This is a genomic window from Planotetraspora silvatica (assembly GCF_016863315.1).
Lineage (GTDB): Bacteria > Actinomycetota > Actinomycetes > Streptosporangiales > Streptosporangiaceae > Planotetraspora > Planotetraspora silvatica.
Genome location: NZ_BOOQ01000003.1, coordinates 56,385 through 473,553, shown reverse-complemented (window position 1 = coordinate 473,553; position 417,169 = coordinate 56,385). Strand labels below are relative to the sequence as shown.

400 protein-coding genes, 8 tRNA genes, 1 other RNA gene, 4 pseudogenes and 2 riboswitches (1 of these 415 running past the window's edge) are annotated in these 417,169 nt (G+C 68.6%); of the genes and pseudogenes, 212 read left to right on the top strand and 201 right to left on the bottom strand.

Annotation, left to right across the window (positions count from 1 at the left end; translation table 11 throughout):
- The 3 genes from Psi02_RS05475 to Psi02_RS05465 form a co-directional block, all read left to right on the top strand.
- Window positions 1–2,514 (top strand): hybrid sensor histidine kinase/response regulator (locus tag Psi02_RS05475; RefSeq protein ID WP_203972308.1); only part of this gene is annotated, 2,514 nt, incomplete at its 5' end.
- Window positions 2,515–2,517: 3 nt separating this feature from the next.
- Window positions 2,518–3,147, top strand: a complete 630-nt coding sequence (locus Psi02_RS05470; protein WP_203972307.1) for a response regulator — start codon at window positions 2,518–2,520, stop codon at window positions 3,145–3,147.
- Between the two features lie 102 nt (window positions 3,148–3,249).
- Window positions 3,250–3,993: an SAM-dependent methyltransferase gene (locus tag Psi02_RS05465; RefSeq protein WP_203972306.1), complete on the top strand. Its 744-nt coding sequence runs from the start codon at window positions 3,250–3,252 to the stop codon at window positions 3,991–3,993.
- A 34-nt stretch (window positions 3,994–4,027) separates the two neighbouring features.
- On the opposite strand, the gene Psi02_RS05460 is transcribed toward Psi02_RS05465, so the two are convergent.
- Entirely contained in the window at window positions 4,028–5,368 is a 1,341-nt protein-coding gene (locus Psi02_RS05460) for an NYN domain-containing protein (RefSeq protein ID WP_203972305.1), read from the bottom strand.
- A 180-nt stretch (window positions 5,369–5,548) separates the two neighbouring features.
- Entirely contained in the window at window positions 5,549–7,960 is a 2,412-nt protein-coding gene (locus Psi02_RS05455; RefSeq protein ID WP_203972304.1) for a sigma-70 family RNA polymerase sigma factor, read from the bottom strand.
- Window positions 7,961–8,123: 163 nt separating this feature from the next.
- Here Psi02_RS05455 and pyrE point away from each other — a divergent pair, with 163 nt between their 5' ends.
- On the top strand, window positions 8,124–8,660 hold the full coding sequence (gene pyrE / locus Psi02_RS05450) for an orotate phosphoribosyltransferase (protein ID WP_203972303.1): 537 nt from the start codon (window positions 8,124–8,126) through the stop codon (window positions 8,658–8,660).
- Here the strand turns inward: pyrE and Psi02_RS05445 are convergent.
- Together Psi02_RS05445 and Psi02_RS05440 are read right to left on the bottom strand one after the other, a co-directional pair.
- Window positions 8,638–9,081, bottom strand: coding sequence for a hypothetical protein (locus Psi02_RS05445; RefSeq protein ID WP_203972302.1), 444 nt, complete (start codon window positions 9,079–9,081; stop codon window positions 8,638–8,640). The genes pyrE and Psi02_RS05445 overlap by 23 nt on opposite strands.
- Before the next feature lie 74 nt (window positions 9,082–9,155).
- Window positions 9,156–9,836 (bottom strand): DedA family protein, encoded by a 681-nt coding sequence (locus Psi02_RS05440; RefSeq protein WP_239094617.1) that lies wholly within the window; start codon window positions 9,834–9,836, stop codon window positions 9,156–9,158.
- A 155-nt stretch (window positions 9,837–9,991) separates the two neighbouring features.
- On the opposite strand from Psi02_RS05440, the gene fbaA reads away from it, so the two are divergent.
- The 4 genes from fbaA to Psi02_RS05420 all read left to right on the top strand — a co-directional run bounded on the left by fbaA (window position 9,992) and on the right by Psi02_RS05420 (window position 14,081).
- Window positions 9,992–11,014 carry a class II fructose-bisphosphate aldolase gene (fbaA, locus tag Psi02_RS05435; RefSeq protein ID WP_203972301.1) on the top strand — a complete coding sequence of 341 codons (1,023 nt, stop codon included), beginning with the start codon at window positions 9,992–9,994 and terminating at the stop codon, window positions 11,012–11,014.
- 100 nt (window positions 11,015–11,114) lie between these two features.
- Window positions 11,115–11,537, top strand: coding sequence for a DUF3151 domain-containing protein (locus tag Psi02_RS05430; protein ID WP_203972300.1), 423 nt, complete (start codon window positions 11,115–11,117; stop codon window positions 11,535–11,537).
- Window positions 11,538–11,770: 233 nt separating this feature from the next.
- Window positions 11,771–13,054, top strand: a complete 1,284-nt coding sequence (locus Psi02_RS05425; RefSeq protein ID WP_203972299.1) for an adenylosuccinate synthase — start codon at window positions 11,771–11,773, stop codon at window positions 13,052–13,054.
- A gap of 100 nt (window positions 13,055–13,154) precedes the next feature.
- Window positions 13,155–14,081 carry a glycerophosphodiester phosphodiesterase family protein gene (locus Psi02_RS05420; RefSeq protein ID WP_239094616.1) on the top strand — a complete coding sequence of 309 codons (927 nt, stop codon included), beginning with the start codon at window positions 13,155–13,157 and terminating at the stop codon, window positions 14,079–14,081.
- An 11-nt stretch (window positions 14,082–14,092) separates the two neighbouring features.
- On the opposite strand, the gene Psi02_RS05415 is transcribed toward Psi02_RS05420, so the two are convergent.
- Both Psi02_RS05415 and Psi02_RS05410 read right to left on the bottom strand, forming a co-directional pair.
- On the bottom strand, window positions 14,093–14,287 hold the full coding sequence (locus tag Psi02_RS05415) for a ferredoxin (protein WP_203972297.1): 195 nt from the start codon (window positions 14,285–14,287) through the stop codon (window positions 14,093–14,095).
- An 11-nt stretch (window positions 14,288–14,298) separates the two neighbouring features.
- Complete coding sequence (locus Psi02_RS05410) at window positions 14,299–15,495, bottom strand: cytochrome P450 (protein WP_203972296.1); 1,197 nt, start codon at window positions 15,493–15,495, stop codon at window positions 14,299–14,301.
- A 104-nt stretch (window positions 15,496–15,599) separates the two neighbouring features.
- On the opposite strand from Psi02_RS05410, the gene Psi02_RS05405 reads away from it, so the two are divergent.
- Window positions 15,600–16,211 carry a TetR/AcrR family transcriptional regulator gene (locus tag Psi02_RS05405; protein ID WP_203972295.1) on the top strand — a complete coding sequence of 204 codons (612 nt, stop codon included), beginning with the start codon at window positions 15,600–15,602 and terminating at the stop codon, window positions 16,209–16,211.
- A 387-nt stretch (window positions 16,212–16,598) separates the two neighbouring features.
- On the opposite strand, the gene Psi02_RS05400 is transcribed toward Psi02_RS05405, so the two are convergent.
- Window positions 16,599–17,648, bottom strand: coding sequence for a magnesium and cobalt transport protein CorA (locus Psi02_RS05400; RefSeq protein WP_239094615.1), 1,050 nt, complete (start codon window positions 17,646–17,648; stop codon window positions 16,599–16,601).
- Window positions 17,649–18,067: 419 nt separating this feature from the next.
- Between Psi02_RS05400 and purD the strand changes: the two genes are divergently transcribed.
- From purD to Psi02_RS05380, 4 genes are all read left to right on the top strand, one after another.
- Complete coding sequence (gene purD, locus Psi02_RS05395) at window positions 18,068–19,309, top strand: phosphoribosylamine--glycine ligase (RefSeq protein ID WP_203972293.1); 1,242 nt, start codon at window positions 18,068–18,070, stop codon at window positions 19,307–19,309.
- Between the two features lie 44 nt (window positions 19,310–19,353).
- Window positions 19,354–20,202: a phosphoribosylaminoimidazolesuccinocarboxamide synthase gene (locus Psi02_RS05390; protein WP_203972292.1), complete on the top strand. Its 849-nt coding sequence runs from the start codon at window positions 19,354–19,356 to the stop codon at window positions 20,200–20,202.
- A 163-nt stretch (window positions 20,203–20,365) separates the two neighbouring features.
- Complete coding sequence (gene murA / locus Psi02_RS05385) at window positions 20,366–21,643, top strand: UDP-N-acetylglucosamine 1-carboxyvinyltransferase (RefSeq protein ID WP_203952401.1); 1,278 nt, start codon at window positions 20,366–20,368, stop codon at window positions 21,641–21,643.
- A 274-nt stretch (window positions 21,644–21,917) separates the two neighbouring features.
- Complete coding sequence (locus Psi02_RS05380) at window positions 21,918–23,147, top strand: GTP cyclohydrolase IIa (protein WP_203972342.1); 1,230 nt, start codon at window positions 21,918–21,920, stop codon at window positions 23,145–23,147.
- A 123-nt stretch (window positions 23,148–23,270) separates the two neighbouring features.
- Here Psi02_RS05380 and Psi02_RS05375 read toward each other — a convergent pair whose 3' ends face one another.
- Both Psi02_RS05375 and Psi02_RS05370 read right to left on the bottom strand, forming a co-directional pair.
- Entirely contained in the window at window positions 23,271–24,329 is a 1,059-nt protein-coding gene (locus Psi02_RS05375) for a glycosyltransferase family 4 protein (RefSeq protein WP_203972291.1), read from the bottom strand.
- Window positions 24,326–26,326, bottom strand: coding sequence for a glycosyltransferase family protein (locus Psi02_RS05370; protein WP_203972290.1), 2,001 nt, complete (start codon window positions 26,324–26,326; stop codon window positions 24,326–24,328). The genes Psi02_RS05375 and Psi02_RS05370 overlap by 4 nt, the downstream gene beginning before the upstream one ends.
- A gap of 231 nt (window positions 26,327–26,557) precedes the next feature.
- Between Psi02_RS05370 and Psi02_RS05365 the strand changes: the two genes are divergently transcribed.
- Window positions 26,558–27,502, top strand: coding sequence for an EamA family transporter (locus tag Psi02_RS05365; RefSeq protein WP_203972289.1), 945 nt, complete (start codon window positions 26,558–26,560; stop codon window positions 27,500–27,502).
- A 15-nt stretch (window positions 27,503–27,517) separates the two neighbouring features.
- Here Psi02_RS05365 and hisC read toward each other — a convergent pair whose 3' ends face one another.
- The 6 genes from hisC to Psi02_RS05335 form a co-directional block, all read right to left on the bottom strand.
- Window positions 27,518–28,576, bottom strand: a complete 1,059-nt coding sequence (gene hisC, locus Psi02_RS05360) for a histidinol-phosphate transaminase (protein ID WP_203972288.1) — start codon at window positions 28,574–28,576, stop codon at window positions 27,518–27,520.
- 512 nt (window positions 28,577–29,088) lie between these two features.
- Entirely contained in the window at window positions 29,089–29,745 is a 657-nt protein-coding gene (locus tag Psi02_RS05355) for an NUDIX hydrolase (protein WP_203972287.1), read from the bottom strand.
- Window positions 29,746–29,755: 10 nt separating this feature from the next.
- A complete protein-coding gene (locus Psi02_RS05350) occupies window positions 29,756–31,573 on the bottom strand; it encodes a DUF4434 domain-containing protein (RefSeq protein WP_203972286.1) in 1,818 nt (605 codons plus the stop codon).
- 66 nt (window positions 31,574–31,639) lie between these two features.
- Window positions 31,640–32,728 (bottom strand): glycosyltransferase, encoded by a 1,089-nt coding sequence (locus Psi02_RS05345; protein WP_203972285.1) that lies wholly within the window; start codon window positions 32,726–32,728, stop codon window positions 31,640–31,642.
- Window positions 32,729–32,741: 13 nt separating this feature from the next.
- Window positions 32,742–34,004 (bottom strand): nucleotide sugar dehydrogenase, encoded by a 1,263-nt coding sequence (locus tag Psi02_RS05340; protein ID WP_203972284.1) that lies wholly within the window; start codon window positions 34,002–34,004, stop codon window positions 32,742–32,744.
- Window positions 34,005–34,102: 98 nt separating this feature from the next.
- Complete coding sequence (locus Psi02_RS05335) at window positions 34,103–35,758, bottom strand: glycosyltransferase family 4 protein (protein ID WP_239094614.1); 1,656 nt, start codon at window positions 35,756–35,758, stop codon at window positions 34,103–34,105.
- Window positions 35,759–35,814: 56 nt separating this feature from the next.
- Between Psi02_RS05335 and wecB the strand changes: the two genes are divergently transcribed.
- The gene (wecB, locus tag Psi02_RS05330) at window positions 35,815–36,942 is read left to right on the top strand and encodes a non-hydrolyzing UDP-N-acetylglucosamine 2-epimerase (RefSeq protein WP_203972283.1); all 1,128 of its coding nucleotides are present in this window, start codon (window positions 35,815–35,817) and stop codon (window positions 36,940–36,942) included.
- Window positions 36,943–37,390: 448 nt separating this feature from the next.
- On the opposite strand, the gene Psi02_RS05325 is transcribed toward wecB, so the two are convergent.
- The 4 genes from Psi02_RS05325 to Psi02_RS05310 all read right to left on the bottom strand — a co-directional run bounded on the left by Psi02_RS05325 (window position 37,391) and on the right by Psi02_RS05310 (window position 41,527).
- Window positions 37,391–38,917 (bottom strand): flotillin family protein, encoded by a 1,527-nt coding sequence (locus Psi02_RS05325; protein ID WP_203972282.1) that lies wholly within the window; start codon window positions 38,915–38,917, stop codon window positions 37,391–37,393.
- A 30-nt stretch (window positions 38,918–38,947) separates the two neighbouring features.
- Window positions 38,948–39,148, bottom strand: a complete 201-nt coding sequence (locus Psi02_RS05320; RefSeq protein ID WP_203952412.1) for an NfeD C-terminal domain-containing protein — start codon at window positions 39,146–39,148, stop codon at window positions 38,948–38,950.
- Between the two features lie 162 nt (window positions 39,149–39,310).
- A complete protein-coding gene (locus Psi02_RS05315; protein WP_239094613.1) occupies window positions 39,311–40,501 on the bottom strand; it encodes an acyltransferase family protein in 1,191 nt (396 codons plus the stop codon).
- Window positions 40,502–40,720: 219 nt separating this feature from the next.
- Window positions 40,721–41,527, bottom strand: coding sequence for an SDR family NAD(P)-dependent oxidoreductase (locus tag Psi02_RS05310; RefSeq protein ID WP_203972281.1), 807 nt, complete (start codon window positions 41,525–41,527; stop codon window positions 40,721–40,723).
- Window positions 41,528–41,713: 186 nt separating this feature from the next.
- Between Psi02_RS05310 and Psi02_RS05305 the strand changes: the two genes are divergently transcribed.
- Genes Psi02_RS05305 through Psi02_RS05290 form a run of 4 tightly spaced genes read left to right on the top strand, consistent with a single transcriptional unit; the run spans window position 41,714 to window position 45,641 of the window.
- The gene (locus Psi02_RS05305; RefSeq protein ID WP_203972280.1) at window positions 41,714–44,299 is read left to right on the top strand and encodes a sensor histidine kinase; all 2,586 of its coding nucleotides are present in this window, start codon (window positions 41,714–41,716) and stop codon (window positions 44,297–44,299) included.
- Window positions 44,296–44,703: a roadblock/LC7 domain-containing protein gene (locus Psi02_RS05300; protein WP_203952416.1), complete on the top strand. Its 408-nt coding sequence runs from the start codon at window positions 44,296–44,298 to the stop codon at window positions 44,701–44,703. Before Psi02_RS05305 ends, Psi02_RS05300 begins: the two co-directional genes overlap by 4 nt.
- Window positions 44,704–44,716: 13 nt before the next feature.
- On the top strand, window positions 44,717–45,085 hold the full coding sequence (locus tag Psi02_RS05295; RefSeq protein ID WP_203972279.1) for a DUF742 domain-containing protein: 369 nt from the start codon (window positions 44,717–44,719) through the stop codon (window positions 45,083–45,085).
- Complete coding sequence (locus tag Psi02_RS05290; protein WP_203952418.1) at window positions 45,066–45,641, top strand: GTP-binding protein; 576 nt, start codon at window positions 45,066–45,068, stop codon at window positions 45,639–45,641. The genes Psi02_RS05295 and Psi02_RS05290 overlap by 20 nt, the downstream gene beginning before the upstream one ends.
- A gap of 2 nt (window positions 45,642–45,643) precedes the next feature.
- Here the strand turns inward: Psi02_RS05290 and Psi02_RS05285 are convergent, their stop codons facing one another.
- The 3 genes from Psi02_RS05285 to xylA all read right to left on the bottom strand — a co-directional run bounded on the left by Psi02_RS05285 (window position 45,644) and on the right by xylA (window position 49,105).
- On the bottom strand, window positions 45,644–46,384 hold the full coding sequence (locus tag Psi02_RS05285) for a DUF998 domain-containing protein (RefSeq protein WP_203972278.1): 741 nt from the start codon (window positions 46,382–46,384) through the stop codon (window positions 45,644–45,646).
- 140 nt (window positions 46,385–46,524) lie between these two features.
- Window positions 46,525–47,889, bottom strand: coding sequence for a xylulokinase (gene xylB / locus Psi02_RS05280; RefSeq protein ID WP_203972277.1), 1,365 nt, complete (start codon window positions 47,887–47,889; stop codon window positions 46,525–46,527).
- Window positions 47,890–47,959: 70 nt separating this feature from the next.
- A complete protein-coding gene (gene xylA, locus Psi02_RS05275) occupies window positions 47,960–49,105 on the bottom strand; it encodes a xylose isomerase (RefSeq protein ID WP_203952421.1) in 1,146 nt (381 codons plus the stop codon).
- Window positions 49,106–49,212: 107 nt separating this feature from the next.
- On the opposite strand from xylA, the gene Psi02_RS05270 reads away from it, so the two are divergent.
- A complete protein-coding gene (locus tag Psi02_RS05270) occupies window positions 49,213–50,475 on the top strand; it encodes an ROK family transcriptional regulator (protein WP_203972276.1) in 1,263 nt (420 codons plus the stop codon).
- Between the two features lie 25 nt (window positions 50,476–50,500).
- Here the strand turns inward: Psi02_RS05270 and Psi02_RS05265 are convergent, their stop codons facing one another.
- Complete coding sequence (locus Psi02_RS05265; protein WP_203972275.1) at window positions 50,501–50,713, bottom strand: hypothetical protein; 213 nt, start codon at window positions 50,711–50,713, stop codon at window positions 50,501–50,503.
- Window positions 50,714–50,831: 118 nt separating this feature from the next.
- On the opposite strand from Psi02_RS05265, the gene Psi02_RS05260 reads away from it, so the two are divergent.
- The 4 genes from Psi02_RS05260 to Psi02_RS05245 all read left to right on the top strand — a co-directional run bounded on the left by Psi02_RS05260 (window position 50,832) and on the right by Psi02_RS05245 (window position 57,352).
- On the top strand, window positions 50,832–51,335 hold the full coding sequence (locus Psi02_RS05260; RefSeq protein ID WP_203972274.1) for a VOC family protein: 504 nt from the start codon (window positions 50,832–50,834) through the stop codon (window positions 51,333–51,335).
- Between the two features lie 121 nt (window positions 51,336–51,456).
- Window positions 51,457–52,293, top strand: a complete 837-nt coding sequence (locus Psi02_RS05255) for an SAM-dependent methyltransferase (protein ID WP_203972273.1) — start codon at window positions 51,457–51,459, stop codon at window positions 52,291–52,293.
- A gap of 106 nt (window positions 52,294–52,399) precedes the next feature.
- Window positions 52,400–52,735 (top strand): STAS domain-containing protein, encoded by a 336-nt coding sequence (locus Psi02_RS05250; protein ID WP_203972272.1) that lies wholly within the window; start codon window positions 52,400–52,402, stop codon window positions 52,733–52,735.
- 210 nt (window positions 52,736–52,945) lie between these two features.
- Window positions 52,946–57,352, top strand: coding sequence for an HAD-IC family P-type ATPase (locus Psi02_RS05245; protein ID WP_203972271.1), 4,407 nt, complete (start codon window positions 52,946–52,948; stop codon window positions 57,350–57,352).
- Between the two features lie 8 nt (window positions 57,353–57,360).
- Here Psi02_RS05245 and Psi02_RS05240 read toward each other — a convergent pair whose 3' ends face one another.
- The gene (locus tag Psi02_RS05240; RefSeq protein ID WP_239094612.1) at window positions 57,361–58,044 is read right to left on the bottom strand and encodes a cupin domain-containing protein; all 684 of its coding nucleotides are present in this window, start codon (window positions 58,042–58,044) and stop codon (window positions 57,361–57,363) included.
- 106 nt (window positions 58,045–58,150) lie between these two features.
- Between Psi02_RS05240 and Psi02_RS05235 the strand changes: the two genes are divergently transcribed.
- The 4 genes from Psi02_RS05235 (at window position 58,151) to Psi02_RS05220 (ending at window position 60,752) form a co-directional block, all read left to right on the top strand.
- Window positions 58,151–58,702: a hypothetical protein gene (locus tag Psi02_RS05235; protein ID WP_203972270.1), complete on the top strand. Its 552-nt coding sequence runs from the start codon at window positions 58,151–58,153 to the stop codon at window positions 58,700–58,702.
- 550 nt (window positions 58,703–59,252) lie between these two features.
- Entirely contained in the window at window positions 59,253–59,618 is a 366-nt protein-coding gene (locus tag Psi02_RS05230; protein WP_203972269.1) for a nucleotidyltransferase domain-containing protein, read from the top strand.
- A complete protein-coding gene (locus Psi02_RS05225; RefSeq protein ID WP_203972268.1) occupies window positions 59,618–60,070 on the top strand; it encodes a hypothetical protein in 453 nt (150 codons plus the stop codon). The genes Psi02_RS05230 and Psi02_RS05225 overlap by 1 nt, the downstream gene beginning before the upstream one ends.
- 100 nt (window positions 60,071–60,170) lie before the next feature.
- Window positions 60,171–60,752 (top strand): DUF4240 domain-containing protein, encoded by a 582-nt coding sequence (locus Psi02_RS05220; protein WP_203972267.1) that lies wholly within the window; start codon window positions 60,171–60,173, stop codon window positions 60,750–60,752.
- 9 nt (window positions 60,753–60,761) lie between these two features.
- On the opposite strand, the gene Psi02_RS05215 is transcribed toward Psi02_RS05220, so the two are convergent.
- On the bottom strand, window positions 60,762–61,115 hold the full coding sequence (locus tag Psi02_RS05215) for a VOC family protein (RefSeq protein ID WP_308442205.1): 354 nt from the start codon (window positions 61,113–61,115) through the stop codon (window positions 60,762–60,764).
- Between the two features lie 73 nt (window positions 61,116–61,188).
- Window positions 61,189–61,638 carry a hypothetical protein gene (locus tag Psi02_RS05210; protein WP_203972265.1) on the bottom strand — a complete coding sequence of 150 codons (450 nt, stop codon included), beginning with the start codon at window positions 61,636–61,638 and terminating at the stop codon, window positions 61,189–61,191.
- A gap of 199 nt (window positions 61,639–61,837) precedes the next feature.
- Here Psi02_RS05210 and Psi02_RS05205 point away from each other — a divergent pair, with 199 nt between their 5' ends.
- From Psi02_RS05205 to Psi02_RS05190, 4 genes are all read left to right on the top strand, one after another.
- On the top strand, window positions 61,838–62,800 hold the full coding sequence (locus Psi02_RS05205) for a helix-turn-helix transcriptional regulator (RefSeq protein WP_308442204.1): 963 nt from the start codon (window positions 61,838–61,840) through the stop codon (window positions 62,798–62,800).
- 152 nt (window positions 62,801–62,952) lie between these two features.
- A complete protein-coding gene (locus Psi02_RS05200) occupies window positions 62,953–63,900 on the top strand; it encodes an RNA polymerase sigma factor (RefSeq protein WP_203972263.1) in 948 nt (315 codons plus the stop codon).
- A 115-nt stretch (window positions 63,901–64,015) separates the two neighbouring features.
- Window positions 64,016–64,888, top strand: coding sequence for an alpha/beta fold hydrolase (locus Psi02_RS05195; RefSeq protein ID WP_203972262.1), 873 nt, complete (start codon window positions 64,016–64,018; stop codon window positions 64,886–64,888).
- Window positions 64,889–65,073: 185 nt separating this feature from the next.
- The gene (locus Psi02_RS05190; protein WP_203972261.1) at window positions 65,074–65,619 is read left to right on the top strand and encodes a hypothetical protein; all 546 of its coding nucleotides are present in this window, start codon (window positions 65,074–65,076) and stop codon (window positions 65,617–65,619) included.
- A gap of 95 nt (window positions 65,620–65,714) precedes the next feature.
- On the opposite strand, the gene Psi02_RS05185 is transcribed toward Psi02_RS05190, so the two are convergent.
- Complete coding sequence (locus Psi02_RS05185; protein WP_203972260.1) at window positions 65,715–66,485, bottom strand: isocitrate lyase/PEP mutase family protein; 771 nt, start codon at window positions 66,483–66,485, stop codon at window positions 65,715–65,717.
- Window positions 66,486–66,738: 253 nt separating this feature from the next.
- Between Psi02_RS05185 and Psi02_RS05180 the strand changes: the two genes are divergently transcribed.
- A complete protein-coding gene (locus Psi02_RS05180) occupies window positions 66,739–67,746 on the top strand; it encodes a hypothetical protein (RefSeq protein ID WP_203972259.1) in 1,008 nt (335 codons plus the stop codon).
- A 101-nt stretch (window positions 67,747–67,847) separates the two neighbouring features.
- Here the strand turns inward: Psi02_RS05180 and Psi02_RS05175 are convergent, their stop codons facing one another.
- The gene (locus Psi02_RS05175) at window positions 67,848–68,159 is read right to left on the bottom strand and encodes a hypothetical protein (protein WP_203972258.1); all 312 of its coding nucleotides are present in this window, start codon (window positions 68,157–68,159) and stop codon (window positions 67,848–67,850) included.
- A gap of 356 nt (window positions 68,160–68,515) precedes the next feature.
- On the opposite strand from Psi02_RS05175, the gene Psi02_RS05170 reads away from it, so the two are divergent.
- The 5 genes from Psi02_RS05170 (at window position 68,516) to Psi02_RS05150 (ending at window position 75,688) form a co-directional block, all read left to right on the top strand.
- Window positions 68,516–69,808 (top strand): PP2C family protein-serine/threonine phosphatase, encoded by a 1,293-nt coding sequence (locus tag Psi02_RS05170; protein ID WP_203972257.1) that lies wholly within the window; start codon window positions 68,516–68,518, stop codon window positions 69,806–69,808.
- A gap of 236 nt (window positions 69,809–70,044) precedes the next feature.
- On the top strand, window positions 70,045–70,455 hold the full coding sequence (locus Psi02_RS05165) for a hypothetical protein (protein WP_239094611.1): 411 nt from the start codon (window positions 70,045–70,047) through the stop codon (window positions 70,453–70,455).
- A gap of 256 nt (window positions 70,456–70,711) precedes the next feature.
- The gene (locus Psi02_RS05160; RefSeq protein WP_203972256.1) at window positions 70,712–71,413 is read left to right on the top strand and encodes a helix-turn-helix domain-containing protein; all 702 of its coding nucleotides are present in this window, start codon (window positions 70,712–70,714) and stop codon (window positions 71,411–71,413) included.
- Window positions 71,414–71,497: 84 nt separating this feature from the next.
- Entirely contained in the window at window positions 71,498–72,310 is an 813-nt protein-coding gene (locus Psi02_RS05155; protein WP_203972255.1) for an alpha/beta fold hydrolase, read from the top strand.
- 285 nt (window positions 72,311–72,595) lie between these two features.
- The gene (locus Psi02_RS05150; protein WP_203972254.1) at window positions 72,596–75,688 is read left to right on the top strand and encodes a lamin tail domain-containing protein; all 3,093 of its coding nucleotides are present in this window, start codon (window positions 72,596–72,598) and stop codon (window positions 75,686–75,688) included.
- A 225-nt stretch (window positions 75,689–75,913) separates the two neighbouring features.
- On the opposite strand, the gene Psi02_RS05145 is transcribed toward Psi02_RS05150, so the two are convergent.
- From Psi02_RS05145 to Psi02_RS05125, 5 genes are all read right to left on the bottom strand, one after another.
- Complete coding sequence (locus tag Psi02_RS05145; protein ID WP_203972253.1) at window positions 75,914–76,825, bottom strand: hydroxyquinol 1,2-dioxygenase; 912 nt, start codon at window positions 76,823–76,825, stop codon at window positions 75,914–75,916.
- A 153-nt stretch (window positions 76,826–76,978) separates the two neighbouring features.
- Window positions 76,979–77,758, bottom strand: coding sequence for an MBL fold metallo-hydrolase (locus Psi02_RS05140; protein ID WP_203972252.1), 780 nt, complete (start codon window positions 77,756–77,758; stop codon window positions 76,979–76,981).
- A 26-nt stretch (window positions 77,759–77,784) separates the two neighbouring features.
- Window positions 77,785–78,624: an alpha/beta hydrolase gene (locus Psi02_RS05135; RefSeq protein ID WP_203972251.1), complete on the bottom strand. Its 840-nt coding sequence runs from the start codon at window positions 78,622–78,624 to the stop codon at window positions 77,785–77,787.
- 18 nt (window positions 78,625–78,642) lie between these two features.
- On the bottom strand, window positions 78,643–79,467 hold the full coding sequence (locus Psi02_RS05130; RefSeq protein WP_203972250.1) for an alpha/beta fold hydrolase: 825 nt from the start codon (window positions 79,465–79,467) through the stop codon (window positions 78,643–78,645).
- An 81-nt stretch (window positions 79,468–79,548) separates the two neighbouring features.
- On the bottom strand, window positions 79,549–82,287 hold the full coding sequence (locus Psi02_RS05125) for a helix-turn-helix transcriptional regulator (RefSeq protein ID WP_203972249.1): 2,739 nt from the start codon (window positions 82,285–82,287) through the stop codon (window positions 79,549–79,551).
- A 122-nt stretch (window positions 82,288–82,409) separates the two neighbouring features.
- Here Psi02_RS05125 and Psi02_RS05120 point away from each other — a divergent pair, with 122 nt between their 5' ends.
- The gene (locus Psi02_RS05120; protein WP_203972248.1) at window positions 82,410–83,300 is read left to right on the top strand and encodes an alpha/beta fold hydrolase; all 891 of its coding nucleotides are present in this window, start codon (window positions 82,410–82,412) and stop codon (window positions 83,298–83,300) included.
- A 140-nt stretch (window positions 83,301–83,440) separates the two neighbouring features.
- Here Psi02_RS05120 and Psi02_RS05115 read toward each other — a convergent pair whose 3' ends face one another.
- Window positions 83,441–84,034 (bottom strand): NADPH-dependent FMN reductase, encoded by a 594-nt coding sequence (locus Psi02_RS05115; protein ID WP_239094610.1) that lies wholly within the window; start codon window positions 84,032–84,034, stop codon window positions 83,441–83,443.
- Window positions 84,035–84,147: 113 nt separating this feature from the next.
- Between Psi02_RS05115 and Psi02_RS05110 the strand changes: the two genes are divergently transcribed.
- Window positions 84,148–84,984 (top strand): helix-turn-helix domain-containing protein, encoded by an 837-nt coding sequence (locus Psi02_RS05110; RefSeq protein WP_203972246.1) that lies wholly within the window; start codon window positions 84,148–84,150, stop codon window positions 84,982–84,984.
- Between the two features lie 123 nt (window positions 84,985–85,107).
- Here the strand turns inward: Psi02_RS05110 and Psi02_RS05105 are convergent, their stop codons facing one another.
- Window positions 85,108–85,959 carry a LysR family transcriptional regulator gene (locus Psi02_RS05105; RefSeq protein WP_203972245.1) on the bottom strand — a complete coding sequence of 284 codons (852 nt, stop codon included), beginning with the start codon at window positions 85,957–85,959 and terminating at the stop codon, window positions 85,108–85,110.
- Window positions 85,960–86,036: 77 nt separating this feature from the next.
- On the opposite strand from Psi02_RS05105, the gene Psi02_RS05100 reads away from it, so the two are divergent.
- The 3 genes and pseudogenes from Psi02_RS05100 to Psi02_RS05090 all read left to right on the top strand — a co-directional run bounded on the left by Psi02_RS05100 (window position 86,037) and on the right by Psi02_RS05090 (window position 88,365).
- Complete coding sequence (locus tag Psi02_RS05100) at window positions 86,037–86,750, top strand: CTP synthase C-terminal region-related (seleno)protein (protein ID WP_203972244.1); 714 nt, start codon at window positions 86,037–86,039, stop codon at window positions 86,748–86,750.
- 35 nt (window positions 86,751–86,785) lie between these two features.
- Window positions 86,786–87,745 (top strand): annotated as a pseudogene (locus Psi02_RS05095) (sigma-70 family RNA polymerase sigma factor); the annotation flags it as partial.
- A 56-nt stretch (window positions 87,746–87,801) separates the two neighbouring features.
- The gene (locus Psi02_RS05090; protein ID WP_203972242.1) at window positions 87,802–88,365 is read left to right on the top strand and encodes a dihydrofolate reductase family protein; all 564 of its coding nucleotides are present in this window, start codon (window positions 87,802–87,804) and stop codon (window positions 88,363–88,365) included.
- Between the two features lie 48 nt (window positions 88,366–88,413).
- Here the strand turns inward: Psi02_RS05090 and Psi02_RS05085 are convergent, their stop codons facing one another.
- The gene (locus Psi02_RS05085) at window positions 88,414–88,905 is read right to left on the bottom strand and encodes a hypothetical protein (protein ID WP_203972241.1); all 492 of its coding nucleotides are present in this window, start codon (window positions 88,903–88,905) and stop codon (window positions 88,414–88,416) included.
- Between the two features lie 348 nt (window positions 88,906–89,253).
- Here Psi02_RS05085 and Psi02_RS05080 point away from each other — a divergent pair, with 348 nt between their 5' ends.
- Entirely contained in the window at window positions 89,254–90,324 is a 1,071-nt protein-coding gene (locus Psi02_RS05080) for an NADPH:quinone reductase (RefSeq protein ID WP_239094609.1), read from the top strand.
- A 42-nt stretch (window positions 90,325–90,366) separates the two neighbouring features.
- Here Psi02_RS05080 and Psi02_RS05075 read toward each other — a convergent pair whose 3' ends face one another.
- Window positions 90,367–91,392, bottom strand: coding sequence for an aldo/keto reductase (locus Psi02_RS05075; RefSeq protein WP_203972240.1), 1,026 nt, complete (start codon window positions 91,390–91,392; stop codon window positions 90,367–90,369).
- Between the two features lie 134 nt (window positions 91,393–91,526).
- On the opposite strand from Psi02_RS05075, the gene Psi02_RS05070 reads away from it, so the two are divergent.
- The 5 genes from Psi02_RS05070 (at window position 91,527) to Psi02_RS05050 (ending at window position 94,131) form a co-directional block, all read left to right on the top strand.
- A complete protein-coding gene (locus tag Psi02_RS05070) occupies window positions 91,527–92,201 on the top strand; it encodes a TetR/AcrR family transcriptional regulator (protein WP_203972239.1) in 675 nt (224 codons plus the stop codon).
- 12 nt (window positions 92,202–92,213) lie between these two features.
- Complete coding sequence (locus Psi02_RS05065) at window positions 92,214–92,546, top strand: YciI family protein (protein ID WP_203972238.1); 333 nt, start codon at window positions 92,214–92,216, stop codon at window positions 92,544–92,546.
- Between the two features lie 58 nt (window positions 92,547–92,604).
- Window positions 92,605–93,174: a hypothetical protein gene (locus tag Psi02_RS05060; RefSeq protein ID WP_203972237.1), complete on the top strand. Its 570-nt coding sequence runs from the start codon at window positions 92,605–92,607 to the stop codon at window positions 93,172–93,174.
- 84 nt (window positions 93,175–93,258) lie between these two features.
- Complete coding sequence (locus Psi02_RS05055; RefSeq protein ID WP_203972236.1) at window positions 93,259–93,852, top strand: dihydrofolate reductase family protein; 594 nt, start codon at window positions 93,259–93,261, stop codon at window positions 93,850–93,852.
- Between the two features lie 9 nt (window positions 93,853–93,861).
- A complete protein-coding gene (locus Psi02_RS05050) occupies window positions 93,862–94,131 on the top strand; it encodes a mycothiol transferase (RefSeq protein WP_275415145.1) in 270 nt (89 codons plus the stop codon).
- 65 nt (window positions 94,132–94,196) lie between these two features.
- Here Psi02_RS05050 and Psi02_RS05045 read toward each other — a convergent pair whose 3' ends face one another.
- A complete protein-coding gene (locus Psi02_RS05045) occupies window positions 94,197–94,769 on the bottom strand; it encodes a TetR/AcrR family transcriptional regulator (RefSeq protein WP_203972234.1) in 573 nt (190 codons plus the stop codon).
- The gene (locus Psi02_RS05040) at window positions 94,762–95,598 is read right to left on the bottom strand and encodes an alpha/beta fold hydrolase (protein ID WP_203972233.1); all 837 of its coding nucleotides are present in this window, start codon (window positions 95,596–95,598) and stop codon (window positions 94,762–94,764) included. The genes Psi02_RS05045 and Psi02_RS05040 overlap by 8 nt, the downstream gene beginning before the upstream one ends.
- Before the next feature lie 194 nt (window positions 95,599–95,792).
- On the opposite strand from Psi02_RS05040, the gene Psi02_RS05035 reads away from it, so the two are divergent.
- The 3 genes from Psi02_RS05035 (at window position 95,793) to Psi02_RS05025 (ending at window position 97,981) form a co-directional block, all read left to right on the top strand.
- The gene (locus tag Psi02_RS05035; protein WP_203972232.1) at window positions 95,793–96,179 is read left to right on the top strand and encodes a tautomerase family protein; all 387 of its coding nucleotides are present in this window, start codon (window positions 95,793–95,795) and stop codon (window positions 96,177–96,179) included.
- A gap of 369 nt (window positions 96,180–96,548) precedes the next feature.
- On the top strand, window positions 96,549–96,896 hold the full coding sequence (locus Psi02_RS05030; protein WP_203972231.1) for a hypothetical protein: 348 nt from the start codon (window positions 96,549–96,551) through the stop codon (window positions 96,894–96,896).
- Between the two features lie 131 nt (window positions 96,897–97,027).
- Window positions 97,028–97,981, top strand: a complete 954-nt coding sequence (locus tag Psi02_RS05025; RefSeq protein ID WP_203972230.1) for a MerR family transcriptional regulator — start codon at window positions 97,028–97,030, stop codon at window positions 97,979–97,981.
- A 297-nt stretch (window positions 97,982–98,278) separates the two neighbouring features.
- On the opposite strand, the gene Psi02_RS05020 is transcribed toward Psi02_RS05025, so the two are convergent.
- Window positions 98,279–98,351, bottom strand: a tRNA-Arg gene (locus Psi02_RS05020).
- 164 nt (window positions 98,352–98,515) lie between these two features.
- Window positions 98,516–98,974, bottom strand: a complete 459-nt coding sequence (locus tag Psi02_RS05015; RefSeq protein WP_203972229.1) for a MaoC family dehydratase — start codon at window positions 98,972–98,974, stop codon at window positions 98,516–98,518.
- Between the two features lie 99 nt (window positions 98,975–99,073).
- Here Psi02_RS05015 and Psi02_RS05010 point away from each other — a divergent pair, with 99 nt between their 5' ends.
- Window positions 99,074–100,267: an esterase-like activity of phytase family protein gene (locus Psi02_RS05010; protein ID WP_239094608.1), complete on the top strand. Its 1,194-nt coding sequence runs from the start codon at window positions 99,074–99,076 to the stop codon at window positions 100,265–100,267.
- A 274-nt stretch (window positions 100,268–100,541) separates the two neighbouring features.
- Entirely contained in the window at window positions 100,542–100,664 is a 123-nt protein-coding gene (locus Psi02_RS40635; protein WP_275415140.1) for a hypothetical protein, read from the top strand.
- A 96-nt stretch (window positions 100,665–100,760) separates the two neighbouring features.
- Here the strand turns inward: Psi02_RS40635 and Psi02_RS05005 are convergent, their stop codons facing one another.
- Window positions 100,761–102,308, bottom strand: a complete 1,548-nt coding sequence (locus Psi02_RS05005) for a long-chain-fatty-acid--CoA ligase (RefSeq protein ID WP_203972228.1) — start codon at window positions 102,306–102,308, stop codon at window positions 100,761–100,763.
- Window positions 102,309–102,634: 326 nt separating this feature from the next.
- On the opposite strand from Psi02_RS05005, the gene Psi02_RS05000 reads away from it, so the two are divergent.
- Together Psi02_RS05000 and Psi02_RS04995 are read left to right on the top strand one after the other, a co-directional pair.
- Entirely contained in the window at window positions 102,635–103,048 is a 414-nt protein-coding gene (locus tag Psi02_RS05000) for a ribonuclease domain-containing protein (RefSeq protein ID WP_203972227.1), read from the top strand.
- A 7-nt stretch (window positions 103,049–103,055) separates the two neighbouring features.
- A complete protein-coding gene (locus Psi02_RS04995) occupies window positions 103,056–103,433 on the top strand; it encodes a barstar family protein (RefSeq protein WP_203972226.1) in 378 nt (125 codons plus the stop codon).
- Window positions 103,434–103,566: 133 nt separating this feature from the next.
- Here the strand turns inward: Psi02_RS04995 and Psi02_RS04990 are convergent, their stop codons facing one another.
- From Psi02_RS04990 to Psi02_RS04940, 11 genes are all read right to left on the bottom strand, one after another.
- Window positions 103,567–107,211: a CARDB domain-containing protein gene (locus Psi02_RS04990; RefSeq protein WP_203972225.1), complete on the bottom strand. Its 3,645-nt coding sequence runs from the start codon at window positions 107,209–107,211 to the stop codon at window positions 103,567–103,569.
- A 328-nt stretch (window positions 107,212–107,539) separates the two neighbouring features.
- A complete protein-coding gene (locus Psi02_RS04985) occupies window positions 107,540–108,337 on the bottom strand; it encodes an SDR family NAD(P)-dependent oxidoreductase (protein ID WP_203972224.1) in 798 nt (265 codons plus the stop codon).
- A gap of 159 nt (window positions 108,338–108,496) precedes the next feature.
- On the bottom strand, window positions 108,497–108,940 hold the full coding sequence (locus Psi02_RS04980; RefSeq protein ID WP_203972223.1) for a hypothetical protein: 444 nt from the start codon (window positions 108,938–108,940) through the stop codon (window positions 108,497–108,499).
- Window positions 108,941–109,089: 149 nt separating this feature from the next.
- Window positions 109,090–110,118, bottom strand: a complete 1,029-nt coding sequence (locus Psi02_RS04975) for a CU044_5270 family protein (RefSeq protein WP_203972222.1) — start codon at window positions 110,116–110,118, stop codon at window positions 109,090–109,092.
- Window positions 110,115–110,732, bottom strand: coding sequence for an RNA polymerase sigma factor (locus Psi02_RS04970; RefSeq protein WP_308442203.1), 618 nt, complete (start codon window positions 110,730–110,732; stop codon window positions 110,115–110,117). Before Psi02_RS04970 ends, Psi02_RS04975 begins: the two co-directional genes overlap by 4 nt.
- A 293-nt stretch (window positions 110,733–111,025) precedes the next feature.
- Window positions 111,026–113,254, bottom strand: a complete 2,229-nt coding sequence (gene katG / locus Psi02_RS04965) for a catalase/peroxidase HPI (protein WP_203972221.1) — start codon at window positions 113,252–113,254, stop codon at window positions 111,026–111,028.
- A 24-nt stretch (window positions 113,255–113,278) separates the two neighbouring features.
- Complete coding sequence (locus tag Psi02_RS04960; protein ID WP_203972220.1) at window positions 113,279–113,725, bottom strand: Fur family transcriptional regulator; 447 nt, start codon at window positions 113,723–113,725, stop codon at window positions 113,279–113,281.
- Between the two features lie 147 nt (window positions 113,726–113,872).
- Window positions 113,873–114,268, bottom strand: a complete 396-nt coding sequence (locus tag Psi02_RS04955; RefSeq protein ID WP_203972219.1) for an HAD family hydrolase — start codon at window positions 114,266–114,268, stop codon at window positions 113,873–113,875.
- Window positions 114,269–114,312: 44 nt separating this feature from the next.
- On the bottom strand, window positions 114,313–114,534 hold the full coding sequence (locus Psi02_RS04950; RefSeq protein ID WP_203972218.1) for a helix-turn-helix domain-containing protein: 222 nt from the start codon (window positions 114,532–114,534) through the stop codon (window positions 114,313–114,315).
- Window positions 114,534–115,025, bottom strand: coding sequence for a DUF2975 domain-containing protein (locus tag Psi02_RS04945; protein ID WP_203972217.1), 492 nt, complete (start codon window positions 115,023–115,025; stop codon window positions 114,534–114,536). Before Psi02_RS04945 ends, Psi02_RS04950 begins: the two co-directional genes overlap by 1 nt.
- 144 nt (window positions 115,026–115,169) lie before the next feature.
- A complete protein-coding gene (locus Psi02_RS04940) occupies window positions 115,170–116,558 on the bottom strand; it encodes an FAD-dependent oxidoreductase (RefSeq protein WP_203972216.1) in 1,389 nt (462 codons plus the stop codon).
- A gap of 74 nt (window positions 116,559–116,632) precedes the next feature.
- On the opposite strand from Psi02_RS04940, the gene Psi02_RS04935 reads away from it, so the two are divergent.
- Complete coding sequence (locus tag Psi02_RS04935; RefSeq protein WP_203972215.1) at window positions 116,633–117,547, top strand: AraC family transcriptional regulator; 915 nt, start codon at window positions 116,633–116,635, stop codon at window positions 117,545–117,547.
- Between the two features lie 45 nt (window positions 117,548–117,592).
- Here the strand turns inward: Psi02_RS04935 and Psi02_RS04930 are convergent, their stop codons facing one another.
- Window positions 117,593–117,814, bottom strand: coding sequence for a DUF5999 family protein (locus Psi02_RS04930; protein WP_203972214.1), 222 nt, complete (start codon window positions 117,812–117,814; stop codon window positions 117,593–117,595).
- A 243-nt stretch (window positions 117,815–118,057) separates the two neighbouring features.
- Window positions 118,058–118,411, bottom strand: coding sequence for a DoxX family protein (locus Psi02_RS04925; RefSeq protein ID WP_203972213.1), 354 nt, complete (start codon window positions 118,409–118,411; stop codon window positions 118,058–118,060).
- 483 nt (window positions 118,412–118,894) lie between these two features.
- On the opposite strand from Psi02_RS04925, the gene Psi02_RS04920 reads away from it, so the two are divergent.
- On the top strand, window positions 118,895–119,158 hold the full coding sequence (locus tag Psi02_RS04920) for a hypothetical protein (protein ID WP_203972212.1): 264 nt from the start codon (window positions 118,895–118,897) through the stop codon (window positions 119,156–119,158).
- 52 nt (window positions 119,159–119,210) lie between these two features.
- Here Psi02_RS04920 and Psi02_RS04915 read toward each other — a convergent pair whose 3' ends face one another.
- The gene (locus tag Psi02_RS04915) at window positions 119,211–119,702 is read right to left on the bottom strand and encodes a hypothetical protein (RefSeq protein WP_203972211.1); all 492 of its coding nucleotides are present in this window, start codon (window positions 119,700–119,702) and stop codon (window positions 119,211–119,213) included.
- A 196-nt stretch (window positions 119,703–119,898) separates the two neighbouring features.
- On the opposite strand from Psi02_RS04915, the gene Psi02_RS04910 reads away from it, so the two are divergent.
- Window positions 119,899–121,557, top strand: a complete 1,659-nt coding sequence (locus tag Psi02_RS04910; protein WP_203972210.1) for a hypothetical protein — start codon at window positions 119,899–119,901, stop codon at window positions 121,555–121,557.
- A gap of 267 nt (window positions 121,558–121,824) precedes the next feature.
- On the opposite strand, the gene Psi02_RS04905 is transcribed toward Psi02_RS04910, so the two are convergent.
- Together Psi02_RS04905 and Psi02_RS04900 are read right to left on the bottom strand one after the other, a co-directional pair.
- On the bottom strand, window positions 121,825–122,748 hold the full coding sequence (locus Psi02_RS04905) for an RNA polymerase sigma-70 factor (protein WP_203972209.1): 924 nt from the start codon (window positions 122,746–122,748) through the stop codon (window positions 121,825–121,827).
- Between the two features lie 158 nt (window positions 122,749–122,906).
- Window positions 122,907–123,380 carry a carboxymuconolactone decarboxylase family protein gene (locus Psi02_RS04900; protein ID WP_203972208.1) on the bottom strand — a complete coding sequence of 158 codons (474 nt, stop codon included), beginning with the start codon at window positions 123,378–123,380 and terminating at the stop codon, window positions 122,907–122,909.
- A gap of 98 nt (window positions 123,381–123,478) precedes the next feature.
- Between Psi02_RS04900 and Psi02_RS04895 the strand changes: the two genes are divergently transcribed.
- Window positions 123,479–123,607, top strand: a complete 129-nt coding sequence (locus tag Psi02_RS04895) for a hypothetical protein (protein WP_275415144.1) — start codon at window positions 123,479–123,481, stop codon at window positions 123,605–123,607.
- A 388-nt stretch (window positions 123,608–123,995) separates the two neighbouring features.
- Here the strand turns inward: Psi02_RS04895 and Psi02_RS04890 are convergent, their stop codons facing one another.
- Window positions 123,996–124,634 carry a flavin reductase family protein gene (locus tag Psi02_RS04890; protein WP_203972206.1) on the bottom strand — a complete coding sequence of 213 codons (639 nt, stop codon included), beginning with the start codon at window positions 124,632–124,634 and terminating at the stop codon, window positions 123,996–123,998.
- Window positions 124,635–124,640: 6 nt separating this feature from the next.
- Here Psi02_RS04890 and Psi02_RS04885 point away from each other — a divergent pair, with 6 nt between their 5' ends.
- Window positions 124,641–125,021: a hypothetical protein gene (locus Psi02_RS04885; protein WP_203972205.1), complete on the top strand. Its 381-nt coding sequence runs from the start codon at window positions 124,641–124,643 to the stop codon at window positions 125,019–125,021.
- A 47-nt stretch (window positions 125,022–125,068) separates the two neighbouring features.
- Here the strand turns inward: Psi02_RS04885 and Psi02_RS04880 are convergent.
- Window positions 125,069–125,160: transfer RNA gene (locus tag Psi02_RS04880), tRNA-Ser, on the bottom strand.
- A gap of 239 nt (window positions 125,161–125,399) precedes the next feature.
- Window positions 125,400–125,963 (bottom strand): YceI family protein, encoded by a 564-nt coding sequence (locus tag Psi02_RS04875; RefSeq protein WP_203972204.1) that lies wholly within the window; start codon window positions 125,961–125,963, stop codon window positions 125,400–125,402.
- Window positions 125,964–126,064: 101 nt separating this feature from the next.
- On the opposite strand from Psi02_RS04875, the gene Psi02_RS04870 reads away from it, so the two are divergent.
- Complete coding sequence (locus tag Psi02_RS04870) at window positions 126,065–126,544, top strand: MarR family winged helix-turn-helix transcriptional regulator (RefSeq protein ID WP_203972203.1); 480 nt, start codon at window positions 126,065–126,067, stop codon at window positions 126,542–126,544.
- Window positions 126,545–126,615: 71 nt separating this feature from the next.
- On the opposite strand, the gene Psi02_RS04865 is transcribed toward Psi02_RS04870, so the two are convergent.
- Window positions 126,616–127,113 (bottom strand): SigE family RNA polymerase sigma factor, encoded by a 498-nt coding sequence (locus tag Psi02_RS04865; protein WP_203952503.1) that lies wholly within the window; start codon window positions 127,111–127,113, stop codon window positions 126,616–126,618.
- Window positions 127,114–127,413: 300 nt separating this feature from the next.
- Here Psi02_RS04865 and Psi02_RS04860 point away from each other — a divergent pair, with 300 nt between their 5' ends.
- Window positions 127,414–128,352 carry a hypothetical protein gene (locus Psi02_RS04860; RefSeq protein ID WP_203972202.1) on the top strand — a complete coding sequence of 313 codons (939 nt, stop codon included), beginning with the start codon at window positions 127,414–127,416 and terminating at the stop codon, window positions 128,350–128,352.
- A gap of 3 nt (window positions 128,353–128,355) precedes the next feature.
- The gene (locus tag Psi02_RS04855) at window positions 128,356–129,174 is read left to right on the top strand and encodes a MauE/DoxX family redox-associated membrane protein (protein WP_203972201.1); all 819 of its coding nucleotides are present in this window, start codon (window positions 128,356–128,358) and stop codon (window positions 129,172–129,174) included.
- Between the two features lie 105 nt (window positions 129,175–129,279).
- On the opposite strand, the gene Psi02_RS04850 is transcribed toward Psi02_RS04855, so the two are convergent.
- The gene (locus tag Psi02_RS04850) at window positions 129,280–130,461 is read right to left on the bottom strand and encodes an ATP-binding protein (protein WP_203972200.1); all 1,182 of its coding nucleotides are present in this window, start codon (window positions 130,459–130,461) and stop codon (window positions 129,280–129,282) included.
- A 368-nt stretch (window positions 130,462–130,829) separates the two neighbouring features.
- Between Psi02_RS04850 and Psi02_RS04845 the strand changes: the two genes are divergently transcribed.
- The 5 genes from Psi02_RS04845 (at window position 130,830) to Psi02_RS04825 (ending at window position 135,413) form a co-directional block, all read left to right on the top strand.
- On the top strand, window positions 130,830–131,582 hold the full coding sequence (locus tag Psi02_RS04845; RefSeq protein ID WP_203972199.1) for a M15 family metallopeptidase: 753 nt from the start codon (window positions 130,830–130,832) through the stop codon (window positions 131,580–131,582).
- A 740-nt stretch (window positions 131,583–132,322) separates the two neighbouring features.
- Window positions 132,323–132,574, top strand: a complete 252-nt coding sequence (locus tag Psi02_RS04840; RefSeq protein WP_203972198.1) for a hypothetical protein — start codon at window positions 132,323–132,325, stop codon at window positions 132,572–132,574.
- A 39-nt stretch (window positions 132,575–132,613) separates the two neighbouring features.
- Window positions 132,614–133,486, top strand: coding sequence for an NUDIX hydrolase (locus Psi02_RS04835; RefSeq protein WP_203972197.1), 873 nt, complete (start codon window positions 132,614–132,616; stop codon window positions 133,484–133,486).
- A gap of 128 nt (window positions 133,487–133,614) precedes the next feature.
- Window positions 133,615–134,628: a permease gene (locus Psi02_RS04830; protein WP_203972196.1), complete on the top strand. Its 1,014-nt coding sequence runs from the start codon at window positions 133,615–133,617 to the stop codon at window positions 134,626–134,628.
- 5 nt (window positions 134,629–134,633) lie between these two features.
- Window positions 134,634–135,413: a TIGR03943 family putative permease subunit gene (locus Psi02_RS04825; RefSeq protein WP_203972195.1), complete on the top strand. Its 780-nt coding sequence runs from the start codon at window positions 134,634–134,636 to the stop codon at window positions 135,411–135,413.
- Between the two features lie 48 nt (window positions 135,414–135,461).
- Here the strand turns inward: Psi02_RS04825 and Psi02_RS04820 are convergent, their stop codons facing one another.
- The 19 genes from Psi02_RS04820 to Psi02_RS04730 form a co-directional block, all read right to left on the bottom strand.
- Complete coding sequence (locus Psi02_RS04820) at window positions 135,462–136,304, bottom strand: MBL fold metallo-hydrolase (RefSeq protein WP_239094607.1); 843 nt, start codon at window positions 136,302–136,304, stop codon at window positions 135,462–135,464.
- A gap of 119 nt (window positions 136,305–136,423) precedes the next feature.
- Window positions 136,424–137,032, bottom strand: coding sequence for a DUF305 domain-containing protein (locus Psi02_RS04815; RefSeq protein WP_203972194.1), 609 nt, complete (start codon window positions 137,030–137,032; stop codon window positions 136,424–136,426).
- Window positions 137,033–137,245: 213 nt separating this feature from the next.
- Window positions 137,246–137,521, bottom strand: coding sequence for a putative quinol monooxygenase (locus tag Psi02_RS04810; protein ID WP_239094626.1), 276 nt, complete (start codon window positions 137,519–137,521; stop codon window positions 137,246–137,248).
- A gap of 209 nt (window positions 137,522–137,730) precedes the next feature.
- The gene (locus Psi02_RS04805; RefSeq protein WP_203972192.1) at window positions 137,731–138,639 is read right to left on the bottom strand and encodes a CHAP domain-containing protein; all 909 of its coding nucleotides are present in this window, start codon (window positions 138,637–138,639) and stop codon (window positions 137,731–137,733) included.
- Complete coding sequence (locus Psi02_RS04800) at window positions 138,636–138,806, bottom strand: hypothetical protein (protein ID WP_203972191.1); 171 nt, start codon at window positions 138,804–138,806, stop codon at window positions 138,636–138,638. The genes Psi02_RS04805 and Psi02_RS04800 overlap by 4 nt, the downstream gene beginning before the upstream one ends.
- 143 nt (window positions 138,807–138,949) lie before the next feature.
- Window positions 138,950–139,642, bottom strand: a complete 693-nt coding sequence (locus tag Psi02_RS04795) for a class I SAM-dependent methyltransferase (RefSeq protein WP_203972190.1) — start codon at window positions 139,640–139,642, stop codon at window positions 138,950–138,952.
- A 74-nt stretch (window positions 139,643–139,716) separates the two neighbouring features.
- Window positions 139,717–141,579: an AfsR/SARP family transcriptional regulator gene (locus Psi02_RS04790; protein ID WP_203972189.1), complete on the bottom strand. Its 1,863-nt coding sequence runs from the start codon at window positions 141,577–141,579 to the stop codon at window positions 139,717–139,719.
- A 70-nt stretch (window positions 141,580–141,649) separates the two neighbouring features.
- Window positions 141,650–142,267, bottom strand: a complete 618-nt coding sequence (locus tag Psi02_RS04785; protein WP_203972188.1) for an FMN reductase — start codon at window positions 142,265–142,267, stop codon at window positions 141,650–141,652.
- On the bottom strand, window positions 142,264–143,340 hold the full coding sequence (locus Psi02_RS04780) for an LLM class flavin-dependent oxidoreductase (RefSeq protein WP_203972187.1): 1,077 nt from the start codon (window positions 143,338–143,340) through the stop codon (window positions 142,264–142,266). Before Psi02_RS04780 ends, Psi02_RS04785 begins: the two co-directional genes overlap by 4 nt.
- A gap of 110 nt (window positions 143,341–143,450) precedes the next feature.
- Window positions 143,451–144,461, bottom strand: a complete 1,011-nt coding sequence (locus tag Psi02_RS04775) for an aldo/keto reductase (protein ID WP_203972186.1) — start codon at window positions 144,459–144,461, stop codon at window positions 143,451–143,453.
- Window positions 144,462–144,619: 158 nt separating this feature from the next.
- A complete protein-coding gene (locus Psi02_RS04770; RefSeq protein WP_239094625.1) occupies window positions 144,620–145,384 on the bottom strand; it encodes a phosphate ABC transporter ATP-binding protein in 765 nt (254 codons plus the stop codon).
- Window positions 145,385–145,587: 203 nt separating this feature from the next.
- Window positions 145,588–146,511, bottom strand: a complete 924-nt coding sequence (locus Psi02_RS04765; protein WP_203972185.1) for a sortase — start codon at window positions 146,509–146,511, stop codon at window positions 145,588–145,590.
- A 90-nt stretch (window positions 146,512–146,601) separates the two neighbouring features.
- Window positions 146,602–148,596, bottom strand: a complete 1,995-nt coding sequence (locus Psi02_RS04760) for an Ig-like domain repeat protein (protein ID WP_203972184.1) — start codon at window positions 148,594–148,596, stop codon at window positions 146,602–146,604.
- Between the two features lie 147 nt (window positions 148,597–148,743).
- Window positions 148,744–151,446, bottom strand: a complete 2,703-nt coding sequence (locus Psi02_RS04755; RefSeq protein WP_203972183.1) for a hypothetical protein — start codon at window positions 151,444–151,446, stop codon at window positions 148,744–148,746.
- A complete protein-coding gene (locus tag Psi02_RS04750; protein ID WP_203972182.1) occupies window positions 151,443–153,104 on the bottom strand; it encodes a phosphate ABC transporter substrate-binding protein PstS in 1,662 nt (553 codons plus the stop codon). Before Psi02_RS04750 ends, Psi02_RS04755 begins: the two co-directional genes overlap by 4 nt.
- Entirely contained in the window at window positions 153,104–154,387 is a 1,284-nt protein-coding gene (gene pstA, locus Psi02_RS04745) for a phosphate ABC transporter permease PstA (protein ID WP_203972181.1), read from the bottom strand. The genes Psi02_RS04750 and pstA overlap by 1 nt, the downstream gene beginning before the upstream one ends.
- Window position 154,388: 1 nt before the next feature.
- Window positions 154,389–155,420, bottom strand: a complete 1,032-nt coding sequence (gene pstC / locus Psi02_RS04740; protein WP_203972180.1) for a phosphate ABC transporter permease subunit PstC — start codon at window positions 155,418–155,420, stop codon at window positions 154,389–154,391.
- 761 nt (window positions 155,421–156,181) lie between these two features.
- Window positions 156,182–156,472, bottom strand: coding sequence for a hypothetical protein (locus Psi02_RS04735; protein WP_203972179.1), 291 nt, complete (start codon window positions 156,470–156,472; stop codon window positions 156,182–156,184).
- A 67-nt stretch (window positions 156,473–156,539) separates the two neighbouring features.
- Window positions 156,540–156,992: a carboxymuconolactone decarboxylase family protein gene (locus Psi02_RS04730; RefSeq protein ID WP_203972178.1), complete on the bottom strand. Its 453-nt coding sequence runs from the start codon at window positions 156,990–156,992 to the stop codon at window positions 156,540–156,542.
- A gap of 94 nt (window positions 156,993–157,086) precedes the next feature.
- On the opposite strand from Psi02_RS04730, the gene Psi02_RS04725 reads away from it, so the two are divergent.
- The 3 genes from Psi02_RS04725 (at window position 157,087) to Psi02_RS04715 (ending at window position 162,060) form a co-directional block, all read left to right on the top strand.
- Entirely contained in the window at window positions 157,087–159,870 is a 2,784-nt protein-coding gene (locus tag Psi02_RS04725) for an AfsR/SARP family transcriptional regulator (RefSeq protein WP_203972177.1), read from the top strand.
- A gap of 64 nt (window positions 159,871–159,934) precedes the next feature.
- Window positions 159,935–161,179, top strand: coding sequence for a VWA domain-containing protein (locus Psi02_RS04720; protein ID WP_203972176.1), 1,245 nt, complete (start codon window positions 159,935–159,937; stop codon window positions 161,177–161,179).
- 2 nt (window positions 161,180–161,181) lie between these two features.
- The gene (locus tag Psi02_RS04715) at window positions 161,182–162,060 is read left to right on the top strand and encodes a hypothetical protein (protein WP_203972175.1); all 879 of its coding nucleotides are present in this window, start codon (window positions 161,182–161,184) and stop codon (window positions 162,058–162,060) included.
- A 529-nt stretch (window positions 162,061–162,589) separates the two neighbouring features.
- Here the strand turns inward: Psi02_RS04715 and Psi02_RS04710 are convergent.
- A tRNA-Ser gene (locus Psi02_RS04710) sits at window positions 162,590–162,678 on the bottom strand.
- Window positions 162,679–162,789: 111 nt separating this feature from the next.
- On the bottom strand, window positions 162,790–165,120 hold the full coding sequence (locus Psi02_RS04705; protein ID WP_239094606.1) for a nucleotide-binding protein: 2,331 nt from the start codon (window positions 165,118–165,120) through the stop codon (window positions 162,790–162,792).
- Between the two features lie 187 nt (window positions 165,121–165,307).
- Between Psi02_RS04705 and Psi02_RS04700 the strand changes: the two genes are divergently transcribed.
- Complete coding sequence (locus Psi02_RS04700; RefSeq protein WP_203972174.1) at window positions 165,308–166,270, top strand: NAD(P)H-quinone oxidoreductase; 963 nt, start codon at window positions 165,308–165,310, stop codon at window positions 166,268–166,270.
- Window positions 166,271–166,386: 116 nt separating this feature from the next.
- Window positions 166,387–166,917 (top strand): bacterial proteasome activator family protein, encoded by a 531-nt coding sequence (locus tag Psi02_RS04695; RefSeq protein WP_203972165.1) that lies wholly within the window; start codon window positions 166,387–166,389, stop codon window positions 166,915–166,917.
- A gap of 27 nt (window positions 166,918–166,944) precedes the next feature.
- Here Psi02_RS04695 and Psi02_RS04690 read toward each other — a convergent pair whose 3' ends face one another.
- The gene (locus Psi02_RS04690) at window positions 166,945–167,739 is read right to left on the bottom strand and encodes an HAD family hydrolase (RefSeq protein WP_203972163.1); all 795 of its coding nucleotides are present in this window, start codon (window positions 167,737–167,739) and stop codon (window positions 166,945–166,947) included.
- A gap of 242 nt (window positions 167,740–167,981) precedes the next feature.
- Here Psi02_RS04690 and Psi02_RS04685 point away from each other — a divergent pair, with 242 nt between their 5' ends.
- On the top strand, window positions 167,982–168,185 hold the full coding sequence (locus tag Psi02_RS04685) for a cold-shock protein (RefSeq protein WP_203952538.1): 204 nt from the start codon (window positions 167,982–167,984) through the stop codon (window positions 168,183–168,185).
- A gap of 225 nt (window positions 168,186–168,410) precedes the next feature.
- Here the strand turns inward: Psi02_RS04685 and serS are convergent, their stop codons facing one another.
- The 4 genes from serS to Psi02_RS04665 all read right to left on the bottom strand — a co-directional run bounded on the left by serS (window position 168,411) and on the right by Psi02_RS04665 (window position 172,486).
- Window positions 168,411–169,688, bottom strand: a complete 1,278-nt coding sequence (gene serS, locus Psi02_RS04680) for a serine--tRNA ligase (protein ID WP_203972161.1) — start codon at window positions 169,686–169,688, stop codon at window positions 168,411–168,413.
- 81 nt (window positions 169,689–169,769) lie between these two features.
- Window positions 169,770–170,690 carry a prephenate dehydratase gene (gene pheA, locus Psi02_RS04675; RefSeq protein ID WP_203972159.1) on the bottom strand — a complete coding sequence of 307 codons (921 nt, stop codon included), beginning with the start codon at window positions 170,688–170,690 and terminating at the stop codon, window positions 169,770–169,772.
- 58 nt (window positions 170,691–170,748) lie between these two features.
- Window positions 170,749–171,189, bottom strand: coding sequence for a DUF4446 family protein (locus Psi02_RS04670; protein ID WP_203972157.1), 441 nt, complete (start codon window positions 171,187–171,189; stop codon window positions 170,749–170,751).
- Window positions 171,190–171,211: 22 nt separating this feature from the next.
- Window positions 171,212–172,486 carry a glycosyltransferase 87 family protein gene (locus Psi02_RS04665; protein WP_203972155.1) on the bottom strand — a complete coding sequence of 425 codons (1,275 nt, stop codon included), beginning with the start codon at window positions 172,484–172,486 and terminating at the stop codon, window positions 171,212–171,214.
- A 194-nt stretch (window positions 172,487–172,680) separates the two neighbouring features.
- Between Psi02_RS04665 and Psi02_RS04660 the strand changes: the two genes are divergently transcribed.
- Window positions 172,681–174,918: an alkaline phosphatase family protein gene (locus Psi02_RS04660; protein WP_239094605.1), complete on the top strand. Its 2,238-nt coding sequence runs from the start codon at window positions 172,681–172,683 to the stop codon at window positions 174,916–174,918.
- Here the strand turns inward: Psi02_RS04660 and mptB are convergent.
- From mptB to Psi02_RS04645, 3 genes are all read right to left on the bottom strand, one after another.
- Window positions 174,809–176,218, bottom strand: coding sequence for a polyprenol phosphomannose-dependent alpha 1,6 mannosyltransferase MptB (gene mptB, locus Psi02_RS04655; protein ID WP_203972153.1), 1,410 nt, complete (start codon window positions 176,216–176,218; stop codon window positions 174,809–174,811). The genes Psi02_RS04660 and mptB overlap by 110 nt on opposite strands.
- A gap of 510 nt (window positions 176,219–176,728) precedes the next feature.
- Complete coding sequence (locus Psi02_RS04650) at window positions 176,729–177,493, bottom strand: glycosyltransferase family 2 protein (protein WP_203972151.1); 765 nt, start codon at window positions 177,491–177,493, stop codon at window positions 176,729–176,731.
- Between the two features lie 6 nt (window positions 177,494–177,499).
- Window positions 177,500–177,850 carry an STAS domain-containing protein gene (locus Psi02_RS04645; protein ID WP_203884330.1) on the bottom strand — a complete coding sequence of 117 codons (351 nt, stop codon included), beginning with the start codon at window positions 177,848–177,850 and terminating at the stop codon, window positions 177,500–177,502.
- Window positions 177,851–178,075: 225 nt separating this feature from the next.
- Between Psi02_RS04645 and Psi02_RS04640 the strand changes: the two genes are divergently transcribed.
- Window positions 178,076–178,528 carry a hypothetical protein gene (locus Psi02_RS04640; RefSeq protein WP_239094604.1) on the top strand — a complete coding sequence of 151 codons (453 nt, stop codon included), beginning with the start codon at window positions 178,076–178,078 and terminating at the stop codon, window positions 178,526–178,528.
- On the opposite strand, the gene Psi02_RS04635 is transcribed toward Psi02_RS04640, so the two are convergent.
- Together Psi02_RS04635 and Psi02_RS04630 are read right to left on the bottom strand one after the other, a co-directional pair.
- Window positions 178,520–179,638, bottom strand: a complete 1,119-nt coding sequence (locus Psi02_RS04635) for a sensor histidine kinase (protein ID WP_203972149.1) — start codon at window positions 179,636–179,638, stop codon at window positions 178,520–178,522. The genes Psi02_RS04640 and Psi02_RS04635 overlap by 9 nt on opposite strands.
- Complete coding sequence (locus Psi02_RS04630) at window positions 179,635–180,333, bottom strand: response regulator transcription factor (protein WP_203952547.1); 699 nt, start codon at window positions 180,331–180,333, stop codon at window positions 179,635–179,637. The genes Psi02_RS04635 and Psi02_RS04630 overlap by 4 nt, the downstream gene beginning before the upstream one ends.
- Before the next feature lie 755 nt (window positions 180,334–181,088).
- Here Psi02_RS04630 and Psi02_RS04625 point away from each other — a divergent pair.
- Window positions 181,089–181,256: a hypothetical protein gene (locus tag Psi02_RS04625; RefSeq protein WP_203972147.1), complete on the top strand. Its 168-nt coding sequence runs from the start codon at window positions 181,089–181,091 to the stop codon at window positions 181,254–181,256.
- Between the two features lie 5 nt (window positions 181,257–181,261).
- On the opposite strand, the gene Psi02_RS04620 is transcribed toward Psi02_RS04625, so the two are convergent.
- Window positions 181,262–181,714: an ATP-binding protein gene (locus Psi02_RS04620; RefSeq protein WP_239094603.1), complete on the bottom strand. Its 453-nt coding sequence runs from the start codon at window positions 181,712–181,714 to the stop codon at window positions 181,262–181,264.
- Between the two features lie 123 nt (window positions 181,715–181,837).
- Window positions 181,838–183,739, bottom strand: a complete 1,902-nt coding sequence (locus Psi02_RS04615) for a sensor histidine kinase (RefSeq protein ID WP_203972145.1) — start codon at window positions 183,737–183,739, stop codon at window positions 181,838–181,840.
- Between the two features lie 100 nt (window positions 183,740–183,839).
- Between Psi02_RS04615 and Psi02_RS04610 the strand changes: the two genes are divergently transcribed.
- Entirely contained in the window at window positions 183,840–184,436 is a 597-nt protein-coding gene (locus tag Psi02_RS04610; RefSeq protein WP_203972143.1) for a methylated-DNA--[protein]-cysteine S-methyltransferase, read from the top strand.
- Window positions 184,437–184,554: 118 nt separating this feature from the next.
- Here the strand turns inward: Psi02_RS04610 and Psi02_RS04605 are convergent, their stop codons facing one another.
- Window positions 184,555–185,112 carry a CGNR zinc finger domain-containing protein gene (locus Psi02_RS04605; RefSeq protein WP_239094602.1) on the bottom strand — a complete coding sequence of 186 codons (558 nt, stop codon included), beginning with the start codon at window positions 185,110–185,112 and terminating at the stop codon, window positions 184,555–184,557.
- Window positions 185,113–185,194: 82 nt separating this feature from the next.
- Between Psi02_RS04605 and Psi02_RS04600 the strand changes: the two genes are divergently transcribed.
- The gene (locus Psi02_RS04600; RefSeq protein WP_203972130.1) at window positions 185,195–186,121 is read left to right on the top strand and encodes a DMT family transporter; all 927 of its coding nucleotides are present in this window, start codon (window positions 185,195–185,197) and stop codon (window positions 186,119–186,121) included.
- On the opposite strand, the gene Psi02_RS04595 is transcribed toward Psi02_RS04600, so the two are convergent.
- Window positions 186,051–187,412: a purine-cytosine permease family protein gene (locus Psi02_RS04595; protein WP_203972128.1), complete on the bottom strand. Its 1,362-nt coding sequence runs from the start codon at window positions 187,410–187,412 to the stop codon at window positions 186,051–186,053. The two genes, Psi02_RS04600 and Psi02_RS04595, sit on opposite strands and share 71 nt — an antisense overlap.
- Window positions 187,402–187,524: riboswitch (TPP riboswitch) on the bottom strand. Its footprint overlaps the gene before it by 11 nt.
- Window positions 187,525–187,896: 372 nt before the next feature.
- Between Psi02_RS04595 and Psi02_RS04590 the strand changes: the two genes are divergently transcribed.
- Complete coding sequence (locus Psi02_RS04590) at window positions 187,897–189,873, top strand: hypothetical protein (RefSeq protein WP_203972126.1); 1,977 nt, start codon at window positions 187,897–187,899, stop codon at window positions 189,871–189,873.
- Window positions 189,874–190,129: 256 nt separating this feature from the next.
- Here Psi02_RS04590 and Psi02_RS04585 read toward each other — a convergent pair whose 3' ends face one another.
- From Psi02_RS04585 to Psi02_RS04570, 4 genes are all read right to left on the bottom strand, one after another.
- Window positions 190,130–190,453: a rhodanese-like domain-containing protein gene (locus Psi02_RS04585; RefSeq protein ID WP_203972124.1), complete on the bottom strand. Its 324-nt coding sequence runs from the start codon at window positions 190,451–190,453 to the stop codon at window positions 190,130–190,132.
- A 198-nt stretch (window positions 190,454–190,651) separates the two neighbouring features.
- Window positions 190,652–191,530: an Fpg/Nei family DNA glycosylase gene (locus Psi02_RS04580; protein ID WP_203972122.1), complete on the bottom strand. Its 879-nt coding sequence runs from the start codon at window positions 191,528–191,530 to the stop codon at window positions 190,652–190,654.
- Window positions 191,531–191,620: 90 nt separating this feature from the next.
- Window positions 191,621–192,226: a TenA family protein gene (locus tag Psi02_RS04575; protein ID WP_203972120.1), complete on the bottom strand. Its 606-nt coding sequence runs from the start codon at window positions 192,224–192,226 to the stop codon at window positions 191,621–191,623.
- Between the two features lie 93 nt (window positions 192,227–192,319).
- Window positions 192,320–193,672 carry an LCP family protein gene (locus tag Psi02_RS04570; protein WP_239094601.1) on the bottom strand — a complete coding sequence of 451 codons (1,353 nt, stop codon included), beginning with the start codon at window positions 193,670–193,672 and terminating at the stop codon, window positions 192,320–192,322.
- Window positions 193,673–194,091: 419 nt separating this feature from the next.
- On the opposite strand from Psi02_RS04570, the gene Psi02_RS04565 reads away from it, so the two are divergent.
- Together Psi02_RS04565 and Psi02_RS04560 are read left to right on the top strand one after the other, a co-directional pair.
- The gene (locus Psi02_RS04565) at window positions 194,092–195,537 is read left to right on the top strand and encodes a hemolysin family protein (RefSeq protein WP_203972118.1); all 1,446 of its coding nucleotides are present in this window, start codon (window positions 194,092–194,094) and stop codon (window positions 195,535–195,537) included.
- The gene (locus tag Psi02_RS04560; RefSeq protein WP_203972116.1) at window positions 195,534–196,538 is read left to right on the top strand and encodes a hemolysin family protein; all 1,005 of its coding nucleotides are present in this window, start codon (window positions 195,534–195,536) and stop codon (window positions 196,536–196,538) included. The genes Psi02_RS04565 and Psi02_RS04560 overlap by 4 nt, the downstream gene beginning before the upstream one ends.
- Here the strand turns inward: Psi02_RS04560 and Psi02_RS04555 are convergent.
- Window positions 196,498–197,691 (bottom strand): MFS transporter, encoded by a 1,194-nt coding sequence (locus Psi02_RS04555; RefSeq protein WP_203972114.1) that lies wholly within the window; start codon window positions 197,689–197,691, stop codon window positions 196,498–196,500. The two genes, Psi02_RS04560 and Psi02_RS04555, sit on opposite strands and share 41 nt — an antisense overlap.
- A gap of 370 nt (window positions 197,692–198,061) precedes the next feature.
- Window positions 198,062–198,144 (bottom strand) — tRNA-Leu (locus tag Psi02_RS04550).
- 158 nt (window positions 198,145–198,302) lie between these two features.
- Between Psi02_RS04550 and Psi02_RS04545 the strand changes: the two genes are divergently transcribed.
- The 7 genes from Psi02_RS04545 to pknB all read left to right on the top strand — a co-directional run bounded on the left by Psi02_RS04545 (window position 198,303) and on the right by pknB (window position 205,816).
- Window positions 198,303–199,043: an FHA domain-containing protein gene (locus Psi02_RS04545; RefSeq protein ID WP_203972112.1), complete on the top strand. Its 741-nt coding sequence runs from the start codon at window positions 198,303–198,305 to the stop codon at window positions 199,041–199,043.
- Between the two features lie 17 nt (window positions 199,044–199,060).
- Entirely contained in the window at window positions 199,061–199,525 is a 465-nt protein-coding gene (locus Psi02_RS04540) for an FHA domain-containing protein FhaB/FipA (RefSeq protein ID WP_203972110.1), read from the top strand.
- A complete protein-coding gene (locus Psi02_RS04535; RefSeq protein ID WP_203972107.1) occupies window positions 199,522–200,805 on the top strand; it encodes a Stp1/IreP family PP2C-type Ser/Thr phosphatase in 1,284 nt (427 codons plus the stop codon). Before Psi02_RS04540 ends, Psi02_RS04535 begins: the two co-directional genes overlap by 4 nt.
- Before the next feature lie 26 nt (window positions 200,806–200,831).
- Window positions 200,832–202,187: an FtsW/RodA/SpoVE family cell cycle protein gene (locus tag Psi02_RS04530; protein ID WP_203972328.1), complete on the top strand. Its 1,356-nt coding sequence runs from the start codon at window positions 200,832–200,834 to the stop codon at window positions 202,185–202,187.
- Window positions 202,184–203,641, top strand: coding sequence for a peptidoglycan D,D-transpeptidase FtsI family protein (locus Psi02_RS04525; RefSeq protein ID WP_203972105.1), 1,458 nt, complete (start codon window positions 202,184–202,186; stop codon window positions 203,639–203,641). The genes Psi02_RS04530 and Psi02_RS04525 overlap by 4 nt, the downstream gene beginning before the upstream one ends.
- Window positions 203,642–203,681: 40 nt before the next feature.
- Window positions 203,682–203,837: a hypothetical protein gene (locus Psi02_RS04520; RefSeq protein ID WP_203972103.1), complete on the top strand. Its 156-nt coding sequence runs from the start codon at window positions 203,682–203,684 to the stop codon at window positions 203,835–203,837.
- A 125-nt stretch (window positions 203,838–203,962) separates the two neighbouring features.
- Complete coding sequence (gene pknB, locus Psi02_RS04515; protein ID WP_203972101.1) at window positions 203,963–205,816, top strand: Stk1 family PASTA domain-containing Ser/Thr kinase; 1,854 nt, start codon at window positions 203,963–203,965, stop codon at window positions 205,814–205,816.
- Between the two features lie 281 nt (window positions 205,817–206,097).
- On the opposite strand, the gene Psi02_RS04510 is transcribed toward pknB, so the two are convergent.
- Window positions 206,098–206,676, bottom strand: a complete 579-nt coding sequence (locus Psi02_RS04510) for an anthranilate synthase component II (RefSeq protein ID WP_203972099.1) — start codon at window positions 206,674–206,676, stop codon at window positions 206,098–206,100.
- A 224-nt stretch (window positions 206,677–206,900) separates the two neighbouring features.
- On the opposite strand from Psi02_RS04510, the gene Psi02_RS04505 reads away from it, so the two are divergent.
- The gene (locus tag Psi02_RS04505; protein ID WP_203952566.1) at window positions 206,901–207,146 is read left to right on the top strand and encodes a cell division protein CrgA; all 246 of its coding nucleotides are present in this window, start codon (window positions 206,901–206,903) and stop codon (window positions 207,144–207,146) included.
- Window positions 207,147–207,297: 151 nt separating this feature from the next.
- Here Psi02_RS04505 and Psi02_RS04500 read toward each other — a convergent pair whose 3' ends face one another.
- Window positions 207,298–208,176, bottom strand: coding sequence for a rhomboid family intramembrane serine protease (locus Psi02_RS04500; protein ID WP_203972097.1), 879 nt, complete (start codon window positions 208,174–208,176; stop codon window positions 207,298–207,300).
- A 64-nt stretch (window positions 208,177–208,240) separates the two neighbouring features.
- The gene (locus Psi02_RS04495) at window positions 208,241–208,771 is read right to left on the bottom strand and encodes a peptidylprolyl isomerase (protein WP_239094600.1); all 531 of its coding nucleotides are present in this window, start codon (window positions 208,769–208,771) and stop codon (window positions 208,241–208,243) included.
- A gap of 180 nt (window positions 208,772–208,951) precedes the next feature.
- Between Psi02_RS04495 and Psi02_RS04490 the strand changes: the two genes are divergently transcribed.
- Entirely contained in the window at window positions 208,952–209,398 is a 447-nt protein-coding gene (locus Psi02_RS04490) for a DUF5324 family protein (RefSeq protein WP_203972095.1), read from the top strand.
- A gap of 98 nt (window positions 209,399–209,496) precedes the next feature.
- Here the strand turns inward: Psi02_RS04490 and Psi02_RS04485 are convergent, their stop codons facing one another.
- The 4 genes from Psi02_RS04485 to Psi02_RS04470 form a co-directional block, all read right to left on the bottom strand.
- Window positions 209,497–211,767, bottom strand: a complete 2,271-nt coding sequence (locus Psi02_RS04485) for a HelD family protein (RefSeq protein WP_203972093.1) — start codon at window positions 211,765–211,767, stop codon at window positions 209,497–209,499.
- A gap of 590 nt (window positions 211,768–212,357) precedes the next feature.
- Window positions 212,358–213,533, bottom strand: a complete 1,176-nt coding sequence (locus Psi02_RS04480) for a zinc-dependent alcohol dehydrogenase (protein WP_203972091.1) — start codon at window positions 213,531–213,533, stop codon at window positions 212,358–212,360.
- Window positions 213,530–214,021, bottom strand: a complete 492-nt coding sequence (locus Psi02_RS04475; RefSeq protein ID WP_203972089.1) for a hypothetical protein — start codon at window positions 214,019–214,021, stop codon at window positions 213,530–213,532. The genes Psi02_RS04480 and Psi02_RS04475 overlap by 4 nt, the downstream gene beginning before the upstream one ends.
- Window positions 214,022–214,409: 388 nt before the next feature.
- Window positions 214,410–214,766 carry an ArsR/SmtB family transcription factor gene (locus tag Psi02_RS04470; protein WP_203972087.1) on the bottom strand — a complete coding sequence of 119 codons (357 nt, stop codon included), beginning with the start codon at window positions 214,764–214,766 and terminating at the stop codon, window positions 214,410–214,412.
- Between the two features lie 272 nt (window positions 214,767–215,038).
- Between Psi02_RS04470 and Psi02_RS04465 the strand changes: the two genes are divergently transcribed.
- Together Psi02_RS04465 and Psi02_RS04460 are read left to right on the top strand one after the other, a co-directional pair.
- Window positions 215,039–216,019 carry a cation diffusion facilitator family transporter gene (locus tag Psi02_RS04465; RefSeq protein ID WP_203972086.1) on the top strand — a complete coding sequence of 327 codons (981 nt, stop codon included), beginning with the start codon at window positions 215,039–215,041 and terminating at the stop codon, window positions 216,017–216,019.
- Window positions 216,020–216,178: 159 nt separating this feature from the next.
- On the top strand, window positions 216,179–217,018 hold the full coding sequence (locus Psi02_RS04460) for an EamA family transporter (RefSeq protein WP_203972327.1): 840 nt from the start codon (window positions 216,179–216,181) through the stop codon (window positions 217,016–217,018).
- Here the strand turns inward: Psi02_RS04460 and Psi02_RS04455 are convergent.
- The 5 genes from Psi02_RS04455 to Psi02_RS04435 form a co-directional block, all read right to left on the bottom strand.
- Window positions 217,005–217,703 carry a flavin reductase family protein gene (locus tag Psi02_RS04455; protein WP_203972085.1) on the bottom strand — a complete coding sequence of 233 codons (699 nt, stop codon included), beginning with the start codon at window positions 217,701–217,703 and terminating at the stop codon, window positions 217,005–217,007. The two genes, Psi02_RS04460 and Psi02_RS04455, sit on opposite strands and share 14 nt — an antisense overlap.
- 67 nt (window positions 217,704–217,770) lie before the next feature.
- A complete protein-coding gene (locus Psi02_RS04450; protein WP_203972083.1) occupies window positions 217,771–217,998 on the bottom strand; it encodes a hypothetical protein in 228 nt (75 codons plus the stop codon).
- Window positions 217,999–218,199: 201 nt separating this feature from the next.
- Window positions 218,200–219,210 (bottom strand): zinc-dependent alcohol dehydrogenase family protein, encoded by a 1,011-nt coding sequence (locus Psi02_RS04445; RefSeq protein WP_203972081.1) that lies wholly within the window; start codon window positions 219,208–219,210, stop codon window positions 218,200–218,202.
- Between the two features lie 102 nt (window positions 219,211–219,312).
- The gene (locus tag Psi02_RS04440) at window positions 219,313–219,714 is read right to left on the bottom strand and encodes a nuclear transport factor 2 family protein (protein WP_203972079.1); all 402 of its coding nucleotides are present in this window, start codon (window positions 219,712–219,714) and stop codon (window positions 219,313–219,315) included.
- Between the two features lie 37 nt (window positions 219,715–219,751).
- Window positions 219,752–220,768: an alcohol dehydrogenase catalytic domain-containing protein gene (locus tag Psi02_RS04435; RefSeq protein WP_203972077.1), complete on the bottom strand. Its 1,017-nt coding sequence runs from the start codon at window positions 220,766–220,768 to the stop codon at window positions 219,752–219,754.
- A gap of 193 nt (window positions 220,769–220,961) precedes the next feature.
- Between Psi02_RS04435 and Psi02_RS04430 the strand changes: the two genes are divergently transcribed.
- From Psi02_RS04430 to Psi02_RS04395, 8 genes are all read left to right on the top strand, one after another.
- Entirely contained in the window at window positions 220,962–221,534 is a 573-nt protein-coding gene (locus Psi02_RS04430; RefSeq protein ID WP_203972075.1) for a TetR/AcrR family transcriptional regulator, read from the top strand.
- Between the two features lie 158 nt (window positions 221,535–221,692).
- Window positions 221,693–222,796: an FG-GAP-like repeat-containing protein gene (locus Psi02_RS04425; RefSeq protein WP_203972072.1), complete on the top strand. Its 1,104-nt coding sequence runs from the start codon at window positions 221,693–221,695 to the stop codon at window positions 222,794–222,796.
- Window positions 222,797–222,856: 60 nt separating this feature from the next.
- Window positions 222,857–223,306, top strand: coding sequence for a nucleoside 2-deoxyribosyltransferase domain-containing protein (locus Psi02_RS04420; RefSeq protein WP_203972070.1), 450 nt, complete (start codon window positions 222,857–222,859; stop codon window positions 223,304–223,306).
- Between the two features lie 62 nt (window positions 223,307–223,368).
- On the top strand, window positions 223,369–223,794 hold the full coding sequence (locus tag Psi02_RS04415) for a DNA-binding protein (RefSeq protein WP_203972068.1): 426 nt from the start codon (window positions 223,369–223,371) through the stop codon (window positions 223,792–223,794).
- A 43-nt stretch (window positions 223,795–223,837) separates the two neighbouring features.
- A complete protein-coding gene (locus Psi02_RS04410; RefSeq protein ID WP_203972066.1) occupies window positions 223,838–224,419 on the top strand; it encodes a TetR/AcrR family transcriptional regulator in 582 nt (193 codons plus the stop codon).
- A gap of 37 nt (window positions 224,420–224,456) precedes the next feature.
- Complete coding sequence (locus tag Psi02_RS04405; protein WP_308442202.1) at window positions 224,457–225,212, top strand: SDR family NAD(P)-dependent oxidoreductase; 756 nt, start codon at window positions 224,457–224,459, stop codon at window positions 225,210–225,212.
- 179 nt (window positions 225,213–225,391) lie between these two features.
- On the top strand, window positions 225,392–225,913 hold the full coding sequence (locus tag Psi02_RS04400; RefSeq protein WP_239094599.1) for a hypothetical protein: 522 nt from the start codon (window positions 225,392–225,394) through the stop codon (window positions 225,911–225,913).
- 28 nt (window positions 225,914–225,941) lie between these two features.
- Window positions 225,942–227,006, top strand: coding sequence for a COG1361 family protein (locus Psi02_RS04395; RefSeq protein ID WP_203972064.1), 1,065 nt, complete (start codon window positions 225,942–225,944; stop codon window positions 227,004–227,006).
- Between the two features lie 18 nt (window positions 227,007–227,024).
- On the opposite strand, the gene Psi02_RS04390 is transcribed toward Psi02_RS04395, so the two are convergent.
- The 12 genes from Psi02_RS04390 to Psi02_RS04335 all read right to left on the bottom strand — a co-directional run bounded on the left by Psi02_RS04390 (window position 227,025) and on the right by Psi02_RS04335 (window position 239,557).
- Window positions 227,025–227,468, bottom strand: coding sequence for a hypothetical protein (locus tag Psi02_RS04390; RefSeq protein WP_203972062.1), 444 nt, complete (start codon window positions 227,466–227,468; stop codon window positions 227,025–227,027).
- Window positions 227,469–227,556: 88 nt separating this feature from the next.
- Window positions 227,557–228,471, bottom strand: a complete 915-nt coding sequence (locus Psi02_RS04385; protein WP_203972060.1) for a GNAT family N-acetyltransferase — start codon at window positions 228,469–228,471, stop codon at window positions 227,557–227,559.
- A 96-nt stretch (window positions 228,472–228,567) separates the two neighbouring features.
- Complete coding sequence (locus Psi02_RS04380; protein ID WP_203972058.1) at window positions 228,568–228,987, bottom strand: hypothetical protein; 420 nt, start codon at window positions 228,985–228,987, stop codon at window positions 228,568–228,570.
- 214 nt (window positions 228,988–229,201) lie between these two features.
- The gene (locus Psi02_RS04375) at window positions 229,202–230,365 is read right to left on the bottom strand and encodes a sialidase family protein (protein WP_203972056.1); all 1,164 of its coding nucleotides are present in this window, start codon (window positions 230,363–230,365) and stop codon (window positions 229,202–229,204) included.
- Window positions 230,366–230,458: 93 nt separating this feature from the next.
- A complete protein-coding gene (locus Psi02_RS04370; RefSeq protein WP_203972054.1) occupies window positions 230,459–231,685 on the bottom strand; it encodes a cytochrome P450 in 1,227 nt (408 codons plus the stop codon).
- 44 nt (window positions 231,686–231,729) lie between these two features.
- Entirely contained in the window at window positions 231,730–233,385 is a 1,656-nt protein-coding gene (locus tag Psi02_RS04365; RefSeq protein ID WP_239094598.1) for an FAD-dependent oxidoreductase, read from the bottom strand.
- Between the two features lie 134 nt (window positions 233,386–233,519).
- Window positions 233,520–234,239 carry a class I SAM-dependent methyltransferase gene (locus Psi02_RS04360; RefSeq protein ID WP_203972052.1) on the bottom strand — a complete coding sequence of 240 codons (720 nt, stop codon included), beginning with the start codon at window positions 234,237–234,239 and terminating at the stop codon, window positions 233,520–233,522.
- Window positions 234,240–234,369: 130 nt separating this feature from the next.
- On the bottom strand, window positions 234,370–234,960 hold the full coding sequence (locus Psi02_RS04355) for a GTP-binding protein (protein WP_203972050.1): 591 nt from the start codon (window positions 234,958–234,960) through the stop codon (window positions 234,370–234,372).
- Complete coding sequence (locus Psi02_RS04350) at window positions 234,941–235,291, bottom strand: DUF742 domain-containing protein (RefSeq protein ID WP_203972048.1); 351 nt, start codon at window positions 235,289–235,291, stop codon at window positions 234,941–234,943. Before Psi02_RS04350 ends, Psi02_RS04355 begins: the two co-directional genes overlap by 20 nt.
- Complete coding sequence (locus tag Psi02_RS04345) at window positions 235,288–235,713, bottom strand: roadblock/LC7 domain-containing protein (protein ID WP_203972046.1); 426 nt, start codon at window positions 235,711–235,713, stop codon at window positions 235,288–235,290. Before Psi02_RS04345 ends, Psi02_RS04350 begins: the two co-directional genes overlap by 4 nt.
- Window positions 235,694–238,084 carry a sensor histidine kinase gene (locus Psi02_RS04340; RefSeq protein WP_203972044.1) on the bottom strand — a complete coding sequence of 797 codons (2,391 nt, stop codon included), beginning with the start codon at window positions 238,082–238,084 and terminating at the stop codon, window positions 235,694–235,696. The genes Psi02_RS04345 and Psi02_RS04340 overlap by 20 nt, the downstream gene beginning before the upstream one ends.
- 528 nt (window positions 238,085–238,612) lie before the next feature.
- Window positions 238,613–239,557: an SDR family NAD(P)-dependent oxidoreductase gene (locus tag Psi02_RS04335; RefSeq protein WP_203972042.1), complete on the bottom strand. Its 945-nt coding sequence runs from the start codon at window positions 239,555–239,557 to the stop codon at window positions 238,613–238,615.
- A gap of 246 nt (window positions 239,558–239,803) precedes the next feature.
- On the opposite strand from Psi02_RS04335, the gene Psi02_RS04330 reads away from it, so the two are divergent.
- A complete protein-coding gene (locus Psi02_RS04330; protein WP_203972040.1) occupies window positions 239,804–240,697 on the top strand; it encodes a helix-turn-helix transcriptional regulator in 894 nt (297 codons plus the stop codon).
- 182 nt (window positions 240,698–240,879) lie between these two features.
- Window positions 240,880–242,187 carry a YncE family protein gene (locus tag Psi02_RS04325; RefSeq protein ID WP_203972037.1) on the top strand — a complete coding sequence of 436 codons (1,308 nt, stop codon included), beginning with the start codon at window positions 240,880–240,882 and terminating at the stop codon, window positions 242,185–242,187.
- Window positions 242,188–242,217: 30 nt separating this feature from the next.
- Here Psi02_RS04325 and Psi02_RS04320 read toward each other — a convergent pair whose 3' ends face one another.
- Window positions 242,218–242,778 carry a dihydrofolate reductase family protein gene (locus Psi02_RS04320; protein ID WP_203972035.1) on the bottom strand — a complete coding sequence of 187 codons (561 nt, stop codon included), beginning with the start codon at window positions 242,776–242,778 and terminating at the stop codon, window positions 242,218–242,220.
- Window positions 242,779–242,875: 97 nt separating this feature from the next.
- Between Psi02_RS04320 and Psi02_RS04315 the strand changes: the two genes are divergently transcribed.
- From Psi02_RS04315 to Psi02_RS04295, 5 genes and pseudogenes are all read left to right on the top strand, one after another.
- Window positions 242,876–243,397, top strand: coding sequence for a winged helix-turn-helix transcriptional regulator (locus Psi02_RS04315; protein WP_203972033.1), 522 nt, complete (start codon window positions 242,876–242,878; stop codon window positions 243,395–243,397).
- Between the two features lie 53 nt (window positions 243,398–243,450).
- Window positions 243,451–244,032, top strand: a complete 582-nt coding sequence (locus Psi02_RS04310; protein ID WP_203972031.1) for a TetR/AcrR family transcriptional regulator — start codon at window positions 243,451–243,453, stop codon at window positions 244,030–244,032.
- A 189-nt stretch (window positions 244,033–244,221) separates the two neighbouring features.
- A pseudogene (locus Psi02_RS04305) lies at window positions 244,222–244,356 on the top strand (zinc-binding dehydrogenase); the annotation flags it as partial.
- Between the two features lie 108 nt (window positions 244,357–244,464).
- Window positions 244,465–245,568, top strand: a complete 1,104-nt coding sequence (locus Psi02_RS04300) for a Gfo/Idh/MocA family protein (RefSeq protein WP_203972027.1) — start codon at window positions 244,465–244,467, stop codon at window positions 245,566–245,568.
- A gap of 104 nt (window positions 245,569–245,672) precedes the next feature.
- Window positions 245,673–246,902, top strand: coding sequence for a serine hydrolase domain-containing protein (locus Psi02_RS04295; RefSeq protein WP_203972025.1), 1,230 nt, complete (start codon window positions 245,673–245,675; stop codon window positions 246,900–246,902).
- A 13-nt stretch (window positions 246,903–246,915) separates the two neighbouring features.
- On the opposite strand, the pseudogene Psi02_RS41040 reads toward Psi02_RS04295, so the two are convergent.
- The 3 genes and pseudogenes from Psi02_RS41040 to Psi02_RS04285 form a co-directional block, all read right to left on the bottom strand.
- Window positions 246,916–247,572, bottom strand: a pseudogene (locus tag Psi02_RS41040) (site-specific integrase); the annotation flags it as partial.
- 147 nt (window positions 247,573–247,719) lie between these two features.
- Window positions 247,720–248,928: pseudogene (locus Psi02_RS41035) on the bottom strand (RNA polymerase sigma factor); the annotation flags it as partial.
- Between the two features lie 12 nt (window positions 248,929–248,940).
- Window positions 248,941–249,264, bottom strand: a complete 324-nt coding sequence (locus tag Psi02_RS04285) for a YciI family protein (protein ID WP_203972023.1) — start codon at window positions 249,262–249,264, stop codon at window positions 248,941–248,943.
- A 144-nt stretch (window positions 249,265–249,408) separates the two neighbouring features.
- Between Psi02_RS04285 and Psi02_RS04280 the strand changes: the two genes are divergently transcribed.
- The 6 genes from Psi02_RS04280 (at window position 249,409) to Psi02_RS04255 (ending at window position 256,176) form a co-directional block, all read left to right on the top strand.
- Complete coding sequence (locus tag Psi02_RS04280) at window positions 249,409–250,065, top strand: DUF998 domain-containing protein (protein WP_203972021.1); 657 nt, start codon at window positions 249,409–249,411, stop codon at window positions 250,063–250,065.
- Window positions 250,066–250,162: 97 nt separating this feature from the next.
- Window positions 250,163–250,951 carry a helix-turn-helix transcriptional regulator gene (locus tag Psi02_RS04275; protein WP_275415137.1) on the top strand — a complete coding sequence of 263 codons (789 nt, stop codon included), beginning with the start codon at window positions 250,163–250,165 and terminating at the stop codon, window positions 250,949–250,951.
- Window positions 250,952–251,230: 279 nt separating this feature from the next.
- Window positions 251,231–253,405 carry a transglycosylase domain-containing protein gene (locus Psi02_RS04270; protein WP_308442201.1) on the top strand — a complete coding sequence of 725 codons (2,175 nt, stop codon included), beginning with the start codon at window positions 251,231–251,233 and terminating at the stop codon, window positions 253,403–253,405.
- 254 nt (window positions 253,406–253,659) lie between these two features.
- Complete coding sequence (locus Psi02_RS04265) at window positions 253,660–254,244, top strand: hypothetical protein (protein ID WP_203972015.1); 585 nt, start codon at window positions 253,660–253,662, stop codon at window positions 254,242–254,244.
- Window positions 254,245–254,341: 97 nt separating this feature from the next.
- Window positions 254,342–255,511: a sensor histidine kinase gene (locus tag Psi02_RS04260; protein ID WP_203972322.1), complete on the top strand. Its 1,170-nt coding sequence runs from the start codon at window positions 254,342–254,344 to the stop codon at window positions 255,509–255,511.
- Window positions 255,508–256,176 (top strand): response regulator, encoded by a 669-nt coding sequence (locus Psi02_RS04255; RefSeq protein WP_203972013.1) that lies wholly within the window; start codon window positions 255,508–255,510, stop codon window positions 256,174–256,176. The genes Psi02_RS04260 and Psi02_RS04255 overlap by 4 nt, the downstream gene beginning before the upstream one ends.
- A gap of 39 nt (window positions 256,177–256,215) precedes the next feature.
- Here the strand turns inward: Psi02_RS04255 and Psi02_RS04250 are convergent, their stop codons facing one another.
- A complete protein-coding gene (locus Psi02_RS04250; protein ID WP_203972011.1) occupies window positions 256,216–256,716 on the bottom strand; it encodes a TetR/AcrR family transcriptional regulator in 501 nt (166 codons plus the stop codon).
- Between Psi02_RS04250 and Psi02_RS04245 the strand changes: the two genes are divergently transcribed.
- A complete protein-coding gene (locus tag Psi02_RS04245) occupies window positions 256,694–257,419 on the top strand; it encodes an SDR family oxidoreductase (RefSeq protein WP_203972009.1) in 726 nt (241 codons plus the stop codon). The two genes, Psi02_RS04250 and Psi02_RS04245, sit on opposite strands and share 23 nt — an antisense overlap.
- A gap of 62 nt (window positions 257,420–257,481) precedes the next feature.
- Here Psi02_RS04245 and Psi02_RS04240 read toward each other — a convergent pair whose 3' ends face one another.
- Window positions 257,482–257,877: a YybH family protein gene (locus Psi02_RS04240; RefSeq protein ID WP_203972007.1), complete on the bottom strand. Its 396-nt coding sequence runs from the start codon at window positions 257,875–257,877 to the stop codon at window positions 257,482–257,484.
- Window positions 257,878–257,972: 95 nt separating this feature from the next.
- Window positions 257,973–258,956, bottom strand: a complete 984-nt coding sequence (locus tag Psi02_RS04235) for a sigma-70 family RNA polymerase sigma factor (RefSeq protein WP_203972321.1) — start codon at window positions 258,954–258,956, stop codon at window positions 257,973–257,975.
- 300 nt (window positions 258,957–259,256) lie between these two features.
- On the opposite strand from Psi02_RS04235, the gene Psi02_RS04230 reads away from it, so the two are divergent.
- The 5 genes from Psi02_RS04230 (at window position 259,257) to Psi02_RS04210 (ending at window position 262,439) form a co-directional block, all read left to right on the top strand.
- On the top strand, window positions 259,257–259,877 hold the full coding sequence (locus Psi02_RS04230) for a hypothetical protein (RefSeq protein WP_203972005.1): 621 nt from the start codon (window positions 259,257–259,259) through the stop codon (window positions 259,875–259,877).
- A gap of 454 nt (window positions 259,878–260,331) precedes the next feature.
- Window positions 260,332–260,757, top strand: a complete 426-nt coding sequence (locus Psi02_RS04225) for a hypothetical protein (RefSeq protein WP_203972003.1) — start codon at window positions 260,332–260,334, stop codon at window positions 260,755–260,757.
- An 80-nt stretch (window positions 260,758–260,837) separates the two neighbouring features.
- Entirely contained in the window at window positions 260,838–261,197 is a 360-nt protein-coding gene (locus Psi02_RS04220) for an ArsR/SmtB family transcription factor (protein WP_203952619.1), read from the top strand.
- Window positions 261,194–261,646, top strand: a complete 453-nt coding sequence (locus Psi02_RS04215) for an SRPBCC family protein (RefSeq protein ID WP_203972001.1) — start codon at window positions 261,194–261,196, stop codon at window positions 261,644–261,646. Before Psi02_RS04220 ends, Psi02_RS04215 begins: the two co-directional genes overlap by 4 nt.
- A 10-nt stretch (window positions 261,647–261,656) precedes the next feature.
- Entirely contained in the window at window positions 261,657–262,439 is a 783-nt protein-coding gene (locus tag Psi02_RS04210; RefSeq protein ID WP_203971999.1) for an alpha/beta fold hydrolase, read from the top strand.
- Between the two features lie 18 nt (window positions 262,440–262,457).
- Here the strand turns inward: Psi02_RS04210 and Psi02_RS04205 are convergent, their stop codons facing one another.
- A complete protein-coding gene (locus Psi02_RS04205; RefSeq protein WP_239094595.1) occupies window positions 262,458–263,309 on the bottom strand; it encodes a DUF72 domain-containing protein in 852 nt (283 codons plus the stop codon).
- A 95-nt stretch (window positions 263,310–263,404) separates the two neighbouring features.
- On the opposite strand from Psi02_RS04205, the gene Psi02_RS04200 reads away from it, so the two are divergent.
- A complete protein-coding gene (locus Psi02_RS04200) occupies window positions 263,405–264,085 on the top strand; it encodes a GNAT family N-acetyltransferase (protein WP_203971997.1) in 681 nt (226 codons plus the stop codon).
- A gap of 129 nt (window positions 264,086–264,214) precedes the next feature.
- Here Psi02_RS04200 and Psi02_RS04195 read toward each other — a convergent pair whose 3' ends face one another.
- On the bottom strand, window positions 264,215–264,850 hold the full coding sequence (locus tag Psi02_RS04195) for a response regulator (RefSeq protein WP_308442206.1): 636 nt from the start codon (window positions 264,848–264,850) through the stop codon (window positions 264,215–264,217).
- Window positions 264,837–266,015 carry a sensor histidine kinase gene (locus Psi02_RS04190; protein ID WP_203971993.1) on the bottom strand — a complete coding sequence of 393 codons (1,179 nt, stop codon included), beginning with the start codon at window positions 266,013–266,015 and terminating at the stop codon, window positions 264,837–264,839. The genes Psi02_RS04195 and Psi02_RS04190 overlap by 14 nt, the downstream gene beginning before the upstream one ends.
- A 160-nt stretch (window positions 266,016–266,175) precedes the next feature.
- Here Psi02_RS04190 and Psi02_RS04185 point away from each other — a divergent pair, with 160 nt between their 5' ends.
- The 6 genes from Psi02_RS04185 to Psi02_RS04160 all read left to right on the top strand — a co-directional run bounded on the left by Psi02_RS04185 (window position 266,176) and on the right by Psi02_RS04160 (window position 270,411).
- Complete coding sequence (locus Psi02_RS04185) at window positions 266,176–266,889, top strand: ABC transporter ATP-binding protein (RefSeq protein ID WP_203971992.1); 714 nt, start codon at window positions 266,176–266,178, stop codon at window positions 266,887–266,889.
- A complete protein-coding gene (locus tag Psi02_RS04180; protein WP_203971990.1) occupies window positions 266,886–267,662 on the top strand; it encodes a hypothetical protein in 777 nt (258 codons plus the stop codon). Before Psi02_RS04185 ends, Psi02_RS04180 begins: the two co-directional genes overlap by 4 nt.
- Before the next feature lie 221 nt (window positions 267,663–267,883).
- The gene (locus Psi02_RS04175; RefSeq protein WP_203971988.1) at window positions 267,884–268,390 is read left to right on the top strand and encodes an ATP-binding protein; all 507 of its coding nucleotides are present in this window, start codon (window positions 267,884–267,886) and stop codon (window positions 268,388–268,390) included.
- 166 nt (window positions 268,391–268,556) lie between these two features.
- The gene (locus Psi02_RS04170; protein WP_203971986.1) at window positions 268,557–269,483 is read left to right on the top strand and encodes an SPFH domain-containing protein; all 927 of its coding nucleotides are present in this window, start codon (window positions 268,557–268,559) and stop codon (window positions 269,481–269,483) included.
- Between the two features lie 2 nt (window positions 269,484–269,485).
- Window positions 269,486–269,749 carry a type II toxin-antitoxin system antitoxin gene (locus Psi02_RS04165; RefSeq protein WP_203971984.1) on the top strand — a complete coding sequence of 88 codons (264 nt, stop codon included), beginning with the start codon at window positions 269,486–269,488 and terminating at the stop codon, window positions 269,747–269,749.
- A 14-nt stretch (window positions 269,750–269,763) separates the two neighbouring features.
- Window positions 269,764–270,411, top strand: a complete 648-nt coding sequence (locus tag Psi02_RS04160; protein WP_203971982.1) for a GOLPH3/VPS74 family protein — start codon at window positions 269,764–269,766, stop codon at window positions 270,409–270,411.
- An 85-nt stretch (window positions 270,412–270,496) separates the two neighbouring features.
- Here the strand turns inward: Psi02_RS04160 and Psi02_RS04155 are convergent, their stop codons facing one another.
- Window positions 270,497–271,462, bottom strand: coding sequence for an SDR family NAD(P)-dependent oxidoreductase (locus tag Psi02_RS04155; RefSeq protein ID WP_203971980.1), 966 nt, complete (start codon window positions 271,460–271,462; stop codon window positions 270,497–270,499).
- A gap of 109 nt (window positions 271,463–271,571) precedes the next feature.
- On the opposite strand from Psi02_RS04155, the gene Psi02_RS04150 reads away from it, so the two are divergent.
- From Psi02_RS04150 to Psi02_RS04120, 7 genes are all read left to right on the top strand, one after another.
- Window positions 271,572–272,141 carry a TetR/AcrR family transcriptional regulator gene (locus Psi02_RS04150; RefSeq protein WP_203971978.1) on the top strand — a complete coding sequence of 190 codons (570 nt, stop codon included), beginning with the start codon at window positions 271,572–271,574 and terminating at the stop codon, window positions 272,139–272,141.
- 147 nt (window positions 272,142–272,288) lie between these two features.
- Window positions 272,289–273,131 (top strand): ABC transporter ATP-binding protein, encoded by an 843-nt coding sequence (locus Psi02_RS04145; protein WP_203971976.1) that lies wholly within the window; start codon window positions 272,289–272,291, stop codon window positions 273,129–273,131.
- A 100-nt stretch (window positions 273,132–273,231) separates the two neighbouring features.
- Window positions 273,232–274,071 (top strand): ABC transporter permease, encoded by an 840-nt coding sequence (locus Psi02_RS04140; protein ID WP_203971974.1) that lies wholly within the window; start codon window positions 273,232–273,234, stop codon window positions 274,069–274,071.
- A 49-nt stretch (window positions 274,072–274,120) separates the two neighbouring features.
- Window positions 274,121–274,789, top strand: a complete 669-nt coding sequence (locus Psi02_RS04135) for a sensor histidine kinase (protein ID WP_203971972.1) — start codon at window positions 274,121–274,123, stop codon at window positions 274,787–274,789.
- A gap of 5 nt (window positions 274,790–274,794) precedes the next feature.
- Complete coding sequence (locus tag Psi02_RS04130) at window positions 274,795–275,973, top strand: sensor histidine kinase (RefSeq protein WP_203971970.1); 1,179 nt, start codon at window positions 274,795–274,797, stop codon at window positions 275,971–275,973.
- 1 nt (window position 275,974) lies between these two features.
- Window positions 275,975–276,598: a response regulator gene (locus Psi02_RS04125; protein WP_203971968.1), complete on the top strand. Its 624-nt coding sequence runs from the start codon at window positions 275,975–275,977 to the stop codon at window positions 276,596–276,598.
- A 91-nt stretch (window positions 276,599–276,689) separates the two neighbouring features.
- On the top strand, window positions 276,690–277,508 hold the full coding sequence (locus Psi02_RS04120; protein ID WP_203971966.1) for a helix-turn-helix transcriptional regulator: 819 nt from the start codon (window positions 276,690–276,692) through the stop codon (window positions 277,506–277,508).
- 59 nt (window positions 277,509–277,567) lie between these two features.
- Here Psi02_RS04120 and Psi02_RS04115 read toward each other — a convergent pair whose 3' ends face one another.
- Window positions 277,568–278,545 (bottom strand): helix-turn-helix domain-containing protein, encoded by a 978-nt coding sequence (locus Psi02_RS04115; RefSeq protein ID WP_239094593.1) that lies wholly within the window; start codon window positions 278,543–278,545, stop codon window positions 277,568–277,570.
- Window positions 278,546–278,639: 94 nt separating this feature from the next.
- Between Psi02_RS04115 and Psi02_RS04110 the strand changes: the two genes are divergently transcribed.
- From Psi02_RS04110 to Psi02_RS04070, 9 genes are all read left to right on the top strand, one after another.
- On the top strand, window positions 278,640–279,701 hold the full coding sequence (locus Psi02_RS04110; RefSeq protein ID WP_203971964.1) for a saccharopine dehydrogenase family protein: 1,062 nt from the start codon (window positions 278,640–278,642) through the stop codon (window positions 279,699–279,701).
- A gap of 52 nt (window positions 279,702–279,753) precedes the next feature.
- Window positions 279,754–280,107 (top strand): VOC family protein, encoded by a 354-nt coding sequence (locus Psi02_RS04105; protein ID WP_203971962.1) that lies wholly within the window; start codon window positions 279,754–279,756, stop codon window positions 280,105–280,107.
- A 93-nt stretch (window positions 280,108–280,200) separates the two neighbouring features.
- The gene (locus Psi02_RS04100) at window positions 280,201–280,893 is read left to right on the top strand and encodes a formylglycine-generating enzyme family protein (protein WP_239094592.1); all 693 of its coding nucleotides are present in this window, start codon (window positions 280,201–280,203) and stop codon (window positions 280,891–280,893) included.
- A 126-nt stretch (window positions 280,894–281,019) separates the two neighbouring features.
- Window positions 281,020–281,406: a TraR/DksA family transcriptional regulator gene (locus tag Psi02_RS04095; protein WP_239094591.1), complete on the top strand. Its 387-nt coding sequence runs from the start codon at window positions 281,020–281,022 to the stop codon at window positions 281,404–281,406.
- Window positions 281,407–281,466: 60 nt separating this feature from the next.
- A complete protein-coding gene (locus Psi02_RS04090) occupies window positions 281,467–282,432 on the top strand; it encodes a helix-turn-helix transcriptional regulator (protein ID WP_203971960.1) in 966 nt (321 codons plus the stop codon).
- Between the two features lie 415 nt (window positions 282,433–282,847).
- A complete protein-coding gene (locus Psi02_RS04085) occupies window positions 282,848–283,273 on the top strand; it encodes a hypothetical protein (RefSeq protein WP_203971958.1) in 426 nt (141 codons plus the stop codon).
- A gap of 131 nt (window positions 283,274–283,404) precedes the next feature.
- Window positions 283,405–283,908, top strand: a complete 504-nt coding sequence (locus tag Psi02_RS04080; protein ID WP_203971956.1) for an SRPBCC family protein — start codon at window positions 283,405–283,407, stop codon at window positions 283,906–283,908.
- On the top strand, window positions 283,905–284,246 hold the full coding sequence (locus tag Psi02_RS04075; RefSeq protein WP_203971954.1) for a YciI family protein: 342 nt from the start codon (window positions 283,905–283,907) through the stop codon (window positions 284,244–284,246). The genes Psi02_RS04080 and Psi02_RS04075 overlap by 4 nt, the downstream gene beginning before the upstream one ends.
- Before the next feature lie 21 nt (window positions 284,247–284,267).
- The gene (locus tag Psi02_RS04070; protein WP_203971952.1) at window positions 284,268–285,485 is read left to right on the top strand and encodes an RNA polymerase sigma factor; all 1,218 of its coding nucleotides are present in this window, start codon (window positions 284,268–284,270) and stop codon (window positions 285,483–285,485) included.
- A 19-nt stretch (window positions 285,486–285,504) separates the two neighbouring features.
- Here the strand turns inward: Psi02_RS04070 and Psi02_RS04065 are convergent, their stop codons facing one another.
- Window positions 285,505–285,861, bottom strand: coding sequence for an MmcQ/YjbR family DNA-binding protein (locus Psi02_RS04065; RefSeq protein WP_203971950.1), 357 nt, complete (start codon window positions 285,859–285,861; stop codon window positions 285,505–285,507).
- Window positions 285,862–286,050: 189 nt separating this feature from the next.
- The gene (locus tag Psi02_RS04060) at window positions 286,051–286,512 is read right to left on the bottom strand and encodes a hypothetical protein (protein WP_203971948.1); all 462 of its coding nucleotides are present in this window, start codon (window positions 286,510–286,512) and stop codon (window positions 286,051–286,053) included.
- 594 nt (window positions 286,513–287,106) lie between these two features.
- Here Psi02_RS04060 and Psi02_RS04055 point away from each other — a divergent pair.
- The 3 genes from Psi02_RS04055 to Psi02_RS04045 all read left to right on the top strand — a co-directional run bounded on the left by Psi02_RS04055 (window position 287,107) and on the right by Psi02_RS04045 (window position 289,334).
- The gene (locus tag Psi02_RS04055) at window positions 287,107–287,322 is read left to right on the top strand and encodes a hypothetical protein (RefSeq protein WP_203971939.1); all 216 of its coding nucleotides are present in this window, start codon (window positions 287,107–287,109) and stop codon (window positions 287,320–287,322) included.
- A 232-nt stretch (window positions 287,323–287,554) separates the two neighbouring features.
- Window positions 287,555–288,067: a hypothetical protein gene (locus Psi02_RS04050; RefSeq protein WP_203971937.1), complete on the top strand. Its 513-nt coding sequence runs from the start codon at window positions 287,555–287,557 to the stop codon at window positions 288,065–288,067.
- 463 nt (window positions 288,068–288,530) lie between these two features.
- On the top strand, window positions 288,531–289,334 hold the full coding sequence (locus Psi02_RS04045; RefSeq protein WP_239094590.1) for a M23 family metallopeptidase: 804 nt from the start codon (window positions 288,531–288,533) through the stop codon (window positions 289,332–289,334).
- A gap of 63 nt (window positions 289,335–289,397) precedes the next feature.
- On the opposite strand, the gene Psi02_RS40630 is transcribed toward Psi02_RS04045, so the two are convergent.
- Both Psi02_RS40630 and Psi02_RS04040 read right to left on the bottom strand, forming a co-directional pair.
- Complete coding sequence (locus Psi02_RS40630; RefSeq protein ID WP_275415136.1) at window positions 289,398–289,532, bottom strand: hypothetical protein; 135 nt, start codon at window positions 289,530–289,532, stop codon at window positions 289,398–289,400.
- A gap of 155 nt (window positions 289,533–289,687) precedes the next feature.
- The gene (locus Psi02_RS04040; protein WP_203971933.1) at window positions 289,688–290,293 is read right to left on the bottom strand and encodes a PadR family transcriptional regulator; all 606 of its coding nucleotides are present in this window, start codon (window positions 290,291–290,293) and stop codon (window positions 289,688–289,690) included.
- Window positions 290,294–290,388: 95 nt separating this feature from the next.
- Here Psi02_RS04040 and Psi02_RS04035 point away from each other — a divergent pair, with 95 nt between their 5' ends.
- The 3 genes from Psi02_RS04035 to Psi02_RS04025 all read left to right on the top strand — a co-directional run bounded on the left by Psi02_RS04035 (window position 290,389) and on the right by Psi02_RS04025 (window position 293,292).
- Window positions 290,389–291,315: an alpha/beta fold hydrolase gene (locus Psi02_RS04035; RefSeq protein WP_203971932.1), complete on the top strand. Its 927-nt coding sequence runs from the start codon at window positions 290,389–290,391 to the stop codon at window positions 291,313–291,315.
- Window positions 291,316–291,434: 119 nt separating this feature from the next.
- Window positions 291,435–292,445 carry an aldo/keto reductase gene (locus Psi02_RS04030; RefSeq protein ID WP_308442200.1) on the top strand — a complete coding sequence of 337 codons (1,011 nt, stop codon included), beginning with the start codon at window positions 291,435–291,437 and terminating at the stop codon, window positions 292,443–292,445.
- Window positions 292,446–292,452: 7 nt separating this feature from the next.
- Window positions 292,453–293,292, top strand: coding sequence for an MmyB family transcriptional regulator (locus Psi02_RS04025; protein ID WP_203971930.1), 840 nt, complete (start codon window positions 292,453–292,455; stop codon window positions 293,290–293,292).
- Window positions 293,293–293,451: 159 nt separating this feature from the next.
- Here Psi02_RS04025 and Psi02_RS04020 read toward each other — a convergent pair whose 3' ends face one another.
- Window positions 293,452–294,552 (bottom strand): hypothetical protein, encoded by a 1,101-nt coding sequence (locus Psi02_RS04020; protein WP_203971928.1) that lies wholly within the window; start codon window positions 294,550–294,552, stop codon window positions 293,452–293,454.
- Window positions 294,549–295,118, bottom strand: coding sequence for an RNA polymerase sigma factor (locus Psi02_RS04015; protein WP_203971926.1), 570 nt, complete (start codon window positions 295,116–295,118; stop codon window positions 294,549–294,551). Before Psi02_RS04015 ends, Psi02_RS04020 begins: the two co-directional genes overlap by 4 nt.
- A gap of 507 nt (window positions 295,119–295,625) precedes the next feature.
- On the opposite strand from Psi02_RS04015, the gene Psi02_RS04010 reads away from it, so the two are divergent.
- From Psi02_RS04010 to Psi02_RS03995, 4 genes are all read left to right on the top strand, one after another.
- Entirely contained in the window at window positions 295,626–296,561 is a 936-nt protein-coding gene (locus Psi02_RS04010; RefSeq protein ID WP_203971924.1) for a LysR family transcriptional regulator, read from the top strand.
- 178 nt (window positions 296,562–296,739) lie between these two features.
- On the top strand, window positions 296,740–298,020 hold the full coding sequence (locus tag Psi02_RS04005) for an MFS transporter (RefSeq protein ID WP_203971922.1): 1,281 nt from the start codon (window positions 296,740–296,742) through the stop codon (window positions 298,018–298,020).
- Window positions 298,021–298,303: 283 nt separating this feature from the next.
- Window positions 298,304–298,510 carry a response regulator transcription factor gene (locus Psi02_RS39935; RefSeq protein ID WP_308442199.1) on the top strand — a complete coding sequence of 69 codons (207 nt, stop codon included), beginning with the start codon at window positions 298,304–298,306 and terminating at the stop codon, window positions 298,508–298,510.
- 451 nt (window positions 298,511–298,961) lie between these two features.
- Complete coding sequence (locus tag Psi02_RS03995) at window positions 298,962–299,948, top strand: lamin tail domain-containing protein (RefSeq protein ID WP_203971920.1); 987 nt, start codon at window positions 298,962–298,964, stop codon at window positions 299,946–299,948.
- Window positions 299,949–300,161: 213 nt separating this feature from the next.
- Here Psi02_RS03995 and Psi02_RS03990 read toward each other — a convergent pair whose 3' ends face one another.
- Window positions 300,162–301,547: a serine hydrolase domain-containing protein gene (locus tag Psi02_RS03990; protein ID WP_203971918.1), complete on the bottom strand. Its 1,386-nt coding sequence runs from the start codon at window positions 301,545–301,547 to the stop codon at window positions 300,162–300,164.
- A 120-nt stretch (window positions 301,548–301,667) separates the two neighbouring features.
- Between Psi02_RS03990 and Psi02_RS03985 the strand changes: the two genes are divergently transcribed.
- From Psi02_RS03985 to Psi02_RS03970, 4 genes are all read left to right on the top strand, one after another.
- Window positions 301,668–302,414: a TetR/AcrR family transcriptional regulator gene (locus Psi02_RS03985; RefSeq protein ID WP_203971916.1), complete on the top strand. Its 747-nt coding sequence runs from the start codon at window positions 301,668–301,670 to the stop codon at window positions 302,412–302,414.
- Between the two features lie 1,580 nt (window positions 302,415–303,994).
- Window positions 303,995–305,731 (top strand): RCC1 domain-containing protein, encoded by a 1,737-nt coding sequence (locus Psi02_RS03980; RefSeq protein ID WP_203971913.1) that lies wholly within the window; start codon window positions 303,995–303,997, stop codon window positions 305,729–305,731.
- Between the two features lie 599 nt (window positions 305,732–306,330).
- Entirely contained in the window at window positions 306,331–306,576 is a 246-nt protein-coding gene (locus Psi02_RS03975; RefSeq protein ID WP_157544893.1) for a hypothetical protein, read from the top strand.
- Window positions 306,573–306,932, top strand: a complete 360-nt coding sequence (locus tag Psi02_RS03970; RefSeq protein ID WP_084463645.1) for a YlcI/YnfO family protein — start codon at window positions 306,573–306,575, stop codon at window positions 306,930–306,932. The genes Psi02_RS03975 and Psi02_RS03970 overlap by 4 nt, the downstream gene beginning before the upstream one ends.
- A gap of 136 nt (window positions 306,933–307,068) precedes the next feature.
- On the opposite strand, the gene Psi02_RS03965 is transcribed toward Psi02_RS03970, so the two are convergent.
- The 6 genes from Psi02_RS03965 to Psi02_RS03945 form a co-directional block, all read right to left on the bottom strand.
- Window positions 307,069–307,141: transfer RNA gene (locus Psi02_RS03965), tRNA-Ala, on the bottom strand.
- A gap of 153 nt (window positions 307,142–307,294) precedes the next feature.
- Entirely contained in the window at window positions 307,295–308,023 is a 729-nt protein-coding gene (locus Psi02_RS03960) for an HAD family hydrolase (RefSeq protein ID WP_239094588.1), read from the bottom strand.
- Between the two features lie 39 nt (window positions 308,024–308,062).
- Window positions 308,063–308,182 carry a DLW-39 family protein gene (locus Psi02_RS39930; protein WP_239094587.1) on the bottom strand — a complete coding sequence of 40 codons (120 nt, stop codon included), beginning with the start codon at window positions 308,180–308,182 and terminating at the stop codon, window positions 308,063–308,065.
- A 329-nt stretch (window positions 308,183–308,511) separates the two neighbouring features.
- The gene (locus Psi02_RS03955; RefSeq protein WP_203971909.1) at window positions 308,512–308,895 is read right to left on the bottom strand and encodes an ATP-binding protein; all 384 of its coding nucleotides are present in this window, start codon (window positions 308,893–308,895) and stop codon (window positions 308,512–308,514) included.
- A 157-nt stretch (window positions 308,896–309,052) separates the two neighbouring features.
- On the bottom strand, window positions 309,053–309,889 hold the full coding sequence (locus Psi02_RS03950; protein WP_239094586.1) for a Sco1979 family transcriptional regulator: 837 nt from the start codon (window positions 309,887–309,889) through the stop codon (window positions 309,053–309,055).
- A gap of 147 nt (window positions 309,890–310,036) precedes the next feature.
- The gene (locus tag Psi02_RS03945; protein ID WP_203971905.1) at window positions 310,037–310,276 is read right to left on the bottom strand and encodes a DUF397 domain-containing protein; all 240 of its coding nucleotides are present in this window, start codon (window positions 310,274–310,276) and stop codon (window positions 310,037–310,039) included.
- Window positions 310,277–310,432: 156 nt separating this feature from the next.
- On the opposite strand from Psi02_RS03945, the gene Psi02_RS03940 reads away from it, so the two are divergent.
- Both Psi02_RS03940 and Psi02_RS03935 read left to right on the top strand, forming a co-directional pair.
- Window positions 310,433–310,999, top strand: coding sequence for an ATP-binding protein (locus Psi02_RS03940; protein ID WP_203971903.1), 567 nt, complete (start codon window positions 310,433–310,435; stop codon window positions 310,997–310,999).
- A 293-nt stretch (window positions 311,000–311,292) separates the two neighbouring features.
- Entirely contained in the window at window positions 311,293–311,883 is a 591-nt protein-coding gene (locus tag Psi02_RS03935; RefSeq protein WP_203971901.1) for a DUF305 domain-containing protein, read from the top strand.
- Between the two features lie 6 nt (window positions 311,884–311,889).
- Here the strand turns inward: Psi02_RS03935 and Psi02_RS03930 are convergent, their stop codons facing one another.
- Window positions 311,890–313,713: a glycoside hydrolase family 15 protein gene (locus tag Psi02_RS03930; RefSeq protein ID WP_203971899.1), complete on the bottom strand. Its 1,824-nt coding sequence runs from the start codon at window positions 313,711–313,713 to the stop codon at window positions 311,890–311,892.
- A 115-nt stretch (window positions 313,714–313,828) separates the two neighbouring features.
- A complete protein-coding gene (locus Psi02_RS03925) occupies window positions 313,829–314,788 on the bottom strand; it encodes a lactate/malate family dehydrogenase (RefSeq protein ID WP_203971897.1) in 960 nt (319 codons plus the stop codon).
- A gap of 155 nt (window positions 314,789–314,943) precedes the next feature.
- On the opposite strand from Psi02_RS03925, the gene Psi02_RS03920 reads away from it, so the two are divergent.
- Entirely contained in the window at window positions 314,944–316,686 is a 1,743-nt protein-coding gene (locus tag Psi02_RS03920; protein WP_203971895.1) for a pyruvate dehydrogenase, read from the top strand.
- Window positions 316,687–316,688: 2 nt separating this feature from the next.
- Here the strand turns inward: Psi02_RS03920 and Psi02_RS03915 are convergent, their stop codons facing one another.
- Window positions 316,689–317,633: an aldo/keto reductase gene (locus tag Psi02_RS03915; RefSeq protein ID WP_203971893.1), complete on the bottom strand. Its 945-nt coding sequence runs from the start codon at window positions 317,631–317,633 to the stop codon at window positions 316,689–316,691.
- Window positions 317,634–317,671: 38 nt separating this feature from the next.
- Complete coding sequence (locus Psi02_RS03910; protein WP_203971891.1) at window positions 317,672–318,535, bottom strand: NAD(P)-dependent oxidoreductase; 864 nt, start codon at window positions 318,533–318,535, stop codon at window positions 317,672–317,674.
- A 78-nt stretch (window positions 318,536–318,613) separates the two neighbouring features.
- Between Psi02_RS03910 and Psi02_RS03905 the strand changes: the two genes are divergently transcribed.
- On the top strand, window positions 318,614–319,933 hold the full coding sequence (locus Psi02_RS03905) for an NUDIX hydrolase (protein ID WP_203971889.1): 1,320 nt from the start codon (window positions 318,614–318,616) through the stop codon (window positions 319,931–319,933).
- A 106-nt stretch (window positions 319,934–320,039) separates the two neighbouring features.
- On the opposite strand, the gene Psi02_RS03900 is transcribed toward Psi02_RS03905, so the two are convergent.
- Window positions 320,040–320,858: an NAD(P)H-binding protein gene (locus Psi02_RS03900; RefSeq protein WP_203971887.1), complete on the bottom strand. Its 819-nt coding sequence runs from the start codon at window positions 320,856–320,858 to the stop codon at window positions 320,040–320,042.
- Between the two features lie 334 nt (window positions 320,859–321,192).
- Between Psi02_RS03900 and Psi02_RS03895 the strand changes: the two genes are divergently transcribed.
- Both Psi02_RS03895 and Psi02_RS03890 read left to right on the top strand, forming a co-directional pair.
- Window positions 321,193–321,519 (top strand): hypothetical protein, encoded by a 327-nt coding sequence (locus tag Psi02_RS03895; RefSeq protein ID WP_203971885.1) that lies wholly within the window; start codon window positions 321,193–321,195, stop codon window positions 321,517–321,519.
- Window positions 321,520–321,735: 216 nt separating this feature from the next.
- On the top strand, window positions 321,736–322,212 hold the full coding sequence (locus Psi02_RS03890; RefSeq protein ID WP_203971883.1) for a hypothetical protein: 477 nt from the start codon (window positions 321,736–321,738) through the stop codon (window positions 322,210–322,212).
- Window positions 322,213–322,362: 150 nt separating this feature from the next.
- Here the strand turns inward: Psi02_RS03890 and Psi02_RS03885 are convergent, their stop codons facing one another.
- Window positions 322,363–323,106 (bottom strand): CbtA family protein, encoded by a 744-nt coding sequence (locus Psi02_RS03885; RefSeq protein ID WP_203971881.1) that lies wholly within the window; start codon window positions 323,104–323,106, stop codon window positions 322,363–322,365.
- 18 nt (window positions 323,107–323,124) lie between these two features.
- Window positions 323,125–323,337, bottom strand: a complete 213-nt coding sequence (locus tag Psi02_RS03880; RefSeq protein ID WP_203952725.1) for a CbtB domain-containing protein — start codon at window positions 323,335–323,337, stop codon at window positions 323,125–323,127.
- A gap of 28 nt (window positions 323,338–323,365) precedes the next feature.
- Window positions 323,366–323,531: riboswitch (cobalamin riboswitch) on the bottom strand.
- Between the two features lie 342 nt (window positions 323,532–323,873).
- On the opposite strand from Psi02_RS03880, the gene trpS reads away from it, so the two are divergent.
- The 3 genes from trpS to Psi02_RS39925 all read left to right on the top strand — a co-directional run bounded on the left by trpS (window position 323,874) and on the right by Psi02_RS39925 (window position 326,458).
- Window positions 323,874–324,968, top strand: a complete 1,095-nt coding sequence (trpS, locus tag Psi02_RS03875; RefSeq protein ID WP_203971879.1) for a tryptophan--tRNA ligase — start codon at window positions 323,874–323,876, stop codon at window positions 324,966–324,968.
- An 84-nt stretch (window positions 324,969–325,052) separates the two neighbouring features.
- Complete coding sequence (locus tag Psi02_RS03870; RefSeq protein WP_203971877.1) at window positions 325,053–326,081, top strand: S66 family peptidase; 1,029 nt, start codon at window positions 325,053–325,055, stop codon at window positions 326,079–326,081.
- A gap of 110 nt (window positions 326,082–326,191) precedes the next feature.
- Entirely contained in the window at window positions 326,192–326,458 is a 267-nt protein-coding gene (locus Psi02_RS39925) for a class I SAM-dependent methyltransferase (protein WP_239094585.1), read from the top strand.
- 379 nt (window positions 326,459–326,837) lie between these two features.
- Here the strand turns inward: Psi02_RS39925 and Psi02_RS03860 are convergent.
- The 9 genes from Psi02_RS03860 to dnaA all read right to left on the bottom strand — a co-directional run bounded on the left by Psi02_RS03860 (window position 326,838) and on the right by dnaA (window position 339,304).
- Window positions 326,838–326,911 (bottom strand) — tRNA-Ile (locus Psi02_RS03860).
- A 171-nt stretch (window positions 326,912–327,082) separates the two neighbouring features.
- Window positions 327,083–328,180: a DUF3566 domain-containing protein gene (locus Psi02_RS03855; protein WP_239094584.1), complete on the bottom strand. Its 1,098-nt coding sequence runs from the start codon at window positions 328,178–328,180 to the stop codon at window positions 327,083–327,085.
- Window positions 328,181–328,305: 125 nt separating this feature from the next.
- Complete coding sequence (gene gyrA, locus Psi02_RS03850; protein WP_203971873.1) at window positions 328,306–330,882, bottom strand: DNA gyrase subunit A; 2,577 nt, start codon at window positions 330,880–330,882, stop codon at window positions 328,306–328,308.
- A 15-nt stretch (window positions 330,883–330,897) separates the two neighbouring features.
- Window positions 330,898–332,841 carry a DNA topoisomerase (ATP-hydrolyzing) subunit B gene (gene gyrB, locus Psi02_RS03845; protein WP_203971871.1) on the bottom strand — a complete coding sequence of 648 codons (1,944 nt, stop codon included), beginning with the start codon at window positions 332,839–332,841 and terminating at the stop codon, window positions 330,898–330,900.
- 335 nt (window positions 332,842–333,176) lie between these two features.
- Complete coding sequence (locus Psi02_RS03840; RefSeq protein ID WP_239094583.1) at window positions 333,177–333,701, bottom strand: DciA family protein; 525 nt, start codon at window positions 333,699–333,701, stop codon at window positions 333,177–333,179.
- Window positions 333,691–334,896, bottom strand: a complete 1,206-nt coding sequence (recF, locus tag Psi02_RS03835) for a DNA replication/repair protein RecF (RefSeq protein WP_373317595.1) — start codon at window positions 334,894–334,896, stop codon at window positions 333,691–333,693. Before recF ends, Psi02_RS03840 begins: the two co-directional genes overlap by 11 nt.
- 85 nt (window positions 334,897–334,981) lie before the next feature.
- Window positions 334,982–335,926 carry a phosphogluconate dehydrogenase (NAD(+)-dependent, decarboxylating) gene (gene gnd, locus Psi02_RS03830; protein ID WP_203971867.1) on the bottom strand — a complete coding sequence of 315 codons (945 nt, stop codon included), beginning with the start codon at window positions 335,924–335,926 and terminating at the stop codon, window positions 334,982–334,984.
- 92 nt (window positions 335,927–336,018) lie between these two features.
- A complete protein-coding gene (gene dnaN, locus Psi02_RS03825; protein WP_203971865.1) occupies window positions 336,019–337,158 on the bottom strand; it encodes a DNA polymerase III subunit beta in 1,140 nt (379 codons plus the stop codon).
- A 526-nt stretch (window positions 337,159–337,684) separates the two neighbouring features.
- Window positions 337,685–339,304, bottom strand: a complete 1,620-nt coding sequence (gene dnaA, locus Psi02_RS03820) for a chromosomal replication initiator protein DnaA (protein WP_203971863.1) — start codon at window positions 339,302–339,304, stop codon at window positions 337,685–337,687.
- 588 nt (window positions 339,305–339,892) lie between these two features.
- Between dnaA and rpmH the strand changes: the two genes are divergently transcribed.
- From rpmH to Psi02_RS03780, 8 genes are all read left to right on the top strand, one after another.
- Entirely contained in the window at window positions 339,893–340,030 is a 138-nt protein-coding gene (rpmH, locus tag Psi02_RS03815) for a 50S ribosomal protein L34 (RefSeq protein WP_203884487.1), read from the top strand.
- Between the two features lie 71 nt (window positions 340,031–340,101).
- Complete coding sequence (gene rnpA, locus Psi02_RS03810; protein WP_203971860.1) at window positions 340,102–340,479, top strand: ribonuclease P protein component; 378 nt, start codon at window positions 340,102–340,104, stop codon at window positions 340,477–340,479.
- Window positions 340,476–340,799: a membrane protein insertion efficiency factor YidD gene (gene yidD, locus Psi02_RS03805; protein ID WP_203971858.1), complete on the top strand. Its 324-nt coding sequence runs from the start codon at window positions 340,476–340,478 to the stop codon at window positions 340,797–340,799. The genes rnpA and yidD overlap by 4 nt, the downstream gene beginning before the upstream one ends.
- A gap of 4 nt (window positions 340,800–340,803) precedes the next feature.
- The gene (gene yidC / locus Psi02_RS03800; protein WP_203971856.1) at window positions 340,804–341,757 is read left to right on the top strand and encodes a membrane protein insertase YidC; all 954 of its coding nucleotides are present in this window, start codon (window positions 340,804–340,806) and stop codon (window positions 341,755–341,757) included.
- Window positions 341,758–341,776: 19 nt separating this feature from the next.
- The gene (locus Psi02_RS03795; RefSeq protein WP_203971854.1) at window positions 341,777–342,271 is read left to right on the top strand and encodes a Jag family protein; all 495 of its coding nucleotides are present in this window, start codon (window positions 341,777–341,779) and stop codon (window positions 342,269–342,271) included.
- Between the two features lie 206 nt (window positions 342,272–342,477).
- A complete protein-coding gene (gene rsmG, locus Psi02_RS03790; RefSeq protein ID WP_203971852.1) occupies window positions 342,478–343,167 on the top strand; it encodes a 16S rRNA (guanine(527)-N(7))-methyltransferase RsmG in 690 nt (229 codons plus the stop codon).
- Window positions 343,168–343,397: 230 nt separating this feature from the next.
- Entirely contained in the window at window positions 343,398–344,249 is an 852-nt protein-coding gene (locus Psi02_RS03785) for a ParA family protein (RefSeq protein ID WP_275415142.1), read from the top strand.
- A gap of 562 nt (window positions 344,250–344,811) precedes the next feature.
- Window positions 344,812–345,771: a ParB/RepB/Spo0J family partition protein gene (locus tag Psi02_RS03780; protein ID WP_203971848.1), complete on the top strand. Its 960-nt coding sequence runs from the start codon at window positions 344,812–344,814 to the stop codon at window positions 345,769–345,771.
- 183 nt (window positions 345,772–345,954) lie between these two features.
- On the opposite strand, the gene Psi02_RS03775 is transcribed toward Psi02_RS03780, so the two are convergent.
- Both Psi02_RS03775 and Psi02_RS03770 read right to left on the bottom strand, forming a co-directional pair.
- Complete coding sequence (locus Psi02_RS03775; RefSeq protein WP_203971846.1) at window positions 345,955–346,905, bottom strand: D-alanine--D-alanine ligase family protein; 951 nt, start codon at window positions 346,903–346,905, stop codon at window positions 345,955–345,957.
- A gap of 159 nt (window positions 346,906–347,064) precedes the next feature.
- Entirely contained in the window at window positions 347,065–348,297 is a 1,233-nt protein-coding gene (locus tag Psi02_RS03770; protein WP_203971844.1) for an aminotransferase-like domain-containing protein, read from the bottom strand.
- A gap of 378 nt (window positions 348,298–348,675) precedes the next feature.
- On the opposite strand from Psi02_RS03770, the gene Psi02_RS03765 reads away from it, so the two are divergent.
- The gene (locus Psi02_RS03765) at window positions 348,676–349,293 is read left to right on the top strand and encodes a GNAT family N-acetyltransferase (RefSeq protein WP_203971842.1); all 618 of its coding nucleotides are present in this window, start codon (window positions 348,676–348,678) and stop codon (window positions 349,291–349,293) included.
- Between the two features lie 225 nt (window positions 349,294–349,518).
- Here the strand turns inward: Psi02_RS03765 and trxA are convergent, their stop codons facing one another.
- The 7 genes from trxA to Psi02_RS03730 all read right to left on the bottom strand — a co-directional run bounded on the left by trxA (window position 349,519) and on the right by Psi02_RS03730 (window position 357,861).
- On the bottom strand, window positions 349,519–349,842 hold the full coding sequence (trxA, locus tag Psi02_RS03760) for a thioredoxin (protein ID WP_275409560.1): 324 nt from the start codon (window positions 349,840–349,842) through the stop codon (window positions 349,519–349,521).
- A 64-nt stretch (window positions 349,843–349,906) separates the two neighbouring features.
- Window positions 349,907–350,836, bottom strand: coding sequence for a thioredoxin-disulfide reductase (gene trxB / locus Psi02_RS03755; RefSeq protein ID WP_203971840.1), 930 nt, complete (start codon window positions 350,834–350,836; stop codon window positions 349,907–349,909).
- Between the two features lie 170 nt (window positions 350,837–351,006).
- On the bottom strand, window positions 351,007–351,636 hold the full coding sequence (gene sigM, locus Psi02_RS03750) for an RNA polymerase sigma factor SigM (protein WP_239094581.1): 630 nt from the start codon (window positions 351,634–351,636) through the stop codon (window positions 351,007–351,009).
- 8 nt (window positions 351,637–351,644) lie between these two features.
- The gene (locus tag Psi02_RS03745) at window positions 351,645–353,150 is read right to left on the bottom strand and encodes a protein kinase family protein (RefSeq protein ID WP_203971838.1); all 1,506 of its coding nucleotides are present in this window, start codon (window positions 353,148–353,150) and stop codon (window positions 351,645–351,647) included.
- 201 nt (window positions 353,151–353,351) lie between these two features.
- On the bottom strand, window positions 353,352–354,950 hold the full coding sequence (gene murJ, locus Psi02_RS03740) for a murein biosynthesis integral membrane protein MurJ (protein WP_203971836.1): 1,599 nt from the start codon (window positions 354,948–354,950) through the stop codon (window positions 353,352–353,354).
- 84 nt (window positions 354,951–355,034) lie between these two features.
- A complete protein-coding gene (locus tag Psi02_RS03735) occupies window positions 355,035–357,278 on the bottom strand; it encodes a DUF6049 family protein (protein ID WP_203971835.1) in 2,244 nt (747 codons plus the stop codon).
- A 46-nt stretch (window positions 357,279–357,324) separates the two neighbouring features.
- Window positions 357,325–357,861: an aminoacyl-tRNA deacylase gene (locus Psi02_RS03730; protein ID WP_203971833.1), complete on the bottom strand. Its 537-nt coding sequence runs from the start codon at window positions 357,859–357,861 to the stop codon at window positions 357,325–357,327.
- 133 nt (window positions 357,862–357,994) lie between these two features.
- Here Psi02_RS03730 and Psi02_RS03725 point away from each other — a divergent pair, with 133 nt between their 5' ends.
- Both Psi02_RS03725 and Psi02_RS03720 read left to right on the top strand, forming a co-directional pair.
- A complete protein-coding gene (locus tag Psi02_RS03725; RefSeq protein WP_203971831.1) occupies window positions 357,995–359,431 on the top strand; it encodes a CCA tRNA nucleotidyltransferase in 1,437 nt (478 codons plus the stop codon).
- 414 nt (window positions 359,432–359,845) lie between these two features.
- Window positions 359,846–361,129, top strand: a complete 1,284-nt coding sequence (locus tag Psi02_RS03720) for an adenosylmethionine--8-amino-7-oxononanoate transaminase (RefSeq protein ID WP_203971829.1) — start codon at window positions 359,846–359,848, stop codon at window positions 361,127–361,129.
- A gap of 51 nt (window positions 361,130–361,180) precedes the next feature.
- Here the strand turns inward: Psi02_RS03720 and Psi02_RS03715 are convergent, their stop codons facing one another.
- Window positions 361,181–362,482 carry an MFS transporter gene (locus tag Psi02_RS03715; RefSeq protein WP_203971827.1) on the bottom strand — a complete coding sequence of 434 codons (1,302 nt, stop codon included), beginning with the start codon at window positions 362,480–362,482 and terminating at the stop codon, window positions 361,181–361,183.
- Window positions 362,483–362,591: 109 nt separating this feature from the next.
- On the opposite strand from Psi02_RS03715, the gene idi reads away from it, so the two are divergent.
- Complete coding sequence (gene idi, locus Psi02_RS03710; RefSeq protein ID WP_203971825.1) at window positions 362,592–363,173, top strand: isopentenyl-diphosphate Delta-isomerase; 582 nt, start codon at window positions 362,592–362,594, stop codon at window positions 363,171–363,173.
- Window positions 363,174–363,425: 252 nt separating this feature from the next.
- Here idi and Psi02_RS03705 read toward each other — a convergent pair whose 3' ends face one another.
- Both Psi02_RS03705 and Psi02_RS03700 read right to left on the bottom strand, forming a co-directional pair.
- Window positions 363,426–364,505: an inositol-3-phosphate synthase gene (locus Psi02_RS03705; protein ID WP_203952753.1), complete on the bottom strand. Its 1,080-nt coding sequence runs from the start codon at window positions 364,503–364,505 to the stop codon at window positions 363,426–363,428.
- Window positions 364,506–364,530: 25 nt separating this feature from the next.
- Window positions 364,531–365,178 carry a PadR family transcriptional regulator gene (locus Psi02_RS03700; RefSeq protein WP_203971823.1) on the bottom strand — a complete coding sequence of 216 codons (648 nt, stop codon included), beginning with the start codon at window positions 365,176–365,178 and terminating at the stop codon, window positions 364,531–364,533.
- 126 nt (window positions 365,179–365,304) lie between these two features.
- Here Psi02_RS03700 and Psi02_RS03695 point away from each other — a divergent pair, with 126 nt between their 5' ends.
- From Psi02_RS03695 to Psi02_RS03680, 4 genes are all read left to right on the top strand, one after another.
- A complete protein-coding gene (locus tag Psi02_RS03695; protein WP_203952755.1) occupies window positions 365,305–365,688 on the top strand; it encodes a DUF5318 family protein in 384 nt (127 codons plus the stop codon).
- A 700-nt stretch (window positions 365,689–366,388) separates the two neighbouring features.
- Window positions 366,389–368,842, top strand: coding sequence for a transglycosylase domain-containing protein (locus tag Psi02_RS03690; protein WP_203971821.1), 2,454 nt, complete (start codon window positions 366,389–366,391; stop codon window positions 368,840–368,842).
- Window positions 368,843–369,010: 168 nt separating this feature from the next.
- On the top strand, window positions 369,011–370,318 hold the full coding sequence (locus tag Psi02_RS03685) for a glycosyltransferase family 87 protein (protein WP_203971819.1): 1,308 nt from the start codon (window positions 369,011–369,013) through the stop codon (window positions 370,316–370,318).
- A gap of 166 nt (window positions 370,319–370,484) precedes the next feature.
- Entirely contained in the window at window positions 370,485–371,717 is a 1,233-nt protein-coding gene (locus tag Psi02_RS03680) for a glycosyltransferase 87 family protein (RefSeq protein WP_203971817.1), read from the top strand.
- 65 nt (window positions 371,718–371,782) lie between these two features.
- On the opposite strand, the gene Psi02_RS03675 is transcribed toward Psi02_RS03680, so the two are convergent.
- The gene (locus Psi02_RS03675) at window positions 371,783–372,577 is read right to left on the bottom strand and encodes a deoxyribonuclease IV (protein ID WP_239094580.1); all 795 of its coding nucleotides are present in this window, start codon (window positions 372,575–372,577) and stop codon (window positions 371,783–371,785) included.
- A 176-nt stretch (window positions 372,578–372,753) separates the two neighbouring features.
- Between Psi02_RS03675 and Psi02_RS03670 the strand changes: the two genes are divergently transcribed.
- Entirely contained in the window at window positions 372,754–372,933 is a 180-nt protein-coding gene (locus tag Psi02_RS03670; RefSeq protein ID WP_203952759.1) for a hypothetical protein, read from the top strand.
- Between the two features lie 69 nt (window positions 372,934–373,002).
- On the opposite strand, the gene Psi02_RS03665 is transcribed toward Psi02_RS03670, so the two are convergent.
- On the bottom strand, window positions 373,003–373,332 hold the full coding sequence (locus Psi02_RS03665) for a hypothetical protein (protein WP_203971815.1): 330 nt from the start codon (window positions 373,330–373,332) through the stop codon (window positions 373,003–373,005).
- A 179-nt stretch (window positions 373,333–373,511) separates the two neighbouring features.
- Between Psi02_RS03665 and rpsF the strand changes: the two genes are divergently transcribed.
- The 7 genes from rpsF to Psi02_RS03630 all read left to right on the top strand — a co-directional run bounded on the left by rpsF (window position 373,512) and on the right by Psi02_RS03630 (window position 377,941).
- The gene (gene rpsF / locus Psi02_RS03660) at window positions 373,512–373,802 is read left to right on the top strand and encodes a 30S ribosomal protein S6 (RefSeq protein ID WP_203952761.1); all 291 of its coding nucleotides are present in this window, start codon (window positions 373,512–373,514) and stop codon (window positions 373,800–373,802) included.
- Window positions 373,803–373,895: 93 nt separating this feature from the next.
- The gene (locus tag Psi02_RS03655) at window positions 373,896–374,456 is read left to right on the top strand and encodes a single-stranded DNA-binding protein (protein WP_203971813.1); all 561 of its coding nucleotides are present in this window, start codon (window positions 373,896–373,898) and stop codon (window positions 374,454–374,456) included.
- 94 nt (window positions 374,457–374,550) lie between these two features.
- Window positions 374,551–374,787, top strand: a complete 237-nt coding sequence (gene rpsR / locus Psi02_RS03650; protein ID WP_061256131.1) for a 30S ribosomal protein S18 — start codon at window positions 374,551–374,553, stop codon at window positions 374,785–374,787.
- Window positions 374,788–374,804: 17 nt separating this feature from the next.
- Window positions 374,805–375,251, top strand: a complete 447-nt coding sequence (rplI, locus tag Psi02_RS03645) for a 50S ribosomal protein L9 (RefSeq protein ID WP_203952763.1) — start codon at window positions 374,805–374,807, stop codon at window positions 375,249–375,251.
- Window positions 375,252–375,429: 178 nt separating this feature from the next.
- Window positions 375,430–376,287, top strand: coding sequence for an ABC transporter substrate-binding protein (locus Psi02_RS03640; protein ID WP_203971812.1), 858 nt, complete (start codon window positions 375,430–375,432; stop codon window positions 376,285–376,287).
- Window positions 376,284–377,201 carry an amino acid ABC transporter permease gene (locus Psi02_RS03635; RefSeq protein WP_203971809.1) on the top strand — a complete coding sequence of 306 codons (918 nt, stop codon included), beginning with the start codon at window positions 376,284–376,286 and terminating at the stop codon, window positions 377,199–377,201. The genes Psi02_RS03640 and Psi02_RS03635 overlap by 4 nt, the downstream gene beginning before the upstream one ends.
- Window positions 377,198–377,941 carry an amino acid ABC transporter ATP-binding protein gene (locus Psi02_RS03630; RefSeq protein ID WP_203971807.1) on the top strand — a complete coding sequence of 248 codons (744 nt, stop codon included), beginning with the start codon at window positions 377,198–377,200 and terminating at the stop codon, window positions 377,939–377,941. Before Psi02_RS03635 ends, Psi02_RS03630 begins: the two co-directional genes overlap by 4 nt.
- 11 nt (window positions 377,942–377,952) lie before the next feature.
- On the opposite strand, the gene Psi02_RS03625 is transcribed toward Psi02_RS03630, so the two are convergent.
- Entirely contained in the window at window positions 377,953–379,278 is a 1,326-nt protein-coding gene (locus Psi02_RS03625) for an MATE family efflux transporter (RefSeq protein WP_203971805.1), read from the bottom strand.
- A 300-nt stretch (window positions 379,279–379,578) separates the two neighbouring features.
- On the opposite strand from Psi02_RS03625, the gene dnaB reads away from it, so the two are divergent.
- Complete coding sequence (gene dnaB / locus Psi02_RS03620) at window positions 379,579–380,946, top strand: replicative DNA helicase (protein ID WP_203971803.1); 1,368 nt, start codon at window positions 379,579–379,581, stop codon at window positions 380,944–380,946.
- A gap of 281 nt (window positions 380,947–381,227) precedes the next feature.
- Window positions 381,228–384,482, top strand: a complete 3,255-nt coding sequence (locus Psi02_RS03615; protein ID WP_203971801.1) for a hypothetical protein — start codon at window positions 381,228–381,230, stop codon at window positions 384,480–384,482.
- A 162-nt stretch (window positions 384,483–384,644) separates the two neighbouring features.
- On the opposite strand, the gene Psi02_RS03610 is transcribed toward Psi02_RS03615, so the two are convergent.
- On the bottom strand, window positions 384,645–385,562 hold the full coding sequence (locus tag Psi02_RS03610; protein WP_203971799.1) for an NmrA family NAD(P)-binding protein: 918 nt from the start codon (window positions 385,560–385,562) through the stop codon (window positions 384,645–384,647).
- Between the two features lie 93 nt (window positions 385,563–385,655).
- Here Psi02_RS03610 and Psi02_RS03605 point away from each other — a divergent pair, with 93 nt between their 5' ends.
- Together Psi02_RS03605 and Psi02_RS03600 are read left to right on the top strand one after the other, a co-directional pair.
- Complete coding sequence (locus Psi02_RS03605) at window positions 385,656–386,288, top strand: TetR/AcrR family transcriptional regulator (RefSeq protein WP_203971797.1); 633 nt, start codon at window positions 385,656–385,658, stop codon at window positions 386,286–386,288.
- A gap of 198 nt (window positions 386,289–386,486) precedes the next feature.
- Entirely contained in the window at window positions 386,487–387,503 is a 1,017-nt protein-coding gene (locus tag Psi02_RS03600; protein ID WP_203971795.1) for a DUF2637 domain-containing protein, read from the top strand.
- A gap of 78 nt (window positions 387,504–387,581) precedes the next feature.
- Here the strand turns inward: Psi02_RS03600 and Psi02_RS03595 are convergent, their stop codons facing one another.
- From Psi02_RS03595 to Psi02_RS03585, 3 genes are all read right to left on the bottom strand, one after another.
- A complete protein-coding gene (locus Psi02_RS03595; protein WP_203971793.1) occupies window positions 387,582–388,316 on the bottom strand; it encodes a metallophosphoesterase in 735 nt (244 codons plus the stop codon).
- A 74-nt stretch (window positions 388,317–388,390) separates the two neighbouring features.
- Window positions 388,391–388,852: an SRPBCC family protein gene (locus Psi02_RS03590; RefSeq protein WP_203971791.1), complete on the bottom strand. Its 462-nt coding sequence runs from the start codon at window positions 388,850–388,852 to the stop codon at window positions 388,391–388,393.
- A gap of 75 nt (window positions 388,853–388,927) precedes the next feature.
- Window positions 388,928–389,719 carry a helix-turn-helix domain-containing protein gene (locus Psi02_RS03585; RefSeq protein WP_203971789.1) on the bottom strand — a complete coding sequence of 264 codons (792 nt, stop codon included), beginning with the start codon at window positions 389,717–389,719 and terminating at the stop codon, window positions 388,928–388,930.
- Between the two features lie 505 nt (window positions 389,720–390,224).
- Between Psi02_RS03585 and Psi02_RS03580 the strand changes: the two genes are divergently transcribed.
- The 3 genes from Psi02_RS03580 (at window position 390,225) to dnaN (Psi02_RS03570) (ending at window position 393,571) form a co-directional block, all read left to right on the top strand.
- Window positions 390,225–391,730 carry a sensor histidine kinase gene (locus Psi02_RS03580; RefSeq protein ID WP_203971787.1) on the top strand — a complete coding sequence of 502 codons (1,506 nt, stop codon included), beginning with the start codon at window positions 390,225–390,227 and terminating at the stop codon, window positions 391,728–391,730.
- Window positions 391,721–392,368 (top strand): response regulator, encoded by a 648-nt coding sequence (locus tag Psi02_RS03575; RefSeq protein WP_203971785.1) that lies wholly within the window; start codon window positions 391,721–391,723, stop codon window positions 392,366–392,368. The genes Psi02_RS03580 and Psi02_RS03575 overlap by 10 nt, the downstream gene beginning before the upstream one ends.
- 111 nt (window positions 392,369–392,479) lie before the next feature.
- Window positions 392,480–393,571 carry a DNA polymerase III subunit beta gene (gene dnaN, locus Psi02_RS03570; protein ID WP_203971783.1) on the top strand — a complete coding sequence of 364 codons (1,092 nt, stop codon included), beginning with the start codon at window positions 392,480–392,482 and terminating at the stop codon, window positions 393,569–393,571.
- 37 nt (window positions 393,572–393,608) lie between these two features.
- Here dnaN (Psi02_RS03570) and Psi02_RS03565 read toward each other — a convergent pair whose 3' ends face one another.
- The 6 genes from Psi02_RS03565 to upp form a co-directional block, all read right to left on the bottom strand.
- Entirely contained in the window at window positions 393,609–394,298 is a 690-nt protein-coding gene (locus Psi02_RS03565) for a FadR/GntR family transcriptional regulator (protein WP_203971781.1), read from the bottom strand.
- A 99-nt stretch (window positions 394,299–394,397) separates the two neighbouring features.
- Window positions 394,398–395,726, bottom strand: coding sequence for a helix-turn-helix domain-containing protein (locus Psi02_RS03560; protein ID WP_203971779.1), 1,329 nt, complete (start codon window positions 395,724–395,726; stop codon window positions 394,398–394,400).
- Window positions 395,727–395,862: 136 nt separating this feature from the next.
- Entirely contained in the window at window positions 395,863–396,390 is a 528-nt protein-coding gene (locus tag Psi02_RS03555; protein ID WP_203884531.1) for a PH domain-containing protein, read from the bottom strand.
- Entirely contained in the window at window positions 396,387–396,563 is a 177-nt protein-coding gene (locus tag Psi02_RS03550; protein ID WP_203952781.1) for a hypothetical protein, read from the bottom strand. The genes Psi02_RS03555 and Psi02_RS03550 overlap by 4 nt, the downstream gene beginning before the upstream one ends.
- Window positions 396,564–396,641: 78 nt before the next feature.
- Entirely contained in the window at window positions 396,642–396,860 is a 219-nt protein-coding gene (locus Psi02_RS03545; RefSeq protein ID WP_203952782.1) for a three-helix bundle dimerization domain-containing protein, read from the bottom strand.
- Window positions 396,861–396,974: 114 nt separating this feature from the next.
- Window positions 396,975–397,613 carry a uracil phosphoribosyltransferase gene (upp, locus tag Psi02_RS03540; RefSeq protein WP_203971777.1) on the bottom strand — a complete coding sequence of 213 codons (639 nt, stop codon included), beginning with the start codon at window positions 397,611–397,613 and terminating at the stop codon, window positions 396,975–396,977.
- Between the two features lie 141 nt (window positions 397,614–397,754).
- On the opposite strand from upp, the gene Psi02_RS03535 reads away from it, so the two are divergent.
- The 5 genes from Psi02_RS03535 (at window position 397,755) to Psi02_RS03515 (ending at window position 401,453) form a co-directional block, all read left to right on the top strand.
- A complete protein-coding gene (locus tag Psi02_RS03535) occupies window positions 397,755–398,243 on the top strand; it encodes a tRNA adenosine deaminase-associated protein (protein ID WP_373317285.1) in 489 nt (162 codons plus the stop codon).
- 15 nt (window positions 398,244–398,258) lie between these two features.
- Complete coding sequence (locus tag Psi02_RS03530) at window positions 398,259–398,741, top strand: tRNA adenosine deaminase-associated protein (protein WP_203971775.1); 483 nt, start codon at window positions 398,259–398,261, stop codon at window positions 398,739–398,741.
- Entirely contained in the window at window positions 398,738–399,208 is a 471-nt protein-coding gene (gene tadA / locus Psi02_RS03525; RefSeq protein ID WP_373317592.1) for a tRNA adenosine(34) deaminase TadA, read from the top strand. Before Psi02_RS03530 ends, tadA begins: the two co-directional genes overlap by 4 nt.
- Before the next feature lie 119 nt (window positions 399,209–399,327).
- Window positions 399,328–399,417 (top strand) — tRNA-Ser (locus Psi02_RS03520).
- Between the two features lie 659 nt (window positions 399,418–400,076).
- Window positions 400,077–401,453 (top strand): hypothetical protein, encoded by a 1,377-nt coding sequence (locus Psi02_RS03515; RefSeq protein ID WP_203971773.1) that lies wholly within the window; start codon window positions 400,077–400,079, stop codon window positions 401,451–401,453.
- 30 nt (window positions 401,454–401,483) lie between these two features.
- Here Psi02_RS03515 and Psi02_RS03510 read toward each other — a convergent pair whose 3' ends face one another.
- The 3 genes from Psi02_RS03510 to ypfJ all read right to left on the bottom strand — a co-directional run bounded on the left by Psi02_RS03510 (window position 401,484) and on the right by ypfJ (window position 403,079).
- Window positions 401,484–401,708 carry a hypothetical protein gene (locus Psi02_RS03510; protein ID WP_203971771.1) on the bottom strand — a complete coding sequence of 75 codons (225 nt, stop codon included), beginning with the start codon at window positions 401,706–401,708 and terminating at the stop codon, window positions 401,484–401,486.
- Between the two features lie 146 nt (window positions 401,709–401,854).
- Complete coding sequence (locus tag Psi02_RS03505; protein WP_203952789.1) at window positions 401,855–402,151, bottom strand: type II toxin-antitoxin system VapB family antitoxin; 297 nt, start codon at window positions 402,149–402,151, stop codon at window positions 401,855–401,857.
- Window positions 402,152–402,215: 64 nt separating this feature from the next.
- A complete protein-coding gene (gene ypfJ, locus Psi02_RS03500) occupies window positions 402,216–403,079 on the bottom strand; it encodes a KPN_02809 family neutral zinc metallopeptidase (protein ID WP_203971769.1) in 864 nt (287 codons plus the stop codon).
- A gap of 242 nt (window positions 403,080–403,321) precedes the next feature.
- On the opposite strand from ypfJ, the gene Psi02_RS03495 reads away from it, so the two are divergent.
- A complete protein-coding gene (locus Psi02_RS03495; RefSeq protein ID WP_373317591.1) occupies window positions 403,322–404,911 on the top strand; it encodes a dolichyl-phosphate-mannose--protein mannosyltransferase in 1,590 nt (529 codons plus the stop codon).
- A 21-nt stretch (window positions 404,912–404,932) separates the two neighbouring features.
- Here Psi02_RS03495 and Psi02_RS03490 read toward each other — a convergent pair whose 3' ends face one another.
- Both Psi02_RS03490 and Psi02_RS03485 read right to left on the bottom strand, forming a co-directional pair.
- A complete protein-coding gene (locus Psi02_RS03490) occupies window positions 404,933–406,189 on the bottom strand; it encodes a dienelactone hydrolase family protein (RefSeq protein ID WP_203971766.1) in 1,257 nt (418 codons plus the stop codon).
- A gap of 371 nt (window positions 406,190–406,560) precedes the next feature.
- Window positions 406,561–406,646 (bottom strand) — tRNA-Ser (locus Psi02_RS03485).
- A 94-nt stretch (window positions 406,647–406,740) separates the two neighbouring features.
- Between Psi02_RS03485 and ffs the strand changes: the two genes are divergently transcribed.
- Together ffs and Psi02_RS03475 are read left to right on the top strand one after the other, a co-directional pair.
- Window positions 406,741–406,838, top strand: an RNA gene (gene ffs / locus Psi02_RS03480) — signal recognition particle sRNA small type.
- Window positions 406,839–406,881: 43 nt separating this feature from the next.
- The gene (locus Psi02_RS03475; protein WP_203971764.1) at window positions 406,882–409,338 is read left to right on the top strand and encodes a DNA polymerase III subunit gamma and tau; all 2,457 of its coding nucleotides are present in this window, start codon (window positions 406,882–406,884) and stop codon (window positions 409,336–409,338) included.
- Window positions 409,339–409,347: 9 nt separating this feature from the next.
- On the opposite strand, the gene Psi02_RS03470 is transcribed toward Psi02_RS03475, so the two are convergent.
- A complete protein-coding gene (locus tag Psi02_RS03470) occupies window positions 409,348–410,718 on the bottom strand; it encodes a helix-turn-helix domain-containing protein (RefSeq protein ID WP_203971762.1) in 1,371 nt (456 codons plus the stop codon).
- A gap of 561 nt (window positions 410,719–411,279) precedes the next feature.
- Between Psi02_RS03470 and Psi02_RS03465 the strand changes: the two genes are divergently transcribed.
- The 5 genes from Psi02_RS03465 to Psi02_RS03445 all read left to right on the top strand — a co-directional run bounded on the left by Psi02_RS03465 (window position 411,280) and on the right by Psi02_RS03445 (window position 415,184).
- Window positions 411,280–411,627 carry a YbaB/EbfC family nucleoid-associated protein gene (locus tag Psi02_RS03465; protein WP_203971754.1) on the top strand — a complete coding sequence of 116 codons (348 nt, stop codon included), beginning with the start codon at window positions 411,280–411,282 and terminating at the stop codon, window positions 411,625–411,627.
- Between the two features lie 5 nt (window positions 411,628–411,632).
- Window positions 411,633–412,232 carry a recombination mediator RecR gene (gene recR / locus Psi02_RS03460; protein ID WP_203952800.1) on the top strand — a complete coding sequence of 200 codons (600 nt, stop codon included), beginning with the start codon at window positions 411,633–411,635 and terminating at the stop codon, window positions 412,230–412,232.
- Window positions 412,225–412,755: a DUF5063 domain-containing protein gene (locus tag Psi02_RS03455; RefSeq protein WP_203952801.1), complete on the top strand. Its 531-nt coding sequence runs from the start codon at window positions 412,225–412,227 to the stop codon at window positions 412,753–412,755. The genes recR and Psi02_RS03455 overlap by 8 nt, the downstream gene beginning before the upstream one ends.
- An 87-nt stretch (window positions 412,756–412,842) precedes the next feature.
- The gene (locus Psi02_RS03450) at window positions 412,843–414,117 is read left to right on the top strand and encodes an aspartate kinase (protein WP_203971753.1); all 1,275 of its coding nucleotides are present in this window, start codon (window positions 412,843–412,845) and stop codon (window positions 414,115–414,117) included.
- Window positions 414,114–415,184, top strand: coding sequence for an aspartate-semialdehyde dehydrogenase (locus Psi02_RS03445; protein ID WP_203971750.1), 1,071 nt, complete (start codon window positions 414,114–414,116; stop codon window positions 415,182–415,184). The genes Psi02_RS03450 and Psi02_RS03445 overlap by 4 nt, the downstream gene beginning before the upstream one ends.
- 536 nt (window positions 415,185–415,720) lie before the next feature.
- Here Psi02_RS03445 and Psi02_RS03440 read toward each other — a convergent pair.
- The gene (locus tag Psi02_RS03440; RefSeq protein ID WP_203971741.1) at window positions 415,721–416,455 is read right to left on the bottom strand and encodes a hypothetical protein; all 735 of its coding nucleotides are present in this window, start codon (window positions 416,453–416,455) and stop codon (window positions 415,721–415,723) included.
- A 119-nt stretch (window positions 416,456–416,574) separates the two neighbouring features.
- Between Psi02_RS03440 and Psi02_RS03435 the strand changes: the two genes are divergently transcribed.
- A protein-coding gene (locus tag Psi02_RS03435; RefSeq protein ID WP_239094578.1) for a TetR/AcrR family transcriptional regulator crosses the window boundary here: on the top strand, window positions 416,575–417,169 show its 5' portion. It continues 53 nt past the right edge of the window; only the first 595 of its 648 coding nucleotides appear in the window; its start codon is at window positions 416,575–416,577; its stop codon lies beyond the right edge, outside the window.

The window sequence follows — 417,169 nt, the reverse complement described above, 5'->3', positions numbered from 1 at the left end:
ACGACCAACCTGACCTACCAGGTCCGCAACATCGGCGAGGTCACCACCGCCGTCGCCAACGGCGACCTCACCCGCAAGATCGACGTGGACGCCCAGGGCGAGATCCTGGTCCTCAAGACCACCATCAACACCATGGTCGACCAGCTCTCCTCCTTCGCCTCCGAGGTCACCCGAGTGGCCCGAGAGGTCGGTTCCGAGGGCCAGCTCGGCGGCCAGGCCCGCGTCGAGGGCGTGGAGGGCACCTGGAAGCGGCTCACCGAGAGCGTCAACGAGCTGGCGGGCAACCTCACCACGCAGGTCCGCGCGATCGCCGAGGTGACCAGCGCCGTCGCCAGGGGCGACCACACCAGGTCGGTCTCCGTGGAGGCCCCGGGCGAGCTCGCCCAGCTCAAGGACAACATCAACACCATGGTGTCGACCCTGCGCGACACCACGAAGGCCAACGAGGAGCAGGACTGGCTGAAGTCCAACCTGGTCCGGATCTCCCGCCTCATGCAGGGTCACCGCGATCTCATCGAGGTCTCCCGGCTGATCATGAGCGAGCTGACGCCCCTGGTCACGGCCAGCCACGGCGCCTGCTACCTGGTCGTCAACGGCGAGCTGAGCCTCATCGCGGGCTACGGCATCCAACCGGGATCGAGCCCGCGCCAGCGGTTCGCGCTGGGCGAGGGCATCGTCGGGCAGGCCGCCCTGGAGGCCCGGCAGATCATCCTGGAGAACGTCCCGGCCGAGTACATCACGATCGAGACCGGGCTGAGCAGCGCCAACCCGGCACAGATCGTGGTCCTGCCGATCCTGTTCGAGAACCAGGTCCTCGGCGTCCTGGAGATGGCCTCGTTCAACCAGTTCGGCGAGGTCCACCTGGCCTTCCTGACCCAGCTCGTGGAGACCATCGGCGTCACGATCAACACGATCATCGCCAACTCCCGTACGGAGGACCTGCTCAAGGAGTCGCAGCGCCTGGCCACCGAGCTGCAGGAGCGCTCGGACGAGCTCCAGCGCCAGCAGGAGGAGCTGCGCAGGTCCAACGCCGAGCTGGAGGACAAGGCGGCGCTGCTGGCCAAGCAGAACCGCGCGATCGAGATCCAGAACTTCCAGATCGAGCAGGCCCGGCGCACTCTGGAGGAGCGCGCCGAGCAGTTGGCGGTGTCCTCGCGCTACAAGTCCGAGTTCCTCGCCAACATGTCCCATGAGCTGCGCACGCCGCTGAACAGCCTGCTCGTGCTGGCCAAGCTGCTGACCGAGAACGCCGAGGGCAACCTGACCCCGCAGCAGGTCGAGTTCGCCCGGACGATCCACAGCGCGGGCTCCGCCCTGCTCCAGCTGATCAACGACATCCTCGACCTGTCCAAGGTCGAGGCGGGCCGGATGGACATCCACCCGCAGCAGCTGTCGTTGTCCAAGCTCGTCGACTACATGGAGGCGACGTTCGCGCCGCTCGCGCAGGACAAGGGGCTCGCCTTCGCGGTCGACGTCGATCCCACCGTCCCGAACGAACTGCGCACCGACGAGCAGCGCATGCAGCAGGTGCTGCGCAACCTGCTCTCCAACGCGGTCAAGTTCACGCCGAAGGGCGAGGTCCGGCTGGAGGTCACCCACGCGCCGCCGAACGTGCCCTTCGTCGACGACACGCTGAAGGGCTCGGACCACATCCTCGCCTTCAAGGTCGTGGACACCGGCATCGGCATCGCGCCGGACAAGCTGGAGGTCATCTTCGAGGCCTTCCGGCAGGCGGACGGCACCACCAGCCGCAAGTACGGCGGCACAGGACTGGGCCTGTCGATCTGCCGGGAGATCGCCCGTCTCCTCGGCGGCGAGATCCATGTGGACAGCACGCCGAGCAAGGGCAGCATGTTCACCCTCTACCTGCCGATGGCCTACTCGGGTCCGCTGGCCGCGCGTGACGGCGGCGCGATGACGACCGGGTCCGTCGGAGGCATGCGGAGGGCCCTGGAGCCCCCGATGGACGACGAGGACATCCTTCCGGAGATCCCGTTGCCCACCGACATGCCGCTGCCCCACCTCGAGCCGCTCGCGGAGGGCCAGGAGTGGCAGGGCGAGGATCCGCTCACCGGAGCCAAGATCCTCATCGTCGACGACGACATCCGTAACGTCTTCGCACTGACCAGCGTCCTCGAACGGCACGGCACGGTCGTGGTCTACGGCGAGAACGGCCGTGAAGGCATCGAGCAACTCGAGCGCAACGAGGACGTCGCGCTGGTGCTGATGGACATCATGATGCCGGAGATGGACGGCTGGGCCACCACGTCGGCGATCAGGAAGATGCCGCAGTTCGCCGACCTGCCGATCATCGCGTTGACCGCCAAGGTCATGCGCGGTGACCGGGAGAAGAGCATCGCCTCCGGCGCCTCCGACTACGTGCCCAAGCCCGTCGACGTCGACCGGCTCCTCGAGCGCCTTCGTGGCTGGCTCATCCGGGGACGCGTCGCGACCGGCGAGAATGCGGAGTACGCGACCGCCTCCGACCTACCCGATTCCCGTGAAGGTGCGTGATCGATGCCTGACCGCGCCAAGGTCCTCCTCGTCGACGACCGAGAGGAGAACCTGATCGCGCTGGAGGCGATCCTCAGCTCCCTTGACCTGGTCCCCATCCGGGCCAGATCCGGTGAGGAGGCGCTGAAGGCCCTGCTGGCGACCGAGTTCGCGCTCATCCTCCTCGATGTGCGCATGCCCGGCATGGACGGCTTCGAGACGGCCGCCCACATCAAGCGGAGAGAGCGCACGCGCAACATCCCGATCATCTTCCTGACCGTGGTGGACAGCGCGCCCGACTACGCCTTCCGCGGGTACGCCGCAGGCGCGGTCGACTACCTCACCAAGCCGTTCGACCCCTGGGTGCTGCGGGCGAAGGTCGCCGTGTTCGTCGAGCTCTACAACATGAACCGGCGGCTCGCCGAGCAGGCGGCGCTGCTGCGCGAACGGCTTTCCGGCGAGTTGCCGGGGGGCGCGAGCGACCAGGCCGCCGTCCTGCCGGAGTTGTCGAGGCGGATCACGGCCGTCGAGGAGGAACTGGCCCGGGTCCGCGATCTCGCCCGCAAGACCGCCGACGCGACGATGGAGGGCACGCTCTCGGACCTCTCGGACCGCGTCGCCCACCTCCGGGCCGGATTCGACGCCCTCACCTGATCACGGCCGACGTCGTATAAGGCCGGCGTCGTATAAGTCGTCTAAGTCGTCCAAGTCGTATAACCGGTGGAGGACGTGGGGCAGGTCGGACATGGTGGATCCATGGACCGCCAGACGATCAGTGCCATCGCCCACCTCGACCACCCCGTCGCCGCACCTGTGAGTGAGCCGCACCTCGAACGCCTCCTCACCCTGAGCAGGCTCGAGACCGGTGCCCGCATCCTCGATCTCGGCTGCGGCGAGGCCACCTGGACGTTGCGGGCACTCGAACTCTTCCCCGGGACGACGGCCGACGGGGTGGACATCTCCTCGCAGGCTCTGGACACCGCCGCGAGGAACGCGGAGAGCCGAGGACTCGCCGGCAGGATCCGGCTGCACGAGAAGCCGGCGACCGAGTTCCCCGTCGCCGAGCCGTACGACCTCGTCCTGTGCGTCGGGGCCACTCACGCGTTCGGTGGGCTCTCCGCGACCATGGAGGAGGTCAGGCGGTTCCTGCGACCCGGCGGCCTCGCACTGATCGGAGAGGGCTTCTGGGAGACGCCTCCCACGCCGCCGCTGCTGCACCGGCTCGGCGCGACCCTCGACGACTACGCCGACCTTCCCGGGACCGTCACACGCATGGAGGACGCCGGTTTCCGTGTCGTCTACGGGCACACCAGCGAACTCGCCGAATGGGACGAATACGAATGGTCCTGGACCGGCAGCCTGACCCGCTGGGCCCTCGACCACCCCGGCCCGGACGGCGACACGGCCCTGGCGGCCGCCCTCGACCACCGTGAGATGTGGCTGAACGGCTACCGCGGCGTCCTGGGCTTCGTCACGTTCCTGCTCCGCCACACCGGCTGAGCCTCAGCGCCGCGCCCGCACAGACCAGTCCAGCTCAGCGCCGCGCCCGTTCCAGGGCATCCCAGAAACCGCGGCGCAGAGCGTGGCGGACCTCGTCGTGCAGGAGGAAGTCGATGGGCAACGACGAGCCCTGAAGCAGGCGCGCCTCGAGATCCGAGGGCATCCTCGGCTTGCGGGCGAGCACCGCCTCCAGCCACAGGGCGGGCGCGTCCTTGGCGACCGAGTCGCCGAAGTCGTGGCCTTCCTTGTGCGCGGCCTTCACCGCTTCGGCCAGCGTCGTGGTGCCCGCACTCTGGAACGGCACGGGAGCGGGCTGCGGACCGGTGTACGGCCCGAGCGGCGCCGAGTAACTCCCCGTGCCGGACGAGTAGGCGCCCGCACCGGACGGATAGCCCCCGGTGTTGCCCATGTTGCCCATGTTCCCCGTGTTCGCCGAATACGGGTTCGACACCGGAGGGGCGGTGGGCGGCGGAGCCTGGGTCACCTGCGGCGGAGGGGCCTGCGGCGGCGCAGGAGGAGGCGGCGCAGGCTGCGGGGGCGGCGGCGCGGGCTGCGGCTCGGGCGTGTACTGCGTGTAGGCGGGTTGCTGCGGCGGCGGAGCCGGAAGAGCCGGCTGGGAGGGCTGCGCGGGCCGCGCGTGGGCGGCGTTGGACGACCTGCCTCCCGCCTGTGAACCGTTCGCCAGCGGCACCACGCCACCCTGGGAGCCGTTCGCCAGAGGGACCCCGCCCGCGCCCGGCGAGCCGTTGGCGAGGGGCACGACACCGTTGCCCCGCGGCTGGCCGTTCGGCGAGGGCTGGTGATGCTGGCCGTTTCCGGAGGAATGCCCCTGATCGGCACCGGCGAGGAGATTGACGTACGGGCGGAGATGCCCGGAACCGATCTCGATGAGGTCGTCGCACTCCTGGCGGAGCGTGCGGGAGACCGCCCAGCTTCCGTCGGCCGCGATGTGCACGACCGTCACCCGGATGCCGAGGTCCTGGGCGTCGCTGACCACCTGCGCGAGATCCTCGTCGCCGCTGACCACCACCGCGTCGCAGACCGCGTTGTTGCGGGCCAGCGTCATGAGATCGCGGTGCACCTGGGCGTCGACGCCCTCACGCCTGCCCGGCCGGATGCGGCCCAGACGGAGCTTGAGACCCGGGATGTCGGCCAGCACGTCGTGCTCAGGAGTCCTGCGGCCCTCGACCGTCGCCTCGTACCAGTAGCAGCGCAACATCGGCAGCCCGGTGCGCTCTCGCGAAAGGTTGGTCAGGAGTTGCAAAAGACCGGCGAAGTCCCAGGAGACGGCCTCGCGATGGCGGGTCCCGTGCACGGCCATCGCGCCATCAGCCAGCAAATAGCCGGCATCAACGAACAGCGCACACCGATCCACGCGACACCGCCCTTCCTCCGTGGCTTTCCCAGGGTAATGAAACGGGTGATCGTCCGAGGGGGAATCCCGGCGATTCAGCCCGCGCGCGCACGATGGGGATCTTGTGGGCCCGCGCCCTGGGGTGGGAGTGTTCACGGAGACCGTACCAGTTTGTCCCCATCTTTCCTTCCCCCTGAACGGTTAGGACCATGAGCGGGCGCTGACCGCCACGACCCCGAAGAGAAGGCTGTTCTCCCTGGCCTTCAGACGGAGGACGGCATGACGCCCGAGGACGGTGTGAACCGTCTCCACGACGACTCCGCGCAGCCCTCCGGCAGCGTCGCCGCCGGCCGTGTGGGAGGAGCGATCGGCCAGCGCCATCGAGCCGTCCCGCGCTCCGTCGGCCTTCCACACCACGAGATCGATCCGGGCCGGCACGGCCGCCGGGGCGAGCCCCGCGAGCGGCACCTTCAGGGGCCCCCTGCCGCCGTCCACGACGGCGGCCGTGTCCAGCACCGCCGCCCTGCTGTACGGCCGGCTCTTGTCGGCGGCCAGGACGACCAGGCCCCACCCCGCACGTTGCGACGTGCCCCAGCGCATCGACGGGTCGGCGACCCACCATCGGCCGCCGCCCGCCCCGCGGACCAGGGACGTCACGTCCGCGAACGCCTGATAGCCGTGCTGGATGGGCAGGTCGCTTCCGGCGACCTCGGTCGCGTGGACGGTCGCGTAGCGGGCTGACCCCGGCGCCTTCAGCCGTACGGCTCCCACGGGCGTCGTGCCGTGCCCGGTGGCGGACCAGTAGAGGCCGGCCCAGAGCACCTGACCACCTGCGGGCAGATCGAGACGGGCACAGCTCGAGCTTCGGGTCGAGGGGTCCTGGTCGAGGTCGACGGGCACCGCGAGCCGTCCGGCGGCCGGATGGGCCGTCGTCGCCTCGCAATCGGGCGGCGCGGGCGAGGAGCTCAACAGGGTGTTGCCGACGGCCCGGGTGGTGACCCGTCCGTCGGCGGCGAAGCGGGCCGTGGCGCCCGAGGCGCGGACGCCCGTGGTGGACCTCGCGGACACGACCTGTCCACCCGACCGCACCCGAAGCGCGAGCCCGCCACCCGTGGGAGCGTCGGCGGCGACCGTGACACGGAGGAAGACGGTGGTCGCCGCCCCCGGGGCCAGCGCGCCACGCGAGCAGGTCACCACCTTCCCCTCCGTACGGCAGGCCCAGCCGTCCACCGTGCCGACGGGGACGGCGGCGGCGCCCCGCGTGGCGGCCTCCGTCATGGCGACTCCCTGGGGCAGGCTCACCGCGGCCTGCAAGTTCCGGGTCTCCGTGTGGCCGGTGTTGTGCAGCCGCACTCCGACGATGCCGGACCTCGCCCGCACCAGCGAGCCGAGCGGATCGATGCTCGCCGCCAACGTCGAGCCGAGCGGGTCCGGACCACTCGGTTCAGCCGGCCGCCTGGCTACGGGCGCCGACAGACGCGAGGGCCTGCCGGCCTCCGGCGATCTCGGCACCCCCGGCGTTCTCTGCACCCCCGGCGATCTCTGCGCTTCTGGCGATCTCTGCGCTTCTGGAGACCGTCGCCCCGCAGGCATCTCTCCAGCGGGCTCCTTCCGCGGGGAAGGCGTCGCCCGGGGGGCCGCTGTGGGGGACGTTCCCGGACGGACCGCGGGCCTCGGGGACGTGGGGAGACCGTCGGCTCCCGGACGGGGCGCCCGTCCGTCGTCGGAGAGCGGCTCGGAGATCAGGATGAAAGCGGCGGCGGCCACCGTCGCGACCACACCCAGAACGAGGGCCCTGCGCGGGACCGGCAGGCGCCTGAACACGGCCGCGGCTCCGCGTGCGGGGGTGCTCGCGGCCTCACCCGCCCTTTTGAGCTCGGCGAGGTAACCGTCGATGTGCGGACCGGCGACGAGCTGCCCCACGATCACCCGCAGCCCCTGAGGCACGTCCGCGAGCTCCAGGAAGACCGCCCTGCAGTCGATGCACTCGGCGACGTGCCCGTCCACCACGTGGGCCTCGCGTTTGGGCAGGCCGCCCTCGACGTATCTGATGATGTTCGACAGGATCGGGCCGCATTCCTCGCCGGGGCCGCCCTCCCGGTGGAGCTGCAGGTACGCCTGGCGAAGCCCTTCACGGGCGCGGTCGGCGAGCGCAGTCACGCCGCCCGCCGACATGCCGAGCAACGGGGCGATGTCGCCGGGCCTGGCGCTCTCGACGTCGGCGTGCCACAAGACCATCCGCCAGCGTTCGGGCAACGAGAAGAACGCCCTGGCGAGCACCGCCCGTTCCAACCCGGTCAGCTCGGGATCGACGTAGACGGCGTCGGGGTCGGTCAGGTCGACCGCACCGATGGCGGCGTAACGGCGCACCGCCATGAGCAGATAGGGCCGGAACGCGAAGACCGGCCCCTCACCCGCCCTGATCAGGTCCAGGATCCCCGCGAACGTCTCGACGAGGGTGTCCTCGACCTCCTCCTCGCCCTGGATGAACTGCTGGGCGAGCGACCGGGCGGCGACGGCGTGACGCTGGTAGAGCGTGCCGTAGGCCGGGGCGTTTCCTCCCCTTACGGCCTCCAGCAGCTCCACATCGGTTTGCCGGTCTGTTCTACGCATTGCGACCTCACGATTACGTTGAGTTGCAACGCCATTAATTCCGCAGCGGGTGTCATGGCTAAACCGCGTACCCGTCTTTACCTGAACAGCCTGTGGTTTCGCGCCCCCGCCACCGGTCGAGGCCGGAGACGGCTCCGGCGGCGCCGGCCGTACGCTGTGCACCATGAGTGACCGTGAACAGCTGCTTGACGAGATCAAGAACAAGGGGGTCGTGCACGGCCGGGTCGTGCTCTCCTCCGGCCGTGAGGCCGACTGGTACGTGGATCTGCGCCGGATCACGCTCGACGGCGTGGCGGCCCCCCTCGTGGGCCGGGTGATGCTCGACCTGACCGAGGACCTGGGCTACGAGGCGGTCGGCGGCCTCACACTCGGGGCCGACCCGGTGGCGACGGCGATACTGCACGCCGCGGCGGCACGCGGCCGCGTGCTCGACGCGTTCGTCGTGCGGAAGGAAGGCAAGGCGCACGGCCTGCAGCGCCGGATCGAGGGCCCGGATGTCGCGGGCCGGCGGGTGCTCGCGGTCGAGGACACGACGACGACGGGCGCGTCGGTGCTGACCGCCGTCGAGGCGCTCAAGGAGGCGGGAGCCGAGGTCGTGGGCATCGCCACGATCGTGCACCGCGGCGGAGACGAGAACCTGGCCGCGACCGGCCTGCCGTACCGGTCGGCCTACACCCTCACTGACCTGGGGCTCTCGTGACCTTGAACGCCTCGCGTTCGCCCTGCTGACCCGCGGGCCGGGCGGTGCCGTTCTCGAACACCTGCACCGTCCCGGCGTCGTCGAGGACCACGTCGAGTTCGGGGTTGAAGTACGAGGCCTGCTCGCCCCGGGCCATGTCACGGTCGATGAGGACGTCTCCGCCCGGCACCCGCACGAAGACAGGACAGATGTCGCCCTGGCAGACCACCTGAACGGTGGGCACCTTCTCCGCGGAGGGCTGCTGGGAGGTCGGCGGAGCACTGGACGCGGCGGGCGCGCCGGGCGGGACGGCGTCGTCGGAGCTGAGCGAGGAGATCAGCGCCTTCGCACCCACTCCGATCAGTGCCAGCAGCACGACGACCGCCAGGCCGGCTAGCGCGAGCCTGGCGATGCCCAGCGGGTCAGACCGGTGGCGTCCCACACTTTGGAGACTAGCGGGTACCGGGGTTCCGGGACGGGGTCATCTCACGGCCCCGACCCGGCGGATCACAAGAGTCAACGCCCGGCGTGATGGCGGCCCTTGGGTTCGGGGACGACCACCCTGCGACTCTTGATGACCTCTCGCACGATGGGGATCAGCGAGAGGGCGATGATGACGAAGACGCCGGGCAGGAGGTACTTGTCGATGTTCTCGACCTTGGCGCCCAGGAAGTATCCGATCAGCAGCAGCGCCTCGACCCAGACGACGCCGCCCACGACGTTCCAGACGAAGAACCGGCGCGGGTCCATCTCCAGAACGCCCGCCACCGGGTTCATGAACGTGCGGACGATCGGCATGAATCGTGCGGCGACGACCGCCTTGGCGGGGCCGAACTTCTCAAAGTAGAACTCGGCCTTGTCGACGTGTTCCTTCTTGAAGAGCCGGGAATCGGGCTTCTCGAACAGCTTCCGGCCGAACCGGCCTCCAAGGAAATGCCCGAATTGCGCACCCGCGACGGCGGCGACGGGGGTGAAAATCAGCAGGGTCGGGAATGAGAGGGGCGCGATACCGAGCCCCTGTGCCGCGGCCGCGGAGCTGAAAATGCCCGCGGCGACGAGCAGGGAGTCACCCGGCAGAAAGAAGCCGACAAGTAGCCCTGTCTCGGCAAATATGATGGCAATAACGCCAATCGTGGCAAGAGGGCCGAGCATGCCCAGCCACCACTTAGGGTCAAGAAGTTCCAAGAGCACGTCCACAGTGTGAGCCTACCTGTCCCTTATGAGACGAGACTGAGAACCGACGGGCCCATGCGCACCGTTGTGGAATGACCATGAGCCTCGACGCTTCCCTGACGGGCACGGCCTTGGGGATACTGGCCACCGTTGAACCCGTCCAGAAGGAGATGACTTCGATGCCTATCGCGACTCCAGAGGTCTACGCCGAGATGTTCGACCGCGCCAAAGCGGGCGGCTTCGCTTATCCGGCGATCAACGTGACCTCGTCGCAGACGTTGCACGCGGCGCTTCGCGGCTTCGCCGAGGCGGAGAGTGACGGGATCATCCAGGTGTCGACCGGCGGCGCCGAGTTCCTGTCGGGCACGACGGTGAAGGACATGGTGACCGGTGCCACCGCGTTCGCCGAGTTCGCCCGCGTGGTGGCCGCGAAGTACCCGATCACGGTCGGCCTGCACACCGACCACTGCCCGAAGGACAAGCTGGACACGTTCGTCCGGCCCCTGCTCGAGATCTCCCGCGAGCGCGTGGCCCGTGGCGAGGAGCCGCTGTTCCAGTCCCACATGTGGGACGGCTCCGCCGTACCGCTGGAGGAGAACATCGACATCGCCTCCGAGCTCATCGACAAGACCCGCGAGGCGCGCGTGATCCTCGAGGTCGAGATCGGCGTCGTGGGCGGCGAGGAGGACGGCGTCGTCGGCGAGATCAACGAGAAGCTCTACAGCACCCCCGAGGACGGGCTCGCGCTCGCCGAGGCGCTGGGGCAGGGCGAGCGCGGCCGCTACATCGTGGCCGCCACCTTCGGCAACGTCCACGGCGTCTACAAGCCCGGCCACGTCAAGCTGCGCCCGAGCGTGCTCAAGGACATCCAGGACGCCGTCGGCGCCAAGTACGGCAAGGACAAGCCGTTCTCCCTGGTCTTCCACGGCGGATCCGGCTCGGCGGTCGAGGAGATCCAGGAGGCCATCTCCTATGGCGTCGTGAAGATGAACATCGACACCGACACCCAGTACGCCTTCACGCGGCCGATCGCCGACCACATGTTCAAGAACTACGACGGCGTGCTCAAGGTCGACGGCGAGGTCGGCAACAAGAAGGCCTACGACCCCCGCGTGTACGGCAAGGCCGCCGAGGCCGGGATGGCCCGGCGGGTCGCCGACGCCTGCGCGCAGCTCAAGTCGGCGGGCACGAGGCTCAAGTAATCCGAGGTCAGCAGGGAACGGGAGATCATACGCATATCGATCTCCCGTTTCCTGTGACCGATCATTACTCTTTCGGTCTTCCACAGGTAAGACTGTGTCCATGGAAACGCACGAAAACCTCCTTGGCGGTCCGCCGCCCACCCTGCTGCCGGACAACACCGAGGCACGGGAGATGCTCGAGGCAGGCGCCAAGGCGGCCGACGTGGCCGCGCGCTTCCCCACCTACTCGGCGGCCTGGGCCGCCCTGGCGGACGACTTCTTCACCGCGGGCCATGCCGTGACGTCGTACGCGTTCGCGCGAACCGGTTACCACCGGGGGCTCGACCAGTTGCGCCGTGCCGGTTGGAAGGGCCACGGCCCCATTCCCTGGGAGCACGAGCCGAACAGGGGTTTCCTGCGCTGCCTGAACGCGCTCGCCCGTGCCGCCCAGGCGATCGGCGAGAAGGACGAGGCCGAGCGTTGCGCTCAGTTCCTGCGCGACAGCAGCGCCGCGGCAGCGGAGGAGCTCGCCGGATCCCGGTGACCTCCGCCGCCTCACCTGGCGCGACACCGCCTCCCGCATTCCGCGGGGGGCGGTTCGCGTCTGCGGCCGCCCCGCCCCGTGACGCGTGGTCAGCCGGGGATTCCTGGGACGGCGCGCCATGAGCGGCGGCGCCGGAGATCCCCTAAATCGGAATGCTCAGGTAGTCTCTGTTTGCAAGAGGCCCTTGTCGCGCTTGCGTCAGGGGCTTTCGTTTTGTGCGCAGGAGTAAGACCATGCCGGCTGTCGTTCTCGTGGGTGCCCAGTGGGGCGATGAGGGTAAGGGAAAGGCCACCGACCTGCTCGGCGGCGACGTCGACTACGTGGTCCGCTACCAAGGGGGGAACAACGCGGGCCACACGGTGGTGATCGGTGACCAGAAGTACGCCCTGCACCTGCTGCCGACCGGGGTGCTCTCCCCGGACGTCGTGCCGGTCATCGGCAACGGCGTCGTCATCGATCCGGGCGTGCTGCTCGGCGAGATCGACGGACTGGCCGGTCGGGGGATCAACTGCGACCGCCTGCTGATCTCCGCGAACGCGCACCTGATCATGCCCCACCACAAGGCGATCGACAAGGTCAGCGAGCGGTTCCTGGGCAAGTCCAAGATCGGCACGACGGGCCGGGGCATCGGCCCCGCCTACGGCGACAAGATCTACCGCGTGGGCGTCCGCGTCCAGGACCTCCTCGACCCCGGAATTCTCCGCCAGAAGATCGAGGCCGCACTCGCGGAGAAGAACCAGATCCTCACCAAGATCTACAACCGCCGCGGGCTCGACGCGGACAAGGTCCTCGACGAGTACCTCGGCTACGCCGAACGGCTGCGTCCCCACATCGCCGACACGTCGCTGATCCTGAGCAAGGCGCTCGACGAGGGCAAGGTCGTGCTGCTCGAGGGCGGCCAGGGCACGCTCCTCGACATCGACCACGGCACCTACCCGTTCGTCACGTCGAGCTCTCCCACGTCGGGCGGCGCGTGCGCGGGGTCCGGCATCCCGCCGAACCGGCTCACCCGGGTCATCGGCATCCTCAAGGCGTACACGACCCGCGTCGGTTCCGGCCCCTTCCCCACCGAACTGCTCGACGAGCAGGGCGAGTGGCTGCGCCAGACCGGGGGCGAGTACGGCGTGACCACCGGCCGCAACCGCCGCTGCGGCTGGTTCGACGCCGTCATCGCGCGGTACGCCACCCGGATCAACGGCGTGACCGACTTCTTCCTGACGAAGCTCGACGTGCTGTCCGGTCTCGAGCGGATCCCCGTGTGCGTCGCCTACGACGTGAACGGCGTCCGCCACGACGAGATCCCGATGACGCAGACCGAGTTCCACCACGCCACGCCGATCTACGAGGAGTTCCCCGGCTGGCAGGAGGACATCACCAGCGCCAAGACCTTCGACGACCTGCCGCCCAACGCGCAGGCCTACGTCCGGGCGCTGGAGGAGATGAGCGGCGCTCCGATCTCCGCGATCGGCGTCGGCCCCGGCCGCACACAGACCCTGCAGATCCGTTCCCTGCTGTGATTTCCGCAGGCATGTGCCGTACGGGATGTTTTGCGGGCATGCGCGCCGGGGACCGGGAGATGCCCGGGAACAAGCGGCGGAGACAGTAAGGTACGCCGTTGTGCACGGATACGTTGAGCTACACGGTCACCGGGGAGCGCGCGGGCTGAGGCCCGAGAACACGCTCCCCGGTCTCGCGTTCGCGCTGGAGCTGGGTGTCGACGCGTTGGAGTTCGACGTGGCGATGTCGGCCGACGGGCAGCTCGTGCTCACCCACGACCTGATCGTCTCTCCCGTGACCAGCGCCGACACCGGGATGGCCACGCCGGACGACGAGATGTTCCCCTACGTGGGGAGGCCGATCAACTCGCTGACGCTCGCGCAACTGCGCACGCTCGACGTCGGCGTACGGCTGCCGCAACGCCCCGACGACGTGTTCGCCCTCACGCAGGTGCCGTTGCCGGACACCCGGATGCCCACGCTGGGCGCGGTGCTCGGGCTGATCGGCGCCCTCGGGGCGGACAAGGTCAGGCTCAACGTGGAGCTGAAGTCCAATCCCACCCGCCTGGATCTGTCCGCCGACCCGGTCGAGTTCGCCGAGCGGGTCGTGAAGGAGCTCGACAAGCACGACAAGCTCTCCCGGGCGTCCCTGCTCAGCTTCGACTGGCGCATCCTGAAGGCCGCCGAGCAGCTGGTCGACCAGCGGTACGCGCTGATCGAGCGGGTGACGGCGAACCCCGAGTGGATGAACGGGCTCGACCTGGCCGACTTCGACGGCGACATCCCGGCGGCCGCCGCCGAGGTGGGGGCGACGACGCTGTCTCCCGACCGCGTGCTCGTCGACGAGGCCCTCATGGCCGGCGCGTCCCTGCGCGGCATGCCGGTCGTCGTGTGGACGGTCAACGATCCCGAGGAGGCGTCCCGGCTGATCGACATGGGCGCGTCCGCGATCGTCACCGACTACCCCGATCGCATGCGCCGCCTCTGGAAGGCGCGCAACCTCCCGCTGCCGGAGCCGGTGCGCCCGCTCCGGCACGTCGACGCCTGACGGATCTCGCGTCACTCCTCGATCGAGAGCGCTCCGGACGGGCAGAGCTGGACCGCGCGGCGTACAGCCGCCTCACGGGACGCGGGGGGATCGGGGTCGAGCACGACCACCGTCCCGTCGTCATCGCTCTGGTCGAAGACCTCCGGGACGGTGAGCGCGCACATGCCCGCCCCCACGCAGACGCCGGTGTCCGCCTTTATCTTCATCGCGTTCCTCCCTACCAGGTGACCGGCAGGCGGTGCACCCCGTAGATCGCCATGTCCGAGCGCATCGGGACGTCCTCCGCCGGCACAGCGAGGCGCAGGCCGGGGAAGCGCCGCAACAGGGCCGGGTAGGCGATGCGCATCTCCGCCCTTGCCAGCTGCTGGCCCAGGCACTGGTGCACGCCGTGCCCGAAGGTGAGATGGCCGTGGACGGGCCGGGAGACGTCCAGCGTCTCGGCCTCCCCGAACCGCTCCGGGTCCCGGTTGGCCACGGCCGCCGCGATGGTCACCGCCTCACCGGCCTTGATCAGGTGGCCGCCCAGATCGACGTCCTCCACCGCGGTCCTGACCGGGCCGATGTGGATGATGGTGAGATACCGCAACAGCTCCTCGACGGCACCCTCCACGACGGCGGGATCGTCGCGCACCGCCGCGAGCTGCTTGGGGTTGGTCAGCAGCGCGAACGTGCCGAGCCCCAGCATGTTCGCGGTCGTCTCGTGACCGGCGACGAGCAGGAGCAGGCCGACTCCGGCGAGTTCCTCGTCGTTCAGCTCCCCTCCGGCCACCAGGCCGCCGAGCAGGTCGTCGGAGGGCTCGGCGCGCTTGCGCCGGACGAGGTCGCGCAGATAGCCGAGGAGGTCGTCCATCGCGGCCTTGGCCTGCTCCGGCGTCGAGCGCAGGCTCAGCATCACCGCGGAGTCCCTCTGGAACCTCTCCCTGTCGTCGTACGGGACGCCGAGCAGCTCGCATATCACCAGCGAGGGGATCGGCATGGCGAAGGCCTGGACGAGGTCCACGGGGCCGCCCTGGCGCTCCATGGCGTCCAGGCGGTCGTTGGTGATCTGTTCGATCCTCGGCTCGAGCTGCTTCATCCGGCGCACGGTGAACTGACCGGTCAGGAGCTTACGGAAGCGGGTGTGGTCAGGCGGATCCATCCGGATGAAGAAGCCGGGGGGCGTCGTGAACTCCTTCATCTTGATCAGCCGGTTCTGGATGGGCGGATGGAGGAGCTCGGGCCGGGTGCTGAACGAGGGGTGGGCGAGCACGGCACGGGCCAGGGCGTAACCGGTCACGAGCCAGCCCTCGTGGTCGTCCGCATAGATCATCCGGTGGAGCGGCGTCTCCTCCCGGACCCGGGTCAGCTCGTCGGGCGGGTCGAAGGGGCGCTCACGAGCAGTCGTGTACGTCAGGCCGGGTATCGCCTCTGTCATGACTCACTCCTTGTCTGCTTGTCAGCTTCCCTCCACACCTAGCATCATTCGGTGCAAATTTGCAATGGATGCAAATATGATTTGAATGTCGTAAAGTTCAAGTTATGGGCGATGCGGTGGGCTTGCGGGAGCGCAAGAAGCTACGCACCAGGCGAGCGCTGATCGAGGCGGCCCTGCGTCTGTTCGAGGAGAAGGGCTACGAGGAGACGACGGTCGCGGAGATCACCGCGGCCGTTGACGTCTCGACGAGGACGTTCTTCAGCTACTTCACCAGCAAGGAGGACGTCGTCTTCTTCGACGGCGAGGCCCGGGTCGAGGCCGCCCTCAAGATGATCGCCGACCGCAGGCCCGCGGAGACCGTCGTCGACCTCCTCCTGCGGGTCACCAGCCACAGCCTCGACGCGGTCACGGACGCCGACCTGACGGTGGAACTGACCCCCGCCCGCCGCCACCTGATCACGACGGTCCCGGCTCTCCGGGCCCGTGGGCTGGACCTGCTGTTCGAGACGCAGCAACGCCTGGCCGGCGCCCTCCACCGGGCCTACGCCGACGAACTCGATCCCATCGAGGCGGCCGCCGCCATCGGATCCCTCATGGGCGCGGCCCACCTGGCCACGACCATCAGCATGGAGCGAGGCGAGACGCCCGAGCAGGTGTGGGCCGCGGGCAGACGGGCCATGGAAATCGCGATACGCGGCCTAAGCTCAATCGGCTGACACCCCCCCAACCACCACCACCTCGCGCGTGATCATGCACACGTTCGGGAACCTGCCCCCTGACCAGCCACCCTTCCCGCCGTGATCATGCACACATTCGGGGATCAAGGCGCTGAACAGCCATTTCCCGGTTCGTGATCATGCACATGTTCTGCGAGAGGTGTGCTGCGCAGCGGAAATGCGGTTCGTGATCAGGCAATTGCATGATCACGAGCTGCGTTTCCGCGGGTCGAGACGGGTCTCTACGAATCTGTGCATGATCACGAAACGCGTCGTGGCAGGCGAAAGGGCCTTTCCACGAACTTGTGCATGATCACGGGAAGTGTTCGCGCAGGTCTGTACGGCTCACGCCGAATGTGTGCATGATCACGCCGGGAAAGGGGTGGGTCAGAGCCAGCCGTTGCGGCGGAAGGCTCGGTGCAGCAGTGTGCAGGCCACGACCATGACGGCGATCACCACGGGATAGCCGTAGGCCGCCCGCAGTTCGGGCATGTGATCGAAGTTCATCCCGTAGATGCCCGCGATCATCGTGGGGACCGAGATGATCGCGACCCAGGACGAGATCTTCCGCATGTCCTCGTTGGCGAGCGCGTTCGAGCGGGCCAGCGCGGCCTGCAGGATGGAGTCCGACAACTCGTTGGACGCCTGGACCTGCTCGCACACACGGGACAGATGGTCGCCGACGTCGCGGAAGTACTCCCGCATCTCCGAAGGGATCATGCGGCGCTGAGGGAGGGCGTTGAACGGCGTCTGCAGGGGGGCGACGGCCCGCTTGAGCTCGAGCATCTCCCGCTTGAGCTGGTAGATGCGGTTGATGTCGCGGGAACTGACCTCGGCGAAGACGGCCGCTTCGACCTCTTCGAGTTCGGCCTGCATGAGGTCGGCGACCTGGAGGTACTTGTCGACGACGTGGTCGGCGATGGCGTGCAGCACACCCGTAGGGCCGCGGCCCAGCAGCTTCGGCTTGTCCTCGAGCTTCTCCCGGACGTCGGCGAGGGGGCAGTGGCTGCCGTGCCGTACGGTCACGACGAAGTCGGGGCCCACGAACATCATGATCTCGCCGGTGCCGATGATCTCGCTGGTGGCGGTCAGGACCTCGTGATCGAGGAAGGCGACGGTCTTGAGCACGACGAAGATGGAGTCGCCGTACCTTTCGACCTTGGGCCGCTGGTGGGCCTTGATCGCGTCCTCAACCGCCAGGGGGTGCAGGCCGAAGACGTCGGCCAGCCATTCGACCTCGGGCGCCGCCGGCTCGTGCAGGCCGACCCACACGTACGCGTTGGGCAGGGAATTGCCGGTGTTGTGCGCGCGGACGAGGCTCACGGCCTCCGCGATGCCGTCGGCGGCGACCTTCGTCCCGCCGATGTACGCGCCGAATTCGACGAGGGACTTGCTCGGGGGAACACAACCGCTCAGCTTCTCCGGGGGGTTGATCACGGACGCGCTGAGACGAGTGGGGATGACCCGGGTGTTCCTAGTGATACGAGGGAAAATCGCTGAAGAGCGCATGGCGGTCCCTTCCCGCCCGAGCCGGCACGCTCCACGCGCGACGTGATGTCACCCCTTATAAGGCGTGAACTGCCCCTCGGGCTCTGTTGTGAAGTGGTCGGGAGTGCGCACGTCGCACGTGCGCGAGCACGTACTGACGGGATCACCAGAACTCATCCCGAACCACCTCCAATCGCCACGAGAGGGGACGAAGCCTGCCTAAGTTACCACATGCAAGGGTTGGCCGCTTTTTGAGCGTACCCAACCCCCACGTGTGATCATGCACTACTTGTCAAAATCAGCCCGTGCCTCCCGCGATGCGGCAGTGAGCGGAGCGAGCGCACACGAGCAGGCGCGACAATGGACACGTGCGCGTTCTCGTCATCGGATCCGGGGGCCGCGAGCATGCTCTGTGCCGCGCCCTGCGACTCGACCCGGCCGTCTCAGAGCTCCACTGCGCCCCCGGCAACGCCGGGATCGCGGAAGTGGCGACCCTGCACTCCGTGACGCCCACGGACGGGGCCGCCGTCTCCGCTCTGGCCGTGCGGCTGGGTGCCGACCTGGTCGTCATCGGGCCGGAGGCGCCGCTGGTCGCGGGCGTCGCCGACGCCGTCAGGGCCGAGGGCGTCCCCTGCTTCGGGCCGTCGAAGGAGCCCGCCGCGATCGAGGGCTCCAAGGCCTTCGCCAAGGACGTCATGGTGGCCGCGGGGGTCCCCACCGCGCGGTCGTTCACCTGCACGACCGAGGACGAGGCCGCCGCCGCGCTCGACGCGTTCGGCCCGCCGTACGTGGTGAAGGACGACGGCCTGGCCGCGGGCAAGGGCGTCGTCGTGACGAGCGACCGCGACGAGGCGCTGGCCCACGCCCGGGCGTGCGAACGGGTCGTCATCGAGGAGTACCTCGACGGTCCCGAGGTGTCGTTGTTCGCGCTGTGCGACGGTGCGGCCGCCGTGCCGCTCCAGCCGGCACAGGACTTCAAGCGCGCCTACGACGGCGACGAGGGGCCGAACACCGGCGGCATGGGCGCCTACACGCCGCTGCCCTGGGCTCCCGGCGATCTGACCGAGCAGGTCATGGCCGAGGTCGTCAGGCCGACGGTCGCCGAGCTCGCCCGCCGCGGCATGCCGTACAACGGGGTCCTGTATGCGGGGCTGGCCCTCACGAAGGCCGGGCCGCGGGTCATCGAGTTCAACGCCCGATTCGGCGACCCGGAGACGCAGGTGGTGCTCGACCGGCTGGCGACGCCGCTCGCGGGCCTGCTGCTCGCCTGCGCGACGGGAGACCTCGCGGCGCACGAACCTCTCCGCTGGCGCGCAGGCGCGGCGGTGACCGTGGTGGTCGCGGCCGAGAACTACCCGGTGGATCCGGTGAAGGGCGACGCCATCGAGGGACTCCCGCCGGCGACCCCGGACGCGTACGTCCTGCACGCCGGCACCGCCTTCGACGGCGACCGCCTGGTGTCGAACGGAGGCAGGGTGCTCAACGTGGTCGGCACCGGCGCGGACATCGCGGAGGCGCGGGCGGCCGCCTACGAGGCGCTCAAGAGGATCTCGATGCGCGGCTCCCACCATCGGTCCGACATCGCGCTGGCCGCCGTGGCCGAGGCCTGACCCGGGCGGCTTCTACCTGTGCGGGGCCGAATAAACTCGGCACGGTGAAACACCTCCACTCCGGCAAGGTCCGCGACCTGTACGAGACCGACGACGGCCTGCTGCTGATGGTGGCCTCCGACCGGATGTCGGCGTTCGACCACGTGCTCGAACCAGGCATTCCCGACAAGGGGGAGATACTGACCCGCTTGTCGTTGTGGTGGTTCGACCAGCTCAAGGACGTCGTCCCCAACCACGTCGTCTCGGCGGACGTGCCGGCCGAGTTCGCGGGCCGTGCCGTCCTGTGCCGCAAGCTGCGGATGGTGCCCGTGGAGTGTGTGGCGCGCGGCTATCTGACGGGCGGCGGGCTCCTCGAGTACCGCGCCGGCGGCGCCGTCTCCGGCGTACGGCTCCCGCCCGGTCTCGACAACGGGTCGCGACTGCCCGAGCCGATCTTCACCCCCTCGACGAAGGCCCCGATGGGCCAGCATGACGAGCCGATGACGTTCGACCAGGTCGTCGACGAGGTCGGCGCGGAGGTCGCCGAGATGCTCAGGCGGATCACGCTCGACGTCTACACGCGCGGCGCCGAGATCGCCCTCGAGAGGGGCATCATCCTGGCCGACACCAAGATCGAGCTCGGCTGGGACGCCGACGGCGTGCTGACCCTGGGCGATGAGATCCTGACGCCGGACTCCTCCCGGTTCTGGCCGCGTGAGCTCTGGGAGCCGGGACGGCCGCAACCGTCGTTCGACAAGCAGTACGTCAGGGACTGGCTGGTCTCCCCCGAGTCCGGCTGGGACCGGAACTCCGGCGAGGCGCCCCCGCCGCTTCCCGACAAGGTCGTCGAACGGACCCGGCAACGCTATGTGGAGGCATTCGAACGACTGACCGGATCGGCCTTCAGGAGCTAGTCACTCCAGTCACACCCGCATCAGTGGCATGGAGCTCCATCTAGGGCCCTCCGGGGGTGGTTCCCCCGCGAAACGCCCGGGATAGCGGCTAGTCTGGGCCGACGGCGTGGCTGCCGCCATTTTGCGGGTCCCCCACCCTTCCCCCGACTTAGGAGTCTCATTCATGGTTCGTTACCGCGTGCGCGGTGGCAACGTACTGCGTGGAACCGCCTTCATCCAGGGCGCGAAGAACGCCGTACTGCCCATGATCGGGGCGGCGCTGCTCGCCTCAGAGGGCCGCACGGTGCTGCGCAACGTACCCGTGATCGAGGACGTGCGCAGAGCCGTCGAGCTCGCGGAGGCCATCGGCGCCAAAGTGGAGTTCCACGAGACCGAGCGGACGTTGGTGATCGACGCCTCGCGGCTCACCAGCCCGGTTCTCCCCGCCCACATCGCGCGACGGTTCCGCGGCTCTGTACTGTTCGTCCCCGCTCTGCTGCACCGGCTCGGCGAGGCGATCATCGAGGGCATCGGCGGCTGCAACCTCGGCAGCAGGAACCTGGACTTCCACTACCTCGGCTACAAGCGCCTCGGCGCGATCGTGGACGAGGGCGAGAGCGTCATCCACATCAAGGCGGCCGGGCTCCTCGGCGCTCCCCTTTACCTCGACACGCCCTCCCACACGGGCACCGAGAACCTCATCATGGCCGCGGCCCTCGCCAAGGGCACCACGATCATCGAGAACGCGGCGCTGGAGCCCGAGGTCCTCGACGTGATCGGGATGCTCTCCCGCATGGGCGCCAAGATCAGCGGTGGCGGCACCGGCTTCATCACGGTCGAGGGCGTCGACGAGCTGACCGCGGTCGAGCACACCGTGATGCCGGACCGGCTCGACGCCGGCGTCTTCGCGATGGCCGCCGCCATCACGGGCGGCGAGGTGAACCTCGTCGGCGCCTCCCTCGAGCACCTCGGCGTCGTCCGGTGGAAGCTGGAGCAGATGGGCGTCGAGTTCGAGACCGACGGCGCGGTCCTCCACGTCCGGCGCGACCGCAACCTCCGGCCGATCAACGTGATCACCGACACCTACCCGGGTTTCGCGACCGACCTGCAGTCGCCGCTCATGACGGTGGCCTGCCTCGCGGACGGCTCCAGCTACATCCACGAGCGGATCTTCGACGGGCGCTTCGCGCTCGCGGGAGAGCTCAACAAGATGGGAGCCCAGATCGAGGTCGACGGCAGCCGCGCGGTGGTCCACGGACCCACACCGCTGCACGGCACCGAAGTGACGGCTCACGATCTGCGATCCGGAATCGCACTCGTACTCGCCGGTCTGGCCGCCGACGGAGAGACGACGATCGACTCCGGATATCTCATCGATCGCGGGCACGCGGCCCTCGCTCAGCGTATGCAGGCGCTCGGCGCAGATGTGGAACGGGAAATTTCCCCTTTGAGTGAGGGCTGAGTCCAGAAACCCATTTATCCGCGTCGACCAGCGGAAACATTACATTTCCCGGAACCGCCGGCCCCTCGCAGAATGGCATTCGGCAAATCCGGGCGTGACATTACGGCCTTAACAAGCGATCGTTCCAAAGAGAACCACAACAACGAGGGCACGTGGGATGGGACGAACATTGGTCGAACGCACGGAAGAGACTCCGCGCGGGTCGCGCCTGAGCGCGGGGACGCCGGACCTCACCATCGGAGTGGTGGGGTCGCACGACCTCGTCGAGCGGGTGATGCTCATGGGGCATGCGGCGGCTCCGGTACCTTGCCGGTTGGTCGCCGCCGCGTACCGGGACGAGCAGGAAGCGGCCGACAAGGTGACCCGGCTCGGTCCCGGCGTGGACGCCTGCCTGTTCGCCAGCCCGGTCCCCTTCGAGCTGGCCCGGCGGGCGGGGGTGCTGACGGTGCCCGCGACGCATGTGCAACTCGGCGGTGCCGCTCTGGTCTCGGCGATCGCGCGCGCGATGCTGGACGAGCGCATCGATCCCCGGCGGGTGAGCATCGATGTGCTGAGCCGGTCGGAGATCGACGAGGCGTACTCGGATCTGAACCTCCCCTCGGGGGATGTCCACAGCCGGGACGAGCCGGGGGCCACGGGAACCATCACGGCCTTCCATGAGCGGCTGCTGCGTCAGGGCGTCACGACGGGCGTGCTGACGTGCGTCCAGGGTGTCGCCGACCGGCTGGCCGCCGCGGGGATGCCGGCCATCCCGATCCGACCGACGTCGGCCGCGATCCGCTCCGCCCTGCACACGGCGGGCCTGCTGGGCGCCCGGCACCGACTGGAGGAGTCGCAGCTCACCGTCATCCTGGTGGAGGTGCCGACGCTGCGCGAGCCCGTACGGCGGGCCTCCCCGCGTTACTGGCGCGACGAGCTGCGGCTGTCACTGCACCGGCTGCTGGTCCAGGAGGCCAACCGGATCAACGCGAGCGTGTGGCCCATCGACGACCACAGCTATCTGGTGGTGGCGACCAAGGGATCGATCGCCGCGGCCACCGACGGCTTCCGGGTCCTGCCGTTCGCGGCCAGGATCCGCGAGGAGCTGGGACTGGCCGTCGAGGTGGGTGTGGGCATGGGCCGTACGACCCATGACGCCGAGACGCACGCACGGGGCGCGCTGACCCGGAGCCAGGGCGGGAAGCAGGCGCAGGGCTTCGCGGTGGACCGGGAGGGCAGGGCGCTCGTCCCGCCGCCCCGGATGCCGCCCCAGTCGGGCGGGCCGGCCAAGCCGAGAGGTGTCGAGGTGCTCGCCCGCCTGGCCGCCAAGCTCGAGGGCGGGGACACGGTCGTCGACGCGGAGGGGGCGGGGCGCATGCTCGGCGTCACACCCCGTACGGCTCGAAGGTTGTTGCGCACGCTGGTCGACGAGGGACTCGCGTGGCCGCTTCCGCCGAACCGCACTCCGCAGCCCGGCCGGCCGCGTCAGCTCTATCGGCTCATCGTGGAGAAGCTGAGCCGCTGAACCGGAGTCACCCGACCGCCGATGGCGTGACCCCGCCGAAACCGCTGACGGCCCCTGCCGGTCCGGGGCCGTCGGTGCTTTCACGCGTTCCCCGAGACCGGTTTCCGGTTCCCGCTGGGGGCACTAGGCGGTCTTGAGCACCTGCGCGACGACCTCGCGGTATATGTCGGCCGCACGCTCGGGATCGGTCAAGGTTCGCAGGTGGTCGGCCGACGACAACAACTCCTCGCGGAACGAGGGGTCGACCATCGCGCGATGCGCCTTCTCCCGCGCGCTCTTCCAGTCACCGGGCTCATACAAGGCCGCCTCCGGGAGCAGTTCCGGTAGCGCGCCCACCGCAGGGGCCACCACGGGACATCCCCGGATGACGGACTCGGCCACCGCCATGCCGAACGACTCGTTGACCGTCGTGGACAGGTGGACGCCGCCGTTGAAGCCGACCGACGTGTAGAGCGAAGGCATCAGGTCGTACTCCACCTTCGGCCACCAGACCGCATGTGCAAGGCCCTTCGACCCCGCGAGTCTCGTGGTGATCGCGTGCAGTTCCCGCTCCGGCGACGTGAGCCCTCCGACGAATATCGGCAGCAGCGTGACGTCCGGCGCTTCCGACAACTGGTCCACGAGGTCGACCGCGGTCCGCCACCGCTTGTGCCCGTCGAGCTTGCCCACCCACACGACGGGCTTCCCGTCGAGCGGGACGGGCGAGGACGGCACCCGCCAGCGGTCGTCGAGGCAGTTGGGCACGATCGTGATCGGCGCCAGACCGCTGAGCCCGTACTCGCCCAGAAGCCGCTCCATGTACGAGCTCACCGTCACGATGTGCGACAGCCCGTCGAACTGGTCCCGATGCTTCAGGTAGACGAGGTTCGCGGTGGTCGTGTGGACCTCGAGCACGAGCTTTCCCGGTGCTCCCACGGCCCGCCACGCGTCGATGAAGCGCGGGCTGTCCATGACCACGGTGATGTCCGCACGCGCGTCCCTGAGCGCCGTCTCCATGGCCTCGGGGGTCCGGGCCTCGCTGGCGACGCCGGCGGGAAAGCGGCTCACCATCCCATGGTCGCGCTCGTACACGATCCGGACGTCGAATTCACGGGACAGGTACGGATACCGGTTGAGCAACTGCGCCGACACTCCGCCGAGCAGGCCGTACCGGTAACAGAACACGATGCGTGGACGGCTCACCACTTCGCTCCCAACAGCGCCATGACACCGTCACGGCCGCGGGCCCGGACTTCGTCGGCAAGCTCCGAATATCTGTCCACTCGGCGTTCCCACGTATTGTGCGTCAGCCATTCCGCGGTTTCCTTCTCCGGTACCACCGTGCCTACCAGCCGAGGCAGGAGCTCCAGAAATTCTTCCCGGCCCTCGGTGATCGTCGTCCCGGGATATTCGCGGCACTGAGGGAAGTACGTCGCGAGCACCGGAAGTCGAAGGTGCAGATACTCATAGACCTTGATGGGGTCGACCGAGTCGGCCAGCGGGCCGTTCTTGAACGGAATGAGCGCGAGCGACCATGTGCGGCTTCTGTCCGCGAGGTCCTGGTGCCCGACCAGACCGAGGAGCTTGATGTTCGGGGGGTACTCCATCTCAGGCTGCTGGTGCCCGGCGAGTTCGAACGTGTAGCCCGGATAGCGCTCCGCCGCCGCGATGACCAGCGGCCAGTCGAACCACTTGTCCGTGAGATGACCGAAGTATCCGATGACCGGCGGCCACGTCGGCTCGGTGCTCCTGCTCGCCTGGGGGAACCGCGTGTCGAGTGCGTTCGCCACGACATGCACCTCCCGGTCCGCGATGGCGGACATCTTGCGGGCGAGCGGCCGCGAGACCGCTGTCGCGATGTCCGCGTGACTCGCGACGTACCGCTCGTAGCCGGGGTGGTACCACTTGGCCATGCCGACCTTGGCGAACTCCTCCCAGTCATCCCGCGCGTCGTACACGGTCACCCAGCCGTGCATCGCGGCGACCGTCAGGTGACGCACCATCAACTCGTGCGGGAAGGAGGCGTAGAAGATCTTCTTCTTGTCGCCGAAGTCGGCCGTCAGCAGCGCGTCGAAGAGTTCCGGCGTCGCGTCGATCGGGCTCTGGAAGAGAAGCTCATCGGGGTGTTCCGGCAGAGGCTGCTTGTAGTTCGACCGGTAGTAGTTGAAGAAGACCGGGCACTTGCGCCGCAGGTAGACGTTCGTCAGCCGGATCGGCCTGTTGCCCCGGTGTTCCTGGACGAACGTCGTCCCGGAGAACATGACGACGATCTCGTCGCCCTCCGCGTCCCGCGCGGCGCGCAACCAGGTGTTGAAGTCTTGGACAAGCGTCTCGCGCCAGTTCGGCGGAGCCGTCGCCTTGCCCGCGGCGGCCGGCACACGCTGGCCTGTGGCCCGCTGCGCCGGCGCACCGGCCCCACGCATGAAGGTGACCGCCACACGGCCCCGCCGCGCGGCACCTCGCTTGAGCCGCCGTCCACCGCGGACGACGGCCAGGGGGGCTGCCAGCAGGGGCCGGATCATCGCCAGCTTGCGCCTGACCGCCACCAGGTCGCCCTTGGTGGTCTTCAGCTCGGCCTGAAGCCCCTCCACCTCCGTCTTCGCCGCCGCGTACCGAGCGGCGGCGTGGACGTTCTCCAGGGCCTCCAGCCGCAGTCGCTCGTTCAACCGCCGATCCAGGCCGCTGAACGCCGTTTCCTCGGGGTCGAGCGAGAAGACGGGCACACCTGCCGGCTGCTGCCGCCGTACGCCCGCGACGGCGATCTGCCCGTCGATCAGCTCAGGCTCCGCGATCTCGAACAGCGGCTCGAGCAGTCGCCGCAACGATCCGAGATAGAAGCCGGGTGTGTCCGAGACGCCACGGGAGAGTCCGAAGGGAACCGTCACGACGAGGGTTCCGCCCGGCTTGATCGTCTGGAAGACCCGCTGTACTACGGTCGCCGGATCCTTGGCCGGGTCCAGAGCGTCGTTCACCCACGCGTGGTCGACGGTCGCGGCGGTGTCAGCGGTCGAGGCGAGGTGCCTCATGTCGACGACGGTGTGATCGGGAGCATTCAGGGGGAAGGGCGACGCCGCTCCGCCGAGAAGGAGAACGCTGCCCGAGGGAAGATGTTCGATGATCCATCGCCGCAGATCCCCGCCGACCGCCCACTTGCGTCCTGGATCGCCGTTGTCGCTCTGGTTCGCACCCGTAGCCAACACTCGCCCCATGATTCGTGCGCTTCAGCCTGGACCCCGCCCCGTCGACGGAAAGGCTACAAGTCGACGGAAGGCTACAAAAGGGAACATGCTTGGTCAACACGGATGAGTATGACCTATGTCGCAGGTCATCGGTGGCCACCCGGCCTGCGGATCCACCCTCGATTCATCCAGCCACGATCAAGGGGACCTGCCCGCCGAATGCCTCTGGTAAGGACGTTATTGTCATGACCTATGGGACAGAACGGTCGTGACATCCGGGTCTGGTTGGCGCTTGCCGCTGTCTACGTGGTGTGGGGTTCGACCTATCTCGCCATCAAGTTCGCCACCGAGAGCATCCCTCCCCTTCTGAGCGGTGGGATCCGTTTCATCACGGCCTCGTTGATCCTGGGCACGGTGCTGCTCGTCCGCAAGGGGTTCGCGGCGTACCGGATCACCTGGCGGGAGTTCGGCGGCGCCGCGCTCGTCGGGCTGCTCCTGCTGACCGCCGGCAACGGCATGGTGGCCCTGGCGGAGCAGTACATCTCCAGCGGCCTGGCCGCTCTGCTCGTCGCGTCGGTGCCGTTGTGGCTGATCGTGCTGAGGACGGTCGTCCGCGACCGGCCGCACGTGCTGACGATGGCCGGAGTGCTCGTGGGCTTCGTCGGCGTGGCGGGGTTGTCGCTGGGCGGCGGGACGTCGGCGGGCACCGTCGGAATCGTCGTGATCCTGCTGGCCTCGGTGTCCTGGTCGCTCGGCTCGTTCCTGTCGCCGCGGATCGCGATGCCGAAGGATCCGTTCATGGCCAGCACCATCGAGATGGTCGCCGGAGGTGCGGGTCTCCTGCTGCTGGGCACCTCGTTCGGCGAGCACCTCGACATCGGGGCCGTGACCGGGCGCTCGTGGCTGGCCCTGGCCTACCTGGTCGTCGCCGGATCGCTCGTCGCGTTCACGTCGTACGTGTGGCTTCTGGGAAACGCGCCGATCTCTCTCGTGTCGACCTACGCGTACGTGAACCCGGTGGTGGCCGTGTTCCTCGGGGTGGTCGTCGTCGGCGAGCAGGTGACGCACGGCATGCTGCTCGCCGGTGCCCTCATCGTGGTCGGCGTGGCCCTTGTGGTCTCTACCGAACGACGCTCGCCGGCGGTTCAGGCGGATGCCTCGTCACCTCGGGTCGGCTCCCCGGAACCCCGGGCATGAGCCTCCGCGGGCCGGTCAGCCCCTGAACTCCTCGGCGGCGGCGAGGAAGATGTCGTTGGCCTCCACGTCGCCGATCGAGACGCGCGCGCCCTCCCCCGGGAAGGGACGGACGGACACGCCGCTCGCGGCGCAAAGGTCGGAGAACTCCATCGTGCGGTCACCGAGGCGCATCCACACGAAGTTCGCCTCGGTGGGCGGCACCGTCCAGCCCTGTGCGATCAGGGCCTCCCGCACGCGGGTCCGCTCCTTGACGACGGACTCGACCCGCTCGAGCAACTCGCCCTCGGCGTCGAGGGACGCCAGGGCCGCCGCCTGCGCGAGGTGGTTCACCGCGAACGGCAGCAGCGTCTTCCTGACGGCCGCGGCCACCGGCGTATGGGCGATGAGGTAGCCGACCCGCAGCCCGGCCAGGCCGTACGCCTTGGAGAACGTCCGCAGGACCGCCACGTTGGGGCGGTCGCGGTAGAGGGTCAGCCCGTCGGGCACGTCGGCGTCCCTGACGTACTCCCGGTAGGCCTCGTCGAGGACCACCAGCACGTTCTCGGGCACCCGGTCGAGGAACCCCCGCAACTCGGCCGAACGATTGACCGTGCCGGTCGGATTGTTCGGGTTGCAGACGAAGATCAGGCGCGTCTCCGGCGTCACCGCGTCCGCCATGGCGTCGAGGTCATGGGTCTCGTCCACGAGCGGGACCTCGACCGACACCACTCCGGCGAGGCTGGCGAGCGTCGGGTAGGCCTCGAAGGACCGCCAGGCGTACATCACCTCGGCCCCCGGCTCCCCGACGGCCTCCAGCAACTGCTGGGCCACCGCCACCGAACCCCCGCCCAGGGCGACATGGTCGTGCGGCACGCCGTACCGCGCCGCGATCGCCTCGGTCAGCTTCACGGAAGCGGGATCGGGGTAGCGGTTGACCTCGCCGGCCGCCTTCGCGATCGCCTCGACGACGGAGGGCAGCGGCTCGTACGGGCTCTCGTTGGAGGAGAGCTTGAACGACCGGCCTTCTGCGGAAACCACGGTCTTGCCTGGCTTGTAGGCCGGCATGGTGTCGAGGATCGCGCGGAATCGAGGCATGTCCTTACCTTAGGAGATACGTCCCCTCAAGAGCGACGTCCCCCCAGCAGATACACCCCCCTCGCCGTGATCATGCACGGGTTCGGGAATCGCCTCACTGACCTGCGCCGACACGGGCCGTGATCATGCACACTTTCGTGGATTCCGCCGCTGAGCTGCACAAACCTCTTCCGTGATCATGCACACCTTCGCGGACGCCTCCCCTGAAGTGCACAAACACCCGTCGTGATCATGCGCAACCTCGAAAATCCTGTCGGCGACCTGCGTAAACGTCTTTCGTGATCATGCACGGGAACCTCGATTGCCAGATCACGGACCAGGAAAGCGCAGGCCAGACACCATGGTGACGAATTCACGCATGATCACGCTCAACAAAGGACCTGGCCAGACGGCCTTCCCACGAATCCGTGCATGATCACGACGGAGGTTTGTGCAGCTCAGCGGTGGAATCCGCGAACTTGTGCATGATCACGCCAAAGGGGGTGGGTCAGGCCAAGGGGGGCGGGGGTGGGTCAGACGCGGAGCATGGGGGGGTGAAGGAGCACGGCGGGGCCGCGGCGATGGAGCATCGCGGGCCGGCCGCCGTCCCTGGTCGTGGTGTGCCCGGTGGGCATGAGGAAACCCTCGGTCTTGGTCACCTTGCGGTGGAAGTTCCGTGGGTCGAGCAGACGGCCCCAGACGATCTCGTACACCCTGCGCAACTCGGCGACGGTGAACTCGGACGGACAGAAGGCCGCACCCAGCGAGGTGTACTCGAGCTTGGCCCTGGCCCGTTCGACCCCGTCGAGCATGATCCGGCGATGGTCGAACGCCATGTCCGTCAGCGAGGCGACCGGCTGCCAACTCATGTGCGCCTCGGTGGACGCGGGAAGGTCGGGGGCGAGCCCGAGATAGGCCACGCTGACCACCCGCTGGCGTGGGTCACGGTCGGGATACCCGTATGTCTGGAGTTGTTCCAGATGGACGGGAGCGCCGGGAAGCCCGGCCCGCTCGGCCAGGACGCGGCCGGCCGCGGCGGGCAGGTCCTCCTCCAACTGGATGAACCCGCCCGACAGCGCCCAGCGGCCTTCGTACGGCGGGTTGTCGCGCCGCCACACCAGCGCGCTCAGCTCCTGGCTCCTGACAGTGAGGACGACCAGATCCACGCTGACGGGTATTCGCGGGATCACGGAAGGCACGCTACACGCCGTTGTAGTAATAGACCGGTTCCGCCGCCTTACGACCGTCCGGCGCGCTGACGTCCACCCGAACCCAGGTGTTCTTCGGGATGGTGGCCCAGTCCACCGGGATCCAGATCTTCTCCGCGCCGCGGGGAAGCCCCTCGATCGGCGTGGTGTCGTGCCAGCCGACCTTCGCGGAGTCGACCTGCCGCGGGTGCTCGAGCTTGCCCCAGGCGATCCCGACCCGCGCGTCACCAAGCCGGTAGCCGGTGATCTCCATGCCGTCCTGGATCTGCCGCTTCTGTCTCTTCACCCCGATGGGGATCGGCCGCTTCCAGTCCTTGGCGATCTGCTCCGAAAGGGACGGCGATCCACACGTGTAGAAGCCGCTCCACATGTAAGAGATGATCTTCGAGACGTACGGCCCGGCGAGCGTCACCTGGGCGTCCATCCGCGGCTTGTCGATGCTGCCGCGGCTCCCCTGGTCGCCGCAGCGTCCCGCGGCCGTCGGCTGGAACGCCTCCAGGTTGGCCCACAACTGGACGTTCACGCCGTCCTGGGCCAGTTCGTCACGCGCCTTGGACATCGCCTGGAAGTAACTGCGGGTCCCCGCGTAGTAGGCCTTGGCGTACGTCGTCTTGCCCACGACGGGCTCAAGTCGCTTGTCCACCGGCCGGTTCGTCCAGTTCGGCCAGAAGAGTGCCATCTTGCCGCTGCCCCGGCCGTCCTGGGGCGCGATGATGTCCACACCGTTCCTGGCGAGGATCCTGAAACCCTCGCCCACCTCCGTGGGCGTCGAGGAGAACGCCACCTTCCGCCGGGCGTCGACGTACGGGCTGACCAGGACCGGCTTGCCCGGCAACGTCTCGTCGACGACGCGGTGCTGGGCGCGGTAGACCTGGAGCGTCCCCACCGTGGACGGGTCGGGCCAGTCCCTGATCCCCAGTTCGTACGACTGGTAGAAGCCGCCCAGCGACTTGCGGTTCTTGAACCGGTAGCCGTAGTCCTGCAGGACCCGCCGGGTCAGCCCGCTCAGCGGCCCGATGTAGCGGGTGTCGGCCTGATACGTGTCCAGGTCACGGGGAGCGATCGGCAACGCGGGGAAGACCTTGATGTCGAACCGGTCACCGAGGTCGAGCAGGTCGCTCAGGCTGTCGCGTGCGGCGCCCTTGACCAGGATCAGGTCGTAGTCGCGGCCCTTGGAGAAGTCGCAGGCCGCGTCGTCCGTGCCGTCAGCGGGAAGGAGGAGCCGGTAGAACACCGAGTTCCCGACGACGATCTGGTGTTCCATCGACGGGCAGCGGAAGACGTGCGAGCCGAACCGCTCATCGGTCGCGTAGACGAACGTGCTGTTGATCTGGTTGCCCGGATTGGCGGCCTTGAGGTCCTTCTGTGCCGCCTGCGCGCACGTGAGCCCGTCCTCCGCGCATTTGGCGTAGGCGTCGTCGGGCACCGGAACCTTCTTGGGATGCAGATAGTCCGGCGCCGTCAGGATCCGGCCGCTGTCGTCCACCTGCCGCGGCGTGAACTCGAAACCGAACCGCACCACCGTGTCTCCACCGGCCTGGTGGACGCCCTCGAACTGGTGCCGCCAGGTGCAGGGGTCCGGGTCGTCGCTCGGCACCACCCAGAAGCCGGTCACCGGATAGGGCGTGGGATCCGACGTCTTCGGGGTGCCGCAAGGGTCGGCGCTCGGACTCGGGCTGGGCTTGACCGTGCGAACGGTGGGGCTGACCTTCGCGATCGGTGGCTCCCGAGGGTCGTGCCGAAGAACGATCACGACGGTGGTGACGACGAGGAGAACCGTCACGCCCAGAATCAGAGTGAGCACCCGCACGATCAGGACACTATCGCCTGTTGAGTGGTGACATATCGCATCACGTTGGCGCTAGTACTCCAGCCGCTACTTCTTGACGCCCGCCCACTCCTCCAAGTGACCGACGAACCGCGGTGCCGAGTTCGGCCAGTGGTGGTTCGCCCGTGCCGCGGCGTAGCCCCGCGCGCTCGTGTCGGCCCGCTCCACCGCGTCGTCCCGCAGCCGGAGCACGGCCCGCGCGATGGCCTCCGCGTCCCGCCAGGGGACCACTGTCCCGGAGCGGTAACGTTCCACAAGCTCGACGGCCCGTGGCGACGGCGTCGTGATGACCGGAACTCCATGCGCCATGTATTCGACGATCTTCGTGGGCATGGAGTGGCGATAGTTCGGCTCGTCGTGCAGGAGCGAGAGCCCGGCGAGCGCGCCGTCCAGCCGCTTCAGGGCCTCGTCGTTCGGCATGAAGTCACGCCATTCGAGGATGCCCTGCTCGACCGCCTCCTTCAGGATCGGCCGGGTCCTCGGATCGGCGTACCCGATCAGCTCGACCGCCACCTTGTTCCGCTGGAGGATCCGGGCCGCCTCGACGGCCTCGTGGACTCCCCGGGCCTCCGACAACCACCCGAGATAGACGACTCGGTCATCCCCGGGGGGGCTGACGTGGTCGGGCACCCACGTGTCGTTCGGCACCACCGGGTGGGGCCTGCGGAACCGTCCCGTATAGGCGCTCTCGGCCAGCAGCAGGTGCAGGTGGCGCTCCGCCGTTCCCTCCATCAACCGGGCGAGGAACCGCACCGGCGGACGGAGGAGTGCCGGCAGCCACGGCTTCAGCGACAGTGTCGCCGGGGTGTCTTCGTGCACGTCCCAGACGACGGGCGGGCGCTTACGCACCCCCGCCACCGCGAGGAGCAGCTCTGGGTCGTGGATGAGCGCCAGGTCGACGCGGCCGCGCATGCTCTTGAAGAGCCGGCGCGCGGCCCGTACGGCCGTGACGCGGCGCCGCTCCGCGGCCCGGGGCAGGTCGACACCTGTCACCCAGGAACGTGGAACGGCGCCCCGCGCGGAGTACGGCGCGGCATACGTGACCTCATGACCGGCATCGACGAGCGCACGGATCTGCCGGTGCAGGATCCGGGCGTCTTCGGGGTGATGGACCACCGTCATGACGAGCACGTGCACGAAACGGACCCCCCTACAACCGCTCGACGTGATCGCTCGCGGTGAGCACGCCCCGCGTGTCGAGCACAAGGTTGGACCGCTCCTCGATGAGGTCGAGGTCGAACACCGAATGCTGCTGGAGCAGGACGGTGACGTCGGCCTTCGCGAGGGCCTCGGCGAGATCCGCTTCGCGCGGGATCGGGGCCCCGTTGACCGACCACTCCTTGACGTACGGGTCGCAGAACGAGAGCTCGGCCCCCAGCTCCAGCAGCGCCTCCGCCACTGGGATCGCGGGCGTCTCCCGTTCGTCCGCGATGTCCGGCTTGTACGTCACGCCGAGGAGCAGCACGCGGGAGCCGTTCACCGGCTTGCGCGCCTGGTTGAGCAGTCGCTGCACGCGAGTCGTGACGTACGACGGCATCCGCTCGTTGATCTCCTGCGCCAGCTCGACGAACCGGAACGGGTAGCCCAGCTTGCGCACGGTGTACGACAGGTAGGACGGGTCCACGGGGATGCAGTGGCCGCCCACGCCCGGGCCGGGAAGGAACTTCTGGAACCCGAACGGCTTGGTGGAGGCCGCCTCGATGGACTCCCACAGGTTCACGCCGAGCTCGTCGCAGAAGATGGCCATCTCGTTGACCAGAGCGATGTTGACGTGGCGGTAGGTGTTCTCGAGCAGCTTGGCCATCTCCGCCTCACGCGTGCCGCTCACCGGCACCACGCGCTCGACGAACTGGCCGTAGAAGGCGCTCGCCCTGTCCTTGCAGGCGCTCGTGTATCCGCCGACGACCTTCGGCGTGTTGCGCAGCCCGAACTTGGCGTTGCCGGGGTCGATCCGCTCCGGCGAGAACGCCAGGTGGAAGTCGACGCCCGCGACGAGCCCCGACTTCTCCAGGATCGGCCGTGCGACCTCGTCCGTGGTACCGGGCCAGGTGGTGGATTCGAGAACCACGAGCGTCCCCGCCTGGAGATGCTCGGCCACGGTCCGCGTCGCGCCTTCGACGGCGGACAGGTCGGGACGGTGGTCCTCGTCAAGGGGAGTCGGCACACAGATGACGATGGTGCGCGATTGTGCCAGTACCGACGCGTCCAGGGTGGCGGTGAAGCCACCCGAGATCATCGCGTCGAGATCGGCGTCGGTCAGGTCGTCGATGTACGAACGACCTGCGTTCAGCGCGTCGACCTTACGAGGGTCGACGTCGAGACCTGCAACCCGGAGCCCGGCGGCCGTGGCCTCTTTGGCCAACGGCATGCCCACGTAGCCCAGCCCGATGATCGTGAGATCGAAGCCGCTCACGACGCTACCTGGGTGTAGAGACAACACTTCATGGTTGCAAAGGTTATCTCAAGTTAACACCAAGAATGCCTAAACCGGCACATCCGTATTTGTGAGGTTTATCGGGATTCGGCCAGGTCCTGGTAGATCCTACGGTACGTCCGCGCGAGACTACTCCAGGTACGCCGGGCGGCCACTTCGGCCCTGCCCGCCTCACCCATGACACGCCGGCGCTCCGGGTCGTCGCGCAGGGCCGCGAGGGCCTTCGCGAACGCCTCAGGGTCGCCCGGCGGCACCAGCAGGCCGGCGCCGTCGGCGCCCACGAGCTCGGAGAGCGCCGGGAGGTCGCTCAGGACCACCGGCTTGCCGAGCGCCATCGCCTCGACCGGCTTCAGCGGAGTCACCAGACGGCAGACCCGCAGATCCTCACGGGGGCAGGCGAAGATGTCGATCGCCGCCTGCGCCTGGAGAGCCTCCTCGGGGCCGACCCGTCCGGGCAGGAGGGCGACGTCCCGCAGGCCGAGGCGCTCCACCTGGGCGAGCAGCGCGGGCCTCTCGGCGCCGTCACCGACGATGAGGACCCGCACCGGCGTACCGGCATCCCTGAGCAGGGCGGCGGCGCTCAGCAGGGTCGCGAACCCCTCGTAGCCCACGATGCTCGACACCGATCCGACGACGATCTCGCCCTTGGCGATGCCGTACATGTCGCGGAACGCGGAGCCGTCGTAGTCCGCCGTGAGCAACGCGTCGTCCACGGCGTTGGGTGCGAGGTGGATGCGGTCCCGGGGGACGCCACGCTCGACGATCTCGGTGGCCATCGTCTCGGCCAGCGTGACGACCGCGTCGGCCTCACGCATGATGTGCGCCTCACGGTCGCGCTGCATGACATGGCGCTCGCTGCCGATGCGGATCGGGTCCCTGGACGTCCAGGTCTCCTCGAGGAAGCCGCGCACCTCGTAGACGAACGGAGTGCCGGTGCGCTCGCGCACGGCGAGTGCGACCGAGCCGTTGCGGTGGTCGGTCGCCGCGTGGAGCACCTGCGGCCTGAGGGTCCGGACGAGCTCCGACACGTCGGCGGCGCCGCGAATCATGCGGCCCCGGCTCTCGAACGGGACGTCGCCCTTCGGCAACAGCCGGTAGTAGGGCACCCCGTCGATCTCCTCGTACGGCGTGGCCTCGGCGTGCCCCTGGAGCATCGGCCAGCCCCAACTCGTCACGACGTGGGGGTCGAGCCCCTCCTTGGCCTGCGCCGTGACGATGCGGTGCGTGCGGACGGTGTAACCCGCCTGCGTGTACGGCAACGCGTTGGTGACCATGTGCAGAACCCGGCCGGTCACCCGCTCGCCCATGATGACCTTGGGCTTGGGCGGGATGGGGTCGGCTCCGATGGCCGCCCTCTCTCCCTCGTAGAAGGCGATCCTCTTGCGGACCAACGGCCACTTGGCGCGGGGACGCAGCAGCTCGACGGCCGCCGACATCCGTCCGGCGTCGTACTCGGCCTTCGCCTTGTCCAGCGACGGGCTCATGATCTTGCGCATCGTCAGCCTCGCGAGATGGCCCGCGGGACCGGCCACCCATCCCACGACGGGGCGCATCCGGGGCGGCATCGCGTCAGTGGCGGCATGCACGACCCGGGCGGGGTCGGACGTGACCTTGCTCACGAACACGCGCGAGACGACGACTGGATTCTTCACAAATCCGCGAAGAAAGCCCCGAAAACCGGCCTTCGCCGACTTGGCTGAGACCTTGGAGGGCGTGATGGCCTCGGATTCCACGGCGTGACCGTACCATAGGCTCCGGATTGACCCAGGGTTATACGAAAGGCGAGGTAATGACGGAGAACGCCCTCGTTCTACACGTGCTGGGCGCTCGGCCCAACTTCGTCAAAGCGGCCCCCGTGGTCAGTGCCCTTACCGAACTCGGTGTACGCCAGGGCATCGTTCACACCGGTCAGCATTATGACGCTCTCATGTCCGACGTCTTCTTCGCCGACCTGGGCCTGCCCGAGCCCATCGCCAATCTCGGCGTCGGCTCGGGAACACACGCCCGGCAGACGGCGGCCCTGCTGACCGGCCTCGAAGACGTCATGACCGAGCACGCCCCGTCGCTCGTCGTCGTCTACGGCGACGTGAACTCCACCCTGGCCGCGATCCTCGTCTGCGCGAAGCTGCACGTGCCGACCGCGCACGTGGAGGCCGGCCTGCGCTCGTTCGACCGGGAGATGCCCGAAGAGGTCAACCGGGTCGTCACCGACGCTCTCTCGGACCTGCTGTTCGCCACCTCGCCGGAGGCGCTGTCCCACCTGGCGGCCGAGGGCGTGGACCCCGCGAAGGTCCACTTCGTCGGCAATCCGATGATCGACAGCCTGTTCTCCGCGCTGCCCTCCCTCGACCCCGCGCCCGTCCAGGAGCGCCTCGGCGTCTCCGGCGGCTACGCGGTCGCGACCCTCCACCGGCCGGCCAACGTGGACGACCCCGCGTCGGCGCGCGAACTCGTGGACGCGGTGCTCGAGGTGGCCGAGCAGGTTCCCGTGGTGGTGCCGCTGCACCCGCGCGGACGGCAGCGACTCGCGGACGCCGGACTGGTCGACAGGCCCAACCTCAAGATCGTGGATCCGCTCGGGTACGTGGACTTCCTGTCCCTCGTCAGGGGCGCCGCGCTGGTCGTCACCGACTCCGGCGGCGTGCAGGAGGAGACGACCATGCTCGGCATCCCCTGCCTGACCATCCGGCCGAACACCGAGCGCCCGATCACCGTCACTCACGGGACCAACCGGCTCGTGACGCCCGCCTCCCTCCCCGCGGCCGCCTCGAAGGCGCTCGCGGACGGTGCGGCCACTCCCAGCGGTGAGCTGCCACCGTTGTGGGACGGGGCGGCCGGCCCGAGAATCGCCCGGGTCATCGCGGCCTGGCTCCGCGGAGACAATCTCTCCCCCGCGTCCCGCGGAAAAGTCTCCTAACCCCCCAACCCCTCGCCAACCCCCTCGGGCGTGATCATGCACGGGTTCGTGGATGTCTAGCGTGAGCTGGCCGTCCACGGGCCGTGATCATGCACATGTTCGTGAATTTGCGGTCTGACCGGCCGCTATACGTTTCGTGATCATGCACGAGTTCGGCCGCATGCCAGTTGACCTGCATCTTCACCCGTCGTGATCATGCAGAGAGGCGGCCGCCTAATCTGGCGTCACATCCAGACATGGCGGCCGTTCTGTCATCCGTACATGCCGCTCACACGCACGTTCTACATGATCACGAAATGCGCTTCCGCAGGTCAGAGGGCATGACTCCGAACTTGTGCATGATCACACCAGACATCCGCCCAGCTCACGGCGGCCGTACCCGAACCCGTGCATGATCACGACCCGTGAATGGCCAGCTCGCGCCGGATATCCACGAACCTGTGCATGATCACGCGCGAGGGTCGGGGGTGATCGGGGCCACGGGGGGTTCGGAGCCGTTGGCGCCGGCGGGGCCTTGCTTCGCGAGCAGGGACCGGGCCAGGCCGAGGCCCGTGCCCCCCAGCGTCAGGGCCTTGGCCAGCATCTCCTCGATCCCCTGTGCGCCGTTCAGCACGACCATGTGGTCGACGTTGCCGAACGCCTTGGAACCCGCCTCCACGATCTGCGGCCAGTTCTCCGCGAGTTGCTGCGCGATGACGGCCTCCTGGTTCTCGGCGAGCGCCTCCGACCGAGCCCGGATCGCCGTGGCCTCGGCGAGTCCACGGGCCTTCGCCGCCTCCGCGTCCGCGAGACCGCGAGCCTTGGCGGCCTCCGCCTCCGCGAGTCCACGCGCCTTGGCGGCCTCCGCCTCGGCGAGACCGCGAGCCTTCGCCGCCTCCGCCTCACCGACTCCGGTCGCCTTCGTCGCCGCCGCGGCGGCCTCTCCGCGAAGCCGTACCGACTCGGCCTCCGCAGCCGCCGCCTGCTTGACCTGGGACGCCTGAGCCACCGCGCGGAGCTCCGTCTCCCTGGCCTCTGCCTCGGCCTGCGCGATGCGCGCGTCCCGCTCGGCCTGCGAGAGGGTCACGGTCTCGTACGCCTTGGCGTCCGCGGGCTTGCGAACCTGGGACTGCAACCGCTGCTCGGCCAGCTGCGCCTCGAGCTCTGCGGCCCGGGTCTCCTGGACGACGACCTCCTGGCGGGCGGTGGCCTCCGACAAAGGCCCGGCCTGCCGCGACTTGGCCGCGGCCTGGTCGACGTCGGCCTGATATCCGGCCTGCTGGATCTGCGATTCACGGATCGCGGCCGCCTTCTTCGCGGCGGCGATCTGCTCGGCCTCTGTCGCCTCCTGGTCCCGCTGGGCCTCGGCGATGCGCGCCGAGGCGGCGATCTTGGCGGCGTGCGGCTTGCCCAGGTTGACGATGTAGCCGGTCTCGTCGTCGATCTCCTGGATCTGCAGGGAGTCCACGACCAGGCCCAGCTTGCTCATCTCGTCGGCGGCCGAGCTGCGGACCTCGCTGGTGAGCCGCTCGCGGTTGAGGATGAGGTCCTCGACGGTGAGGTTGCCGATGATCGAGCGGAGGTGGCCGGTGAAGAGCTCGTGGATCGCGCCGTTCATGGAGTCCTGCTGGTCCAGGAAGCGCCGGGCAGAGTTGGCGATGCTGGCGAAGTCGTCGCCCACCTTGTAGATCACCACGCCCCGCACATGGACGGGGATGCCCTGCTGGGTCACGCAGGAGACCTGGAGGTTCGCCGCGCGGCTGTCGAGCCGGAGCCGGCGCGAGGTCTGGAACCCGGGCAGCACAGCGGTGCCCTTACCTGTGACGATCTTGAAGCCCAGACTGTCGGCCAGGTCGTTCCTCGACCGGGCGCCGAGACCCGAGATGATCATCGCCTCGTTCGGCTCGGCCACCCGCCAGACGGCCTTGAACAACAGGACGATGACGACGAGGGCGACGATGATCGCGCCGCCCAGAACAGCGATCTCCGTAGGCATGCGAGCCTCCGCGACGTGGGGAGTGGAAGGTCAGACGACCGCGCGAGCGACGTAGACCGTGCGTGGCGGTGAATACTCCACGACAACGATGATCGACCCCACTGGAATCTCTTCGTCGGGCACGCTCGGATAGGCGTAGAACGCCTCGACCCCCCCGCGGATCGGCACCATCACCTCGCCGACAAGGCCCGGGCCGATCTTGCCCGTGACTCTGCCCTGTCTGCCGACCACCCGTGTCACCCCGTCGTCTTCGCATTCACTGCGAATACGCAGGCTACTCGCCAGAAACCGATACGTCAGTATTCGTAGGAGATGTAACGGCGTGCCTGCCGTACGACTTTTAGGCGATTCGCATTTGCCCAGGTGAACCGCGTCGCGCGCATATAGAAGGTCTCAGCCGTGTACGGCAGGCTCGCGGGAGTGCACGCTTTCGTTGTCGCCCGCAGCCGGCGCCCCAGGTGGCGGCGAGCCGGCCTTGGTACGCGACTCCGGGCGCCTGAGCTTGGTGAAGGCCCAGGACATGTTCGGTTCGACCGCCCATCTGGTGAGGCGCTGGACAGGCGGCGTACAGAGCACGGTCGCCAGGACCACGCCGAAAACGATCACCAGCATGACGCCGAGCGGATTGTCGAGCCGGCCGTAGAACCGTTCGACCACCTTGACCACGAAACCGTGCAACAGGTACGCGTACATGGTCGCGGCACCCAGCCCGGTGAACCACATGCGGCGCCTCGGCGTGATCGCGATGAAGGCCGCCACCAACAACGCCCCAGTCAGCAGCAAGGCGAGCCGGATCAGGCTGCCGCTCAGATCGTCCACGCCGATCTGGGAGTTCGCCTGCCGCCAGCGAATCCACTCGGTCGGCACCTTCATGTGCACGGCGAAGGCGACGCCCAGCCCCACGAGCAGGATGGCCGCTCCGGCGAGCCTCGCCCACCGCTGCCGCAGGATGTCGAAATGCTCCGGCTTCAGCATGAGGCCGAGGACATAGAAGGGCAGCAGGGCGAGCGTGCGGTTCATGGACAGTTCGTCAGGCAACGCGCTCGTCCCCGACAGGAGCGACAGGCCCACCGCGACCACCAACGGCCACCGCAGCTGCTGCCACACCGGCGTGGAAAGCCGCCACAGGAAGAGCGACATCAGGAACCACGTCAGGTAGTACGGATCGAGCAGGCTGATCTCCAGCTTGCCGTACAGAAAGAAACGCGGCATCGAATAGGCCGCCTCGAAGATCACGTACGGCACGGCGAGGCCGCTGATGAGCTTCCTCGCCTTGCCCGCAGAGAACGTGAAATTTCGTGACAAATAGCCGCTGATAACAATGAAGAGCGGCATGTGAAACAGATAGATGTAGAAGTAGAGGGCGTGTGCGCCCTTCACATCCCGCAGATTCTCGATGAGGTGGCCACAGACCACGAGAAGGATGGCCAGGTACTTGGCGTTGTCCAGCAGGGGGTCCCGAGCTGACGTGCCAGGCTTCACAGAGGCGGCGGGAGACGCGGTCACGGTGCCGGACCCTATCGACTGCGCGTATGTCGTGATAGGTAACGGCGAACAAATTTTGCCGTAACCCTCATCGACCACCTCACTACGTGATCACGAACTGAATACTTGCAGCTCAGGCCGTATTCATACGAATTCGCGCATGATCACGAACCGGGGTTTCGCAGGTCGGCCGTCACGTTTCCGAATGTGTGCATGATCACGAACGGTGATGGCGCAGGTCGGAGGGGCTTTCTCCGAAGGTGTGCATGATCACGCCGGAGGGTCGGGGCGCCGCGGGGGCGCCGCGGGGGGTTGGGGTCACAGGGAGCAGGCGGTCTGGCTGGCGGACCAGAGGGCCTCGGCGAGTTCGGGGTCGGTCATCGTCCGGGGCACGGTCGCGGGGACGTTCTTGACGAAGAACCGGCCAGGGTGGTCGACCCCGTCGGGGTGGGTGACCAAGTGGACGATCCTGTCCGCCCCCGCCTCCGGAGGCTCGGCCATTCCCGGCACGACCGTCAGGAACTTCATGAAGAACGTGCCCGCGGCGAAACCCGTGTCGAGGACGCCGGGATGCAGACAGGTGGCCGCCAGTCCGCGGTCGGCGAGGGCGACGGTGAACAGGGCGTTGGCCTGTTTGGTGTCGCCGTACTGCAGCCATCCGCTCCACCGGCGCCGATCTCTGGACAGGTCGGCAGGGTCCAGGCGGCCCGTCCGGGCCGCTCGCGACGAGGTCGTGACGACCCGCGCGGACGACTCCTTCAGAAGGTCGAACAACAGGTTCGTCAGGAGGAACGGAGCCAGATGATTGACCTGCATCATGAGTTCGTGCCCGTCGGCCGTCCGTTCCCGCCGGGTCGTCATCACTCCGGCGTTGTTGACCAGGACATCGATGCGTTCGTACCGGGCGAGCAACTCGTCCGCCAGCCTCCGGACGTCGTCCAGGACCGCGAAGTCGGCCTGGAACGTGCCAGGCGCGGTTCCGGTGACGGCGGCGACTTGGTCGGCCACCGCTGCCAGCTTGGCGGGGGTACGCCCCACGAGCACTAGTTGGTGCTCCCGCTTTGCGAGTTCAAGCGCCACAGCAGCACCGATTCCCGCACTGGCCCCAGTAAGCACTGTAATCATCAGGACCTCCACTGCGCCAGAACTGTATCGGTGCTAGTCTCCTATGCGATCTTCCGGAGGTGCATTTCCCCATAAATGCGGCGCGAGCCTCCACGCACTGCAGGAGTGGCCATGGGTTCCAGAAACCGGTCGATTCGGTTCAAGATCTTCTTGTTACTACTGCTCCCATTGCTCATGCTGAGCGCTTTGTGGGGATTTGTCCTTAAGCTCACGGTCGGCGACGGCGTCGCCCTCCTCCAGGCCAAATCGTTGTACGACTCGATCGGCGTGACCTCCGCCGACCTCGGCCTGCACATCCAGGCCGAGCGTGCGCTGACCGTCCGCATGCTCAGCTCGGGCCAGACGAGCTCGTCCGCGGTCACCACGCAGCAGGCCAAGACCAGCGCCGCGGTCGACACCTTCACCAAGTCCGTGCACGAGCAGGAGGACGGGGGCGCCCTCGGCGGCGACCTCAAGGCCCCGCTGGACGCCCTGCTGGCCTCGCTCGACCGCCTGACGTCGATCCGCGAGTCCGTCACGCTCGGCAAGTTCGACCGGCTCGAGACGATGAACGCCTACAACGGGGTCATGGACGAGTTGTTCGGGCTCTACGACCGCCTCGTCTCGGTGCCCGACCTCTCCATCTTCCAGCAGGCCAGTGCCATGCAGGCGATGGGCAACGCCTACGAGATGATCGCCCGCGAGGACGCCCTGGTCCGCGGGACGATCATGAGCGGCGGCAGGCTGACCCGCGACGAGCACAAGGCCTTCACGGAATGGGCCGCCGACCGCCGGTTCATCTACCAGAAGTACCGGCCGATCCTCGAGGGCGGCATGCGCCAGCCGTACGAGGACGTGCTGAACTCCCAGATCTTCGACCGGTTCGCCACGCTCGAGGACGGCGTCGTGACCGCGACCACCGGCAGCCTGTACGCCATCGACCGTGACAAGTGGGCGCCCACCGTCGACTCCCTCGACGCCCGGCTGGACACGGCACGTGTCAAGGCGTCCGACGCGCTCACGACGGAGGCCACCTCGGCGGCCGGTGCCATCGTGACCCGCATCGCGGTCGCCGGCGGGCTCGGCCTGCTGGCGATCCTGGCCACGATCGTCTTCTCCGTCCGCTTCGGCCGCCGCCTCGTCGGCGACCTCGCCGGCCTGCGCGGGGCCGCGCTCGACCTCGCCGACGTACGGCTCCCCGATGTCGTGGACCGGCTCCGCCGCGGCGAGGACGTCGACGTCGACGCGGCGGCGCCGCCGATCAAGGCGACCGGCTCGAGCGAGGTCGTGGACGTCGCCAACGCGTTCGGCACGGTGCGGCGCACAGCCGTTGAGGCCGCCGTCGGCCAGGCCAACCTGCGGCGGGGCGTCAGCCAGATGTTCCTCAACCTGGCCCGGCGCAAGCAGAGCCTGCTCCACCGCCAGTTGACCCTCCTCGACTCCATGCAGCGCCGGTCGGCGGACCCCGAGAGCCTGGAGGACCTCTTCCGGCTCGACCACCTGACCACGCGCATGCGCCGGCACGCGGAAGGCCTGATCATCCTCTCCGGCGCCGCGCCCGGCCGCTCCTGGCGCAAGCCGGTGCCGGTCATGGACGTGGTCCGCGCGGCGATCTCCGAGGTCGAGGACTTCACCCGCATCTCCCTGCCGACGATGCCGAACGCCTCCATGACGGGCTCGGTCGTGGCGGACGTCGTCCACCTGCTGGCCGAGCTCCTCGAGAACGCGACGGTCTTCTCCCCGCCGCAGACCAAGGTGCTGGTGCGCGGCGAGGTCGTCGCCAACGGGCTGGTCATCGAGATCGAGGACCGCGGTCTGGGCCTGGCGCCCGAGGAGTACGCCGACATCAACGAGCGGCTGGCGAACCCGCCCGAGTTCGACCTGGCCGACAGCGACCGCCTCGGGCTCTTCGTGGTCGGCCAGCTCGCCGCCCGTTACGGCATCGGCGTGTTGCTGCGCGGCTCGCCCTACGGCGGCACGACCGCGATCGTGCTCATGCCGCGGGCCCTGGTGGCCGACGACGGATCCCCGGCGGCGATCACCGGCTCCGTGGCCCATGCGACGGGCGTGGGACCCGGTGCCAGGCGGGCCATCACGGCGCCGGTCACCGCGGAGGTGACCGAGCGGGAGGCCACCCCCGAGCCCGCGTTCTCCCCGGTCGGGATCTCCCCGGTCGCGGTTCCGGAGACCGCGACCTCCCAGGCGGCCGACCAGTCCGGCCCGGACACCTCCCCGTTCTTCACACCCGCCGCGCTGCGGACCGAGGCCGTCCCCTCCGCCGCGCGCGACGACCTGCCCGAGAGCGAGCCGGTGCCCGGTCTGCGGGCGGTGCCACAGGACTCCCCCCTCGCTCCGGGCCTCGACGAGAAGCGGGTGGGCGCGTTCGCGGACCTCTCGGGGGGCGGACCCGGCGCGAGTTCCTCGAACGGATCCACCGCCAACGGGCTTCCCGTCCGCGAACGCACGACGCGCGGCCGCGCGGCTCACGAAGGCGCGCCCCACGCGGACTTCGCCAGGCCGCCGGCGGCGGGCGCCTCCAGCGCGAACGGCACGCACGCGGGATTGCCCCGGCGCGTGCGGCAGGCCAATATCGTTCCTCAGCTCCGCGACGGGTCGCAGCCGCTGGGAGCTCCTACGCCGGACCCCGAAGAGCGATCGCCGGAAGAGGCCAGGGCCATGTTCTCCGCCTTCCAGGCGGGCGCACGGCGTGGCCGCGAGGACTCCGAGCAGCCGGAAGGCAACGAGTACGGAAGCTTCGCAAACAATACGCATGGCGAGAAGGGTGACGAATGACCGGCAAAGCGACGTCGACCGGCGAGCTCAACTGGCTGCTCGACGATCTCATCAGCAGGGTCGCCGCCGTCCGCCAGGCGGTGATCCTCTCCACGGACGGCCTCGTCGTCGGAGCGTCCCAGGGGCTCAGCCGGGAGGACGCGGAACATCTGTCCGCCGTCGCCGCCGGCTTCCAGAGCCTGGCACGCGGCGCGGGTCGTCACTTCGGCGGCGGCGAGGTGCGTCAGACCATCGTCGAGATGGAATCGGCGTTCCTGTTCGTGACGGCCGCCGGGCAGGGCACCTGCCTTGCCGTGCTCGCGGCGTCCGATGCGGATGTGGGCCACATCGCCTACGAGATGGCCATGCTCGTCAAGCGTGTCGGCCAGCACATCTCCACGAGCCCGCGGCGGTCCCCGTCATGAAGCGGGGCGCCGTATGACGGGGCCGCACTGGATGGACGAGGAGGCCGGACCAGTCGTCCGGCCTTTCGCCCTGACCGGGGGCCGAGCACGGTCCTCCGGTGACAACCTCGACCTCATCGCCATGGTGAGGTCGACCGGAACGCCCCCGCCCGGTGACACGACCATCGGTCCCGAGCAGCGGCGGATTTTGGAGATCGCGCGCTCGGGGGCGTCGGTCGCGGACATCGCATCCGACGTCGACCTGCCACTTGGCGTGGTCCGTGTCCTGATCGGGGATTTGCACGACCAAGGGCTGATCGTCGTACGGCCTCCGGTCACGGTCGCGCCGCAGCCCAGCGAGCGCATTCTCAAGGAAGTGATCAATGGCCTTCGCGCCCTCTGACGAGCCGGTCGCTCTGAAGATCCTCGTCGCCGGCGGCTTCGGCGTCGGCAAGACCACGCTGGTCGGCGCCATCAGCGAGATTCGTCCCCTGCGCACCGAGGAAGTCCTGTCCGACCGCAGCGTCGGTGTGGACGACATCGACGGGGTGGAGGGGAAGACCACCACCACCGTGGCGATGGACTTCGGCCGGATCACCATCCGGGAAGGCCTCGTGGTCTACCTGTTCGGCACCCCCGGGCAGGAGCGCTTCTGGTTCATGTGGGATGAGTTGTCCTACGGCGCCCTGGGAGCGGTCGTGCTGGCCGACACCCGTCGCCTGACGGACTGCTTCCCGTCCATCGACTACTTCGAGCAGCGTGGCACGCCGTTCATCGTCGCCGTGAACTGCTTCGACGGCGCGGAGCGCCACGAGCCCGACGACGTGCGGGTCGCCCTCGACCTCGATCCCGAGGTCCCGGTGCTGCTCTGCGACGTCCGCAGGCGGGCGTCGGCCAAGGTGGTTCTCGTCACTCTGGTCGAGCACGCCTTGAAGACCCTGACGGCCGCCCAGCGCTGAGATCACGCAGCGAGCTTCGGGGGTCCCGCGGACGTCAGGGCCCCCGAAGCGCCCGCCGGGTCCAGCGGCCGCGCACCGGCCCGCTCCCCGACGGTCACGAACCGGCGCCGCCGCACATCGGCCACCCCCCGCAGCGTCCCCGCCCACGTGAGCCGCAGCAGCCGTACGGCGAGCACCAGGAGAACCGCCACCTCGGTGCCGAGGAGAAGCCGTTCGACCAGGCCGACCATCACGCCGTGTCCTGGCAGCGCCACGTAGGTGATGGCCGCGAGGCCCAGCCCGCCGGCGAGCGCGAGCCACTCCACCGGCCGCGCCGCCGGGCTCCATCGCTCGTCCTGCGCCAATCGCCCGACCAGGAGCGTCGCCGCGGCCGGAAGGCTCACGAAGGCGGCCGCGGACAGGACGAGGTGCACGGCGGTCGCCCAGCCGTGCTCCGCCCCCGCGGCCGTCGGCACGAACGCCGCCACCACGAGCGACGCACTCCAGACGATCATCAAGACGCGCGGCCAGCCGTCGACGGGGGCGCGCACGGCGCGCATTCCGGCCAGCAGCGCCAGCGACGAGAGCCCGAGGACCGCCATGGCCACCTCGATCCCGACGCCGCGGTCCAGCGAGGCGTACTCGCTGATCGTCATCGTGACCGGGTCGAGGGCGGAGTCTCCGGCCACCTGAGCCGTGACCACGTATATCACCGCGAACAGGATGCCGCCACAGGCGAGCACGGGATAGAGCCTCTTGACCATGTCTCGAGGATCCCCCGAGTGGGTGCGTCCGGGCATCCGGGTAAACGCCCAAGATGTCCCGGACACACCCTCAGGGTCGCCTCAGGGTAGGTGTTTCCGCTTGCCTCCGGCGACGCACGCCGGGGCAGGCCGGGGCCGCTCTAGAGGTCGCTCGCTTCCCGGTACCGGTCGCGGAGCCCCTTCGTGACATCGGCCTCGTAGAGCTCGGTGTCCGCCGCCTCCCAGCGAGGAGGTTCGGGAGCACCCGACACCAGCCACGCCGCCTGGCGGGCCGCCCCGTCCGCGACGTACTCACCCGGGCTCGGCACCAGCACGGGCGCGCCGAACACGGTGGGAGCGATGCGCCTGACCGCCTCGGACCGGGCTCCGCCGCCGATGAGCAGCACCCTGTTCGCCGTGAGCCCGAGCGCGTCGAGCGCGTCGGCGAGGCCGCAGAGCATGCCCTCGACGGCCGCGCGGGCCAGGTGCTCGGGGGTCGCCGTGGCCAGCCTCAGCCCGTGCAGCGAACCCGTCGCGTCCGGCCGGTTCGGCGTGCGCTCCCCTTCCAGGTACGGCACGAGCACCAGGCCGTCGGCACCGGGCGGAGCCTGCAGGGCCAGGTCGCTCAGCTGTTCCTGGGTGACCCCGAGCATGCGGGCGGCCGCCTGCAGCACCCGGGCCGCGTTCAGCGTCGCGACCAGCGGCAAGAACCGTCCGGTCGCGTCGGCGAACCCGGCGACCGCTCCCGAGGGATCGGCCGACGGCGACTCCGCGACGGCGAACGCCGTACCCGATGTGCCGATCGAGACGACGACGTCGCCGGGCCCGATGCCGACCCCGAGCGCGGCGGCCATGTTGTCGCCCGTGCCCGGCGCGAGCCGTACGGCGCCGGCGACACCGGCCTGCTCCGCCGGACCGAGCACGCGGGGCAGTGCCGGGGTGGCTCCCATCGCCATCTGGAGGAGATCGGTCCGGTAGGACCCGGTCGCGGGCGACCAGTAACCGGTGCCGGAGGCGTCTCCCCTGTCGGTGGTGATCTCGGCGGGACGCCCGGCGAGCTTCCACGTGAGCCAGTCGTGCGGAAGGCAGACCGAGCTCGTACGGCCCGCCTGCGCGGGCTCCTGCTCGGCCAGCCACCGGAGCTTGGTCACGGTGAACGACGCGACGGGAACGCTGCCGACGGCGGCGGCCCACTTGTCCGGGCCGCCGAACTCGGTCACCAGATCGGACGCGGCCCGGGCGGAACGGGTGTCGTTCCACAGGAGCGCGGGCCGCACGACCTCGCCGTCCTCGTCGAGGCACACCATGCCGTGCTGCTGGGCGGCCACGCTGAGGGCCTCGACGTCGTCGAGGCCTCCGGCCTGATCGATCGCCGTCCGCAGCGCCGCCCACCAGGCGTCGGGATGGACCTCGGTCCCGTCCGGATGCGTGGCGCGCCCTTCACGCACGAGCGCGCCCGTCTCCGCGTCGCGGATCACCACCTTGCAGCTCTGGGTCGAGGAGTCGACCCCCGCCACGAGGCTCACGATCGTCCTCCAGCCCCGATCGTCCACGCGCACGTCGTCCGTGCGGGTGCACGTCCCACGAGCGGACGCCTCATCCGCGCACGCCGAACAGGTGCTCCAGGGCGAGCTGGTTCAGGTGGGTGAAGTGGAAGCCGCGCTCGGCCGCCGCGTCGAGGTCGAAGTCGTCGTTGAACAGGTCGGCCACCGTCTCGCCCTCGGCCATCGTCGGCACGGCGATCTCGGTCACCCGGCTGGCGGCGAGCGCCTCCTGGACCTCGGGGTCCGCACGGAAGGCCTTCGACTTCTCCTTCAGGATGAGGTACGTCCGCATGTTGGCGGCGGCCGAGACCCAGACGTCGGCGGCGTCGTCGGTGCGCAGCGGCTTGTAGTCGAAGTGCCTGGGGCCCTCGTAGCCGCCGTTCTCCAGGAGGTCGACGAGGAAGAACGCGTTCTTCACGTCGCCGTGCCCGAAGATCAGGTCCTGGTCGTACCTCGGGCCGTGCTGGCCGTTGAGGTCGAGGTGGAAGAGCTTGCCCTGCCACAGCGCCTGGGCGATGCCGTGCGCGTAGTTGAGGCCTGCCATCTGCTCGTGCCCGACCTCGGGGTTGAGGCCCACCATCTCGGGGTGCTCGAGCATGCTGATGAGGCCGAGGGCGTGCCCGATGGTCGGGAGCAGGATGTCGCCCCGCGGCTCGTTCGGCTTGGGCTCGAGCGCGAAGCGGATGTCATAGCCCTTGTCGATCACGTACTGGCACAGGATGTCGAGGCTCTCCTTGTACCTGTCCAGGGCGGCCCTGACGTCCTTGGCGGCGTCCGACTCCGCACCCTCGCGGCCACCCCAGCACACGTAGGTCGTGGCACCCAACTCGGCGGCGAGGTCGACGTTGCGCATGACCTTACGCAGCGCGTAACGGCGTACGTCGCGGTCGTTGCTCGTGAAGCCGCCGTCCTTGAACACCGGGTGGGTGAACAGGTTCGTGGTCGCCATCGGCACCTTGAGCCCGGTCTCCGCGAGAGCCTTCTTGAAGCTCTCGATGGCCTTGGCCCGGTCCGGCTCGACCGCGAGCAGGTCGTCGTCGTGGAACGTCACGCCGTAGGCGCCCAGCTCAGCAAGCCGGTGAACGCTCTCGACCGGGTCCAGCGGCGCCCTGGTCGCGTCGCCGAAGGGGTCGCGCGCCTGCCAGCCCACTGTCCACAGCCCGAATGTGAACTTGTCCTCGGGAGTGGGGGTGTACATGTTCGCCTCCTGAATTAGTCTACGTTGTGGACTAAATATCGGACTCCGCGTGCGGCAGGTCAAGTGGGTCATGTCTACGATTTCAATTCCCGGCCCCGGAGGGTGTGATGGCACAGGCCGTACGGCATGACGCGATGCGCGCGCGGAACCTGGCACTCGTCCTCGGAGAGGTGAACGCCAGGGGTTCGCTGACGCGCGCCGCATTGGCCGAGATCACCGGACTGACCAAGACGACGGTGTCCAAGCTGGTGGCCGACCTGATCGAGGCCGGACTGGTGGTCGAGACCGGCGCCGTGCGTGACGGCGAGCGCGGCCGGCCCGGCGTGGTGGTCCGCGTCAGCGGCGAGCACGTGGCCTCGGTCGGACTGGAGATCAACGTCGACTATCTCGCGGTACGCGTCGTCGACCTGTCCCGCACCGTACGGCTCCGCCGTACACAGGCTGTGGACAACCGATTCGCACAGCCTGGGGATGTCGTCGCACTCCTCAGGGATCTGGCGCTCAAGGCTGTGGATGACGCTGTGGACATGGGGTTGCGAGTGGTGGGCGGAGTCCTCGCCGTCCCCGGCCCGGTGGACCAGCGGACCGGGACCGTGCACAACGCCCCCAACCTCGGCTGGCGGGACGTGCCCGTGGCGGCGCTGCTCGAACTGCCCTTCCCCGTCCAGGTCGAGAACGAGGCGAACCTGGCGGCGCTGGGCGAGCTGTGGTTCGGGTCGGGCCTGTCCGACTTCCTGCACGTCTCGGGGGAGATCGGCATCGGCGCCGGTCTCGTCGTCCGCGGCCGCCTGTTCCAGGGATCGCACGGCTTCGCGGGCGAGTTGGGCCACGTGGTCGTCTCCCCCGACGGCCCCGCCTGCCGATGCGGCGGCAAGGGCTGCCTCGAGCAGTACGCGAGCCAGGACGCCCTCGCGGCCGCGACCGGCCTCCCGCCGGGGGCGGGCCCGCACGGGAACGGCGCCCATCGGACGGGCGCACAAGGAGGCGGCGCCTCCGGAAACGGCACGCAGACGACGCCTGGCGGCACCACGGCCGGGGACATCTCGTGGATCGTCTCGCGGCTGGAGGCCGGGGACGCGGCCGCCCTGGCGGCCTGCGAGCGGGCCGGGTGGGCGCTCGGGGTCGCCCTGTCCTCCGCGATCAACCTGGTCGACCCCGACACCATCGTGCTCGGCGGGATCTACGGCCCCCTCTTCCCCTGGATCGGCGAGGCGGTGGCCGCCACGCTGACCTCCCGCCTCGGCCAGATGCGCGACGCGGTGCCACCCGTCGTGGTGTCACGGCTAGGCACGGAGGCCGCCGCGCTGGGCGCGGCCGGTCAGGTCATCCAGCGCGTCATCGCCGACCCGGCCGCCCTGCTGCAGACCTGAACACCCCCGGGATGCCCGTGCGGTCTCACAGGCCCGAGGGGTCGCGGCCGACGCTGATCTCCTCCGCGATCCGGCGCAGCTCGGCCTCATCGAGGCGGGGCGTGCCCGGCAGGGTGCTCGCGAGCGCGGACACCACCTGGTGGAACGGCTCGCCGGCATGGCGGCGAGCCACGTCGTGCACGGCCCGGAACAGGACCAGGTTGGCTTCGCGCTCTCGCGAGACTCTGTCGGCGGCCATGATGAGTTCCCCCTCTGTCGGCTCCCGTCCGGAGGTCACCGTACGGCCTGGCCCCGACAGTTTCCGGGAACGCCGCTCGCGGTAGAATTAGTTGAGAGTTCAAGTGCGAGGAGGGGTCATGCCGATCCAACGTCTCAACCACGCGGTGTTGTACGTCCGCGACGTGTCGCGCAGTGTCGCCTTCTACCAGGAGGCGCTCGGCTTCCGCGTGGTCAACTCGTTCCCGGGAGCGGCGTTCCTGCAGGCCTCCGGATCGACGAACGATCACGACCTCGGCCTCTTCCAGATCGGCGCGCAGGCGGGGCCGTCCGCGGCGGGACGTTCCACGGTGGGGCTCTACCACCTCGCGTGGGAGGTGGACACGCTCGCCGAACTCGAGCGCGTCTCGGTGAAGCTCGCGGAGATAGGCTCGCTGGCCGGGGCCTCCGACCACTCCACCACCAAGGCCCTGTACGCCAAGGACCCCGACGGGATCGAGTTCGAGGTGTCCTGGCTCGTCCCCGCCGCCCTGCTCGACGAGGAGACCCTCGCCGGCCGCTCCCACATCAGGCCGCTCGACATCCCGAAGGAGCTGGAGCGGTACGGATCGCAGACCCGCGGCGGCGTCGGCGTATCCATTTAGCGCAGGAGCGCCCTTCTAACTGTAAAACGGTTCCCAGCGGACAAGATCACAATTATCGTGATCTCGACCAGCGCGCCGCGAAGCGATCAGGGATGGGCCCGTGCCGGACAGAGATCACGATGTGACGTCCACCGCTACTCCGAGCGACAACGCGCGATCCCCTGTGGACACGACGAAACCGAGCATCTCGCGGGTCTACGACGTCATGCTCGGAGGCAAGGACAACTTCGCCGTCGACCGCCAGGTGGCCGAGATGGCATTGCGGATCGCCCCCGACGCGCCGGCCGCCGCCCGGGCCAACCGTGACTTCCTGAAGCGCGTGGTCCGCCATCTCGCGCGGGACACCGGCGTCCGGCAGTTCCTCGACATCGGCTCGGGCCTGCCGACCCAGGGCAACGTGCACGAGATCGCCCAGGAGTTCGCCCCCGACGCGCGCACGGTCTACGTCGACATCGACCCGATCGTGCTGGCCCACGGCCGGGCGATCCTGGCCAAGGACGATCGCACCACGGTCATCGAAGCCGACATCCGCGACCCGGAGTCGATCCTGGGCCACCCGGAGGTCACCAGGCTCATCGACTTCAGCCGGCCGGTGGGCCTGCTGCTCTTCGCGATCCTGCATCACCTGAACGACGACGAGGACCCGGAGGGGACGGCCGGGCGCTACCGTGACGTGCTGGCCCCGGGCAGCTACCTCGCCATCTCGCACTTCCACAATCCGGGCGCCGCACATCCCGAGGTGTCCGCCCAGGCCGCCTCGGCCGAGAGGTTGTTCAACGAGAACCTCGGCACCGGGCGGTGGCGCACCCACGACGAGATCGTGTCCTATTTCGGCGACCTGGAGCTCCTTTACCCGGGGCTCGTGCCGCTCGCGGAATGGCAGCCGGAACCGGACGTCATTCCCGAACAGGGCATCACCTACCACACCTTCGTGGGAGGGGTCGCCCGCAAGGCGTGACGCACCCCCGCAAGGGAGATCGTTGCGCGCATCGGTTGACAGGCGTCGTCACGGGCGATGATGCTCGAAATGGTCCCGCCCCACCAGAGGAAGGCGGCGCTTCCCGATGACGAAGGTCGATGGACGCCTGTCGCCGGACGTCCTCTACACCGACGCGCAGCTCAGCATCCGGTGCTCGGGCCGCGGCCACATCCGGCTCAGCGGCCAGATCGACGTGACGAACAGCGACGCCGCGATCAAGGCCCTGCTGCTCCTGTACGGCGGAAAGCAGGCCCCGACCTGCGACGTCGGCGACCTGGAGTTCATCGACCTCTACGGCCTGCGCACCCTCACCCTGCTGTCCGACGACCCGGTCGACCATCCGGTACGGCTGCGCAACGTCCAGCCGGGGCTGGAGCGCGTCCTCGAACTGCTCGACTGGCCCACCTTCGCGATCACCTAGGCGATCCTCCGCCCAGGACTCGCCCGTCTGCCCGTTTTCTGGACCGGTGCGAGTTTCCACCGCGGCCGATGGAGGAAAGGTAGGAGGGACGGCCTCACGGCCGCCTGCCTGAACACACACGTCACACAAGTCCGCCCTGTTCGGGCGGATTTCATTTCGGACCCCCCGGTTCGCGCCAGGAGGGGTCATGACTGACATGCGGGCGGGCGGATGTTGCTGACCCGCGTGCTCACGACGTCGGCCGCACTGCTGCGTGGCGTGTTGCCCGACCCCCTCAAGGACGTCCTGCCGCCCCCTCGCCAGATCCGGCCCTGTCCCGGCGGCCTGCGGATCGACCTGCACGGCATCGGCGCCCACGGCACCGAACGCGCGGCCAGGCGCCTGGAGAGGCGGCTGTGTGCGCTCCCCCACGTGGAGAGGGCGGAGGTGAACGGGCGGCTCGGGTGCGTCTTCGTGGGATGCGACTCGAAGAAGGTCGACGAGGACGAGCTGCTCACGATCGCGGCGGAGCTCGACGACCAGGAGGCCCGCTCACCCCACGCGCCGACCCGGCTGGGCGAGGAGCACCTCCGCTCCACGATCCGCCTGGCCGCCGGCGTCGGCGGAATCGGGATGGTGCTCGCGGGCAGGGTCGCCCGGCTGCCGCAGCTGTCCCTCCTCGTCCCTTCGGTGCTGCACCTGGCGAACTCCACCCCGATCCTGCGCGAGCAGCTGGAGCGTCGCCTGGGCCGCCGTGCCACGACCGCGATGTTCACCACGGCGACGCTGATCACGCAGACGATGTCGTTGCGGCCGCTCGGACTGCTCGTCCAGTCGATGGTGTCCGCCGGCCACTATGTGGAGTCCCTTGCCGGCCGGCGCGCGTGGGAGCAGCTCGAAGAGAGGCTCGTCCGGGAGCCCGGGGCCTACCGGCACATCAGGACCCCCCACCGGGAGCGGCCCTGCCCACTGCCGCATGGCCCGGTCGAGCGTTACGCCGACCTCGCCAGCCCGGCGACCGCCGGCGCGTACACGGTCACCCGGCTGCTCACGGGCAGCGGCGATCGGGCGCTGTCCGTCCTGATATCGGCCACCCCCGAGATCGCAGGCCTCACCCGTGACACCTTCTCCGGCGCGATCGGCCGCGCTCTCGGACGGCGTGACATGGTCGTCCTGGACGCCCCCTCCCTGCGCCACATGGACCGCGTCGACACGGTCATCCTGGACGCCGACCATCTGACCACCGGTTCGTGGACGATCGACCGGCTCGTGCCCGTCGGCAACGGCACGGACACCGGCGACCTGTACGCGCGGCTGTACGCCCTGATCGACTTCACCGACCCGACCCGCACCAGGTCCGGCGACGGCGTGGTGGTGAAACCACTGAAGGACCTGGACGCGCACCTCCCGGCCGAAGCTCACGCGTGGCGGGAGCGGGGACTGCGGCCCGTCGGCGTGACCAGGGATGGCCGTCTGATAGCGGTCGCGGGGCTGACCCAGCAGGCCGACCCGATGGCGGAGGCCGTCGTCGCCGCCGCCAAGGCCGCCGCGACGACCGTGATGCTCGCGGGTGGAGACGAGGGTCTCGCTCAGCGGCTCGGCATCGAACGGCTGGTCCCCGGCGGCGCCGAGCTCGCGGAGACCGTCTACGAACTGCAGAGCGAGGGCCACTGCGTCGTCGTGGTGTCGCGCGGCGCCCGCCGGGCGCTGGCCCAGGCCGACATCGGCCTCGGCGTCATGGACGCCTCGGGCCCCGTGCCGTGGGACGCGGACGTGGTGGGCGACACCGCGGGCGTCCATCTGCTGCTGAGCTGCCTGCCCCGAGCGGTGAACGTGAGCAGGAACGGCGTGCGCCTCGGCGCGGCGGCGGGCGTGGTCGGCAGTCTGCTCTCCATCGCGGGCCCCGAGCCTACGGCGCTGAACCGGGCGCAGTTCGTGAGCGCCGGCGTATCGGCCGTGGCCTTCGCCCTCGGTGAGTGGTCAGGGCAGAGCGCCGGCCGCGTCCCCGCCCCGCTGCGCGCCGACAGCACTCCCTGGCACGCCATGTCCGCGCGAGACGTCCTGTCACGGCTGCGTTCGTCCACGCACGGGATCGCCGAGGCGGAAGCCGTACAGCGCCGGGTCGCCACGGGAGACGGCGGGGAGCCCGAGGGTCCGCCGTCACTGGTGCGCACGACGTTCGAGGAGCTGGCGAACCCGCTGACCCCTGCCCTGGCGGCGGGGGCGGGCATCTCCGCCCTGATCGGATCGGTCCTCGACGCCATGCTGATCGGCAGCGTCATGATGATCAACGCCCTCCTCGGGGGCGTCCAGCGGTCCAGGGCCGACCGCGCACTGAACCGGCTCACCGAGGCCACCGCCATTCGTGTACGGCTCCGCCGCCCCGAGGGGACGGTGGAGGCGGCCATGGAGGACCTGGCCCCCGGCGACGTGATCGAGTTGCGCGCCGGCGACGCCGTACCGGCCGACGGGCGCGTGATCAAGGCGGTCGGCCTCGAGGTCGACGAGTCGACCCTCACCGGCGAGTCGCAGCTGGTCACCAAGACGGCGGCGCCCACGGTCGCCACCGCGGTCGCCGACCGGAACTCGATGGTGTACCAGGGCACGACGATCGCGGCGGGCAGCGGCAGTGCCGTGATCGTCGCCACGGGCGAGATGACGGAGTCGGGGCGCAGCGCGATGCTCGCGGGCGCACCCAGCCCGGCGACCGGCGTCGAACTGCGGCTGCGCGAACTGAGCCGCCGAATCCTCCCCGTGTCGATCGCGTCCGGGTTCCTGCTGCTGGTCATCGACCTGTTCCGGGGACGTCCCCTGGCCTCCGCACTCACGCCGGCGGTGAGCCTCACCGTGGCGGCGGTGCCCGAAGGTCTCCCCTTCGTGGCCACCGTCGCGGAGCTCGCCGCGGCCCGGCGACTGTCGAAGCGGGCCGCGCTGGTGCGCAATCCGTCCACGATCGAGGCGCTCGGCCGGGTGAACGTGTTGTGCTTCGACAAGACCGGGACGTTGACGGAGGGGCACATCAGCCTGCGCCACGTGTCCGACGGCCGGGAGGGCGGCCCTGCCGACGCTCCGAATCCGGCACTGAAGCGGATCGTCGCCGCCGCGGTGCGCGCCAGTCCCAAGTCAGGTGGCGGCCGGGTCATCGCCCACCCCACCGACCGAGCGGTCGTGGACGGCGCCGAGCGGATGGGTGTGACCCCGGAAGAGGGGCTGAACACGTGGAAGCGCGTCGACGAGCTGCCCTTCGAGCCTGGACGCGGCTACCACGCCGTGCTCGGTCTCACGGAATCGGGACACCTGCTCAGCGTCAAGGGAGCACCTGAGATCGTGCTCACCCACTGCACCACGATGCTCGACGGGACACGACAGGTGCCGTGTGACGAGGCCGCGCAGCGGGAGCTGGAACGCGAGGTCGACAGGCTCGCGCACCAGGGGTACCGCGTCCTCGCCGTCGCCCAGCGGCCCGCCTCCGACCGCAGTGACCTCGACGAGTCACGCATCGACGACCTCTGCTTCCTGGGCTTCCTCGGTCTCGCCGATCCGGTGCGGCCGACCGCCGCGGAGAGCGTCCGCCGGCTCAGACGCGCCGGCGTACGGATCGTCATGGTGACCGGAGACCATCCCAGCACCGCGGAGGCCATCGCCGCCGAGCTCGGCGCGGTCAACGGTGGGCGCGTGATGGCCGGCCCCGAACTCGACGAGATGGACGACGACACGCTGACGAAGGCGCTCCCCGAGGTGGCGGTGTTCGCCCGGGCGACCCCGGCCCACAAGGCGCGGATCGTCACCTGCCTGCGCCGGGCCGGAGAGGTCGTCGCCGTCACCGGCGACGGCGCCAACGACGCCCCCGCCATCCGCATGGCCGACGTGGGCATCGCGCTGGGGACGCGCGCCACTCCCGCCGCCCGCGGCGCCGCCGACCTCGTGGTCACCGACGACCGCATCGAGACGATCGTCGACGCGATCGTCGAGGGCCGCGCGATGTGGGCCTCGGTGAGGGACGCGTTGAGCATCCTGCTGGGCGGGAACATCGGGGAGATCGTCTTCACGGTGGGCTCAGACGTCCTCGCCGGCAAAAGCGCGCTCAACGCCCGTCAGCTCCTGCTGGTCAACCTGCTCACCGACATGGTGCCGGCCATGGCGGTGGCGGCCCGGCCGCCCGCGGCCACCGACCCGGAGAAGCTGCTGGCCGAAGGACCGGAGGCGTCGCTCGGAGCCTCACTGACCAGGGACATCTATCTGAGGGCCGCCGTCACGGCGACGGCCGCGACGGCCGCGTGGATGCTGGGACGTGTGACCGGCACACGGGGAAGGGCGGACACGATCGGGCTGGTGGCGCTCGTCTCGGCGCAGCTGATGCAGACCCTGACCAGCGGCTGGAGGGACAAGGTGGTCCTGCTGGCCGCCGTGATCTCTCTCGCCGTCCTGTGGACGATCGTCACCGTTCCCGGTGTCAGCAGGTTCTTCGGCTGCCGTCCGCTCGGCCCCCTGGCCTGGTCCATCGGTCTCGGAAGCGCAGCGGCGGCGGCGGTCGTCGGCATGATGCTCCAGCCGATCGCCGAGGCCGCGACCGATGCGGAACAAGAGCCGCAGCCGGAGATGAAACCAGACAGGGAACCCGAGCCCGAATCCGCCTGAACCGGGCGTCAGACCGCTCTGAAGTCGGCGAAGTCGAATCCGGGGGACACCACGCAGCTCACCAGCACGCCCTCCGCGCCCGCCGGGCGAGCGGCCTGCCAAGTCCCCGCGGGCACGAGCGCCTGAGGCACCTGGCCGTGCTCGACATCGGGACCGAGCGTGACCGTCCGCTCGTCGCCCGGCCGGTCGCCTGCGCCTCCGAGCACGAGGGTCAGCGGGCCGCCCCGGTGCCAGAACCAGACCTCGTCCGAGCGGACCACGTGCCACACCGACTCCTCTCCCGGGTGGAGGAGGAAGTAGATGCCCGTGGCGCTCTGGCGTGCGCCGCCGTACCCGGGAGGCTCGAAGCTCGCGGACGTCCGCCAGGTCTCGCGGAACCACCCGCCCTCGGGGTGCGGAAGCAGACCGAGGGCCTCGGCGACGACCGGCCGCTCCTGGACCGCGACGAACGCACCCGTCACGTCCCTGCGCAGGAACCGGACCCGCCCGTCGTCGCCCACGGCGATGACCGGCTCGGGTCCGTCGAACTCCTCGGCCGCGACCCGCAACGCGTCCGCGTCGTCGGACGCGGAGGCCGAGGGCCCGTCGGGATAGGCGGCGAGCGTCATGACCAGCACGCCGCCGATCGTACGGCAGGGCTCCGCGCGGGCGGCACGTGCCTCATCCTGGCGACGCGCCCTGACCTCGCGCACCACATTTACGCTTGTCCCGTTCGCGCCCAGCGCCCAGGGGCAGGCCGTCGCGGACCTGGCCGTCCACAGGCGAGATCAACCGTTATGGGGTCTTAGACTCCCATTCATGCGGCGACTGAGCAGCACTGTGGTCGTGGTGGCGGGAGATCGAGCGGCGGACGTGGTCTCCGCACTCGACGGCCTGCACAACGTGCGAGCGATCACTCGTGACGAGCGTCCGGCCGCGGAGGTGACCGAGGCGGTGACCCGCGCGCGGGCGACCTACGTGGTGCACGACGCCGATCCCCTCGCCGACGTCGGCGCGGCCTGGGCGGACTTCTTCGACGGCAACGCTCCCACCGGCGGGCTGGAGGTCGCGATAGAGGCGGCCCTCACCGGGCTGCGCGGCGACCGGCTCATCCTGCCGGATTACTACGTCGTCCTCGACCCCGACGATCTGCCGGCCACCCGACGGCACTGGTGGCTGGGCGTGCTCGCCGGAGCCGCGCCGACCCGCGTGGTGCCCGCCCCGGCGTCCGCGGCGGTCGTCGGAGAGATGCTCGGGCACCTGGCGCCCGGCCGGTGGTGGCCCGACGACCTCGACGCCTGGCTGCGCGCGCTGCCTCAGGCCGTACCGGACCGGGTCGGGCTTCCCGGCGATCCGTCGATGCGCGCCTGAGATCGACCGGACCCATTCGTCGCAAACGGCAACTCCGCTCGTGGCCTTGCGAGCCTGGGCGTGGCGCACAGGGTCGGCCTTGATTCGCGGTTGCCCGCCAACCTGAGATCACTTCCTGCGTGGTGACATCGACATCCAGTTCCTCAGGCATGGCGATGACCAGCAGGACGCTGGTGCCAACGAGGCTGCAGTAGCTGGGCCTGTCGTCCCATTTGGCGCCGACCCGCGAATCTGTGGGCACCAATACCCTTTGCGTTCATTCGAGCACGCATGGTTGACTATTCGGCTTGAGCGAATATATATTCGGAGAATGCGAAGCATCGGGCCTCGGGGGGCACCCATCTTCCGCACGGAGACACAAGCAAGACTCCTGGCGGCACTCTGTCTTCGCACAGATCAGACCTGGACACTGGCGTCCCTTGCCCGATCACTGGGAGCGAGTCCATCGAGCCTGCATCCGGAGATTCACCGTCTCGAAGAGGCCGGACTCCTGACCGCCACGGCCATAGGCCGATCACGCGTGCTGAGTATTGATCAGACTCACCCCGTCGTGAAACCCCTGACAGAGATCCTGGACTACCTCTACGGCCCAGGCGTCGTCATCGCCGAGGAGTTCGGCTCCATACCGGAAATCGAACTTCTACTCATCTTCGGCTCCTGGGCCGCCCGCCACAACGGTGAGCCGGGACCTCCACCACACGACATCGACGTTCTCGTAGTCGGCACCGCAGAGCGCGCCGAAATCTACGCCGCAGCCGACCGTGCCCAGGTACGCGTCGGGCTTCCCGTCAACCCGGTCCTTGCATCCAGGCGACGCTGGCAATCGGCGTCCGATGCGCTGATCCGCCAGATCAAGGCGAGCCCGACAATCGACCTCACCCCACACGAAGCAGGCCGGAAGGAGCATGATCCCTGATGCGATGGACGCGCGGCGAAGCCGACATCGAGCGCATGCTTTCGTCCAAGGAACTCCAACGCGTCCAGGGCGATGCCACCGATGGAGCGGGCTGGCTGGAGAAGTCCAAGGTCGTCCTGTCAAGCGCACAGGAACTGGTTGAAATTGACCCGAACTCGGCTTACACCCTGGCCTACGACGCGGCCAGATTCGCCTGCGCGGGACTATTGGCTCAGCAGGGGCTGCGCGCTACCACCACCGGCGGCCACTACGCCGTCCAACAGGCCGTGGTCCGCCAGTTCGGTGCCGCTTTCGAGCCGTTCGGCGTCATGCGGCGGCGTAGAAACGAACTCGAATACCCCATATTTCCCGATGAGTCCGTCGAACGCGAGGAAGCGGAACACGCACTGACCGCTGCTGCACTAATCATCGAAGCGGCGCACAAGATGATCGATCATCTTGGGCTGTTCTGAGTCCCGATACGCAGCACCTACACCCGGCACAACTCCGGGACGCCTGGCCCTGGCCCGCTCGATCACCGGGTGACGCGATCTCCCCGCTATGGTGACCGCCATGGACCTGGACGCGTGGTGGACGGTCATCGATCAGGCGCGGACCGCCGTCGGCGACCGGGCCGACGACAGGAACCTCCCGGACGACCCGCTGCCGCCCGAGCTCACGAATCTGCTCGTCACGTTGGACGCGGCGGAGATCATCGACTTCGCCCTGCTCCTGATCCAGGTCACCGACTCCGCCTACCGACGGCCGCTCTGGAACGCGGCGTACCTCATCGAGGGCGGCTGCGGAGACGACGGCTTCATGGACTTCCGACACGGGCTGGTCCTGCAGGGCCGGGAGACGTTCACGCGCGCCGTCGCCGATCCCGACTCGCTGGCCGACCTCCCCGTCGTCGCGCTGATGAGCCGTGACGAGGGCGGGTGGATCGGCTACGAGAGCCTCTCGTACCTGCCGCGCGAAGCGTACGGACGGGTCACGGGCGAGACCGGCTCGTTCGATGCGGCGATGGAGGCCGCGGTGCCGCACATGGACAGGCCCGCCCGCGCGTCCGGGGAGGACTGGGACCAAGAGGACGACGACGAGAACCGCCGCCGCCTTCCGCGCCTCGCCGCCCTGTTCCTCGACGGGGACGACTGACCGCCCTGGTCAGCCCGCGCGCTCGGCCGCGCTGCGCTCGACGCAGAACTCGTTGCCCTCGATGTCGGCCAGGGTCGCCCATCCGGTGCCGTCCTCACGCCGATGGTCGCCGAAGAGGGTCGCGCCGAGCGCCAGGAGCCGTTCGACCTCCTCGTCCCGCGTGCGGTCCTGCGGCTGCAGATCCAGGTGCAGCCGGTTCTTGACCGTCTTGCCCTCCGGCACCTGGATGAACAGCAACGAGACGCCCGGCGTCTTCACCAGCGCCTCCGGATCGCCGGGGTTGTCGTCCTCGCCGAGTGAGCCGCCGAGCACCTCGGCCCAGAACGTGCCGAGGCGATAGGCGTCGGCGCAGTCGATTGTCACGTGTCGCACGGAAGAGGTCATGGCGGTCATTGTGGGTTCCGCGCGACACCGCGTCCACTCGAAATCGGCCGGGTCAGCGGCGGGTCATCTCCATGATCCAGTTGGTCACCCAGGTCTGTCCCTCGTCCAAGGAGAACGCCTGCTCCCAGCGGGCGGTCGTCTCCGTGATGCCCGACCAGACGAAGCGCGCCAGGATCTCCTTGCCGGCATAGGTGTCGTAACCGAGGAACTCACCCCTGCCGTCGGTGAACCGGCCGACCACCGGGGGGTACAGCTTGCCGGTCGTCGAGCTGGACCAGTACAGCGACCACTCCTCGCGCTCGACGTCGTAGAGCCGGATGGTGAGCCCGCTGAAGCCCTTCGTCGTGAACTCGAGCTCGTCGAAGTTCGCGCCGCCGTCGAAGTGCCGGGAGGCGTGGCTGACGGCGGGGAACTCCTCCCACTCGCTCGTCTCGTCGAGGTAGTCCATCCGCCGTCGGTTGGCGACGTCCCAGGTGCCGGTGAGGAAGTCGAAGTCGTTCATGAGCGGTCTCCTGTGGTGCCTTCGGGGAGCGAGTCGGCGAGGTAGGCGTCAAGGTCGGGTAGTTCAGGCGTGAGCATGTGCCGCATCCGGGCGTCGCGTTCGTGCAGGATCGGCGGCGACTCCCACACGCAGCCGGTCAGCGGGCCGGTTTCTCTGCGAAAGCCATGACTGGACCCTATGGCCGATCCACTGTCATCTTGTGTCAGTGAAGTCGAGCCGTCTTCTGTCAATCCTTCTGCTGCTCCAGACGAGGGGCCGGATGACCGCCGCCCAGCTCGCCGAGGAGCTGGAAGTGTCCGTGCGGACCGTCTACCGCGACGTCGAGTCGCTGCACGCGTCGGGTGTGCCGCTCTACGGAGACGCGGGGCACTCCGGCGGCTACCAGTTGGTCGCCGGTTACCGTACCCGGCTCACCGGGTTGAGCGCCCCGGAGGCGGAGGCGCTCTTCCTCTCCGGCGTCCCCGGACCCGCCGCCGAGCTCGGGCTCGGCTCGGCGCTCGCGGCCGCCCAGCTCAAGTTGAGTGCGGCGCTCCCACCCGAGATGCGTGCGCACGCCGACCGGATGCGGTCGCGCTTCCACCTCGACGCGCCCGGCTGGTACGCGGAGGACGCCGACGTCCCCCATCTGCCGCAGGTCGCGGACGCGGTGTGGCGCAGCCGGGTGGTCGATGTCCGTTACCGCCGCTGGAAGGAGCCGACCGACGTCGATCGGCGGCTGGAGCCGTACGGCCTGGTGCTCAAGGCGGGCCGCTGGTACATCGTCGCCGGACCGGGACCGCGGACGTACCGCGTCGACCAGGTCCTCGGTGTGACCGTACGGGACGAGGAGTTCGAGCCTCCCGAGGAGTTCGACCTGGCCGGCTACTGGGCGCGCTATCAGGCGGACTTCCACGCGCGCCGGTTCCAGGGCGAGGCGGTCGTCCGCGTCTCACCGCAGGCCGCGTCCCGCCTCACCGGCGCGGCCGCCCAGGCCCTGGCCGGGACGGGAACCGCGGAGCCGGACGGCTGGACCCGAGCGGTGCTCCCCATCGAGTCGCTCGATCACGCTCACCGGACCTTCCTCGCCCTGGGCGCGGAGATCGAGATCCTCGGGCCGCCGGAACTGCGTGCCCGCCTGGCCGAGACGTCGCGCGCCATGGCGGCCTACTACGCCTCCGGCTGATAAATCAGACATTTAGCACATAATCGCTCATAGTCTTTCGCCCGGCCGTGAACATGTCGTTCGGCCGGGGGTTCGGAAATCAGGTATCGAACTTTCCGAGTCGCCCCCGCATCCGGTTGGGGGGCGCCGAGTGCGCCGGGAGGGAGAGCAGCGTGCTGTCGAGCGCTGAGTCGGATGTGGAACTGGTGCGTGCCGCCCAGGCCGGAGATGCGGCGTGCCTCGGGCTGCTGGTGTCGCGGCATCAGGCCGGCATGCGGGCGGTGGCGTTGAGCCTGCTCGGATACGGGCCCGACGCCGACGACGCCGTCCAGGACGGCATGCTGGTGGCGGTGCGGCGGATCGGCGATCTGCGGGACCCGGCGGCCGCGGGCCCGTGGTTGCGGGCGATCGTGCGGAACGCGTGCCGGATGCGCCTCCGGAAATCGAGCGCCGTGCCGTTCGGCGACGTGGAGGCCCTGGCGCTGCCGTCCAGCGAACCGACGCCGGAGGAACTGCTGGAGCATCGGTCGCTCCGCGACTGGGTCTGGCACGCCGTGGGCGAACTGTCCGAACCGGTGCGCATGGTGGCCCTCCTGCGTTATTTCAGCGACGTGTCGTCGTATGAGCAGATCGCCGCGCTGTGCGGGGTGCCGATCGGCACCGTCCGCAGCCGGCTGAGCCAGGCCAGGATCAAGCTCGCCGAATCGTTGCAGGACTCGGCCGCCCTGCCACACGACGACGCGGCGGCGTTCACCGCGGCTCGCCGGCAGGAGGCCGAGGAGATGATGGCGCAGGCCCAGCAGGGCGAGTTCGCCGGAGTGGTCGAGGAGCACTGGTGGCCCGACGCCGAGTTCATCGGGCCCACCGGGGAACGGCTGGCCGACGACCGTTACTTCGCCGTCAAGGCGATGGAGTTCGACCTGTCCAACGGCGTACGGCAACGCATCACCGACGTGGTGGCCAGCCGGAATCTGACGATCTGGCAGGCCGACCTGATCAGCCCGCCCGACGATCCGACGCACTGCCCGCCCGGCGTGGTCTGGCTGCACGTCCTGCGAGAGGGCCGGGTTCAGCGACTCCGGCTGTTCCATCCGCGACCGGCGAGGGAGCCCGCGGGCTGAGATCCCGCTGAAAATCGCCTGCCGGCCGATCGAACTTCTCCCCGGGCCGCGGCATCCGGATGACGTCAGCTCAGGTCCGCCTCCCCGGCGGGCCACGACGTCAGGAGATTTTGAAATGAGTTCCACCGCCGCGCTTGCACAGGGAACGCGGGAGATCAGCATCGACGGCGTCCGGCAGGTCTTCCACGTCGCCGGGACGGGACCCGTCTGCGTGGTGCACTCCGGAGGACCGGGCATCGGCTGGGAGTACCTGCGGATGCCGGCCCTCGAGCAGCACCTGACCATGGTGTACCTGGAGCCGATCGGCACCGGGGCCTCCGGCCGCCTCGCCGACCCCCGCGACTATCGGCTGGACACCTATGTCCGGTTCGTCCACGGTGTCGTCGAACACCTCGGCCTGCCGAAGGTGTTCCTGCTCGGCCATTCGCACGGCGGATTCGTCGCGCAGCGGTACGCCCTGGAGCATGCGGACCGGCTCGCCGGCCTGATCCTGTTCGCGACGTCGCCGGTCACAGGGCCGGAGTTCTGGGCGGACGCGGTGGCCAACGTCAACCGGTTCCCCGAGCGGCACCCGGACCGGCAGGAGGCGGCCGAGATCCCCCAGGCCTTCCAGGAGGCCGCGGCCGCCGCCGACGACAAGGCGTACACCGAGGGGCTGCGCCGGATCCTGCCCGCCTACTTCGCCGACTACTGGGCGCACGAGGATGCGCTCGAGCCGATGCGCGCCGTCCTGAAGGCGTGGATCGACCCGATGCGCGGCGAAGAGCCGGCGCCCTTCGACGTGCGGGACCGGCTCGGCTCGATCGCGCTCCCGTCGTTGGTCCTCACCGGTGCGCACGACTTCATCTGCGGAACCCGCTGGGCGTCGATGTTGCACGACGGCATCCCCGGCTCGCGTCTGACCCTCCTTGCGGACAGCGGCCACATGGGCCACCTCGAGCAGCCCGAGGTGTTCACCCGGGCGGTCGCCGAGTTCGCCCGCGCCTGACGATCGGCCTTCAGCACCCGGACGCCGGCGAGAAGGGCTCCGCATCCCACCAGGTGCGGAGCCCTGTCGACCGCAGTGATCGCTTCACTGTCCGTACGCCACGCCTCAACTGGGGCTTCCTGGCCTGAGGCGGGTTCACGAGCGATCATGATCCTCGTTGGCTTCACACAGTCTCGGGGGAAAAGATGATCAGCAAGCTCATATCGGCCGCGGCCGTCGCGGCCCTCGCGGTCGGGTTGTCCGCGTCCTCGGCGTGGGCGGCCTCGGCCGGCTCCGCGTCGCGTACGCAGGCGATGTGCACTCCGGACGGGACGTCGTCGTGCGCGGCCGTCATGTGCGCGCAGGGCTACACCTGCGTGCCCGCTCCCAAGCAGTGCTTCACCACGCCGTGTCCGCAGTTCGACTGCGTCCCCGTGGCGACCGCTGCCACGCCGCGCTCGGGGGCTTCGGTGGTTCTCGGGGTCTTCGCCCAGGTCGGAAGCCCGGGGACGCGCACGGTGTTCGTCCGCTCGGCGCCGACGGCGACTCCGGTGTTCGTCCGCACGACCCGGACGACGACTCCGGTCGTCATCCGTACCACCCGGACGACGACCCAGACGACCAGTCCGGTTCTGGTCAGCACGACACAGACGACGACTCAGACCCAGACGACCCAGACCCAGACGACCCAGACGCAGACAACCGGTCCTGTGCTCGCCGGCACGACGCAGGCGATCACTCCTGTGCCGTAACTCGGCGCAGCCGTACGGAGAATCGAAGGGCCGCTTCCGGCGATCGGGAGCGGCCTTTCGGCCGGCGCATCTCGAAGCGGGACGCCCGGACGGGATCAGCCCGCAGTCTGCTCGTAACGGGCGAGCCGGGCCTGCATGTCCGGGTACGGCGTGCCCGTGGCGACGGCCAGGCCGTCACGGACGGCGACCGCCACCTCGGCGGCGGCGTCGATCGCGACGCGGTAGGGCAGGGATCCGGTGCTCACGCGGCGCACACCGAGGTCGGCCAACTCGCCGATCGAAAGCGTGGGGACGACGAGCACGTTCAACGGAACGCCGATGCCGACGGCCAGTCGGCGGAGCACGGAAGGCTCAGTCGCGCCGGGGACGAAGACTCCGTCCGCGCCCGCCTCGACGTAGCGAGCCGCGCGTTCGAGCGTCGCATCGACCGTGGCCTCCTCGCCGAGCCAGTACGTGTCGACGCGGGCGTTGACGAACAGGCCGGGGCAGCGGCGTTTGACCTCCCTCACCTTCGCGGCGTGCGCCTCCGGCGAGATGAGCTTCCCCGCGGAGCTGTCCTCGATGTTGACCCCGGCCACGCCGAGACCGGCGACGTACTCGGCGACCTGGTCCGGTTCGTCGGCGTAGCCGTCCTCGACGTCCACGCTGATGTGGCAGGGAAGTCGCGACAGGGCACGGGCGAGAGAAAGGTTCGCCTCTCGCGTCGACCGCCCGCCGTCCGGGCGGCCGAGGCTGGACGCGACGCCGAAGCTGGTCGTGCCGATCGCCGCGAAACCGGCGCGGAGGAATGCCAGCGCGGACGGCACATCCCAGGCGTTGGGAAGAATCAGGGGCCTGTCGCCGTGGTGGAGTTCATGGAAGGTCATTCGTCCGATGCTCCTGTCTGCCCGATTGATTCGACGGCGAGCGCGACGTACACGCTGACGATGCTCGGCGGACCTCGGGCCTACCGGCAACACTAGGTCCGGATCGATTCGGTGACCGTCGAAACGACGTCTGACCGGGCTCTCACTCAGCCGGGCTCCCCGGTCGACGCGGCGGCCTGTTCCCTCTGACGGGGGACCGCCTCCCCCCGCCAAGGGGAGGCGTCCGGCGCGGACGGGCGGGAGAGTCGGCGGCATGGAACTCCGATCGCCGCGATGGCGGCCGTGGGCGGCGCCGGCGTGGACCTTCGCCTACGGCGCGCTGCACGTGTGGTGGCTGACCGGCCCCGGCGCACCGTCCGCCCCTCCTGACGAGCCGTTCTCGCCCGGCCGGTGGGCGGCCGTGACGCTCGCCTTCCTCGCCGCGGCGGCATGCTCGCTGATCGCGGCGAGAGCCGGACGCCGTTGGACGTCGCCCGCACGATGGTCGCTGGTGATGGCGGCGTGGGCATCCGGCGCCGGCCTGATCCTGTACTCCTACCTGATCGCCATCAGCCTCGTCGCCATGGTCTTCGGCCAGTACGGCGACTGGGCGAGCCTGCTCACCCGGGCGGCCGGGACGACGGGCGGCGTGCTGACAGTGGCGTGCGCCGTCGCCGAGCAGCGCCGGGTCCGGCGGGGCTGCCCCGCCTGCGGCCGGGTCCACGGCCGCTCACCCGAGCGACGTACCGACCCCACACCCCGATGGGCCTACGTCGCCGCGTACGTCGCGGTCGCCGGATGCGTGGCGCGCGTGGTCGCGTGGGTGATCGACGTCGTCCGGCCGGGCGGGCCGTCACCGATCGCACTCGGTTCGCCGTTCACGCTCTTCGTCGTCCTGCTGGTCCTCGCCGGCACCGTGCTGCCGCTGTCGCTGGTGCATCGCTGGGGCCGGATCTGGCCGCGCTGGGTGGTGCCGCTCGCCGGCCGCGGGGTGCCGCGATGGCTCGTCCTCGGCCCGGCCTTCTTCGTCGGAGCGAGCCTGACCGGCTACTTCGGTCTGGCGGGGATGACGGCGTGGCTCCTCGGCGAGGGCAACCTGGCGGAGGACACGGTCGTGGTCTGGCACCTGGCGATGGAGATGTTCGGCTACACGCTGTGGGGCCTGGGCCTGCTCGTCGCCGCGACCTCCTATTACGGCCTGACCAGGCCGGACTGCCCTCTGCCCGAGGTTGCGACCCCCCGGGCGCACGGCTCCGCCCGGCACGCGCCTCCCGGGGCGTGACCTCTCATCAACCGCATCCTGGGACGCGACGGGCGTCGCCGGTGGAAGGGCGGCCCCGCTCCTGTTTCCGAGGAACGGGGCCGCCCGGCTTGCAGGTCAGATCACCTGCAGATTCGCCTGAACCCTCTCTCATAGCCGGCCATCCAGCCGGTCATGAACTCGGTCGGGGCCGACCGGCGCAGATGCGCGCGGGGGCGGTAGCCGCGGCGGCAGTCAGTGCGACCGTCCCGCATGCCCTGGGTGTAGCCCTCTTTGTATCCCCGCTGGTGAGGGTCGCGCGGCTGCACGCTCACCCCCGCGGTGGTGTCCGCGGACGAGGGGGCGGCCGAGGCCTGGGCCGTATCGACGGCTCCGAGACTGAGAATGGTGAGGAACGCTGCACCGAGCAGCATGGATCGTGGCTTGTTGTACATGGGTGTCTCCTCCGATCGGGGGCCACCCGCATGATCGTTCGTTGGCGGCATGGCCAGTCCGAAACGGTCATCAGGGATATTCCCGACACTTGACGCCGGGACTCCAGCCGTAACCCAAAAGGTGGGAGCCCCAACGGGGGACGGCCCCGATTTCGAGGAAGGGAACGAAGGAGTCATCATGGTCAAGAGCGAGCCCGCATGCGCGCCATGCTCGCGTAGCCATGTGGTCCCGGAGGCGAAGGCCGGCCCCTGATCGGTGCAGCCGACCGGAGAATGCCCGCGTATCGCTCTGGCGTCTGTGCGACGGTCGATCACAGGTGCGGTCCGGGCGAAGAGTCGAACCAGAGGCGGTCTTGGTGGCTGAGGTGTCATCGGTGGTGCGGGATCCCAAGAGGCTGGCGGCCGTGCGGGCCACGGGTCTCCTCGACACCGACCCGGAACCTCAGTTCGATCAGTACGCGCGGCTGGCGGCCCTGACCACGAAAGCGCCCCGGGCCTTCGTGTCGATCGTCGACGATCGCCACGCGTTCTGGAAGAGCACCATCGGCTTCGGGGACCTGGCGGTGGCGGATCGGCAGTACCCCGTCCAGGCGACCGCGTGCCAGGTCCTGATCGGGACGAATCAGCCGTTGATCGTCGAGGACGTCGCCCGCGATCCTCTGGTCCGGGACCTGGCCATGGCGGAACGCTGGGGCATGGCCGCCCTCGCCGGTCATCCCGTGCATGGTCCCGGCGGTGAGGTCCTGGGCGGGTTGTGGGTCATGGACTCGGCGCCCCGGGCCTGGTCGGAAACCGAAGTCCTGGTGCTTTCGACCCTGGCCCAGGCGATATCGGCCGAGATCGCGCTCCGCGACGCACTGAGCCGCGCGAACCGCCACGTGAGCCTCCTGCAGGCGGCGGGGAAAGTCTCGTCAGAGCTCGCGCAGACGTTGCAGCGAAGCCTGTTGCCACCGCTGATTCCGGAGATGCCGGGCATCGACGCGGCCGCCTCGTTCATTCCGGCCGCAGGCGGCGTGATCGTCACCGGGGATTTCTACGATCTGTTCCCGACGGGCGGCTCGCGCTGGTGCGCCGTGTTGGGTGACGTCTCCGGCCATGGTGTGCCCGCGGCCCAGATCACCGCACTGGCCAGATACACCATCCGCGCCGACGCGCTCAACACGCTCTCGCCGAGCAGAGTCCTGGAACAGCTCAACCAGGCGTTGCTGGCCCAGCGAATCCCCGACGAACGTTTCCTTACGGCGGCCTGCGCCATCCTGCGGCCGGAGGAGGGCGGCTTCACGGGCCTCCTCACGACCGCCGGGCACCCTTCAGTGCTCCTACGGCGGGCCGACGGCTCCGTGGAGTCCCTATGGACGTCCGGCACGGTGCTGGGTCTGTTCGAGGACGCCGACCTCGGGCAGGATCGCTTCACCCTCTGGCCGGGAGACGCGCTGGTGATGTACTCCGACGGGGTCACCGAGGCGCACATCCCGGACGACTGGGACCTGTTCGGAGAGGGACGTCTCATCAAGCTGCTCGCCGAGTCCGCCCATCTGGACGCCGAAGCCCTGGTGAAGCGGATCAGCGACGCCGCCTTGAACCACAGCCACGGCCACATGATCGACGACATGGCCATCCTGGCGCTTCGCGTCCCGCCGCCCGACTGACACGCGACCGATCCTGCTCAGGCGAGAGGCATCCACTGCGGGCGCCGCCGGCCGTCTGGGGCACCAGGGGATCTCCTCAATCAGGCAGCGAAGGCGGTTCAGTCCGGCCTGGCGGCGGTGGGATTCCCGCAGCGGGACCAGGTCGAAGGGTCCGGTCACAGGTCGCGAGGCCACCCCGTATCGGACTGGTAACAACATCTCGCCCTGGTGTGAACCAATGCGTACTGTCGCGATCCATGAGACCCCCCATTCCCCTCATGTCCCTTGCGGTACTCCTCGCACTGGCCGGATGTGGCGCTGATGCGACCGCTCAGGACGCGCCCTCCGGTGCTCCATCCGTCGTGGTGGCGAGCATCGCTTCTGTGACCGGGCTTCCGCCGATGCCCGACGAGGAGACGCAGTCGAAGTACATCAAGGCACTCGACGAGATCGACCCGGAGATCGTGGGCGACCGGGACGAGACCGAGATCGTGAATCACGGCCGCGACCAATGCGCCTCGGTCAAGCAATGGCCGAAGGAACAGGCGAAGCTCGTCGAGTTGACGGCCAAGCGCTTCAAGGCGCCCGGTCACTCTGACGGGTTCGGCGCCACGAAGAACAAGCTGATCCTCGCGGCGGTGCGGAAGTACCTGTGCCCTGAGTACTGATTCCCTATATGCGAAATATGCGAAAGCCCTGCTCGGGGGGCAGGGCCGTTCAACCTTGCGGGACAGCGGGAAGCGCACGGCGATCGTGGGGGTCGATGCCGTCGAGCGCTCCGTGGCGGCTCCCGCGAACCGCGGCGAGGGGGTAAAGCCTCCCAGGTCAGCCTGCGCCGTGCCCTCGACGGGGTCGACGTAGGGTTGGGGATCGTGCCGCACCGCCTGCTCAAGCGGCGCCGACGGAGCGAGGGGGGTGACTCGGATGGGGTTGGAGGTCCAGAGCCGATCGTCCGATTCGCCGTACATCGAGCGGGTATGGCGGAGCCACAGCTCCGACGTCGACCGGATGACGTCGATCGCGACAGCGCATTGGGATCTGGTCTTCTGGGAGCACCGCGGTCAGGTCAGCGCATCTGTTCAAGGGCCGGAGTCGGGGGCGGGCCCGGCCCCCGTCCCCGAAGACACCACGTTCTTCGGGATCAGCTTCTCCCTCGGCACGTCGATGCCACATGTTCCGATCAATCAGCTCGTGGACGGTTTCGCAGAGATTCCCGATGCGACGCACAGATCGTTCTGGCTGAAGGGTTCCGCCTGGCGCCTTCCCGACTACGACAACGCCGAGGCGTTCGTACAGCGGTTGGTGCGTGAGGATGTCCTGGTCCGCGACCCGATCGTCGCCGCGGTGCTTCGTGGCACGCCGCCGGACGTGTCCGAACGCACCATCCAGCGGCGCTGCGTGGCGGCGACCGGACTCACCCGCGGTGCCATCCGGCAGATCAATCGAGCCAGGCAAGCGGCGGTCCTGATCCAGGAGGGCGTGCCGGCCCAGGACGTGATCCACCGGCTCGGATACTTCGACCAGCCGCACCTGGCGCGGTCGCTGACCCGTTACATCGGGCGGACCGCCACGCAGTTGAGCGATCGGGATCCGTCGGAGCCGCTGTCGCTTCTGTACAAGACCTGAGCGCGCGGTCCCGCCTAGCCTTTCCAATCGCACGGAGCGCTGCTCGCCGCTCCTCGCATAACGAGACAAACCTGGAGATCAGCCATGAACACCGTCACGTCCAAGGACGGCACCCGCATCGCCTTCGAACGCCACGGCGAGGGCACGCCGTTGATCCTCGTGGACGGCGCCTCCTCGTTCCGGGCGTTCAATCCGCTCGGAGCCCAGCTCGGTGATCTGCTCGGCGCGTCCCACACGGTCTACGCGTACGACCGCAGGGGCCGCGGAGAGAGCGGCGACACCGCCCCCTTCAGCGTGGAACGCGAGATCGACGACTTGGCGGCGCTCATCGCCGAGGCGGGCGGAACGGCCCACGTCTGCGGCTTCTCCTCGGGCGCGGTGCTCGCCCTGGACGCGGCCGCCGCCGGGCTGCCCATCACCCGGCTGGCCCTGTACGAGCCCCCGTTCGTGGTCGACGACAGCCGCCCGGCCGTCCCCGGCGACTACCTGGAGCGCCTCGACGCGTCGCTGGCCGAGGGGCGTCGTGGCGACGCCCTGGAACTGTTCTTCACCATCCCGTGCGCCTTCCCCGCGGAGATGGTCGCCGGAATGAAGGACTCTCCGATCTGGGCCCCGTTGGAGGCGATCGCCCCGACGCTGGCCTACGACGGCCGCTTCATGGCGGACACGATGTCCGGCCGTCCGCTCCCGCGCGACCGCTGGTCCACCGCCTCCGTCCCCACGCTCGTGATGTACGGCGGGGCGACCGAGTCCTGGATCGTGAGTGGCGCCCGCGCGATCGCCGACCTGCTCCCCCAGGCCGATCTGCGCGACCTGCCCGACCAGACGCACTCTGTCACCGCCGAAGCCCTGGTCCCCGCACTGACCGACTTCCTGGCCGACGGAGACCGCGCCTGAGCCCCGCCGTCCGAACGATCCAGTGAACGAGAAGGCCCCTGACGGCGTATGGCCTGTTCAGAGGCCTTCTTTTCGGCGTTCCCTCCCGCGGGATCCGCGAACACCCACCCATTGTTCGCTCAACATTTATGTCCCATTTGCCGAGGTACCCGAGGCTGCTGAGCGAGTACTGCTCAGCGTCTGCTGCGGCGACCTGCGAAAAGGACATCAACGTTGCATAAGAATTGGCGTGCGCCAATCAAATTGATAGTCGCGTTCCTGACCGCTGTACCGTTTCTCGTCGCGGTGCCGCCCGCCTCGGCGGACGATCTGGCTCCCTCCACCGTGAAGATCAACGAGGTCGAGTCCAACGGCGGCACACCAGGCGACTGGGTCGAACTCGTCAACACCGGTACGGCTCCCGCCGACGTGTCCGGTTGGATCGTCAAGGACAACGACGACTCTCACGCCTTCACCATCGCCGCCGGCACATCGGTGGCCGCCGGCGCGTTCCTGGCCCTCGACGTCGACCCCGTCTTCGGCCTCGGCAGCGCCGACTCCGCCCGCCTGTACCTGCCCGACGGCACCACACTCGTCGACACCTACAGTTGGACCGCCCACGCGGCGACGACCTATGGTCGGTGCCCGGACGGCAGCGGCGCGTTCGTGACCACAACGTCGCCCACCAAGGGCGCGGCCAACGACTGCGGCACCCCCTCAGCGGCCGTGAAGATCAACGAGGTCGAGTCCAACGGCGGCACACCAGGCGACTGGGTCGAACTCGTCAACACGGGCACGACTCCCGCCGACGTGTCCGGTTGGATCGTCAAGGACAACGACGACTCTCACGTGTTCACGGTCGCGGCGGGCACCACGGTCGCCGCCAGAGGCTTCCTGGCACTGGATGTGGACCCGGTCTTCGGGTTGGGCAGTGCGGATTCGGCACGCCTGTACCTGCCGGACGGCACGACGCTGGTCGACACCTACAGTTGGACCGCCCACGCGGCGACGACCTATGGCCGGTGCCCGGACGGCAGCGGCGCGTTCGTGACCACAACGTCGTCCACCAAGGGCGCCCCGAACGACTGCGGTGCGCCGTCCTCGGCAGTGAAGATCAACGAGGTCGAGTCCGACGGCGGCACGCCGGGGGACTGGGTCGAACTCGTCAACACCGGCACGACTCCCGCCGACGTGTCCGGATGGATCGTCAAGGACAACGACGACTCTCACGCGTACACGGTCGCGGCGGGCACCACGATGGCCGCCGGCGCGTTCCTGGCGCTCGACGTCGACCCGGTCTTCGGGCTGGGCGGGGCGGACTCCGCCCGCCTGTACCTGCCGGACGGCACCACGCTCGCCGATTCCTACAGTTGGACCGCCCACGCGGCGACGACCTACGGCCGGTGCCCGGACGGCAGCGGCGCGTTCGTGACCACGACGGCATCGACCAAGGGCGCGGCGAACGCGTGCCCCGGCCAGGTTTCCGCCAAGCCGTGGCCGGGCGGCGCCGCGGTGTCCACCGCCGACGACGCCAACGTGTTCGGCACCAACATGAGTGGCCTGGCCTACGACGGGTCCGGCAGCGGGACGCCCGGCGTGCTCTGGGCGGTGAAGAACGGCCCCGGCACGCTGTACCGCCTGGAGTGGGACGGTACCAAGTGGACACCCGCCACGACCGACGGCTGGAACGCGGGCAAGGCGCTGCACTACCCGGACGGCACCGGCGATCTCGACTCCGAGGGCGTGACCCTTACCGGAGCCGGTCCGGCCGGCGGCGTGTTCGTCTCGACCGAACGCAACAACGCCAACAACGGCGTCAGCCGGCCCGAGGTGCTGCGCTTCGACCCGGCCGGTACGGCGACCAGCCTCACCGCCACGAAGGAGTGGAACCTCACCGCGGACCTGCCGGCGGTGGCCGCGAACAGCGGACTGGAGGCGATCTCCTGGATCCCCGACTCGTTCCTGACCTCGCACGGCTTCCGCGACGAGCACACCGGCGCGGCCTATGACCCGAGCGCCTATCCGGGCCACGGCGACGGCCTGTTCTTCGTCGGCCTCGAAGCGAACGGGACCATCTACGCCTACGCGCTCGACCAGACCGGCAGCGGATTCACCCGGGTCGCCACGATCGCGAGCGGGTTCCCCAGCGTGATGGACCTCGAATTCGAGCCCGAGACGAACCACCTCTGGGCGGTCTGCGACGACACCTGCAACGGCCGTACCGCGACTCTAGACATCGACGCCGGCGGGAAGTTCGCCGTCACCGACGTGTACGAGCGGCCGGGCACGATGCCCAACCTCAACAACGAGGGGTTCGCGATCGCGCCGCAGTCGGAGTGCGTGGACGGTCACAAGCCCGTCTTCTGGTCCGACGACAGCAACGACGACGGGCACGCGCTGCGCAGCGGAACGCTCGACTGCACGGTGCTCGACCTCGACGCGGACGACGACGGCGTCAACGACGACGTGGACGTGACGTTCCCGCCGGGTACCTCGAAGGCGGACGACCCGACCAACGAGACGTTCTCCGACGCGCTCGCCGGCGGCACGACGTCGGGCAGGATCCTGAGCCGGGGCGGCCGCACGCTCACGGTCTCCGAGGCCCGCAACCCCTCAGGGGTGTCGGTGAAGGTCGGCGCCGGCTCCGTCCCCGCGCGGTTCCAGTTGGCCGGCAGCGGCGCGACGATCGCGCTGGGAGGCGGCTCTTATGAGCTCACCGGCTCCGCGAATACCACTACGGTCACGACGGTCGACGGCGAGCAGGCTGTCGTCACGGTGAGCGTGAACGGCACCCCGGTCACGCTGACGATCGCCAAGGGCGGATCGGTCACCTACACCGAGGCGTCGGCCAACGGCAAGGTCACCGGGCTGAGCGGCATCCGGCAGACCGGGAACGTCGGCATCCGCGCGGACGGCATGCCCGCGACCGCGTGCACCGGCATCGCGATCCAGAACGTCATCGTCGCCACGACCGGCAACGACCAGATCTCCGGTACCGGCGGCAACGACCTGATCCTCGGGCGGGGCGGCAACGACACGGTCACCGGCAACGGCGGCATCGACTGCGTCACGACGGGCAGCGGCAACGACCAGATCACCACGACCGGCGGCGACGACTGGATCGACGCGGGCGGCGGCAACAACGTGGTCCGCGCCGGTGGCGGCGCGAACACCGTGACGACCGCCTCGGGCAACGACCAGATCACCACCGGCGACGGCGACGACACGATCAACGCCGGCGGCGGCAACAACACGGTGACCACCGGCGACGGCGACGACACCATCGCCACCGTAAGCGGCAACGACACCATCGATTGCGGTGCCGGCTCGGACGCGGCGCAGGCCGGTGGTGGCAACAACACCAACGTCGGCAAGCGGTGCGAGACGTTCAAGGTCTGACCGCGGTCGACTGAACGAGTAGGGCCGGCCGACGTGGCCGGCCCTACTTTTTTTCAGTGGCGTGCCGCACGCAGGGCCCGACCGGCCCGTTCCCGCACGCCCACCGGCCGCTCGGGCTCCGGCATCTCCCTGGGGCCCTGTCGAACCCGGCCGTCAACGCGATCTGCTTCCTGCGACATGACCATGGACTCTAGAGCAGCGGCATCGGGGGTACGCGCCGCCGATTCACTCGTCGTGCTCCTCCGGCTCCGGCGCGAGGACGATGTCGAAGGTGACGTCGCTCCACTCGCCTTCAACGTGGCGGCCGTCGGGCGTGGGGGTGCCCGGCCGGTGGCGGGTGAAGGTTTTGACGAGGGAGTCCTTGACGCCGAAGACCGCGTCGCTTTCCAGCAGCGGGTCGCCCTCGACGAAGATGTGGGTGATCAGGCGGCGGTGGCCCGGCGCGGTGACCATGAAGTGCAGGTGCGCCGCCCGATAGGGGGAGCGGTCGGCCGCCTCCAGCAGATGCCCGACGGGGCCGTCGTGCGGAATGGGGTAGGCAGTGGGCGTCACACCCCAGAACCGGTAGGTGCCGTCGGCATCGCTGAACAGGTACGCTCGCCCGGTCACGCGGCCGTCCTCGTACTGGACGTCGTAGTAGCCCTCGTCGTCGGCCTCCCACACCTCGATGCGCGCGTGTGGGACGGGGGCGCCGAAGGTGTCGCGAACGGTGCCGGTCACCCAGCAGGGTTCGCCACCGGCGCCCTGGGCGATATCTCCGCCGAGTTCGATTCTGGGGGCGTCTTCGCGGAAGAACGGCCCGAGGACGGTGGCTTCGGTGACGCCGCCATGGACGGGTTGGTCGATGCAGATGGTCTGCATGGAGATGCCGAGGACGTCGGACAGCAGGATGAACTCCTGGCGGCTGTCCGTCGTGATGTCCCCGCAGCGGCGCAGGAAGTCGATGGCGGTTCGCCATTCGGCTTCGGTCAGGCGTACCTCGCGGGCGAAGGCGTGGGCGTGCCGGGCCAGCGCCTGGAATATCTGCTTGAGCCGGGGGTCGGGGGTGCGGTCGAAGCTCGCGACGACCTGGTCGAGAACGAACTGCTCGCGGGCTTCCTGCGGGCTGCCCGGAGGCGGGGCTGGGACGCTGGTCATGGTGTTCTTCTTCCGCGAAGACGGCCCGGGCATGTCGCCGGGCCGGCTTCGTCTTCACTGCTCCGCCCGATGAAACTACGGCGTCGTAGGGAAGCAGTCGTACGGAAGCAGCCGGCCGGAGGACACGATCCGCCGCACCGCAGGGCCTCGAGTTCACACGCCGGTAGGGGTTCCCGGCTCGAGCCAACGGACGGCGGAACGAGAACCGGGATCGGCGGCCAGCGTGCCGCGCAGGTGTTCCGGTGGTTCGGAGAAGTGTGACCAGCCGTCGTAGTGGACGGGAACAGCCACGCGCGGTCGCGACAGGGCGAGCAGTTCGACGGCGTCCCGGCCGTCCATGGAGTAGCGCAGGGGGCCGGTCTGCGGGAAGCGGACGCCGCCGAGGTGGAGGAGCAGGACGTCGACGTCCAGCCGGTGCGCGACCCGGCGGAGCGGCCGGTTCAAAACGGTGTCGCCCGTCATCCACACCGCGACGCCCGGCCGGTCGCCGACGGAGAGGGCGAACCCGACCACGGCTCCGGCGATGGGACGGCTCAGGGGTGGTCCGTGCCGGCAGGGGGTGGCGGTGACGGTCAACGGCGGCTTTCCTGGTGCGGTGAGGCGCGTCGTCGCGCCTGTCGTGAGGCCGCGCACGTCAGGCAGGGCCAGGCGTCGTGCCCCGGGCCTCGTCGTCACGACCGTGGTCGCGCGGGGTAGCAGGGCCCGGCCGAGATCGTCGAGGTTGTCGGCGTGATGATCGTGGCTGAGCAGAACGACGTCGACGGGGCCGACGTCCTCGGCCGCCAGGGCCGGTCCGCGCTGTTTGACGGACGAGGTGCCCCACCCGAATCCGTACCGCCGTCCTGCCGGGTCGAAGGTGGGGTCGGTGAGGATGCGCCAGCCGTCGAGTTCCACCAGGACGGTGGGCCCGCCCACGTGAGTGAGGATCGTCATGGGCGGGCCACCTTCTTCCACATGGATCAGGATCCCGCGTGGGTGCCGCGGGAGGAGGACGTCGCGTGCTCCAGGGCCCAGGCCAGGCCGTAGTCGGCCACGGCCTCCCAGCCGGGTGCGCCACAGGTCCAGTGGTCACGGCCCTCGAACTCGTGGTACTCCGTGAGCGCGGGAGACTTCTCGTAGTGCTTGGCGTTCGACTTGTTCACCGACGGCGGCATGATGTGGTCCTTCTCGCCGCCGATGAACAGGAGTGGAGCGCGGTCGGCGGAGTAGTCGACCCACGTGTCCTGGTGTCCGGGCTTGAAGTTCGCGAACAGCCCGTACTCCCAGACCCAGTGACCGGGAGCCGCGATGGCGTAGCGGTCCCAGACCTTGCGCGACTCCTCCTCCGTGAGGGTGTTGGTGAAGGCGTAGTGGAACTCCTCGGGAGTGAAGCCGACGGCCCTGTGCCGGTTGGCCGGGTTCTTCAGCGCCGGGAACAGCGACCTCGCCTGCGAGATCGGGTTGACCCGGACTCCCTCGGTGGGCGCGGAGTCGATGACCACCCCGGCGGATCCCAGCCCGCGGGCCAGGAGCAGCTGGGTGAGCGTGCCGCCGAAGGAGTGACCCATGATGATCGGCGGGGTCGGTACGGCCTCGATGACGGCGGCGAAGTGGTCGACGGTCTCGGGGACGGTCAGCTTGGCGATGACGTCCGGGTTCTCGCGGAGCGCCTCGACTTCGATCTCGAAGCCCGGGTAGGCGGGGGCGATCACGGTGAAGCCCTTGGCCTCGTAGTACTCGACCCAGGTCTCCCAGCTGCGGGGCGTCATCCAAAGGCCGTGAACGAGCACGACGGTGTCGGGACGAATGCTGTGGTTCATGAGGTCTCCTTCAGCAGGTCAGGCGTCGATGAACTCGAGCAGGTCGGCGTGCAGGCGGTCGCGGTCGGTGTCGGGCAGGGCGTGTCCGCTGCCTTCGTATATCTTCAGGACGGCGCCGTCGATCAGTTCGGCCGAGCGCTTCCCCCCGACCCCGAACGGCACGATCTGGTCGTCGTCACCATGGATGACCAGGGTGGGTACGTCGATCTTCGCCAGATCCGGCCGGAAGTCGGTGGCCGAGAAGGCGGCGATGCACTCGTACGCACCTCGGTGCCCGCAGGCCATGCCCTGCAGCCAGAAAGCGTCCCGGAAGCCCTGTTCCACGTCCTGCCTGCGGTTGTGCCCGAAGAACGGGCCGTCGGCCAGGTTCCGGTAGAGCTGGGAGCGGTTCGCGGCCTCGCCCGCGCGGATCTCGTCGAAGGTCTCGATCGGCAGCCCTTCGGGGTTGTCGTCGGTGCGAAGCATCAGCGGCGGTACGGCGGACACGAGGACCACCTTCGCGACGCGGCTGCTGCCGTGCCGGCCGATGTAGTGGACGACCTCCCCGCCACCGGTCGAGTGCCCGACCAAGGTGAGGTCCCGCAGGTCGAGGTGCTCGATCAGACAGGCCAGGTCGTCGGCGTAGGTGTCCATCTCGTTGCCGTGCCAGGTCTGCGACGAGCGGCCGTGGCCACGCCGGTCGTGGGCGACGGCGCGGTGCCCGTGCTCCGCGAGGAAGAGGGCCGCCGCCTCCCACGCGTCGGAGTTGAGCGGCCAGCCATGGCTGAGCAGAACCGGGGATCCGTCGGTCCCCCAGTCCTTGTAGAAGATCTGGGCTCCGTCATCGGCGGTGACATAGGGCACAGTGGCCTCCTTTGGCTCGATGGGTGCATCGAGCGTGCAGCCGGTGCCCCCTCTCGTGGACCACGTGATTCACGTGGTCCCTCAGTCGTCGGCGGCTTTCAGTTTGTCTGCGAGCTGACGCCGTGAGGAGATGCCGAGCTTCTGGAACACCTTGCGCAGGTGGTAGTCCACCGTGTTCGCACTGATGAAGAGGTTGGCCGCGATCCCTGGATTCGTGTGTCCAACTGCCGCCAGCCGGGCGACGGTCAACTCCTGAGAGGTCAGATCGGAGGTCCCGGGGCCGCTACGGGCGACCGGTTTCGCTCCGACGGCATCGAGTTCGGCCCGCGTCCGCGGGACGAATATCTGGGCGCCGCTGTGGTCGAAGTGCTGGAGTGCCACCTGTAGCTGCTCGCCTGCTTCACGGCGACGTCTCATCCGCCTCAGCCACTCGCCGTAGAGGAGATGGGCGCGGCCGAGGTCGATCTCCGCGACCGTCTGCTCAAGCGTCTGGATCGCAGCCACGAAGTAGGGTTCCGCCGCTGAGTCTTCGCTGACCAACGCGCGAGTGCGTTCGGCGACTCCGCGGCACCATAAGGAGTCGTTCGCCTCGGCCCGGCCGACGAGCAGGTCGACGTACTGCTGTGCCAGGTGTGCGTGTCCGCTCCGGACCGCGGCCTCGACGAAGTCGGGGTACTGGGTGGGCGTCACGTGCAGAAACGGCTCCTGGACCAGCGGCTTGAGGCGGTCGTAGGCGTCGCGGTAATTGCCTTCCGCGACGTCGCGAAGGCCGACGGCCGCGATCGCGGAGGCGCCCACGCCACCGAAGCCGACGGCGTTCGCACCGTCCGCGATGGCCAGGACGACATTGCGCGGCGAACCGGCCCACGCCATCAGGGCGGCGTTGATGACGTTCTCCGCGTCATAGCCCATCGCCAGCCGTACTTCGCGGACCTGCTCGATGGCCTCCTCGGCCCGTCGCACGGTGCCACCGGTCAGCTCAGACAGCGAAGTCATCCACATCAACGCGTCGAGCACCTGAAGCGCCCCGGCGTCACGAGCCGCCGCGGCAGCCCGTGCGAGCCCGGTCCTGCGACCGGCGGCATCCCACAGGAAGGTCCCCAGTGACGCGATCGCCGTACCCATGTGCATGATCTCGCGATCCGGCAGCTCCAAGATCGCATCGAACGCCGCCCTGGCATGGGGAACCGCATCCGCGTAGGGCTTCAGGATGAGGGACCCGAAGCCGGCCAAGATGGTCGCGTCCAGTCCCCCGTCCGACTTCGACACCGCCTCGATGCGCAGGCCCAAGTCGTACGGCGAGATGCCCTGCATGAGCCGGTCGGTGTTCGCACAGGACTCGAAAGCCTTGAGAAGCGCTCGTTGTTCACGCTCGGTGTCGAGTCCGTGGAAGTCATCCGCGGCACGGACGAGTTCGGCCGCCGCGATCGGCAACACGGCAGGATCCACCGTGAACGTGCCGAGCGCACAGCGAACGACGATCATCCGCCCGCGATCGACGCGATCGGCGGGGTCCGCGTCGACCCTCTCGAGCAGTTCGTGGGCGATCTGGGCGGCGCCCACGGCGAGCGCGGCCTCCGCCGCACCGACCAGGCGCGAGTCCTTGACGCTGCCGGGCGGGGTCAGCTCCGCCGCACGGGTCAGGATGCTCGCTCGGGACGCGAAGCCACCACGACGCGCGGCGAGGTCTGCCGCGTGCTCCAGCCGATCGGCCACGTGTGCGTCCGCCCCCAGCGTGGCCTTCGCGGAATGCCACGCCTCGAGCTCGACCATCCCGAGTCGATCGGCCGCTCCGGCCAGGGCGCGGTGTGCTCGCCTGCGCTCCGCGCCCGAGGCCGCGTTGTAAACGGCGGATCGCACCAGCGGGTGCCTGAATCGGACCGTTTCCCGCAGCTCCACCAGCCCGGCGGCCTCGGCCTGATCCAGCACGTCCTCGCCGAGACCCATCGCGCGTGCCGCGGACGTGATGAAATCGATGTTTCCCGTGGTGTCCGCGGCGGCCAGCAGCACCCACTGCTGGACCTCGTCGCCCGCCTGCCGCACCCTCCGCACATAATGCGCCTCGAGACGGCGGCCCACCGGGATCGGATCGTTGCCGAGGCCCAGGCCACCGAGCTCCTGCGCGGACAGGCCGTCGGCGAGATCGATGAGCGCGAGCGGGTTCCCTCCCGTGGCCCGCGCGATCGCGGCCGCCGAGGCCGGGTCGATCGGAGCGGCGAGTGACCTGCTGAGAAGTGCGGTGGCCGACTCCTGGTCGAGCCCGCCGAGCGCCAACTCGGGAACACCGCCCATCCGCGCGGCGACGGTTTCCTCGTCCCTGGCGGCGAACAGCATCGCGACCGGCTCGACGGCGATACGCCGAGCCACGAACGCCATCACGTCCAGGCTTTCCTGGTCCAGCAGGTGCGCGTCGTCCACAGCACACACGACGGGCGTCTTGACGGCGGCCGCGGCAAGGAGACCGAGCACTCCCAGCCCCACCAGGAAGCGGTCGGGTGGCGGGCCCTCGGCAATGCCCGAGGCGACCTCGATCGCCTGCAGCTGTCGCTCGGAGAGGGCGGGTAAATGCTCACTCAGCGGGATGGTCAGCCGCTGGATGGCCGCGTAGGGGAGCGTCATCTCCGACTCGAAACCGTCGAGCCGGAGCATCGACAAGCCGGTCGCGCCGGTAGTCGACGCCTCGAGCAGCGCCGTCTTGCCGATTCCCGGTTCTCCGGTGATCAGGAGTGATCCACCGCGACCGTTTCGCGCATTGCCGAGCAGGAGACCCAACCGCCTGCGCTCGTCGTCCCGGCCGAAAAGTCCCCCGATTGTGATCACGCTGACGACGTTAAGCCACCCACGCAGACCGCACCAGGCCCGGAAACTACGGACATCACGTGGTCCGGTGTCCGGGTCCACCGGCCGACGATGTGCGGGTCCCAACGACCCGAGGAGTCCCCATGACATCCGACAGCTCCCAGGCCGACATACCACCGCGTTCCCGTCCCCGCCGCCGATTGCTCGAGGCGATCGCCGGCGCCGTGGCCACCGTCCTCGTGGGCGGGCTCGCTCTCACCGGGGCCACCACCTCGGCGAACGCGTCCTCCGCCTCCCTCACCGCCGCCGCACAGACGCACAGGACGTCGTCGCCGAAGCCGACGATCGTCCTGGTCCACGGAGCCTTCGCCGACTCCGGCGGCTGGAACGCGGTCGCCGGCCGGCTGCTCGCCGCCGGCTACAAGGTGATCGCGTTCTCCAACCCGCTACGCGGACCGCAGGCGGACGGCGAGTACCTCCGTCAGTTCCTGACCAGCGTCGACGGCCCGGTCGTGCTCGTCGGCCATTCCTACGGAGGGGCGGTGATCAGCAACGGCGGCGCGGGGAACGCGAAGGTCAAGGCCTTGGTCTACATCGCGGCCTACGCCCCGGACGAGGGCGAGAGCGTCGCCGCCGCGAACACGCTGGGCGGCGGCCACACCGACGTGACCGACCACCTCGTCGTGCGGCCCTACCCGGGCGCCGCCCCCGGAGACGGGGACGCCTACATCGATCCGGCCTACTTCCACAACCTGTTCGCGCAGGACCTTCCGCGGAGCACGACCGGCGTCATGGCCGCGACCCAGCGGCCCGGCGCGCTGGCGGCGCTCGTCACGCCATCCGGTCCCCCGGCGTGGAAGTCGGTGCCGAGCTGGTACCTCGTCGCCCGGCAGGACAGGATCATCCCGCCCGAAGCCGAGCGGGTGATGGCGAAGCGAGCCCACGCCACGACCGTTGAGATCGACAGCTCACACGTCGCGATGATGAGTCACCCCGACGTGGTGACGAAGTTGATCCTTCGGGCCGCCCGCTAGCCCAGGCCGTCCGGCACCGGGCGTGCTCGGTGCCGGACGGTCTGTCACCCGCTCGGTTCATCGGTCATCCAGGTCGGCCTGGTCTCCCGTAGTGAGCCCTTCCGGCGGGCAGATCGGTGAGGGGCTCCAGGTCGCGGCGCTCATGCCGGGTACGGAACGGCCTCGCGTGCCGATCGAAGCGCGCCCGCCCACCAGGCCAGTTGGTCGAGCAACGTCTTGGCGTATCCGGGCGCCTCAGAGTCGAGCGGACGACCGTCCTGCCACGCCGTGAAGTAGTTCGGGAAGGCCAGACCATCGCGAATCGTCACCGCGTGCAACTCGGTCAGCACGTTCTCCAGGTGCAGCACGGTATGGCGGCCCCCTGCTGCTCCGCCGTAGCTGACGAAGGCGACAGGCTTGGCCGTCCAGTGGGTGAAGTGCCAATCGATGGCCGCCTTGAGCGACGCGGGATAGCTGTGGTTGTACTCGGGCGTGACCACGATGAACGCGTCGGCGCCATCCAGTGCCGAGGTGAGTGCCGCCATCCCGGCCGGACGGAGGTAGCTCTCGCCGGCGAACTTCGGCGATGCCGCAGGCAGGGCCAGCGGGATCTCGACCTGTGCCAGATCGACGACGTCTACATCGAATCCCCCGTGAGTGCGTGCCTGATCGGCGACCCACGAGGCCACCACCGGACCGAACCGTCCTTCCCGGACGCTTCCGACGATGATTGCCAACTTGTGCTTGTCATCCATGCCCACCACCATCAGGCCGCCGTGGTGGCGACAACCAGACCGCGCTCAGGCTGGCCCTCGAAGGGCCACGCACAGGGCTCCTCGATCAAAGTGCGGCGCCATATGCTCCCGGCATGGGTACGCCGTTGGGTGACTTCATTCGAGCCAAGCGCGACAGCATCCAGCCGGACGTGTTGGGGCTGCCGGATCGTGGCCGCCGCCGGTCGCCTGGTCTACGACGCTCGGATCTGGCTGGCCGGGCCGGCGTCAGCGTCGAATACCTGACCCGTATCGAGCAGGGCCGTGACCGCAATCCCTCGGTGGCGGTGGTGAACGCGCTCGCCGACGCGCTCAGCCTCGACCCCTCGGAGCGCACCCATCTGCGCTATCTCGCGAAGATCACCGGCGGTGAATGCTCCGCGCATACCCAGCCCGCACCACCACGCCGCGACGTCCGGCCGTCCGTTCTGGAGACACTGCGCCTCCTCGAACCGGGGATCGCAGTGGTGACGAACCGGCTGGGCGACATCCTCGCCCACACCAGCGGCTACGAGTTGGTGATGGGCGGAAGCGGCCTGCTCGACGTCGACGAGCCGAACCTCACTCGCTACGTCTTCCTCGACCCCGGTGCCCGGACGTTCTTTCCCGACTGGGACGACATCGCGGACGAACAGGCCTTCGACCTGTGGCTCGCACCGTCTGTCCAGAACTCCGAGTGGCTCACCGCAGAACTCGCGCCCATCGCCGGCCCTGACTTCACGCGGCGCCGTAACCGCCACGTGGTTCCACGACGTGGAGTCCTTCGAGTCAACCACCCGTCCGGGCACGAACTTCGGCTGCTCCGCGAGACGCTCGACCTCTCGTGGGATGCACAGCAACTGGTCGTTCTCCTCCCCGCAGACGAGAAGACGGCCCAGGACATCGATCAACTCCGCCGCCGGCCTCCCGGCCGTCTCCGCGTGATCTCGTAACACATCCCGACCAGTGTTCAGGCCCGGTGCACATGACCTGACGGCGGTGTCTTCCGGCGTGGACGTGAGCGGGCTCCGTGCCTGTCCACGCAGAGGTTGCGGACGACTCAGTCGAGAAGTCCTTCAGATGGTCTGGCCGAGCCGTTCGGCGACGGCCCGGACCGGGCCCGGCGCGAGGGGCGCGTGCAGCATCTCCACCCTGTGCACCAGGCGCGGCGCGGTCAGCGGCACTCCGGCCGCCACCGACGAGGGCAGCAACGTCAGGCCATGCCCGGCGGCGGCGAGATTCCCGACGGTGTGCAGGTCCGCGCCGTCATAGCGGAATCCGACGCGGAACGTACCCGTACCCGCCATCTCGCGCAGCCGCTCCACCGACACGGCCGCAGGGGCTTGCAGCCACAGTGCGTCGGCCAGATCGGCCAGCGCCAGCCCGCGCCGGCGCGACAGTGGATGGCCACCGGGCAGGACCACCACCAACGCCTCCTCAGCCACGCCGATCGCGGTCAGCGGTCCCGCGTCGGGGAGGCGTAGCGGGTCGCTGGGCGCGGAGATCCCGTCGACGAATCCGAGATCGGCGGCACCGGAGGCGACCAGTTCAACCACCTTTTCGCGTTCGGCCGTGCGAAGGGTCACCGCCGTCCCTGCCTGTGACAGGCTGCGAGCCACCGCTGGGGTGCACGCGAGTGGAGAGGCCGCCACGGTCAGCTGCCCGATCGGGCTTTCGGCAGAGCGCAGCACGTCGGCGCGGGCGGCCCGGTGCCGCAGCAACAGCGGTGCCGCGTGTTCCAGCAGACGCTCACCGGCCGCGGTGAGCGCCACGGGACGCCGGTGGAGGAGAGGCAGACCGAGGTCCGCCTCCAGCGCGGCGATTTGCTGCGACACCGCCGACTGGGTGTAGCCGAGCTCCTCGGCGGCGGTGGAGAAGGACCGCCGATGAACGACGGTGACGAATGTACGCAACAGATGCGGATCCACGGTGCATCAGTATCGCTTATTGGCCATGCAGCAATCATCGTTGGCGCTTACCTCGTCGCGCGGCAAGGATGAAAGGCATGACGACGACCGCGAGAATCGCGCTGGTGGGCGACAGATCCCCCAATGTCCAAGCCCATGCGCGCATCCCGTCAATCCTTGGGGCGCTCCACGAGCGCGACGGGCTGACGCTGGACGCCTACTGGATCCCCACGACCGAGGTCGAGAATCTGGAGGGGTTCGACGGCATCTGGATGCTGCCCGGCAGTCCGTACCGCAGCGAGGCGGGTGCCGTGAACGCCGCTCGCACCGCCCGCGAGTCCAAGACCCCGTTTCTCGGCACCTGCGGCGGTTTCCAGCACACCCTGCTCGAGTTCGCGCGCAACGTTCTCCACCTGCCGGTCGCGCACGCCGAGAATGATCCGGGCGCCGAGGACTTCCTCCTGCTGCCGTTGGCCTGCTCGCTCGCCGGCCACGAGGAGGGGGTACGGCTGGCGCCCGGCTCGCTGGCAGAGAAGACAATCGGCGCCGAAAGGACGGTGGAGAAGTACGCCTGCTCCTTCGGCCTCAACCCGGACTACCTGTCCGTGCTGGAGGAGGGCGGTCTCAGCTTCACCGGTCGAGATGACGCCGGCGCCGTCCGAGTGCTCGAACTACCCGGCCACCCCTTCTTCCTTGCCACGCTCTTTCAGCCTGAACTGGCCGGGGACGGCACCCGGCCGCACCCGATCATCACCGCGTTCGCCTCGGCCTCTGCGGCACTGGCGGCCTCGCGGAGCTTGGCCCCGCTGTAGCCCTCCCCCTCAGTACCGCGTCTCGACCTGCCGGAGCCGTACACCATGATGGATCCGTGGACTTCGAGCCTTACCGGGGTGAGCTGGTGGCTTACTGCTACCGGATGCTGGGCTCGTTCCATGAGGCCGAGGACCTGGTCCAAGAGACGATGCTGCGGGCATGGAAGGCCCGTGACCGGTACGACTACACGCGCGCGTCCGTACGGACCTGGCTCTACCGGATCGCGACCAACGCCTGCCTGACCGCGCTGGAGGGACGAGCACGACGTCCGTTGCCGTCCGGGCTGGGCGCGCCGAACGACGACCCCGGGGCACCGCTCACACCGACCTTCGACATCCCCTGGTTACAACCGTTTCCCGACGTACGGTTCGACACAGGGGTGCGGGCCGGCATGCGGCTCGCACTGGTGGCGGCGATGCAGGTCCTGCCGCCGCGGCAGCGAGCCGTACTCGTGCTCCGCGAGGTGCTGGAGTTCAGCGCCGCCGAAGTCGCCGCCCAACTGCGCACCACGGTCCCGGCCGTCAACAGCGCGTTGCAGCGAGCCCGCGCCGCCGTGGCGGACCTGGGTGACATGGGGGAGGTCGCCGAGCCGGACGATCCCGAGGTGCGCGCGGTGATCCAACGGTATGTGCGGGCGTTCGAGGCGGCCGACGTCCCCGCACTCGTACGGCTTCTCACAGACGATGCGGTCCTGGAGATGCCGCCGGTGCCACTGTGGTACCGGGGCAGCCGCGACTATGGCCTGTTCATACGCCGCGTTTTCGAGATGCGCGGGACGGGCTGGGGTATGCGGCCTCTCACCGCGAACGGACAGCCCGCACTCGCCGCGTACGCGCCGGAGCTCGGCGGGGGGCATCGGCTGCACACTCTGCAGGTCTTCACGATCACCGGTGGCCGCGTCGCGCGCAACGTCGTGTTCGCTGATCCAGCCGTCTTCGACGCCTTCGACCTGCCCAAGCGGATTTCCTTCGACGAGTTTCGCCAGGCGCGATGAGTCCGGCCGATGCCGCCGGTACGTACAGGTGAGCATCGATCGAAAGGGCATCCATCGTGAGCGTCATCGTCATTGAGTTCATCACCCTGGACGGGATCGTGTCCGACCCGGACGGGCGCGGGGGCACGCCGACCGGCGGCTGGGCGTTCCGGCACGGTCCCGAGACGGTCGCCGGGGACAAGTTCCGGCTGGGCAGCGTGCTGGACGACGGGATCATGCTGCTGGGGCGCACGACATGGCAGCTGTTCTCCCGGCTCTGGCCGGTGCGCGACGACCCGTTCTCCGTTCGGATGAACGCCGTACCGAAGCTGGTCGCCTCCCGTACGCCGACCGACACCTCGGCATGGGCGAACTCGCGGGTCATCGACGGCGACCTTCTCGACGCCGTCAAGCGTGAGCACCGTGATGTGATCATCACGGGGAGCCTCAGCGTCGTGCGGGCGCTCATGGCCGCGGACCTGATCGACGAGTACCGGCTCCTGACCTTCCCCACGATCCTCGGCACCGGCGAGCGGCTCTTCCCCGCCGGCAGCCCGCCCGCGTACCTGGAGTGCCTGTCGGCCGAGCGCGTCGGCGCCGCCGTGCTCGCGCGATACAGGAGGACACACGATGCAACGTGAGGCCCCTGTTCCTCACGTTGCATCGACCGTCGTCAGGAATCGGGCCCGTCAGGAAATGACGGGCGAGCCGGTGACGTCCCAGGTGGCAGGGGACTTGCCGTCGTCGGCGATGTCGTAGGTCACCGTCGCGTCGGCGCTCCAGCCCCCGCGCAGGGTGCTGGTCGTGTCCACGAGGTAGATATAGGGGCTGGAGCCGTCGGCGTGGGCGTTGAGCGATTTGGCAAGATCATGCGTCAGGCTTCCCTTGCTCACGTCATAGCGTTCCAGGCGCAGCTGAACCTTGATCGAGTTGAAGCGCTTGCGACTTGCCGCGGTATCCCAACTGCCCCACTTCACATCTGCGTAGGCGCGCGGCCGGCCGCCGGGGCCGGTACGGCTGACGCACAGGTTGATGGTCATCGACTGATCGGCCTTGCCAGGGAGGTTGAAGCTCTTACTGCTGGACTTGCATGTGGATGCGGCCTGCGCGTGTGACACGCCCAGCGTGGCGACTCCCATTAAGCAGGCTGCCGCGATACTGGTTGCTGCGATTGCTCTCATGATCATTATGCTCCGTCCTGTTGGGGTGCAGGTGTCTTCGAGATGGACAGCTGTGCCGCGGATGGGTCGGCAGCTACCTCGCTGATCGCGGGCTTCTCCCCGGGGCGTGGACACCTGGTTCGTGCAGCCTTGAGCCGATCTCCGTTGACGGCCGGGGCAGGCTCCTTGGAGCCGCGCCCTCTAAGATCACCAACCGGCTCGAACCTATGTGCCGAAGGAGGCGCCGGATAGAGGCGGATGACTAATCTGGGGAACGCCCGCACCAGGTGCGACATAAGTCATTTGACTCAGCTGACGGCCGGATACGGCCTCACACCTCGTCCGACGGGAAGATCAACGAAGGAGGCGATGACCATCCGTGCCGCTTACGTCGAACAGCGCGGCCCTGCGTCATCGATCCGGTACGGCGAGCTCCCCGACCCGGTGCCCGGCTCCGACGAGGTCCTGGTCCGGGTAACCGCGACGGCCGTCAACCGGGTGGACGCGTTCGTGCGCTCCGGCGCTTACCAGACGCCGATCCCCCTGCCGCTCGTGCTCGGCCGCGACCTCGTCGGCGAGGTGGCCGACCCCGGCGCCTCCGGGCTCGCGCCTGGCGCCCGCGTCTGGTCCAACAGTCTCGGGTACGGCGGGCGCCAGGGCGCCTCGGCGGAACTCGCGTGCGTGCCCGCCGACCGGCTCTACCGACTGCCCGACGGGGTGGATCCGCTCGACGCCGTCGCCGTACTGCATCCGGCCGCCACCGCCTACACGGGCCTGGTCCACCACGCCCGGATGCGCTCCGGGGAGACCCTGTTCGTGGCCGGCGGCAACGGAGCCGTCGGAACATGCCTCATCCGGATGGCCAAGGACCTCGGCGTCCGCGTGATCACCGCCGCCCGCGGTCCCCGCAACACCGATTACTGCGCCGGGCTGGGCGCCGACGAGGTGATCGACTCCACCGCGGCCGACCCGGTCGCCGTCCTGCGCGGACGGGCCCCGCGGGGCGTGGACGTCTACTGCGACACGACCGGGCGCGGCTCCGTCGGCGCCGCGGTCGACGCGCTCGCCGACCGGGGACGCGTCCTGGTGATGGCCGGACTGGCGAGCACGCCGGGCGGAGATTCCCTCGACGTCGGCCGGCTCTACGTCCACGACCAGTCCGTGGTCGGCTTCGCGATCAGCCTGGCGACGACTGCGGAACTGGCCGAGGCCGCCGTCTGGATCAACCGGTGGCTGCCTCGCGACGGCCTCCGCCTGGACACCACGGTCCTGCCGCTGGGACAGGCCCGCGAGGCGCACGAGGACATGGAGGCCGCCGCCGAGGGCGAGGCCCACCGATACCGGGGACGCGTCGTGCTGCGCGTCGGCCCGTCAGCCGAGGAGCCCGCCGATCAGCCCAGAGTTTCGCGCCCGTGGCGGCGGCCGGTACCCGGTGGGTGATCCCGCCCGCGGCTCGCACCGAACTCCGCGAACGTTCCGCGGTCAGGCGGCGCGTTCACCGACGGGTCGGCGGCGGAGGTTCGGACTCCGGAGGGCTGGAGGCAGGTAGGCGGACTGGTCGGGTCTGCCGACGTCGGTGCCGGGTGGGACGATCTCGTCGATCTGGTCGAGGATCTCGTCGGTGAGCGTGACGTCGACACCGGCGAGCAGGTCGTCGAGTTGCTCCATCGTGCGCGGCCCGATGATCGCGCTGGTCACGCCGGGATGGGCGATCGCGAATGCCATCGCGAGATGCGTCATCGGCAAGCCTGCTTTTTCGGCGAGCGGAATGAGCTGTTCGACGGCGTCGAGCCGACGCTCGTCACTGAAGCTCGTGATGAGGGCGGCTCGGCGAAGGTCGGTCTGCCGGCCCTTGCGGATGCGTCCGGTGAGCATTCCCTTCGCGAGCGGGCTCCATACCAGCGTGCCCATCCCGTAGCGTTGCGCGACGGGCAGCACTTCGGTTTCGATGCCGCGGTTGAGTATCGAGTAGGTCGGTTGTTCGGTGCGGAACCGTTCCAGGCGGCGTCGCTCGGACACCCACTGGGCTTCGACGATGTCGGAGGCGGGCATCGTGGACGACCCGATCACCCGGACCTTGCCGCTGTGGATCAGGTCCGAAAGCGCGGAAAGCGTGTCCTCGATGTCGGTGTCGGGGTCGGGCCGGTGGATTTGGTAGAGGTCGATGTGGTCGGTCTGCAAGCGACGCAGCGAGTTCTCGACCGCGGTCATGATCCAGCGCCTCGAGTTGCCTCGCTGATTGGGATCATCGCCCATCGGGAGATGCAGCTTGGTCGCAAGGACGACGTGGTCGCGACGCCCCTTGAGCGCCTTTCCCACGATCTCTTCCGACTCGCCGCGGGAGTACACGTCGGCGGTGTCGACGAAGTTGATCCCTGCATCCAGCGCTCTGTGGATGATGCGGATCGCGTCGTCGTGGTCGGGGTTGCCGATGGCCCCGAACATCATCGCGCCGAGCGCGTAGGGACTGACCTTGATGCCGGTCCGGCCGAGTGTCCGGTACTGCATACGGTTTCTCCTGAGCTTGAGGTCGAGGTGTCGAGGTGGTGCGCGCCCTGCCGGTGCCGTACCCTGAATCGAAGCGGAACGCCTTTCCAGAACTATACGGAAAACCTTTCCGGTTAAGCAAGCGAAGGGGTGTTGTGACGGAGAACACGACGCCGACCGGAGTCGGCTCGACCGGCTCGGCGGGTCCGGGCGCACTCGAACGCGCGCCGCGCCGCCTGCGCGCCGACGCGCAACGCAACATCGACTCCTTGCTTGAAGCAGCGAAGGCCGTCTTCGCCACGTCGGGCGTGGACGCGCCCGCGAAAGAGATCGCTGATCTGGCCGGCGTCGGAGTCGGAACGCTGTACCGGCACTTCCCGCAGCGCTCAGACCTGGTCAAGGCCGTGTTTCAGCGCGAGGTGGATGCCTGCGCCGACGCGGCCCCGGCGCTGACCGCAGCGCACGCGCCAGTAGTGGCACTCGCGAAGTGGCTCCACCGGTACACCGAGTTCCTCGCGACCAAGCGAGGACTCGCCACAGCCCTTCACTCAGGCGACCCAGCGTTCGACGCCCTGCCCGGCTACTTCATGCGGCGACTCGGACCCACCCTCGGGTCACTGCTCGAAGCCGCGACGGCGAGTGGCGAGATCCGTGCCGAGATCAGCCCCCAGGACCTCCTGTACGCCGTCGCCAACCTGTCCATGCCCGTGACGGACGAGGGAGTCGCGTACAGCCAGCGCATGGTCGCGCTCCTCATCGACGGACTACGCTACGGCGCCGGCGAACAGGGTTCGGCCGCCGTGGGAGTCGAAAGTGTCAGGCCACGGTGATAGGACGGGGCCATGTTCCTCGCCCATCTGTCGCGCACCGGCCCGCAGTGGAATGCCGCCCGGCCCATGGAAGAACAGACCGAGTGGCTCACGCATGCGGCGTACATGGACATGCAGGTCGACGAGGGGATCATCGTGTTGGGCGGCCCACTCGACGACATGCGCGTCGTGCTCGCCATGGAGGTGGAGTCGGAGGAGGCCGTCAGGGCGATACTCGGCCGCGATCCGTGGAGTGACAGCCACCTGCGGATCGACGCGATCGAACCATGGACGATCCGCCTCGACGGACGCCGACCCAGACCACCGGTGAGGGAGAGCTCAGGGACGACTCCGGGTCTCGCCTGATACAGCGCCCGCCCGAACCACGGCAATCTGAAGGCCTCGGCTGATGACAGGAGGCCTCATGACCACCGTGGCCCTACCCGCAACCGGTATCGACTCCGCGCCGCCGCGGGCGGCCGCTTCATGGCCCGCCTACTGGGCCGCAGGCTGGATCGGCGCCTTCTGCGCCATCGTCCTGATCGCAACGGGCTACAACCAGCTGATCAACGGGGTGCCTCTCGACGAGGGAGGAGAGATCGCCCTGATGGCGACGGGCCTGCGACTACTCACCGTCGCCATCGCCCTGGCCTCGGTACAGGCCTGGGGGCGACGCCTGCCGAACTGGCTGGTCGCGACCGGCCTGTGGGGAGCCGCAGCGGTGCAGTTGCTCTACCCGATCGCTGAGACGGCGGTGAAGGCCGCCGTCCTCACCGGGCTCGTGGAGCCTTTCGGCAAGGGCATCAGCAACATGTCCGCGGAGGGCTGGTTCAACTTCGGCGCCGCCTGGCTGATCTGGGGAGTGCCCGGAGCGCTCTTCTCCGCGGCCGCCGTGTCATTCGCCCGCCGGCACAGAGTCTCCCCCCTCGGCACCGTCCTCGGACTCCTCGGCGGAGCCGTGTTCCTCGGACTTCTCGGCCTTGTCATCGGATGACCGCCCCGTCGATTCGCCGACCGGCCGTTCGTGTAGATGGCGAGAACGCCGGACGAGCCGGCGGCCGGCTGAAGGAGAGACAGCATGGGCGAGGTCATCGTCATCGAACACCTGACGCTCGACGGTGTGATGCAGGCACCGGGACACCCCGACGAGGATCGTCGTGACGACTTCCGGCACGGCGGCTGGGCCGCCGACCGGAGTCAGGACCCGGCCATGCAGGAGGCGATGGGCGCACGGATGTCGAGCACATGGTCCCTTCTGCTCGGCCGGACCACATACGAGCGCTTCGCGGACTACTGGCCAAGGCAGGAGCCGAACCCGTTCACCGAGGCGCTGAACCGCGTCCAGAAGTACGTCGCGTCGACCACGCTGACCGAGCCACTGCCCTGGCAGAACTCCACCCTTCTCAAGGGAGACGCCGCCGACGCCGTGGCAGTGCTCAAGGAGGAACTGAACGAGAACCTGGTCGTGTTCGGCAGCGGGAGGCTGGTTCAGTCGCTGCTCCCCCGCCACCTGGTCGACGAGTACGTGCTGATGATCCACCCCCTGGTGCTGGGGACGGGGCGCCTGCTGTTCCCCGGCTCCGGGTCGGCCCTGTCCGGTCTGCGGTTGGCCGACTCGACCACGACGGAGACCGGCGTGGTCATCGCCACGTACCGGGATTCGTCCGCCTGAGGCCAGACCATCGACGAACTCGACTTGTCCGCACCCGGGCGGGTGGCGCATTGGCCGCAGGAACGGCGCGACACGACCTTGGGGGCGTTGCTGGCGCGGATGGTCGCAGAGACCGCCCAGCATGCCGGCCACGCGGACATCGTGCGAGAAATGATCGACGGACGCGGCGGGTCCGACCACGACATGCTCGACGCGGAGAAATGGAAGCGGTACCTCACTCAGATCCAGGCCGCCGCGGACACCTTCGGCTCCACGCGCGGTCACACGTCGATCAATTAGGCTCCGCGCGGAAGGACATGTTCGGGCGATCTCGTACAGCCCGCATCAGGCTTGCGGATGGGCCACTACACGTCGGCGTGGTCCTGTGCGGACTTCGGCAGGCCTGAAATGATCATTTGCGTCAGCAGCTCGTAGCTGTCGTCCAGGTCGACGGGGAGTCCGAAGCCGCCGGTGGTCTCCAGAACGGCGAAGCCGTGGACGGCTGAACGCAGGCATCTCGTCGCATGGATGGCGTCCACGCCTTCAAGCCCGTACGAGCGAAGCACGGCGAGCACGATGTCGACCAGCCGCCCGCCCGCCTCGACCAGCTCAGGCCGTGAGGTCTGAATCATCGCGGCGTACCGGCCGGGGTGCATCACGACATAGTGGCGCCAGGCGTTCATGAAGGCGCGCAGCGCCTGGGCTCCGGAGCGGCCGAGCACGGCCTCACGTGAGCGGTCCGCCAGCTCGTCCATGACCCGTACGGACACCAGCGTGTTGAGCTCCGCGAGATTACGCACGTGCTTGTAGAGGGACGGCGGGGCCACGCCGGCGCGGCAGGCCACGGCCAGCAGAGTGACCGCGGCCGGGCCTCCCTCATCGATGAGCTGCAACGTGAGATCGACGATCGCGTCCGGCGACAGGCCGGCTCTAGGCACGGGCGTGCTCCTTCAGGAACGGCACCATGACCTCGGCGACCTCGCCGGGAAACTGCGCGTGCGCGTAGTGGCCGGCACCTTCGATCATCACGACGGTGCCGCGTCCGACCGGCATGCCCGCGACGACACCATCCGCCTCAGCCCGGGGATCGGCCCAGTCGGGGTCGAGCGTGCCCATGAGGATCAGGGCGGGGACGCGGAGGTTCGGGAGCTGTGCGCCCGCATCGCTCGGGGTGGACATGCCCATCTTGCCGACCACGGCCATCCGGTCCGGCCTGCGCAGCGCACCCTCCAGCGCGGCCATGTACTCGGCGTAGTCGGCGGGCCTGGATCCGGGGTAGGCGAGGTTGAGGTAACGCATCCAGAGCCCCACGCTGCGCAGCAACCCGGCGCCCAGCAGCAGGCTGATGCCCTTGCGGTGCCGGCTGTTGCGCAGCAGGCCGCCCAGGCTCAGCTTCTGGGCCCGGGTGAAAGGGCCGATCTGGACGACAGCGTTGACCAGATCCGGATGCAGCGCCGCCGCGATGGTGGCCGCGCCGCCGGAGAAGGAGTGACCGACGACGACCGCAGGCCCACCCAGGTGACGAATCAGGGCCAGCAGATCGTTCGCGGTGTCGGTGCGGGTGTAGGAGGACCAGCCGGTGGTCGACTCCCCATGGCCACGCAGGTCCGCCTTGGCGACGCGGTAGCCGGCGGCCACAAGACGGGGCGCGAGGAGACGGTATGCCTCCCTGCCGTCGCCCATTCCGTGGGACAGCACGACCAACGGGCCCTCGCCGGTCACGTCGTAGGCGAGCCGTCCGCCCTCAATCTCCAGGTACTCGGTCATGACGTCCTCCGTTAGCTAATGCGAATAGCCAGAAAGCTAATCCAATAAGCCAAGGTCGTCAAGCTCTGGCATGACACCCCTCGCCGCACGACGCTCTTGATCAATCGAGCCCCCGCCGCCAGGCGTCCCCGGCAGAGGTCGCGTTTTCTGGATCTTGGTGGTCGTCTCGGGGCAGTACGGTGCAGACTGGGCCAATGGCTCAGATCAAGGTCTATGGTCGGCGCGATGTATGGGCGGGGAAGCAGCGGAGGATCTCCGATCTGCTGCAGGAGTGCCTGGAGTCGGCGTGGAGGCTGCCGTCGGACAAGCGGTTCCACCGCTTCTTGCTGCTCGACCCCGAGGACATGATCTGCCCGCAACGAAGTGACCGCTATCTGATCATCGAGGTCCTGTGCTTCACGGGTCGTTCCGACGACGCCAAGCGTGAGCTGATCCGTACCGTGTATGAGCGGCTGGCGCCGGGCCTCGACCTGCCCGTCGATGACATCGAGCTCGCCATTGTCGAGATGCCGAAAGCGAACTGGGGAATCCGGGGCGTTCCGGCGGATGAGCTGTCGCTCAGCTACCCCGTCAATCTGTGAAAGACCCCATTGGGCACGGGTAGGTGAGACGTTCCCCGGACCACGTGACGGGGTCGCGGAGCCAGGTCTTGATGAACGCGACGCGCAGGCGTGCCGAAGGTCGTACAAGGGCGTGCCCCAAGAGGTGAGGCCCGAGCGTCGTTCTCGGGGCCTCATCGCCGTTATGGGGCGTGCGCCGCGGTGACGGGTACGGTTGGGCGATCCCGGGCGGCGTGGTCGAGTTGGGGAGACCCCGGCCGCGGCGGCGATCCGGGAGCTGGAAGCGGAGACCTGCCTCGATGATTTTCTGGATCGTCCTCCCCGCGACGCTCGGCGCGCTGCGCGTGCTCCGCAAGGAGGTGCACTGACATAAGGCGGACCCTTCCCGTGGTGGCCGCACTCGCGCGGCTGGCGGGGTGCGGCGGCGTGGACACCACCGGTGTGACGTCCTCGGCCGTCGTCCCGCCGCCGGAGGCCACGCTCGACGCCGCGGCCAACGACCGCGTGGTCGGCATCGGCGAGGCAACCCACGGCGACAAGGAGTTCGTCCAGGTCCGCCTGCAGGTCATCAAGACCCTGGTGGAACGGCACGGCTTCCGCGCCGTCGCGCGCCCTGGTGTACGTACCGCATGCCGGCCCGGTGACACCCATCTGAGCCGCGGTCACTGGCACCCGCACGAGCTACGGCACTCCGGGGCCTCGCTGATGTTCGCCCAGGAAACGCCGGCGCCTTCCTGACCCGCGCCCACGCCTGGTTCGCCACCCACGACATCACCATCGAACGCGTAATTGTCGAGACCTGTGGATTGGCGACCTAGCGGGGAGACTGAGGTTGAGTCTCCCGTAGGGGGAGGCGCGAGAGTGCGGGCATGGACGGCGACACGCTCTTCACGATCGGTGACCTGGCCCGGCGGACCGGGCTGACGGTCAAGACCATCCGGTTCTACTCCGACACCGGGATCGTGCCGCCGACAGACCGCAGCCCGGCTGGCTACCGGCTCTACGACATCGGCGCACTCACACGTCTGGACCTAGTGCGCACCCTGCGTGACCTGGGCCTCGACCTTGCCGTCATCCGGCAGGTGCTGGATCGGGAGGTCTCGGTGCCCGAGGTCGCGGCCGCACACGCCGATGCCCTGGAGGTGCAGATCCGCACTCTGCGACTGCGGCGCGCCGTGTTGCGCGCGGTGGCCAAACGCGGCTCCAGCCCCGAGGAGATGGACCTCATGCATAAGCTCGCCAAGCTTTCCGACCACGAACGCCGACGCCTGATCACCGACTTCATCGACGACACGTTCGGTGGGCTCGACGCCAACGCCGACTTCGTCGACATGATGCGCTCGGCCATGCCCGAACTGCCGGACGACCCCGAACCCGAGCAGGTCGACGCCTGGGTGGAACTCGCCGAGCTCACCCAGGATCCCGACTTCCGCGCGGCCGTGCGCCGCATGGCGGAGTACCAGGCGGCCGAGCGCGACCAAGGCGACCGCACCGGCTTGCACCACGACCTCACCGAGACCGTTCGGGACAGCGTCGGCCGCGCGCTCGATGCCGGCATCGCTGCGGCCTCGGCCGAGGCCGCACCCATCATCGACGCCCTCACCGCTCGCTACGCGCAAACCTTCAGCCGCGCCGACGACGCCGACTTGCGCCACTGGCTGCTGACACGTCTGGAGATCGCCGGCGACCCCCGCGCCGAACGCTACTGGCACCTGCTGGCCGTCATCAACGGATGGCCCGTCCCGCCCAGCCTGACGCCGGTGTTCACGTGGTTCACGCAAGCCTTGCGCGCCCGCACCGGGCAGCACTCCCGCGTGGAGTAGTCCCGCGCCTGGCGGGGGTGCGGGAGCCGGCGCCGCGGGTGACCTTGGTCCGCATACCGCGACATCATCATCGACCGATACGTCAAGCCGCACATCGGCGGTCAGAAGCTGCAAGCGGTTCGTCCGGCGACGATCACGAGCTCTGCGGAAGCCTGGGCCGCCGAGACCTTCGCCAAAGCGATCGAGGAATAGTGGGGGCCACCTGGGAGCCACCCGTGCCGGCAAGCAGCTAGATCATCAGCAAATCAAGAAGGCCCCTGATGGCGTATTGCCTGTTCAGGGGCCTTCTTTGCTGGGTGCGGCCGGAGGTACTCGAAACCCCAACCTTCTGATCCGTAGTCAGATGCTCTATCCATTGAGCTACGGCCGCTCGTCTCGATGCCCTGACCTGCAAGGCAGTGCGACGACAAGAACTCTACCAGACCCCGTACCCCTGCCAGAGCCAATAACTTTGCCGTCCGGCAACCCCCAGGTCCGGCTCAACTCAAGATCCTTCCGGCGCGGACGGTCCTGATCAGGCGGGAGAGGGAGCGGTCAGGACTCCGCGACGAGCAGGGAGAGGGTCTCGGCGATACATGCGGGTTTGTCGAGGCCCTCGACCTCGATGACGACCCGCAGGCTCGCCAGTGTGCCGGAGGGGGTGCCCTTCACGTCGATGATCTCCGCGCCCGCCCGGATCCGCGAGCCGACCGGCACAGGCCGGGCGAACCTGACCTTGTTCAGCCCGTAGTTGATCCCCATCTTCAGTCCGTCGACGCGGAACAGTTCGCTGGTGAACGAGGGGATCAGCGCGAGCGACAGGTACCCGTGGGCGATCGTCGAGCCGAAGAGACCCTCCTTGGCCCGGTCGACGTCCACATGGATCCACTGGTGATCGTCGGTGGCGTCGGCGAAGCCGTTCACCCGCTCCTGCGTGATCTCCCGCCAGTCCGTGTATCCCAGATGTTCGCCCTTTGCCGCCTTCAGTTCGGCGAGGTCATTGAAGATCCGCATACCTCCGTACCCTAACCGCGTCGGCCGGGCCACACCGGTTTCACCTCCCGTCGCCTCATGTTGGAGCGCCCGTCATCCGGCCTTTCTAACGTGCGCCACATGAAACGAATCTCGATCATGTTTGGCGCCCTCGCGCTGGCTGCCGGGCTCGCCACCCCCGCCGTGGCGGACTCCGGCCACGCGACGTACGGCCGGGCCACGCTGACCGGTTTCGCCTCGCTTCCGGCGCAGACGTACGTGCCCGGCAGCCTCCCCTCCGGCGCCCTCGCCGGGGCCGGCCCGATCAACGGCGTCCCCGTGCCGTTCCCGGGACAGCCCGTTCAGGGCTTCAGCGGTGTCATCAACAACCACGACGGCACGTACAACGTGCTGTCGGACAACGGTTACGGCAACAAGGCCAACAGCGCCGACTTCCTCCTCCGCGTCCACCACATCAAGCCCGACACCAGGACCGGCAAGGTCAAGGTGCTCGGCGGCTTCAACCTGAGCGACCCCAACCACAAGGTGCCCTTCGCGCTCACCCGGTCCGACCGGGTGCTGACCGGCTCCGACTTCGACGTCGAGTCGATCGTGCGCGCCCTCGACGGCACGTACTGGATCGGTGACGAGTTCGGCCCATGGCTCCTGCACTTCTCGCGGTCCGGCAAGCTCCTCCAGGCCCCGATCCCCCTCGAGGGTGTGAAGGCTCCGGAGAACCCGTACCTGAACGGCGGGCAGCCGAACCTCAACAGCAGCAAGGGTTACGAGGGCATGGCGCGCGGGATCGACGGCCGCTACCTCTACCCGCTCCTCGAGGGCACGGTGGCCGGAGACACCCCCGGCGACCTGCGGATGAACCAGTTCGACCTGCGCAAGGGCCGCTACACCGGCAAGCGCTTCGTCTACCGCCTCGAGGCTCCCGGCAACTCCATCGGCGACGCCATCTCCATCGACGACCACCGTTTCCTGATCATCGAGCGGGACAACGAGCAGGGCGACGCCGCCAAGCTCAAGCGCCTCTACCTGGCCGACACCCGTGACCGCAACCACGACGGCGTCATGGACAAGACCCTGGTCGCGGACCTGCTCGACCTCGCCAACCCGAAGGGCCTCGGCGGCTTCGGCAAGACGTTCCGGTTCCCGTTCCAGACCATCGAGGACGTCACCCTGCTCGACGACCAGACCGTGGCCGTCCTGAACGACAACAACTTCCCGTTCTCCTCCGGCCGCACTCCGGGCCAGGCGGACAACGACGAGTTCATCACCGTACGGCTCTCGCAGCGCCTGCACGCCGACCGTCGCGCGTTCCTGTGAGCATCCCTCGGTAAACGGTTCCGCAGGCGTCCCCGACGCCGGCAGGCTCCCCGCGCCCCCCGGCGTACGGCATGTGCCCGTACGCCGGGGGGCGCTCGTGCGTCACGCCGCGATCCGTCTCCGGCAAGAACGTTTTCGCACGTCCGATCGGTGCTGCCGCGATCCAGACCTGACCGATACACCTTCATGCATTCGCGCCGTCGCACGTCACCGAGGATCACGGATGGGTATCAGACAGTCACACGATTGACCCACCGCCTGCGCCGGAGCATGAGTGAGCAACGAGTTCGACCCACCCGGCAAGCGATACCGCCTCCGCGGTCTCCTCGCCGTCACCCTCGTGGGGATCGTCTCCTGGGTGCTCATCATCTGGGTCGCCGTACAGCTCTTCAGCTGACCGCGGCCGGTTCGCATCTGGGAACGTGGCTGGGCGAGCAGGTCAGGGACATGGCTGGACGAGTGCGCGGCACGGGGGTGGCGTGGACCTCGTCGCCTACGACGAGTACCTGGCGACGAGTTCGCGCTTGAGCACCTTGCCGCTCGGGCCGAGCGGAAGGGTCTCCACGATCTCGAGGCGACGCGGGTACTTGTAGGCGGCGAGCTTCTCCTTCGCGTACGCGGCGAGTGTCGAGGAATCGACGTCGGCGCCCGGTGTGAGCACGACGCAGGCCATGATCTCTTCTCCGTGGACCTCGTCCGCGACGCCGAACACGGCGGCGGTCGAGACGGCCGGATGGGCGGTCAGCAGTTCCTCCACCTCGCGCGGGTACACGTTGTAGCCGTTGCGGAGGATCATGTCCTTCTTACGGTCGACGATCCAGAGGTATCCGTCGGCGTCCTTCCTCCCGAGGTCGCCGCTGCGGAACCAGCCGTCGACGATGGCCTTCGCCGTCTCCTCGGGCAGGTGCAGGTAGCCCTTCATGATGTTGTGGCCGCGAATCACGATCTCGCCCAGTTCGTCGACGCCGAGCAGTTCGATGTGGTCGTCGACGTCCGCCTTGGCGATCTCCAGGTCCACTCCCCAGATCGGGGTGCCGATGCTGCCGGCTCGGGGCGTGCGGCCGATGTGGTTGAAGCACGCGACCGGTGAGGTCTCGGTGAGTCCGTACCCTTCGTAGATCTCGACGCCGAACTCCTTGCGGAAGCGCTCGATGACGGCGAGCGGGATGGACGCGCCGCCCGAGATGGCGTACCGCAGTCTCGGCCGCTCGGGGATGGTCTTCGCGGCCTCGAGCAGCGCGACGTACATCGTCGGGACGCCCATCATGATCGTGCACTCGTTGTCGATGAGGCTGCGCAACGCGGTCTCGCCGTCGAACCGGGGCAGCAGGACGACCTTCGCCTGCGCCCGGATGCCGGCGTTGAGCGTGCAGGTCTGGCCGAACGTGTGAAACAGCGGGAGGGCGCCGAACACCACGTCGTCCGGTCCCATGTCGAAAGTGCTGAGCAGCAGGGTGTTGGTCTGCTCGACCAGGGCGAAGTGGGAGCCCATCGCCCCCTTGGGCTTGCCCGTCGTGCCGCTCGTGTAGAGGATGGTCGCGGTCGCGTCCGGCAGGCACGGTTCGTAGGTGATGATCGGCTCGGCCTCCGCGGCGAGCTTCTCGAGTTGCGGGATTCCTTCGACGGGATCGGGCGAGAGCACCGAGATCACGGGGATGCCGGCCTGCTCCGCGCCCTTCGCCCCCTCGGCGAGCAGCGGCGCCGCGCAGACGAGGACCGTGGCACCCGAATCCCTGAGCACGTACTCGATCTCGCCGGCCTTCAGCAGCGCGTGGATGGGAACGACGATGCCGCCGAGGCTCAAAATCGCGTAGTACACCCGCGGGAAGTCGGCGACGTTCGGGATGAGGATCGCGACCGCGTCACCGGGCTTCACTCCCTGCGCCCTGAGAGCGCCCGCGTATCGGCGCGTCTGGTCCCACAGCTCCGCGAAGGTCAGCGTGGAGGAGCCGACGACGATCGCGGTCTTGTCGGGCGCGCGGTCGGCGGTCTCTTTGAGGATCGCGGCGACGGAGAGGGTGGCGTTGCTGGGGGCGCTCATGGGTTTTCCTCATCTCGCTGGAGGCGAACTTCAGCCCGGTCCTGCGCCTCTCCCCCCGGCCAGCGCGCGCACCGTGGATCACCAGAATGCCAGCGATGATGTCCGGGAAGAAGCCCCCCGCCTGGCGAGATCGGCTCCGATTCCGGAACAGGAGCGCCACCGGTCCGGCCACGCGGCCGACGGCACGGAGACAGCCCGCGCAAGGGCTCGGCGCCGCGAAGAGTTCACCGTAGCTTTGGCGATCTTCCCCTTTATCTGACCTGAGTTGACGGTGATCCTGACAAGTGTTCGTCCCCCTCTAGCAGTTCCCCCCAGTAGGAGGCTTCGTGCACACCCTGCAACGCCCCCGCACCTCGTGGCCGGCACGGCTCATCGTCATGCTCGCCGCCCTCACGTCCCTGATCGGCCTCGTCGGCATCACCCCCGCCAACGCGTCGGTCTACAACTCCTGCACCATCTCGCGGTGCGCCGACGCGCGCTCGGCCGACGCGATCTGGGAGTCCAAGGGCTACCCCACCACCGCCGGCTGGTACACCTGGTCGGGCGGCAAGTACAACTACACTGGCGGACGCTTCCAGAACCGTGAGGGCCAGCTCCCCAGCGGGGGCACCTACTACGAGTACGACGTGTACTCCCGGGCACGGGGTGCGGCGCGTGACGCGTACCGGATCGTCGTCAACCGCAGCACCGGCGTGACCTGGTTCTCCCCGAACCACTACACCGACTTCTACCGGCTCTAGGAACTCCATGACATCCGCCGAACGTCCGCTGCCGCCATGGCTGACGGTGTCCACCGGCCCGGCGCCGGCGGTCGTCGACGGGAGCGCATGCCGGACCCGCGCCGCCTTCTTCGAGGAGGCGGCGCGGGCTCTGCGCCTTCCCGGCTACTTCGGCCGTAACTGGGACGCGCTCACCGACTCCCTGCGCGATGTGATCCGTACCGGGATCGTCGCCCTGATCGTGGAGCACGCCGAGGAACTTCTGAGCGACGAGCCCCCCGAGCACTTCGCCACCTTGCTGGCCGTTCTGGCCGGTGCGGCCGACGCCGGGCTGACGGTGACACTGTGCACCGAGCCCGGCCAGGAAACGCCGCTCCGCCGACGGGTCGCCGCCGCCCTGGCCTGACCCCCGGACGGCATCGGCGATCCGATCCCCTGCTCACGCAGCCGTACGGCCGGCCAGGCGCGTGCTCCGGTTCCTCAACCGGAGCACGTCACATGGCCGGCCGTTCACACCCCGGACCGCGTCCGGGCGTAGATCAGGGGCCCGTGATCGTGAACTGCGATCCCGGTTGCTTCACGATGTCGCCGTCGGCCGAGTTGGTGATGGTCACGTTCGTCAGCGTCGCGTTGCCGCGGGCTCCGCTCATGGCCAGGATGCCGGCGCCGTTGTTGGACTTGTCGATCTTCACATTGGTGATCGCGACGTTCGGCATGTTGCCGCCGCCCGTCTTGAACTGGATGCCGTCGTAGGTCGAGTCGGAGATGTCGGTGTCGCGGATGGTGACGCCGGTGATGTCCCTGCTCGACGGGAACAGCGTGATGGCGCCGAACTCCTGGTCCTCGTTCCAGAAGACGCCGCCGCTGCGGTAGATCCCGTTGTTGGCGATCAACGTGGTCCCCGAGAAGGGCAGGGGACTGTGGTCGGTCGCCAGCATGATGCCCGGGTAGTTCATGGTGTCGTAGATCAGGTTGTTCTCGATCGAGTTGTCGTAGCCGCCGTAGATCGCGATGCCGTTCGCGCGCCAGGGCAGCTGGACGGTGTTGTTGATGAAGTGGTTGTCGTGCGTGTTGTCGACGACCTGGTCCTTCACGGCCTGGTTGGCCCAGACCGCCAGGGCGTCGTCGCCGGTGGTGCGGAACGAGGAGTTGAACACCTTCGAGTTGCGCGTGCCGTTGGTGAAGTTGATCCCGTCGGCGTAGGTGTCGCGGACGCGCATGCCGCTGAACTCGAGCCCGTCGGCGGGTCCCCACAGGGCGGGGATGTTGTCGTAGTCACGACCGACCCAGACGCCCACGTTGGCGTGTTCGATCCAGACGTTGGAGATCTTGGTGTTCTTGCCGAACCGCCCGTTCAGGCCGACGCCGCCCTCATCGTTGCCGTCGCCGCCGCGGATACGGCCTGAGCCGAAGATGGCGATGTCGGAGATCTGGACGTTGTCGTCGATGTCGAAGCCGAAGTTGCCCTCGTGCGGGTGGTTGATGCCGCCCACCACGTCCTGCGGCTCGGTCAGGGTGTACAGCTGGGAGTGCCACATCCCCGCGCCGCGGATCGTGACGTTGCTGATGCCCACCTGGTTGTACTGACCCCGGTTCAGCGGGTCGTCGGTGAGGATCTTCTGCTCCTGACGCCACTGCCCCGCCGGGATCCACACGCAGCTGATGACCCCGTTCTGGTCGTCGGTCACCGCCCGCTGGATGGCGGCCGTGTCGTCGAGCCCGTCATTGGGCACCGCCCCGTAGGCCGTGATCGAGGTGCAACCGGCGGGCTGGCTCGCCGGTGGCGCCACCTGCTCCAGGTCGATCAGGTCGATGATGTAGAACGAGGCCGTGTCGGTCGCGTCGCGCTGCAACCGGAACTTGGTGCCGGCCGGGTAGCTCTGCGTGAGCAGCGCATTCGACTCGTCGAACAGCCGCCTCGCGTCGCCCTGCGGCGTGTTCGTCAGAGCTTCGGGGCCGTCGGTGTTCCCGTACAGCCAGCTGTGCCGTGAGGAGAGGGTCAGCTTCCTGGAGAAGGTGCCGTTGATGTACAGGCTGATGCTGGCCTCGATGCCGCCGCCGTTCGGCGCGTCGGGGATGGAGTTGCGCACGACGATCGAGTTGGAGGGGCTGGTGGAGGTGAACTCGACGAACTGTCCCGTGCTGTTCAGCCGCACCGACTTCCGCCCGGAGGATTCGGTGGCGAAGTTGGTGTGCCCGAAGGTGCGCAGCGGGTCGGCCTCCAGCAGGGTGCCCTGGTAGTTGGCGGATTCGGCCTCGTACTCGACCCACGGAACCGCCGCCCCGCGTCCGACCACGATCGCCTGCGAGAACGTGTTGTTGGTCTCGTTGGTCTCGGCGACCACGTCGGTCGCGTCGGCGGTGGCGGTGATGGTGGCGCCGCCGCTGGTGGCCGTCCAACTGCCGCTGATGGCCACGTTGGCCGTCGCGCCCGCCGCGATCGACGGCGTGTTGGTGTTGAGCGTGGTGCCGCCCACCGCCACACGGGTGACCGTGGTCGCGCCGGAAGCGGCGGTTCCGCGGTTCTTCACCGCCACGTTGAACGTCACGGCCGCTCCGACCGCCGGGTTCGGCGGATTGGAGCTGACGCTGAGGACCTGCAGGTCGGGGCCGGGAGCCTGGGCGACGACCAGCGACGACGCCGCGGTGAAGGTGTTGTTGGTCTCGTTCTGCTCGAAGACCGTGTTGTCCGCGTCCACCCGGGCGCTGACGGTGTAGGTCCCCTCACCGCGGGTGCCGATGTTCTGGGTCACCGTGGCGGTGCCGTTGACGGGCAGGCCGGGGATGTTCGCGGTGCCGACCAGAGCGCCGCCGAGGTAGAGGTTGACGTCGTCCGCGGCGGAGGCCGCGGTGCCCGAGTTCCTGACCGTGGCCGACAGGGTGATCGCGTTGGTCTCGTTCGGGGAGGCCGGGGTCCACGTGAGGTTGGTGACCGCGAGGTCGGGGTTGGGTGCCGGGACGCCGATGACCTGGAACTCGGCGGCCTGACCGGCGGGGGCGCCGGAGTTGCTCGTGAACTTGAGCTGGACGTCGGCGACCCTGCCGCTGACCGGGAAGCTCACGGTGTTGCCGCTGGCGGGGGCGAACTGGGCGACGATCGGCTGGGTCAAAGTGGTGAACGTGGTGGCGCTCTGCTCACGCCCGAGGACCTGGATGGTCTGGGTGCGGGGACCCCAGGAGCTGTCGGGGTTGAGCTTGACGACGACCTGGTTGACGTCGGCGTTCGACCCGAGCTGGACGGTAAGCGTGTTGGGGTAGCTGCCGCCCGCACCTTCCCAGTAGGTCGCGGTGCTGTTGTCGTTGGCGTTGGCCGGCACGAAGGTGAACACCGAACCTGACGCCGTGATCGGCTTGCCGATGGCGAGGTTGGAGCCTCCACCACCGCCGCTGCCGATCCGCGTGACGGTGTTGCTGTCGGCCGACTGCTTACCCGAGGCGTCCTTGGCCTTCACGTAATACGACACCGTCGCCGTGGCCGGCTGCGTGTCGGTGTAGGTCAAAACGTTGCCAGCCACACTGCCCCGCAGAGCGTTGTTGGCGTAGACGTCATACCCCGTCACACCCACATCGTCGGTGGACGCGCCCCAGGTCAGCCTGATCTGACCGGATCCGGGCTCGGTGTAGGCCAGGTTCGACGGCGCACTGGGAGGCTGGGTGTCCCCACTGGCGACTGGACCGTACACCTCGAACTCCGAGATCTGACCGGCCGGCCAGCCCGTGTTCCCCGTGATGTTCAGCCGCACGTACCGCGCCGTCGTCGCGGTGAAGTTGATCGTCACCGTGTTACCGGTCGCCGGATTGAACGTGTACCCCGCCGACCCCACGGTCGTGGTCGCCGGAGGAGAAGAGGTCCCGGTCAGAACCGACAGCGTCTGCGTCCTGGTCGCCCACGCACTCGGCGCCGGCACCTTCAACACGACCTGGTTCACGCTGACCGCGGACCCCAGATCCACCTGAATCCACTGCGGGAAGGCGTTGTTCGCGCTCTCCCAATACGTGTTCTGATTACCGTCACCGGCATTACCCGCTCCGTAGACGTCCGCGAAGCTGCTCGCCGACATCGGCTTACCGGCCGCCAGGTTCGGACCCGCTGCCGAGGCCGGAAGCACCGGTCCCGCCAGAACGAGCAGGCAGGCCGCGAGCATGGCCGCGACCAGCCGTAAAACAGGGTTCTTTTTGCTCATCACGTTCTCTCTCGTCAGGGACGCAGGGTTCGGCGGGGAGCCGTCCCGGGGGGTGCTGATCTCAACGCAGAGGGAGGAAGGCGCTGGTCCGTGCCGCGTGGGGCGGCGCCCGACCGCGCAATGCGGTAGCCGACATCACCTGGGGCCTCCATGAGGGATGGGGGCGGGGCCAGGCGCACGGACGCAGTGCGCTCAACCAGAACTTGCGGAGAATAGAGAGAAATGAACAGTGATTTGCAAGAATCTTGCAGGACGTTGCCCAAAGGTTACTTTTACACTACGGTCACGTCAACTGTTAGGAAGCGGCTTTCTGATCCGTCTCCCTGGGTCACGCGTCGTACCAGCCGCCGTCGATCCGCAAAGTCGCGCCGGTGATGTAGCCGGCAAGCGGGCTGGCCAGGTACGAGACGAGGTCGGCGTAGCCGCGTGGCCGGCCGACGCGGCCGACGTCGTTGGGCGACAGAGCGTTGACGGCGTTCGGCTCGATCTCCTCCCAGGTCTCCCCCCAGCCGCTCTGCCTGCCCAGATCCGTCAGGAAGTCCTGGATGCCGGGGGTGAGAACGCCTCCCGCCGCTACGGCGTTGGACGTCACTCCGGAATGCTTCAGCTCACGCGCGAGGGACGCGGCGAGGTTGTTGCGGGCGGCGTTGGTCGCGGCGTAATGGGGCTGGCTCGCCTGCGGCAGGTCCCCGAGCACGCTGCTGATCTGAATCACCCGGCCCCAGCCGCGCTCGCGCATGCCGGGGACGAGATGCTGGATCATCCGCACGCTGGAGATGACGTTGATGTTGTAGATCCCGGCCCATTCCACGGATGAGGAATCGGCCCACCCCACCGACGGGTCGTAGACGCCCACGTTGTTGACGAGGATGTCGACCGGTCCTCCCTTGAGTGCCGCGGTCGCGACCTCCTCGGCGCCGGCGTCCGTGGCGAGATCGCCGATGGCGACGGCGGCGTCGGCCCCCTTCTCCCGGATGGAACCGGCCACCGCCGCGGTCCTTGCCTCGTCCCGTCCGTGCACGACGACGGCGGCGCCTTCGGCGGCCAAGTGCCTGGCGATCACCTCACCGAGGCCGGCGCTCGACCCTGTGACGAGTGCTCGCTTGCCGCTGAGCTGCAAATCCATGTCAGTGATCTCCTCCACGGGCCCCGAGCGCAATCGAGCCCCGTTCCGCCTCGCGGGATTACACGGCCCAAATTGGACCGACAGGTCCACACTGACAGGCCTGTATTGGACCGGCAAGTCCAAAACTTGCCGACGGACGCACCACGCGATCGGCGGCGCTCAGTGGTCCTTCCCGAGCCGTCTGGCGCGGCGGAGAAAGACGACGAGGACTGCCAGGAGAACCACTGCGGCGAAGATCTCCAGTGGACCAAGGAAGAAGCGGTTCGACGACGGCACTTCCATGGTGTAACCGTCCACCGGCTGAGCTTCTTGCAGGATGTCGTTCAGCTCTCGCGCCCGACCGGAGTCATCCCATTCGGCATGGAAGCGCCGACCATCGGTGGTCGTGATCTCGACACGCTGTTCCGCGTCTTTGATGGTGGCGCTCGAGACCTTGTGCTCCTGGATCTGCCCGGTGACGAACGAGAGGTCGGCCTGCTCGTAGTCGTCGCGGTCGAGGAGGACGAACCCGGCGACGAGCACGACGGCTGCGAGCAGCGCCCAAAGCAGAGCCACACGCGACAGGCGCTTCCGCTTCGACCCTGGTGCAGACATCTCGGTCATTCGACTCCTTTGGCGATCCCCCAGAGAGTCTGGCGGTTTTCGGGCGAGAAGACCACGAAAGGGCACTCACCTGTCTCGCTCGCTCCGGCGGCGCCGCGGACGCTCGCCGGAGTTCGGAGTCGTTCGCCCCTGGTACTACGACCGACGCACTAGGACCGCTGGCCGGCCCTGTCGACGATGGTCGCCTTGAGCAGGCCGCCCCACCCGAGAATCTGGCCCTTCTTCGTGTGAAGATCCATGTCGAGACCTGTGGAGACGTGATCCTTGACGGCGATGAAGCGGAACCCCATGTACTCGTAGGTCTTCGGGTTCACGATGATCTCGCTGCGCAGGTAACCCTCGACGATTCGGTAGAGGGTGACGCCCGGCCTCCCCTGGATGTCCGCGGCCTTGGCCTCGTACCGCACTCCCGGGATCTTCGCGAGTGCCCCGTACATCGCGGCCCGCAGCTTGGACGGCAGGGCACTGTCCCGCATGTAGATCTCGATGACCTGGAACGCCCTGTCCGCCCGCGCTGTGCTGGGCACCTTCTCACCGCCGTTCTCCTCGTCCACCACCTTGTACACCTGGTCGAGGAGCGCATCCGCGTCTTCGGGGAGCGACAGCAGATACGGGTAATCGCTGCGGGGCGAGGCGCCCATCCCCGCGGCATTCTGTATCTGGAGTTTCCCTTCCTCGATGGTCGCCGACTGCTTGCCGTCCACGCGGCGCCACTGCTCCACCGTGAGACGCCTGTCAGGCGGACCGAACAGCGCGCCGCCCGTTCCCTTCGAAGACATGGCCAAGACGGTCTTCGCGTAGGACCACTGGTCCGGGCGGGGTCGTGCGTCGGGGTCGGCGGCGGCCTGCTGCGCCGCCGCCTGCGCCAGGTCCTCGGCGTTGGCGACCGGACCCAGCAGAAGAGGCCTTCGCGACTCACCCGGCGTGGTGGGGTTCCCCGTGGGACGGCCGCTCAGATCGATGTTCTGTACGACGGTGATGCCGGCCACGAGTGCGGCGGTGAGGACCCCGACCGTCACGAAGCGGCGACGCGCCGACCACCCTCCGAGCGGACGCGCGTGCGGCACCGCCGTGGCCTCGTCGACCAGCCGGGCGCGCAGGCGGGCCCTCGCTCCGGAGTCGTACGGCGTCGCCTCCGGGCGGGCCTCGCGGAAGGTCGTGATCTCGTCGGTGCTCATACCGCAGACTCCTCGTTCATCGCCATCGGATCGGTGCCGCCGAGTGCACGACGCACCTTCGTACGGATTCGGTGCAACCGGGATCGGACCGTCCCGATGGGCACCCCGAGCGCCTGGGCCGCCTCCTCGTACGTGAGGTCCGCCCACGCGATGAGCAGCAGCAGGTCACGGTCGGCCGCCGACAACCGGGCCAGCACCGCGGCGAGTTTGGGCTGCAGCCGCTCGGCGGTCACCCTGGAGGCGCTGCGCTCGTCGAACGACTCGACCGCGCCGTGGGCCTCACTGCGGGCCAGCGCCTTGTTACGCCGGACCTCCGCCCGCCGGTGCTCGCGTACGGCATGGGTCGCGATGCCGTACAGCCACGGACGGGCGTCCGGGCGCTCCCTGTCGTACGTGCCACGCTTGCGGAAGGCCGTGAGGAAGGTCTCGGCGACGACGTCCTCGGCCATCTCCGGCCCGAGCCGCCTGACGGCATAGCGATAGATCTCATCGTTGTGCCGGTCGAAGACGGCCGCGAACCGCTCTGGCTGTTTCAGAGACTGCTCGAACAGGACCGCGTCGGTCAGGCCTTCCGCGAAGGCGTACGGTCCCGCGTCAGGAGGGGCGATCAACACCAACCACGTCCGTCCATGGGGGTCCTTTCCAAGTGGATTTCACCCCGTACTCGACAGACCCGGGACTTCCGGTTCCCTCTATTTCGTCACTCGGCATCTTCGTCACTCGGCCGCCGAGGACCGCGTCAAGAAAATCGGCCACGTCCAAGGCCGGTTACCCGGTGGACGTGGCCGATGTCACGTTGGGGGACTGTGCCCGCAGGGACGACGTCGCCCCAGAGGCGGACGACGTCGAGATCCTTCTGGCTGAGGGCGTTCAGGCCGGACCGTGCGGACCGGCCTGAACGTCATGATCAGACCAGGTCGAACCGGTCGAGCTCCATCACCTTGTTCCACGCCGCGACGAAGTCGTTCACGAACTTCTCCTTCGCGTCATCGCTCGCGTAGACCTCCGCGAGCGCACGCAGCTCGGAGTTCGACCCGAAGACGAGGTCGGCGCGGCTGCCGGTCCACTTGACGTCACCCGTGGCGGCGTCGCGACCCTCGAACGTGTTCGCGTCCTCCGATGTCGCCTTCCACGTCGTGCCCAGGTCGAGCAGGTTGACGAAGAAGTCGTTGGTCAAGGATCCGGGGGTCGTGGTGAAGACGCCGAGCGGCGACTGCTGGGAGTTCGCACCCAGGACGCGGAGGCCACCGACGAGGACCGTCATCTCGGGGGCGCTCAGGGTCAGCAGGTTCGCCCGGTCGAGCAGCAGGTACTCGGCCGGCAGCCGGTTGCCCTTCCCGAGGTAGTTGCGGAACCCGTCGGCGGTCGGCTCGAGCGCGGCGAACGACTCCACGTCGGTCTGCTCCAGCGACGCGTCCACGCGGCCCGGCGTGAAGGGGACCTCGACGTCGAAGCCGGCGTCCTTGGCGGCCTGCTCGACGGCCGCACCGCCGGCGAGCACGATCAGGTCGGCGAGCGAGACCTGCTTGCCGCCGGTCTGAGCCGCGTTGAAGGTCTCCTGGATCCCCTCCAGTGTGCGCAGCACCGTGGCCAGCTGCTCGGGGTCGTTGACCTCCCACCCGCTCTGCGGCTCGAGGCGGACGCGCGCGCCGTTGGCGCCGCCGCGCTTGTCGCTGCCGCGGAAGGACGAGGCCGACGCCCACGCGGCGGACACGAGCTGCGACACCGGCAGGCCCGAGGCCAGGATCCGGACCTTGAGGGAGGCGATGTCCGCGGCGTCGACGAGCTCGTGCGTCACCGCGGGGAGGGGGTCCTGCCACAGCAGCGTCTCGGCCGGGACCTCCGGGCCGAGGTAGCGCACGATCGGGCCCATGTCGCGGTGGGTCAGCTTGAACCACGCCCGGGCGAAGGCGTCCGCGAACTGGTCGGGGTTCTCGTAGAAGCGCCGCGAGATCTGCTCGTATACCGGGTCGGCGCGGAGCGCGAGGTCGGCCGTCAGCATCGTCGGGGCGTGGCGCTTCGACGGGTCGTGGGCGTCGGGCACGGTGCCCGCCCCGGCGCCGTCCTTCGGCCGCCACTGGTTCGCGCCGGCCGGGCTCTGGAACAGCTCCCACTCGTAGCGGAACAGGTTCTCGAAGAAGCCGTTGCTCCACGCCGTCGGGGTGCTGGTCCAGATGCCCTCGAGACCGCTGGTGATCGTGTCGGCGCCCTTGCCGGTGCCGAAGGTGTTCTTCCAGCCGAGGCCCTGCTCCTCGATCGAGGCGGCCTCGGGATCGTCGCCGACGTGGTCGGCCGGGCCCGCGCCGTGGGTCTTGCCGAAGGTGTGGCCACCCGCGATCAGGGCGACCGTCTCCTCGTCGTTCATCGCCATCCGGCGGAACGTCTCACGGATGTCGCGAGCCGAGGCGAGCGGGTCCGGGTTGCCGTTCGGGCCCTCCGGGTTGACGTAGATGAGGCCCATCTGGACCGCGCCGAGGGGGCTCTCGAGCTCCCGGTCGCCGGTGTAGCGCTCGTCGCCGAGCCAGGTGGTCTCGGGACCCCAGTAGACGTCCTCGTCGGGCTCCCAGACGTCCGCGCGACCGCCGGCGTAGCCGAAGGTCTTGAAGCCCATCGACTCCAGGGCGACGTTGCCGGTGAGGATCATGAGGTCGGCCCACGAGAGGCTCTTGCCGTACTTCTTCTTGACCGGCCACAGCAGGCGGCGAGCCTTGTCGAGGTTGCCGTTGTCCGGCCAGCTGTTGAGGGGGGCGAAGCGCTGCTGGCCGGCCCCTGCGCCGCCGCGGCCGTCGCTGATCCGGTAGGTGCCGGCGCTGTGCCACGCCATCCGGATCATGAACGGGCCGTAGTTGCCGAAGTCGGCCGGCCACCAGTCCTGCGAGGTCGTCAGCACCTCCGCGATGTCCTGCTTCACGGCCGCGAGGTCGAGGGAATTGAACGCCTCTGCGTAGTCGAACCCCTCGCCGAGGGGGTTGGCCACGGCGGGGTTCTTGGCGAGGATCTTCAGGTTGAGCCGCTCCGGCCACCACTGCCGGTTTCCGCCGCCCTGAGTCGGGTGCGGGGCGCGCCCGTGCGCGACCGGGCAGCCACCGCCCTCCGTCTTCGCGTCTACGACGATTGCATCATTGTTCTCAGACATGGAAATCCTTCAGAACTAGGTGAATCACACTGCTAAGGAACTGCGGGTGGTGGAACAGTCGGGGCACAGGCCCCAGTAGATGACCTCGGCCTCGTCGATCGTGAAGCCGTGGTCGTCGGATGCGGCCAGGCAGGGCGCATGGCCGACCGCGCAGTCGACGTCGGCGACGGCACCGCACGACCGGCACACGATGTGGTGGTGGTTGTCCCCGATGCGTCCCTCGAACCGGGCCGGGCTGCCCGCCGGTTCGATGCGCCGGACGAGTCCCGCCGCGGTGAGCGCGTGGAGCGCCTCGTACACGGCCTGGAGGGAGACATGGCCCACGCGATCGCGCACCCCGGAGGCGATCGCCTCGACGCCGAGGTGGTCACCGTCCCGGACGGTCTCGAGTAATGCGACGCGGGCGGCCGTCACCCGCAGGCCGACTCCGCGCAGTTCCTCGGCGGTGGTCGGAGTCTTGGGTGCGGTCATGGCGCCCAAACCTACCTTCATAAACACGAACAATCCAAGTGAATGAATGGTACAAGTCTTGGTGTCGTCGCGTCGGGCGATGTTCGCCTCGTTGTGGCGTGACATGCCGTCCGGACCGTGGTCTCGGACCGGCGGAAGACGTGGTGATCACGTCACCTGGCGAGATCGCGGCCGAGGGATGGTCGTACAACCACCTGAGGCCACGGCCATCGGCACCTGCCCATGGTGGGCCCGAGCCACAGCCACCACGGCCGCATGCGGTTCCACCGTATCGACGAGCCTGCTGTAAGCATCTTGCGCGGCGGCACGCACAGCGGCGTCGTCGAACTCCCGCCCGGCCTCCGCCTTCAACTCGGTCATCAGGAGGTCTCCGGGCAGCCCGGTACGGGCGCGATACCACCCTGAGTCGAGGTCGATCTCCCACTCCGCCAGCGCGGTGCGCCAAGCGCCTTCGTTCGCGGCAGTGGTGTCGACGAGAGTGCCGTCACAATCGAAGACCAACGCGGCATACGGCGGAGCCGAGTGGAGGGGAAAGTCGAGCATGAGCACCTGTTCGGCTGCGGGAGACGTGCCTGCCTCAGCCTATGTCACCCCTCCGCGTAGTCCTCGGCCTCCCAATGCAGCAGGTCTCCCGGCTGACACTCGAGCGCCTCGCAGAGAGCGGCGAGCGTCGCGAAGCGCACCGCCTTGGCGCGGCCGTTCTTGAGCACCGCCAGGTTGGCGGGCGTGATCCCGACGCGGTCCGCGAGCTCGCCCACGGACATCTTCCGCCTGGCCAGCATCACGTCGATGTCGACGGCGATCGGCATCAGATCACCTCGTCCAACTCGGCCTGCATCTGCGCCGCCTCGACGTCGCGCGCGACGGCCTGGGCGAGCAGCATCCGCAGCACGAGCACGATGAGCGCAACCCCCAGGATGGCCACGCCGACCCCGGCCATGATGACGGTGACGCCCGGGTCGTCCCGCTGGCCCGGCGCATTGATGGCAGTGACCGCGAACCACACGAGGGCGGCCGCCACGATCGCGCCGATCACGACGTCCACGTACCGGAAGGCGGCGTGGGAGAACACGGTTCCGCGTCGCACCATCGTCACCAGCCGCCATACGCAGACCAGGGCGACCTGGGCCGACACCATGCCCAGGATCGTGATCACGCGCAGCGGGGTCAGCGGGAGCGACCCGTCCTCCGGGTCGCTCCCGCTGACCAACGCCCACACCATCCCCGCCTGTACGAATACGGTGCCGGTGAGCACCAGCGCGAGCACGGCGCGAAGCGCACGCACTGCCAGCTTTCCCATGACCCATCCTTCCATCGCGTTGCGATGGAAATCTATCGAAAATCGATAGGTACGGCAAGCGGTGCGAGCAATCAGGCTCCACCCTGTCCAGCGTGAAATCGCCTCATGCCACGCGTCACGACGGAGCGCCGCGTGGCCGGGCCCTCAGCGCACGATGGTGCCGAGCACCTCGTTGAACGCCTCCGTGGAGCTGGGATGGGTGTAGACGCCGTCGCGCAGTTCGGCCGCCTTGATGCCGTGCCGCATGGCGAGCGCGACCGTGTTGATCAGCTCCTGCGCGTCGATGCTCAGTAGCGCCGCTCCGAGGATCTCGTCCGTCTCGGCGTCGATCACGAATTTCATGACACCGCGCGTCTCCTCGACGACGTATGCGCGAGGCATGGCCACGATGTCGGCCACCAGCTCGCTGGCGATCTTCACCCTGCGGCCCGTCTCGCGGGCCTGCTTCTCCGTGATGCCCACGGTCGCCAGCGGCGGGGTCATGAAGAGGGTGTTGGGGATCGCCACCCGGTCCGCCGTCGACCGGCGACCCTCCCCGACGAGCTGATCCATGACGATGCGGCTGTCGTCGAGGGAGACGTAGGTGAACTGCGGCCCGCCGTTGACGTCGCCGAGGGCGAAGATGTGTGGCCGGCTCGTCCGCAGGTGCTCGTCGACCGCGATCGCGCCGCGATCGGTCGTGCGGACACCGGCGGCCTCGAGCCCGAGATCACGGATCGCCGGCGCGCGCCCGGTAGCGGCGAGCACGGCGTCGGCCTCGACGGTCCGCCGCCAGCCGTTCTCTTCGTAGACGACGGTCGTGGCGCTCTCGCCGTCGCGCACCTCGGTGACACGCACGCCGGTGACGATCTCGATTCCCTCGCCCAGGAGGATGCCCTCAGCCCCGGCAGCGACGTCGTCGTCCAGCCGGCCGAGGATCTTGGGGGCGGATTCGAGCACGGTGACCTGCGAGCCGAAGCGGCGGTATATGGAGGCGAACTCGATTCCGAGGTACCCGCCGCCTATGATCGCGAGCCGCTCCGGCAGCTCCGTCGTCTGGATGAGGTCGGCACTCGTCACGACCCGCTTGCTGGCGCGCAGGCCGGGAATGTCCGGGATGATCGGCTCGGAGCCGGTGTTGATCAGGATGGTCTCGGCGGTGACGGCGAGCTGGTCCTCGCCTGTTCCGACGACCACAGTGTGCGGGTCGACGAACGCGGCCCGGCCGGTGACGACCGTGACGGTGTCGGCGTCGTTCATCGCGTCGTGGTTACTGCCGCGGAAGAGCGTGGTGAGCGCCTGGACGCTGCCTACGGCGCGCTCGTACCACTCCTGCGGAGAGTCGTCGGCACGGCGCTTGCCGGAGTGGTGCACGAGCGCCTTCGTCGGCACGCATCCGACGTTGGGGCAGGTGCCGCCGTACATGCGGTCCGACTGCTCAACGAGCACGACGTTCCTGCCTCGGCGGCCCATCTCGGCGGCCACGGTCTTGCCGCCCTTCCCGAAGCCGATGACCAGGACATCGGCGCGCAGAACGTGGTTGGAGATGGTCATGGCGCCAGTCTTGACCAACTAAGATTGAGCGCATAAGACGGATTCATCTCATTTTTCTTCGGGATCGTCTCATCATGGACTGGATCAGTGAGATCGTCCGCCTGGCGAAGCCACAGGCCATCCTGGACAAGCGTTGCCTCTTCGCCGGCGCGACGACGATGGACGTGCCCGCGTACGGCACGGGCAAGGCGGCCTTCCATGTGCTGCTCGACGGCGTGTGCACGCTCGAGGTGCCCGGCCGGCACATCGAGTTGACGGCGGGCGACATCGCGCTGCTGCCCGGCGGCCAGGCCCACCGCGTCCGGACGGCCGGCGCGGGCGGCCGAGGCGCCGTCGAGGAGCCGGGCGACGCCTTTTCGATCATGCGCAGCCAGAGCGGCGAGCTCGTCATGGACCTGCTCTGCGGCTATTACACGTTCGGCTCCGGCGCGGGGGGCATGCTGTTCCGGAGTCTGCCCGACCCCCTTCAGGTGTCGTTCGGGCAGGCCGATGAGGCCGATGAGATCGTGCGGGTGCTGAGCACCGTCATGCGGCGGGAAGCGCGCCATGACGGGCTCGGCACCAGGGCGATCCTGTCGTCCCTGTGCAACGCGCTGCTCGCCATGGTGCTGCGGGCATCGCCGAGCCGGTTCGTCGGGGCGCCCGCGTGGACCGCCGCCGATGATCCGCGGCTCCGACTGGTCATCGAAGCGGTGCTGCAAGATCCCGGCGACCACTGGACGGTCGCGCGACTGGCTGAGGTGGCGGCCATGTCGCGGGCCACACTCGCCCGCAACTTCTCGCGGTCCACGGAACTGACGGCGGGCGAGTTCGTCACGCAGATCCGGATGATGATCGCGGCCGAGCGCCTCGTCGAGACCGACCTCACCGTCGCCGCGGTCGCGGCCGGAGTGGGGTACGGCTCGGAATCCGCGTTCAACCGGGCTTTCCGCCAGGCCACTGGTTCCACCCCGGCCCGATTCCGCCGCACCCTCCAGCGCTTGTACTGACGGGCTCGCCGGCGGAGCCGCCTGATCATCGTTCAGCCGGTTCGCTCAGGCAGCAGCGCAGATCCGGTCCCGCGGTGCGACGGCGTGTCCGCACCGGTCCCGCGGTGCGACGGCGTGTCCGTCGGGGAACAGTTCGCCGCTGTCGTCGAAGAGCACCACGCCGTTGCAGAGCAGACTCCAGCCCTGCTCCGGATGGGCGCATACGACACAGGCGGCCGTGTGGTCGGTGGCATTCGCTGCGGGGCATCGAGGCCAGTGCGCGCACATGACGCCCTCCTCTTGCACGAGAACCTGTTACACCACCAACGATCGCCGCACCGGGGCTCACCGTCTACACGGTCAGCACCAGTTCTCCAAGGCAGGCAGGCGGTACCGGAGCCTTCCCGCTACCCGGCACGCCGGAGACAGCGGTCAGATCCACAACCTGACGGCCATGGATCACACGGACCGTCCCGCACGGGAGGGCGGCTGTCCGGCGCCCACGGCTTCACGCGTTCCTGTCTCCACGGATCATGACCAGTTGTAGACCAGGTTCACGGCAAGTGCGGCCACCGCGGTGGCGAGGAATCCGGCCCAATTCACGAGCGTGCGGGAACCCACACGCAGGTGCGCAAGGAGCGCGCCGATGAAATACAGCACGAGGCCGGCGGCAGCGAGTGTCCCCAGCATCGGTACGGCGAACCCGCCCAACAGCCCAAAAGAGCCCGCCGCCAGCAACATGCCCAACACCGGTGCCCACGACCGTGGCAAGCGCTTCATGTCCAACTGAGCCTTTGGAAATTCGTGGCCGATCAGGTAGACGACGGCAGCGCTGCCGTTCAATAGCGAGGCGAAGATGGTGACCGTGACATAAGCGGCGAACATGAGCCCTCCTTCGTGGTTGTCTGCTTCAAGAACTTCCGTTGAGAAAACCGGCCGATGCATCGTTGATCGCTGCGCGTCTTCGGGGGGCGGCGTGAGGTACGACGACTACCTGAGCGTGTGCGAGGCGACGGCGTGCGCGTGGGCATGGCGAGGTCTCCCCTCTCGATCTCAGCGATGTTCGAGCCTTGCGACCCGGTGTCCCAGTAGTCCGACGACACAACTGCTGGGAATGTCAGGCGACGCTCACCTCACAGTTCGGTGCGGTGTCTCGTCGAATGGGTGAGGGCAGATGCGCCCAAGGGAGCCGTCGACACCATGACCAATCCATCCGGGCCAAAGAGACGGCCGGCTCGATCCAGGCCTGAAGGCGATCATGAGCGAGCGGCGTTGCGCTGACGATCGCTCGTGACATCGACGAGGACGACGTGCCCGAGTGGGTGCTCAGGGCCACGCGGACCGCTGCCCGAAAGATAACCTCGGCAAATGGCCGAGGGAGACTTCACGATCACGTTGACGCGGGATCAGGCGTTGGTGCTCTCTGACTGGCTCTACCGCGTGATCGGTACTGCAGAGTTGGACAGCTTGGTTGGCCAGGACCGCGCGGTCTGGTCGCCGCTACACCTGATCGCCGGAGCGCTGGAGACCTCACTGGCGGAGGTTTTCATATCGGACTACGGCAACCGCATGAGTACCGCCCGGGAGAGGCTCTTGGACACCCTTGGCGAGGTGGGTCGACCGGTGGACTAGCCGCGTGGCCGCAACCCCGGTGAACGTTTGTCATCAGCTCTCGGGCAGGGCCCTAACCATGGTCGAGAACCGCGACCAACTCCTCGAGGATTCCGACGAACTCCCCCGCCTGGAGTTCGGCCACAAACACCGTTCCCGCATGCTCGGGATGCTCCGACAGGTGATCCTCACGGCAGAACTCCGACGTGATCACCAACTGGTCACCGTCGCGGAAGAGGAGGGCCAGCACATTGTCCGTGGTGGGCCCCCAGTCGTTGAAGATCCAAAACCGCTCGTAGTCCTCTACGAAGTTGCTGATCCCATCGATGAGCCGTCGATGAGCGGCAGCAGGAGACCCGTCGAAGGGCAGGGGCGAAACCCCGCCGGAACGCACCCTGTCCGCGGTAGCCGCCACAGAAAGACGGAACTGCGCGACGAAGGCCGCATTGTCCTCACAGGTCAGCCATTGACCCGCGACCCACAGATCCACTCGACGCAGTGCCGGACCGTCCCAGTCGCCGACCTCCACACCGAACCTGTGCTTGTCACCCAGAAGTACAGCCATCCGAGCACCGTGGCAGACACATCGCCCTACACACAAACCCTGCTTCGCACGCCTGACGCCAGGATCAGGGAGGGCTCGAGGTCGATTTCGTGGCCGCGGTAAACCTTGATCGCCCATTGGACGTCTCATCGCCGTGCCGAAACACCCGAAGAATGTAATTTCCTGGCGAAAGCCGTTCACCCTTTTCTTAGGCATCGTGCTCGCCGCCATGCTGGTCGTCATCGCCCACCCTGCCTCCGCCGGGGCGCTGACGATTCGGTCGGCCACGCTCACCACCCCAGGATGGAGCACACCGATCGAGGTGAGCGCGGCCTCGGACAGCCCCATCACCAAGATCACGGCGAGGCTGCGGTTGTCCAACAGTGGCGAGCCGTTCGCGACGGTCGAGGACTTCGCACTGGTCAGCGGGACCGTGACCGACGGTGTCTGGCGAACCACCCAGCCGGTGACGCTCAAGATGGGTCTCACCGACATCGGCGTCGAAGTCACCGACGCCTCCGGTGCTACGGTCACCAGGCAGTCGGCCGGCCGCTTCGACCTGCGTGGCACGACGCGGTTCAGCGAGGTCAGCATCTCGCCGTCCACTCTGGACGCCGACCATGACACCGTGACGTACGCGGGGCAGCTGTTGGTCTACGACGGCCTGGTCAGCCGCGAGGTCGGGGTCCCCGGCGCGACGATCTGCCTGAACCTCAACGGTGCCTGCGTCGGCTATGGAACGACCGACTCGGAGGGAAGGTTCTCCAGCCGCGCGCATCTGTACATCAGGGGCTCCGACACGAACATGATCGAGGGCGACGCCTACGCGAGCTATTCGGGTGGCCCGCAGTACTTCAGGGCCGATTCGACGCGGAGCCACCTCAAGGTGCGCACCCAGCAGACCAGGCTGTCCGTCGGGTTCTCCTCCTTGCCGAAGGTCATCGGCACCACCGTCCTGGTCAAGGGCCGGCTCGAGCGCAAGAAGGCCGATGGCCAGTGGACCGGCGCCGCAGGTCAGGACGTGACGATCTACGCCTACGACCCCGACCCCGACAACGGGAAGTGGATTGATTTCGGTAAGGCGCACACGAGATCGGACGGGAGCTACTCCAAGTCGGTGGTCGTACCGCAGGCCGGCCAGTGGTTCGTAGACTTCTCGGCTCCCCCCATCCTGAATCGGGACGGCGTTTACGTCCTGGGCCCCTATGCGTCCAGCAGTGGGGGCTTCAAGGATGTCGTTTACTCCTCCTACCGCACGTCGTTCAGCCGGTTCACCATGTCGCCGAACCCGGCGGGCAAGGGGGCACAGATCACCGCGAATGCCGTCCTGACCCGGCGCACCGCCACGGGAGCGGCGGTTCCGGTGAAGACCGGCTACGTGGATCTGCAGTTCTCCAAGGACAAGAAGCACTGGTCCCCTGCGGGACAGAGCACCCCCGGCGCCAACGGGCAGCTCAAGATCCGCGCGACCGCCGTGTCATCCGGCTACTGGAGGCTGCTCTTCAGAAGCCTCGGCGACGACCGCAATCTCGAATCCGTCAGCGCCATCGCCCACGCGACGGTGAAATACCGGACGGCGATCTCATCGCTCAACGCGAAACCGGAGCCGGTGCACAAGGGTAAGACGATCACGGTGAGCGGCGTCTTGAAGCGCTACACCTCGGCCTGGCACCCCCTCAAGGCCAAGGTGAACATCTACTTCCGGGCGCACGGGTCGAAGACCTGGTCCTACGTGGGCGCTGCCGCCCCCGACATCCACGGCAAGTGGCACAAGGGCTTCAAGGCACGCAAGGACGGCACCTGGATGGCCAAGTACCCGGGCACTTCCGTGTACCTGCCTGCGACGAGCGCCCAGGACTACGTCGACGTGCGCTGAGGCGGATCGACACGACAGCCGGTGTCGAGCCCTCACAGGCCCTCGCCCGCATCCTCCGCCGCCACCCACCAGCGGCGGAGGATACGGCGGGGCCTTTTCGATGCTTGACGCGAAGCAGGGGAAACCCGGCTGCATCTGGGGAACGCCCACGGAGTGCGGGCGTTCCCCAGCAGTCTTCCTTGCTCCATCCCCCGAGATGGCGAAGTGCTCCTGCCGGTGAAGGTGTTGAGGTGCTTGTGGGGTTCGAGGTGCGGTCGGATGTTGCGGTTATTCCGTGGGCCGGCGTGCCTGCCTTACTTCGCGGTCGATCGCCCATGCGTCCGCTACTGGGCCCACGTGCCCGAGCTTGTCGGGGTTGATCACCGAGCGGATCGTCTGGATCTGCCCGTCGAGTACATCGAGCGCTATGGTGTGGAGCACCTTGCCGTCCCGGTCGCGGAAGATCGCGCCCGGCTGGCCGTTGATCTCGTGCGGCTCGAACGTCACGTCGATCCGGGCCATCCGGAGGAAGACGGAGGCAAGCAGCCGGGCTACGTTCTCGGCGCCGATGACGGCCCTGGCCAGCTGCGGGGCCTTGCCGCCGCCGTCGCCGACCAGCGATACGTCGGCGGCGAGCAGTTCCTGCAGGCTGGCGACGTCGCCTTCGCGGAGGGCGCCGAAGAACCGCGACGCCAGTTCCTCCCGCTCTTTGCGGACCGCTTCGAAGCGCGGCCGCCCGGCCTCCATATGCCGCCTCGCCCGCACCAGCAGCTGCCGGCACGCCGCCTCCGACCGCTCCACCGCCGCGGCGACCTCGTCGAACCCGAAGCCGAACACCTCCCGCAGCACAAACACCGCTCGCTCCAGCGGGCTGAGCCGCTCCAGCAGCAGCAGCGCCGCCATCGACACCGAGTCGGCCAGCTCCACCGACCGCGCCGGATCCTGATACGGATCGCTCAGCAGCGGCTCGGGAAACCACGGGCCCACGTACTCCTCCCGCCGCACCCGCGCGGAGCGCAGCACATCGATCGAGATCCGCGTCACCGCGGCGGACAGAAGAGCCTTGGTCGACGTGGGCCGGGTCGCCGAGCCGTCAAAGCGCAGCCATGTCTCCTGCACCGCGTCCTCGGCCTCACTCACACTGCCCAGAATCCGATAGGCGATCGAAAACAGCAGCGGTCGCAGCTCCTCGAACTCTTCGACCTTGCTCACACGGGATCCCCTCCCCTTGAAGCCCTCTCACCCGGCCGTACTCACTGGCGCAGGCATCTTCTGTTGAAGATCCGGGCCACCGGCAGGCCAGAGTAACGCCCCCGAAGCCCGGGGGCCCGGAGCCCGCAGCCGGACCCCGAGCCAGTTGCTGATGCCGTTCAGTGGAACTGCCCAGGTTCGTAGTTGCCGGCCGGCTGCCGGGTGATGATGTTCAGTCGGTTCACCGTGTTCATGAAGGAGATCAGGATCACCAGGGCGGTGAGCTGCTCCCCGTCGTAGTGCTTGGCGGCGTACGCCCACACCTCGTCGCTGACCCCACCGGCCGCATCCGCGACCCGGGTCCCCTCCTCCGCCAACTCCAGCGCGGCACGCTCGGCCTCGGTGAAGACCGTGGCCTCCCGCCACGCCGCGACCATGTTCAGCCGGACCGAGGTCTCGCCGGCAGCGGCGGCCTCTTTGGTGTGCATGTCGATGCAGACCGCGCAGCCGTTGATCTGACTTACGCGAAGCGCTACCAGCTCCTGCGTGGCGGTCGGTAGCGGCGAGTCCTTGAGCGCCTTGCCCGCCGTCATGAAGTACTTGAGGACCTTGCCGGCGGTCGGGTCGGCGAAGTAGTTCAGTCGCGCGTCCATGGTGTGCTCCTCTGTGGTCGTCTGCGGCTACACCCCCTAAGACGAGGTAGTCCGACCCCCAGTGACATGGATGCATGTGACCTGCAGAGAGCAGCGACATCCGGGTGGTCCAAGAGATCCTCGGCCACGCCCGCGTCACCACGACGGAGCGCTACACCCACGTGGCGAGCCTTCAGGTGAAGGACGCGAGCGAGCGCATGGGGGCCGCTCTCCGGGGCGATGAGTGACAACTGCAACCCTGACGCCTTTGAAGATCAGAAAACCCCTTCCCTGATCAACGGGAAAGGGGCTTGATCTGGCGGAGGCTGGGAGATTTGAACTCCCGATGGGCGCAAACCCAAACCGCATTAGCAGCTCGGATCAAGACCGTCCCGATCAGTCCCACCTGGACCAACATCGCTCTGCGGTCGTCCTGGAACGGCCTGGTACGGCGAGGAACTGCAACTAGAACTGCAGCTCGATCCGGGTCCACGAGATGCGCGCTCCCCGCTCAGGTGCGTCCCGTTCGGCTGCGGCTGCGAAGGATGCGGCGTGATGGGCCGGTCCAAGGCTCGCACGTCGAGCGTGATCAACCTGAACAGCAACTCCAGCGCAGCGGCGGCGACGGTTCCTTGATCAGCCGGACACCGGTTGGAACTGATGCGGCATTTTCCAGCCCTCGGCGAGCCTGGAACGATGCACGTTCTGCCCGCCACCGAAGAACTCGCAGAACTTCATGATGAGCGGATCCCACCGCAACGGGTCCACGTAGTGCGTCCCGGGGATGATCAACTCCTCCTCGACATGGACGCGCACCACCCTGACCTGGAAGGCGGTCGCCTCCGTCTCCGGGCCGCCGAACGGATGCGCCTCATCCACCACGCACTCCAACTGGATGGGGCACTCCTTGACGCGCGGCGCCCGCACCAGCTCCGCCGACTGCTCGGTCAGCCCCGCCACCCCGAACTTGTCTCGCTCGTACCGGTAACCCTGCTGCACCCGGTAGTCCGGTATCGCCGCTCTCGCGGTCAGAAGCGCGAGCCGGTCCACGGCGTCGACCATCGAAGAGGAGGCGAGATTCAACACGCACTCACGTTCGCGCAGCAGATTCGCCGCGGTCTGACCGTTGTTGCCGAGACCCAGCATGCAGGAGTCGTCCAACCACCAGGCCGAGGACATCGGCGAGAGGTTCGCCGAGCCGTCCTCGTTCCGGGAGCCGATCAGGACCACCGGGGTCCCGAAATACAGCACTTTCAGCTCAGAGATCTTGTGCATGCCCTCATGTCCTTCGTCCTTCGCCAGACCGCGTCGCATCGCGTCGCGAAGACTCTGCCCGGCCCCTCCGATAGTCGCTGGCAGAAATCGGACACCACGCTTCCGGGAGGAATCCGCCGAGGGCGATCAGCCTGTGACCTGCTTCGACCTCGGAAGGTCGAGGACGGCTGTAATGATCAACCGGATTCCGGTGACGAGTACAGCCAGCCCGAAGATGAACATCTACAACCCCGGGTCATCCTCAAGCAGCAAGTTGCCGAACATCGCCAACAAGACGTAGGCACCGATGGATGCCGCAAAGTCAAGGGCGCGAGCGAGCGCGTGGGGGCCGCCCTCTGGGGCGACGCCCGGCAACTGCAACTAGAACTGCAACTAGAGCGTCTTTGAAGATCAGAAAAGCCCCTTCCCTGATCAACGGGAAAGGGGCTTTGATCTGGCGGAGGCTGGGAGATTTGAACTCCCGATGGGCGCGAACCCAAACCGCATTAGCAGTGCGGCGCCATAGACCTGACTAGGCGAAGCCTCCTGGTTGCCGAGTGGCTCAGGACAGAGTACCGGCGATTGCGTGAGGCGGCAAAGCGGAATCCCACCCGAAGACGGGCTTCGGCCTGTCGCCGGGGATACCGCCACGAGGACGCCCCTCGTTGACCATATGCCCAGATCGGGTGGGATGTGGCAAGCGAGACACGCGACTTTTCCCCAGGACAATGCACAGCCCTCGTCCACAGGCTGTGGACAAGGGCTGGGTCTGTGGAGCGGGGTCGATCAGCCCTGGCGGACGGCTTCGCCCTCGATCTCAATCTTGATCTTCTTGCTCACCAGAACGCCACCGGCCTCCAGGGCCACGTTCCAGGTGAGGCCGAACTCCTCACGGTCGATCTCCGTGACGGCAGAGAAGCCGAAGATCTCCTGGCCGTAGGGGCTCGTGCCCGCGCCGCCGAACTCGACCTTGAGCACGACCTCCCGGGTGACCTCACGGATCGTCAGGTCGCCGATCAGGGTGAACTCGTCGCCGGCGTGGTCCTTCACACTGGTGCTGCGGAAGGTGATCTCGTCGTGCTTGTCGGCCGAGAGGAAGTCGTCGCTCTTCAGGTGCCCGTCACGGTCGGCGACACCGGTGTCGATGCTGCCGCTCTTGAGAACGACCTCGACACTGGAGTCGAGCGGGTTCTCCGCGATCACGATCTTGGAGTCGAAGTCGGCGAAGTGGCCCCGAACCTTGGACACCATCATGTGCTTGGCGACGAAACCCACCCGCGTGTGTGCCTTGTCGAGGGCGAACTCGCCGGCCGTCGGGATCTTGAGGCCTTCCCACTCACGAATGCTCATTGTTGCCCTCCTGGGCCTGGTTTGCTCTGGGATGCTTGCGGCAACAACTTTCTACACGAGGATTATTCCAATCGTCAACTATCGTCGCGTAGACTTTACGCATGGATCCTTTTGACGACCCGCGGCTCACCGCGATGGGCCTGCTGGCCGAGGTCTCAACGGGATTGGCGGCCGAACTCGGCAAGACCTTCTCCGCCGCCGGTCTCTCAGAGGTCGACTTCGAGACACTGATACGCCTGGCCCGATCACCTCAACACAGACTCAGGATGAGCGACCTCGCCGGGCAGACGTCGTTGTCCACAAGCGGGATCACCCGCGTCGTGGACAGGCTCGAACGTGAGGGCCTCGTCCAGCGCAGCCCGTGCAGCACCGACCGGCGCGCCTCTTATGCCGTGCTCACCGAGGAGGGCGTGAACCGCCTCACGGCCCTGGTACCGCAGCACCTTGAGGACATCGACACCTGGTTCACCAGCCTGCTGACCCCTGAGCAGTTGGCGACCTTCCTTGAGACCCTTCGCACCATTCGCGACGTCGTCCGGCCATGCGCCACCGCCGGCGTGGAGCGCGCCCCGACGAGTTGAGCCGCACGACGCCCCTGGGAATGCCACGATCCCTCCGTGGCACCCCCGGGTACCCCCCGCCGGAAGAGCTCTCAGTTCATCGCCTCGCGGCCCACGGGAACCAGGTCGCCGCGGAGCTTGGCCATCCCCCGGGACACCGTGCTCTTCACCGTTCCCACGCTGATCCCCAGAGTCCTGGCGATCTCCATCTCGGTCATGTCCTCGTAGTAGCGCAGGACGATCGCCGTACGCTGCCTGGCGGGCAGACGGTCGAGCGCCTGCTCCAGTTCGTCGAACTGATGCCGCGGATCATGCTGCGTCGGGATGTCGGGCAGATCTTCGGACGGGTACTCCTCCAGCTTTCGCCGCCTCCACCACGAGATGTTGATGTTCACCATCGCCCGGCGCACATAGCTGTCCAGCGAGGACCGATCCTGGATCCGATCCCAGGCGAGATAGGTCTTGGCGAGGGCTGCTTGAAGCAGGTCCTCGGCGTCGCAGGGGTTCCCGGTCAGCTGATGCGCGACCCGCAACAGGGCTGCTCCCCGGGACACCACATACGTATGGAACTCCTCATGGTTCACGATCATGCGATCACCGACCTGGCCTGAGAGGCATCTCGTGCCAGAATGGCAGCCACATTCCAGAATCCGGCTGAACCGGAAACAAGGTTTCGTGCAGTCAAGCGCAAAGATCGCGCAAGCTCGGTGGCGGAGCCCTCGTCCACCCCTGCCGATACGGCGCTCGCCCCGTAGGCACTGATTTGCCCGGACTAGAGCGATACGCCTTCCACCTGGGGTGGGATTATTGCTCCGGAGTCCGCCATCGACGGCCATTCCTCCCCTGTCGGCATTCGCGGCATGTGAGGCTAGAAGGCGTGGGGAGGATCGATGCCGTACCGAACTGTTGATCGCAGACGCGCGCTCGCCGCGGCGGTGCTCGGCCGCGACACCGAGGCGCCGCGACTGACCGCCGACGACGGGATGACGCTGGACGCCGTCAGCGGCGAGATCCTCGACGTCAGCCCGCATCTGATCATCGTCGAGGACGACGACGGCCAGGAGCGGCGGATGGTCATCGCCCCCTGGGCGACCGCGTGGCATGGGACGTCCGTCGCCCCTGCCGACCTGCCGGTCGGGGCGCGGGTGGTCATTCGCGCCTTACGCTCGGGCACGGTGGTCGACCGCATATGGGCGAACATCACCCGGATGACCGGGGTCATCCTCGGCATCACGGGAAAGCGGGACCTCACCGTCGAACTCGACTGCGGCCCGCACCGCGGGCGGCGGTCGGTGGTCGTCCCCTATCGGACGTCGGGGCGGATCCGGGTCCGGCATCCACAACTCGAGGCGGGGTACCTCTTCGACGCCATCGGCCTCATGGACGCCGGTACGGCTCTCGCCCAGATACCCGCGACGTCACAACCTCCCTATCGGGCCAAGGCCGTCCCTCCGCCGCCACCGGCCTTCCGCGGGGTCCAGTCGAAGATCTCCGGCGCCGCCGCGTGGGGGGACTTCACCGAACCGGGCGTGACCTATCCGATGCTGGAGTCGGCGGACGCCGACTGTGAGGACACTGGGCGGTCCTGCGCCGGCCTGCCGTACCTGGCGGTCGGGTCCATGCTGTTCGTCCGCAACGTCTGCGACGGCCGGGCGAACGCGCTGCCGATCATCGGCTGCGGCTGCATCGCCGGACGCTTCTGCGACCGGTGCCTGGAGTGCGGCACCTCACCTCGCGGCAGGCTGGTGGAACTGTCCGCCACGTCGTACGTCGAGCTGGGTGGGGATCTGATCAAAGGCTGCTTCAACGCGCGCGTCGGATTGGGGTGACTCATGCTTTCGACCATCGCGGCAGCGGCCCTGCCGATCCTCATCGCGATGCTGCTGCTGGGTGGCGTCGCGAAGCTCGCCACGGCCGACGGTGACGCCGAGATCGGCGGCCTGGGCCGGCTCGGGCCCGCCGTGCTCGCTCCGCAGCGCTTCCGCAAGGCCGCGATGATCGGCTGCGCGCTGGGCGAGTTGGGCCTGATCGCGGTGCTGCTCCTGCTCCCCGATCAGGCGGTCGCCCGCTGGATGCCGGTCGCGTTCTTCTCCGTCGCCACCTACGTCCTGTGGGACCTGCGCCGCAGGCGGCCCGATGTGGGATGCGGCTGTTTCGGCGAGGTCAGCGCGGCGCCGATCGGGATGCGGTCCATCGGCCGAGCGGCGGTCCTGGCCGCCATGGCGGTCATCGTGGCGATCGAGAGCCCGGGATACGCGGCCCTGTCCGGCTGGTCATGGATGACGACGGCATGGCTGGCCGGGGGCATCGCACTGGTCCTGCTCCTGTCCACGGAGATCGAGGAGACGGTCTCCCGCCTCCGCCATCGCGCTCCCTGTGAGCAGCGTGCCATTCCCGCCAAACGAGCTCTGTCCCGCCTTCAGTCCAGCTCGGCATGGCGGTCGCATGCTCCGATGCTCGTCTCCGACGAACCCGCCGACATGTGGCGGGAGCTCTGCTGGCGGTTCTTCGTCTTCCCTGCGCGAGACGGCGCCGACGTCGTCTTCGCCGTCTATCTGAGCGGACGGCGACCCGCGGTGAAGTCGGCGATCGTCAACGCCGACGGTCGCCCGATCACCCCTCTGCAGGAATCTATGCATGTATCGGCCTGACGCTATACAGGCATAGATTCCCGCATGAAGGGGCCATGCTTAAGCTCTCTACGGCTCTCTAGCTTCCCCTCTAGAAAGCCGTAGAGAGGTCAATGGGAGGGACGGCTACAGCGGCTGGGCACGCAGGAACCTCCCGAAGTGAGGGACCGTGAATCCGATCACGCCGCGTTCCGCGCTGTAGATCAGGCCTTTCTTGATGAGGCTGTCCCGCGCCGGAGACAGGCTGGAAGGCTTGCGGCCCAGCGAGTCGGCGACGTCGGCGGTCGGCACGGGATCATCCCCGAGCTGGGCCATCGCGTGCATGTAGTCGCGCTCGGCAGGGGTGGCCCGTTCGTAACGGCTGCCGAAGAAGCCGACGGCGAGCTCTTCTTCGGCCTCGGGCGCCGATACCTTGATGTCGTCGACGGTGATCGGGCTGCGCGGGGCGAGATCCCAGGCGACCTTGCCGTACGCCTGGACGAAGTAGGGGTAGCCGTCGGCCGCCTCGTAGAGGGCGTCGAGCGCCTCAGGCGTGAACTCGACCTCCTCGCGCTCGGCCGGTGCGATCAGCGCGAGATCGGCGGCGTCCCTGTCGAGCCGGTCAATCCGGGCGTACCGGAAGAGGCGCTCCGAATAGCTCTTGCTGGCCGACAACACGCTCGGCAGGTGAGGCAGCCCGGCCCCGACGACGATCAGCGGACCGCCGGTCTGGGAGAGCTCGTGGCAGGCGGCGCACAGGGCCGAGATGTCGGGCGCCTGCACGTCCTGCATCTCGTCGATGAACAGCGCGATGCCGACGCCGAGATCGGTCGCGACGCCTGCGGCGTCGACGAACAACTCGGTCAGGTCGATCTCCAGATCACCGGAGTCGGCTCGCCCGCGTGACGCTGGGACGTCGATGCCGGGCGACCAGTGGGAGGTGCCCTTAGCCGCCGCGGGGTCGCGCATGGCGAAGGCCTTCAGCACACCCAGGAACTCCTCGATGCGCTCGGGCGCCCGATGGCGGGGGGCGAGCTCTCTGATCGCCATGTGCAGCGACGCGGCGACCGGCCGACGGATCGACTGGTCGGGACGGGCCTCGATCTTGCCCGTGCCCCACAGCCGCTGCATGGCCATCGACTTGAACGTGTTGAGCAGGACGGTCTTGCCGACGCCCCGGAGACCGGTGAGCACCATGCTCCGCTCCGGGCGGCCACGGGCCACCCGCTCCAGCACAACCTCGAACTGCTGCAGCTCGCGGTCGCGCCCGGCGAGCTCCGGAGGGCGCTGACCCGCGCCGGGGGCATAGGGATTGCGCACGGGGTCCACGCTCTCGGACTTTATGACGGGATATAGCGGCCGTCGTAGATTTCCGTAGAAAGCGCTACGGCGTGTCGTCCGCGGGCGGAGCGGAACACACCGGGCGACCGTCGAGGCGTCTGGGACCGTCGGCCCGGGCGAAGGGGCCAGGACGGGTTCGGGAGCCGCGAGAACTGTCATTGCACACCCCTCACCTGCCGAGACGGCGACCGAACCCATGTTCGATCCGATGGCCAGAACTGTAGCGCGCCATCGAACATGTGCGCGAGGTTTTCGCGAGAAAAGCTCCGGCAAAGCCCTCGCGAGACCGTGCCGGACCCGCTCCCAGAACGCCCGAAAGGCGACGGCGACTTGCGCCGCACAGGTACTCTGCGCGTATGTCGTCCACATGGAAGCCCAGGTCAGCGATAGTGACGGTCGCCGTCCTGGGTCTGACCGCCTGTGGCGGGACCCAAGCCGTCACGCCGGCTCCGGCCGCCTTCCAGACGGAGGCGTCGGTCTCACCCTCGCCACCGGCGCCGAGCACCCCCACACCGTCGCCCTCGCCGACGCCGGCGGGGCCGCCGAAGTTCTCGGCGAAGGTCCAGAAGGTCTCCCGCGCCGACGTGCCGCACTCGTGGCATTCGGGTTGCCCGGTGTCTCCGGGCGACCTACGGAAGATCACGATGACGTACTGGGGTTTCGACGGCAAGCCGCACACCGGGCAGTTGGTGGTCAACCAGTCGGCCGCCAAGGACATGATCACGGTCTTCGCCAAGCTGTACGACTACCGCTACCCCATCCGCCGGATGCAACCGGTCGACGTCTACAAGGGAAGCGACAACGACTCGATCGACGCGGACAACACCTCTGCCTTCAACTGCCGCAACGCCACCGGGTCGAGCAGTTGGTCCGAGCACGCCTACGGCCTGGCGGTCGACGTCAACCCCCGGGAGAACCCCTACGTCTACGCCGACGGGTCCAACGCCCACCGCAACGCCGACGCCTTCGTCCGCCGCCCGCTCAAGAAGCCGGGCGTGATCAACCCGGGCGACCGGGTGGTCCGGGCCTTCGCCTCCGTCGGCTGGGGCTGGGGAGGCTCCTGGTCCGGCGACAAGGACTACCAGCACTTCTCCGAGAACGGCCGGTAGGTCCCACGGTCCGCCGGATCCAGGTGGCCCGCCACCTTCGCACCGTGCGCGCACGCACGCGATCAGGTGTGGCGGCCCGGCCGGGTCGACCGTGCGCCTTGACAGGTTTGTACGGTTTCACAAAAGCGCAAATGAGCATGATAAAGATCGCCACTTGCCTTTGCCGTCAAAACTCACATAGGGCGGCAAATCGCCTTAAATGGCATTCATCTTGATCGCCGATCCTCGGCCTCGGACAGGACGGCGGGGTCGCATGTTTCAACAAACCGGCGAATCGGCGACCCCGCGGAAAGATCGGCGATCTCGGTCCACTCCCATCTGAAGATCGAACTTCTTCCCTGAACGACCGCCCGGCGAATGCGGCACGAACGCCGAGCGATCACTGAGCGCCGCCGCCGACACCTTCGCTCCGTTGCCCAGGTGAGACGATCTCTCATGCCGAACGAATCGTTCGTTGACGGCGGACGTGAGACCCTGTCCGAGAGGCCGGAAAAGAACAACGCCCGCTCCTCCAGCTGAAAGGAAGCGGGCGTCTTCTGTACTCTGATATGAAATCTCCCGATTCTCCCAAAATGGGGGAATCGCGAGTCAGGAGTCACACGTTAGTAGAACTGCGGGAACGGACCGGGAAGGATCGCTTACCGGTTCATAACGATCGGCCATCGGGCCCGTCACACTGCGACGCCCGTGCCCCGCGCCCAGATCAACTGCCCCTCCCAGTGCGGCGTGACAGGAGAACGATGTCCGACTGGCTCCACTCAGGTCCCGTATCTCCCATCTGGCCGGTCGATCGCTTCGAAGTGCGCTCCATCCGGCCGAACCCGGGTTTCGGGGCCGCCGACCGCTACGCCTCCGCCACCGCCGCATACGAGGCGGCCATGCGCATGAGGGACTCCGGCCTCGCCACGCAGATCCAGGTGATCCGCATCGAGGACGGGGTCGTGCTCTTCGACCTGACGTCGGGAGTGGAGATGCCGCTGGAGGCCTGGTGATCAGGCGATCCGCGGCCCCCGCTGCGGCAGGATGAGGCCATGACGGCGATGGACGGGGACGGCTGGGCGTTGTGCGACCGCGGGCACCAGCACTGGGGGGTCCACGGAGCGGCCGGGCTCCTCGCCGTCCACCACACGCTGGACGGCATGCCGTACGTCCTGATGCAGAAGCGCTCCTGGTGGAGCCATCACGGCGGGACCTGGGGGCTTCCAGGAGGCGCGCGCGACAGCCACGAGGACGCCGTCGCGGGCGCTCTGCGTGAGGCGCGGGAGGAGGCGGCGCTCACCCCCGATCAAGTCCGGGTCCAGGGCGTCTACGTCGACGACCACGGCGGCTGGTCGTACCACACCGTGATCGCCGGAGCCGCGGGCCTGCTCGAGGCCACCGCCGCCAGTGGCGAGAGCGCCGACATGCGCTGGATCGCGGCCGACGAGGTGGCGGCCAAGCGGCTCCACCCGGGGTTCGCCGACACCTGGCCGAAGATCAGGCCCGCGCTCGGCCCGCTCGTCCTGGTGCTCGACGTCGCCAACATCGTCGGCGCTCGGGCCGAGCACGGCTGGTGGAAGGACCGGGCGGGCGCCGCCAACCGGCTGCTCAACGACATCCTCCCGCTCGTGTCCGGCGGCCTGGGCAGGCAGCCGGAAGACCTGCCGGAACTCACGTTGTGGTTCCCGCGGATCATCGCGGTCCTGGAGGGGGCCGCCGCTCGCGGCGCCGACCCCGTCCCCGACCCCGGCCTCGACGTCGTCGTGGCGCCGGCCAGCGGGGACGACGCGATCGTGGACGTCGTCCGCGACGCCCGGCCGTGGGAGAGGGTCCTCGTCGTCACCGCCGACCGAGGGCTGCGTGAGCGCGTCACCGAACTCGGAGCGCTCGTCACCGGCCCGCGCTGGCTGCTCGGCCAACTCTGACGACGCTCCCACGCTCCCACGCTCTCCGAAGACGCCTTCCGCGCTTCCAGCGCTTCCCCGTTTTCCACCGGGGCGATGTTTTCCACAGGGCGATCCCGGCTGTCGTCGCGGGCTGCCAGGATTGGCGCATGCCCGACCGAGCCGTGGCCGACCGAACGGTCGAGATCCCCCCTGACGCATGGGGCCGCAGGTCCGCCGTCTCCCCCGTGATGCCGTGGGTGTTCGCCCTCGTCGTCGTCCTGCTCCTGTTGGGGCGGTTCGTGCTGACGCCCGTGCTGGCGGCGCCGGCGTTGCAGACCTGGGCGACCGTCTTCGTGGCGATCTGCGTCCAGGCCCTGCCCTTCCTGGTCTTCGGCGTGCTGCTGTCGGCCGCCATCACCGCCTTCGTGCCGCCGTCGTTCTGGACCAGGGCGCTTCCCCGTCACCCGTACGTGGCGGTCCCGATCGCCGGAGCGGCGGGCGCGGTCCTCCCCGGTTGCGAGTGCGCGTCGGTGCCGGTGGCATCCGGTCTGATGGCCCGGGGCGTCACCCCCGCGGCCGCGCTGGCGTTCCTGCTGTCCTCGCCCGCCATCAACCCGGTGGTCGTGGTGGCCACCGCGGTCGCCTTTCCCCAGCAGCCGCTCATGGTCGTCTCCCGGTTCTGCGCCTCGCTCGCCGTCGCGGTGCTGGTCGGCTGGGTCTGGCTCCGGTTCGGCAGGTCCGGCTGGTTACGCATCCCGTCGCGTCCGCCCGCCTCCGGCTCGTCCTGGGCGGCCTTCCGCGACGCGATGCGCCACGATCTCCTCCACGCGGGCGGGTTCCTCGTGGTGGGAGGCCTGACGGCGGCGACGCTCAACGTGGTCGTGCCGCGCACCTGGCTCGCCTCCGTGGCCGGAATCCCCGTGTTGTCGGTGGTCGCGCTGGGCCTGCTCGCGGTTCTGTTGTCCATCTGCTCGGAGGCGGACGCGTTCGTGGCGGCGTCGCTCACCGCCTTCTCTCCCACCGCCAAGCTGGCGTTCCTGGTGGTGGGACCGATGGTGGACCTGAAGCTGATCGCCCTGCAGGCCGGGACGTTCGGGCGCTCGTTCGCGATCCGGTTCGTCCCGCTGACCTTCCTGCTGGGCATCGTGACGAGCATCGCGGTCGGAGAGGTCCTGTTGTGAACCGGATGTCCCAGAGCCTGATCCTCGTGCTGCTCGGCGGCGCGGTGTTGCGCGTCACCGTCCTTTCGACGACGTACATGAATTACGTCAAACCGGGATTCCGCCCTTTCCTGATCGCGGCGGGCGCCGTCGTGCTCGTGCTCGGCGTCATCGGCCTGGTTCAGGAGTGGCGCAAGCCCCACGTCACGGAGACAGGCCCGGGCCAGAGGGACGAAGACACCGGGTCGGGCTCCGCGCACGCGGCCGCGGGAGACCACGGGCACCATCACGGGCATGACCATTCCCGGGTGTCGCGGGTGGCCTGGCTGCTGTGCCTGCCGGTGTTCGCCATCTTCCTGATCGCGCCTCCCCCGCTGGGCGCCTTCGCCGCCCGCTCGGAGGAGACCCCGCCTCCGCCGCCCTCCCTTTCCGCCGACGCGTACGTCCCGCTGGCCGCGGACAGGGCCACGTCGATGGCGCTGGGCGAGTTCATCGGCCGGGCATGGGGCGACTCCAGGCATTCGCTCGCGGGGAAGAAGGTCACGCTGACCGGCTTCGTGGTGCGCTCCAGCAAGAAGGACCGGTGGTATGTCACGCGCATGCAGATGAGCTGCTGCGCCGCCGACGCCATCGCTCTGAAGGTCGCCGTCCTCGACGCCGAGCGCCCTCCGGACGACACCTGGGTCGAGGTCACGGGCACCTGGATCGCCCCGAAGTCCGACAAGATCCCGAACGGCACGGTCGCACCCGAACTGGCCGCGACCGACGTCGCCGAGATCCCTCAGCCGTTCGAACCGTACGAGTGACCCGGCGGGCCGTACCTGCCGGCCGCCCTCGTGGTGCGGCGATGAGATCTAGTGAGGACCCGGCGGCGGCTGTGGGTGCGTGCCCGGGCGCCGGATCGGCAGGTGGTAGGTCTCGCCGCGCCCGATGTAGTGGACGAGGTGAGAGAGCCTGGCCCGGTTGACCTGCTGCTGGAAGTCGTCGATGCCGGAACTGAAGGCCTCGTAGTCGTCGTAGTGGACCGGGAGCACGGACGCCGGCTTGATCAGCTGGATCCAGTCGGCTCCCTGCCAGCCGTCCATGGTGACGAGCAGGCCGACGATTTTGGTCCCGCCGAGGTGGACGATGCCCGCGTCGATGTCGGGGAAGCGCTGCGGGATCTCCGACAGGCACGGGTCCATGATCGTGTCTCCGCTAATGTGCAGGCGCAGGTCCATCTCGCCCTGCCTGGCGAAATCCAGCATGCTGCCCATGCAGGGCGGCATCAACATCTGCGCCAGCCCCGGCGCGTGGCGTGCGGGCATGGCGGTGATCGTGAGCGTGCGGTCCCCGCGCTGGATCCGGTGCTCGTCCCAGGTCTCCAGGCCGAGCGCGTTGCGGAAGCCCTGCCGCTTGAGCCGCCCGGCGGCGTGGTGGGTCGTGACGATCGGCACGTTCTTGTCCAGGCCGCGCCGCGCGACCCGATCCCAGTGATCGCCGTGCATGTGGGACAGGACGACCACATCGAGCGGCGGAAGCTCATAGACGTCCATCGCGGGCTCGGTACGGCGCTTCGTGGTGATCCCCCAGCCGAGATGGGCCCGCTGGCCGCGGTGGAGGAAGTTCGGGTCGGTCAGCACCGTGAACCCGTTGCAGCGAATGATCGTGGTCGCGTTGCCGATGAAGAAGACGCTCGCATCCATTTGATCGCTCATGTCTTCCTCCCCTCTCGCACTTTCAGGCTACGCATATGGGCATGAATCACCCGTGCGTGGGGGTGGTATCGCCCCGGCCGCCGGCCAGAAGCCGAAGGACTCCAGGTGGATGCGGCGGCTCAGTCCCCGAGCCCGGCGAGCCGCGTGAGCTCGCCCGTGTGAGCCTTCGCCATGGCGGCGGCGAAGGCCTTGGTGTCCGTGTCCGCCCCCGACCCCTGCTCGCCCTGCGCCACGAGCACCGACTGCTTCAGATAGTCACGCGTGTGATCGGCGAACAGCCGGTCGAACGCGGGGCCCTCGGCCTCGGTGATGACCTTGAGCTCGTCCGTGGTGACCATGCCCGGGATGTTGTGCCCTTCGTGCACGTTGACGTACGGCACGCCTGATCGGTCCAGCAGGCCGTGCAGTCGCCGGAGCTCCGCGTGGTGATCGGCGCTGAGGGATTCGGCCAGGCGGGTGATCCGCGGGTCGGCGGTCTTGTCCGGCGCCAGATCCAGCAACCGTATGGCCTGCTCCGTCATCGGGATCATCAGCTGCAGCCAGGCGACGTCCGTCGCGTTGAAAGAGCCGGACGGCGTGGTGGCGGGGGTGGAGACCGCGCTCGTTCCTCCTGAAGGGTGATGGTGGTGGCTCGCGACCGACTGGGCCGGTCCGGCGGCGACGCATCGAGCGACCAGTAACGCGGTGATCACCGCGAGGAGAGGCGCCCCGATGGTGACCGCTCTCATTCCCATCCCTCCCGCTCGGGCCGCTCAGATCTCAGACCCGCGGATCTCAGATCTCGGAGAGGCGGAGCCCACCCGGATGGACCCCGCCTCAGGGTAAACGGAAGGCGTAAAGCTGCCCAGGAGAATCTGTAAACCTTCTTGTCCACCTATATGAGGATGTGCCCGGTCTCCGTCTGGGCGAGAGAGAGGTTCACCCGCCGACCGGCAGAGTCGCTAGGGGGCCTCGGATGAGGCGACGCGGTGCTTGGCCACCTGCGCCTCGTGGATCGCGGCCGCCTGGTCCGGCTCGGGTCCCGACCCGCGGAACCGTTCCAGATGCGCGTCGGACTCCCACTGCTCGTACACATTGATCCGTCCCGGCTCGACCGGATCCGCCGCCAGCACGAAATCGAGGCACCCGGGGGCCGTCCGCGCCTGTTCGATGACGCTCAGACAGCCCGCCAAGTACGCATGGCGGGCCTCGGGATCCACGTAGAGCTTCCCGGACACGATGATCAAGGCGACCTCCAGCGGTCTGACGGCGACGACACCGACACCGTACGTCGCCGTACCGACGCTTTCCGGCGGGACCGCGCGAGACCGCGAGACCGCTGAACCGCTGAACCGCGAGACCGCCGGACCGCGGCGAGCCGTACCCGGGAAGACCGATCGCGTCGGCCTTCCCGGGCCACGGGCACACGGGCCGGGGGCCGCGGCGGTCAGTGCTTGAACAGCGAGACCTTGGCCATGGTGGCCTTCTCCACCACGGCCACCCGAGGGCTGGCGTTGATGATCCTCAGGCGCAGCTGGTTGTCGGCATCCAGGGCGAACTGGCCGCCGACACTGACCTCGATGCGCCCGTCCGGGCCGGCATGACAGGTGAGCCGCCACGCGTCGTCGAGGAACTTCTTTCCCGCCCGGTCGTACCGGGCCCACGACACGTCCAGTTCGTCGCCCGGCTGCAGACCACTGATCCTCACCAGGGCGTCGCAGAGGCACCAGCGCTCTCCGGACGCGAGCACCGCCACGCCACCATCACCATGGGCCTTGGGGTCGTCCACATACTCGGTCCCCCACCGCACCACGATCTCGCCGTTCGCGGCGACCTGCTGGTCCGCGCCGGCTCCCAGCGAAACCACCTCGGGCACGTCGTCCTCCACGCTGTAGTCGGGATTCCAGAAGCCGGCGATCACCGGAGCGGCGCGCACGCGCCGCTTGCAGGCGTCCCCGGTGTTGGCCTCGATCGTCTGGACGCGGCCGTCGCCCAGGTTGCGCTCGACGACGCCGACGTGATCGACCCCGCCGATGGCGTCCCGCCCCTCCCAGTCGAAGAACACGATCGCGCCGGGCTTCGCGTGCGCCTTCACGTTCGCCGTGGTCCCCACGAACCAGCGGCCGAGTTTCTGGCCGTCCTGCGCATGCCAGACCGTGTAGGCGCGGTCCCCTTGGGGCAGGACGGCCGCGGCGTTGCCGCTCTTCCTCGCCCAGTACGTCACCGCCTGGTCGCACCAGGACGCCTTCAGGAACTCGTCGCCGTGCCGGGTCGCGTAGTCGCGGGTGATGTAGTTCGGCCGGCCCACCAGGCCGAGGGACGCGCGGGCGGCCGCCAGCATGCTCTGCACGCTCATACGTCACCGTCCACGTGGCCCTCGCCTTCATAGACGCCGGTCACGGGGTTGAGCACGTAACCGAGATCGCGGAGGACCTGCTCCTCGTCCTCCTCGGTCGGCCCCCAGTCATGGATGTCCACCTCGGCGGCCACGAGATCGGCCTCGGATGGTTCGGGTTCGGACATCGGTCCCTCCGGTTGCAGATCTTCGTATTAGATCCTGCAACGTTCGGATTGATCCGTTAGCAACCAATTCGGTCTCGGTTCAGAGATATGTGGGGAATTACGGACCGCCAGATCCACGCCCGACGGGAGCAGCCCTCCGGCCCCTACGTGCGGACCGGCACCGCGCGGACCCACTCGCGGTCGTCGTCCAGGAATTCGGCGATCGTCAGGTCCGCGCCGTTCAGCGCCGTCTCGAGGAACGCGTCGTCGAGCCGCCTGCTCAGGAAGGTGTGCGTCCAGGTCCGGTCGCCGATCGTGTACTCCATCGTGGACAGGAGCAGGTCGGGTCCCTGCCTGCTGACCTCCGTCATACGGAGGAGGCGGCCGTCCGGCGCATGCCGTTCGAACGGCTGGACGGTGTCGTACCACTCGGGCGGCTTGCGCTGCAGGATCACGCACCCGTCGGCCGTGACGTGCCGTCGGCAGGTTTCCAGGAAGGCCCGGCGAAGATCGTCGTCAGCCGTCTCGATCACGAAGGACATGAGCAGGACGACGTCGAACGTCCGGTCGAGGGACAGGGACTGGATGGGCGAACAGACCGTCTCGGCACTCTTGATGTGCGCGAGCATCTCGGGCGACTCGTCGACGGCGACCACGTCGTGTCCGAAGGCGACGAGACTGTGCGTGATCCGGCCGGCGCCCGCGCCGAGTTCCAGGATGGACGCCTCCTCCGGTACGGCCGCGTGGATGAGCTCCGGCTCACCGTTGGGCACGAGCGTCGCGTAGTAGTCGACCGCGCAGCCGTCCGGCGTGATCGGTCCTGGTCCGGTGCCGTGATAGAGCGGTGGAGTGGTCATATGCGCCATCCTGCATCGCGGACGCCCCTCCTGGGAGGCGCTGTGGCGTGCCGCGTCAGACCACGTGTTCGGCCTCACCTAATGACGGCGGTCACCCGTCCGCCGAGGCCGATCCGGCTCTCCTCGGCGCCGGAGAACTGAACCAGCCTGGTCAGCGCCTCCTGGCTCGCCTCGGGGCCGTCATCGACGAACGCGCGACTCTGGGCGAATCTCCGCAGTGGCTCGTGGTAGTAGTACCGGTCCAGGTCACCGGACTCCAGCAGGTGCAGGTCCACGAGGGACTCCAGCAACATGTCGGTGTCTTCGAGCGAAAGGCCCAGCACGGCCGCGGCGGCGCCGAGCGAGACATCCGGCTCGTCCGCCACGGACAGCAGCCGGAACGCCCGCGCCTGCTCAGGTGACAACTGCTCCATCAGCGACATGTACGGCCGCTCGATGGCCCCGCACTCCGACGGGAGCACCGGCGAGCCGGGGGCGGGCCTGCTGAGCCGCCGCTTCGCCTCGGCGATGCTCCAGCCCGGCCGTGAGGCGACCCGCGCGCCGACGGCCTGCAGCACCTGCGGCAGGCCGGCGCTGCGCTGGACCAGATCACGAATGTCCGCAAGCTCCGGGCGCACCCGGTCGGCGCCGATGAGCCGCTCCAGCAACGCGATCGAGTCGTCCTCGCGCAGCCCGACCAGCTTCAGCCAATGGACGTGGGCCAGGCCGTACAACCTCTGCCGCGCGGTGATCACGACCGCTGACCCGCCGGAGCCGGGCAGCAGGTGCCGCACCTGCTCGGGGTCGCGGGCGTCGTCCAGCACGACGAGCAGCCGGCGTCCGGTGGTCAGGGTCCGCCACAACGCCATTCGCTCGCTGAACGATTCCGGCAGGCCCGCGTCCAGCACGCCGATGCCGCGCAACAGCTCGGCCAGCGGTTCGCCTGCCGTACCGAGGTCGACGAAGAGCTGGCCGTCGGGGAAGTTCGCGGCGACCGCGTGCCCGAGGTGTACGGCGAGAGTGGTCTTGCCGACGCCGGCGAGCCCCTCGACACCGACCACCGGCACGCTCGCGTGGGACGGGGTCAGCGCGCCGGCCATGAGAGACCGCTCCTCGTCGCGGCCGGCGAAGTCCGGCAGGTCGGGAGGCAGCTGGGTGGGGCCGGGCGACGCGATGGCGGCGGTGGGCGCCGGTGCGGCGGGGGCGAGCAGCGCAGGGTCGGACGCGAGGATCCGCCGTTGCATCTCCCGCAGGTCCGGGCCCGGGTCCAGGCCCAGTTCGTCGGCGAGGAGCCGCTGCACCTGCCCGAACACCGCCAGCGCGTCGGCCTGCCGGCCGGATCGGTAGAGCGCCAGCATCAGCAGCTCGCGCGGCCGTTCCCGCAGCGGCTGCTCGGCGATCACCTCCGCGAGCTCGGCGGCCGCTTCGGCATGCCGTCCCGACTCCACGTCGGCCGCCGCCAGGTCCTCGATCGCCGTGAGCCGCAGTTGCCCGAGCCGTACGCGCTCGAACTCGGCGTAGTCCCCGTTGACGCCGGCGAGTGGGGTGCCGTGCCACAGAGCGAGCGCGCCGCGCAGGGCGGTCGCCGCCGCGGGCGCGTCACCCGCACGGCGGGCCTCCCTGGCGGCGCCGAGCAACCGCTGGAACTCGGTGAGGTCGAGGTGCTCGGTCCGCAGCACGTAGCCGCCGCCGACCGACTCGATCACCGCTGCCGGGTGGCCGGGGTCGAGCGCGCGCCGCAGTCGCGACACGTACGAGCGGACCACGCCGACCGCCGCGCGCGGCGCGGCTCCGCCCCAGATCGCGGCGATCAGCTGGTCGGGCGAGGCGGGCAGGCCGGCCTGCAACAGGAGGATCGCGAGGATCGCCCGCTGTTGCGGGGAGCCCAGCTCGATCTCGTCGTCACCGCGCCAGGCGCGCACCGGACCGAGCACCTCGAAGCGCAGCCGCTCGCCCACCAAGGACTCCCTCCGGAACCGACCGCATGCTCAGATCGGGCAACGGCCGAGGTCCGGCGGGTATTCCAGATCAGCCCGCACCGAGGAGGTCGGCGAACGGCGTCGGTTCGAACGGGTCGCGGGCGACCGGCGCGTCCCGTCGATGGATCTCTCCGGCGAGCTGGGCCGCCGCCCGGTCGATCCGGTGCGCCAGAAGATCCGGTACGGCCGCGCCTCCCCAGTCCTCCGGCGCCGCGAACACCGACGTCGGCATGACCACGCCCCGCAGGTAGGTGAACAACGGCCGGATCGTGTTCTCCAGCACCAGCGAGTGCCGCGCGGTGCCGCCGGTCGCGCCGATCAGCACCGGCTTGTCCGCCAGCGCGTCGTCGTCCAGCAGATCGAGGACGTCGAAGAACGTCTTGAACAACCCGCTGTAGGAGGCGGTGAACGTCGGCGTCACCGCGATCAGCCCGTCGGCCCCGATCACCGTCTCGAGCGCGCCCTTGAGGTCCGCGGCCGGGTAGCCGCTGATCAGGTTGTCGACCAGGTCGTGCGCGTGGTCGCGGACCTCGATCACGCGCACCTCCACCTCGTCGCCCAGCTCACGCACCTCGCGCTCGGCGGCGGCCGACAACCGGTCGGCGAGGAGCCGGCTCGACGACGGGCTGCCGAGCCCGGCGGACACCACGGCGATGGTGCGCCTCATCGGGCCTGTGCCGCCTTCAGCGACTCGTGCGTCGGCGGGTCGGGGATGTGGGCCGGTCGCAGCGCCCCGAACTCCTTGCGGAGCACGGGGACCACTTCCTCACCGAGGAAGTCGATCTGCTCCAGGACCGCCTGGTGCGGCAGGCCCATGCCGTCCACGTTGAACAGCTGGCGCTGGTAGTCGCCGAAATGCTCCCGGAACTGGAGCGTCCGGTCGATGATCTCCTGTGGACTGCCGACGGCAAGCGGCGTCTGCTCCATGGTCTCCTCCAGCGACGGCCCGTGGCCGTACACCGGGGAGTTGTCGAAGAACGGCCGGAACTCGGCGATCGCATCCTGTGACCTGCGCCGCATGTACACCTGCCCGCCGAGCCCCACGATCGCCTGGTCGGCCGGCCCGTGCCCGTAGAACTCGAACCTGGTGCGGTACAGGTCGATCATCCGCCGGGTGTGCTCCTTCGGCCAGAAGATGTTGTTGTGGAAGAACCCGTCGCCGTAGTAGGCGGCCTGCTCGGCGATCTCCGGGCTGCGGATCGAGCCGTGCCAGACGAACGGCGGCACGCCGTCGAGCGGGCGCGGAGTCGAGGTGAACGACTGCAGTGGCGTGCGGAACCTGCCCTGCCAGTCGACCACGTCCTCGCGCCACAGCCGGCGCAGCAGCGCGTAGTTCTCCACTGCGAGTGAGATCCCGTCGCGGATGTCCTTGCCGAACCACGGATACACCGGGCCGGTGTTGCCCCGGCCCATCATCAGGTCGACCCGTCCCTCCGCCAGGTGCTGGAGTGTCGCGTAGTCCTCGGCGATCTTCACCGGGTCGTTCGTGGTGATCAGCGTCGTCGAGGTGGACAGCAGGATCCTGCTGGTCCGCGCCACGATGTAGCCGAGGACCGTGGTGGGTGAGGACGTCACGAACGGCGGATTGTGGTGCTCGCCCATCGCGAAGACGTCGAGGCCCACCTCCTCCGCCTTCAGCGCCGTCTCGATCATCCGCGTGATGCGCTCATGTTCGCTCGGCGCGCGCCCGGTCGCGGGATCGGGCGCGACGTCGCCGACGGTGAAGATGCCGAAGTGCATGACGTCATGAAAGCGCCGCGGCATTGACACCTTCTGCACGTCCGCATCACGTGCCGTTCATGCCTGCCGCGCCGCAGGTCGGAGTGCGGCCTCCCGCGAGCCGGGTGTGGTCAACCGGTGGGCACCGGGGCGTCCGGCGCGATCAGCTTCTCCTCGCGCAGCGCCGCCCAGAACTCCGCCGGGACCTTCTCGCCGAGTGCGGCGACGTCCTCGGCGACACGGCTCGGCCGTGAGGCGCCGGGTATGGCCGCCGCTGTGACGGGGTTCGCCAGGGAGAACTGCAGAGCCGCCGCCTTGATGCTGATGCCGTACTGCTCGGCGAGGGACTTGAGGCGCTCCACCTTCGCGACGATGTCGGCAGGCGCCTTCTGGTACTCGAAATGCGTCCCGCCCGCGAGGATTCCCGAGCTGTACGGCCCGCCCACGACGATGTCGACGCCCTGCTTGGCCGCCGCGGGGAACAGCCGCTGCAGAGCGCGCTCGTGGTCGAGGAGGGTGTAGCGGCCGGCCAGCAGGAAGGCGTCCGGCTTCGGCTCGTCGAGCTCCAGGGTCAGCTCGCACGGCTCGACCCGGTTGACGCCCAGGCCCCAGCCCTTGATGACGCCTTCGTCGCGCAACTTCTGCAGGACGCGGAAGGCCCCGGTGCGGGCCAGGTCGAAGGCGGCCAGCCACTCGTCTCCCCAGAAGTCCGGGGAGACGTCGTGGACCCACACGATGTCGAGGCGGTCGGTGTTCAGGCGTTCGAGACTGTCGGCGATCGATCGACGGGCGCCGTCCGCGCTGTAGTCGTAGACGATCTTGTTCGGGCGGCCGTGCTCGAACAGCCTGCCCTTCTCCCCGAGGTCACGGGCCGACGGATCCTCGGTCTCGTCGAGGATGAGCCTGCCGACCTTGGTGCTCAGGACGTACTCGTCGCGAGGATGCGCGGCCAGAATCTCGCCGAGCCGGATCTCCGCCAGGCCCGCACCGTAGAAGGGGGCCGTGTCGAAGTAGCGGGTGCCCCTGTCCCAGGCGGCCTCGACGGTGGCCGCGGCCTCGTCGTCCGGGATGGCGCGGTACATGTTGCCCAGCGGCGCGGTGCCGAAGCCCAAAGGGCCGGGCAGGAAGGACCTGATGCCCATGGTGGTGAACCTTTCCGCACGTTAAGAAGCTTGATGCTCCCTTCCACGTTCCATCCGGCTACCTGTCCGAGCACGGACCACTGATTCAAACTTTGGGCCCACTTGGGCTCTTCTAGTCGCTCGATCTACGCCCGGCGGCGACGGCGCCGCCACGCGCGTCAGCCGAACCTGCCCGCCACGTAGTCGGCGGTGCGCTCGTCCTGCGGACTGCCGAAGAGGGCCGGGGTGGGACCATGCTCGACGATGCCGCCCGGAGTGCCCTGCTCCGCCAGGAAGAAGGCGCACTGCTGGGAAACCCGGGCCGCCTGCTGCATGTTGTGCGTGACGATCACGACCGTGACCTCGCTCGCCAACTCCAGGATGGTCTCCTCCACCCGGCGGGTGGAGGTGGGGTCGAGGGCGGAGCAGGGCTCGTCCATCAGCAGGACGCGCGGGCGCACGGCGAGAGCGCGGGCGATGCACAGGCGCTGCTGCTGGCCGCCGGAGAGCGCGCCGCCGGGTTGGCGGAGCCGGTCGCGGACCTCTTTCCAGAGCCCGGCGCGGTTCAGGCACTCCTCGACCAGGTCGTCCTTGGTACGGCGGGAGACGCGCACGCCGGTGAACTGCAGCCCGGCGACGACGTTGTCATAGATGCTCATCGTCGGGAACGGGTTGGGCTTCTGGAAGACCATGCCGATCTGCCGGCGGGCGTCGGTGAGGCGGCGGCCCGTGCCGTAGATGTCCTCGCCGTCGAGCAGGACCTCACCCGCCAGCGTGGCCGCGGGAATGAGTTCGTGCATGCGGTTGAGAGTGCGCAGGAAGGTCGACTTTCCGCAACCGGAGGGACCGATCAGCGCGGTGACCTCCCCGGCCGGCATGGCCAGCGTGACCCGGTCGAGCACCTTGTGGCTCCCGAACCACGCGGAGACGGCGCGGGCGTCCAGGCCGGCCGGCGGGAGGGCGCCCGGCCGGGCGGCGACGGCGGGCTGCTTGACGGTGTCCTTGAGCGGCTCTGCGGCGGCGGGGACTCCGATGTCGCTCACGGTGGGCACGCCGATGTCGGTCACGGTGGGGACGCCGATGTCGGTCACGGCTGGAGCGGCGATGTCGGTCACGCGGGCACCTCGATGCGGTACGGAGAAGGTGGTCACAGCAGGTTGGGCAGCAATCGGATGACATGGCCGGCGACCTCGAGGCCGAGGAGGGCGACCATCGGCGCGAAGACGATCCAGGTCTGTTGACGGCCCCAGCGCTTCCAGGCCCACACGGCGGCGATCGAGGCGGCCGCGAGCGCCTGGAGCCACATGACCAGCTGCCACAGGTTGCCGGCGTCGCCCTCCATCGGCTGTTCGGCGTCGGGAAGCGAGCCGGACTTGATGGTGGGGCTCGGGGTCTCGGCGGTGGCCGACACCAGGTCCGCGTCGACCCGCAGGATTCCCTCAGGGACGTAGGGCGCGCCTGTCGCGGTGACCAGGACCAGGCGGCTCTTGCCCGCTGCCGGCGGGCCCGGGGCCGGATCCCCCGCGCGGCGCACGTCCAGGACACGGAACTGGGCCTTGCCCTGCCCGGTGGTGACGGTGAAGGTGTCGCCCGCGGTCAGCTTGCCGAGGTCGCCGAACGGACCGCCGTACGCGGCGGCTCGGCCCATCAGCACGCTGGTGCCGGCCTGTCCGGGCAGCGGGGTGTCGCGGCGGTGGCCGGGGCCGTCGGCGAGTACGGCGGAGCCGGTCCCTTCCAACACCACCTGGCGAACCTGGAGGGCGGGGATGTCGAGCAGCGCCACGGGAGTCCCGAGGGCGAGCAGCCTGCCCTGCTGGTCGGTCTGGGCGACGGGTGCGACGCCCTCGGCGAGGGAGCCGCGGAACGCGTCGAACGCCGCTTGCTGCGCGGCGCGCTGCTGCAGACCGCTGAGCAGCAGAAGTTGGATCGTCAGGCCGAGCAGCAGCGCGGCGAGGGTGAGCAGCGCGCCGCGCGCGATGTGGCGACCGGCGGGCATCCGCAGCACCAGCGTGTGCGGCGACGCGGCGGCCGGGGCCGGTGTGCGGGGCAGGGTGTCTTCGGCGACCGTCACGGCGGCCGGCCTCCTTAGCGGCGGTGCTCGGGGATGGTGCCGGGGAGGCCTGGCGGCCTCCCCGGCGGTGATGCGTCAGACGGTGACGCGTCAGAAACCGGTGATGGTGAAGTTGCCGCCGGTCTTGACGTTCACGTTCGAGGAACCCAGGTAGTACGCGTGCAGCACGTGCTTGCCCTTCTTGAGGAAGGGCAGGCTGACGACGACCTTGCCGCTCTTCAGCGTGCCGGTGGCGATGATCTTCTTGCCCTCGTAGATCCGCACCGTGCCGCTGGGCACCGTGCCGGTGGCGGTGACGGTGACGGTGACCTTGACGTGGACGTTGGTCTTCGTCCTGGACGGCGCCTTGGCCGTCACGGTGGCGAGGGCCTTGGACACGGTCTTCTTGACCGTGGCGCTGGAGGAGTTGAGCTTGCTGTCACCGGCGTAGGAGACGGTGAAGGTGTGGGCGCCGACCTTGAGGGTCTTCGAGAGCGCGACCGTCGCCTTGCCCTTGACGAGGGTGGCGCTGCCGAGGGTGCTCGTGCCCTCCTTGAGGGTCACCTTGCCGGTGGGGACGATCGAGTTGGCACCGGTCACCGTCACGCTGACGTGGCCGGCCTGACCGTAGTAGCTCGTGGGCGCGGTGGCGGTCACCTTGCTGGCGACCTTCGGAACGGCGGGGACGGTGCCGGTCCAGCTGACGGGGGCGCTGACGCCACCGAGGTTGTCGGCGTACACGCGGGCGCTGTACTTGCCGGCGGCGAGGCCGGTGAAGGTGTAGGACCTGGTCGTGGCCGAGAAGTCCTTGTTGGCCACCACGGCGCCGGTGGGACCGGTCAGCACCACGCGGTAGTCGGTGACCGGAAGTCCGGGGTTGACCTTCGGGGCGGCCCAGGTCAGCTTGGCGCTGCCTGCGCCGGTGACGGTGGTGAGCGTGGGGGCGCCGGGCACCGCGTTGGTGGAGCCGTCCTCCAGGCCACCGAGCTTGGCGTGGTTGCTCGCGTTGATCGAGCCGTTGTACGGCTCGTTCAGGAAGCCGTAGTCAGCGATGATCTTCTGGTTGGCGGTGGAGGCCAGCGCCGCCTTGTGGGTGCCGTTGGTGACGAAGATGTCGTACAGCGACTGCTTGTAGAAGATGCTGGTGGTGTCGATGGCCCGGGTCGGGACGACGTTGAAGACGTCGCGGCCGAAGGTGGCGTCGTTGTAGTAGCTCGTGTTGCCGGCGACCTTGCCGCTCACGGTGCTGACCGGGGCGAGGTAGGTCGTGGCGGCGTCCGACGTCTTGATGCTGGCCAGGTAGGCGCCGGCCGCGACCGCCTTCTTGCTGTGGTCGGGCGAGACGCCGTTGTTCTGGGCGATCCAGCTGGCGACCGAGAACGGCACCAGGGCGCCGTCAGCGATGACGTCGCCGGTGAGAAGGTCGTTGGCCTGGTTCTCCTGGACCGTGTCGATGCCCGACTTGATGGTGGTCTCGGTGAGGCCGATCGCGTTCAGGAAGAACGAACGGGTGCCCGAGCCCGCCTGCGGCAGGTACGGGTGCACCGTCAGGCCGTTGACCACCGTCAGAGCGCCGGAGTAGATCTCGTGCAGCTGCTGGGCGGTCAGCTGCTTCAGTGCCGCGCCCTTCACCGCCAGACCGACCGCGTCACGGGCGTACGGAATGTAGGTGAGGGTGCCACCCGTGACCGACGGAGCACCGGAGGACCGGGCGAAGTCCACCTGGCCGGGGATCTTGACACCGTTGCCGTCGGGGAACGTGGTGAGGCCGGTGAGGGAGGCGCTCAGCGCCGCACGGCCCTTGCCGGAACCGTTGGGGCGGGTGAAGAACGGGCCGCCCTTGCGGGTCTGGATGACGGAGGTGGTGGAGCCGGTGGTGCCGGGCGCGATCGCGTCGTACGAGGCGATGCCGGTCCCTGTCGGGGACAGCGACTTCGCGAGGGCGTTCATCACGTCCTGGGTGGTGTCGGAGCCTACGCCGACCAACGCGGCGAAGGTGCCCGTCGCCGGGTCGGCGTAGGCCGGGCCGGTGAGAGTCAGTCCGCTGACCGCGACGGCCGCCGCGAGGGTCGCGGCTGCTGCGGTCATGGTGCGCTTGCTGCGCATGAGGGTCTCCTGCTCAAAGGGGTGAAGCGGGTCGTGGAACCGTGATGCGGGTCTTGCGTGCGGGCGCCCGGGGGCGTCCGCCGTCTGGCAGGGTGGTGCGTACCGTCCGCCCCGACTGCCTTTCGGGGCGGGCGGGTCTGTGGGTGCTCAGCCGCGCGGCGTGTGGTCCTTCCCGCCGCGGGCCGGCAGGCGCAGCCGCCGGAGGGCGGCCGGCAGAGTGAGCCGGGGCAGGACGGGGACCGTCCGGCCGCCCGGCAGGTTCAGTCGCAGCGGCACCGGTCTCAGCCGGAGCCTGGCACCACCCGCGAACGGCGCGCCGAGGGCGGCCAGCAGTCCAAGTCCGGCCCCTGCGGGCACGGCGTAGCGCAGGGCGCTGGGCGGGTCCGCGGGAGTGGTGCCGGCCGCGGTCGTCAGGATCGCCGTCCCGCCGTCGAAGGTGGCGCTGTTGCTCGGGGTGGGACTGGCGCTCGGGGTGGGGCTCGCCGCGGGGGTGGCGCTCGGGGGCGTGGTACCGGTGCCCCCGGAGTCGCTGCCGGTGCCGGAGTGGGAGGGGGGCGAAGCCGGCGGCTTCCAGTCGGCCAGTGCGGCGGCGGCGCTGCCGGCCTGGGCTCGCAGCGTTTTGGACAGCGGGGCATAGCCGGGCGGCAGTTCACCGGGGTTGGGCCCGGTGACCTGTCCGGCGCCGACGGCGTACCGGAGGAGCTTGGCGTAGTCCTTGCGGGCGGCGGCCGCGAGCTTGGCGGGCCGTGCGGCGGCGTACACCACCTCGGTGAGCGGGTAGGCGTTCTTGGCCTTCGTGGTGTCCGGGCTGACCGTGCGAACGCCACTGCTGGTGCTGCTCGCGGTGGCCACCGCGGCGGTCAGGGTCGTCGCGGTGGGTGCGACGAACGCGCCGGAGGCGTTGCGCAGTTTCGCGGTCTGCAGGCCGTACCGTGCGGCGGAGGCCACATCGGTGATGGTCAGCATGAACCGCTGGCCGACGAGTTGCGGGCCGGTGGACTTCCAGGCGGGCGGGCTGGCGAGGGCGTCCCAGCTGGACTTCCACAGGGTGTCGGCCCGGCGGGTGGAAAGGGCCCCCGATTGCATGTCGTCCACATACGGATGGAAGTCGGTCATGCACTGCGGTTCGGTGGCCCCGCTGGCTGACGGAATGGTGCACCAGGGGTCGCTCTTGGGGTAGTCGTCGCGGAGCGGATCGAAGGCGGTGCCGATCGGGTTGATGTCCGCGTTGGTGCTGTAGTACGGGTTGACCTGCATTCCCCACTCGTCCGGGGCGCCCGCCAGGAACTTCCGGGCGTCCTTGTCCGACTTGATCCATTCCCACAGCTGCCGGGCGCTGTCGGAGTGCCCGATGGCGGCGATCAGGTCGGTGTCGGTGCTGGGGTTCTCGGCGACGGCGAGATCGGCGAACTCCGGGTTGTGCTTGAGGAATTCAGGGTCGGTGATCAGGCCGGCCGGGTTGTCGAGCGCCCATTCGTAGCCCTTGGCGGCGGTGGGCTTTCCGACGCCGCCGGAGAACTTCGTCACCACCGCCCCCCACGGCGAGTTGCGATACGACTCGGTGAGCAGTTTGGCGACCAGTCTCGGGGTGAGGTTGATCGACTCGACCTTGGTGCCGGACAGGCTCTTGACCGAGTCCGGCGCCGACGACCTCACGTTGCGTTCGATGTTGAATCCGATGACGACGCCTGAGACCGCGACCGGCGCGTAGGTGGTCTTGTCGCTCGGGGCGGTGGTGCCCTCATCCGACCCCAGTGCGCGGGTGGTGAAGGTCAGTCCGCTCTTGCCGTCCCCGATGAGCCGGGCACGGGCGTCGGGCTCGCCGAGCTGCGTGTAGCCGTAGACGGTGCCGGTCGCACAGAGCGCCGCCTGCCAGCTGGACATGGCGTCGGACATGAGTTCACTGCCGGCCGTGACGCGTTCGGCGGAGCCGAGGGCACAGTTGATGCCGATCGGATTGAAGCCGAGCTTGACCGCGATGCGGTTCTTCCAGTTGGTGGAGGAGACCGGGGAGCCGGCGTTGACCTGGGTGTGGTCGGCGTACGGCTGGCCGTCCACGTCAAGGTGACCCTGCGGGACGATGACCAGCCAGCAGGCGCGCGGGGCGGTGACGCCGGCCTTGGTGACGGGCGCGCCGCAGCCGAGGTGCGGCGCCTCGTTCGAGGTCTGCACCTCGAAGAACTCGCTGCCCGTCCCGTCCGCACCCGTCCGGCCGAAGTCGATCTCGTTGGTGGTGTTGTAGTTGTACAGCGCGTTGTTCTGGGTGCCGCCGGTGATCAGGGTCCCGTCCACGGACTTGAACGGAACCTCGCCCAGTTGGCCGGGGACGGGACTGTACCCGTACGTGTCGTCCATGCCGTAGTTGGTGGGATCGGCACTGTAGGTGACGACCCGGGTGTCGTCGCGGGCGTTGCCGGGCCAGGAGGTCCGGTTGGTGGTCGGCGAGGCGCCGTACTCGCACTGGGTGCGCGACGGGCCGGGGTTGCCCGGGACCGTTCCGTCGTCGTCGCCCCAGCACTGCATGATCTGGACGAAGTCGGTGTTGAAGTAGCTGCCGGCGAACGTGGTGGGAGTGCCACCGGTCCAGGAGACCTGGACGGCCTGGTTGGTGAGGTTCTTCGTCTGGCTGACGGTGAACTTCATGCCGGCGAACTCGCCCCGGCCGGACACGGTGACCGCCGAGCCGGTGGACGGACTGACCGCGGCCGCGGCGGGTTGAGCCGCCTGGGCGGCGGCGGCGCCGAACAGGCCGCCTATCGCGGCTCCGGCGGCGAGGCGCAGCGTGAGGCCGCGCAGCCGGGCGAACCAGCTGTTTCCGGGATTGAGGGTGCCCATGATTCGCCTACTCACGCCGACGGGTTCTTCTGGGAGCCGAGCATCCGGGCGACGACGGCTGGTAACAGGACCAGTCCGAGCACGGCCAGCACGGCGAGCAACATCAGGGTCTGGGTGCCGCTCCAGCCGGTCTCGGCGGCGACGGTGACGGGGTCCGCCAGAACGACCGTTCCGTCCGTGGCCGTTCCGGCAGGGGCGCCGGTGGCGCCGCCCGACGTCGTCGGATTCTGACCGGTGACGGGGTCGACCGCGCCGGCCGCGCCGCCGGGCGTCGTCCCCCCGGTGCCGGGCTTGTCGTCGGTGCCGGGCGTGCCGCCGGTCGTCCCGCCGGAGCCGCCCGGCGAACCAGACGTCCCCCCGCCGCCGGAGCCGCTCGCGCCACCGCCGGTGGTGCAGGAATCGGCGCCCTTCTTGTCGCAGGCGCTGGGGAAGGGGGCGGTCTTCGCGAGCTTGTTGCTGCCGTCGGAGCTGAACGTGGGGTTGTTGCAGCCCTTGATGTTGATGTTCTGGGCAGCCACTCCCGGGATCCGGCGGATCTGGTCGAAACCGGCTTGGACCAGGTTGATCGGCAGCGGTGAGTAGCCGAGATCGGGCGCCTTCTGCTGCCCCTGGCACATGAAGTAGTACGCGAAGGCGCCGAGGGTCTTGCCCTTGGCAGTGGTGAAGATCCCCTGCACCTTCAGCGGAAGAATCATGTACGAGTAGCTGGACAGCGTGTAGTTGCGCCGGTCGTCGTCCGTGTAGACCTTCGACAGGTCCTGGGTGAGGTAGTCGGCGGAGTTCTTGTTGGGGTTGATCTTCGCCTTGAGTAGCGAGACGGCGACGTTCGAGGGGGTCGGCAGGGTGTAGTACCCCGCGTGGTTGAGCACCTTGGCGACCGGGAAGTGCGCGTTGAGCGCGTAGGAGTAGTTGACGTATCCGATCGCGCCCTCGCCGTAGCCCTGAGCGACGTAGCCGGCCACCCCGAGGTCGCCGGACTGGGCGATCATGCCGGGGACGGTCGGGAAGTAGGACGTCTCACCGCAGGCGCCGGCGCGGCCCACCCGCTTGCAGTACGCCTGCCACAGCGCCTTCTGCTGGCTGGCCATCCACAGGGTGAACTGGGCGGTGGAGCCCGAGCCGTCCGAGCGGACCACCGGCACGATGGTGCGGTGCGGAAGCTTCAAGCTTGGGTTGTCCGCGGCGATGGCGGCGTCGTCCCAGTAGGTGACGGCCCTGGTGAAGATCTTCGTGAGCACGTCCCCGGACAGCCGCAGGCTGGTGACCCGCTTGCCGCCGATGGTGAGGTGGTACATGAACGCCGTGCCGCCGGCCACGATGGGCATGTAGGCGTAACTGCCGGACGCCGGGTTCTCGGGGGCGGAGCCGTCGGTGGGGTGAGTCTGGAACGGGATGTCGGAGACCGCGAAGTCCGTGGTCCCGCTGAGGAACTGACGGCGGCCGTCGGAGGATCCGGTGCCGGCGTAGCTGATCCGCATGCCGTACTGGTTGACGTCCTTGCGCCACTGGTCCACGGCATTCTGGGCCCAGGTGGAGCCGGCGCCGGCGACCGGCGTGTAGCCGGCCGCGGCGGCGGCCGTCCCGGCGGACCCGAGCAGCACCGAGGCGAGGACGGACAGCAACGCGGTGAGCAGGCCGACGGTGCGGGCGGCGGCGCGGGGGTGGCGGGGCATCAGAGGTTCTCTCCGGTACGAGGATCGGTGCCCGCGCTCGCGGACGCCTCGCGGAACGGCAGGGACAGGGCGGGGCTGCGGAGTTTCGCGAACCGTTGTGCGTCGCGCTGGGAGGCGCGCGCGGCGCGGCGCGCCTTGCGCTTGGTCTGCTGACCCGGTCCGCGGCCGCCGATCACGCGGGCGATCGTGAAGAGCACCAGGACCAGTGCCATGAGAACCACCGCCGTGCCGAAAGCGCGGGCGATCATGGCGGGTTCAGGAGACTTGACGAAGGTGAAGACCGCCAGCGGCAGCGACACCATCGGTCCGTGCAACGGGTCGGCGTTCAGCCCCGTGTTGTATCCCGCGGTGAGCAGCACCGGAGAGGTCTCTCCGATACCCCGCGCGGTGCCCAGGATGACGGCGGTGGCCAGTCCGGAGCGGGCGGTGGGCAGCACCACATGCCAGACGGTGCGCCAGCGTGAGGCGCCGAGCGCCTCAGCCGCCTCGGTGAGGTTTCCGGGTACCAGTCGCAGCACCACATCGGCGGCGCGGATCACGATCGGCAACATCATCACAGTGATCGCGAAGCCGGCCGCGAGGCCGGACTTCTGCTGGCCCAGGATGAGGATCCAGGTGGCGTAGATCATCAAGCCGGCCACGATCGACGGCAGCGCCGTCATCGCCTCCACGATCGTGCGTACGAAGCGGGAGAAGCGGCCGCGTATCTGGTTGAGGTACACCGCGCAGGCCACACCGAGCGGAACGGTGATCACCAGCGCGATCGCGATCATGATCAGGGTGCCCAGGATCGCGTGGTCGATGCCGCCGAGCGTCAGCGGGTCCAGCGGGCCGGCGTTCTGCATGTCCTGGGTGAAGAAGTTGGGATGCGGCAGCGCCTCGCGGCCGCGCCACACGGTGAAGCCGATGACCAGGACGAGAGCGGTGAACAGCAGCGCCGCCGCCGACCACAGAACCACCGTCATCACCCGGTCGCGGACCGCCGGGCCGTCGTGCTCCAGACCGACCAGTACGGCGTAGATCACGAGGAAGACGAGGTACGCGGTGACCACGAAGCCGAGGGCCCCGGAGAGCGGGGCGATTCTGCCGAACAACAGCAGAGCGACGCTCAACCCGGACGCCCCGGCGCCCCACAGCGCCAGCACGTCGGATCGGGTGTTGCCGCCGACCCGCCGCGGCTGCTCGGGGGTCTCCGGGGCGGGCTCGCGGGACGGGAGGACGGTGGCGGGCACCGTCGTGGGCTCGGTCGTGACGGCTTCGGGCGCTTCCTGGATGGCGGTCATGTCACGCCTCGCTCTGCGCGCCGGACCGGGAGCGCGCCACGATCGTTGAAGCCGTGAAGTTGACCGCCAGCGTGAGTACGAACAGCGCCAGGCCCGCCGCCATCAGTGCCGACATGCCGAATTCGGAGGCGTCGCCGTAGTGCAGTGCGATCAGCGAGGACACCGAGTTGGTGCCGGTCTGCAGGATGTGCGGCTGGATGACGAAGACCGGAGAGATGATCAGGTAGACCGCGATGGTCTCGCCGAGCGCCCGGCCGAGGCCCAGCATCGTGCCACCGATGATTCCGCCGCGGCCGTACGGGAGCGTCACCGAGCGGATCATGCCCCAGCGAGTCGCGCCGAGCGCGTACGCGCCTTCCCGCTCGCCCGCCGGGGCCTGTGAGAAGACCTCCCGCATCACCGAGCACTGGATCGGCGTGACCATCAGCGCGACCACGATCCCGGCGACGAAGGCGGAGGCGGTGTACACGCTGGCGGAGGCCAGCGGCTGGCCGGGCTCCGTGCCGTCCACCTTCAGCAACGGGATCCAGCCGAACCAGTCGGACAGCCAGCGCGACAGGGTGATCACATGCTGCTGGAGGAAGAACAGCCCCCACAGCCCGTACACCACGGAGGGCACCGCGGCCATCAGGTCCACCATCGAGATCAGAGTCCGGCGCAGCCTTCGCGGCGCGACCTCCGAGATGAACAGCGCAGTGCCGAGAGCGAGCGGCAGCGAGACGAGGACGGCGACCATGGCGATCAGCAGCGTCCCGGTGAGGACGGCGGCGATGCCGAAGTCGTGCACATCAGGCTGCCACGCCGCGGTGGTGAGGAAGGAGAAACCGGTCGCCTTCAGCGCCTGAGTGGCTCTGAGCAGCAGGAACACCCCTACCGCCGCCATGATCGCCAGTACGGCGACCCCGGCCGCCGTCAACTGGTACCGGAAGATGCGGTCACCCAGCCCACGAGCGGCGTTGAGCCGGCGTGGAACGTCGTCCGGCTGCCGGCCCCCTCCCCAGGGCCTGCCGGGCACCGCGTCTGCGGAAGTCATGCGCGCTCTCTCCCCACGTCCGATACGCGAGCGATTCGCGCCGCGCCGAGGGTGATTGAACAGTCGGTCAATGTCTTGGTGCGCATGATGAGGTGACCGGATGATGAACATCGGACATTCAGGAGATAGTGGTTGATCGGTATACAAAATGACTAATATTGTCCATTTGTGTGGTTAGTGCGCGTCAAGCCTCACACGCCACGATCCTGCCGACTCCGCGCCGATCCATCAGACGAGTTCTGCACTGGTCGCAGTGGCGCCGCCGCCACCGAACCCGAGCTCGCCGATCCCGCTACCAGCGCAGATCCCAACCATGATCTGAAAATGTCACTGGTGCGCTAGGGGAGGCCGGCCTGCGCGGTGAGGATCCCGAGCGCCTGCTGGAGCGCGGCGACCTGATCAGGAGCGAGGGCGGCCGTGAGCTCCTCGTCGAGGGCGCGGGCCGCGGCCGCGCATTTGCCCAGCAGTTCACGGCCGTGCCCTCCCGCTCAGCGTCGTCGCGCTGGTGATGCTGGTGAGCGGAAGCTGCGCCGGGCTCGCCGCCTCCCGAGGCCGCCGCCCGGCGATCGTCTTCATCGCCCTCTACCTGGTCAGCACCGCCATCCAGCACCTCTGACCGCACACGGCCCCGCGGCCGGGGGCTCGCAGGGTCGGGAGCGACCTCGGGTCCCGCGTGTCACCCGCGTTTACGGGCCTCCGCCCGCATCTTCTGGAACATCTCGACCGGGTCAGTTGTCAGCCGGGCCCGTGATCACCCGATATCAGCGCTCGTCGACGACCTGGCCGTTCAGAGCGGTGGCGTCCTTGGTGAGGGCCATGGCCAGCGGCGCCTCCGGGAAGGTGGGGAGGGCGGCGAGGGCGGCGCCCAGCTGCTCGGCGGTCTCCCAGTGCCAGGTGTCGGTGTAGGTGCCGTCCTCGAGCTGGACGAGCACGACGTGGGTGAGCCCGGGATGTCCCTCCCGGACGGTCGCGATCAGCGAGCTCCGGCGGGCCACGAACTCCTCCCGGTCGGCGTCGGCGACGGAGTAGCGGTGCGAGCGGACTGCGGACATGTCGGTTTCTCCTTCTGCGCGTGGGCGTGCGCGTGAACGGGGTCGGGGTCGGGGTCGGCGGCGGGGATTACCAGCTGCCGGCGATCTGCCGGATCGGGGCGTTCAGGCGGTTGAAGAGGTTGGTGACGGCGGTCATCAGCAGGATCGAGGCCAGCTGCTGCTCGTCGAAGTGGTCGGCGGCGTTGTTCCAGACCTCGTCGGAGACGGCGTCGGCGTGGTCGGCCAGCCGGGTCGAGGCCTCGGCCAGCTCCAGCGCCGCCCGCTCGGCGTCGGTGTAGTACGGAGCTTCGCGCCAGGCGGCGACCAGGCCGATGCGCTCGTCACTCTCGCCGAGCTTGCGCAGGTTCTTCAGGCCGGCGTCGACGCAGAAGCTGCAGCCGTTGATCTGGCTGGCCCGCAGATGGATCATCTCCATGAGCTCCTGGGGGAGGCCCTGCGACTGAGCGGCCTTGATCAGCTCCTGGATCGGCCGCATCGCGGCGGGGATGATCGTGGCGGGGTTCTTCATCCGGGCTTCCATTGCGTTTCCTTCGTCTCGGTTCGTGTGAGATCAGATTGACTGCCCGGATTGATACATTCGCTATGCGCGCACGATGCGTGGCGATGGAGGGACGATGCTGCGCTTCACCCTGCTCGGCCCCATCCAGATGATCGTCGACGGCGAGCCGCTGACGGGCATCGCCCCACGTCACCGGGCCGTTCTGGCCTACCTCCTGCTCAATGCCGGCCGGGTGATCAGCATCGAGCGGCTGATCGACGCGACGTGGGGCCACGACCGGCCTGACACCGCCCGATCGCAGATCCATGCCTCGATCACCGCGATCCGCAAGGTGCTGCGTGGTGCGGGAGCCGTACGGCTCCTCGAGACGCGCGCCGGCGGCTACGTCGCGCAGCCGGAGCCCGGGCAGGTCGACGCGCAGGAGTTCACCGAGCTGGTAGCCGCCGGTGAGCTGCGCAAAGCCCTGGATCTGTGGAGCGGCGAGGCGCTGGAGGACGTGCACGCGCATTACGTCACCGGCGTCCGGGAGCTCTGGAACGACCGGCGGCTGTCGGCGTACGAACGCCTGGTGGAGGGCGAGCTCGCCGCCGGGCGGCACAACGATCTGCTCGACGAGCTCGCCGCCCAGGTGACCGCCGACCCGCTCCGCGAGAAGCTCAACGGCCACCTCGTCCTGGCCCTGCACCGGGCGGGGCGGCAGGCCGACGCCCTGGCCGCGGCGCGTTCTTACCGTACGGCTCTCGCAGACGAGCAGGGCCTCGACCCCGGGCACGCCTTCACGGAGTTGGAGCGGGCGGTCCTGGCCGACGATCCGGCCTTGCGCCTGGCCGACGCGGCACCAGTGAGTTCGGGCCCGCCGCGTCGCTCCACCTTCCTGCCCTACGACATTCCCGATTTCTCCGGACGGACCGCCGAGCTGGAGCGGCTCGTGGGCGAGCACCACGGGTCGGCGGTCGTCACGATCGACGGCATGGCCGGGATCGGCAAGACCACGCTCGCCGTCCACGTGGCCCACCGGTTGGCCGCCCGCCATCCGGACGGCCAGCTCTTCATCGACCTGCAGGCCCACGCCGCAGGCAGGGAGCCGATCGACGCCGCCGCCGCGCTGGAGGCCCTCCTCCGCCAGCTCGGGGTGCCCGCCGACCGCATCCCGGTCACACTCGTCGAGCGGAGCGCCCTCTGGCGCGCCGCGCTGGCCGATCGGCGCGTGCTCGCCGTACTGGACAACGCCTTCGACGCCGAGCACGTCCGCCCCCTGCTGCCGGGGCACTCCGACACCCTCGTCCTGATCACCAGCAGACGGCGGCTCGTCGACCTGGACGGCGCCCACGCGCTGTCGGTCGACGTGCTGGGCGAGGAGGACGCCGCCGAGCTGTTCGAGCGGATCGTGGGCGAACGCGCTCACCACGAGCCGGACGCCGTGCGCGAGGTGCTGCAGCTGTGCGGGCACCTCCCGCTCGCCATCCGGATCTCGGCTGCCCGCCTCCAGCACCGCCCGCGCTGGACCGTGTCCTACCTGGCGGGCCGGCTGCGAGACCATCGCCGGCTCCTGGACGGGGTTTCGGCGGCCTTCGCCCTCTCCTACGAGCACCTGGATGAGGCCGAGCGGCGCATGTTCCGCCTGCTCGGGCTGGTGCCCGGGCGCGACATCGACCCGTACGGCGCGGCCGCGCTGGCCGGGATCGCGCAGGACGAGGCGGAGGAGCTCCTCGAAGGCCTCCTCGACGCCCACATGCTCCTGCAGCTCGAACCCGGCCGCTACACCTTCCACGACCTGCTCCGCGAGCACGCGCGCTCGCTCGCCGAGGACGATGACGCCGTCCTGCGGCTGCTCACCTACTACCTGCACCGCTCCCGCGCCGCGGTGGACCGGCTCTTCCCCGACAGCCTCAGTCAGCGCGAAGGCACCCCCCTGCCGGCCGCCCCGATCGCGCCCATCCGCGACGCCGAACATGCGCTCGCCTGGCTCGACGCCGAACGCTCCAACATCATCGCGACCGCCGTCCAGGGACCCGAGATCTGCCTGGGCATACTGGCCCTGACGATGCGCCCCTATCTCGACCGGCAGGCACACCACGACGACGCGCTCACGCTCCACACCCTGGCGCTCCAGCGCAGCCGCAAGCTCGGCCACCTCCACCGCGAGTTCGAGGAGCGAGCGCTCGCCGACCTCGCGTGGACCTACTGGCGGCTCGGTGAGTACGGGCAGGCCGAGGAGCACGCCCACCAGGCCCTGGAGGCGTGCAAGCAAGCCGACGAACGGGCCCGGGCGCTGCTCACGCTGGGCAACGTGGCCCTTCGCCGGCGGCAGGACGCGCAGGCGGAGCAGTACCTCAAGCAGGCACTCGACCTCACCCGGATCGGCGCCGACACCTGGGGAGAGGCTCACGTGCTCGGCATCCTCGCCCTCGTCCTCGACCGGGCCGACCGTCCAGAGGAGGCCCGGCGCCATCTCGACCTGGCGCTGGCGCTCCACCGCAAGGTCGGAAACCCGGCCGGGGAGGCGGCGATCCTCAACCACCTCGGCGTCGTCCTCCGGCACCAAGGCGAGATCGCTCAGGCACGCGCCCGCCACGAGCAGGCCGCGGCCGTATACCGCAAGCTCGGCAACATCACCGACGAGGCGGCCGCACTCAACGGGCTGGCCGAGGCGGCGGACGACCCGGCCCGGGCGATCGAAGAGCACACGGCCGCGCTCGCACTCGCCGACCTGACGCGCAACCGGCCGGAGCAGGCGCGTGCTCACGACGGGCTGGCGCGCGCCCACCTCGCACTCGGGCACTCGGAGCAGGCCCGTGAGGATGGACGGCTGGCCCTCGGCCTTTACGGGGAACTCGGTGTTCCGGAGGCCGAGGAGGTCCGCACCTTCCTGGAGCATGCCGGAGAGTCCGCGAGGTAGGACCATCCGAGGCCGGGCAAGGACGGTGATCCGTCCATACTCTGAAGATCACTAGGATCGCCTAGTGATCTTCAGACGACGTCCGGCCGCAGCCCTGCTCGGGACGCTGGCCGCCCTCTCCTTACTTGGTGTGCCCCCCGCGCACGCCGACGAGACCACCCCGACGGAACCGCCCAAGGTCGAGCTGGTCCTCGACATCAGCGGCTCGATGCGGGCGCGCGACATCGAGGGCCACAGCCGGATCTCGGTGCTCCAGCAGTCCTTCAACGACGTGCTGGACGCGCTGCCCGCCGAGGCCCAGGTCGGCATCCGCGTCCTCGGCGCCACCTACCCCGGCAACGTCAAGGCCGTGGGCTGCAAGGACACCCAGCAGCTGGTGCCGATCGGCCCGATCGACAAGCTGGAGGCCAAGACCGCCGTGGCCACCCTGCGCCCCACCGGCTTCACCCCGGTGGGCCTGGCGCTGCGCGCCGCCGCTCGGGACCTGGGAACCGGCGAGACCACCCGCAGAATCGTCCTGATCACCGATGGCGAGGACACCTGCGCCCCGCCCGACCCGTGCGAGGTCGCCCGGGAGCTCGCCGCGCAGGGCACCCACCTGGTGGTGGACACCCTCGGCCTGACCCTCAACGACAAGGTGCGCAGGCAGCTCACCTGCATCGCCTCCGCCACCGGCGGCACCTACACCGCCGTCACCAGCAAGACCCAGCTGACGAACCGGATCAACCAGCTGGTGGACCGCGCCGCGACCACCTACACCCAGACCCCGGCTCAGGTGGACGGCACCGACAACTGCACCGGCGCCCCACTGCTGAACCCCGGCGCCTACACCGATCGGGAGCAGTTCCAGGAGCACCGCTGGTACCGGGTCCCGGTCCGCGACGGCCAGGAGTTGCGGGCCTCCGTCAGCGTCTCCCTGGACCGCGCGCTCAACCGCGACTACGGCGTGCTGCTGCGGGCCGTCTCCCAGGACGGCCGGGAGCTGGTTCGCGGCACCGACGCGGGCAGCGGCCGCACCGATGTGCTCTCCACCGGCCTGCGCTGGTCCGCCGAGCAGGACGCTCCCGACCAGACCGTCTGCCTGGTGGTCAGCAACTCCTTCTCCTCGCCCACCGCCACCAGCGCCGCAACGCCCGGTATGCCGCTGGAGTTGACCGTCGGCGTCGTCGACTCATCCCCCGCCCCCAACGGCCCGGACCTGGGCCGCGGCTGGGGACTGCTCGGCCTGCTGGCCCTCGCCGGTCTGGTGGGTGGCCTGCTCTTCGGCTGGCTGGCACGCTGGCGGGTCTCGATCTGGAGGGCGAACTGACGATGCGTACAACTTCCATCCGCCGCTGCGCCGGGGCGCTGTCCGCCGCCGCAGCCGCACTGCTGCTCTCCGCCGGTCCGGCGGCCGCCGACACCGCCTCTCCGTCGCCGTCCCCGTCGGAAAGCCTGGCGCCGGTGACCACGGCCGGATCCTCCTTCCTCACCGCGACCGCCGTCCAGCCCGGACAACCGGTGCAGTTGGCCGGCTCCACCGGCGACTACCTCTACTGGTCGTTCACCGCCGAGGCCGGGCAGACCGACAAGATCGCGATCACCGTCACCCTGCCGCCCACAAGCTCCCGGCACGGCGCATCCAACTGGGCCGTGGACGTCTTCGACGGGCTCCGCCGTCGCCAGGCCTGTACGGCGGGCGCCCAGACGCCGACCGCTGCGGCCGACGCCGCATCGGTCACTCTGGGCTGCACCCTGCGGCAGGTCCGCGCCTGGGCCGAGCCGTGGTCCGGCGACCCGCTGCCCGGCACCTACTACGTCCGACTGGCCGTCACCGGACTGCCTGAGCAGGACCTGGGCCTGCCGATGCAGGTGGCGATGCGGATCACCACCCATGACAGCGACGACATCCAGCCGGAGGGCGGCGAACTCAAGGCCTCGCTGACCCAGCCGGTCACCGCCGGCACGGTACTGACCTCGGCGCCGCCGGTCGTGGCCGAGGAGAAGAAGGACACCGGCTGGAACTGGGACTGGCTCCCCGACCTGTCGGCCCGCTGGGCCTGGACCGCCATCGGCGGTGCCATCGCGGCCGTCACCGGCGTCGGCGGCTACAGCCTCACCCGGCATCCACGTCGGCGCATCTCGAATCCCGACGGCTTCAACCGCCTTTCGCCGACTACACGTCAAGATCATCCCGTGAATATCACGTGAACGACGGCCGAGGCCTCCTCAAGGCGGCCTGCGGCCGACTCGCTGGGGGGAGGCGCATGATGGCGGTCATATCGCACTCCTGTGTCACTGCGCCCAACCGTGTGCGATGGACGGGCGTCTCATGGGGTACGAACCCCTCCCCCCAGCCCCCCTGGAGCAACCATGGCCGACGAGCCGGACACCTTCCACATGGGGCAAGCACCAGAACCAGTCACTGCGCCCTCGAAGAATGACATCTCGTGGTTTGGCATCATCATCTGCGGAGCGGTCGCTGACTCTCCTGGTCACCGCCGGCGTCATGATCGTCACCAACCGCGAGGACACGCAGACCCCGTGCGACGGGGCGATGCGCCTCGTCCAGCAGGTGAACGACGCTGCGCCGCATCGAAGCGGCGTGCGCGTAACCCCCGGTATACGCCAAGCCCGGCGATTCGGCCGGGCTCGATGCGGAGCAGGGGGCGACAATCTGTTCCCATCGGCCGGCCGCGGGCAGTGGTCACGCGGCGGCCGAAGGGTCCTTCCTGGTCAGCGGAGAGCGTGGGATTCGAACCCACGAGACCGGTCACCCGGCCTAGCGGTTTTCAAGACCGCCGCCATCGTCCACTAGGCGAGCTCTCCAGATGACGCCCGCGAAGACGTCATGCTGCACCATACTCTCTCACCGCCTGTGTAATCCCCGCGACCGCATATCAAACGATCTTCCCCGGGCATCCGCGGTGGTGAGAGCGCCTACAGCTGGTCGGGGATCTCAGAGAACCTGCGCTCCCCCAGCGCGTGCGGCCCGGCGAAGCCGTCGCCCACGCTGGCCGCCAGCTTCAGGTACGCCTCCCGTGTCGCCTCCTGGAGCCGCTCGAGGTCGATCTCGGCGCCCTCCTCCAGGTGAGGGTCGTAGGGCACCCGGATGACGGCCCGGCATCGAGCGGTGAAGTGCGCCTCCAGCCTGTCCAGATCCACGGTCGACTTCGACCGCGGCCGGACGCTGCACAGCACCACGGTCGCCGCCCGCACCAGGTCCCCGTAGTTGTGAGCCTCCAGCCAGTCCAGCGTCGCGGAGGCCGCCCGGGCACCGTCGACGGACGGCGAGCTGATCAGCACGATCTGGTCGGCCAGCCCGAGAACGCCGGACATCGCGGAGTGCAGCAGCCCGGTCCCGCAGTCGGTGATGCAGATCGAGTAGAAGTTCTCCAGCACCTGCGAGACGGCGGCGTAGTCCTTCGCGCTGAACGCCTCGGACACCGACGGATCGCGGTCCGACGCCAGGATCTCCAGCCTCGACGGAGCCTGCGACGTGAACGCCCTTATGTCCACGTACCGCTTGATCTGCCCGCGCTCGTTGAGCAGGTCGCGTACGGTCGCCGCCGTCTCAAGCTCGACCTTGTCGGACAGGGTTCCGCGGTCAGGGTTCGCGTCGACGGCGATCACGCGGTCGCCGCGCACCTGGGCCAGCGTCGCACCCAATCCCACCGTCGTGGTCGTCTTGCCGACGCCGCCCTTGAGGCTGAGCACGGCCACCCGGTGGTGCCCCGTCGCGACGGGCGTCCTGGCCCGGTTGACCAGCTCGCGGCGCCGCCGTACCTCTGAAGGCTCGCCCGGCTTGATCCAGCCGGCCGACGCCTTGTAGACGAGCCGGCGCCAGCCGCCCTTGGGAGCGTTCCTGCGGCCCTTGAGGAGGCTGACCGGATCGAGGCTGTCCGCCGACGGCTTGTTGCCCGCGACGGACCGCGACGGAACGTTGAACGCCGCCGGCGGCGGCGGAGCCTGACGGCGGCGCGCCTCGTACTGCGGGCGATCGTCGGTGTCGACCCCGTCACGCTCGTACGGCCGGCGCTCGTCGACGGCCAGATCCTCCCGGAGGGAGCCGGAGAACGGGTCGTCCTTGACCGGGGGCTTGGGCTCCACCACCGGAGTCGTGACGTGGAACGTCGCGTCCGGGCCTGCGAAGCCGTCCGACCGCTCCGCGGGGAACAGCCGATCCGTCCGGAAGGAGTGCTCCCCCGAGACCGCGGCGGAACGGTCCGGCGCGAACGGATCCGCCGGAGCGGCCTCTCCGGGGAAACGCTCCCCAGGGAACCGCTCACCGGGGAAGCGCTCGGGACGTGCCTGCTCGCCTGTGAAGGACTCGGCGCGCAGGGCCTCTCCGGGGAAGGACTCGAAGTGGTCCTGCGCCGCGGCCCTGTCCGCGGGCAGCCGCTCGGGCATGCTCGGCCACTCGGAGGGCGCGGCCCTCTCCACCGAAGGACGTGAATCCGCGGGCTCCGCAGGTGCGATCGGTACGGCCGGCTCCAGCCAGCCCCGCAGCGGTTCCTCAGCTCCTGAAGCAGTCGCCGAGGCGGACGTCGAGGAAGAAGGCGACTCCCCAGCGGGCGCGGGAGATTCGGAAGCCGCACCGCCCGGCTTGCGGGTATCGGCGTCGGCGAAGGCGCCCAGGCTGAAGGAGTCGGTGTCCGCGGGAGAGTCGTTGAAGGCGCCCTTGCCGAAGCCGCCCCCGAAGCCCGATCCCGAGATGGACTCCTGGTCGCTGCCGGACGGCTTGGTCGTCCCCATCGCGTCGACGTCCTCGCGGGGCGCGGCCCGCTCGGTGTCCTCCTCCGTGGGCGCTCCGGCGAGGGCGCCGCTCAGCGCGGACGTCCGGAACGCGGACCCGAACGGGTCGAACGGGTCGATGGCCGGCTCGGCCGGGCGTTCCGGCGATTCGGCGCGGTCACCCCGAGTGGCCGGCTTCGGCACGACCTCGACGGGCAACGCGGCGGACCCGAGGGCCGGTTCGGCCGCGGAATCCTTGCTGCCGATGTCCTCACCGGGCGGAGCGGCCACGGCGGCGTCGTCGGCCACGGCCACGGACGCGGAGCCGTACATCGAGTCGACCGCGTTGCGGAACAGCGCGCCCGACGCGGGCTCCGACGGGACGAGGCTCCACGGGTCCTGGGGGTACGGCGAAGGGGCCTCGCGGCCTGCCGGCTGGGCGGGAGGAGCCGCGGGGGAAGACGCGCCGGGAGACGCGGCGGACGCAAGGGTCGCGGAAGTGACCGCGCTCACCGCGATCTCCACCTCGTCGGGCATTTCCTTGATCGCGTCCAGCCATGCGAGCTGGTCCTCTAGAGAATGAGGATCCTCTCGATCATGTCTCGCCACCGTGTACCCCCTCGGGATGGGCTAAAAGGGCAGCAAACACATTGGAGATTAGCGTCCCGTATTACGCTGAATGCGGGCAACCGTTGAGTTCGACCGCCACGCTACTTTAGGTGACATGCGTGCGATTGTGATTTCCGAGCCCGGCGGACCCGACGTCCTGGACTGGCGAGAAGTGCCCGATCCGCGTCCCGCCGCAGGTCAGGTCGTCATCGACGTGACGGCGTCCGCGGTCAACCGGGCCGACATCCTCCAGCGGCAGGGCTTCTATCCGCCTCCCAAGGGCACCTCTGACATCCTCGGCCTCGAGTGCTCGGGCGTGATCGCCGAGATCGGCGACGGCGTCGAGGGGTTCTCCGTCGGCGACCGGGTCTGCGCGCTGCTCGCAGGCGGAGGGTACGCCGAGCGCGTCGCCGTCCCGTGGCAGCAGGTCATGCCGGTCCCCGAAGGGCTCGCACTGGACGTGGCCGCCTCCCTTCCCGAGGTCGCCTGCACAGTCTGGTCGAACGTCTTCATGACCGCCAGACTGCGCAAGGACGAGACCCTGCTCGTCCACGGCGGCGCGAGCGGGATCGGCACCATGGCCGTCCAGCTTGCCAAGGCGTTCGGTTCGCACGTGCTCGTCACCGCCGGGTCCGACGACAAGGTGCAGCGCTGCCTCGACCTGGGTGCGGACGAGGGCGTGAACTACCGGGAGGAGGACTTCGCCGAGAAGTTCAAGAACCGGGCCGACGTCATCCTGGACATCATCGGCGCCAAGTACCTCCGCCAGAACGTGGACGTGCTCAAGATCGGCGGACGGCTGGTCCTCATCGGCATGCAGGGCGGAACGGTCGGCGAGATCGATCTCGGCAAGCTGATGGGCAAGCGGGCCTCGATCTCCGCGGCCGGTCTGCGCGTACGCCCGGTCGATGAGAAGGGCGTCATCTGCCGCGGCGTCGTGACCAACATCTGGCCGCTGATCAGCGCCGGAGCGATCCGTCCGGTGGTGCACGCGGAGGTCCCCATGGCCGACGCCACCGAGGCTCACCGCATGCTCGAGGCGAGCGAGCACATCGGAAAGATCCTGTTGGTCCGGTGAGCTAGGTTGGATCGCGAGAGCAGGAAAGCGAGCCTGGCCGCTCAGCGAAGCAGGCCGCCGGCGGCCGGCACGGGGCGGGGCGAGCCAGGAAGCGAATCAGGAGTGGTAATCGACCCATGAACGCAGACGAGAGCACCCCACAGATCGTGGTCGTGGGGCCCGAGGGCCTCTCGGTCTCCGGCGACGGCGGCAAGGAGAGCGAGCAGGAGGAACGGTCCGTCGCCGAGCTCGTCGAGCAGCCGGCGAAGGTCATGCGGATCGGCAGCATGATCCGTCAGCTTCTCGAGGAGGTGCGCGCGGCCCCCCTTGACGACGCCAGCCGCAAGCGCCTCAAGGACATCCACCAGAGCTCCATCAAGGAGCTGGAGGACGGGCTCGCCCCAGAGCTCGTCGACGAGTTGGAACGGCTTTCGCTCCCCCTCACCGACGACAACGGCGCCCCCCCGAGCGACGCGGAGCTGCGGGTCGCTCACGCCCAGCTCGTCGGCTGGCTCGAGGGCCTGTTCCACGGCATCCAGACCACCCTGTTCGCCCAGCAGATGGCCGCACGGGCGCAGCTGGAGCAGATGCGCAGGGCGCTTCCCGGCGGCATGACCCAGCAGAGCCCCGACGAGGCGACCCACCGCGGCGGCGGCCCCTACCTGTAGGGCTTTCGCCCGACGCCCCCGAACACGTCAGAACAGATCCTCAAGAATCCGGGCGACTCCGTCGTCGTTGTTGGCCGCCGTCACGTGATCGACGGCGGCCAGCACGTCCTTGTGGGCGTTCGCGACGGCGTACGACGTGCCGGCCCAGGTCAGCATCGGCAGATCGTTGGGCATGTCCCCGAAGGCGACCACGTCGGCCGGCTTGATCCCCAGATCGCCGGCGAGCGCGGCCAGCGCCGTGGCCTTGGTCACTCCGTAGGCGCTCATCTCGATCAGCCCCCGCCCACTCGAGTGGGTGGGCGTCACGAGGTCTCCGACGACGTCGAGCGCCTTGCGCTGCAGGTCGTCCGGATGCATCGACGGATGCAGGGCGAGCAGCTTGGCGCACGGCCGCGAGGTCAGCGTCGACGTCTCCACCCGCTGCCCGTTCACCCTCTGAGCGTCCCAGCCGCCCACCGGGAAGTCCGACTCGTGGGCGAAGCCCTGTTCGTACTCGACGGAGAACGCGAGGCCGTCGATGTGGTCCCGCAGCCGCCGGACGGACTCCTCCAGGACGTGAGGGGCGATCAGGTGGGACTCCACGATCACCTCGGTGTGGAGGTCGTAGACGAGGGCTCCGTTGGCGCAGATCGCCAGCCCCCGATGTCGTACGGCTCCCGCGACGGCGTGCATCCAGCGGGGCGGCCGCCCGGTGACGAAGACCAGCGTGCCGCCGGCCTCCTCCACTCGCGCGAAGGCGGCGGCCGTCCGAGCGGAGACGCTGCCGTCGGAGTGCAGCGCGGTGCCGTCGAGATCCGTGGCGACGAGACGAGGGCTGGTCATGACGCGTTCCAGTTTGCACGCTGTTATGCGTTGGCACACCTTCGAGGGGTGCCTGGAAGAAGAAATCTCACCCAGAGATGGAACACCAACGCGCGCCATAGTGTTAGATGTGATGGCGTTGTATTAGCTGTTCCCGTAGCGAAAACCAGCTTGACTGTTATGAGCCACCCGGGGAGCTGTGCGACACACCGGGGCCCACGAGGTGTGGTGCCCCAAGATTCACTTCCTTAGGGAGAGCATTAATGGCTCAGGGAACCGTCAAGTGGTTCAACGCTGAGAAGGGCTTCGGCTTCATCGCACCGGACGGCGGCGAGCCCGACGTGTTCGTGCACTTCTCGGCGATCTCCGGCTCCGGGTACCGCAATCTGGAGGACGGCCAGCGGGTGGAGTTCGAGGTCACCTCGGGCCCCAAGGGTCCGCAGGCTTCCAACGTGCGGGCGATCTGACCCACTGACTCACTGAAGGCGGGGTTCGCATTGCGAACCCCGCCTTTGGTGTGTTCGGGCCAGACCATTCGTCTACTCGTGAACGCTCTCGGGGAACACGAAGGAACGCGGCGAATGAGTTAGGTACACCGAGTAAACGTTTTTCCGGACCGCTCCATCCGGACACGGACCACACTTTCCCCGCTTAGCGCGCAATCGCCGATTACGCGCTAAGCGGACAGGAAATCAGCGCGCGACCCGCCCCTTGATCGGCTCGAGGATGTCGAGCCCGACATACGGCCGCAGAGCCTTCGGAACGATGACCGAACCATCCGCCTGCTGGTGGTTCTCCAGAATGGCGACGATCCACCGAGTGGTCGCGAGAGTGCCGTTCAGCGTGGCGACGTGCTGGGGCTTTCCGTCCGCGTCCCGATAGCGGACCCGCAGCCTGCGCGTTTGGAACTCGGTGCAATTGGACGTCGAGGTGAGTTCGCGATAGCGGCCCTGGCTCGGCACCCAGCCCTCGCAGTCGAACTTCCTGGCCGCGGACATGCCCAGGTCGCCCGCCGCGACATCGATCACGCGGTAGGGGACCTCGACCTTCTCGAGCATCTCCTTCTCCCAGGCGAGCAGCCTGAGGTGCTCCTCGTGCGCGTCCTCCGGCGGGCAGTACGAGAACATCTCGACCTTGTCGAACTGGTGGACGCGGATGATGCCCCGCGTGTCCTTGCCGTACGAGCCGGCCTCGCGGCGGAAGCAGGACGACCAGCCCGCGTAGCGCAGCGGCAGCGCACGGGGGTCGAGGATCTCATCGGCGTGGTAGGCCGCGAGCGGCACCTCCGACGTGCCCACGAGGTAGAGGTCGTCATCGGGCAGGCGGTAGATCTCCTTGTCGTGGGCCACGTGGAAGCCGGTGCCCTGCATCGACTCCGGCTTCACCAGCACGGGAGTGATCATCGGGATGAAGCCGGCCTCGACGGCCTGCTGCATCGCCATGTTCAGCAGACCCAGCTGGAGCCGCGCGCCGACGCCCTTGAGGAAGAAGAACCGGGCACCCGACACCTTCGCGCCGCGCTCCACGTCGATCGCGTCGAGCAGTTCCCCGAGCTCCAGGTGGTCCCGGGGCTCGAAGTCGAAGTCCGGCTTGTCCCCGACCTCTTCGAGCACGACGTAGTCGTCCTCGCCGCCGGGGGGCGCGCCCTCCTCGACGAGGTTGGGCACGCTCAGGGCGAGCCGGTCGAGCTCGTCGCCGAGGGCGGCCGCCTCGGCCTCCGCCGTCTTCACCTGCGAGGCGAGGTCCTTCGCACGGTCGAGCAGCGCCGCGCGCTCCTCACCCGAGGCCCGCGACACCGACTTGCCGATGCTCTTCTGCTCGGCACGCAACGATTCGAAGCCACTGAGGGCGCTACGACGGCGCTCATCGAGGGAGAGCAGCGCGTCGACGACCGTGTCGTCCTCGCCCCGGGCGCGCTGCGACGCCCGGAAACGGTCAGGTTCCTCGCGAAGGGTACGCAGGTCAATCACGGATCAAGGCTACCGGAGCCGGTACGGCCACCGCCCGCCACCGGCCGTGCGGCCCTCGTCCGATCCCCGGTCCGGGGGACGTCAGACCCGGCCCTCGCGGATGCGGCTCAGCCAGCCGGCGGCCTCGGAGAAGTCCGTGTCGGCCGTGCCGCGCTTGATCTGCGTGCTGACCTGGTCGGCGCGGGGATAGCTGCCGAGGAAGCGGACGTCGTCGGACAGGCGGCGCAGACCGGAGATGGCCTCGCCCACCCGCGCGTCGGCGATGTGGCCTTCACAGTCGAAGTGGAAGAAATACCGGCCGATGCCGTCGCCGGTGGGGCGGGACTCGATCCGGGTCAGGTTGACGCCACGGACCGCGAACTCGCTCAGCATCTCCAGCAGCGCGCCGGGATGGTCGTCCCTGAGGTAGACGACCAGCGAGGTCCGGTCGGCGCCGGTCGGCTGGGGCAGCTCGCCGGGCGGGCTCACCTTGACGAACCGGGTGACCGTGTCGGACCGGTCACCGATGCCGGCGGCGACCTGGACCAGCCCGTAGTACTCGCCCGCTATGGCCGGGCTGATCGCCGCGTCGTACGGCGAGCCGGGGGCGGCCACCTCCTGAGCCGCGGCGGCGGTGGACGACGACGCGACCACCACGGCGCCGGGCAGTTCACGCTCGACGAACCCGCGGCACTGGGTGTGCGCCGCCGGGTGGGTGATGACCCGCTTGATGTGCCGCATCTCGGTGCCGGGACGCGCGAGCAGGTAGAACTCGACCGGCAGCAGAAGCTCTCCGGTGATGAGGAGCGGCTGTCCCCAGGCGAGCTCGTCGAGGGTCTGGGTGATCGCCCCCTCCACCGAGTTCTCCAGTGGGACGACGGCCCCGCCGGCCTCGCCACGGCGAGCGGCGTCGAGAGCGGCGCCCACGTTGGCGCAGGGCACGCCCTCGGCGTCGGGCGCCAAGATCCGCAGGGCGGCCTCGCAGAAGGTGCCCTGTGGTCCAAGGTAGGCGAGTTTCGACATACGACCAGGTTAGCCGTACAGAGGAGTCGCACGTCGCACCTTCGCCGGCCCCCTCCGATCAGCGGGAGGTGACCGTCCATTGGCGGCGCGTCCGCTGGGGCTCGACCTCCGGGCCGAGGCCGAGCCGGGCCGCCCGCACGGCCTGCTCCTCCTCGGGCGAGAGCGGCTGGCCACCCTTGCCCGCGTAGACGGACCGGACGTAGGTGCGCGTCTCGGACCGGCCGTTGATCGAGGTGAGCACGACGCCGTCACCGAAGCCGTTGATCAACGCCACGGAGAACGAGAGCCGCCCGGTCATCTCCTCGAGAGCGTCGTACCGGTACACCGCCACATCGCGGATGGCTCTGCTGTCGACGGCGCCCTCGACGGCGCTGCGCCGGGCCAGGGCGTCGAGACACTCTTCCACGGAGGCTCGTGCACTCCTGAGCGCGAGCAGGCCGATCGCCACACCGGTCGCACCCGCGAGGGCGCCGACCATCACCACCACGGTAACCAGCACGCCACCGAGCGTAACGACTCGGTCAAGGCACCGCACGGAGAACCGGAGACCCGGCTCGATCGGCGTCCCTCCGCCGCGGCAACCAGGAGGCGAGCAGCCAGACGAGGCCGATCGCGCCGAGGCCGAAGGCGTCCTGCACGATCTTGCCGACGACCGGGCTCACGACCGGGATCTCCAGGGCCTTGATCGACACGCCCCACCAGGGAATGGGCAACACGTAGTAGAGCCACGCGCCCGCGGCGACCAGCAGTCGCGTACGGTCCCTCCCCGCGCCCGCCAGCGCCGCGATCACGATGACGACCCAGGCCAGGTGGTGGATCCACGCCACCGGCGAGAGCAGCACGGCCATCAGCCCCGTCAGCGCGACTCCCGTCATCGGGTCGCCGGCGCGGAACGCCCTGCGTGCGTGGCGGAAGCCGTACCAGCCGATCGCGGCGGCGGCGGCGAGCCAGATCACGGCGGTCAGCCAGCCGGGCAGGTAGAGCCTGAGCAACATGCCGCGCAGCGACTGGTTGGTCGTGGCGGCGTTGGCCCCCAGGCGCTCCGAGTCGAGCAGGGCCGAGAACCAGAAGTCCTTCGCGTCGTCGAAGATGGCCAGGAACGGCAGGATCGTGAGCAGGCCGGCCGTGAAGACCGCCATGTACAGGGCACGCCTCTGCTCGGGGTCCCCGTCGCGCCGCGGAAAGCCCGTGACGGCCAGGTAGATCAGGAACACACCCGGCGTGAGCTTCACGGCGGTCGCCAGGCCGATCAGCATCCCGCGGGGCCACCACGGCTTGCGGACCACGCAGTCGAGCAGGCACAGCGCCACCAGGAAGAGGTCGACCTGGCCGAACCTGACCTGGTCCCTGATGGGCATCAGGTACATGCACGCGGCGGCCAGCAGGCCGAACAACACGGGTACGGCCAGGCGCCCGCTGAAGCGCTTGAGCAGGGGCCGGAAGGAGTGGCCCACGGTGACGGCGAGGGCCACCACGATGCCGATCGTCCACACCCATTGGGCCGCGGGCCAGGACATCTCACCCAGCGGAACCGCCAGCATCGCCGAGAACGGCGGATAGGTGAAGGGCAGCAACTGCGGCGCGGGAGTGATCACGTCGTAGACGGGCAGGCCGAGCAGGAGCGCCGATCCGCCCGTACGGTAGACGTCCAGGTCGACCAGGCGCTGGTCGGCGGGATTGCTCAGCCAGTAGGCGATCAACGGGGTGGCCGCGACCGCGATGATCAGCAGCGAGATCAGGTAGCGGGGCCACGCCCGCACCGACCTCACCACCGCGGTCATCCGGCCAGTCGTCATCATGAGGGAGGCTACCGTGGACTCTGTCCTGTTCCTGTCTCTACGTTGTCCGATCGCCAGCGGGGATCGGCGCGGTGTTCCGCGTCCTTCCTCCGCCTGACCATCTTGTCGTTCGCCCGTCCAGTCCGAGATTGTTCGCCCGTCCAGTCCGAGATTGTTCGCCCGTCCAGCCCGAGCCGAGGAGCCCGCGAACCGTGCACGGCGCTCAGCGATCCACAGCGGTCCGTCATCTGATCCTCATCGCGGCCGCGCTCGTCGCGCTGCTGTCCGTGGTGGGAATCGGGGTGGGCGCCGCCCTACCCGCCTCCGCGTCGTCCTCCGGCTCTCCCACGGGCCGCGTGGTCCTGATCGGAGTCCCCGGCCTGCGGTGGGACGACCTCGACCCGGCGCGTACGCCCAACCTGTGGGCCCTCGCGGGGAAGGGCGGCGTGGCGTCGCTCTCCACGAGAACGGTTCCTCCGGATGGCCTGCCGGTGACCTGCCCGGCGGGCGGCTGGCTCACGGTGTCGGCAGGGCAGCGGGCGGGGACGGGCGGCGACTCGTGCACGCCTCTTCCCGGTCCCGTCGCGGCGCCGGACGGCTCGGCGGCCGTCCCCGGCTGGGCCGCGCTGGTCTCGTTGCAGCGGGCGGGCTCGTACAAGGCGGACATCGGCCTGCTCGGCCAGACGATCATCGATGCGGGAGGGCGTGTCGCCGCGATCGGGCCAGGGGCCGGTCTCGCGGCAGCCGACAAGTCCGGAAAGATCCAGAAATATGCTGCCAATCCGGGTGAGCTGCCGGATCTGACCCCGTACACCGTCGTGTTCGCGGAAGCGGGAGAGATCGCCCAGGTCTGGAACCAGGAGGGGGACGCCCGCCGGAGCGCGGCGGCCGCCGCCGATCGCACGGTCGGCTCGGTCCTCGCCCACGTGCCGGCGGGCTCGACGGTGCTCGTCGCGGGCCTGTCCGACTCCGGCGCCACCGCCCATCTTCACGTGGCCATGGCCACCGGCCCCGCCGGGTCTGCTGGCCCCGCCGGCTCTACGGGCTCTACGGGCTCTACGGGCTCTACGGCGGGGCTCGAGCCGTACGGTGCGGGGTGGCTGACCGCGACCTCCACCCGGCAGGACGCGCTGGTCACCCTCACCGACCTGACCGCGACCGTCACCCACGTCCTCGGGATCGCCACCCCGGAGGGAGTCGTCGGCCGGCCGTGGCAACCGGACGGCGCGGCGGACGGCACGGCGAAGGACTCCGTCGCCCGGCTCGCGGACGCCGATCTCGCCAGCCAGGTGCTCAAGCAGGTGCGAGAGCCGTTCTTCCTGGTCCTCGTGGTGGCGCAACTGCTCTTCTACGCGCTCGCCGCCGTCGTGATGCGACGCTACCGGCGGATGTTCGTGCCCGCCCAGATCGTCGCGGTGGTCAGCGCCGCGGTCCCGGTGTCGACCTTCCTGGCGCAACTCGTGCCGTGGTGGAGCCTGGCCCACCCGATGGCCGCGTTGTGCGGCACGATCCTGGTCATGGCCGGGGCGATCGCCGGAGTGGCCTTCGCCGGGCCGTGGCGGGGGCACGTACTCGGGCCGCTCACCGTGGTCGCCGGGGTGAGCTCGCTCGCCCTGCTCATCGACGTGATGACGGGGTCGAGACTCCAGGTGAACGCCGTGACGGGTTATGAGCCGGTGACGGGCGGCCGCTTCTACGGCTTCGGGAACATGGCCTTCGCCGTCTACTCGACCGGCACGATCCTGCTGCTGGCGGGGCTCAGTCAGGCTCTGCGGCGGTGGCGGGGCCCGGCGCTGGTCCTGTGCCTGGCCTACGGGCTACTGGCGATCGTCGCGGACGGCTGGCCGGGCTGGGGGGCCGACTTCGGCGGCGTGCCGTCGTTCATTCTCGGGTTCGCCGTGTTCATGTTGCTGCTCACCGGCCGGAGGGTGTCCGTCATCCGGCTGGCGGTGATCGGCGCGGGCGGAGTCCTGGCCGTGGGGCTGATCGCCGTCGCCGACTGGCTGCGGCCGGCCGACCAGAGGACCCACCTCGGGACGTTCGTCCAGCAGGTCGTCGACGGCGAGGGCGGATCGGTCGTCGGCCGCAAGCTGGGGGCGATGCTGCACACCCTGGGGAACCTGCCCCTGACCCTGCTCTCGCTGGTCGCCCTGGCCTTCCTGTTCCTCGTGCTCTCCCGGCCCTCGAAGTGGGGGGCGCCGGCGCTCAGTCAGGCGTACGGCCACGCGTCCGCGTTGCGGGCCGGGCTCCTCGGCACGCTCACCGCGGCCCTGGCCGGGTTCCTCGTGAACGACTCCGGCGTCGCCATCCCGGCGATGGCCCTGACCGTGGCCGTCCCGCTCACGCTGGCCGCGTCCGTGCGCGCGCTCCAGCTCTCCACGCCCACCACGCCAGACCGATCGTCAGCGCAAGCAGACTCCATGGCACGACCTGCGAACGGACCACGGTGACCAGCCAGCCCAGGCCGTCGGGCTGATCCATCTGCCTCGCCGGCAGATATCCGAGGGACAACACGGCCAGCCGTACGACGAGGAAGCCGTCGAGCGCCGGGCAGGCCACCATCGCGAGCAGGGCGAAGGCCAGCCCGTCGTACCACGGCAGCACGTAGGGCGTGGCGAACAGCCAGGCCACGCCGAAGGCGAGCGCCACCCGTGGGGCGTCGAGCTCACCCTCCCGCCGGAAGGCCCTGACCAGCAGGAGGGCCAGGGTCGCGAGCAGGGCGTAGGAGCCGAGCTGGATCCACACCCGATAGGCGCCCGGACCGATGAGTGACTGGGCCGCGTGCTGGACGAGCTTCCAGGGCGTCGCCAGCGACAACGACTGGCTGGCGTTGCGGACCTGGTCGAGCGAGTCGGGCCCCGCGAGTAGGTAGGCCACGAGCACGGTCAGCGTCGCCGATCCCGCGACGATCGCCAGCTTTCTCGGCGACCTCCGCAGCTCCCACGCGGGTCCTAACGCGACGAGGCCGACTGTGACCTTCACCGCGATTCCGAGACCGAGCAGGATGCCCTTGCCCCGGCCGGCGACGAGGGCGGCGACCACGAAGACGATCGCCAGAGTGTCGAGGTGCATGCCCGCCGCGAGGTGATAGACGACCAGCGGGTTGACCGTCCACAGCAGAGCCGCGCGGCGGCGCCGTACAGGATCATGCCGGGTGAACCGGTGCAGGAGCAGCGCCGTCACGACGAACGCGGCGGCATTGGCGAGTTCCATGACGAAAACCGTCAACCGGAGCGAGTCGCCGCCGATGAAGGAGGCGAGCGCCTGTACGGCTGTCGCGACCGGCCCGTAAACGCTGGGCGTGTTCCGCCACTCTTCGACCCATCGGATGACGGGATCGGCGGGCAGATCAGCAGGAACTGTCACATAGGGGTTGTGTCCGAGCGTGACCATGCGCCCGTATGCCGCGTAGTTGAGATGGTCGGCGGACCCCGACGGCGGCAGAAAGGCGAGGACGACGGCGACGAGGCAGCCCGCGAGCAGGAGGAGGCGCGCGTCGGGCATCCTGTGGATGAAGCGCAGCCCCGCCGCCAGGCCGAGCGCGCCCAGGATGATGGCGGCTGCCGCCATGCCGATGACGAGACGGCCGTCGGGCATGACGTCGAGCGAGTAGGGCGGCTGCCACGGACGTCCCTGCAGCGGAGGCACCATCGCGGACGGCCCGAGCAGGCCGATCGTGATCGTCACGAGAATCGACGCCGCCCCGGCCCCCAACGCGACCCGCGCCCCCACCCCTTCCCGCGTGATCATGCACAGGTTCCGGGATATGCCACCTGACCAGGCACTTCCTCCGGCGTGATCATGCACACCTTCGGTGGCGGCATGCCTGACCAGGCATTCTTCTCGGCGTGATCATGCACACATTCCTCTACAACCCCGCTGACCTGGCCCGATGGTATTCGTGATCTGGCAATCGAAGATGCGCACGATCAACGAGGCGCCCTAGATGACGCAGTCGGGATCCTCACGCGATCGCATGCGGCGTTTCCGCCGGCGAGGGTAACACTAGGAGAACGCGTGCATGATCACGACAGGCGTCCCGGCTGGTCGGCGCCGAGGCGCACGAATCTGTGCATGATCACAATCGGCATAAGGCCTGCTCAGAGCAGAGATCCGCGAATCCGTGCATGATCACGACCGATGAAAGGGCACGTCAGACATGACATCGCCGAAGGTGTGCATGATCACGCGCAAGGTTGTGGCACTTCAGGGCACGTTCCCTCGAACCTGTGCATGATCACGGCGGGGAGGAAGGGGGGCTCAAGGGCGGGGGCGGAAGGCGTCCTTGCCTTGCTTGAGAGCTTCCTTGCCATGCTTGATCGCCGGTTCACGGGCGGCCAGCGCGCGGCCGACGTCGCGGAACTGCTTCGCGCGGTGCACCTGGGCCCGCCAGTCGGTTCCCGTCGCCCGGTGGGCCATGTCCACCTCGACCTCGACCACCCTGAAGCCCTTCGCGAGCAGGTCGATGGTCATCCCGGTCTCGACACCGAATCCATGGGCGAGCGGCTGCGCGGCGTCGAACGCGGCCCGAGTCAGGCACCGCTGGCCGTTCAGCGGCTGGGCGGGCTCCCAGCCGGTCAGCCGTTTGATCCCGTCGCGGGCCAGCCGTACGACGATGCCGTGGCCCCCGAGCTTCACTCGGGTGGCGAAGACCGCGATGGTCATGTCGGCCGCACCAACCCGGACCGGCGTGATCAGCGCATGGGCTGCCGAAGCCGTCTCGCCCAGGTCCGCGTCGAGGAAGAGCAGGTGCCGTGGAACGTCCTCATCGAGGAGCTGCACGGCTTCCGCCCCGCTCTCCATCGCGGCGGCCTTGCCCATGTTCCTGCTGTGCCGTACGACCCGGGCGCCGGCCGCCCTGGCCACCCGGCCGGTCTCGTCGGCCGAACCGTCGTCGACGACGACCACGAGATCCACGCCGGGCAGCTTCAGGGCGGCGGTCACGGTGGCGCCGATCCGGTCGGCCTCGTCCTTGGCCGGGATGACGACCGCGGTGTCCGGCGTCGGCACCACCAGTTCACTCATGTGCGGCTATCCCTGCTGCTCAGCCGTGAGCAGGTCCGCGGGCACCGTGTCGTGGACGGTGAAGACCGAGTCCAGGCCGGTGACCTGGAGGATCTTCCGTACCGCGGGTCGAGGCGCCGCCACCTCCAGGCTGCCGCCGCGTTCACGCAGCCGCTTGAGCGCTGACAACAGCACGTTCATGCCCGTGGAGTCGCAGAACTCCACTTCGGACATGTCGATGACGACCCGGTCCGGCCCGGTCTCCAGCAGTCGGGTGAACTCCGTCTGCAGCCGGGGAGCGGTGTATAGGTCGATTTCGCCGGCGACCGCCATAACGGCGTGACCGGCGTGGGATTGCGTCGCGACTTTGAGCTCCACGAGCCGCACACTAGCGCCGTACCGGCCCCGGGTCACGTTCCTCCGGAATTACCGATGAGTCGTCCGCCCTTTGTCCCCGATTCGGGCAGCGAGTACACGCAGAGTGCGCGAAGCTTGACGGTATGCGACACCGGCTTGGCCGGATGGGGGGCCCGGAACCTCCGCGTCTTGGTCGTCACTTCGCGAAGGAGGGCGGGCGCCGAGCACAGTGGGCCCGAGAGCATGATGAACAGTGAACTTCCCGAGGATCATCAGCGGCGAACGCTCAGGGAGCGGCTTGAAGTCATCCAGGTCCGCACAGAGAAGGCGACGTCGTGGCGTGACACGGCCGAACCGCTCCGCTCGCTGATCAATCGTGAGGGATATGTCCCGATCAGCGCGCGACTGGCCGGAGAGGACCTCGAGTTCCTCTCCGAGGCGCGCGATGAGCTGCTGAATTTCACGGAGCTGGGCATCCGGCTGCTGGATCTCCATCAACCCCGGGACGCCGGAGGGATCACGAGCGACGCCGCCAATCCGATCCTGCGGTGCAGAAGCTGTATGTGGCGGTGGCCCTGCCCCACGTTCCGCGCCATGGCCGAGGCGTTCTCCTTCCGCGAGCCGGGCAGCCGCGGCTCGGAACGCGACAGGCATCCCGACACGGGTACTGACGCCGACCCGGGAGGCGATTCAGCCTGACAACGGCAGCCTGATCTCAAAACGGCAACCGGGGCCCTCGTTGACCACGCCGATCATGCCCTGGTGCGCCTCCACGATGCCGCGGGCGATGGCCAGCCCGAGCCCTGCCCCGCCGTACGGGCCGGGCGTGCGGGCGGCCTCGCCGCGGAACGCCACGTCGAACACCCGCGGCAGGTCGTCCTCGGGGATCCCTCCGCAGCAGTCGAGGACCGACAGGCTGACCGTGTCGCCCTCGGCGACCGCCCGCACGGAGACGGTCCCGTCCGCGGGAGTGTGCCGGATCGCGTTGACCACCAGATTCCGTACGGCACGGCTCAGCTCACCCGCGTCCGCGTCGACGGGCAACACCGCGTCCGCCTCGCCGGACAGACGGACTCGCTTGGCCCTCGCGAGCGGCTCCACACCCGCAAGGGCGTCGGCGACCAGGTCCGCCAGGCCGACCTTGTTACGGGAGAGCCGCAGCGTGCCCGCATGGATGCGGGACAGTTCGAAGAGGTCGTCGACCATGCCGGAAAGACGGTCGACCTCAAGCCTGATCTGCGTGTGGTAGCGCTTGACGGTGTCAGGATCGTCGGCGACGCCGTCCTCCAGCGCCTCGGCCATGGCGCGCATCCCCGCGAGCGGTGTACGGAGATCATGGCTCACCCAGGCGACCAGCTCACGCCGGGCGCTCTCCAGAGTCCGCTCACGCTCCTGGCCCAGGCGCAGACGCTCATACGCCTGCTCCAGGGCCAGGCCGATGGTCTCGAGTTCGGCGGGCAGCGGCCCCTGCGGCGGGACGAACCGGCCGGACGGCGAAACGTCGTCGAGCGCGGCGACCAGCCGTCTGCTCGCCAGTACCACCCACCGCGCGTTGATGAGCGCGACGCCCAGTCCCACGAGGCCGCCGATGGCCACGACGGTGAGCACGATGTTCCTCGGCCGGCCCTCGATGATCATCGCCAGCGTGACCGCGACCACGCCGGCGAGCGTCGCCGCAACCGTGATCACCGCCACGACCGCGAGCATCACGCCGATCGAGTGACGACGGAGAACCCGCAGCAGGGCGAGCCCCAGGCTCGCGATGACCAGGCCCAGTCCCGCGCTCACGGCCATGATCTGGAGGATCATGTCAGTGGCTCGTATCGATAACCGACCCCCCAGACGGTGACGATGCGCCGCGGGTCGGTCGGATCCGGTTCGATCTTCTCCCTGAGCCTGCGCACATGGACGGTCACCGTCGACGTGTCGCCGAAGGACCATCCCCAGACCTGGTCCAGGAGGGCCATACGGCTGAACGCCTGGCGGGGATTGCGCAGCAGATAGGCGAGCAGGTCGAACTCCCTGGCGGTCAGGACGATCTCCTCACCGCCGACCGTCACCTCGTGCGCGCCCACGTCGACCACGAGATCGCCGTCGCGCAACACGCCGGTGCCGGTGGGTACCAGCGCGCCCCGGGCGCGCCGCAGCACCGACTGCACCCGGAGGGCGAGTTCCCGGGGACTGAAGGGCTTGGTGACATAGTCGTCCGCACCCGTCTCGAGGCCCACGACCCGGTCGATCTCCTCACCCAGCGCGGTCAGCATGATGACCGGCACCGGCCACCGCTCCCTGAGCTTCCTGCAGACCTGGAGCCCGTCCATCTTCGGCAACATCAGGTCGAGGACGAGGAGGTCGGGCGGGTCGGCGAGCGCCCGCCGGAGAGCCTCGGCGCCGTCGCCCACGCATTCGACCTTGTGACCGTCGCGCTCCAGGTAACGGGCGACGACCTCTGCCACGGTCGGGTCGTCGTCGACGACCAGGACACGTGCGGGATTTCCAGTCATCGGACTCCTCGGGATGGCATATCCCCCACGGTATGGCCGCCCCGTCCCGCACTCCGAGCCCCGTCACCAGACCGTAAGAGTTCCTGGCGTGATCATGCACAGGTTCGGCGGCGGGTCATCTGACCTGCACAGAAAGGGTCCGTGATCATGCACAAGTTCGGTCACGTTATGCCTGACCTGCCATTTTACCACCCGTGATCATGCGCACATTCGACCACGCCTCGCCCGACCTGCGCCTTCACCTTTCGTGATCATGCACAGCCTCGTGTGGACATGCCATGACCTGGCCGTACATGTCCCGTGATCATGCACGTGGAGCATGTGCGATCCAGGCAGCCCCCTACGGCCCACGCCTGCAAATCGCCCTCTATCTCTGCGGCGGCACTGCCGTGCATGATCACGGAGAACGTACGGCCAGCTCAGCGGCGCTCGGCACGAAGTTGTGCATGATCACGAATTGCGAGCGCGCAGGTCGAAGCCCATATCGCCGAACCCGTGCATGATCACGGAACACAAAGGGGCAGGCCAGATGTGGCTTTGCCGAACATGCGCATGATCACCAAACAACGGTGGGCAGGTCAGCGCTGGTATTTACGAGCCTGTGCATGATCACGCCCCAAAAAAAGGATTCACGTGAAACCCATGGGGTGGGAGTGATCAGCCCAAGGGTTGGCGGTGCGTCACGGTTGAGACAAGGTGCCGGGTCTTCGTCGATCAACCTCGCGACCGGGGGTGTCAGACCGTACCGTGGAGACATGGCCCGTACTGTGCTGACCGTCGTGGGCGTCATTCTGGCCCTCTGGCTGATCTTCGGAATCGTGATTCCCGCGGTGTTCGCGACGCTGAAGTTCCTTCTCGTCTTCGCGCTCATCGCCCTGGCCGTCGTCGCCGTGATCACCGTCGTCGGGAAGATGTCCCGTTAGGCCCGTTACCCGACCTCACGCAGAGCCGGGGTTTCGGTCGTTCTAGGGGTTCCGTTTCGGGCCTGCCAGGAAACGTGGACGACGGCCCAGACCGTGGTCGAGTCACCCTCGTGGCGAACCCCCCATCGGTCGGCGATGTACTCGACGATGCCGAGTCCGCGCCCGCCGAGCGACGAGAGCGTAGGGCGGCCGGCACGCGGCTCCGTGGTGGCGCCTCCGTCGCTGACCGACACCTCAACCTGGTCGTCGGAACAGGTCCAGGCAACTCTGAGCTGGCCGGACGGCAGCGGGTGGGCGTGTCGGAGGGAGTTGCTCAGGAGCTCGCTCAACACGAGGACCACGTCGTCCACGGCGCCGATGAGCATTCCCCCCGCCAGCATTTCGGCGCTGAGGCGTTGGCGTGCGGCGGCGACGCTGGACAGTGCGTAGGGCAACATCACGACGCTCGACGCACTCACCTCCCCGATTTCCCGTTCCCCCTGCGGAGACGAGTCTCCCAGTAGGACCGAAATGCCCCGTTCGATAGTCCAGGAAACCGTGCCCCGATCACAGCTTGTGCACATTGGACAATAGATCAGCTCTTACGTGGCGACCTCGTTACCCCACCGGTGTGTCGGATCAGGTAATGGGCCGGCACCTGTCAGAGCGACCCGCATCCGGGTGCCTCCGCCGGGCCGGGGAAGTACGGTGACGTCGCCTCCCTGGGCTCTCGCCAGGCTGCGCACGATGTAGAGGCCCAGGCCGACGCCGCCGAATCTGCGCCGGTTTCCACTGTCCGCCTGGACGAACCGCTCGAAGACCCGCTCCCGGTCCGCCGGGGCTATGCCGACGCCCTCGTCGTCGACCACGAGGACGACCCGTTCGTCCTCGGCCCAGGCCTCGACCCGGATGAGCCCTCCGTCAGGGGAGTACTTGAAGGCGTTCTCGAGAAGTTGGCCGAGGACGATGTCGGTCGCCAGTGCGTCGCCGTAGACGGCCGGGAGGTCGACGGGGATGTCCACCTCGACCCGGTGCCGATCGGACAGGACCGGCAGGCCCAGTGTCGCCGCACGGACCCGTTCGCCCAGGTCGAAGACCTCCACCTTGACCTTCAACTCGTCGGCGCCGGCGCGCGAGCCGAGCAGCAGGTGGTCCATGAGCTGGCCGAGCGATCTGGCACGTTCCGCGATGGTGTGTACGGCGGAGCGGCGTTCGCCGTCGGACAGGTGGTCCCACCGCGAGTCGAGCGTGCTGGCGAAGCCGCGCACGATCGTGATGGGAGTGCGCAACTCGTGGCTGGTGGTGGCGAGGAACAGGTCCTTGGCCTCCTCCAGCTCCTTCGCCCTGGTCACGTCGCGGAAGTCGACGACGCTCTCGCCGGTCTCGGGGATCTCCGCGCACAACACGTCGAGCCAGCGGCCCGACGACAGCTGGATGGTGAGCTTCTCGCCGGGGGCGGGCAGCGGGAAGGGCGGCGGGCCCCCGATCAGCTCGCGCGCACGCAGGCCGGTCAACTCGGCGGCGGCGGGGTTCCACTGGATGACCAGGCCCGCTCCGTCGAGCACGGCGATGCCGTCGGCGCTCGCGTCGAAGACGGCGCGCTCATGGGCGCGCTGCCGTACGGCGTCCTGGTAGGCCATCGCGTTGCCGACGGCGATGCCGGCGTGTCCCGCGAGCAGCTCAAGGAGCTCGAGCTCCAGATGGCTCGCCTTGTTCGAGGCGAACAGGGCGTAGAGCGCTCCATAGGGCCGCCCGCCGACGGCGGCGATGCCGACGGCGATGGTGTGCAGCCCGCCGAGGCGGGCCCAGATGAGGTCCTGGAATCCCTCGGGGCCCGTCTCCAGCAGCACGGTCTTGCCGGTGCGCAGGAGCTTGCCGACGAGGCTGGTGTGCAGGTCGGCGGTCATCCCCCGCATCGACTCCGGCAGCTCGTGCACGCCGACGAGCCGGAGACGGTCTCCTTCGATCGACACGAAACCGCCCGCGTCGGCCCCGGTGAGCTCGGTGAGGCTGGCGGCGATGCGGTCCAGGACGACGGGCAGGTCCAGCTCGGCGTTGATGTCGCCGACGACGTCGGTCAGGCGGCTGACCAGCCTGGCCCGCCTCGCGACGCGACCGCGGGCGGCGTCGTCGTCCTCGGTGGAGTGGAACACGTTGACGTAACCGAGGAGCGCTCCGGTGTCCGTCCGCAGCGCGCTGGTGTCCACGCGCAGATCGAGGAGCCGGCCGTCCCGGTGGAACCGCCGGGTGCGGAGCGACACGGGACCACCGGTGCGGACACGCTCCAGCACCGCGTTGTGCTCGGCCATCAGCTCGGCGGGGACGATGGGCGCTCTCCTGCCCGTGAGCTGGTCGGCCGGCCAGCCGAAGAGCCGCTCGGCGGCGGCGTTCCAGATCAGGACCGCCATGTCCCGGTCGAGGGCGACGATCGCGTCGGGAGAACTCGCGACGACCGCACGGGCGATCTCGTCGTCACCGCCGTCGTACGCCCTGGTATCACCCACGCCCCCATCGTGCCTCCTTTCACAACGTGATCATGGGCTTTTCCGCTGGGTCGGGACTCCTCCGATACGCTTCACCCACGTAGTGAGAGGAAGTGGGTCCATGTCCACTGGGGACCTTGAAGCCCTGCTACGCGTGACCGCGCCGGGGTATGTCGGTGAGGCCCCGCCGGATGTCGCCTTCGGCACCACCGACACCCCAGTGGGACGCCTGACGCTCGCGGTTGCCGGCCGCGGCGTGCTGGCCTGCAGCTACGACGACGAGCACGCGGTCTTCCTCCGTGTGTCGAGGGCCATCGGATCGTTCATCGGCCCCGACCCCCGGCGCCTGGATCCGGTGAAGCGGGAACTCGAGGCGTACTTCGCGGGAAGGGTGCGGGCCTTCTCGACCCAGGTGGACTTCCAGCTCGTCACCGGTTTCACCCGGACGGTCATGCAGATGATGCTGGCCGTGCCGTACGGCAGCGTCACGACATATCAGGAGATCGCCGAGCGGATCGGGCGGCCACAGGCGGTGCACGCGGTGGCGAACGCGATCACCGGCAATCCCGTGTGCGTCTTCGCCCCGTGCCATCGCGCGGTCGACTCTTCGGGCGCGCTCGGCTCCTATGCCGGAGGGGCCGCCGCCAAGGAGCATCTGCTCAGCCTCGAAGGCCTCTCCCCGCACTCCTTCGGCACCCCGGACCGCCCGCGCGCGTGACGTCGCCCGTGATCGGGCGGCGCGCAGGAACACGTCGTCCACGGTGCGCGGCCCCGTGGACGGCCTGCGGGGCGCGAGACACGCCCGGCGGGACGGGCGGGCAGCCGGGCGGAAGACCTCACTGGCCCGGTGGCCGCCGGCGAGAGCGGAAGGCGGCCGCCTTCTCACGGTTGCCGCATTCGCGCATGCCGCACCAGCGGCGTGAGCCTCCCCTCGACGTGTCGACGTAGAGCCGGGTGCACGGCGCGCTCTCACACTCACGGACACGCGCGGCGTCGGGCCCGCCCACAAGCTCCGCCGCGGACCGCGCGACGACCGCGAGCACCTCGCCCATCGTGCCGGTACGGCTCAGCCGCAACTCGCCGGTACCGCCCACGACGAGCACCGGCCGCACCGGGGCGGGACCGGCGAACTCGTTGACCACCGCCACGTCCTCCGCCGTCCGCGCCCGCCCCCGAAGCGGAGCCGCCGCGAGGCGATAGACCGCCTCGCGCAGGCGTACGGCCTGGGCGTGGTCGTGTTCGTCCAGCACCGGCGGCTCGTCCAGTATCCCGGCGGCCGTCACCCAGTCGGCGAGCAGCCCGGGGCTGCCGACGAGTTCCTGCCGATCGGTGTCGCGATGCCCGACCGTGCCCGCGAAGTCCAGGGCCAGGTTGCCGCTCCAGAAGGTGAACACATCACCATGGTAACCAGCTTGACAGGTTATCGACCGGACCGACAGTGTAAGTAACCACCTTGAGTGGTTATCGGAGGACGGCATGGTCATCACGCGGAGCCCGTCCGCAGAACCCGGGACGCGCCTCGGCCGGCTGTCCGGGGCGACGACCCCCGGGGCGTTCGTCGTGTTGTGGAGCAGCGCGTTCATCGCGGGGGTGATCGGGCTCGGTGCCGCGCCGCCGCTGCTGCTGACCTTGTGCCGCTTCGCGCTCGCGGGCGTCCTGCTGGCCGTCGCGGCCCTGGCCGTACGGGCTCCGTGGCCCAGAGGAAAGGCGCTCGGGCATGTCGTCGTGGCCGGTCTGCTGCTGCAGGCGGTGCAGTTCGGCGCGTTCTACACCGCCATGTCGCTGGGCGTGACCGGAGCCATGGCGGCCCTCGTCCAGGGCCTCCATCCGGTGCTCACCGCGATCCTCGCCGTGCCGCTTCTCGGCGAGCGCGTGAGCCTCCGGCAGTGGGCGGGCTTCGCGCTGGGAGCCCTGGGTGTCGTCCTCGCCGTGGTCGAGAAGTTGTCGTCCGCGGGCCCCGCGCTGCTCCTGTGCGTGGGCGGTCTGCTCGGGCTCAGCCTCGGCACGCTCTACCAGAAGCGGTTCTGCGCCGACATGGACCTGCGCAGCGGGCAGGCCGTCCAGTTGCTCGCGAGCGTGCCGGTCATCGGCGTGCTCGCACTGACGGTGGAAAGCCCCCACGTCTCCGCGTGGGGGCCGTTCACCGCGGCGGTGGCGTGGCTGGCCCTGGTGAACTCGATCGGCGCGTTCTCCCTGCTCTACCTCATGCTGCGCAGGTCGCAGGCGAGTCGGGCCAGCAGCCTGTTCTTCCTCACGCCCTCGGTCACGGCCGTGATGGCCTGGGTGATCCTGGACCAGCCGCTGAGCCCGCTCATCGTGCTGGGCCTGGTGGTCAGCGGCTCGGGAGTCGCTCTGGCGACACGTTCGAGGCCCGCCGGCTCAGCCGCCCCAGCGCGATCGTGAACAGTCCGGCGACGAGGAAGGCGGCCAGTGCCGCGTTCATCCACGGCTGGTGGGAGAACCCGACGGCCGACCGGACGTTCTCCCAGATCGTGTCCCACCAGCCGACCGTCGACGTCGCGGTGACGATCCAGTAGGCGCAGAATCCGAGGATCCACGGCACCACCATGAGCCACCTCGACGGGGCGTCGGCCGCCGTGTTCCACCGCGAGGCGCCCCCGAGGAGGAAGTAGTCGACGACGAGCACGGCGAACATCGGCACGAACACCGCGCCGATCACGCTCAGGAACGCGCCGTAGGAGTTCACGTCGACGAGAAGGGCGATCCCGGTCGTGAGCACGCCGATCGCCACCGAGATGACCCTGCGGTCCACGCGCGGCATGAGGTTCTGGAGCGACACCGTCGTCGAGTACACGTTGGCGAACGACTGGTCCGCCTCCCGCAACACGAGGATGCCGAAGAAGAGCGCGCCCAGCGGGGCGGCCACGAACGGGTCCCACACCTTGTCCGTGTCGTTCCCGACCAGGGCCAGCGCGGCGATGCCGAGCGTGAGGCAGGCGACCTGCGCGATCGTGTAGCCGCCCACCACTCCGGCGAAGGCCGTACGGCTCGACTTGGAGTGCCTGGCGTAGTCGGCGGCCATGGGCACCCAGGAGACCGACAACGCGATCACATAGTCGACCGCCGGCGCGAAGGCGTCCCACGAGCCCCCGGTGAGCGAAGGACCACGGCTGAACAGCGCCACCGTCAACCAGATCATCGAGACCACCACTCCGGCCGTGACGTAGCGCCGCAGCAGCCGGACCGCCCCAAGCGGCCAGATCGTCAGCGCGATCGTCACCAGCCCGGCCAGCGTCGCCCAGACTCCGTACGGCACGGCCGTGCCGAAGACGGCCTGCGCGCCGGTGGCGATGACCCAGAGTTCGAACGCCCCCCAGCCGAGCATCTGCACGATGTTGAGCACGGTCGGGACGTAGGACAGGCGCGCGCCGAACAGGCCCCGAAGGAGCACCATCGAGGGCCGGCCCGTCCGCACGCCGGGGATCGCGGCCAGGCCGACCATCGCCGTGCCGATGAGGCTGCCGACGACGGCCGCCAGGACCGCGCCCGTGAAGGTCAGCGGCTTGCCGCCCAGCGGGTCGAGGAGGAACAGCGCCCCGGAGAATCCCAGAAGGCTGACTCCGAGGTTGGCCCAGAATGCACCCTGGTCCAGCAGGCCGAGGGTCTTCGGAGCCTCTTCGTCGAGGGTCAGCGGCACTTCCGCGTGCTGCGGATCGACAAGGGCGGACGTCATCGCACACTCCCTACGCCGGCATTATCCGGACAGGTTCATGCGGTCGGCGGCGCGCCTCGTGGAGGAGCCGCCCTCTCAGCCCGGTGTCGCCCGAGCTCCCGCGGTATTTAAATGTCGAACCGGATTATGGCATCTGATCCCCGATTGTCCAAAGATGCCCAGGTGACGTAGGGCGGCTGAGCGGTCTCGCTCGCCAGACGTAGGGCGGCTGACCGGTCTCGCTCGCCATCGCAAGGCCCGAGGCCAGGACGGCGTGCCGCCGTCGACGTCGATCACCTCCCAGCCGACACGGTCGACACGGTCGACACGGTCGAGCCGGGTGGTCGCGCGGGCGGACGCGCCACGCGCCCTCGGTGTCGCACGACGCGGCCGGCCGTTGCGGCTCTTCCTCCACAGATTCCTATCTGTGACCGTATTCGCCGATATGTCGCGGGTTTTCCACTAATCTCACTCTTTCAATATCACTTAACCCTGGAGAACCCCCGTGCGTTCCATGGGCAAGTCGCTGATGCCGGGCCTGGCAGCCCTGATCGGCTCCGTCGGTCTTGTTGTTCTGCCCGCAGGCAGCGCCCATGCCGACATCACCACCCCTCTCCCTCTCCGGAACTTCCAGCACGTGGTGGTGGACAGTGTCCACCGCCACCTCTTCCTGAGCCAAGGCAACGACAGCTACAACTCCATCCTCGTCACCGACTTCAACGGCAAGACGGTCGCCACCATCGGCGGCCAGACCGGTGTGGACGGCATCGCGCTCTCCGCCGACGGCGGCAAGCTCTATGCGGCCCTGCGCGCGGACCGTGCGGTCAGCGCGATCAACACGGCCTCCCTCAAGGAGATCACCCGGTACCCGTTGGGGAACAGCAACATCCCCGCCGACCTGGCCATGCAGAGCGGCAAGGTCTGGATCGGGTACGACGACGGCAACGGCACCGGCGGAGTCGGGGAAATCGACCCGGCCGCAAGCACACCGACGTTCACCCCGCAGGACGCTCTCGGCAACTGGTCCGGCGCTCCTCGGCTGGCCGCCGATCCTTCCGGCAGCGGAGCGCTGATCGCCACCGACGGCAACTCGGCGGCGAGCTACAACGTCTCCACGGATCCGGTCACCGTACGGGTGCAGCCCAAGGGGTTGCCGAACTGCGGAAACATGACGGACATCGCCGTCGCCCCCGGCGGTGGCGAGTTCGTCCTGGCCTGCGGCGCGCCCTACGCCCACTACCGCTACCGCACCTCCGACCTCAGCGGGGCCGGCTCCTACGCGAGCAACGCCTACCCCAATGCCGTCGCCATCGACGCGAAGGGCGACGTGGCCGCCGGGATCAGCGGCTGGTACGAGCCGGACGTCTACGTCTACCACTCGCACGGCGACACCCCGCTGAACGCCTACGAGTTCGGCGGACCCGAATGGAACCTGGCCAACCGGGGCCTGGGCTGGTCCAGCGACGGCACCAAACTCTTCGCCGTACTCCAGAACCTCAACACCGGCGCGCTCTCCCTCCGTGTCCTGAACACTCCGGCGCTGACGGTCTCCAAGCTCACCCTGGTCGGCACCTCCTCGACGGCGCTCGGCAAGAAGGTCTCGATCACCGGCACGCTCTCCTTGGGCGTCGGCAAGCCGCCTGCCGGGACCAAGGTCACCGTCGTCCGCAGCCTGGCGGGCAGCACCTCCACCGCGAAGTTCACCGCCAGCGTCGCCGCCAACGGCGGCTTCACCGTGACGGACACGCCCAAGGCGGTCGGCGCCTACACCTACAGCGCCGTCTACGCCGGAGACGCGGGCCGCGCCCCGGCGCAGGCCACACGCAAGGTGACCATCACCCGGATCCCCACCTCGCTCACCCTGACCGCCAACGCGAGCACCTACAACTACGGCGGCTCGGCCAAGGTCACCGCGCATCTGGGCACGACCTACACCGGGCGCACTCTCTCCATCTACGCCCAGGCCTACGGTTCCACCACCAAGAAGCTCCTCAAGAAGGCCAAGGTGGACTCCCATGGCAACCTCGCCGTCAGCTCCGCGCTGACCCGCAGCACCACCTTCAGCGCCGTGTTCGCCGGTGACGTGCGCTACGCCCCGGTCACCGTCACGCGCAAGGTCCACACCCGCGCCAGGGTGTCGGCCTCCCTCAGCGGCTTCTACAGCAGTAAGTACTACGGCAGCACCAAGTACCGGGTCTACCACCACACCCACACGCTTGACGTCTCCGTCACCGTCGCCCCCAACAAGAAGGGGCAGTGCGTCAAGCTGCAGATCCAGGAGTACTACCAGGGCGGCTGGCACAGCTCGTTGACCACCGGATGCGGCAAGCTGACCAGCACCAGCGCCATCCGCGGTCACCTGGGGCTCAGCCAGGCCACCGGGGGCCGCTACCGCGTCCGCGCGTACTACGTCCAGGGCGGCAGCGACACGAGCAACGTCAGCACCTATGGCTCCTGGCTGTACTTCTCCGTGGTCAAGTAGCCGCAGGAGCTCCCCGCGTCTGTCGGTGCGCCCGCTCTCGCGCAGCGCACCGGCAGGCGGCATCAGCCCGCACCGGACCACAGGCAGGCCTCCGGCCCGCCGCCGTCCGGTGGAATGACGCTCCAGCAATGAAACAAGGGGGGCCGCTCGGCCCCCCTTGTGCTGTGCCCGGTAGCTCTACGGACCTGGAAACCCCGTCTGCCGCGGCTCCGCACCTTCGCTGACCCGGCCCTGATCGCCGGCCTCCGAAGGCCGTTCAGGCGACGTAGGGCGGCTGACCGGTCTCGCTCACCATCGGAAGGCCCGAGGCCGCCCAGGACTGCATGCCGCCGTCGACGTTGATCGCCTCCCAGCCGACATGGTTGAGCCAGGTGGTCGCGTGGGCGGACCGGCCGCCCACCCGGCAGATCACGTAGACCGGCCGGCCCTGAGGCACCTCACCGATCCTGTTCTGCAGATCACCCAGGGGAATATGCGCGGCGGCCGGGGCATGGCCCGCCCGCCACTCGTCGACCTCGCGCACGTCAAGCAGGTACGCGTCGTCAGGAACGGCTTTCGCCTCGACCTCAGGCATCGTCATGACTTCATTGTGGCGCTTTGGGTGACGAGCTCGGGCCGCCTTGGCCGGACGGTCGCGCCGAAGCACGAAATGGAACGCGCCAGAACCGTTCGTCCTCCCCAGCGGACCGCCCGGACACCCCGTCCGACCAGCTGGAGCTCCCGAAATGACCTACCAGGCCGGTCGGAGCGCCACCCTGCCGCCGGCCGCCTCGACGTGCTATTTGAGCAACTTGGACAGGCGGCGGTCCGCGAGCGGTTTGCCACCCGTCTGGCAGGTCGGGCAGTACTGCAGGGACGAGTCGGCGAACGACACCTCACGGATCGTGTCGCCGCACACGTCGCACTTCTCCCCCGTACGGGCGTGCACGCGCAGGCCGGACTTCTTCTCCGCCTTGAGGTCCTTGGCGGCGAGCCCCCTGGCCCGCCCGACCGCGTCGCGAAGGGTCGTCACGATCGCATCGTGGAGACCCGCGATCTGCTCGTCTGTCAGCGTCGCGGCGATCTTGAACGGCGACATCTTGGCGACGTGCAGCACCTCGTCGGAGTACGCGTTGCCGATCCCCGCGATCACCTTCTGGTCGCGGAGCAGCCCCTTGATCTGCGTACGGCTCCCGCCCACGATCTCCTTGAGCGCCTCGGGGGTGAACTCCACGGAGAGCGGATCGGGACCGAGCGCGGCGATGCCGGGGACCTCGGCCGGATCTCTCACCACGTAGACGGCCAGACGCTTCTGCGTGCCCGCCTCGGTGAGCTCGAATCCGGGCGCCTGCCCGTCGTCGCCGGGCGACAGCCGTACGCGCACGGCGAGGGGACCCTTGCCCGGGCGGACGGGTTTCGCGCCCGAGAGGTCGTCGCGCCAGCGCAGCCAGCCTGCGCGGGCGAGGTGCGTGATGAAGTGGGGGCCGTCGCAGTCGAGGTCCAGGAACTTGCCGTGCCGGGTCACCCCGGTGACGGTCAGCCCGCCGAGCGCGCTCACCGGCGGGTCGACCGTCTTCAGCGCCTGGAAGGCCACCACGTCGACGCCAAGGACGGCACGCCCGACGGCACGCTCGCGGAGGAACTCGGCGAGTGCCTCCACCTCGGGTAGCTCCGGCATGCCCCCACAGTAATCCGCGCGCGTCCACATCCGCGAGAACCCGAGGCGCAAGCCTGCTCCGGCGGACGCCGCAGAGCGGTCAGCCGGGTGTCAGGGGACGTCCCAGAAGGCGAGTTCGTGCCGCATGCCCTCGGTGAACAGGGCCGCCGCCCGGCCGGGATCGGGCGCCGCCTCGTCGATCATCACGGCGATCCGCGCGGTCAGCGCCGCGAACCCGGGATCGGCGTAGGTGTCCACCCAGGCCCGGTATCGCGGCTCGGCGGGCGGCTTGTCCGCCAGCACACGGCCCAGCGTCGAGTACCCCCACATGCAGGGATAGAGCGCGACCAGGCCGTCGGCGTAGTCGGCGGCCGACCGCAGCAGGAAGTCCGTGTACGCGGCGCAGGCGGGCCCCTTCGTCGCCGCTTCGAGGTCCGCGCCGAACTCGGCGGACATCGACCGGTGCAGGGAGAGCTCGTTGTGCCAGGTCGCGTGGGCGAGGTCCACAAGGTCGCCGAGATGGCCGTCGGGAGCCTGCCAGGCCAGCCGGGAGAACACCCTGACGTAGTCGAGCAGGAACAGGTAGTCCTGCTCCAGCCACGAGCGGAACACCGGCTCGGGAAGGTCGCCCGCCGCGATGCCCCGGACCGTGGGGTGCGCGAGTTGGGCGTCGAGCAGAGGACGCCCGATCGCGTGCAGTTGCTGAGAGATCCCCATGATCACCGGGCCGTTCGTTCTCGCGTGACGAAGAAGGACGTGATTACAGAAGCGCGGGACCGTCCCCAGAGGGAACGGCCCCGGCGCCCCGCATCACTTCGTGATGGTGTCCTTCGGGATGGGCTTGTCCTCGGCGAGGGCGTCGAACAGGCGCACGGCCTTGGCGGTGTCCCACTTCACGACGGCCGCGCCGTTGATCGTGGGCAGCGAGCCGATGGGCACGGCCGTGGTCACCGGACCGCCCTTCATCGCGAGGCCGACCGAGAGCAGATTGAACAGGCCCGTGTCCGGGTCGACGGCGACCGAGTCCGCCGCGCTCAGCGCCAGCGGAACGGACGTGAACGGGTTGAGGAGCGTGCCGGGGCTCGCCGCCTTCTGCACGACTGCGGAGAAGAACTGGCGCTGCCGCTGGGTGCGGTCGAAGTCGGGGATGGCGCCGGTCTTGCGCGTCCGGACGAAGCCGAGCGCGGTCCCGCCGTCCATGTCCTGGCAACCCTTCTTCAGGTTGATCCCGGCCTTCTTGTCCTTGATGTTCTGCTTCACGCAGATGTTCACGCCGCCGACCGCGTCGACGATGCCGACGAACCCGCCGAAGCCGATCTCCATGTAGTGATCGATCCGGATGCCGGTGACCTGCTCCACGGTCTTGGTGAGCAGCTTCGGACCGCCGAAGGCGTAGGCCGCGTTCAGCTTGTCGCTGCCGTGCCCGGCGATCGGCACGTACGAGTCGCGGGGCAGGCTCACGAGGGTCGGCTGGCCGCTGTCCGGGATGTGGAGCAGCATCATCGTGTCGGTCCGCTTGCCCACGGCCTTGCCCGTGGCGAGCTTCTTCCGCTGCTCCGCCGACAACCCCGCCCGGCTGTCCGAGCCGACGAGCAGCCAGTCCTCACCCGGGGTGGCCGCGGGTCTGCCGCTGTAGTCCGTGAACGCCTCGACCGTCTGCAGCTTGGAACCGATCCAGAAATATCCGCCTACCGCGGCGACGATCAGGACCACGAGCAGAACGGCGACGGACCGGAGCACGATCTTGCCGATATTCCGGGGACCCCTGACGCCCCCACCGCCGCCACCCGGCGACCCCGGCACGTCTCCGCCGGGCGGCCCGCCTCGGTGACCGCCGAGCGGACGAACGGGCGCCTGGCCCGATCGCGGCTTGCCGTACACCTTGGAGGTGACCCGGGGCGTGGTGTTCCCCAGGTCGTCGCTCTCCGCGTTCGAGGCAGTGCCGCGAAAGGCGTCGGGAACGCGGTGCGCGGGCTGCCCGGCGGACGTCCAGGCGTCGTCCGCGGGCTGCCGCGCCGTCGCCCACGGATCATCAGCGGACGGCCCGGCCTGCCGTGAGTCACGCGCGGACGGCCCGGCCTGCCACGGAGCGTCGGCGGGTCGCCCCGCCGGCCGGGGATCCGGCGCGGATCCTCCACGCGCCCACGGATCGTCCCGACCCACAGGCCGGGGATCTTGGGGAGATCCTCCGCGCGCCCACGGATCGTCGGCGGGCCCTCCCGCCGGTCTCGGGCCGCCACCCCCGGGGCGGCGAAGCGCGCGAGTGGCGTCGTCGTCGTCCTCGGCCACGTGAATCCCCGTCCTTCAACTACCTTGACCTCGATATGGGCGGTGACCGCCCCTGACTTGAACGGTACGTCTCCATCCTCGTGGGAACGCAGATCGCTCACCAAGCTTTTCCCGCGAAAGGTACCCAGACCATCTCGTAGCGGCCAACTAACGAGACACCGGAAACACCTGAGCCGACGCAGCCGTTACGGTATTAGACCTCCGCTCGAAAGGATTACCGTGTCCGGCTCGGACCCGTGGAGTACTTGCCCGTGCGTGTGCACGGGGTCGCATGATCATTCGGTCGGCGCACGATGACCGCCGCCGCAGGCCTACTGGCCGTTCTCATCCTGACTTTCGCCACCGGTTACTTCGTCGCGCAGGAGTTCGCCTTCGTGGCGGCCGATCGCGGCACACTCCGTGACCAGGCGGCGAGTGGCGACGTCGCCGCCCAGCGGGCCCTCGAGGTCACCGGTCGCCTGTCCTTCATGTTGTCGGGCGCGCAACTGGGCATCACCGTGACCACCCTGCTCGTGGGCTTCGTCGCTCAACCGGCGATCGCCGACGTCATCCGGGGCCCGTTGGAGGACGTGGGCGTGCCGGACACGATGGTGACCGGCTTCGCCGTAGCCATCGGTGTCGCCATCGCGACGATCATACAGATGATCTTCGGCGAGCTGGCCCCGAAGAACGTGGGCATCGCCCGCCCGGAAGCGGTGGCGAAGTTCCTGTCCCGCTCGACGTTGCTCTATCTGAAGATCGCCGGTCCGGTGATCCACCTGTTCGACGCCGCCGCGACCAGGCTCGTCCGCCTCGTGGGCATCGAGCCCGTCGAGGAGCTCGAGCACGGTGCGACGCCCGATGAGTTGTCGCGCATCGTGGCGGATTCCGCCACGGCCGGTGAGGTGCCGCCGCGACTGGCCGAGCTCCTGAAGCGTTCGCTCGAGTTCGGCGACCACGTGGCCGAGGACGTCATGGTCCCCCGCCCCCGCGTGGTGTCGCTGCGCGCGGACCGGCCGATCGCCGACCTGCTCCAGAGCCTGCGGGAGCAGGGCCACTCGCGCTATCCCGTGCTCGGCACCGGCACCGACGACGTGGTCGGCGTCACCGGCGTACGGGAGTACCTGGAGGCCGGGTCTCCCGCCGACGGCCTCATCGGCGACCTCACCCACCCGCCCCTCCTCGTCCCCACGACGCTCCCGTTGCCGCAGTTGCTGCGGCGCATGTCCGCGTCGGGCGACACGTTCGCGTGTGTGATCGACGAGTACGGCGGCCTGGCCGGCGTGCTGACCATGGAGGACCTCGCCGAGGAGCTCGTCGGCGAGCTGGTGGACGAGAACGACCCCGAGCCGCTCGGCGTCGTACGCCACCGGGACGGAACCTGGGACGTGCCGGGGACGCTCCGCCTCGACGAGGTCGAGCGCGCCACCGGCGTCGCCCTTCCCGAGAGCGAGGACTACGAGACGATCGCCGGGCTGGTGCTCGCCTCCCTCAGCCGGATCGCCGAACCCGGCGACGAGGTCTCCACCGGCGTGGCCCGGGAGGCCGACCTGTTCGGCGACGACGAGCCGGACACCCACCGGGCCAGGCTCACGGTCCTGAGCGTCCACCGCCACGTCCCCGAATGGGTACGGCTCGCGCTCCACGATGAGGAGCCCGGCGAGAGCCGTACCGACGAGGAGACGGCCGACCACCACCACGCCCGGGTCGACTACGCCCCCGAGCTCTTCTCCGCCCTGTTCCAGGGGAGGCCGGCATGAGCGAGTTCGGCTCGATCCTGCTCGGTGTGATCCTGCTGATCGCCAACGGCTTCTTCGTGGCCACGGAGTTCGCCCTGGTCTCGTCCAAGCGGCATCGCCTGGAGGAGGCCGCGCTCTCCGGCGGCCGGCTGGTCAAGGTGGCCGCCCGCGGGGCGGTCCGCGGCGGCCGGCAACTGCCGTTGATGCTCGCGGGCGCCCAGCTCGGCATCACGCTGTCCTCCCTGGGCCTCGGCATGGTCGCGGAGCCGGCCATCGAGCACCTGCTGGAGCCGGTCCTTGGGCTGCTTCCCGAGTCGCTGCGCACCCCGGTGGCCTACGTGGTGGCGCTCGCCCTGGTGACCTTCCTCCACATGGTGGTCGGGGAGATGGCGCCCAAGTCGTGGGCTCTGACGCGCCCCGAGCGCGTGGCGATGGCGCTCGCCCTGCCGTTCCGCGGTTTCACGTGGATCGTCCGCCCGGTGCTCGCCGTCCTGAACGGCGCGACCAACGGACTGCTGCGGCTGTTCGGCGTCCGGCCACGCGACGAGCTGGCCACCACGCGCACGCCGCACCAGCTCGCCATGCTGGTCGCCGAGTCGGGCCGGATGGGCATGCTCGACCGGGACGAGCACGACCTGCTCACTCGGGCCCTGCGGGTCCAGTCCCAGTCGATCGAGCGGCTGATGGTGCCGCTCGACGAGGCGCCCGCGGTGCCCGTGGACGCGGACGACTTCCTGGCACGCGAGACGGCGGCCCGCAGCGGGCACCTCCGCATGCTCGTCGTCTCGCCTCAGGACGTGGTCGGGGTCCTGCACGTCCGGGACGTCCTGGTCCAGCCGGGACGGCCCCTGGCCGAGCTCGCCACGCCCGCCCCCCGCCTCTCCGGCGGGACGACGGTGCCCGACGCCGTGACCGTGCTCCAGGACGCCCACGCGGAGCTGGGACTGGTGACCGACAAGAACGGCGAGGCGATCGGAATGATCAGTCTGGCGACACTGGTCGGCGAACTACTGGCCGCCTGATCATCGGCACGCCGGGTGTCGCGACCGACGCGGCCAGCGCCAGCGCTCCGGCGAGGGCGAAGGCCGTGCCGAACCCGGCGTGCGTGATCAGGGCGCCGAGAACCGGGGGCGTACCGGCGGCGATCAGGTTTTGCCCCGTGTTCTGCGCCCCCATGGCCCGGCCCGCCCAGGCCGGGCCGGCGAGCTCGGAGACGGCGGTGAAGGCGAGGCCGTTGCCGCTCATCGAGATCACCAGCGCCGCGACGAGAAGCGCGGAGCCGGCGGCGTTCCCCGCCTGTACGGCCATCGCCAGCACGAGCATGACCGCGGCGTTGACCAGGGCGAGCCGCCGCATGGGACCGACCCGGCTCCCGGCGAGGTCCGACCATCGGCCGCACAGCAGCCTGCCGCCCGCGCCGGCGAGCTGGGCGGCCGCGATCACCTGGCTGGCCGTCGCGGCCGCCCAGTGGCGCTCGGCCACCAGGTAGGTCAGCGCGAAGGCGGCCGTGGCGAACTGGGGGACGACGAGCAACATGCTGGCCGCGTGCACCCGCCACAGCGCCGGCTCGGTGTACGGCGACGCGGAACGCGTGCCGGCGGACGTCTCCGGCCGTGGTGGATCCACCACCATCAGCCCGACGCAGCACGTCGTGACGAGACAGATCGCGGTCATCGCCAGAAGGGCGCCGCGCACGCCTCCCAGGTGGAGGGCGGGCGGGGCGATCACTCCGGCGAGCGCCACGCCGAGAGGCTGCGCGGTCTGCCGCCAGCCCATCGCGACCCCGCGCCGCTCCTTCGGGAACCAGCCGAGGACGACCCGGCCGCTCGCGGCGTTCGCCGAGGCGCCCGCGGCTCCGGCCAGCCCCAGCAGGAGCGCGAGCACGGCGGGATGGGTGGCGAACGCGGCGGATCCCAGGAAGACCGTGGCCAGGGCCAGTCCGCTGGTCATGGCGATCCGCTCGCCGTACCTGTCGGCGGCCCAGCCCCACGCGATGAGGGTGAAGAGCATGCCCGCGCTGGGCGCCCCGACGATGACGCCGGCCTCGGCGAGCGTGAGCCCGTGTTCGGCCTCGAGAGCCGGGAGCAGGAACGGCAGGCCGTACATGAACACGCATCCGGCGCCCTGCGCCGCCACGCCGAGGCTCAGCATGGCCCAGCGATTCGGTCTCCCCATGCCGGGCATGTTAGACCGAATCTCTTATGTTAAGACGAATCAGTTCATATTATGAGACACATGGAAAAGTGATCTAAGCGCCCGCTGGGGGTAAGGGAGATCGCAAGCCAGGCGAAAGTGAAGTGAAAGGCGGGTCAGGAGAATCGTGAGTGCACATCGGCCGGACACGGGGGAAGGGACCATGATGATCGACGAGAGTGCCGATCCCTCCTGCCCGGACTCGTCGGGCGGGCCCGCTCAGGGAGGGACCTCAACGGCCGCCATCATGGAACCGACGAAAACAGGACCGATGTCACACGATGTGATCCCAAAAAAAGGGCCTCAGTGCGGAAGCTTCGCTTCCGGCCACCTGAGGCCACTCAAATTCCTGTGGGCAAGGGGGGAGTTGAACCCCCACGTCCTTTCGGACACACGGACCTGAACCGTGCGCGTCTGCCATTCCGCCACTTGCCCTTTACGGGTGCTCCCATCGCTGGGTGCCTGGAAAGGTTAGCACGCAACCGCTGGTGCTACCGAACCCGGATACGATCCTTCTAGACGACGGAGCGAAGGAGCTCGCTGCAGCGCCGGAGCGGGTCGCGACCATAGACAGAATGGAAGGGAGGTAGCCGGTGGGAGTCCTTCAGCGCTTCGAGCGCAGGCTCGAAGGCATGGTTGAAGGTGCCTTTGCACGGGCCTTCAAGTCCGACCTCCAGCCGGTCGAGGTTGCCAGCGCCGTGCAGAGAGAGATGGACGAACGGGCGGCGATCGTCGCCCAGGGTCGAACTCTCGTGCCGAACGACTTCGTGGTGGAGCTCTCGACGACCGACAGCGAGCGCCTTGAGGTGTACGCCGACAGCATCGGCCACGAACTGGCCAACCTCGCGAGGGAATACGCCACGGAACAGGGCTACTCGTTCGTGGGGCCGGTCCGGATGCGGTTCGAGACGGCCGACGACCTCGCGGTCGGGCTGTTCCGGATCCGTTCGGGCGTCATCCGGGGGGCCACGGTCGAGCAGGACGAGATCCGCCAGCCGGTGAGCGACCTGCCCGCGGGCCGCCCCGGCGCGTTCGGGGGGCGTCCTCGACTACTGGTCTCCACTCAGGACGACCCGCAGGGCCAGCGGTCCTACGAGCTGACCACTCCGGTCACGTTGCTCGGCCGGGGGACCGACTGCGATCTGCGGTTGGTGGATCCCGGCGTCTCGCGGCATCATGCCGAGCTACGAGTTGAGGGACAGCAGGTCGTTCTCGTCGACCTGGGTTCCACGAACGGCACCTTCATCAACGGCCAGCCGATCCGCAGGATCGAGATGCAGGACGGGACGAGGGTGACGTTGGGTCGCACGACACTGGTGTTCCGGCGCGATTAGAGGTAGACAAACCGTCCATGTCCGAGCTAACGCTGCTGCTGATCCGGCTCGCCTTTCTGGCGGCGCTGTGGTTCTTCGTGATTGCCGCGGTCGGCGTCATCCGGACAGACTTGTTCGGCCCCCGTACGGCACCCGCGCCCTCACGGAAGCCTGCCAAAGTGGTCAAACCCCCGTCCCGGGCCAAGAAGGGGGATCCTCGTCAGCTGATCGTCACCGGTGGCCCTCTGCAAGGGACCATCATCAACCTCACGGAGACTCCCATCACCATCGGCCGAGCGAACGACGCCACGCTGGTCCTCAGCGATGACTACGCTTCGAGCCGGCACGCCCGGCTCTTTCCCCAGGACGGCCAGTGGATCGTGGAAGATCTCGGCTCGACCAACGGCACGTTCCTTGAACGCTCTAAAGTGACCCGACCGACCCCGGTGCCTCTCGGAGTTCCGATCCGCATCGGCAAAACCGTCATCGAATTGCGCAAATGACAATCGCACTCCGCTACGCCGCCCGCTCGGACGTCGGCCTCCTCCGCGAAGGCAACGAGGACTCCGCGTACGCCAGCGGCCGCCTGCTCGCCGTCGCCGACGGCATGGGCGGGCATGCTCACGGCGAGGTGGCCAGCTCGGTCGCCATCGCCGCCATGTCGTCCCTTGACCAGGACGCATTCGGGGGTGACCTGCTCACCGAAATCGAGGCGGCGGTCCGTGACGCCAACCATCAGCTTCACGCGATGGTGGCCCGGGACCCGAGCCTCAAGGGCATGGGCACCACCCTCACCGCGATGCTCTGGAACGGGCCCCGGTTCGCGCTGATCCACGTGGGCGACTCCCGCGCGTATCTGCTGCGCAACGGCGAGCTGTACCAGATCACGCACGACCACACCCTCGTGCAGTCGCTGGTGGACGACGGCCGCATCACCCAGGAGGAGGCCGCCAACCACCCGCAGCGGTCCATCCTGCTGCGCGCCCTCGACGGCAGTGGCGAGGTCGACCCCGACCTGCAGGACCGGGAGGCCCAGGTGGGCGACCGGTATCTGCTCTGCTCGGACGGCCTGTCCACCGTGGTCAGCGCGGAGACCCTGCACCACACGCTCAGCACGGTCGACGACCCGGAAGAGGTCGTCCGCCAGCTCATCGACCTGGCGAACAGGGGCGGCGGGCCGGACAACATCACCTGTGTGCTGGCCGACGTGGTCGAGGTGGACGAGACGCAGGCGCCGCTCTCGACGGCGGCGGTCGTCGGAGCCGCCGGGTCCGGACGCGTGCGCGGCGTGCCGCCCGACACTCCGGCGGGCCGGGCCACCGTCGTCACGGCTCCGCAACCCGTGATCGTGGACGAGGACCTCGACGGGGAGTCGCCGCCCGAGTCACGGGCGGCGGCGCGGCGCCCCAAGAAACGCCGATCCTGGCCGCTGGTGACCACACTGGTCGTGATCGTGGCCGCCGTGCTCGGGGCCGGCGGCTACTTCGGTTACCAGTGGACCCAGGACCAGTACTACGTCGGCGCGAGCGGGGGCGAACTGGTGGTTTTCCAGGGCCCCAACGCGCAGCTGGGGCCCTTGACCCTCAGAAAGGTCGCCTACACCCAGCACGTGAAGCTCTCCTCCCTGGCGCCCGTACAGCAGGACCTGATCCGTACCGAGATCTCGGTCGACACCCTCAAGGCCGGCATCGCCAGGCTCAAGGACTTCGTCCCGGGGACGGGGTCGTCCACGCCTCCGCAGGACACCGGCACGACGCCGACCCCCAAGGGGTCCCCTAAGTGAGTGCTGTCGACGGCGCCCCCGTCCCCATGACCGCGAAGCGGCGTGGGGCACAGCTGGCGATGCTGGCCTTCGCCGTGCTGATCGTCATGGGCGCCTACGCCAGCGTCGGCGTGGGGTTGGACGGCAAGATCCCCTCGGGCATGCTCACGTACGGCCTGGGCCTCGGCGCGCTGATGCTCGCCGCCTATCTCGTGCTCGCCAGATTCGCCCCGTGGGGCGATCCGCTCCTGCTTCCCCTCGTGACGCTGGTCAACGGCATCGGCATCGTCATGATCTACCGGATCGAGCATTCCGGTAAGTTGGGCGCGGGGGCCAACGCCACCACCCAGCTCATGTGGACGGCGCTCGGCGTCGTGATGTTCTCCGCGACTTTGATCGTGTTGAAGGACCAGCGCGCCTTGCAGCGCATGACGTACACGGCGGGGTTCGTCGCCGTCGTCCTGCTCGCCATCCCGGCCGTCCTGCCCGGCAAGTTCAGCGAAGTGCAGGGCGCGAAGATCTGGATCAAGTTCGGCGGGTTCTCCATCCAGCCGGGCGAGTTCGCCAAGCTCGCACTCGTGGTCTTCTTCGCCGGCTATCTCGTCGCGAAGCGCGACGTGCTGGCCCTCGCGGGGCGCCGCCTGCTGTTCATCGACCTGCCCCGGGCCCGCGACCTCGGCCCCGTCCTCATCACATGGGCGTTCGCGATCGCGACACTGATCGTGGAAAAGGACCTCGGCACCTCGCTGCTGCTGTTCGGCACCTTCATCGCGATGTTGTACATCGCCACCCAGCGCACGTCATGGGTGCTCATCGGAATCCTGCTCTTCGTGGGCGGCGCCATACTGGCCGGAATGGCCTTCAGCCATGTCGAGGCCCGCTTCAACGTCTGGCTGCACGCGGAGGACCCCACGCTCTACGACGCGGGCGGCGGCAGCTACCAGCTCATGCAGGGCCTGTTCGCCATCGGTTCCGGCGGCATCCTCGGCACGGGGCTGGGGCTGGGACATCCGCAGAACATCCCGTTGTCGTTCTCGGACTTCATCTTCCCGGCCACGGGCGAGGAACTCGGCCTCACCGGCCTGATGGCGATCCTCATGGTGTACGCGCTGATCGTCCAGCGCGGGCTGCGCACGGCGCTCGCCGCACGCGACCCGTTCTCCAAACTGTTGGCCGGCGGCCTGTCGTTCATCCTCGCCTGGCAGGTGTTCATCATCATCGGAGGCGTGACCAGGCTGATTCCGCTGACGGGACTCGTCACGCCGTTCATGTCGGCCGGCGGGTCGGCACTGCTGGCTAACTGGATACTTATCGCGGTGCTGGTACGCATGTCGGACGGGGCGCGTCGACCGCCGCCCCAGGCGATCCAGGACGAAGGACTCACCCAGGTGATGCAGCGATGAACGGCACGCTCAAACGCGCAGCCGTGGCCTGCCTTCTCATGTTCGGCCTCCTCATGGCCAACGTGACCTATCTGGGGGTGGTGAAGGCCGACGGCCTGCGCCACGACAACCGCAACGTACGGTCCTTCTACGAGCGCTACGCCGTGGACCGCGGGTGGATCACCGCCGACAACGGCAAGGTCACGCTGGCCAAGACCGTCGATACCGGGGACCCCACGTACCGGTTCGAACGGAGGTATCCGCAGGGCAAGGCGTTCGCCCACGTCGTCGGTTACTTCGCCCCCGAGAGCGCGACGGGGATCGAGGGCGCCGAGAGCAAGTACCTCGACGGCAGCCACCCCGACTTGGTCGTCCGGCGCGCGATCGACCTGATCACCAACAAGCCGGCCAAGGGCGCCAGCGTCGACCTGGCGCTCAACGTCGCCGCCCAGCAGGTCGCGTACAAGGACCTGGCGAACACGAACAAGCGCGGAGCGGTCGTGGCGCTCGACCCGCGCTCGGGGGCGATCCTGACGATGGTCTCGGTGCCCTCCTACGACCCGAACCCGCTCGCTCTGGCCAACAAGGCGAAGGTCAACGAGGCCTACAGCAAGCTCGACAAGGATCCGAAGAAACCGCTGCTCGACCGGGCCATCGACCTGACCTACGCCCCGGGCTCCACCTTCAAGACGATCACGTCGGCGGCCTTCCTCGGCGACAACTCGTCCAGGAGCGCCGAGACCATGGTCGACGCGCCGGACTCGAAGACCTTCAAGGACAGCACCACGCCGCTGGTCAACTACCACGGTGAGTCCTGCGGCGGCCGGGCCACCCTGCTCGCCGCGTTCACCATCTCCTGCAACACGCCCTTCGGCATCATCGGCGTCGGACTCGGCTACGACAAGCTGAAGGAGCAGGCGGCGAAGTTCGGCATCGGTACGAAGCTCGCCATCCCGCTGAGCGTCGTGGGGAGCAGCATCGGGCCCGACGAAGGCGAGACCGCGCTGGCCCAGACCTCCATCGGACAGCGCAACAACCAGATGACACCGATGCAGATGGCCATGGTCGCCGCCGGGATCGCGAACAAGGGCACGGTCATGAAGCCCTACCTCGTCAACAAGGTCATGGGACCGGACGGCAGCGAGGTCACCGCCGCCGAGCCCGAGGAGTTCTCCGAGGCGACCAGCCCCGAGGTGGCGGCCGAACTGACGAAGATGATGATGAACGTGGTGCGGTCCGGCACCGGCACCGCGGCCCAGTTGCCCGGCATCACGGTGGCCGGCAAGACCGGCACCGCCGAGACCGCGCCCGGCCAGGCGTCGCACGCGTGGTTCATCTCGTTCGCGCCCGCGGACAACCCACGGGTGGCCGTGGCCGTCTTCATCGAGTCGGGAAGCGCGGGGAACGACGCGTCGGGCGGAACCGTCGCCGCCCCGATCGCCCGAGATGTCATGCAGGCGGTACTCAAGAAATGATCTCGATGAAATCGTTGTCGGACAGGTCCCCAGGCAGGACGTGCGCGATCGCCACTCACGTGACGTCGGCACTCCCGTACGGGACGCCTTCGGCTATGGTAAGCACCTCGGCACCATCCATCCGGACGCCCCCACCGGCTCCGTACCCGACCCCTACCCCCAGTCAGACGCCCGCCTCAACCGCGACGCCAGGTGACACTCCCGGTCCCCCGGGGTCCCCAATCGGCACAAGACCTCTGATTGAGGAGACGTGATGGGGAAAGGGGCCGATGATGGACAGCGGTGGCACCCCAAGATGAACGGCAAGGGACAGTGCAGGAAATGACTCAGCCACGACTTCTCGGTGGACGCTATCAGCTCGACGGCGTCGTCGGGCGGGGCGGCATGGCCGAGGTGTATCGCGCCCGGGACATCCGGCTGGACCGTATTGTCGCGATCAAGACGCTCCGGTCCGACCTGGCGAGAGACCACACCTTCCAGGCGAGGTTCCGCCGGGAGGCCCAGTCGGCCGCCTCTCTGAACCACCCATCGGTCGTCGCCGTGTACGACACGGGCGAAGACATGATGGAAGCGACGCCGGTGCCGTACATCGTCATGGAGTACGTCGACGGGCGGACGCTGCGTGACCTGCTGCGCGCCGACAGGCGGCTGCTGCCTGAACGCGCCACGGAGCTGGTGGACGGCATCCTCAGGGCCCTCGACTACAGCCACAGGGGCGGCATCGTCCACCGGGACATCAAGCCGGCGAACATCATGGTGACCCGCAACGGCGAGGTCAAGGTCATGGACTTCGGCATCGCCCGCGCGATGGCGGACTCCGCCGCGACGATGACGCAGACCGCCCAGGTGATCGGCACCGCGCAGTACCTGTCCCCCGAGCAGGCCCGCGGCGAGCGCGTCGACGCCCGCAGCGACATCTACTCGACCGGCTGCGTGCTCTACGAGCTGCTGACCGGCCAGCCGCCCTTCACCGGCGACTCGCCCGTGGCCATCGCCTACCAGCATGTCCGTGAGGACCCGATCCCGCCGTCGCGGATCGACCCGGAGATCCCCAAGTGGGCCGACGCCATCGTGCTCAAGGCCATGGCGAAGGACCCCGTCCAGCGCTACCAGAGCGCCGAGGAGATGCGCCAGGACATCCAGCGTGCGATGTCCGGCATGCCGGTCGACCCGCAGACGATGGCGATGGCCAGCAACTACGGCGCGTACGGCGGGGCGGACCGCACCCGGACGATGTCCACGGGGGCGGGACCCAACGGGCAGGGCACCCGGGGCATTCCGCAGTACAACTACGGGCCGGAGGAGCGCGGCGGCCGCCATGACGGCCATCGGCGCCAGGACAACGACAACAAGGCGCTCAAGACGACCCTGTGGATCGTCATCCCGCTGCTGATCATCGGCGCGTTCGTCGGGGTCGGGTGGCTCACCTTCGGCGGCGGCAACGACACGCCCGCCGCGAAGATCAAGGTTCCGTCGATCGTGGGTCAGACGAAGGAGGCCGCCGAGCAGGCGCTGACCACGGCCACGCTCAAGTTCACCTACGGAGACGACGCGTACAGCGACGAGGTGCCGAAGGGCACGGTGATCAGCACCGACCCGGCGGCGGACACCGAGGTCGACCCGAACTCCTCCGTCACCATCGTGTTGTCCAAGGGCCCGGAGCAGATCCAGGTCCCCGACGACCTGATCGGCAAGTCACCGGAGGAAGCCCGGGCGGAGCTGGAGGACCTCGGTCTGAGGGGCTCCGTGCTGCCCGCGCAGTCCAACACGCCGCAGGACCAGGTCTTCAAGATCTCCCCGAGGGCCGGCAGCAAGGTCAGCAAGGGTTCGTCCGTGAAGCTCTACGTGCCGAAGGCGATGACCGACGTTCCGAGCGTCATCGGACTGACGCAGCAGGACGCGAAGAACACGCTCACCGGGGCGGGGTTCAAGGTCAGGACCGTCACCCAGGAGAGCGACGTGGTGGCCGCCGGAAACGTGATCGACCAGTCGCCGCAGGGCGGCAAGCAGGCTCCTGGCACCACGATCACGCTCACGGTCTCCAGCGGAGCGCCCGCGGCTCCGCCGCCCCCGCCGCCGACGACGCCGGACCCGGGCCAGACGCCCGACCCGGGCCAGACGCCCGACCCGGGCCAGACGCCGGACCCGGGGACCGGAGGTAACGGCCAGGGGTAACGGCCAGGAGATCCTCAGCGCGAGAGGGCCCGCCAGTTTTCTGGCGGGCCCTCTCGCCGTTTCCGGTTCGGCCACGAACCGCCGGGTGCGGGCAGAGATGGGCCATGGCAGGCATGGAGACGTGGTCACGGGCAGCGCCCGCGCATGGGGGCGGGCGGCGGCCCGCCGCGAGAGAACACGGGCCTGTGCAGAGAGGCCCCGGGACGCGAAAGAGGGCCTCCGCCACTCGGGGGCAATGGCGGAGGCCCTCATCTGTATGTTCGCCGGGCGGCGGGAAAGCGTTACACGATTTCCCGAAGCCAGTTGCCGAGCAGTCGGTGGCCGTGCTCGGACACCACCGACTCCGGGTGGAACTGCACCCCTTCGATGGGCGCGCTCCGGTGGCGCAGCCCCATGACGACGCCCTCGGGAGTGGTCGCGGTGATCTCCAGGACGTCCGGCACGGTCTCGGGCACGACCGCCAGCGAGTGGTAACGCGTCATCGTCACCGGTGAGGGAATGGCCGCGAAGACGCCCCTGCCGTCGTGGGAGATCAGGCTCGTACGGCCATGCATCAGCTCGGGAGCCCGCGTGACGGTCCCGCCGTACGCGACCGCGATGGCCTGGTGGCCCAGGCAGACCCCCAGGAGCGGGAGCCCACGTTCCGCGCAGTGCCGTACGAGGGGGACGCTCACCCCGGCGGCCTCGGGGGTGCCCGGTCCCGGAGAGATCAGGACGCCGCCGAAGCCGTCCGCGTCCTCGACCGTGACGTGGTCGCGTGGCCGGACGTCGCATTCGGCGCCCAGTTCGCGGAGGTACTGGACGATCGTGTGGACGAAACTGTCGTGATTGTCCACCACGAGGACACGGATCGCGGTCATGTGTCCCCAGGGACCGAGAACTCGATGGTCACGACGCCAGACTATGGCAATTCAGGCATCTCACTGCGGAAACGTCTGGATCATCCCAGGTCAGGCAGGCCTGGCCTACAGGGATCGCCCTGGGACGGCCACGCCGACTATCCTTACTCCGGACTCCGTCCGAACAGCGGTTACGCTACTGACAAAGCCCGCACAACCGCGCGGGTGCCCACCAGGAGAACTCCGTGCCCAAGTCCAAGACCCGCAAGAAGGCCGTCTACACGGCGCCGCAGAAGACGCAGTCGGTCAAGGTCAGCCCGCGCTGGCTCGCGCCGGTCATGGTCGCCTCCTGGCTCATCGGCATCGTCTGGATCGCAACGTATTACGTGGTTCCCGACATGCCGGGCCTGTCCACGCTGTCGAACTGGAACCTGCTGATCGGGTTCGGGTTCATCATCGTCGGCGTGGTCCTGTCGACCAGGTGGCGCTGATCCGGGTTCGCCGGACACCCCGCCCGAAGCCGTCCGGCGTCCAGGCCTCCGGGAGGCCGTGACGCCGCCGGCCTGCGGGGCGACCATCTCGGCACTTCCCGGAGAGTTTCTTTCCACAGGCTTTATCCACAGCCTGTGGGCAGGACGAATCTCAGAGACCTGGTACGGCGAGTGGGGACAACTGGGTCACGAGCAGGACGAGGACCACGAGGACGGCGGCCGCGGCGCCGAACTGCACCACGGTGCGGTTCTTCGCCGGAGCGTAGGCGAACGCGGCGGCGACCAGCGTTCCGGTCACAAGGCCGCCCAGGTGCCCCTGCCAGCTGATTCCGGGGAACACGAACGTGATGACGACGTTGATGGCGATCAGCCAGAGGACGCCGCGCGCGTCGAACCCGAGCCGTTTCGCAATCACGAACAGCGCGCCGAACAGACCGTAGATCGCGCCTGAGGCGCCGAGGGCCACATTGCCGAACAGGTAGATCGCGACCGAGCCGCCGATCGCGGACAGCAGGTACAACGTCGCGAACCGGACGGAGCCCAGCCTCCGCTCAAGCTCGGGGCCGATCGCGTAGAGCGCCCACATGTTGAACGCGATGTGGAACACCCCGGAGTGCAGGAACGCCCCGGTGATCAGCCGCCACCACTCGCCGTAGTAGATGTCCCCAGCCGAGACCGCGAAGTCGTTCTCGATCCGGCCCGGCATGAGGTACTGCAAGCCGAAGATGAGGACGTTGGCGATGAGCAGCGCCCAGGTGACCCTCGGCTTGGCGACCGCGGCACCGCCCAGCGGGGCCTGTGCCTGCCGTACGGACTGGTTGCCCTCGCGGACGCACTCGACGCACTGGTGACCGACGGCGGCCTCACGCATGCAGTCCGGGCAGATCGGCCGGTCGCAGCGCTGGCAGCGCACATAGGTCTCGCGGCCGGGGTGCCGGTAGCACGTGGGCACGGCTTCGGCACCCGGCTGGACCGGAGGTTGCTCCGGTGGTTGCTCGGAAGGAGACGGCGGCGGGGGCTGGGAGGTCATGAAGTCCTCTCAAAGGGCAGGTCAATCACTCCCAGCCTATAAGCCGCTGACGCCGGGGAGCGGTTCAGGAACGCTCGATCGTGACCTCTTCGATGATCACGTCGTTGACGGGACGGTCGCGGCCGTCGGTCTCGGTCGTGGCGATCTCGTCCACGACCTTGGAACCGTCGATGACCTCACCGAAGATGGTGTGGCCCTGGTTCAGGTGCGGAGTCGGCCCGACCGTGATGAAGAACTGCGAGCCGTTGGTGCCCTTGCCGAACCGCTTGCCCGCGTTGGCCATGGCCAGCAGGTAGGGCCGGTTGAACTGGTTGTCGACGTGGATCTCGTCGTCGAAGCTGTAGCCGGGGCCCCCGATGCCCTGGCCCAGCGGGTCGCCGCCCTGGATCATGAAGCCGCTGATGACCCGATGGAAGATCGTGCCGTCGTACAGCTTGTCGGTGGTCTTCGCGCCGGTCTCCGGGTGGGTCCATTCGCGGGTGCCCTCGGCGAGCTCCACGAAGTTCCGCACCGTCTTGGGCGCCTGGTTGGGGAAGAGCTTGACACGGATCGTGCCGCGGTTGGTGCGCAGGTTCGCGATGAGGTTCTCAGCCACGAAGGCCGCCCCCTTATATGCAGGTGTTAGTTGTCCGTTGAACAGGGTATCCAGCGCGCCTCGCATACCTGTCCATGATTGAGCCGCAATCACACGGGAAGGGGGTCGTCAACAGGGCCCCGTCGACAGGGGAGGTTGATTGTGTCCCTGACAATGAAGAAGAGGCGCCACACCGAGGCGATGGTGCCGCAGGCGTGGCTCGGGCTGATGAAAGGGCAGGCCAGAAAGGCCGGCCGGAGAGTGAGCCCGATGGCGGAGACAGCTCGCGATGCGGCCGCCCATCGCCTCGAGGATGCCAGGATCTGGGCGGCACCCAAGCTCGACCAGGCCTCGCATTCCGTCGAGGAGCAGTTCGCGCCGATGGTCAGCGCGTTCCTCGCCGAGATGTCCCGCCGGGTGGACGTGTCACCCGTGAAGTCCCGCCGACGTTGGCCGATGCTCGCGCTGCTCACCGGCGCGGCGATCGGTGCCGTCGGCGCCATGATGTACCGCAACAACGCCCAGCGTTGGACGGACACCATGAAGGACAACATGCGGGAGGGTGTGTCCGACACGGCGAAATGGACCGGAGAAAAGGCCAGGGAGGCCGCCGACAAGGTGGGCAAGAAGAGCGACGACATCTCCTGACGCTTGTCCCCGCCGGTTTTCCGGCGATGTTCTCCACATGGTGGACGGGTACGGCCGGCGCCGATCGAGGCGCCGGCCGTACCTGCATGTCGGGGTCGTCATCCCGGGCTTCCGATGAGCCTTCCGAGCATCTCGGGCAACGCGCCCTCGTAGACCACGGTCAGCCTCCGGGTCGCTCTCGTGATCGCCACGTACAGGTCCTGACCGCCCTTGGCCGACTGGCCCAGGATCGTGCCGGGGTCGACCACCACGACCGCGTCGAACTCCAGCCCCTTGCACTGCACGACCGTGAGCACCGCCACCGTAGCGTCGAGCGGGTCGGTCACCTCGGGGAACAGCGCCGCGACCTCGGCGCGGCGGGCGTCGGGCGTCACGATCGCGAGGCGGCCCTCCCCGATCTGGCGGAGCTCGGACTCCGCCAGGCGGCGCAGGTCGGTGTCGGCGGCCCGCACGGCGCGTGGTGCGGCCTCGCCGTACCGGACGGACTCCGGAGGCGCCTGGTCGGGCGCCACCGCACGCAGGACGTCCGCGGCGACATCCATGATCTCCACGGGTGTGCGGTAGTTCACGAGCAGCCGCTCCTCCCGCCAGCGGCCCTTCACGTAGCGGTCGAGCATCTCGCCCCATGAGCGGGCGCCCGCGGCGGAGCCGGTCTGGGCGATGTCCCCGACGACGGTCAGTGAACGCGTGGGGACCCGGCGCATGACGGTCCGCCAGGCCATCGCCGACAACTCCTGCGCCTCGTCCACGATGACGTGGCCGTACGCCCAGTCACGGTCGCGGACGGCCCTGTCGGCGGTCGTGACCAGGGGACCGCCGTCGCGGTGCCGATCGGCGACGTCCGACGCCGCCATCAGCTCGCCGAGGTCGTTGATCGCCAGAACCCCCTCCGCGTACGTCACCTCGGCCTGACGTCTCCGCTCGGCCAGCCGTTCGCGCCTCCTGGCGGGCCCGTCGTCCTCGCCGAGGAACTCCGCGGCCTCGTCGAGCAGCGGGACGTCCCCGGCCGTCCACGGCGCGTCGTGCTGGCGAAGGAGGACCGCGCGCTCCGCCTCCGTGAGGTACGGCTCGGCGGCCGATCGCAACAGTTCCTCGTCGGAGAGCAACTCGCCGATCAGGCCTTCCGGCGTGAGTTCCGGCCACAGACGGTCGACGGCGTCGCGGACGGCCCGGTGCTGCCAGAGGTTCTTCGCCGAATGCCGCAGGTCCTCCTCGTCCACCGGGCGGTCGAGTTGTGCGGCCTCGTCACGGGCGAGCGCGTCGAGCAGTTGACGGACGAAGGCGGCGCGCGCGAGGTTGTGCGGCCGGAGAAGGGACCGTGCCCGGTCGCGGGCCCGGACGCAGGCGGCGTGGCCCATCCGGACCGTCATCTCCTCGACCACGACCTCGACGCCGTCACGCAGGGACGTCCGCACCGGGACGGCGATCTCCAGGTCGCCGGGGGGCACGCGCTGCCGGTCGGCCACCGCCTTCTCCACCACGGCCGCCATGCGCAGGTCACCCTTGACGACGGCCGCCGCTGGGAGATCCTCCTCGGTGGCGTGCACGCCGGGATGGAGTTCGCCCGTGCTGGACAACACCACCTCGGTCTCGCCGAGGGACGGCAGGACCTGGCTGATGTAGCGGGAGAACATGGCGTTGGGGCCGATGACGAGCACGCCCCGCCGTTCCAGCGTGGCACGGTGGGCGTAGAGCAGGTATGCGGCGCGGTGCAGCGCGGCCACCGTCTTGCCCGTCCCCGGGCCGCCCTGGACGACCAGGACCCCGGGGAGGCCGGAGCGGATGACCCGGTCCTGCTCGGTCTGGATCGTGGCGACCACGTCCCCCATCCGGCCCGTGCGCCCGCGCCTGAGTGAAGCCAGGAGGGCGGCCTCGCCGACCAGGGTGCGGCGATCGACCTCGCTCATCAGGTCCAGGTCGAAGACCTCGTCGTCGATGCCGGTGACCGTACGGTGGCGGAGGTGGAGATGGCGGCGCCGTACGAGGGGTCCGGGGTCGGCCGGCGTCGCGACGTAGAACGGGCGTGCGGCGGGCGCCCTCCAGTCGATCAGCTTCGACTCGTGCTCGTCGTCGCGCAGGCCGATCCTGCCGATGTAGAGGGTCTCGCCACCGGTGTCGTCGATGCGCCCGAAGCACAGGCCGCGCTCGACGGCGGAGAGTTGGGAGAGGCGTCGCGCGTGTTCGTCCGCGGCCACCTCGCGCTCGAACGCCGCCTGCCGGGTGCCGGACGCACCCCGGGCCAGGACTTCACGGAGGGCCTTCTCCGTCCGGTCTCGAACGGTGTCGAGCCGTTCGTAGAGCATGGAGACGTAGGACTGCTCCATCCGCAAGGCCTCGGCGCGCACGGTTTCGGATTGACGTCGCTCCATCTCTTTGATAAACTCCTCTTGGATTACTTGTCGGCTTCAGGAGAAATCGACAGAGTATTCCAGCATAGGCCACAGAGCTCCCGCTACGCGTGTTCGCGCGCCGGGAGTTTTCGTTTTTGTACGCCCGCACTCGCCGGGGTCCCGCCCGCCGGAGTGACGCGCCGGCAGGCGTCCGTTCGTTTCCGAATTGACTCTGGGTGGTGCCGGTAAAACGCAGAGTGAGAATTCGATACGCAAGAGATATCGGTCACATCCGGGGAAATTCGCATCGGCTTCATGCCGAGTTGACCTGCCATAACGGGGCTGTCCCACCCTCGCCGGCGATCACCGTCCGACTCGATATCGGAAATTCCCAGCTTTGTCCGGTGAACCCCTGTGACTATCGGGGCGTCTTTTGTGTCAAGGAGGCCCGGATGGACGTCCTCGACGGGCTCGTGGACGAGGAGCTCCGCTTGGAGCTGATCCTTGTTCAGGCTCTTCATGAAGAGGCGGAACGGCTGGCCGCCCCAACCGTCCGCTGAACCCCTCGAAGCCCGCCGCCTTCCCCCACGGGAGGCGGCGGGCGTTGATCGGAGCCGCCCCGAGCGCGGCTACATGTCCGGCCGGAAGACCACCCGGACGCAGCCGTCCTTCTTCTCCTTGAACATGTCGTATCCGAGCGGAGCCTCGTCGAGCGACATGATGTGCGTGGCGAGATGGGAGGTGACGAGCTCTCCCCTGGCCACCCGGTCGAGCAGCATCGGGATGTACCGATGACCGTGCTGCTGCGCCCCGCGGACCGTCAGGCCCTTGTTCATCATGGCGCCGAGCGGGAATCGGTTCACCGTGCCGGAGAAGACCCCCAGGATGAACACCGACCCGCCCGGGCGGCACGCGAAGATCGCCTCCCGCACGGCGAACGGCCGCTCCTGCTCGATCTTCGGCTGATGCTTGGCCTGCTCGTACAGCTCGTCGGGCCCGAGGCCGTGGGCCTCCATCCCCACCGCCTCGATGCAGACGTCCGGCCCTCTGCCTCCGGTCCGTTCCCGCAGCTCGGCGAGGACGTCGGTGGCCGTGTAATCGATGACCTCGGAGCCGACGTGGCGTGCCGTCATCGCCAGGCGCTCGGGGAACCGGTCGATCGAGATGACCCGTTCGGCGCCGAGCAACATCGCCGCGCGCGCCGCCATCTGGCCGACCCCGCCGCACCCCCAGACGGCGACCACGTCACCGGGCTTCACTCCGCCGAGGTCGGCGCCCATCCACCCGGTGGGCGCGGCGTCCGACGTGAACAGCGCGCTCGTGTCCTCGACGCCCTCGGGCACCGGGAACGCGTTGTGGTCGGCGAAGGGCACGCGGATGAACTCCGCGTGGCTGCCGTGGAAACCGCCCATCATGTGGGAGAAGCCGAAGACCCCGGCGGTGGATCCGCCCCAGAGCGTCTCCGCGAGGTCCGGCGTGGGGTTGCTGTTCTCACACAGGGACCACAGGTCGTGCCGGCAGGCCCAGCACCGCCCGCAGCCGATGATCGAGCACACGACGACGCGGTCGCCCGGCCTGTGCCGCCGGACGTCGGGCCCGGTCTCGACGATCTCGCCGAGGAACTCGTGGCCGATGACGTCCCCCGGGCGCATCGCCGAGACGTAGCCGCCCAGCAGGTGGAGGTCGGACCCGCAGGTGGTGGTCGCGAGGACCTTGACGATCGCGTCCTGACCGTTGAGGATCCCGGGATCCGGCACCCGCTCGACCGTCAGTTCGTCGACGCCCTGCCAGCAGACCGCCTTCACAGCCGCTCCTCCCCCGCGGAACGCGCGAGCGCCATGTCGACCACCTTGGCCGTCACCCTTCCTGCCCTGGCAGGCCGCGGTCTGGTGAGATCCGGGTCGGGACGCAGCACCTCACCGGTCTCGATGAGGGATTTCACCTGGCGCAGAGCCGTTCTGACCATCTCGCGGGGATGGTCGCCGCGGAGCCGGGCCAGGACGGCGGCGCGCCCCGTCGGCACGGGCGCGCGGGGACGTGCGTAGAGTTCCGTGCCCCGGTCTCCGGGCGCCTTCTCGATGCGCACCTCGACGTCGAGTTGGGCCAGCGGACGCGGCAGACGGCCGTCGGGCGCCACGTCATCGGGGTGGCAGTTGATGGTGACCGCCATCCATCGGTGTTGCGCCCTCGGGTCCTTGACCGGCGAGGAAGCACGGTGCCGCGACGCGAGCCAGCGCGCCACGACCACCCCGGTACCTGCCACGCTCACCACGCCGATGACGACACGTTTCATAGTTCGCCCCCTTTGGACGGGTAAGTCCATGGGAGGGCTACCCACCGCCCGCGCGTGGCTATCTCGCTTGAGGTCGCGTGAGCCGGGAGTTGGACAGTGCGGGACCGAGGCCGCCAGGCGCTCGCGATCCCCTGACCGCGAAGGGGGTTTGCCGAGCCCGGAGCCCGCCTGTTCCCACGGCCCCGAGCGTCTAATGATCTCGCGACACCATCCGATATCGAACGACAGGAAGCCATGTCCGCCCACCACGTGCCTAGGTAATCTCGCGCCCACGGCGAGCTCACGGAGGTTCGGTGCGACCTGATTCGTCGGCGTCCGGGATCGCGGTGCGCACGGCGGCCGTTCGTCTTCTCCGTACGCTCCGCCAGGGGCCGCGGCGTCGGCGGCGTCAGTCGTGGCGGGGCGTTCCGGTCACCTCGTGGTCGGCGTGGAACAGCGCCTCCGCGATGAGCGCCCTGACGTGGGCGTCGCGGGCCCGGTAGACGACGCGGCGGCCGTCCCGGCGGGTGTGCACCAGACCCGCGAGCCGGAGCTTGGCCAGATGCTGGGAGACCAGAGGCCGTGCCACGGCGATCGTCTCCGCCAGAGAACCCACGTCGTACTCGCCATGGGAGAGCAACCACATCAGGCGGAGCCGGGTGGCGTCACTGAGCATGCGAAACGCGTCGACTGCGGCGTTCACGCGATCGGCTGCGGGTTGCTCCTGCAAGGCGTTGGCACCTGATTCGTTGTCGCGTGCGTACATGACTACATATACTCGCGGGACAACGTGCCGACCGCAAGCGAGGGATCATGTCCGACACGCGGCCACCGGCGTCGACGCCGTCCGACCATCGTCACGAGCCTCCTTCCCACGACCGGCCGGGGCGGGAGCAGGGCCACGAAGACGGGCATCCTCACGGCCACGGCCATGCTCACGGACACGGCCACGGACATGCTCCGGGGGGTCCCGGGCACGCTCATCCCCACGAGGCCGCCCATGAGGACGCCGACGGCGGGAGGGGGCGCTTCGGCCGGATGGCGTCCGCGGTCCGGCACGCGTTCACGCCGCACAGCCATGACAGCGCCGACAAGACCGACGCGGCGCTCGAGTCGAGCGCCCGCGGCCTGCGTGTGCTCGGCGTCTCGTTCTCCGTCCTCGTCGTGGCGGCGGCGATGCAGGCGGTCATCGTGGCGATGTCCGGTTCGGTGGCGCTGCTCGGCGACTCGTTGCACAACGTCGCCGACGCGCTGACCGCCGTCCCGCTGGCCATCGCCTTCTCCGTCGGCCGCCGTCATGCCAGCCGCCGCTTCACCTACGGGTACGGCCGGGCCGAGGACCTCGCCGGGATCGTCATCGTGCTGATCATCGCGATATCGGGCGGGCTCGCCGGTTACGCCGCCGTCGTGCGACTGCTCGACCCCCAGGGCGTACGGGCCCTGGGCTGGGTCGCCGCGGCGGCGATCGTCGGCTTCGTGGCGAACGAGTGGGTCGCCCGCTTCCGCATCAAGGTGGGGCGCGAGATCGGCTCGGCCGCGCTGGTCGCCGACGGCCTGCACGCCCGCGCCGACGGTTTCACCTCGCTCGCCGTGCTGATCGGTGCGGCCGCCACGGCGCTCGGCCTTCCGATCGCGGACCCGATCGTCGGCCTGCTCATCACGGTCGCGATCCTCTACGTGCTCCGCGACGCGGCGCGTGAGATCTACCGGCGGCTGATGGACGCCGTCGACCCCGGCCTGATCGACCAGGCCGAACAGATCATCGCCGGCACGGACGGCGTGCTGGGGATCGGTTCGGTGCGCCTACGCTGGATCGGCCATGCATTGCGCGCCGAGGTGGACATCGTCGTCGGGCACGACCTGTCCCTGGTCGAGGCGCACGCGGTCGCCGTGGAAACCGAGCATCGGCTCATGCACGCCCTGCCCCGCCTGCGCGCGGCGACCGTGCACGCCGATCCGGACAGCCCGGACGGGACCGATCACCACGCCCCACTCGTCAGTCACCGGCAGGCCGCCTGAGCGCACCGGACGGGACGAGCCCGCCGAGGCTCGGCCGTACGCGCTCATGCGCGGGATCCTCCCTCACCATCGCCAAGGAGCGCCCTCAAGGTGACCGCTCGTTCCGTGCTCCCGCACGCCGTCCTCGAACCTCTGGCCGCGGGAGCTCCGAGCTCCCACGTGGACGCCGCCGTGGTGGCCGTCGTGCTGGGGGCGGCTCTCCTTCACGCGACCTGGAACGCCATCGCCCACGGCTCGCCCGACCGGTTGACCGGCTTCGCCCTCATCGGGATCCCCTTCACCGCGATCGGGGTGATCGGTGTCGCGATCAACGGTCTGCCGCCGGCCGGCGCCTGGCCGTTCATCGTCATCTCCTCGATCCTCACGGTCACCTACCAGCTCCTCCTGCTGGCCAGTTATCAGCTCGGACAGTTCAGCCAGACGTATCCGCTCGCCCGGGGCACCTCGCCGTGGGTCGTGGCGGTGGTGAGCACGACCCTGCTCGGCCAGGAGCTCTCCTGGACCGAGGCGGCCGGCGTCGCGGTCGTCTCCATCGGGCTGATGGGCCTGGTCTTCATCGGCGGACGGCCCGACCGGGCACACATGCCCGCGCTCGCCGCGGCCTTCGCCACCGGAGTCATGATCGCCGCCTACACGACCGTCGACGGCGTCGGCGTCCAGCACGCGCCGATGCTCACCTATGCCTCGTGGTTGTTCCTGTTCCAGGGGCCGGTGCTGCCCCTGATCGCCGTGGTCCGGCGCGGCCGTGCGCTGCCCGGGCTGATGCGCCCCTCGCTCGCGGCCGGTCTCGGCGGAGGAGTGGCGTCGCTGCTGGCGTACGGGCTGGTGTTGTGGGCCCAGACACGGGGTGCGCTCGCGCCGATCGCCGCGCTCCGGGAGACCAGCATCATCTTCGGCGCGATCATCGCTGCGGTGTTCCTCGGCGAGCGGTTCGGTTCGAAGCGGGCTCTGGCCAGTGCCGTCGTCGTGGCCGGGATCATCTTGATCAACCTGTCGTAATGGCGGCCTCCCGCGCACGCTCGATGTCCGGGCCACGGTAGAGGTGTTCGGGTATGCGCGCGAGGGTCGAGGGATGCACCTGCGGGCCCAGGCCGTACAACTTCTGGAAGCTCATGATCAGGGGCCGCCACGCGTCGGGGTCGATCCGGTCGGTCGTGCCGGCCATCCGTATCTCCTCGTGGACGTACACCCGCTGGACGCGGACCTCGATCGCCACGATCCCGCCGCGCTGGGCCTCGTCGTCGTCGGCCACGGGATGCACCCCCTCGACGACCACCTCCATGTTCACCGGGCACTCGGCGACTCTCGGCGGGCCCACCGTCTCGGACGCGACGGGCGTGAGGCCGGCGCGGGCGAACTTGTCGGCCACGAAGTGGTACCCGCGCCTGCGCTTGGTCGGCGGCACGGGATCCGAACCCGTCGTCAGCGCGAGCCGGTCGACGGCCGAGGCGAGCGAGTCCGACGGCAGGTTCAGCACACCCTCGCGGGTCCTGAGCAGATTCTGCGCGGTCTTCGAGCGGGCGCCGAGGCCGAGCATGGCCCGCCAGCCGAGCCAGAAGGCGGACGACATCGGCGCCAGATTGGCGGACCCGTCCTCGTTGAGGGTGGAGATCAGCACCACCGGGGTGCCGAAATAGAGGATTCCGGGTTCGATCCGCGTGTGCGACGGGGTGGTCATAGCCATGCGGACCAGTGTCTTTCCGCCACCTGGATCCACGCTGGCGGCAATCAGACGTCGCGTTGGGCCCCCGTCACTGGAAGACGATGTGCCAACCGAACCAGAGGAGGAACCCGAGAAAGGCCCCTGCCCCCGCCAGGCGCCAGTGCTTCACCGGGTTGATGCCGAGCCACGCGCGGATCTGGTCCGACAGGGTGTCGCCGTCGCGCCGGTTGAGCAGCGCCCAGCCCTCGAGGACGGCGAACGAGACGGCGAACAACCCGGCCCACACCACCCAGGCCTTGTTCAGGAAATCGTCCACTGGGCACCTTCGACGACGCGGGAGGGGAACCGGTTGTGCACGTACGCCACCATCGCGGCAGCCGCTGCCGACACTCGTTCGGTGCCGATCTTCGATAGGACTATACGTCGGTCCCCGGCCGCCGAACAGATCGTCTTGCGCCCGTTCGCCGCGCCCCGCCGTACGAGGGACGGGGCGCGTGCGTGGGCCTCGAGATCCCGATCAGGACGACGTGCCCGGCCGATCGAAGGCGAAGAGCACCTTGCCCGAGCGCTCGGGCCGCTGGGCGTGCGCGATGGCCTCGCGGTACTGGTCGAGCGAGTACGTGGCCTCGACCGAGGCGTTGAGCACACCCTTCTCGACGAGCTCGGCGAGCTCCGCGTAGACCTTCTCGATCTCCTCGCGCGGAGCATTCCAGACCCAGTTGATCGCGTACAGGCCATGGACGGAGATCTCGCGGTAGACGAGTTCGGCGAGCGGCATGACCGGCGGCTGACCGGTCATGGCCGAGAAGGCGACGAAGGCCCCGCCGGACTCGATCGAGGGCGCCAACTGGGCGGCGACGTCAGGACCGCCGACCCCGTCCAGGACCAGCCGCAGCTTCGCGCCGTCGAGCGCCTGGCCGACCCGATCGCCGAGGTTCTCCCCGTCGTCGACGATGACGACGTCGGCGCCGAGCTTCCTCACCTGCTCGGCCGCCTCCTCGCGGCGCACGATGCCGAGGATCTTGACGCCGGCCCGCCTGGCGAGGGCGATCACGGCCTGACCGACCGCGCCGTTGGCCAGCGTGAGGCCGATCCAGTCGCCCGGCCGCAACGCGACGTAACGGTTGAGCAGGTGGTAGGCGGTTGCCGGGTTGATCCCGAGCATGGCGAGCTGGAGGGCGTCGGCCGTCTCCCCGACGATGACCACGTTGCGGGCGGGGACGACGACCCTGTCCGCCCAGGTGCCCTGCTCGTATGTCGGGAGGATGAGCACGCGACGCCCGACCAGCGCCTGGCCGGCCGCCGACCCGGCCTCGAGCACCCGGCCGACGCCCTCCGCCCCCATGGCGAAGGGGAACTCGGGCTGCACGGCGTACCAGCCGTTGGACAGCAGGAAGTCGGCGGGATTGAGGGGAGCGGCCTCGAGGGCGACGAGCAGGTCGCCGGGGCCGAGAGGCCGGTCGGGCTCGTCGTCGAGGCGGAACGATTCGGCGTCGGAGCCGAGCTTGGTGAGAAGGATCCTGCTCATTGTGGAACTGCTCCTCATTGAGGTCATGGGTGATTGCATGACCGCCCTCGCCGCGACCGGCGGCAGCGCCGCGCGGCCGGTAGGACGGTGCGAGGGGTTGGGCTAGGGCTGCTTCGCGAGCGCGGCCAGCAGGACCGGCGCGTCCAGGTACACCTCGAAGGTGAGGATCTTCCCGTCGCGCACGTGCCAGACGTTGACCTCCCGCGCGTCGAAGGACGCGCCGTTGGCCCGCAGGGTGCCGTGCGCACGGCCGACTCCCACGACGCGTTCGCCCGCCTCGAAGACGGCGTCCATCTCGAGCGTGCTGTCCATCGCGGCGGCGACCCGGCCGAGGAACTCCTTGAACTCCTCGATCCCGTCGTAGGCGCCGCCCCAGGGCGCGTCCTTCGCCGCGTGGTAGACCCGGACATCTGGGTGGATCAGGTCGAGGAGGCCGTGAAGGTCACCGGCCGTGAGGGCCCGGTAGGCGGCCTCGACCGTCTCGATGTCGCTTCTCCGGCTCATTTCGATCTCCCGAGTACGGCTTTCGCGGGCATTTCGCTTAGGCCTTCGTGTCCAGGACGACGCGGAACCGGGCCTTGCCGGAGATCATGCGCTCGTACGCCTCGGGTGCGGCGGACAGCGGGAGGGTCTCGATCATCGGCCGGATGGCGTGCCGCTGACTGAAGTCGAGGTTGTCCTCGTTCTCGATCGAGCTGCCGGTGAGGCTGCCGGTGATCGTGCGTGTCCCGAAGGTGAGGTCCAGCGTGCTGACGGAGATGGGATCCGAGCCGACTCCGACGACCACCATGCGGCCGCGCGGCGCGAGCCCGGGGACCAGTGCGCTCATCGACGCGCCGCTGGCGGCCGTCGCGATGATCGCGGCCGCGCCGCCGAGCTCGACCAGTGCGGCCCCCGGGTCGTTCTCGATGCTGTCGATGTAGTGGTCGGCGCCCAACCGCCGGGCCAGCTCGGCCTTGCCCGCACCCCGGGCGATGGCGGCGACGCGGTAGCCGAGCTTCACGGCGTACTGCACGCCGAGGTGGCCGAGACCTCCGATCCCCTGGACCGCGACGAGGTCTCCAGGGCGGCTGTCCACCTGCTGCAGCGCCTTGAACGTCGTGAGACCGGCGCACAACAGCGGCGCCGCCTCGGCGGAGTCCATTCCCTCGGGGATGCGCACGAGCCCGCTGGTCCTGGCGAAGGCCACCTCGGCGTAGCCGCCGTCCGTGGTCATTCCCACGTTCTGCTGATCGGTGCAGTTGACGAAATCGCCCCGCCTGCAGCGGTCGCACTCTCCGCAGTGGCCTCCGAGGAAGCCCACGCCGACGCGCTCGCCTGTCCGCCAGTTGCGCACACCGTCGCCGACCGCGTCGATGACTCCGACGATCTCGTGGCCGGGGATGAGCGGCTGGCCCGGGTCCGCTCGATGTCCTTCCACGGTGACGGCGTCCGTATGGCAGACGCCACAACTCTCTACTCGGATCCGCACGTGACCCGCCGCCGGCTGCGTGAGCTCGCGCTCCACGAGCTCGAACTGGCGTGATCCGGTCACTTCGAAGGCACGGTAGGTGGACATGGTTCTCCTCGCATGGGACTCGGCCCCGGGGCGGCTCGCTGTCCGATGGTCGGCAGGCGCCCGGTGCGTTCTCAATATGACCGGTCGTCTTAGACGAAGTCAAACGATGCCCGGATGCCGGCGGGATCACCTGATCCCGACTTGACGAACGGGGAGACGACCGGCCATATTGGACGCGGAAGAGGGAGCGATCATGGCCAGGCCCAGCATGCGCAAGGAGATCGTCGAGGCTGCGCTGGAGCAGTTCCACACCCGAGGCTTCAACGCGGCGGGAGTGAAGGACATCACCGATCGCGCCGGCGTGCCGAAGGGGTCGTTCTACAACCACTTCGAGAGCAAGGAAGCCCTGGCGATCGTCGCCCTGGAAGAGTACGGCGCCAGTCGTCGACTGCAGGACCTCGCCGATCCCGCCGTGGAACCCCTCACCCGTCTACGAAGGCATTTCGAGTTCTTCCGGGACGAGATCCTGGACCACGAGATCACCCGCGGATGCCTTCTCGGCAATTTCGGCGCGGAGATCGCCGATCACAGCGAGGCCATCCGGACGGCCGTGAGCCAGGCCTTCCAGGCGTGGGCCGACGCGATCACCTCGGCGATCGCCGACGCCCAGCGAGCGGGAGCCGTACGCTCCGATCTCGATCCGGAGACGACCGCGCGCTTCCTCCTCAACGCGTGGGAGGGCACCTTGATCATGGCCAGGACGAACCGGTCGACGGAGGCCTTCGACTCGTTCTTCGCCATCGCATTCGGCACGTTGCTCGCCTGACGCGAGGTGACCCATTCGGCAGAAATGCCGCTTGATCACCGTTCTGTGAACATTCTTCGTCGGATGGACGGATAGAGATTTGTGTTCCTAAATTCCACATAAATTGACCCATCCGGCGGCTGTGTCGCCGGATGGATCAACCGGGGAATGGAACGATCTTGGCTCTCCGAACGAAACGCGCACGTGTGGTGCGCGCCGCCTCCACCGTCATGGCCTTGGTCGTCGCCGCGGGCGCGACCATGGCCGGTTCGGCCGACGCCTCTCCGTCCGGCTACGACCGCTGCCAGAAGGGCTACTTCTGCCTCTTCAGCGGCCTGGACGGCAAGGGCGCCGTCTGGAAGTTCCGTACGGACCAGCGCGACCTGGGCGTCGCCGGCAGACACGCGGCCTCCCTGACCAACCGGACCGCGGGCAATGCCTGCATTTTCGGCGGCAAGGACTACACCGCGGCGGGCGGTCGCACCAGCTTCGGGATGGATTCCTGGGACTCCTGGGGCATCAACTTGACGGGCCGCATCGCCTCCCCGTGGCGCAACCACGCGGGTTCGCTCAACCTCGCACCCACCTGGCACGAGTGCACATCACGTGTGCAGTACGTGGACTGGATCCGGCCGGCGGACGATCCGGCCGGCACGCCGAAGCCGTTCGGCTCCTTCATGGGGAACGGCCAGAGTCAGATCCTGATGCGGTCCGTCCAGGGTCGCTTGTGGGTGCTCCCCGGCGACGGCACCAAACCGATCGACCTCGGCGTCGGCTGGAACAGCATGACGGCGCTGGCCAGGCACGGGGACTACACCGGCGACGGCCGCGAGGACATCATCGCCCGTGACAAGAAGGGCGACCTGTGGCTCTATCCCCACAACACGGCTCAACGCCTGGCCCCCCGCCGACTGCTCGCGCACGGCTGGAACAAGATGAGCCTCATCTCGGCTGCCGGAGACCTCACGGGCGACACGAAGAACGACCTCGTGGCCCGCGACACCAAGGGCGACCTCTGGCTCTACCCGCGTACCGGCAAGGGCGTGTTCGCCGCCCGCCGCATCGTCGGCCACAGGTTCTCCAAGACCTGGCGCCTGTTCGCCATCGGAGACGTCAACGGCGACCGCAGGAACGACCTCTACACGTCGGGCAACAACGACCTGCGTCTCTACCTGGGCACCACCAAGGGCACCCTCAAGCAGAGCTCCGCCTGGGGGTCGTCAACAAGGGCATCGAGCCCAGCGAATTCGTCTTCTGACCCGTTCGTCCGGCCGACCGCGTGACCAGGTCGCGTGGCCGGCCGCGCATACCGGAGTCGTCCGCATCGTGGAGAGGACGAACACGTGATCCATGTCGAGGCTCCCGAGGAATTCGACGGCCGGATGCGCAGCGTCTTCCTCGCGGGCGGCATCACGGACTGCCCGGACTGGCAGGCCGAGGTCGCGGCCGGGCTGGCGGACCTCCCGGTCGCCGTCCTCAACCCCCGTCGCGCCGCGTTCGAGGACTCTCCGGAGGCGGCGGCCGAGCAGATCGGCTGGGAGTACCGGCATCTCGCGGCCTGCGACATGGTCCTGTTCTGGTTTCCCGGCAGCCGCTCCGTGCAGCCGATCGCGCTGTACGAGCTCGGCATGTGGGCGGGCCGCTCGAAGCCGATCGTGGTCGGCGCCGACCCCGCCTACATCCGCCGCCTGGACGTGGAGGTTCAACTCTCACACGTACGGCCGGGCCTCGTCGTGCACACGACCCTGAACGCCACGTCGCAGGCCGCGCGGGCGGTACTCAAACAGACCTGATTGAACATTTCGTTTAAAACGAAGTGTTGACAACGAGTCGTATGGAGCGGCATATTGGCTCCATGACGTCCGAGTCGATCGATCCCTTCACACCGCCGAATCCGGACCAGGTTCGCGCGCATCGCGTGCACGCCGCCCTCGCCCGCATCGCCGAGCGGCACGCGGCCACGGATGAGCAGCGTTCCCGGCAGGTCCACCCCCAGGTCCTCGGGCCACACGAGGCCATCAGGCTCGTGTCGCTGCTCGCGAGCGGAACCGCCCAGCGCGAGGAGACGGAGCCGGAGGTGGACACCGCCGACATCACCGCCGCCCTGACTCTCGTTCCGCTGGCACGCGGCGAGATGGACCAGTTGGAGACAGCGCTCCTTCTCATGGCACGAGGCCGCGGGCTCACCTGGCAGGAGATCGCGTTCGGTCTCGGGCTCGGCACCGCGCAGGCCGCCAGGCAGCGGTACGAGCGGCTGGCCGGGCGCGCCGGAACCGACTGACCCCGCACTTTATTAGACCGTTCGTTCTTGATACGGTGCGAGCATGGCGAGGACGAAAGAGTTCGATCCAGACGTGGCGCTGCAGGCCGCACTCGACCTGTTCTGGGAGCGGGGCTACGAGGCGACGTCCATGGCCGACCTGGTGGAAGAACTGGGGATAGCGCGCGCCAGCCTGTACTCGACCTTCGGCAACAAGCGCGACCTGTATCTGAAGGCACTCGAGCGCTACCTGGAGACCAGGAACCCGTCCCCCATCGAGATCCTCTCGCAGCCGGGCCCCGCGCTGCCGGCCGTACGGGCCCTGGTCGAGTTCTACGCCACCGACGCCATCGCCGACACACGGCGGCGCGGTTGCATGATCGTGAACGCGGCGGCGGAGATGCTTCCCGGGGACCCCGAGGTCTCGCGCCTGCTCGACACCAACTGGAGCGCACTGGAAGCGGCGCTGACATCGGCGCTGATCAGGGCTCGAGGCGAGGGCGACCTGCCCGCCGATCGGGATCCACGGGCGCTCGCCCGGTTCCTGCTCGTCTTCCTCCAGGGGCTGCGACTGGTGAGCAAGGGCTCCTCTGACGCGAAGCGCCTGCGCGAGGCGGCCGCCCAGGCTCTCACCGTCCTCCGCTGACCGCCCGATATCGGGAACGATCGATCTCGAAAGGAACATGATGAAGTTCGCCGGCAAGGTGGTCCTGGTCACCGGAGGAGGCTCGGGCATCGGCCGGGCGGTCGCCCTCGGCTTCGCCCGGGAAGGGGCCCTGGTCACAGTCACAGGGCGGCGCGCGGCACCGCTGGACGACACCGTGAAGCTCGTCGAGGCCGCGGGCGGGCACGCCACGGCGATCACCGCCGACCTGACCCGGTCAGGCGACGCGGCCCGGATGGTCGGCGAGGTCGTGCGGCGGCACGGCAGGCTCGACATCGCGGTCAACAACGCCGGAGTCTTCACCGCGGCCAAGGTCGCCGACATCGACGAGGACGACTGGACGCGCACACTCGACGGCAACGTCACCGGCGTCTTCCTGTCCATGAAGCACGAGATCGCCGCCATGCGCCGTACGGGCGCGGGAGTGATCGTCAACGTGGCCTCCCAGATCGGCGCGCACCGGCGGGTCCCCGGCCTCGGCGCGTACGGCGCGGCCAAGGCGGCGGTCGCGGTCCTGAGCCGCACGGCCGCGCTGGAGTACATCCGCGAGGACATCCGGATCAACGTGGTCAGCCCCGGGCCGCACGACACGCCGATGTCCATGCGTCCCGGCGAGAGCGTGGCCGACCGGACCGCACGACTGAAGGAACAACTGCCGATCGGGCGGGTGGGCACCCTCGACGAGATCACCGCCACCATCCTGTGGCTGGCTTCGGACGACGCGGGCTTCGCCGTCGGCCACGACCTGGTCGTCGACGGGGGATCCGCCGCCTGAGCACACCCGGCGCCATCACGCGAAATCAGGCTATTCCGCGACGATGGGCGACCTTTAGCCACGGTTGACCACGAAGTGTTATCGACCGTCTACACAGAGTGTTAGCTTGCAGGTCGACTTGATCATCTCAAGCCGGCTCTCGGGCGTTCCCGGCTTCCACCTGTCGTCAGGGGTTTCTGTTGCGTAAATCACTACTCGCTCTCGCGGCGGGGGCCGGCCTCGTCGTCGCGATCGCGTCGCCGGTCTCCGCGGCCGACACCATCACCACGTTCACGATCACCGCGGGCGCCCTCACCATCACGGCCCCGCCGACCGCGAACCTCGGCACCGTGGCATCCGGCGCCACCAGCGTCTCGGCGCAACTCGGCACGGTCACGGTCACGGACACACGTGGTCTGCTCGTCGCGACCTGGACCGCCACGGTCTCGTCGACCGCCTTCACCACGGGCGGCGGCACTCCGGCGGAGACCATCGCGAACACCGCGGTGAACTACAGCCCGGGAACGGCCACCGCCACCAGCGGTCTGGCGACCTTCACCCCGGGTACGGCCGGCACACTCGGCACGCCGCGAACGGCCTTCACCGCGACGTTGGGCGTCAGCAACAACTCGGCCTCGTGGAATCCGACGGTCTCCGTGGCGATCCCGGCCGCGGCCGTCGCCGGCACCTACACCGGCACGATCACCCACTCGGTCGCCTGAACCACCGACCCCGAGAACACCGCCGAGAATGTTCCGTCTTCTCATAACGCTGGGAACGCTACTGGCCGGGGCGCTCGCCCCGGCCGGTGGCGCCTTCGCCGCCACCGTGCTCGTCTCACCCGGTGCCGCGCTCACCCCTTCCGGCGAAGCGCCGCTCGCGACCTCGACTCCCGCGCCGCGTCCCAAGCCTCAGGGGATCGGCATCAGGCTGGTCGACGCGCCCGTCCAGAGCCGCAGGGACCCGCGGGCGCACATGTACATCGTCGACCACCTGCCGCCCGGCATGGTCATCCATCGGCGGGTCCTGATCTCCAACTTCAGCGACTCCTCCCGGCACCTGGCCGTCTACGCGAGCGGGGCGACCGTCTCCAACCAAGGGTTCCGGTTCATGGCCGGGCACAGCGCGAACGAGCTGTCCACGTGGACCTCCACCAGCGTGCGGCAACTCGACCTGGCACCGCACACGTCCCAGATGGTCACCGTGCGGATCGGGGTTCCCAGGGACGCGGCTCCCGGCGAACGCTACGCGGTGGTCTGGGCGGAGACCGCTTCTCCTGCCGCCGGCAAGAGCGGCGTCCTGCAGGTCCGCAGGGTCGGCGTCCGGATCTATCTGTCCGTGGGACCGGGCAACCCGCCGCCGACGGACTTCACCATCGACTCGCTCACCGCGGAGCGCACACCGACCGGCCGGCAGGTGGTCTACGCGCAGTTGCACAACACGGGTGGACGAGCTCTCGACCTCAGTGGCACCCTCAGCCTCATTGAGATCGACGGGGTGCTCACCGCGGGGCCGTTCCAGGTCAGGAATGGTACGACGCTCGCGCCCGGTGACAGCGGCGCCGTGACCGTGATCCTCACCAGGGCGGTGCCGAACGGCCCGTGGCTCGCCCGGGTCAAGCTGAGGAGCGGACTGGTCGAGCGGGTCGCGAACTCGACCATCACGTTCCCCGAGTCCACCGGCACCTCGGGACCGTTCGCCGTCACGGCGGAGACCGCCCGGAAGATCATGATCCTGGTCGCGGCCGGCGCCTTCGTGTCGCTGGTGGTGTTCGGGTTCGTACGGGCGCGCAAGCGCCGATCTCGTCTGCCCTGATGAGCCTCGACCGGACGATCAGACGGCCTGACGCCGCCGGAGCCGGGAGACGATCACCCCGGCCACACCCACCACGAACAGGCCGATCGCCGCGTAGAGGACGGGATTGACGTATGCGGGCACCATGTCCACCGGCACTCCCCCGGACGCGCAGGTGTGATTGTGCAGCGGCCACAAGCTCTCCGACCCGTACGAGCCGGAGTATGACAATCCGGACATCTGACACAGGTCTTCGGGTTGGGACATCCACATGAGGCTGCCTTCCCACAGCCCGATTCCGTACGCCGCCAGGCCGACGCACAGCGAGATCACCGTGAGCCTGGCCCACAGGGCCCCCGTCCGCGGCCGCCGGCCCCGTGTGGTGACGACGACGGTGTGCACGACCAGCCCGGCGGCCACGATGAGCAACACCGGCGACAAGAGCGGGAGGATCACGAGAAAGAAGAACAAGGCCTCAAGCATGATGGGCAACGGTATCGACCGCTATGTCGCATCAGGCCAGCTCGTGCCGTCTTTTGACGCCATCTGCACATGTCCTGCACACGCGACATCAGGGGCGTGAGGCATTCTTCGCGGGTCTGACTCGCCGGAATCCGTACGTCTCATGCTTCTTCTCGAAGCCGAGGGACGCGTACAACATGCGCGCGGCCAGGTTCTCGGCGTCGTGGTTCACGGTCACCGTCGTCATCCCCAGATCGCGCATGCACACCATCGCGTGGGACATCACCGCGCGCGCGAGGCCCCGGCGCTGGAAGTCGCGGTGCGTCCCGACCGGCTCGAAGTGCCCGATCTTGTTGCGGTCATCCGTCCAGTACACGGTGAACGCCGCGATCGTCCCGTCGGGAGCTTCGACGACGATCTCCCGATCCGGGTCGTAGCCCGGCTTCCGCATGACCTCCGTCCGATACCGCTCTCCGGTCCAGTCGTCCTGGAACGCATGGTTGCGTGCCCTCGCGAGGCCGTCGGCGTCGCCTGGCCGGGCGCGGCGCAGGACGAATCCGTCGGGAACACCCGAGACCGTGATCGCGTCCCCGAGGTCGCGTTCGTCGACGTCGTCCCACGTCCGGAAATGCTCGAAGCCGAGCCGTACGAGCAGGTCGATTCTCGTCGTGTCGCAGTCGAAGAGGTCGGTCAGCACGTACGTTTCGTCCTCGGCCATGTGCCGGGCCGTCGTCTCGTAGGCGGCGCGCACCATCTCGTACTCCGCGGGCGTGCCCCGGAGCGCGGGCGAGGTGAACACGTCGAAGGCGCAACCGAAGCGCAGATTGACGGCGAGCCCGGCGACCCCGGACGCGTCCTCCCAGATGTGGACGAGGTCTCCGACAGGACGGCGGCCACGCAGGTTCTCGTAGATGCGATGCGGAAGTTCGCCGATGTGGTCGTATCCGCATCGGCCCGCCTCGGCGATCCATGCCGCGACGGTCTCCTGGAGCCGCGGCATGTCCGCGTCCGTGTAGGAGCGCATCCTCATCATGGTGGCCTGTGTAGTGCATCCGGACGCCGGGCCGCACATGGTTATCCACTCAGGCGGAACGTCCTCTTCGTACGCCGCGCGGAGCCGTCAGCCGGGGAACATGTAGTCGACGGCGATGCGGCCGTTCTCGTCGAGCACGAGGATCTCCAGGCCGCCGCCCACCGCCTCACCGCCGCCGGCGGGCACCGTGTCCCAGTTGAACCTGACGATGTCGTGGAGCAGGACGGCGTTGTCCTGCGGCCGGAAACTCACCTGGCCGGACGCGACGAACCGCTCATGACTACGACTCACCCGGACCTCGATCCTTTCGTGTCCGCGGGCTTCGAGGGTCGAGGAGTCGAAGCCCAGCTCTGCGGCGATCTTCCGGATCTCCTGGGGTGGGTGAAGGATGTGGGCGCCCCCCTCTGCCCAGAGTTCATGGATGGCTTCGCGCCGCAGGTCCGGGTCCGGCTCATTCCAGAGGGCGACGTAACGGGCGGCAAGGTCCTGGGGATCGATATCGGTCATTCGCTTCTCCTCGGCTGATAAATCCGCTTACCCGACAAACCTTGCGGGAAGCGAACAGCGACCGACAATTCCCCCAAGGGAATGCCCCATACGGCGCGAATGGATCGCACAGCCCCTTGAGGTCCTCCTGCACGAGTCCTCCCACGCCGTGACCGCGCGCGCTCGGGTACCAGACGACGATCGGCCAGTTCGTGGAGGACAATCACGCTGCGTCCTAGCCTTCGATCTCTGCGAGCGGGATCCGCGCAAATGTGACGGTGGCATTGGCGTTCCAGTCGCCGGTCTCGTACAGCAGCCCGATCGTCGCGTCGTCCATCTGGACCAAGTCCGAGTACGCCGCGGGGAGACCGGAAACCGGGTAGCCGATCGTCCAGGTGCGGCCGTTGTCGTCGCTGACGCGAATCGTCATCCCGGCACGCTCCGTCGGGTGGACCGGGCCGGAGTAGAGGAGACGTCCGTCAGTGAGAGCGATGACGCTGCCCTCCACGATGGGGCTGGTGATGGTGGCCTGCGGCCGGTACGGCTTCTCCAGGGTTTGCCCGTTCGCGCTATAGCCGTCGACCCGGCTGATCGGGAGCGATCCGTTCTGGTTGCGCGCGTTTACATACAGGCGGCTGTCGGCGAGCTCGGTGATGGTCGACTCGTTTTCATTGAGTCCGCCGTTCGGGTTGGAGCTTTGGGCACCGACCGACCAGGTGTGGCCGCCATCGTCGGAGTACAGGAGGTGCCCGCCGTAGTACTTGGCCTCGGATCCCAGGTCGGTGCCAGTTGGCGGCTTGGAGTGGTTCGCGGGGATGACCAGTCGGCCGACGTTGGTGCCCTTGGTCTTGGCGACGCCGTGCCCAGGCCCGGTGGCGTACCACCGCCATCCCGTCGGCCGCACGTCGTCGGTGATCTCGACCGGCGCAGACCAGGATGCCCCGTCGTTCGTCGACCGTTGGACATAGACGCGCCGGGCGGCGGCCTTGCCTTGCATGATCTGCGCCTCGGTCGACGCGGCGGCGTTGCGGCACGACAGCAGCACGATGTCACCCGAGGCGGGGTCGACCACCGCGGTGGGGTTGCCCGCCGTGTCGGCTCCCTGGGAGGTGACGACGCTCTGCGCACCCCAGGTCGCTCCGCCGTCGGTGGAGCGTTTGGCGACGATATCGATGTTCCCGCTGTCGGCGGCCGAGGTGTGCCGGCCTTCGGCGAGCGCGACCAGGACGCCGTTGCTGTAGACGATGGACGGGATGCGGTAGGTGTCGTAGCCGCCGACCCCGGCCTGCCAGACGACACTCGTGATGGCGGTCGATGACCTGGTCTCCCCGGTTACGGTGATGAGTGGCGCCGCAACAAGCACGGACGCGCTGAGTGAGCGCATGATTACCGTTCGCATCTGGTCAGAGAACCCCATGCTCGGCGTTCTCGTCCCGCAAATCCCCCACCGTCTTGTCAGCGTCCGTGGCCGTTGGACGGAGACGCTCCGTTCTCAGGCTGGGGCGATGTCGTCGAACTCGACGAAGAGATGGCGGGGCCCGCGCAGGAACGGGTGCTGCCGATAGGGAGGCGGATCGGCGACGAGCCGGGGATTGACCAGCCGGCGAGCGAGCGCGGTCAACGCGAGTTGCGTCTCCAGCCGGGCCAGTGGGGCGCCGAAGCAGTAGTGGATGCCGCCGCCGAAGCCGAGATGCTGGTTGTCCGTCCGCTCGGGGTCGAAGTGGTCCGGGTCGTCGAAACGGTCGGGGTCACGGCTGCCCGCGGCCAGAACCAGAGTGACCACGGCGCCCTTGGGAATCGTGGTCCCGGCGATGTCGATGTCGGCCAGCACGTTCCGTCCCGTGCCCAGTGCCTGAACCGGCGGGTCGTAGCGCAACAGCTCTTCGACCAGACCGGCGGCCAGCCCGGGCTCACCGCGCAGCCGCTCCAGCAGATGGGGGTGGCGCAGCAGCAGGAGGACACCGTTGGAGATGAGGTTGACGGTGGTCTCGTGACCGGCGACGAGCAGGAGCGCGGCCGTGCTCAGCAGGTCGCCCGGCGGCATCTCCTCGTCCGTGGCGAGGTCGGAGAGCAGGTCGTCTCCCGGATTCCGGCGATGGACGTCCACCAGTCCCTGCAGATAGCGGCTCAGCTCGGCCGTCGCGGCCACCCGCCGTCGGCGCCGCTCGTCCAGCGGACCGGTCGTCTGGTCATTGGCCTCGATGATCGTCCGGGACCACTGATGGAAGTGCCTGTCGTCTTCGCGGGGGACCCCCAGCAGCTCGCAGATCACGGTGACGGGAAGGGGGTAGGCGAAGTCGTTGACGATGTCGGCCTGAGTCCGGCCGGCGAAGCCGTCGATCAGCCCGGTGATGATCTCGGACATCCTCGGCGCCATGCCGGTGATCCGGCCAGGAGCGTCGGGAGGCCCGAAATGCCGCATGGCGACCGATCGGAGCCTGTCGTGGTCTGGTGGGTTGAGCCGGATGAAGGCCGGGGGCAGTTCCGGGGTCTCCTCACCCGGTGCCGGGCCCACCATCGTCGGCTCCGGAGTGTCCCGAGGGTCAGAGCTCACACGGGGGTCGTGCAGCAGCGCGACGATCTCCCGATAGGTGCTGACCACGTAGCTGCCGTCCTGTTGCCGTTCCACCGGAGTCTTGCGGAGCTCCGCGAACAGGGGATAAGGGTCGGCGCGGTTGGAGTAGTCGAGGATCTGTTCAAAGACGGTGCCGTCCTCCATGACCTCATCTCCTTGACGTGCGCGCTCCTTGGCGACGGCCGCGATCAGTGATTCCGGTGGACCAGGGTGGCGCGCCGCTCGTCCGGGTTGTGGCCGGTCACCACGACCGTGGCCCCCTGGAAGGCGGAGACCCGATCCGGGGCCTCCGCCGGGACGACCCGCATCTCCTCCGGCCCGCCGACCATGTCGAAGGCGGGCGGGAACGGCGCGGCCTGCTCGATCAGGTCCTGGTAGAACTCCAGCCACATCGCCTGATCGAAGGCGACCGCGGCGGTGATGCGGCCGCGATAGCCGTACGCGGCGACGAAACGGCGGTCCTCGACGGAGCCCTGCGTGATGGCGACCTCGTCGGCGAAGGTCGGCACACCGACGGACTTGATGTTGGTGCCGAACTGGGCGGACCAGAAGACGGGGAGCGACAGGTGGGGCCAGCGGCCGGCCGCAGAGCTGATCATGTTGTGCGCCGCCACCTGCGCCTGGGTGACCGCGTTCCCCCAGTGTTCGAGTGCCAGGAACTGGTAGCCGTACACGGGATGGGGGAAACGTGCCACGTCACCGGCCACGAAGATGTCGTCGGACACCACCCCGTTGACGTCGAAGGCGCGGCATCCCGCGTCGCAGGACACCCCCCACACTCCGGCGGCGAGACCCGAACCCTCCAGCCACTCGACGTTGCGTTCCGCGCCGAGCGCGGCCACCGCCACCTGGACGTCGACCACGCTGCCATCGGACAGGTGCGCGCAGCGCAGGCGTCCGTCGCCGTCGCCTTCGAGCGCCGTGACCGTGAGGCCGCAGCGCAGATCGACGCCGTGCTCGCGCTGCATCTCGGCCGCGATGCCGCCGATCACCCCGCCCAGCGCCCCGACGAGCGGTGCGGATCCGCGCTCGACGACGGTGACCTCCAGGCCGAGGTCCCGGCAGGCGGAAGCGATCTCCGACCCGGTGAAACCGGCGCCGATCACCAGCACCCGGCTCGGCCCGGCCGCCAGTCGCTCGTGCAGGCGGGCCGCGTCCTCACGGGTGCGCAACACGAACACCCCGTCCAAAGCGCCCTCCGCCGCGTTCGGCCAGGGCCGGGCTCGCGCCCCCGTGGCGATCAGCAGACGGTCGAAGCCGACGTGCCCGCCGTCGGACAGGTGCACCTGTTTGGCGGCCAGGTCGAGCCCCGTCGCCGGCTTGCCCCGCAACCACTCCGCGTCGAGATCACCGCGGCGGGGCAACATGGTGTGGCCTGCGGTGATCTGCCCGCTCAGGACCTGCTTCGACAACGGCGGCCGATCGTAGGGCTCGCACGGCTCGTCCCCGATCAAGGTCAGCGACCCGTCGAACCCTTCCCTGCGCAGGGTGGCCGCGGCCCGCAGGCCGGCGAGCGAGGCGCCGACGATGACGACGCGACGGACCCGCTCGGACGACCTCGGGCCTCGAGTCCGAACGTCCTGAGCCGGAGCGCCGTCCCCGGGGGTTCCACCGGCCCGCGCGGTGTCGGCCTTCTTCGGCCGCCCCAGCGTTCCCACCTGGTCGACCACTATGGCCTGGACCGGGCAGGCCGCGACCGCCCGCAGGACCTGGTCACGCTCCTCGTCGTCCGCGTGCAGTTCGTACATCAGTGCTTCCGCGCGGCTCATCCGGAAGACGCCGGGCGCGAGAAAGGCGCACTGCCCGTACCCCTGGCAACGCGTGAGGTCGACGACGACTCTCATGCTGGACCGTCCCCTCCAGAGGGACGACCGGGCGGCAGCCCGGCCGTGCACCCGCGGACGGACGTCGCAGATCACCCATCAGGGGCGCCGGAATCGTGCCTTAATGCCTAGTTCGAGGCTAGCAACCCGTCGGTTCACTGCCCGGAGGGGGAGGCGCGGCGGGCCAGCAGGACATGGGTCTCGCCATGCGACCGTACGGCCCCGCCGAGGTTCTCGATCGCGGCGTGCAGCGCATGCTGAAGCACGGTGAGCCGTTCGGGCCCGAGGCGCTGGTGATCGCTGTACGTCGCCACCAGCCCCACCCACTCATCGGCGCTGAACGCGTCCTCCCAGCGGTACTTTCTCGTCTCGACCGAGGAGAACGCGTCGCTCGCCTCGAACGGGTCCACCGGGGGGCTCTTCACGGCGTTGCGCCCGTGCACCTGCGCATCCGGCGCGTACTGGCGGTAGATCGCGTCGAACGCGGTGAGCACCTGCTCTTCCAACAGGTGGTAGCTCCAGAACCGCGCGATCACGCCGCCCGGTCGCAGCACCTTGGCGGCCTTGGGGACGCCCAGGGCGGGATCGATCCAGTGCCACGCGCTCCCACATGTGATCAGGTCGAATCGCCGTCCGGCGTCGTCCCAGGTCTCGAATGGCGCGATCTCCACCGGAATGCCGTGGCCACGGGCCACGTCCGCCATCCGCTCGTCCATTTCGACGCCGAGCACGGACAGACCATGCTTCGCGAGGGGAACGGCCACCTTGCCGGTGCCACAGGCGACGTCGAGCACCTGTTCCGGTCGCAACGCCACGAAGTCCTCGATCAAGGCATCGGGGCATGCCGGACGATAGCGGTCATACTGGTCCGCCACGGAGCCGAAGGACCCAGCCCTCCGACGATCGAGATGAAGCTCTTCCGAGGCCACCCAGCGATGATAGGCATCCCCTGATGGGCGACCTCACGGCGGGACCGGACAAATCGCCGATGGCGGCTCGCCGTCCTCAGTCCTTGGACACGCCCTCCACCGCGTACGTGATCAGTGTGGTCAGCACGTCCTTGACCGACTCGCGGTCGCGTACGTCGCAGAGCACGATGGGGGCGACCCCTCCCAGCCCCAGCGCCCGCCGTACCTTGTCGGGGTCGTGGCGCCTGGCTCCGTCGAAGCAGTTGACGGCGACGACGAAGGGGATCCCGCGCTGCTCGAAGTAGTCCACGGCGGGGAAGCACTCCTGCAGGCGGCGGGTGTCGGCCAGCACGACGGCCCCGAGCGCGCCGACGGCCAGTTCGTCCCACATGAACCAGAACCGGTCCTGGCCGGGCGTGCCGAACAGGTAGAGCCACAAGCCTTCGCGGATGGTGATGCGCCCGAAGTCCAGCGCGACGGTCGTGGTGATCTTGGACTCCACGCCGGAGATGTCGTCGACGCCGACGCCTCGTTCGCTGAGCAACTCCTCGGTGTGCAGCGGCCGGATCTCACTGATCGTGCCGACCATGGTCGTCTTGCCGACTCCGAATCCGCCGGCGATGAGGATCTTGATGGCCAGCGCCGAGGCGGCCTCGGTCGTGTCCGGCTCAGAGGCTGCGTAGCCCATGCAGCACTTCCCTGTAGATGCGTTCGTCGATCGTCTGCGCCGCCGGCCGCGGCCGGTCGATGGTCACGAGGCCTTCGCGCCGCAGGTCGCCGAGGATCACGCGGGTGATGTTGAGCGGCAGCTTCAGATGCGCCGCGACGTCCGCCACTGGCGTGGGCATGCGGCACAACGTCAGGACGGCGAAATGCTCGGGGATGAGCTCCGCCGGCTGGACCGGCGTGCTGACGGTCGTGACGATGGCCACCAGGTCGAAGGTCTCTCCCGCCGGGCGCGCACGGCCCCCGGTCAGCCCGAAGAGCCTGACCAGCGGCCCGGGGTCCTCTCCCGTCACGACCCCCCGCCGTTCCAGGCGGGCGCCGGAGCCGTCCCCCTCGGCTGTGCGGACAGGTGCTCGCCGACGCGCTTGACCAAGAGCGCCATCTCGTAGGTGACCATGCCGAGCTCGGCGTCACCGGCGGCCAGTACGGCCAGGCGGGCGCCCTGCCCCGCGGCGGTCACGAACAGGAAGCCGCCCTCGAGCTCGATGATGGTCTGCCGGACCCCGCCGAGACCGAAATGCCGTCCGGCGCCCTGTGCGAGGCTGTGGCTGCCGGCGGAGATCGCGGACAGGTGCTCGGCGTCCTCGCGGGTCAGCTCCTTGGAGCCACCCATGGCCAGCCCGTCCGCGGACAGCACGATGGCATGCCGGATGTCGGGGATGCGCTGGGTCAGATCGTCGAGCAGCCAGTTCAGTTCAGTTCTGGGGTCGGGCATCGGAGTGGCCGTCCTTTCTGTTCCACGCGTCCTGTCCTTGCTCTGCCTGGCCGCGGCCCTGCTGCCAGCCGCGCTGCATGGCCGACATGAGCCGGGCGAGCTCTTCGGGAGATCGCGCAGAGACATCATCCTGCTCCGTCGACCGTGCGCCGCGGAGCTGGGGGGCCAGGCTGGCCTGCGGTATCCGCATCGGCAGCCCGTCGAGGTCGTCGTCGCCGCCCGGCTCGGGCACCGTCCACCGCGCGGGTGCGGGAGAGACGACGGGCGCGGGATAAGGCACCGGCGCCGGGTTCTGAACGGGCTCTCGGTCGGCCGAGAACCATCCCGACGCGGGCTCTGGAGTAGGTGCCGTCATCTGCCCCCCTGCGACAGAGGTCGTCTCCCTGGACCGGGCCTCCGGCATCGAGCTCAACGCGCGCAGGGGCCTGCCCAGACGTGCGTGCCCGGCCGGGACCATCTGGTGCGACACGGTCTCGGCGGCAGGCGCCTCCTCAGTGGCGAGCAGATTCGACGGCAGCAGCACGATCGCGGTGGTGCCGTCGTACGGCGAGGGCCGTAGCACGATCTTGATGTTGTGCCGGGCCGCGAGCCTGGCCACGACGAACAGCCCGAGCCTGTCGCTGTCGGCCAGGTCGAACTCCGGCGGGTCGGTGAGCCTCGCGTTGAGATCGTCAAGGGTGGCCCGGCTCAGCCCGAGACCCCGGTCCTCCACCTCCAGGGCGAAGCCGTTGGCCGCGATGCTGCTGCGGACGTGAACGGTGGTGTCGGGCGGCGAGAATACGGCGGCGTTCTCCACCAGTTCGGCGATCAGATGGATCACGTCGGTGACCACCGCCCCCACGAGCAACGGGGCCTGCGGCATGGGGGCCACGACGACACGGGTGTAGTCCTCGACCTCGAGCACGGCGCCGCGCACCACGTCGAGGAGCGGCACGGGGTCGCGCCACCTGCGTGCGGGGGCGGAGTCGGACAAGATGATCAGGTTCTCCGCGTGCCGCCGCATGCGGGTGGTCAGGTGGTCGAGCTTGAAGAGATCCTCCAGGGTCTCCGGCTCCTCGACCCGGCGCTCCATCGTGTCCAGCAGGTTGAGCTGGCGGTGCAGCAGCGCCTGGTTGCGTCTGGCGAGGTTGAGGAACACCTGGCCGACGCCCTTGCGGAGGGTCGCCTGGCCCACCGCCGCCTCCACGGCGGTCCGCTGCACCGCGGAGAACGCGTGCACGACCCGGTCGACCTCGGCGGTGCCCGCGGAGGCCAGGTCGGGAGCCTCCGTCGCGGGGTCCACGTCGTCGCCCCTGCGAAGTCGCTCGACCAGCCGCGGCAGCCGCTGCTCGGCGAGCTCCACGGCCGACGACTGAAGGCGCCTCAACTCCGAGATCATGGACCGGCCGAAGCGGTAGGACAGCGCCAACGACAGGACGACCGCGATCAGGCCGAGGAGGAGGATCAGCCCGATCCGCCAGTACGCCCCTGTCTTCTGGGCCTCTCCCTCGGCCGCGGCCCGCACCAGTTCCTGCTGGGTGTCCCGGTTGATCGCGTTGAGGACGGTGGCGGTGTCGCCGTTCCATTCGGCGGGGTCCACCGGGGGCGCGCCGTCGGTGTCCCAGACGAAGAGCCTGTCCTCCACCTCCACGAGCCGCATGTAGGCGTTGCTGTTCACCAGATTCTGGTAGTGCGCCCGCAGTTCGGGACTCATGTCGCGGTCGGCGTTGGCGAACAGGAGCCTGCGACTGGTCATCGCGGCCACGAACGTGGCGCGATCGGTGGGGGTCATGTCGTGGTGCACGATCGTGCTGGTCAGCACGGCGTGCTCCCGGCCCAGGTATTCGGCGGTGGCACTGTAGGCCGACATACCGCGCACCGCGCGGTAGGACGACACGTCGCTCAACGCGTCCTGATCGCTGAACGCCTGGTTGGCGGTGGCGACCAGGCTGTTGTACCCCTCGATGACCTTGAGTGTGGTGAGCCTGCCGTCGTCGGCGGAGTCGCGAAGGTACTGCACTCCGTCCACCGCCGTCACCAGGGCGCGCACCGCCGCGGGGGTCTCCGCCTCCCCTCCCTTGGGGGCGATCGACTCGATCACCTCGCGCAGGCGCTCCACCCGGCTGTCGGTGACCCGCCGCTGGTCCGCCAGCGCAACGTCGGTGGCCGTGCCATCCGCCGCCTCCGCGGAGAGCTGGCGCTCCCGCTGGAGCTCCACGACCAACTGCAACACCGGCGACCCGATGCTCTCCCAGCGATTCTGCGTACGGGAGACATCGACGATCTCCTGGACGCTCGAGTAGGCGATGAAACCCCACAGGGCGATCATGGAAATCAGCGGCAGCAGCAGGATTCTGAGGAGCTTAGAGCGGATCGGCGGAGGCGAGCTCATCCATCATGTCCAATTCCGCGCGTGGTGCGCCGTAGCGGCCGTGATCTGTTTCCGCCCCCGAGGATGCGTGCCACGGCTGATACGCCTGTGGTTGGTCCACTATGCCCATGGCACAGAAGGACTTCAAGCAACAGATGCGAAGAACAGACACGAATCCGATTGGCATTGATGGTGATGAACCACCACATCACACCCGGCCGCTACGGTGTGGCGCCGGAATGGTCACAACACGGACGGTTCCGATGTGATGGGCATGCTGGTCAAACACATATTTCCGGCCGCCGGGCACGCTCGGTACAGCGGTGGGCGGCCCCCCGGAGGGCACGTTCCGTGACTTCGAGCGTGCGGCGAAAAGCAGTGAAGATCAAATTAATGACCCCCCGGGTCGCTTTGGGAACGGAGCCGGACGCTCACTCCCTAAGCGGCCCGAGACGTCGGCAACTTGTCTTAATTATGTGGAATATAGAAGGAACTTCTGTCGGACTCGGCGAGGAATGGCGAGTTATCGACTGAAGCCGTAATTTCGAGTCAGCCGCGTGATGACGGGGCGAGCATGTCGAGGGACACCTGCCACAGTCGTGCCGCCGCCTCGGGGTCGAGGGCGTGCGGGGCGACACCCCGGTGTTCACCGGGCACAGGAGGCTGCGCCTCGTTGCAGTCCTCGAAGTACCGGCCGCCCACACCTTCGAGCGGCGGCCAGGTCGCGAGCAGCGCGGATGTGGCGGCGCCCTGCTGGGGCGTCTTGAACACATAGCCGGCGGCCTTCGATTGTTCGAGTGCCTCCTGGCTCATGTGCCGCGTCAGATTCGTCAGGATGGCCCCCGGGTGCGCGGCGTTGACCGTGATGCCGTCCGCGGCCCACCGCTTGTTCGCCTCGACCGCGAACAGGGCGTTGGCCGTCTTGGACTGGCCGTACGCGATCATGGAGTCGTAGGCGCGCCGCATGAAGTGGATGTCGTCGAAGTCCACCCCGGCCCGCAGGTGACCGACCGAGCTGAGCGACACGACGCGGGCCCTCCCGGCCGCCACGAGCGCCGGGTGCAGCCCGGTGGAGAGCGCGAAGTGCCCGAGATGGTTGGTCGCGAACTGCAATTCCCAGCCTTCCGGGCTCCGCACCTCGGACGTCGTCATCACGCCGGCGTTGTTGACGAGGATGTGCAACGGGCCGTCCCACGCGGCGACGAAGGCCGCGACGGACGTCTGGTCGGCGAGGTCCAGCGGCGCGACCCGGATGTGCTCGTTTCCCGTGGTCGCCCTGATGTCCGCGGCGACCTCCTCACCGGTGCCTACCGATCGCACCGCCAGGGTGACCTCCGCCCCCGCGCCCGCGAGCGCCCTGGCGGTCTCGATCCCGATGCCGGATGAGGCGCCGGTCACGATGGCACGGCGGCCGGTGAGGTCCACGCCGGCCACCACCTCGGCCGCGGTGGACTGGCCGGTGAACGGCGTGGTGATGAGTGTCGGTTCGGTCATGGGACTGCCTCTCTGTCATGCTCCGGCCCGCAGGCCGACGGCGGACGCGCCCGAATCCGGGTGGCCACTGCTCACCTGACCTCGCGAAACAGGGCCAGATGGCGTCTTGTTCAGCTCACCACCGGCGCGGGCCCCGCCGACTCCGCGAGGGAGGCCCGCCTCCACCCGGGGCCCGGCCTACCGGGGGTCCAGCAGACCCCCCCACGGACCTCGCCGCCCCTTCACCCCGGTCATACGCTGAATGCCATGACCGATCCCTCCTCCGGCGCCGGGGGCAACACGGAACTCCGGGAGTTCCTGCGCTCACGCCGGGCCCGGATCACCCCCGAGGAAGCAGGGCTGTCGGCGCAGCCGGGCGCCCGCCGGGTGCCGGGGCTGCGCAGGGAGGAGGTCGCCCAGCTCGCCGGAGTGAGCGTGGACTACTACGTGCGCCTGGAGCGCGGCCGCCACGTCAACGTCTCCGAGACCGTGCTGGACGCCCTCGCCCGGGCGCTGCGCCTGGACGACACGGAACGCAGTCACCTCTTCGACGTGGCCCGGCCCACCCGCAGGCGGAGCCGCCCGATGCCGCCGCAGCGGGTACGGCCGGGGCTGTACCGCGTGCTCGACCTCCTGAGCGACACCCCGGCGCTGATCCTGGGCCGCCGCATGGACGTCCTGGCAGCCAACAGGATGGCCCGGGCCTTGTACACCGACTTCGAAGCCCTTCCGCACCGGGAGCGGAACATGATCCGATTCATGTTCCTCGACGAGGCCGCCCGCTCGCTGTACGTCGACTGGGAGTCGGCCGCTCGCAGCACCGTCGCCAGTCTGCATCTCTACGCCGGACGCCAGCCCGACGACACCCGCCTCGCCGAGCTCATCGGCGAGCTCTCCCTCCACGACAAGGACTTCCGCCGCTGGTGGGCCGACCACGACGTCCACCGCCGCACCTACGGAGCCAAGGACTACCACCATCCCGTGGTCGGCGGCCTCACCCTGAGCTACGAGACCTTCAGCTCTGACGGCGATCCCGACCAGGTTCTCGGGATACACACCGCCGAACCCGGCTCCCCGTCCGAGCATGCCCTGCGCCTGCTGGCCAGCTGGTCCAGCGAGCCCGCCGCCGTGCGCCTGCCGGGTCCGGCCTCCACGGGCTGACCGCCGCTCGACAGCGGGCGCCTCGCGGGCCGACCGCCGGGGCGAGGGCGGACGGCACGCCGCATCGATCCCCCACGAGATCGCCGCCATGGGGAAAGGTTGCCGAACGCTTGTCTCAACCCATAGCCGACATGCGATTCACCGAGGCCGGAACGAGGCACTGAGCTGCTTGAATTCCCCCGATGAGCAGATCACGCGCAGGGAATTACATCCGTGCCGGCCGGAGGGACCGCCGGTGTGGCAGCCGGCTTCCCCGGCTTGCGGGCGTACTGACCGCCGTGATCCTCATGGCCGGCTTCTCCCCCACATCGGCCGCCCAGGCCGTGACGACCGTTCGGCAGTTCGCCTACGTCAGCAATCTCGACGCCGACTCCGTGTCGGTGATCGACACGGCGGACGAGACCGTCGTGGCGACGGTCCCCGTCGGCGACAGACCGAACGGGATCGCGGCGCTGCCCGACGGCTCGCGCGTCTACGCGATCAACTTCGGCTCGGACGACGTGTCGGTGATCTCGACCGCGACGAACACCGTCATCGGGACCGTCGACGCCGGAACCCGGCCGGCCGACGCCACCGCCACCCCAGACGGCAGGTTCCTGTACGTGGCCGACTCCGGCTCCGACACCGTGACCGTGATCGACACCGCCACCGACGCGGTCGTGGACACCGTGGCCGCCGGCGACGGCCCGGTCGAGGTGGCGTTCACCCCGGACGGCCGCTACGCCTACGTGACCGACTTCTTCGCCGGGCTCGCCGGCACCGTCTCGGTGATCGACACCGCCACCCGCATCACCGTCGCCACCATCCCCGTCGGGGCCTATCCGTCGGGGATCACGATCACCCCGGATGGCCGGTACGTCTACTCGACCAACTTCGGCACGACCACCGTGTCGGTGATCTCGACGACGTCGAACTCGGTCGTCGACACCGTGACCGTCGGTGCCGCCCCGGCGGACGCCGTGGTCGGCCCGGACGGATCGCGGGTCTACGTCGCCGACATGTTCTCCGACGCCGTGTCGGTGATCTCGACTTCTTCCAACACGGTCGTCGACACGATCCCCCTCAGTGGTCCCGCTCCCGTCGACTCCGGTCCGAACGGCCTGGCGATCACTCCCGACGGCTCGCGCGTGTACGTCGCCGACACCTTCGCCGACACGACGTCGATGATCTCGACCGCCGTCGGCACGGTCGCCGACACCGGCGACGTGGGCAGCCGGCCGACCGATGTGGACATCGCGCGGATGGAGACAGGCGGTCCGTCGGCGCCGTCATCCACCCCGGCCAGGCAGGAGTCCGGCGGCGTCGTCAGCAGCGAGAACGAGAACCTCACCGGGATGGTCGCCACGACCGGCGACGCCGGAGTCCGGCAGAAGGTGCGCGACGTCCACACCTTCGTCCAGCAGGTGAAGAAGCGCCATCTCGATCACCGCGCGCCCACGAGGCCCCCGAAGGTCCGCCGCCTTCGTCTGACCACGAGGACGCCTTCCTGACGGCTCCCGAGGGTTCCGCCGGGGCTCGTCCTACGCCCTGGTGCGGTAGTGGAGGTGGACCACGCCGTTGCCGAAACGGCGTTCGTCCAGCAGTTCGAGCTTCACGCGGACGTCACCGGGGAGGGCCGGGTTTCCGCCTCCCACGATGATGGGCGACAGGAACAGGTGGCACTCGTCGACCAGTCCGGCCCTGATCGCCTCGGCGGCGAGGCCGGGACCGCCGACGCTGAGGTCCCGCTCCGCTGACGCCTTCATCCGACGGACCGCCTCGGCGTCGAAGACCCGCTCGATCCGCGTCCTGGCACTCGACACCGTTTCCAGCGTCGTGGAGTAGACGATCTTGTCGGCCGACTGCCATATCGCGGCGAAGTCCAGCGTGACGGGTGACTGACCGGGGAGGGTGTGCATGGTCTCCCAGCCGGCCATCACCTCGTACATGCGGCGCCCGTAGAGATAGGTGCCGATCGGCCGCTCGAGGTCGTTGACGAAGGCGTGCACCTCCTCGTCGGGCTCCGCCCAGTCGAACTTGCCGTTCTCGTCCGCCACGTAGCCGTCGAGCGACGTGATCGCCGCGTAGATCAGCTTGGCCATGATGGCCTCCCTTTACGCCGACTGATTGCATTTTGCTATCAGCCGCAGAGCATAGGTAAACTGCTCCTCTATTGCAACCAGTTGTCCGGAGCGTTCGATGACCAAGGCCCACCGCTCAGGGTGTCCCATCAACCTGTCGCTCGAGGTCTTCGGCGACAAGTGGAGCCTCCTCATCCTCCGCGACATGATCTTCGGCGGGCGGCGGCACTTCCGCGAAATACTGAACGGATCACAGGAGGGGATCGCCTCCAACATCCTCGCCAACCGGCTGAAGAGGCTGGTCGACCTGGGCATGCTCACCAAGCGGGACAATCCGGCCCACAAGCAGAAGGCGATCTACAGCCTGACCGAGCCGTCGATCGAACTCGTGCCGATCATGGCGGCGCTGGGCACCTGGGGCAGCAGGTGGCTGCCGGTCACCGAGGAACTGTCGATCCGGGCGCGCGTACTGGGGGAGGGCGGCCCCGAACTCTGGGACCGCTTCATGGCCGAACTCCGCGAGGAGCACCTCGGCATCCCGACCGGCCCGGCGCCCGACGGCAGGACGGTTCGCCAGTTCCTCCAGGAGGCCTACCTCGCCGTCGTAGCGGGCGGCGGCGCCGGATCGTCAGCCCTGTGAGCATCGCCACGAAAACTTGACCGTACGTTCCAGATAGCCATAGCGTCCCTCTCATGGCACGAGTCAGGGAGTTCGACACCGAGGCCGCGCTGGAGGCGGCGATGTCCGCCTTCCGCCGCAAGGGATACGAAGGGACCTCGGTGCAAGACCTGGTCGACGCCACGGGAATCGGGCGCGGCTCGTTGTACGCGGCGTTCGGCAGCAAGGAGGGCCTGTACCTGGCGGTCATGGACCGCTACCGCGAGCAGTACGCGGTCCCGCTGATCGAGCTCCTCGACAGCGGGGCGCCGGCACGCGAGCTGATTCGCTCCGTGCTGCTCGGCGTGGTGGACGAGATCGTGCGTGACGGCACCCGCCAGTCCTGCCTCATCGTCAGCGCCACGACGGAGCGGCTACCGCACGATCCCGAGGTCGCGGGGCGAGTGCGGGCGACGACCTCGTCGCTGGAGAACGCGCTGACCGAAGTGATCGCCAAGGGTCGGGCGAGCGGCCGGCTGACGAGCACCCGCGCCCCGGGGGACCTGGCGCGATTCCTTCTGACGACCATCCACGGGCTGCGTGTCATGGGCGCGATCAACACCGACAGGGGAACCCTGACGAACATCGCGGAGGTGGCCCTGGGCTGCCTCGACTGAGTTTTTCAGGCCCTGAATATGTAACGATCATTCAAGATTTTTTAGATGACCGCGAAGGAGTGAACGAGATTGACCCGGCTGCGGATCGACCTGTCGAAGGAGGCCTTCCCGATGTGTGAGCACCCGGACCGCCGGGCCGAGCGCCGGATCTCGGAGCGGTCATGAAGGCGGTGGGAGGACAAGCTTGATCAATTGCGACGTCTGGCCGATGCCGACGCGGTGACCTTGCGGGTCGCAGCCACGTTCGCACCCGAGCGGGCATCCGAGGCCCACCGCCTTCTTGAGGCCGGCGGCGTCCGGGGACGGCTGGTCATCGAGTTCTGAGGCCACTCGCCGGCCATACCGAAGCGTCCCCGTTCTTTCGGCACGTTTCAGCACACATCCACAACATCCGGACCGCCCCCGCGGCCGGTTCCACCATGGGGGAAACACATGAAGAAGATCGGCGTCGGCGTCATCGGCGCGAGCACGGGCGGATGGGCGTCCATCAGCCACGTTCCCGCGCTGAAGACGTTGCCGGAGTACGAACTGCGCGCGATCAGCACCTCGCGCCGGGAATCCGCCGACCTGGCCGCGAAGGAGTTCGACGTCCCGGCGGCCTACGACGACCACAGGGACCTGATCGCCCATCCGGGTGTCGACCTGGTCGTGGTGGCGGTGAAGGTGACCCACCACCACGCGCTCGTCTCGGCGGCGCTGGATGCCGGAAAGATGGTCTACAGCGAATGGCCGCTGGGCGTGAATCTCCGCGAGGCGGCCGATCTGACCGAGCGCGCCCGGGCCGCGGGCGTGCGCACGGTGATCGGACTGCAGGCCCGCTTCTCCCCGGTGGTCCGTTACGTCCGCGACCTGGTCGCGAACGGCTACGTCGGCCGGGTGCTCGGCACGACGCTGATCGGGTCGGGGCTCTCCTGGGGGCCGGAGACCGACCGCGCCCACGCCTACATCTTCGACGCCGCCAACGGCGCGACACTCCTGACCGCAGCGGGCCTGCACGCCCTCGAGGCGGTGAACTTCACGCTGGGGGACTTCGCCGGCGTCTCGGCCAACCTCGTCAACGGCCGCAAGGAAGTACGAGTGGTCGACGAGGGGATCTCGATCCCGATGACGACGGCCGACCAGGTGTCCGTCACGGGGACACTGGACAGCGGCGCGGCCGTCTCCTTCTTCTACCGCGGCGCCTTCTCCCGTGGCGACAACCTGCGCTGGGAGATCAACGGCACAGAGGGCGACCTCGTGCTGACCGCGCCGGGCGTCAACGGGAACCTTCAGGTGGCGGACTTGAACCTGGAAGGCGGCCGGGGCGGCGACACCGGCGTCGCCGAGATCGCCGTGCCGCCTCACTACTTCGATCCGGTCCCGCGCACTCTGCCCGCACTCCCGCAGAACGTGGCGCAGACCTACGCGTTCCTCGCCAGGGATCTGCGCGAAGGCACCGACACCGTCCCCGGCTTCGACTACGCCCTTGAACGGCACCGGCTCGTCGACGCGATCGAGCGGGCGTCCCGGACCGGGTCCGTCCAGTCGCCGGCCTGAGTCACCCGATCCGTCCCGACGGAGACAGGCCACTCTCTCGCAGAAATCGATTCCGATGACTAGAATCATGTTCTATTTTCCGTCTCCGACTGCGAGGAAGCGGCATGGGCGAGCTGAAAATCACCTGCGATCCGGAGGAGGTCGGCTTCGACCGCGACCGGCTGCGCCGTATCGACACGCATTTCGCGTCCTACGTCGACGACGGAAGGCTCCCCGGCTGGCTGGCGCTGGTCAGCCGGCGCGGCGAGATCGCGCATCTGTCGACGTACGGAGCACGTGACATGGCGTCCGGGGCGCCGGTCGAGACCGACACCCTCTTCCGGATCTATTCGATGTCGAAGCCGATCACGTCGGTCGCGGCCATGATGCTCTACGAGCAGGGGGCACTCGAGCTGACCGACCCGATCAGCCGGTTCATCCCCTCGTTTAGCGACATGCGGGTCTATGAGAAGGGCATGGCGGTCAAGCCGGTCACCCGGCCCGCCGCCGAGCCGATACGGCTCTGGCACCTCCTCACCCACACCGCAGGCCTGGTCTACGGCTTTCAGCACGTCAGCGTCGTCGACGAGATCTACCGCAACGCCGGCTTCAACCGCGGCATGCCGCGGGACCTCGACCTCGCCGAGGTCGTCGACCGCTGGGCCGCGCTGCCTCTGCTCTTCGAGCCCGGCTCGCAGTGGAACTACTCCGTCGCGACCGACGTGCTCGGCCGGGTGGTCGAGGTGGTGTCGGGGCAGTCGTTGGACTCCTTCTTCGCCGAGCGGATCTTCGGCCCGCTGGGGATGACCGACACCGGATTCGCCATCGACGCCGACCGGGCCGATCGGATGGCCTCGCTCTACACCGCCGGCCCGGACGGCCGCGCGACCCTGCTCGACATGGGCGACACCGCGCACCGGCAGCCGAAGGCGCTGTCGGGCGGCGGCGGGCTGATCTCCAGTGCCGCCGACTATCACCGGTTCACCCAGATGTTGCTGCGCGGCGGCGAGCTCGACGGCGTCCGCCTGCTCAGCCCGCGCACGGTCGCCTACATGACCCGCAACCACCTGCCCGGCGGCGCCGACCTCGAGGAATTCGGCCGGCCGGTGTTCGCCGAGGTTCCCTATGCCGGGGTCGGCTTCGGGCTCGGCTTCGCGGTGGTGCAGGACGCCGCGAAGCACAAGGCCCTGGCCTCGGAGGGTGAGTACAACTGGGGCGGCGCGGCGAGCACGACGTTCTGGGTGGACCCGGCCGAGCAGGTGACGGTCGTCTTCCTCACCCAGCTCACCCCGTCGAACACCCACCCGATACGCACGCAGTTGCGGCAGTTGGTCTATCAGGCGCTCGTCGACTGACGCCGCTCGTCGATCAGTCCCGGGGCTTGAGTCGCCGGAGGGTGTAGCCGTCACCCGCCGGGTCCAGTGGCTTGGTGGCCTGCTTGAAGAGGTACTCGGCGCGCGCGTACGACAGTCGGCCGCGACCCGTCTGCGGGCACAGGTCGGCCGCCGCCGGCATCCGGGACGGTCCCGGCCGCCGCTCCGCGAGGAACAACGGGCCCCGGGTTCGACCGGCCACCAGATGGGGGAGAAGCCTGGCGGTCTCGGAACGCCAGCTCACCCAGGTGCCGTCCGCCCGGGCCCGCCGATCCTCCAGGTCCAGGTCCTCGACGTTCAGGGACAGGGCCGCCGTCACCCCCGCCGCCGACTCGTGCAGGAGCCGCCACAGGGTCCGCTCGCGCAGCGGCAGGCCGGGACGGCTCCAGAGCACGTCAAGCTGTGCCGCGCTGATCGTCTCCGTCCGGGGACGGGTCTCGGCGCGCCGGTCGAGGCCCCCGGCGAGATCGTCCAGGGACGCCCAGGCGCCGAACGACCTGACGGCCGACCGATGCCGATTCCACGTCGTGGCCGCGGCCTCACCCCAGGCCGTCGCGAACACCCGGGCCACCTGGTCGGCGGTCAGAGAGTCCAGCGGCATCCGATCCCCCAAGGTCAGGCGCAGGCGTCGCAGCGTCTGACCGTACGAGCGGATCGTCTCGGGATCCAGATCGCCGCGTCCCAGGAAATCCTGCGCGGCCTCCGCGAGAGTGACACCCGACGCGAGGGCGACACCCGACACGGGAGTGCCATCCGACGCGGGAGTGCCATCCGACGCGGGGGTGACGACGAGCTCGTCCGCGCGACGCCGCAGAAAGGCACGCTCGGCGACATTCCTGGCGAGGGAGGCCGCCCGCTCGAATTCCAGGCGCGCCTCGTCGTACCGTCCGAGCCTGGCCAGGAGATCACCCCTGACACTCGGGAGAAGGTGGTAGTCCCGCAACGCGGGGTCGTCGATCAGGGAGTCCACCAGGTCGAGCCCTGCCTGCGGACCGTGCGCCATCCCGAGCGCGACGGCCCTGTTCAGCTGAACGATCGGCGTCGGCAGCAGGCGGGCGAGCGCCGCGTACAGGGCCGCGATCTGCGTCCAGTCGGTGTCCTCAGGAGTCCGTGCCTGCGCGTGACACACGGCGATCGCCGCCTGCAGCACATACGGGCCGGGCGTGCCGCCGACCTCCCGCGCCCGCAACATCGCGGTGAAACCGCGGCGGATGAGCAGCGGATCCCATCGGCCCCGATTCTGCTCGTGCAACTGGACGGGCTCACCCGTCGGCCCGGTCCGCGCCGCCGAGCGGGACGCCTGTATCTCCATCAGGGCGACCAGCCCGTGCACCTCGGCCTCGTACGGTGCGAGCTCCGCCAGCAGCCGGCCGAGCCGCAGCGCTTCGAGACAGAGCCCCGGCCGCATCAGATCGTCCCCTGACGTCGCCGAATAGCCCTCGTTGAAGATCAGGTAGATGACCTCGAGCACCGACGACAGCAGACCGGGCAGCTCTGACTCGTCGGGCAGCTCGAACGGCACCTGTTCCTCGGCGAGGGTCCGCTTCGCCCCGGCGATGCGCCGGGCGATCCTCGGCTCGTTGACGAGGAACGCCCGCGCGATCTCCTCAGCCGTCAGACCGCCGAGGAGCCGGAGCGTCAGCGCAACCCTCGCGTCGGTCGGCAGCACGGGATGGCACGAGACGAACATCAGCCGCAGGACGTCGTCACGCTCAGGGTCCTGCGGCTGATCCAGCTCGTGGGTGAGCTGCTCGTGCCTGCGTTCGAGGCGCTGGGACCGCCGGATGTGATCGATGGCACGGCGCTTGGCGACGGCCGTCAGCCAGGCCCCGGGGTTGTCCGGGACTCCCGACTCCGGCCACTGCTCGAGCGCGGAGACGAGCGCGTCCTGGGCCAGCTCCTCGGCGAGGCCGACGTCGTGCACCATCCGTGTGAGCCCGGCGATGATCCTGGCCGACTCGAATTTCCAGACCGCATCGATCGTGCGATGGGCGTCCGTCACAGGCACGATGACAGCACCTCAGGGGCCGAAGACCTGCTGGATCACGCTCTCGCCGTCACCGACGATCTTGCGGAAGCGACGGGTCAGCTCGATCGCCTCCTCCTTGGAGCGGACCTCGACCAGCGCGAAGCCGGCCACGGCCTCCTTGGCCTCGGCGAACGGCCCGTCCGTCACCGTGATCTCCTCGCCGGAGGACGTCACGCGGACACCGCCCGCCTCGAGGCCGCCGGTGGCCAGCAGGACGCCCGCGGCGGTCAACTCCTCGACGAACTTGCCCATCTCGACGTACAGCCTCTCGTCGGGGGCGGCGCCGGAGTCCTTGCTGATCATCAGGTAGCGCATGGATCTGTCTCCTTCTCTCTTCGGCTGTTCCGCCACTACGTCGAACGAACCATACGACAGGGAATGACGGCGTTCCCTGTCACATCGCCGGATCGACGCGGGAGTGAGAACCGCACACAACGAGTCCCGAGAAAGGCGTCGACCATGACCGCCGTCCATACCCCCACCCTGTCCACATCGGCCTCCACCCGCTCCCTGCTCACCTGCGCGGCCGTCGCGGCGCCCGTGTGGGCGGCCGTCTCCCTGGCCCACGCAGCCACCCGCGAGGGCTTCGACCTGACCCGCCACCCGCTGAGCATGCTGAGCAACGGCGCCCTCGGCTGGCTGCAGATCGCCAACTTCCTGCTCGCCGGCGTCCTGACACTCGCCGGGGCGACCGGCCTGCGCCGGGCCCTGCGCGGCACCCCCGGGGGCACATGGGCGCCATGGCTGATCCGGGTCAACGGCCTCGGCATGATCGCCGCGGGAGTCTTCGTCATGGATCCGTCCGACGGCTTCCCCGTCGGCACTCCCCGTGGGATGACCGAGCCGCTCACCTGGCACAGCTACGGCCACATGGCCGCCGGGTCGGTCGCCTTCACCGCCCTGATCGCCGCCTGCTACGTCCTGGGCCGTCACTTCAGCCGCGCGGGGAACCGCGGCCACGCCATCGCCTCCCGCGTCGCCGGCACCGCCCTTCTGATCGGCGACGGCTGGGCGATGGGCGGAGGCGAGGCCGGGTCCCTGACCCTGGCGGTCGGCGCCATCACCGCGATGCTCTGGATCTCCGTGGTCGCGGTCCGGTGCCGCCGCGGCCTCTGATGGTGGTAGCGGCACGTCGTGAACCGACGGGCCGGCCTCCCATCCTGGGTGTGACACACCCCTCGTAAGCAGGCCGGATACGCCATAACGTGACGGAGTGGAAGTACTAGCTGACTTGCTTCGCGCCCTTCGCAACACGGCCCCCATGGACACACTGATGCGGCTGCGTGGCCACCGGCAACTGCCGGGATTGCGACGCGAAGAGGTGGCCATCATGGCAGGCATCAGTCCGGCCTACTACACCCGGCTGGAGCAGGGGCAGGAATCCCATCCGCCCGATCACGTCCTCAGTGCCCTGGCACGCGTCTACGACCTCGACACCGAATCCGCCGATCACCTGTACCGGCTCGCGCACCAGTCGGAGCGGAACCAGATCTCCCGGAATCTGCAGAAGACCGTGGAGAACTGGTACCACGCTCCGGTGTTCGCCGTGAACCACCGGCTGGACGTGCTCGCCGCCAACCGCATGGCGCGCGTGCTGTTCAAAGGCATGGATCACACCGACAACCTGATGCGCCACGCGTTCCTCGCCCCCGGCGCCCACGAGTTCTTTCCCAACTGGGAGCGGGAAGCCCGCTCGAAGGTGGCCCACCTCCGCGCCGCCGCCGCCGAAGCCGACGACGACACCCCCGCCCTGCGCGACCTGGTCGACGAGCTCTCCTCGGAAAGCACGGATTTCCGCCGGATGTGGTCTCACCGGGACATTCACGCCGACGAGTACAAACACATGCACCATCGCGAGCTCGGCTCGATGAATCTCCGGCACGACACGCTGTCCGTTCAGAGCGCTCCCGGTGTGCTGCTCTTCGTCTGCCACGCCGACCCCGGCAGCTCAGCCGAGGAGGCTCTGTCCCTGCTGAGCATCCTCGCCGCGGACGAGGAGTGACTCGCGTCCACGGACTCCCGATCCGTGTCAGCGGGGGTGCTCAGGACAGGAGAGCTACGGAGGCGGCTGTCGGTCCGGTACCGGACGAGTGACTGGGGCCGGCCCGGAAGTCGATCTATAGGTCGCCCGGATTGGCCCATACGTTCCGTTCCATGGCAGCCACACAAGTCCCTTTAGCCTAATAACCTGAGTTGTATGCCAACACGGGGGATATTTCGGACAAGGATTGGTCGAGGCCTCGCACTGCTCCTGGCGCTCGGTGTAGCCGGGGGCGCCCTGGTGGCGGGGATCTCGTTGCCGGCGATCGGGGGCATCGGCGTCGGGATCGTCACCGCGTCGAACGACCTGGACATCAATCCGGCCGACCTCGTCGAACCCCCGTTGCCTGAGAAGTCGACCGTGGTGGACGCGAACGGCCGCCAGATCGCCCAGTTCTACGACCAGTACCGGGTGAGCGTCTCGCTCGACCATGTGGCCGACGTGATGAAGACGGCGATCATCTCGATCGAGGACTACCGCTTCTACCAGCACGGGCCGATCGACCTCGAGGGCACGGTCCGCGCCCTGTCCAAGAACCTGATCGCGGGTGGGGTGAGCCAGGGGGGCTCCAGCATCACCCAGCAGTACGTCAAGCAGGTGCTGCTCAACAAGGCCACGACCAAGGAAGAGCAGGAGCAGGCCCTGCAGCCGAGCTACGGGCGCAAGCTCAGCGAGCTTCGGTACGCGATGGGCCTGGAGCGGAAGTACACCAAGGACCAGATCCTCGAGAAGTACCTGAACATCGCCTACTTCGGCGCGGGGGCCAACGGGATCGAGGCCGCGGCCAAGCGGTTCTTCGGGGTGTCGGCGTCCCGGCTGACCCTGACCCAGGCGGCGACGCTGGCGGGAGCCGTACAGCAGCCCAACAGCACCGACCCCTCGGCCGGGAAGAAGAGCCAGGACCGGCTGCTGGCGCGGCGCAACACCGTGCTCGACCGGATGGCGGAGCTCAAGAAGATCACACCGGAGCAGGCCGCGGCGGCCAAGAAGAAGCCGCTGGGGTACAAGGACACCCCCCTCCCCGGCGGATGCGAGTCCAGCAAGTACCCCTACTTCTGCATGTACGTGCGCGCCGACATCCTCACCAACCCCGCGTTCAGCGCCTTCGGCAAGACGGCGGACGCCCGCGACCAGTTCCTCAAGCGCGGCGGCCTGACCATCAAGACCACGCTCGACCCGAAGATGCAGGCGTCGGCCGACAAGGCCATCAAGGACCGCGTCTACGCCACCGACAACCCGGTCGCGTCCGAAGCCCTCGTCGAGCCGGGAACCGGCAAGATCAAGGCCATGGCGGCCAGCCGGAAGTACGGCACCAACAAACGCAAGAAGCAGATCTCCTACAACGTGGTGGCCAACGTCGCCCACGGCGGCGGCACGGGCTTCCAGGCCGGCTCGACCTTCAAGGTCTTCACGCTGCTCACCGCCCTCAAGCAGGGCTGGAAGCTCAATGACGGCATCCAGAGCCCCGCGGGTTACACCGCGCCCGGCTATGCGGCCTTCAAGAACTGCAAGGGCGAGAGCATCGGCGACCCGACCCACACCGTCACCAACGACGAGGGGTCGGGCGGGTTCAAGACCCTGCAGACCGGAACCTGGCAGTCGGTCAACACCTTCTTCGTCTCGCTGGAGCAGAAGGTCGGCCTGTGCGACGTGGTCAAGACGGCCAAGTCGCTGGGCATCAAGCGCGCCGACGGACAACCACTGCAGGAGTACGAGACCTTCACACTCGGCATCAACGAGATGGACCCGGTGACCCTCGCCACCGCGTACGCCGCCATCGGTGCGCGGGGAATGTACTGCCCGCCCCAGGCCGTCACCGCGATCACCGACCGCAACGGCAAGACCACCACGTACAAGCCGAAGTGCAAGCAGGCTTTGGACCCGGAGGTCGCGGACGCGGCCGCGAACATCCTGACGGGAGTCTTCGGCCCTCAGGGCACCATGAGCGCCGTCGGCGGAATCGGCCGTGACGCGGCGGGCAAGACCGGCACGAGCGACGACTCCTCGACCGCGTGGTTCGCCGGCTTCACCCCCGACCTGGCCGGCGCTGTCAGCCTGGGCGACCCTCGCGGAGCGGCCACCCACAAGCTGAACAACGTGACCATCGGCGGCAGGTACTACAGCGTCATCTTCGGGGCGGACGTCTCCGGCCGCATCTGGAAGGACACGATGATCGACGCCCTGAAGGGCACCGAGGCGACGAACTTCACCCCGGTGAACACCGCACGCTTCGGCGGCTGTGGCACCGGATGCGCTCCCCACATCGACGAGCCGCCGAACGGCGGCCCCGGCGGCCCCGGCGGTCCGGGCGGCCCCGGCAACGGCGGTCCGGGCAACGGCGGTCCAGGTAACGGCGGTCCAGGTAACGGCGGCACAGGCACAGGCACCGGCACCGGCACCGGCACCGGTCAGTGACACGACGGAGGACCGCGACAGAGCTCTGAAAGAGCGGTGATTTGAGGGCGGGCGTCGGCGACGCCCGCCCTCAGTCGTGGATGGGGCATCACCGGCGCGGGGGAGCCGGACCTCTCCGGCGAGGGCCGGACCCCCTCATGAGAGGGGGCCGACCCCCTCCTGAGAGGGAGCGGCGAGATGGCTCTCCTCGGCGATGTCTTTCGGGCTGGAGAAATCCAGCATTGACGTAACCAAACCGCTGAGGAGTCCCCCGAATGAACCCCCGCATCGCGTTCGTCGCAGCCCCCCTGCTCACCATGGCCTACGGAGTGATCCGGATCTTCGATGGGTTCGATGGTGAGAGGGGTCCCGGCCTCGCCTGGACCACCGGTCACCTCGCCTTCATCGCGGCCCTGGCCATGTTCGTCCTGACATTCCTGCAGATGCGCCGGATGGCGGGACGGAACACCTTGTCCACAGTGAGCGCCACGATCGGGATCATCGGCATCGTGTCGCTCGTCGCACAGTTCTCCATCGACATGGTGGTCGGCTTCCTCTCCGCCGACCACGCCGCCATGGGCGTCCACTTCGACCGGATCCAGGCCGTCCCCGGCGTCCTGTTCGTGGTCTACACCGTCGTTCCGCTCCTCTTCTTCGTCGGCCAGTTCGCGATCGTCGCCCAGCTCGCCGTCCAGCGTCGGGTCAAGGCCTGGACGCCCGTCCTGGTCCTGCTCGACTGCGTCGTGCCGAACCTCGACAAGGACCTCATGCCGCTCGGGGCCCTCTTCCTGCTCATCTCCTTCATCCCGCTCGCCGGTCTGGCCTCCCGTACCGCCGAGCCCCTGCCCGTCGCCGCGTGACACGACGCGGAACGGCGGCCCCCACCCGGGCCGCCGATCGGCGTTTTCCGGCTTCGCCGTACTGGAAGGCCCGAAAGAGGAGGCAAGATTGAACCTCGTGTCCGCTTTGCCGTTTCTCGCCCCGGTTCAGAGCCGGTTGCGTTCCCTCCCGGCTCTCTGGCTGGACACGGCCCTCGCCGCGCTCGTGCTGATCGTGCAGATGTGGCCGCTCCTGTCCCGCGAGAATCCCAACGGCGGCCCATGGGACTGGTGGGGGTACGTGGTCGTGATCGCCTCCGCCGTACCACTCGTGTGGAGACGCCGGGCTCCTGTGACCGTGCTGCTGGTCAGCGTCATCGCGACCTCCCTCTACGACCTCGCGGACCAGGTCGCCGCACAACCGATCTGGTACGGCGGGCTCATCGCGATCTACACGGTCGCCGCCTACTCGCCGCCCCTGCGCCGCGTGGGCATGCTCGTCGTCACCATCGTCGGCGGCGTGCTCCTGGTCGGCTCCTCCGACACCGCGCTGCGCGGCATCGTGCTGTTCGTCGCCGCGTACGCGATCGGCCGTGCCTCCGCGGCCTCCCGCGCGTACGCCGCCGCTCTGGAGGAGCGGGCCGTCCAACTGGAACACGAGCGCCAGGCCGAGGCCGAACGGGCCGCCGAGCGTGAGCGGGCCCGGATCGCCCGGGACATGCACGACATCCTCGCGCACGCGGTCAGCCTCATGGTGGTGCAGGCCGAGGCCGGTCCCGTCGTGGTCAGGAGCAACCCGGCCCGCGCCGAGGCCGCGTTCGACGCGATCGCCTCCGCGGGACGCGACGCCATGGTCCAACTCCGCCGCATGCTGAGCGCGCTCAAGGAGGACGCGGGCCCGCGGACGCCGCAGCCGACCCTCGGCGACCTGGCCGGGCTGTCGGGCCAGGTCGCCGACACCGGACTCGACGTGGGGTTCTCCACGTCGGGTGAGCCCAGGTCGCTGCTGCCCGACATCGAGGTCGCGGCCTACCGGATCGCCCAGGAAGCCCTCACGAACATCGTCAAGCACGCGGGTGCCGCCCGTGCCGACATCCGACTCATCTGGCAGGACGACACACTCATGATCAGCATCACCGATGACGGCCGCGGTTCCGGGGCCTCCTTCCCCTCAGGCGGGAACGGCCTGATCGGCATCCACGAACGCGCCGCCGCCCTCGGCGGCTCCGCGACCACGGGCCCCCGCACCGACGGTCCGGGCTTCCAGGTGCTCGTACGGCTCCCGCTGGCGGAATCGGTGCGGGCATGACCGTGAGAATCGTGGTCGCCGACGACCAGGAACTGGTGCGTGCCGGGTTCAGCATGATCCTCGACGCCCAGCCCGACATCGAGGTCGTCGCCGAGGCGGGCGACGGGGCCGAGGCCGTCGCGGCGGTCCGTGAACACCGGCCGGACGTGCTCCTCCTCGACATCCGCATGCCCACGATGGACGGCATCGAGGCCGCCGACATCGTGTGCGCCGAGACCGGCTGCCGGGTGCTCATGCTGACCACGTTCGACCTGGACGACTACGTCTATGACGCGTTGCGGGCGGGCGCGAGCGGGTTCCTGCTCAAGGACGTCCGTCGCGACGATCTCGTGCACGCGGTGCGGGTGGTCGCGGCCGGAGAGTCGCTCCTCGCGCCCTCGGTCACCAGAAAGCTGATCGCCGAGTTCACCTCCAGAGCGGTCACCCGCTCCGCCGTGCCGCCTTCGGAACGGCTCGCCGCGCTCACGAGCCGCGAGCAGGAGACGCTCCAGATGATCGCGCGCGGGTTGTCCAACGCGGAGATCGCCGTGGCCATGGTGCTCAGCGAGCACACGGTGAAGTCGCACGTCAGCAACGTCCTCACCAAACTCGGGCTGCGCGATCGGGTCCAGGCGGTGATCGCGGCCTACGAAACCGGGCTCACGGTCCCCGGCCGATCGGAGTAGCCGCGTTCACCGGGGTCATCCCGCCTCGCGGCCAGGCCCTCATCGCCGCTCGGCCACGGCGAGGGTGCGGCTGACTTCGGCCGCACCGGCGGCGAAGTCGTCGACCTCGGTGGTGCGCCGCCGCAGGAAGCCGCTCAGATGGAGGACGGCGTAGCCGTGGGCGGCGGCGACGTGCTTCTCGAGAAGGGTGATCGCAGCCTGTGCGTCACGGGTGACGTCCATGGCGAGGGGCATCAGGATGTCCATGACCGCCCGGCCTGCCGCGTCGAGGTCGGGATCGCCGAGATGCTGCAACTGGTCGGCGAAGATGAGGTCGAATCCGGCGTGATGGCGTGCGACGAACCGCACATAGACGCCGGCGGTGACGGCGAGCGCCTCACACGGGTCGCCGCTCGTGTCACGCGCGAGGGCGTCTCGCAACTCGGCGGCGAGGAGTTCGGCCGCGCGGATGGCGGTGGCCTTCAACAGCGCCTGACGTGTGGGGAAATGGCGATAGGGCGCCGCCGCGCTCACCCCCGTGCGCCGGGTCGTCGCAATCACGGGTGCGAGCAGTGGAATCGGTGAGGCCACCGCGCTTCTGCTCGCCGAGCGCGGTGCGAAGGTCGTTCTCGGAGCCCGCCGCTCGAATCGCCTCAAGGCTCTGACGGCCCGCATCGAGAACGCGGGCGGTGAAGCCGTCTGTGTCGGCACGGACGTGCGAGTGCGCGACGATGTGGCCGGTCTCGTGGAGTTGGCGTGCGAGCGGTACGGCACGCTCGACGTCCTCGTCAACAATGCCGGAGTGATGCCGGTCTCCCCCCTCGACGACCTCCGCGTCGAGGACTGGGAGCAGATGATCGACGTCAACCTCAAAGGCGTCCTGTACGGCATCGCGGCGGCACTGCCCGTCTTCCGCCGGCAGGGTTCGGGGCACTTCGTCAACATCGCTTCCACGGCGGCACATCGCGTGGTCCCGAACCAGTCGGTCTACGCCGGCACGAAGTTCGCCGTCCGCGCCGTCTCCGAGGGATTGCGCCAGGAGGCAGGCGACAAGCTGCGCGTGACGATCGTCTCGCCGGGCTTCACCCGGACGGACTTCGCGGAATCTGTGATGAATCCGGAGGTGAAAGCCCGACTCGAAGAATCCCGTGACACCTTCGCGATGCCGCCGGACGCGATCGCCCGCGCTATCGCTTTCGCGATCGAGCAGCCGGCCGACGTCGACGTGAGCGAGGTCGTCGTACGTCCCACCGCTCAGGGGTGAGGGAAAGGAGACGCGCTGACGGATCCCGCGAATCGCCTCGCGTGCCTATTGCGATCTCGTCCTCAAACGGTGACGGGGAACGAGTGGTGTTCGTGGCGGACGACCCAGCGGCCCTCCTCCTTGACCAGCCCGAGGGTGAGGCGGAGCCGATTCTCAGGATCGGCGGCCAGATCCCGGGGCATCCCGCAGCGCAGCAACGCGCAGGCGTAGGCGACGTCGGCCCCAGCCGTGATCTCCAGGGACGTGATCTCGAACAAGGCGCCGTGCGACTGCCACTCGAAGAACGGCGGCCAGGTGTCCCGGTAGGCGTCGATGCCGCGAACGCCCTGATAGGGCGGCGGCACGTCGAACATCACGATTTCCCGCGAGTGGTCGGCGAGGACCGTGTCGAGGTCGCCGGCGTGGACCGCGACCGCCCAGCGTTCGACCAGTTCGCGGATCTGCTGCTCGTCATCCATGGTGGCTCCTGCCTCTTCGAGGAGGTCCGCCGGTGCCGATGGCACCGCTGCGGAGCATCTCCGTCAGGAACTACAACCCCGGCGACGAGCGGAACTCATCGGTCGGGATGCGGTAGACGTCCGGGCAGGCCGAACGTCGGGAAGCCGGCGTCCAGGAACGAGATCACCTCGGCGACCTCGCCGGCCTTCAGGATGACGAGGTCGAGGCCGGCCGCGAGATACGCCGACTCGCGGTCGTCCCACATGTAGGTGCCGAACGCGAGCCCGCCATTGGCCCGGGCCGGGAGGAAACGCCAACGTCTGGTCAGCGGACCCTCGCTCAGGAACTCACGGACGCTCTCGCGTCCGACGTACACGGCCGGGACCGGCGGCATCGAATACCTCACGTCGTCGGTCACCATGGCCACGATGGCGTCGACGTCGCCGGCCTCCCAGGCGGCGGCGTATCGGCGAGCGATGTCGCGGACGCCGATCTCATCGGCGCCTGGCCCTGCCGTACCTCGCCCGGCACGCGAAAGGTGTTCGTCGCGGGTCCTGCGAGCCCGCTGCAGGGCGGCGTTGACCGCAGGGACCGTGGTGTTCAGGAGTTTCGCCGTCTCGCCGGCCGAATACTCGAGGACATCGCGGAGAAGGAGCACCGCGCGCTGTCGCGCGGGGAGGTGCTGGAGTGCGGCGACGAACGCGATTTCCATGCTCTCCCAGGTGAGGCTGCGCGCCTCCGGATCCAGGCCGGCGGTGAACCGCATCCGGTGGTCCGGATACGGCCCGAGCCACAGGACCTCGGCCGGCGCCGCCCCGCCGGGGGTGAGATCCGTCGGGAGTTCACGACGACGACCTCCCTTGCCGAGGAGTGTCAGACACCGATTGGTGGCGATCTTGTAGAGCCACGCCCGGAACGAGCCCCGGTCCTCGAACCGCGCCAGACTCCGCCACGCTCGGGTCAGGGTCTCCTGTACGGCGTCCTCCGCGTCATCGAAGGACCCGAGCATTCGGTAGCAGTACGCGGTCAGCTCGTCCCGTAACGGCTCGACCAAGGCCGCGAAGGCATCCCCATCACCTGCCTGAGCTCTCGCGAGCACGTCGCCTGCCGGCCTCTTGGCTGAATCCCGGTCGGCCACGATGCCCCCTTCGCCAATCCGATACACGCAGAACGGGAGTTGCGGGAATGCGCTTCTTGACTTCTGTCGCCCATCATGTCCTTCCAGTTCATGGTGGCCCGAAGTAGCCGGCCGGCGACAAATCGGAGCTCGCGAAAGATCGCAGTTAACCAAGTATTAAGCGGAACGCGAGAGAAACCGGAAAAATACGAGTTTGGCGGCGTTTCGCACGCCTAAGCTGTCCGCAGAAATCTCCCCACACCGGATAAGGAAGGGTTTTCCATGTCCGCGCTAATGCGTAAGCGTGCGATTTCCGTGTTCCTCGCAGCCCTGGCCGTCGTCACGGTAAGCGGCACCACCACCGCGCACGCCGCCGCCAAGGCCAAGCCGGTCTCGCCCATCACGATCGTCAAGAAAGCGAAGAAGGTTCCCACCTGGAAGGTCACCATAACTGGACGGGCCGGCGGCCACGCGTTCAAGCGCACCGGCGTTGTGCGGCTGGCCTCCACTCGTACGCGCGTGACCACGAACGGGATCAACAAGATCGACGTGTGTCTGATTTCAGGGACCCCCTCCGTCCGGCCGCAAACCGGTGCCATCCACTTCGGCAGCAACGCCGCTTGCTACGGCTATCGGACGCGAGTCGACATGGGCTATGTCAAGGTTTCCGGCGGCACCGTGAGCTTCACGCCCGACTCAAGGCTCTCGGCCACCTTCGTGAACAACCACACGGATTCCAACGGTCTGCTCGCCTGCATCTACTACCCCGTCTCAGGTAAGGGGAGCTATACCTTCTACTCGAACGGGACCATACGCGGAAAGATCAGCTACCGCGGCTTCGCCGGCTTGGGCTGCGACTGGTCCTCCTACAGCGCCACCATCACGGGCCGCCGCATTCAGTAATCGAAAGGGTCCGCCCATCTGGCGCATCTCGCGGAGCTTCACGAAGCCGCCCACCTGCCGGCGTCGGGTCCGCTGCTGGGCGGACCCGACGAACGCTTCCGCGGCCTGTCCATGTGGGGCCCGACCAAGCCCGCGCCACAGGAACCTTCCTCGCCTCCGATCGCTCCGCCTACACCAGCGGAGTCGTCGTCACCGTCGACGGCGGAATCTCCGCTGCGGGAGCCTGACCGGCGCGATTTCATTTGAAGATCACACAGCATTGTCGATCATTATTGACAAGGACTCGATCGATCCGTCAAATGGCCGCATCCGGCCAGAGATTTAATGCCTATATGTGGATATAGCGGGATATTCTAACGGCACCCTCACGTCTCCGACAGAAAGAGGGACGGCGATGTCAGATTCCGCGGCCACGACAGGCATGACAACTCTGAGAACACTCGCCGGAAGGCGCATGCGGCGAGTCGTGATGAGCGGGCTCCTGACGGCGGGGCTCCTGTCCGCGCTGATGGTGGGCGCACCCGCGGCACACGCGGACCAGTATGTGGGCACCTCATTCACGTCGTATCTGCTCAAGGGCGAATACATCCTGAGCCCGAACAAGCTCTACAAATTCATCATGCAGTCGGACGGAAACCTCGTTCTTTACCGGCGGTACAACACAGATATCCTCGCGCCCTGGTACGCCTGCTGGGGAAGCAACACCGTCGGCACAGGCGTGTACGCGGAGTATTGGAAAGAGTCGTCTACGGTGGCCTACCTCAAGGTCGGATCCACCGTCCTGTACGGGGCTTACATCGGCTCGTTCTACTCGACCAACGTCAACGTGACCGACGCGGGCTGGGTCTACGTCGCCTGGAGCGCGAAAGTGCACTGCTGAGAGATCAGGCGGGAGCCGTCGAGGCTACGTCTCACAACCAATTGGTTGTGCAAACTGACGGTTGTGCGTAGGGTCGGGGCGTGGCAGTCATCGAAGACGAATTGAGCCTGGTGTTCTCGGCGCTGGCCGACCCCACCAGGCGCGCGATCCTGGAGCGCCTGGCTCATGGCGACGCGACGGTGAACCAGATCGCCGAGCCGTTCGCGATGACGCAGCAGGCGGTCTCCAAACACCTGAAGGTGCTCGAACGTGCCCGCCTGATCTCACGGACCCGGACCGCGCAGTCGCGGCCGTGCGTCCTGGACACCGAGCGGCTCGACGCGGTCGCCGGCTGGATCGAGCGCCATCGGCGGATCTGGGCCGGCCGCCATGACCGCCTCGACCGGCATCTTGCCGCCCTGCAAGCCACGCAGCGCCGGGACGGGGAGACGCCACGATGACCGAGACCGGCGAGCTGACCTACCGGCGCGTGCACCAGGCCTCGCCCGAGGTGCTGTTCGACTGCATGACCACGCCTGAGCACCTCACCCATTTCTGGGGGCCGGCCGGGACGACGACGCCGATCGGCGGCATCACCGTCGATCTGCGGCCCGGCGGCGTCTTCGAGACCACCATGGTGAGCGATGCCGACGGCAGCACACACACCATGCGGGCCGTCTACGTCGAGGTACGCCGTCCCGAACTGCTGGTGTGGATCGAGGCCGACGTCGAAGGCGGCATGCGGACCACAGTCACCTTCGTCGATCTGCACGACGGGCGGACCGAAGTGGTCACCCATCAGACGAACGTGCCGGCCGCCTACCTCAGCGCCCAGGCCAGGGCCGGCTTCACCACCAGCCTCGACCGCCTCGACGCCTACCTGGCCCATCTGAACGCCAAGCGAGAGTAGGGAACACGACATGCCGGCAATCACCTCAGCCGACGGCACCACGATCGCCTACGAGCGCACCGGCGGCGGGCCGGCGCTCGTCCTCGTTGACGGCGCCATGTGCTACCGCGGCGCAGGGCCGATGCGGCCACTCGCCGCGCTCCTGCAGGACACCTTCACCGTCTATACCTACGACCGGCGCGGCCGGGGTGAAAGCTCGGACACGCCGCCCTACGCGGTCGCCAGAGAGGTCGAGGACCTCCGTGCGCTCATCGCACAGGCCGGCGGCGAGGCGTACGTCTATGCCATCTCCTCTGGTGCGGCTCTCACCTTGGCGACCGCGGCAGCCGGTCCGGGGATCACCAAGATGGCGCTCTACGAGCCGCCGTTCGTGGCCGAGGCCGCAGGCGACACCGGGATCAAGGAGTACACCGAACGGCTCCACGAACTGCTCGACGCCGGGCGCAGAGGCGACGCCGTGGCCCTGTTCATGACGTACGTCGGCATACCTCCGCAGGTCGTCGCCGGCATCCGGGCACAGCCAGGCTGGGCCGTACTGGAGGCGATCGCCCCGACGCTCGCCTATGACGACGCCCTGCTCGCCGGGGGCGTCGTGCCGCGCGACCGCACATCGGCGATCGCCGTCCCGTCGCTGGTCCTCAGCGGCGGGGGCAGCCCGCAGGGGCTCCAGCAGGCGGCGAAGGCCACCGCGGACGCGTTGCCCACCGCGGAGCACCGGACGCTTGACGGACAGACTCACGACGTGGCCCCCGAAGCCCTCGCACCCGTGTTGGCCGAATTCTTCGGCGCCTGACGGACGCGCCTCCGCCTCTCAGAAGAGGGTCAGCGGGTCGGCCGCGACGGGCTCGGGCAGTGGATCGACCTCGGGCAGCACCGCCCGCACGTCGTCGTGAAAGCGACGGGCGAGCATCGGCGCGTCCGCGTTGTCCGGGGTATGGATGAACACCGTCGGCGAGCGACCCTCGCGCAACCATTCGGCGACCGTCCCGATCCATTGCCGCCAGCCCTCGATCGTGCGCTCCGCGGCGTCCCGGCCCAGGTAGCGGACGATCGGACGGTCGGTGAGAGCGACCGACCGGCGTGGCACGCGCGGTTTCTTCGTCCACGCGTCCCGTTCGGCGTCGCTGGTCGGAGGGCTCTGGAAGAGGGTGGTGGTGTCGAACGGGACCCACTCGGCGTCGACGCCGGCGAGAACCCTTTCCAGCAGTCCCACGGATCTCGCGTCATCGAAGAACGCGCGGTGGCGGACTTCGACGGCGTATCTGTGCGAGCGGGGCAGCCGGCGAAGAAATGCCGCCAGGGTGCCGAGGTCGGTCGGGGCGAATGAGCCCGGCAGTTGGACCCAGAGCGCGTGGGCGCGCGGCCCGAGTGGCTCGATCGCGTCCAGGAACGACCGGAGCTCCTCCTCGACGCCGGTCAGGCGCCGCTCGTGCGTGATCGACTTGGGCAGCTTGACCACGAAGCGGAAGTCGGGAGTGGTCTGCCGCGCCCACGACTCCACGGTGCTCCTCGCCGGCGTCGCATAGAACGTCGTGTTGCCCTCCACCGCGTTGCACCAGGTCGCGTAGGAGCGCAGGCGCTCCCCCGGAGGGAGTGGATGGGGCAGAAAACGTCCCTGCCACGGCGCGTGCGTCCACATCGCGCACCCCACATGAAGCCGCATGACCTCGACGGTATCCGGCAAAATGGGGCGCGTGGAGCACCGTCCGAACTTTGCGGCACGGTGCCCTCTTCGTGACGTGGAAAGAGCGAGGGTCGATGAGTTTCAAGCTTGAGGGACCGGTCCTTGAAGGTGAGCTCGTACGTCTGGAGCCGCTGGACCATCGTCATGCGCCGGACCTGGCGGTGGCGGCGGAAGAGGACCGGAGTTCCTACGGCTTCACCTTGGTGCCCGCGGCGGCCGAGGTGGGACGGTACATCGACGGCCACCTCGCCCGCGCGGCGACGGGAATGCTCGCTCCATATGCGCAGGTGGCGAAGTCGTCGGGGCGGGCGGTCGGGGTCACGGCCTACTGGGAGCCGCGCCTATGGCTGTCGGAAGACCGCTTGTCCGCGGTAGAGGTCGGTTTCACGTGGCTGGCGACGTCGGCTCAGGGCACTGGACTGAATGTCGAGTCCAAGCTCCTGCTGTTCCGCAACGCGTTCGAGAACTGGGGCGTGGCCCGTGTCGACCTGAAGACGGACGCACGGAATCGACGCTCTCGCGCCGCGATCGAGAAGGTGGGCGCGCGGTTCGAAGGCGTCCTGCGGAACTGGTCCCAGTCATGGGCGCCGGGGGAGGACGGCAGGCTCCGCGACTCCGCGATCTACTCGATAATCGCGACGGAGTGGCCGGACTGCCGGTCGATGCTGGAGGAGCGGCTGACCAGGGCGCTGGAGCGTCGTGAACCACGTCTCCTTCGTGAAGACGCCCAGGGGATGCCGGCGGACACGGTCTGAATTTCGGCGCATCCCCTTGGTTCGCCGCCTGGGCGATCACCCGGGCAGGCCCCTCCGTCGTCCCGTACGACACGCCCTGACAGCGAGTCTGATCCGTGTGAGCGCCCGGAATCGGCACTCATCGTGGGTTCAGAGGAGACCGGCGTCGCGCACCTTCATGGCGACGTGGACGCGGTTGTCGGTCGCCAACTTGGCGAAGATCCGGGTGACGTTCGCCTTCACGGTCGCGACGCTCATGTGAAGACGTCCGGCGATCTCGGCGTTCGAGCTGCCCCGGGCGACCTCGATCGCCACCTCCCGCTCGCGTTCGGTGAGCTTGGCCAGCTCTCGCTGCGCCTCCGGGCGCCGCGGTTCGCGTCCTCCGGTGGCCGCGGCGATCACCTGTCGAGCGACGCTCGGCGACAGCACCGGCTCGCCTCCGGCCACCGTACGGACCGCGTCGATCATCTTCGGTGGCGGCGTGTCCTTGAGCAGGAAGCCGTCGGCTCCGAGCCGCAGAGCCCGCAGCACCATGTCGTCGGCGTCGAAGGTGGTGAGGACGAGGATCCGGGGCCGGTCCGCCTGTGCCACCAGCAGTTCGGTGGTGGTCAGCCCGTCCTGGTTGGGCATCCGGATGTCCAGCAGCACGACGTCGGGCCTGAGGTCGCGGATCACGTCCATGGCCCGCAGGCCGTCATCGGCCTCGCCGACGAGCTCCAGGTCGGGCTCTCCACCGAGAATGAGGCGCAGCCCGGTTCGCACCATCGGGTCGTCATCCACGATCACCAACCGAGTCACAGTGCGAAGCCTCCCATGGCAACCGGGCATCGAGGATGAACCGCCCGTTCTGGACGGTGTGACGGATGGTGCCGCCCGCCATCTGCGTTCGTTCGGCCAGGCCGACCAGTCCCAGCCTCCCGCCGGGACCCGCGGACGTTCCGGACGGCGCCGGATTGCTCACCCGGATTCGCAGGCCGTCACCCGGCCGCCCGCCGAGCTCGGCCCTCACCCGGCTGCCCGGCGCATGCTTGCGCGCATTGGTCAGAGCCTCCTGCACGATCCGGTACGCATGTCGGCCGGTCTGCGTCGGAAGCAGTTCCCTGTCGTCCACGGTGTCGTCCACCTCGACCAGCTGACCGGCGGCGCGTACCTCGGCGAACAGGGCGTCCAGGTGGGCCAGGTTCGGCTGCGGGGGCTCCAGGCCGCCGTCGCGCCTGAGCCCCCCGAGCACGGTGCGCAGTTCGTTCAGCGACTGGTGCGCGTTCTCCTGTATCGCCATCGCGGCCTCCCGGGTCTCCTCGGCCGTGAGGTCCGTCCGGTACGCCAGGCCGCCCGCGAGCATCGACACCAAGGAGATCCGGTGAGCGAGGACGTCATGCATCTCCTGGGCGATCTTGACGCGTTCCGCGAGCTTGGCCTGCTCTATCCGCTGCGACTGCTCGCGCTCCTCGGCCAGCTCCGCCTCTCGCTGCGAGACGGCCAGATCACGGCGCCCGCGCAGGTACAGGCTGAAGACAGTCAGCCCCCCGAGGACGGCGGTTCCGGTCACCACGGAGACGAGGGTCGCCTGGCCGACGCCCGTCCAACTGGAGCGTGCCACCAGAGCCAGCCAGGAAACGACCGCGACGGGGATGAACTGACGCCACCGGCGACGCGTGCCCAAGGACACGTACGCGACCTGGGCGGGACCGACAGCGGTGGTGGAGTAGACGGTCAGCAGGGCGGTCGCCAGCGCGATCGGCCACGGCCGGTGACGCCGCCACCGCATCAGCATCAGCCCGATCACGCCGAGCCCCACATCGACCAGCGCCGACACGAGCCGGTCGTGGTCACGGGAGACGATCGCGACCAGGACGACGCCATAGAACACCATCGGCAGCACGGCGCACACGTAGCGCAGCGCGATGCCCGGCCCATCCAGTGGAGGCGGGTCCTCCGCTCGGTCCTGCACAGCTCACAGCCTAAAGACCACCGGACCGACGCTCTAGCGACCTGGGTCGACGTCCAGGTGGCCACAGGTCGAGAACCAGGGGCGCAGACCTGGCCCTCGCGCCCGTGGTCCTCGACCTGGGTCCGATGATCCGCGGCCTCACATCCGGTGGACTGGACGCATGATCGAGTTCAGCCACGTCAGCAAGGTCTACGGAAATGTAAAGGCACTCGACGACGTGTCCTTCACCGTCGAAGCGGGGAGCATCACCGGTTTCGTCGGGCCCAACGGCGCCGGGAAGTCCACGGCCCTGCGCATCCTGGTCGGACTCGCCCACCCCACCAGGGGTTCGGCCACCGTTCTGGGCCGGCCGTACACCGAGTTGGGCTGCCCGGGTCTCCAGGTCGGCACGCTGCTCGACGCCGGCGCCCAGCATCCCGGCCGTACGGGACGGGAGGTCCTGACGCTGGGCGCGATGATGCTCGGCCTGTCGAAGTCGAGGGTCGACGAGATCCTCGACCTCGTCGGGCTGACCGGCGGGGAGAGCCGGCGGACCGTAGGCGGCTACTCGCTGGGAATGAGGCAGCGGCTCGGCGTCGGTCACGCGCTCCTCGGCCGGCCCAGGGTGCTCATCCTCGACGAGCCCGCCAACGGCCTGGACCCGCAGGGCATCCAGTGGATGCGCCGGCTACTCCGTGACCTCGCCGACCTGGGATGCGCCGTGCTGCTCAGCACGCATCTGCTCCACGAGGTGGAGCAGGTCGCCGACCACATCGTGATGATCGGCCGTGGCCGTGTCCTCGCCCGGGGCACCGTCGACGAGCTCAGCCGGGGCCGGAGTCTCGAACAGACCTTTCTCGAACTGACCGCGAACGCCGATCGGAGTGCGGCATGACCGACGCCCACATCCCCGCGACGGACATCACGACCACGGATCTCCGCCGGACCCCTTTCCGCCGGCTGCTGTGTGTCGAGGCCCGCAAGCTCGTCGACACCCGCTGCGGCTCGATCGTGGCATCGATCCTGCTCGTCCTGGTGCTCGCGTCCATTGTCAGCCGCGGCGTCGTGTTCGGCCCGGACCTGCACACCCTGGTCGGCACCGCCGGAATCGGCTACGGGACCCTGCTGCCCGTGCTCGGCATCCTCTCCGTAACCGGCGAATGGGTCCACCGGACCGCCCTGACCACGTACGCCCTCGAACCGCACCGCTGGCGGGTGCCAGCCGCCAGGTGTCTGCTGTCGCTGATCGTGGCGGTGGCCGCCTCCCTGTTCGCGCTGCTGGTCGCGGTGCCGGTGACGGGTGTCGTGGCGAACGTCCGGAATGTGCCGGCCACCTGGGAGATCACTCCTTTCATGCTGGCGGGCTGGACCGGGACGAACGTTCTCCTGGTGGTGGCAGGACTCGCCCTGGGCATGCTGCTGCTGAACGCGCCGGCCGCGATCGTGATCTGGTTGTCCGCCCCGGTTCTGTGGTCCGTCGTGAAAAGGCTCGGCGCCGGCGGAGCGGTCGCGGCCGAGTGGCTCGATCTCAACAGCACCACCTCGCCTCTGGCGGCAGGGGACATGACCGGTGGCGACGCGGCCCGGCTGGCCGTATCGACGATCTTCTGGATCGTCGTCCCGCTGACGGTCGGTGCGCTGCGCGTGATCCGCAAGGACGTGAATTGACCGGGACGCACCTGTCGGCATCCCGCGGCCGACACGGCATGTGTCCTGGTGGCGACCGGCCGGCGGTCCGGTGCGGCGGCCGGCCGGACATGGCAGCCAGCAGGTGCCTGCGGAGTCCGGCCTTCAGGGGTGCAAGATGGGCGCTGCCGGAGAAGACGGCGAGCGTACGCGGCGGAATCCTGAAGGGGAAGACCAGCTCCAACCAGGGGGAAGTGGGAGCCATGGCCGCCAGTACGACCCTTCCAGCGGCGTTCCACTCAGCGCGGCATCCGGACACGGATCGTGCGTCCGGCGCCTCCACGCCCGACGCTCACCGGTACCGCGTCACCGGCGCCACCCGACCGGCGGCCGGCCATCGCGTGACCTGGGTCCTGCCGGACGATCCCTCCGCGGTTCCGGAGGGCCGCCACCGGATTCGCATGACGCTGACCGAGTGGCGACTGGACGACCAGGTCGACCTCGCGGAACTCCTCGCCGACGAGTTGATCACCAATGCCTTGCTGCATGCGTGGGGGAAGCCGCTTCTGACCTTGTCCCTCATCGACGGCACCCTCCGCTGCGAAGTGAACGACCTGAGTCCTGAACTCCCGCGTATGCGACTCCCCGACGCCGGCGAGGAGCACGGCCGCGGACTCCAGTTGCTCGACCAACTGTCCGCGCGATGGGGCTCCGTCCTCACCTACACGGGCAAAGTCGTGTGGTTCGAGATCACGGGGGCTCGCCCGTGACCTCGGCGTCCATCAGGACACCGCGACGCCGGCCAAGCGGTTTCCCCGTCCAGTGATCACCGCGGCCGTCTGAATGCCGGCGGGCCTCGACGTCTATGCGCGAAGGCAGCCTCTAGTAAAAGTGATATCACTTTGCTAGATTCGCGATAGACAACGAGGAGGAGCCATGACAGACATGGACATTGCCGTCGACATGCCCGCGCCACAGATCGACGAACGAGCGGCCCGTGCGGCCTCGGGATGGCCGGTGCTGGTTTCGGCCCTGGCAGGCCTGCTCGCCTTCATCGTGCTGATCCCGGTGGGGATCATCGTCGCGGTCCAGCACAGTGGCGGCACCGGGTTCGCCCTGCTGGTCGTCGCGGTGCTGGTCTTCCTGGCGGCCTGCGTCCTCGCCTCCGGGCTCACCGCGGTCGCGCCCGGCGAAGCGCGGGTGGTACAGCTGCTCGGCCGCTACGTGGGCACGGTGCGGACCCCGGGCCTGCGCTTCGTCGTCCCCTTCACGCAGAAGCGGCGCGTTTCGACCCGGATCCGCAACCACGAGACCGACATAACCAAGGTCAACGATGCCGACGGCAACCCGATCGAGATGGCCGCGGTGGTGGTGTGGCAGGTCGAGGACACGGCGAAGGCGGTCTTCGAAGTCGACGACTTCGTGGAGTTCGTCGCGTTCCAGACGGAGACCGCGGTGCGTCACATCGCGGGCAGCTACCCCTATGACGGGCACGACGACATGCTCTCCCTGCGCCAGAACGCCGACGAGATCACCGGCCGCCTGTCGGCCGAGATCCAGGCCCGCGTGGCGTCGGCCGGGGTCACGGTCATCGAGTCGCGCATCACCCGCCTCGCGTACGCTCCCGAGATCGCGCAGGCGATGTTGCGGCGCCAGCAGGCCGGAGCGGTCGTCGCCGCCCGCCAGCGGATCGTGGACGGCGCCGTCGGCATGGTCGAGGCCGCCCTGGCCCGCCTCGACGAGCACAACGTGATCGAACTGGACGAGGAGCGCAAGGCCACGATGGTCAGCAACCTGCTCGTCGTCCTGTGCGGAGACCGCGACGTGCAGCCCGTGGTCAACACCGGCTCCCTCTACCAGTAGCCGTGGCGACCGAACGCAAGAGCATCCTGCTCCGACTGGACCCCGTGGTGCATGACGCGCTGGCCCGCTGGGCCGGCGACGAACTTCGCAGCACCAACGCACAGATCGAGTTCCTACTTCGCCGGGCGCTGTCGGACGCGGGACGGCTCCCCGGCGGCGCCGGTCGCATCCCCCGGCGCGGCCGGCCCACCAAGACAGAGGTCCAGCCCCCAGAGACCTCCGCCACGGCGGCGTCCGAGACCGGAGCGCCGCCCGACGACGACTGAGAGAAGGCAGTCCCGTGGACACTCCCAGTTCCCTGGCCGCTCAGCTCTACCTCCTCAGCTACGACTCCAGAAAGGAGCGGGTGGTGACGCGCATGGTGTTCCCCTACCTGCTCCGCGCGGCGGCGCTCACCGATCTGCTTCTCAGCGGACGGATCGCCGACGACAAGGGCAAGGTGCGGGTCGTCACGCAGGACAGGCTCGCCGATCCGGTCCTGGACGGCCTGCTGCGCCAGATCGCCGAGTCGCGGCCGCGGTCATGGCAGCACTGGATCAGCAGGGACCACCACGCCACGGCTCGGGCCGTACGCGACGAACTGGAGACGGAGCGGTGGATCCGGGTGGAGCTCAACCGGCCGTTTCTGATCTTCAGCAGGAGCTTCGTCCGGGTGCGGGACACGCGTGTGGTCAAGCGGCTCGCGGCACAGGTCGCCTTCGCCCTGACCGGCCCGCTGTCCCGCGTCAGCGAACGGGACGCGGCGCTCGTCGCGCTGGCGGCGGCGGGAGAGGTCAGGACGGTCCTCCCGAGGGCGAAGCGGCGGGAGTACAAGCAGCGCATCACCCAGCTGACCGAACGGGGTGGACCGACGTCGCCGGCGCTGCGCAAGGTCATCCGCCAACTCCACGTGGCCTCCGTCGCCGCCAGCAGCGGAGCGGGGGGCTGAGTCCGGTGATCTCCGATCTGGACGTGAACGAACTGCCATCCGGCCACCCGCCCTTCTCCGTATCCGACCAGGTCGAGGGCGCGGATCAGTCAGCCGTCGCCTGTTGTGCGGCGGCGTCGCCGATCATGTCGAGGGACACCTGCCAGAGGCGTGCGGCGGCGTCGGGGTCGACGGCGTATGCCGCGAAGCCGCGCCGGAGCCCGGGTGTGTGTGGTGCGGCCTCCTGGCAGTCCTCGAAATACCGTCCGGTCACGCCTTCGACGAGGGGTGAGGCGGCCAGGAGGGTCGAGGTCGCCGCACCCTGGGGGATGTCCTTGACCGACACGCCGTCGCTGGATTCGGGCTCGAACGACGCGGGCGGGGCGGACATGTGTCGGGAAAGGCCGGTGCTCCAGATGCGGCCGGGGTTGAGCGCGTTGACCGCGATGCCCTCGCCTGCCCAGCGCCTGGCGGCTTCCACGGCGAACAGGATGTTCGCGGTCTTGGACTGGCTGTAGGCCTTCCATTCGTCGTAGGGGTTCTTCTCGAAGTTGATGTCGTCCCAGATGACGTCCCCGTTGATGTGGCCCACGGAGCTCACGACGACGACGCGGGCATGCCCGGCGGCCGCGAGGGCGTCGTGCAGGCCGAGAGTGAGGGCGAAGTGGCCGAGGTGGTTGGTGGCGAACTGCATCTCCCAGCCCTCGGCGGTGCGCCGTTCGGGGGTGGCCATGACGCCGGCGTTGTCGACCAGGATGTCGAGCGGCCCCCGCCATGAGGCGACGAAGGCGTCGATCGAGTCACGGGCCGACAGGTCGAGGGGCGCGACGTGCACGTGCGCGTCGCCCGTGGACGCCTCGATGCCGGCGGCGACCTTCTCGCCCTCGACGACGTCGCGGACGGCGAGGGTGACGTCGGCGCCGGCCTTGGCGAGCGCCCGGGCGGTCTCCACGCCGATTCCCGACGACGCTCCCGTCACGATGGCCTTCCTGGCGGACAGGTCGACGCCCTCGACGGTCTCCTCAGCGGTCGTGGCCGGTCCGAAGGGAGTCGTGACGCGTTGGGTGTTCATGCCGATGTTCCTCCACATAGGATTAAGCGGAGCCGGGTCCGGTTAGCTTCAATATAAGCGGACCCGACTCCGTTTTACAACGCGGGCGGACTCTCGCAGGAAGCGATCCATGGACACCAAGGACCCCAGACAGCCCCGAGCCGACGCCCGGGCGAACCGTGAACGGCTCCTCGACATCGCGACCCGCGCGTTCGCCCGCGAGGGCCCCGGCGCCTCCCTGAAGGGCATCGCGAAAGAGGCAGGCGTGGGAATCGGAACCCTGTACCGGCACTTCCCGACACGCGAGGCCCTCATCGAGGCGGCACACGCGAGCGAGCTCGCGCGGGTCTGCGATTCGGCGGGCGACGTGCTCGCGACGATGCCCGCGGACGAGGCGCTGCGCGTCTGGCTGGGACGATGGGTGGACTACCTGACCGCCAAGCACGGCCTCGCGCAGGCGTTGCGCGCCACGACGGCGACGGACACGATGGCCGTCGCCTTCCCCGGCGCCAGAGCTCGTGCGCTCGACGCCGTGAGCCTGCTCCTCGACGCCGGGGTGCGGGACGGCGTGCTCCGGCAGGGCATCGAGCCACTCGACGTCCTGGTCTCCGCGAACGGCGCCGCAATGGCGGCCCTGGACCCCGATCAGGTCGAACGCCTGCTCGACTACCTCATGGACGCCTTCCGCGCCCGGAAGTAGGCCGCGTGCGGGGACCGACTCCGTCGCCATGGACGATCGCTCCCCGATATCCCCAGGTACCTCCCGATCGTGTCCATCGAACGGTGGACAGCCCACTCCACCGGTCGTAGGTGTCGCGGCAGCCGTACCGGGACGACGCTTGGGGCCATGACGACAGCGGTGAGAGTGCGGGGCCTGACCAAGCGGTACGGCGACGTGCAGGCGGTCGGGGGCATCGACCTCGACATCAACGCGGGTGAGGTGTTCGCGATCCTCGGCCCGAACGGGGCCGGGAAGTCCACCGCGGTGGAGATCATGGAGGGCTACCGGACCAGGGACGCCGGGGAGGTCAGCGTCCTCGGCGTCGACCCGGGCAGGCCGACACGGGAGTGGCGTTCGCGGATCGGCGTGGTGTTGCAGACGGCCGACGACGTGGCAGAGGCGACCGTGCGGGAGACCGTGCGGCATTTCGCGGGTTACTACCCCAATGCCAAGGACCCGGACGAGGTGATCGAGCAGGTCGGCCTGACGGACAAGGCGGGCAAGCGGATCCGCCAGCTCTCCGGCGGTCAGCGGCGCCGGGTGGACGTGGCACTGGGAGTGATCGGGAGTCCTGAGCTGCTCTTCCTGGACGAGCCGACCACCGGGTTCGACCCCGAGGCCCGCAGGCAGTTCTGGGAGCTGATCGGAGACCTGGCCCACCAGGGGACCACGATCGTGCTGACCACGCACTACCTGGACGAGGCCGAGGCGCTGGCCGACCGGGTGGCCGTGGTCGCCCAGGGCCGCATCGTCGCCGAGGGCGACCCGACGACCTTGGGGGGCCGGGCGACCGCCAAGGCGACGGTCGGCTGGTCGGAGGCGGGGGAGCACCGTTCGCGGGAGACCGACACCCCGACGAGGACGGTGCTGGAACTGGCCCAGCAGTTCGACGGCGAGGTTCCCGAGCTGACCGTGACCCGTCCCTCGCTGGAGGACGTCTACCTCCGGCTCATCGAGGCCCCGTCCTGACCACGCCCTGCGCGGTCAGGCACAGAGGCGTTCACCCCCTCTTCGGCCTGGGTCGCGCCGTCATCCCCCTCAGCTCCCCATCCCCCGAGGTGATCACCCCATGAGCCAGACCGCCACCCGAGCCCCCGCGCCTCCTGTCGTCCGGCAGCCCTCCGCCATACAGCTGGGCCTGTCGCGGGCGGCACTCGAGACCAAGATCTTCTTCCGCGAGCGCGATGCGGTGATCTTCACCTTCTCGTTCCCGATCGTCCTGCTGCTGATCTTCGGCTCGATCTTCGCCGACGATCTGGAGGGGACGGGCCTCAACGTCTCCCAGCTCTACGTGGCCGGGCTGATCGGCTCGGCGGCGATGACGGGCTTCCAGAATCTCGGCATCGGCATCGCGATGGACCGCGACGACGGCACGCTCAAGCGGTTGCTGGGCACACCGCTGCCGCGCAGCTCCTACTTCGTCGGCAGGGCGCTCAACACCCTGTTCATCTCCTTCTGCCAGGTCGTGATCCTACTGACCATCGGGGTCGCGCTGTTCGGCCTGCAGTTGCCCTCCGAGATCTCCACCTGGCTGACCTTCGTCTGGGTGTTCGTGCTCGGGGTGCTCGGCTCGTCGCTGCTCGGCATCGCGGTCAGCAGCCTGCCCCGGTCGGGCAAGAGCGCCAGTGCGGTGATCGCCATGCCGTTCGTGGTGCTGCAGTTCATCTCCGGGGTTTTCATCCCCGTCACCCAACTCCCGGCCTGGCTGGTGAACATCGCCTCGGTGTTCCCGCTCAAGTGGATGTGCCAGGGCTTCCGCTCGGTCTTCCTCGGCGACGCCGGCGCCACGCTGGAGCTCACGAACTCCTACGAGCTCGGCCGGGTCGCCCTGGTGCTGGGAGCCTGGGTCGTCGGAGGCCTGCTGCTGTGCCTGACGACGTTCCGCTGGAAGGGCCGCCGCGACGGGTGATCCCGCCCGGGCGGCATGCCCGGCATGCGCTACGTGGATGGAACCGACCATGAAGCAGAGCGAGGAGCGGGCCGCCCTCATCGCGGAACTGGAGGCCCAGCGGGCCGAGGTGGCGAGACTGTCGGCCGAGCGCGGCGCCCTGGCCGAACGCGAGCGCCTCGCCGGGGAGATCCACGACACCCTGGCCCAAGGGTTCACCAGCATCATCATGCTGATCCAGGCGGCCGAAGCCCAGGCCGACCCGGCCCGTCATCTGAGGCTGGCCGTACAGACCGCGCGCGAGAACCTGGCCGAGGCGCGCGCGCTGGTGGCCGCACTCGGCTCGGCGCCGCTGGACGGCTCCGCCCTGGACGAGGCACTGGTCCGGCTGACGGACCGGCTCGGGCAGGAGTCGGAGACGGCCGCGGCGTTCACGGTCCACGGCGAGTCGCGCCCGCTGACGCCGCCCACCGAGGTGGTGCTCATCCGCGCCGCCCAGGAGGCCCTGGCGAACGTGTGCAGGCACGCGACGGCCGGCCGGGTGGACGTCTCGGTGACCTACGGCCCGCGGACGGTGACGCTGGAGGTCCGCGACGACGGTCGCGGCTTCGACCCGTCCGCCACCGGCGGGTACGGCCTGCGGGCGATCCGGAGCCGGGTGGAGCAGGCGGGCGGCTCGATGCGGGTGCGGAGCTCGCCGAGAGAGGGGACGACGCTGACGTTCGAGGTGACAGAGTGACCGTCGTGAAATTGCGTGACAATTCCCCGCCCACGTCCCAGCACGTGTTCATGCGCCTGAGCGGATGGGAGTTGCTCTACCTCGTCGCCTTCCTGTCCTCCGTCTTCTTCGCGATCTCCGATGGCACGCTCGGGACGGCCGAGCGGGTCACCGCGATCGTGCTGCTCAGCGGATGCCTGGTCGCGTACGTGCGGCTCGGACGGCGGGCCGTCGGCGTGGGGTATCGCTCGTGGGAGGGCAGGACGTACGTCGTCCTGCTGATCGTGCTGTTCACCCCGGTGTCCGCCATCTGCCCGCCCACCAGATTTCTCCTTTTCGCCCTGTGCGCGCAGTGCTTCATGATGGTCCCCAAGAACCAGGCGAGAATCGCCGTGATCATCTTCAACGTGGCCCCCGCGCTGGAGTTCCTCGTCGACCCGCCGTCGCTGCAGGAACTGACCGTCTTCCTGGGGGTGACGCTCACCGTCCTCGCCTTCGCGCTGACCTTCGGCCCCTGGATCGTCGACGTCATCGGCCAGAGCAGGGAGCGGGCCTCGCTCATCCAGGAGTTGGAGGCCAAGCGCGCCGAAGTGGCCGCGCTGTCGGCCGAGCGCGGGGCCCTGGCCGAACGCGAGCGCCTCGCCGGGGAGATCCACGACACCCTGGCCCAAGGCTTCACCAGCATCATCATGTTGCTGCAGCAGCCCGACCCCCGTCGGGTCGAGCTGGCCGTACAGACCGCGCGCGAGAACCTGGCCGAGGCGCGCACGCTGATCACCGAGCTCAGCCCGGCGCCGCTGTCCGGGGCCACCCTGGAGGAGGCACTCGGGCGGATCACCTCGAAGTTCGGTGAGGAGCTCTCGGTGTCGACCGTGTTCGAGGTGCGGGGCGACTCCAGGGCGACCCCGACCAAGGTCGACGTCGTCCTGCTCCGCGCGGCGCAGGAGGCGTTGGCCAACGTGCGCAAGCACGCCAGGGCGGGGTCCGTCACGGTGACGCTGGAATACACGCCGGAAGCGGCCAGGCTGACCCTCCAGGACGACGGCGCCGGCGTCGATCCGTCCGCCACCGAGGGGTACGGTCTGCGCGGCATGCGTGCCCGGGTCGAACAGGCGGGCGGCACCCTCACCGTGACCGGCCCACCGGGCGGGGGCACCGTTCTGGAGGCCGTCGTCCCCACCGGCCGGCCCGATCAGGGAGCATGACATGTTGCGTCTGATGATCGTCGATGACCATCCGGTGGTCCGTGAGGGACTGCGGGGAATGCTGGAGGCCGACCCCGAGATCACCGTGGTGGGGGAGGCCGCGTCGGGGGACGAAGCGGTGGTGCGGGCCGCGGAGTCGCGTCCCGACGTGATCCTGATGGACCTGCGCATGCCGAACGGGGACGGGGTGAGCGCCACGGCGCGCGTCCTCGCCGCACGCCCGGAAAGCAGGGTGATCGTGCTGACCACCTTTGAGACCGACCAGGACATCGTGCGGGCGGTCGAAGCGGGGGCCGCCGGATACCTGCTGAAGGACACCTCAAGGGCCGATCTGCTGGCCGCGATCTTCTCGGCGGCGCGCGGGGAGACCGTGCTGTCACCGTCGGTGGCGACCCGGCTGGTCACCCGGATGCGGGCGCCCGCGAGCGAGTCGCTGTCGCCGCGCGAGGCCGAGGTGCTCTCCCTGGTGGCCGAGGGGCTGACCAACGCGGAGATCGGCAAGACGCTGTTCATCAGCGAAGCCACGGTGAAGACCCACCTGCTGCGTGTTTTCGGCAAGCTCGGCGTCTCCGACCGCACCGCCGCCGTGACCGTCGCCCTGGACCGCGGATTCATCATCCGGTAGGAGCGGAGGCGCGACGCCCCCGACGTCCGCCGGCCGAACGTGGGTGTATCACGCCCACGTTTCCTGACGAGATTGTCGGTAGCTTGTCAATATGGACGGTGGGAGCCCTCTTGGTGAGTTCCTCCGTGCCCGGCGTTCGGTCATGTCGCCCGATCAGGTGGGGCTACCTCGGTTCGGCCGGCGACGGACACCGGGCTTGCGCCGCGTCGAGGTGGCGATGCTGGCCGGCGTGAGCGTCGACTACTACACCCGGCTGGAGCAGGGCAGGGAATGCCATCCATCCGATCAAGTGCTCCGGGCTCTGGCACGCGCCCTGTGGTTCGACGTCGACGCCACCGAGCATCTGCACGAGCTCGCACGCGGCGAGCCACGCAAACGGAGGACCGCCGACCGGGTCGAAGAGGTCAACCCGATCGTGTTGCGGTTCGTGGAAGGCTGCGACCACGTACCGGCGCTCGTGGTGAACGGCCGGTTCGACGTGCTGGCCAGGAACCAGATGGCCGAGGCCCTCTACGCAGGGCTGGAGCACGGCGACAACCTCGTCAGACTGGCCTTCCTCGAACCCGAGGCCCGCGCGTTCTACCTGGATTGGGAGCACCATTCCCTGGTCAAGGTGGCCCATCTGCGCGCCGCGGCGGGAGCCGACCTCGATGACCCGGCCCTGGTCGAGCTGATCGAGGAACTCGGGGCCGCAAGTGAGGATTTCCGCCGGATGTGGGCTCGGCACGAAGTACGGGCCCTGACCGGCTCATTCATTCGGGTTCGCCACCGCGACGTCGGCGACCTCTTTCTCTCCTACGAGATGTTCACCGTCGAAAGCTCCCGCCCCCACCAGATCATCGTGTTGGCGGCCGAGCCCGGCAGCCCCTCGGAGAAGGCTCTGGCCCGGCTGGGCACTCACTCCCGGTAGAGCCGCCGGAGCCGTTGACCTCAACGCCGGTCGCCCGGCCGATCAGTGGAGCGGCCCGGTCAGCTGGCGATCCGCACCGCACCGGGCCGTTCGTGGAACGTCCGCCGGTAGGCGCTGGGTGACACTCCGACGATCCGGGCGAAATGCGCCCGCAGGCTGGCCGGACCGCCGAAGCCGCAGGTGGCGGCGATCCATCCGATCGGCCGGTCGGTGGTCTCCAGGAACTGCTGGGCCCGGCGCACCCGCTGCTGCAGCAGCCAGCGCAGCGGCGACATCCCGAGCGCATCGGCGAATCGGCGCTCCACGGTGCGCACGCTGACATTGGCCTGGGCGGCCAGGTCGGCGGTGGACAACGGCAGATGCAGGTGCTTGCCGGCCCAGTCCAGCAGGGCGGCCAGCCAGTCGTCGCGGACCGCGGGCGAGACCGGGCGGTGGTACTGAGCCTGCCCCCCGTCCCGGTGCGGCGGGGTGACCAGGCGGCGGGCCAGCTCGGCGGCCACCGCGGCGCCGTGGTCGACCCGCACCACGTGCAGGCAGGCGTCGATGCCGGCCACCGTCCCCGCGGAGGTGATCACGTTGGAGTCCTCCACGTAGAGCACGGACGAGTCGACCCGGACGGCGGGATAGCGGCGGCTCAGCTCCTCCGCGTGCAGCCAGTGGGTGGTGGCCCTGCGCCCGTCGAGCACCCCGGCGGCGGCCAGGACGAAGGCGCCGGAGCAGATGGACAGGATCCGGATCCCCCGCTGGTACGCCTTCCGAACGACCTCCACCAGCTCCGCCGGCGGGTCTTCGTGCACATTCGTGCAGGCCGGGACGACGAGGGTGTCCGCCGATTCCAGATCCCACCCGTGGCGTACCGGGGGAAGGGTGAATCCAGGGCTCAGCCGCACCGGCCCGCTCCCGACCGGGACCACCGAGAACTGGTACCACGGATCGGCCAGGTGCGGCCGGTCGACGCCGAAGATCTGACACGGGACGGCCGCTTCGAAGATCGGCATGTCGTCGGTGACGGCCATGACGACGCGATGGGGACGCATGGCGCGAATCTAGCGCAGGTTGACGTCGAGGACGGTGGCCCCCGACGGCACCTCTCGGCAGGATCGGAGCAGTTCCCACGGCTGGAGAGACCTGATGATTGAGACCAACGACCGACCCGACCACGGACGCGAGAAGCCGGTGGTCGCGGTGTTCGGCGCCTACGGGCACACCGCCCGGTTCGTGACGGCGGAACTGCTGGAGCGCGGTTGGACGCCGGTGTTGTCCGGGCGGGACGCGGCGAAGCTGGAGGCGGCCGCCGCCGCCCACCCCGGCGTGGAGTGGAGGATCGCCTCGGCCGACGTCCCGGCCTCGCTCGACCGCGCGATCGCCGGCGCGGCCGCGGTGATCAACTGTGCCGGGCCGTTCGGCGACACCGCCCCGCCGCTGATCGAAGCCGCGCTGCGCGCCGGAATCCACTACCTGGACGTCACGGGCGAGACCCTGGTGGCGATCAACACCTTCGACACCTACCGGGATGACCCGCGGGTGAAGGAGGCGGGCATCGTGGTGGCTCCGGTGATGGCGTTCTACGGCGCGCTGGGCGACCTGCTCGCCACCGTCGCGATGGGTGACTGGCCGGCGGCCGACGAGATCTCGATCGCGGTGGCGCTGGACAGCTGGCACCCGACCCGCGGAACCTTGCTGGCCGGCGCGCGCCGGGCCGGGCGGCGGGTGGTCTTCTCCGACCACCACCTCCAGGTTCTCGCGGGCGACGAGCCGCCGCCGACGGGGACCTGGACATTCTCCGACCCCTTCGGGACCCAGGACGTCGTGGGACAGTTCTCCACCACCGACGTGATCACCATCTCCCGGCACCTGGACACCGCGCGGATCGACACCTTCCTGAACGTCGCCCCGCTGAAGGACCTCAGCGACCCGGAGACCAAGGGCCCGCAGGCGGCTGACGCCAGCGGCCGATCGGCCCAGGTCTTCCTGGTCGAGGTCGTCGTCCGCCGGGGGGACGAGGAGCGGCGGGTGTCGGCGCGGGGCCGCGACATCTACGCCGTCACCGCGCCGATCGTGGTGGAGGCCACCGAGCGGATCTTGACCGGCCGTACCCGAGCCGCCGGCGTCGTCACCGCCGGGGAGATCTTCGATGCCGAGGACTTCCTGCGGTCCCTGCCACTGGACGAACTGTCGCTGGGCGACGGATGACTTGGAGATAAAGTATCTTCACATCAAGATGAATGGGGGGCAGGAGTCGTCCATGTTGCATCACGTCCAATTGGCCTGTCCCCCCGGAAGCGAACCCGCCCTCCGGGTCTTCTATGAAGGCGTGCTCGGTCTGGCCGAGATCCCCAAGCCTCCCGTGCTCGCCGCACGTGGCGGGTGCTGGTTCCGCGGCCACGGCATCGAGTTGCACCTGGGCGTCGAATCCGACTTCCGTCCGGCCCGCAAGGCGCATCCCGGTCTCCTGGTCCAGGAGATCGACGAGTGGGCCCGGCGCCTGAGCGAGGCCGGGTATCCCGTCATCTTCGACGACGACTTCCCGGGGATGCGCCGCTTCTACAGCGAGGACCCTCACGGCAACCGTCTGGAGTTCCTCGAACCGCTCGCCTGACGACGAGGATCGGGTCGGCGTCCGTACCGGGTCGGCTTTCCCTCGCCGATCAGGTGAAGTTGAGCACTCGACATGCGGGAGAGGATCTGCGAGATGAGCATCGAATCGACGCCGCCCGAGGAGATCGCCGAGCGCATGATCGAGATCCCTGCCGGGGAGATCGTCCTGCGGGACGAGGGCACGAGGACGGACTGGAAGGTCGAGGTCGGGGCCTTCCTGCTGGCGCCGTATCCCGTGACCCGCGAGCTGTATCGCGCCGTTCGAGATGAGGCGCCCGCGAGCCCGGCGGGGCCGTGCACGCCGGTGACCGAGGTCTCCTGGAAGGAGGCCGTTCGGTTCTGCAACCTGCTCTCGCAGGCGACGGGGCTCGAACCCTGCTACTCGATGGGCGACGACCCCGACGGGCAGGACGTGGTCTGCGACCGGGAGGCGGACGGCTACCGCCTCCCGTCCGAGGCGGAGTGGGAGTACGCGTGCAGGGCCGGGACCTCCGGCGTCCGCTACGGAGAGCTGGACGAGATCGCCTGGTACCGCGAGAACTCCGGCGGTGAGATACACGACGTCGCGACCAGGGCGCCGAACGCGTGGGGCCTCTACGACATGATCGGCAACGTGTGGGAGTGGTGCTGGGACCTCTACGATCCCGGCGTCTACGGGCCGTACCGCGTCTTCCGCGGCGGAGGCGCGCATGATCGACCCCGTGGATGCCGGGCGTCCTGCCGCCGCAAGAGTCACCCGACCTTCCGCATCGACGACCTCGGGTTCCGGCTCACCCGATCGCAGTGATGGAGGGACGACCACATCCGGTTCCGTCCGGGCGACATCATTCACGGCGTCGAACAAGCCCGCGTCATCGACGGCGTGGTCGTCTGGTGATGAAATCGAGTTCGATCGTGAGGAGGTGGAATCGTGATGGCTGAGCGATCTCAGGGCGCCGCTCTTTCCCCCTCCGAGCAGGCGACCATGCGGGATCTCCTCGGCGCCGACCGTGAGCGGACCATGGCGCGAGTCGCTTCGCTGACGCGCGACTGGGACGCCATCGTCGAGTCGTCCGCGCTGGTGGCCACCGATGACGAGCACGACCCCGAGGGTTCGTCCACCGCCTTCGAGCGCGCCCATGTCCAAGCCCTGCTCGACCAGGCGCAGAGTCATCTCGCCGATTTGGACACGGCCATGGAACGGCTCGACGACGGGACGTACGGGGTGTGCGAGAGGTGCGGACGCCCCGTAGCGGTCGAACGGCTGAAGGTCCGTCCAGCGGCGAAGACCTGCATCACCTGCGCAAGCGCCCGACGCTGAGGGGACCGTCGCGTGTTAGGTTCCATTCCGGATGTTCTGCTTCCGGAATGTGAGGGTGCGGTGAAATCCGACGCGAGCCCGACGGCCCGGGCGCTGATGGCCCTCGAACTGGTCCAGGGCAGCCCGGGCATCACCGCGGATCGGCTGGCCGACAAGCTCGGTGTGTCGGAGCGGGCAGCCCGGCGGTACGTCGGCATCCTCCGCGAGGCCGGCATCCCGATCGAGTCCGTCCGCGGGCCCTACGGCGGCTACCGCGTCGGCCGCGGCCTCCGGCTTCCGCCCCTGATGTTCAGCGCCGTCGAGGCCCTCGGCCTGGTCATGGCCGTGCTCGACGGCCATCACGACGCGAGCGATCCCACGGACCCGGTCGGCAGCGCGCTCGGCAAGATCGTGCGAGCGCTCCCCGAGTCCGTGGCCGCGCACGCCGAGGCCGTACGCCGGACCACGGCGCCCGCTCCCGATCGCGCCGCCGCCCGGCCCGACCCCGAGACCACGACCGCCCTCGTGCAGGCCTGCTCGAACCACCGGCGGGTACGGCTCGGCTACCGCTCCGAGGCCGGGTCGGAGTGGGTCACCGAGGTCGACCCGTGGGCGGTCGTCGTCCGCCACGGCCGGTGGTACCTGCTGTGCTGGTCGCACAGCAAGGACGCCCGCCGGGCGTACCGGATCGACCGGGTCCAGGGAGTCGAGGTGCTCGACGACATCTTCAGCCCACCCGCCGACCTCGACCCGGTCGCCATGCTCGAGGACCATCTGGCCGTCGGCTGGGAGTACGACGCCGAGGTCGTGATCGACGCACCCGTCGACACCGTGGCGCGTTGCCTCCCCCGCACCCTCGGACGACTCGAGCCGCTCGATGCCGAGACCACTCGCCTGGTCGGCAGCACCAGCAACCCGTGGTGGTACGCCGAGCAGCTCGCGGCGATCCCGGCGGCGTACCGGATCGTGAGGTGCCCCGAGCTCCAGGAGGTCGCGCGCGTCGTCGGGTCGCGACTGCTGGCGGCAGGCGAGGGCCCGCGTCCCTGACCGTGCCGGATGGCGGTCGACGTGCGGCGCGATCTTGGCCTGCCCGCTTCGGTGTGAGATAACGGGCCATGAGGCGCTCGACATCGATCTCACGCCGTGAAGGATGCGGAAACGGTCGAGGACGACGACCCGGGACGGAGGTTGATGGAGACGAGCCCGCCCGGCGAGCAGTACCTGCTGATCACCAGCAAGGACCGGCCGTTGCCGAGCGTCGTGATCCTCTGCCTGGCCGTGGCTGTGCTCGCCGGGGGATACCTGGCGCTCCGGTGGGTCTCACAGCAGATTCACGGATTAGCCCTCGGCTTGACCTACGCGGCGGGAGGCCTGCTCCTCCTGTTGGTGTTCTGGGTGGTGGGAGCCCACGTGGAGCTCCTCATGAATTGGGCGTACTGGCGGCGGCGGGGGGTGCCGGCGAATGCGGCTGACTCCCACAGGCCTGGACTACAGCGGCGCCTTCACCGGCACGTTTCCGCTCCACGTTCCGTGGGGCCTGGTCGAGGGTTGCGGCTACCGGCCGAATGACGACGGACATCTTTTGTGGTGTGTCGACCTACATCCCGCCGCCGTCATGGACGCGCTGCCCGCCTCGATCCACGTGAGGCCTGTCCCCCCGAACCGCGCCCGCGCGGTCGCTGAAGAACTGGCCCGGGCCGCCGCCGCGGATGGTGAGCACGTCGATGTCGACCTGCTTTCGCACGAGTTGGCATTCGGTACTCCAGTGGCCATCAACCTCCACCAGGTCCATGGCGTGCCGCTGGCGGAAGTCGACGAAAAGCTCCGGGAATGGACGCACGGGCGGTGCTCGTTCCGGGCCGACACCCGAGGACCGGGCTTCTTGTGATCCGCCGGCCGAGCCGACTTGATCGCGGCCGTCCCGGCTGACCGGCTCCGCGAAAAGAATCTTGATGTGAGCTGTAGTGGAGCGCCCCGCCCGTTCGTCATCCATCTGACGAACGGGAGAGGAGAACACTCATGGACATGGTCACCGGGGCACAGGTAGCGGTCGCCCTGACCGTCCCGATACCACGCGAGCGGATGTGGGACCTGGTCACCGCGGTGGGCCGGATCGGCGAGTGGAGCCCGGAGGCCACCGGCGGCTCCTGGTGCGACGGCGCCCGAGGCCCGGTGCCGGGTGCCCGATTCATCGGCCGCAACCGGTTCCCCAGCGGATTCGAAAGTATGGTGACCTGCGTGGTCATAGAAGCGGAACGGCCGAGCGTCTTCGCCTGGACGGTTCTGGACGACGCCGGCCTGGTCGGCTCGACGTGGCGCTACGAGCTGCGCGAGGGCGGCGAGCCGGGGAGCACCCTGGTCCGTCACTCGTTCACCCACGGCCCCGGCGCCAGCGGCGCCCGCGACGGTGCCGAGGCCGATCCGCAGGGGCTCAACAACCGTCTGGTCACCCTGTGCCGGAACATGACCACCACGATCACCGCGATGGCCACTACCGATTCCACGATAGGAGCAGCCCGATGAAGTACCTGATGCTGGTGTGCACCGACCCGAGCTACACGCCCGGCCAGGACGACGGCGCCCCGGATGTCGAGGACTGGGTCAAGGAGATGGACGGCGAGGGGATCCGGCTGATGGGCAGCCGCACCCGGCCGGCGAGCGACGCGACCACGGTCCGCGTCCGCAATCGCGAGGTGCTGCTGACCGACGGCCCTTACGCGGAGACCAAGGACCAGATAGCCGGCTTCGACATCATCGAGTGCGCCGACCTCGACGAAGCCATCGACGTCGCGTCCAAGCACCCGATGGCGTGGGCGGGGATGATCGAACTGCGTCCGTTCTGGCCGGACGACGAGGACTAGCGACTGAGACGGACGACGCCGGTGACGGGTCAGGTGAAGGACCGGATCGCCGGGATCTACGCCGACGGGTGGAGCCGGATCGTGGCCACCATGATCCGGTTCACCGGCGGCGACTGGGACCTGGCCGAAGAGTGTACGCAGGACGCGTTCGCGAAGGCGCTCCAAAGGTGGCCGGAATCAGGCGTACCGGACCAGCCACTGGCGTGGCTGACCACCACGGCTCGCCACCACGCGATCGACCGGATGCGTCGCGCGTCGACTGAGGCGGCGAAGCTGCGGGAGGTGGCCGCGATGGACCCGGAGCCGTCGCCCTACCTGCGCGACAGCGAGATCCCCGACGAGCGCCTGGAGCTCATGTTCACCTGCTGCCACCCATCGCTGAGTCTCGAGGCCCAGGTGGCGCTGACCCTGCGGAGCCTGGCCGGCATGAGCACCGCCGAGATCGCGCGTGCGTTCCTGGTGCCGGAACGCACCATGGGCCAGCGCCTCTTCCGGGCCAAACAGAAGGTCGCGCACGCGGGCATCCCGTTCCGGGTGCCGCCCGCGCACCTGCTCCCGGACCGCCTTCCCGCCGTGCTCCACGTGCTCTATCTGCTGTTCAACGAAGGATACGGAGACCCGAGGAAGGCCCGGCTGTGCCAGGAGGCCATCCGTCTCTCTCGAGTGCTGGCCGCGTTGATGCCCGACGAACCCGAAGCTCACGGAATGCTCGCGCTGATGTTGCTGCACGACGCCCGGCGGCCGGCGCGCATGGACGCGGCCGGCGATCTGGTCACCCTGGCCGAACAGGACCGCTCGCTGTGGGATCAGGCGCAGATTGCGGAAGGCGCCGCGATCTGCGAGCGAGCGCTACGCCGGCGGCGCGCCGGGCCGTTCCAGCTCCAGGCGGCCATCGCGGCGTGCCACGCGACCGCGCCGCTCGCGGCCCAGACGGACTGGCCGCAGATCGTCGGGCTGTACACGCAGCTCGCGCGCATCGCACCGAGCCCGATCGTGGACCTGAACCGTGCCGTGGCGATCGGCATGGCCGACGGTCCCGAGGCGGCGCTACCCCTGGTCGACGCGATCGCCGGGACCGGACAGCTCAACGACTACTACCTGTTGCACGCCACACGCGCCGACCTGCTGCGACGCGCCGGCCGAGCACAGGAGGCGGCCGACAGCTACCGCTCGGCGCTCGACCTCGCACCCACCGACGCCGAGCGCCGTTTCCTGCGCAACCGGCTACTGGCTCATTGACGGCAGCACCGGGCCGCACTCACTCCAGGCGGGCGATCAGGCGCTTGGGCGCGATGGTCCGGTAGGCGTCCGTGACGATCTCGCAGATCTCGGCCCAGTCCAGGGGGACGTCGAGGTAGACGCCGAGCCAACCGCGGTGGCCGACGTACGGCGGGCGGAAGAAGCGCTCGGGAGCCTCGGCCAGCAGTGCCTCCTGGGTGCCGGGCGGGGCGGCGCACCAGAACGCGAGCCGGGCGCCGTGGTGGTGGTCGGCGTACGTCACGAACGTCTTCTTGTCCTGGACGAACCAGGTCGGCGCGCCATGGCTGAGGCGTTCGGTGGTCTCGGGGAGCGCGAGGCAGAGCCGGCGCAGTGACTCCAGCGGATCATCGGCCATGGCCGGACGATACTTCGCGGAGTCCCGGGACGAGCCGGGTTCCGCCGAGCAGGTCGTAGGGCGTCCTGGTCGAGGCTTTCTCGGGTTGGAGCCTTCGCCGGGTGGGCGACCGCTACAGGGTGAGTTCGCCCTGCGAACGGCCGCCCACGCCTGACCTGGGGTCAGAGGTGACCGCTCCTGACCCTCCTCTCAGAACCGGTCGCGGAACGGCCGGTCCTCCCTGAACCGGTCGCGGGAGCGCCGGTCCTCGCCGAACCGCTCACGGAACGGCCGCTCCTCCCTGAACCGCTCACGGAACGGCCGCTCCTCCCTGAACCGCTCGTGGAAGCGCCGGTTCTCTCTGAACCGCTCGTGGAAGCGCCTGTCCCCCCTGAACCGGTCACGGGAGCGCCGGTCCTCCCTGAAGCGCTCGCGGTAGCGCTCCTCGCTGAACCGCTCGTGGAAGCGGCGCTCCTCCCGGGCACGGTCAGGGCCTGGCGGAGGTTGCACCGGAGTCACCGCGGCCGCCTTCGCATGGTTCGACATGCTGAGCGTCGTGGTCGTGTTCATCGAGTTCAGGCCCGCGGAGCCATTCGGCGCCTGAGTAAGCCCAAACGCCAGAGCCCCGAGCACCGCGGCACCTAATGGCACCGACAGCCGATTCTTGGGCATGCTGCCTCCTCCCCGAATCGCCATGACCTGCAGCGATTTCGGATCTCCAACCATCGTGGGCATTGAGATCCAGGCACGTCTAGGCAAGTTGGCGGATATTGAGACGGCAGGACGGCCATTTAGAGGAGCGACATGACTTTGCGCTTTCCGTCGCCGGGCCCCCTTTGCTGTGGGTTGTCATCCACCTACGGGAGAGATTGCGTTCGGATCAGCCGGCGGCGCCGCGGTGTCCACAGGAGCCTGCCGGCAATGCCGCCGATTTCCTTGCCTGTCATTTCCCGTCCCGTGGCGCGGCATTGAAACCCCCGGGGAAGTGCCGTTCATCGCCTCGGTCGAGGAGCGAATTCGCAGTTCAAAGCCACACAGCAGCCAGCTGGCGTGCAATACCGTATTTCTCTGGAGAATGCGGCTAATCATATTCATACGGCGATGCGCCAGAAGTAATGTTTTGCCTCCGGCTGGGAGATTTCGCCTGATTCCACGATTAGTCTTAATGATGTTCAGCGCCGCATCGGCGTATCCCGAGACCCGGAACCGACGTTCGTCATCCCCGTCAATCGGGGGTTCGGTCCTCACCTCAGGGAGTGATCTCTGATGCTCAAGCGTTTAGCCTTCGCCGTCACGCTGGCGGCGTCCACGCTCCTCGTCACCGGCACCGCGCAGGCCTCCGCCCAGACCTCCGACCCGAGCGCCTGCGCGTCCGCCCAGCACATCACCCCGGGGCAGCCCGGCCAGTGCCTCTGGAGGGCCGGCTGCTACGAGTGCTACAGCTACCGGACCGGACGCTGGGAAACCCAGCATTGCGACTGATGGCTGCGCGCATCGACGAACAGCCCCTATAGGCGACGACAGCCCTGCGAAGCACCGCCTCGCGGGGCTGCCTCGCGCGGAGGAGCGCATCGTGGACGCACAGCCGGTGTCCCCCGCCGGCGACTCCACGCCGACCGGCGCCGGTGGCGGAACCTCGTGGCACAGACAGAGGCCAAACTAGTCTCGAAAGAAGTAGTTGCAGAGACACTAGTGCGTGTGACACTATTCATTCATGACACAGAACAGCATCGCCGAGGTAGTCCGAGTTCACGCCGACCACACCATGACCAAGCACCTGGGAAACTGGACGACCGCCCGCATCTTCCAGGTCCGCACCCGTCGTGGCGCGGCCGTCATCGACCTGCGCTCGCCGAAGATCGCCGACGGTGACATCGAACTGGACCTGGACATCGACCACGGCATGGTCAAGCTGCTGCTGCCCGCCGACGCCACCGTCGACCAGTGGGGCATCCAGTGGACCGGCGCCGGCAAGGTCAAGGACGGCGAGGGAGTCAAGGCCCAGGGCGGCCGGCGGGTCCGGATCACCGGACGGGTGAGCAGTGGAGAGGTCCGGATCCACCGTGGCGGCATGGCGATCCTGTCCGCCATGTTCTCCCGGGCGTACCTGGAAGATCTCAAGCGTGCTCACCGCGACGGCGCCATGCCGACCGTGGACGATCCCACCCGCACGGCCGGATCCGCTCAGAGCGACCGGGCTGAGGCACCTACCCGGGCCATCGGCTGAGCTGAAGACTTCGCCGCGAACCGCCCCCCTGACGTGCACACTCTCGAATGCCTCCGGCTTGGAGAGTTGGCCGGCAAGCCGGATTGCGGCCGATCACCGGAGCCGGCCGGTTCGACATCGACCTCGACATCAAACTCGGAGATCCGTGAAATCTCATGTCAGAAGGACTGGATGGCGCGAACTTTCACGGATATGTTCATGATCGACCCGTCCTACCCCCATAGGCGGTCAGATGTCGAAATGTTCCCTGACGACGGCCTTCCCCCCTCCCGTCGAGGTTGATCACCATGCCACCACGTAGTTCCGTCGCCACGGGACTCATCGACATCAAGGAACTGGGCGCCTAGCCGTATCCCCCCATACGCACCTGTCCAGAGAGGTGAGCATGCCCACACCCGGCAGGCCGACCTGGCCGACGACCCTCAGATCCGCGATCTTCGCTCTGTCAGTCACTCTCGCGGTAGTGCTGCTTCCCCAGGCGGCCTCAGCGGCTGTGTCCCACAAGAGCCCGTTCAACTGCGGAAAGACTTTCTACGCCAACAACTGGTCCCCCGGCCACAGCCCATCGGGTGCCATCGACTGGCAGGACTACGGGGGCGATGACATCAACGGTGAAACCGTGCGTGCCACCGCTTCGGGCACCGCGTACTTCAACGACGCGGGAAGCACGAGCTACGGCAAGTGGGTGGAGGTCCGTCATAGCGACGGCACCAGCACCCGTTATGCCCACCTCTCAACCATGGTGAAGTCGGCCGGCGGCTCCATGAGCGTCAGCCAGGGCACCACGATCGGGACCGTCGGCGCGACGGGCGGCGTCAGCGCTCCGCACCTGCACTACGAACAGCGGACCTCCAGCGGTGCGGTGGACACCAGCCCGACCGTAGACGGCGTGACCGTGTCCTTGGGTCAGAAGAAGGCCGTGACCAGCACCAACACCTGCAGCAGCAACCCTTACACGCCTGAGGAGGTCTGCGGCGGCGGTTACACGGTCATCGACTCAGCCGCCCTCACCGGGGGGCGGACCTACCTGCTCTACAACTCGGGTAACGGCTACAACTGCGTCGTGACGCTGAAGACGACGAACCTCGGCTCAGCGTCGGCGATGTCGGCCTTCCTCGAGCCGCAAGGGGCAAGCAGAACGACCGACTCGGGCAGCTACGGCTACTACGCAGGGCCCGTCAGGCGCGCCGCGTCCGGACAATGCGTCAAGTGGGGCGGCTCGAATGGCAGCAGCTCGTACACCAGCCCCTTCGAACACTGCGGTTGAGTGTTCGGCCCATTTGGTGATCGGTCGTTGAGCAATCCGACTGGATTCTCAGCGTAGAAGCCGTCAAAGGCCACTTCCCGAGCACGGGAAGTGGCCTTTGAACTGCAAGGAAACCAAATTCGCCGCGATCTGGCCGTTGTCGCCGAGGCCCAGTGGCAACTGTTGCCTGGTTCGCTCGGCGGTCGTGGCGTCGTTCATGACCACGCGATTCCGGCCGGCTGGGGATAGCGGGCGCCGTTGACGGTGACCCGAAGCGTGTAGACGCCGGTCCCCGCGGTGATGAAGAGGTGGTCGCGCTTGGGCCCGCCGCCGGGCCCTCGGTCTTGCGCGAGCCGGTGTGCAACCGATTGATTTCACTCCGGGATTTCGGCGAAAGCCAAGAGGTCGGCGGCCGACCAGGTCAGGTTGCCACTACGCAGATCGTCGGTCACGGAGCGAAGCCACTGCAGTTCAGCCGCCATGACAGCGCGCAGATATTCGGCTTCGAGCATGGTGATGCGGGGGAGGCCGTGTCCGGATTCAGCGCTCATCTCGGCCTCCAGTGTGGCCAGCGCTTCGCTCAGTGTTCCGACGCGCCGATCAAAGGCGTCGCGTATCTCCTGCGGGGCGAGCATCAGCAGGTGGGACAGCGCCGCCGGGAACTCGGGGAACTCCTGCTTGGGCATGGCCAGCATGTCCAGCAGCCACTCGCGGGCCACGGCGCGTCCCGTATCGGTGATCTCATACACCGTCCTCTCCGGGTACGCCTGGTCTCGCTCCGTCTCCCGCACCCCGATCAGGCCGGCTGCGGTGAGGCGGTCGATCGTCCGGTAGAGGCTCGTTCGCTGGCCCACGTTGACCACCTTGTCCTTACCCCACTGTCTGATCAGCCGCTGGATCCCGTACGGGTGCAACGGCCTGTACTGCAACAGCGCCAGGACGGTCAGGGCGAGCGGCGAGCCGGTACGAGGAGTGGTCATATCTCCATACTATCGACCGTGATACTAGTTGACTAGAAACTAGTCTCACTGACACTATTGAGAGGTCGGCCACTACCGCTCAGAAGGACTTTGCGATGACCACTCATGAACGGCCTCAGGCGGCGGAACTCACCACGAGCTTCGTCACCTCTGACGACGGCACCCGCATCGCCTACCACACCATCGGGGACGGCCCGGGCATCGTGCTGCTGCACGGCTCCATGGAGACGGCCAGAAACCACATGGCCATGGCCGAAGAGTTGGCCGACGCGTTCACCGTCCACCTTCCTGACCGTCGCGGCCGCGGCCAAAGCGGGCCATACGGTGATGACTACAGCGTGCGGAAGGAAGTGGAAGACCTCGACGCCGTCCTGAACGAGACGGGTGCCCACTACGTCTTCGGCGTCAGCGCAAGCGGTATCGCCGTGCTCCAGGCGGCACGCGAGCTGCCGTCGATTCACAAGGTCGCCGTCTACGAACCGGCATTGTTCCTGGAGGACATCCCGCAGCTGACGGGGTGGGTCGACCGCTTCGATCGGGAAATGGCCGAGGGCAAGGTGACCGCCGCGCTGGTGACGAGCATGCTCGGACTTCGGCTCGGGCCGCCGATCATGAACGTCATGCCGCGAGGGCTGTTGGCCTGGCTGACCGGCCTGCTGTTGAAGAGCGAGGACAAGAACGCCAAGCCAGGCGACGCGACCATGCGGATGCTCGCCCCGACTCTGCACTACGAAGGCGTACTGCTGGCCGAGATGGCCGACACCCTGGACCGTTTCGCCGACGTGAAGGCCCACGTGCTCCTGCTCGGCGGAAGCAAGGGGCTGCCCTTTCTCAAGCTTGCGCTGGCCGGCCTGGAGAAGGTCATTCCCAACGTCGAGCGGATCGAGTTCCCTGGGCTCGATCATGATGCGTCGGGAGATGTCAGCAAGCGAAACCCTGCCGGCCGTCCGGATGTCGTGGCGGCCGAACTGAGGCGTTTCTACACCTCGGCGGCTGAGAACCGGGACACCGGGACCAGGTAGGACGATTCCGAGCGTGGAGCATCGTCCTGCGAGGACGGGGCTAGGTAGGACGCTGGAAGGTTCCCGTCACGGCTCCATGCTTCTCCTGCGGTCGCCGAACGGGCGGCCCAGCAGGAGAAGTGGACGAGCACACCATGAGCATGAACACGCATCCGGTCGGCGGCCAGGGCCTGGTGACCTCGGTCGAGGGCCTCGGCACGATGGGCATGACCGCGATGTACGGCACTCCGGACGACGCGGAGGCGCTCGCCACCGTGCATCGGGCGATCGAGCTCGGCGTATCGATGTTCGACACCGCGGACATGTACGGCCCCTTCAGCGGCGAGGAGTTGCTGGGGCGGGCGGTGTCGGCCCACCGCGACCAGGTCGTGGTGGCCACCAAGGGCGGTGGTGTGACCCTCGACGAGACGGGCCAGATCGTCGGCGGCCCGAACGGCCGCCCGGACTATCTGCGTAATTCCGTCGAAGGATCCCTCCGCCGCCTGGGCACGGACCGCATCGACCTGTACTACCTGCACCGGGTCGACCCGAATGTGCCAGTGGAGGAGTCCTTCGGCGCTCTGGGCGAACTGGTCACCGAAGGAAAGGTGCGTTACCTCGGGATCAGCGAAGCGTCGGCGGAGAGCATCCGCGCCGCTCACGCCGCCGCTCCACTCTCCGCGGTGCAGACGGAATACTCGTTGTTCACCCGCACCGTCGAATCCAACGGTGTCCTCGACACGGTTCGAGAGCTGGGCATCGGATTCGTGGCGTACTCGCCCCTGGGGCGCGGGATCCTCACCGGTGGCCTGCGGTCGGTGGAAGGGCTGCCGGACCGCGACTTCCGCCGCACGGCCCCCCGCTTCGCGGGGGAGAACCTGCAGCACAACCTGCAGTTGGTCGACAGGATCCGCGCGATCGCCGAGAATCGGGGTATCGCGCCAGGCCGATTGGCGCTGGCATGGGTGCTGGCGCAGGGTGTGACCGCGATCCCCGGCACCAAGCGCCGGGTCTACCTGGAAGACAATGTCGCCGCGGCAGACGTCGCGCTGGACGCCGAGACGCTTGCGGCACTCGACGAAGCGATTCCCGTCGGTGCCGTGGCGGGCGAGCGTTACACATCGGTCGCGATGAGCGCGATTCAGGAGTGAGTGCACGGTGAAACACGGCGACGTGGGCAGTTTCCTGAGGGCCCGTCGTGAGGCGCTGCGACCGGCGGATGTCGGGCTCGTGCCCGGCGGTCGCCGGCGGACACCCGGCCTGCGCCGCTCGGAGGTCGCGTTGCTGGCCGATGTCTCCGTGGACTATTACGAACGGCTCGAGCAGTCCCGCAACGCCAAACCCTCCAAGGCGCTGCTGGCGAGCTTGGCGCGGGCGTTGCGGCTGTCGGTGGACGAGCGCGATTACCTCTATGAGCTGGCGGGCCATCCACCGCCCCGTACGGGCGCGACCGGCGGATATGTGGACCCGGCGATGATGTTCCTGCTCGACGCGCTGACCACGGTGCCCGCACATATCGTCGACGACCTGGCGACCGTGCTCGCTCAGAACAGGCTCAGTCGCGCACTCATCGGCCCATGGGCGCACGGCGACGAACGCGCGGGCAACGTGACGTGGCGCTGGTTCACCGATCCGACGTCGCGTGCCCTCAACGTGCCCGAGGAACACGAGGCGATCGGGCGAGGTTACGCGGCGGACCTGCGCGCCGCCGGCGCTCACCGCGGTCAGGACGCCGTCAGCGACCGGCTCATCGCCGACCTCATCGAAGCCAGCGAGGAGTTCTGCCGCTACTGGGACGACATGGAGGTCATTCCGCTGCGGTCCACCCGCAAGACGTTGATCCACCCGCAGGCCGGGCAGTTGGACGTGCAGTGTGACTTCGTCCTCAGTTCCACCACCGGGCAGCGTCTGGTGATCTTCCGGCCGCAGCCCGGCTCGGCCACTGCGGAGAATTTCGAGTTTCTGGACGTCCTGGGCCAGCAGTCCTTCGAAAGCTGATCACCCTCGACGGGTCCTCGGTCTCCGGCACACCGGCAACACGCTCGCCGCACCCGGGGGGATGCGGCCGGCACGACGACACGACCGTACGGGCCGTCCGCCCCAGTAAGGACGGCCCGCACGGTTAAACCCGGCTGAGTCCCGGGTGCCCGGTGTGGATCAGGACTTGCCGGCCTTGACGTCGGCCACCGTGACCCGCGAGGCCTTGTAGGTGGTCACGGACGAAGGCTTCTTGCCCAGGGCACCGACCTCGGAGCGGATCGGCATTCCGGTCTTGGCGTCGATCGTCAGCACCTGTACGTCGCTGCCGCCGAAAAGTGCCGGTCCCGCCGTGAGGGTCAGTGTGGGCTGCCCGCCGGTCGTCGAATCCTTGACGGTGACGTCGGGAATGGTGGAAATCAGACGGAGCACGCCCGCCCGGATCTTCGGGTTGGCCGCCCCCCGGGACAGCGCGTCAACGCTGAAGATCCAGACGCGGTTGTTGATCAGGTCCTGCAGGGCCTTGCCGGTGGGCCGCTTCGGCGGGGTCGTGACCCCCTTCTGCTTCAGGATGCGCGCCTCCTCGGCCAGGGCCTTGTCCCATGCCGCCTTCTGCTCGGCGGGGCTGAGGCCCAGCCCGAACGGGTTGGGCGTGGCGTTGACCATCTGCTTGCGGGCGGCGTCGAGGTCGCCGGTCGCCGCGAAGCGCGCCGCCGCCACCTCACGGGCGTTCACGTCCTCGGCGAGGTTGTCATGACCGGCGATCGCCGCTGGGAGGGCGCTCTGGGTGTCCGTCACGTAGTACTCGCCGCTGTCGGTGTACAGGCTGTAGGTGACGTACGGCGATCTGCCGTTGACGGTCTGGGCATTCACGACCAGCGACGCGTCTCCCGACAGGGAGCCGTCGCTTGCCTTGATGTCGGTCGCCAGGGACACGAGCTTGATGTTGCCCGTGGGTCCCTGGGAGGTCGACCCGACCGGCGCCCCGGGCTGGGGCGTCGACGGAGCGACGATCACGATGGCCGCCGCCGCCGCGAGCGCGCCAATGCCGGCGCCGATGCCGACCTTGCCCAGGAAGCCCAAGCGGTGGTTACGCGTCCTGGAAGAACTCTTTCTCCGCATCGGAGCCGCCCCGGGCACGGGAGCCATCTCGTGTACCTGTGCGGGCTCAGCCTCAGTCATCGCCGACCGCAGCGTCATCCGCGCCCGCTCGTACGCCTCGGACCGCAGGGGGGCGGCTTCCTTCAGCTGGCTGACCAGGTCCATCTCGTCCACGATCACTTGCTCTCCTTCACACTGTTGAGATCGGTCAATAGCGCGGCCACTTCCGGCGCGCTCCGCAGAGTCATCCGGGCCTGGTGCAGCAGTCGGCGGGCCGTCCCGGCCGGCATGCGGAGCGCCCGCGCGGCATCGGCGACGGTCAGGTCCTCCCAGGCGACCAGGGTCAGCACCTCACGCTCCTCCGGCCTGAGCTTCGTCAGGGCCGCCCGGAGCACCGCCTGGGTGTCCACGCGGGCATCCACCGCCGGCCAGGGATCCCACCCGTTCGCCATGCTCGTCACGTCCGGTACGAGATCCTCGGCCGGCCGGGACCGCCAGTAATGGCGCAGCCTGTTCAGGGCCACCCCGTACAGCCATGGCCGAGCCTCGCCGAACGACCGGTCATAGGTCCTCCGGGACTCGAAGGCCGCCACCCACACCTCGCCGAGGAGGTCCTCGGCCGCCTCACGCCCCACCCGCCGCGCGAGGTAGGCCCCGATCGCACGCTCGTGGCGGCAGATCACCTCCACAAAGGCTTCCTCGTCGCCGGCCAGGGATCTGCCGATCAGTTCTGCATCTGTCGTCATGACCTTCCTCGACTCTGCTTGCCTTCCGTTCTGCAATTGCCGACTCGCCCCCCAAAGCGTTCAGAACCGACGAGAGCGATGCGCGGGCCGGGCCCGTCGGCCTGCGGCCAGGAATTCTTTTGGGTATGGGGAACCGCGCCTCAGGTCGCTCGACCTGACCGATCCCGCGACCCGCCGGTCCACGGCGCTACAAGGCGACTCAACGGGACAGGCGAGAGCGGCCCGCAGAGCCGTGTATCCGCGGTCGGCAAGCCGTTTCCGCAGGTGGTGGCAGGTGTTTGGGTCGAACCAACATAGCGCGGCAACTTCACGAGAGTCCGGGCGGAGGCATCGGCCAAGACGGGGCACGACGATCTCTACGACCCTGATGACCGCGCCTACGGCAGAGGCGTGTTCGCCGAGGCCGAGTTCATCCCCTGCCCGCAATGAGGCATCGCTCGACGGCCGCTTCCGCGTCAGCCCGGTTTATAGTGCTTAACGCATGAGTTAAAGATCGAAGGCGGGGTCGTGGAGCTTCGGGACATCGAGATCTTCCTGGTCTTGGCCGAGGAGCTGCACTTCAGCCGGACCGCCGAGCGCCTGCACGTGTCGGCGGCCCGGGTCAGCCAGGCAATCAAGAAGCAGGAACGCGCGATCGGCGGCGACCTGTTCGTGCGCGACACCCGTAACGTCCGGTTGACCCCGCTCGGCGAGCGCCTGCACCGCGATCTCAAGGCCGGGTATCAGCTGATCGAAGACGGCATCGAGGGCGCCAAGGCGGAGAGCCGTGGCGCGATGGCCGGCCTCACGATCGGTGTCATAGGTCCGCAGGCCCACGACCTCGTCCCGGTGACCACCGTGTTCAGGGCGCGCCATGCCGAATGCGAGCTGACGTTTCGCGAGGTGGGCTTCATAGAACCGTTGGCGCCGTTGCGGGCCGGCGAGGTCGACCTGCAGACCTGCTGGTTTCCTGCGGATGACGAGGGTCTGCGGGAAATGATCACGAGCGAGCCGGACATGACCCTCGGCCCGGTCGTGATCACCGAGCCGAAGGTTCTGATGACCGCGGATACGCATCCGTTCGCGCAGCGCGTTTCCGTGTCGATGGAGGAGCTCGGCGACTGTGCGCTGCTGGGTTTCAAGGGTCTCGATTCGATTCCCGACTATTGGGTGCAGATCCACTCTCCGTCCCACACGCCTGGCGGCCGTCCCATCCCGCGCGGTCCCGCGGTCGGCAACTGGGAGGAGACCATGGCGAAAGTCGTCGACCGAACCGTGTGCCTGGTCTCCGCTGAGGCGCTCCGCTACTACCCGCGCCGCGCCGGCATCAGCTTCGTGCCGATTCACGACGCACCACGCGGCCGGTGGGGCCTGGTCTGGCGCACCGACCGCGAGACCCCGATGGCCCGCGCCTACGTCCAGGTGGCCCGGGACATCGGAACCCGCCACTTCGACCTGGACTGACACGTCACCCTCTGCGTGAACCCCGGCCTTAAGAAGCCGCTGTCTCACGAGCCACCCAGCGCGAGGCGCGGCAGGTGAAGGAAATCGAACCGATCGTCTGACTGCGTGGAGCATTTGAAGAGGTGCGCACCTCGCTCCCGGCACGGACAGGGTTTGTGGCTGTGCCACCATCGGTCGGATGGCTGATGACTATGGAAAGCGTCCCTCGATCTGGCGTCATCGCGAGTTCCTGTTGTTATGGGGCGGCCAGACGGTCAGCGAAATGGGGTCGCAGGTTACCGTCCTCGCCCTACCGTTGGTCGCCGTCGTGGTGTTGGAGGCCTCCGCGCTCCAGGTCGGCCTGTTGGCGGCGGCGGAGACGAGTGCGTATCTGCTGGTGGCGCTGCCGGCCGGGGCCATAGTCGACCGGGTCGCCAAGCGCCCGCTGATGATCTGGTGCAACCTCGCGCTGTTCCTGGTGATCGGCTCGGTGCCACTGGCGCACGCCGTCGGGGCGCTGACGCTCGCCCAGCTCTACGCCGTCGCGCTGCTCTCCAGCGTCTTCTCTGTGTTCTTCTCCGTGGCCTACCAGAGTTATCTGCCGATGCTGCTCGACCGCGCCCAGCTCATGGACGGCAATGGCAAGCTCGCCACCTCTCGGTCGGTCGCGCAGATCGCCGGGCCGAGTCTGGGCGCGGGGCTGGTGACGATGGTCGGCGCCGCAGGGGCCATGGCCGCCGACGCTCTCTCCTTTGCGCTGTCGGCGGGCTCGCTGACGGCGATCCGTGCCCGCGAGCCGCGCCGGCCCCGCGCGGAAGCCGACCGGCGGCCCAGGATGTGGTCGCAGATCCGTGAGGGGCTCGCCTACGTCACCCGCGATCCCATCCTGCGGAACTCGGTGGCTTTCAACGGCACAGCCAACTTCTTCGTCATCATGGTGGAGACCCTCGGCCCGGTGTTCCTGATCCGCACGCTGCATCTGCGTCCTGGCCTGGTCGGGCTGCTGCTGGCGCTGGGGGCCGTCGGCGGCGTGGCCGGCGGGATGGCGGCGCGGTACCTCGCCCGGAAGGTCGGCTCGGCCCGGATCAGCTGGATCTCGATGACTGTGCTGTCACTGCCCGGACTGCTGATCCCACTGGCCGGGCACGGCTGGTGGGTGCTGCTGTTCGGCTTCGGCTGGATCTCGTGGACCTTCGCCTCCACCGTCGCGGGTATCTCGCTGACCAGTTACCGCCAGGCCGCCTGCCCGCCGTACATGCTCGGCCGGGTCAGCGCCGCCGCACGCTGGATCAACTGGGGCACATTGCCGCTCGGCGGCCTGGCCGGCGGCGCGCTCGCCACCGCCCTCGGCGTCCAGACCACCTTGTGGATCGCCGTCGTCGGCGGCTGCTGCGCGGGACTGTGGCTGTTCTTCTCACCCTTGCGCGGCATGCGCGACATCCCTCTCGGAGAGCCCGAGCCCGCGCCCGTCGGCGGATAGCCGTAACGCCACGGGGACAAGTGATCCTCGAATTAAGCCGAGGCCCGGCGCGTCATCAGACGAACCGGGCCTGCGGGGACGGGCGGTGTCACTTGGTGAAGGTGAAGTACTTCCAGGAGCCGTACGTGGTCGCGTTCACGGTGTCGCCGGAAGAGGCGTTGATGTAGCCCGACCGCACGCGCATCACGTATCCGCATGTGCGACCTCCGGCCGGACGTGGCTCTCCTTGACACGGATTCCTGCTGAAAGACGTCGCCGAGACGATCTCGTCCATGCCGTACGCGTGGAAACCCTGAGCGGCCGCGAACGGAAACGCTCGTTCTGCTCGGCCGCGGACTGTCCAGCCCGGAAAATCGCCTCCGAGATGGTGGTCAGCGAGCACACGGTGAAAAGCCACGTCAGCGTTGTACTGACCAAGCTCGGTCTACGCGACCGAATTCAGGCGGTCATCTTCGCCTACGAGTCCGGGATCACCCATCCCGGCAGTTGACCTGCACACCTCAACAACCGATCAGACGGGCGACAGGACCGAACTGCGTTCCTGCCGCTCAGACGCTTACGACGTGCGAAGCCGACGACTGGTCACAATTTGCCCATTAGACACGTAAACCGCATATCGCCCAAGGCTAGATAGATCATAATGGCGGGCCGGTGCACGTGTAGATCTCCCTCCGGAGCTGGTCTCGACCGCTTGCCTTGTGCGTCGGTCGTCGGGGACTGGAAGAGAACCCCGTCTCCTGCACGAGGGTCCGGCGATGAGAAGGAATGACCGCAGCGAGCACCGGTGGCTGCGTTGATCATGAGGGGCACAGTGGATGACTGGTCTGATGGCTGAGGCTTCGCTCGGCTCTGTTTCCGCGAAGAGTGCGGGTGGGCGGTCGAGAGGTTGGGGGCGGCGGGGCGCTCGGGTGCGTACCGCGGCGGTAGGTGCGGTACTGGCCGTGAGCGCTGCCGGTGTGGCGGCGTCGGGTCCTGCGGCGGCCGCATCCGGAGACACCTCGGGCGTGTATGCGTGGGGCAACAACGTCTGGGGACAGTTGGGCAACGGGTCGATAGACGACGACCCGTACGACCCGTACGACCCTGCCGCTGTGCCCGAGCTGAGCCAGGTGACCCAGGTCTCCGCCGGCGAGGGCCACAACCTGGCCGTACGCGCTGATGGCACCGTCTGGGCGTGGGGCGACAACGACTTCGGGCAGCTCGGTGACGGCACCACCATCGACCGCCACACCCCGGTCATCGTACGTGGGCTGAGTTCGGTGACCCAGGTCTCGTCCGGCACATTTCACACGCTGGCGAGGGTAGGGCCGCCGGTGCTGACCGCCAGGGCGACGATCGGCGGCACCCGGATCGTCGGAGACAAGCTGATCTGCAAGGCCGCCTTCCTCGGGGCCGTCTCGGTGAAGTACAGCTGGCTCCGGGATGGGGCGGCGATCTCCGGTGCGACCGCCGCCACCTACACGCAAGTAGCGGCGGACGGCGGACACAAGCTGACGTGCAAGGTTTCCGGCAGCAACGGCAAGGGCACCACCAGCACCTCGGCGATCACCAGCGTCACCGCCTCGCCCATCCAAATCTCCAAGATCTACTACGACGCGCCCGGCACCGACACCAGCGCGAACACCAGCGTGAACGGCGAATACGTGCAGATCAAGAATGTCGCGACCAGCGCGAAGAGCCTCACCGGCTGGACCCTGCACGACAAGGCGATCTCCACCTACACGTTCGGCACGTTCACCCTCGGCGCCGGCAAGACCGTCACCGTGCGGACCGGCAAGGGCACCAACACCTCCACCACCCGCTACTGGGGCAGGACCTCCGCCGTCTGGAACAACGACACCGACGCCGCCTACCTGCGAAACCCCGCCAAGACCCTGATCGACTACTGCTCCTACGACTCGACGAAGGTCGACTACAAAACCTGCTGACAAACATCAATGCCGCCCCGTTTCCGATCACGGAAACGGGGCGTTTTGGCTGGTGGACCGGAGGTTATGGCATACGAACACCTTGGCCCTGGCAACCGGCTCCGACCTGCGGCTTGCGATAGCGCGCGAACGGCAGGTCAGTCGGGCGTAAGTGGCTGGTCGCCGGGCTACACCGCCGGGCGGGTGCGGCCCGGCACCGGGCACCGACCGCTGCTATTCGGAGGCCGCCGGGACGCGCTTGGACGACCGGCCGGCGAGGTCTACTCCGACGACCGCGTTGTCGTCGCGGGTGAAGAAGCCGCGCTGGCCCTTGAGGGCGCCGCTGGTGACGATGTATTCGTCGGTGTCGCCGGCCAGCAGGCCGAGATCGGCCGGCGGGAGATCCGGGGGAAGTTCGGTGTCCGTGGCCGCACGGATTTCCGGTTTGATCTTGCATTCGATCGTCAATCCGGTCCCATCCGTGGCGATGATGAGCGTCATCATGTCGTTTTCGTAGCTCCCGACGACTTCCCGGGCCCGGGCCTCGTCGAAGGGAAGCGGCTCCGGGTCCCGGTCGACCACCCCCACGTAGTGCTCGAGCGCCCATCGCACGACGGATTGGTTGAAGGCGAGGCCTCCGTCTGGGCCCGCGTTCGACAGCGCGACGACGGCGAAGTCCCGTTCGGGGACGATGAGAAGCTCGGCGAACTGGCCGTTGGCTGATCCGCCGTGCCCGACGGTGCGTACACCATCCACGTCGCGCAGAAACCAGCAGATGCCGAAGGCGTCGCCGAGCGTGCTGCCCCGCAGTTCGACCGTCTGCTCCTTCATCCGCTGCAGCACCTCGGCGGGCAGCACCTGGGCACCGTCCTCCGCGCGACCGTCACCGAGATGGAACCGGGCCCATCGAAGCTGGTCCGCCACCGAGGACGCGCCGCCACCGCCCGGGTTGTTGGCGCGGGTGTCCTTCCACTGCCGGGCGACGGCCGGCGTTCCGTCCTCGGTGAGGTTGTGCCCTACCGCGAACCGCCGGGTCATGACGTCACTGGTTGCGAAGGAGCTGTGCGACAGCCCCAGCGGCTCGAACAGGAGCGAGGCGATGGCCCGCTCATAGGTCAGACCCGTGACCTTTTCGATGATCCTCCCGGCGAGGTTGTACCCCACCTGGCTGTAGGAGGCCCGGGCACCAGGTGGTGCGATCAGCTCCGACTCGGCCATGGTCGCCACATACGCGGCCAGGGCGTCATCCCCCTCGCCGGTCTCGACGCTCATCCTCCAGTCCAGCCCCGCGGTGTGGTTGAGCAGCTGCAACACGGTGATCTCCGCCGCGGCCCGCTCATCCGGCAGGCTGAGCTCGGGGACATACCGGCGTACCGGCGCGTCCAGTTCGACCCGCCCCTCAGCGACCAGGCGCATCAGCGCGGTCGCGGTGAAGGACTTCGTGACCGAGCCCAGCACGAACAGCGTGTCGGCATCGACGGGCAGCGGGTTGTCGACGCTCGTCACGCCGTGACACGCGTACAACTCCCTCCCACCCACCCACACCCCGACCGCGACGCCGGGAACACCGAACTTGGTGGCCGTCGTGTCGACGAACTGCGCCAGCGTGTTCTGTGACATCTCATCTCCGTTCAGCGACTTGCACTGCGTTCAAGTGAGACACTAGTTCATACTTGAACACTGTGCAAGTAGTCTCTTGAACATTGTGCAAAAACGAGTCGGGTGGCATATGGTGGCCGGATGCCGCGTGACACGCTGACCCGCGAACAGATCGTCAGGGCAGCCATTGACCTGCTGGACGACGAAGGCCTGGAAGGCCTGAACATGCGCGCGCTGGGCAAGCGGCTGGGCTCTGCGGCCACCGCCGTCTATTGGCACGTGGGCAGCAAGGACAACCTCATCACCCTCGCCGGCGACGAGGTATGGCACCAGATCGCGCTGCCCGACCTGGCCACGACCGACTGGCGGACGGCCGCCACGCGGATGGCCACCGACCTGTACGCGATGCTCACCCGCCACTCCTGGCTGGTGCAGGCCTTCGGCTCGTACATGATCTTCGGCCCCGGCAAAGCCCGCCACGACGACCACGGCTACGCCATCTACGAAGCGGCCGGATTCACCGGTGCGCAGGTCGATCAGGCAGCAGCCACCGTCTTCACCTTCGTACTCGGCAACGCCCTCGTCCCGGCCGCGGCCGCCTCGTTCACCAAGAAGCTCGGCCGCGACGGCGGCAACGCCGAGGCGCTGATGCAAGAAAGCATGGCCAAGGCCCACGAGATCGCGGCCCAGTTCCCACGGCTGCGCGCCCGCCTCGACACAGCCGTTACCGACTACGCCACGGCCCCCGACAACACCTTCCAGTTCGGCCTCCAAGCCATCCTCGATGGCCTGGAAGCCCAACTCAGCCGCAGCACACCAAGCGACCTGGCAAGCCCGTCCGCAGCGGGCGGCAATGCATCCGCCGATACACGGAACGGTGACGTCTGACGTGCGCCTGCCCCATCCCGGAGTCGGAGGCCTCCGCCGGAGGCGGGAGGAACGAATCGCATGATGGCCTTGACGCTCATCAGCGGCCTGGTTGGAGTCTTGCGTGAGACCCGTGACGGGCTGACCCGGAGGAAAGCGGCAAGACACGGCCACGGTGACGAGGCGGATCAGGAAAGGCAGGACGCTGCGGGCGGCTGGTGAGGCCATGGTCGCTGTGTCCCTGCCGAGCCCCAGGACGATCCGGCGGTGGCAACCTCAAGGCGCTGACCCTCGCAGAGCCATCATCGCTGTGCTACGTCGTAGCACTGATGGCACGCGGCTCTACCCTTCAGGAGTGAGTACTCCTGAGCCGGACCCCTCGCACCAGATCTCTCAGCGCGACCTTCGCAACCGATCAGCCGAGATCATGGACGGCTTGGAAAGGGGGGAGCGATCCGCCGTGACGCGCAACGGCCACCACATCGGCGACCTCGTCCCTATCCGCCGGCGGCGCCGAGCCGTCTCTCGGGCTGAGTTCGCCGCTATTTCCGAGGGATGCCTCTACTGGACGACCGGAAGTATCGCGAAGACATGGATCGCCACGTCAACGACGATCTCTACGACCCTTATGACCGCGCCTACGGCAGAGGCGAGTTCGTCGAGGGCGAGGAATGACCCACCCTCACGGACTGCTCGACACCGACATCCTCATCCTGCGCGCAGCCATCGACCCCGACGAACGGCCCGACGAGATGTTGATCAGCGCCAGACCTGATGATCGCCTGCGTGGCCATCACCAACCGGCTGCCGCTCCACACCTGCAACCCCAAGGACTTCAAGGGCCTCGACCACCTGCTGTCAGTGGTCCCGGTCACCCACCCGCGATGAGGCATCACGTACCAAATGCTGCCCTGGCCAACGACGGCAACTCGACAAGCTGATCGGGCACGGAAGGGCGACAGGCCGAATAAAGATCAAAGCCCAGGTCGGTGGATACCACCCCGACCTGGGCTTTCGTATGGGTGGAGCCTAGGAGATTCGAACTCCTGACATCCTGCTTCCAAATCGGTCTGCTCTTCAGGGGAAAGGCCCGCGACCTGGGCGACAACGGTCCACGAGTGACCGTGAGTGCCCCTGTTGACCGCCCTTAATGGCACGATGATGGCACGGCGATCACGCTCACGACCTGCAGAAACAGTCTCCTCTGCCGCGACTTCATCAGTGCCCGGCTGCGCGAAGCCGATGAATGGTCACAATTTGCCCATTAGACACGTAAACCGCATATCGCCCCAGGCTATATAGATCATAATGGCGGCCCGGTACACGCGTAGATCTTCATCCGGAGCCGGTCTCGACCGCCTGCGTGTGCCTCGGTCGCCGGCATCGGGAGGAACCTCGTCTCCTGCACGACGGTCCGCAACGAGAAGAAATAGCCGCAGCGAGCACAGTGGCTGCGTTGATCATGAGGGGCACAGTGGATGACTCGTCTGATGGCTGAGGCTTCGCCCGGCTCTGTTTCCGCGGAGAGCGCGGGCGGGCGGTCGAGAGGTTGGAGGCCGAGCGCTCGGGTGCGTACCGCGGCGGTAGGTGCGGTACTGGCCGTGAGCGCTGCCGGTGTGGCGGTGACGGGTCCTGCGGCGGCCGCATCCGGCGACACCTCGGGCGCGTACGCGTGGGGAGACAATTCCGTGGGGCAGTTGGGCATGGGGTCGACAGACAATCTGTCCTCCCCGGCCGCCGTTCACGCGGTCAGCCAGGTGACCCAGATCGCCGCCGGCGGTTTCCACAGCCTGGCGTTGCGCTCGGATGGCACCGTGTGGGGGTGGGGCGATAACACGCGGGGGGAGCTGGGCAACGGAGGGTATGCGGCGCCTACCCCGGTGCCGGTGCAGGTGTCTGGCCTGACGGGCATCGTGCAGGTTGCAGCCGGCTTGGGCTACAGTCTGGCGTTACGCTCGGACGGCACCGTGTGGGCGTGGGGTATCAACACCGATGGGCAACTTGGTGACGGCACCACCACCGACCGCCGTACCCCCGTGAAAGTGAGCGGATTGATCGGGGTCACCCAGATCGCCGCCGGCGGTTTCCACAGCCTGGCGCTGCGCTCGAACGGCACCGTGCGCGCCTGGGGCTGGAACTACGCCGGGCAGCTCGGTAACGGCACCACCACCAGGCGGACCACTCCGAGCGCGGTCAGCGGCCTGACCAAGGTGACCCGGATTGCCGTCGGCCGTGAGCACAGTCTGGCGCGGCGCTCGGACGGCACTGTGTGGGCGTGGGGTTCCAACGGCTACGGGCAACTCGGTGACGGCACCACCACCCAACGCCGTACCCCCGTGAAAGTGAGCGGATTGACCGGGGTCACCCAGATCGCCGCCGGTGATTCCCACAACCTGGCGGTGCGGTCAGACGGCACCGTGCGGGCCTGGGGCATTAACCCCTCCGGGCAGCTCGGTGACGGCACCAGCACCCAGCGGAACAGGCCGGTCACCGTGTCAGGCCTGACCAATGTCGTTCAGGTCAGCGCGGGCGGCGATGACAGTTTCGCGCTCCGCTCCGACGGCACTGTGCGGGCCTGGGGCGACAACCGATTCCGGCAGCTCGGTGACGGCACCACCACCAACCGCCATACGCCGGTCATCGTGCGTGGGCTGAGTTCGGTGACTCAGGTCTCGGCCGGATTCTGGCACACGCTGGCGAAGGTGGGGCCCCCGGTGCTGACCGCCAAGGCGTCGATCAGCGGCACCCGTATCGTCGGCGACAAGCTGACCTGCAAGGCCACCTTCATCGGTACCACCTCGGTCAGGTACAGCTGGGTGAGGGACGCAAAGGTGGCGATCCCCGGCGCGACCGCCGCCACCTACACACAAGTAGCGGCCGACGGCGGACACAAGCTGACGTGCAACGTCTTCGGCAACAACGGCGAGGGCACCACCAGCACCTCGGCGATCACCACCGTCAAGGCCTCACCCCTTCAAATCACCAAGATCTACTACGACGCGCCCGGCACCGACACCGTCGCGAACACCAGCCTCAACGGCGAGTACGTTCAGATCAAGAACCTGGGCACGAGCGCAAAGACCCTCACCGGCTGGACCCTCCAGGACAAGGCGACCCCTCGCTCCACCTACACATTCGGCACGTTCACCCTCGGAGCCGGCAAGACCCTCACCATACGAACCGGCAAGGGCACCAACACCTCCACCACCCGCTACTGGGGCAGAACCTACGCCGTCTGGAACAACGACACCGACTACGCCTACCTGCGAAACCCAGCCAAGACACTGATCGACTACTGCTCCTACAGTTCGACGAAGGTCGACTACAAAACCTGCTGAGAAACATCAATGCCCACCATCTCGGCTGACTCATCAAGCAGGCACTGAGAGATCCAAATGGATCGGGCACTCAGCAGGCACGAAGATCGAAATCAGCGCCCCAAAAATCAAGGCCTGGGTCAGGGAGCATGCCCCCGACCCGGGCCTTGCCGTTGGAAAGGGCGACGGCGTTCTGGTGCGGGATATAGCGGCTTCCCATGCCGGCCTGGGCATGTCCCGCTACCTCATCGGCTTAACGGCTCGGTGACCGAAGCACGCAACGGGCATGGAAGCCGTAGAAGGCCGAATAAAGATCAAAGCCCAGGTCGGGAGAAGGATCCCTGACCTGGGCTTTCGTATGGGTGGAGCCTAGGAGATTCGAACTCCTGACATCCTGCTTGCAAATCGGCCTGGTCTTCAGGGGAAACGGGCGCGACCTGGGCGAGGGGCAGTCCGCGAGTGACCGTGACTGCCTCCTGTTGACCGCCCTTAATGGCCCGCTAATGGCCCGATGATCAGCTCAGCCACGCGGATCCCCGAGTCACCCCCGGACACGCACACGTGTGCGCGGGTCCGGGGAACGCCCTACCCATCATGGTTGTGTCGGACATAATATGGGCATGAGGAAGTTGCGCTTCTACCGGTCGGCACGCAAGCACCGCATCGGGCAGGCGCGTGCTCTTCACGTGGTTCGATCCGGACCGCCGGCCATTGTTCCGGCCGCCGACCCTAATTTGGAGGACCGATGGGTGTGGATCGGCCCAGATGATAGGGGCGTCGAACTGGAAGTGATCGGCATCCTCACCGATAAGTACCTGGTGATCATTCACGTGATGCCGACCGCGTTGAGGAGGAGGAAGCCATGACCGAGCACCGAGAAGCGTGGCCGCCCGACGATATCGAGTTGGTCCTGGATCACGACTCCGAGATCGACAGTGACGTCGAAGAGATCTACGACAGCAAGGGCAATCGGATCACCGACAAGTATGTGGATGATGCGATCGCCGATGTTCACCATGCGATCGATGAGGGCCGCGTGCCTGTCCCGACCAGCCGCGGCGGGCGTCCCTCCCTGACACGCGAAGGGACGCACTCACCAAGGGTGTCCTTCCGGGTACCCGAAGAACTACGCGAACGCGCGAAGGCTCGAGCCGAGCAAGAGGGTAAGACGGTGTCCGCACTGGCCCGAGAAGCCTTCGAGCAGTTCCTCAAGGCAGGGTGACTTTCAGAACGCCCTGTTGATAGCGGAAACGCAATCCGCCGGAGGGCGATTGCCGCTGCGCCGGTTCCGTACTTCGCTGCCTCGCAAGATCGAAAAGGCCACTTCCTGATCATGGGAAGTGGCCTTTGACCTTGGGTGGAGCCTAGGAGATTCGAACTCCTGACATCCTGCTTGCAAAGCAGGCGCTCTGCCAGCTGAGCTAAGGCCCCGAAAGCGAGTCACTGACCAGGAACAACGCCGTCTGTGGTGCGACTTGTTCCGGATGCACACCGTAGCAACAGCCCGGCCCGCGCGCCACTCGACTTCCTCCGTCCCCGCGTGGAAAACGGTTCCACCTGCGGAATGGCCGAGACGAGCTCCTGTCAGGCAGGCGTGACGATCTCGCTCGCACTGACGTCACTCGCACCTACGTCACCGCTGAGGATCAGCGAAGGAAAATCGGCGATCGAGTCGATGATGTGCGTCGCCCCGGCGCCGACCAGCCGTGCCCGGCTGTGGCCGCCCGTCATCACGCCGGCGACGATCGAGGCGCCCGCACGACGACCGCAGAGCATGTCGCTCTCGGAGTCGCCGGCCACGGCCACCTCCCTGACGTCCTCGATCCCCGATCGCAGGCCCGCCGTCAGCACCAGGTCGGGATAGGGCCGCCCGCGCCCGGCATCCTGCGGGGACAGCGCCAGATCGAGCTTGTCCGCCCAGACGAGCGCGCTCAGGACCCGGCTGAGCGTGGACCTGCTGAAGCCGGTGATGAGAGCGATCTTCACCCCGGCGTCGCGCAGCTTCTCCAGGGCCTCGACGGTTCCGGGCAGAGGAACGAGCCCGCTCCGGTCGATGGCCCCTTCGTACGCACGCTCGAACGTGAGGTTCGCCGCCCGCGCCTGGGCCTCGTTGTCCGGGAAGATCCCGTGGAAGACATCGATCTTCGGGCAGCCCCGGGACCGGTGCACATGCACCATGGCACGCGCATAGGCACTGGTCCCGGGAACGATGCCCTGTGTGGCGATCGCCTCGGCGAATGTTCGCTCCACCATGGCGATGTCACCGATCGTGGTTCCCGCCAGATCGAGGCAGGCCAGTTTCACGGGTGCCATTCCCGGACCCTTCCCACGATCAAGACCCATCTCGGGTAATCAGTTCTCGCTACCTGTCGCCTCGGTCCACAGGTCAAGCTCGGCGCGGTTAGTCTGCACCTTGCGCCAGACCAGCAGCCCCCCGAGAGCGACCAGCGCGAGAACGAGCAGCTTCTTCACGGTGTGACCCCACTTCTCAACGGTCTCACCTGCCGGGTGAGACAACGCCCGGTTCTACGGTTCTCTGCAGCCTAGCAAGGGTTCGGCGCGTCACCCTGATTGCTTGAGAATCGGTTGCACCAGATCAATAATTAACGGCCCGCCTGCCGGGCATGCCGTACGGCTTGCGCGACCGGTTGGTGAATCATGACTGCCCAGGTCACACCATAGCTAACCCTCGCACCACCCGTCCGGCGAGCGATCACTTGGACCCCGTTTCGGACACCACACCTCGGCTCCGCCGTGAGCGTAAGACCGTCCGAGTCGGCGGAAAAGGCTCCCAGCCGCCTTCAAGGAAGATCCACGCAAAGTCGTAGCGTCGTGCCGTGAGGCCCCGTCCTGACATCCCGATGGACCAGACGATTCATCAGCCAGAGACCACGCCCCCCGAAGTCGAACCGGGTCGACGGATAGTCGAGATCAAGGGCCTTTGCGGGGATGCCGGGCCCCCTGTCGGACACCTCGCAGATCAGCTGACCGGACTCCGTCCACAGCGCGATGTCTCGTGGCGGCAGGCCGTGCCGCACCGCGTTGGTCAGGGCCTCGTGGACGGCCAGCACGAAGTCCTCCAGGGCGGCACCCTCCAGCCCGGCGTCTCGCGCGGACTCCGTGACGAGATGCCGCACCCTGGTGACCGAACCGAGTTCGAAATCCAAGGTAAGCAGGCTGCTCACCAACGTCATCATCGCCTTCCGCTTTCACACAGTGGCAAACACTCCCCTTACCACCGAGGTGCACCTGACACATCTTGCCTGCCGATCGGGCATTTTTCGCAGCGTGACAGAGCTGTTGCCGAAGGGAACGACGAGGAACGGCGGGGCGAAGGTGGGCTCAGAGGTCCGCGGAGATCTCGTGGAGGATGCGCCGGGTTTCCGTCGCCGGCTGCGCCTTGATGCACAGGCGCTCCATGACCGCGAGATAGCGGTCGACGTCCTCTCGCTTGTCGAGATAGACCGCGCTGGTGAGCTGTTCGAGGTAGACGACGTCGGGGAGGTCGGCCTCGGCGAAGCGCAGGATGCTGAAGGGTCCCCCCGCGGCCGCGTGACCGCCGGCGCTGAACGGCACCACCTGCAGGGTGACGGTGGGCCTGGTCACCAACTCCAGAAGGCGGTCGATCTGGCCCCGCATGACGGCGGGGCTGTCGGGTGAGCGCCGCAGCACCGACTCGTCGACGACGGCCCAGACATGCGGTGGATCCGGCCGGGTGAGGAGCTCCTGACGGGCCATCCGGAGCTGGACGCGGCGCTCGACATCCTCCGGACGGGCGTCGGGATGTCCGAGCCTGATCACCGATCGCGCGTAGTCCTCGGTCTGCAGCAGTCCGGGCACGAACTGCACCTCGTAGTTCCGGATGCCGATGGCCGCCTGTTCGAGGCCGACGTACGCCTCGAACCACGAAGGGAGCACGTCGTCGTAGTTGTGCCACCAGCCGGGGACGTTGGCCTGGGACACGAGGGCCAGCATGGCGGCCCGCTCGTCCTCGTCGGCCACGCCGTACAGGGTGAGCAGGTCCGCGACGTCCCGTCCTCGGATGCTGACGCGGCCGAGCTCCATGCGGCTGATCTTGGAATGCGAGGCGCGGATGGCCCTCCCGGCTTCCTCAAGCGTGATGCGCCTGCTCTCACGCAGGCGGCGCAACTGGGTGCCCAGGAGGATCCGCAGGACCATGGATGTTCGAGGTGGTGCAGCGGGGGTGCGCGGGTGAGGCTGTGCGCCCTCCGTCGGGGCCGTAGTCATTAAGGTCCTTTTGGGCCGTTCCAATGATTTACGCCTCGTTAACAATACCCGCGCGACCCTTTTTGGCAAGCCGTAATGCTAGTCCTCGAGAAAATCGTCGAAATCGCCATTATCAACGGAGTGCGCGAAGGCAACAAAGTCGTCGCGCGTGTAAACGAGAACAGGGCCTGCCGCGTCTCTGGAATTTCTCACGGCCAGCCGCCCGTCGGGGAGCTCGGCGATCTCCACGCAGTTGCCGTTCGGATTGCTGTGCCTGCTCTTGCGCCAAACGAGGCCGGGCAGTTGCGACGCGTTCATGCCGTTGCGGATCTCGGTCATCGGACCTCACCTCCGGTTCACCGGTCAGGATACGGCTCCCCGCCTCCGAGAGGGGCTGCACGTGCATCCGCACTTGCATAAGGACATCAAAGGGGAGCATTATGACTAACCGATTCATCTCATCACATAGCTGACAGGGACCGCACAGGGCTCTTGATGACTGGGATTCGAACGGACGGCGCTTCCCTGGTGGAAGCCGACGGCGACGGCTGGGAACGGTGGTCTGACACCGCCGACCAGGCGTTTCCGATCGGCCGAGTCTGGCCGTGGGAGGCCGTCGAACGGGGCGGCGGGCAGCGTGAGCTGGAGGTCGCGGCGCACGAGTGCCACCGCGACATCGCCGCGGCCGGTACGGCACGGCGCTTCACGACGGGCGTGCTGCGGACCTGGGCCATGCCGGACATCATCGACGACGCCTCGTTGGCGGTCAGCGAACTCGTCGCCAACGCCGTCGGCCACGGGCTGCGCCGTCCGACCTCCGAGCCCCATCCGGTGCGGCTCTACCTTTTCCGGTCCCGCCATTCGGTGGTGTGCATGGTCACCGATCCGAGCAACGATCCGCCGATCCTGTGCGCACCCGATCACGTCGCGGAGAGCGGGCGGGGCCTGCAGCTCATCGCCGCGGTGAGCCACCGGTGGGGCTGGACGCCCCTGCGCCCTCTGGGCAAGGCGGTCTGGGCGGGTTTCATCGACAGGACGATTCGCCGGGCGTCCGGTCACTGAACGAGAGAAATCGCTGAAACATTTCCGCGGTTTCCCGGAATTCAATTCACTCAGGACTCCGAGAACTCGGCGGCAAATGTCTTCCGTAGGCGAAACCCCCGGTCGAATGCCGTTGACGTGCCGGCTCGACCGTCCGCGCGGGTAAATGTCACCGAGCGCCCGGAGAAGCGAGAGAGTCCCCGCGATCGGGCCCGCGGGACGCCCGCTGAACTCTCCCCGCCTCCGGCGCGTACCTGCCTGTGAATCCTGCCTTCGAATCAGGCGAACCACGGCGCGGGAACGAGGAACATGCCATGAAGAGGTCGCTCACGGTCTGGGCCGCGGCAGCCGGAATCGTCGTGGCGTCGTTGACCGGATGCTCCGCCGCCTCCGGATCCGCGGCCTACGGACAGGACGCGGCCGCCGCACCCGCCGCCGACAAGGGCAAGGGCGGTCACAACGACGCGGACGTCCGCTTCTCCCTGGAGATGATCCCCCATCACTGGCAGGCCATCCAGATCGCCGCACTCGCGTCCGAGCGTGGGTCCGACTCCTACGTGAAGACCCTCGCCAAGGAGATCACCAAGCACGAGGCCGCCGACATCCGGGTGATGTCCGGGTGGCTGCGGTCCTGGCGGGTCGAGGTGCCGAGCGGCGACATCGACCTGGGTCACGACATGCCAGGGATGATCTCCAAGACGCAGATCCTGGCTCTCGAGGGCAGGTCCGGCGCCGACTTCGACCGGTTGTGGCTCTCGGTCCTGGCCAAGCACCTCGACGCGGGCGTCGCGATGGCGGAGAAGGCCGCCGGCTCAGGTGAGCACCAGGGAACCAGGGATCTGGCCAACAAGATCGTGAAGACGCAGCGCGCCGAGATCGAGCAGATCGTCGACCACCTTCAGTGAGCCCCGTCAGCCCAGCGCGCGATCGAGCTTGAATGCGGCGCTGATCAGCGCGAGATGCGTGAAGGCCTGCGGGAAGTTGCCGAGTTGCTCCCCCGTGCGCCCGATCTGCTCCGCGTACAGACCCAGGTGGTTGGCGTAGGTCAGCATCTTCTCGAAGGCCAGCCTGGCCTCGTCGAGTTGCCCGGCGAGGGACAGCGCCTCGACGTACCAGAACGAGCAGATCGAGAAGGTGCCCTCGTCCCCCCGCATGCCGTCGGGAGTGGCCACGGGGTCGTAGCGGTACACCAGCGAGTCCGAGACCAGCTGCCTCCCCAGGGCGTCCAGCGTGGACAGCCACTTGGGGTCGGTCGGGGAGACGAACATGGCGAGCGGCATCATCAGGACGGCCGCGTCGAGCACGTCGTCGTCGTAGTGCTGGACGAACGCGCTCAGACCGGTCGACCAGCCGCGTCGCATGATCTGCCGGTAGATGGCGTCGCGGGACTCACGCCAGCGCTCGATGTCGGCCGGCAGCCCCCGCCGCAGCGCCATCCGGATGGCCCGCTCGATCGCGACCCAGCACATCAGGCGGGAGTAGACGAAGTTCTTGCGGCCGCCGCGGGTCTCCCAGATGCCTTCGTCGGGCCGGTCCCAGTTCTCACAGACCCAGTCGACGAGCACGCCCACCTGGTCCCATCGGTCGCTGGAGATGGGCCGTGCCCACTTGTCGTACAGGTAGATGCCGTCGATGAGCGCTCCGTAGATGTCGAGCTGCAACTGGTGGACGGCTCCGTTCCCCGTGCGCACCGGCCCGGAGCCCTCGTAGCCCTCCAGGTGCCCGAGTTCCTGTTCCGGCAGGTCGGTGCGGCCGTCTATGCCGTACATGATCTGCAACGGGCCTGATGGACCGACGCCGCACATCGTGACGTGGGTCGACAGGAAGTCCATGAACGCCTCGGCCTCACCGACGAAACCCAGCCTGAGCAGCGCGTACACGCAGAACGCGGCATCGCGGATCCACACGTAGCGGTAGTCCCAGTTGCGCTCGCCGCCGATCTGCTCCGGCAGGCTGGTCGTGGGGGCGGCGACGATCCCCCCGGTCGGGGCGTAGGTGAGCAGCTTCAGCGTCAACGCGGATCGGTGGACCATCTCCCGCCACCGGCCGCGGTAGCGGGACGAGGACAACCAGTTACGCCAGAACCGCACGGTCGCGGCGAACTGCTCCTCGGCCTCCGCGAGCGGGCAGCCCTTCAACCCGACGTCTTCGCTGACGCGATCGAGCGCGAAGACGGCGGACTCGCCCTCGAGAAGCTTGAACTCCGACCAGACATCCGTGCCGTCGCTCTCCATCGGGACGCTGGTGGTCAGCGCGAGGCTGAGCGACGGCGTCTCGAAGATCGCCTGGTGGCCCTCGACGCGCAGGGTGTGCGGCTCGGTCCCGTAGGAGAACCGGGGGGCCACCCGGGCCCGGAAGGGCAGCGTGCCGCGGACGCACAGGACGCGCCTGATCAGGCGGTGTCTGTCGACCTCGCGCGATTCATCCTCAACAGGCATGAAGTCCTGGATCTCCCCCACCCCGTCGGCGGCGTAGAACCGGGTGATCAGGACATTCGTGTCCGGAAAGTAGAACTGCTTGGTCCGCGCCGGCACACCGGCGGCCAACTCGAACGAGCCGCCGCGGTCGGCGTCGAGGATCGACCCGAACACGCTCGGAGCGTCGAAACGCGGGCAGCAGTACCAGTCGATCGTGCCGTTGGTGCCGACCAGCGCCACGGTACGGAGATCACCGATCAGTCCGTGATCGGCGATGGGCAGGTAGCGGGAGCCCGTAGAAGATCCGGATTGCGTCATCTCGGCCCTCTTGTCACCGAATTTCTCTCACGCTATTCCGCGTGGACGGTCCGCCAGGTCTGCCCCGGCCCAAGGAGCGGCCAGCTTTCCCCCAATCCGTACGGCCGGACGTCGCTCAGGCCCCGTCCGGCAACACGGCGAGAGCGCGCTCCGCCGCCTCGCGGAGGGCGACGACGCTGCGTTCGAGGCCGGCGCGCTCGTCCTCCGACATGGCGGGCTCGAACATCTGCTGCACGCCGCCGGCCCCGAGCACGCTGACCAGCGAAAGCGTGGTCTCGTACGGGGGGTAGTAGGCCGCCACCGGCAACACGGCCCGCTCGTCGCGCAAGACGGCCTCGACCAGGAGCGCGGACACGACGCCGATGCCGTACTGGCTGGCGCCGGTCCCCTCGATGATGGTGATGTTGGCGAAGCGGATGTCGTCCTCGATCTCCCGGCGAATCAGGTCGACGGGCTCGCCGCACCGGGCCAGCAGGTCGAGGACGGGAGTGCCCCCGGCCGACGCGGACGACCACAGGAGGACCTCGGACGTCCCGTGCTCGCCGACGACCATGGCCTGGACGTCCCTGGGCCTGACCTTCAGCCGATCGGCGAGGTGGACGCGGAATCGCAGGCTGTCGATCAGCGTGCCGGTGGAGAACACCCGATCGTGCCCGGCCAGACGCCGCGTGAGGACGGCCAGCGGATCGGGCGGGTCGGTGACCACCATCAGCACCGCCTCCGGCGCCGCGGCGACGACCCGGGGCACGATGCCGGCGTAGATCTCGGCGTTCGCCCCGATGAGGCGCCGCCTCCCCTCGGGGTCGGAACGGTCGGTCGCGCCTCCGGACTTCTCGTTCAGGCCCGCCGTGATGATCACCACCGCGGCCCCGGCCAGGTCGTCGTAGCCGCCTGCGCGAACCTCCACGGTGGGCGCAAGCGGCGTCGCATAACGCATGTCGGCCGCCACTCCCGCGGCCCGCCGGGAGTCGAGATCCACCAGGACGATCTCCCGGCACATCCCGCCCCGCTCGATCAGGGACAGCACGGTGGCCGCCCCGACCGCGCCGACTCCCACCACCCCGACCTTCACCATCCACCGCCTCAGGTCTCGACCTCATCGGACTTGCCCGCGGAACGGATGATCCGGCACCGCTTGCGGCAGATTTTGGCCGCTGCTGACGGGCGGAAACCAGAAAATGGGACACTCGGATAGGAAAGGTGACAATACGGAAGGCAGGGGGCGTCGCCATGGCCAGACGCACGGTCGCCGACCAGTTCGTGGAGATCCTGCTCGCCGCCGGTGTCCGGCGGATGTACGGGGTCGTGGGGGACAGCCTCAACCCCGTCGTCGACGCGGTCCGCCGCCACGACGACATCCAATGGGTGCACGTCCGCCACGAGGAGACCGGCGCGTTCGCCGCGGGCGCGGAGGCGCAGCTCACCGGGCGGCCCACCGCGTGCGCGGGAAGCTGCGGCCCCGGCAACGTCCATCTGATCAACGGGCTCTACGACGCCCACCGCAGCATGGCCCCGGTGATCGCGCTCGCCGCCCAGGTGCCGAGCACGGAGATCGGCACCTCCTACTTCCAGGAGACCACTCCCGGCCTCTACTTCCGGGAGTGCAGTTACTACTGCGAGACGGTCTCACGGCCCGAGCAACTGCCGCGGGTGGCCCAGATCGCGATCCAGGAGGCGATCGGCCGGGCCGGGGTCGCGGTCGTCGTCCTGCCCGGTGACGTGGCCGACCAGCAGGCGACCGCGACCTATCTGGAACATCCGTACCGTCTCGAGCAGCAGCCGACCGCACGGCCGTCGGACGCCGTGCTGGAGGAACTCGCCCAGATGGTCGACCGGGCCAGGCGGGTCACCCTGTTCTGCGGCCGCGGCGTCGCCGGCGCACACGATGACGTGGTGGCACTGGCCGCGCGGATCAAGGCCCCCATCGGCTTCGCGCTTCGCGGGAAGGACTGGATCGCCTACGACAATCCGTACGAGGTGGGCATGTCGGGCCTGCTCGGCTACGGCGCCTGTTATGACGCGATGCACGAGTGCGACCTGCTGGTGCTGCTGGGCACGGACTTCCCCTACGTGCAGTTCATGCCGTCCGAGCCGAAGGTCGTCCAGGTCGACCTGCGCCGTGAACGTCTCGGCCGCCGGTCCAAGCTGGATCTCGGCGTGTGGGGAGACGCGGGGGAGACGGTCCGAGCGTTGCTTCCCCGGGTCGCGGAGAAGTCCGACTCCTCCTTCCTCGACCGGATGCTCCGTCGGCACGAGGAACTCGTCGGCCGACTGCGGACCTACGCCGAGGAGGTGAGCGACCACCGTCCGATCCATCCGGAACATGTGGCGTCCACGCTCGACCGGTTCGCCGCCGACGACGCCGTCTTCACCGTCGACACCGGCATGTCCACCGTCTGGGCGGCGCGCCTGATCAACGCCACGGGCCGGCGCCGTCTCCTCGGTTCGTTCGTCCACGGCTCGATGGCCAACGCGCTGCCCCAGGCGATCGGCGCGCAGGTCGCGTATCCGGGGCGGCAGGTCGTCGCCCTGTGCGGAGACGGCGGCTTCGCCATGCTCATGGGCGACTTCCTCACCCTGCTGCAGTACGACCTGCCGGTGAAGGTGGTCATCTTCAACAACGGCTCGCTCGGCATGGTCGCCCTGGAGATGCTCGTCGCCGGCTACCCGCCGTACCAGACCGGTCTCAAGAACCCGGACTTCGCGGCCATGGCGCGCGCGGCCGGGGTGAAGGGCATCCGCATCGAGGACCCCGCCGACGTACGGCAGGGCCTGCGCGAGGCCCTCGAGACGGACGGGCCGGTCCTCGTCGACGTGCTCACCGACCCCAACGCCCTGTCGATGCCGCCCAAGATCAAGGGGGAGCAGGTCAGGGGGTTCGCCCTCGCCATGACGAGGCTGGTGCTGGCCGGGGAGGCCGACGAGGTCGTGAACATGGCACGCAGCAACCTGCGCAACCTTCCCCGGCCCTGACGTCAGCTGGGGCGCGGCGCGATCTTGTCGAGCTCGGCGAGCGCCTGCTCGTCCGGGACCCATGCGCCGGCCGCGGCGTTGGCCTTGACCTGCTCGGGCTTGGTCGCACCCGCGATCACCGAGCCCACCGCCGGCTGAGCGAGGAGGCCGCCGATCGCGACGTCGAGCAGCGTGACGCCCTGCCGCTCGGCGAACGCCTCCAGCGCCTCGACGACGTCGAACCGGGCGTCGGTGAGGTACTCGGGACGGCCGGCCAGCCGGGTGCCCTCGGGCCGGGCCTGGCCGCGGCGGTACTTGCCGGTGAGCAGGCCGTTGGCCAGCGGGAAGAACGGCAGCAGGCCGATGCCGTGATGAACCAGCGCGGGGCTGAGATCACGCTCCACCGCTCGGTTCAGGAGGCTGTACTCGTTCTGGGCGCTGATGAAGCGCTCGTGCCCTTCGGTGCGGGCGATCCACTCGGCGTCGGTCACCTGCCAGCCGGCGAAGTTCGACGAGCCCACGTAGCGCACCTTGCCCTCGCGCACGAGGTCGGCCAGCGTCGAGATCGTCTCCTCCAGCGGCGTCGACGGGTCCGGGGCGTGCATCTGGTAGAGGTCGATCCAGTCGGTCCGCAGCCGGCGAAGCGACCGCTCGACGGCCTTCCGGATGTACCGCCGGGAACCCCTGGCCCCCCAGTCGGGGCCGTTGGCGCCACCGGTGTCCATGCCGAACTTCGTGGCCAGCACCACATCCTCACGGCGGCCCTTCAGGACCTCGCCCAAGAACGCCTCGGACTCTCCGTAGATGTCGGCCGTGTCGATGAGGGTGATCCCCACCTCGAAGGCCGCGTCGACGACCGCCCGCGTCGCGTCGACGTCGATCCTCCGGCCGAAATTGTTGGCGCCCAGTCCGACGGCCGATACGACGAGCCCCGAGTCTCCGAGCCGCCGGTAGGTCATGTCCGCCATGTTCACTCTCTCCTCATACGCAAGCCAGGTCACACGGTTCAGCGCCGTTCGCGCCGGACCAATTCCACTACGGCGGCGATGTCGGCCTCCGCCCACCCCAGCTCGGCGGCCTCCTCGTAGAGCCGCTCGACGAGATGGGCGAGCGGCAGGACGACCCCGTGCTCCTCCGAGACCTCCCGGGCGAGCCGTACGTCCTTGGCGCCGAGTCGCGTGGTGAACCACCCTTCATGGGCGCCGCCCACGATGTCGTCGATCCGGTTGCGCAGGATGGGCGGCACGGTCGCCCACCCGAAGAGCTGGTTGCGCACCCCCGCCATGTCGAACCCCGCGGCCTCCGCCGTGACGACGACCTCGGACACCAGGACGACGTTCGCCATGAGCAGGTAGTTGTTGAGCAACTTCAGGGTCACCGCGCAGCCGGGGTCGTCGCCCAAGTAGGCAGAGGAGGCGAAGGCGTCCCTCCAGACCGGCTCCAGCCTCTCGGCGGCCGTCCGATCGCCGCCGAGCAGGACCCGCGCGTTGCCCAGCACGAGGTCGAGCGGCCCGCCGAGGATCGGGGCGGCCAGGAACCGGCCCCGAGGCACGAGATCACGCAGGGCGCGCGACGTGCTGGGGGAGACCGTGCTCATGTCGGCCACCACGAGGTCGTCCCCGCTCGGCATGTCGTCGACGAGCCGCGTCATGACGTCACGGACGGCCCGGTCGTCGGTGAGGGACATCAGGACCGCGTCCGCCCCCTGCGCGGCCTCGGCCGGCGAGAACGCCTCCGTGGCGCCGTCCTGCACCACCTGCCCGGCCTGGCCGGGCGTCCGGTTCCACACCGTGACGGAGAAGTGCTGGGTGAGCAGGCGCTGCGCGAGCGCCCGGCCCATCCGGCCCATTCCGAGCACGGCTATCCGCATATGTCACCCCCCTTCCCAATTGTCGCTTTCTCCGTATCCCGGCGGACATAGGGGTGGGCGTGCAGCAGGATGATGCCCATGCGACCTCTACGGCACAGCGTCCGAGCGATCCTCTTCGACGGCGACGAGATCGTCCTCTTCAAGCGGATCCGCCCGGGGCGCGAGCCGTACTGGATCACTCCCGGGGGCGGGGTCGAGCCCTCGGACGCCACTTTGGAGGCGACCCTCCGCCGCGAGCTCGACGAGGAACTCGGCGCGACGGCCGGGCCCGCCCTGCGCGTGCTCACCATCGTCGAGCAGGAGAGGCTGACCACGGTCTACGCCTGCCGGTTGGTGCACATGGACCTGAGCCGGCGCAGCGGACCCGAGTTCCTCGACCCCGCGAACGGCATCCACGAGATCGTCCGGGTGCGGCCGGAGAAGGTGCGGGAGCTGAACCTGATCTCCCCGGAGCTGGCGGACTTCATCGCGGACGGCGCCACCACCCTGCCCGCGCTCCTGGCCGCGGCCACCGACGCCCCCGGCCGCTACCGGCCGGTCGTGGACGTCCACCTCCTGCTCTTCGACGACGAGGGACGGGTGCTGCTCGGCCGCCGTCAGAACACGGGATACGCCGACGGCGAGTGGCAGGTCATGCCGTCGGGGCATCTGGAGGAGGGCGAGTCGATCATCGACGCGACCGTGAGGGAGGCGAGGGAGGAACTCGGGATCGACGTGTCCGGCCTGACCGTCGCCCACGTGACGCACCACCGCAACCCCGGCGGCACCGCCCGTGTGGGGATGTTCCTGGTGGCCCGCACGACGAGCGGCACGCCCGTCAACGCCGAGCCCCACAAGTGCGCGGAGCTGGCGTGGTTCCCCGTCGACGCCCTGCCGGACCGGACCGTCCCCTACGCCCGGGCGGGCATCGAGGCCGTTCGGGACGAACTCGGCTTCTCGCTCCACGGCTGGGATCTCCCGACCGTGTCCCTGCTCGAGGCTGAGGCCGTACGAGCCGGGTTCGAGGAGTTGTCGGTGTCGCTCATCGGGCACCACGACGGCAGCGTGCTCGTGCTGTCCGACGAGGAGACCGACCGCCTTCCCTCCACGGTCGCACGGCACGGACTCGAGGCCGCCCTCCGTGTCCTGACGGATTCCGATCAGGCCCGGTTCGTCGGCGCGGACGACTACATCTCGGTCGACGGCAGGCGTGGACGGCGGTTCGTCTTCGCCGCTCCGCTGCCCGCCGGCTCACCCGCTCTCGGCTCCGCCGCGGTTTCACGTGAATCCACAGCTCCCGCAGAGGCCGGCGCGGGACGCCCGGCCCGAGTCCGCCGGCTGCCCGCGCAGGATGTCGACGCGAGCCGCATGCCGCACGCAGAACGTGCGCTGGTCGCACAGTGGCTCCGCGGGGAGTGACGACGTGGAACTGATCGCCCGGGGGAGGACGGCTGACTCACCAGAGGCTGCGGGCCCTCCGGCCGGCAGGTCCGCCCTGCGCCCCTCCGGCCGACGTCTGGCCGGTTCAGGGCCTGAGGGCGCGGACGACGGCCTCCCTCAAGGTCGTGGCGGGACGGCCGAGCACGAGTGAAAGGTCCTCGGTCTGGCTCTCCAGCGCGCCCGCACGGACCTGTCCGTGTAGCCAGGCGAGCGGACCGGCGACGCTGTTCGGATCCTCCCGATGGGCCACGGGAGTGCGGGACACCTCGGCCAGGATCTCGGCGAGCTGTGGATAAGTCCACAACGGTCCGGTGAGGTCGTAGGCGAGACCCAGGTGGCCGTCCCCCGTGAGCACGTTCGCGGCCGCCTCAGCGAGGTCGGCGCGGAACGCGGTGTTGAGACCGCGGCCTCCGGTTGCCCCGGCCAGCTCACCGGCCGTCACGGCTGCCCGTAGGCCCTCGTTGACGAACGCCTCGCCGTAGAAGGGGTTGCGCAGCATCGTGTACGGCAGGCCGCTGTCCAGAATCGCCTGCTCGGTGGCGTGATGCGCCGCGGCGACACCCGCGTCGCCCGTGTCCGCGCCGAGAACGCTGGTGTAGGCGATCGCGCCGACCCCGACGTCCCTGGCCGCCTTGACGGCGGCGAGATGCTGAGGAACGCGGCGGGCCGGATCCAGTTCCGGCGAGGAGATCAGCAACAGCCGACCGGCGCCCTTGAAGGCGTCGCGCAGACTCGCCGTGTCGTCGTAGTCGCCTCGCCGCACCTGAATGCCGCGCTCGGCCAGGTCGGCGACACGGCCGGGATCGCGGACGGCCGCGACGATCCGGCCGGGGGAGACGCGGGCGACGAGATGCTCGATGACCAACCGGCCGAGCGCGCCCGACGCGGCCGAAATAACGATCATGGAATCATTCACGGGGCTCACGGTCGTTCCACGGGCGGGCTCGCGTCAACAGATTTTCACCGCGGGCCGCATCCGGGGAAATTCCTGGAGCTCCCACTCCGGAGGGATCCGAATGACTGGTCCATCAAGCCGACTGCAGCGCCCGGGCGGCGACGACAAAGAACGGGTAATCATCTGCGCTTTAGATCATTCGGCGGGGGACCGGCGCTCGGTCACCGGGTATGCAGGCTCACGTTACCCATGTCCGCGCCGACAAAGGCGACCACCAGCGAATGACGTGAGAGGCAGGTGCGCGACAATGCGTCGTCATCGTGCGGGAAGTTCGTTTGCCGGCGTGGTCGTCACCGCACAGCTGCTGGCATTGACCACCGCCGCCTTCGCCCTTTCCGGAATCACCGCCACCGCGCAGGCGAGCGCGAGTAGGGGAGCCTCGGAAGGCCCCTGGGCACCCATCATCGGCGAAGGGCACGGCCCCGTCTGGAACCGCAACCAGGGACGGCACAACCAGAACGCGCCTGCCATCAACAGCCCCACCACCGTCACGGGCGTGCAGCAGGTCAACAGCGTCAGCGAGAACACCAACACGCAGTCCGGCCTCTGCAAGAGGGGCGCCCGGGTCTGCAAGATCCATCAGAAGCTCAACTTCTTCCGTGGCTGGTGACGACCGGCCCCACCCCTGCGGCCATCGGAAAATGGCCGCGCATTCACCGGAGTCGATTGAATTTCCCGTTCTTCTTCGTTCCCCGGCAATCATGCGGTAATAACGCGCGCCCCGACCGCGTGAAACATGAGCGATCACACCCCGCCAAGTAAGCTGTCGACGGCTCCGGGCGGCAGGAATACCTGCCAGGACTCGATCGATTCAGCGGGGGGACCGATGATTTGCCAGCGGTACGGCAGGACACCCGGAAGGAAGACCCTCGCCGCGTACGTCGTCGCGGGCGTTTCCGTGTCGGCGGTATTCATCGGCGCCCTGGCGCCTTTCCCCGCGAGTGCGGACGGCAAAGACCCCCGGCCGACGAAGACCGAGGGTCCCGACGTTCTTTCCGCCAACAGCGAAAACTCGCTCTACGGCCGACAGAACACGTCGACGACCACGACCGCGGGCGCGACGAGCGTGCAGAACGCGCTGTGCCGCAATGCCAGGATCTGCAACATCACGCAGAAGGTCATCGTGGTCTCCCCGGAGCAGGCGGTCGAAGTGACGCCGGCCCCCACACCGACCCCCACGCCGGCCGTGACACCGGAGGTGGTCGTCGATCCCGCGCCGGTGGCCGTTCCCGTCGTCACCCCCGAGCCGGTACGGCCGGCTCTCCTCAGCCTGGGATTGCTCCTGTTCCTTCACGGCGCCTGACTTTCTCCGGCGTCGCCGTAGTGCGCCCTCGCCCGAAAGGGGCACTCCCGCCCGGAACGCGGAAAGTCCCGGCGGTTCGTCCGATCAGGACGTGCCACCGGGACATTCGATGAAGCCGTGGCCTCGCTGTGCCATCGGCCGTGAAGACGGTCAGACGCCTACGACAGCGGCGGGTGCGCCGGCGGTCCGCCTGCCGAGTGCACGGTCGGTGAGACCGCCGAACAGCAGGCCCAGCGTCCCCCAGACCGTGAGCTGAATGGCCAGGGAAGCCAGTCGGAACCGCCACAACACGGTCGCGGAGAAGTCGGCCGGAACCTCGTTCACCGCCGGCATCACCACATAGATGATCCCGATGATGACGGCGAAGACGCCCACCGCCACCAGGGCGGCGTTCCATCCGCCGAGCCGGGGCGCGAGCCTGCGGCCCGCGTACAGCGCGACGGCGGTCGTGAACAGGCTCAGCACGATCATCGTGACGTACAGCGTGGTGCGGGAGCCGATGGTGTCCTCGCTCCCCACCGCGGGCGGGTTGGGCGGGTACTTCAGGAACGGGACAACATAGATCACCACGAATCCGACCAGCGCCACCAGAGCCGCGGTCGTCCGAGGCCGGAAGTCGCCGATCCGTCCGTGCGCGAAGGCGAAGGCGATGGAGAACAGGCCGCCGAAGGCCACGCCGTACACGATGAGTGCGGTGATCAGGCCGAACGTCTCCTGGACGGTACGGCTGACCACCTCGTGTTCATGCATCTCACCGGACGCCGCCGCCTTGGCCTCTTCGAACGAGATGGCCAGGGCGACCTGGGGTTCACCGAGGAACCACGCCACGACATAGGCGAGCGCGGCCGCGGCGAGCCCGACGAGCATGCCGCGGATCAGCAGGGTTCGCATCATGAGAGCGGATCCCGGCCGTCAGTGGCAGGGGAAACCGAGCAGATGGCGTCCGTCGTGGACGAATTCGTGGACAGTGCTGCCGCTGATGATCGACGTGGCCCCCTGCTCGGCGCCGACGAAGTACAGCAGGGCCAGTCCGAGCACCGCGGCGAAGACGGCCCAGGGAACGATCTCGCGCACCGGGATACGGAGCGGAACGGGCTTGCCTGAAGGAACGACGACGTTTGCCACGGTTTCTCCTCTCGGGGTCACGCGCCCCGACGACGGAGGACAACGGGTCAGTCTTCTGACTCCCGAGCGCCGCTCTCCCCTGCCTTTTCCGCCTGTCACAACGGTGGCCACCTCAGGGAGGGACTTCTCGGTCACAGCGGCGGGACCGTCCTGGAATCGCACCAGGTTCCTGCGCACCATTGCCTCAATGTTGATTTGTCCCCCAGAGACTCCCTCCTTCCTGCTTGTGACGTCAAGACCGCTTTGAACATTGTCTTCCGGATCACATGCCAGGAGACTCCGCAGGACACTCATGGGGCGCAAGCGAACGACGGTCACAACAAGCCGGGCATACCCGTCCGGTCGGTGCCGCCGGGAGAAGTTAGACTGATCGTCATGCATCGTCTGTCGTGTCCAAGTTGGTGGCGCTCCGCGTAGGAGCGGCCATCACTCGTGCACGACCCGGGCCGTTCGGATGGACGGCCCTTTCGCGTTTCCTCCTGGAATGTGCCGCCCCATCAGAACCGGCGGGCCACCTCACCTTTCAGGAGAACCACATGATCACCGACTTTGATCTTTCGGCCGAAGCTCCGGCCCTCTCGGACGGGATCTCCACCGTCCAGCGCCGCAGTGCCGCGCTGGAGGAGTTGATCCACCGGGATCCCGGCCGATTCCGCGTGCTGACCGGCGACCGCCCGACAGGCCGGCTGCATCTGGGGCACTATTTCGGCACCCTCCACAACCGCGTCCGTCTGCAGGACCTGGGGGTGGAGATGCTGGTGATCATCGCGGACTACCAGGTCCTGACCGATCGCGACGTCGCCGATCACCTCACCGAACATGTCGAGGACCTGGTGCTGGACTACCTGGCCGTCGGCGTGGATCCGGAACGGGCCACGATCTTCACCCACAGCGCGATTCCAGCGCTCAACCAGTTGCTCCTGCCGTTCCTCAGCCTGATCACCGTCGCGGAACTCAGCCGTAATCCCACCGTCAAGGAGGAGATAGCCCAGTCCCAGCAGTCCTCCGTCAGCGGGCTGATGTTCACCTACCCGGCGCACCAGGCGGCCGACATCCTGTTCTGCAAGGCCAACCTGGTGCCGGTCGGCCAGGACCAGTTGCCCCACCTGGAGGTCACGCGCACCATCGCCCGCCGCTTCAACAGCCGCTACGGCAACGGCGTCCCGGTCTTCCCCGAGCCTGACGCCCTGCTCTCCGCGGCTCCGCTGCTGCTGGGGACCGACGGCGCCAAGATGAGCAAGAGCCGCGGCAACGCCATCGCCCTGGCAGCGAGCGCCGACCAGACCGCCAAGCTGATCCGCGGCGCCAAGACCGACGCCCACCGGCACATCACCTACGAGCCCACCACGCGCCCTGAGGTGTCCAGCCTGGTCCTCCTCGCCTCGCTGTGCCTCGACCACGACCCCCACCAGGTCGCCGAGGACATCGGCGGCCGGGGCTCGTCGGCGTTGAAGGAGACCGTCACCGAGGCGGTCAACACGTACCTGGCCCCCATCAGGGACCGCCGCGCTCTGTACGCCCAGGACCGCGACCACATCCGGAAGGTGCTGCGTGACGGCAACGAACGTGCCGCCGCCATCGCCCAGACCACCCTCGACGAAGTGCGGGCCACCATGAACTCCCTCTACTGAATCGAGAACGGTCGCCTCCACGGGCGGCTCTCGACCAGGCGGCGCAGTGGCCATCCGGCCGATGATTCCGCCAGGATCATGGACATGAACCTGCGATACCCCGCCCCGTTGCGTCCCGGTGACCGTGTCGGCGTCACTGCCCCTTCCAGCGGCGTGGACGAGCACCTGCGAGATCGCCTCCAGATAGGCATCCGCACCGTGGAGGAGCACGGATATCAGGTGATCGTCGGGGAATGCATGGACGGCGCCGGGCACGTCAGCGCTCCGGCGGCCGACCGGGCACGCGAACTGATGGAGATGCTCACCGACCCGTCCATCAAGGCCGTCGTACCGCCGTGGGGTGGGGTGACCGCGATCGATCTGTTGCCCCTACTCGACTGGGACGCTCTGCGTGAGGCCGACCCGACATGGGTCGTCGGCTTCTCCGACATGTCGACGATCATCACGCCCCTCACTCTGCTTACCGGCGTCGCGACCATCCATGGCAACAACCTGATGGACACGCCGTACCGCGCGCCCGAAGGGCTGCTCACCTGGCTGGACATAGCGACGATGGACCCGGAGACGGCGTTCAGGCAGACCCCGCCGAACCGTTACCGGGCGCAAGGATGGGACGACTACCGAACCAATCCGCAAGTGCACGAGTTCACGCTCGACACGCCTGGGCGATGGACACGTCTGGACGGCGACGGCGACGTCCAGGTTGAGGGGCGACTCATCGGAGGCTGCGTCGAAACCCTGTGCAACCTCACCGGAACGCCGTATGGCGACATCGCGTCCTTCGCGCGGGACACGGCGCCCGAGGGGTTGATCGTCTATGTCGAGGCCTCAGGGGACGACGCGACGACCATCTGCCGGAACCTGCACGGGATGCGGCTCGCCGGGTTCTTCACCAACGCGAACGCGGTCCTCGTCGGTCGCACCCGGGCACCGGACACCGGCTCGCTCACTCAGCACGAGGCCGTCCTCGACGCCCTCGGCAGCCTTGCCGTACCGATCATCGCCGATGTCGAGTGTGGCCATGTGCCGCCGTACCTGCCCCTGGTCAACGGCGCTCATGCCCAGGTGATGTTCACCGGAGACCGCAACGAACTCACGCAGACGCTCACCTGAACCCTGAGGGCAGCGTGTTCATGCGCGTGCCCTCGGGGACTGGATTCCCGACTGCGATCGTCACCCGGGATTCGTTGGACAACACGTCGACCCACGGCGATCGTTGAGGGATGCGACAGGACGAGATCTGGGACGTCGATGCCGCCCGGCGCTATGACACGCCGGGCACCGGCATGTTCGCGCCCGAGGTCTTGGGGCCGACCGTGGGCCGCCTCGCCGAATTCGCAGGTGACGGCCAGGCGCTCGAGTTCGCCATCGGGACCGGCCGTGTGGCCGTCCCGCTCTCCGAGCGAGGAGTGCCCGTCACCGGCCTCGAGCTGTCAGCTCCGATGATCGACCAACTGCGAACCAAGGTGGACGAAGCGACGATCCGGTAATCGTCGGCGACATGGCGACCACCTCGCCCCGGGGAGGTACACGCTCGTCTACCTCGTCTACCTCGTCTACCTCGTCTACAACACGATCTCGAATCTGCTCACCCAGGCCGAGCAGGTCGCCTGCTTCCGCAACGCCGCCCGCCACCTCACGCCCGGCGGCCGGTTCGTGATCGAGCTGTGGGTACCTGAGCTGCGCAAGCTCCCACCGGGCCAATGTCCGGAGCCGATTTCACCGCCGAGTCGCGTTCCCACGTGTCCGTCTATCGCATCCCCTGAACCAGGGCAGGGCCACGGCTTCGGCGCATGATCGGAAATGGTCGTCATGCGGGTACGAGAAAGGCCGCTCTCCGATGATCGGAAAACGGCCTGTGAACTGCAGTGGGGCTACCAGGACTTGAACCTGGGACCTCTTCCTTATCAGGGAAGCGCTCTAACCGTCTGAGCTATAGCCCCGCGTCGCGCAAGGAACGTTACCGCATCCCGTATCGGGAGGCGAATCACGCCTGAACGAGGAAAAGCTTACCGTGTCCGCACCGCTCCCGCGCCTTCCCACATGGCGGCGGGCCCTTCCGTTGCGATCCGTACGGCTACCGCCCGCGCCCGGGGCGGTAGCCGTACGGCTGGCTATTCGGCCTCGCTGAACGTCACTTCGACGCCGCCGACGAAATCGGCGCACACGTTGTAGATCACCGCACCGAGAGTGCTGAGAGCGGTGATGAGAACGACGTTGATCGCGCCCAGCAGGCCCGCGTAGCCCAGGATGCGCCCGGGGGCGAACCAGCTGCTGATGTCGAGGGTGCTGGCGGTTTTGCTGTCACCGGTGGTGAGCTGGGTGACGGCGTCCGTGATCGAGCTGAACACGCCGATCCCCGACAGCACGCCGTACAGGATCGCGACCGCCACGAAAAGGATGACGAAGCAGACGATCGAGATGACGAAGCTGAACTTCATGGCCGACCACGGCTCGATCCGGCGCAACACCAGGTGGGCCTTGCGGGGCCCCTTGGCCTCGACCTTCTTCGCCTTGCCCTTGGCCGTGCCGCTCGTGGCCTCCGGCCGCTCCACCAAGCCGAACGCGGACCCCCGGGCAGGGGCGTCCTGCGCCGGTGTGACCGGCGCAGGGGCGCTCGGCGACGCGGAGACCGGAGGCGCCGGGGACGAGGCGCCGGCTGCTGGAGAGGTTCCAGGCCGGGAGCCGTCCCCAGAGGAGTAGGTCGGCCTCGGGAACGTCGCAGTGGGGCCGGCGGACTCCGACCCGGGCGTGGCGGACCCTGACGTGACGGGCCCGCGAGCACCGCCCCTCGGCCCGGTGTTGACATCCGGCTTTCCGCCGTCGATCGGCTTGCCACCACCGAACGGCTTGTCGCCACCGGGCTTGGGCTTGCCGGCACCCGATCCGGACTTGCCGAACCCGGAACCGGATCCCGGCCCAGAAGCGGAACCGGACGCCGACTCGTTCACCGCGGGCTTGGCCCCGGTAGGCCCGCCGGCCTTGCCACTGCGGTCGGCAGGAGCGGCGGCGGACGGTGTCGCGACGGCGGGTTTGGCGAAGGGAGCGGTCTGCTCGGAACCGGACTGACGATCGGCCGGCTTCTCGCCGTCCTTGGACGACTGCGACTTCCACGGCTGATCGGCCGCGGAGGTGCGGATGCGCACAGTCGCGTTGTCAGAGTCGGACTCGGGCTTCCCCGCCGGAGTCACATCTTCTTTCTCGGACGCCACCCCGATGACGTTATCGTCTTTGTCCACCCGTTCGGTAACGCCGTCCCTCATTGAGGACGACGCCGGACGGGCGCCCGGCGATTTTTTTCTGGCCGCCCCGGTCGCCCGCGCACCGCCGCTATCACTCATGCGTCGTCTCCTGCCCCGTTTTCCTCGATCTCCAGTGACTCGAGCTCTGTCGGCTCGGTCTCGGCCGATTCGAAGGACTCCGACTCGATGTCATCCGAGTTGGCGTCCAAAGCCTCGGCATTGCGGGCAAGGGCGACGACGCTGTCCCCATCAGCGAGGTTCATCAGGCGCACCCCCATGGTCTGGCGGCCCGACTGCTTGATCTCGCCCGCACTGGTCCGGATCACCCCTCCGGCCGATGTGATGGCGAAGACCTCGTCCTCGGGCCTCACCATGACGGCTCCAACCAGCTTGCCACGGGCGCTGACGATCTTCGCTGTCAGCACTCCCTTGCCACCCCGTCCCTGCACGGGGTACTGGTCCGCGGGAGTGCGCTTGGCATAGCCGCCCTCCGTCGCGATGAGCACGTCATCACCGTGACTCACGACGTTCATCGCGAGGAGTTCGTCCCCGTCGAGGAAACGCATGCCGATGACACCACTGGTGGCGCGGCCCATCGGGCGAAGAGCCTCATCGGAGGCGGTGAAACGAATCGACTGCGCGTTCTTGGAAACGAGCAGCAGATCGTCCTCCTCCGACACGAGTCGTGCGGCGATCACCTCGTCATCTTCGCGCAAATTGATTGCGATGAGGCCACCAGATCGGGGCGAATCGTATTCAGACAGCCGTGTTTTCTTGACGAGGCCGCTTTGGGTCGCCAACACGAGGTACGGAGCGACCTCGTAATCCCGTAGATCGAGGATCTCCGCGACGTGCTCGTCGGGCTGCATGGCGAGCAGGTTGGCCAGGTGCTGTCCGCGCGCGTCCCGGCCCGAGTCCGGCAGTTCGTACGCCTTGACCCGGTAGACCCGCCCCTTGTTGGTGAAGGCCAGCAGCCAGTGGTGGGTCGTGGTCACGAAGAAGTGCTCGACGATGTCGTCCTGGCGGAGCTGGGCGCCGCGGACTCCCTTGCCTCCGCGCTTCTGCGCCCGGTAGAGGTCCATGTTGGTGCGCTTGGCGTAACCACCACGGGTGATCGTGACGACCATGTCCTCTTCGGCGATCAGGTCCTCGATGGACATGTCGCCTTCGTAGGCGATGATCTCCGTCTTACGATCATCGCCGAATCGGGTGAGGATCTCGCTGAGTTCGTCGGAGACGATCTGCCGCTGCCGGGGCTCGGAGGCGAGGATGTCCTGGTAGTCGGCGATCTGCGTCATCAGGCCGTCGTACTCGTCCTGGATCTGCTGCCGCTCCAGGGCGGCCAGCTTGCGCAGCTGCATGTCCAGGATGGCCTGCGCCTGGATCTGGTCGATCTCCAGCAGGGTCATCAGGCCGCCCTGCGCCTCGGCCGCCGAGGGCGATCGGCGGATGAGGGCGATGACCTCGTCCATCCGGTCGAGCGCCTTGAGCAGTCCAAGCAGGATGTGGGCCCGCTCCTCGGCCTTGCGGAGCAGGAACCGGGTCCGCCGGACGACGACCTCGATCTGGTGCTCGATGTAGTACTTGACGAACTGGTCGAGACGCAGCGTCCGCGGCACGCCGTCCACCAGGGCGATCATGTTGGCGCCGAAGGTGGTCTGCAGCTGGGTGTGCTTGTAGAGGTTGTTGAGCACGACCTTGGCGACGGCGTCGCGCTTCAGCACGATCACCAGGCGCTGGCCGGTCCGGGAGGAGGTCTCGTCGCGGACGTCGGCGATGCCGGTGACCTTGCCGTCCTTGACCAACTCGGCGATGGTGAGCGCGAGGTTGTCCGGGTTCACCTGGTACGGCAGGGCCGTGACGACCAGGCACTGACGGCCCTTGGCGTCCTCCTCGACCTCGACGATCGCCCGCATCGTGATCGAGCCGCGCCCGGTGCGGTAGGCGTCGTCGATGCCGCGGCGGCCGACGATCAGCGCGCCCGTCGGGAAGTCGGGACCCTTCACCCGGGCGATGAGCCCTTCGAGCAGTTCCTCGTCGGTCGCCTGGTGGTTCTCCAGCGCCCACTTGACGCCCTCGCCGACCTCGCGGAGGTTGTGCGGCGGGATGTTGGTCGCCATTCCGACCGCGATGCCGGCGGCGCCGTTGACGAGCAGGTTCGGAAACCGCGACGGCAGGACGATCGGCTCCTGCGACCGCCCGTCGTAGTTGGGCTGGAAGTCGACGGTGTCCTTGTCGATGTCCCGGAGCATCTCCATGGCGATCGGCGCGAGGCGGCACTCGGTGTACCGCATCGCGGCCGCCGGGTCGTTGCCCGGTGAGCCGAAGTTGCCCTGCCCGTCGACCAGCGGATAACGCAGCGACCAGGGCTGCGCGAGCCGTACGACGGTGTCGTAGATCGACGCGTCACCATGCGGGTGGTAGGAGCCCATGACGTCACCGACGACGCGCGAGCACTTGAAGTAGCCGCGGTCGGGGCGGTAGCCGCCGTCGAACATCGCGTACAGGACGCGCCGGTGCACGGGCTTGAGGCCGTCCCGGGCGTCCGGCAGCGCACGGGACACGATGACGGACATCGCGTAGTCCATGTAGCTGCGCTGCATCTCGGACTGGATGTCGACCGGTTCTACGCGATCGGCGGGCGGTCCCGGCGGCGTGTTCACTTCCGTCACGGAAAAGTCCTTTTGCTATACGTCGAGGAAACGAACGTCACGGGCATTGCGGATGATGAAGTTCCTGCGGGCCTCGACGTCCTCGCCCATCAGGACACTGAACAGTTCGTCCGCCTGGGCGGCGTCGTCGAGCGTGACCTGCAGCAGCACCCGGGTCGCTGGGTTCATCGTGGTCTCCCACAGCTGGGAGGGATTCATCTCGCCGAGACCCTTGAAGCGCTGCACGCCGTCGTGGAGACGGGGGTCGCGCTTGCCGCGCCCGACGCCGTCCTCGATGATCGCGTCGCGCTCCCGGTCCGAGTAGGCGTAGGAGGCGTCCTCGCCCTTGCGATCCCACTTGATCTTGTAGAGCGGCGGCTGGGAGAGGTAGACGTGCCCGGCCTCGATCAGCGGCCGCATGAAGCGGAACAGCAACGTCAGCAGCAGCGTGGTGATGTGCTGCCCGTCGACGTCGGCGTCCGCCATGAGGATCAGCTTGTGGTACCGCAGCTTCTCGATGTCGAACTCGTCGTGCACACCGGTGCCGAGAGCCGTGATCAGCGCCTGGACCTCGTTGTTCTTGAGGACCTTGTCGATCCGCGCCTTCTCGACGTTCAGGATCTTGCCGCGGATGGGCAGGATGGCCTGGAACTTGGGATCCCGGCCGCCCTTGGCCGAGCCGCCGGCCGAGTCACCCTCGACGATGTAGAGCTCACACTTCTCGGGCTCCGACCACTGGCAGTCGGCCAGCTTGCCCGGAAGGCCGCTGCCGCTTTCCAGCAGGGACTTGCGGCGGGTGAGGTCACGGGCCTGGCGTGCCGCGAGGCGGGCGCGGGAGGCCTGGAGCGTCTTGGTGATGATGTCCTTGGCCTCGCCGGGGTTGCGCTCGAACCAGTCGCGCAAGTGGTCGTTGCACGCCTTCTGGACGAACGACTTCGCCTCGGTGTTGCCGAGCTTGGTCTTGGTCTGACCCTCGAACTGGGGGTCCGCCAGCTTCACCGAGATGATCGCGGCGAGGCCCTCACGGACGTCGTCGCCGGTGAGGTTGTCGTCCTTGCCCTCCTTGAGGAACTTCTGCTCGCGCGCGTAGCGGTTGACGATGGTCGTCAGCGCCGCGCGGAAGCCCTCCTCGTGGGTGCCGCCCTCGGCCGTGTTGATCGTGTTCGCGAACGTGTAGATGGATTCGCTGTAAGACGCGTTCCACTGCATCGCGATCTCGACCGAGATGCCCTCGCCGTGCTCCTCGAAGTCGACGACGGAGCTGTGGATCGGCTCCTTCTTCGAGTTGAGGTGGGTGACGAAGTCGGCGAGGCCGCCCTCGTAGTGGTACTTGATCTCAACCGGCTCGCCGTTGATGTGGTCGGGCCGTTCGTCGCGAATGATCATCGCGAGGCCCTTGTTGAGGAACGCCATCTCCTGGAACCGGCGCGTCAGCGTCTCGAAGTTCCAGACGGTCGTCTCGAAGATGGTGTCGTCGGCCCAGAACGTGGTGGTCGTCCCGGTCTCGTCGGTCGGCTCGCCCCTGGTCAGCGGGCCGGTCGGCTTGGAGTGGTCATACGTCTGCCGCCAGTGGTAGCCGTCGCGTTTGATCTCCACGTCGAGCCGGGTCGACAGGGCGTTGACCACCGCCGCGCCGACGCCGTGGAGGCCGCCGGAGACGGCGTACGACTTGCCGTCGAACTTTCCGCCGGCGTGCAGCGTGGTCATGACCAACTCGACGGCCGGCCGCTTTTCCACAGGGTGTTCACCGACGGGGATGCCCCGGCCGTTGTCCACCACCCGCACACCGTTGTCGGCGAGGAGCGTGATCTCGATCGTGTCGCAGTAGCCGGCGAGCGCCTCGTCGACCGAGTTGTCCACGATCTCGTAGACCAGGTGATGGAGACCGCGCTCGCCCGTGGAACCGATGTACATTCCCGGGCGCTTGCGGACCGCCTCGAGTCCTTCTAGAACGGTGATTGAGCTTGCGTCGTAGGACAAGTGCGAAATCCTCCTGCCAATGGACACGCGGCGGGAGGTCGTCTAGCTTGGCCGCCCCAGCCGTGCCCGTCACCGTCGTGAATGCCCCGATGCGCCCACCCTGCGGGAAATCGACCCTCAAGGTCGGGGGGTGACGCAAACCGGACGTGTCCTTAAGTCCACATTCATTCTACCGGTCCTGGAGACCTCAGGAGGCATTGACGGGCGCTGTGATGCCCTGTCGCGTGTTGATCATCGTTTTGAACTTCCCCCACCCGAGACGGGGGTCGAAGCCTCACACGCGATTTTGGGCCGGTTCGGGCTTTCTCCGGTGTCCTACGGCTCAGCTCCCGGGATCACCCGTAACTGTCTCCGGGGCCCTGGCTGCCGTGGACCCGCAGACCGCCCGTCTGACGAGGTCCCACGTTCGGGCCGTGCACCTTCACGCGCGTCACCGTGCCGTCGCCCAGCTCCTCGTTCAGCCTCCTGACCAGCGTAGACGCCAGAAGGCGCACCTGCGTGGCCCAAGCGGTCGAGTCCGCGGCCACGACGACCTCACCGTCCGCGAAGGTCTCCGGGGTGGTGTGACCGGCCAGTTCGGGCCCGACGATCTCCCGCCAGCGGCCGAAGACGCCGCCGATGGCCGCCGGCTGCTCCCAGCCGCGGTCGGCCAGCAGGTCCCGGATGGCACGGCCGAAGAGCTGGGGATCGCCCGCGTCCCGCTTCGGCCCGCCCTTGCGGCGGCGTGGTTCGGACCGGGGGAGCTGTCCGCGTTTCACGGCGTCGGCCTTGGCCTGCGCCAGCTTCTCGCGGGCCATCGCGGCGCCCTTGGCCGCGGTCCCTTCCGGGGACTGGTCCCCACCTGTGGATTCAGCGGACACGCAGCACGCTCCCTTCGGTCACGTCGAATCGGGACCCCGCGAGCTGGGCCGGAACGTCGTCCGGCACCGCGGCCGTGATGAGGACCTGCTCGGCCGGGGCGACGATGTCGGTCAGCCGCCTGCGCCGCTGGTCGTCGAGTTCGGCGAAGACGTCGTCCAGGATCAGGACCGGGTCTCCGCCGTCGGAGCGCAGGAGGTCGTAGGCCGCCAGCCGCAGGGCCAGGGCGAACGACCACGATTCCCCGTGGCTCGCGTAGCCGCGCGCGGGCAGGTCGCCGAGGGTCAGCAGCAGGTCGTCGCGATGCGGCCCGACCAGGGTGACGCCTCGGTCCAGCTCCGCCTGGCGGACTTCGGCCAGTCCCGCGCGGAGGCGCTCAGCCAGATCTTCGCGATTTATCCCCAGAACGCTGACATCTGTGGACAACTTATCGTCGGCCTGGTCCTCGCCCGCCGAACTCCGGTACTCCAGGCCCGCCGGCGCGGAGCTCGGCGCGAGAGTGGCGTAGGCCTTGGCGGCCAGTGGCCGCAGCGCCTCGACCAGATCGAGCCGTCCGGCCAGGAGCTCGGCGCCGTGCCGTACGAGATGGGAGTCCCACACCTCGAGCGTGCTCATGACGTCCCCGGCCCCGGCGGCCGCGAAGGCGGCGTCGTCGTCCTGCTTGCGGGACCCGCGCCGCCGGCCGATCCTGGTGGTCGCCGCTGTGCGCAACAGGGCGTTGCGCTGCTTCAGCACCCGGTCGTAGTCGGCGCGGACCCCGGCGAACCTGGGGGCGCGGGCGACGAGCAGGTCATCGAGGAACTTGCGGCGCTCGGACGGATCCCCCTTGGACAGGGCGAGATCCTCCGGCGCGAAGAGCACCGTCCGCAGCAGGCCGAGGGCCTCGCGCGGCCGCGGAACGGGGGAGCGGTTGACCCTCGCGCGGTTGGCCCGGCCGGGGTTGATCTCCAGCTCGATCAGCGCCCGGCGGTCGTCCTTGACGACCACCGACCGGATGATCGCCCGCTGCGCGCCCTGCCGTACGAGCGGGGCGTCCGTCGCGACGCGGTGACTGGAGTGCGTCGCGAGGTAGCCCACGGCTTCGATCAGATTGGTCTTCCCCTGCCCGTTGGGCCCGACGAAGGCCGTGGCCCCGGGCTCGAGATCGAGCTCGACCGCGGGGTACGACCGGAAGTCGGTGAGGGAGAGGCTGGCCACATGCACGCCGCAAGGCTACTAACGCCCGGGCGCCCGCGTCGTACGGCAGACGCGTTCAGTCGGTGCTCATCGATCAGAGCCGGGTTCAGTGCTGGACTTCGCGGGGCGGCGCCACATCGGCGCCGGGGGCGTCCGCGCCCTTGCCCGTCTGGCCTTCCACCGAGGCGACCGCGTGCCCGCCGAACTGGTTGCGCAGCGCCGCGATCATCTTCATCGAGGGGGAATCGGCCTGGCGCGAGGTGAAACGCGCGTAGAGGGCGGCCGTGATCGCCGGCAGCGGCACCGCGTGGTCCACAGCCGCCTGCACCGTCCACCGGCCCTCGCCGGAGTCCTCGGCATACCCCTTGAGCTCGGACAGGTCGGGGTCCTGCTCCAGAGCCCGAACCATCAGGTCGAGCAGCCAGGAACGGATGACCGTGCCGTGGCGCCAGCTCGCGAACGCACCGGGGACGTCCGTGACGACGTCACTCGCCTCCAGCAGTTCCCAGCCCTCGGCGAAGGCCTGCATCATGCCGTACTCGATGCCGTTGTGGACCATCTTCGCGAAGTGGCCGGCGCCGACCGGTCCGGCGTGGACGAACCCGTCCTGTCCCGCGGGGCGGAGGGTGACGAAGATCGGGTCGAGACGCCGCACGTCCTCGGCCGCACCACCGACCATCAGGGCGTAGCCGTTCTCGAGCCCCCAGATGCCGCCGCTGACCCCGACGTCGACGAAGCCGATGCCCTTCTCGGCGAGGTCGGCGGCGTGTACCTGGTCGTCCTTGTAGTGCGAGTTGCCCCCGTCGATGATCAGGTCACCGGGGGAGAGCAGATCACGCAACTGGCTGATCGTGGCCCGGGTGGGCTCGCCGGCGGGCACCATCACCCACACGGCACGGGGTGCCTCGAGCCTCTCGACGAGGTCGGCCAGACTGCCGACGTCGCTGACGGCGGGATCGCGGTCGTATCCGACCACGTCATGACCGCCGCGGCGAAGCCGCTCGGCCATGTTCCCGCCCATCTTGCCGAGACCGATCATGCCGATCTGCATGTGAGCCACCCCTTAGCCTCCGGATCCACCGCGAGGCACGCCTACCCGTGTGCGGGCCCTCAAATCGGCCCCGGTAGATGGTACGCCCAGGGTCAGCTGGACAAGCGGATGGGCATGATGAGGTAGCGATAGTCCTGGATTTCCCCGTCATCCACAGGCTTTCCCCCCGTGAGGATGGCGGGCTTGGTGGATGTCGTGAACTGCAGACGCGCCACGTCGGAGTCGATCGCGCCGAGCCCTTCCAGCAGGAACTGGTGGTTGAAGGCGATGTTGATCTCCTCGCCGTCGAACTCGACGGGCAACGCCTCCACAGCCTGGGCCTCGTCGCCGCTCCCGGCCTCCAGGATGACCTCCCCACCGCGGAAGGCCAGCCGTACGGGGGTGTTGCGCTCGGCCACCAGCGCGACGCGCTTGACGGCCTCCACGAACGCGGCTGTGGACAAGTCCGCGCGAGCGGAGAACTGCGTCGGAAGCAGCGAGCGGTACTTGGGGAACTCGGGGTCGAGGAGCCGCGTCGTGGTCCGCCGGCCGGAACTGGAGAACCCGATCATCCCCTCGCCGGTGCCGCCCGCGGAGCTGAGCGCGATCTCGACCTGAGCCCCGGTGGCGCCGAGCGCCTTGGCCGTGTCGGCCAGGGTCCTTCCGGGGACCATGGCGATCGCCTGGAAGTCGGGCTGCTCAGGCTGCCACTTCAGTTCGCGTACGGCCAGGCGGTACCGGTCGGTGGCCGCGAGGGTGACCGTGTCGCCCTCGATCTCCATCCGGACGCCGGTGAGCATCGGCAGGGTGTCGTCCTTGCCCGCGGCGACGGCGACCTGGCCGACGGCGGAGGCGAAGACGTCGCTGCCGATCCGGCCTGCGGCGGGCGGCATCGCGGGGAGGGACGGGTAGTCCTCCACCGGCATGGTCAGCAGCGTGAACCGCGCGCTTCCACAGGTGACGACCGCCTTGGCACCGTCGACGACGAAGTCGACCGGCTGGGCGGGCAGCGCCCGGGTGATCTCAGCGAGGAGCTTGCCCGACACGAGGACCACACCGGCTTCGCCGACTTGGGGGTCGAGGGTCACCTCCGCCGACACCTCGTAGTCGAAGCCGGAGAGCTTGAGTTGCTGCTCCTGTGTGACTTCGAGCCTCATGCCCGCCAGCACCGGCACCGAGGGCCGGGCCGGAAGGCTGCGTGCGGTCCACGCCACGGCTTCGGCGAGCACGTCGCGATCGATCCGGAACATCACGGGGATCAGCCTCCTGGATTTCGCTGCATCGTCAAGTGTGCACTCTCTGAGCCCCTGGCTCCTCCAGAACCCCTTCTATGGTTCTTGAGTTCTTAGGAGAGAGATATATAGGTCTTCTCATTAGGGGCGGTGGATATGTGGATGTCGAGCATATTCGCAGGTCAGGACCAAGGTTTAATCCACTGCGGGTGTGGGCGAGAGGTGCATGGGAACTGTGTTGCTGTGGGGGACGGCTGCTTCCCCACAGCGGTTCCCCAGTCTCGGGCCCCTTCATCCACGAGTTACCCACGAGGTTTCCACCGGTTGTCCACGGGGTAGAAGGCGCCGCCGCGGGGGTCTGGACCGGTCGCGCACAGGGCGTCCCCAAGTCGTCCACGAGTAGTCCCCAGGCCATCCCCAGGATTTCCCCACATCCGTCCCCCACCTCTTAATGGCGCATTTCGGGTAACCAACGGCCCGGTGACGCCCAGAAGGCTTCACGGGTGTGTGCAGGGTTTGATCCACAGCGATATCCACAGGCTGTGCATCACGCGTTGCGTGCGCGCTGCTTAACCCGGGTCGTGAGCTCGTTGACCTGGTTGTACATCGAGCGCCGTTCCGCCATGAGCGAGCGGATCTTACGCTCCGCGTGCATCACCGTGGTGTGGTCGCGGCCGCCGAACTGCTGCCCGATCTTCGGGAGGGACAGGTCGGTGAGCTCACGGGCCAGGTACATGGCGATCTGCCGGGCGGTGACTAAGGCGCGCGACCGGGAGCTGCCGCACAGATCGTCGAGCGAGACTCCGAAGTACTCGGCCGTCGTCGACATGATGAGCGAGATCGTGATCTCGGGGCTCGCGTCCTCGCTGATCAGGTCCTTGAGGACGATCTCGGCCAGCTGGATGTCCACAGACTGCCGGTTGAGACTGGCGAACGCGGTGACCCGGATGAGTGCGCCCTCCAGCTCGCGGATGTTGGTGGCGATGCGGCTGGCGATGTACTCGAGCACGTCAGGAGGCGCGGCCAGTCCTTCCTGGATGGCCTTCTTCCTGAGGATCGCGATGCGGGTCTCCAGCTCGGGCGGCTGGACGTCGGTGATCAGGCCCCACTCGAAGCGGTTGCGGAGCCGGTCCTCCAGCGTGACGAGCTGTTTGGGCGCCCGGTCACTGGAGATGACGATCTGCTTGCTGGCGTTGTGGAGGGTGTTGAACGTGTGGAAGAACTCTTCCTGCGTCTGTTCCTTGCCCTCCAGGAACTGGATGTCGTCCACCAGCAGGATGTCGACCGCTCTATACCGCGAGCGGAAGCCGTCGGCCTTGTGGTCGCGGATCGAGTTGATGAAGTCGTTGGTGAACTCCTCGGAGCTCACGTATCTCACCCGGGCGCCGTCATAGAGGCTCTGCGCGTAGTGGCCGATCGCGTGCAGCAGGTGCGTCTTGCCCAGCCCGGAGTCTCCGTAGATGAACAACGGGTTGTACGCCTTGGCCGGCGTCTCCGCGACGGCGACCGCGGCCGCGTGGGCGAACCGGTTGCTCGCACCGATGACGAAGGTCTCGAAGGTGTACTTCGCGTTGAGCCGGGCCGGCTCGCTGGTGGTCCTCGCGCCCCGGCTGTCCCACCGGTTCTGCACGGGCTCGGGCTTCGGTGCCGGAGGCGGCTCGGGGGAGTAGACGGGGGTCGGCTGTGGATACTGCTGCGACCCGTACGGCTCCTCCACGGGCGACGGGCCGTCCTGGCCGAAGGAGGGGAAACCCTGCTGCTGTGGACGGTGTTGTGGATAGTCGGTGGACGGGCTGAGCGGCTCGGACCGGTGTTGCCTGCCGTAGCCGGGCTGCGGTTGTCCACCGTGGGGATAACCCTGATCCTGCGGCTGGGGATAGCCGTCGTGCTGGACTCCCGTGGAGGAGGTCGCACCGGGATCGACCATGACGGCGATCCGCACAGGGCGGCCGAACTCCTGGGAAAGCGCGTGAGCGATCAGCGGCCGCAACCGGACCTCGAGGACTTCCTTCGCGAAGTCGTTGGGGGCGGCCAGGAGGATCGTGTCGTTGATGAGCCCGGACGGCTGGGTCATCTGGAGGAACGCGCGCTGTTGTCCCGAAACGCCCTCGTCGAGAAGGGTTCCGAGCGCCCGAGCCCATACCGCGTTGAGGTCGACGCCTTCCATGGCTCCGCCCCTCCCTCCCTTGCGCGGCCCCCGCTCGCACGCCGCGAATCCGTTTCCACTCCAGCCCGGCCCGGGATGACCCGGCGGTGTTCAGCCCCCGTTAGCTGATCCACATGAGATCCACATGTTGTGCACAGTCGGTGCGATGTTTCCCGGGCGCATTCACGGTGACAGAGGGAAAGGCCGGAGGGTTGACAGTAGCGGTGGAGCAACATGCGTTCAAGACGTTGTCCACAAGCGTAGTGGGCTGTGGACGCCCGCCGTACGCGCTTGTTCCTTCCGGTGCGTCGGGGCGTCCCGCGCACTCGCCGGGGAGGTCGCGGGGCGCCGACCGGCGGCCGGGGTGGCCTGCGGGGCCACTTGATCGTCATGCTTGTGGACGCGCTCACGGATTAGGCGGACGACGGTCCGAGGGCGATAGAGTGGCTGGTCGGGTTTGACCTGGCGTGGGGTCGGCCCGTAACGTATGCCGGTCGGCTAATCACGCGACGGCTATTTCGCATGCCCACGCAGCTGACGAGCCGTAACCTTGGAATGTCCCGCGCCCGCAAACTTTGCGTGCGTATCTGAAGTCTTGGGAGCCCACTCGTGAGCAAGCGTACTTACCAGCCGAACAACCGTCGTCGCGCGAAGACCCACGGCTTCCGGCTGCGCATGCGCACCCGTGCGGGCCGTGCGATCCTGGCCAGCCGGCGCCGCAAGGGCCGCGCCGAGCTGACCGTCTGACGACGAGAAGCCCGCCGTCGCCCGCCGTCTGTTCCGTCGGCGGGCGACAGCCGTACCTAGAGGAACACGCGGTGCTGCCGTCCGCGTCGCGGATGCGACGAGGTGACCAATTCGCCGACGCGATACGCCGCGGGCGACGCGCCGGTCGTCCCATGCTGGTCGCACATTTTTCTGTGCGCGAAACCGACGAACCACCGGTGGTGGGTTTCGTCGTGAGCAAGGCGGTCGGGGGCGCGGTGATCAGAAACCAGGTCAAGCGCAGGCTCAGACACCTCATGCGGGACCGTGTAGCGCGACTCCCTAGAGGTAGCCTGCTTGTGGTACGCGCCAATCCACCGGCCGCGACCGCGCGAAGCGAGAATCTGGCCGCCGAACTCGACGTCGCGCTGGATCGTTTACTCCGGCGGAGGGGGTCCGAGCCCCGGACCCTGACGGATGGACGGTCATGACAGCGGAGCAGCCGATTCCGGAGTCCGGAATCGTGGTGACGGGCACCCGGCCGCCAGACTCGGCGGGCCCGGTCGCTCGGGTTCTGGTTGTCCCGATCCGGTTCTACAGGGCCTTCATCAGCCCGATGCTCGGCCCGCGTTGCCGGTTCGAGCCGTCTTGCAGCGCCTACGGCCTCGAGGCGATCACCGTTCATGGGGCACTACGCGGGGTATGGCTGACCGTTAGGCGTATCGGGCGGTGCCACCCGTTCCATCCTGGAGGTTTCGACCCGGTGCCCCCACCCCGAGTCCGGTCTCACGACGAAACGCAAGGGAGCTAGCTCGGTGGAGCTGCCATTCCTGAATTGGCTGTACACGGCTGTGGCCTGGGTGATCACCCAGATCCATGCCGGATACAGCACATTCATCCCCTCAGATAACGGGCTCAACTGGGCGCTCACCATCATCACGCTCACCGTGCTGATGCGCCTGCTGATCTTCCCCCTCTTCATGAAGCAGATGCGCTCGTCGAGGAAGATGCAGGAGCTCGCGCCCAAGGTCCAAGAGCTGCGCAAGAAGTACAAGAACGACAAGCAGCGCATGAACCAGGAGGTCATGGCCCTTTATCAAGGGGCCGGGGCCAACCCCCTCGGCGGCTGCCTGCCGGTCGTCGCGCAGTTCCCGATCTTCATCTCGATGTTCACCGTGCTGCGGGCCATCGCCGAGGATCGTGCGACCTTCGGGATGACGCGCCAGCTGGTGGACAGTGCGCGTGCGGCCCACATCCTGGGCGCTCCGCTGCCGGCGACCTTCTGGTCGAGCGCCAGTGAGATCTCCAAGTTCGGCGCCGACCCTGTGGTCACCAAGATCGTGCTCGCCGTGTTCGTCGCGATCAGCTCGGGCACGACGTTCCTCACCGTCCGGCAGAGCGTGACGCGATCGATGCAGCAGATGCCGGACAACCCGATGGCTCAGCAGCAGAAGATCCTGATGTACATCTCGCCGCTGTTCGCCATCTTCAGCCTGAACTTCCCCCTCGGCCTGATCCTTTACTGGGTGACGACCAACCTGTGGACGCTCAGCCAGCAACACTGGTTCTACAGTCGCCATCCCATGCCGGTCGTCGACGAAAAGGGCAACATGACGACGCCCCCGCCGACCAACGGCATCTTCACCAAGCTGGTGGGCAAGCCGAAGGCCGCGTCTGAGGAGCCGCCACCGGCGCCAGAGCCTAAGATCGTCCGTCAGCAGCCGACGCGCCAGCCCCGTAGCAAGCGCACCGGCAGCAAGAAGCCGTAGCAGAAGGAGAGTCCCGGACGTGACCGAAGCTGAGGACAGCCCGAAGCCTGCTCCCGACGTCGAGGCGTTGGAGCAGGAGGGGGAGATCGCGGCCGACTACCTCGAGGGCCTCCTCGACATCGCCGACATCGATGGCGACATCGACATGGACGTCGAAGGGGATCGCGCCCTGGTGTCGGTCGTCGACATCAAGGGCGTCGACCTGACGGGTCCCGCCGGTGAGGTGCTCGAAGCCCTCCAGGAGCTCACCCGCCTCGCGGTGCACCGGCAGACCGGTGAGCGCTCCAGGCTCATGCTCGACGTCGGTCGTTACCGCGAGCGCCGCAGGGTGGAACTCACCAAGATCGGCTCTGCCGCGGCCCACGACGTCAAGCGCAGCGGGGAACCCAAGGCCCTGCAGCCGATGACACCCTTCGAGCGGAAGATCGTGCACGACGCGGTCGCCGCGGCCGGGCTCAGGAGCGAGTCGGAGGGGGAGGAGCCGCGTCGATTCGTCGTCGTCCTCCCCGTCTAGTCTCTCTTCGTACGGAAAGCCGCCGGACTCCCTTGGAGCCGGCGGCTTTGTCGTTTCCACAGGCTCGGCCGTTCAAGCGATGGATCGTGGGCCACGCGCCTGCTGAGTCCCTCGTGGCAGGGCATGATTTGTCAGACACGACCTTCAGGTTCGTGCGGGGATGGGCCACTACCCTTGGCCCGAGACGGTTCGCGAATGAGTGAGTGATGACGGAGAGCAACGAGCTGCCCGAAGTGCCGATCGTGGCGCGGGAGGTTTTCACCGGTGACGCGCTGGGCCGGGCACGGCTGTTCGCGGAACTGCTCGCGGGGCCGGGGGTCGTCCGCGGCCTGCTCGGGCCCCGTGAGATTCCTCGCATATGGGAGCGTCACCTGCTCAACTGCGCCGTCGTCGCCGAGGCGATCCCGCAGGACGCCCGCGTCGTCGACATCGGTTCGGGGGCGGGTCTGCCGGGCCTGGTCCTGTCGATCGTGCGCCCGGACATCAGGGTGACGTTGCTTGATCCGCTTCTGCGGCGCACCGTCTTCCTGTCCGAGGCGGTTGAGGCGCTGGATCTCGCCAACGCCGAGGTGGTACGCGGCCGGGCGGAGGAACTCGCGGGCAAGCGGGCGTTCGACGTGGCGACGGCCCGCGCGGTCGCACCCCTCGACCGGCTTCTCGAGTGGTCGTTGCCATTGCTCCGCGAGGACGGGCAGCTGCTGGCGATGAAGGGGGAGCGGGCCGTCGAGGAACTGGAGGCGGCCAGACCTCAATTGAAGGCGTCTGGGGCGCGTTCGGCTGAGCTTGTTACGGTGGGGCGCGGTAGGGTCGATCCGCCCGCCACCCTCGTTCGCGTAGTCGCGGGAGCATCCCCCGAGTCGAGTGGACGTGGTGCACGGCGGCGACGGAAGAGGTGAGCGTCTTGCTGGATGCGACAGCGGGCCTGGGTTGGCCGACGAGTCCGGTCGCCCTACCCTGGGAGATCGCGACAGCAAGCCGGCCGTCGGGGCTTGGCTGGCCTCGATTTTCCGTTTCGCAGGTCGAAAGGACGGCGACCGTGTCCCAGACCCCCCTTCAACCTGGCGATTCACCGTTGGTACGAGAGGCATTGAGCTCCGTGGTTTCACGTGAAACAGCCACACCCCCACTGGTGGCTGAATCTTCTGTCGGATATTCGACCCGCAGTGGCGGGGACTGGCCACGGCCTCCCCATTGCCGGGTGCTGACCGTGTCCAACCAGAAGGGCGGGGTGGGCAAGACCACCACGTCGGTCAACCTCGCGGCTGCGCTGTCCATGCACGGGCAGCGCGTCCTGGTGGTGGACCTGGACCCGCAGGGGAACGCGTCGACCGCTCTCGCGACGGACCATCGGGCGGGGACGCCGTCGGTCTACCAGGTGCTGGTGGACGACCTGCCGCTCTCGTCGATCGTGAAGCCGGTGCCGGACATGCCCGGGCTCTTCTGTGCGCCCGCCACCCTCGACTTGGCCGGCGCGGAGATCGAGCTGGTTCCCATGGTTGGCAGGGAGACGCGCCTGAAGCGTGCGCTGGCCGCCTTCGAGTCCATGGAGTTCGACTACATCTTCATCGACTGCCCGCCGTCCCTCGGCCTGCTCACCGTGAATGCGATGGCGGCGGCACAGGAGGTGCTGATCCCCATCCAGTGCGAGTACTACGCGCTGGAAGGTCTCAGCCAGCTCCTGCAGAACGTCGAACTCGTCCGCGTCCATCTGAACCAGACGCTGGCGCTGTCGACGATCCTCCTCACGATGTACGACGGTCGTACGCGGCTCGCGTCACAGGTCGCCGACGAGGTGCGGTCCCACTTCGGTGACACGGTTCTCGACTCGGTGATCCCGCGGAGCGTCCGTCTGTCCGAGGCGCCGAGCTACGGGCAGTCGGTCATGACCTACGACCCGGGTTCGAGTGGTGCGATGGCGTACATGGAGGCGGCTCGGGAGATCGCCTACCGGGCGGCGGCACTCGCGGGAGCCTCGTAATCCGCTGTCGAATCGTTCCCGTCACGCGCGGCCGCGACGATCCTTCACCGCACCGTCGAGCCGTTCCTGTCGCGCAGCCGCGACGATCGATCCCGCACCGCACCCTCGATCGTCGCCCCGTCATCGCAGTCGTCGGCCGGAGGCGTCCGCTCTGAAGTCGCCCTCCGGCCTTCCTCCATATACCGGCCTCGCGACATCGGCCACGCGCCCGCGACACTCGGCCCCGGGTGGGCACCTCCTCATGTGGCGGGTGGACCACTGCGACAGATGGGGGAGGGACGGCTTCTCCCGCAGGCCGGATCAGTGGGCGAACTCGGCCCCCGGCTTCTTCCGCAGGATGCCTTGCCGAACGAGAGTCGCCGGATGGACGGCCGATCACCTGCTCTCGGATCCGCCCGTGGTGGCCTCTGACCCATCTCATCGCTTGCCGTCGCGCCAGACTCTGTGCGCCGATGCTCATGCCGGGGGTCGCGCGGCGGTAACCTCTCGTGGTGTGTGCGTGAAGTGCCCAGTGGTCTCGGCCGCTGGGCACAGCCTTCTGTGCGGTGCGTAAGGAGCAGCGGTGACTCAGCAGCGTCGGGGACTGGGCAAGGGGCTTGGAGCTCTGATCCCCACGGGGCCGATCGTGGATCCATCGGTCGCAGCGAGTTCTCCCGCTGAGGAGTCAGTGGATTCGGGGTTGAAGCCCGTCGACGGGGCCTACTTCCAAGAGATTCCGGTCGCGGCGATCTCTCCCAACCCCCGCCAGCCGCGTGACGTCTTCGACGAGGACCGGCTCGACGAACTGGCCGCCTCCATCAAGGAGGTCGGTCTCCTCCAGCCGGTGGTCGTGCGCTCGTTGGGCGCCGGCCAGTTCGAGCTCATCATGGGGGAGCGCCGGTGGCGGGCCTCCCAGCTCGCCGGTTTCGAGACCATCCCGGCCATCGTCCGCAGCACGCAGGACGACGAGATGCTGCGCGAGGCTCTCATCGAGAACCTCCAGCGCGAGCAGCTCAACTCGCTCGAGGAGGCGGCTGCCTACCAGCAACTGCTCGACGACTTCGGGGCCACCCACGAGGTGCTGGCGCGGAAGGTCGGCCGGTCGCGTTCGCACATCACCAACACGCTTCGGCTCCTGAACCTCCCGCCGAACGTCCAGGTGCGCCTCGCCGCGGGTGTGATCAGTGCGGGGCACGCGCGTGCGCTGCTTTCGCTGGACGACCCGGCCGCACAGGATCGGCTCGCGGGACGGATCGTGGCCGAGGGACTGTCGGTCCGGACGGTGGAGGAGATCGTGGCGTTGGGAGACGCCAGCTCCGGACCGGCCCCTCGGCAGCCGAGGAAGAAGCAGCCGACCGCGCCGGCCCTGCGCCACCTGGCCGACCGACTGTCGGACCATTTCGAGACCAAGGTGAGGGTCGACCTCGGCCAGCGGAAGGGAAAGATCGTGGTGGAGTTCTCCACGATCGACGACCTGGAGCGCATCATCGGCACAATGGCGCCGGAGGCGAGCAACGCGATGCGAGGGCTTTCTCCGGAGTAGAGGGGTGGCGCTGTTTCACGTGAAACAGCGCGACTCGTCGTCTCCGCACCCCTGCGCCGTCGATGTTTCACGTGAAACGGCATCGCGGTTCGAGTGACCGCGTGTGGCTCAGGGCGATGCATGCCATGCCGGGGGAGTGGCGGCCGAGGCGGCGGTGCCGTGTTTCACGTGAAACGTCGAGCCTCACCCGCGGCGAGCGGCTGCCTCAAGAAGGCCCTTGCAGAGAGCGCCGAGATCCCGGCCCGCCGCCTCGGCGGCCATCGGCAGAAGCGACGTCTCGGTCATGCCGGGCGCGACATTCACTTCCAAGAAGTACGGTCGGCCGGAGGCGTCGACGATGAGGTCGGTTCGAGAGACGTCCCGAAGCCCGAGGGCGGTGTGAGCGGCCACGGCCATCGCCGCACACGCCTGGGTCGCCTCCTCGGACAGCCGGGCCGGGGCGAAGAACTCCGTGTGGCCCGCCGTGTAGCGCGCCGCGTAGTCGTAAACCCCTCCGTCGGGCACGATTTCCACCGGAGGCAGGGCGACCGGACCTTCACCGAGGTCGACGACGGACACGGCGATCTCGACACCCGTGATGTACTTCTCGATCAATGCGGTGTCGCCGTACGCGAAGCAGCCGACCATGGCGGCGGGCAACTCGTCGGCGGTGCGCACGATCGAGGCCCCGAGTGCCGAGCCGCCGCGTGACGGCTTGACGAACAGCGGCAGCCCGAGGCCGTCCACGATCCGTGCGAGGACGGCCGTCGCGCCCAAGTCATGGAAGGTCTCCTTGGGCAGTGAGACCGAATCGGGGGTGTTCAGTCCCCAGGACCGCACGACCGCCTTCGCCGTCGGCTTGTCGAAGGCCACCCGGCACGCGTCGGGGGTCGCTCCCACGTACGGAACGCCGAGCAGTTCGAGGACGGTCCGGATGGCGCCGTCCTCGCCCGCGCCGCCATGGAGGGTCACGAACGCCGCGTTCGGCGGGTCCGCCAACACGGCCGGCACCAGCGAGGCGTCGGTGTCGCGGGTCTCGACATCGACGCCTGCCGAGCGCAGCACGTCGGCGACGCGACGTCCGGAACGGATGGACACCTCGCGCTCGTAGGAAAGACCGCCCGCGAGAACGAGCACGTGGCCGAGATCGCTCATGCCTGCCTCCCAGGGCGCGGCCCGGCGTTCACGGGCTGCGGTTCGATCTGCGACAGGGGCATGAAGTGTTCGGTCGTCGGTCGCTTGCTCACGGAGAGGGCCTTTCTCTCGCGCAGGAGTCCTGTAGGGCGGGCCCGATCAGGCTAGCCCCACCTGTCCTCAGGCGAGATCTGGGCCGGGCGTGTCGATTCCGGCGTGCCAGCGGGCGGCTCCCGTGCCGAACGTGTCGCGCAGCTGCAGCTCCTGCTCGATCACCCCGGCCAGGCGGCGCACACCCTCGCGGATGCGGTCGGGCTGGGGATAGCAGTAGGACAGTCGCATGTGCTGCGCGCCGCCGCCGTCGGAGTAGAAGCCGGTCCCCGGGACGAACGCGACGCGCTCGGCGACCGCTCGCGGCAACAACGCCTTGGAGTCGAGCCCCTCGGGCAGGGTCATCCAGACGAAGAAGCCGCCGGAGGGACGCGTCCAGGAGCACCCGGCCGGCATGAACACCTCGAGCGAGTTGAGCAGCGCGTCGCGCCGCTCGCGGTAGAGCTCCCGGAAGGTCTTGATCTGCTCACGCCAGGGCTGGGTCGCGAGGTACTGCCCGACGGCGAGTTGGGTGAAGGTCGAGTGCGACAACACCGCGGACTCCATCGCCAGCACGAGCTTGTCGCGGACCGCGTGCGGAGCCAGTGCCCAGCCGACGCGGAAGCCCGGCGCCAGCGTCTTGGAGAACGAGCCGAGATAGACGACACCGTCAGGATCGTCGGCCCGCAGTGCGCGCAACGGCTCCCCGTCGAAACCGAGCAGCCCGTAGGGGTTGTCCTCGACCACCAGGACTCCGGCCCGCTGGCAGATCTCGAGAACCTGGCGGCGGCGGACCTCGTTGAGCGTGACCCCGGCCGGGTTCTGGAAGGTCGGGATCGTGTAGAGGAACTTGATGCGGTTCCCCGCCGTCTGCAGCGCGTAGATGGTCTGCGCGAGTGACTCGGGAATGAGCCCCTGGTCGTCCATGGCGACATGCACGACCTTGGCCTGGTAGGCGCCGAACGTCCCGAGCGCGCCCACATAGGAGGGCCCCTCCGCCAGAACGACGTCACCCGGGTCGATGAAGATCCGGGTGATCAGGTCGAGGGCCTGCTGAGAGCCCACGGTGACGACGACGTCGTCGGCGCCGGCTTCGATGCCCTCCATCCGCATGACCTCGCAGATCTGCTCGCGCAGGTCGGGGTCTCCCTGGCCCGAGCCGTACTGCAGGGCGACGGGACCACGTTTGGCGACGAGATCGGCGACGAGCTCGCCGACCACGTCGAGGGGGAGGGCCGTGACGTACGGCATGCCGCCGGCGAGCGAGACCACCTCGGGCCTCGATGCGACGGCGAAAAGAGCTCGGACTTCGGAGGCGACCATGCCGGCTGCGCGTGCTGCGTACCGGTCGATGTAGGCGTCAATTCGCGACCCTTGGGCCGCGTTCGTTCGACCGTGATCGAGTTCATGGGTCACGGTCCACCTCCGATCACGTAGCCGAGAAATCCAGAGTACGGTAGCGCGCCACGCCGATCACAGCAGGGCCTTGACCATGAAGGGCGCTCGGCCTTGCCGCTCCGCAACGTCGGCGGGCGGCCGGAGACGGCTCCGGAGACGGGCTCTGACACCCGTGGAAACAGGGGCGGGGGAAGGTTGTGGCGTCCGGCCTCCGCCCCCTTTCCCTGGGTTACGATGCCAGCTGGAGACGCCGTATTCGCGCGCTTTTCCTGGCAACACTCCTGGCGGGGATTGGGGCAACACGTGTCGCGTCGGCTGGCCAACGTCACCCTCGACAACCTTGACGACCTGCCACGCCGTTGCCGGCAGTGCGTGTTCTGGGAGCTCGACCCCGTCGGTGGGGAGCGTGCCGTACAGGCCGGCGACCCGGGCCTGGAGAAGGAGGCGTGGATCTCCGGAACGCTCCTGGACTGGGGGAGCTGCGGGAAGATCGTTTATGTCGACGGAGTGGCCGCCGGATTCGTGCTCTACGCGCCTCCGCTCTACGTGCCCCGCTCGATCGCCTTCCCGACCTCGCCGGTCAGCTCCGACGCGGTGTTGCTCATGACGGCGCACATCATGCCCGAGTTCTCCGGGGGAGGGCTCGGCCGGATGCTCGTCCAGGGGGTGGCCAAGGACCTGACGCGCCGGGGAGTGCGGGCGATCGAGGCGTTCGGCGACCTGAAATGGGAACAGCCCAGCTGCGTCATGCCAGCCGAATATCTGCTTTCGGTTGGTTTCAAAACAGTTCGCCCACATTTGCGCTTCCCCCGGCTCCGGTTGGAGCTCAAGACGGCCGTCTCGTGGCGTGAGGACGTCGAGGTGGCCCTTGAACGCCTTCTTGGATCAATGAGTCCAGAGAGAGCGCTACGGCCCGTCTGAGACGATCTCAGCCCGTCGCCCTCGCCCCAGCCACCTCTTGGGAACCGTCAGAGCGGTAGGGCCGGGCCGTCCGAAGCCGGCGCGGGCCGTGAAAGCACCCACGTTCGACCGGCGGCGTCGTGAAAACCCGAAAGCCCCCCGCGCCGCTGGGCGAGAGGGGCTCTCTTGTGGGTGTGTTCCGCCGGAAAGGCGGTGGTACGGCTCACGCCGCAGGGGGCACGACCGTCAGATGATGCCCTCGAGCTCGCGGAGCAGCATCGCCTTCGGCTTGGCGCCGATGATCTGCTTCACGACCTCTCCACCCTTGTAGACGTTCAGCGTGGGGATCTGGAGCACGCCGTAGTCGCGCGGAGTCGCCGGGTTCTCGTCGATGTTCAGCTTGACCACGGTCAGCTTCTCGGCGTTCTCGCTCGCGATCTCCTCGAGGATCGGGGCGACCTGGCGGCAAGGACCGCACCACTCTGCCCAGAAGTCCACGATGACCGGCTTGTCACTCTTGAGGACCTCGGCATCGAAGGTGCCGTCGGTCACGCTCTTGATGGCGCCCAAGGTATCTCTCCCCTTGATCTGTGTGGTCGGTGTAACCGCGGAGCCTGCCCGCGCATTCCCGGCGTCAGCTGTGGTCGGTGAGCCAGCGCTCGGCGTCGAGGGACGCGGCACATCCGGTCCCCGCCGCGGTGATCGCCTGCCGGTAGGTGTGGTCGACGACGTCGCCGGCCGCGAACACCCCGTCGAGGTTGGTCTTCGTCGTCGGGGCGTCGACCAGGATGTATCCCTCGTCGTCCAGGTCGATCTGCCCCCGGACCAGATCCGTGCGCGGATCGTGGCCGATGGCGATGAACAGACCGGACGCGGGAAGCTCGGTCTCCTCACCCGTCTTGAGGTTCCGTACGCGCACCGCGGAGACGCGCGTGTCGCCCAGGATGTCGACGACCTCGCTGTCCCAGACGAAACGGATCTTCTCGTTGCCGAACGCCCGATCCTGCATGATCTTGCTGGCGCGCAGCTCGTCACGCCGGTGCACGATGGTCACAGACTTGGCGAAACGGGTAAGGAACGTCGCCTCCTCCATCGCGGTGTCGCCCCCGCCGACGACCACGATGTCCTGGTCGCGGAAGAAGAACCCGTCACAGGTGGCACACCAGGAGACGCCGCGGCCGGACAGGCGCTTCTCGTTCGGCAGCCCCAGTTCGCGGTAGCCCGACCCGGTCGCGAGGATCACGGACTTCGCGTAGAAGGTGTCGGTGTGCGTCTTGACGACCTTGGGATCGGCCGCGAGGTCGACCTCGGTCACGTCGTCGGCCACCAGTTCGGCGCCGAACCGCTCCGCCTGCTTGCGCAGGTTGTCCATCAGGTCAGGACCCATGATCCCGTCAGGGAAGCCGGGGAAGTTCTCCACATCGGTGGTGTTCATGAGAGCGCCGCCGGCGGTGACCGATCCTTCGAACACGAGCGGCTTGAGATCGGCTCGGGCGGAGTAGACGGCCGCCGTGTAGCCGGCGGGGCCCGACCCTATGATGATCACGTTACGGACGTCGCTCAACGGATTCGCCTTCCGGGTGCTGTTCGATGCAGTGGCGTCAACAGATCCTAGGTCTTCAGGATTCCCGCTACGGTCACGGCGGACACGACGCCCCATCCGTGGTGCCGAAGTGACGGATTTCGCCTGGTGAGGTCTCTGTCCGTACCCGACGCGATCGTGTGGCCTGACCCTCAGGAGGCCCTGGCGACCTTCGGTCCTCTGGTCAGGCCCGGCCGGCTCCGTAGATGCGAGAGCATGGGCACGAGTTTGGCCCGCCCGCGGGAACAGCGGCTCTTCACCGTTCCCGCCGGTACGTCGAGCACGGTGGCCGCGTCCTCCACCGAGTACCCCATCATGTCGACCAGCACCAGAGCCGCCCGCTGGTCGATGGGAAGGCGCTTGAGCGCCGCCTCGATCTCCATCGAGATCTCATGCTCGTCCGTCTGGTCCGCGAGAGAGACCTCCCGGTCGGCGGCTTCGATGAGCTCGTCGTCGGCCACGGGCCGTACCGGTTTGCGGCGCATCCGGTCGAGACAGGCATTGACCACGATGCGGCGAAGCCACGTGGTGACCGCGGCCTCGCCCCGAAAGCTCCCCGCCTTGCGGTAGGCGGAGACGAAGGCGTCCTGTACGGCGTCCGCCGCCTCGTCGGGGTCGCCCAGCGTCCGCAGGGCGACCACCCACAGGCGCTCGCGATGTCGTTTGACGATCTCGCGGAACGCGTCGGGATCGCCCCCGAGGTGACGACTCAGAAGATCGGCATCCGTCAGCGCCGGGCGCGTTATGTGCTCAGCGGGCGGGGGATCGTCTGAGTAGGTCACATACCCTGCTATGCGGATGCGGGAGAATGGACCAGTATGTCATAAATTGTCCCGCGATACTTCCCATCAAAGTAGGGCAGTCGCGTGAACCAGACCAGGACGTACTGACCGGTCGCCGCCTTGCTCGGCGTGAGGGTGACCGACCCGGAGGCGTTCTCGTTCTTGGCCACGGACTTGAGCGAGGACAGATCGGCGGCGTCGCCGACCCTGAGTTCCACGCTCGCGCCGTCGGCCTCCGGCAGCGAGAGGGTGATGTTGGAGACCTGAATCGGCTTGCCCATGTCGAGGATCAGGCCGACACCCGACTTGAGCCGCCCCAGTTCGGCGCTCTTGTACGTGTCGGTGTGCCAGTCGGTCGAGGACTTGCCGTCGATCGCCGCGTCCGCGTACTCGGGGTTCTCCTGCTTGTCGTCACCCAGGGGATCGAAGCCCGTGGCGCTGACCGGCTTGACGGTGACCGGCTTGGCCGAGGGTGCGGAGGACGTGGGGCCGCTGCTGCTGTTGTGAGCCACCGGCGGGGTGTTGCCCAGATTCTTGCCCACGGTCCACGCGCCGAGGCCGACGGCGGCCATGACCAGCAACACGATGATGGTCAGAAGGACCTTGCTCGCGGGTCCGGTCTGTGAGCGCTGACCGTGCTGCGATCCCTGGACGGGAGGCTGCGGAGAAGGCGTCGGCCACGGGTCCATCGTGTCCGGCGCCTCGGAACGCAGGTTCAGTGAGGGTGGCGCGGAGGAGATCGGTGCGGGCGTGGGCCGTGGCACCTCGGAGAGCGCCTCGGCGACCTCCGCGGGGGTGGTCAGCGGCGGCTGGCCCCGGCGGGGCTCCTGGAGGAGCACCCGGCAGGTGATGGCGTCGAGATAGCCCGGGACGCCCGCGGTCACCTGACGAGGCGTGCACAGCCGTCCGTAGTCGAGGGGGGCGGGAGGGAGTCCGCAGTCCATGTCGCCTGGCCAGTGGCCGGTCACGGCGGCGTACAGGAGGCGTCCCAGCCCCTCGGTGTCCTCCCGGACCGGATCGTCGCTCGACAGGCCCAGGATCGCAGCGTCGACCGCGACGCCGAGCAGTTTGACGGTGCCGCCACTCGTCCAGACGAGGCGACTGGGCGTCAGATGGAGATGCGTGAGGCCCGCCGCGTGGGCGTGGGCGAGCGCCTCGGCGGCCTCGGCCACCAGCGCCGCGCCGCGTTCGGGCTCGATCGGCCGGCTGGTCAGCAGGTCGAGGAGGGACTCACCGCTGACCCACTCGCTGACCACGTAGGCGGTGCCGTCCTGGTCGGCCGCGTCGAACACCTGGGTGAGACGGGGATCGGTGAGGCGGCTGGCCGCGCGCGCGGCCAGCACCACCTCGTTCACGCGGGGAAACTCGGGGCTGAAGGTGTGGACGGCGACCGGCCGGGCGAGGATCTCGTCGATGGCCTTCCAGAGCGTCGCACCGCCGAATTCGGTGACCCTGTCCTCCAGCCGGAAACGATTCGCCAGCCGGGTCCCTGGTTCGACTGCGGACATACTCATAGGGCCGCCTCAATCCGCGGCTCATCGGCATGCATCAGCCGATGCCGGGTGGTTTCGCCCACGCCTTCCCGCTTCCGCTCGCCGGTCGAACTCTAGGCGCACCATGCTAGTGCCGTGCCGGTCCTGCCCGCCTTCCCGATCGAAGAGGTCTGAATCGGACTTTTGGTCAAGCCTCTACCGTTCGGTCACTCTCGAGGACTCTTACCGTCCTACCCGGCTCGTAACGAGTCCAATGATGGAGCTCACCTCGGTGACACGCATCCGGTGCGCGGCCAGCAGGTAGAGCAGCAGGCCGAAGCCGCCGCCTGCCGCGAGGATGACCGCGGAGCTGAGCGCCGTGATCGGTGTGATCTCCCTGGTCAGCCAGAGGACGGCCAGCGCGACGACGGCTGCGGGGATCGCCGCGACGTACATTCGGGAAAGCCCCGACGCCACAGACCGGCCGCCGAGACCGCGGATCCTCCGGCTCGCCAGCAGCCAGGCGATGCCGCTGCCGATCACGTACGTCAACGTGAACGCGAAGGCCAGACCGATCACGATGTACCGGGCGGGAAGCGTGAAATACGCAATAAGGCTCAAACTTGCATTTATTGCGACATTTACTCCAGCAATAAGCGCCGGGGTCTTCGTGTCACCGAAGCTGTAGAAGACCCGGAGGAGAAGCTGGAAGATCGAGAACGGCACGAGCGCCAGCCCGAAGACCTGCAGCACGTTGCCGATGTAGAGCGCGTTGGCCGCGGTCATGTTGCCCCACGAGAAGATCAGCGTGGTGACGGCGGGGCCCAGGACCATCAGGAGCAGGCCGGCCGGGACGATGACCGACGAGACGAGGCGCACTCCGGAGCCGAACTCCGTCCGGGCCGCGTCGAACTCCCCGTCCGCGACGTACCGGCTCATCCGGGGGAGCATCGCCGTGATCACCGACACCGCGATGATCCCGTACGGCAACTGGAACAGCTGGAACGCGTAGGAGTAGGAACTGTTGCCCGCTCCGGGGGCCCGCTCGCCGGCGCCGGTGGCGAGCTTGGTGGTGACCCAGAAGCCGAACTGGGTGATGCCGACGTAGGCGAAGGTCCACACCGCCGTCCTGGCGGTCTCGCCGAGTCCCGTGTCACGCAGCCCGAGGCGGGGCCGGAACCGGAAACCGGCCCGGTGCAGTGCGATGACCAGCACGATCGACTGGACCACGATGCCGGCCGTGGTGCCGACGCCGAGCAGCGTGAGGTCCTGGTGGGTGACGTGCTCGATGTCGGACGACCCGACGGCCAGGTAGGCGATCGCCACCCCGATCACGACGAGGTTGTTGAGCACCGGCGCCCACATGGGTGCGGCGAACCTGTCCCGCGTGTTCAGGATCGCGCCGGCCATGGCGCCGATCCCGAAGAACGCGATCTGCGGGAGGATGAACCTGGCGAGCGTGCTCGCCACGTCGATCTTGTACGACGACCAGTTGGACGCCGTGTAGAGCTCCATGATCGGTCGTGCGAGGAGCACGCCGACGGCGGCGATCAGGGTGAGCACCACGATCGCGAGCGTCATCAGCCGCTGCTCGAAGGCCTGCCCCCCGTCCGCGTCCCGCTTCTTCGCGCGGACGATCATCGGGACGATCACACTGCTCAGCACGCCGCCGATCAGCAGGTCGAACAGGATGAACGGGATCTGGTAGGCGGCGTTGTACGCGTCACCGAGCGCGAAGGTGCCGATGGCCGCGGCGAGCACCGCCGTACGCAGGAAGCCGGTCAGCCTGGACACCATCGTGCCGGCCGCCATGATCGCGCTGGCCCGAAGCATCCTGCTCATAGTCTTCCTTCAACTCGGCGGCCCGTTCGGCCGTGTCCGTGCGCCGGCGGGTCCTGACGCCCCATCCTCGGAGTCTCCCAGAGGCTATGTCGGCGGCGACTCACGCTGGTCCGCCGGGACGGCCTGGGGCCCCCCCGGCGGAGGCACGGACTCGGGCCCGGCGGGCTCGGCGGGGCTGAACGGGAAGGACTTCCTCGAACGGCGGCGAAGGATCCGCATCACCACGGCGGCCAGCATGATCGTCAGCGCCGCACCCACGATGACCAGCGCGATGCCGGTGTAGCCGGTGGCGCGGACGGTGACGTGGACGGCGTCGCCGTAACGCTTGCCCTCGGCCGTCAGGAGCTGGATGGCGATGGTCGCCTCGCCGCCGCCCTGAGGCACGGTCACCGGCACGTTCTCGAGGAGGGTACGCGACTTGAGGATCGTGGTCTCGGGGGTCTCGTAGACCCCTCCGGGGGCGTCGATCCCGAGTCTCGACGTATTGTCCGAGGTGACCCGGATCTTTATCCGGATGGGCTTGTCGAGGCTGTTGGAGACGCTGACCGGCACCTGGCCGTTCGCCCCGGCCACCGCGCGTGCCGTGCCGACCACCAGCACATCGTCGATGCGGGTGTCGACCGCCTTCTCCACCTGCGCGGCGAAGGCGGTCGCCCGCTTCGAGTCTCCGCGCCATGACGACGAGGTCAGCCGGAGGATGGCGTCGTGGAAGAGCTGGGTGTGCTCCTCCGTCACCGTGGCCGCCGCGTCGGCCTTGTCGCTGAGCTTGCGTACCGTGGCCAGGTAGGACTTCCCCAGCTCGGCTTGGCGGTCGCGGGTGGTGTAGACGAGGTCGGACCTGTGCACCTGGGCCTTGGTCGGCTTGACGGAGTCGAGCGTGGTCATCTTCAACCACGGAGCCGCCGACACGTTCTTGAGAAGCGCCGACACGAACTTGGGGTCGGGGTTCCACAGCTCAGCGGGAGGCGCCACGACGATCGTCCTGGCCGTACGGGCACCTCCGCTCGTCTGGCCGCCTCCGGTCCCTTGGCCACCCCCGGTCGTCTGGCCGCCCGTCAAGGGCGTTCCCTGGGACTGCGAACCCGGTGGCTCGAACGCGATCATCGCGGTCTCGGCGATGAACCGCTGCCGTGCGAGCAGCGCGCTTCCGGGAGCGGAGACGTCACCACCGAGGAGCTGGCTCAGCGTCGGATCGGAGACGAGCGCCGCGAGGGGCCCGGACACGGTGTCCAGGCGCGACGCGGCGTCCGGAGTGGTGGAGACGGGTGGGTCGGGGGGGAGGGTGTCGCCGGAGAGCAGCACGGACTTCACCCCGGCCGTGGCCAGCTCGTCGATCGCGTCGCGGTCCGCCGCACCACCTGACGGCCATGCGACGGACGTCGGCACCTCCCGGCCGAGCTGCGCCGTCGCCGCCGCCGCGCCTCTCTGGATGGCGGCCGCGGCCGGCGCGTCGAGCCCGTTGTGGACGAGCGCCGTGACGTCCGGATCCCCGTACGGCGTGGCCATGACGGGTTTGTCGGCGAGAGCCGTACGAACGGCCTCGAACCACTGGGCCGCGGCCGCGTCCGGCGCCTTGCGGGTGTTCTCGTCGCCCTTCACCACGGTGTACGGCCCGGCCGACGACTGGCGGACGTCATCGAGGACGGCGGGATCGAGGAACCAGGTCACGGTCTTCCCCGTGCTCTGGACCAGTTCGAGCAGCTTCGACAGGCGCCCTGAGGTGACCGACGTGTGGAGATCGTCGTCCATGAAGGTCGAGTCGTCGGCGCGGTGGGGCCGGTCGACGAGCGGCAGGGCGACGGCCAGCTTGATCTTCGGGGGCTGCTGGTCCTTGGGCACGTAGGTCAGGAACGTGCGATCCATGGCGATCTGCGCGCCCGTGTTGCCGTCGAGCACCTCGATGCCGAACGGGTAGACCCCCATCTGGGTCATGCCGAGCTCGTGTGGCGTCACGTTGAAGGTGAACGCCAGCTTCCCCGACTGATCGAGCGTCGTGAACTGCACCTTGGTGCTGTACGAGGTGGTGACGATTCCCTGACCGGTGGCGAATTGCGCCATGTCGGCGCGGGTTCGGAACGGCTGTCCGGGTGAATAGTGAATGCGGACGCGCACAGGGGCCATTGGGGTGCCCGTGACCGTGCCCGTGACCTGAATGGGGATGGTCGGCTCGCGCGGCACCTCAGGTGTGATCCGCCCCACCAGGAGCGGGTTCGCGGGAGCAGCGATCTTGCCCAGACCTCGGGGAGCCGCGACAGCCGTACCGGCCATGCTCGGGGGGACGAGCAGGGCAGTGGTCAGCAGGGCGAGCAGAGCGGCCTTACGGATCATGTGCGGGCCTGCAGTGGGGTTCGGCGCACGCCCAGAATGCTATGGCCTAAGCCGTACTCATTGGGCTGGCCACACCCGCCAGGCCGCGTCGTCTGGGCGTCGTGAGGTCGACGGGCTTGCCCGCCATCAGGTCCAACAGGTGAAAAGCACGTAGTCGTAGCGCTGTGGACCGCTCTCCGGTGGCTGTGACGACAGGTTCATCCGGATCCAGGCCGTCGATGAGGCGTTGGTCGATGAGGGTGGTCAGCTGCTCGGGAAGCAGAAGCGGGCAGACCAGGCCGTCCGCGTAGTCGGTGGCCGAATTCACTACGAACGCGGAGGCGGGTACGACGCGCCGGGCACGAAACAGTGCTCCGACCGCCTTGGCCTTGGGCGGGGTGTCGACGGTGCCGACGACGGCGACCGGGTCCCGGCCGTCCTCGGACGAGACCTCGAACACCCGTACGCTCACGCAGGTCCCGGCACCGATCCCGAGAACCTCGGGAAGCTCTTGCGAGGATGTCAACGCACGAGGAAGCCGTACGATCTCATGGTGGATCTGATGGGCGAGGAGCCAGCGGTGAATCGCGAGAGCGTCTTTCATCTCTGAGCTCCTTGCTTTGTCCAGCGCCCCCGAACTGACCGTAGCCTGGTGATTGCTAGGTGTGTATCCCCCCTAGGTGACACCAGGATGCGACGGGGGAGAATCGTTCCGTGACCGAAGGACCTACCCAGCCTTGTCCGTTTCAAATCTGAGCGACCGCCAGCAGCGAGCCGTAGATGACCTGTTCAGGCGCATTGCCCCGGTGGCCGACGAGCTCGGAGAGCTGTTCGCGGCCCGCGGGCACGAGTTGGCCCTCGTCGGCGGCTCCGTCCGCGACGTCCTGCTCGGCCGTGTCGGCCATGACCTCGATCTGACCACGGACGCCAGGCCCGAGCGCGTACTGGAAATAGTCAAGGACTGGGCCGAGGCCGTCTGGACGATCGGGATCGACTTCGGCACGGTCGGCGTCCGCAAGGGCGGCTGGCAGCTGGAGATCACCACATACCGCAGCGAGTCGTACGACCCCTCCTCGCGCAAACCCGAGGTGTCCTACGGCGACACGCTGGACGGCGACCTCCGCCGCCGGGACTTCGCGGTCAACGCGATGGCGGTCCGGGTGCCGAGCCACGAGTTCGTCGACCCGTTCGGCGGGCTGCCCGACCTCGCGGCGAAGGTGCTGCGCACGCCGGGAGCGCCTGAGGACTCGTTCGACGACGATCCGCTGCGGATGCTCCGCGCGGCGCGCTTCGCCTCCCAGCTCGGTTTCTCGGTGGATCCGAAGGCCGTCGAGGCGATGACGGCGATGGCCGGCCGCATCGAGATCGTGTCGGCCGAGCGCATCCGTGAGGAGCTGGACAAGCTGATCTGCGGGGCCGGGCCGCGTGACGGCCTGGCCATGCTGGTGGACACGGGCCTCGCGGCCCACGTCCTGCCCGAATTGCCCAAGCTTCGGCTGGAGATCGACGAGCATCACCGGCACAAGGACGTCTACGAGCACACATTGATCGTGCTGGAACAGGCGGTGGGGCTGGAGACCTCCGGCCCCGACCGGGTGCTCCGGTGGGCCGCGCTCCTGCACGACGTGGGCAAGCCGAAGACCCGCCGCAACGAGCCCGGCGGCCGGGTCTCCTTCCATCACCACGAGGTGGTCGGGGCCCAGATGGCCAAGAAGCGGATGAGCGAGCTCAAATTCCCCAAGGACGTCGTGGCCGACGTTTCGCGGCTCGTCGAGCTCCATCTGCGGTTCCACGGGTACGGCTCAGGCGAGTGGACGGACAGCGCGGTCCGCCGGTACGTCCGTGATGCCGGACATCTGCTGGAACGGCTGCATAAATTGACCCGAGCCGACTGCACGACCCGCAACAAGCGGAAGGCGGCCGCCCTCTCGCAGACGTACGACCAGCTGGAGGAACGCATCTCCCGGCTGGCCGAGGAGGAGGAGCTGGCCAAGATCCGGCCGGAGCTCGACGGCAACGAGATCCAGGAGATCCTCGGCCTCTCACCCGGTCCGGTGATCGGTACGGCCTACAAGCACATGCTGGACATCCGCATGGACGAGGGCATGATCGGCAAGGAGGCCGCCAAGGAGGCCCTCCTGAAATGGGCCCACTCCCAAGGCATCCTCCCCTGACCACCATTTGCGCGTGATCATGCACAGGTTCGGTGGGATGGGCGATGACCAGCCCGAATCCCTGGCGTGATCATGCACGAGTTCGGTCACATGGCTGTTGAGCAGGTGTGATGCACATCGTGATCATGCGCAAGTTCGCGATCAATGGATTCGACCTGGGCGTTCATCAGGCGTGATCATGCACGCTCCGAGGATCTGCATGATCACGGAGCAAGAAACCCCAGGTGAACGGCACCGTGTCCGAACCTGCGCATGATCACGGATAGGGGAATCCCAGTTCAGTGGCCCTGCGCCCGAACCCGTGCATGATCACGCCCGGGGAAAGGGCAGCTCAGAGGGGCTTTCCACGAACCTGTGCATGATCACGCCGAAGGGTGGGGGGGTCTGCTGGGGGTGGGCCTCTAGGGTGGGGGGATGAACGACGGGGACATCCTTCGGATGGATGAGGATCATGTGTGGCACCCGTACGCGGCTGTGCCGTCCACCGTTCCCGTCCACGCCGTCCGCAGGGCGGAGGGCGTGCGGCTGACCCTGGCCGACGGTCGTGAGCTCGTCGACGGCATGTCGTCCTGGTGGGCCGCGATCCACGGATACAACCACCCCCGGCTCAACGCGGCCGTTCGCGACCAGCTCGACGACATGGCTCACGTCATGTTCGGCGGCCTCACCCACGAGCCCGCCGTACGGCTGGCCGGGACGCTGGCCCGAATGACGGGGCTGGACCGGGTGTTCCTCGCCGACTCCGGTTCTGTGGCCGTCGAGGTGGCCATCAAGATGGCCTTCCAGTACGCCGCGGCCACCGGCGGCGCGGGCCGTTCGAAGCTGCTCACCGTCCGCGGCGGCTACCACGGCGACACCTTCGGGGCGATGTCGGTCTGTGACCCGGTCAACGGCATGCATCACCTGTTCTCCGGCCTGCTGCCCCAGCACGTTTTCGCGCCGATCCCTCCAGGGGGGTACGGCTCCCGCCCGGGAGAGGCGGTCGAAGCCCGCCCCGACACGGCCTACCTCGGGGAACTGGAGGCCCTTGTCGCGGCGCACGCGCACGAGCTGGCCGCGATCATCGTGGAACCGGTGGTCCAGGGCGCGGGGGGCATGCGGTTCTACCATCCGGCGTACCTGCGCCGGCTCCGTGAGCTCGCCGACGAGCACGGCGTCCTGCTGATCGCCGACGAGATCGCCACCGGCTTCGGGCGGACGGGTGAGATGTTCGGCTGTGACCACGCGGGGATCAGGCCGGACATCATGTGCGTCGGCAAGGCCCTGACGGGTGGATACATGACGCTGGCCGCGACGCTGAGCACCAAGGAGGTCGCCGACGGCATCGGCGTCCTGATGCACGGGCCGACCTACATGGGCAACCCCCTCGCGACGGCCGTGGCGAACGCCTCTCTCGAGTTGCTGGCCGAACGGCCCTGGCGGGAAGAGGTCAAACAGATCGAGGCGGCCCTCCTCGACGGCCTGGCGGAAGCCGTGCACATGCCCGGGGTCCAGGACGTCCGGGTTCTGGGCGCGATCGGGGTCATCGAAACGGTCGAACCAGTGGATGTTGCGAAAATTCAGGACGTCGTGATGGACCATGACGTCTGGCTCCGGCCCTTCGGGCGCCTGCTCTACACCATGCCGCCCTACGCCTGCCGGCCCGAGGAGATCGCGATGATCACCCGGGCCATGGTCGCGGCGGCGGCGAGCCTGTAGGCGATCACCCGCCGTCCACCCCCGCCGTTCAGTCGGTCGCTCACTCGCCGCTCAGTCGGTCGCGACCGCGGGCTCCCGCCCGCCGTTCCCGCCGGACACCACGAGCCGGTAGACGAGGGCGCCCAGCAGGTAACCCCCGGCGATGACGGCGAGCGCGAAGTAGGACTTGCCGTTCGGCGGGAGCAGTGCCGCCGCGAAGGCCGCCCCGACCACGGTCGTGCCGTTGAAGAGCATGTCGTAGATGGAGAAGACGCGGCCCAGGTAGGCGTCCTCGATGTCCCGCTGAACGATGGTGTCCGTGCAGATCTTCACGCTCTGGATGGCCACGCCGACCACGAAGCCGGCCGCCATGATGGCCCACTCTTTGAAGGTCGCGCACAGCGCGAAGCTGAGCACTCCGCTGCTGACGAGCATCGCCGGGATCCAGGTCTCGAGGCGGAACCGTTGCCCGGCCCAGGGGGTGATCAGTGCGGCGACGAAGTACCCGACTCCCGACGTCCCCACCACGAGCGCGATCCCGCGGAGCGCGGCATCGGCGTCGGTGGTGAAGTAGTAGCGATACAGCATGACCACCATCGCGAGGAGCGTGCCGTAGAGCAGGCGGTGGGTCGCCATGCCGCCCAGCGCCGCGGCCGCCTGCTTGCGGTGCGCGATGTACCGGGCACCGTCGACGAGTCCGCTCAGCACGTGCCGTACGGCCTCGCGTGCCTGGGGAAGCAGGGGGTCGTAGGCGGGGCCGAGCAGAGACCTGTCCATCGTCCTCGCGATGAGAGCGCTCAGGCCGAAGACGACCCCCGAGCTCACCAGCAGCATGGCGGTGCCGTTCGCGTCCGAGCCGAACACCTCGCGGAGCACGAACCCGGCCCCGAACCCGATGAAGGTCACGACCGTTCCGGACGTGGGAGTGACCGCGTTGGCCATCATGAGCCGGTCGGCGGGGACCACGTGGGGAAGAGAGGCCCCGAGAGCCGCCAGGAAGAAGCGGTTCACGCCGAGAACGCCCAGCGCGGCGGCGTAGAAGACCGTGTCCGACGCTCCGCCGGCCAGGAGAGCGGCCGTGGCGATGAGCAACACCCCCCGGACGAACGGCGCGATCAGCAGGATCTGCCGCCTCGACCAGCGGTCGATGAAGACGCCGACGAAAGGCCCGAGCAGGCTGTACGGCAGCAGCAGCACGGCCATTCCCGCGGCGATCTCGAGGGCGTTGGTCTGCCGCTCGGGGCTGAAGAACGCATAGCCCGTGACCGCGAACTGGAAGATCCCGTCCGAGAACTGCGAGACCAGCCGGGTGCCGAAGAGCCGGCGGAAGTTCTGGCCCTGCAATACCACGCGCAGGTCGGATACGAAGGACACGGCGACAGCCTACGCGGGTAGATCAGCCGCACCATCCGGGAGATCCCTGATCAACCACTGATCGCGCGTCGGCCTGCCGGAACGCACATGATCAAGTACTCTCTGTTGAGTGACCTATGACGAACACGTCGTGCTGGTCGATGGCGAGGGAAACCCGATCGGCACCGCTCCCAAGTCCACGGTCCACGGCGTGGAGACTCCTCTGCATCTCGCGTTCTCGAGTTATGTCTTCGACAGGCAGGCCCGTGTTCTGCTGTCCCGGCGGGCGGATCACAAGATCACCTGGCCCGGCGAGTGGACCAACAGTTGTTGCGGCCACCCGTTGCCCGGCGAGGCACTGGAGTCCGCGGTCACCCGCAGGCTCGATTTCGAGCTCGGACTGCACGTCGACTCGATCGATCTGGTGCTGCCGGACTTCTCCTACAAGGCCGTCATGGACAACGGGATCATGGAACACGAGCTCTGCCCGGTCTACCGGGTGATCGTGTCGGCCGATGCCGTACCGAACGCGGAAGAGGTCGGCGCGATCCGGTGGGTTCCGTGGAAGGAGTTCGCCGACGAGGTGCTGAGCGGGGAGATGCCGATATCCCCCTGGGCGCGCGAACAGGTGCCGCTCCTCGTCGCGCTCGGCCCGGATCCGCTGACCTGGCCGTCGGCCGACCGCGCGAACCTGCCGCCTGCGGCCCGCTGAGGTCTCGCGCGCAGCACTCACGGACCGTTCGCAGCCCGCGAGCTCACCCGCGACTGTTCCCGGCGTGCTGAGGTCTCGCGCGACCGCTAGCGGACCGTTCGCGGGCCGCTGGGATCTCATGGCCGCCGCACATGTGCCTGGACGGCAAGATGCCCCGGCTCGCCGTTGAGCCGGGGCATCTTGTGATCAGGTGACGTACGTGCGTGACGTGCGCCGACATCGCGGCCGAACGCGTGGGCCCGCCGGGTGGGGTTAGCGCTCCACCTGGCCGCGGATGAACTGCTCGACGGCATCACGCGCGGCGTCGTCGGAGTACTGCTCCGGCGGCGACTTCATGAAGTAGGAAGACGGCGACAGCAGCGGCCCGCCGATGCCCCGGTCGAGAGCGATCTTCGCCGCGCGGACGGCGTCGATGATGATGCCGGCGGAGTTGGGCGAGTCCCAGACCTCGAGCTTGTACTCCAGGTTGAGCGGGGTGTCGCCGAAGGACCTACCCTCCAGGCGGACGTAGGCCCACTTGCGGTCGTCGAGCCACGGCACGTGGTCGGACGGGCCGATGTGGACGTCGGCCTTGGCCATCTCGTGCGGGATCTGCGAGGTGACCGACTGCGTCTTGGAGATCTTCTTGGACTGGAGGCGCTTGCGCTCCAGCATGTTCATGAAGTCCATGTTGCCGCCGAAGTTCAGCTGGTACGTGCGCAGCAACTCGACGCCGCGGTCCTCGAACAGCTTGGCCAGCACGCGGTGGGTGATGGTCGCACCGACCTGCGACTTGATGTCGTCGCCCACGATGGGAACGCCGGCCTCGGTGAACTTCGCGGCCCACTCGGCGTCCGAGGCGATGAAGACGGGCAGCGCGTTGACGAAGGCCACACGGGCGTCGATGGCGCACTGCGCGTAGAAACGGTCGGCCTCCTCCGATCCCACGGGGAGATAGGAGACCAGGACGTCGACCTGGGCGTCCTTGAGCGCCTGCACGACGTCGACCGGCTTCTCGTCGGACTCCTCGATGATCTCGCGGTAGTACTCGCCGAGACCGTCGAACGTGGGCCCGCGCTGCACGGTCACACCAAGCGGCGGCACGTCAGTGATCTTGATCGTGTTGTTCTCGGAGGCGACGATGGCCTCCGAGAGGTCGCGGCCGACCTTCTTGGCGTCCACGTCGAAAGCGGCGACGAACTCGACGTCCCCGACGTGGTAGTCGCCGAACCGCACGTGCATCAGGCCCGGCACACGGGTGCCCGGATCTGCGTCCCTGTAGTAGTGGACACCCTGGACCAGCGACGCGGCGCAGTTACCCACACCAACGATGGCTACGCGCACCGAACCCATCGCACCTGCTCCTTTGCTTATTGTCTTACTTATCTGTTTCGGGCCCTTCGGCCCTATCTGATGCTTCTTGTACCGCCTGCGGCTGATCGGGCTCGGCGGCGTTCCCCTCTTCCGCGCGCGGAGTCGTGGTGCTTCGCCGTTCTGAATCGATCAGCTCGTTCAGCCAGCGGACCTCGCGCTCGACCGACTCCAGCCCATGGCGCTGGAGTTCGAGGGTGTAGCTGTCCAGCCGTTCCCTGGTCCGGGCGAGAGCCGTACGGACACCTTCGAGACGTTCCTCCAGGCGGCTACGGCGGCCTTCGAGGATGCGAAGCCGCACCTCTGCCTCCGTGTGGCGGAAGAACGCGAAGTGGATGCCGAAGCTCTCGTCCTCCCAGGCGGAGGGGCCCGCCTGGGTCAGCAACTCCTGGAGACGCTCCTTGCCCTCCGCGGTCAGTTTGTAGACGATCTTCGACCTGCGGCCGAGGACCGTTTCCTGTGGCGGCTCCTCCTCGACGATGAGCCCGTCGTTGAGCAGCCCTCGCAGGCAGGGATAAAGCGAGCCGTACGAGAAGGCGCGGAACATCCCGAGCAGGGTGTTGAGCCGTTTGCGCAGCTCATAACCGTGCAGAGGAGTCTCATGCAGTGACCCCAGGACGGCGAGCTCCAGCACGCCTCCACGAGAGCCCGTCACTGGATCCACCCCCTGTGTCAGACCGATGTATCGAACCGATACATCCGCAGGATACGTCGCGCCGTCATATCGCGCAACGGATGAATGGTTGGGCAAGGTTCGGCAAACAGTCGTAATCTGGGTCACATGTGGTCACAGCGGGCGGTCGTGGACTACGGCCTCGCTAGGCGGGCGACGATTCAGTCGATCCGCTCCGGCCACATGGAGCCGCGGGATGTCTGCGACGCCCATCCGTACCTGCTGCGCGCCGCGCGGTTCCACGGCGAGCCGACGGAACGCGCCTGCCCCATCTGTGAGCACAGGAACGTGACCAACGTCACTTACGTTTACGGGGACGAATTAGGACGCCTGGCCGGACGCGTCAAAGTGACGGCCGATCTTGTGGAGATGGCCCAGGAATACGGTGAATTTCGGGTCTACGTGGTCGAGGTCTGTCAAGGTTGTTCTTGGAACCATCTGGCGGTCTCGTTCGTGCTCGGAACAGGCGACCCCCCGGGCCCCTGCCTTTAGGGCGACTTTCAGCTCCAAGAGGTACGCTCACCGGCCTGTCGACCCGATGTCGGCGATTTCCCCCAACAGCTAACGAGGACGCGTGACTAACAGCAGCTACGGCCAAGAGGAACCTTCGGGCTCCGGCGGATCGCCCCGCCCTGGGCGTCGCCGCCGTTCGCCCGGACCGAGCGGGGACAACCGTGCGACGGCCCGCGGCGAGCAGCCCCAGCCAGGACAAGGCCGTCCGCACGCTCAGCAGCCGCCTTCCGCGGCCCCTCGGCCGGCGCGGCCCAGTGCCCCGGCCGACCCTCGCCGTAGCCAGTCCGCCTTCGAGGACACGGCCGCGATGGGCGCGGTGCCGCCGCCGGCAGGTGGCCGCCGACCCGATCAGCGCCAGCCTTCGGGAGACCCTCGCCAGTCCGGCCGCGACCCGCGACAGGGCGCAGGCCCCGGTGGCGTCGGTCCCCGTGGTGTCGACCCCCGTGCTGCCGGCCCCCGGCCGCCTGGCGCCCCCGCTGGACCCGGTGCTCAGGCAGGTCCCGGCGGCGCTCTCGTCCCCGCGGGACCTGGCAGGTCCGCACGCCCCGGCGGCCCCGGTGCCCCCGACGGAGGCCGAGGCCGCGGTGGTCCGGGTGCGCCCGGCGGCGACCGGACGCAGGCTCTGGGAGCGTCCGCGGGCGGCTTCCGTCGCGATCAGGACGGTGAAGGCACCCAGGCGATGTCCGCGGGAGGCCGCCGCAGGGCGGGCGAGCCCGGCAGGCGTCGCATGGGCCCCGGCGGACCGGGTGGTCCCGGCGGACCGGGTGGTCCTGGCGGACCGGGTGGTCCCGGCGGCCGCGGACCCCGCGACCCGTTCGACGACGATGACGACGAGAAGCGTCGCGACTGGAAGCGGTTCATCCCCAACTGGAAGATCGTCGTGGCCGGCTTCACGATCCTGGTCGCAGGCGTCTTCGGCATGATCGCGGTGGCCTACGCGAACACTCCGGTCCCCACGGCCAAGCAGGACGAGGCCCTCGCGCAGGGCAGTGGCATCTACTACTCCGACGGCAAGACGCTCATCTCTCACTACGGGGCCCCCCGTGAGATCATCCCCATCAGCGACGTCCCCGAGCACGTCCGGGACGCCGTCGTATCGATCGAGAACAAGACGTTCTATCAGGACTCCGGAATCTCGGTCCCCGGAATGGCGCGCTCCGTCTGGATGACGGCGACGGGCCAGCAGTTGCAGGGCGCGTCCACGATCACGCAGCAGATGGCCCGCAACTACTACGACGGCCTCAGCCAGGACGTGTCGATCAAACGAAAGCTCAAGGAGATCTTCGTCGCGGTCAAGCTCGACAAGTCCCTGACGAAGGACAAGATCCTCGAGCAGTACCTCAACACCGTGAACTTCGGCCGTGCCTACGGCATCCAGGCCGCCGCCAAGGCCTACTTCAAGAAGACCGCCAAGCAACTCACCCCGGCGGAGGGCGCCTACCTCGCGGCCCGCATCCAGACGCCGGCCCTCGAGGCGGACTCTCCGCAACTCCAGGGCCGGTTCAAGGACGTCATCAACGCGATGGCGGCCTACAACCCCACGAAATACGGCAGCCTGCCGACCACCGCCAAGTTCCCCAAGACGATCAAGTCGAGCACCAATCAGGACCTCAGCGGCTCCAAGGGCTACATGGTCGAAGTGGCGCTCCGGGAGCTGGCGAAGAGAGGCATCCAGGCTGACCAGGTCGAGAGCCAGGGCTACAAGATCGTCACGACGTTCGATCGGAAGCTCATGGGGGCGGCGAAGGCGGCCGTCAAGGCCACGACCAATGGCATGGCCAAGGACTTCCACGCCGGACTCGCGGCCGTCGACCCCAAGACCGGGCGGGTCGTCGCCTTCTATGGCGGAGACGACTACGAGCACGACCCGTGGAACGAGCCGTTCGACTCCAGGAAGCAGGCGGCGTCCGCTTTCAAGCCCTACGTCCTCGCCGCCTGGCTCGAGGCGGGGTACAGCCTTAACAGCTGGGTGCCCGGGAAGCAGACGGTTCCCGCGGAGCTTCCGGGCACCACGAAGATCTCCAACGATGAGGTCGTCAATCCTTCCATCGACGTGACCTACGCGACCGCGCACTCGATCAACACGGCCTTCGCCTCGATGGCCTTCGCGTTGCCCGGCAAGCTGGGCGATGTGAGGTCGCTGGCCGAGCAGGCGGGAATCAGTGAGACGGCGCTGAAGCAGGACGAGAAAGGCGTCAACGGTGAGCACGGGCACGGCTACCAGCTCGCGATCGGCAGCGTCGGGGTCACGCCGGTCGAGCAGGCCGCCGGCTACTCGATCTTCGCGAACAAGGGTCTGCACGCCGACTACCACGTGATCAAGTCGGTGACGCAGGGCAAGACGACCGTGCTGCCCGAGCTCAAGTCCCTCCGGCAGGTCATCTCGGAGGAGTCGGCGGCCGACGCGACCTCGGCGATGGAGGAAGTGCTCAAGGTCGGTACGGCCGCGGGCAAGGGAATCGGCCGTCCGGCGGCCGGCAAGACGGGAACGAACAACGACGAGAAGGAAGCCTGGTTCGTCGGCTTCACCCCGCAGTTGAGCACCGCGGTCGGGATGTACCGCGAGGAGTGCCGCACCAAGAAGGGCAAGGTCGTCCAGCCCGAGTATTCGAACTGCCCCTGGTCGGACGGCAAGAAGAACACCAAGTACACCCCGCAGAAGCCGTACAGCTTGCCCTACGAGGTGTCGCTGGGCTTCCAGGGTGCCGACCGGCCCACCACGATCTGGCGCGCCTTCATGACGGCGGCGATGGAGGGCAAGCCGATCGAGCAGTTCCCGCAGAAGGCCTTGATCGGCTCGCCCAACGACATCGTGGGGCCCCCGGCTCCCCCGAAGCCGCCGGAGGACCAGGGCCAGAACCAGAGTCAGTTCTGTCAGCAGCACCCCAACCGCCCTCAGTGCCAGAACCAGAACCAGGGTCAGCAGTGCCAACCCGGTGACACCAGGCCGCAGTGCCAGGGCCAGGGCCAGGGTCAGCAGTGCCAGCCGGGTGACACCAGGCCGCAGTGCCAGGCCACCGACCCGAACCAGCCGAACCAGCCGAACCAGCCGAACCAGCCAAATCAGCCGAACCAGCCGAACACGCCGGTGACGACCCAGTCGGATAACCTCCGAAGGTTCGCGCGTCGATGACGTCGGGCGCCGGGACCGGATGAAGCCGGTCCCGGCGCCGACCTTCGGTCATGACGGCGTCCGAGCGAGCGCCCGCGTGATGTCAGATGCCGCCCGCGTGATGTCAGAGCGGAAATGTTGTGCCGGCGGTGTCGCGGACCTCGGGCGTGGAGTGGTGCAATACCCACCATGACAACCCCGACCGCGAACGCGTCCAGCCCTGTGCCGGGGCTCGCCCAGCGGGCAGTGCCGTACCTGCCTCTCGGGCTCCTCGCAGGACTCGGCGCCGTGCTCGCCTTCCTGTGGAAGTCGCCCTGCCGGTTCGGCGGCGCGTGGAACACCGGGGTCGGCCAGTACACCAACTTCTGCTACACGGACATCTATCCGCTCTGGTGGGCCGAGCACCTCAACGAGGGAAAGATCCCCTACGTCGACTATCCGGTCGAGTACCCGGTCGGCATCGGCGGGATCATGGAGTTGGTCCGTCGCCTGGCGCAGGGGGACGGGCTGGCGTTCTACGACATCACCGTCATCCTCATGGGCATCGCGCTGGTCGTCGGCGTCCTGCTCATGGCCGCGCTCGCCGGGCCGTCCCGCCGGTGGGACGCGCTGTGGTACGCCATCGGCCCGGCCGTCATCCTGTGCGCCTACATCAACTGGGACCTGGCCGCCGGCGCGCTCGCCCTCGGGGGCCTGCTGGCCTGGTCTCGTGAGCGGCAGTATCTCGCCGGCGTCCTGCTCGCCCTGGCGGTCGCCACGAAGTTCTACCCGCTGATGTTCTTCGGGGCGCTGTTCCTCCTCACGGTCAGGACGGCCAAGTGGATCCCGTTCCTGAAGACCGCCGGGGCCGCCGCCGGGACGTGGCTGCTGGTCAACGTGCCCATCATGATGATCAGCTTCGACGGCTGGAAGAGGTTCTACACGTTCAGCAGTGAGCGCGGCGCCGACTGGGGCGGGCTCTGGTTCTTCTTCCAGGCCAAGAACTGGGGCGTGCTCGCCGATCCGGACCTGCTGAACAGGCTGGCGATGGCCGCGCTGGCCGTGCTCCTGCTCGGGGTGGCGGCACTCGCGCTCTTCGCCCCGCGAAGGCCGCGGCTCATGCAGTTGTGCTTCCTCGCGCTGGCCGCATTCATGATCACCAACAAGGTCTGGTCGCCGCAGTACGTGTTGTGGCTGGTGCCCTTCGCGGTGCTGGCCAGGCCCAAGTGGGGCGCGCTGGTGGCCTGGCAGGTGGCCGAATGCTGGTACTTCTTCTCGATCTGGCTCTATCTCGTCTCCCAGGACCCGGAGCACGCGAGCCTCGGCATCGGTGACACGGCGTACTTCCTGGCGATGTGGGCCAGGGCGTTCACGATCGTGGTCCTGATGGCGCTGGTGGTCAGGGACGTCCTGCGGCCGGAGTCGGACGTCGTCCGCAGGAACGGGGTGGACGACCAGTCCGGTGGAGTCTTCGACGGCGCTCCCGATCGGTTCGTCCTGCCCCCACGAGTCGCCTGATCGGTCCGTACGGCCTGGCAGGGCGGACATTTCGGTAGCGTGGAGCGCGTCAACGGTGGGCGGACGGCCCCACATTCGTGCTCGCCGAGCCGGTGCGGCACACCCTCTGTAGCCTTGTTCCAACGGTCCGGAAGGCCTGAATCGGATGCCGGAGGCAGGGCGTCAGGTGCGAAAGAGTCTCCCGTGGCGAGTGCTGATCGTCTGGGTGGTGACCCGGGCGGCGTTGCTCCTCGCCGTCACCCAGTTCATCCCCGTCGGCCATGCCGGGCATTTCGAGAACGACGTGTCGCTCTACCGAGACTGGTCGCAGACCCTGCTCGCCGGGCAGTTCCCGGCCGGTGACGACAAGTGGCAGTACCCCCCGCTCGCGGCCGCGCCGATGGTCGTGCCCCGCCTGCTGCCATGGAGTTACCACCTCGACTTCTACCTGGTCGCGCTGCTCTGCGATCTGGGGATTTTGCTCCTCCTGTGGAGATTCGCCCGCAAGGTGGGTGCCGGCCGTACCGGTCTGTGGGCCTGGACCGTGGGTGCGGCACTCCTCGGACCACTGCTCATCTCGCGCTACGACCTGACGGTGACGCTCGTGGCGGTCATGGCGCTGACCGCGTCGGCCGACCCCGTCATCCGAGGGATGCTCATCGGAATCGGCCTCCTCGTCAAAGTCTGGCCGGTCGCGCTGCTCGCCGGGCTCCGGCGCGGACGTGAGGCCCTGACCGGTGCCGGATCGGCGCTCGCCGTCGCCGCGGCGGGCTGCGGTGTGGCCGTCCTGCTCATGCCGCACGCCCTCGACTTCCTCACGGCCCAGGAGGACAGGGGACTGCAGATCGAGTCTCCGGCCGCGACCCCGTTCGCCCTCGCTCGCGCGTTCGGCTGGTGGGACGGCTACACCAACTACCAGCACGGCGCGATGGAGGCGGTCGGACCCGGAGTCGCCACGGCGGAACAGTTGACGCTGTTCGCGACTCCGGTGGCCCTCGCCTTGCTGGCGCTGTGGTGGGTGCGGGCGACGCCGAACGCCGGGACCTACTACGACGCGGCGCTCACCGCGGTGCTCTTCCTCGTGGTCACCAGCAGGGTGCTCTCGCCGCAGTACATGACCTGGGTGGCCGGCGTCGCGGCGGTCGTCCTGACCGTACGGCCCAGCGGTCCCGGAGCCGGGCAACGACCGGTCGTGTGGCTGGTCCTCGCCGCGACCCTGCTGACGGGAATCACGTATCCGTGGCTGGAACAGGACTACAGCTGGACGGGTGACCTGCCCGGGACCCTCGTGCTCGCCGCCCGCAACCTCATCCTGGTCGTGGCCGCGATCATGTCCTTCGTCCGGCTGTGGCGCAGCACCGGGAGCCGGAGGAGGACGGCGGGGGTCCCTGCCCACCGCCTCGCCGTACCGACCGTGTGAGAGCGGAGGCTACCCGATCCCCGCGAGCCTCAATCCAGAGATTGGTCCACAGGCTGTGGATATCTCTAGAGGTGCTTGCGGAGGAAGGCGATGTCGTCGGCCTGGCCCTCGGCGGGGGTCTCCACGACGATCGGCGCCCCGGCGGCCCGGCACACGGCGAGGATCAACTCAGGATCGATCTGCCCGCTGCCCAGGTTGGCGTGCCGGTCGGCGCCCGAGTCGAAGGAGTCCCGTGAGTCGTTGCAGTGCACGAGGTCGATCCGGCCGGTGATGGCCATCACCCGGTCCACGATGTCGAGCAGTTCCTCGCCGCCGGCGTGGAAGTGGCAGGTGTCGAGGCAGAACCCGACGACCGAAGGGTCGGGTGCGCCCGAGGTGACCGCGTCCCAGAGGCGGGAGATCCGGTCGAGCTTGCGGGCCATCGCGTTGCCGCCGCCCGCCGTGTTCTCGATGAGCACGGGGATGGGGCACTCCGTGCGTTCGAAGACCTTGCGCCAGTTGTCGAAGCCGATCTGAGGGTCGTCCGAGGCGTTCACGTGGCCGCCGTGCACGATCAGGCCCTTGGCCCCGATCGACGCCGCGGCCTTCAACTGGCCGTCCAGGAGTTTCCTGCTGGGAATCCGGATCCGGTTGTTCACCGTCGCGACGTTGATCACGTAGGGCGCGTGGACGTAGACGTCCACGTCGGAGTCGCGAAGCGCGTCGGCGGAGTCGGGGATGACCGGGCCCTTCCACCCCTGGGGGTCGCCGAGGAAGAACTGGACCACATCGGCGGAGCGCGAGGCGGCGTGAGCCAGAGGATCGTCCTGGTCGACGTGGGCCCCGATTCGCAGGGACTGGTCGCCGTGATGCCTTTCCATCCGGTTCCTCCATCACTCGCGTGCCACTCGCCGGGTGATCCGGGAGCAACAGGACTCAAAAAGGAAAGTGCCGAACCCTAGGCGTCTTCCAAGAGCGTTTCAAGGGGGCACACCCGGGCAGTCGCAAGGTCGCACGCGCCCTGCGACCCGCGCGCCGATGATACAAGGAGACGAGCATGCGATATCGGCTGGGAAGCTTCCTCTTACTCATCTACATCCTGGTCGGCCTCTACGTGGCATGGGTGCACGACTACCTGACGCCCACCCTGCTGAGGCAGATCGCCCAGGCCCTGCTCGCGATCTTCCTGTGGTTCCTCATCCTCCTCGGTGTGAATCTGCACATCGGCGGAGGGTGATGCCGGACCGCACCGTCATACGCCGGGCCCCGGACCTGCCCCGGGGCCCGGCGCATGTGCCGGGCCCGGTCAGGGCGTCGGGAGGAACCCGCCGTGGGCGATGCCCAGCGCCGCCCCGACGAAGGACCCCACGACGCCCACGATGATGAGGCTCCGCTGAGCCGTCGTCGCCGAGACGTACTGGGTGTAGAGGCCGCCGAGGAATCCGACGGCGCCCGCCCACGAGGCGATCACGTGGGCGTTGACGATGAAACCGGTGACGAAGGCCAGCAGGCCCACCAGCAGTGTCCCCACTGTCATGGCGTTCTCCGCCGGGTGCCTGACCCCGTCGGTGTTGAGCGTGAACCTGCTGGGCGCGTGTCCGGCGGTGTTGCTGGCGGGGCCAAGAACGTTTCGCATCGAGGCCACCCCCTCTCCTCCCTCCAGTTTGCCGCGAGTGCCGGGGTACGGCCAGGTGCCTGGTAGCCTTGTTCGGCTGCGTCTGATATAGGCCCGGGTGTATGCCAGGCCTCTCGCAGTGCCCTCCTGTCACGGCAAGGCGTCGTGACCGCAAGAGTCCAGAGGAGGTTGGATTCCACATGCGTCGTTACGAGATGATGGTCATTCTCGACCCGTCCCTCGATGAGCGCACAGTGCAGCCCTCACTCGACCAGTTCCTCACCGTCGTGCGCAACGACGGCGGAAGCGTCGAGAAGGTAGACGTCTGGGGACGTCGCCGGCTGTCCTACGACATCGCCAAGAAGTCCGAGGGCATCTACGCCGTCGTCGACCTGTCCGCGGAGCCCGCCACGGTCAAGGAGCTGGACCGTCAGCTCAACCTGAACGAGGGCATTCTCCGTACCAAGGTCATCCGCCCCGAGCTTCACTGACCAGTGACGCGAAGCCCGGCGGTTTGTCGGGCGATAGCCGTACTCTGAGCCCCTAAAGGCTCGGCCGGCGGGATAGGAAGGCGAAAGCGACCGATGGCAGCAGGCGACACCACGATCACCATTGTCGGCAATCTTGTCGACGATCCGGAGCTGCGCTTCACCCCGACGGGGCAAGCCGTGGCCCGATTCCGCATCGCATCCACTCCGAGGTTCCTTGACAGGCAGACCAACGAGTGGAAGGACGGCGAAGGCCTGTTCCTGACCTGCAACGTGTGGCGCCAGGCGGCGGAGAACGTCGCCGAGAGCCTGCAGCGTGGCATGCGGGTCATCGTGCAGGGACGGCTGCGCCAAAGGTCGTATGAGACCAAGGAAGGCGAGAAGCGCACGGTCTACGAGGTCGAGGTCGACGAGGTCGGCCCCTCGCTGCGCAACGCCACCGCCAAGGTGAACAAGACCGCCCGCCAGGGCGGCCAAGGTGGCCAGGGCGGCGGCGGTTTCGGCGGCGGGCCCGGGGGCGACCCCTGGGCGACCGCCTCCCCGTCACCTCAGGGTGGCGGCGGCTTCAACCAGGGCGGCCAGGCAGGCGGCTTCGGCGGTGGCCAAGGTGGCGGCGGCGGTTTCGGCGGCGACTTCAGCGACGAACCGCCCTTCTGACCCTCACCTCTGATCTCGCGTCTCTCGTCACAACATCATTAGTAAACCGACCGACCATTCCCGCATTCTGCGGGGCTCTGAAAGGAGCACCACGATGGCGAAGCCGGCACTGCGCAAGCCGAAGAAGAAGGTTTGCCTGTTCTGCCACGACAAGATCTCCTACGTCGACTACAAGGACACGGCGCTGCTGCGGAAGTTCATCTCCGACCGCGGCAAGATCCGTGCTCGCCGGGTGACGGGCAACTGCACCCAGCACCAGCGCGACGTGGCCACCGCTATCAAGAACGCTCGTGAGATGGCCCTGCTGCCGTACACGAGCACCGCGCGCTAGGAAAGGAGTCTCAGGACATGAAGCTCATTATCACCACTGAGGTCTCCGGTCTCGGCGCCCCTGGCGACATCGTCGAGGTCAAGGACGGCTACGGCCGCAACTACCTGATCCCGCGCGGTTTCGCGATCCGCTGGACCCGCGGCGCCGAGTCCCAGATCGCCTCGATCAAGAAGGCGCGCGACGCCCGCGAGATCCGCGACCTGGGCACCGCCAAGGAGGTCGCCGGCCAGCTCGGCGCGCTCAAGGTGAAGCTGAAGACCCGTGCGGGCGAGTCCGGCCGGCTCTTCGGCTCGGTGACGACGAGTGACATCGCCGACGCAGTCAAGGCCGCGGGCGGCCCGCAGCTCGACCGTCGCCGCATCGAGATCGGCAGCGCGATCAAGAGCCTGGGCACCCACCGGGTCAGCGTCAAGCTGCACCCCGAGTTGGCCGCCACGGTCGAGGTCGAGATCATCGCCGACTGATCCGGCAACGGTTCCACGAAGACCCCTTCCCGGTGACGGGAGGGGGTCTTTTCGTATCCGCCACTCGTGGGGTCAGCCGGTGACAAATCCCCCCAGGTAAGCGGGTTGCCACGAAACGCTAGTATCTTCCCAATCAATTGCGCGGATTTCGTGGAAGATCTTGCTGGTGGAGGCTGGAATGCGCCGTACTTCGATATTGCTGGCGTTCGGTGTACTCGCGGTGGCGGCGGCCGCGTGCGCACCGGCGAACGACACCTCCACGGCGAGCCCGGCGGCCTCCGCGACCTGCACGAAGGGCCAGCTCCCGCTGACCACACCGGGCAAGCTCACGATCGGCACCGACAAGCCGGCCTTCGAGCCCTGGTTCAAGAACGACGATCCGTCCAACGGCCAGGGCTTCGAGAGCGCCGTGGCCTACGCGGTGGCGCAGAAGCTGGGCTTCACCAAGGACGAGGTCACCTGGACGGTCGTGCCGTTCGACTCCTCGTACGCGCCGGGGCCGAAGAAGTTCGACTTCGACGTCAACCAGATCTCCATCTCACCCGAGCGTCAGAAGGCCGTGGACTTCAGCCAGGGCTACTACACGGTCAAGCAGTCCGTGGTCGCGCTCGAGGGCTCCAAGTACGCCGGCGCCACGACCCTGGCCGAGCTCAAGGATGCCAAGATCGGTGTGCAGGCCGGCACCACCTCCCTGCAGGCGGTCCAGCGGGTCATCCAGCCCGCCTCCGACCCGAGCGTCTACAACCAGCAGATCGACGCGATCAGCGCGCTGAAGAACAAGCAGATCGACGCGATCGTGGTGGACCTGCCGACCGGGTTCTACGTGACCGCGGCCCAGGTCGACAACTCCAAGATCGTCGGCCAGTTCGCGGCGACCGGCGGTACGCCGGAGGAGTTCGGCCTGCTGGCGCAGAAGGGCAGCGGCCTGACCTCCTGCCTCGACAAGGCCGTCGGCGACCTCAAGTCGTCCGGTGAGCTGGCCACCATCGAGACCCAGTGGCTGACCGGCAGCGCCGGCGCCCCGGAGCTGAAGTGACCGAAGGAGAGGCCGCCCCGCCTGCCGACTCCGACGCCCCTGAAGCCGCCGCTCCGGCCGCTCTGGCCCAATGGACGAAGAGCGACCGGCAGATTCGCCGGGAGGCCGACCTGCGGCGGCGGGCGAGGCGATCGACGTCGATCGCCACCGCCTCCACCATCGTGGTCGCCACCGCGGTCGTCGTGGCCGTCACCGCGTCACCCGGCTGGCCGCGGGTCCAGGAGGCCTTCTTCAACCCCTCGCAGTTCGCCGCCGCCTTCCCCGACGTGTGGCGAGGGTTCCTGCTCAACGTCAAGATCTTCTTGATCGCGGAGCTGCTGATCCTGATCATCGGCCTCGTCGTCGCGCTCGTGCGCACCTTGCGGTCGCCGGTGTTCTTCCCGCTCAGGGCGGCGGCCGTCTTCTACACCGACGTCTTCCGCGGCATTCCGACGATTCTGCTGATCTACCTGATCGGCTTCGGCATCCCCGCGCTGGAGTTGCAGGGTGCGCCGAACGACCCGGTCACGCTCGGCATCATCGCGCTCGTGCTGTCCTACGGCGCCTACGTCGCCGAGGTGTTCCGTTCGGGCATCGAGTCGGTTCATCCCAGCCAGCGTGCGGCCGCGCGTTCCCTGGCGCTCAGTCACGGGCAGACGATGCGGTACGTCGTGGTCCCCCAGGCGGTCCGCCGGGTGATCCCGCCGCTGCTCAACGACTTCGTGTCGCTGCAGAAGGACACCGCGCTAGTGTCCGTCCTCGGCCCGCTCGAGGCGCTGCGTCAGGCGTCGATCCATGCCTCCTCCACGTTCAACTACGCGCCCTACCTGTGCGCGGCGCTGCTGTTCATCGCGCTCACGGTGCCGATGGCCCGGCTCACCGACCATCTCGCCGCGCGTACGGCCCGTCGCCAGATGGCGGGAGGACACCTGTGAGCCTGCTGACCGTCGAGGGTGTGTGGAAGAACTACCACCACCACAGTGTGTTGCGCGGAATCGACCTCGAGGTGGCGCCGCACGAGGTGGTCTGCCTTATCGGGGCCTCCGGCTCGGGGAAGTCGACGCTCCTGCGCTGCGTCAACCTGCTGGAGACGATCGACGACGGTGCGATCTACCTCGACGGGTCGGATATCACGGAGGTGCGGACCGACCCGGACGACGTCCGCAGGCGGATCGGCATGGTCTTCCAGTCCTACAACCTGTTCCCGCACATGACCGTGCTGGACAACGTCACCCTCGCGCCGCGTAAGGTCCACAAGACCCGCCCCGATCAGGCGGAGGCGGAGGCCAGGGAGTTGCTCGCCCGGTTCGGCCTCGCGGACAAGGCGGATGAATATCCGGACCGCCTCTCCGGCGGGCAGCAGCAGCGGGTCGCCATCGTCCGGTCGCTCGCCACCCAGCCCCGTCTGCTCCTGCTCGACGAGGTCACCTCCGCGCTCGACCCCACGCTGGTGACGGAGGTCCTGGCCGTCATCCGCGAACTCAAGGACGCGGGGATGACGATGATCATCGCCACCCACGAGATGGGCTTCGCCAGGGACATCGCCGACACCGTCTGCTTCCTCGAAGGCGGGGTGTTGCTGGAGCACGGGTCGCCCGAGCAGATCTTCACCACTCCAGCACATCCTCGGACTCGCGGATTCCTCCAGCGGGTGCTCGACGCCGACCGACTGTAGCGGGTCGCCGATCAGGCTCCCGTCACCATCCAGGCCCTGCCGTACGCGCGGACGCTCAGGGTGATCATGCGCGCGACCATCCATGCGCCGAGCGCAAGCCACAGCGCGAGCAGGCTTCCGGCGAAGGTGGCGAACGGCAGGTAGACGAGGGTGGACGACAGCGACGCCCAGGCGAGATAGCGCCGGTCGCCGGCTCCGATGAGCACGCCGTCCAGGACGAAGACGATGCCCGCGACGGGCTGGAACAGTGCCACCGGCCACAATGCCGTCATCAGCTGCGCGGCCACCGCGTCGTCCGCGTCGAACAGCCCGGGGATGACGGGCCGGGCCAGGAGCACCACGACGCCGAACACGATGCCCGACACGACGCCCCACATGACCATGCGTTTCGTGGCCGACCTGGTGGCCGCGACGTCTCCAGCTCCGAGTGCCCGGCCGGTGATGGCCTGGCCCGCGATGGCGATGGCGTCGAGGGAGAACGCCAGGAACGTCCAGAGCCGTGCGGCGATGGTGTGGGCCTCGATCTGGGTCTCTCCCATCCTCGTGGCGAGAGACGTCGCGACGAGCAGCACGAGCTGGAGGCATGCCGTACGGATGACGAGGGCGAAGCCCGCGGCCCCCGCGGCGCGCACGCCGGGCAGGTCGGGCCGCAACGAGGCGCCGTGCCGCCGCGCCGCCCGCACGACGAGCGTGACGTAGACCGCGGCGGACAGGGTCTGCGCGATCACCGTCCCCCACGCCGACCCGGCGATGCCCCATCCCAGACCCAGGACGAACCAGAGGTTCAGCAGGCCGTTGAGCACGAACGAGCCGACCGACACGGCGAGCGGCGTCCGGGTGTCCTGCATTCCGCGCAGCACACCGGTCCCCGCGAGCACGATGAGCATGCCCGGGGTGCCCAGCAGGCTGACCCGCATGAACGTGACGGCCAGCGCGGCGAGGTCGCCCGTCGCTCCGAACAGATGTACGATAAATGGCGCAAGAGACCAGCAGGCCACGCCGATCGCCACGCCGATGGCGGCCGCCAGCCATATGCCGTCGACACCCTGGCGCATCGCCCGCCGCAGGTCGCCCGCCCCGAGTTGCCGGGCCACGGCGGCGGTGGTGGCGTACGCGAGGAACACGCACAGGCCCACGAGGGCCGTCAGGGCCGCGCCGGCGACGCCGAGGGCGCCCAGCGCCGGATCGGGAAGGTGTCCGACGATGATCGAATCGGTGAGCAGGAACAGCGGCTCGGCCACGAGGGCCCCGAACGCCGGGACGGCCAGCCGCAGGATCTCCCTGTCATGGGTGCGACCCTGTCGGATGTTTCGGCCGATTCCGGTCGTAAGTGGCATGAGGCTATTTTGCAACTTACTGACGTATGCCCGTTCGGTATCGGCCTCCGGAGCAGACTTTCTTTCATCCACACCCGGTGGACACCAAGGTCCCTGGTCAGCTGGGGTTTCCGTCGAGGAGTTCGTGCTCGTCCACAGGCTTGTCCCCAGGGTTCCCACATGTGACCAGGGGAGATCGCACAGGTTGTCCACAACGTTGTCGACAGGTCGAGTTGCCGTGGGGCGTCCATGGCCGGGAAACTGTCGGACTCGGCCACTACAACTTGGGGATGGTGGGGCCGCTGGGTAGGGGGTGTGAGAATGAGCGTGATCGACTTCCCGGGCGGTCCCGGGGAATCGGACTCGACGTTCGAGCGAACCCCGCCTAACAACATCGAGGCCGAGCAGTCGGTGCTCGGCGGCATGTTGTTGTCGAAGGACGCCATCGCCGACGTGATCGAGGTGCTGCGTTCCGACGACTTCTACCGGCCGGCCCATCAGATCATCTTCGACGTCATCATCGACCTCTACGGCCGGGGCGAGCCCGCGGACTCGGTCACCGTCCTCGACGACCTGCTCAAGCGCGGTGAGGTCGCCCGCGTCGGCGGCGGCGCCTATCTGCACACGCTGACGGCAATCGTCCCCACGGCCGCGAACGCCGGCTACTACGCCAAGATCGTGCGAGAGCAGGCAGTGCTGCGGCGCCTGATCGAGGCGGGCACCCGGATCGCCTCCTATGGGTACGGCGGGCAGGGCGAGGAGGTCGACGACCTCGTCGACCGCGCGCAGGCCGAGATCTACAAGGTCACCGAGCGCCGCACGTCGGAGGACTACCTCCCCCTCTCAGAGATCATGCCCGCCGCGCTCGACGAGATCGAGGCGATCGGCAGCCGCGGCGGCCAGATGGTCGGTGTCCCCACCGGCTTCCAGGACCTCGACGCCCTGACGAACGGCCTGCACCCCGGCCAGATGATCGTCGTGGCCGCGCGACCTGCCATCGGCAAGTCGACTCTAGGTTTGGATTTCGCCCGGTCTGCGGCGATCAAGAATGGTCTGACCACCGTCATCTTCTCGCTGGAAATGTCGCGCAACGAGATCACGATGCGACTGCTCTCCGCCGAGGCGCGGGTCGCGCTGCACACCATGCGCTCAGGGATGATGAGCGACGACGATTGGACGCGGATGGCCCGCCGGATGGGGGAGGTCGCCGAGGCGCCCCTGTTCATCGACGACTCACCCAACATGTCGATGATGGAGATCCGGGCGAAGTGCCGCCGGCTCAAGCAGCGCAACGATCTCCGCTTCGTGATCGTCGACTACCTGCAGCTCATGAGCTCGCCCAAGCGGACCGAGAGTCGCCAGCAGGAGGTCTCTGAGCTGTCGCGTGCTCTCAAGCTCCTCGCGAAGGAGCTCGAAGTGCCGGTCATCGCGATCTCCCAGCTCAACCGTGGTCCCGAGCAACGTACCGACAAGAGGCCCCAGGTGTCCGACCTGCGTGAATCCGGGTCCATCGAGCAGGACGCGGACATGGTCATCCTGCTGCACCGAGAAGACGCCTACGAGCGGGAGTCTCCTCGGGCGGGAGAGGCCGACCTGATCGTGGCCAAGCACCGTAACGGTCCCACGGCCACCGTCACGGTCGCCTTCCAGGGCCACTACAGCCGCTTCGTCGACATGGCCACCCACTGACCCGGTTCTGTAGGGTCTCAAGTTCCGTGACGCTTTCTCATCTGCGATGACACCCAGATTGCACAAGTGACACAGGCTTGAGATTTCCCCAGCGTCATCGACGGCGTGCCGGTCGGCAGTCAGCCCTGGTGTCGCGTAATAGACATAGCTGGTGAATTGCCGGGCTTCAGCGATCAGCTGGCATATGCGATCATTGTCACATCTTTACCATTAGTCACTTTTGGCACCGTTATCGCACCCCCCATGGCGTGCGCACGCCATTAATAGCCCCAGGGGCCGTAATGTCTGATCAACCGGGTACGGCCGGGAGAACCGCGCCGTACACCGCCTTAATGCTCACGCTCGCGGTCCTGCTGACGACGCTGCTGCCGGTCGGCGCCGCGTGGGCGGCGACGGACACTGTCGCCGTCGCCCCGGCCGCACGTACCGCCGTCGCCCCCGCACGTACCGCCGCCGCCGATTGCCCCATCCTCCCGACTGCCGCCTTCGGCGAGGCGGATGAGGCGGTGGGCAAGGCGGCGATTCCGGTGGGCGGCAGCGCCTGCTTCACCTTCACCGCCGAACAGGCAGGTCTCCACCGTGTCGCCGTGGACGACGTCCACGGTGCGTATGCCCAGGTCTTCGACGGCGACACGCAGGTGGACTGCTACGAGCCGACATGGGGTGCCGGCTGGTGCCGACTGCCGCATGCGGGCAGCTACACACTGAAGCTCGTCAACGACGGTGTCAGCGACATGCCCGAGGCAATCGTCTCCGTGTTCCCTCTCGCCGCCACCGCCGGATGCGCGCGGGAGACGGGAACCACCTACGCCGACCCGCCTGTGACCGGCTCGTCCCCAGGCCGGCTGGCGATCATGTGCCAGCCGTTCACGGGACACGCCGGTGAGCGGATCACCGTCGACCTGGGCATCACCGCCTATGGCAGCTCGTCGTGGTGGATCACCGACGGGACGGGTGACCATATCTGCCCGCGATTCAACGAAGACGACAGTGACGGCTGCGTACTGCCCGGCGACGGCCCCTACCGGGTCCTCTTCCGGGTCAGTGAAATCGAGAGCGGCTTCCCGGCCGGATACACGCTGAAGATCCGCCGCCTCTCCAGCCCGCAGGGCTGCGCGAGCGTTCCACTCAACTCCTACAACTCCGCGCCCACCACTCCGGACCCGGACTCCGACTGCAAGATCTTCACCGCCCCGGCCGCCGGACGCTACGCGGTCTACGGGGTCTCGTCCGGTAGCCGATCCGTGCCCACGGTCTACGACCACGACGGGAAGACCGTCTGCGAGATCTGGCAGTCCCCGTGCACGGTGCCCGCCGCGGGCAGGTACACCCTGATCACCGGCAGCCCGACCTTGATCCTCGACCGCGCCGCCACGACCGGTTGTGCGCCTGTCCAACTCGGTGCTCACCATGGCGCCTTCACGGCGGACGGTGAGGTGGACTGCCTGACGCTGCCTCTTCCCCAGGGCGCCCGGATGGCCGCGCTGACAGCCCTGAACGAGCCGGGCCCGCACCCCGACGTGACCGTCCTCGACGCCGACGGAACCACGCAGTGTGACACGGACACCCTCTCCGCGGGGACCTGTGCCCTCACCGGCACGGCCCCGTACCGCGCCCTGGTCTCCGCTTACGACGGAGACGAGTCCATCGGCTCGTACACCGTTGTGCTGTATCGCACCGACGCCGCGAACACCTGCCAGACGCTCCCTGCGGGCGACTTCACCGCCAACAGTCCCGCGGCGTCGTTCAGTACCGGCGACGGCGTCTTCTCGACCTGCCTCACCATTCCGGCGGACGCCCACAGCGCAGTGGAGAACCTCGAGCTGCGAACGGTTTCCGGCACCGCCCCGGCCGACGTGTCGGTCCTCGACGCGGCAGGCAAGCAGGTCTGCTCCGTCGCCAGTTGGCTGTCCAATTGGACCACCTGCGGCCTCGCCCCCGGCGTCGCCCACACCGTCCTGGTCGCCGGAGCCGACGCCTCGGCCGGCTACACCCTGACCCGCCGCGACGTCACCACGACCGCCAAGGGCTGCGCCGCGACCCCCGCGACCGCGGTCGGCGGTCCGTCGTCGGGCGGCGCCCTCGGCGCGCAAGGCGCGTTGGGCGCCTTGGTGTGCCGCCGGGTGACCACCGGCAACGCCACGGACGTTCTGCACCTGAACGTTCGCGACGCCCTCGGCACCGCGGTTCTGTGGGCCTTCGACGCCCATGGCAAGTTCGCCTGCGGCAACACCACCAAGGCGTGCGCGGTCACCGGATCAACCAGCTACCAGGTTCTCGTGAGCGTCTGGAAGGGCCGGCAGGCCCCCGACTCGTACCGCTTCGACGCCCTGCGCATCGCCACCGCGGCCGGACCGGCCGCCGAGTGCACTGCCGTACCGAACGTCAGTTACGGGTACGGGCCGATCAGCGGCACCCTGGACGAGCAGCACACCGCCGTCTGTGCGGCGCTGCCCACCGCGTACCGGGACCGGTTCGACTTCACGATCAGCGACACCGCCGGGGGCACCGAGACCGCCGTCCCGGCGTTGTACGGCAAGAGCCTGGCTGACAACTGTGTGCTGTCCCTTCCCAGCGACTATCAGTGCTACCTGAACGAGCCGTCCTCCACGGCCGTCTCTCCCAGCATCCTGGTCATCGGCCTGCCGGAGAAGGCGGCGCGCACCTCCTACCGTGTGCAACTCGCCTGCACGGGCATCCGCTGCGGCCCTGAGCAGGTCAGTGCCACCGGGGTCACCCCGGCCACCGCCGGGAACGGCGGCAAGGCCACCCTGACGGTGACGGGGACCGCTCTACACGAGGACGACAAGGTCCAGATATACCGGTCGGGCAGCACACGGCGCGCGGTCACGACCGCGGTGTCGGCGGACCGGAAACGCCTGACGGCGGTCCTGGATCTGGCCGGTGCCACCGTGGGCACATGGAGCCTCAGCGTCGTCACCCACAACGGCATCGAGTACTCCCTCGGCAGCTTCACCGTCACCCAGGCCTCGCTGAAGAACACCGCAGCCGCCAAGATCACAGGGACCGCCACGGTCGGTGTCAAGCTCACGGTCTCGCCGGGGACTTGGACGCCTGCCGCGACGTCGTACTCCTATCAGTGGAAGGCGAACGGCACGTCGGTCGCCGGGGCCACGGCGTCCACGTATACGGTGCCCGCGTCGTTGTTGGGCAAGAAGCTGACAGTCGTGGTCACGGCCCGCCGCACCGGCCATGCGAACGGCACGGCGACCACCGCCGCGGTCACCGTCGCCAAGGGGGCCGCCCCCAAGGTCACCAAGGCGCCGAGCATCTCCGGCACGGCCAAGGTGGGCCGCACCCTCACCGCCGCTCACGGCACTTGGACGCCCGCTCCGACGTCGTACGCCTACCAGTGGTACGCGAACGGCAAGGCGATCAAGGGCGCGACCCATTCCTCGCTGAGGCTCGGGTCCACCCAGCGTGGCAAGAAGATCACCGTGAAGGTGACCGCCCGCCGCACCGGCCACGCCGACGGCACCGCCACCAGCAGGGCGACGTCGGCGGTCGCCCGCTGAACCCAGCGGTACTGAAACAACGGGGTGGGCCCCGCCGGACATCCGGCGGGGCCCACGTCGTCCCGTCCTACGGCGAACCCGGGTCGGCCCCTACCGTGATCACCGGCGGATGAGCGGTCTGCTCGAGGACATCGGATACGCGGGCGCACAGCCGAATGCCGGTTACGCGGTGTGCGGGACGGAGTCGCCGAGGAGAGCCTGCCGATTGCGGGTCGCCCAGTCCGCGAGGTGCAACGGCGGCCGGCCGAGGAGCTCCTCGATCGTCGAGGTCGTCACTGCGGCGTAGTCCAGCCGGCCGTCGTACGTCTGCTGTAACCACTCCAGGGTGCTGGCCGCGTACGTCGCCTCCATGAAGGACGGCGCGGCGTCCGAGCCCATGCGCAGCAGGTCGTCCGGAGTCATCACCAGGGCTGTGATGGGCTGATCGAGGGACTGCCGGAGGATGTCCGCCGCCTGGACTCCGTTGAGGAGCTCGGTCGACATCCAGTACCCCTTGCCCGCGTGGATCTCCGGCCCCTCGGCGAGGACCTTCGCCGCGACCGCCGCCAGGTCGTCCACGGCGATCCATCCGGTCGGCTTGTCGCCCATCGGCCAGGGCAGGCGCCCGTCGCGCAGCCTGAGGCTGGTCAGCAGATTCTCCATGAACATGTGCGGGTGCAGATGGGTCCAGGGGATCCCGCTTCCCTCGATGTATCGCTCGACCAGTTCGTGCCACGCGAAATGCGGGTCGGTGGAGCGTCCGTTCCCGAAGACGCCCAGATGGACGATGAACCCGACACCGGCGTCGGCGGCGGCGTCCACGATCGTCTTGGCCTGGTGCGTCATCGCCACCGTGTAGCCGGCCATGAGGAACAACCGGTCGACGCCCTCGAGCGCCGCGGGGAAGGTGCGCGCGTCGTCGAGGTCGAGGTGCACTGCGGCGCGTCCTTCCGCTCGCCAGCGCTCGACCGTCTCGTGGTCACGTGAGGCTCGGACCACGGTGACCCCGGTCGGGGACGCCTCAAGAGCGGCCGCGATCATCCCTCCGGTCCTTCCGCTCGCGCCGAGCACCAGCACGCGCGCAACCTCGTTGGCCTGCATCGTTTCTCCCCCTTCGTCATTCGACAGCGGTCACTGTCGGACGTCACGATAGTGTTCGCTGTCGTATGCTTCTGTCAAGACGAAGGAGGGCGTATGCGCACGTGGGCCGCGGATGACCCGAAGGCGGGGCTGATGGCGCGCAAGCGCGAAGCGCTCGTCGGCGCCGCGTTGCAAGCCTTCCTCGACGAGGGGTATGCGGGAAGCTCGGTCAACCGGATCGCGGCGAGCGCGGGCGTCTCCATCAAGACCCTCTACCGGCATTTCGACGACAAGGACGACCTGTTCATCGCGGTGATCCAGTCCGCCTGCACCCTGGACACGGACACGACGGATCCACCCTGGTTCGATGCGCCGCCGCTGGCAGGGCTGACCGGGGCCGGAGCCGAACACCTGCGGCGCGTGCTGTCGGATGAACAGCTGGGGCTCTATCGCGTGGTCGTCAGGGAGTCGCAACGGTTCCCGGAACTGGGGCAGCGGTATCAGCAGAAGGTCGTCGGGCACGACATCGAACTGGTGGCCCGCTATGTCGCACGCTGGCCGGCCGACCTGCGGGAAAAGATCAACGATCCCGTCCACGCCGCGCGCCGGTTCGGGGCGCTGCTCCGCGCGGGCCTCTTCGAAAAGGTCCTGCTCGGCGGTGCGATCCCCGGAGCGGACGAGATCGACGGCCAGGCCCTCCGCGCGGCGACCGACGTCCTCGCCCTCGCCGAGGCGGGCAGGCTCTAGCCGTCCCGCCTCATCGGATCATGGATGCGCAGGTGGGGCGCTCGTAGTCCTGAGATGGCGATCGTTCCGTCGAGCCGGAAACCCGTGCCGCCTCCCGCGGGCCCGGCGGACGCGGGTCGGCGAAGATGACAATGAAGCAAACCCGGCGGCATGAAGAAAGTCACATAGCCGACATTGTGGCGTGGCACCATCGTCCTCGTGAGCACCACAGGGCACACCTACAGCGTCGGCGATCGCCTCATCCGCGTGTCCATGACGGTCGTGGTCCTGGGAGTGGCCGTGGTGGCCGGCTGGGTCAGCTACTGGCACGCCGTCGCCGTCATCGAGCGCTACGGCGCGGAGGACGAACTTTCGGCCCACCTGGTCCCGGTCACCGTCGACGGCATGATCTACGCCAGCTCGATGGTGTTGTTGTGGTGCGCCCGCTACCAGTTGAAGGTGCCCGCGCTCGCTCGATGGGCGCTCGCCCTCGGCATCGCCGCGACGCTCGCGGCGAACATCCTGCATGGAATCGAGCGCGGCGCGCTCGCGGCGGCTCTGGCCGCGTGGCCGGCGATCGCCCTCGTGATCGCCTATGAGCTGACGATGTGGGTGATCCGTTCGGGCAGGGAGGTGTCCGAGCGCGTGACGGTCGAGGCGAGCGAGCGGGCCATGGCGACGGGCCCGCTCACTGTCCCGGATGTCGAGAACGGTGTCCCGGCTCAGCAGAACGAGGGCGATCGGCCGGTCGTGGGCGATCGCGAACTCGTCGGCAGAGGCGGGCTCGCAGGTCAGGCCAGGCGAGCCTTCGCCGCCAGCCTCACCGAGTCCACGGCGGTTCAGGATCGGGTGACCGATCGCGCCGACTGGGCCGATCGCACCGATTCCGGCCGCACCGACCGGGCCGATCGGGCCGATCGCACCGATCCCGGCCGCACGGACCACACCGATCGAGCCGATCCCGGGGGCACTGACCGCACCGACCGGGCCGATCGCACCGAGGTGCGTGAACCGCTCGCTCAGGCGATCAGGCCCTGGGACGAGCGATCGGATCGACAGGGCCTGGCCGTACCGGGGGACGATCAGATGAGCGGCGATCGCCGTGCGCAGGTCGCCGCGCTGCTCGCGCAGGACCCGCAGATGACCGGGGCGGCGATCGGCCGCGCGCTCGGCCTGTCCGAGCCGCACGGACGCAGGTTGCGCAGAGAGGTCCTCAGCGAGAGCAGGGACGGCTGACGCCCCACCCTGAGTCCGTACGGCTCCCGCGCCGGTCCCGCCGGGTTCCACGGCTCCTGGATCCCCGAGACGAGTGACTCAGGGCACCGGGCGGTAGTGGGTCGTGATCCGGCCGTCGTCGAGCAGGTGGATGGCGATGGCCGGAGGAAGGGTGAGGTCGACCGGCGGGAGCGCGTCGGTTTCGAAGGGCAGCAACCCCGTGTTGACCACGCCGGGTGCGACGAGGAGCGGCAGGCCGGCGAACGTGGTGGCGGCGGCCGTGTGCGCGTGCCCGGCGAGCACCGCGACGACGTGGTCGTGGCGGCCGAGCACCCGGGCGAGCCGCTCCGGCTCGCGGAGCCGGATGCCGTCGACGTAGGGGATGCCCAGCTCGGCGGCCGGGTGGTGCATGCCGACGAAGGCGGGAACCCCCGGAGTGGCGCTCAGCACTCCGTCGAGCCAGTCGAGCGTCTCGTCGTCGAGCCGTCCTTCCGGCAGGCCCGGGATGCTGGAGTCGCACAGCGCGATCGTGGCGTTTTCGAGGTTGAGCGCCTGGTTGGCCGGGTGGTCGCCGTCGAGGCCGAGCAGCACCTTCCGCAGGTTGCCGCGGGCGTCGTGGTTGCCGGGACACAGGACGAGAGGAACGTCGTCCCCCTTGATCAGCTCGCGGACGATCTCGTACTCCTCGACCGCGCCGTTGTCGGCGATGTCGCCCGTGAGCAGGATCGCGTCGGGGCGCAGCGCCCTGGCGTAGTCGAGCGCGCGGGCGGCCCGGGAGGTGTTCCGCTCGGTTCCGTCGACGTGGATGTCACTCACATGGGCGAGCACGAGCATGAGGGCTACCTCCGCGGGATCGGTGTGTTCAGCCTCTCACGCGCCTGGTCGGGCGTCAGGAGCCGCGGGGGTGGTCATCGGCCCACGGCGGGCCGGTCTTCACTCGACAAGCGCTCGGCCAGGATCCGCGCGCGAGCGAGCTGGACTTTGCGCGCCTCGCCCGCGGCGAACCCGACGAGGAGCCACGGGGCCGTCAGGTCCAGCTTGTCGTTCACCCGCGTGCCCGTGCCGTCCGCCTCGAGATCGAAGCGGTACGCCATCCGGATGCGCCCAGGGCTGCGCACTTCGCCGTGGACCGACAAGCCGTCAGTGTGGAGGGCCACCCGGATGGGGTTGTCGTGGGTGATCACCCACAGGAACCGGAAGCGTTCGACGGCGGTGTACCGGATGACCCCCGGCTCGGATCGATCCACGTCGCTGACGGCGACGACGAGGGGGGACAGGCCGATGTAGTTCTCGGGAGTGGTCAGGTGCTCGAACACCTTCTCCGGCGCGGCCTCCACATGGAAATCGTGGGTCAGCACCCTGTTCGACACTCGGCCTCCTGCGTCCAGCGCGATATGTCCTGAAATTGTGGCAAGAACCACCATTTGGGGGGAAGCGCAGGATGATCACGAAGGGGTGTCACGGAGGAAGGCGGCCGTGTCCGGGTCGGCCGGAAAGAACGACTCGATGGCGAGCTCGGCGACCGTGACGTCGAGCGGGGTCCCGAATGTCGCGACGATGCTGAAGAACGACAACTCCCGCTCCCCACGCCGCATGCGCAGCGGGACGAGGATGTCGCCCGGGCCCGGTAGCTCGACCTCGGGTTCGGGCTGGTCGCAGGGGTAGTCGAGCAATTCCGCGTACAAGTCGCCCAGCTCCGGATCGGCGGTCTGGGTGATCTGCCGCCTCAACCGGCCGAGCAGATGGGCGCGCCATTCGCCGAGGTTGACGATGTGCGGCGCGAGCCCCTCGGGATGCAGGCTCGCCCGCAGGACGTTCCCGAGCAGATCGGGATCGATCCCCTCGGTGAGCCGCCCGATGCCCGCGTTGGCGTCGACGAGGTTCCAGCCCCGATCCACGACGACGGCGGGGTACGGCTCATGTGCGGTGAGCAGTTGCCGGATCGCCGCGCAGATGGCGGCCATGTGCGGGGAGTCCAGGGGCGACTCCGTGTAGACCGGGGCATAACCGGCGGCCAACAACAGGTGGTTGCGCTCGCGGAGAGGCAGGGACAGATGCTCGCCGAGATGTAGCACCATGTCGCGGCTGGGCTTGGCGCGGCCCGTCTCCAGGAAGCTGACGTGCCGGGTGGAGATCTCGGCCTGGATCGAGAGTTCGAGCTGGCTCAGCCGCCGGCGCTCCCGCCACTGGCGGAGTAGTTCGCCGAACGGCCGCTGGTGAAGCTGCGCTACGGTCACACCCCCAGACGCTATCCACCCCCCTGTACCCGAGCGATTACCTCACAGGTAACCAAAGAGCAAGCGCAATGGGGCGTGATCATGCACAGGTTCGTAATCATGCCCTCCGACCTGCGCATTCGCCGTTCGTGATCATGCGCAGGTTCGGAATCGTGGCCTCTCGCCTGCGAAAACATCGTTCGTGATCATGCACCGGCCGTTCAGTGCATGATCACAAATAATGTCGTCGCAGGTCAGCGGTGATTCGACAGAATGCGCGCATGATCACGCCGTGAGTTTCCGCAGCTCAGCCGGGCGATCTCCGAACCTGTGCATGATCACGCTGGGAGGTTTGGCTGGTGAGGGCATCATTTCCCGAGCCTGTGCATGATCACGGCGAGGGGTGAGGGTGGGTGAGCTTCGTCGGGAATGCGGCTGAAGACCGACTCGGGGTGTACCTATCCCCACCCCGGCCGGGCACCTGCCGCCACTGTCCAACGATGTCTCCCGGTCCCAGACTGACGGCATGGATGAGAGCGGGACAGGCCGGATGACGACACGGGCGCTGGTGACAGGCACCGCCCTCTTCTGCGTGGCGTTGCTCGGCGAACTGGTCGCCGTGGTCGCGCTGGTCGCAATGGTGCTGAGCACGGTGCTCGGCATGATCTTCCTTGTCCCGCCGGTCGTCCGGCTGGTCCGGCGGCTGACCGGGCTGAACCGGAGGCTGGCGCGCGAGTGGTCCGGTGTCGAGATCGACGAGCCTTACCTCCCCGAGCCCGACCCTCCGGTGCGGCTCCCCGACGGCTGGTACCGGGACGGCCGTTCCCTCTACCGCACGCCCAGGATCCCCGCGTTCAACCGCCGGCTGAGCTGGCTGCTGAAAGATTCGGCGACGTGGCGTGACTTCGGGTTCCTCGCGGCGGACATGTGGGCGGGCGGGCTGCTCGCGGGCGCCCCCGCGATCCTCGTCGTGGTCGGTGTCGTCCAACTGGCCGGCGGCAGCCCGATCGGTCTCCTCTGGCTGCTGCTCGTGCTCGGCGCCGCCCGTTGGTACGCCCCCTGGGCGGTGCACGTGCACGGGGTGATCGCCAGGGTGATGCTGGGCCGGACCGAGAAGGCCAGGCTCGCGCAGCAGGTCAGCCGCCTGGCCCGGGCCCGTACGGACGTCGTCGACTCTCAGGCGGCCGAGCTGCGCAGGATCGAGCGCGATCTGCACGACGGTGCGCAGGCCCGCCTCGTCGCGGTCGGCATGACGATCGGTGCGGCCGAGGAGCTGATGGAGTCCGACCCCGCCGCCGCGAAGGCCCTGCTCGCGAAGGCCAGGGACGCATCCTCGACGGCATTGCAGGAGCTCCGTCAGCTGGTGCGCGGCATCCATCCTCCGGTGCTCGCCGAGCGCGGCCTCGCGGACGCCGTGCGCGCCCTCGCCCTGGACACCCCTCTCCGGACGCACGTGACAGTGGAGCTGCCCGGCAGGCTCAACGCTCCGCTGGAGTCGGCGGCGTACTTCGCGGTGAGCGAGGTGCTCACCAATGTCGTACGGCACAGCGGCGCGACGCAGGCGTGGATCGACGTCAGCACCTCGGGCGACAGGCTGCGGATCACGGTGACCGACGACGGCCACGGCGGTGCGGACGCCTCGCGCGGCACCGGCCTCGCCGGCATCGAGCGACGGCTCGGCGCGTTCGACGGCATCCTCGCCCTGAACAGCCCCATGGGCGGCCCGACGACGGCCGTGATCGAGTTGCCGCGGGCACTGCAGGTCGTACGTCCCCCGGTCACCTGGCGGACCGTGACGATGGGCATATGCTGGTCGCTCTGCTGGATTCCCCTCTTTCCGCAGGGATTCGTCGCGATGATCCTCAAGCTGGTGGGCATCACCGAGAAGTCCTGGTTCCTCGCCCTTCACATGCCGCCGTCGCTTCAGTGGCCGACCATCATCGGCATGATCCTTCTGGGCACCGGGATGCTCGCCACCGCAGCCACCCTGTCGGCGCAACACCGGAAGGCGAATGAGGTCGCGTGCGCGTAGTAATCGCCGAAGACCTGCATCTGCTCAGGGAAGGGCTCGTCCACCTGCTGCGCGCGCACGGGCTCGACGTCGTGGCCGCGGTCGAGTCCGGCCCCGAGTTGCTCGAGGCCCTGCTCAAGGAGCGCCCCGACGTCGCGGTCGTCGATGTACGGCTCCCGCCGACGTTCACCGACGAGGGACTCCAGGCGTCGCTCACGGCGCGCAAGCGCATCCCCGGGCTGCCCGTTCTGGTGTTGTCGCAGCACGTCGAGCAGTTGTACGCCAGGGAACTGCTCGCCGACGGCTCGGGCGGAATCGGCTATCTCCTGAAGGACCGCGTGTTCAACGGCGAGCAGTTCATCGACGCCGTGAAGCGCGTCGCCGCCGGAGGCACGGCGATGGATCCGGAGGTCATCGCCAAACTGCTCGCCAGCAATGCGCGCAACGAACCCGTTGGGCGACTCACCCCGCGCGAGCGGGAGGTCCTGGAACTCATGGCGGAGGGCCGGTCGAACGCCGCCATCGGGCAGCGGCTCTACTTGAGCGAGAGCGCGGTCGGCAAGCACACGGCGAACATCTTCGGCAAGCTCGGCCTCGTTCCGTCCGATGACGACAATCGCCGCGTGCTCGCCGTCCTCGCCTTCCTGAACGAGAAGTAGCACCGCCCTCGGAGCGCCGTCGGTGGCACACTGGGGCCTACGGCCGTTCTGTCGGTCGCACACGTTACCTTCAGCGAGGTACGGCTCGGCGCGACAGTCGCAGGAGGTCTTGTGAAGTTCCAGGTGAACCGCGATGTTCTCGCCGACGCCGTGGCGTGGACGGCTCGGGTGCTGCCGGGCCGTCCGGCCGTTCCCGCGCTGTCGGGACTGCTGATCGAGGCCGGCGAGGCCCTGCGCGTCTCCGCGTTCGACTACGACGTCTCCGCCCGCGCCGACGTCGAGGCGGAGGTGGCGGAGCCCGGGCGTGTCCTGATCCCCGGCAAGGTGCTCGCCGAGATCACCCGAAGTCTGCCGAACCGGCCGGTGGAGATCGTCCGGAGTGGATCCGAGGCCGTGCTGACCTGCGGGAGTGCCGAGTTCGGCCTGCTCACGCTGCCGGATGAGGACTTTCCGACGATGCCCGCCATGCCGTCCAGAGTCGGCATGGTCGGCGGCGGGGTCTTCGCCACCGCAGTCGGACAGGTGTCGGCCGCCGCGAGCCGCGACGACACGCTGCCCATGCTGACCGGTGTGCGGCTCGACATCGACGGAGTTCAGATGTCGATGGCGGCCACCGACCGCTATCGGATCGCCGCCAGGGAGTTCCTCTGGCATCCGGAGCGAGAGGACGAGAGCCGGGCGGCGATGGTGCCGGCCCGGGTCCTGGTCGAGGTGGCCCGTTCCCTGCGTGGCGGTGAGGTCGTGATCGGCCTCGACGACAACGTGGCCGGATTCGAGAGTCAGGGCCGCACCACCACGGTCCGGCTCCTGGACGACCAGTTCATCGACTACCGGTCCCGGCTGTCCGAGCAGTGGGCGATCCACGCCGACGTGGAGGCCGCCCCGTTCGTCGAGGCCATCAAGCGGGTGGCGCTGGTGGCGGAGCGCAACACGGCGGTGCGCCTGTCGTTCTCCCAGGGCCAGGTGCTCATCCAGGCCGGGGGCGGTGAGATCGGGCGAGGAGCCGAGGTCCTGGAGGCCGAGCTCGAGGGTGACGACATCCAGATCGCGTTCCAGCCCCATTTCCTGCTCGACGGGCTGGTGGGAGTCGAGACCGAGCGGGTCCGGCTCAACATGGACTCGCCGACTCGTCCGGCGTTGATCGCCAACGAGGGTGACGATCCCGACTTCCGCTACCTGGTGATGTCGCTCCGCCTCGGCTGACCCGGCACTCCGGCCGGGCCCGCCTGGGGCGGAGTGATCAGGCGGTCAGATCCTGCGACTCGGTGAGCGCGATGAGGATGTGCTCCATGCACGCGTGTCCTGCCCGCTCGGCCGCCGCCGAGTCGCCGGCGACGATCGCCCTGAAGATCGCGTCGTGGGGGATGTAGTTCTGCTCCAGCGTGCCGCCCGCCGCCGCGATGCTCGCACGCAGGGCCGCGGAGAAGTCGATGTAGAGGTCGGTCAGCACGCTGTTGTGGGTCGCCTCGACGACCGCCACGTGGAATGCGAGGTCGGCCTCGACGAACCTGTCGGGCTCCCCGCTCGCCCAGGCCTTCTCCCGCTCGGCCAGGGCCGCCTCGATGGCGACGATGTCCTTGTCGGTGCGCCGGGCCGCGGCGAGCCTGGCCGCCTCGACTTCGAGGGCGCGCCGGACCTCGAGGATCTCGAGTTGTTCCGCCGTCCGAAGTCGTCTCGCCATGGCGCCGGACAGCTCGCTGATGGCCCGGACGTAAGTGCCGTCGCCCTGGCGGCATTCCAGCAGTCCGGCGTGGGTCAGTGCGCGCACGGCCTCACGAACCGTGTTCCGGCCCACGCCGAGGTGCTCGGCCAGCACGGTCTCAGTAGGGATCTTGCCGTGCATCTGCCAGGAGCCTGAAGTGATCTGCTCCTTCAGCTGGTCGATCACCTGGTCGACGAGAGACGCTCGCTGCGCCGTCCGCAGACTCACAGTCCGCCTCCTCTTGGGAAACACCAGTCATCCCATGATTGAATGACTGGCCGACCCCAATTATTCCAGAGCCTCCGGAACGCCGGAGCTCCAGGGAGGCTAACGGGTGAGCACCGCCGCAGCGGTGGAGCCCGGAATGTTCACGTGGATGCCGACGGCCTCCAGCGCCTTACGATATGCCTTCGCCTGTTGATCAATAGATCCGGCCTGTCCCCACAGGTCACCGAGCTGACGCCAGGTCTGCGCGGTCTCCCGGTCGGGGGCCTCCGTACGGGTGTCGAGCAGATCCTCCGCGCGCTGGAGCGGTCCTGCGGCGTCTTCGGAGCGTGCCAACGCGACTTCGGCGAGAACCAGATGCGCGTCGGCCGCCGTCGTACCGGGCGAGTCGGCGAGCACGTCCAGCGCCTGACCCGCCGCGCTCAGCGCGCCGTCCGCCTCACCTGTGCGAAGCCGTACACGTGACAGCGCCACGAGGCTGCGCGCGTGATCCAGCTTCTCGGCGGGGAAGCCGGCGAGGACGCGGCTCGCCGACAGGGCGAGTTCGTTGGCTCGATCCAAATCGGCGCCTTCGGGACTTGCCGCCGCGAGCCGAGCCCACTGCACGGCGATCCTGGCGCACCGGATGGCCATGCGCGCGGACCGTCCGGCTGCGAGAGCGTCGTCAGCGAGCTGCACCGCCAGAGCGGAGTCCTCGCCGTCGGCCGCGGTCACGCTGGCCTGCCAGAGATCGAGGGCCTCCGACCTGCGGTCGACCGCCGACGGCACTCCGGACGCGGCCAGGACCCGCTCGACGTACGGCAGGCCGGTCTGGGTCTCCACCAGCGCGAGGGCCAGCTCGACGGCGATCTCGCCGTGGACGAAACCGAGGCGCTCGACCTGGGCCAGCGCATGAGCGCCGAGGTCGCGGGCGCGGAGCATGTCGCCCGCCCTCTGGTAGCACCGGCAGAGCGCCACAGTGAGGGGGAGGTCGGCCAGACGCTCGGGGTGGGCGGCGGCCTCACGGCGGAGCCGCTCGTACGCCTCGACGGCGCGGCCGGTCCGGCCCTGCGCGTCCAGCGCGCGAGCCCTGCCCAGCCGCGCGTGCGCGGCGAGCATCGCGTTGTCGTCGCCTGCGGCCTTGACGATGTCTCCGAACCGGTCGGCCGCAACGACGGGATCGCCGTGATACAGCTCGAGCTCGGCATGACGCAGGCCGAGCTCGGTGTCGATGCGCTGCCGAGGTTCTATCCCGTGAAGCAGGAACTCGGTGGTGCATCCGAGTCGCTCGGCGAGGAGCCGCGCGACGACCGGCGTAGGCGTCCGCTTTCCGGACTCGATGAGTGAGACATAACTGTCGGACAGGTCAGGCCCGGCCAACTGGGCTTGCGACATGCGCCTGCTCAACCGCAATCCGCGGACGCGGTCACCGATGGTTCCCTGACTCGGCATTGGATCTCTCAGGGCGGGGGAATGGTCAATGGTCTCGCCATAATGGCACGAAGCGACCGAATCGTGTAACCCTCCGTCAAGAATCACGACGGTGAAGGTTCGATCACGAGACGCTGTGTGTCAGCTTTCGCGCTCGTCAGTCGTCGTCGTCCTTGCTGGGGAAGATCATCTGACAGACCTCCAGGTACAAGGTCTCCGGATAGGGGATGTAGGGGACCGACCGCAGCGCCTGGTCCTGGCCGGCCGACTCCAGGACGAACTCTCCGTAGCCGAGCAGCCGCCCGAGCAGCGACCGCTGGAAGCTCATGTCCGTGACCTTGCCCAGCGGCATCATCGCGACCTTGCGCGTGATGAGGCCGGTGGTGAGGAGCATGCGCTGTGACGTGACGACGAAGTAGTCGACGGACCACTCGGCTACTTTCCAGACGAAACGGATGAGTAGCAACAGCCAGGCCCACCAGATGATGACAAGGGCCTCACTTCCCCCCGTGCCGCTCAGCCACTTGCTGAGCAGGCCCGCGAGGATCAGCCCGCCGAAGATCTCGGCGACGGGCCGGAGGAGCACGGCGGGATGGCGCCGAACCATGATGACTTGTTGTTCGTGGGGGAGGAGGTAACGGTTGACCGACGACGGGGCTGAGTCCCCGTGGGTCACAAGTCTCATGTCAGCTGCGCGAAGAACTGCGCCATCGAGTTACCCGCGGTCACGAGCCCGTTGAACGCGCCGTGGACCGTCTGCGCCGCGTCTGCGGGCTTGTTCAAGAGGTAGAAGGCCGCCATCCCGATGGCCCCCCACTTAATCAGCTTCTTGGCCTGCACTGCCGTCACCACTCCCATGAGCTATACATTACCCAGGCCGCTAGTTCGGTAAAGCGGCAAAATATGAATGTCGAGCCATGTCGATATAGAGCGGCGTCACCCCCGCTCCGCCGCGGCGGTCGCGAGAACCTGGAGATGCTTGCGCGCGATGCGCTCCACCAGGCTCGGCGGGGCGTGGCCTGTCACTTCCACCGCACCGTGGTGCGCGGCTTGGACGCAGCGATTGACGGTGGCCGCCGGGTGAATGCCGGCGAACTCGTCCCTGAGCATGGCCTCGACCTGCTCGTACTGCTCACTGTCCGGAAGCTGACTCATGACTCTCCCCGCTGGCGCGTCCGCTCGCGCGAGGGCGAGGCGACGTCGTCTATTACTCTGTGTACCCGAAAGGGTGCGCAGAGTAACTATGGCGCGGGGAGACGCGAGGGGAGATCAGACCACGCCGTAGAGGCGGTCTCCTGCGTCGCCGAGGCCCGGCATGATGTAGCCCTGCTCGTTCAGCCGCTCGTCGAGCGCCGCCGTCACGAGGCGGAGGGGCTTGCCCGAACCCTGGAAGGCGGCGTCCATGTGCGCGATGCCCTCGGGAGCCGCCAGCAGGCAGATCGCGGTCACGTCGTCGGCGCCGCGGTCGAACAGGAACTGGACCGCCGCGGCCAGCGTGCCGCCGGTGGCGAGCATCGGGTCGAGCACGTAGCACTGACGTCCCGACAGGTCCTCGGGCAGCCGGGTGGCGTACGTCTGGGCCTTGAGAGTGGACTCGTCGCGGATCATGCCGAGGAAGCCGACCTCCGCGGTGGGCAGGAGGCGGGTCATCCCGTCGAGCATCCCCAGGCCGGCGCGCAGGATCGGTACGACGAGCGGCACCGGACGTGCCAGCCGTACGCCGTGGGCCGGGGCGACGGGGGTGTCGACCGTCGCGTCGACGACGCGGACGTCACGCGTGGCCTCGTAGGCGAGTAGGGTGACGAGCTCGTCAGCAAGGCGCCGGAACGTCGGCGAGTCGGTCCGGACGTCGCGAAGCGTGGTCAGCTTGTGAGCGACGAGCGGGTGATCGACTACCAGGGTCTCCATGGCTAAAGAAGTTACCGTCCCCTGGCGGAGCCATCGACGCCGCCTGACTCTTTTGATCACAATTTGGGGCGAGCGCCGGACGGTGGGACTCCGAGTCTGGGACCATTACCTGACGTGAGGACCATGCCCGTAGGGATGACGATGACAGACGTGGATGCGCTTGACTTCGCCATCGTGGTCTACCGCGAAGACGATCAATGGGAGGCGGAGATGCTTCCCGTGGCGCTCACCTCCGACCTGCGTGGCCTGATCCACGCGCTGCGACAGACGCCGAGCATGGGGACCACGATTGGCCTGGTCGCCGTGGGGGATGACTTCTTCGTGGCATTACGGCTCTTTGGTGATGAAATAGGCATTTTTCTCTCCGACATCACCGCCTCCTGGGACTGGCCGCTCGCGCAGCAGGTCCTCGAGTACCTCGATGTGCCCGTCCCCGAGGAGGAGGAGCTCGACAGCGTCCTTCCCGCGGGAGACCTGTCGATCTTCGCCGACCTCGGGCTCGACGAGATGGAACTCGGAGCCCTCTCCGGAGATCTCGACCTGCTGCCGGACGAGGTGCTGTCGAGCATCGCCGCACGGCTTGGGTTCTCCCAGCCGTTCGAACGCGCCGTCGACGCCGCCATCGGCTGACCTCGGGAGACGGCCATGCCCTCCAGACCGAATCTCTTTTCCGCCGCCTTCGTGAAGATCGACGGTGGGTGGAGCGGGACCGAGGTGGATCTCGGCGACGTCGAGATCGCCGACGATCTGACCGACTCCGTCCATGAGGCGCTCGGGCTCAATGGCGATGAGCTGGCGCTGCTGTACGTCGAGATCGAGGACGAGTGGTTCGCGATCGTCCGCTACGACGGTGACGCGGACCCCCGGATGTTCCTCTCCGACGCCCACGCCGCGCTGGCGGACCCCCTCGGGGAGATCTTCGCCGAGCTCGCCGGTGTGGCCATGGACAAGGACACCCCCGACCTCGGCGTACGGCCGGCCGGGGACTTCGAACTGCTGGCCGACTTCTCGCTGTCCGCCGAGGAGTTGCTGGAGCTCAGCATGGAAGAGGGCGCGCTCCCCGCGGACGTTCTGGCCGTGATCGCCGAACGCCTCTCCTTCGCCGACGAGTTCGATCGGCTGCGGTGAACGGCTCGTCTCCGGAGGACTTCGAGGCCGCCATGCGGCTCGCTCTGGCGCAGGCCGTACGAGCGGGACGGCGTGGCGAGGTTCCCGTCGGCGCGGTCGTGGTGGACCGGGACGGCTCGGTGTTGTCGGGGGCTGGCAACGACCGGGAGACGAGCGGCGACCCGACGGCCCACGCCGAGGTGCTCGCCCTCCGCGCCGCCGCCGAAGCGGCCGGACGGTGGCGGCTGGCCGGCTGCACGCTCGTGGTCACTCTTGAGCCCTGCACCATGTGCGCCGGCGCCGCGGTGCTCGCCCGGGTCGACCGGGTCGTGTACGGCGCGGCCGACGAGAAGGCGGGGGCCGCGGGCTCCGTCTGGGATGTGATCAGGGACCGCCGGCTGAATCACCGCCCCGAGGTGGTCATGGGGGTGCTGGCCGGCGAGTGCGCCGCCGTTCTCAGGGATTTCTTCGCCGACCGCCGTCCCTGACGGTTCGGTTCCCCTGGCGGCGCCGTCGTTTTCGACGCTTTCGCCGGGACGGTTTTCTGAGCTTTCGCCGGGGCGAACGGATGCGCGGACAGGTGTGTTCGTCCGGTAGGCTACTGCGCGGTGGAGTCGCCTAGTGGCCGAGGGCGCACGCCTCGAAAGCGTGTGATGGGGCAACCTATCCGTGGGTTCAAATCCCACCTCCACCGCCACTGAAATTGAGCCGCTGACCTGCGTTCACAGGTCGGCGGCTCTTTTGCTTCCCACGCCATGGGGGCGCTCACGAGAGGAACCGCCGCGGGTTGCTGACCGCGCTGGAGCGGGCCGGCCTCGTGCTGGGGTCGGGACCTGGTACGGCGTGCGGTCGCCCGCGGGTTCCGCGTGGTCGAGGTGCCGATCACGTTCGTCGAGCACGGGGTCGGCAAGATGACTCGGGCGATCGTCGTCGAGGCGTTCTGGCGTGTCACTGCTTGGGGGCTGACATCCCGCTTGGGGACGCGACGAGCCGAGTGAACCCTGGCGCGGGGCGTGCCGCGAGCGGAAGTGCCGGTAGAGAGGCCCATGCGGAGACCCCCCGCCCTCCCGAGAAGGCAAGCGGGCGTCATGCCGCCTGGCTCACGCCGGCTACGACATCACCCGAAATGACCGTTCCGGCGGGGGCACGGTACGCTGCGCCGCTACCGGCGCATCCTTTTCGGACGACCGAGAAACTGATTAAGGAGCGGGTGTGTCCCTAGCTACCAGCCCAATAGAGACTGCGGCGCCGAGCCGAAGTAAATGGACATGGAGATCGATCGCACCAGAGCATGCCCTGCTGATCCTTGTTGCTCTCGGCTATTCCATTGCGGTGTTCTTGAGGACGTCGCAGACGATGGGGATGCAGTGGGATGAGGTCGTCTATGCCAGCCAGATCGTGCACGACGTTCCCAACGTTATGTTCAGCGCGCCGAGGGCGCGTGGAATGCCTCTGCTGTTGGCGCCTGTAGGCCTGTTCACGGCGTCGGTCTTTGCCATTCGCGTCTATCTGGTCATCCTCGCCGGCGTCCTCCTGTATGCGGCGTTCATGCCATGGCTCTCCTTATTTCAACAGGGTGGCAAGAACTGGCGGTACGTGCCGGCGCTGGCCGCAGGACTGTTCGCCACGCTGTGGATGACGGTGCTTTACGGCGACATGGCCTACCCGAATCTGTGGTTGGCCTTCACCTTGATGGCCGGAACCGGCCTATTCTTCCGAGCGGTCAGCGCATCGAAAGCCACTGTCGGAGCGATGTTGTGCATCGTGGCCGCGTTCGCGGCAGCGTCGCTGCTACGCCCCACGGACTCTCTGGCCGCCGCGGCGCCGCTTTTCCTTGCCTCTGTCGTCATCCCGGCCTGGCGACGACTCCGACCGATCGGTGCCGTTGCGGCGGGCTTGGCGGTCGGGTGGGGCGCATGGATCATCGAGGCGTTCATCAGCTTCGGCGGCCCAATTGCGCGGTTGCGCGGTGGTGCGGAGGTCAATGAAGGCGGACTGACGTGGAGCCTGCCGAGATACCTCGACGCGCTGGACGGAAAGTATCTGCTCTGCCGACCGCACAACCTGTGCGACGGTTTCGAGCTCTCGAATTCCCTCTGGTGGCTTCTTCTGCCGGCTTTGGTGGCACTGGCCATATACCCGGCCCGCCGGCACGGTCACCTGACCCGAATCCTGGTCACGATAAGTTGTGCGCTGGCTGTCGCACTGCCCTACTGGCTGCTGATCGACTATGCCGCGCCGCGATTCCTGTTGCCCGCCTACGCCCTGCTTTCGATCCCGATCGCATTTGGAGTGGTGTGGCTCCTGGCGCGGCGCCGTACATGGGCGCGAGTGGCGATGGCGGCGATTGTGACGAGCCTCATCGTCGGCCACGTGGTCGTGCAGCAGGTGCCGTTCACCAGGGCGAATGATGGAGTGATCGAGGAAGGCCGCAACCACACCGCGCAGGCCAAGTTCCTCCGTGAGAAGTATGGGGTCCATGCCCCATGCCTGATCGTCGGTGCCGGTGCGATCCAACAGGGATATCCCCTGCGATGCAGGTCGGAGTATGCCACCGAGGAGACCCTTCCGAGCAAGGAGCCTCTGATCGCGGACGCGATTGCGCACGGTAACGATGTGATCGTGCGGATGAGGGGAAAGGAACATGTACCCGCGTTCATGGCTGATTGGCGCCGTCTGAAATTGCCGAACAGCACCTATGTCGCGTACCTGCCCAAGCCCGTCAGTCCGTAGAAGCACCGACAATGAGCCGCCGGCCTGCGTTCACAGGTCGGCGGCTCTTTTGATTCCCGGCTGGCGGGGCGCCCCGGCCGAGGCCCCGAGCACCTGGTCCGACGGGCGACGTTCCCGGCCCTGCTCCAGTCGTATGTTGTAGTCGATGCTCACGCCGATCGGCATCGACCCCTCTTCGCGGCACGACCCCGGGGTCCGGCGGCGATCGTCACGCTTTAGCCGCACCGGGTCGACGCCGAGCGTGGAGGAACTCATCCAGAGGAGAGCTCATATCGCGCAGGATAGAAAATCTAGCTAAAAATTAGTACAAAGCGGATAATTTCGGCCTGGCGTCCTCGTGCGGCCGGCTGCCACGCGGGCGTCACTCTGAGTCCGACCCCTGCCCGGGGCGGCTCGATCCCTCAGGACTGGATGTCGAGGATCCTCGCGTGCAGGACCGATCGCTGGTGCAGCGCCGCCCGCAGGGCGCGGTGCAGGCCGTCCTCAAGGTAGAGCTCACCATTCCACTGGACGACGTGCGGAAACAGGTCGCCGTAGAACGTGGAGTCCTTGGCGAGCAACGAGTGCAGATCCAGCACCGCCTTCGTGGTGATCAGCGTGTCCAGCCTGACCTGTCGCGGTGGAATCTGCGCCCACTCGCGATGGGACAGGCCGTGTTCGGGGTAAGGCCGTCCGTCGCCGACCAACTTAAAGATCACGGTACGTAGTTTAAGAGAGGAATGACGTCGATTTCCTCCGGGCCCGTTTCTTCGGCACGGTGCATCAGATGCCTCCGGAGAAGGTGTCGCAGCGCGCGGGGTCGCCTGACTTGTAGCCGTTGGTGAACCACTTGGTCCGCTGGGCCGAGGTCCCGTGCGTGAAGGCGTCTTGGTCGATGCGCCCGCTCGTCTGCTCCTGGATGCGGTCGTCGCCGACCGCCGACGCCGCGTCGAGGGCCTCACGGATATCGGCATCGGTGAACGGCTTGGCGTAGAAACCGGTGCTCACGGCGTTGCGGGCCCAGATGCCCGCGTAGCAGTCCGCCTGCAACTCCAGTCGCACGGACGCGCCCTCCGCGCCCCGGCCCTGGCCGACCCGGTTCATGGTGCCGAGCAGGTCCTGCACATGGTGGCCGTACTCGTGGGCGATGACGTAAGCCTGGGCGAACGGCCCTCCCTCGGCGCCGAAACGCGTCCGGAGGTCGTTGAAGAAGTTGAGATCCAGATAGACCTTCTGGTCTGCGGGGCAGTAGAACGGGCCGACCGAGGAGTCGGCGGCGCCGCACCCGGTCTGCACGCCGCCCGAGAACAGGACCGTCTTGGCGGGGGTGTAGCCCTGGATCTTTCCCCCCCAGTAGTCCTGGATGCTGTTGACCACCCCGACGACCCTGCACTTTTCTGACTGGTCGGCGTCGGCCCCGGTGCGGCATTGCTGGCTCAGATCCGAACCCGGCTGAAGCCCGGTGGGCTGCTCGGCTCCGCCGGTGATGTCGCCGGGATTCAAGCCGAAGATGAGGGCCAGGATGAGCGCGATGATGCCGGCGGCTCCGCCGCCGATCGCGATCCCACCGCGCGGCATACCGCGGCCTCGCCCGCCGACGTCTTCCACCTGCGACGCGTCGAGTCGCGCATCGTCGTCGAAATCCATCTGTGACGCTCCCAAATGTGGGCGCGCTGATCGCGCGGTAGATGTTGTCGCTCCGCGCGTTCTGCCCTCGATATGGAAGACCATTCACCGATCGGAATCCGGGCGGCCGTGGCGACGGCGGCACGACATGCGCCATCGGACCGCTCAGGATGAAGTAGCAGGCCAACGGCGAACGCCATTACCTGCGGCGGATCGCTCATATTATTGGCCATTTTTATAGGGGTTTGTGGCACTATGCCGGTGTGGCGCAGACGTCCGATCGGGCAGTCGGGGAACTCGGCGGGAGTGCGCCGGTGTCGGTCAGGGACCGATTGGTGCCGCCGATGCCGGGGAGCCCCCTGTGGGGATGGCTCGGCCCGCTGATCGTCGCGGTCTTCGGAGGAATACTCCGGTTCAACCGTCTCGGCACTCCGCATGCGGTCGTGTTCGACGAGACCTACTACGCCAAGGACGCCTTCTCCACTATCACCTATGGCGTCGAGCGGCAGTTCGTCGACGGGGCAGACGCCCTGATGCTCCGAGGGAGCACGCAGATCTTCAAGACCTGCCCCACCCCGGAACAGTGCGGGGCCTTCGTCGCGCATCCCTCGCTCGGCAAGTGGATGATCGGCCTCGGCGAGTGGCTGTTCGGTCTCACGCCGTTCGGCTGGCGGTTCATGGCCGCCCTCGTGGGGACCCTCTCACTGTTCGTCCTGGCCAGGGTGGCCCGCCGTCTCACGCGCTCGACCATGCTCGGCTGTCTCGCCGGCTTCCTGCTGGCGCTGGACGGCCTGCACTTCGTGTTGTCCCGTACGGCGCTGCTCGACGTCTTCCTGATGTTCTGGGTGCTCGCCGGGTTCGCCTGCCTGGTGGTCGACCGGGACCGCAGCAGGGAACGGCTCGTCGACTGGTACCAGAGCTCGGCGGTGACCGCGCCCGGCCCCCGGCTGGGGCTACGGCCGTGGCGTCTCGCCGCCGGACTCTGCCTGGGGGCCGCGCTGGCCACCAAGTGGACGGGTGCGTTCTTCATCCTGGCCTTCGTGATCATGACGCTGCTGTGGGACGCGGGGGCCCGCCGGGCGATCGGCCTGCCGCAGCCCTATCGGACGGCATGGCGTCTGGACTGGCCACTCGGCATCGCCTGGACGGCCGTCGTGCCTGTGGTGACGTGGATCTCCTCGTCCGCCGGGTGGTTCGCCACGGACAAGGGCTGGGGCCGCAATTGGGAGCAGGCGACCTCGAACGGATGGGCCTTCTTCGTCTTCGACTCGTTCCGGTCCTGGATGGGCTATCAGGACCAGGTGCTCGGCTTCCATGAGGGGCTGACCACCCACCACGACTACCAGTCGTCCCCCTGGCAGTGGCCCTTGCTGCTCAGACCGGTGTCGTTCTACTACCAGACGCCGACCGGGGGTTGCGGCGCGGACACCTGCTCGTCGGCCGTGCTGGCGACCGGCACCCCCGTGATCTGGTTCGGGGCCGTGGCGGCGCTGATCGCGCTGGTCGCGTGGTACTTCAGCACGCGCGACTGGCGGGCGGGAGCCGTCCTCGGCGCCTATCTGGCCGGGTGGGCGCCGTGGTTCTACTTCGCGCTGGCCGACCATCGGACCATGTTCCTGTTCTACGCACTCCCGATGGCGCCGTTCATGATCCTGGCGCTCGTGCTGGTGGCAGGGCTGATCATCGGGCCCGTGGGGGCGTCCGCGAGGCGCCGGGTCGGCGGCACCTCGGTGGTGGGCGCGTTCGCCCTGCTCGCCCTGATGAACTTCTGGTGGTTGTCACCCGTCCTCACCGCGACGACCATCTCCTATCAGGACTGGTTGTGGCGCATGATTCCGCGCAGCTGGGTCTGACCGGCCGCTTCGTCTTCTCGTTCAATGCTTCTGGATCTGCTGGAACCAGCGCAGCACCAAGGGCATGGAGCGGTAGGCGGAGGTGTTGTGGTCGACGTCGCCCACATCGGTCAGTGACACGTCGGCGCCCCGGGCGCGCAGGTCTCGCAGGCAGTGCTCGGCGTTGGCGAAGGCGACGTCCCCATCCCCCTTGGCCCCGTAGAGGCGTACCGGCACGCGGGGACTCCAGTCGGTGCAGGTGGTGTCGTTGGCGCGCATGGCCTTGAGCAGGGCTCCGGTGGGGTGCTCGAGCCGTCGGACGAACCCGTCGGTGAGCAGTTCCCGCGGGTTCTGCGGCAGCCCGGCCGCGATGTCCTCGAACGCGTGGTCACCGTCGAACAGCTTCTCCATCGTCGTGTCGTACGGCGCGCGGAACACCTGGTCAGGGGTGTCGTAGAAGGGGTAGACGCGGTTCATCGAGACGATCCAGTAGGCGAGGTAGAACGTCGAGCTGAGCGGGTCCAGGTCGCCGGAGAGCGCGGCGGGAAGTTCGGCGCCCTCCACGTCGTAGGGGCCGCTGATCGGTGCGAGCGCGGTCAGCCGCAGGTGGGCGTCGGCGCCACGTTGCAGCGCGCGGCCGAGGGCCATGGCCGCCTGGCCGCCCTGGGAGAACCCGGTGGCCAGGACCTGGCCGTTCAACGTCTGCCCGTGGCGGGCCGCCAACGTGCGAGCCGCACGCAGAAGGTCGACGGACGCCGTCGCCTCGGACTCCGCGTGCATGTAGGGATGGAATCCGGGGCCACTTCCCAGGCCGAGGTAGTCGGGGGCGACCCCCGCGAAGCCCGCTGAGGCGAAGGAGATCGGTATCGCCCGGCCGTCGCCGTCGCTCTCCATGGACGGTGCGTCCTTCCGGGTGGGCATGGTGCCGTGTTCGTAGATCACTGTCTGGATGTCGCGCCGCCGCTTCTGCGGGAGGGCCACCACGCCGCTGGCCGTCGTCGGTTTCCCGTCCACCGTGACGGTGCCGTACACGAGGGTGTAGAGATCGACGCCGCCGACGGACTTGGGGGCGGGAAATCCGGTCTTGCGAAGATAGGCCGTCACCTGCTTGCCCGAAAGACGCTCCACTTTGGTGGCCGTCAGCACCTCGCCACGATCGGGTCCGGCCGCGACAGCGTGCGGACGTGAGGCGGCGGGGGAGGTGGCGGCCATGGCGACCGTCGCGGCGGGGACCGTGAGGACGCTGGTGGCACATGCCAGAGCAAGCAGACGGCGGGTGAAGGGAAGGTGTGATCGCATGACCCCGACGTTAGGGACGGTGACGATCACGCCCCCAGCCTGCGCGCACCCACATCCGGGGTAGTGCCTGCCCTACCAGGCGCGTCGATGACCGGACATATTGCAATTAATGCGGCGCCCAGCGCAGGATGCGGGTGATCATGCTGAAGGGAGTCGGGCGCCTGGCGATGGTGACCCACCCTCAGGTACTGACCCGAGGGCTCCTCACCCTTGCCGGGCCGGCCGACTCGCCCGCCTAGAGGGGGTCACGTGGACCTCCCTGTCGTGGGACACGCCGGGAGCAGGGATTGAGCACACGATGAGGACGGAGACAGCGAAGAGGGGCCGACTTGGATGGGGTCGGCCCCTCTTCGTTCTGCCTCAACCAGGCGCGGAGGATAGGAGATTCGAACTCCTGAGGGGTTGCCCCCAACACGCTTTCCAAGCGTGCGCCCTAGGCCAACTAGGCGAATCCTCCGCCGAACAGCTTAGCGGACGTTCGGCCATGTAGTGACCCTGGTTTTCGCGGGTTTTCACGGCCTGCGCACCCGCCCGGAGTGGTTAGACTGTGCCACGGACCCCTCGCGCGGCGTCATCCTGTGAACCTCCCCAGGGCCGGAAGGCAGCAAGGATAAGCGGGCTCTGGCGGGTGCGCGAGGGGTTCTTTTCAGTTAGCGGGACCGCCCGCCGGGTTGAACCCCCGAGGAGACGGCATGAGCCTTGCGCTGTACCGCAAGTACAGGCCCGGGACGTTCGCCGAGGTCAAGGGGCAGGAACACGTAACAGAACCGCTGCGCCAGGCGCTTCGCAGCGGCCGGATCAACCACGCCTACCTCTTCAGCGGTCCCCGCGGTTGCGGCAAGACCTCCAGCGCCCGCATCCTCGCCCGATCCCTGAACTGCGAGAAGGGCCCCACGCCTGATCCCTGTGGCGAGTGCGACTCCTGCGTCGCCCTGGCGCCCACCGGGCCCGGCCACCTCGACGTCATCGAGATCGACGCCGCTTCCCACGGTGGTGTGGACGACGCCCGTGACCTTCGTGAGCGGGCCTTCTTCGCCCCGGTCGCCGCGCGCTTCAAGATCTACATCATCGACGAGGCCCACATGGTCACCCGTGAGGGCTTCAACGCGCTTCTCAAGCTCGTCGAGGAGCCTCCGCCGCATCTGAAGTTCGTCTTCGCGACCACCGAGCCGGAGAAGGTCATCGGGACGATCAAGTCCCGCACTCACCACTACCCCTTCCGGCTCATGCCGCCGACCACGCTCCGGCAGCTCATGGAGGAGATCCTCGAGTCGGAGGCGGTGCCGTACGAACCGGCCGCGCTGCCGCTGGTGGTCCGCGCCGGCGCGGGCTCGGCCAGAGACTCCCTTTCGATCCTCGACCAGCTGCTGGCGGGGGCCGACGAGGGCGGCATCACCTACCAGCGCGCGGTCTCCCTGCTCGGCTACACCGACGGTGGCCTGCTCGACGAGGTGATCGGCGCCTTCGCCAAGCACGACGGCGCGCAGGTCTTCCAGTCGCTGAACCGCGTCATCGAGGGGGGGCACGACCCTCGCCGCTTCGCCATGGACCTGCTGGAGCGCTTCCGCGACCTGGTGATCCTCGCGAACGTCCCCGAGGCCGCGGGCAACGGCCTCCTCGACCGGCCCGCCGACGAACTGGCGAGCCTGCAGGCGCAGGCCGCCTCCATGGGGCCCGCCGAGCTCACCCGGGCCGCCGAGGTCTTCAACGCGGGGCTGACCGAGATGCGTGGGGCGACGTCCCCCCGATTGCTCCTCGAGTTGATGTGCGCCCGCGTCCTGTTGCCCGCCGTCGACCAGGGCGAGGCCGCGGTGTTGGCACGCCTCGAACGTCTTGAGCGCGGTGGGGTGCCCGCGGCCGCGTACGCGGCGCCGGTCCCCGTGCCGCCGCCTGTGTCGCCGGCGGTGCAGGTGCCCGTTCAGGCTCATTCGCAACCACAGGCCGCACCGGTTACGTCGGCCTCCAGGCCCGAGCCGTCCGCTCCCGCCGCGCCGGTCCCGGCGGCAGGCCCCGCCGCTGAACCCGGTACGGCCGTCGCCGCTCAGGACACCGACTGGCCCGCACCCGCGGGGCCGTCCACACAGGCCGCGACGCCCGAAGCCGCCCCTGTGGGGCACGATTCCGCCGGGGGTACGGCGGGGCCGGTGCAGCAGGCATGGCCGCGGGTTCTGGAAGCGATCAAGAACAGGCAGCGCGTCGCTTGGATGATCCTGAACGCCCAGGGCCGGTTGCTGGGCGTCGAGGGCAACGTCGTCACCGTGGGCTTCGAGAAGCCGGGTGACGTGCAGGGGTTCCTCAAGGGCAAGCGCGACGAGGTGGTGGCCGCGGCGCTCGGCGACGTGCTCGGCGGCAACTGGCGGGTCGACGTGGTCGTCGGCGGATCCGGTCCCGGCGGCGGCGGTATGGGCTCCCGGGGTCCCGCCGGCCCGTCCGGAGGGAGCGGCCCCGCGGGCGGTTCCGGCGGCCCCAACGGTCACGGCCCCGGGCCGGGCACGTCTCCCTCGCCCGGATCGCCGGTGGACGGCGGCGCGGGGACGGCAGGAGGCCAGGGCCCGGAGGCGCGGTCCTCCGCCGGGTCGCCGGGTCCGGGCTCGCAGACGGCCGGAGGCGAGGACCCGGTCCCCGCCGATACCGGAGCGGTGCAGAACGGCGCGGGCGGGGACGACGGCGCCCAGACCAGCGCTCCCCAGAACACCTCGGGCCAGAATGGTTCAGCGCAGAACGGCGCCGCGCGCAACGGTTCCGGTACGGCACGGCGCCCGCAGGCCACCCGGAACGGGACGGCGAGCCCGGTCGCGCGTGGCCCGGTCGCCTCGGGAACGGCCGGTGTGACCGACGAGTCCTGGCCGGACGAGCCGTCGGACGACGACGAAAGCCCGGGAATGGCCATGGCCGGCGCGCGGAGCGGGCCGGTGTCGAGCCCCGGCCTGGCCGCCGCGAAATCGGCTGCCAGAGCCGCCGCCCAGGCGGGACCGCGCCAGGCATGGCCCGAGTCGGTGCCGGGCCGTAAAAGCGCGTCGCCCGCGTCGGACGCCGACGACGTCGATCCGCTGAACGACGCCGACACCGAGGCGAACGAGCTCAGCGGCATGGCGCTCATCCAGCGTGAGCTCGGCGGCCGGATCATCGAGGAGATCGACCACTCCTGAGGGCAGAGGTCATCCGCCGTCGAGGCTGAGCCGTACCGAAGCGGCGGCGTGGCGCTCATCCCCCGCCGGCAGCGTCGCCACCAGGCGTTCGAGCACCTCCACGTCGTCATGTCCGGTGGTGGTCTGCGCGTAGGACCACAGGTCGTCGATCGTGCCCCTCGTCAACAGCCCGGTGCGGACCCTGGCCTCCAACTCGTCGCGTATCTGCCGGATGGCCGGAGCCTCCGAGCGGGGAAGCAGCGGACCCTGGTAGTGGCGGGCGACGCTCGCGAGGTCACCGGCCGCGAGTGCCTGCCGTACGGCGAGGAAGTCACCGGAGACCTCGCAGGTCAGCCGGTACGGCTTGGCGGCGATGGTCCGGGTCAACTGGGCCCGTAGACGGTGGATCTCGGCGCGGATGGTCACCGGGTTGCCGTCGTCGCCGTACAGGAGGAAGGAGAGCCTCTCGGCGGTCAGTCCGCGCGGGTGGGAGGCCAGCAGGGTGAGGATCTCCGCGTGCCTGAGGGATAACGGGACCCGGACGCCATCGAGGTAGGCGAACGGGTGGTCGGCCCCGAGCAGGTTCAGCGTGAGCCGGGGAACGGGGAACGAGTCCAGCGTGTGGAGCCGGTAGGCGTCGCCGAGGGGTTCGAGGAGGACGACGCGGCCGTCCGGCAGCACCATCCGGTCGCCGTTGTCGGGGAGGCGGACCCGCGCGCCGAGCCGCCGGTCGCCGGCGATGATCCGGCCGGTCAGGGTGACGAGGGTGCCGGAACGGCCCGGGCGGTGGTGGCGCGCGCGCAGCCGCTCGTCGTGCTCGCGCATCCACAACATGAGGTGGCTCTCCGCCAGCCGGGCCGCCGCGGCGATCAGGGCCACGGAGGCGGGATGGAGGGCGCGTGAGGTGCCGGTGATGTCGAGGCAGCCGAGCACGCCGCCCGAGTCCGGGTCGACGACGGGCGCGCCGGCGCAGGACCAGTCGTGCAGTGCGAGGGCGAGATGCTCGGCCGCGTACACATGGGTCGGCTTCTTCATGGCCAGGGCCGTGCCGATCCCGTTGGTGCCGACCACCTGCTCGGACCACTGGAAGCCGTCGGCGAGGCCGATCGCGTCCGCCCGCTTGCGGACCTGGTGGTTCCCCTCTCGCCAGAGGACGCGGCCGTCGGCATCGGTGATCACCATGATGTGCGCGGCCTCGTCGGCGATCTGCAGCAGAGTGTGGCGGAGCATCGGAAGGAGCCGGCTCATCGGATGGCTCGCCCGCGCGTCGTCGATCTCGTCGGTGTCGTAGACCAGCGGGGCGGCATGCCACTCGGGATCGATGCCGGCGTCGAGGGACCGGCACCACGACTCCCAGATGACCTTGCGTGGCCCACCGTCGCCGGTGCGGTCTCCCCTCATCGCCGCCTCATGTAGCCGACGGACTGACAGGTCCGGCATCCAGCACCCCCGGGTCCGTCGGGTGAAGCGTATAGAGGACGTCTCTCGACAACTGCCTAACATCCGAGACGGCATTTGCCAATCTCCAGGAGTAACCAATTGATCGCAACCTGTATGCAACGTAAGGCCGGTTACGTTTCTCTCGTCACACCGGACGGCAACGACCAGGCGTGATGGAAGGGACGGTTCCCTGCCGCTGGAGGGGGGACGGGAACCGTCCGGTCCAGGATTCCGCATGGATGGGGACTGTGGGGGTAGCGCGGTCCCCATCCGTGCGGTTCCTTACGTCATTTCCGGTTAATGCCTCTTTTCCCGTTCATCGAACGAGTGGGCTGAGGCTGCCGAGAGGCCCGGTTGGCACGAGTGTTGCGTCCTCCTGCCTGCGCCTACGGCTCTTGACCGTTGTTTGTGATTGTGCTGCCGATTGCGGGGAACACGCAGGCGCGCCAGTGCCAGAACAGCCGCGAACCCCGTAGGCTCGTCGCGACGAACACGTCGCTGGACGCTGAGGAGCGCACGATTGTGAACCCAGGGGATGTCAACCTCCAGCAGTTGCTGGAGCAGGCTCAGCTGATGCAGCAGCAGCTCGTCTCCGCGCAGCAGGAGCTCAGCGATGCGGAGGTCGAGGGAAGCGCGGGGGGCGGCCTCGTGGTCGCGACCGTGAACGGCAGCGGAGAGCTGCTCGAACTCGAGATCAGCCCGAACGCCATCGACGCGGGCGACCCGCAGGAGACCGCCGAGACGATCGCCGACCTCGTGCTCGCCGCCGTGCGGGACGCCGTTCGCGCCGCCGCGGAGCTGCAGCAGGAGAAACTCGGCCCGCTCGCGCAGGGTCTCGGCGGCGGCCTCGGTCAGCTGCCGGGGTTCTAGAAGCCATGTACGAAGGGGTCGTCCAGAATCTGATCGACGAACTCGGGCTGCTGCCCGGCGTCGGTCCCAAGAGCGCGCAGCGCATCGCCTTCCATCTGCTCGCCGCCGAGCCCGCGGATGTGAAGCGGCTGGCGCACGCGCTGCTCGAGGTCAAGGAGAAGGTCCGCTTCTGCCGGATCTGCGGCAACGTCGCCGCGGAGGCGGAGTGCCGGATCTGCCGGGACCAGCGGCGCGACCCGCAAGTGATCTGTGTCGTCGAGGAGTCGAAGGACGTCGTGGCGATCGAGAAGACCCGCGAGTTCCGTGGTCGCTACCACGTTCTCGGCGGGGCGATCAGCCCGATCGACGGTGTGGGTCCCGATGATCTGAAAATTCGCGAGCTGATGGCACGCCTGGCCGACGGCCAGGTCACGGAGCTGATCCTCGCGACCGACCCGAACCTCGAGGGTGAGGCGACGGCCACCTATCTGGCCAGGCTCGTCAAGCCGTTGGGGCTGAAAGTGACACGACTGGCCAGCGGTCTGCCTGTAGGCGGTGACCTCGAGTACGCCGACGAGGTCACCTTGGGCCGCGCTTTCGAAGGACGGAGGCTGCTGGATGTCTGAAGAGCTGAACAACCTGGCCGAACGGGTTGCCGGACACGCCCAGAACTACATCGACGGGCTGACCCGCCTGGCGGGCGGCGAGGGCGGCGACGCCATCTTGCCCCTGCTCCTGGTGGAGGTGGCGCAGGTCAGCCTCGCGGGCACTCAGCTCGGAGCGATGGAGGACGTGATCCTCAGGGGCAACGTCGAGCCCGCGCTGAGCGACGACCCCGACATCGACCCGCTCCGTACGGCTCTCGCCGCCCGCCTCGGGCCGGTGGACGACTACGCCGAGGTGTTCGACCCGTACAAGGACACGGGGGTCACACCGTACCGGCTGTCGGACGACCTGTCCGCGGTCGCGGCCGACCTGATCCACGGGCTGCGGCACTACTGGGCCGGCCGGCCGCTCGAGGCGCTGTGGTGGTGGCAGTACTCCTACTTCAACACGTGGGGGAACCACGCCGGCGCGGCGCTGCGCGCACTGCACGCCCTGGTCGCGCACACCCGTCTCGACGTCGTCGAGGAGAGCACGGTCGTCTGATCGTCCACATGCTGATCTAGGCCAGTTGGGCTTTGGGCGCCCCAAGTACACTGTGAGCTCCACGTCCTGATTCGTTCGGAGATTCCTGTGGCGCTCGTTGTCCAGAAATACGGTGGTTCCTCCGTCGCCGACGCCGCCTGCATCAAGCGGGTCGCCCAACGGATCGTGGCGACGAAAAAAGCCGGCAACGAGGTCGTGGTGATCGTTTCGGCGATGGGCGACACCACGGACGAACTCCTCGAACTGGCCCAGCAGGTGTCTCCGCTGCCTCCGGGCCGCGAGCTCGACATGCTGCTCACCTCCGGCGAGCGGATCTCGATGGCGCTGCTGGCGATGGCGATCGCCAACCTGGGCCAGGAGGCGCGCAGCTTCACCGGCTCGCAGGCGGGGGTCATCACCGACTCCTCGCACGGCAAGGCGCGCATCATCGACGTGACGCCCGGCCGGATCAGGGGGGCCCTCGACGCCGGGCAGATCGCGATCGTGGCCGGTTTCCAGGGCGTGTCCCAGGACACCAAGGACATCACGACGCTGGGCCGGGGCGGCTCGGACACCACCGCCGTCGCCCTGGCCGCCGCGCTCGGCGCGGACGTCTGTGAGATCTACACCGACGTGGACGGCATCTTCACCGCCGACCCGCGCATCGTCCGGACGGCCCGCCAGATCCCGCGGATCTCCTACGAGGAGACGCTGGAGATGGCCGCCTGCGGCGCCAAGATCCTCCACCTGCGCTGCGTGGAGTACGCGCGGAGGTTCGGCCTGCCGATCCACGTCAGAAGCTCGTTCAGCACCCGGGAAGGCACGTGGGTCGTCTCCGACCCCAAGATCGAAGGAACCGAGATGGAGCAGCCCATCATCTCCGGCGTCGCACATGACCGGAGCGAGGCCAAGATCACTGTGGTCGGCGTGCCGGACAAGGTCGGCGAGGCTGCGGCCATCTTCCGCACGCTGGCCGACGCCGAGATCAACATCGACATGATCGTCCAGAACGTCTCGGCCGCCGCCACCGGGCGGACGGACATCTCGTTCACGCTGCCGACCAACGACAGCCAGACGGCGCTCACCGCGCTGAACAAGATGCAGAGCCGGGTCGGCTTCGAGAAGCTGCTCTACGACGACCAGATCGGCAAGGTCTCGCTGATCGGCGCCGGGATGCGGTCGCACCCGGGCGTGACCGCCAAGTTCTTCGGCGCGCTGGCCGACGCCGGGGTGAACATCGAGATGATCTCAACCTCCGAGATCCGCATCTCCGTCGTCGTGGGGCAGAACGACGTGGACGCGGCCGTCAACGCCGCGCACCGGGCATTCGACCTCGACTCCGACCAGGTCGAGGCCGTCGTTTACGGAGGTACCGGACGATGAGCCGCAAGCCCACGCTGGCCGTGGTCGGTGCGACCGGAGCCGTCGGCACCGTCATGCTCGACATCCTGACCAACCGGCCCGACCTCTCCGAGGCGTACGGGGAGATCCGGCTGATCGCCTCTCCTCGGTCGGCCGGAAAGGTGCTCCAGGTTCGCGGCGAGGACGCCGTCGTCCAGGCGCTGGCCCCCGAGGCGTTCGACGGCGTCGACATCGTGATGTTCGACGTGCCCGACGAGGTGTCGGCCGAATGGGCGCCGATCGCCGCCTCTCGGGGCGCGGTGGCGGTGGACAACTCCGGCGCGTTCCGGATGGACCCCGACGTGCCGCTCGTGGTCCCCGAGTGCAACCCGGAGAAGGCGCTGGAGCGGCCCAAGGGCATCATCGCGAATCCCAACTGCACGACGTTGTCGATGATGGCCGCCATGGGCGCGCTGCACCGCCAGTACGGCCTGCGCGAACTGGTGGTCGCCTCGTACCAGGCGGTCTCCGGCGCCGGAATGGTCGGCCCCGAGCGGCTGTACGACGAGATCGAGGCCGTCGCCGGAGACCGGACGATGGGCACCGTCGCGGGCGACGTGCGCAAGGCCGTGCCCGACCTGGCAGGGTCGCCGTTCCCCGCTCCGCTGGCGCTCAACGTGGTGCCGTGGGCGGGCTCCCTCAAGGACGGCGGCTGGTCGTCGGAGGAGCTCAAGGTCCGCAACGAGTCGCGCAAGATCCTCGGCATCCCCGATCTCAAGGTGTCGGCGACCTGCGTCCGCGTCCCGGTCGTGACCACCCACTCTCTGGCCGTCCACGCGACGTTCGAGAAGGAGGTCACGGTCGAGGGAGCCCGTTCGGTCCTCGAGGCCGCGCCGACCGTGGTGGTGCTCGACGATCCGGCGAACGGCGTCTTCCCGACTCCCGCCGATGTCGTGGGGACCGACCCGACCTACGTCGGCCGGATCCGTCAGGCGCTCGACTTCCCGAACACCCTGGACCTGTTCGTGTGCGGTGACAACCTCCGCAAGGGCGCAGCCCTCAACACAGCCGAAATCGCCGCCCTGGTAGCCACCGAATTCTCGGCGTGATCATGCACAAGTTCGTGCGCGGTGGGTGTGACCTGCACACCCCCCGCGCGTGATCATGCATAGGTTCGGAGAGATTGCGCCTGACCTGCGGCGACATCGGCCGTGATCATGCACAGGTTCGGCCGGTGAGTGGTTGACCTGCGCGAACGCGATCCGTGATCATGCATAGGTTCGTGGATTGCCTGGATGGCCTGGGGAAATGCCCCGCGTGATCATGCACGCTTTCCTGGATGCTTGCGCGGATCAGGGTGAATGTCGTGCGCGATCATGCACGCTCCTGGGTTGGTGATGCGTGCGAGATCTGATTGTGCGCGCTCGGGCCGTACGGGCGCCTTGAGGCGCCGTCAGTGCATGATCACGGAGCGTGTGTGCCCAGCTCGGGTGGGCATTCGCCGAATCTGTGCATGATCACGCTCGTCGTCTTGCCTGGTCGGCTCAGTGATAGGCGAACCTGTGCATGATCACGAATTGTGTTTGTGCAGCGTACGAGCACAATCCCCGAACCTGTGCATGATCACGGCGGGTTGGTTGGGGGGTTAGTGGAAGAGGATGTCCCAGTGGGTGGGTTCGTCGGCGTAGACGTCTGGGTCTGAGGGGGGACCGGGGGCCGGGGGCGGGCGGTAGAGGTCGGCTCCGTCTCCTCTGACCTTCCAGAAGCGGTACGTCTTGGTGATGTAGGAGTCGACGCACGCGTTGTGCGCGATGTCGACCTTGAAGCCGTTCCTGTGGCTGAAATAGCCCCCCGCGTGGCCCTTCTCCGTCCCTCCGGTCACGATGATCGGGCATCCGCTCGAGCGCTTCAGATCGATGGCCTGCATGAGCGTGCCGTACCTGATGTCGTCCAGTGACGTGCAGGTGCGCCGGTCGGCGTCCACGCAGTGCCCGCTCGACTTCCAGCCGAGGCCGGCGGACAGGAGGTCGTGCATGGCCTCCGCCTGATCCATCCGCACGGCCGTGACGGAGGTGTCCCAGGTCCGGATCGTCGCGCTGAACGTGCCCACCAGCGGCTCGGCGACGGCCGGTGGATCGGCTCCGAGAGGCAGTGACGGAGGTTGCGGCGCCTCGGCGGTCGACCGGGGGGCGCCCGCCGCGAGAGGCACCGAGCTGGCCTGGGGCGCCGGCGTTCGAGAAACAGGTGTGGCCTCACTCGGTCGTGCGAGCAGCAGCAGCGCGAAGGTGCATGCCGCACCTGCCAGGACCGACCATGACGGATGTATGCCCATGTGCTCCCCGATGGCTGTTCGCCTGTTCGTGGCGGGGGAGTTCGCCATGGTGATCGATGCCACGTTCCGCGCGCGATCATTCCTGCCAGGGGCCGGAATTTGCCGGCGACCGTCGATCATGTGGATGGTCCATGACCGGACACGGGTGAAAGCCGTACAGTGACGAAGTGGCCGAGAAGACACGCCAGCTGATCGTCGATACGGCCCTTCGGCTGTTCAAGGAGCGCGGTTTCGAGGCGACGACCATGCGTGCGATCGCCGCAGAAGCCGGCATATCCGTGGGAAACGCCTACTACTACTTCGCGTCCAAGGAACAGCTCATCCAGGCCTACTACGACCGGGCCCAGGCGGAACACGAGGCGGCCTGCTGCGAGGTGCTGGCGGCTGAACAGTCGTTCGCCGGACGGCTCGGCGGCGTGCTCCGGGAATGGGTGCGGATCTCGGAGCCCTACCACGAGTTCGCCGTGAAGTTCTTCAAGCACGCGGCCGAGCCCACCAACCCGCTGAGCCCCTTCAGCCCGGAGTCGGCGCCCGCGCGCGAGTCGGCGATCGGCATCTACCGCCAGGTGGTCGACGGGTCGGAGAACCGCATCGACTCGGCGCTGGGCGAAGAGTTGCCCGAGTTGCTCTGGTTGTTGTCGATGGGCATCGTGCTCTTCTGGGTCCACGACACCTCGCCCGAGTGCGAGCGCACCTACCGGCTGATCGACCGTACGGTCTCCCTGGTGGACAGGCTCGTCGCCTTGTCGTACCTGCCCGGTA

What these genes read in the sequence shown, in the direction of transcription:
- Psi02_RS05470 (WP_203972307.1), top strand. Translation starts at nt 2,518, where the DNA reads ATGCCTGACCGCGCCAAGGTCCTCCTCGTCGACGACCGAGAGGAGAAC.
- Psi02_RS05465 (WP_203972306.1), top strand. Translation starts at nt 3,250, where the DNA reads ATGGACCGCCAGACGATCAGTGCCATCGCCCACCTCGACCACCCCGTC.
- Psi02_RS05455 (WP_203972304.1), bottom strand. Translation starts at nt 7,960, where the DNA reads ATGCGTAGAACAGACCGGCAAACCGATGTGGAGCTGCTGGAGGCCGTA.
- pyrE (WP_203972303.1), top strand. Translation starts at nt 8,124, where the DNA reads ATGAGTGACCGTGAACAGCTGCTTGACGAGATCAAGAACAAGGGGGTC.
- fbaA (WP_203972301.1), top strand. Translation starts at nt 9,992, where the DNA reads ATGCCTATCGCGACTCCAGAGGTCTACGCCGAGATGTTCGACCGCGCC.
- Psi02_RS05430 (WP_203972300.1), top strand. Translation starts at nt 11,115, where the DNA reads ATGGAAACGCACGAAAACCTCCTTGGCGGTCCGCCGCCCACCCTGCTG.
- Psi02_RS05425 (WP_203972299.1), top strand. Translation starts at nt 11,771, where the DNA reads ATGCCGGCTGTCGTTCTCGTGGGTGCCCAGTGGGGCGATGAGGGTAAG.
- Psi02_RS05415 (WP_203972297.1), bottom strand. Translation starts at nt 14,287, where the DNA reads ATGAAGATAAAGGCGGACACCGGCGTCTGCGTGGGGGCGGGCATGTGC.
- Psi02_RS05410 (WP_203972296.1), bottom strand. Translation starts at nt 15,495, where the DNA reads ATGACAGAGGCGATACCCGGCCTGACGTACACGACTGCTCGTGAGCGC.
- Psi02_RS05405 (WP_203972295.1), top strand. Translation starts at nt 15,600, where the DNA reads ATGGGCGATGCGGTGGGCTTGCGGGAGCGCAAGAAGCTACGCACCAGG.
- murA (WP_203952401.1), top strand. Translation starts at nt 20,366, where the DNA reads ATGGTTCGTTACCGCGTGCGCGGTGGCAACGTACTGCGTGGAACCGCC.
- Psi02_RS05380 (WP_203972342.1), top strand. Translation starts at nt 21,918, where the DNA reads ATGCTCATGGGGCATGCGGCGGCTCCGGTACCTTGCCGGTTGGTCGCC.
- Psi02_RS05365 (WP_203972289.1), top strand. Translation starts at nt 26,558, where the DNA reads ATGGGACAGAACGGTCGTGACATCCGGGTCTGGTTGGCGCTTGCCGCT.
- hisC (WP_203972288.1), bottom strand. Translation starts at nt 28,576, where the DNA reads ATGCCTCGATTCCGCGCGATCCTCGACACCATGCCGGCCTACAAGCCA.
- wecB (WP_203972283.1), top strand. Translation starts at nt 35,815, where the DNA reads ATGACGGAGAACGCCCTCGTTCTACACGTGCTGGGCGCTCGGCCCAAC.
- Psi02_RS05325 (WP_203972282.1), bottom strand. Translation starts at nt 38,917, where the DNA reads ATGCCTACGGAGATCGCTGTTCTGGGCGGCGCGATCATCGTCGCCCTC.
- Psi02_RS05310 (WP_203972281.1), bottom strand. Translation starts at nt 41,527, where the DNA reads ATGATTACAGTGCTTACTGGGGCCAGTGCGGGAATCGGTGCTGCTGTG.
- Psi02_RS05300 (WP_203952416.1), top strand. Translation starts at nt 44,296, where the DNA reads ATGACCGGCAAAGCGACGTCGACCGGCGAGCTCAACTGGCTGCTCGAC.
- Psi02_RS05295 (WP_203972279.1), top strand. Translation starts at nt 44,717, where the DNA reads ATGACGGGGCCGCACTGGATGGACGAGGAGGCCGGACCAGTCGTCCGG.
- Psi02_RS05290 (WP_203952418.1), top strand. Translation starts at nt 45,066, where the DNA reads ATGGCCTTCGCGCCCTCTGACGAGCCGGTCGCTCTGAAGATCCTCGTC.
- Psi02_RS05285 (WP_203972278.1), bottom strand. Translation starts at nt 46,384, where the DNA reads ATGGTCAAGAGGCTCTATCCCGTGCTCGCCTGTGGCGGCATCCTGTTC.
- xylA (WP_203952421.1), bottom strand. Translation starts at nt 49,105, where the DNA reads ATGTACACCCCCACTCCCGAGGACAAGTTCACATTCGGGCTGTGGACA.
- Psi02_RS05270 (WP_203972276.1), top strand. Translation starts at nt 49,213, where the DNA reads ATGGCACAGGCCGTACGGCATGACGCGATGCGCGCGCGGAACCTGGCA.
- Psi02_RS05265 (WP_203972275.1), bottom strand. Translation starts at nt 50,713, where the DNA reads ATGGCCGCCGACAGAGTCTCGCGAGAGCGCGAAGCCAACCTGGTCCTG.
- Psi02_RS05260 (WP_203972274.1), top strand. Translation starts at nt 50,832, where the DNA reads ATGCCGATCCAACGTCTCAACCACGCGGTGTTGTACGTCCGCGACGTG.
- Psi02_RS05250 (WP_203972272.1), top strand. Translation starts at nt 52,400, where the DNA reads ATGACGAAGGTCGATGGACGCCTGTCGCCGGACGTCCTCTACACCGAC.
- Psi02_RS05245 (WP_203972271.1), top strand. Translation starts at nt 52,946, where the DNA reads ATGTTGCTGACCCGCGTGCTCACGACGTCGGCCGCACTGCTGCGTGGC.
- Psi02_RS05235 (WP_203972270.1), top strand. Translation starts at nt 58,151, where the DNA reads ATGCGGCGACTGAGCAGCACTGTGGTCGTGGTGGCGGGAGATCGAGCG.
- Psi02_RS05225 (WP_203972268.1), top strand. Translation starts at nt 59,618, where the DNA reads ATGCGATGGACGCGCGGCGAAGCCGACATCGAGCGCATGCTTTCGTCC.
- Psi02_RS05220 (WP_203972267.1), top strand. Translation starts at nt 60,171, where the DNA reads ATGGACCTGGACGCGTGGTGGACGGTCATCGATCAGGCGCGGACCGCC.
- Psi02_RS05210 (WP_203972265.1), bottom strand. Translation starts at nt 61,638, where the DNA reads ATGAACGACTTCGACTTCCTCACCGGCACCTGGGACGTCGCCAACCGA.
- Psi02_RS05195 (WP_203972262.1), top strand. Translation starts at nt 64,016, where the DNA reads ATGAGTTCCACCGCCGCGCTTGCACAGGGAACGCGGGAGATCAGCATC.
- Psi02_RS05190 (WP_203972261.1), top strand. Translation starts at nt 65,074, where the DNA reads ATGATCAGCAAGCTCATATCGGCCGCGGCCGTCGCGGCCCTCGCGGTC.
- Psi02_RS05185 (WP_203972260.1), bottom strand. Translation starts at nt 66,485, where the DNA reads ATGACCTTCCATGAACTCCACCACGGCGACAGGCCCCTGATTCTTCCC.
- Psi02_RS05180 (WP_203972259.1), top strand. Translation starts at nt 66,739, where the DNA reads ATGGAACTCCGATCGCCGCGATGGCGGCCGTGGGCGGCGCCGGCGTGG.
- Psi02_RS05175 (WP_203972258.1), bottom strand. Translation starts at nt 68,159, where the DNA reads ATGTACAACAAGCCACGATCCATGCTGCTCGGTGCAGCGTTCCTCACC.
- Psi02_RS05165 (WP_239094611.1), top strand. Translation starts at nt 70,045, where the DNA reads ATGAGACCCCCCATTCCCCTCATGTCCCTTGCGGTACTCCTCGCACTG.
- Psi02_RS05160 (WP_203972256.1), top strand. Translation starts at nt 70,712, where the DNA reads ATGGGGTTGGAGGTCCAGAGCCGATCGTCCGATTCGCCGTACATCGAG.
- Psi02_RS05155 (WP_203972255.1), top strand. Translation starts at nt 71,498, where the DNA reads ATGAACACCGTCACGTCCAAGGACGGCACCCGCATCGCCTTCGAACGC.
- Psi02_RS05145 (WP_203972253.1), bottom strand. Translation starts at nt 76,825, where the DNA reads ATGACCAGCGTCCCAGCCCCGCCTCCGGGCAGCCCGCAGGAAGCCCGC.
- Psi02_RS05140 (WP_203972252.1), bottom strand. Translation starts at nt 77,758, where the DNA reads ATGACGATCCTCACTCACGTGGGCGGGCCCACCGTCCTGGTGGAACTC.
- Psi02_RS05135 (WP_203972251.1), bottom strand. Translation starts at nt 78,624, where the DNA reads ATGAACCACAGCATTCGTCCCGACACCGTCGTGCTCGTTCACGGCCTT.
- Psi02_RS05120 (WP_203972248.1), top strand. Translation starts at nt 82,410, where the DNA reads ATGACATCCGACAGCTCCCAGGCCGACATACCACCGCGTTCCCGTCCC.
- Psi02_RS05115 (WP_239094610.1), bottom strand. Translation starts at nt 84,034, where the DNA reads ATGGATGACAAGCACAAGTTGGCAATCATCGTCGGAAGCGTCCGGGAA.
- Psi02_RS05110 (WP_203972246.1), top strand. Translation starts at nt 84,148, where the DNA reads ATGGGTACGCCGTTGGGTGACTTCATTCGAGCCAAGCGCGACAGCATC.
- Psi02_RS05100 (WP_203972244.1), top strand. Translation starts at nt 86,037, where the DNA reads ATGACGACGACCGCGAGAATCGCGCTGGTGGGCGACAGATCCCCCAAT.
- Psi02_RS05085 (WP_203972241.1), bottom strand. Translation starts at nt 88,905, where the DNA reads ATGAGAGCAATCGCAGCAACCAGTATCGCGGCAGCCTGCTTAATGGGA.
- Psi02_RS05080 (WP_239094609.1), top strand. Translation starts at nt 89,254, where the DNA reads ATGACCATCCGTGCCGCTTACGTCGAACAGCGCGGCCCTGCGTCATCG.
- Psi02_RS05075 (WP_203972240.1), bottom strand. Translation starts at nt 91,392, where the DNA reads ATGCAGTACCGGACACTCGGCCGGACCGGCATCAAGGTCAGTCCCTAC.
- Psi02_RS05065 (WP_203972238.1), top strand. Translation starts at nt 92,214, where the DNA reads ATGTTCCTCGCCCATCTGTCGCGCACCGGCCCGCAGTGGAATGCCGCC.
- Psi02_RS05060 (WP_203972237.1), top strand. Translation starts at nt 92,605, where the DNA reads ATGACCACCGTGGCCCTACCCGCAACCGGTATCGACTCCGCGCCGCCG.
- Psi02_RS05055 (WP_203972236.1), top strand. Translation starts at nt 93,259, where the DNA reads ATGGGCGAGGTCATCGTCATCGAACACCTGACGCTCGACGGTGTGATG.
- Psi02_RS05040 (WP_203972233.1), bottom strand. Translation starts at nt 95,598, where the DNA reads ATGACCGAGTACCTGGAGATTGAGGGCGGACGGCTCGCCTACGACGTG.
- Psi02_RS05035 (WP_203972232.1), top strand. Translation starts at nt 95,793, where the DNA reads ATGGCTCAGATCAAGGTCTATGGTCGGCGCGATGTATGGGCGGGGAAG.
- Psi02_RS05025 (WP_203972230.1), top strand. Translation starts at nt 97,028, where the DNA reads ATGGACGGCGACACGCTCTTCACGATCGGTGACCTGGCCCGGCGGACC.
- Psi02_RS05015 (WP_203972229.1), bottom strand. Translation starts at nt 98,974, where the DNA reads ATGCGGATCTTCAATGACCTCGCCGAACTGAAGGCGGCAAAGGGCGAA.
- Psi02_RS05010 (WP_239094608.1), top strand. Translation starts at nt 99,074, where the DNA reads ATGAAACGAATCTCGATCATGTTTGGCGCCCTCGCGCTGGCTGCCGGG.
- Psi02_RS05005 (WP_203972228.1), bottom strand. Translation starts at nt 102,308, where the DNA reads ATGAGCGCCCCCAGCAACGCCACCCTCTCCGTCGCCGCGATCCTCAAA.
- Psi02_RS04995 (WP_203972226.1), top strand. Translation starts at nt 103,056, where the DNA reads ATGACATCCGCCGAACGTCCGCTGCCGCCATGGCTGACGGTGTCCACC.
- Psi02_RS04990 (WP_203972225.1), bottom strand. Translation starts at nt 107,211, where the DNA reads ATGAGCAAAAAGAACCCTGTTTTACGGCTGGTCGCGGCCATGCTCGCG.
- Psi02_RS04985 (WP_203972224.1), bottom strand. Translation starts at nt 108,337, where the DNA reads ATGGATTTGCAGCTCAGCGGCAAGCGAGCACTCGTCACAGGGTCGAGC.
- Psi02_RS04980 (WP_203972223.1), bottom strand. Translation starts at nt 108,940, where the DNA reads ATGACCGAGATGTCTGCACCAGGGTCGAAGCGGAAGCGCCTGTCGCGT.
- Psi02_RS04975 (WP_203972222.1), bottom strand. Translation starts at nt 110,118, where the DNA reads ATGAGCACCGACGAGATCACGACCTTCCGCGAGGCCCGCCCGGAGGCG.
- katG (WP_203972221.1), bottom strand. Translation starts at nt 113,254, where the DNA reads ATGTCTGAGAACAATGATGCAATCGTCGTAGACGCGAAGACGGAGGGC.
- Psi02_RS04960 (WP_203972220.1), bottom strand. Translation starts at nt 113,725, where the DNA reads ATGACCGCACCCAAGACTCCGACCACCGCCGAGGAACTGCGCGGAGTC.
- Psi02_RS04955 (WP_203972219.1), bottom strand. Translation starts at nt 114,268, where the DNA reads ATGCTCGACTTTCCCCTCCACTCGGCTCCGCCGTATGCCGCGTTGGTC.
- Psi02_RS04950 (WP_203972218.1), bottom strand. Translation starts at nt 114,534, where the DNA reads ATGCCGATCGCCGTCGACATCGACGTGATGCTGGCCAGGCGGAAGATG.
- Psi02_RS04945 (WP_203972217.1), bottom strand. Translation starts at nt 115,025, where the DNA reads ATGGGAAAGCTGGCAGTGCGTGCGCTTCGCGCCGTGCTCGCGCTGGTG.
- Psi02_RS04940 (WP_203972216.1), bottom strand. Translation starts at nt 116,558, where the DNA reads ATGACCATCTCCAACCACGTTCTGCGCGCCGATGTCCTGGTCATCGGC.
- Psi02_RS04935 (WP_203972215.1), top strand. Translation starts at nt 116,633, where the DNA reads ATGGACTGGATCAGTGAGATCGTCCGCCTGGCGAAGCCACAGGCCATC.
- Psi02_RS04930 (WP_203972214.1), bottom strand. Translation starts at nt 117,814, where the DNA reads ATGTGCGCGCACTGGCCTCGATGCCCCGCAGCGAATGCCACCGACCAC.
- Psi02_RS04925 (WP_203972213.1), bottom strand. Translation starts at nt 118,411, where the DNA reads ATGTTCGCCGCTTATGTCACGGTCACCATCTTCGCCTCGCTATTGAAC.
- Psi02_RS04920 (WP_203972212.1), top strand. Translation starts at nt 118,895, where the DNA reads ATGGCCGAGGGAGACTTCACGATCACGTTGACGCGGGATCAGGCGTTG.
- Psi02_RS04915 (WP_203972211.1), bottom strand. Translation starts at nt 119,702, where the DNA reads ATGGCTGTACTTCTGGGTGACAAGCACAGGTTCGGTGTGGAGGTCGGC.
- Psi02_RS04900 (WP_203972208.1), bottom strand. Translation starts at nt 123,380, where the DNA reads ATGGACGCGCGACTGAACTACTTCGCCGACCCGACCGCCGGCAAGGTC.
- Psi02_RS04890 (WP_203972206.1), bottom strand. Translation starts at nt 124,634, where the DNA reads ATGCACAAGATCTCTGAGCTGAAAGTGCTGTATTTCGGGACCCCGGTG.
- Psi02_RS04885 (WP_203972205.1), top strand. Translation starts at nt 124,641, where the DNA reads ATGTCCTTCGTCCTTCGCCAGACCGCGTCGCATCGCGTCGCGAAGACT.
- Psi02_RS04875 (WP_203972204.1), bottom strand. Translation starts at nt 125,963, where the DNA reads ATGAGCATTCGTGAGTGGGAAGGCCTCAAGATCCCGACGGCCGGCGAG.
- Psi02_RS04870 (WP_203972203.1), top strand. Translation starts at nt 126,065, where the DNA reads ATGGATCCTTTTGACGACCCGCGGCTCACCGCGATGGGCCTGCTGGCC.
- Psi02_RS04865 (WP_203952503.1), bottom strand. Translation starts at nt 127,113, where the DNA reads ATGATCGTGAACCATGAGGAGTTCCATACGTATGTGGTGTCCCGGGGA.
- Psi02_RS04860 (WP_203972202.1), top strand. Translation starts at nt 127,414, where the DNA reads ATGCCGTACCGAACTGTTGATCGCAGACGCGCGCTCGCCGCGGCGGTG.
- Psi02_RS04855 (WP_203972201.1), top strand. Translation starts at nt 128,356, where the DNA reads ATGCTTTCGACCATCGCGGCAGCGGCCCTGCCGATCCTCATCGCGATG.
- Psi02_RS04845 (WP_203972199.1), top strand. Translation starts at nt 130,830, where the DNA reads ATGTCGTCCACATGGAAGCCCAGGTCAGCGATAGTGACGGTCGCCGTC.
- Psi02_RS04840 (WP_203972198.1), top strand. Translation starts at nt 132,323, where the DNA reads ATGTCCGACTGGCTCCACTCAGGTCCCGTATCTCCCATCTGGCCGGTC.
- Psi02_RS04835 (WP_203972197.1), top strand. Translation starts at nt 132,614, where the DNA reads ATGACGGCGATGGACGGGGACGGCTGGGCGTTGTGCGACCGCGGGCAC.
- Psi02_RS04830 (WP_203972196.1), top strand. Translation starts at nt 133,615, where the DNA reads ATGCCCGACCGAGCCGTGGCCGACCGAACGGTCGAGATCCCCCCTGAC.
- Psi02_RS04825 (WP_203972195.1), top strand. Translation starts at nt 134,634, where the DNA reads ATGTCCCAGAGCCTGATCCTCGTGCTGCTCGGCGGCGCGGTGTTGCGC.
- Psi02_RS04820 (WP_239094607.1), bottom strand. Translation starts at nt 136,304, where the DNA reads ATGAGCGATCAAATGGATGCGAGCGTCTTCTTCATCGGCAACGCGACC.
- Psi02_RS04815 (WP_203972194.1), bottom strand. Translation starts at nt 137,032, where the DNA reads ATGAGAGCGGTCACCATCGGGGCGCCTCTCCTCGCGGTGATCACCGCG.
- Psi02_RS04805 (WP_203972192.1), bottom strand. Translation starts at nt 138,639, where the DNA reads ATGAGCGTGCAGAGCATGCTGGCGGCCGCCCGCGCGTCCCTCGGCCTG.
- Psi02_RS04800 (WP_203972191.1), bottom strand. Translation starts at nt 138,806, where the DNA reads ATGTCCGAACCCGAACCATCCGAGGCCGATCTCGTGGCCGCCGAGGTG.
- Psi02_RS04795 (WP_203972190.1), bottom strand. Translation starts at nt 139,642, where the DNA reads ATGACCACTCCACCGCTCTATCACGGCACCGGACCAGGACCGATCACG.
- Psi02_RS04785 (WP_203972188.1), bottom strand. Translation starts at nt 142,267, where the DNA reads ATGAGGCGCACCATCGCCGTGGTGTCCGCCGGGCTCGGCAGCCCGTCG.
- Psi02_RS04780 (WP_203972187.1), bottom strand. Translation starts at nt 143,340, where the DNA reads ATGCACTTCGGCATCTTCACCGTCGGCGACGTCGCGCCCGATCCCGCG.
- Psi02_RS04775 (WP_203972186.1), bottom strand. Translation starts at nt 144,461, where the DNA reads ATGGGCATCAGGTCCTTCCTGCCCGGCCCTTTGGGCTTCGGCACCGCG.
- Psi02_RS04760 (WP_203972184.1), bottom strand. Translation starts at nt 148,596, where the DNA reads ATGCGCAGCAAGCGCACCATGACCGCAGCAGCCGCGACCCTCGCGGCG.
- Psi02_RS04750 (WP_203972182.1), bottom strand. Translation starts at nt 153,104, where the DNA reads ATGCCCCGCCACCCCCGCGCCGCCGCCCGCACCGTCGGCCTGCTCACC.
- pstA (WP_203972181.1), bottom strand. Translation starts at nt 154,387, where the DNA reads ATGACCGCCATCCAGGAAGCGCCCGAAGCCGTCACGACCGAGCCCACG.
- pstC (WP_203972180.1), bottom strand. Translation starts at nt 155,420, where the DNA reads ATGACTTCCGCAGACGCGGTGCCCGGCAGGCCCTGGGGAGGGGGCCGG.
- Psi02_RS04735 (WP_203972179.1), bottom strand. Translation starts at nt 156,472, where the DNA reads ATGTCCGCAGTCCGCTCGCACCGCTACTCCGTCGCCGACGCCGACCGG.
- Psi02_RS04730 (WP_203972178.1), bottom strand. Translation starts at nt 156,992, where the DNA reads ATGGAAGCCCGGATGAAGAACCCCGCCACGATCATCCCCGCCGCGATG.
- Psi02_RS04725 (WP_203972177.1), top strand. Translation starts at nt 157,087, where the DNA reads ATGCTGCGCTTCACCCTGCTCGGCCCCATCCAGATGATCGTCGACGGC.
- Psi02_RS04715 (WP_203972175.1), top strand. Translation starts at nt 161,182, where the DNA reads ATGCGTACAACTTCCATCCGCCGCTGCGCCGGGGCGCTGTCCGCCGCC.
- Psi02_RS04705 (WP_239094606.1), bottom strand. Translation starts at nt 165,120, where the DNA reads ATGCCCGACGAGGTGGAGATCGCGGTGAGCGCGGTCACTTCCGCGACC.
- Psi02_RS04700 (WP_203972174.1), top strand. Translation starts at nt 165,308, where the DNA reads ATGCGTGCGATTGTGATTTCCGAGCCCGGCGGACCCGACGTCCTGGAC.
- Psi02_RS04695 (WP_203972165.1), top strand. Translation starts at nt 166,387, where the DNA reads ATGAACGCAGACGAGAGCACCCCACAGATCGTGGTCGTGGGGCCCGAG.
- Psi02_RS04690 (WP_203972163.1), bottom strand. Translation starts at nt 167,739, where the DNA reads ATGACCAGCCCTCGTCTCGTCGCCACGGATCTCGACGGCACCGCGCTG.
- Psi02_RS04685 (WP_203952538.1), top strand. Translation starts at nt 167,982, where the DNA reads ATGGCTCAGGGAACCGTCAAGTGGTTCAACGCTGAGAAGGGCTTCGGC.
- pheA (WP_203972159.1), bottom strand. Translation starts at nt 170,690, where the DNA reads ATGTCGAAACTCGCCTACCTTGGACCACAGGGCACCTTCTGCGAGGCC.
- Psi02_RS04665 (WP_203972155.1), bottom strand. Translation starts at nt 172,486, where the DNA reads ATGACGACTGGCCGGATGACCGCGGTGGTGAGGTCGGTGCGGGCGTGG.
- mptB (WP_203972153.1), bottom strand. Translation starts at nt 176,218, where the DNA reads ATGATCACGCGGGAAGGGGTGGGGGCGCGGGTCGCGTTGGGGGCCGGG.
- Psi02_RS04650 (WP_203972151.1), bottom strand. Translation starts at nt 177,493, where the DNA reads ATGAGTGAACTGGTGGTGCCGACGCCGGACACCGCGGTCGTCATCCCG.
- Psi02_RS04640 (WP_239094604.1), top strand. Translation starts at nt 178,076, where the DNA reads ATGAACAGTGAACTTCCCGAGGATCATCAGCGGCGAACGCTCAGGGAG.
- Psi02_RS04635 (WP_203972149.1), bottom strand. Translation starts at nt 179,638, where the DNA reads ATGATCCTCCAGATCATGGCCGTGAGCGCGGGACTGGGCCTGGTCATC.
- Psi02_RS04630 (WP_203952547.1), bottom strand. Translation starts at nt 180,333, where the DNA reads ATGACTGGAAATCCCGCACGTGTCCTGGTCGTCGACGACGACCCGACC.
- Psi02_RS04625 (WP_203972147.1), top strand. Translation starts at nt 181,089, where the DNA reads ATGGCCCGTACTGTGCTGACCGTCGTGGGCGTCATTCTGGCCCTCTGG.
- Psi02_RS04610 (WP_203972143.1), top strand. Translation starts at nt 183,840, where the DNA reads ATGTCCACTGGGGACCTTGAAGCCCTGCTACGCGTGACCGCGCCGGGG.
- Psi02_RS04600 (WP_203972130.1), top strand. Translation starts at nt 185,195, where the DNA reads ATGGTCATCACGCGGAGCCCGTCCGCAGAACCCGGGACGCGCCTCGGC.
- Psi02_RS04595 (WP_203972128.1), bottom strand. Translation starts at nt 187,412, where the DNA reads ATGACGTCCGCCCTTGTCGATCCGCAGCACGCGGAAGTGCCGCTGACC.
- Psi02_RS04585 (WP_203972124.1), bottom strand. Translation starts at nt 190,453, where the DNA reads ATGACGATGCCTGAGGTCGAGGCGAAAGCCGTTCCTGACGACGCGTAC.
- Psi02_RS04580 (WP_203972122.1), bottom strand. Translation starts at nt 191,530, where the DNA reads ATGCCGGAGCTACCCGAGGTGGAGGCACTCGCCGAGTTCCTCCGCGAG.
- Psi02_RS04575 (WP_203972120.1), bottom strand. Translation starts at nt 192,226, where the DNA reads ATGGGGATCTCTCAGCAACTGCACGCGATCGGGCGTCCTCTGCTCGAC.
- Psi02_RS04565 (WP_203972118.1), top strand. Translation starts at nt 194,092, where the DNA reads ATGACCGCCGCCGCAGGCCTACTGGCCGTTCTCATCCTGACTTTCGCC.
- Psi02_RS04560 (WP_203972116.1), top strand. Translation starts at nt 195,534, where the DNA reads ATGAGCGAGTTCGGCTCGATCCTGCTCGGTGTGATCCTGCTGATCGCC.
- Psi02_RS04555 (WP_203972114.1), bottom strand. Translation starts at nt 197,691, where the DNA reads ATGGGGAGACCGAATCGCTGGGCCATGCTGAGCCTCGGCGTGGCGGCG.
- Psi02_RS04540 (WP_203972110.1), top strand. Translation starts at nt 199,061, where the DNA reads ATGTCCGAGCTAACGCTGCTGCTGATCCGGCTCGCCTTTCTGGCGGCG.
- Psi02_RS04535 (WP_203972107.1), top strand. Translation starts at nt 199,522, where the DNA reads ATGACAATCGCACTCCGCTACGCCGCCCGCTCGGACGTCGGCCTCCTC.
- Psi02_RS04530 (WP_203972328.1), top strand. Translation starts at nt 200,832, where the DNA reads ATGACCGCGAAGCGGCGTGGGGCACAGCTGGCGATGCTGGCCTTCGCC.
- Psi02_RS04525 (WP_203972105.1), top strand. Translation starts at nt 202,184, where the DNA reads ATGAACGGCACGCTCAAACGCGCAGCCGTGGCCTGCCTTCTCATGTTC.
- pknB (WP_203972101.1), top strand. Translation starts at nt 203,963, where the DNA reads ATGACTCAGCCACGACTTCTCGGTGGACGCTATCAGCTCGACGGCGTC.
- Psi02_RS04510 (WP_203972099.1), bottom strand. Translation starts at nt 206,676, where the DNA reads ATGACCGCGATCCGTGTCCTCGTGGTGGACAATCACGACAGTTTCGTC.
- Psi02_RS04500 (WP_203972097.1), bottom strand. Translation starts at nt 208,176, where the DNA reads ATGACCTCCCAGCCCCCGCCGCCGTCTCCTTCCGAGCAACCACCGGAG.
- Psi02_RS04490 (WP_203972095.1), top strand. Translation starts at nt 208,952, where the DNA reads ATGGTGCCGCAGGCGTGGCTCGGGCTGATGAAAGGGCAGGCCAGAAAG.
- Psi02_RS04485 (WP_203972093.1), bottom strand. Translation starts at nt 211,767, where the DNA reads ATGGAGCGACGTCAATCCGAAACCGTGCGCGCCGAGGCCTTGCGGATG.
- Psi02_RS04475 (WP_203972089.1), bottom strand. Translation starts at nt 214,021, where the DNA reads ATGAAACGTGTCGTCATCGGCGTGGTGAGCGTGGCAGGTACCGGGGTG.
- Psi02_RS04470 (WP_203972087.1), bottom strand. Translation starts at nt 214,766, where the DNA reads ATGTACGCACGCGACAACGAATCAGGTGCCAACGCCTTGCAGGAGCAA.
- Psi02_RS04465 (WP_203972086.1), top strand. Translation starts at nt 215,039, where the DNA reads ATGGCGTCCGCGGTCCGGCACGCGTTCACGCCGCACAGCCATGACAGC.
- Psi02_RS04455 (WP_203972085.1), bottom strand. Translation starts at nt 217,703, where the DNA reads ATGGCTATGACCACCCCGTCGCACACGCGGATCGAACCCGGAATCCTC.
- Psi02_RS04445 (WP_203972081.1), bottom strand. Translation starts at nt 219,210, where the DNA reads ATGAGCAGGATCCTTCTCACCAAGCTCGGCTCCGACGCCGAATCGTTC.
- Psi02_RS04440 (WP_203972079.1), bottom strand. Translation starts at nt 219,714, where the DNA reads ATGAGCCGGAGAAGCGACATCGAGACGGTCGAGGCCGCCTACCGGGCC.
- Psi02_RS04435 (WP_203972077.1), bottom strand. Translation starts at nt 220,768, where the DNA reads ATGTCCACCTACCGTGCCTTCGAAGTGACCGGATCACGCCAGTTCGAG.
- Psi02_RS04430 (WP_203972075.1), top strand. Translation starts at nt 220,962, where the DNA reads ATGGCCAGGCCCAGCATGCGCAAGGAGATCGTCGAGGCTGCGCTGGAG.
- Psi02_RS04415 (WP_203972068.1), top strand. Translation starts at nt 223,369, where the DNA reads ATGACGTCCGAGTCGATCGATCCCTTCACACCGCCGAATCCGGACCAG.
- Psi02_RS04410 (WP_203972066.1), top strand. Translation starts at nt 223,838, where the DNA reads ATGGCGAGGACGAAAGAGTTCGATCCAGACGTGGCGCTGCAGGCCGCA.
- Psi02_RS04405 (WP_308442202.1), top strand. Translation starts at nt 224,457, where the DNA reads ATGATGAAGTTCGCCGGCAAGGTGGTCCTGGTCACCGGAGGAGGCTCG.
- Psi02_RS04395 (WP_203972064.1), top strand. Translation starts at nt 225,942, where the DNA reads ATGTTCCGTCTTCTCATAACGCTGGGAACGCTACTGGCCGGGGCGCTC.
- Psi02_RS04390 (WP_203972062.1), bottom strand. Translation starts at nt 227,468, where the DNA reads ATGCTTGAGGCCTTGTTCTTCTTTCTCGTGATCCTCCCGCTCTTGTCG.
- Psi02_RS04385 (WP_203972060.1), bottom strand. Translation starts at nt 228,471, where the DNA reads ATGCGCTCCTACACGGACGCGGACATGCCGCGGCTCCAGGAGACCGTC.
- Psi02_RS04380 (WP_203972058.1), bottom strand. Translation starts at nt 228,987, where the DNA reads ATGACCGATATCGATCCCCAGGACCTTGCCGCCCGTTACGTCGCCCTC.
- Psi02_RS04375 (WP_203972056.1), bottom strand. Translation starts at nt 230,365, where the DNA reads ATGCGAACGGTAATCATGCGCTCACTCAGCGCGTCCGTGCTTGTTGCG.
- Psi02_RS04370 (WP_203972054.1), bottom strand. Translation starts at nt 231,685, where the DNA reads ATGGAGGACGGCACCGTCTTTGAACAGATCCTCGACTACTCCAACCGC.
- Psi02_RS04365 (WP_239094598.1), bottom strand. Translation starts at nt 233,385, where the DNA reads ATGAGAGTCGTCGTCGACCTCACGCGTTGCCAGGGGTACGGGCAGTGC.
- Psi02_RS04355 (WP_203972050.1), bottom strand. Translation starts at nt 234,960, where the DNA reads ATGGGCTACGCAGCCTCTGAGCCGGACACGACCGAGGCCGCCTCGGCG.
- Psi02_RS04345 (WP_203972046.1), bottom strand. Translation starts at nt 235,713, where the DNA reads ATGCCCGACCCCAGAACTGAACTGAACTGGCTGCTCGACGATCTGACC.
- Psi02_RS04340 (WP_203972044.1), bottom strand. Translation starts at nt 238,084, where the DNA reads ATGAGCTCGCCTCCGCCGATCCGCTCTAAGCTCCTCAGAATCCTGCTG.
- Psi02_RS04335 (WP_203972042.1), bottom strand. Translation starts at nt 239,557, where the DNA reads ATGACCGAACCGACACTCATCACCACGCCGTTCACCGGCCAGTCCACC.
- Psi02_RS04330 (WP_203972040.1), top strand. Translation starts at nt 239,804, where the DNA reads ATGACCGATCCCTCCTCCGGCGCCGGGGGCAACACGGAACTCCGGGAG.
- Psi02_RS04325 (WP_203972037.1), top strand. Translation starts at nt 240,880, where the DNA reads ATGAGCAGATCACGCGCAGGGAATTACATCCGTGCCGGCCGGAGGGAC.
- Psi02_RS04320 (WP_203972035.1), bottom strand. Translation starts at nt 242,778, where the DNA reads ATGGCCAAGCTGATCTACGCGGCGATCACGTCGCTCGACGGCTACGTG.
- Psi02_RS04315 (WP_203972033.1), top strand. Translation starts at nt 242,876, where the DNA reads ATGACCAAGGCCCACCGCTCAGGGTGTCCCATCAACCTGTCGCTCGAG.
- Psi02_RS04310 (WP_203972031.1), top strand. Translation starts at nt 243,451, where the DNA reads ATGGCACGAGTCAGGGAGTTCGACACCGAGGCCGCGCTGGAGGCGGCG.
- Psi02_RS04300 (WP_203972027.1), top strand. Translation starts at nt 244,465, where the DNA reads ATGAAGAAGATCGGCGTCGGCGTCATCGGCGCGAGCACGGGCGGATGG.
- Psi02_RS04295 (WP_203972025.1), top strand. Translation starts at nt 245,673, where the DNA reads ATGGGCGAGCTGAAAATCACCTGCGATCCGGAGGAGGTCGGCTTCGAC.
- Psi02_RS04285 (WP_203972023.1), bottom strand. Translation starts at nt 249,264, where the DNA reads ATGCGCTACCTGATGATCAGCAAGGACTCCGGCGCCGCCCCCGACGAG.
- Psi02_RS04280 (WP_203972021.1), top strand. Translation starts at nt 249,409, where the DNA reads ATGACCGCCGTCCATACCCCCACCCTGTCCACATCGGCCTCCACCCGC.
- Psi02_RS04265 (WP_203972015.1), top strand. Translation starts at nt 253,660, where the DNA reads ATGAACCCCCGCATCGCGTTCGTCGCAGCCCCCCTGCTCACCATGGCC.
- Psi02_RS04255 (WP_203972013.1), top strand. Translation starts at nt 255,508, where the DNA reads ATGACCGTGAGAATCGTGGTCGCCGACGACCAGGAACTGGTGCGTGCC.
- Psi02_RS04240 (WP_203972007.1), bottom strand. Translation starts at nt 257,877, where the DNA reads ATGGATGACGAGCAGCAGATCCGCGAACTGGTCGAACGCTGGGCGGTC.
- Psi02_RS04230 (WP_203972005.1), top strand. Translation starts at nt 259,257, where the DNA reads ATGTCCGCGCTAATGCGTAAGCGTGCGATTTCCGTGTTCCTCGCAGCC.
- Psi02_RS04225 (WP_203972003.1), top strand. Translation starts at nt 260,332, where the DNA reads ATGCGGCGAGTCGTGATGAGCGGGCTCCTGACGGCGGGGCTCCTGTCC.
- Psi02_RS04215 (WP_203972001.1), top strand. Translation starts at nt 261,194, where the DNA reads ATGACCGAGACCGGCGAGCTGACCTACCGGCGCGTGCACCAGGCCTCG.
- Psi02_RS04210 (WP_203971999.1), top strand. Translation starts at nt 261,657, where the DNA reads ATGCCGGCAATCACCTCAGCCGACGGCACCACGATCGCCTACGAGCGC.
- Psi02_RS04205 (WP_239094595.1), bottom strand. Translation starts at nt 263,309, where the DNA reads ATGCGGCTTCATGTGGGGTGCGCGATGTGGACGCACGCGCCGTGGCAG.
- Psi02_RS04200 (WP_203971997.1), top strand. Translation starts at nt 263,405, where the DNA reads ATGAGTTTCAAGCTTGAGGGACCGGTCCTTGAAGGTGAGCTCGTACGT.
- Psi02_RS04185 (WP_203971992.1), top strand. Translation starts at nt 266,176, where the DNA reads ATGATCGAGTTCAGCCACGTCAGCAAGGTCTACGGAAATGTAAAGGCA.
- Psi02_RS04180 (WP_203971990.1), top strand. Translation starts at nt 266,886, where the DNA reads ATGACCGACGCCCACATCCCCGCGACGGACATCACGACCACGGATCTC.
- Psi02_RS04175 (WP_203971988.1), top strand. Translation starts at nt 267,884, where the DNA reads ATGGCCGCCAGTACGACCCTTCCAGCGGCGTTCCACTCAGCGCGGCAT.
- Psi02_RS04170 (WP_203971986.1), top strand. Translation starts at nt 268,557, where the DNA reads ATGACAGACATGGACATTGCCGTCGACATGCCCGCGCCACAGATCGAC.
- Psi02_RS04155 (WP_203971980.1), bottom strand. Translation starts at nt 271,462, where the DNA reads ATGAACACCCAACGCGTCACGACTCCCTTCGGACCGGCCACGACCGCT.
- Psi02_RS04150 (WP_203971978.1), top strand. Translation starts at nt 271,572, where the DNA reads ATGGACACCAAGGACCCCAGACAGCCCCGAGCCGACGCCCGGGCGAAC.
- Psi02_RS04145 (WP_203971976.1), top strand. Translation starts at nt 272,289, where the DNA reads ATGACGACAGCGGTGAGAGTGCGGGGCCTGACCAAGCGGTACGGCGAC.
- Psi02_RS04140 (WP_203971974.1), top strand. Translation starts at nt 273,232, where the DNA reads ATGAGCCAGACCGCCACCCGAGCCCCCGCGCCTCCTGTCGTCCGGCAG.
- Psi02_RS04135 (WP_203971972.1), top strand. Translation starts at nt 274,121, where the DNA reads ATGAAGCAGAGCGAGGAGCGGGCCGCCCTCATCGCGGAACTGGAGGCC.
- Psi02_RS04125 (WP_203971968.1), top strand. Translation starts at nt 275,975, where the DNA reads ATGTTGCGTCTGATGATCGTCGATGACCATCCGGTGGTCCGTGAGGGA.
- Psi02_RS04120 (WP_203971966.1), top strand. Translation starts at nt 276,690, where the DNA reads ATGGACGGTGGGAGCCCTCTTGGTGAGTTCCTCCGTGCCCGGCGTTCG.
- Psi02_RS04115 (WP_239094593.1), bottom strand. Translation starts at nt 278,545, where the DNA reads ATGCGTCCCCATCGCGTCGTCATGGCCGTCACCGACGACATGCCGATC.
- Psi02_RS04110 (WP_203971964.1), top strand. Translation starts at nt 278,640, where the DNA reads ATGATTGAGACCAACGACCGACCCGACCACGGACGCGAGAAGCCGGTG.
- Psi02_RS04105 (WP_203971962.1), top strand. Translation starts at nt 279,754, where the DNA reads ATGTTGCATCACGTCCAATTGGCCTGTCCCCCCGGAAGCGAACCCGCC.
- Psi02_RS04100 (WP_239094592.1), top strand. Translation starts at nt 280,201, where the DNA reads ATGAGCATCGAATCGACGCCGCCCGAGGAGATCGCCGAGCGCATGATC.
- Psi02_RS04095 (WP_239094591.1), top strand. Translation starts at nt 281,020, where the DNA reads ATGGCTGAGCGATCTCAGGGCGCCGCTCTTTCCCCCTCCGAGCAGGCG.
- Psi02_RS04085 (WP_203971958.1), top strand. Translation starts at nt 282,848, where the DNA reads ATGCGGCTGACTCCCACAGGCCTGGACTACAGCGGCGCCTTCACCGGC.
- Psi02_RS04080 (WP_203971956.1), top strand. Translation starts at nt 283,405, where the DNA reads ATGGACATGGTCACCGGGGCACAGGTAGCGGTCGCCCTGACCGTCCCG.
- Psi02_RS04075 (WP_203971954.1), top strand. Translation starts at nt 283,905, where the DNA reads ATGAAGTACCTGATGCTGGTGTGCACCGACCCGAGCTACACGCCCGGC.
- Psi02_RS04065 (WP_203971950.1), bottom strand. Translation starts at nt 285,861, where the DNA reads ATGGCCGATGATCCGCTGGAGTCACTGCGCCGGCTCTGCCTCGCGCTC.
- Psi02_RS04060 (WP_203971948.1), bottom strand. Translation starts at nt 286,512, where the DNA reads ATGCCCAAGAATCGGCTGTCGGTGCCATTAGGTGCCGCGGTGCTCGGG.
- Psi02_RS04055 (WP_203971939.1), top strand. Translation starts at nt 287,107, where the DNA reads ATGCTCAAGCGTTTAGCCTTCGCCGTCACGCTGGCGGCGTCCACGCTC.
- Psi02_RS04050 (WP_203971937.1), top strand. Translation starts at nt 287,555, where the DNA reads ATGACACAGAACAGCATCGCCGAGGTAGTCCGAGTTCACGCCGACCAC.
- Psi02_RS40630 (WP_275415136.1), bottom strand. Translation starts at nt 289,532, where the DNA reads ATGAACGACGCCACGACCGCCGAGCGAACCAGGCAACAGTTGCCACTG.
- Psi02_RS04040 (WP_203971933.1), bottom strand. Translation starts at nt 290,293, where the DNA reads ATGACCACTCCTCGTACCGGCTCGCCGCTCGCCCTGACCGTCCTGGCG.
- Psi02_RS04035 (WP_203971932.1), top strand. Translation starts at nt 290,389, where the DNA reads ATGACCACTCATGAACGGCCTCAGGCGGCGGAACTCACCACGAGCTTC.
- Psi02_RS04015 (WP_203971926.1), bottom strand. Translation starts at nt 295,118, where the DNA reads ATGACGACAGATGCAGAACTGATCGGCAGATCCCTGGCCGGCGACGAG.
- Psi02_RS04005 (WP_203971922.1), top strand. Translation starts at nt 296,740, where the DNA reads ATGGCTGATGACTATGGAAAGCGTCCCTCGATCTGGCGTCATCGCGAG.
- Psi02_RS03990 (WP_203971918.1), bottom strand. Translation starts at nt 301,547, where the DNA reads ATGTCACAGAACACGCTGGCGCAGTTCGTCGACACGACGGCCACCAAG.
- Psi02_RS03985 (WP_203971916.1), top strand. Translation starts at nt 301,668, where the DNA reads ATGCCGCGTGACACGCTGACCCGCGAACAGATCGTCAGGGCAGCCATT.
- Psi02_RS03975 (WP_157544893.1), top strand. Translation starts at nt 306,331, where the DNA reads ATGAGGAAGTTGCGCTTCTACCGGTCGGCACGCAAGCACCGCATCGGG.
- Psi02_RS03970 (WP_084463645.1), top strand. Translation starts at nt 306,573, where the DNA reads ATGACCGAGCACCGAGAAGCGTGGCCGCCCGACGATATCGAGTTGGTC.
- Psi02_RS03960 (WP_239094588.1), bottom strand. Translation starts at nt 308,023, where the DNA reads ATGGCACCCGTGAAACTGGCCTGCCTCGATCTGGCGGGAACCACGATC.
- Psi02_RS03950 (WP_239094586.1), bottom strand. Translation starts at nt 309,889, where the DNA reads ATGGTCCTGCGGATCCTCCTGGGCACCCAGTTGCGCCGCCTGCGTGAG.
- Psi02_RS03945 (WP_203971905.1), bottom strand. Translation starts at nt 310,276, where the DNA reads ATGACCGAGATCCGCAACGGCATGAACGCGTCGCAACTGCCCGGCCTC.
- Psi02_RS03940 (WP_203971903.1), top strand. Translation starts at nt 310,433, where the DNA reads ATGACTGGGATTCGAACGGACGGCGCTTCCCTGGTGGAAGCCGACGGC.
- Psi02_RS03935 (WP_203971901.1), top strand. Translation starts at nt 311,293, where the DNA reads ATGAAGAGGTCGCTCACGGTCTGGGCCGCGGCAGCCGGAATCGTCGTG.
- Psi02_RS03930 (WP_203971899.1), bottom strand. Translation starts at nt 313,713, where the DNA reads ATGACGCAATCCGGATCTTCTACGGGCTCCCGCTACCTGCCCATCGCC.
- Psi02_RS03925 (WP_203971897.1), bottom strand. Translation starts at nt 314,788, where the DNA reads ATGGTGAAGGTCGGGGTGGTGGGAGTCGGCGCGGTCGGGGCGGCCACC.
- Psi02_RS03920 (WP_203971895.1), top strand. Translation starts at nt 314,944, where the DNA reads ATGGCCAGACGCACGGTCGCCGACCAGTTCGTGGAGATCCTGCTCGCC.
- Psi02_RS03915 (WP_203971893.1), bottom strand. Translation starts at nt 317,633, where the DNA reads ATGGCGGACATGACCTACCGGCGGCTCGGAGACTCGGGGCTCGTCGTA.
- Psi02_RS03910 (WP_203971891.1), bottom strand. Translation starts at nt 318,535, where the DNA reads ATGCGGATAGCCGTGCTCGGAATGGGCCGGATGGGCCGGGCGCTCGCG.
- Psi02_RS03905 (WP_203971889.1), top strand. Translation starts at nt 318,614, where the DNA reads ATGCGACCTCTACGGCACAGCGTCCGAGCGATCCTCTTCGACGGCGAC.
- Psi02_RS03900 (WP_203971887.1), bottom strand. Translation starts at nt 320,858, where the DNA reads ATGATCGTTATTTCGGCCGCGTCGGGCGCGCTCGGCCGGTTGGTCATC.
- Psi02_RS03890 (WP_203971883.1), top strand. Translation starts at nt 321,736, where the DNA reads ATGATTTGCCAGCGGTACGGCAGGACACCCGGAAGGAAGACCCTCGCC.
- Psi02_RS03885 (WP_203971881.1), bottom strand. Translation starts at nt 323,106, where the DNA reads ATGATGCGAACCCTGCTGATCCGCGGCATGCTCGTCGGGCTCGCCGCG.
- trpS (WP_203971879.1), top strand. Translation starts at nt 323,874, where the DNA reads ATGATCACCGACTTTGATCTTTCGGCCGAAGCTCCGGCCCTCTCGGAC.
- Psi02_RS03870 (WP_203971877.1), top strand. Translation starts at nt 325,053, where the DNA reads ATGAACCTGCGATACCCCGCCCCGTTGCGTCCCGGTGACCGTGTCGGC.
- Psi02_RS39925 (WP_239094585.1), top strand. Translation starts at nt 326,192, where the DNA reads ATGCGACAGGACGAGATCTGGGACGTCGATGCCGCCCGGCGCTATGAC.
- gnd (WP_203971867.1), bottom strand. Translation starts at nt 335,926, where the DNA reads ATGCAGATCGGCATGATCGGTCTCGGCAAGATGGGCGGGAACATGGCC.
- dnaA (WP_203971863.1), bottom strand. Translation starts at nt 339,304, where the DNA reads ATGGAAGGCGTCGACCTCAACGCGGTATGGGCTCGGGCGCTCGGAACC.
- yidD (WP_203971858.1), top strand. Translation starts at nt 340,476, where the DNA reads ATGACAGCGGAGCAGCCGATTCCGGAGTCCGGAATCGTGGTGACGGGC.
- rsmG (WP_203971852.1), top strand. Translation starts at nt 342,478, where the DNA reads ATGACGGAGAGCAACGAGCTGCCCGAAGTGCCGATCGTGGCGCGGGAG.
- Psi02_RS03775 (WP_203971846.1), bottom strand. Translation starts at nt 346,905, where the DNA reads ATGAGCGATCTCGGCCACGTGCTCGTTCTCGCGGGCGGTCTTTCCTAC.
- Psi02_RS03770 (WP_203971844.1), bottom strand. Translation starts at nt 348,297, where the DNA reads ATGGTCGCCTCCGAAGTCCGAGCTCTTTTCGCCGTCGCATCGAGGCCC.
- Psi02_RS03745 (WP_203971838.1), bottom strand. Translation starts at nt 353,150, where the DNA reads ATGAGTATGTCCGCAGTCGAACCAGGGACCCGGCTGGCGAATCGTTTC.
- murJ (WP_203971836.1), bottom strand. Translation starts at nt 354,950, where the DNA reads ATGAGCAGGATGCTTCGGGCCAGCGCGATCATGGCGGCCGGCACGATG.
- Psi02_RS03735 (WP_203971835.1), bottom strand. Translation starts at nt 357,278, where the DNA reads ATGATCCGTAAGGCCGCTCTGCTCGCCCTGCTGACCACTGCCCTGCTC.
- Psi02_RS03730 (WP_203971833.1), bottom strand. Translation starts at nt 357,861, where the DNA reads ATGAAAGACGCTCTCGCGATTCACCGCTGGCTCCTCGCCCATCAGATC.
- Psi02_RS03720 (WP_203971829.1), top strand. Translation starts at nt 359,846, where the DNA reads ATGAACGACGGGGACATCCTTCGGATGGATGAGGATCATGTGTGGCAC.
- Psi02_RS03705 (WP_203952753.1), bottom strand. Translation starts at nt 364,505, where the DNA reads ATGGGTTCGGTGCGCGTAGCCATCGTTGGTGTGGGTAACTGCGCCGCG.
- Psi02_RS03695 (WP_203952755.1), top strand. Translation starts at nt 365,305, where the DNA reads ATGTGGTCACAGCGGGCGGTCGTGGACTACGGCCTCGCTAGGCGGGCG.
- Psi02_RS03690 (WP_203971821.1), top strand. Translation starts at nt 366,389, where the DNA reads ATGTCCGCGGGAGGCCGCCGCAGGGCGGGCGAGCCCGGCAGGCGTCGC.
- Psi02_RS03685 (WP_203971819.1), top strand. Translation starts at nt 369,011, where the DNA reads ATGACAACCCCGACCGCGAACGCGTCCAGCCCTGTGCCGGGGCTCGCC.
- Psi02_RS03675 (WP_239094580.1), bottom strand. Translation starts at nt 372,577, where the DNA reads ATGGAAAGGCATCACGGCGACCAGTCCCTGCGAATCGGGGCCCACGTC.
- Psi02_RS03670 (WP_203952759.1), top strand. Translation starts at nt 372,754, where the DNA reads ATGCGATATCGGCTGGGAAGCTTCCTCTTACTCATCTACATCCTGGTC.
- Psi02_RS03665 (WP_203971815.1), bottom strand. Translation starts at nt 373,332, where the DNA reads ATGCGAAACGTTCTTGGCCCCGCCAGCAACACCGCCGGACACGCGCCC.
- rpsF (WP_203952761.1), top strand. Translation starts at nt 373,512, where the DNA reads ATGCGTCGTTACGAGATGATGGTCATTCTCGACCCGTCCCTCGATGAG.
- Psi02_RS03655 (WP_203971813.1), top strand. Translation starts at nt 373,896, where the DNA reads ATGGCAGCAGGCGACACCACGATCACCATTGTCGGCAATCTTGTCGAC.
- rpsR (WP_061256131.1), top strand. Translation starts at nt 374,551, where the DNA reads ATGGCGAAGCCGGCACTGCGCAAGCCGAAGAAGAAGGTTTGCCTGTTC.
- rplI (WP_203952763.1), top strand. Translation starts at nt 374,805, where the DNA reads ATGAAGCTCATTATCACCACTGAGGTCTCCGGTCTCGGCGCCCCTGGC.
- Psi02_RS03640 (WP_203971812.1), top strand. Translation starts at nt 375,430, where the DNA reads ATGCGCCGTACTTCGATATTGCTGGCGTTCGGTGTACTCGCGGTGGCG.
- Psi02_RS03625 (WP_203971805.1), bottom strand. Translation starts at nt 379,278, where the DNA reads ATGCCACTTACGACCGGAATCGGCCGAAACATCCGACAGGGTCGCACC.
- dnaB (WP_203971803.1), top strand. Translation starts at nt 379,579, where the DNA reads ATGAGCGTGATCGACTTCCCGGGCGGTCCCGGGGAATCGGACTCGACG.
- Psi02_RS03615 (WP_203971801.1), top strand. Translation starts at nt 381,228, where the DNA reads ATGTCTGATCAACCGGGTACGGCCGGGAGAACCGCGCCGTACACCGCC.
- Psi02_RS03610 (WP_203971799.1), bottom strand. Translation starts at nt 385,562, where the DNA reads ATGCAGGCCAACGAGGTTGCGCGCGTGCTGGTGCTCGGCGCGAGCGGA.
- Psi02_RS03605 (WP_203971797.1), top strand. Translation starts at nt 385,656, where the DNA reads ATGCGCACGTGGGCCGCGGATGACCCGAAGGCGGGGCTGATGGCGCGC.
- Psi02_RS03595 (WP_203971793.1), bottom strand. Translation starts at nt 388,316, where the DNA reads ATGCTCGTGCTCGCCCATGTGAGTGACATCCACGTCGACGGAACCGAG.
- Psi02_RS03580 (WP_203971787.1), top strand. Translation starts at nt 390,225, where the DNA reads ATGGATGAGAGCGGGACAGGCCGGATGACGACACGGGCGCTGGTGACA.
- Psi02_RS03560 (WP_203971779.1), bottom strand. Translation starts at nt 395,726, where the DNA reads ATGCCGAGTCAGGGAACCATCGGTGACCGCGTCCGCGGATTGCGGTTG.
- Psi02_RS03555 (WP_203884531.1), bottom strand. Translation starts at nt 396,390, where the DNA reads ATGAGACTTGTGACCCACGGGGACTCAGCCCCGTCGTCGGTCAACCGT.
- Psi02_RS03550 (WP_203952781.1), bottom strand. Translation starts at nt 396,563, where the DNA reads ATGGGAGTGGTGACGGCAGTGCAGGCCAAGAAGCTGATTAAGTGGGGG.
- Psi02_RS03545 (WP_203952782.1), bottom strand. Translation starts at nt 396,860, where the DNA reads ATGAGTCAGCTTCCGGACAGTGAGCAGTACGAGCAGGTCGAGGCCATG.
- upp (WP_203971777.1), bottom strand. Translation starts at nt 397,613, where the DNA reads ATGGAGACCCTGGTAGTCGATCACCCGCTCGTCGCTCACAAGCTGACC.
- Psi02_RS03535 (WP_373317285.1), top strand. Translation starts at nt 397,755, where the DNA reads ATGACAGACGTGGATGCGCTTGACTTCGCCATCGTGGTCTACCGCGAA.
- Psi02_RS03530 (WP_203971775.1), top strand. Translation starts at nt 398,259, where the DNA reads ATGCCCTCCAGACCGAATCTCTTTTCCGCCGCCTTCGTGAAGATCGAC.
- Psi02_RS03515 (WP_203971773.1), top strand. Translation starts at nt 400,077, where the DNA reads ATGGGGATGCAGTGGGATGAGGTCGTCTATGCCAGCCAGATCGTGCAC.
- Psi02_RS03510 (WP_203971771.1), bottom strand. Translation starts at nt 401,708, where the DNA reads ATGAGTTCCTCCACGCTCGGCGTCGACCCGGTGCGGCTAAAGCGTGAC.
- ypfJ (WP_203971769.1), bottom strand. Translation starts at nt 403,079, where the DNA reads ATGGATTTCGACGACGATGCGCGACTCGACGCGTCGCAGGTGGAAGAC.
- Psi02_RS03490 (WP_203971766.1), bottom strand. Translation starts at nt 406,189, where the DNA reads ATGCGATCACACCTTCCCTTCACCCGCCGTCTGCTTGCTCTGGCATGT.
- Psi02_RS03475 (WP_203971764.1), top strand. Translation starts at nt 406,882, where the DNA reads ATGAGCCTTGCGCTGTACCGCAAGTACAGGCCCGGGACGTTCGCCGAG.
- Psi02_RS03470 (WP_203971762.1), bottom strand. Translation starts at nt 410,718, where the DNA reads ATGAGGGGAGACCGCACCGGCGACGGTGGGCCACGCAAGGTCATCTGG.
- recR (WP_203952800.1), top strand. Translation starts at nt 411,633, where the DNA reads ATGTACGAAGGGGTCGTCCAGAATCTGATCGACGAACTCGGGCTGCTG.
- Psi02_RS03455 (WP_203952801.1), top strand. Translation starts at nt 412,225, where the DNA reads ATGTCTGAAGAGCTGAACAACCTGGCCGAACGGGTTGCCGGACACGCC.
- Psi02_RS03445 (WP_203971750.1), top strand. Translation starts at nt 414,114, where the DNA reads ATGAGCCGCAAGCCCACGCTGGCCGTGGTCGGTGCGACCGGAGCCGTC.
- Psi02_RS03440 (WP_203971741.1), bottom strand. Translation starts at nt 416,455, where the DNA reads ATGGCGAACTCCCCCGCCACGAACAGGCGAACAGCCATCGGGGAGCAC.